This is a genomic window from Homoserinibacter sp. GY 40078, from assembly GCF_008017545.1.
Classification (GTDB): domain Bacteria; phylum Actinomycetota; class Actinomycetes; order Actinomycetales; family Microbacteriaceae; genus Homoserinibacter.
This window is the reverse complement of record NZ_VRTZ01000001.1, coordinates 891,412-1,326,275: the sequence shown is the minus strand read 5'-3', so window position 1 is coordinate 1,326,275 and position 434,864 is coordinate 891,412. Positions and strand designations below refer to the sequence as shown.

410 protein-coding genes, 4 tRNA genes, 1 pseudogene and 1 riboswitch (1 of these 416 running past the window's edge) are annotated in these 434,864 nt (G+C 69.2%); of the genes and pseudogenes, 135 read left to right on the top strand and 280 right to left on the bottom strand.

Annotated features, from left to right (window positions below; all coding sequences use genetic code 11):
• The 3 genes from FVQ89_RS06360 to FVQ89_RS06350 all read right to left on the bottom strand — a co-directional run.
• The coding region (locus FVQ89_RS06360) for a CPBP family intramembrane glutamic endopeptidase (RefSeq protein ID WP_147901010.1) at positions 1 to 500 on the bottom strand (500 nt) is incomplete at its 3' end.
• An 80-nt stretch (positions 501 to 580) separates the two neighbouring features.
• On the bottom strand, positions 581 to 1,168 hold the full coding sequence (locus FVQ89_RS06355) for a hypothetical protein (protein ID WP_147901009.1): 588 nt from the start codon (positions 1,166 to 1,168) through the stop codon (positions 581 to 583).
• Positions 1,169 to 1,243: 75 nt separating this feature from the next.
• Positions 1,244 to 3,010, bottom strand: a complete 1,767-nt coding sequence (locus tag FVQ89_RS06350; RefSeq protein WP_147901008.1) for a DUF4012 domain-containing protein — start codon at positions 3,008 to 3,010, stop codon at positions 1,244 to 1,246.
• 208 nt (positions 3,011 to 3,218) lie between these two features.
• On the opposite strand from FVQ89_RS06350, the gene FVQ89_RS06345 reads away from it, so the two are divergent.
• Genes FVQ89_RS06345 through FVQ89_RS06315 form a run of 8 tightly spaced genes read left to right on the top strand, consistent with a single transcriptional unit; the run spans position 3,219 to position 13,075 of the window.
• On the top strand, positions 3,219 to 4,709 hold the full coding sequence (locus tag FVQ89_RS06345; protein WP_147901007.1) for a sugar transferase: 1,491 nt from the start codon (positions 3,219 to 3,221) through the stop codon (positions 4,707 to 4,709).
• Between the two features lie 10 nt (positions 4,710 to 4,719).
• Positions 4,720 to 5,826: a glycosyltransferase gene (locus FVQ89_RS06340; RefSeq protein ID WP_222706045.1), complete on the top strand. Its 1,107-nt coding sequence runs from the start codon at positions 4,720 to 4,722 to the stop codon at positions 5,824 to 5,826.
• Entirely contained in the window at positions 5,819 to 7,021 is a 1,203-nt protein-coding gene (locus tag FVQ89_RS06335; RefSeq protein ID WP_147901006.1) for a glycosyltransferase, read from the top strand. Before FVQ89_RS06340 ends, FVQ89_RS06335 begins: the two co-directional genes overlap by 8 nt.
• Positions 7,018 to 8,481 carry a hypothetical protein gene (locus tag FVQ89_RS06330; RefSeq protein ID WP_147901005.1) on the top strand — a complete coding sequence of 488 codons (1,464 nt, stop codon included), beginning with the start codon at positions 7,018 to 7,020 and terminating at the stop codon, positions 8,479 to 8,481. The genes FVQ89_RS06335 and FVQ89_RS06330 overlap by 4 nt, the downstream gene beginning before the upstream one ends.
• Positions 8,478 to 9,635, top strand: coding sequence for a glycosyltransferase family 4 protein (locus tag FVQ89_RS06325; RefSeq protein WP_147901004.1), 1,158 nt, complete (start codon positions 8,478 to 8,480; stop codon positions 9,633 to 9,635). The genes FVQ89_RS06330 and FVQ89_RS06325 overlap by 4 nt, the downstream gene beginning before the upstream one ends.
• Entirely contained in the window at positions 9,632 to 10,756 is a 1,125-nt protein-coding gene (locus FVQ89_RS06320; RefSeq protein ID WP_147901003.1) for an acyltransferase, read from the top strand. Before FVQ89_RS06325 ends, FVQ89_RS06320 begins: the two co-directional genes overlap by 4 nt.
• 31 nt (positions 10,757 to 10,787) lie before the next feature.
• Positions 10,788 to 12,029: a hypothetical protein gene (locus tag FVQ89_RS14415; protein WP_187264933.1), complete on the top strand. Its 1,242-nt coding sequence runs from the start codon at positions 10,788 to 10,790 to the stop codon at positions 12,027 to 12,029.
• Complete coding sequence (locus FVQ89_RS06315) at positions 12,026 to 13,075, top strand: acyltransferase (protein ID WP_187264932.1); 1,050 nt, start codon at positions 12,026 to 12,028, stop codon at positions 13,073 to 13,075. Before FVQ89_RS14415 ends, FVQ89_RS06315 begins: the two co-directional genes overlap by 4 nt.
• 27 nt (positions 13,076 to 13,102) lie before the next feature.
• Here the strand turns inward: FVQ89_RS06315 and FVQ89_RS06310 are convergent, their stop codons facing one another.
• From FVQ89_RS06310 to FVQ89_RS06280, 7 genes are all read right to left on the bottom strand, one after another.
• Entirely contained in the window at positions 13,103 to 13,726 is a 624-nt protein-coding gene (locus tag FVQ89_RS06310) for a low molecular weight phosphatase family protein (RefSeq protein ID WP_187264931.1), read from the bottom strand.
• Between the two features lie 10 nt (positions 13,727 to 13,736).
• On the bottom strand, positions 13,737 to 15,134 hold the full coding sequence (locus FVQ89_RS06305; protein WP_147901000.1) for a polysaccharide biosynthesis tyrosine autokinase: 1,398 nt from the start codon (positions 15,132 to 15,134) through the stop codon (positions 13,737 to 13,739).
• Positions 15,135 to 15,259: 125 nt separating this feature from the next.
• Positions 15,260 to 15,694 carry a VanZ family protein gene (locus tag FVQ89_RS06300; protein WP_147900999.1) on the bottom strand — a complete coding sequence of 145 codons (435 nt, stop codon included), beginning with the start codon at positions 15,692 to 15,694 and terminating at the stop codon, positions 15,260 to 15,262.
• A 20-nt stretch (positions 15,695 to 15,714) separates the two neighbouring features.
• A complete protein-coding gene (locus FVQ89_RS06295; protein WP_147900998.1) occupies positions 15,715 to 16,515 on the bottom strand; it encodes an ABC transporter permease in 801 nt (266 codons plus the stop codon).
• Between the two features lie 8 nt (positions 16,516 to 16,523).
• On the bottom strand, positions 16,524 to 17,444 hold the full coding sequence (locus FVQ89_RS06290; RefSeq protein ID WP_222706044.1) for an ABC transporter permease: 921 nt from the start codon (positions 17,442 to 17,444) through the stop codon (positions 16,524 to 16,526).
• Between the two features lie 76 nt (positions 17,445 to 17,520).
• On the bottom strand, positions 17,521 to 18,702 hold the full coding sequence (locus FVQ89_RS06285; RefSeq protein ID WP_147900997.1) for an ABC transporter substrate-binding protein: 1,182 nt from the start codon (positions 18,700 to 18,702) through the stop codon (positions 17,521 to 17,523).
• 48 nt (positions 18,703 to 18,750) lie between these two features.
• The gene (locus tag FVQ89_RS06280; RefSeq protein ID WP_147900996.1) at positions 18,751 to 19,782 is read right to left on the bottom strand and encodes an ABC transporter ATP-binding protein; all 1,032 of its coding nucleotides are present in this window, start codon (positions 19,780 to 19,782) and stop codon (positions 18,751 to 18,753) included.
• A 123-nt stretch (positions 19,783 to 19,905) separates the two neighbouring features.
• Here FVQ89_RS06280 and FVQ89_RS06275 point away from each other — a divergent pair, with 123 nt between their 5' ends.
• On the top strand, positions 19,906 to 20,685 hold the full coding sequence (locus tag FVQ89_RS06275) for a FadR/GntR family transcriptional regulator (protein WP_147900995.1): 780 nt from the start codon (positions 19,906 to 19,908) through the stop codon (positions 20,683 to 20,685).
• On the top strand, positions 20,682 to 21,440 hold the full coding sequence (locus FVQ89_RS06270; protein ID WP_147900994.1) for a cache domain-containing protein: 759 nt from the start codon (positions 20,682 to 20,684) through the stop codon (positions 21,438 to 21,440). Before FVQ89_RS06275 ends, FVQ89_RS06270 begins: the two co-directional genes overlap by 4 nt.
• A gap of 77 nt (positions 21,441 to 21,517) precedes the next feature.
• Here the strand turns inward: FVQ89_RS06270 and FVQ89_RS06265 are convergent, their stop codons facing one another.
• Positions 21,518 to 23,941 carry a hypothetical protein gene (locus tag FVQ89_RS06265; protein WP_147900993.1) on the bottom strand — a complete coding sequence of 808 codons (2,424 nt, stop codon included), beginning with the start codon at positions 23,939 to 23,941 and terminating at the stop codon, positions 21,518 to 21,520.
• Between the two features lie 399 nt (positions 23,942 to 24,340).
• Here FVQ89_RS06265 and FVQ89_RS06260 point away from each other — a divergent pair, with 399 nt between their 5' ends.
• A complete protein-coding gene (locus tag FVQ89_RS06260) occupies positions 24,341 to 24,709 on the top strand; it encodes a YciI family protein (protein WP_147901528.1) in 369 nt (122 codons plus the stop codon).
• Positions 24,706 to 25,956 (top strand): RNA polymerase sigma factor, encoded by a 1,251-nt coding sequence (locus FVQ89_RS06255; RefSeq protein WP_147900992.1) that lies wholly within the window; start codon positions 24,706 to 24,708, stop codon positions 25,954 to 25,956. The genes FVQ89_RS06260 and FVQ89_RS06255 overlap by 4 nt, the downstream gene beginning before the upstream one ends.
• Before the next feature lie 4 nt (positions 25,957 to 25,960).
• Here the strand turns inward: FVQ89_RS06255 and FVQ89_RS06250 are convergent, their stop codons facing one another.
• The 17 genes from FVQ89_RS06250 to rsmI all read right to left on the bottom strand — a co-directional run bounded on the left by FVQ89_RS06250 (position 25,961) and on the right by rsmI (position 46,502).
• A complete protein-coding gene (locus tag FVQ89_RS06250) occupies positions 25,961 to 27,787 on the bottom strand; it encodes an ABC-F family ATP-binding cassette domain-containing protein (RefSeq protein WP_147900991.1) in 1,827 nt (608 codons plus the stop codon).
• A gap of 53 nt (positions 27,788 to 27,840) precedes the next feature.
• The gene (locus tag FVQ89_RS06245; protein ID WP_222706070.1) at positions 27,841 to 28,635 is read right to left on the bottom strand and encodes a phosphate ABC transporter ATP-binding protein; all 795 of its coding nucleotides are present in this window, start codon (positions 28,633 to 28,635) and stop codon (positions 27,841 to 27,843) included.
• 319 nt (positions 28,636 to 28,954) lie between these two features.
• Positions 28,955 to 29,968 carry a sortase gene (locus FVQ89_RS06240; RefSeq protein WP_147900990.1) on the bottom strand — a complete coding sequence of 338 codons (1,014 nt, stop codon included), beginning with the start codon at positions 29,966 to 29,968 and terminating at the stop codon, positions 28,955 to 28,957.
• Positions 29,965 to 30,708: a hypothetical protein gene (locus FVQ89_RS06235; protein WP_147900989.1), complete on the bottom strand. Its 744-nt coding sequence runs from the start codon at positions 30,706 to 30,708 to the stop codon at positions 29,965 to 29,967. The genes FVQ89_RS06240 and FVQ89_RS06235 overlap by 4 nt, the downstream gene beginning before the upstream one ends.
• Positions 30,705 to 31,802 (bottom strand): WxL protein peptidoglycan domain-containing protein, encoded by a 1,098-nt coding sequence (locus FVQ89_RS06230; protein ID WP_187264929.1) that lies wholly within the window; start codon positions 31,800 to 31,802, stop codon positions 30,705 to 30,707. The genes FVQ89_RS06235 and FVQ89_RS06230 overlap by 4 nt, the downstream gene beginning before the upstream one ends.
• Positions 31,803 to 31,928: 126 nt before the next feature.
• Positions 31,929 to 32,981: a hypothetical protein gene (locus FVQ89_RS06225; RefSeq protein ID WP_147900987.1), complete on the bottom strand. Its 1,053-nt coding sequence runs from the start codon at positions 32,979 to 32,981 to the stop codon at positions 31,929 to 31,931.
• A 26-nt stretch (positions 32,982 to 33,007) separates the two neighbouring features.
• Positions 33,008 to 34,093, bottom strand: coding sequence for a hypothetical protein (locus FVQ89_RS06220; RefSeq protein WP_147900986.1), 1,086 nt, complete (start codon positions 34,091 to 34,093; stop codon positions 33,008 to 33,010).
• A 70-nt stretch (positions 34,094 to 34,163) separates the two neighbouring features.
• Positions 34,164 to 36,671, bottom strand: coding sequence for a hypothetical protein (locus tag FVQ89_RS06215; RefSeq protein ID WP_147900985.1), 2,508 nt, complete (start codon positions 36,669 to 36,671; stop codon positions 34,164 to 34,166).
• A 113-nt stretch (positions 36,672 to 36,784) separates the two neighbouring features.
• On the bottom strand, positions 36,785 to 38,395 hold the full coding sequence (gene pstS / locus FVQ89_RS06210) for a phosphate ABC transporter substrate-binding protein PstS (RefSeq protein WP_222706043.1): 1,611 nt from the start codon (positions 38,393 to 38,395) through the stop codon (positions 36,785 to 36,787).
• Positions 38,392 to 39,615, bottom strand: a complete 1,224-nt coding sequence (pstA, locus tag FVQ89_RS06205) for a phosphate ABC transporter permease PstA (RefSeq protein ID WP_147900984.1) — start codon at positions 39,613 to 39,615, stop codon at positions 38,392 to 38,394. The genes pstS (FVQ89_RS06210) and pstA (FVQ89_RS06205) overlap by 4 nt, the downstream gene beginning before the upstream one ends.
• A 1-nt stretch (position 39,616) precedes the next feature.
• The gene (gene pstC, locus FVQ89_RS06200; RefSeq protein WP_255513455.1) at positions 39,617 to 40,648 is read right to left on the bottom strand and encodes a phosphate ABC transporter permease subunit PstC; all 1,032 of its coding nucleotides are present in this window, start codon (positions 40,646 to 40,648) and stop codon (positions 39,617 to 39,619) included.
• Positions 40,645 to 41,109 carry a hypothetical protein gene (locus FVQ89_RS06195; RefSeq protein ID WP_147900983.1) on the bottom strand — a complete coding sequence of 155 codons (465 nt, stop codon included), beginning with the start codon at positions 41,107 to 41,109 and terminating at the stop codon, positions 40,645 to 40,647. The genes pstC (FVQ89_RS06200) and FVQ89_RS06195 overlap by 4 nt, the downstream gene beginning before the upstream one ends.
• A gap of 164 nt (positions 41,110 to 41,273) precedes the next feature.
• A complete protein-coding gene (locus FVQ89_RS06190) occupies positions 41,274 to 42,200 on the bottom strand; it encodes a 4-(cytidine 5'-diphospho)-2-C-methyl-D-erythritol kinase (RefSeq protein WP_147900982.1) in 927 nt (308 codons plus the stop codon).
• 9 nt (positions 42,201 to 42,209) lie between these two features.
• Complete coding sequence (gene rsmA / locus FVQ89_RS06185) at positions 42,210 to 43,091, bottom strand: 16S rRNA (adenine(1518)-N(6)/adenine(1519)-N(6))-dimethyltransferase RsmA (RefSeq protein ID WP_147900981.1); 882 nt, start codon at positions 43,089 to 43,091, stop codon at positions 42,210 to 42,212.
• Complete coding sequence (locus tag FVQ89_RS06180) at positions 43,088 to 44,056, bottom strand: TatD family hydrolase (protein WP_147900980.1); 969 nt, start codon at positions 44,054 to 44,056, stop codon at positions 43,088 to 43,090. Before FVQ89_RS06180 ends, rsmA begins: the two co-directional genes overlap by 4 nt.
• A complete protein-coding gene (gene metG / locus FVQ89_RS06175) occupies positions 44,053 to 45,648 on the bottom strand; it encodes a methionine--tRNA ligase (protein ID WP_147900979.1) in 1,596 nt (531 codons plus the stop codon). The genes FVQ89_RS06180 and metG overlap by 4 nt, the downstream gene beginning before the upstream one ends.
• Positions 45,649 to 45,695: 47 nt before the next feature.
• The gene (gene rsmI / locus FVQ89_RS06170; protein WP_147900978.1) at positions 45,696 to 46,502 is read right to left on the bottom strand and encodes a 16S rRNA (cytidine(1402)-2'-O)-methyltransferase; all 807 of its coding nucleotides are present in this window, start codon (positions 46,500 to 46,502) and stop codon (positions 45,696 to 45,698) included.
• A gap of 414 nt (positions 46,503 to 46,916) precedes the next feature.
• Here rsmI and FVQ89_RS06165 point away from each other — a divergent pair, with 414 nt between their 5' ends.
• The 5 genes from FVQ89_RS06165 (at position 46,917) to FVQ89_RS06145 (ending at position 52,747) form a co-directional block, all read left to right on the top strand.
• Positions 46,917 to 48,578 (top strand): dolichyl-phosphate-mannose--protein mannosyltransferase, encoded by a 1,662-nt coding sequence (locus FVQ89_RS06165; protein WP_147900977.1) that lies wholly within the window; start codon positions 46,917 to 46,919, stop codon positions 48,576 to 48,578.
• Positions 48,579 to 48,668: 90 nt separating this feature from the next.
• Positions 48,669 to 49,766 (top strand): alanine racemase, encoded by a 1,098-nt coding sequence (gene alr, locus FVQ89_RS06160; protein WP_147900976.1) that lies wholly within the window; start codon positions 48,669 to 48,671, stop codon positions 49,764 to 49,766.
• Entirely contained in the window at positions 49,763 to 50,815 is a 1,053-nt protein-coding gene (locus tag FVQ89_RS06155; RefSeq protein WP_255513454.1) for a D-alanine--D-alanine ligase, read from the top strand. Before alr (FVQ89_RS06160) ends, FVQ89_RS06155 begins: the two co-directional genes overlap by 4 nt.
• 4 nt (positions 50,816 to 50,819) lie before the next feature.
• Entirely contained in the window at positions 50,820 to 52,157 is a 1,338-nt protein-coding gene (locus FVQ89_RS06150; protein ID WP_147900974.1) for an O-acetylhomoserine aminocarboxypropyltransferase/cysteine synthase family protein, read from the top strand.
• A gap of 5 nt (positions 52,158 to 52,162) precedes the next feature.
• Positions 52,163 to 52,747 carry a CoA-binding protein gene (locus FVQ89_RS06145; RefSeq protein WP_147900973.1) on the top strand — a complete coding sequence of 195 codons (585 nt, stop codon included), beginning with the start codon at positions 52,163 to 52,165 and terminating at the stop codon, positions 52,745 to 52,747.
• A 26-nt stretch (positions 52,748 to 52,773) separates the two neighbouring features.
• Here the strand turns inward: FVQ89_RS06145 and FVQ89_RS06140 are convergent, their stop codons facing one another.
• On the bottom strand, positions 52,774 to 52,989 hold the full coding sequence (locus FVQ89_RS06140; RefSeq protein WP_147900972.1) for a helix-turn-helix transcriptional regulator: 216 nt from the start codon (positions 52,987 to 52,989) through the stop codon (positions 52,774 to 52,776).
• Positions 52,982 to 53,455, bottom strand: coding sequence for a hypothetical protein (locus FVQ89_RS06135; protein ID WP_147900971.1), 474 nt, complete (start codon positions 53,453 to 53,455; stop codon positions 52,982 to 52,984). The genes FVQ89_RS06140 and FVQ89_RS06135 overlap by 8 nt, the downstream gene beginning before the upstream one ends.
• A 115-nt stretch (positions 53,456 to 53,570) precedes the next feature.
• Here FVQ89_RS06135 and FVQ89_RS06130 point away from each other — a divergent pair, with 115 nt between their 5' ends.
• Positions 53,571 to 54,284 (top strand): DUF4386 domain-containing protein, encoded by a 714-nt coding sequence (locus tag FVQ89_RS06130; protein ID WP_147900970.1) that lies wholly within the window; start codon positions 53,571 to 53,573, stop codon positions 54,282 to 54,284.
• Here FVQ89_RS06130 and FVQ89_RS06125 read toward each other — a convergent pair.
• Positions 54,263 to 56,113: a thioredoxin domain-containing protein gene (locus FVQ89_RS06125; protein ID WP_147900969.1), complete on the bottom strand. Its 1,851-nt coding sequence runs from the start codon at positions 56,111 to 56,113 to the stop codon at positions 54,263 to 54,265. The two genes, FVQ89_RS06130 and FVQ89_RS06125, sit on opposite strands and share 22 nt — an antisense overlap.
• A 48-nt stretch (positions 56,114 to 56,161) precedes the next feature.
• On the opposite strand from FVQ89_RS06125, the gene FVQ89_RS06120 reads away from it, so the two are divergent.
• Positions 56,162 to 56,917 carry an MBL fold metallo-hydrolase gene (locus FVQ89_RS06120; protein ID WP_147900968.1) on the top strand — a complete coding sequence of 252 codons (756 nt, stop codon included), beginning with the start codon at positions 56,162 to 56,164 and terminating at the stop codon, positions 56,915 to 56,917.
• 142 nt (positions 56,918 to 57,059) lie between these two features.
• On the opposite strand, the gene FVQ89_RS06115 is transcribed toward FVQ89_RS06120, so the two are convergent.
• Entirely contained in the window at positions 57,060 to 57,890 is an 831-nt protein-coding gene (locus FVQ89_RS06115; RefSeq protein WP_147900967.1) for an aldo/keto reductase, read from the bottom strand.
• A gap of 63 nt (positions 57,891 to 57,953) precedes the next feature.
• Here FVQ89_RS06115 and hrpA point away from each other — a divergent pair, with 63 nt between their 5' ends.
• A complete protein-coding gene (gene hrpA, locus FVQ89_RS06110; RefSeq protein ID WP_147900966.1) occupies positions 57,954 to 61,736 on the top strand; it encodes an ATP-dependent RNA helicase HrpA in 3,783 nt (1,260 codons plus the stop codon).
• A gap of 25 nt (positions 61,737 to 61,761) precedes the next feature.
• Here the strand turns inward: hrpA and FVQ89_RS06105 are convergent, their stop codons facing one another.
• Positions 61,762 to 63,459 (bottom strand): ABC transporter ATP-binding protein, encoded by a 1,698-nt coding sequence (locus FVQ89_RS06105; protein ID WP_147901524.1) that lies wholly within the window; start codon positions 63,457 to 63,459, stop codon positions 61,762 to 61,764.
• 94 nt (positions 63,460 to 63,553) lie between these two features.
• Positions 63,554 to 64,213 (bottom strand): pyridoxal 5'-phosphate synthase, encoded by a 660-nt coding sequence (locus tag FVQ89_RS06100; protein ID WP_187264928.1) that lies wholly within the window; start codon positions 64,211 to 64,213, stop codon positions 63,554 to 63,556.
• 84 nt (positions 64,214 to 64,297) lie between these two features.
• Between FVQ89_RS06100 and FVQ89_RS06095 the strand changes: the two genes are divergently transcribed.
• Positions 64,298 to 64,705 (top strand): pyridoxamine 5'-phosphate oxidase family protein, encoded by a 408-nt coding sequence (locus FVQ89_RS06095; RefSeq protein ID WP_147900965.1) that lies wholly within the window; start codon positions 64,298 to 64,300, stop codon positions 64,703 to 64,705.
• Positions 64,706 to 64,736: 31 nt separating this feature from the next.
• On the opposite strand, the gene FVQ89_RS06090 is transcribed toward FVQ89_RS06095, so the two are convergent.
• Positions 64,737 to 65,735: a ribonucleotide-diphosphate reductase subunit beta gene (locus FVQ89_RS06090; protein WP_147900964.1), complete on the bottom strand. Its 999-nt coding sequence runs from the start codon at positions 65,733 to 65,735 to the stop codon at positions 64,737 to 64,739.
• Positions 65,736 to 65,924: 189 nt separating this feature from the next.
• A complete protein-coding gene (locus FVQ89_RS06080) occupies positions 65,925 to 68,396 on the bottom strand; it encodes a ribonucleoside-diphosphate reductase subunit alpha (protein ID WP_187264927.1) in 2,472 nt (823 codons plus the stop codon).
• A gap of 288 nt (positions 68,397 to 68,684) precedes the next feature.
• Here FVQ89_RS06080 and FVQ89_RS06075 point away from each other — a divergent pair, with 288 nt between their 5' ends.
• Complete coding sequence (locus tag FVQ89_RS06075; protein WP_147900963.1) at positions 68,685 to 69,893, top strand: MFS transporter; 1,209 nt, start codon at positions 68,685 to 68,687, stop codon at positions 69,891 to 69,893.
• 9 nt (positions 69,894 to 69,902) lie between these two features.
• Here the strand turns inward: FVQ89_RS06075 and FVQ89_RS06070 are convergent, their stop codons facing one another.
• On the bottom strand, positions 69,903 to 70,982 hold the full coding sequence (locus tag FVQ89_RS06070; protein WP_147900962.1) for an ABC transporter permease: 1,080 nt from the start codon (positions 70,980 to 70,982) through the stop codon (positions 69,903 to 69,905).
• A gap of 64 nt (positions 70,983 to 71,046) precedes the next feature.
• Here FVQ89_RS06070 and FVQ89_RS06065 point away from each other — a divergent pair, with 64 nt between their 5' ends.
• On the top strand, positions 71,047 to 71,637 hold the full coding sequence (locus FVQ89_RS06065) for a TetR/AcrR family transcriptional regulator (RefSeq protein ID WP_147900961.1): 591 nt from the start codon (positions 71,047 to 71,049) through the stop codon (positions 71,635 to 71,637).
• Positions 71,638 to 71,665: 28 nt separating this feature from the next.
• Here FVQ89_RS06065 and FVQ89_RS06060 read toward each other — a convergent pair whose 3' ends face one another.
• From FVQ89_RS06060 to FVQ89_RS06045, 4 genes are all read right to left on the bottom strand, one after another.
• Positions 71,666 to 72,022, bottom strand: a complete 357-nt coding sequence (locus FVQ89_RS06060; RefSeq protein ID WP_147900960.1) for a group 1 truncated hemoglobin — start codon at positions 72,020 to 72,022, stop codon at positions 71,666 to 71,668.
• A 4-nt stretch (positions 72,023 to 72,026) separates the two neighbouring features.
• Positions 72,027 to 73,013, bottom strand: a complete 987-nt coding sequence (locus FVQ89_RS06055) for an aldo/keto reductase (protein ID WP_147900959.1) — start codon at positions 73,011 to 73,013, stop codon at positions 72,027 to 72,029.
• An 87-nt stretch (positions 73,014 to 73,100) separates the two neighbouring features.
• Positions 73,101 to 73,895 carry an alpha/beta fold hydrolase gene (locus FVQ89_RS06050; protein ID WP_222706042.1) on the bottom strand — a complete coding sequence of 265 codons (795 nt, stop codon included), beginning with the start codon at positions 73,893 to 73,895 and terminating at the stop codon, positions 73,101 to 73,103.
• Between the two features lie 43 nt (positions 73,896 to 73,938).
• On the bottom strand, positions 73,939 to 74,136 hold the full coding sequence (locus FVQ89_RS06045) for a hypothetical protein (RefSeq protein WP_147900957.1): 198 nt from the start codon (positions 74,134 to 74,136) through the stop codon (positions 73,939 to 73,941).
• Between the two features lie 228 nt (positions 74,137 to 74,364).
• Between FVQ89_RS06045 and FVQ89_RS06040 the strand changes: the two genes are divergently transcribed.
• On the top strand, positions 74,365 to 75,228 hold the full coding sequence (locus FVQ89_RS06040; RefSeq protein ID WP_147900956.1) for a DUF4349 domain-containing protein: 864 nt from the start codon (positions 74,365 to 74,367) through the stop codon (positions 75,226 to 75,228).
• An 11-nt stretch (positions 75,229 to 75,239) separates the two neighbouring features.
• Entirely contained in the window at positions 75,240 to 76,640 is a 1,401-nt protein-coding gene (locus tag FVQ89_RS06035) for an MFS transporter (RefSeq protein WP_304599184.1), read from the top strand.
• Positions 76,641 to 76,671: 31 nt separating this feature from the next.
• Here FVQ89_RS06035 and FVQ89_RS06030 read toward each other — a convergent pair whose 3' ends face one another.
• From FVQ89_RS06030 to FVQ89_RS05995, 8 genes are all read right to left on the bottom strand, one after another.
• Positions 76,672 to 77,091 carry a pilus assembly protein CpaE gene (locus FVQ89_RS06030; RefSeq protein ID WP_147900955.1) on the bottom strand — a complete coding sequence of 140 codons (420 nt, stop codon included), beginning with the start codon at positions 77,089 to 77,091 and terminating at the stop codon, positions 76,672 to 76,674.
• A gap of 54 nt (positions 77,092 to 77,145) precedes the next feature.
• Positions 77,146 to 78,693 (bottom strand): carbohydrate-binding domain-containing protein, encoded by a 1,548-nt coding sequence (locus FVQ89_RS06025; protein ID WP_187264926.1) that lies wholly within the window; start codon positions 78,691 to 78,693, stop codon positions 77,146 to 77,148.
• Positions 78,694 to 78,713: 20 nt separating this feature from the next.
• Positions 78,714 to 79,475 carry a polyphosphate polymerase domain-containing protein gene (locus tag FVQ89_RS06020; RefSeq protein WP_147900953.1) on the bottom strand — a complete coding sequence of 254 codons (762 nt, stop codon included), beginning with the start codon at positions 79,473 to 79,475 and terminating at the stop codon, positions 78,714 to 78,716.
• Complete coding sequence (locus FVQ89_RS06015; RefSeq protein ID WP_147900952.1) at positions 79,475 to 80,092, bottom strand: DUF4956 domain-containing protein; 618 nt, start codon at positions 80,090 to 80,092, stop codon at positions 79,475 to 79,477. Before FVQ89_RS06015 ends, FVQ89_RS06020 begins: the two co-directional genes overlap by 1 nt.
• Positions 80,093 to 80,230: 138 nt before the next feature.
• Positions 80,231 to 81,469 (bottom strand): alpha-hydroxy acid oxidase, encoded by a 1,239-nt coding sequence (locus FVQ89_RS06010; RefSeq protein ID WP_147900951.1) that lies wholly within the window; start codon positions 81,467 to 81,469, stop codon positions 80,231 to 80,233.
• Between the two features lie 5 nt (positions 81,470 to 81,474).
• Positions 81,475 to 82,134, bottom strand: a complete 660-nt coding sequence (locus FVQ89_RS06005) for a GntR family transcriptional regulator (RefSeq protein ID WP_147900950.1) — start codon at positions 82,132 to 82,134, stop codon at positions 81,475 to 81,477.
• Between the two features lie 139 nt (positions 82,135 to 82,273).
• On the bottom strand, positions 82,274 to 83,251 hold the full coding sequence (gene glpX, locus FVQ89_RS06000; RefSeq protein WP_147900949.1) for a class II fructose-bisphosphatase: 978 nt from the start codon (positions 83,249 to 83,251) through the stop codon (positions 82,274 to 82,276).
• Positions 83,248 to 85,131 (bottom strand): phosphoenolpyruvate carboxykinase (GTP), encoded by a 1,884-nt coding sequence (locus FVQ89_RS05995; RefSeq protein ID WP_147900948.1) that lies wholly within the window; start codon positions 85,129 to 85,131, stop codon positions 83,248 to 83,250. The genes glpX and FVQ89_RS05995 overlap by 4 nt, the downstream gene beginning before the upstream one ends.
• 107 nt (positions 85,132 to 85,238) lie before the next feature.
• On the opposite strand from FVQ89_RS05995, the gene FVQ89_RS05990 reads away from it, so the two are divergent.
• Positions 85,239 to 86,672, top strand: a complete 1,434-nt coding sequence (locus FVQ89_RS05990) for a helix-turn-helix transcriptional regulator (protein WP_147900947.1) — start codon at positions 85,239 to 85,241, stop codon at positions 86,670 to 86,672.
• Between the two features lie 73 nt (positions 86,673 to 86,745).
• On the opposite strand, the gene FVQ89_RS05985 is transcribed toward FVQ89_RS05990, so the two are convergent.
• Complete coding sequence (locus tag FVQ89_RS05985) at positions 86,746 to 87,756, bottom strand: LacI family DNA-binding transcriptional regulator (RefSeq protein WP_187264925.1); 1,011 nt, start codon at positions 87,754 to 87,756, stop codon at positions 86,746 to 86,748.
• 127 nt (positions 87,757 to 87,883) lie between these two features.
• Here FVQ89_RS05985 and rhaI point away from each other — a divergent pair, with 127 nt between their 5' ends.
• The 5 genes from rhaI to FVQ89_RS05960 all read left to right on the top strand — a co-directional run bounded on the left by rhaI (position 87,884) and on the right by FVQ89_RS05960 (position 94,370).
• Positions 87,884 to 89,050, top strand: a complete 1,167-nt coding sequence (gene rhaI, locus FVQ89_RS05980) for an L-rhamnose isomerase (RefSeq protein WP_147900946.1) — start codon at positions 87,884 to 87,886, stop codon at positions 89,048 to 89,050.
• A 16-nt stretch (positions 89,051 to 89,066) separates the two neighbouring features.
• Positions 89,067 to 89,399, top strand: coding sequence for an L-rhamnose mutarotase (locus FVQ89_RS05975; RefSeq protein ID WP_147900945.1), 333 nt, complete (start codon positions 89,067 to 89,069; stop codon positions 89,397 to 89,399).
• A 194-nt stretch (positions 89,400 to 89,593) separates the two neighbouring features.
• Positions 89,594 to 91,633 carry a bifunctional aldolase/short-chain dehydrogenase gene (locus FVQ89_RS05970; protein WP_147900944.1) on the top strand — a complete coding sequence of 680 codons (2,040 nt, stop codon included), beginning with the start codon at positions 89,594 to 89,596 and terminating at the stop codon, positions 91,631 to 91,633.
• A complete protein-coding gene (locus FVQ89_RS05965; RefSeq protein WP_147900943.1) occupies positions 91,630 to 93,051 on the top strand; it encodes a rhamnulokinase family protein in 1,422 nt (473 codons plus the stop codon). The genes FVQ89_RS05970 and FVQ89_RS05965 overlap by 4 nt, the downstream gene beginning before the upstream one ends.
• A 50-nt stretch (positions 93,052 to 93,101) precedes the next feature.
• The gene (locus FVQ89_RS05960; RefSeq protein WP_147900942.1) at positions 93,102 to 94,370 is read left to right on the top strand and encodes an amylo-alpha-1,6-glucosidase; all 1,269 of its coding nucleotides are present in this window, start codon (positions 93,102 to 93,104) and stop codon (positions 94,368 to 94,370) included.
• 12 nt (positions 94,371 to 94,382) lie between these two features.
• Here FVQ89_RS05960 and FVQ89_RS05955 read toward each other — a convergent pair whose 3' ends face one another.
• A complete protein-coding gene (locus FVQ89_RS05955; protein WP_222706041.1) occupies positions 94,383 to 95,402 on the bottom strand; it encodes a LacI family DNA-binding transcriptional regulator in 1,020 nt (339 codons plus the stop codon).
• 96 nt (positions 95,403 to 95,498) lie between these two features.
• On the opposite strand from FVQ89_RS05955, the gene FVQ89_RS05950 reads away from it, so the two are divergent.
• Complete coding sequence (locus FVQ89_RS05950; RefSeq protein WP_147900941.1) at positions 95,499 to 96,386, top strand: SMP-30/gluconolactonase/LRE family protein; 888 nt, start codon at positions 95,499 to 95,501, stop codon at positions 96,384 to 96,386.
• Positions 96,387 to 96,433: 47 nt separating this feature from the next.
• Here FVQ89_RS05950 and FVQ89_RS05945 read toward each other — a convergent pair whose 3' ends face one another.
• Positions 96,434 to 96,841, bottom strand: a complete 408-nt coding sequence (locus FVQ89_RS05945; RefSeq protein ID WP_147900940.1) for a carboxymuconolactone decarboxylase family protein — start codon at positions 96,839 to 96,841, stop codon at positions 96,434 to 96,436.
• Positions 96,842 to 96,852: 11 nt separating this feature from the next.
• Positions 96,853 to 97,620: an SDR family NAD(P)-dependent oxidoreductase gene (locus FVQ89_RS05940; protein ID WP_147900939.1), complete on the bottom strand. Its 768-nt coding sequence runs from the start codon at positions 97,618 to 97,620 to the stop codon at positions 96,853 to 96,855.
• A 335-nt stretch (positions 97,621 to 97,955) separates the two neighbouring features.
• On the opposite strand from FVQ89_RS05940, the gene FVQ89_RS05935 reads away from it, so the two are divergent.
• The 3 genes from FVQ89_RS05935 (at position 97,956) to FVQ89_RS05925 (ending at position 101,178) form a co-directional block, all read left to right on the top strand.
• Complete coding sequence (locus FVQ89_RS05935) at positions 97,956 to 99,281, top strand: ABC transporter substrate-binding protein (RefSeq protein WP_147900938.1); 1,326 nt, start codon at positions 97,956 to 97,958, stop codon at positions 99,279 to 99,281.
• A 90-nt stretch (positions 99,282 to 99,371) separates the two neighbouring features.
• The gene (locus FVQ89_RS05930) at positions 99,372 to 100,256 is read left to right on the top strand and encodes a carbohydrate ABC transporter permease (RefSeq protein WP_147900937.1); all 885 of its coding nucleotides are present in this window, start codon (positions 99,372 to 99,374) and stop codon (positions 100,254 to 100,256) included.
• A gap of 10 nt (positions 100,257 to 100,266) precedes the next feature.
• Complete coding sequence (locus tag FVQ89_RS05925) at positions 100,267 to 101,178, top strand: carbohydrate ABC transporter permease (protein ID WP_147900936.1); 912 nt, start codon at positions 100,267 to 100,269, stop codon at positions 101,176 to 101,178.
• A 58-nt stretch (positions 101,179 to 101,236) separates the two neighbouring features.
• Here the strand turns inward: FVQ89_RS05925 and FVQ89_RS05920 are convergent, their stop codons facing one another.
• From FVQ89_RS05920 to FVQ89_RS05900, 5 genes are read right to left on the bottom strand one after another with little or no spacing between them, the layout of a single operon-like run.
• Complete coding sequence (locus tag FVQ89_RS05920) at positions 101,237 to 102,769, bottom strand: DUF5060 domain-containing protein (protein ID WP_255513450.1); 1,533 nt, start codon at positions 102,767 to 102,769, stop codon at positions 101,237 to 101,239.
• The gene (locus tag FVQ89_RS05915) at positions 102,766 to 103,749 is read right to left on the bottom strand and encodes an aldo/keto reductase (protein ID WP_222706040.1); all 984 of its coding nucleotides are present in this window, start codon (positions 103,747 to 103,749) and stop codon (positions 102,766 to 102,768) included. Before FVQ89_RS05915 ends, FVQ89_RS05920 begins: the two co-directional genes overlap by 4 nt.
• Positions 103,746 to 104,624: an aldo/keto reductase gene (locus FVQ89_RS05910; RefSeq protein ID WP_147900934.1), complete on the bottom strand. Its 879-nt coding sequence runs from the start codon at positions 104,622 to 104,624 to the stop codon at positions 103,746 to 103,748. The genes FVQ89_RS05915 and FVQ89_RS05910 overlap by 4 nt, the downstream gene beginning before the upstream one ends.
• Positions 104,625 to 104,635: 11 nt before the next feature.
• Positions 104,636 to 105,490, bottom strand: a complete 855-nt coding sequence (locus FVQ89_RS05905; protein WP_147900933.1) for an NAD(P)-dependent oxidoreductase — start codon at positions 105,488 to 105,490, stop codon at positions 104,636 to 104,638.
• 5 nt (positions 105,491 to 105,495) lie between these two features.
• Positions 105,496 to 105,870: a cupin domain-containing protein gene (locus tag FVQ89_RS05900; protein ID WP_187264924.1), complete on the bottom strand. Its 375-nt coding sequence runs from the start codon at positions 105,868 to 105,870 to the stop codon at positions 105,496 to 105,498.
• Positions 105,871 to 106,002: 132 nt separating this feature from the next.
• Between FVQ89_RS05900 and FVQ89_RS05895 the strand changes: the two genes are divergently transcribed.
• Positions 106,003 to 108,576 (top strand): glycoside hydrolase family 78 protein, encoded by a 2,574-nt coding sequence (locus FVQ89_RS05895; RefSeq protein WP_147900931.1) that lies wholly within the window; start codon positions 106,003 to 106,005, stop codon positions 108,574 to 108,576.
• 90 nt (positions 108,577 to 108,666) lie between these two features.
• Here the strand turns inward: FVQ89_RS05895 and FVQ89_RS05890 are convergent, their stop codons facing one another.
• Genes FVQ89_RS05890 through FVQ89_RS05870 form a run of 5 tightly spaced genes read right to left on the bottom strand, consistent with a single transcriptional unit; the run spans position 108,667 to position 113,342 of the window.
• On the bottom strand, positions 108,667 to 109,536 hold the full coding sequence (locus tag FVQ89_RS05890) for a phosphogluconate dehydrogenase C-terminal domain-containing protein (protein WP_222706039.1): 870 nt from the start codon (positions 109,534 to 109,536) through the stop codon (positions 108,667 to 108,669).
• Between the two features lie 5 nt (positions 109,537 to 109,541).
• Positions 109,542 to 110,357 carry a sugar phosphate isomerase/epimerase gene (locus FVQ89_RS05885; RefSeq protein ID WP_255513449.1) on the bottom strand — a complete coding sequence of 272 codons (816 nt, stop codon included), beginning with the start codon at positions 110,355 to 110,357 and terminating at the stop codon, positions 109,542 to 109,544.
• Positions 110,354 to 111,127: a triose-phosphate isomerase family protein gene (locus FVQ89_RS05880; RefSeq protein ID WP_147900930.1), complete on the bottom strand. Its 774-nt coding sequence runs from the start codon at positions 111,125 to 111,127 to the stop codon at positions 110,354 to 110,356. Before FVQ89_RS05880 ends, FVQ89_RS05885 begins: the two co-directional genes overlap by 4 nt.
• Positions 111,127 to 111,606 (bottom strand): ribose-5-phosphate isomerase, encoded by a 480-nt coding sequence (locus FVQ89_RS05875; protein WP_147900929.1) that lies wholly within the window; start codon positions 111,604 to 111,606, stop codon positions 111,127 to 111,129. The genes FVQ89_RS05880 and FVQ89_RS05875 overlap by 1 nt, the downstream gene beginning before the upstream one ends.
• Entirely contained in the window at positions 111,603 to 113,342 is a 1,740-nt protein-coding gene (locus FVQ89_RS05870; protein ID WP_147900928.1) for a dihydroxyacetone kinase family protein, read from the bottom strand. The genes FVQ89_RS05875 and FVQ89_RS05870 overlap by 4 nt, the downstream gene beginning before the upstream one ends.
• A gap of 234 nt (positions 113,343 to 113,576) precedes the next feature.
• On the opposite strand from FVQ89_RS05870, the gene FVQ89_RS05865 reads away from it, so the two are divergent.
• Positions 113,577 to 114,314, top strand: a complete 738-nt coding sequence (locus tag FVQ89_RS05865; RefSeq protein ID WP_147900927.1) for a FadR/GntR family transcriptional regulator — start codon at positions 113,577 to 113,579, stop codon at positions 114,312 to 114,314.
• A 13-nt stretch (positions 114,315 to 114,327) separates the two neighbouring features.
• On the opposite strand, the gene mmsB is transcribed toward FVQ89_RS05865, so the two are convergent.
• The 5 genes from mmsB to FVQ89_RS05840 all read right to left on the bottom strand — a co-directional run bounded on the left by mmsB (position 114,328) and on the right by FVQ89_RS05840 (position 120,309).
• A complete protein-coding gene (mmsB, locus tag FVQ89_RS05860; protein WP_147900926.1) occupies positions 114,328 to 115,569 on the bottom strand; it encodes a multiple monosaccharide ABC transporter permease in 1,242 nt (413 codons plus the stop codon).
• Between the two features lie 26 nt (positions 115,570 to 115,595).
• On the bottom strand, positions 115,596 to 117,122 hold the full coding sequence (mmsA, locus tag FVQ89_RS05855; RefSeq protein WP_147900925.1) for a multiple monosaccharide ABC transporter ATP-binding protein: 1,527 nt from the start codon (positions 117,120 to 117,122) through the stop codon (positions 115,596 to 115,598).
• Positions 117,123 to 117,211: 89 nt separating this feature from the next.
• Positions 117,212 to 118,285 (bottom strand): multiple monosaccharide ABC transporter substrate-binding protein, encoded by a 1,074-nt coding sequence (gene chvE, locus FVQ89_RS05850; RefSeq protein ID WP_187264969.1) that lies wholly within the window; start codon positions 118,283 to 118,285, stop codon positions 117,212 to 117,214.
• Between the two features lie 56 nt (positions 118,286 to 118,341).
• Entirely contained in the window at positions 118,342 to 119,193 is an 852-nt protein-coding gene (locus tag FVQ89_RS05845) for a class II aldolase/adducin family protein (RefSeq protein WP_147900923.1), read from the bottom strand.
• 105 nt (positions 119,194 to 119,298) lie between these two features.
• Entirely contained in the window at positions 119,299 to 120,309 is a 1,011-nt protein-coding gene (locus FVQ89_RS05840) for a LacI family DNA-binding transcriptional regulator (protein WP_147900922.1), read from the bottom strand.
• A 118-nt stretch (positions 120,310 to 120,427) separates the two neighbouring features.
• On the opposite strand from FVQ89_RS05840, the gene FVQ89_RS05835 reads away from it, so the two are divergent.
• Both FVQ89_RS05835 and FVQ89_RS05830 read left to right on the top strand, forming a co-directional pair.
• Positions 120,428 to 120,928 carry a hypothetical protein gene (locus FVQ89_RS05835; protein WP_147900921.1) on the top strand — a complete coding sequence of 167 codons (501 nt, stop codon included), beginning with the start codon at positions 120,428 to 120,430 and terminating at the stop codon, positions 120,926 to 120,928.
• 142 nt (positions 120,929 to 121,070) lie between these two features.
• Positions 121,071 to 121,697, top strand: a complete 627-nt coding sequence (locus FVQ89_RS05830) for a hypothetical protein (protein ID WP_147900920.1) — start codon at positions 121,071 to 121,073, stop codon at positions 121,695 to 121,697.
• A gap of 35 nt (positions 121,698 to 121,732) precedes the next feature.
• Here FVQ89_RS05830 and FVQ89_RS05825 read toward each other — a convergent pair whose 3' ends face one another.
• A complete protein-coding gene (locus tag FVQ89_RS05825; RefSeq protein WP_147900919.1) occupies positions 121,733 to 122,698 on the bottom strand; it encodes a metal ABC transporter solute-binding protein, Zn/Mn family in 966 nt (321 codons plus the stop codon).
• Between the two features lie 106 nt (positions 122,699 to 122,804).
• On the opposite strand from FVQ89_RS05825, the gene FVQ89_RS05820 reads away from it, so the two are divergent.
• The 3 genes from FVQ89_RS05820 to FVQ89_RS05810 are packed head-to-tail and all read left to right on the top strand — an operon-like array spanning position 122,805 to position 125,974.
• Positions 122,805 to 123,812, top strand: a complete 1,008-nt coding sequence (locus FVQ89_RS05820; protein WP_255513448.1) for a permease — start codon at positions 122,805 to 122,807, stop codon at positions 123,810 to 123,812.
• A 25-nt stretch (positions 123,813 to 123,837) separates the two neighbouring features.
• Positions 123,838 to 124,563: a TIGR03943 family protein gene (locus FVQ89_RS05815; protein ID WP_255513447.1), complete on the top strand. Its 726-nt coding sequence runs from the start codon at positions 123,838 to 123,840 to the stop codon at positions 124,561 to 124,563.
• Positions 124,553 to 125,974 (top strand): hypothetical protein, encoded by a 1,422-nt coding sequence (locus tag FVQ89_RS05810; RefSeq protein ID WP_147900918.1) that lies wholly within the window; start codon positions 124,553 to 124,555, stop codon positions 125,972 to 125,974. The genes FVQ89_RS05815 and FVQ89_RS05810 overlap by 11 nt, the downstream gene beginning before the upstream one ends.
• Positions 125,975 to 125,984: 10 nt before the next feature.
• Here the strand turns inward: FVQ89_RS05810 and FVQ89_RS05805 are convergent, their stop codons facing one another.
• The 4 genes from FVQ89_RS05805 to FVQ89_RS05790 all read right to left on the bottom strand — a co-directional run bounded on the left by FVQ89_RS05805 (position 125,985) and on the right by FVQ89_RS05790 (position 127,684).
• A complete protein-coding gene (locus FVQ89_RS05805; protein ID WP_147900917.1) occupies positions 125,985 to 126,428 on the bottom strand; it encodes a MarR family winged helix-turn-helix transcriptional regulator in 444 nt (147 codons plus the stop codon).
• A gap of 213 nt (positions 126,429 to 126,641) precedes the next feature.
• A complete protein-coding gene (locus tag FVQ89_RS05800) occupies positions 126,642 to 126,881 on the bottom strand; it encodes a toxin (protein ID WP_147900916.1) in 240 nt (79 codons plus the stop codon).
• Positions 126,878 to 127,135, bottom strand: coding sequence for a CopG family transcriptional regulator (locus tag FVQ89_RS05795; protein WP_147900915.1), 258 nt, complete (start codon positions 127,133 to 127,135; stop codon positions 126,878 to 126,880). The genes FVQ89_RS05800 and FVQ89_RS05795 overlap by 4 nt, the downstream gene beginning before the upstream one ends.
• A gap of 261 nt (positions 127,136 to 127,396) precedes the next feature.
• Positions 127,397 to 127,684, bottom strand: coding sequence for a HigA family addiction module antitoxin (locus FVQ89_RS05790; protein ID WP_147900914.1), 288 nt, complete (start codon positions 127,682 to 127,684; stop codon positions 127,397 to 127,399).
• A gap of 401 nt (positions 127,685 to 128,085) precedes the next feature.
• On the opposite strand from FVQ89_RS05790, the gene FVQ89_RS05785 reads away from it, so the two are divergent.
• On the top strand, positions 128,086 to 128,361 hold the full coding sequence (locus FVQ89_RS05785) for a SinR family protein (RefSeq protein WP_147900913.1): 276 nt from the start codon (positions 128,086 to 128,088) through the stop codon (positions 128,359 to 128,361).
• An 88-nt stretch (positions 128,362 to 128,449) separates the two neighbouring features.
• Entirely contained in the window at positions 128,450 to 132,109 is a 3,660-nt protein-coding gene (locus FVQ89_RS05780) for a P-loop NTPase fold protein (protein WP_147900912.1), read from the top strand.
• A gap of 253 nt (positions 132,110 to 132,362) precedes the next feature.
• Here the strand turns inward: FVQ89_RS05780 and FVQ89_RS05775 are convergent.
• The 4 genes from FVQ89_RS05775 to galU form a co-directional block, all read right to left on the bottom strand.
• Positions 132,363 to 132,435, bottom strand: a tRNA-Ala gene (locus tag FVQ89_RS05775).
• 47 nt (positions 132,436 to 132,482) lie between these two features.
• On the bottom strand, positions 132,483 to 133,544 hold the full coding sequence (locus tag FVQ89_RS05770; RefSeq protein ID WP_147900911.1) for a hypothetical protein: 1,062 nt from the start codon (positions 133,542 to 133,544) through the stop codon (positions 132,483 to 132,485).
• Positions 133,545 to 133,617: 73 nt separating this feature from the next.
• Positions 133,618 to 134,262, bottom strand: coding sequence for a GNAT family N-acetyltransferase (locus tag FVQ89_RS05765; protein ID WP_147900910.1), 645 nt, complete (start codon positions 134,260 to 134,262; stop codon positions 133,618 to 133,620).
• 98 nt (positions 134,263 to 134,360) lie between these two features.
• Positions 134,361 to 135,293, bottom strand: coding sequence for a UTP--glucose-1-phosphate uridylyltransferase GalU (gene galU, locus FVQ89_RS05760; RefSeq protein ID WP_147900909.1), 933 nt, complete (start codon positions 135,291 to 135,293; stop codon positions 134,361 to 134,363).
• 60 nt (positions 135,294 to 135,353) lie between these two features.
• Between galU and FVQ89_RS05755 the strand changes: the two genes are divergently transcribed.
• Genes FVQ89_RS05755 through mscL form a run of 3 tightly spaced genes read left to right on the top strand, consistent with a single transcriptional unit; the run spans position 135,354 to position 136,696 of the window.
• The gene (locus FVQ89_RS05755; protein ID WP_147900908.1) at positions 135,354 to 135,941 is read left to right on the top strand and encodes a 5-formyltetrahydrofolate cyclo-ligase; all 588 of its coding nucleotides are present in this window, start codon (positions 135,354 to 135,356) and stop codon (positions 135,939 to 135,941) included.
• A gap of 39 nt (positions 135,942 to 135,980) precedes the next feature.
• The gene (locus FVQ89_RS05750) at positions 135,981 to 136,286 is read left to right on the top strand and encodes an FmdB family zinc ribbon protein (protein WP_147900907.1); all 306 of its coding nucleotides are present in this window, start codon (positions 135,981 to 135,983) and stop codon (positions 136,284 to 136,286) included.
• Between the two features lie 8 nt (positions 136,287 to 136,294).
• Positions 136,295 to 136,696 (top strand): large conductance mechanosensitive channel protein MscL, encoded by a 402-nt coding sequence (mscL, locus tag FVQ89_RS05745; protein WP_147900906.1) that lies wholly within the window; start codon positions 136,295 to 136,297, stop codon positions 136,694 to 136,696.
• Between the two features lie 79 nt (positions 136,697 to 136,775).
• Here the strand turns inward: mscL and FVQ89_RS05740 are convergent, their stop codons facing one another.
• From FVQ89_RS05740 to FVQ89_RS05730, 3 genes are all read right to left on the bottom strand, one after another.
• The gene (locus tag FVQ89_RS05740; RefSeq protein ID WP_147900905.1) at positions 136,776 to 136,973 is read right to left on the bottom strand and encodes a hypothetical protein; all 198 of its coding nucleotides are present in this window, start codon (positions 136,971 to 136,973) and stop codon (positions 136,776 to 136,778) included.
• Positions 136,954 to 140,790 carry an AAA family ATPase gene (locus tag FVQ89_RS05735; protein ID WP_255513445.1) on the bottom strand — a complete coding sequence of 1,279 codons (3,837 nt, stop codon included), beginning with the start codon at positions 140,788 to 140,790 and terminating at the stop codon, positions 136,954 to 136,956. Before FVQ89_RS05735 ends, FVQ89_RS05740 begins: the two co-directional genes overlap by 20 nt.
• A 197-nt stretch (positions 140,791 to 140,987) precedes the next feature.
• Positions 140,988 to 141,443, bottom strand: a complete 456-nt coding sequence (locus tag FVQ89_RS05730; RefSeq protein ID WP_147900903.1) for a GNAT family N-acetyltransferase — start codon at positions 141,441 to 141,443, stop codon at positions 140,988 to 140,990.
• A gap of 110 nt (positions 141,444 to 141,553) precedes the next feature.
• Here FVQ89_RS05730 and FVQ89_RS05725 point away from each other — a divergent pair, with 110 nt between their 5' ends.
• Positions 141,554 to 142,717: an SLC13 family permease gene (locus tag FVQ89_RS05725; protein WP_147900902.1), complete on the top strand. Its 1,164-nt coding sequence runs from the start codon at positions 141,554 to 141,556 to the stop codon at positions 142,715 to 142,717.
• Here FVQ89_RS05725 and FVQ89_RS05720 read toward each other — a convergent pair.
• Together FVQ89_RS05720 and FVQ89_RS05715 are read right to left on the bottom strand one after the other, a co-directional pair.
• Positions 142,714 to 143,076 (bottom strand): hypothetical protein, encoded by a 363-nt coding sequence (locus FVQ89_RS05720; protein WP_147900901.1) that lies wholly within the window; start codon positions 143,074 to 143,076, stop codon positions 142,714 to 142,716. The two genes, FVQ89_RS05725 and FVQ89_RS05720, sit on opposite strands and share 4 nt — an antisense overlap.
• A gap of 82 nt (positions 143,077 to 143,158) precedes the next feature.
• Complete coding sequence (locus tag FVQ89_RS05715; protein WP_147900900.1) at positions 143,159 to 143,785, bottom strand: TetR/AcrR family transcriptional regulator; 627 nt, start codon at positions 143,783 to 143,785, stop codon at positions 143,159 to 143,161.
• A gap of 125 nt (positions 143,786 to 143,910) precedes the next feature.
• Here FVQ89_RS05715 and FVQ89_RS05710 point away from each other — a divergent pair, with 125 nt between their 5' ends.
• The 6 genes from FVQ89_RS05710 to FVQ89_RS05685 all read left to right on the top strand — a co-directional run bounded on the left by FVQ89_RS05710 (position 143,911) and on the right by FVQ89_RS05685 (position 150,383).
• Positions 143,911 to 145,212 carry a sugar ABC transporter substrate-binding protein gene (locus tag FVQ89_RS05710; RefSeq protein WP_255513444.1) on the top strand — a complete coding sequence of 434 codons (1,302 nt, stop codon included), beginning with the start codon at positions 143,911 to 143,913 and terminating at the stop codon, positions 145,210 to 145,212.
• A 7-nt stretch (positions 145,213 to 145,219) separates the two neighbouring features.
• A complete protein-coding gene (locus FVQ89_RS05705; protein ID WP_147900899.1) occupies positions 145,220 to 146,140 on the top strand; it encodes a carbohydrate ABC transporter permease in 921 nt (306 codons plus the stop codon).
• Between the two features lie 59 nt (positions 146,141 to 146,199).
• Complete coding sequence (locus FVQ89_RS05700; protein WP_147901511.1) at positions 146,200 to 146,961, top strand: carbohydrate ABC transporter permease; 762 nt, start codon at positions 146,200 to 146,202, stop codon at positions 146,959 to 146,961.
• A 13-nt stretch (positions 146,962 to 146,974) separates the two neighbouring features.
• Entirely contained in the window at positions 146,975 to 148,150 is a 1,176-nt protein-coding gene (locus tag FVQ89_RS05695; RefSeq protein ID WP_147900898.1) for a glycoside hydrolase family 1 protein, read from the top strand.
• Between the two features lie 47 nt (positions 148,151 to 148,197).
• Positions 148,198 to 149,715, top strand: coding sequence for a glucoamylase family protein (locus FVQ89_RS05690; RefSeq protein ID WP_147901510.1), 1,518 nt, complete (start codon positions 148,198 to 148,200; stop codon positions 149,713 to 149,715).
• Positions 149,716 to 149,783: 68 nt separating this feature from the next.
• Positions 149,784 to 150,383, top strand: coding sequence for a dihydrofolate reductase family protein (locus tag FVQ89_RS05685; RefSeq protein WP_147900897.1), 600 nt, complete (start codon positions 149,784 to 149,786; stop codon positions 150,381 to 150,383).
• A gap of 20 nt (positions 150,384 to 150,403) precedes the next feature.
• On the opposite strand, the gene yicI is transcribed toward FVQ89_RS05685, so the two are convergent.
• The 7 genes from yicI to FVQ89_RS05650 all read right to left on the bottom strand — a co-directional run bounded on the left by yicI (position 150,404) and on the right by FVQ89_RS05650 (position 160,727).
• Entirely contained in the window at positions 150,404 to 152,662 is a 2,259-nt protein-coding gene (gene yicI, locus FVQ89_RS05680; RefSeq protein WP_147900896.1) for an alpha-xylosidase, read from the bottom strand.
• A gap of 10 nt (positions 152,663 to 152,672) precedes the next feature.
• Positions 152,673 to 154,712: a beta-galactosidase gene (locus tag FVQ89_RS05675; protein ID WP_147900895.1), complete on the bottom strand. Its 2,040-nt coding sequence runs from the start codon at positions 154,710 to 154,712 to the stop codon at positions 152,673 to 152,675.
• Between the two features lie 70 nt (positions 154,713 to 154,782).
• Positions 154,783 to 155,640, bottom strand: a complete 858-nt coding sequence (locus FVQ89_RS05670; RefSeq protein ID WP_147900894.1) for a carbohydrate ABC transporter permease — start codon at positions 155,638 to 155,640, stop codon at positions 154,783 to 154,785.
• Positions 155,637 to 156,491 (bottom strand): carbohydrate ABC transporter permease, encoded by an 855-nt coding sequence (locus FVQ89_RS05665; RefSeq protein ID WP_255513442.1) that lies wholly within the window; start codon positions 156,489 to 156,491, stop codon positions 155,637 to 155,639. Before FVQ89_RS05665 ends, FVQ89_RS05670 begins: the two co-directional genes overlap by 4 nt.
• A 139-nt stretch (positions 156,492 to 156,630) precedes the next feature.
• Positions 156,631 to 157,920: an ABC transporter substrate-binding protein gene (locus FVQ89_RS05660; RefSeq protein ID WP_147900893.1), complete on the bottom strand. Its 1,290-nt coding sequence runs from the start codon at positions 157,918 to 157,920 to the stop codon at positions 156,631 to 156,633.
• Positions 157,921 to 158,021: 101 nt separating this feature from the next.
• The gene (locus tag FVQ89_RS05655; protein WP_147900892.1) at positions 158,022 to 159,491 is read right to left on the bottom strand and encodes an alpha-L-fucosidase; all 1,470 of its coding nucleotides are present in this window, start codon (positions 159,489 to 159,491) and stop codon (positions 158,022 to 158,024) included.
• 93 nt (positions 159,492 to 159,584) lie between these two features.
• A complete protein-coding gene (locus tag FVQ89_RS05650) occupies positions 159,585 to 160,727 on the bottom strand; it encodes an ROK family transcriptional regulator (protein ID WP_147900891.1) in 1,143 nt (380 codons plus the stop codon).
• Between the two features lie 67 nt (positions 160,728 to 160,794).
• Here FVQ89_RS05650 and FVQ89_RS05645 point away from each other — a divergent pair, with 67 nt between their 5' ends.
• Positions 160,795 to 161,790 (top strand): Gfo/Idh/MocA family protein, encoded by a 996-nt coding sequence (locus tag FVQ89_RS05645; protein WP_147900890.1) that lies wholly within the window; start codon positions 160,795 to 160,797, stop codon positions 161,788 to 161,790.
• Here the strand turns inward: FVQ89_RS05645 and FVQ89_RS14410 are convergent.
• Genes FVQ89_RS14410 through FVQ89_RS05620 form a run of 5 tightly spaced genes read right to left on the bottom strand, consistent with a single transcriptional unit; the run spans position 161,774 to position 167,274 of the window.
• On the bottom strand, positions 161,774 to 162,835 hold the full coding sequence (locus FVQ89_RS14410; RefSeq protein WP_187264922.1) for a glycoside hydrolase family 5 protein: 1,062 nt from the start codon (positions 162,833 to 162,835) through the stop codon (positions 161,774 to 161,776). The two genes, FVQ89_RS05645 and FVQ89_RS14410, sit on opposite strands and share 17 nt — an antisense overlap.
• Positions 162,832 to 164,835 carry an alpha-L-fucosidase gene (locus tag FVQ89_RS05635; protein WP_147900889.1) on the bottom strand — a complete coding sequence of 668 codons (2,004 nt, stop codon included), beginning with the start codon at positions 164,833 to 164,835 and terminating at the stop codon, positions 162,832 to 162,834. The genes FVQ89_RS14410 and FVQ89_RS05635 overlap by 4 nt, the downstream gene beginning before the upstream one ends.
• Positions 164,836 to 164,844: 9 nt before the next feature.
• On the bottom strand, positions 164,845 to 165,252 hold the full coding sequence (locus tag FVQ89_RS05630) for an RbsD/FucU domain-containing protein (RefSeq protein ID WP_187264921.1): 408 nt from the start codon (positions 165,250 to 165,252) through the stop codon (positions 164,845 to 164,847).
• A gap of 10 nt (positions 165,253 to 165,262) precedes the next feature.
• Positions 165,263 to 166,258, bottom strand: coding sequence for a LacI family DNA-binding transcriptional regulator (locus FVQ89_RS05625; protein WP_147900887.1), 996 nt, complete (start codon positions 166,256 to 166,258; stop codon positions 165,263 to 165,265).
• 38 nt (positions 166,259 to 166,296) lie between these two features.
• Positions 166,297 to 167,274 (bottom strand): aldo/keto reductase, encoded by a 978-nt coding sequence (locus tag FVQ89_RS05620; protein ID WP_147900886.1) that lies wholly within the window; start codon positions 167,272 to 167,274, stop codon positions 166,297 to 166,299.
• Between the two features lie 191 nt (positions 167,275 to 167,465).
• Between FVQ89_RS05620 and FVQ89_RS05615 the strand changes: the two genes are divergently transcribed.
• The 3 genes from FVQ89_RS05615 to FVQ89_RS05605 all read left to right on the top strand — a co-directional run bounded on the left by FVQ89_RS05615 (position 167,466) and on the right by FVQ89_RS05605 (position 170,229).
• Complete coding sequence (locus tag FVQ89_RS05615) at positions 167,466 to 168,206, top strand: TetR/AcrR family transcriptional regulator C-terminal domain-containing protein (RefSeq protein WP_187264920.1); 741 nt, start codon at positions 167,466 to 167,468, stop codon at positions 168,204 to 168,206.
• Positions 168,203 to 168,988 (top strand): SDR family oxidoreductase, encoded by a 786-nt coding sequence (locus FVQ89_RS05610; RefSeq protein WP_147900884.1) that lies wholly within the window; start codon positions 168,203 to 168,205, stop codon positions 168,986 to 168,988. Before FVQ89_RS05615 ends, FVQ89_RS05610 begins: the two co-directional genes overlap by 4 nt.
• A gap of 200 nt (positions 168,989 to 169,188) precedes the next feature.
• The gene (locus FVQ89_RS05605) at positions 169,189 to 170,229 is read left to right on the top strand and encodes a LacI family DNA-binding transcriptional regulator (RefSeq protein ID WP_255513441.1); all 1,041 of its coding nucleotides are present in this window, start codon (positions 169,189 to 169,191) and stop codon (positions 170,227 to 170,229) included.
• On the opposite strand, the gene FVQ89_RS05600 is transcribed toward FVQ89_RS05605, so the two are convergent.
• From FVQ89_RS05600 to FVQ89_RS05570, 7 genes are all read right to left on the bottom strand, one after another.
• Positions 170,222 to 171,241 carry a substrate-binding domain-containing protein gene (locus tag FVQ89_RS05600; RefSeq protein ID WP_147900883.1) on the bottom strand — a complete coding sequence of 340 codons (1,020 nt, stop codon included), beginning with the start codon at positions 171,239 to 171,241 and terminating at the stop codon, positions 170,222 to 170,224. The two genes, FVQ89_RS05605 and FVQ89_RS05600, sit on opposite strands and share 8 nt — an antisense overlap.
• A 43-nt stretch (positions 171,242 to 171,284) precedes the next feature.
• Positions 171,285 to 172,127, bottom strand: a complete 843-nt coding sequence (locus FVQ89_RS05595; protein ID WP_147900882.1) for a carbohydrate ABC transporter permease — start codon at positions 172,125 to 172,127, stop codon at positions 171,285 to 171,287.
• 76 nt (positions 172,128 to 172,203) lie between these two features.
• Positions 172,204 to 173,049 carry a carbohydrate ABC transporter permease gene (locus FVQ89_RS05590; RefSeq protein ID WP_255513440.1) on the bottom strand — a complete coding sequence of 282 codons (846 nt, stop codon included), beginning with the start codon at positions 173,047 to 173,049 and terminating at the stop codon, positions 172,204 to 172,206.
• 61 nt (positions 173,050 to 173,110) lie between these two features.
• A complete protein-coding gene (locus FVQ89_RS05585; RefSeq protein ID WP_147900881.1) occupies positions 173,111 to 174,430 on the bottom strand; it encodes an ABC transporter substrate-binding protein in 1,320 nt (439 codons plus the stop codon).
• A gap of 54 nt (positions 174,431 to 174,484) precedes the next feature.
• A complete protein-coding gene (locus FVQ89_RS05580; RefSeq protein ID WP_255513439.1) occupies positions 174,485 to 176,602 on the bottom strand; it encodes a glycoside hydrolase family 36 protein in 2,118 nt (705 codons plus the stop codon).
• Between the two features lie 204 nt (positions 176,603 to 176,806).
• Positions 176,807 to 178,249 (bottom strand): MFS transporter, encoded by a 1,443-nt coding sequence (locus FVQ89_RS05575; RefSeq protein ID WP_147900879.1) that lies wholly within the window; start codon positions 178,247 to 178,249, stop codon positions 176,807 to 176,809.
• A gap of 92 nt (positions 178,250 to 178,341) precedes the next feature.
• On the bottom strand, positions 178,342 to 178,905 hold the full coding sequence (locus FVQ89_RS05570) for a TetR/AcrR family transcriptional regulator (protein ID WP_147900878.1): 564 nt from the start codon (positions 178,903 to 178,905) through the stop codon (positions 178,342 to 178,344).
• A 75-nt stretch (positions 178,906 to 178,980) separates the two neighbouring features.
• On the opposite strand from FVQ89_RS05570, the gene FVQ89_RS05565 reads away from it, so the two are divergent.
• Positions 178,981 to 179,187, top strand: coding sequence for a hypothetical protein (locus FVQ89_RS05565; protein WP_147900877.1), 207 nt, complete (start codon positions 178,981 to 178,983; stop codon positions 179,185 to 179,187).
• A 39-nt stretch (positions 179,188 to 179,226) separates the two neighbouring features.
• Here the strand turns inward: FVQ89_RS05565 and FVQ89_RS05560 are convergent.
• From FVQ89_RS05560 to FVQ89_RS05535, 6 genes are all read right to left on the bottom strand, one after another.
• Positions 179,227 to 179,298 (bottom strand) — tRNA-Arg (locus tag FVQ89_RS05560).
• A gap of 13 nt (positions 179,299 to 179,311) precedes the next feature.
• Positions 179,312 to 179,752: a hypothetical protein gene (locus FVQ89_RS05555; protein WP_147900876.1), complete on the bottom strand. Its 441-nt coding sequence runs from the start codon at positions 179,750 to 179,752 to the stop codon at positions 179,312 to 179,314.
• Positions 179,753 to 179,794: 42 nt separating this feature from the next.
• Entirely contained in the window at positions 179,795 to 180,877 is a 1,083-nt protein-coding gene (locus tag FVQ89_RS05550; protein WP_147900875.1) for a CHAP domain-containing protein, read from the bottom strand.
• A 150-nt stretch (positions 180,878 to 181,027) separates the two neighbouring features.
• Positions 181,028 to 181,528 carry an HNH endonuclease gene (locus FVQ89_RS05545; RefSeq protein ID WP_147900874.1) on the bottom strand — a complete coding sequence of 167 codons (501 nt, stop codon included), beginning with the start codon at positions 181,526 to 181,528 and terminating at the stop codon, positions 181,028 to 181,030.
• Positions 181,529 to 181,863: 335 nt separating this feature from the next.
• Positions 181,864 to 182,499 carry a C40 family peptidase gene (locus FVQ89_RS05540; protein ID WP_147900873.1) on the bottom strand — a complete coding sequence of 212 codons (636 nt, stop codon included), beginning with the start codon at positions 182,497 to 182,499 and terminating at the stop codon, positions 181,864 to 181,866.
• Between the two features lie 150 nt (positions 182,500 to 182,649).
• Positions 182,650 to 183,342, bottom strand: coding sequence for a metal-dependent transcriptional regulator (locus FVQ89_RS05535; RefSeq protein WP_147900872.1), 693 nt, complete (start codon positions 183,340 to 183,342; stop codon positions 182,650 to 182,652).
• A 124-nt stretch (positions 183,343 to 183,466) separates the two neighbouring features.
• Between FVQ89_RS05535 and serC the strand changes: the two genes are divergently transcribed.
• Positions 183,467 to 184,576, top strand: coding sequence for a phosphoserine transaminase (serC, locus tag FVQ89_RS05530; RefSeq protein WP_147900871.1), 1,110 nt, complete (start codon positions 183,467 to 183,469; stop codon positions 184,574 to 184,576).
• Positions 184,577 to 184,585: 9 nt separating this feature from the next.
• A pseudogene (locus FVQ89_RS14570) lies at positions 184,586 to 184,768 on the top strand (DUF2530 domain-containing protein); the annotation flags it as partial.
• Here FVQ89_RS14570 and FVQ89_RS05520 read toward each other — a convergent pair.
• Positions 184,700 to 185,356: a DUF3027 domain-containing protein gene (locus FVQ89_RS05520; RefSeq protein ID WP_222706036.1), complete on the bottom strand. Its 657-nt coding sequence runs from the start codon at positions 185,354 to 185,356 to the stop codon at positions 184,700 to 184,702. The pseudogene FVQ89_RS14570 and the gene FVQ89_RS05520 overlap by 69 nt on opposite strands.
• Entirely contained in the window at positions 185,349 to 185,729 is a 381-nt protein-coding gene (locus tag FVQ89_RS05515; RefSeq protein WP_147900869.1) for a cold-shock protein, read from the bottom strand. Before FVQ89_RS05515 ends, FVQ89_RS05520 begins: the two co-directional genes overlap by 8 nt.
• A 55-nt stretch (positions 185,730 to 185,784) precedes the next feature.
• On the opposite strand from FVQ89_RS05515, the gene FVQ89_RS05510 reads away from it, so the two are divergent.
• From FVQ89_RS05510 to FVQ89_RS05495, 4 genes are all read left to right on the top strand, one after another.
• Positions 185,785 to 186,048 (top strand): hypothetical protein, encoded by a 264-nt coding sequence (locus tag FVQ89_RS05510; protein ID WP_147900868.1) that lies wholly within the window; start codon positions 185,785 to 185,787, stop codon positions 186,046 to 186,048.
• Positions 186,038 to 187,918: a helicase-associated domain-containing protein gene (locus tag FVQ89_RS05505; protein ID WP_147900867.1), complete on the top strand. Its 1,881-nt coding sequence runs from the start codon at positions 186,038 to 186,040 to the stop codon at positions 187,916 to 187,918. The genes FVQ89_RS05510 and FVQ89_RS05505 overlap by 11 nt, the downstream gene beginning before the upstream one ends.
• A 106-nt stretch (positions 187,919 to 188,024) precedes the next feature.
• The gene (locus FVQ89_RS05500) at positions 188,025 to 189,662 is read left to right on the top strand and encodes a DNA repair helicase XPB (protein ID WP_147900866.1); all 1,638 of its coding nucleotides are present in this window, start codon (positions 188,025 to 188,027) and stop codon (positions 189,660 to 189,662) included.
• 37 nt (positions 189,663 to 189,699) lie between these two features.
• The gene (locus FVQ89_RS05495; protein WP_147900865.1) at positions 189,700 to 190,089 is read left to right on the top strand and encodes a hypothetical protein; all 390 of its coding nucleotides are present in this window, start codon (positions 189,700 to 189,702) and stop codon (positions 190,087 to 190,089) included.
• Here FVQ89_RS05495 and mtnN read toward each other — a convergent pair.
• From mtnN to FVQ89_RS05470, 5 genes are read right to left on the bottom strand one after another with little or no spacing between them, the layout of a single operon-like run.
• Positions 190,079 to 190,780, bottom strand: coding sequence for a 5'-methylthioadenosine/S-adenosylhomocysteine nucleosidase (gene mtnN / locus FVQ89_RS05490; RefSeq protein WP_255513438.1), 702 nt, complete (start codon positions 190,778 to 190,780; stop codon positions 190,079 to 190,081). The two genes, FVQ89_RS05495 and mtnN, sit on opposite strands and share 11 nt — an antisense overlap.
• Positions 190,777 to 191,247, bottom strand: coding sequence for an S-ribosylhomocysteine lyase (locus FVQ89_RS05485; RefSeq protein ID WP_147900864.1), 471 nt, complete (start codon positions 191,245 to 191,247; stop codon positions 190,777 to 190,779). Before FVQ89_RS05485 ends, mtnN begins: the two co-directional genes overlap by 4 nt.
• The gene (locus tag FVQ89_RS05480; protein ID WP_255513437.1) at positions 191,244 to 192,023 is read right to left on the bottom strand and encodes a pyrimidine reductase family protein; all 780 of its coding nucleotides are present in this window, start codon (positions 192,021 to 192,023) and stop codon (positions 191,244 to 191,246) included. Before FVQ89_RS05480 ends, FVQ89_RS05485 begins: the two co-directional genes overlap by 4 nt.
• Positions 192,002 to 192,874 carry a dihydropteroate synthase gene (gene folP / locus FVQ89_RS05475; RefSeq protein ID WP_370454449.1) on the bottom strand — a complete coding sequence of 291 codons (873 nt, stop codon included), beginning with the start codon at positions 192,872 to 192,874 and terminating at the stop codon, positions 192,002 to 192,004. The genes FVQ89_RS05480 and folP overlap by 22 nt, the downstream gene beginning before the upstream one ends.
• A 60-nt stretch (positions 192,875 to 192,934) precedes the next feature.
• The gene (locus tag FVQ89_RS05470; RefSeq protein ID WP_147900862.1) at positions 192,935 to 194,179 is read right to left on the bottom strand and encodes an NAD(P)/FAD-dependent oxidoreductase; all 1,245 of its coding nucleotides are present in this window, start codon (positions 194,177 to 194,179) and stop codon (positions 192,935 to 192,937) included.
• Between the two features lie 71 nt (positions 194,180 to 194,250).
• Here FVQ89_RS05470 and FVQ89_RS05465 point away from each other — a divergent pair, with 71 nt between their 5' ends.
• The 3 genes from FVQ89_RS05465 to FVQ89_RS05455 are packed head-to-tail and all read left to right on the top strand — an operon-like array spanning position 194,251 to position 196,929.
• A complete protein-coding gene (locus FVQ89_RS05465; protein WP_147900861.1) occupies positions 194,251 to 194,943 on the top strand; it encodes a response regulator transcription factor in 693 nt (230 codons plus the stop codon).
• Between the two features lie 14 nt (positions 194,944 to 194,957).
• Complete coding sequence (locus FVQ89_RS05460) at positions 194,958 to 196,628, top strand: cell wall metabolism sensor histidine kinase WalK (RefSeq protein WP_147900860.1); 1,671 nt, start codon at positions 194,958 to 194,960, stop codon at positions 196,626 to 196,628.
• A gap of 10 nt (positions 196,629 to 196,638) precedes the next feature.
• Complete coding sequence (locus tag FVQ89_RS05455; protein ID WP_147900859.1) at positions 196,639 to 196,929, top strand: WXG100 family type VII secretion target; 291 nt, start codon at positions 196,639 to 196,641, stop codon at positions 196,927 to 196,929.
• An 85-nt stretch (positions 196,930 to 197,014) separates the two neighbouring features.
• Here FVQ89_RS05455 and groL read toward each other — a convergent pair whose 3' ends face one another.
• The 5 genes from groL to FVQ89_RS05430 all read right to left on the bottom strand — a co-directional run bounded on the left by groL (position 197,015) and on the right by FVQ89_RS05430 (position 201,184).
• Entirely contained in the window at positions 197,015 to 198,634 is a 1,620-nt protein-coding gene (gene groL / locus FVQ89_RS05450) for a chaperonin GroEL (protein ID WP_147900858.1), read from the bottom strand.
• Positions 198,635 to 198,807: 173 nt separating this feature from the next.
• Positions 198,808 to 199,842, bottom strand: coding sequence for a DUF3048 domain-containing protein (locus FVQ89_RS05445; RefSeq protein ID WP_187264918.1), 1,035 nt, complete (start codon positions 199,840 to 199,842; stop codon positions 198,808 to 198,810).
• A gap of 66 nt (positions 199,843 to 199,908) precedes the next feature.
• On the bottom strand, positions 199,909 to 200,109 hold the full coding sequence (locus FVQ89_RS05440) for a cold-shock protein (RefSeq protein WP_147900856.1): 201 nt from the start codon (positions 200,107 to 200,109) through the stop codon (positions 199,909 to 199,911).
• A 181-nt stretch (positions 200,110 to 200,290) separates the two neighbouring features.
• Complete coding sequence (locus tag FVQ89_RS05435) at positions 200,291 to 200,866, bottom strand: LytR C-terminal domain-containing protein (RefSeq protein WP_147900855.1); 576 nt, start codon at positions 200,864 to 200,866, stop codon at positions 200,291 to 200,293.
• A complete protein-coding gene (locus tag FVQ89_RS05430) occupies positions 200,867 to 201,184 on the bottom strand; it encodes a DUF3263 domain-containing protein (protein WP_147900854.1) in 318 nt (105 codons plus the stop codon).
• Between the two features lie 171 nt (positions 201,185 to 201,355).
• Here FVQ89_RS05430 and msrB point away from each other — a divergent pair, with 171 nt between their 5' ends.
• Together msrB and FVQ89_RS05420 are read left to right on the top strand one after the other, a co-directional pair.
• On the top strand, positions 201,356 to 201,769 hold the full coding sequence (gene msrB / locus FVQ89_RS05425) for a peptide-methionine (R)-S-oxide reductase MsrB (protein ID WP_147900853.1): 414 nt from the start codon (positions 201,356 to 201,358) through the stop codon (positions 201,767 to 201,769).
• Positions 201,769 to 202,323: a nitroreductase family protein gene (locus FVQ89_RS05420; RefSeq protein ID WP_255513436.1), complete on the top strand. Its 555-nt coding sequence runs from the start codon at positions 201,769 to 201,771 to the stop codon at positions 202,321 to 202,323. The genes msrB and FVQ89_RS05420 overlap by 1 nt, the downstream gene beginning before the upstream one ends.
• On the opposite strand, the gene FVQ89_RS05415 is transcribed toward FVQ89_RS05420, so the two are convergent.
• The 3 genes from FVQ89_RS05415 to FVQ89_RS05405 form a co-directional block, all read right to left on the bottom strand.
• Positions 202,292 to 203,278, bottom strand: coding sequence for a DMT family transporter (locus FVQ89_RS05415; RefSeq protein WP_255513434.1), 987 nt, complete (start codon positions 203,276 to 203,278; stop codon positions 202,292 to 202,294). The two genes, FVQ89_RS05420 and FVQ89_RS05415, sit on opposite strands and share 32 nt — an antisense overlap.
• Positions 203,279 to 203,292: 14 nt before the next feature.
• Positions 203,293 to 203,369, bottom strand: a tRNA-Thr gene (locus tag FVQ89_RS05410).
• A gap of 50 nt (positions 203,370 to 203,419) precedes the next feature.
• Entirely contained in the window at positions 203,420 to 204,328 is a 909-nt protein-coding gene (locus tag FVQ89_RS05405; RefSeq protein WP_147900852.1) for a thioredoxin domain-containing protein, read from the bottom strand.
• A 242-nt stretch (positions 204,329 to 204,570) separates the two neighbouring features.
• On the opposite strand from FVQ89_RS05405, the gene FVQ89_RS05400 reads away from it, so the two are divergent.
• Together FVQ89_RS05400 and FVQ89_RS05395 are read left to right on the top strand one after the other, a co-directional pair.
• Positions 204,571 to 205,680, top strand: coding sequence for an ABC transporter ATP-binding protein (locus FVQ89_RS05400; RefSeq protein ID WP_147900851.1), 1,110 nt, complete (start codon positions 204,571 to 204,573; stop codon positions 205,678 to 205,680).
• Positions 205,681 to 205,752: 72 nt separating this feature from the next.
• Entirely contained in the window at positions 205,753 to 207,039 is a 1,287-nt protein-coding gene (locus tag FVQ89_RS05395) for a DUF4032 domain-containing protein (RefSeq protein WP_147900850.1), read from the top strand.
• Positions 207,040 to 207,052: 13 nt separating this feature from the next.
• On the opposite strand, the gene rlmB is transcribed toward FVQ89_RS05395, so the two are convergent.
• The gene (rlmB, locus tag FVQ89_RS05390; protein WP_147900849.1) at positions 207,053 to 208,030 is read right to left on the bottom strand and encodes a 23S rRNA (guanosine(2251)-2'-O)-methyltransferase RlmB; all 978 of its coding nucleotides are present in this window, start codon (positions 208,028 to 208,030) and stop codon (positions 207,053 to 207,055) included.
• Positions 208,031 to 208,046: 16 nt separating this feature from the next.
• Positions 208,047 to 209,459 (bottom strand): cysteine--tRNA ligase, encoded by a 1,413-nt coding sequence (gene cysS / locus FVQ89_RS05385; RefSeq protein ID WP_147900848.1) that lies wholly within the window; start codon positions 209,457 to 209,459, stop codon positions 208,047 to 208,049.
• A 157-nt stretch (positions 209,460 to 209,616) separates the two neighbouring features.
• On the opposite strand from cysS, the gene FVQ89_RS05380 reads away from it, so the two are divergent.
• The gene (locus FVQ89_RS05380; RefSeq protein ID WP_147900847.1) at positions 209,617 to 212,514 is read left to right on the top strand and encodes an HtaA domain-containing protein; all 2,898 of its coding nucleotides are present in this window, start codon (positions 209,617 to 209,619) and stop codon (positions 212,512 to 212,514) included.
• Between the two features lie 127 nt (positions 212,515 to 212,641).
• Here the strand turns inward: FVQ89_RS05380 and ispD are convergent, their stop codons facing one another.
• The gene (gene ispD / locus FVQ89_RS05375; RefSeq protein WP_255513433.1) at positions 212,642 to 213,808 is read right to left on the bottom strand and encodes a 2-C-methyl-D-erythritol 4-phosphate cytidylyltransferase; all 1,167 of its coding nucleotides are present in this window, start codon (positions 213,806 to 213,808) and stop codon (positions 212,642 to 212,644) included.
• A gap of 22 nt (positions 213,809 to 213,830) precedes the next feature.
• Positions 213,831 to 214,313 (bottom strand): CarD family transcriptional regulator, encoded by a 483-nt coding sequence (locus FVQ89_RS05370; RefSeq protein WP_147900846.1) that lies wholly within the window; start codon positions 214,311 to 214,313, stop codon positions 213,831 to 213,833.
• A gap of 126 nt (positions 214,314 to 214,439) precedes the next feature.
• On the opposite strand from FVQ89_RS05370, the gene FVQ89_RS05365 reads away from it, so the two are divergent.
• Positions 214,440 to 214,958: a hypothetical protein gene (locus FVQ89_RS05365; RefSeq protein WP_147900845.1), complete on the top strand. Its 519-nt coding sequence runs from the start codon at positions 214,440 to 214,442 to the stop codon at positions 214,956 to 214,958.
• A gap of 59 nt (positions 214,959 to 215,017) precedes the next feature.
• Here the strand turns inward: FVQ89_RS05365 and FVQ89_RS05360 are convergent, their stop codons facing one another.
• Together FVQ89_RS05360 and FVQ89_RS05355 are read right to left on the bottom strand one after the other, a co-directional pair.
• Entirely contained in the window at positions 215,018 to 215,701 is a 684-nt protein-coding gene (locus tag FVQ89_RS05360; protein ID WP_147900844.1) for a response regulator transcription factor, read from the bottom strand.
• Complete coding sequence (locus FVQ89_RS05355; protein ID WP_147900843.1) at positions 215,698 to 216,855, bottom strand: cell wall metabolism sensor histidine kinase WalK; 1,158 nt, start codon at positions 216,853 to 216,855, stop codon at positions 215,698 to 215,700. The genes FVQ89_RS05360 and FVQ89_RS05355 overlap by 4 nt, the downstream gene beginning before the upstream one ends.
• 199 nt (positions 216,856 to 217,054) lie before the next feature.
• Here FVQ89_RS05355 and phoU point away from each other — a divergent pair, with 199 nt between their 5' ends.
• Positions 217,055 to 217,708: a phosphate signaling complex protein PhoU gene (gene phoU, locus FVQ89_RS05350; RefSeq protein ID WP_147900842.1), complete on the top strand. Its 654-nt coding sequence runs from the start codon at positions 217,055 to 217,057 to the stop codon at positions 217,706 to 217,708.
• A 70-nt stretch (positions 217,709 to 217,778) separates the two neighbouring features.
• On the opposite strand, the gene FVQ89_RS05345 is transcribed toward phoU, so the two are convergent.
• The 3 genes from FVQ89_RS05345 to FVQ89_RS05335 all read right to left on the bottom strand — a co-directional run bounded on the left by FVQ89_RS05345 (position 217,779) and on the right by FVQ89_RS05335 (position 219,431).
• Positions 217,779 to 218,084, bottom strand: coding sequence for a thiamine-binding protein (locus FVQ89_RS05345; RefSeq protein WP_147900841.1), 306 nt, complete (start codon positions 218,082 to 218,084; stop codon positions 217,779 to 217,781).
• A gap of 25 nt (positions 218,085 to 218,109) precedes the next feature.
• Positions 218,110 to 218,568 carry a hypothetical protein gene (locus FVQ89_RS05340; protein ID WP_147900840.1) on the bottom strand — a complete coding sequence of 153 codons (459 nt, stop codon included), beginning with the start codon at positions 218,566 to 218,568 and terminating at the stop codon, positions 218,110 to 218,112.
• Between the two features lie 116 nt (positions 218,569 to 218,684).
• Positions 218,685 to 219,431 (bottom strand): phosphoglyceromutase, encoded by a 747-nt coding sequence (locus tag FVQ89_RS05335; protein WP_147900839.1) that lies wholly within the window; start codon positions 219,429 to 219,431, stop codon positions 218,685 to 218,687.
• A gap of 54 nt (positions 219,432 to 219,485) precedes the next feature.
• Between FVQ89_RS05335 and FVQ89_RS05330 the strand changes: the two genes are divergently transcribed.
• Complete coding sequence (locus tag FVQ89_RS05330) at positions 219,486 to 220,286, top strand: class I SAM-dependent methyltransferase (protein WP_147900838.1); 801 nt, start codon at positions 219,486 to 219,488, stop codon at positions 220,284 to 220,286.
• A 28-nt stretch (positions 220,287 to 220,314) separates the two neighbouring features.
• On the opposite strand, the gene FVQ89_RS05325 is transcribed toward FVQ89_RS05330, so the two are convergent.
• From FVQ89_RS05325 to FVQ89_RS05310, 4 genes are all read right to left on the bottom strand, one after another.
• Positions 220,315 to 221,439, bottom strand: a complete 1,125-nt coding sequence (locus tag FVQ89_RS05325) for an aromatic acid exporter family protein (RefSeq protein WP_255513432.1) — start codon at positions 221,437 to 221,439, stop codon at positions 220,315 to 220,317.
• A gap of 1 nt (position 221,440) precedes the next feature.
• A complete protein-coding gene (locus FVQ89_RS05320) occupies positions 221,441 to 222,523 on the bottom strand; it encodes a folate-binding protein YgfZ (RefSeq protein WP_147900837.1) in 1,083 nt (360 codons plus the stop codon).
• A complete protein-coding gene (locus FVQ89_RS05315; RefSeq protein ID WP_147900836.1) occupies positions 222,520 to 223,152 on the bottom strand; it encodes an FABP family protein in 633 nt (210 codons plus the stop codon). The genes FVQ89_RS05320 and FVQ89_RS05315 overlap by 4 nt, the downstream gene beginning before the upstream one ends.
• Positions 223,153 to 223,289: 137 nt before the next feature.
• Positions 223,290 to 223,568 (bottom strand): hypothetical protein, encoded by a 279-nt coding sequence (locus tag FVQ89_RS05310; RefSeq protein ID WP_147900835.1) that lies wholly within the window; start codon positions 223,566 to 223,568, stop codon positions 223,290 to 223,292.
• 69 nt (positions 223,569 to 223,637) lie between these two features.
• Between FVQ89_RS05310 and FVQ89_RS05305 the strand changes: the two genes are divergently transcribed.
• From FVQ89_RS05305 to pstB, 7 genes are all read left to right on the top strand, one after another.
• Positions 223,638 to 224,309 carry a response regulator transcription factor gene (locus FVQ89_RS05305; protein ID WP_187264916.1) on the top strand — a complete coding sequence of 224 codons (672 nt, stop codon included), beginning with the start codon at positions 223,638 to 223,640 and terminating at the stop codon, positions 224,307 to 224,309.
• Positions 224,310 to 224,353: 44 nt separating this feature from the next.
• Positions 224,354 to 226,525, top strand: coding sequence for an RNA degradosome polyphosphate kinase (locus tag FVQ89_RS05300; RefSeq protein ID WP_147900833.1), 2,172 nt, complete (start codon positions 224,354 to 224,356; stop codon positions 226,523 to 226,525).
• Positions 226,522 to 227,463, top strand: a complete 942-nt coding sequence (locus tag FVQ89_RS05295) for an NUDIX domain-containing protein (RefSeq protein WP_147900832.1) — start codon at positions 226,522 to 226,524, stop codon at positions 227,461 to 227,463. Before FVQ89_RS05300 ends, FVQ89_RS05295 begins: the two co-directional genes overlap by 4 nt.
• A 169-nt stretch (positions 227,464 to 227,632) precedes the next feature.
• Complete coding sequence (gene pstS, locus FVQ89_RS05290; protein ID WP_147900831.1) at positions 227,633 to 228,721, top strand: phosphate ABC transporter substrate-binding protein PstS; 1,089 nt, start codon at positions 227,633 to 227,635, stop codon at positions 228,719 to 228,721.
• Positions 228,722 to 228,812: 91 nt separating this feature from the next.
• The gene (gene pstC, locus FVQ89_RS05285) at positions 228,813 to 229,751 is read left to right on the top strand and encodes a phosphate ABC transporter permease subunit PstC (RefSeq protein ID WP_147900830.1); all 939 of its coding nucleotides are present in this window, start codon (positions 228,813 to 228,815) and stop codon (positions 229,749 to 229,751) included.
• A complete protein-coding gene (gene pstA, locus FVQ89_RS05280) occupies positions 229,751 to 230,836 on the top strand; it encodes a phosphate ABC transporter permease PstA (protein ID WP_147900829.1) in 1,086 nt (361 codons plus the stop codon). Before pstC (FVQ89_RS05285) ends, pstA (FVQ89_RS05280) begins: the two co-directional genes overlap by 1 nt.
• Before the next feature lie 21 nt (positions 230,837 to 230,857).
• The gene (gene pstB / locus FVQ89_RS05275) at positions 230,858 to 231,637 is read left to right on the top strand and encodes a phosphate ABC transporter ATP-binding protein PstB (protein WP_147900828.1); all 780 of its coding nucleotides are present in this window, start codon (positions 230,858 to 230,860) and stop codon (positions 231,635 to 231,637) included.
• 398 nt (positions 231,638 to 232,035) lie between these two features.
• On the opposite strand, the gene FVQ89_RS05270 is transcribed toward pstB, so the two are convergent.
• The gene (locus tag FVQ89_RS05270) at positions 232,036 to 232,665 is read right to left on the bottom strand and encodes a DNA-directed RNA polymerase subunit beta (RefSeq protein ID WP_147900827.1); all 630 of its coding nucleotides are present in this window, start codon (positions 232,663 to 232,665) and stop codon (positions 232,036 to 232,038) included.
• Positions 232,666 to 232,721: 56 nt separating this feature from the next.
• On the opposite strand from FVQ89_RS05270, the gene FVQ89_RS05265 reads away from it, so the two are divergent.
• Both FVQ89_RS05265 and FVQ89_RS05260 read left to right on the top strand, forming a co-directional pair.
• Positions 232,722 to 232,797 (top strand) — tRNA-Lys (locus FVQ89_RS05265).
• Between the two features lie 78 nt (positions 232,798 to 232,875).
• The gene (locus FVQ89_RS05260) at positions 232,876 to 233,997 is read left to right on the top strand and encodes a TIGR02391 family protein (protein ID WP_147900826.1); all 1,122 of its coding nucleotides are present in this window, start codon (positions 232,876 to 232,878) and stop codon (positions 233,995 to 233,997) included.
• A 411-nt stretch (positions 233,998 to 234,408) separates the two neighbouring features.
• Here the strand turns inward: FVQ89_RS05260 and FVQ89_RS05255 are convergent, their stop codons facing one another.
• From FVQ89_RS05255 to FVQ89_RS05245, 3 genes are all read right to left on the bottom strand, one after another.
• A complete protein-coding gene (locus FVQ89_RS05255; RefSeq protein ID WP_255513430.1) occupies positions 234,409 to 235,035 on the bottom strand; it encodes a uracil-DNA glycosylase in 627 nt (208 codons plus the stop codon).
• Between the two features lie 233 nt (positions 235,036 to 235,268).
• Positions 235,269 to 235,490, bottom strand: a complete 222-nt coding sequence (locus FVQ89_RS05250) for a hypothetical protein (RefSeq protein ID WP_147900825.1) — start codon at positions 235,488 to 235,490, stop codon at positions 235,269 to 235,271.
• Positions 235,491 to 235,784: 294 nt separating this feature from the next.
• A complete protein-coding gene (locus FVQ89_RS05245; protein WP_147900824.1) occupies positions 235,785 to 236,273 on the bottom strand; it encodes a hypothetical protein in 489 nt (162 codons plus the stop codon).
• A 132-nt stretch (positions 236,274 to 236,405) separates the two neighbouring features.
• On the opposite strand from FVQ89_RS05245, the gene FVQ89_RS05240 reads away from it, so the two are divergent.
• The 5 genes from FVQ89_RS05240 to FVQ89_RS05220 all read left to right on the top strand — a co-directional run bounded on the left by FVQ89_RS05240 (position 236,406) and on the right by FVQ89_RS05220 (position 240,314).
• Positions 236,406 to 237,203 (top strand): helix-turn-helix transcriptional regulator, encoded by a 798-nt coding sequence (locus FVQ89_RS05240; RefSeq protein ID WP_147900823.1) that lies wholly within the window; start codon positions 236,406 to 236,408, stop codon positions 237,201 to 237,203.
• Between the two features lie 81 nt (positions 237,204 to 237,284).
• Positions 237,285 to 237,794, top strand: a complete 510-nt coding sequence (locus FVQ89_RS05235) for a hypothetical protein (RefSeq protein WP_147900822.1) — start codon at positions 237,285 to 237,287, stop codon at positions 237,792 to 237,794.
• Entirely contained in the window at positions 237,782 to 238,639 is an 858-nt protein-coding gene (locus tag FVQ89_RS05230) for a helix-turn-helix transcriptional regulator (RefSeq protein ID WP_187264915.1), read from the top strand. Before FVQ89_RS05235 ends, FVQ89_RS05230 begins: the two co-directional genes overlap by 13 nt.
• A gap of 20 nt (positions 238,640 to 238,659) precedes the next feature.
• A complete protein-coding gene (locus FVQ89_RS05225) occupies positions 238,660 to 239,448 on the top strand; it encodes an SDR family NAD(P)-dependent oxidoreductase (protein ID WP_147900820.1) in 789 nt (262 codons plus the stop codon).
• 41 nt (positions 239,449 to 239,489) lie between these two features.
• Positions 239,490 to 240,314: an alpha/beta hydrolase gene (locus tag FVQ89_RS05220; RefSeq protein WP_147900819.1), complete on the top strand. Its 825-nt coding sequence runs from the start codon at positions 239,490 to 239,492 to the stop codon at positions 240,312 to 240,314.
• Positions 240,315 to 240,409: 95 nt separating this feature from the next.
• Here FVQ89_RS05220 and FVQ89_RS05215 read toward each other — a convergent pair whose 3' ends face one another.
• Positions 240,410 to 240,799 (bottom strand): hypothetical protein, encoded by a 390-nt coding sequence (locus tag FVQ89_RS05215; RefSeq protein ID WP_187264914.1) that lies wholly within the window; start codon positions 240,797 to 240,799, stop codon positions 240,410 to 240,412.
• A 361-nt stretch (positions 240,800 to 241,160) separates the two neighbouring features.
• Positions 241,161 to 242,282, bottom strand: a complete 1,122-nt coding sequence (locus tag FVQ89_RS05210) for an acyltransferase (protein ID WP_147900817.1) — start codon at positions 242,280 to 242,282, stop codon at positions 241,161 to 241,163.
• A 377-nt stretch (positions 242,283 to 242,659) separates the two neighbouring features.
• Here FVQ89_RS05210 and FVQ89_RS14405 point away from each other — a divergent pair, with 377 nt between their 5' ends.
• From FVQ89_RS14405 to FVQ89_RS05195, 4 genes are all read left to right on the top strand, one after another.
• The gene (locus FVQ89_RS14405; protein WP_187264913.1) at positions 242,660 to 242,836 is read left to right on the top strand and encodes a hypothetical protein; all 177 of its coding nucleotides are present in this window, start codon (positions 242,660 to 242,662) and stop codon (positions 242,834 to 242,836) included.
• Between the two features lie 262 nt (positions 242,837 to 243,098).
• Complete coding sequence (locus tag FVQ89_RS05205; RefSeq protein ID WP_147900816.1) at positions 243,099 to 244,136, top strand: hypothetical protein; 1,038 nt, start codon at positions 243,099 to 243,101, stop codon at positions 244,134 to 244,136.
• On the top strand, positions 244,103 to 244,906 hold the full coding sequence (locus FVQ89_RS05200) for an ATP-binding cassette domain-containing protein (RefSeq protein ID WP_147900815.1): 804 nt from the start codon (positions 244,103 to 244,105) through the stop codon (positions 244,904 to 244,906). The genes FVQ89_RS05205 and FVQ89_RS05200 overlap by 34 nt, the downstream gene beginning before the upstream one ends.
• 671 nt (positions 244,907 to 245,577) lie before the next feature.
• Entirely contained in the window at positions 245,578 to 246,756 is a 1,179-nt protein-coding gene (locus FVQ89_RS05195) for a hypothetical protein (RefSeq protein ID WP_147900814.1), read from the top strand.
• On the opposite strand, the gene FVQ89_RS05190 is transcribed toward FVQ89_RS05195, so the two are convergent.
• The 13 genes from FVQ89_RS05190 to FVQ89_RS05130 form a co-directional block, all read right to left on the bottom strand.
• The gene (locus FVQ89_RS05190) at positions 246,727 to 248,160 is read right to left on the bottom strand and encodes an MFS transporter (RefSeq protein WP_147900813.1); all 1,434 of its coding nucleotides are present in this window, start codon (positions 248,158 to 248,160) and stop codon (positions 246,727 to 246,729) included. The genes FVQ89_RS05195 and FVQ89_RS05190 overlap by 30 nt on opposite strands.
• Before the next feature lie 19 nt (positions 248,161 to 248,179).
• Entirely contained in the window at positions 248,180 to 249,748 is a 1,569-nt protein-coding gene (locus tag FVQ89_RS05185) for a carboxylesterase/lipase family protein (RefSeq protein WP_187264911.1), read from the bottom strand.
• An 11-nt stretch (positions 249,749 to 249,759) separates the two neighbouring features.
• Positions 249,760 to 250,563 carry an ABC transporter ATP-binding protein gene (locus FVQ89_RS05180; protein WP_147900811.1) on the bottom strand — a complete coding sequence of 268 codons (804 nt, stop codon included), beginning with the start codon at positions 250,561 to 250,563 and terminating at the stop codon, positions 249,760 to 249,762.
• Positions 250,560 to 252,521 carry a dipeptide/oligopeptide/nickel ABC transporter permease/ATP-binding protein gene (locus FVQ89_RS05175; protein ID WP_147900810.1) on the bottom strand — a complete coding sequence of 654 codons (1,962 nt, stop codon included), beginning with the start codon at positions 252,519 to 252,521 and terminating at the stop codon, positions 250,560 to 250,562. The genes FVQ89_RS05180 and FVQ89_RS05175 overlap by 4 nt, the downstream gene beginning before the upstream one ends.
• Entirely contained in the window at positions 252,518 to 253,459 is a 942-nt protein-coding gene (locus FVQ89_RS05170; RefSeq protein WP_147900809.1) for an ABC transporter permease, read from the bottom strand. Before FVQ89_RS05170 ends, FVQ89_RS05175 begins: the two co-directional genes overlap by 4 nt.
• Before the next feature lie 30 nt (positions 253,460 to 253,489).
• Positions 253,490 to 255,058: an ABC transporter substrate-binding protein gene (locus tag FVQ89_RS05165; RefSeq protein WP_147900808.1), complete on the bottom strand. Its 1,569-nt coding sequence runs from the start codon at positions 255,056 to 255,058 to the stop codon at positions 253,490 to 253,492.
• A 104-nt stretch (positions 255,059 to 255,162) separates the two neighbouring features.
• Positions 255,163 to 256,323, bottom strand: coding sequence for an ROK family transcriptional regulator (locus FVQ89_RS05160; RefSeq protein ID WP_147900807.1), 1,161 nt, complete (start codon positions 256,321 to 256,323; stop codon positions 255,163 to 255,165).
• A gap of 41 nt (positions 256,324 to 256,364) precedes the next feature.
• A complete protein-coding gene (locus FVQ89_RS05155) occupies positions 256,365 to 258,047 on the bottom strand; it encodes an amylo-alpha-1,6-glucosidase (RefSeq protein WP_147900806.1) in 1,683 nt (560 codons plus the stop codon).
• Positions 258,047 to 258,865 (bottom strand): carbohydrate ABC transporter permease, encoded by an 819-nt coding sequence (locus tag FVQ89_RS05150; protein WP_370454448.1) that lies wholly within the window; start codon positions 258,863 to 258,865, stop codon positions 258,047 to 258,049. The genes FVQ89_RS05155 and FVQ89_RS05150 overlap by 1 nt, the downstream gene beginning before the upstream one ends.
• Entirely contained in the window at positions 258,862 to 259,869 is a 1,008-nt protein-coding gene (locus tag FVQ89_RS05145) for a carbohydrate ABC transporter permease (RefSeq protein WP_255513429.1), read from the bottom strand. The genes FVQ89_RS05150 and FVQ89_RS05145 overlap by 4 nt, the downstream gene beginning before the upstream one ends.
• Before the next feature lie 40 nt (positions 259,870 to 259,909).
• On the bottom strand, positions 259,910 to 261,142 hold the full coding sequence (locus FVQ89_RS05140; protein WP_147900805.1) for an extracellular solute-binding protein: 1,233 nt from the start codon (positions 261,140 to 261,142) through the stop codon (positions 259,910 to 259,912).
• Positions 261,143 to 261,240: 98 nt separating this feature from the next.
• The gene (locus FVQ89_RS05135) at positions 261,241 to 262,251 is read right to left on the bottom strand and encodes a LacI family DNA-binding transcriptional regulator (protein WP_147900804.1); all 1,011 of its coding nucleotides are present in this window, start codon (positions 262,249 to 262,251) and stop codon (positions 261,241 to 261,243) included.
• A gap of 216 nt (positions 262,252 to 262,467) precedes the next feature.
• Positions 262,468 to 263,610 (bottom strand): pyridoxal phosphate-dependent aminotransferase, encoded by a 1,143-nt coding sequence (locus FVQ89_RS05130; protein WP_187264910.1) that lies wholly within the window; start codon positions 263,608 to 263,610, stop codon positions 262,468 to 262,470.
• Positions 263,611 to 263,826: 216 nt separating this feature from the next.
• Here FVQ89_RS05130 and FVQ89_RS05125 point away from each other — a divergent pair, with 216 nt between their 5' ends.
• The 10 genes from FVQ89_RS05125 (at position 263,827) to FVQ89_RS05080 (ending at position 274,797) form a co-directional block, all read left to right on the top strand.
• Complete coding sequence (locus tag FVQ89_RS05125) at positions 263,827 to 264,669, top strand: ABC transporter substrate-binding protein (protein WP_147900802.1); 843 nt, start codon at positions 263,827 to 263,829, stop codon at positions 264,667 to 264,669.
• Complete coding sequence (locus tag FVQ89_RS05120; protein WP_147900801.1) at positions 264,669 to 265,565, top strand: amino acid ABC transporter permease; 897 nt, start codon at positions 264,669 to 264,671, stop codon at positions 265,563 to 265,565. Before FVQ89_RS05125 ends, FVQ89_RS05120 begins: the two co-directional genes overlap by 1 nt.
• Positions 265,544 to 266,317 carry an amino acid ABC transporter ATP-binding protein gene (locus FVQ89_RS05115; RefSeq protein ID WP_147900800.1) on the top strand — a complete coding sequence of 258 codons (774 nt, stop codon included), beginning with the start codon at positions 265,544 to 265,546 and terminating at the stop codon, positions 266,315 to 266,317. Before FVQ89_RS05120 ends, FVQ89_RS05115 begins: the two co-directional genes overlap by 22 nt.
• A gap of 3 nt (positions 266,318 to 266,320) precedes the next feature.
• Complete coding sequence (locus FVQ89_RS05110) at positions 266,321 to 267,661, top strand: winged helix-turn-helix domain-containing protein (protein ID WP_147900799.1); 1,341 nt, start codon at positions 266,321 to 266,323, stop codon at positions 267,659 to 267,661.
• Complete coding sequence (locus FVQ89_RS05105) at positions 267,654 to 268,496, top strand: hypothetical protein (protein WP_147900798.1); 843 nt, start codon at positions 267,654 to 267,656, stop codon at positions 268,494 to 268,496. Before FVQ89_RS05110 ends, FVQ89_RS05105 begins: the two co-directional genes overlap by 8 nt.
• On the top strand, positions 268,493 to 269,530 hold the full coding sequence (locus tag FVQ89_RS05100) for an MFS transporter (protein ID WP_147900797.1): 1,038 nt from the start codon (positions 268,493 to 268,495) through the stop codon (positions 269,528 to 269,530). The genes FVQ89_RS05105 and FVQ89_RS05100 overlap by 4 nt, the downstream gene beginning before the upstream one ends.
• 105 nt (positions 269,531 to 269,635) lie before the next feature.
• Positions 269,636 to 271,693: a hydantoinase/oxoprolinase family protein gene (locus FVQ89_RS05095; protein WP_147900796.1), complete on the top strand. Its 2,058-nt coding sequence runs from the start codon at positions 269,636 to 269,638 to the stop codon at positions 271,691 to 271,693.
• Positions 271,690 to 272,589 carry a U32 family peptidase gene (locus FVQ89_RS05090; RefSeq protein ID WP_147900795.1) on the top strand — a complete coding sequence of 300 codons (900 nt, stop codon included), beginning with the start codon at positions 271,690 to 271,692 and terminating at the stop codon, positions 272,587 to 272,589. The genes FVQ89_RS05095 and FVQ89_RS05090 overlap by 4 nt, the downstream gene beginning before the upstream one ends.
• A gap of 10 nt (positions 272,590 to 272,599) precedes the next feature.
• The gene (locus FVQ89_RS05085) at positions 272,600 to 274,135 is read left to right on the top strand and encodes a hydantoinase B/oxoprolinase family protein (RefSeq protein ID WP_187264909.1); all 1,536 of its coding nucleotides are present in this window, start codon (positions 272,600 to 272,602) and stop codon (positions 274,133 to 274,135) included.
• Positions 274,136 to 274,170: 35 nt separating this feature from the next.
• Positions 274,171 to 274,797, top strand: coding sequence for an urea carboxylase-associated family protein (locus FVQ89_RS05080; protein ID WP_187264908.1), 627 nt, complete (start codon positions 274,171 to 274,173; stop codon positions 274,795 to 274,797).
• A 64-nt stretch (positions 274,798 to 274,861) separates the two neighbouring features.
• On the opposite strand, the gene FVQ89_RS05075 is transcribed toward FVQ89_RS05080, so the two are convergent.
• Positions 274,862 to 275,635 (bottom strand): CHAP domain-containing protein, encoded by a 774-nt coding sequence (locus tag FVQ89_RS05075; protein ID WP_147900792.1) that lies wholly within the window; start codon positions 275,633 to 275,635, stop codon positions 274,862 to 274,864.
• 118 nt (positions 275,636 to 275,753) lie between these two features.
• Between FVQ89_RS05075 and FVQ89_RS05070 the strand changes: the two genes are divergently transcribed.
• Positions 275,754 to 276,512: a putative protein N(5)-glutamine methyltransferase gene (locus FVQ89_RS05070; protein ID WP_147900791.1), complete on the top strand. Its 759-nt coding sequence runs from the start codon at positions 275,754 to 275,756 to the stop codon at positions 276,510 to 276,512.
• A 77-nt stretch (positions 276,513 to 276,589) separates the two neighbouring features.
• Here the strand turns inward: FVQ89_RS05070 and FVQ89_RS05065 are convergent, their stop codons facing one another.
• The 5 genes from FVQ89_RS05065 to FVQ89_RS05045 are packed head-to-tail and all read right to left on the bottom strand — an operon-like array spanning position 276,590 to position 280,131.
• Positions 276,590 to 276,991: a VOC family protein gene (locus FVQ89_RS05065; RefSeq protein ID WP_147900790.1), complete on the bottom strand. Its 402-nt coding sequence runs from the start codon at positions 276,989 to 276,991 to the stop codon at positions 276,590 to 276,592.
• Positions 276,992 to 277,001: 10 nt separating this feature from the next.
• A complete protein-coding gene (locus FVQ89_RS05060) occupies positions 277,002 to 277,388 on the bottom strand; it encodes a helix-turn-helix transcriptional regulator (protein ID WP_187264966.1) in 387 nt (128 codons plus the stop codon).
• Positions 277,389 to 277,447: 59 nt separating this feature from the next.
• A complete protein-coding gene (locus FVQ89_RS05055; RefSeq protein WP_147900788.1) occupies positions 277,448 to 278,365 on the bottom strand; it encodes an aldose 1-epimerase family protein in 918 nt (305 codons plus the stop codon).
• Positions 278,362 to 279,294 carry an aldose 1-epimerase family protein gene (locus FVQ89_RS05050; RefSeq protein ID WP_187264906.1) on the bottom strand — a complete coding sequence of 311 codons (933 nt, stop codon included), beginning with the start codon at positions 279,292 to 279,294 and terminating at the stop codon, positions 278,362 to 278,364. Before FVQ89_RS05050 ends, FVQ89_RS05055 begins: the two co-directional genes overlap by 4 nt.
• 24 nt (positions 279,295 to 279,318) lie before the next feature.
• On the bottom strand, positions 279,319 to 280,131 hold the full coding sequence (locus tag FVQ89_RS05045) for a DeoR/GlpR family DNA-binding transcription regulator (RefSeq protein WP_147900786.1): 813 nt from the start codon (positions 280,129 to 280,131) through the stop codon (positions 279,319 to 279,321).
• A 52-nt stretch (positions 280,132 to 280,183) separates the two neighbouring features.
• Between FVQ89_RS05045 and galT the strand changes: the two genes are divergently transcribed.
• The 3 genes from galT (at position 280,184) to FVQ89_RS05030 (ending at position 282,832) form a co-directional block, all read left to right on the top strand.
• Positions 280,184 to 281,269: a galactose-1-phosphate uridylyltransferase gene (gene galT / locus FVQ89_RS05040; protein ID WP_147900785.1), complete on the top strand. Its 1,086-nt coding sequence runs from the start codon at positions 280,184 to 280,186 to the stop codon at positions 281,267 to 281,269.
• Positions 281,266 to 282,432 (top strand): galactokinase, encoded by a 1,167-nt coding sequence (galK, locus tag FVQ89_RS05035; protein ID WP_147900784.1) that lies wholly within the window; start codon positions 281,266 to 281,268, stop codon positions 282,430 to 282,432. The genes galT and galK overlap by 4 nt, the downstream gene beginning before the upstream one ends.
• 124 nt (positions 282,433 to 282,556) lie before the next feature.
• Complete coding sequence (locus FVQ89_RS05030) at positions 282,557 to 282,832, top strand: Fe-S cluster assembly protein HesB (protein WP_147900783.1); 276 nt, start codon at positions 282,557 to 282,559, stop codon at positions 282,830 to 282,832.
• 191 nt (positions 282,833 to 283,023) lie between these two features.
• Here the strand turns inward: FVQ89_RS05030 and FVQ89_RS05025 are convergent, their stop codons facing one another.
• From FVQ89_RS05025 to FVQ89_RS05015, 3 genes are all read right to left on the bottom strand, one after another.
• Entirely contained in the window at positions 283,024 to 283,905 is an 882-nt protein-coding gene (locus FVQ89_RS05025; protein ID WP_147900782.1) for a bifunctional methylenetetrahydrofolate dehydrogenase/methenyltetrahydrofolate cyclohydrolase, read from the bottom strand.
• Positions 283,906 to 283,960: 55 nt separating this feature from the next.
• Complete coding sequence (glyA, locus tag FVQ89_RS05020) at positions 283,961 to 285,253, bottom strand: serine hydroxymethyltransferase (RefSeq protein WP_255513428.1); 1,293 nt, start codon at positions 285,251 to 285,253, stop codon at positions 283,961 to 283,963.
• Between the two features lie 27 nt (positions 285,254 to 285,280).
• Positions 285,281 to 285,364: riboswitch (ZMP/ZTP riboswitch) on the bottom strand.
• A 46-nt stretch (positions 285,365 to 285,410) separates the two neighbouring features.
• Positions 285,411 to 286,604, bottom strand: a complete 1,194-nt coding sequence (locus FVQ89_RS05015; protein WP_147900780.1) for an MFS transporter — start codon at positions 286,602 to 286,604, stop codon at positions 285,411 to 285,413.
• Positions 286,605 to 286,678: 74 nt separating this feature from the next.
• Here FVQ89_RS05015 and purU point away from each other — a divergent pair, with 74 nt between their 5' ends.
• Both purU and nagA read left to right on the top strand, forming a co-directional pair.
• The gene (gene purU, locus FVQ89_RS05010) at positions 286,679 to 287,530 is read left to right on the top strand and encodes a formyltetrahydrofolate deformylase (RefSeq protein WP_147900779.1); all 852 of its coding nucleotides are present in this window, start codon (positions 286,679 to 286,681) and stop codon (positions 287,528 to 287,530) included.
• 20 nt (positions 287,531 to 287,550) lie between these two features.
• Entirely contained in the window at positions 287,551 to 288,684 is a 1,134-nt protein-coding gene (nagA, locus tag FVQ89_RS05005; RefSeq protein WP_147900778.1) for an N-acetylglucosamine-6-phosphate deacetylase, read from the top strand.
• A 133-nt stretch (positions 288,685 to 288,817) separates the two neighbouring features.
• Here the strand turns inward: nagA and FVQ89_RS05000 are convergent, their stop codons facing one another.
• The 7 genes from FVQ89_RS05000 to FVQ89_RS04970 form a co-directional block, all read right to left on the bottom strand.
• On the bottom strand, positions 288,818 to 289,603 hold the full coding sequence (locus FVQ89_RS05000; RefSeq protein WP_147900777.1) for a glucosamine-6-phosphate deaminase: 786 nt from the start codon (positions 289,601 to 289,603) through the stop codon (positions 288,818 to 288,820).
• Complete coding sequence (locus FVQ89_RS04995) at positions 289,603 to 290,529, bottom strand: ROK family protein (protein WP_147900776.1); 927 nt, start codon at positions 290,527 to 290,529, stop codon at positions 289,603 to 289,605. Before FVQ89_RS04995 ends, FVQ89_RS05000 begins: the two co-directional genes overlap by 1 nt.
• Positions 290,526 to 291,932, bottom strand: a complete 1,407-nt coding sequence (gene nagZ / locus FVQ89_RS04990; protein WP_147900775.1) for a beta-N-acetylhexosaminidase — start codon at positions 291,930 to 291,932, stop codon at positions 290,526 to 290,528. The genes FVQ89_RS04995 and nagZ overlap by 4 nt, the downstream gene beginning before the upstream one ends.
• Complete coding sequence (locus FVQ89_RS04985; protein ID WP_147900774.1) at positions 291,929 to 292,768, bottom strand: carbohydrate ABC transporter permease; 840 nt, start codon at positions 292,766 to 292,768, stop codon at positions 291,929 to 291,931. The genes nagZ and FVQ89_RS04985 overlap by 4 nt, the downstream gene beginning before the upstream one ends.
• A complete protein-coding gene (locus FVQ89_RS04980) occupies positions 292,765 to 293,691 on the bottom strand; it encodes a carbohydrate ABC transporter permease (RefSeq protein WP_147900773.1) in 927 nt (308 codons plus the stop codon). The genes FVQ89_RS04985 and FVQ89_RS04980 overlap by 4 nt, the downstream gene beginning before the upstream one ends.
• A gap of 96 nt (positions 293,692 to 293,787) precedes the next feature.
• Positions 293,788 to 295,083, bottom strand: coding sequence for an extracellular solute-binding protein (locus FVQ89_RS04975; RefSeq protein WP_147900772.1), 1,296 nt, complete (start codon positions 295,081 to 295,083; stop codon positions 293,788 to 293,790).
• A gap of 67 nt (positions 295,084 to 295,150) precedes the next feature.
• Complete coding sequence (locus tag FVQ89_RS04970) at positions 295,151 to 296,302, bottom strand: ROK family transcriptional regulator (protein ID WP_147900771.1); 1,152 nt, start codon at positions 296,300 to 296,302, stop codon at positions 295,151 to 295,153.
• 138 nt (positions 296,303 to 296,440) lie between these two features.
• Here FVQ89_RS04970 and FVQ89_RS04965 point away from each other — a divergent pair, with 138 nt between their 5' ends.
• The 5 genes from FVQ89_RS04965 (at position 296,441) to FVQ89_RS04945 (ending at position 300,493) form a co-directional block, all read left to right on the top strand.
• A complete protein-coding gene (locus FVQ89_RS04965) occupies positions 296,441 to 296,929 on the top strand; it encodes a hypothetical protein (RefSeq protein ID WP_255513427.1) in 489 nt (162 codons plus the stop codon).
• Positions 296,926 to 297,786 (top strand): FAD:protein FMN transferase, encoded by an 861-nt coding sequence (locus tag FVQ89_RS04960; RefSeq protein ID WP_255513507.1) that lies wholly within the window; start codon positions 296,926 to 296,928, stop codon positions 297,784 to 297,786. The genes FVQ89_RS04965 and FVQ89_RS04960 overlap by 4 nt, the downstream gene beginning before the upstream one ends.
• Positions 297,783 to 299,288, top strand: a complete 1,506-nt coding sequence (locus tag FVQ89_RS04955; RefSeq protein WP_147900769.1) for an FAD-dependent oxidoreductase — start codon at positions 297,783 to 297,785, stop codon at positions 299,286 to 299,288. The genes FVQ89_RS04960 and FVQ89_RS04955 overlap by 4 nt, the downstream gene beginning before the upstream one ends.
• 132 nt (positions 299,289 to 299,420) lie before the next feature.
• Positions 299,421 to 299,858 (top strand): Hsp20/alpha crystallin family protein, encoded by a 438-nt coding sequence (locus tag FVQ89_RS04950; protein WP_147900768.1) that lies wholly within the window; start codon positions 299,421 to 299,423, stop codon positions 299,856 to 299,858.
• A 62-nt stretch (positions 299,859 to 299,920) separates the two neighbouring features.
• Positions 299,921 to 300,493: a YdeI family protein gene (locus tag FVQ89_RS04945; RefSeq protein WP_147900767.1), complete on the top strand. Its 573-nt coding sequence runs from the start codon at positions 299,921 to 299,923 to the stop codon at positions 300,491 to 300,493.
• Positions 300,494 to 300,498: 5 nt separating this feature from the next.
• Here the strand turns inward: FVQ89_RS04945 and FVQ89_RS04940 are convergent, their stop codons facing one another.
• Positions 300,499 to 301,479, bottom strand: a complete 981-nt coding sequence (locus tag FVQ89_RS04940; protein ID WP_147900766.1) for a malate dehydrogenase — start codon at positions 301,477 to 301,479, stop codon at positions 300,499 to 300,501.
• Between the two features lie 138 nt (positions 301,480 to 301,617).
• Positions 301,618 to 302,835 carry an NADP-dependent isocitrate dehydrogenase gene (locus FVQ89_RS04935; RefSeq protein WP_147900765.1) on the bottom strand — a complete coding sequence of 406 codons (1,218 nt, stop codon included), beginning with the start codon at positions 302,833 to 302,835 and terminating at the stop codon, positions 301,618 to 301,620.
• Positions 302,836 to 302,948: 113 nt separating this feature from the next.
• Here FVQ89_RS04935 and FVQ89_RS04930 point away from each other — a divergent pair, with 113 nt between their 5' ends.
• Together FVQ89_RS04930 and FVQ89_RS04925 are read left to right on the top strand one after the other, a co-directional pair.
• Entirely contained in the window at positions 302,949 to 303,401 is a 453-nt protein-coding gene (locus FVQ89_RS04930; protein ID WP_147900764.1) for a GNAT family N-acetyltransferase, read from the top strand.
• Positions 303,402 to 303,407: 6 nt separating this feature from the next.
• Positions 303,408 to 303,716, top strand: a complete 309-nt coding sequence (locus FVQ89_RS04925) for an MGMT family protein (RefSeq protein ID WP_147900763.1) — start codon at positions 303,408 to 303,410, stop codon at positions 303,714 to 303,716.
• Positions 303,717 to 303,731: 15 nt separating this feature from the next.
• Here FVQ89_RS04925 and FVQ89_RS04920 read toward each other — a convergent pair whose 3' ends face one another.
• The 13 genes from FVQ89_RS04920 to FVQ89_RS04860 all read right to left on the bottom strand — a co-directional run bounded on the left by FVQ89_RS04920 (position 303,732) and on the right by FVQ89_RS04860 (position 319,653).
• Positions 303,732 to 305,546 (bottom strand): ABC transporter ATP-binding protein, encoded by a 1,815-nt coding sequence (locus FVQ89_RS04920; protein WP_187264904.1) that lies wholly within the window; start codon positions 305,544 to 305,546, stop codon positions 303,732 to 303,734.
• A complete protein-coding gene (locus FVQ89_RS04915) occupies positions 305,543 to 307,363 on the bottom strand; it encodes an ABC transporter ATP-binding protein (protein WP_147900762.1) in 1,821 nt (606 codons plus the stop codon). Before FVQ89_RS04915 ends, FVQ89_RS04920 begins: the two co-directional genes overlap by 4 nt.
• Before the next feature lie 296 nt (positions 307,364 to 307,659).
• A complete protein-coding gene (purH, locus tag FVQ89_RS04910) occupies positions 307,660 to 309,246 on the bottom strand; it encodes a bifunctional phosphoribosylaminoimidazolecarboxamide formyltransferase/IMP cyclohydrolase (RefSeq protein WP_147900761.1) in 1,587 nt (528 codons plus the stop codon).
• Positions 309,243 to 309,833 (bottom strand): phosphoribosylglycinamide formyltransferase, encoded by a 591-nt coding sequence (gene purN, locus FVQ89_RS04905; RefSeq protein WP_147900760.1) that lies wholly within the window; start codon positions 309,831 to 309,833, stop codon positions 309,243 to 309,245. Before purN ends, purH begins: the two co-directional genes overlap by 4 nt.
• Before the next feature lie 71 nt (positions 309,834 to 309,904).
• A complete protein-coding gene (locus FVQ89_RS04900; protein WP_147900759.1) occupies positions 309,905 to 311,341 on the bottom strand; it encodes an NAD-dependent succinate-semialdehyde dehydrogenase in 1,437 nt (478 codons plus the stop codon).
• A 25-nt stretch (positions 311,342 to 311,366) separates the two neighbouring features.
• Complete coding sequence (locus tag FVQ89_RS04895; protein WP_147900758.1) at positions 311,367 to 312,131, bottom strand: SDR family NAD(P)-dependent oxidoreductase; 765 nt, start codon at positions 312,129 to 312,131, stop codon at positions 311,367 to 311,369.
• An 18-nt stretch (positions 312,132 to 312,149) separates the two neighbouring features.
• Entirely contained in the window at positions 312,150 to 312,908 is a 759-nt protein-coding gene (locus tag FVQ89_RS04890) for an aldo/keto reductase (protein ID WP_255513426.1), read from the bottom strand.
• Positions 312,909 to 313,009: 101 nt separating this feature from the next.
• On the bottom strand, positions 313,010 to 314,455 hold the full coding sequence (locus tag FVQ89_RS04885; RefSeq protein WP_147900756.1) for an FGGY-family carbohydrate kinase: 1,446 nt from the start codon (positions 314,453 to 314,455) through the stop codon (positions 313,010 to 313,012).
• Entirely contained in the window at positions 314,445 to 315,422 is a 978-nt protein-coding gene (locus FVQ89_RS04880; RefSeq protein WP_147900755.1) for an NAD(P)-dependent oxidoreductase, read from the bottom strand. Before FVQ89_RS04880 ends, FVQ89_RS04885 begins: the two co-directional genes overlap by 11 nt.
• A complete protein-coding gene (locus FVQ89_RS04875) occupies positions 315,419 to 316,105 on the bottom strand; it encodes a class II aldolase/adducin family protein (RefSeq protein ID WP_147900754.1) in 687 nt (228 codons plus the stop codon). Before FVQ89_RS04875 ends, FVQ89_RS04880 begins: the two co-directional genes overlap by 4 nt.
• Positions 316,102 to 317,091: an ABC transporter permease gene (locus FVQ89_RS04870; protein WP_147900753.1), complete on the bottom strand. Its 990-nt coding sequence runs from the start codon at positions 317,089 to 317,091 to the stop codon at positions 316,102 to 316,104. Before FVQ89_RS04870 ends, FVQ89_RS04875 begins: the two co-directional genes overlap by 4 nt.
• Positions 317,088 to 318,632 (bottom strand): sugar ABC transporter ATP-binding protein, encoded by a 1,545-nt coding sequence (locus tag FVQ89_RS04865; RefSeq protein ID WP_147900752.1) that lies wholly within the window; start codon positions 318,630 to 318,632, stop codon positions 317,088 to 317,090. Before FVQ89_RS04865 ends, FVQ89_RS04870 begins: the two co-directional genes overlap by 4 nt.
• Positions 318,633 to 318,690: 58 nt before the next feature.
• Positions 318,691 to 319,653, bottom strand: a complete 963-nt coding sequence (locus FVQ89_RS04860) for a sugar ABC transporter substrate-binding protein (protein WP_187264903.1) — start codon at positions 319,651 to 319,653, stop codon at positions 318,691 to 318,693.
• Between the two features lie 213 nt (positions 319,654 to 319,866).
• Here FVQ89_RS04860 and FVQ89_RS04855 point away from each other — a divergent pair, with 213 nt between their 5' ends.
• The 4 genes from FVQ89_RS04855 to FVQ89_RS04840 all read left to right on the top strand — a co-directional run bounded on the left by FVQ89_RS04855 (position 319,867) and on the right by FVQ89_RS04840 (position 324,206).
• Entirely contained in the window at positions 319,867 to 320,766 is a 900-nt protein-coding gene (locus FVQ89_RS04855; protein WP_187264902.1) for a sugar-binding transcriptional regulator, read from the top strand.
• A 98-nt stretch (positions 320,767 to 320,864) separates the two neighbouring features.
• Positions 320,865 to 321,839, top strand: coding sequence for a cyclase family protein (locus FVQ89_RS04850; protein ID WP_147900749.1), 975 nt, complete (start codon positions 320,865 to 320,867; stop codon positions 321,837 to 321,839).
• Positions 321,836 to 323,062, top strand: coding sequence for a CaiB/BaiF CoA-transferase family protein (locus FVQ89_RS04845; protein ID WP_255513425.1), 1,227 nt, complete (start codon positions 321,836 to 321,838; stop codon positions 323,060 to 323,062). Before FVQ89_RS04850 ends, FVQ89_RS04845 begins: the two co-directional genes overlap by 4 nt.
• The gene (locus tag FVQ89_RS04840) at positions 323,046 to 324,206 is read left to right on the top strand and encodes an acyl-CoA dehydrogenase family protein (protein ID WP_147900748.1); all 1,161 of its coding nucleotides are present in this window, start codon (positions 323,046 to 323,048) and stop codon (positions 324,204 to 324,206) included. Before FVQ89_RS04845 ends, FVQ89_RS04840 begins: the two co-directional genes overlap by 17 nt.
• A gap of 6 nt (positions 324,207 to 324,212) precedes the next feature.
• Here the strand turns inward: FVQ89_RS04840 and FVQ89_RS04835 are convergent, their stop codons facing one another.
• The 6 genes from FVQ89_RS04835 to FVQ89_RS04810 form a co-directional block, all read right to left on the bottom strand.
• The gene (locus tag FVQ89_RS04835; RefSeq protein WP_147900747.1) at positions 324,213 to 325,463 is read right to left on the bottom strand and encodes a DUF6350 family protein; all 1,251 of its coding nucleotides are present in this window, start codon (positions 325,461 to 325,463) and stop codon (positions 324,213 to 324,215) included.
• A 1-nt stretch (position 325,464) separates the two neighbouring features.
• Positions 325,465 to 327,027 (bottom strand): alpha/beta hydrolase, encoded by a 1,563-nt coding sequence (locus FVQ89_RS04830; protein ID WP_147900746.1) that lies wholly within the window; start codon positions 327,025 to 327,027, stop codon positions 325,465 to 325,467.
• A gap of 9 nt (positions 327,028 to 327,036) precedes the next feature.
• Positions 327,037 to 328,440 (bottom strand): hypothetical protein, encoded by a 1,404-nt coding sequence (locus tag FVQ89_RS04825; RefSeq protein ID WP_147900745.1) that lies wholly within the window; start codon positions 328,438 to 328,440, stop codon positions 327,037 to 327,039.
• A gap of 87 nt (positions 328,441 to 328,527) precedes the next feature.
• Positions 328,528 to 329,586, bottom strand: a complete 1,059-nt coding sequence (locus FVQ89_RS04820; protein WP_147900744.1) for a WxL protein peptidoglycan domain-containing protein — start codon at positions 329,584 to 329,586, stop codon at positions 328,528 to 328,530.
• Positions 329,587 to 329,675: 89 nt separating this feature from the next.
• Positions 329,676 to 331,655 (bottom strand): metallophosphoesterase family protein, encoded by a 1,980-nt coding sequence (locus FVQ89_RS04815; RefSeq protein WP_147900743.1) that lies wholly within the window; start codon positions 331,653 to 331,655, stop codon positions 329,676 to 329,678.
• Between the two features lie 128 nt (positions 331,656 to 331,783).
• Complete coding sequence (locus tag FVQ89_RS04810) at positions 331,784 to 333,010, bottom strand: HupE/UreJ family protein (protein ID WP_147900742.1); 1,227 nt, start codon at positions 333,008 to 333,010, stop codon at positions 331,784 to 331,786.
• Between the two features lie 145 nt (positions 333,011 to 333,155).
• Between FVQ89_RS04810 and FVQ89_RS04805 the strand changes: the two genes are divergently transcribed.
• Positions 333,156 to 333,827: a hypothetical protein gene (locus tag FVQ89_RS04805; protein ID WP_147900741.1), complete on the top strand. Its 672-nt coding sequence runs from the start codon at positions 333,156 to 333,158 to the stop codon at positions 333,825 to 333,827.
• Between the two features lie 34 nt (positions 333,828 to 333,861).
• On the opposite strand, the gene FVQ89_RS04800 is transcribed toward FVQ89_RS04805, so the two are convergent.
• Genes FVQ89_RS04800 through sucC form a run of 3 tightly spaced genes read right to left on the bottom strand, consistent with a single transcriptional unit; the run spans position 333,862 to position 337,401 of the window.
• The gene (locus tag FVQ89_RS04800) at positions 333,862 to 335,292 is read right to left on the bottom strand and encodes a serine hydrolase (RefSeq protein WP_147900740.1); all 1,431 of its coding nucleotides are present in this window, start codon (positions 335,290 to 335,292) and stop codon (positions 333,862 to 333,864) included.
• Positions 335,293 to 335,306: 14 nt separating this feature from the next.
• Positions 335,307 to 336,209: a succinate--CoA ligase subunit alpha gene (sucD, locus tag FVQ89_RS04795; RefSeq protein WP_147900739.1), complete on the bottom strand. Its 903-nt coding sequence runs from the start codon at positions 336,207 to 336,209 to the stop codon at positions 335,307 to 335,309.
• Positions 336,210 to 336,237: 28 nt separating this feature from the next.
• Complete coding sequence (sucC, locus tag FVQ89_RS04790) at positions 336,238 to 337,401, bottom strand: ADP-forming succinate--CoA ligase subunit beta (RefSeq protein WP_147900738.1); 1,164 nt, start codon at positions 337,399 to 337,401, stop codon at positions 336,238 to 336,240.
• 242 nt (positions 337,402 to 337,643) lie between these two features.
• Between sucC and FVQ89_RS04785 the strand changes: the two genes are divergently transcribed.
• On the top strand, positions 337,644 to 338,375 hold the full coding sequence (locus FVQ89_RS04785) for an oxygenase MpaB family protein (protein WP_187264901.1): 732 nt from the start codon (positions 337,644 to 337,646) through the stop codon (positions 338,373 to 338,375).
• A 70-nt stretch (positions 338,376 to 338,445) separates the two neighbouring features.
• Here FVQ89_RS04785 and FVQ89_RS04780 read toward each other — a convergent pair whose 3' ends face one another.
• From FVQ89_RS04780 to FVQ89_RS04760, 5 genes are all read right to left on the bottom strand, one after another.
• Entirely contained in the window at positions 338,446 to 339,813 is a 1,368-nt protein-coding gene (locus tag FVQ89_RS04780) for a GH1 family beta-glucosidase (RefSeq protein ID WP_147900736.1), read from the bottom strand.
• A gap of 20 nt (positions 339,814 to 339,833) precedes the next feature.
• Positions 339,834 to 341,030: an MFS transporter gene (locus FVQ89_RS04775; protein WP_147900735.1), complete on the bottom strand. Its 1,197-nt coding sequence runs from the start codon at positions 341,028 to 341,030 to the stop codon at positions 339,834 to 339,836.
• Positions 341,027 to 341,617 (bottom strand): TetR/AcrR family transcriptional regulator, encoded by a 591-nt coding sequence (locus FVQ89_RS04770; RefSeq protein ID WP_147900734.1) that lies wholly within the window; start codon positions 341,615 to 341,617, stop codon positions 341,027 to 341,029. Before FVQ89_RS04770 ends, FVQ89_RS04775 begins: the two co-directional genes overlap by 4 nt.
• 166 nt (positions 341,618 to 341,783) lie before the next feature.
• Entirely contained in the window at positions 341,784 to 344,165 is a 2,382-nt protein-coding gene (locus tag FVQ89_RS04765) for an ATP-dependent helicase (RefSeq protein ID WP_147900733.1), read from the bottom strand.
• A gap of 55 nt (positions 344,166 to 344,220) precedes the next feature.
• Positions 344,221 to 345,210 carry a glycerophosphodiester phosphodiesterase family protein gene (locus FVQ89_RS04760; RefSeq protein WP_147900732.1) on the bottom strand — a complete coding sequence of 330 codons (990 nt, stop codon included), beginning with the start codon at positions 345,208 to 345,210 and terminating at the stop codon, positions 344,221 to 344,223.
• Between the two features lie 66 nt (positions 345,211 to 345,276).
• Here FVQ89_RS04760 and FVQ89_RS04755 point away from each other — a divergent pair, with 66 nt between their 5' ends.
• A complete protein-coding gene (locus tag FVQ89_RS04755; RefSeq protein WP_147900731.1) occupies positions 345,277 to 345,798 on the top strand; it encodes a hypothetical protein in 522 nt (173 codons plus the stop codon).
• 5 nt (positions 345,799 to 345,803) lie between these two features.
• Here the strand turns inward: FVQ89_RS04755 and FVQ89_RS04750 are convergent, their stop codons facing one another.
• The 10 genes from FVQ89_RS04750 to guaB all read right to left on the bottom strand — a co-directional run bounded on the left by FVQ89_RS04750 (position 345,804) and on the right by guaB (position 356,967).
• Entirely contained in the window at positions 345,804 to 346,460 is a 657-nt protein-coding gene (locus FVQ89_RS04750; protein ID WP_147900730.1) for a hypothetical protein, read from the bottom strand.
• Positions 346,461 to 346,557: 97 nt separating this feature from the next.
• A complete protein-coding gene (gene guaA, locus FVQ89_RS04745) occupies positions 346,558 to 348,138 on the bottom strand; it encodes a glutamine-hydrolyzing GMP synthase (protein WP_147900729.1) in 1,581 nt (526 codons plus the stop codon).
• Positions 348,135 to 348,575: a DUF3817 domain-containing protein gene (locus FVQ89_RS04740; RefSeq protein ID WP_147900728.1), complete on the bottom strand. Its 441-nt coding sequence runs from the start codon at positions 348,573 to 348,575 to the stop codon at positions 348,135 to 348,137. Before FVQ89_RS04740 ends, guaA begins: the two co-directional genes overlap by 4 nt.
• A 9-nt stretch (positions 348,576 to 348,584) precedes the next feature.
• Positions 348,585 to 349,379 carry an SURF1 family protein gene (locus FVQ89_RS04735; RefSeq protein WP_147900727.1) on the bottom strand — a complete coding sequence of 265 codons (795 nt, stop codon included), beginning with the start codon at positions 349,377 to 349,379 and terminating at the stop codon, positions 348,585 to 348,587.
• Positions 349,379 to 350,812 carry a cation:proton antiporter gene (locus tag FVQ89_RS04730; protein ID WP_147900726.1) on the bottom strand — a complete coding sequence of 478 codons (1,434 nt, stop codon included), beginning with the start codon at positions 350,810 to 350,812 and terminating at the stop codon, positions 349,379 to 349,381. Before FVQ89_RS04730 ends, FVQ89_RS04735 begins: the two co-directional genes overlap by 1 nt.
• Before the next feature lie 3 nt (positions 350,813 to 350,815).
• Positions 350,816 to 351,340, bottom strand: a complete 525-nt coding sequence (locus tag FVQ89_RS04725) for a TrkA C-terminal domain-containing protein (RefSeq protein WP_147900725.1) — start codon at positions 351,338 to 351,340, stop codon at positions 350,816 to 350,818.
• Between the two features lie 92 nt (positions 351,341 to 351,432).
• The gene (locus tag FVQ89_RS04720) at positions 351,433 to 353,130 is read right to left on the bottom strand and encodes a glycerol-3-phosphate dehydrogenase/oxidase (RefSeq protein ID WP_147900724.1); all 1,698 of its coding nucleotides are present in this window, start codon (positions 353,128 to 353,130) and stop codon (positions 351,433 to 351,435) included.
• A gap of 30 nt (positions 353,131 to 353,160) precedes the next feature.
• Complete coding sequence (locus FVQ89_RS04715) at positions 353,161 to 354,282, bottom strand: GuaB3 family IMP dehydrogenase-related protein (protein WP_147900723.1); 1,122 nt, start codon at positions 354,280 to 354,282, stop codon at positions 353,161 to 353,163.
• Between the two features lie 43 nt (positions 354,283 to 354,325).
• Positions 354,326 to 355,300 (bottom strand): type IV toxin-antitoxin system AbiEi family antitoxin domain-containing protein, encoded by a 975-nt coding sequence (locus tag FVQ89_RS04710; RefSeq protein ID WP_147900722.1) that lies wholly within the window; start codon positions 355,298 to 355,300, stop codon positions 354,326 to 354,328.
• Between the two features lie 164 nt (positions 355,301 to 355,464).
• Positions 355,465 to 356,967, bottom strand: a complete 1,503-nt coding sequence (gene guaB / locus FVQ89_RS04705) for an IMP dehydrogenase (protein WP_147900721.1) — start codon at positions 356,965 to 356,967, stop codon at positions 355,465 to 355,467.
• A gap of 243 nt (positions 356,968 to 357,210) precedes the next feature.
• Between guaB and FVQ89_RS04700 the strand changes: the two genes are divergently transcribed.
• Genes FVQ89_RS04700 through FVQ89_RS04685 form a run of 4 tightly spaced genes read left to right on the top strand, consistent with a single transcriptional unit; the run spans position 357,211 to position 361,224 of the window.
• Positions 357,211 to 358,536 (top strand): branched-chain amino acid ABC transporter permease, encoded by a 1,326-nt coding sequence (locus tag FVQ89_RS04700; protein WP_255513422.1) that lies wholly within the window; start codon positions 357,211 to 357,213, stop codon positions 358,534 to 358,536.
• Between the two features lie 9 nt (positions 358,537 to 358,545).
• Positions 358,546 to 359,526, top strand: coding sequence for a branched-chain amino acid ABC transporter permease (locus tag FVQ89_RS04695; protein ID WP_147900720.1), 981 nt, complete (start codon positions 358,546 to 358,548; stop codon positions 359,524 to 359,526).
• A complete protein-coding gene (locus tag FVQ89_RS04690) occupies positions 359,516 to 360,490 on the top strand; it encodes an ABC transporter ATP-binding protein (protein ID WP_147900719.1) in 975 nt (324 codons plus the stop codon). Before FVQ89_RS04695 ends, FVQ89_RS04690 begins: the two co-directional genes overlap by 11 nt.
• Positions 360,487 to 361,224: an ABC transporter ATP-binding protein gene (locus tag FVQ89_RS04685; RefSeq protein ID WP_147900718.1), complete on the top strand. Its 738-nt coding sequence runs from the start codon at positions 360,487 to 360,489 to the stop codon at positions 361,222 to 361,224. Before FVQ89_RS04690 ends, FVQ89_RS04685 begins: the two co-directional genes overlap by 4 nt.
• A 448-nt stretch (positions 361,225 to 361,672) precedes the next feature.
• Here the strand turns inward: FVQ89_RS04685 and FVQ89_RS04680 are convergent, their stop codons facing one another.
• The 4 genes from FVQ89_RS04680 to groES form a co-directional block, all read right to left on the bottom strand.
• On the bottom strand, positions 361,673 to 362,956 hold the full coding sequence (locus FVQ89_RS04680) for an ABC transporter substrate-binding protein (protein WP_147900717.1): 1,284 nt from the start codon (positions 362,954 to 362,956) through the stop codon (positions 361,673 to 361,675).
• 130 nt (positions 362,957 to 363,086) lie between these two features.
• Positions 363,087 to 364,349 carry an ABC transporter substrate-binding protein gene (locus tag FVQ89_RS04675; RefSeq protein WP_147900716.1) on the bottom strand — a complete coding sequence of 421 codons (1,263 nt, stop codon included), beginning with the start codon at positions 364,347 to 364,349 and terminating at the stop codon, positions 363,087 to 363,089.
• 46 nt (positions 364,350 to 364,395) lie between these two features.
• Positions 364,396 to 365,337: an EamA family transporter RarD gene (gene rarD / locus FVQ89_RS04670; RefSeq protein ID WP_255513420.1), complete on the bottom strand. Its 942-nt coding sequence runs from the start codon at positions 365,335 to 365,337 to the stop codon at positions 364,396 to 364,398.
• 115 nt (positions 365,338 to 365,452) lie between these two features.
• Complete coding sequence (gene groES, locus FVQ89_RS04665; protein WP_097167691.1) at positions 365,453 to 365,749, bottom strand: co-chaperone GroES; 297 nt, start codon at positions 365,747 to 365,749, stop codon at positions 365,453 to 365,455.
• 124 nt (positions 365,750 to 365,873) lie between these two features.
• Here groES and FVQ89_RS04660 point away from each other — a divergent pair, with 124 nt between their 5' ends.
• Complete coding sequence (locus FVQ89_RS04660) at positions 365,874 to 367,052, top strand: class I SAM-dependent methyltransferase (RefSeq protein ID WP_147900715.1); 1,179 nt, start codon at positions 365,874 to 365,876, stop codon at positions 367,050 to 367,052.
• 49 nt (positions 367,053 to 367,101) lie between these two features.
• Here the strand turns inward: FVQ89_RS04660 and FVQ89_RS14400 are convergent, their stop codons facing one another.
• The 9 genes from FVQ89_RS14400 to glmS form a co-directional block, all read right to left on the bottom strand.
• Positions 367,102 to 367,566: a DUF4190 domain-containing protein gene (locus tag FVQ89_RS14400; protein ID WP_187264900.1), complete on the bottom strand. Its 465-nt coding sequence runs from the start codon at positions 367,564 to 367,566 to the stop codon at positions 367,102 to 367,104.
• Positions 367,567 to 367,654: 88 nt separating this feature from the next.
• Positions 367,655 to 368,107, bottom strand: coding sequence for a DUF4190 domain-containing protein (locus FVQ89_RS14565; RefSeq protein ID WP_147900714.1), 453 nt, complete (start codon positions 368,105 to 368,107; stop codon positions 367,655 to 367,657).
• 77 nt (positions 368,108 to 368,184) lie between these two features.
• Complete coding sequence (tsaD, locus tag FVQ89_RS04645) at positions 368,185 to 369,243, bottom strand: tRNA (adenosine(37)-N6)-threonylcarbamoyltransferase complex transferase subunit TsaD (protein WP_147900713.1); 1,059 nt, start codon at positions 369,241 to 369,243, stop codon at positions 368,185 to 368,187.
• Entirely contained in the window at positions 369,240 to 369,695 is a 456-nt protein-coding gene (gene rimI, locus FVQ89_RS04640; RefSeq protein ID WP_147900712.1) for a ribosomal protein S18-alanine N-acetyltransferase, read from the bottom strand. The genes tsaD and rimI overlap by 4 nt, the downstream gene beginning before the upstream one ends.
• Positions 369,692 to 370,300, bottom strand: coding sequence for a tRNA (adenosine(37)-N6)-threonylcarbamoyltransferase complex dimerization subunit type 1 TsaB (gene tsaB, locus FVQ89_RS04635; protein WP_147900711.1), 609 nt, complete (start codon positions 370,298 to 370,300; stop codon positions 369,692 to 369,694). Before tsaB ends, rimI begins: the two co-directional genes overlap by 4 nt.
• Positions 370,301 to 370,309: 9 nt before the next feature.
• On the bottom strand, positions 370,310 to 370,783 hold the full coding sequence (gene tsaE / locus FVQ89_RS04630) for a tRNA (adenosine(37)-N6)-threonylcarbamoyltransferase complex ATPase subunit type 1 TsaE (RefSeq protein WP_370454447.1): 474 nt from the start codon (positions 370,781 to 370,783) through the stop codon (positions 370,310 to 370,312).
• Positions 370,780 to 371,877, bottom strand: coding sequence for an alanine racemase (gene alr / locus FVQ89_RS04625; RefSeq protein ID WP_147900710.1), 1,098 nt, complete (start codon positions 371,875 to 371,877; stop codon positions 370,780 to 370,782). Before alr (FVQ89_RS04625) ends, tsaE begins: the two co-directional genes overlap by 4 nt.
• Positions 371,874 to 372,230, bottom strand: a complete 357-nt coding sequence (locus tag FVQ89_RS04620; protein WP_147900709.1) for a holo-ACP synthase — start codon at positions 372,228 to 372,230, stop codon at positions 371,874 to 371,876. The genes alr (FVQ89_RS04625) and FVQ89_RS04620 overlap by 4 nt, the downstream gene beginning before the upstream one ends.
• A 2-nt stretch (positions 372,231 to 372,232) precedes the next feature.
• Positions 372,233 to 374,083: a glutamine--fructose-6-phosphate transaminase (isomerizing) gene (glmS, locus tag FVQ89_RS04615; RefSeq protein ID WP_147900708.1), complete on the bottom strand. Its 1,851-nt coding sequence runs from the start codon at positions 374,081 to 374,083 to the stop codon at positions 372,233 to 372,235.
• A 70-nt stretch (positions 374,084 to 374,153) separates the two neighbouring features.
• Between glmS and coaA the strand changes: the two genes are divergently transcribed.
• On the top strand, positions 374,154 to 375,104 hold the full coding sequence (gene coaA, locus FVQ89_RS04610) for a type I pantothenate kinase (RefSeq protein WP_147900707.1): 951 nt from the start codon (positions 374,154 to 374,156) through the stop codon (positions 375,102 to 375,104).
• On the opposite strand, the gene FVQ89_RS04605 is transcribed toward coaA, so the two are convergent.
• The 5 genes from FVQ89_RS04605 to FVQ89_RS04585 all read right to left on the bottom strand — a co-directional run bounded on the left by FVQ89_RS04605 (position 375,101) and on the right by FVQ89_RS04585 (position 378,956).
• Positions 375,101 to 375,553 carry a nitroreductase family deazaflavin-dependent oxidoreductase gene (locus FVQ89_RS04605; RefSeq protein ID WP_147900706.1) on the bottom strand — a complete coding sequence of 151 codons (453 nt, stop codon included), beginning with the start codon at positions 375,551 to 375,553 and terminating at the stop codon, positions 375,101 to 375,103. The genes coaA and FVQ89_RS04605 overlap by 4 nt on opposite strands.
• Before the next feature lie 25 nt (positions 375,554 to 375,578).
• Entirely contained in the window at positions 375,579 to 376,946 is a 1,368-nt protein-coding gene (gene glmM / locus FVQ89_RS04600) for a phosphoglucosamine mutase (protein ID WP_147900705.1), read from the bottom strand.
• Positions 376,947 to 376,961: 15 nt separating this feature from the next.
• Positions 376,962 to 377,450 (bottom strand): 30S ribosomal protein S9, encoded by a 489-nt coding sequence (gene rpsI / locus FVQ89_RS04595; protein WP_147900704.1) that lies wholly within the window; start codon positions 377,448 to 377,450, stop codon positions 376,962 to 376,964.
• A gap of 29 nt (positions 377,451 to 377,479) precedes the next feature.
• Positions 377,480 to 377,926 (bottom strand): 50S ribosomal protein L13, encoded by a 447-nt coding sequence (gene rplM / locus FVQ89_RS04590; RefSeq protein ID WP_147900703.1) that lies wholly within the window; start codon positions 377,924 to 377,926, stop codon positions 377,480 to 377,482.
• A 130-nt stretch (positions 377,927 to 378,056) separates the two neighbouring features.
• Positions 378,057 to 378,956 carry a tRNA pseudouridine(38-40) synthase TruA gene (locus tag FVQ89_RS04585; RefSeq protein ID WP_255513419.1) on the bottom strand — a complete coding sequence of 300 codons (900 nt, stop codon included), beginning with the start codon at positions 378,954 to 378,956 and terminating at the stop codon, positions 378,057 to 378,059.
• Positions 378,957 to 378,989: 33 nt separating this feature from the next.
• On the opposite strand from FVQ89_RS04585, the gene FVQ89_RS04580 reads away from it, so the two are divergent.
• Positions 378,990 to 380,894: an acyltransferase family protein gene (locus FVQ89_RS04580; protein WP_147900702.1), complete on the top strand. Its 1,905-nt coding sequence runs from the start codon at positions 378,990 to 378,992 to the stop codon at positions 380,892 to 380,894.
• 133 nt (positions 380,895 to 381,027) lie between these two features.
• Here FVQ89_RS04580 and rplQ read toward each other — a convergent pair whose 3' ends face one another.
• The 11 genes from rplQ to FVQ89_RS14395 all read right to left on the bottom strand — a co-directional run bounded on the left by rplQ (position 381,028) and on the right by FVQ89_RS14395 (position 388,569).
• On the bottom strand, positions 381,028 to 381,576 hold the full coding sequence (rplQ, locus tag FVQ89_RS04575; RefSeq protein WP_147900701.1) for a 50S ribosomal protein L17: 549 nt from the start codon (positions 381,574 to 381,576) through the stop codon (positions 381,028 to 381,030).
• Between the two features lie 40 nt (positions 381,577 to 381,616).
• Positions 381,617 to 382,606, bottom strand: a complete 990-nt coding sequence (locus FVQ89_RS04570; RefSeq protein ID WP_147900700.1) for a DNA-directed RNA polymerase subunit alpha — start codon at positions 382,604 to 382,606, stop codon at positions 381,617 to 381,619.
• A 190-nt stretch (positions 382,607 to 382,796) separates the two neighbouring features.
• Positions 382,797 to 383,195 (bottom strand): 30S ribosomal protein S11, encoded by a 399-nt coding sequence (rpsK, locus tag FVQ89_RS04565; protein ID WP_147900699.1) that lies wholly within the window; start codon positions 383,193 to 383,195, stop codon positions 382,797 to 382,799.
• Positions 383,195 to 383,575: a 30S ribosomal protein S13 gene (rpsM, locus tag FVQ89_RS04560; RefSeq protein ID WP_120761886.1), complete on the bottom strand. Its 381-nt coding sequence runs from the start codon at positions 383,573 to 383,575 to the stop codon at positions 383,195 to 383,197. Before rpsM ends, rpsK begins: the two co-directional genes overlap by 1 nt.
• A 140-nt stretch (positions 383,576 to 383,715) precedes the next feature.
• The gene (gene rpmJ, locus FVQ89_RS04555; RefSeq protein WP_055821300.1) at positions 383,716 to 383,832 is read right to left on the bottom strand and encodes a 50S ribosomal protein L36; all 117 of its coding nucleotides are present in this window, start codon (positions 383,830 to 383,832) and stop codon (positions 383,716 to 383,718) included.
• Positions 383,833 to 383,890: 58 nt separating this feature from the next.
• Positions 383,891 to 384,112, bottom strand: a complete 222-nt coding sequence (infA, locus tag FVQ89_RS04550) for a translation initiation factor IF-1 (protein ID WP_100365313.1) — start codon at positions 384,110 to 384,112, stop codon at positions 383,891 to 383,893.
• A 164-nt stretch (positions 384,113 to 384,276) separates the two neighbouring features.
• Positions 384,277 to 384,717 carry a PTS sugar transporter subunit IIA gene (locus FVQ89_RS04545; protein ID WP_147900698.1) on the bottom strand — a complete coding sequence of 147 codons (441 nt, stop codon included), beginning with the start codon at positions 384,715 to 384,717 and terminating at the stop codon, positions 384,277 to 384,279.
• 38 nt (positions 384,718 to 384,755) lie between these two features.
• Positions 384,756 to 386,222: a PTS mannitol transporter subunit IICB gene (locus FVQ89_RS04540; RefSeq protein ID WP_255513418.1), complete on the bottom strand. Its 1,467-nt coding sequence runs from the start codon at positions 386,220 to 386,222 to the stop codon at positions 384,756 to 384,758.
• Positions 386,223 to 386,332: 110 nt separating this feature from the next.
• Positions 386,333 to 388,021: a phosphoenolpyruvate--protein phosphotransferase gene (gene ptsP / locus FVQ89_RS04535; RefSeq protein WP_147901490.1), complete on the bottom strand. Its 1,689-nt coding sequence runs from the start codon at positions 388,019 to 388,021 to the stop codon at positions 386,333 to 386,335.
• Positions 388,021 to 388,293, bottom strand: a complete 273-nt coding sequence (locus tag FVQ89_RS04530; protein ID WP_147900696.1) for an HPr family phosphocarrier protein — start codon at positions 388,291 to 388,293, stop codon at positions 388,021 to 388,023. Before FVQ89_RS04530 ends, ptsP begins: the two co-directional genes overlap by 1 nt.
• Entirely contained in the window at positions 388,294 to 388,569 is a 276-nt protein-coding gene (locus FVQ89_RS14395) for a hypothetical protein (RefSeq protein ID WP_370454446.1), read from the bottom strand.
• Positions 388,570 to 388,851: 282 nt separating this feature from the next.
• Between FVQ89_RS14395 and FVQ89_RS04520 the strand changes: the two genes are divergently transcribed.
• A complete protein-coding gene (locus FVQ89_RS04520) occupies positions 388,852 to 390,753 on the top strand; it encodes a transcription antiterminator (protein WP_147900695.1) in 1,902 nt (633 codons plus the stop codon).
• Positions 390,754 to 391,084: 331 nt separating this feature from the next.
• On the opposite strand, the gene FVQ89_RS04515 is transcribed toward FVQ89_RS04520, so the two are convergent.
• The 26 genes from FVQ89_RS04515 to FVQ89_RS04390 form a co-directional block, all read right to left on the bottom strand.
• On the bottom strand, positions 391,085 to 391,684 hold the full coding sequence (locus FVQ89_RS04515) for an adenylate kinase (protein ID WP_187264897.1): 600 nt from the start codon (positions 391,682 to 391,684) through the stop codon (positions 391,085 to 391,087).
• Entirely contained in the window at positions 391,681 to 393,009 is a 1,329-nt protein-coding gene (secY, locus tag FVQ89_RS04510; RefSeq protein WP_147900694.1) for a preprotein translocase subunit SecY, read from the bottom strand. Before secY ends, FVQ89_RS04515 begins: the two co-directional genes overlap by 4 nt.
• An 86-nt stretch (positions 393,010 to 393,095) precedes the next feature.
• Positions 393,096 to 393,908, bottom strand: a complete 813-nt coding sequence (gene rplO / locus FVQ89_RS14500; protein ID WP_147900693.1) for a 50S ribosomal protein L15 — start codon at positions 393,906 to 393,908, stop codon at positions 393,096 to 393,098.
• On the bottom strand, positions 393,908 to 394,093 hold the full coding sequence (gene rpmD, locus FVQ89_RS04500; RefSeq protein ID WP_147900692.1) for a 50S ribosomal protein L30: 186 nt from the start codon (positions 394,091 to 394,093) through the stop codon (positions 393,908 to 393,910). The genes rplO and rpmD overlap by 1 nt, the downstream gene beginning before the upstream one ends.
• Positions 394,093 to 394,797, bottom strand: a complete 705-nt coding sequence (gene rpsE / locus FVQ89_RS04495) for a 30S ribosomal protein S5 (protein WP_147901488.1) — start codon at positions 394,795 to 394,797, stop codon at positions 394,093 to 394,095. The genes rpmD and rpsE overlap by 1 nt, the downstream gene beginning before the upstream one ends.
• Positions 394,798 to 394,802: 5 nt before the next feature.
• Positions 394,803 to 395,162 carry a 50S ribosomal protein L18 gene (gene rplR, locus FVQ89_RS04490; RefSeq protein ID WP_147900691.1) on the bottom strand — a complete coding sequence of 120 codons (360 nt, stop codon included), beginning with the start codon at positions 395,160 to 395,162 and terminating at the stop codon, positions 394,803 to 394,805.
• A 2-nt stretch (positions 395,163 to 395,164) separates the two neighbouring features.
• A complete protein-coding gene (gene rplF / locus FVQ89_RS04485) occupies positions 395,165 to 395,701 on the bottom strand; it encodes a 50S ribosomal protein L6 (RefSeq protein ID WP_147900690.1) in 537 nt (178 codons plus the stop codon).
• Positions 395,702 to 395,707: 6 nt separating this feature from the next.
• Complete coding sequence (gene rpsH, locus FVQ89_RS04480) at positions 395,708 to 396,106, bottom strand: 30S ribosomal protein S8 (RefSeq protein WP_147900689.1); 399 nt, start codon at positions 396,104 to 396,106, stop codon at positions 395,708 to 395,710.
• A 95-nt stretch (positions 396,107 to 396,201) separates the two neighbouring features.
• Positions 396,202 to 396,774, bottom strand: coding sequence for a 50S ribosomal protein L5 (rplE, locus tag FVQ89_RS04475; protein ID WP_147900688.1), 573 nt, complete (start codon positions 396,772 to 396,774; stop codon positions 396,202 to 396,204).
• A complete protein-coding gene (rplX, locus tag FVQ89_RS04470; RefSeq protein ID WP_147900687.1) occupies positions 396,775 to 397,134 on the bottom strand; it encodes a 50S ribosomal protein L24 in 360 nt (119 codons plus the stop codon).
• Positions 397,135 to 397,136: 2 nt separating this feature from the next.
• Positions 397,137 to 397,505, bottom strand: a complete 369-nt coding sequence (rplN, locus tag FVQ89_RS04465) for a 50S ribosomal protein L14 (protein ID WP_147900686.1) — start codon at positions 397,503 to 397,505, stop codon at positions 397,137 to 397,139.
• A gap of 3 nt (positions 397,506 to 397,508) precedes the next feature.
• The gene (gene rpsQ / locus FVQ89_RS04460) at positions 397,509 to 397,838 is read right to left on the bottom strand and encodes a 30S ribosomal protein S17 (RefSeq protein WP_147900685.1); all 330 of its coding nucleotides are present in this window, start codon (positions 397,836 to 397,838) and stop codon (positions 397,509 to 397,511) included.
• The gene (gene rpmC / locus FVQ89_RS04455) at positions 397,838 to 398,164 is read right to left on the bottom strand and encodes a 50S ribosomal protein L29 (protein ID WP_147900684.1); all 327 of its coding nucleotides are present in this window, start codon (positions 398,162 to 398,164) and stop codon (positions 397,838 to 397,840) included. Before rpmC ends, rpsQ begins: the two co-directional genes overlap by 1 nt.
• Positions 398,164 to 398,583, bottom strand: coding sequence for a 50S ribosomal protein L16 (gene rplP, locus FVQ89_RS04450; protein WP_147900683.1), 420 nt, complete (start codon positions 398,581 to 398,583; stop codon positions 398,164 to 398,166). Before rplP ends, rpmC begins: the two co-directional genes overlap by 1 nt.
• Positions 398,584 to 398,585: 2 nt before the next feature.
• Positions 398,586 to 399,332 carry a 30S ribosomal protein S3 gene (rpsC, locus tag FVQ89_RS04445; protein ID WP_147900682.1) on the bottom strand — a complete coding sequence of 249 codons (747 nt, stop codon included), beginning with the start codon at positions 399,330 to 399,332 and terminating at the stop codon, positions 398,586 to 398,588.
• Positions 399,332 to 399,733 carry a 50S ribosomal protein L22 gene (gene rplV / locus FVQ89_RS04440; protein WP_147900681.1) on the bottom strand — a complete coding sequence of 134 codons (402 nt, stop codon included), beginning with the start codon at positions 399,731 to 399,733 and terminating at the stop codon, positions 399,332 to 399,334. The genes rpsC and rplV overlap by 1 nt, the downstream gene beginning before the upstream one ends.
• 25 nt (positions 399,734 to 399,758) lie before the next feature.
• On the bottom strand, positions 399,759 to 400,040 hold the full coding sequence (rpsS, locus tag FVQ89_RS04435; RefSeq protein WP_147900680.1) for a 30S ribosomal protein S19: 282 nt from the start codon (positions 400,038 to 400,040) through the stop codon (positions 399,759 to 399,761).
• 12 nt (positions 400,041 to 400,052) lie between these two features.
• The gene (rplB, locus tag FVQ89_RS04430; protein ID WP_147900679.1) at positions 400,053 to 400,892 is read right to left on the bottom strand and encodes a 50S ribosomal protein L2; all 840 of its coding nucleotides are present in this window, start codon (positions 400,890 to 400,892) and stop codon (positions 400,053 to 400,055) included.
• Positions 400,893 to 400,909: 17 nt separating this feature from the next.
• On the bottom strand, positions 400,910 to 401,209 hold the full coding sequence (gene rplW, locus FVQ89_RS04425) for a 50S ribosomal protein L23 (protein WP_147900678.1): 300 nt from the start codon (positions 401,207 to 401,209) through the stop codon (positions 400,910 to 400,912).
• Positions 401,206 to 401,856, bottom strand: coding sequence for a 50S ribosomal protein L4 (gene rplD / locus FVQ89_RS04420; protein WP_147900677.1), 651 nt, complete (start codon positions 401,854 to 401,856; stop codon positions 401,206 to 401,208). Before rplD ends, rplW begins: the two co-directional genes overlap by 4 nt.
• 2 nt (positions 401,857 to 401,858) lie before the next feature.
• Positions 401,859 to 402,509 carry a 50S ribosomal protein L3 gene (rplC, locus tag FVQ89_RS04415; RefSeq protein ID WP_147900676.1) on the bottom strand — a complete coding sequence of 217 codons (651 nt, stop codon included), beginning with the start codon at positions 402,507 to 402,509 and terminating at the stop codon, positions 401,859 to 401,861.
• Positions 402,510 to 402,541: 32 nt separating this feature from the next.
• Positions 402,542 to 402,850, bottom strand: a complete 309-nt coding sequence (gene rpsJ / locus FVQ89_RS04410; protein ID WP_120761912.1) for a 30S ribosomal protein S10 — start codon at positions 402,848 to 402,850, stop codon at positions 402,542 to 402,544.
• A 404-nt stretch (positions 402,851 to 403,254) separates the two neighbouring features.
• Complete coding sequence (locus tag FVQ89_RS04405) at positions 403,255 to 403,947, bottom strand: YoaK family protein (protein ID WP_147900675.1); 693 nt, start codon at positions 403,945 to 403,947, stop codon at positions 403,255 to 403,257.
• Positions 403,948 to 403,967: 20 nt separating this feature from the next.
• Positions 403,968 to 404,939, bottom strand: coding sequence for a DNA topoisomerase IB (locus tag FVQ89_RS04400; RefSeq protein ID WP_187264896.1), 972 nt, complete (start codon positions 404,937 to 404,939; stop codon positions 403,968 to 403,970).
• Between the two features lie 37 nt (positions 404,940 to 404,976).
• A complete protein-coding gene (locus FVQ89_RS04395; protein WP_187264895.1) occupies positions 404,977 to 405,573 on the bottom strand; it encodes a TetR/AcrR family transcriptional regulator in 597 nt (198 codons plus the stop codon).
• Positions 405,574 to 405,747: 174 nt separating this feature from the next.
• Complete coding sequence (locus FVQ89_RS04390; RefSeq protein WP_147900673.1) at positions 405,748 to 406,422, bottom strand: response regulator transcription factor; 675 nt, start codon at positions 406,420 to 406,422, stop codon at positions 405,748 to 405,750.
• Positions 406,423 to 406,825: 403 nt separating this feature from the next.
• Between FVQ89_RS04390 and FVQ89_RS04385 the strand changes: the two genes are divergently transcribed.
• Genes FVQ89_RS04385 through FVQ89_RS04375 form a run of 3 tightly spaced genes read left to right on the top strand, consistent with a single transcriptional unit; the run spans position 406,826 to position 412,875 of the window.
• Positions 406,826 to 410,299: a SpaA isopeptide-forming pilin-related protein gene (locus FVQ89_RS04385; RefSeq protein WP_147900672.1), complete on the top strand. Its 3,474-nt coding sequence runs from the start codon at positions 406,826 to 406,828 to the stop codon at positions 410,297 to 410,299.
• Positions 410,300 to 410,354: 55 nt separating this feature from the next.
• Complete coding sequence (locus FVQ89_RS04380; RefSeq protein ID WP_187264894.1) at positions 410,355 to 411,827, top strand: SpaH/EbpB family LPXTG-anchored major pilin; 1,473 nt, start codon at positions 410,355 to 410,357, stop codon at positions 411,825 to 411,827.
• Between the two features lie 7 nt (positions 411,828 to 411,834).
• Positions 411,835 to 412,875: a class C sortase gene (locus FVQ89_RS04375; RefSeq protein WP_147900670.1), complete on the top strand. Its 1,041-nt coding sequence runs from the start codon at positions 411,835 to 411,837 to the stop codon at positions 412,873 to 412,875.
• Here the strand turns inward: FVQ89_RS04375 and FVQ89_RS04370 are convergent.
• The 16 genes from FVQ89_RS04370 to FVQ89_RS04295 form a co-directional block, all read right to left on the bottom strand.
• Positions 412,811 to 418,897, bottom strand: a complete 6,087-nt coding sequence (locus FVQ89_RS04370; RefSeq protein ID WP_147900669.1) for a zinc-dependent metalloprotease family protein — start codon at positions 418,895 to 418,897, stop codon at positions 412,811 to 412,813. The two genes, FVQ89_RS04375 and FVQ89_RS04370, sit on opposite strands and share 65 nt — an antisense overlap.
• A gap of 145 nt (positions 418,898 to 419,042) precedes the next feature.
• Complete coding sequence (gene tuf, locus FVQ89_RS04365) at positions 419,043 to 420,236, bottom strand: elongation factor Tu (RefSeq protein ID WP_147900668.1); 1,194 nt, start codon at positions 420,234 to 420,236, stop codon at positions 419,043 to 419,045.
• A 127-nt stretch (positions 420,237 to 420,363) separates the two neighbouring features.
• A complete protein-coding gene (gene fusA, locus FVQ89_RS04360; protein ID WP_147900667.1) occupies positions 420,364 to 422,478 on the bottom strand; it encodes an elongation factor G in 2,115 nt (704 codons plus the stop codon).
• A gap of 84 nt (positions 422,479 to 422,562) precedes the next feature.
• Positions 422,563 to 423,033 carry a 30S ribosomal protein S7 gene (gene rpsG / locus FVQ89_RS04355; protein ID WP_147900666.1) on the bottom strand — a complete coding sequence of 157 codons (471 nt, stop codon included), beginning with the start codon at positions 423,031 to 423,033 and terminating at the stop codon, positions 422,563 to 422,565.
• Positions 423,034 to 423,038: 5 nt separating this feature from the next.
• Complete coding sequence (gene rpsL, locus FVQ89_RS04350; protein ID WP_147900665.1) at positions 423,039 to 423,407, bottom strand: 30S ribosomal protein S12; 369 nt, start codon at positions 423,405 to 423,407, stop codon at positions 423,039 to 423,041.
• 317 nt (positions 423,408 to 423,724) lie between these two features.
• Positions 423,725 to 424,405, bottom strand: coding sequence for a type 4a pilus biogenesis protein PilO (locus tag FVQ89_RS04345; protein WP_147900664.1), 681 nt, complete (start codon positions 424,403 to 424,405; stop codon positions 423,725 to 423,727).
• The gene (locus FVQ89_RS04340; RefSeq protein WP_147900663.1) at positions 424,405 to 425,106 is read right to left on the bottom strand and encodes a PilN domain-containing protein; all 702 of its coding nucleotides are present in this window, start codon (positions 425,104 to 425,106) and stop codon (positions 424,405 to 424,407) included. Before FVQ89_RS04340 ends, FVQ89_RS04345 begins: the two co-directional genes overlap by 1 nt.
• Positions 425,103 to 426,152 (bottom strand): type IV pilus assembly protein PilM, encoded by a 1,050-nt coding sequence (pilM, locus tag FVQ89_RS04335; RefSeq protein ID WP_147900662.1) that lies wholly within the window; start codon positions 426,150 to 426,152, stop codon positions 425,103 to 425,105. The genes FVQ89_RS04340 and pilM overlap by 4 nt, the downstream gene beginning before the upstream one ends.
• Before the next feature lie 30 nt (positions 426,153 to 426,182).
• A complete protein-coding gene (locus tag FVQ89_RS04330; protein WP_147900661.1) occupies positions 426,183 to 427,010 on the bottom strand; it encodes an A24 family peptidase in 828 nt (275 codons plus the stop codon).
• Positions 427,007 to 428,770, bottom strand: coding sequence for a hypothetical protein (locus tag FVQ89_RS04325; protein WP_222706035.1), 1,764 nt, complete (start codon positions 428,768 to 428,770; stop codon positions 427,007 to 427,009). The genes FVQ89_RS04330 and FVQ89_RS04325 overlap by 4 nt, the downstream gene beginning before the upstream one ends.
• Positions 428,771 to 428,823: 53 nt before the next feature.
• On the bottom strand, positions 428,824 to 429,516 hold the full coding sequence (locus FVQ89_RS14385) for a PilW family protein (protein ID WP_187264893.1): 693 nt from the start codon (positions 429,514 to 429,516) through the stop codon (positions 428,824 to 428,826).
• Positions 429,513 to 430,910 (bottom strand): carboxypeptidase-like regulatory domain-containing protein, encoded by a 1,398-nt coding sequence (locus FVQ89_RS14380; RefSeq protein WP_187264892.1) that lies wholly within the window; start codon positions 430,908 to 430,910, stop codon positions 429,513 to 429,515. Before FVQ89_RS14380 ends, FVQ89_RS14385 begins: the two co-directional genes overlap by 4 nt.
• Before the next feature lie 100 nt (positions 430,911 to 431,010).
• The gene (locus FVQ89_RS14670; protein WP_147900657.1) at positions 431,011 to 431,436 is read right to left on the bottom strand and encodes a type IV pilin protein; all 426 of its coding nucleotides are present in this window, start codon (positions 431,434 to 431,436) and stop codon (positions 431,011 to 431,013) included.
• A gap of 135 nt (positions 431,437 to 431,571) precedes the next feature.
• On the bottom strand, positions 431,572 to 432,828 hold the full coding sequence (locus FVQ89_RS04305) for a type II secretion system F family protein (RefSeq protein ID WP_187264891.1): 1,257 nt from the start codon (positions 432,826 to 432,828) through the stop codon (positions 431,572 to 431,574).
• Positions 432,828 to 434,378: a type IV pilus twitching motility protein PilT gene (locus FVQ89_RS04300; protein ID WP_255513417.1), complete on the bottom strand. Its 1,551-nt coding sequence runs from the start codon at positions 434,376 to 434,378 to the stop codon at positions 432,828 to 432,830. Before FVQ89_RS04300 ends, FVQ89_RS04305 begins: the two co-directional genes overlap by 1 nt.
• A 37-nt stretch (positions 434,379 to 434,415) precedes the next feature.
• On the bottom strand, positions 434,416 to 434,864 hold the 3' end of the coding sequence (locus tag FVQ89_RS04295) for a GspE/PulE family protein (protein WP_147900656.1). It continues 1,207 nt past the right edge of the window; only the last 449 of its 1,656 coding nucleotides appear in the window; the start codon falls outside the window, past its right edge; its stop codon occupies positions 434,416 to 434,418.

Here is a 434,864-nt window from a genome sequence, read left to right as displayed (position 1 = left end):
GACTGCGGAGCCGCCGCGAGGTGCAGGAGCACGAACAGCGCCGTCGACCAGATCACCCCGGAGAAGGCACCCCCGATCCGTCCGAGAGCCGTGCCGCCGATGAGATCGACGGTCGACCTCAGCAGCACCCCGCGGAAGAACGCCTCCTCCAGGAGAGGCGCGACGAGCACCGAGCCGACCGCCAGCACGACGAACGCCGGAACATCGCCGACGCCGCCCGACCCGTCGAGCGCCGCGCCGCCCGTCGTGGGAACGAACGCCTCCAGCACGAACCGCAGCACCACGCCGACGAGCAGCCCGAGCCCCAGGTCGATCACCCGGATGCGCAGCCCCGCGTCTCCGAGCCGCATCCCGCCCAGGCGTATCGCGACCGCGATCCCCGCGACGAGCGGCACCCACACGACGAGGAATACGAGAGCCTGCGCGATCGCCGGGGTGATCGGCAGAGCATCGATGGACGGGACGAGCGCGAACGCCAGGACCACACCGAGCGCTGCCACGGCCCCGGTCGCCGCGAACGCGGTCAGCGGATCCCGTCGGCGGCTCGAGGAACGCGCGGCGCGTGTGGGGCTGTCGGGCGTCAGCTCGCGTCCGTGTCGCGACGCGGGCCGACCGTGGCCTCCGCCATGGTCCGCCGACGGCGCACCACGAGAGGCGGAACGACCACCACGATCACGAGCGCTACGGCGACCCAGATGACCCAGCCGAGATCGGAGTCGGCGCCGTCACCGGGGGACGCGGTTCCGCCCCCGTCACCTGCGGTGCCTCCGTCGACGGCGATGACCGACTCGGCTTCGACGCCGCTCGTCTGGCCGGTGCCGTGGAGGGTGTACTCGCCGGAAGCGTCCTCGGGGAGGGTGACCTCGACCGCAACGGAACCGTCTTCGGCGGCTTCCTTCTGCACCGAGACCGAACCCACCACAGAACGCGCGCCGGCCGTCGCGAGGCTGCCGGGCCCAACTCCCTCGCCTGTCAGCGTGAAGACAACGGTTTCATTGGGCGAGAAGGAACCGAAGTTGAAGGTAGCCGAACCACCCGGGACGATCGTCGTCGGCCCGTCGATGGGTCCAACCGGCACGTAGGCGGGCGCCGCCATCGCGGATGCCGCGGGAGCGGCGACGAGCGCGACCGCGAGCGCGGCTGCAGCGATGAGCTTCTTCATGGCCATGGTCGGACCCCCGGATCAGTGGCGCGGAAGACGGCAGCCGGCGGCGCGCCGGGACCCCCTTGGTACGCGGGGAGACTAACAAGCACCGGGGAGCTGCCGGAGGGTCACGGGGCGAACTGTCGGTGGAAGGTTGACAGTGACCTGCTCGGGGGCGTCATCGACGATGAATTCCACGACGAGACGCTGCGTCTCGCCCGGCGAGAGCGTCATCCGCACCTGGAACACGGGGCGATCCCGATCCACAACGCTCGCCCCGGATGTCGCCACGTCGTCGAGGGTCGCCGCGAGCACTCGCGCGCCCACCGGCCCGTAGACCGCGACGAGCGTGGATGCATCCCCCGGCGCGACGCCGTACGCTCCCCCGCCTGTCACGTAGGCGGGCAGTGAGCGGGCCGCGTCCTCTGGGGCATCGTTCCCGATCTCGACCGCGATCTGCACGACGGCCGTGCCATCCGCCGCCCGGCAGACGGACGCTTCGACCTCGCCGGTCAGGTAGTAGTCCATCTTCGCGCCGGTCGCGTCGTTGAGCACGAGCAGCGCCGTCGGCCCGCCCGCCGCGTCGGAGGCGGGGATGCCGTCCAGACTCGTCTGCGCGAGGAGCGTCTGGTCTGCCTCGTGCGAGCTCCAGATGCGGATGCGCCCTTCGTCGCCTCCGCGCACGAGTGCCCGGACGATGCCATCCGCGGCAGACGCGTCAGCGTGCAGCAGCTGACCGAACACCGCCTGCGCGACGTCGGCGAAGAAGGCGTCCTGGTCAGTGGGGTCCGGGAATCGGGCGTAGCTGTCGCTCAGCAGCACCTCGACCGCGTTCGATGCGGTCAGCTCGACGCCCCGCACCTCGACGGGGCCGATCGCCTCGAGCAGGTAGGCCAGCAGGACGGGGTCGACGGCGACCACCTGGTCGACCCGACCCCCACGGCGCTGCTCCCACATCTCGGCCGCCAGCTGAGCGCTCGTGTCGAACCACGGGGTGAGGTTCACGTCGTGCACATACCGGCCCGTCACCTCCCCGTAGAGCGAGCGGGTCGCGACGTCGAGCGGGAGCACGCTGTGCGGGAAACGCGCGAGCTCGCCGCCCGAGGCCTGATCCGCGAGCTCGATCCGGCCGTCGTCGGCGCGAATCAGCACGAGCGCGCCGCTCACCCCGCCGGATGCGCGCAGCTCCGCGTTGTTCTGCACGAGCACGAGAGTCGTGCGTGCCCCGTCGCCGCCGAGGAGCGACGGGAGCAGCACGGAGGTGCGCTCGAGGGCGTCGGCGGTCTCGGTCAGCTCATCCAGCCGCGGCAACAGCTCGCCGAGCGCGCTCCGCAGGGGGCGTACCGTGCGGGCGACATCGATCCCCGTCGCCCGGTCGCGAGCATCCGCGAGAGCGTCGGCGACCTGCGCGAGCGCCTGCTGCGAGGCCACGATCCCCTCCAGATCGACCGCACCGTCGTGTACCCCGAACGAGGAGGGGTCGATGCGGCTCGCGGAGGCGACAAGCGGCGGCAGCGCGTCGTCGGCGAGAGCCGTCGCGACCCCCGCCGATCCGCGAACCGCAGCGAGGTTCGCACCGAGCCAAGGCAGCCCCTCCGAGAGGCGCCAGACGGGGTCGCCGGTGAGGTCCGACGCCTCGTGCGCGGCAACGCGGATGTCATCCGCGGCACGTTCTGCGGAGGCGAGATCCCCGGAGACAAGGGCCTCCTGGAGTTCGTCGGCGCGCCCGGGCAGGGCGGCGAGGCGCTCCGCGGCTCCCGCACCTCGGACACCGAGCCATGCCGTCCACGCAACGAGGAGGACGAGTCCCGCGACCACGATCCACTCGAGCGGGCCGAGGCGCCGACGACGATGCACGGCGGTCATTCAGTCCTCACGGTTCGGGCGATCGGAGCGCGCTTCAGGGTAGCCACAGGTGAACCCCGCTTCGTGCCATTTGCCCTCCTCAGGATGACATCGACCCCCGTCCCCCCAAATGGGGTTCACCCGAAGGGGCACGCCCCGACACCTTGTCCCCCCAGAGGCCATAGGGCGCCCATAGCGTCGTGGCGTCCACCGCGAATGGAGCCCGACCATGAGTACGCAGTTCGAGTCCCAGGTGCGCGCGCGCCCGACTCAGCGGGTGGCGTCCTGGGAATCCGCCTATTCCGCACGCATCGCCATCAGCGACACCGCGGTCATCATCGTGATGATCGCCGTCTCTCAGTTCATCTGGAGGGCGCTGGTTCTGCACGACCCGTCGCTCACCGTCTCGGTCGGTGGCATCGGCGTGAGCTACCCCGCGATCTCGATCATCATCGGGCTCGCCTGGGTGGGCGGGCTCGCCGCCTTCGGCACCCGCGACACCCGCGTGCTGGGCTCGGGAAGCGCCGAGTACAAGCGTGTGCTCGACGCCTCGGTGCTGCTGTTCAGCCTCGTCGCCATCATCGCCTTCCTCGCGCAGATCGATGTCGCACGGGGGTACATCCTCTTCACCTTCCCGCTCGGGACGGTCGCCCTGCTCGGAAGCCGCTGGATCTGGCGGCAGTGGCTGCGCGGACGCCGCCAGGCCGGCCAGCTCGCCTCGCGCGTCATCCTCTTCGGGTCACTCGAATCGGTGACGGTCACGGCACGCGAGCTCTCGCGCGCACCGGAGGCCGGTTACCGGGTGATCGCCGCGAGCGTCCCTCCGTCGTACGACTCCGTCCCCCGCCATCTGCTCGGCACCACGATCCCGATCGTCTCGGACGGCCGCGACATCATCGACGCGATGGGCGAGTTCGGCTGCGACACGGTCATCGTGACCGGAAGCGACGAGCTGCCGGCGCACCGCATCCGCGAGATCAGCTGGCGCCTCGAGCCCGGCCGTCAGCACCTCGTCATGGCTCCGAGCCTCACCGACGTCGGCGGCCCGCGCATCCACACGCGCCCCGTCGCCGGCCTGCCCCTGATCCACGTCGAGACCCCGCGTTACGAAGGCATCAAGGCCTTCGGCAAGCGCGCGTTCGACATCGTCGTCTCGGGCGTGCTGATCCTGATCGCCTCACCCGTGCTCATCGGTGTCGCGCTCGCCGTGAAGCTCACGAGCCCCGGCCCCGTGCTCTACCGCTCCGAGCGGATCGGATACCGCGGAGCGGCGTTCCCGATGCTGAAGTTCCGCTCGATGCGAGTCGGGGCCGACGCCGAACTCCAGCGCCTTCTCGAGGAGCAGGGCACGGCTCAGACGCCGCTGTTCAAGGTGCAGAACGACCCGCGCATCACCCCGCTCGGCCGCGTGCTGCGCAAGTACTCGCTCGACGAGCTGCCCCAGCTGTTCAACGTGTTCCTCGGCTCGATGAGCCTCGTGGGGCCGCGCCCGCAGATCGCCGCCGAGGTGGCCCTCTACGACGACGCGGCGACCCGGCGCCTGCTGCTGAAGCCCGGCGTCAGCGGCCTGTGGCAGGTGAGCGGACGCTCCGCCCTCACGTGGGAGGACGCGATCCGTCTCGACCTCTACTACGTGGAGAACTGGTCGATCATGGGCGACCTCGTGATCCTGTGGCGCACCTTCAAGGCGGTCGTCGACCCCGGACAGACAGCGCATTGACGGTCGCACGATGGTAGGGGCTCTCATCCACGAATGGGTCGAGCTCCGCGGGGGGTCCGAGCGCGTGCTCGAGGCGATCGCGGACGCGTACCCCGACGCCGACATCTACTGCCTCTGGAACGACGCCCCGGGCCGATTCCCCGGCAGGCGTGTGCACGAGAGCTGGCTGGCGCGCACGCCCCTCAGCCGCAGCAAGGTCGCGGCGCTCCCCTTCATGCCCATGACGTGGCGCCGCCTGCGACCCGCCGAGCAGCCGGACTGGATCCTCGCGAGCTCGCACCTCTTCGCCCACCACGCGCAGTTCGTGGGCGCCGACGTGCCGAAGCTCGCCTACGTGCACACCCCGGCCCGATACATCTGGACACCCGAACACGACCCGCGCGGGCGCAGCCCGCTCATGCGCGCCGCGAGCACCCTGCTCAAGCCGATCGACCGCTCGCGTGCCCAGGATGTGAACGCCTTCGCCGCGAACAGCGCGTTCGTGCGTGACCGCATCCGCACCTACTGGGATCGCGACGCGGACGTCATCCACCCCCCGATCGACGTCGAGCGGATCCGCGAGGTCGCCGCGCGCCGCGAACTGCTCTCGGACACCGACGCGGAGACCCTCGCGAGCCTGCCGGACGAGTTCGTGCTCGGCGCGTCGCGCTTCGTGCCGTACAAGGGTCTCGACACGGTGCTGCGCCTCGCGGCGAAGCTCGACCTGCCGGTCGTGCTCGCGGGCGGAGGCTCCGACGAGGCCCGGCTGCGCGCGATCGCCGCGGACCTGCGGATCGACGCCCGCTTCGTCCACGACCCCTCCGACGAGCTGCTCGTCGCGCTCTTCGGCGAGGCCACCGTTTACGTCTTCCCGCCGATCGAGGACTTCGGGATGATGCCGGTCGAGGCGCTCGCGGCCGGGGGCCGGGTGGTCGTGAACGCCGAGGGCGGTGCCCGGGAGGGCATTGCGAAGTCGGATGCGGCCTGCGCGATCCACTTCGGCGACCTCGACGCGGCAGCCGACCAGGTGCGCGCCCTCATCGAGCAGGGCGCGCGACCGCGCGAATCCGACGTCGACTGGCTCTCGCGCGAGCGATTCCAGGAGCGGATCCGGGACTGGGTGGGCGTCAATGTCTGAGGCGGCGGAGGGCGCGGGGCTCTCGATCCTCATCCTCGGGACGGCGGACTGGAATCAGCCAATCGCGACGAACCAGCACTACATGACCCGGGAGCTGGCGGCGCTCGACGACGCCCGGATCACCTTCGTCGAGTCGATGGCGCTGCGCAGCCCCGAACTCTCGCGTCGCGATCTTGCCCGCATCGCGCGCCGACTTGCCGCGGTGGTCAAGCCGGTCCGCGGCGAGGAGGTACGTCGCCCGGTACCCGCGGGCACCCGAATCGCGTCGCCGGTGGTCGCCCCCGCGGCCTGGACCGCGGTCGCCGCGATCAGCCGGGCGCAGTTGCGCCGCGCCGTCGCGGACTGGAGAGACGCGCCCGGCATCAAGGTGCTGTGGACCTACACGCCCGTGACCTATGGCCTCGAGGCGGAAGCGGACGTCATCGTGTACCACTGCGTCGACCTGCTCGGGGAGGTTCCGGGCATCTCCGCCGCTCTCATCGACGCCCACGAGCGGCGCCTCGCGGAAGCGGGGGCACGCGCGGCTGGCAGCAGCCCCGTCGTCGTCTCGCACCTCGAAGCCGCCGGATTCGGCGACGTGCAGTGGTGGCCGAATGTGGCCGACGTCAGCGTGTTCGAGGGCCCGGAGACGGATGCGACGACCCCCGTCGACACGGCGGACCGATCCGGCGCGGCCGTCTTCGCGGGAAACCTCACCACGACCAAGGTCGACTTCGACCTGCTCGCTGCGCTCGTCGATCACGGGATCGACCTGCACCTGGCCGGTCCCGTCTCAGAGGGCGGCGGGAACGCGCGACCCGAGATCGACGCCCTCGTCGCACGCGGCGCGACCTACCACGGCATGCTCGGCGCGGATGCTCTCGCCCGTCTCTATCGCTCCTGCGCCGTCGGCCTCATCCCCTACGTCCAGAACTCGTACACGCGCGGCGTCAGCCCGCTCAAGACCTTCGAGTACCTCGCCGCCGGACTCGCGGTCACCTCCACGCCCATCCCCGCGGTCGTGCCCTCGGAGCCCGATGTGGTCGTCGCGGAGACGGCGGAAGCTTTCGTGAGCTCGGTGCTCGACCAGGTGGGCTCGCCCTCGACGACCGACCTCGCCCGGCGTCGCGCTCTCGCGCGGGCGAACAGCTGGACGGCCCGCGGAGAGACGGCCCGCGAGTTCCTCACCTCGAAAGTCGGTGCGATCGTCCCGTGAAGGCGTACAACAGCCGACTGATCGCGCTGCTCGTCACCACCTGTGTCACGACGACGATGTGGGTGCTGTTCGTGCAGTTCTCGGGCGACGTCGCGCTGTGGCTGGCGCTGCTGAACTTCACGATCTGCGCGTGGCAGCTCGCCTCCAGCCCGCTCTCCCGGCATAGCGGCCCGGTGGCGCTGACGTTCTGGTCGTTCACGCTGGTCTGGTTGGGTTTCGCCCCGATCGTGCAGATCAGCACGGGAGTCCTCCCCTGGCTCGACGTGTACCAGTCCCGGACGTTCCTGATCTCGGAAGCGCTCTTCACGCTTTCGCTCGTCGCGTTCATCGCCGGCAGCTGGCTGGCCGGTAGGCGACGCGACGCGAGGCCCGTGGAGGATCTGCCTGCCCTCGCTACCGACCCTCGGATCGAGGAGGCGCCTCCCCGCGTCGCACCGCTGCTGCTCCTCGGCTTCGCGTTGCTACCGGTCGTGCTCGCCTCGACAGGCGGGCTGGCAGGCCGTTTCACCACCCGCGACGACGTCGCGCAGGCGTTCGCCGAGTCCGGCGCATCCGACGACACGGTCACGCTCTTCCTCCTCAACCGCTTGCCGTCCGCTATCGCTCTGGTAGGCGGCTACGCCACCGCCTACATGCTGCGCAACTACGGGCGCTACCTCCCCAAGCAGCAGCTGTTCATCCTCCCCGCATTCGGGGCCGCGATGATCCTCGTGCTGATGTTCGCGAACCCGTTCGCGATCTCGCGGTACATCGCGCTGTCGACGATCCTCGGTGTGGCGCTTGGCTTCGTCGATCTCCGCAGCACTCGCGTGAAGTCGGTCTTCGGTTGGGCGTCCGCGATCTCGGTCCTGACGCTCTACCCGCTCGCATCCTGGTTCAAGAAGGACTCTGTGCAGCAGCAGGCGGACGGTCTCTCGGTCGACGTGTATCAGGGAGTCGACTTCGACGGTTTCCAGATGATCGCGAATACGGTCGAGTACGTGCACTCCCACGGATACGCATTCGGGGTGCACATCCTCGCTGCGATCGGCTACTTCGTGCCGCGCTCGATCTGGGAGGCGAAGCCGACTCCCGCGAGCCTCGATGTCGCGGCGGATCGCGGGTACTCCTTCCAGAACCTGAGCCTGCCGATCTGGGGTGAGTTCTATCTGGATCTCTCGATCGTGGGAATGGTCGCCGGCATGCTGCTCTACGGCTACGTAACCCGCGTGCTCGATCATCGCTACAGCAGTGCGCCCGGGAGCCTCGCTGCCCACCTGGCAGTGGTGTTCGCTGTCGCTCAGTTCGGTCTCATCCGTGGGCCCCTCGGCGGCTCCGTGGTCTTCTTCGGGACGGTGCTGATCCTGGCGTTGGCCGTCTTCCTCACCCCCAGGAAGCGACCACGCTCACGCAGGCCTCTTCGCACCGGCACATCCAGCCGCATCCTGGATCCCGCACCGCAATTGGCGGTGCGAACGTGACGGTTCGACTGGTCGTCGTTGTGCGTCGGCTCTCGTTCGCCGATGGAATCGGCGGTCTCGAGCGCGCCGCCGGAGAGCACGCGCGATCGCTCGCGGAGCGCGGCGTACCGGTGACGATCGTGACCGACCGCCGGTCGATGCGCGGCGACCCGCCCGCCGGTATCGATGTTCTTGATGTCCCCTGGCCGCGTTTTGATCGCTACAAGGCGCTGTCGACCTTCGGACTGGCCTACCAGTTGTGGGTCACCCGAGTCGCCAAGGCGCTCGCCACCTCTGGCAACGGGCGAGGTGTGCTGCACCTTCACGGCGCGAGCGCGGGGGTCCTCCGGCACCGCGCGATTCAGGACGCGTTCCCGACGACGATCGTCAACCCCCACGGGATGGAGGAGTTCGGCCGCTTCTCCCTCTTGCGTGTGCCCAACCGTCTCTTCACCCGACACCTTGCGCGGGGCAGCGCCCATGCCCGTTGGGTGATCGCGACCGACGCGGGATTGCAAGATGCCGTCACACGGAACCTCCGGGTACCGCCGGAGCGAGTGGCCCTGATCCCCAACGCGGTCGACGTGGACGCGCTACGCGCGCTCGACGCGGGTGGAACCCGCCCAGCGGAGTTCACGATCGTGAGCGTCGGGCGGCTCGTACACAACAAGGGATTCGACCTGCTCGCCGATGCGCTCGCTCGGCCCGATGTACGAGAGGCACTGCCGGAGGGTTACCGCTGGAGGCACTACGGCTCGGGCCCGGATGCTGAGCGGATCGTCGCGAAGGCTCATGCGGCTCGCGTTCCGCTCGAGATCGCCTCGGGGCGGAGCGACGCGGAGGTGCAGACGGCGGTCGCGGGTGCCTCGCTCTTCGTGCAGCCCTCCCGATACGAAGGCAGCAGCCTCACGACCCTCGAGGCGATGGCGCACGGCCGACTTATCGTGGGTACGCCGGTCGGAGGCATCCCCGACAAGATCGAGGACGGCGTCACCGGGATCCTTGCGGAGGCAGCCACAGCCGATGCAATCGGCGACGCACTGCAGCGAGCCATGGGTTCCGATCCCGAGACGCTCGGCACGAATGCACGGGCGCTGGTCGACGGCCGATTCAGCCTCGCCGCAGCGGCAGACGCATACCTCGCGCTCTACGAACAAGACGGAGCGGTCGGATGATGACGACGCCGACACGACGCGCCGCCCCTCAGACGGCAGGCCCCGCGCTCAACTCCGCCAACCGTTTCGCACACATCGATGCGATGCGGGCGGTCGCGGTGATGCTCGTCGTCGTGATGCATGCGGGCATCCGTGTCTCCCCAGGCGACAGCGGTGTCACCATCTTCTTCACGATCAGCGGCTTCATCATCACCTTCCTCCTCATCTCGGAACGAGACCGCGCCGGAGCCTTCAACGTCCGGCGGTTCTACGCGCGACGGCTATGGAAGATCGCACCGCCCTTCGTGTTGATCATCGCTGTGCCGACCCTCGTCTACGCGCTGTTCGCGACGATCTCCTGGCCGGCGTTCCTTACGCAGATCTTCTTCAGCTACAACTGGGCCGAGATCTACCTTCCGGGGGCGTTCGACGGGGTGCTCCCAGGTTCGACCGTCGTCTGGAGCCTCGCAGTCGAGGAACAGTTCTACATCGTCTTCGCCCTGCTGTGGATCATGTTGGTCCGCAGCAGGCATTGGCGCATCGGACTCGTGTCCATCGCCCTCGTCGGCGTCGTGGGATCGCTCGCCGCCCGAGTCGCCCTCTCCTTCGATGCGGATTCGTTGCACGCGATGAGGGGAACGGACGCGCGGCTCGAGGCGATCGCATGGGGGGTGCTGTGCGCGGCCCTCCTCCATCGGCACGGTGAACATCCGAGCCGGGCTCTCGCCTGGGTGGGAAGCGCACCCGCGCTGATCATCGCCGCGACCCTCTACGGGGTGTCGTTCGCGATCCCCGGCGGTTGGGCCGAGACGGCGTTCCGCCCTACGTTGTGGGCAATCGCGGCAGCCATCGCCGTGCTCTGGGGAATGCTGCCGAGCGACGGACGCGCCAAGGAACTGATGCTGCGCGTCGCGGGATGGCGCGTCCTGCAGCTCATCGGGCTCGCCAGCTACAGCATCTACCTCGCCCACGACGTGATCATCCACCTGGTCCGCGCCCTGCTACCCGAGGTGCCCGGAGTCGCAATGCTGCTGGGAGGGCTCGGCGGAGTTGCGGTCGGGATCGCCGTCTACTTCGCGGTGGAGCGCCCAGTAGCACGCCTCAGCCGTCGCCGGCATCGCGTCAAGGAGACCCAGGCATGACATCGCCTGCAGTCGGCCGAGGGGCACTGCGATGTTGAACCGCGTGCTGCCTCTCGTGACCAGCACCCTCGTGGTCGCCGTCTCCTCGATTCTGCTCGTGCCCGCTCTCGTCACGGCGATCGGACCGCACGCATGGTCGTCGGTCGCCGTCGCTCAAGCAGTCGGAGGCCTCGGAGCCGCAGTACTACTCTTCGGATGGGGAGTCACCGGGCCGGCCCTTGTCGCACGAGCTGACACCGCTGCCAGACATCAACGCAATCTTGAATCCATTCGCGTCAGGAGCGCCTTGACGCCGCCGGTGGTCGTCGCCACCAGCCTCTGCTGCATCGCCCTGACGCCCGAACATATGGGGCTGGCGGTTCTTGGTTGCCTCACCACGTTGGTGACGGGCCTTAGCGCCGCGTGGTACTTCCTCGGAACTGGTCAGTCCTGGCTCGTTCTCCTCTTCGAGGGCCTCCCGCGCTCCGCTGGCAACCTGGCTGCCATCGGGCTGGCGCTCTCGACCAACGATGGCCAGCTCGCCCTCGGCGCGTCGGTCGCCGGCGCATTGCTCGGAGCGGTTGGCGGAACGCTGTACGTTCACACGTCTACGCGCCGCCACCGCGAGGTCCGTGCGCGTCGCTCGCTTGTCTCGCTTCTGCGAGAGGGTTTCAACGGCGTGTCCGCGAGCATCGTGAACTCCGTCTATGGGGCGGCGCCGCTGATGATCTACGCGGCGTTGCCGACATCGGGGCTGACGGTCTTCACTCTCGTCGACAAACTCGTCAAGCAGGCGCTCTCCGGATTCGGGCCGATTGCGAACGCTCTGCAGGGCTGGGTTCCCGCGGCTCAGGAGAGCGATCTGTGGCGCCGCATCCGAATCGCCGCGGCCGTCGGGGCAGCTGCGTTCATCGGTGCGACGGTGACGCTGGCATCAACCGGCACATGGGTGCTCGGCTGGTTGTCGGGTGGGACGATCACCGTGGACTGGACGGCGGGGGCCGCTGCTGGGTTGCTGATCGGCCTCTCATCGATGGAGCTCGTCCTCGCGCGGTCCTGCCTGATCGCTCTGGGGGCGACCAGAGCCATGTCCGTCGCGACGCTGTGGACGTCGATCGCAGGCTTGACGCTGATGGCTGGCGCCGCCGTCTCGATCGGCCCGGTCGCGGCAACCCTTGGCCTGGCAATCGGGGTTGCCGCACGGGTGCTCGTCTACGTCGTCGTCATCCTTCGGCATCGTCGTGCACCCGCGGCCGAGATCGCGATGAACCACATCTCAGGAGCATCGACATGACCGCGCGGAACCCCGGCCTCGACGCAATCCGTGGCCTGGCAGTGCTCCTGGTCCTATTGCGGCACGCATACCCCGAGGTTTTCGGCGGCGCTGGCCTCGTCGGCGTGGTCATCTTCTTCGCGTTGAGCGGATTCCTGATCACCCAATTGATCGTCCGAGACCTCGACAAGTTCGGGCGGCTGCGCTTTGGCCGCTTCTACTGGCACCGCTTCATCAGGCTCTACCCGGCACTCATGCTGATGATCCTCGTCTTCTCGACAGTCACGCTCATCGCAGACCCGCTTAATGATCGGGAGAGCCTTCCGGTCTCCGTCGCCGTGGCACTCGGTTATGTCGCAAATATCCCGGGGATCGAAAAGGGAAGCATCGCGCTGGCACATCTGTGGACGCTCGCGACTGAAGAGCAGTTCTACTTGATCTGGCCCCTGATCCTCATCTTCGCGGTTCGGCGTCGACGCGTCGGGCTGCTGTTGTCGGGGGCCGCGGTCGCCATCATCGCGTTCACAGTCGTCGGATTGGTGATTGCGTGGCCGGACGTGGACCGTGTCTACACCAGCGGAGTTCCGTGGGCGATGGCTATGGTCCTCGGATCCGCGAGCGCCCTGTTTCGCGCGCAGGTATTCACCAGGCTGACAAACATCCCCCGAATCGCGCGCCTGCTTCTCGCCATCCTGATCTTGACGTCGTTGAGTTTCACACCCGATCTCAAGAACCAGGTCTGGGTCTACTTCGCTGGGGCCGCGCTCGTCTGGGCGTGCACGATGCTGCTCATCTCCATCGCTCTTGAGTCGACGAGCGTCGCTGGCCCACGACTTCTTGCCCCGCTACAACGTCTCGGCCTGATCTCGTACGCGGCATATCTGTGGAACCTTCCCCTGGTCGAATGGATAGGGGCGACGGACCTGGGGGCGTGGGCACCACCCATCAGCTTCGTGCTGACGATCCTCGCCGCATACGCCAGCCAGCTGATCGTCGAGAGGCCAGCTTCACGCCTGCGCCAGTTCAGGATCCGTCCAACCGGGAACGAGGGTCCAGTAAGTCCCTAGAACGCCCTGAAGCGATCGGGGGCCCGCCTACGACGCTTCCGTCGGCTCCAGCAGGGTCACGAGCGCCGCGAGCAAGCGACTCGTCGCAGCGTGGACGGCGGTCGCCGACTTCGCGTAGACCGTGTCGTCGGCGCCGTACGGATCCCCGATCTCCTCGATGCCGATCTCGGACGGCGCGGTGAAGCCCCGCCGTGCGGCGATGCAGGGTAGGACCGCGCGCATCCGCCCGGCGATCGATGCGGGACGATCGCCTTCGATTTGAGCCCCCTCGACGGCGACCTCCTCCGCGAGGCGCGCGAACTCGGGAAGCGTGAAGACCTGGGCGCTCAGCCGTGGAGCCATCCGTACGACGTCGGCACGATGGGCAAGATCCATGGTGAGCACGAGGTCGACCTCGGCCAGCATCTCGGCGCCGAGTTGCCGGGCGACGTGCCCTTCGGGGTCGACGCCGCGGAGGGCGGCCTCACGCGCGGCTTGCGGGGTCATCGGCTCGCCGACGAGGGCTGCGAGCCCAGCGCTGCTCACCTCGATGTCCGCCCCCGCACCCATTGCCTCTGCTCCGGCACGCAGGAATCGCTCGGCCTGGGGTGACCGGCACACGTTGCCGGTGCAGACCACCAGAATGCGGAAGGGGCCGTCCGCGGCGTCCATCGTCCTCCTGTCACACCGCTCGCGGTGCATCCACCTTCGGCTGGTAGGTGTAGCCGTATCCGCCGGAGCCATATCCGCCGTAGCCGTATGCATCTGGGCCCTTCGTGGGCACCATCGTCATCACGATGCCGTGGATCGTGGCGCCCACGCCCTCAAGCGAGGCGAGCGCCGCCTCGAACTGCCCGCGGTGTGTACGGCCAGCTGCGACGAGAAGGATCGCACCTGAGGTCTGCTTGCTGAGGATCGCACCGTCGGTCACCGGCAGCAGCGGAGGAGCGTCGATCAGGACGATGTGGAACTCCGACTCGAGCTGGCGGAGCACACGCGACATGGCGGCCGAACCGAGCAGCTCGCTCGGGTTCGGCGGACGCTGACCGGCGGGGAGCACGAACATGTTGCCGCCTCCCCAGCGCTGCAGGGCGTCCTGCAGCGGCACGCGGCCGATGAGGACGTCGCTGAGACCCACAGCCCCTTCGAGACCCAGGTACTCGGCGAGCTTGGGCCGCCGAAGGTCGCCCTCGATAACGCACACCGACAGCCCCGAGTCCCGCAAGGCGATCGCGAGGTTTGCGGTGGTGGTGCTCTTGCCCTCGAGTTCGAGGGAGGAGGTCATCACGAAGGAGCGGTTGGTGCCGTCCATCCCCACGAACTGCAGGTTGGTACGGAGCGCGCGGAACGATTCCGAACGCGGGCTGAGCGGGTCGACCTGAACGATCAGGGGGCGCTCGCTCGCCTTGGGGTCGTACGCGATCGCGCCGAGGATCGGCCGGTCGGTGAGTTGCGCCACTTCGCGGGCGCCGCGGATGCGCTGATCCAGCACCGTATGCAGCACCGCGATCGCGAGGCCGAGGACGAGCCCGACGATCGCGCCGAGAATGATGTTGAGGCTCGTCTGAGGCGAGACCGGCTCGGTCGGCAACACAGCCCTCTGAGCGACCGTGATCCGCACGGGATCCGATCCGCCCGCGTTGGTGGGGGTCAGCTCGGGCGCCGCCTCGATCAGGCGCCGCGCGACGGCGTTCGCGATACGGGCGGCCTGCTCCGCGTCCGAGTCGGTCACGGAGATCTCGACGATCACCGTGTCGAGCTTGACGGATGCGGTGATCCTGGTGGCGAGCTCGGCGGGGGTCTCATCGAGGTCGAGATCGTCGATGACGGGCTCGAGCACGATCCCCGTGCGGACCACCTCCGCGTAGCTACGGACGATCTGCTGGGTGAAGCTGCTGCCTGCGTTGAGCTCGGTCACGCTGCTGGCGCCTGTCGCCGCGACGAAGACCTTCGTCCTCGCCTCGTACATCGGCGTCACGAGCACGGAGTAGGTCGCCGCGGCGCCCGCTCCGACCAGCACCATCACGAGGATGACTACCCAGTGCCGTCGCAAGATGCGCAGGTAGTCACGCAATTCCACAGTCGTCCTCCCCCTCGGGACGTGCGAATCGGTCCCAGGCGATCGTGACGCACCCCCGACTGACTGTCGGTCATCCGTTCACCCGAGGGTTGACCCCCGTTGGTGCCGGGTGTCCCCCACACCGTTCAGTGCGAGCGGCTCGCGCGCACCCTTCTCGCCAGGATCGCGAGAGCGAGAAGCACGCCGACCACGGCGCCCGCCGTGTTGGCGATCACATCCGTGACGCTTGCTGTGCGTTGCTCCAGGAAAGCGCCCTGCACGAGCTCGATGAGCGTCGAGAAGACAGCCGCGGCGGCGATGACGACGACTCGAGAGAGCGCGATAAGTACCCCGATCACGCCGAACGGCACGAAGAGCATCACGTTCGCGACGATCTCGATGCCGTCGTGCCGGATCGCCGGGGCGACCGCCGTCGTGCGCTGGATCGCCTCGTAGGCAACCCCGTCCACCGGGGTCGGCCAGAACGCGATCGCCGCGACCGCGACGAGGTAGAGCGCCCCTACGACGGCGAGGACGCGCCTCGCGCGGGGACTGATCGACTCCACCCGTCCCGCGCGCATCCGCCGATGCTACCGAAGGTTCAGCGCCGGGTCTGCTCCGATCCGGAGAGGCGCTGAGCGAGGTAGATCGGCACGATGGAGACGACCACGAGCACCACCGCGATGACGGCGACGATGGGCGCCTGGTTGGGGCGGAACATGTTGTTCAGGATGAAGATCGGCAGCGTCGTGACGCCTGAGCCGGCGGTGAAGGTGGTCACGATGATCTCGTCGAAGCTCAGCGCGAACGCGAGCAGGCCCCCGGCGAGGAGCGCCGAGCGCAGCTGCGGGAACGTCACGAGCCGGAAGGTGGTCCACACTCCCGCGCCGAGGTCGGCCGACGCCTCTTCGAGGTTGATGCCCATGCGGCGCAGGCGGGCGATCACGTTGTTGAAAACGGTCACGATGCAGAAGGTCGCATGGGCGATCACGACCGTCCAGATCGAGAGCGGCACCCCGAGGATCGTGCGGAAGAAGTTGTTGAGCGCGATGCCCGTGATGATGCCGGGCAGTGCGATCGGCAGGATCACGAGGAGCGAGACCGCATCCCGTCCGAAGAAGCTGAACCGCTGGAGCGCGAGTGAGATGAGCGTGCCGAGCACGAGCGCGACGGCCGTCGAGACGATCGCGACGACGACGCTCGTCGAGATCGCGTCGAGGGCGCCCTCGCTCTGGAATGCGCGCGCCCACCATTCGAGCGTGAAGCCGGGCGGCGGCCACGACAGCGAGGTCGAGGTGGAGAACGAGTTCGCCAGCACCACGAGCAGGGGGATGTAGACGATCGCGAGGATCACCGCGGTGACGGTGCCGAGCGCGATGCGCGTGGCGGTTCCGAGTCGCATCCGATCCCCTACAGGTTGTCGAGGGCACCCGTGCGTCGCACGAGCGCGAGGTAGCCGAAGATGATCGCGATCGGGATGAGCGCGATCGCCGCCGCGAGCGGCAGGTTGTTGGCGGCGCCCACGTTCGTGTACACGAGGTTGCCGAGCATCTGACTCGTTCCGCCGACGATGTTCACCGTGATGTAGTCGCCGAGCGAGAGCGAGAAGCTGAAGATCGTGCCCGCGACGATCGCGGGGAACGCGAGCGGAAGCACGACGCTGCGCATGGTGCGCCAGGTGCCGCCGCCGAGGTCGGCGGAGGCCTCGATGAGCGAGTCGGGCACGCGCTCGAGCCCCGCGTAGATCGGCAGGATCACGTAGGGCAGCCACAGGTACGAGAGCGTGATGATCGTCGCGGTGAGCCCGTAGCCGGGGGTGTGCAGCCCGATCGGCGAGAGCAGCCATTCCAGGATGCCGTCCTGCGACAGCACGGACCGCCACGCATACGCCTTCACGAGGTAGCTCGCCCACAGAGGCATGAGCACTGCGATCACGAGCGCGCGCTGCGCACGGGGGCCTGCGACCTTCGCCATGTAGAACGCGATCGGCAGGGCGAGGGCCACGTCGATCACCGTCACCGCCGCGGCGACCCCGACCGTGCGCAGGGTGACCGTCTGGTAGAGCGCGCCCGTGACGACGGTGACGATGTTGTCGAAGGTCCAGTCGATCCGGATCTCGCCCGTGAAGCTGTCGACGGTCCAGAACGCGGTCACGAGCAGGAGCAGCAACGCGACGATGTAGACGACCACGAGCCACAGCAGGGGCGCCGAGAGCAGCAGCGCGAGTCGTGCGCGCGGATGCGTCGTGAGGAACACCGATCCGCGGCGCGCGAACCCTCCCCGCCGCGGCGGTGGCGTGCGCTCGGCGCGCACGGGGTCTGCGGTGGTCACCGGGTGTGCTCCTCGGGTTCGATGCGGTGGGGCTGGTGCCGGGGCGGCGCGCGGTGCGCCGCCCCGGCGGGCGGTGTCAGCCCTTGATCTCGGACCAGGCGGCGGTCCACTCGGCGTAGTCGACGCACTCGACGTCCGTGCGGCCGTCGACGCAGTCGGCGATCGGGGTCGTCCAGTACCAGATCTTCGAGGCGTAGTCCGCGTCGCCTGCGTGGTACGCGTCGCAGTCGTCGCGGAAGTCGCACGCCTCCTGGCTCGACGGCGCCTCACCGAAGTAAGCCGTTGCCTGCGCGTTCACCTCGGGGCTCGCGATCCAGTCGAGCCACGCGTACGCGCAGTTCGGGCTCTTCGCCTCGGATGCAATCATCCAGGTGTCCGACCATCCGGTGGCGCCCTCGTCGGGCAGCACGACGGCGGTGTTCGACACCTCGCCGGCGAGGACGTTCTGGATGACCTGCCACGTGGTGCCGACGACCGAGTCGCCCGACTCGAACGCCTGGATCTCCTTCAGGTAGTCCGACCAGTACTCGCCCACGTGCTCGCGCTGCGCCTTCAGCAGGTCGACCGCTGCCGCGAACTGCGTCTCGTCGAGCGCGTACGGGTTGGTGATCCCGAGGTCGGGCTCGTGCGCCATCAGGTACACGGCCGCGTCGGCGATGTAGATGGGCGAGTCGTACGAAGTCACCTTGCCCGAGTACGCGGAGGCACCGTCGAAGACGACATCCCACGAGGTCGGGGCGGGGCTCACGACGTCCGTGTTGTAGAGCAGCAGGTTCGCGCCGTAGCCGTGGGGCACCCCGTACGACTGCCCGTCGACGGAGTTCCACTCCTTGTCTTTCAGGAAGTCGAACACCCCGGCGTAGCTCGGGATCAGGTCAGTGTTCACCGGCGCCACGTCACCCGCCGCGATGAGCCGCAGGGTCGCGTCGCCGGATGCCGCGATCACGTCGTAGTCGCCCGTCTTCATGAGGCTGACCGCCTCGTCGGAGGTGCCGTACGACTTCGAGGTGACCGTGCATCCGGTCTCCTCCTCGAATCCGCTCACCCAGTCGACGCTGGGGTCGTTGCTGCCGTCTTCGACGTATCCGGGCCAGGCGAGGATCGAGACGCTGCCCTCGAGCTCGCCGAGTTCGGTCTGCGCGGAGGTCCCCCCGGTGCCTCCGCCTCCGCTGGTGCCGCACGCGGCGAGCAGGACGATCGATGCGACCGCCGCTGTCGATGCGGTGGCTGTGCGCCAGCCGCGAGTCATGGTGCTCATGGTGGGTTCCTCTCGGTGGGTGGTTGGGACGGATCGGGACGCGGGAGTTCAGCCGCCGGGCGGCACGAGCGCGACGATGTCTTCGTCGTGCCAGCTCACGTGGACGCGGTCGCCGCGGAGGTCGTCTTCTTCGCGCGCGCGATCGTTGCGCTGGAGCACGCTGATGCGGGGGCCGTCGTCGAGGTCGATCACCCGCCGGATGGCGCTGCCGAGGTAGATCGTCTCGACGAGCGTTCCCGCGGCGCTGCGCACGCCGACCGCTGTCGGGGCGCTCGCGCTGAGGCTGAGCTTCTCGGGGCGAACCGAGAACTCGCCGTCGCGCCCGAGCACGGTCCGCGCGTGCTCGGCCCCGAACAGGTTCGTCGTGCCGACGAAGTCGGCCACGAACCGCGACGCCGGCCGCTCGTAGAGCTCTCGCGGCGTACCGAGCTGCTCGATCCGCCCGTCGTGGAACACGGCGATCCGATCGGAGAGCGTGAGCGCCTCCTCCTGGTCGTGCGTCACGAAGATGAACGTGATGCCGAGCTCGCGCTGCAGTTGCTTGAGCTCGACCTGCATCTGCTCCCGGAGCTTCAGGTCGAGGGCGCCGAGCGGCTCGTCGAGCAGCAGCACCTTCGGCTCGACGACCGTCGCTCGGGCGAGCGCCACGCGCTGCCGCTGACCGCCCGAAAGCTGGGCGGGCTTGCGCGAGGCGAACTGCTCGAGGCGCACGGCGGCGAGCGCCCGCATTGCGCGGTCGCGACGCTCGGCACGGCCGACGCCTCGCACCCGGAGGCCGTAGGCGACGTTGTCGATCACGCTCATGTGCGGGAACAGCGCGTAGTCCTGGAAGACCGTATTGACCTCGCGATCGAACGGGGCCGAGCGCGTGACGTCGGCGCCGAACAACTCGACGGTGCCGGAGGTGGGCTGTTCGAAGCCGGCGATGAGCCGCAGCACCGTCGTCTTGCCGGATCCCGAGGGGCCGAGCATCGAGAAGAACTCGCCCGCGGCGATCTCGAGGTCGATGTGGTCGACCGCGGTGAGAGCCCCGAACTCCTTCGTGAGCCCGGTCAATCTGATGGCCGCGTGGTCGGTCATCGTCCTCCTCATGACGTCGTTGTCATCAATTCATATAGAACCATATGTCTAGCGAGGGTCGGGCGTGTTACGGTCGTGTCACGACTCGGCCGCACAGCCGACCCCCGACAGGACGACGCAGCCATGCCCCGCTCCCCCGGACACCGGGATGCCACCCGCTCCGTCGTCTTCGCGCCGCTCGACGACGGCACCGCCCGGGCAGAGCTCGTGGCGCGACGCCTGAGCGATGCGATCGTGGGCGGCCTTCTGCGCGACGGCGAGCGCCTACCGAGCGAGGCAGAGCTCGCCCGCTCCCTCGGGGTGGCCCTCGTGACCGCCCGCGACGCGCTCGAGTCGCTCCGCGACAACGGCATGGTCCGCACGGTCCGCGGTCGCGACGGCGGAAGCTTCGTGACCTACGACCGCGAGGCCGCCGCCCGCACCCTCGACGCGCGCCTCCAGGGCCACTCCCGCATCGAGCTGCGCGACCTCTCGGTGCACCTTTCGGCGATCGCCGGCACCGCCGCCGAGCTGGCCGCGGAACGAGCAAGCGACGACGACCTCGAGAGCCTCGTCGGCATCCACGAGGAGGCGGACCTCACGACCGAGGGCGGAGCTAGGCGAGCCGTGCTGCGGTTCCAGCTGGAGGTCGCGGCGATCAGCCAGTCGCCCCGCCTCGTGCGCGAGGAAGTGCGCCTGCAGTCGGAGGCTGGGCCTCTGGTCTGGCTCTGCCTGCGCGAGGAGGAGTACCGTGAGCGCACCGCCGTCGCTCGCGCGAAGACGATCGCCGCCATCCGGGAGGTGTCCCCCACGGATGCGCGCGCGGCGATCCTCGACCTCATCGAGGATGCGACGGAGTGGCTCATCGACGAGAAGCTGCGTCTCGATGCGGGCGCAGCCCGACCCCCGGGAGGCCTGCGATGACGACGACAGTGCTCCACACCCCTGCCCGCGCCGCCGACGAGGTGGCGAGCATCATCGAGGGTCTGTACGCGACGGTCGACGTGTGGCGGGCGGAACTCGCCGGGCATCTCGCGGCGCCCGAGCAGCTGAGCGCGGCCCGGATCGACCCCCTCGTGGAGGCGTTCGCTGTTCCCGCCGTGACGGACGATCCGCTCATCACGGGTGCGGGGTTCGTCGCCGCGCCCGGTCTGCTCGAGGATGCCCACTGGCATCTCGCCTGGTGGCTCGGCTCGCCCGGCTCCGGCGTACGCCGGCTCGCGACCGTCGACGACGAGACGAGCGACCAGTTCCGCGACTACACGGCCCTCGAATGGTGGCGCGTCCCGTTCCGCACGGGTGCCCGTCACCTCACCGGCCCGTACGTCGATTACCTCTGCACCGACGACTACACGGTGACCCTGACGGTGCCGATCGTCGCGGACGGTGAGTTCCTGGGGGTCGTCGGATGCGACGCGCTCGTCGAGCGCATCGAGTCGCGCCTGCTCCCGGCGCTCAGCGCCCTCGACGCCCCGGCCGCGATCGTCAACGCCGCAGGCCGCATCGTGACGGCGACGGATGCCCGACGGGAGCCGGGCGCGATCCTGCGGCTCGCTGGGTTGACGGAGGCTCTCGCACCGCTGCGGGACGCGCATCCGATCTCGGTTGCGACGCAGTTGCCCGGCGGCGAGTCGGTGCGCTCGTGCGGGGCGAGCGGGCTCGCGCTCATCGTCGGCTGACTACGGGCGCAGCCCTAGCCGCTAGCAGGCAATAGCCGATCTACGACTAGTCACCTACGCAGCTGCCCAGCAAACCACTACTCCCCTGTACCACCAAGGACTTCGGCGCCCGCGTGTTCTACGCCGTCACGAGTAAGGGCGCTGCCGCGGGGCTTCCGCCGCGCCGGAATGCCAGCCCACATCCGCGTGTACTCGCTGTCCAGACGTCGCGCAAACCGAAGCACTTCGTTCGGCTCTGCAAACACCGCCGCCGATAGGACATATTGGGGCAAGTCTAGGTCGGGGAGTCCAAGCCAGTCGTAGCTTGAAGGACGCGCGATCACGTGTCTTGCGCCTCGGGGAGCTGAAAAATAGTGCTCACTTCGCCCCCATCGATCGTTCACCGCGTCCTCGACTCGGAACTGCACCAAGCCGAATCCCGCAACTTCGAGAGTCCGGGCACTCAACTCGATCTCACGCAGTGCTGATTCGATCTGCTCGACCCCTGAGGCAGTCTTTCGATAATGTTGGTGTTCGTTTCGAATCTCATTCACTTTGCCGCGCTGGAGCGACTGGGAGACTGAATGAAGTGCATTAGCGATTTTGCTTTGGCTGTGAGGCGTCAGATTGAGGAATGGGACCGTGGAACCGAACGGATACTTCTTGAGCTGACTGCCCCGCGAATATGCCGGCATCTGGTAATCGGGGCGGTGATCGGCACCGGGAGTCTTGCTTAAGCGCGCAAGGTGCTTCGATAGAAACCCAAAACCGCGGGTCAGCGTGTAGATGTCGAGCCGATCACTCAGGTAGTCAAAGGTCATCACTCGATCGGTAGACTCATCGGACGCTCGCTGGACGAACTCCATGCCGCGCGCGTGGTCGGCGTCCAGGCCGTATTCGAACGGATGCGCATCTTGCGGATGGTCGTGAAGCAGAGCCCACGCCGTGAACGCCAGGGACTCCGACAGGAATCGCTCTAGCTCTCGAAAAAACTTCCCGGCGACGCCCAGGAACTCCTCCGTCTCCCGCGAACCGGGAGTATGTGCCGACTTGGTAAGGCCCGTGAGGCGCTCGTGGAGTCGCCAAAACTCGCGGCGAGGATCCTCGTCACCATGAAGGGGATATCCAAGTTTCCACAGAATCCGCTCAATCACGTCCGCGTCGGTCGGCATCCGTTCAGTTGGGATGCGCAGACTCTTCGACACCCGCTCCACGTTCACTCGGCGGTGGAGAACTAGCCTCTCTACACATTCCGAGGGCTCGGTAACGCGAAAGAACGTGTCGAGCTTCTCTTCCAGGTTCTCGCCTTCGATCTCACGAAGTTGCCAATCAAGTTCTTCTCGCTCGGAGGTTTCATCGAGGTCGAATGCCATTGCTAGTTCATGCCTCAGCCGCAACGTCGCGAACCCCGGATCACGCGAAACGAATCTGACACCAAACTGACCCAGCTCGGGCGATAGACCGAATGCGCCGGACCGTCGCTCACGATTGACCACCGGGCGGCGCACCTCACCCAATGGAATCTCGATGCGTCGATTGGCAACGAGATCATCGAGTGCGGCATGAATCGACTTCTCCGAAGCAAGCAGGGCAACCTGCATCAACTCTGCACGCCCAAGAACCTCGACAAACTCTCGAGCCGACCGCACCTCGGCGATCTCAGCAACCCTCGCGCGGAGCTTCCCGGAGGTCTCATCGAGGAGAAAGGCCACGAGGTCGCGGAGTTCCTCTAGGGCGAGCGCATCGCCCAGAAGTGTAGCCACGACACCCACCGCTGCGTCCGCGAAGACAACCGCGTCGAGGTCGCGCACCTCGTCCGCGACACGGAACCAATCCGTGACAGGATCCGGCTCGGCGTCCAGCACTTCATTGAACTTGCTTCGATGCCGATTGATACCCGCCTGTGCACTTGTGGTCAAGTACGTGGTGTGAACCACGTCACACATTGGATCAGAGCAGTGAAATGCCTCCACTCGATGACCTGTAGATATTTGTCTCCGAGAAGCGGAACTCAACAACCCGTAGGGCCCAGTCACGAACTGGCCGTACTGGTGGACTCCTTGAGGCAACTGGTCCAGATACTCCTGAGTCTCTTCGTACGTCAGCTGCGGCTTGCTCTCGTCATACAAGCGCGCAAACGCGTCGTATGCGTCCCGCCCATAAGTCAGAGGAAAGCGGATTCTGCCGTCTCGAATCTGCCGAGATACCGATGCCGCGAGTGCATCAATATCAGTTTCCAGAAGGTCCACGAAGAGCTGATCACTTCCGATGGCAAGCGCGCACATCAACCTGGCTTCTTTCGGAGGCACGCGGTCCGACTTGGCCGTAGCGACCTTGTTCAGAACGGAATCGCCTGCCGACGTCAAATGAATGGCCTCATTCATGGAGTCTGGGATCGTGTAGTCGTTTGCGATTACGCAGTCCGCCAGTAGGCGCATCAGATCGACAAGTTGCCCGTACTTCTCGCGACTGCTCCTATCAGGAAGCACCGCAAGGACATGGGGATCCAGTTCTGGGGCCAAGGGAGCCTCCACATCTCGAGATCAATCGGGTCCAAACACTATCGGCAAGACGAGGATCCGCTACGTCCCAATTCTTTAAAACTCGACCGAAGGCATCGTGGGTGGAGGCCGGATTCAGCCTTCGAGGCGCTGGCCGAGCTCCAGCCAGCGCGGTTCGAGGGCGGACGCTTTGTCGTCGCGCGCCGTGATCTTCGCCATCTCACCCGAGCAGGTCGCACTGGCGGCGGGCGTCCTGGCGAACTACCTGCTCGACTCGCTCGCGGATCGGTCGGCATGGAGGGCCCGCGGGCAAGGAGCCGACCTCGATGCGGGGTCGAAAAATCCACGCTCCCGTTGTCGAAATCGGTCTTGCCCGTTCGCTGTACGGATGACACGGTTCCCATGACGAAAGGACGACCCGTGAAGTACGTCATCATGTTTACCTCCACCCCCTCGCTCGCCGAGGACGTCACCGCCACCACCCAGACCGACCTGTACGAGCGCATCTACCGCTGGTTCGGTGAGAACGCCGACTCGATCGCCGACAGCGGCGCCGAACTGCAGCCCGTCTCCACCGCCACCACCGTGCGCCACGGCGCCGACGGTCCGGTGGTCACCGACGGACCGTTCTCCGAGGCGAAGGAGATCATCGGCGGCTTCTCCGTGCTCGACGTGCCCGACCTGGATGCGGCGATCGCGATCGTGAAGACGTGGCCGTCGCTCGAACTGCCGGGCGTCGCCGTCGAGATCCGCCCGATGGTCACCAACTACGACCAGTTCGAGCAGTGACCCCCGAGGATGCCGCGGCGCCGGGCGACCAGAGCGCCCGGCCCGCGGTATCCGATCGCGAGCTCGCCCGGCTCGTGCGCGAGGAGACCGCGCGCATCGTCGGCACCTTGGCGGCATCGACGGGCAGCCTCGACGTCGCCGAGGAGGCCACCGCCGAGGCGATCGAGGAAGCTCTGCGGCAGTGGAGGCGGCAGGGCGTGCCGCCGCGCCCGGGCGGCTGGCTCATGCAGGCCGCGCGCCACAACGCGGTCGACCGGCTTCGGCGGGAGGCCCGCTATCGCGCCAAGCTGGCGCTGCTCGACTCGGAGACTGTCGACCCCTCCGACACCGCGGCCGACGCCGACGAACGGCTGCCGTTGCTGTTCGGATGCTGCCATCCGGCGATCGCCCCGGAGTCGCAGCTCGCTCTCACCCTGCGTGCCGTGCTGGGCGTGACGACCGCCCAGATCGCGCGCGCGACTCTGGAGCCCGAGGCGACCGTCGGGCAGCGCATCTCACGAGCGAAGCGGAAGATGGCCGACGCGGGGATCCCGCTGAGGATCCCCGAGCCCGACAAACGCGCGGAGCGGCTCGACATCGTGCTCGCGGTGATCTCGGTCATGTACGACTCCGCGCACCTCATGGCCGGTGCCGGGGCCGAGGCCGACCGTGACCTCGCCGACGACGCGATCTGGCTCGCGGGTGTCGTGGCGCGAGCGCTGCCCGGTGAGGCCGAGGCGGCGGGCCTGCAGGCTCTGCTGCTGTTCCACCGGGCGCGGGAAGGAGCACGGGCCGTCGACGGCGAGTTCGTGCTGCTCGCGGATCAGGACCGCGGCCGGTGGGATGTGTCTCTCATCACTCAGGCACGCGGCGAGCTCGACCGCGCCGCGCGGCTGCGAGCCCCGGGACGCTGGCAGCTGCACGCGGCGATCGCCGCCTGCCATGCCGATGCGTCGTCGCTCGCCGACACCGACTGGCTGCAAATGCTCGTGCTCTACGACATGCTCCTCGGCTACGACCCGTCGCCGATCGTTCGCCTCAACCGGGCGGTGGTGCTCGATCAGGTCGCGGGCCCCGTGCCCGCTCTCGCCGAAGTGGATGCGGTGCGCGGGCGCCTCGAGAACTACCGACTGTGGCACGCGGTGCGAGCCCGGCTGCTGCGCGAACTCGGCCGCGAGGATGAGGCGATGGCCGCCGACCTGCGAGCCCTCGAACTCACCGCCAACGATGCGGAGCGCCGCCTCATCGGGGCGCGCCTGGCCCGCTGATCGTTCAGCGCTCGAGCAGCTCGCCCACCTCGAGCCATCGTTCGTCGAGCTCGGCCGACTCGGCTTCGAGTGCCGCGAGCGCCGCCTGCAGGCGTTGCAGTTGGGCGTAGTCGCTCTGGTCGGCGGCCGCGAAAGCGGCGTGCTGCTCGGCGACTGCCTCGGCGAGTTTCGCCATCCGCCGTTCGATCGCCGCAAGCTCTTTCTCTGCGGCGCGCCTCTCGGCGCCGCCCAACGCCGGCGGCTGCGCCGTCCCCCCATCCGCTCGCTGAGGTGTCACTTTTGGTCGCTCCGGCACGGCCTGGAACGACAGAAACTGACTCCTCAGGGAGAGGTATTCGTCGACTCCGCCGGGGAGGTGACGAAAGTGGCCGCCGAGCACGGCGTACTGCTGATCCGTCACACGCTCGAGCAGGTAGCGATCATGCGACACCACGAGGAGCGTGCCCGGCCACGAATCGAGCAGGTCCTCCATGGCGGCGAGCATGTCGGTGTCGAGGTCGTTGGTCGGCTCGTCGAGGATCAGCACGTTCGGCTCGTCGAGCAGGATCAGCAGCAGCTGCAGACGCCGCTTCTGGCCGCCGGAGAGATCCTTCACGGAAGTGGAGAGCTGCGCGTTCGTGAAGCCGAGACGCTCGAGCAGTTGCCCCGGCGTCAGCTCCGCTCCCCCGCCCACGCGATAACTCGCCCGCTGCCGGGCCACGACATCCGCAACCCGATCGGATGCGATGTCGTCGAGCTCGGCGAGCCGTTGATCGAGCACCGCGATCCGCACCGTCTTGCCCGTTTTCACCCGGCCGCTGGTCGGCGCCACCGTGCCCGCGACGACGCCCAGCAGCGTCGACTTTCCGGCGCCGTTCACCCCGAGCACGCCCGTGCGCTCGCCCGGTGCGATGCGCCACGTCACGTCGCGCAGCACCTCGCGGGGCTCGCCCGAGGCATCGGGATAGGCCACGCTCACGCCCTCCAGGTCGACGACGTCTTTGCCGAGCCGCGAGGTCGCTAGCTGCTCCAGCGCCACCCGGTCGCGCACGGGGGGCACGTCGGCGATGAGCGCGTTCGCCGCGTCGATGCGGAACTTCGGCTTGCTCGTGCGGGCGGGTGCACCGCGGCGCAGCCAGGCGAGCTCCTTGCGCATGAGGTTCTGGCGCCTCGCCTCGGATGCCGCCGCCATCCGGTCGCGCTCCACCCGCTGCAGTACATACGCGGCGTAGCCGCCCTCGAATGGTTCAACGACGCCGTCGTGCACCTCCCACGTGGCCGTCGACACCTCGTCGAGGAACCATCGGTCGTGCGTGACGACCACGAGTCCGCCCTGTGTGCGCGGCCACCTCGACCGCAGGTGCTGGGCGAGCCACGCCACCCCCTCCACGTCGAGGTGGTTGGTCGGCTCGTCGAGGAAGACCACATCCCACTCGCGGCTGAGGAGCGCGGCGAGCGCCACTCGCCGCCGCTGGCCGCCCGAGAGGTCGCCGATCCGCGCATCCCACGGCAGGTCGCCGAGCAGGCCCCGCACGACGTCGCGCACCTTCGCGTCGCCCGCCCACTCGTGCTCCGCGCGGTCGCCGACGACCGCATGGTGGATCGTCTCGTCATCCGGCAGGCGGTCCGCCTGGTCGAGCATCCCGATCCGGGTGCCGCCACGGACCGTGACACGGCCCGAGTCGGGCTGCTGACGCCCCGCGAGGATGCGCAGGAGCGTCGACTTGCCATCGCCGTTGCGGCCGACCACGCCCACCCGGTCGCCCTCGTCGAGCCCGACGGTCACGTCGTCGAAGACGTCTTTCGTGGGGAACGCGAGCGAGATGCCTTCAGCCCCCAGAAGATGCGCCATCCGTCGAGCCTACGTGCCGCTCGGCGCCCGCTCGGACGTGGGGCCCGACGGGGTCAGCCGAAGCGTCCGGTGACGTAGTCGAAGGTGCGCGAGTCGATCGGATCCGAGAACATCGCGGCCGTGTCACCGTGCTCCACAATGGCGCCCGGCTGCCCCTGCGACGCGAGGAAGAACGCGCACTGGGTCGACACGCGCTGCGCCTGCTGCATGTTGTGGGTGACGATCACGATCGTGACGTCGTCGACGAGCTCGAGCATCGTCTCCTCGATCACGCGGGTGGAGGTCGGGTCGAGGGCGGAGCACGGCTCGTCCATGAGCAGCACGCGCGGCATCACCGCGAGCGAACGCGCAATGCAGAGCCGCTGCTGCTGCCCGCCGGAGAGCCCGCCGCCCGGAGCGCGGAGGCGGTCCTTCACCTCGTTCCAGAGGCCGGCACGGCGCAGCGAGGTCTCGACGAGCTCGTCCTTGCGGTCGCGGTCGGCCGGAACACCCGTGAGCCGGAGGCCCGCGATCACGTTGTCGTAGATCGACATCGCGGGGAACGGGTTCGGCTTCTGGAACACCATGCCGATGCTCTTGCGTGCGGCGGTCAGCGGGCGGTCAGCGCGGTAGATGTCGTCGCCGTCGAGCAGCACCTCGCCCGCGAGCGACGCCGAGGGCACGAGCTCGTGCATGCGGTTCAAGATGCGCAGGAACGTCGACTTGCCGCATCCGGACGGGCCGATGAGCGAGGTGATCACGCCCGCCGGCATCGTGAGCGACACCCGGTCGAGCACCTGGTGGTCGCCGAACCAGGCGGTGATGCCCCGCGCCTCGAGCGTCGCGAGGGTCGCGGGCGCATCGGCCACGGCAAGCTGCCGCGGGGCCGGATGCGGCAGGCGCTCGCGCAAGCCGCCGACGACCGCGAACGAGCGGGTCACCGCCTCTCGGGAGCGCTCGACGGCGGTCTTCCAGAACGGCGGCTCGGCATCCACGGCGGGCAGCACGTAGGTGTCGGATTCCGGAACGACCTCGGCGTCGGGCGCCTCGGGTTCCAGGGCGTCCACGTCCGGCGCCTCGGGGTCGGCCACCTCCGCGTCCTCGTCCGAGGCGTGCGGCTCGTCGATGTCCTCGGGCTCGGCGAGCTCGAGGTGCTCGGTAGGAGTGGTGTCGGTCATGTCGGTCCGTTCAGAGCAGGTTGGGGAGGAGAAGGACGAGCTGGGTGGAGACCCACAGCCCGCCGAGCAGGGCGAGAGGCGCGAAGACGATCCACGCCTTCCGCCCGCCGATGCGCGGGATCACCCAGACCGCCGCGGCTTCGACCAGCAGCAGGAACTGGAGGGCGAAGATGAGCGCCCACACCGTGGTCAGGTCGGTGGCGAGCGCCCGGTGGGAGGGCAGCAGCGAGGCGCCCGTGGTCTGTCGGGCACCTTGCGGCTTCGCGTCGCCGACGAGCTGTGCGTCGAGGTACGCGACGCCCGACGGCGCGAACGCGGGACCGCGGGCGGTGACGAGCACGAGGCGGCTCTCCCCCGCCTCCGGGTCGGGAGGCGCCGGGTCGCCCGCGTACCGCACCCCGATCACCTCGAACTCCATGAGCCCCTGCCCGGTCAGCACCGAGAAGGCGTCACCCGGCTGCAGCGACTCGATCCGGCCGAACGGCCCGCCGTAGGCGGCGGCGCGCCCGAACAGCACCGAGGTTCCCTCCTGCCCGGGGAGCACCGTGTCGCGACGGTGACCGGGGCCGGCCATGAGGTCGCCCGCGGAGGTGCCCTCGACGATGACCTCGTCCACGCCGATCGCGGGGATCCGGATGATGCCGACCGGCACGCCGTCGGCGAGCAGGTGGTCGTCGACGTCTCCCTCGCTCACCGGCGCCGTCCCCTCGGCGAGCTGCTCACGGTAGGTGTTGAGGAGCTGCTGCTGCGACGACGCGTGCTGCACGCCGCTCAGCAGCGCGATGTCGGCCACGAACCCGAGCACGAGGATCGCGACGAGCGCGAACGAGGATCGCGCGAAGACCTGCACCGGTGTGAGCGGCGCGTAGACGATCGCGGCGCTGGGCGGTCGCCGCGGCGGTTTGGGAGGCTTCGGGGGTCGCGGGCCACGCGGCGGGCGCGGCGCTTTCGGCGCTCCCTGGACGGGCGGCTGCTCCGTGACGACGGTCGCCGCCTCGACCTCCTTCTCGGGCGCGAGTGTCATGCGGGCGCCCCGGTGGGCTGAGCGCCGGGCATCCTGAGCCGCCGCGGACCGCGCACGATCCGCACGATCGCGAGGGAGGCGAGAGCGACGACCGCAAGCACGCCGCCCGCCCACGGCAGCACGAGAACCCAGGTCTCGCGCATGAGCGGCCCGGCATCGGCGGCGAGCGCCGCCGGTGGGGTGACGGTCGCCACGACGTGCAGGTACGTCCACTGCCCCGCGCCGTCGAGCCGCGCGCGAACGGTCCGCTGCTCACCGGGCCGGAGATCCCGGATCGCGATCTTCTCGGAGCTCGCGATGAGGCCGCCGAACGGGTTCTCGAGCCGGAACGACACGGAGGTGTCGAAGGTCTCGCTCGACGCGTTGCGCACCGAGATGTTCGCGACGAGCGCCTGGCCGACGGTCTGCCACGACCAGCTGGACGCGGTGCCGACACCGCTCACGTAGAGCACACCGGGGATGCCGGTCTCATCCGGCTCCGCGGGTTCGGGCGCGGGCTCTTCCACCGGGTCGGGCTCGTCGGAACCGGACCCGTAGCCTCCGCCGCCCGATCCATTCGGATCCGATGAGTCGCCGCTCGGCGAGGGGCTGGGCGACGGGCTCGGCGTGCCGCTCGAGAGCACCTCGACGCTGAGATCGAAGCCACCCGGATCGTCGGCTGCCACCGCGGCCGACGCGGACGCCGTGGCGAGAAGTGCGCCGAACAGGAGCGCGGCCAGCACGCGCCGGCGACGCATCATGGCGTCGGCTGCCCGGTGCCCGCGCCGACCGGAGCCGCCTCGGCGCCGTCGGCCGCGTCCGGAGACGCCTCGGCCTTCCGCTGCGCCTCGGCCTCGGTGTAGGCGACCCAGGCGGCGGCACGCTTCTCGTCGCTCCGGCGACGAAGCCGGATCACCGCGAACACGATGAGCGCCACCACGAGGATCGCGAGCAGCCACCACGGCCAGGCGATGACGACCGTGTCGCGCGAGACCTCGCGCAGCGGGCCGGGATCGAGCGCGCCGGGGTCGACCGTGGGGATCATCCGCACGTAGGCGTCGAGGTAGCCGAGCTGCGCGACCCCGGGAAGTGTCACCGTGAGGGTGCGCGATCCGCCGGGAAGCAGCTCGGGCAGCTCCTGCCGCACGATGTCGGTCGCGCCGATGCCGAACCAGGTGTTCACCCCGAACACCATGTTCGCGCCGAGTGCGACGTTGCCCGTGTTGGTGACGGTCGTCGTCACCTGCACGCTGCCGTCGAACGGGTTCACCACCTGCTGGTAGTCCGCCTGCAGCCCCGAGACGGAGAGCCCCGCCTGCAGGTCACCGGGGACCCGCAGGTAGATGCGGGTCGCCACGCGGCGGTCGACGGTGAGGCTGCCGTCCTGAGAGACGGCGGAGACGACCACGCCACCCGCGTGATCGCCGGGGGTCGCGTCGTCCGGCACGTGCACGGTGAAGAGCACGACCTTCTCCGCGCCGGGCTTCAGGTCGAGGACGACCCGCTCCTTGCCGCTGAAGGTGATCCAGGCGCCGACGTCGCTCGGCTGCTCGACGGTGTCGAGGAGGGCGAAGTCGCCGTCGTCGTTGCTGAAGGCATCCGTTCCGAAGACCGTGATCTTCTGACGGGTCGTGCCCGTATTCCGCACCAGGTATGCGTCGGTGAGGTCCTGGCCGGGAGAGGCCTGGTAGTCGAACCGGGTGCGGCCATCGCGGCTCGTGCCGTTCGACGGCGAGGCGGAGAGACCGTTCACGTCGTCGGCGTAGGCCGCGCTCGGAACGGTGGCGAGGCCCGCGGCGAGCGCGAGCGCGAAGAGCGCGGCCAGAACGCGGGATGGGGTTGCGGCAGAGGGCACGGTGCATTCATCCATGTCGAGTCGACCAGTGGGCGACGGCCGGGTGAACGCGCGCCCACATGCTGGTACCGGATGCACGAGGTGGGCGGAGCACCAAGAGTGCTCCGCCCACCCGTGTGGGGATTCCTACTTCGAGATGAGCGTGAGCGTCAGCGTCGAGGTGTAGGTGCCGGCGGGCTTGCCGACCGGGGCGACGAAGGTCAGGTCGCCGCCCAGGACGCTGTCGCCGACGGTCGCGCTGGCGTCCGCCTCCGCGTAGGTCGACGGGTAGACCGCCGACCCGGCGAGCTGCTCCGCGCCGGCCGCGACGCCGGACGGACCGGACGCCTTGGTCGGCTTGATGCCGAGCTGCGACTTGGCGATCGTGTCGGTCCCGTTGGTGAAGTCGGTCACCGTCGAGGTGAGCGTCCAGCCCGGGTGCGACACGATGCGCGCGTCGTGGATGGTGATCGCCGGGAGCGTGCCGGTCGACACCGAGATGCCGTCGACGAGCTCCGGGTCGCCGATCGTGGCGGCGTTCGCGGCGACGGCGAGCGTGAGCCCGGCGTCCTCTGCAGCGAGCGTCTCGGCCGAGAGCGCGATGTCCTCGGTCTGGCAGGACTCCGGGTCGGTGACGCAGGGGTCCTCCGGGTCGGTGCTCGTGGTCTGGTCGTCGAAGGTCCAGTTGCCCGCGCCGCCCGACTGCACCGAGATGTGCACGAACTTCACGCCGGCATCAGCGATCGTGACGCCGTTGTTCTTCGTGAACGCGAACCCGAGGCTGTAGTCGCCTCCGGCCTTCACTCCCGCGTAGTTGCCCACGAGGAAGCCGTCGAGCGTCAGGTTCGGCGCCACGATGTTGCCGTCGATGAGCGGCGTGCTGTAGGTGGTCACCCAGCCGGAGATGTTGTTCTCCTGGCCGCGGGTCGCCACGAACATGGTCGCTCCGGTCGCATCCGACGACCCGACGAACGGGGTCGGAAGGTCGTCGACCGACGGGCCGGGCGAGGCGACGACGTTCGTCGTCCACTGCATCACGGTGCCGTCGGCGAAGATGCTGCCGTCCGAGCCGTTGAGCAGGTAGAACTGCGGCGGGGTGTCCGCGGCCTGAGCCGCGGTGGCAGACAGGCCGGCGAACCCGGCGATGACTGCCACGCTGGCGGCGATCGCCGCCAGCCCGGTCTTACGTGTGATCTTCATGTCGATCTCCTGAAAGCGGTGGTGGGTCAGAGCGTGTTGAAGGCGCGCTGCGGGACCGTGGTCGACGGCGCGAGGAAGCCGTACTTCGACTTCACCGCGCCGGGCGTGGTGAAGAGCGAGCCGAAGTTGATGAGGCTGTTCCCCGAGGTGCTGACGAGAGCGGCGAGCTTCGCGTCGTACTTCGGGTCGGACGAGTTGATGCGTGCGTACTCGACCACCAGGTAGGTGTCGCGACCGAAGGTCGAGTTCGCGTAGTAGCCGCTGCTCGGGACGAGGCTCGAGCCGCTGCCGGTGTAGGGCACCTGACCCGAGACGGCGCTACCGAGGGCGACGCCGGAGGTCGTGGTGGTGTTCGACGGGGTGGCGCCGTTGGCCTGCGCGACCCAGCTGGCGACCGAGAACGGGATGATCTCGCCCGTGCCGAGCACGCTCGCGTCGTTCTCCGGGAGGGTCGACGCGGCCGCATTCGTGCACGAGCCCGGCGTGCTGACGCCGATCGCGCTCAGGAAGAACGAACGCGTTCCCGAACCGTTCTGCGGCAGACGCGGGGTCACCGCGACACCGTCGATGGTGGTGAGGGTGCACTCGTAGACCTGCTTGAGCGTCGCCGCGTCGAGCGTGGCCCACGCGCTCGTGCCGCCCTTGTACGCGAACGACACGGCGTCGCGAGCGTAGGGGATGTACGAGAGCAGACCGGTGGAGGAGGCGTTCGCGCCGGGACCGCTCGAGGAGCGGGCGATGTCGACCTGGCCAGTGATGGTCTTCGCCGGGGTGCCGTAGGAGGCGCCGGTGATCGATGCGCGAAGCGCCGTCACACCCGCACCGGATCCGGCGGGACGCTGGAAGTAGGGTCCACCGGTCTTGGTCTGGATGAGCGCGGAGCCGAACGCGTCGAACGAACCGAGCGTGGTGTTGGCCGAGGTGACGCGCACGGTGGTCCCCGTGATCGAGGTGCCGTTGATGAGCGCGTTGGTGGAGTCCTGCAGGGTGTCCGAGCCGACCAGCACGTAGCTGTTCGAGACGGGCTCTGCTGCAGCGGGGAAGGCGATCGCCGCACCGGAGATCGCAACACCGAGGGCCGCGCCGAGGGCGACGACCTTCTTGGTCTTCACGAGAGTGGTTTCCTTTCGATGGTGACTGCACGACGGAGCGCGATCGCGACCCGTTTCCTACGACCCGGGTTCACCGGGGGCTCCAGGGCAGGACGCGCCTGCGGCTGACGAGGGGCGTGGCGATCGCGGCCGCGACACCCGAGAGGAGGCTGAGGGGGACGGTCGCGGAGAGTCCGCCGACCTCGGGGTCATCGGGCGTCGGGTCGCCCGTCAACGCCCCAGCGGGCTCCCCCGACGCATCCGGGTTGTTGTCGACGGGCGGCTCCTCGACGGTGCTGCCGCCGGGCAGCGGATCGGTCGCGCCGTCGCCGTCGCCGCTGCTCGCGGGCGGCGGTGTGTCGTCCACCCCCGCCTCGATGACCGCCGCGCTGGCCGTGGCCTGGGCGCGCCAACTCTTCGGCAGCGGGGCGTATCCGGCGGGAAGCTGCCCGTCGCTCGTGCCCGGAGTCTGCCCGGATCCGGAGGCGAACCGGATGAACGCGGCGTAGTCGGCACGCAGCTCGTCGTCCTCGAGCGCGGGTCGCGCGGCCGCGTACACCGGCATCGTCAACGGGTACGCCGACGGCGCCTGACGCGCCTTCTCGGACGACGCGTCGTACCCCAGCACCTGGATCTGGTCCGGGTCGGCGGTCATCGCCGCCGCCGCCGCGAGCATCGAGGTCGTGTCGGGGCCGACGAACTCGCCTGCCGGGTTGCGCAGCTCGGCCGTGTACACCTGGTACCGGGCGGCGGATGCGGTGTCGGTGAGCCCGAGCACCCGCTGCAGTCCCGGCAACGAGCGCGCGGTCTTGCCGTACTTCGGAGGAACGCTGATCGGATCCCAGGCCCCGAGCAGCTGGCCGTCTCCACGCAGCGTCAGGTAGGCGCTCGAGTCGAAGTCGTTGACGTAGGGGCGCCAGGTGACGATGTTGATGGGCCCTGCCTGCGTCGTCTCGGCCTGCTCGGTCGGGTCGGCCTTGGGGAAGTCCTCCCGCGGGAGGGTGAGCTCCGCACCCGAGGGGTTGTCCTTCGCCGTGGTGGAGTAGTACGGGTTGACCCGCATCCCCCACGGATCCGGCGTCCCCGCGAGGAACGCCTTGGCGTCGCCGTCCGCGAGCAGGTAGCTCCACAGAGCCCACGCCGCATCCGATCGCCCCTGGGGCACGAGCAGGTCGGCGAGCGACGGCGCGACGAGCGCCTGGTACGCCCACTCCTCGTCGTTGATCTCGAGGAACTCCGGATCGTAGGTGAGGGTCCGCGGGTTGGAGACGGTGCCCCCGGCGCCGTCGGAGTGGGTGAGGTGCGACTTGTCGGCGTCGGTCGGGAGCGAGTCCGTGTAGGAGTTCGTGAGCAGCTTCGCGACGAGGCGCGGGGTCAGCTTGATGGAGGTCATCGGCAGGCGTGCGCGATCGCGGTACTCCTGCGGGGTCTCTCCGCCCGCCCGGGGTTCGCGGTCGATCGCGAACGAGATCGTCAGCCCGGTGAGGGCGATCGGCGCGTACTGGAGCTGGTCCTCCCCCTCGGTCTTCAGGGCACGCGAGGTGAGCGCGAGGGGTGCGGATTCCATCCCGTTCGCCGCGAGCAGGGCGTCCGACTCCGTCCCCGACAGGGCCGAGTAGACGGCACCGCCCTCGCTCATGCACAGCGACGGCTGCCACGACGAGATCGCCACCGAGACGAGCTCGCTGCCGGCGAGCTGCCGCTCCGCGGCCCCGACGGGGCACCGATCGCCGAGCGGCTTGAACTGCAGCTTCACACCGATCGCGTGCTGCCAGGAGTCCCAGAACAGGCCCGACTGGGTGATGCTCGGTGTGCCGTTGTCGCTCACGCCGCGGGGGATCACCACGAGCCAGCACGATCGTCCGGGCGCCGTGGGGTCGGAGCTCACGGGGGTGCCGCATCCGAGGCCGGGTGCCTGCATCGCGGTCTGCACCTCGAACGTGGTGGTACCGCTGCCGTCGTTGCCGGAGCCCGCCCACGCGACCTCGTTGGTGGTCAGCCGGGTGAAGAACTCGTTCGTGTTGACGTCGATCGCCACCTGCTTGTGGTCGACCACCGAGGCGACCGTCTCGCCGGTGACGGAGCGGAACGGGATCGAGGTGTAGGTGGGGTTCGCGAGACCGTCGCCGGGCGCCGTGTACTGCTCGTCCTCGGGGGCGACCCAGGAGTCCTCACGGAAGTTGTCGCGCGTCGTGCCGGCGGAGTTCGTTCCGCCGAACTGGCACGTGGTGCGGTCGGGGCGCGAGGGGTCGTCGGGGTCGTCGCCCCAGCACTGGGCGAACTGGAGGAAGTCCTCGCCACCGGTCTGCTGGCTCGGCACCGTCGACTTGCTGCCGCCGGTCCAGCTGATCCGGATGCCCTGTGCGACGAGATCCTGCGTCTGCGACACGGTGACCCGCAGGTCCGGGAAGGGCGCGGTATCGACGTTCGGGTCGAGATCGGCCGCGCTGATGGTCACCGCCGAACCGTCAGCCGCCGCCGCACCGGGCGCAGGCACCACGACGCCGACGAGCGTCAGGACGCCGAAGACGAGCGCCCCCACGGCGATGCCGGAAAGACCGGATCGGATCGTCGTCGATCGCCAGGCGGTGGTGGTCACGTGGGCTCCAGGAGGATTCGCGTCACTCGGGTGTGCGCGACGGTCGTCACGCTAAGGACGGCCGGTTGAGGGTGGATGAACGATGCGGGAACGCACGCTCCCGGCGGTGTGTCCTACCGCTCTCCGCTGCCGCGCGAGGCGCGGAGCCGCCGAGAGAGGAAGGGCGGGAGCACGATGAGCGCGACGAGCAGGACTCCGGCGGCGAGCATCATCCACTGCGCGGGACCCATCCCGGGATCCGGCAGCGAGTAGGTCTGGGAGACCGCGCCGCTCGCGACGACTCCCCCGCCGCCGTCGGTGCCCGAACCCGTGTCGGTTCCGCCGCCGTCACCCGAGCCGTCATCGCTCCCGGTGCCTGCGTCCGTCCCCCCGTCGCCTCCGGTCGAACCGCCCGAGGACCCTCCGGACGAACCACCGGACGAGCCGCCGGACGACCCTCCCGCACCGCCCGTGGCGGTGGTGCACTGTGTGGCGCCCTTCTTGTCGCACTCGGGTGGATACGGCGCGGATGCGGCCAGTTGGTTCTTCGAGGGCGAGTCGCCCGCCTTGAAGGTCGGGTTGTTGCACTTGGCGGTGTCGATGCCCGTACTGCCGGCACCCGGGATCCGCTTGATCTGGTCGGATCCGGCCATGACGAGGTTCATGGGCAGCGGCGAGTATCCGAGCACCGCCGCCTGCTGCTGCCCCTCGCACAGCATGTACCGCGTGAAGGCGCCGAGGGTGTTGCCCTTCTTCGTGGTGAAGATGCCCCCGACCTCCGTCGGCACGATCATGTACGAGTAGCTCGAGAGCGGGTAGGTGCGCTTGTCGGTGCTCGAGTACACCCCGTCGAGGATCTGCGTGAGGTAGTCGGCGGACCCCTCGTTGGTGTTGATGCGGGCCTTCATGAGTGCCACCGCGACCGCTTCGGCCGTCGGCTCGACGTAGTACCCCGAGGCGTTGAGCACCTTCGCGACCGGGAACCCGGACTTCAGCGCGTAGGAGTACTCGACGTAGGTGATCGCGCCCTCGCCGTAGTTCTGCGACACGTATCCCGCAACGCCGAGCGAGCCGTTCTGCGCCTTCGCACCGCTGAACACGGGGTACTGCGAGGTCAGCCCGCAGGGGGTCGATCTGCCGACCTTCGTGCAGAAGGCGTTCCAGATCGACGACTGCTGCTTCGACATCCACAGCGTGAACTGCGCGGTCGACCCGGAACCGTCGGAGCGCACGACGGGGGTGATCTTCTTGTCGGGAAGCGCCAGCAGGGGGTTGTCGACCTTGATGGCCGGGTCGTTCCACTTCGTGATCACGCCCGTGAAGATCTTTGCGATGACCGGCCCCGACAGGCGCAGGTTGGTGACTCGCTTGCCGCCGATCCGCAGGTTGTACATGAACGCGGTACCGCCCGCCACGATCGGCATGTACGCGTAGCCCGTCTTGGGCTTCTCGGGCGCGGAGCCGTCCTCCGGCTTCGACTGGAACGGGATCTCGCTCACGGCGAAGTCGACCGTGCCCGCGATGAAGTCGCGCCGCCCCGCGGACGAACCGACACCCGAGTAGTTGACCGTCATGCCGTAGTTGGACGCCACGTTCTTGCGCCACTGGTCGAGCGCGTTCTGCGACCAGGTGGAGCCCGTGCCGGTGATGGGCAAGTAGCTGGCGGCGGTCGCGGCCGACTCGGAGCCCGCGGTGGCGCAGACGATCAGCACCGCCACGAGGGCGGCGCGGAGGAGGCGGATCACGGGTTCTCCTTGGGGGCGGATGCGGGAGCGGGGGCGAGGGGCGCCTCGCGACGCGAGATGCGCATCGCGTCGCGCAGGGATGCGGCATGGCTGCGGCGCTGCTGCCCGGCCGAGAGCTGCCCGGGCGGGCGGCCTCCGATGACCCGCGCGAGCACGAACAGTGCGAGCACGAGGATCAGGAGCACCGCGGCCGTGCCGAACCCGCGGGCGATCATGGTCGGCTCGGGCGAGCGGACGAAGTCGAACACCTGCAGCGGCAGCGAGATCATCGGACCCTGGAACGGGTTGAAGGTAAGAACGGCGGTGACGCCCGAGGTGAGCAGCACGGGCGAGGTCTCGCCGATCCCGCGCGCGGTGCCGAGGATCACGGCCGTCACGAGACCCGAGCGCGCCGTCGGCAGCACCACCCCCCACACCGTGCGCCAGCGCCCCGCGCCGAGCGCGTAGGAGGCCTCGCGCAAGTTGCCGGGAACGAGGCGCAGCACGACATCGGACGCGCGCACGACGATCGGGAGCATCATGACCGTGATGGCGAGCGCGGCCGCGAATCCCGAGCGCTGGTGCGTGATCAGCTGGATGACGGCGGCGTAGACGAAGAGACCCGCGACGATCGACGGGAGCGCCGTCATCGCGTCGACGATCGTGCGGACGAAGCGGGCGAAGCGCCCCCCGACCTCGTTGAGGAACACCGCGGTGGCGATCCCGAGCGGGATCGTGATCGCGAGCGCGATCGAGATCTGGATGAGCGTGCCGACGATCGCGTGGATGATGCCGCCCTCGGTGAGCGGGTCGAGCGGGCCCGCGAACTCCATCGACTGCGTGAAGAAGTTGAGGTGCCAGAACGCCTCGCGCCCCCGCAGGAGTGCGAACAGCACCACGAAGACGAGGGCGCCGAAGAGCAGCGTGCCCGCCGAGACGAGCAGCACGGTCGCGACGCGGTCGGCGATCGCCTGCCGGTCGCCGAGGAACGAGGTCAGCAGCACGTAGAAGCCGATGAAAAGCAGGTACGACACCACGACCCACCCGACGACTCCGGTGAGCGGTGCGAGCCAGCCGAACAACAGCGACGAGGTGGCGAGTGCGGCGGCCGCCGCCCCCAGCAGGTCGAACCGTTCGGCGAACGTCGCCCGACGCAGGATGCGCCGCTCGCCGATCTCGCCCTCGGGCAGCGGCGTGCGGGTGCGGCCGCGCGAGGTGGTGTGCACGAGGGTCTCGGTCATGTCATCCCTCCGACTGGGCGCCAGAGCGCGACCGGGCGACGATCGACGACGCCGTGAAGTTGATGACGAGCGTCAGCAGGAACAGCACGAGCCCCGCCGCCATGAGCGCCGACAGCGCGAAGTCGCTCGCCTCGCCGTAGCGCAGGGCGATGAGCGCCGAGACCGAGTTGGAGCCCGACTTCAGCACCTCCCAGTTGATGCTGAACACGGGCGAGATGATCATGTAGACCGCGATCGTCTCGCCGAGCGCCCGGCCGAGGCCGAGCATCGTGCCGCCGATCGCGCCACCGCGTCCGAACGGCAGCACGACCGTGCGGATCATGCCCCAGCGGGTCGCGCCGAGCGCGAGCGCACCCTCCCGCTCCCCCACGGGCGCCTGCGAGAAGGCTTCGCGCATGACGGAGGTCATGGTCGGAACGATCATGAGTCCCACCACGATCCCCGCGATGAAGGCGGAGGACGTGAAGGCGGAGTCGTCGGTGAGCGTCGCCCCGCTGTCGTCCGAGACCCGGAAGATCGGGATCCAGTCGAAGTAGGTGGAGATCCACCGCGCCACGGGGATCACGTTGTCCTGCAGGAAGAACACGCCCCACAGGCCGAAGACGATCGAGGGCACCGCCGCCATGAGGTCGACGAGTGAGACGAGGATGCCGCGGAGGCGGCCGCGCACGACCTCCGACAGCAGCAGCGCGGTGCCGAGGGCCAACGGGAAGGCGGTCACGAGGGCGACGACGCCGATCGAGACGGTGCCGAAGAGCACGGCTCCCACCCCGAAGCGGCCGGTCTCGGGCGACCACTGCTGTTCGGTGAGGAATCCGGGGCCGGCGACACGGAGCGCATCGGCCGAGCGGAGTGCCAGGAACAGCCCGACGGCGAGCATGATCGCGACGGTGATGCCGCCCGCCGCGAACGCCGTGCGGCGGAACACCGCGTCGGCGAGCGACGCCCGCGGACGCAGGGTGCGCCGCTCGGGCACGCCGTCATCCTGCTGGGTGTCGGCGGGGCGCACGGTGCCCCGCACGTCGATCGTCACGCGCGCGCCCCGCCGTCGGCGACGAGCTCCTCGCCGCCCCGCGGGGCCGCCGCGAGCACGTCCAGCGCCTCGCGCGTCGAGCGCAGCGACTCCCGGCGATCGCGCTCCATCGTGTACCAGCGGGCGCTCGTCATCATCGCGCGCGATCCGTCGTACAGCACCCAGCCGTAGCCGCGGCTGGATTCGAGCCGCGCCATCCGCGCGACGAGCCGGTCACGGGCCTCGAGCGCGGCCTCGACGTCGGCCCAGCCCTCGTCGACCGTCGCGAACGCGGAGGCGCTCCGCGCGAGCACCCGGTGGTTGCCCGCGACCAGATGCCACAGGTGGACCGCATGGGTCGGTGTCGCGGCCGGGTCCGCGGGGATGCCCGTCAAGCGTGAGATGTGGTGGATCCAGGAGGACATCCGCACCGGATCCGACGGATCGATGCGCACGAACTGGAACCGGGCACCGGTCGACATCGGTTGGCTGCCTCGGAGTACTCGGGAAAAACTCCGCCACAGCGGCTGAGCGATGCGATTCAAGGACCGCCGTCTGAACCGCGCCCCCTCGCCGGATGCACGGCCACCCTCGTCCGGGTGAACAGCCGGTGCGCGCCTCCCGAGGAAGCGGTTGGCGAGAAGGGCTAGACGATCCGAGCGCCGTGAACCGGGCCGGTGGCCCGCACCACGTTCAGCCGCGCGGCCGAGAGCGCGACCTGCAGCTCGAGCGCCGAGTCGACATCCGCCGCGAGGAACGCGACGGTCGGCCCGGAGCCGGAGACGATGCCGGCGAGCGCGCCGCTCTGCTCGCCGAGCTCGAGCACATCCGAAAGTGAGGGCTCGAGGTGCAGCGCCGCCGCCTGCAGGTCGTTGTGCATGGCGTCGGCGAGCATGTGCGGATCGCCCGCGCGCAGCGCCTGCAGCACGTTCGCCTCGACGGTCGGACGCGGATCGGCGGGGAAGATGTCCTGCGCGTGACGCGCGCGGTGCTCGTCGAGCTCGGCATACACAGCAGGCGTCGAGAGGCCGAAGTCGGCGAGCGCGAGCACCCAGTGGAAGGTGCCCTGGGCGAGTGCGGGCGAGAGTTCATCTCCACGGCCCGTGCCGATCGCGGTGCCACCCGTGAAGGCGAAGGGCACGTCGGCGCCGAGCTCGCGCGCGAGCTCCAGGAGTTCCTCCCGCGGCAGGTCGGTGCTCCACAGCGCGTCGCACGCGAGAAGCGTGGCCGCGGCATCCGCGGATCCTCCGCCCATACCGCCCGTCACGGGCACGTGCTTCTCGATCTCGATGTGCGCGCCGCCCCGGTAGCCGGTGCGCGCCGCGAGCAGCCGCGCCGCGCGGATCGCGATGTTCGCGCCGTCGCGCGGCACCCGCGAGAGCTCGACCGAGCCGCTGACCTCCACCTGGAAGTCGGACGCCTCGCGCACGCGCACTTCTTCGTAGAGAGAGACCGCCTGATAGGCGATGGCGACATCGTGGTAGCCGGTGTCGTCGATGGCGCCCACCTTGAGGAAGACGTTGATCTTCCCGGGCGCCCGCACATGCACGGTGTCGGGCCCGGTGCTGGTCATTGCTCCACCCTAAGGGAGGTGGAACGCCTGGTCCGCCCCCTCCTCGGGACCCGCCGACGCGGCCTGCGCACGAGCGATCTTCAGAAAATCGCCGACGGTCAGCTGCTCGCCGCGGGCGGTCGGATCGACCCCCGCGCGCTCCACCAGCGCGCTCGCCGCGGCGGACGTTCCGAGCGCGTCCGAGAGCGCCTGACGGAGCATCTTGCGGCGCTGCCCGAAGGCCGCGTCGATGAGCGCGAACGTCGCTCGACGCTCATCCTCGTCACCGGGCAGCTCACCACGGCGGAACCCGACGAGCACCGAATCGACGTTCGGCACGGGCCAGAACACCTGACGGCTGATCGTGCCGGCCAGCGACCAGCTGCCGTACCAGGCCGCCTTCGCGCTCGGCGATCCGTAGACCCGGGATCCGGGCGCCGCCGCCAGCCGATGGCCGACCTCCGCCTGCACCATCACGAGCGCGCTCTCGAGCGAGGGAACGGTCTCGAGCAGGTGCAGCAGCACCGGCACCGACACGTTGTAGGGCAGGTTCGCCACGAGCGCGGTCGGCTCGCCCGGAACGGACTCCACCCGCAGCGCATCGGCCGGGATCACCTCGAGCGACGCCCCCGGCTGCATCGTCTCGACCGTGTGCGGAAGCTGCTCGGCGAGGCGGCGGTCGATCTCGATCGCCGTGACACGCGCGCCCGCCTCCAGAAGGCCGAGGGTGAGTGATCCGAGGCCCGGTCCCACCTCGAGCACGTGGTCGCCCGCCGCGACGCCCGAGGTCCGCACGATCTTGCGGACCGTGTTCCCGTCGACGACGAAGTTCTGGCCGAGCTTCTTGGTCGGCTGCAGGCCGAGAGCGTCGGCGAGATCGCGGATCTCCGCCGGGCCGAGCAATGCGCTCATCCGCGGTCTCGGTCGGCCTCGCCCTGCGCGGCGCGTTCCGCAGCCGCCGCCGGATCGAAGGGACCGCGGGGGGCGTCGACGGGCTCGTCGTCCCAGTGGCCGTACACCAGCTCGGTGTTCGACGAGATCTGCGCCGCGAGCATCGACACGTCGGTGCCGAGATGCGCCGCCATCGCACGCAGCGTGTGCGGGATGAGGTACGGGGCGTTGGGGCGCCCGCGGAACGGCGTAGGCGTGAGGTACGGGGCGTCGGTCTCGACGAGGATGCGCGAGCGCGGGATCACCTCGAGCGCGTCCCGCAGGTTCTGCGCATTGCGGAAGGTGACCGTCCCCGCGAACGAGAGGTACCAGCCCCGCTCGGCGACGAGCTGCGCGAACTCGGCGTCACCGGAGAAGCAGTGGAACACGACCCGCTCCGGCGCGCCGACCCGATCGAGGGTCTCCACGACCTCGCGGTGGGCATCGCGGTCATGGATCTGCAGCGCCAGGTCGTGGCGCCTCGCCATCTCGATGTGCGCCTCGAACGAGCGGAACTGCGCCTCACGCGCGGCGTCGCCCTCGGTGCGGAAGAAGTCGAGACCGGTCTCGCCGATCGCCCGCACCCGCGGACGCTGGGCGAGTTCGTCGATACCCGCGAGATGCTCGTCGAGCAGCCCCTTCTCGACCAGCTCAGGGGCGTCGTTCGGGTGGATCGCGACCGCCGCCAGCACGCGGGGTTCGTGAGCCGCGACCTCCGCACTCCAGCGGGAGGTGGCCAGGTCCGTGCCGACCTGCACGACCCCCCGCACCCCGACCGCAGACGCGCGATCCAGGTGCTCGCGGTAGTGGATCGGCTCGCCGCCGTCCTCCACCTCGAGGTGGGTGTGGTTGTCGTACACCGGGACGACCAGCGCCTCCGGCAGCGGCGGGTATTCCCGGGGCGGCCCCTGCGGGGCCTCCCGTGCGCGGAGGAACGAGTCGGTCACGCGGCTCCCGACTCCGCGGCCTCGTCGATCCGCGGGAACAGCGCATCGAGCGCGCCGAACTGCGACCCTGGCGGCAACTGCCCCCAGGTGCCCGCATCCCGGATGTCGTTACTCGGAAGCGCCCCGAGTCCGGCCTCTGCCCCGAGCGCCGTCCAGAGCTTCGCGGTCGCCTTCGGCATCACGGGGCTGAGCAGTACCGCGAGCGCGCGCAGGCCCTCGGATGCGGTGTAGAGCACGGTGCGCAGCCTCGGTCGCGTGGCGTCATCCTTCGCGAGGACCCACGGCTCCTGCTCGGTGATGTATCCGTTGAGCTCGTCGACGATCGTCCAGATCGCGGCGATCGCCTCGTGGATCGCGAGACGCTCGATCGCCGCATCCGCATCCGCCGCGGCCTTCGCCACGACCGCCTGGATCGCGAGATCGGCCTCGTCGGGGGCGCCCGGCTCGGGGAGCGTGCCGCCCTCGTAGCGGTTGACCATCGCCACGACGCGCGACGCGAGGTTGCCGAACCCGTTCGCGAGCTCCGCCTGGTAGCGCGCCGAGAGGTCCTCCCAGCTGAACGAGCCGTCCTGACCGAAGGTGATCGCCCGGAGGAAGTAGTAGCGGAACGCGTCCGAGCCGAAGGTGTCGGTGATCTGGTTCGGCGCGATGCCCGTGAGCTTCGACTTCGACATCTTCTCGCCGCCGACGAGCAGCCAGCCGTGACCGAACACGCGGTGCGGCACCGGCAGCCCCGCCGCCATGAGCATCGCCGGCCAGATCACCGCGTGGAAGCGGGCGATGTCCTTGCCGACCAGCTGCACCGCGGGCCAGCGGCGGGCGAACTGCTCATCGTCGACGCCGTATCCGATCGCGGTGATGTAGTTGAGCAGCGCCTCGAACCACACGTAGACGACGTGCGTCTCGTCCCACGGGATCTTGATGCCCCAGTCGAAGCTCGACCGCGAGATGGAGAGGTCGGAGAGACCCTGCCGCACGAACTGCACGATCTCGTTGCGCACGCTCTCGGGCTGCACGAAATCGGGGCGGGCGGCGTAGAGCTCGAGGAGCTGCTCCTCGAACTGGCTCATGCGGAAGAAGTAGTTCTTCTCCTTGAGGATCTCGACCGGGCGCGAGTGGATGCGGCACACGAGCTGACCCGCGTAGTCGCCCACCTCGGTGAGCTCCAGGTCGTCGAGCTGCTTGTACTCCTCGCAGCCGACGCAGTAGTACCCCTCGTACTCGCCGGAGTAGATGAAGCCGTCGTCGTAGAGCTTCTGCAGGAAGATCCGCACGGCCGACTCGTGGCGCTCGTCCGTCGTGCGGATGAAGTCGTCGTTGGCGATGTCGATCGTCTCGAGCAGCGGCTTCCACGCCGACTCGACGAGACGGTCGGCCCACTGCTTGGGCTCCACGCCGTTCGCGACAGCGGTGCGCAGGATCTTCTGACCGTGCTCGTCGGTGCCCGTGAGCAACCACGTGTCGTCGCCGCCCTGACGGTGCCAGCGAGCGAGGACATCCGCGGCGACCTCCGTGTAGGCGTGCCCGATGTGCGGCACGTCGTTGACGTAGAAGATCGGGGTCGCGATGAAGAAGCTCTCGCCGGATGGCATGAAGTCGAGTCTAGTTCGGACGCCTCGCGTGTGACGGCTCGTCCGGTTCAGCTCCGCAGCGCCGCCTCGTAGAGCTCGCGGCGAGAGAGCCCCGTGGCCTCGGCGACCTCGGCCGTCGCCTCCTTGAGGCGCATCCCTGATGCCGTGAGCGCTCGCACCTGACCGAGCGCGTCGTCGACGGATGCTGCCACGGGTTCCGCCCCCGCCACGACGATCACGATCTCGCCACGTGCTCCCTCCGCGAAGCGCTCGGCGAGCTCCGAGAGTGTGCCGCGGGCGACCTCCTCGTGGAGCTTCGTCAGCTCGCGACACACGGCTGCGCGACGATCGGGACCGAAGGCCTCGGCGAGGTCGGCGAGCGCCGCCCCGATGCGATGCGGTGACTCGAAGAACACGAGGGTGCGCGGCTCGGCGGCGAGCGGGCGCATCGCCTGCAGCCGCCCCTTGCGCGGTAGGAACCCCTCGAAGCAGAAGCGGTCGGTCGGCAGACCCGACACGGCGAGCGCGGTGAGCACCGCCGAGGGGCCGGGGATCGCGGTGACAGTGACGCCGGCCTCCGCCGCCGCCTGCACGAGCGGGAAGCCGGGGTCCGAGATCGTCGGCATGCCCGCATCCGAGAGCACGAGCACGTCCGCGTCGCGGGCGAGCTCGACGAGTTCGGCGACGCGCGCGACCTCGTTGTGCTCGTGCAGGGCGACGAGGCGCGGACGGTTGCCGATCGCGAGCGCCCGCAGGAGCTGGATGGTCGTGCGGGTGTCTTCGGCGGCGATCACCTCGGCGTTGCCGAGCGCCTCGACGAGCCGACGCGAGGCATCGCCCAGGTTGCCGATCGGCGTGGCCGCGAGGATGATCACCCCCTCATCCTCCCAGCCCCGGGCGCTCGCCACTCCGCCCGGCGCCGCCGCGGGGCCCGCCCGCCCCGCCACACGTCCATACCGGTCCCGAAATGCAGGAGATTCTTCCGATCCGCCCCGGGAACCATTGAGCCGGCGACGACGAGACGGAAGATCTCCTGCATTTCTGACCGAGACGGAGCCGGAAGCGATCAACGCGGAAGGTCGAGGCGGGCTGTCGTCGGGAGCTGTCGCGGTGGTTCAGAAATGCAGGAGATTCGTCGTCGGATCCCGGCGGTCTCCGCTACGTAGAGACGAACGGCGGCGACTCTCCTGCATTTCTGAATCAGGAACCGCCGTGGGGGCGCCTCGCGGCAGGCGGGAGGTCGGGGCGCCCGGATCGGGACGGCCAGGCGCCGCGGTTACGATGCGGGGATGGATGCGCGCGCCGAGGAGTTCGAGCGCGCTGTCCGCGGACCGGACGCCCCGCCGATCGATGAGGATGCCGCGATCGCCCACGCCGCCGAGCGCACCCCGACCCCGACCGGCTCGCGGCTCGACCGGTGGTGGACCCGCACCATGTCGGATCCCCGCGCCCGCCGCGCGTGGGAGTGGGGCGCACCGGCCGTGGTCATGGCAGTCGCGGCGGCGACCCGGCTGATCGCACTCGACCACCCGCACGAGATCGTCTTCGACGAGACGTACTACGTGAAGGACGCCTACACGCTGTGGCACCTGGGCTACGAGTCCCGCTGGCCCGACGGGGCGAACGACTCGTTCGCCGCCGGCGACCCCGATGTCTACCTCACCGACCCGTCGTTCGTCGTCCACCCGCCGCTCGGCAAGTGGATCATCGGCGCCGGGATGGCGATCTTCGGCACCGACAGCGCGTTCGGCTGGCGTATCGGGATCGCGGTGCTCGGCATCCTGCTCGTCGCCCTCACGATGCTCGTCGCAAAGCGCCTGTTCGGATCGACGACGCTCGCGGTGGTCGCAGGGGGCCTCATCGCGATCGACGGCAACGCGATCGTGCTGAGCCGGGTGTCGATCCTCGACACCGGCGTGGCCTTCTTCTCGCTCCTCGGCGCGTACTTCGTGCTGCTCGACCGCAGCTGGGCCAAGCGCCGACTCGCCCCGTGGCTCGAGAAGCGCACCGCCGCCGGCCGACCCACCGACTGGGGGCCCGTGCTCTGGTGGCGGCCGTGGCTGCTCGCCGCCGCCGTGGCCTTCGGATGCGCGATCTCGGTCAAGTGGTCGGGGCTCTACTTCCTCGCGATCTTCGGCATCTACACGGTCGTGTCGGATGCGTTCCTGCGTAAACGCGCGGGCATCGCGTTCTGGGGCACGGGCGCGGTGCTGCGGCAAGGGCCCGTGAGTGCGCTCCTGCTGGTCCCGCTCGCGCTCGCGGTGCACCTCACCACCTGGCTCGGCTGGTTCCTGAGCGACGGCGGCTACTACCGCCACTGGATCGAGCAGCAGGGCGGAACCCCCGCCACCGGCTGGCTCGCCTGGGTGCCGTACGACCTGCAGAACTGGTGGCACTACCAGCTCGCGATCAACGGCTATCACCTCGGCGAGCATTCGCCGCATCCGTATCAGGCGAATCCGCTGACCTGGCTGTTCCTCGTGCGGCCGACGAGCATGTACTACCGCGCCGACGACCAGGGCACCGTTCAGGCCATCCTCGACATCGCCAACCCGATCCTGTGGTGGGGCGCGACGGCGGCGGTCGTGTTCCTGCTGGTGCGCGTGATCCGAGGTCTCATCCGGGGGCGCGCCGTGTGGAGCGACGCGTTCATCCTGGCCGGAATGGCGGCCGGGTACCTGCCGTGGATGCTCTACCTCGGTCGCACGGTGTTCCAGTTCTACACGATCGCGTTCGAGCCCTTCATGGTGCTCGCTCTGACGGCGGCGATCGCCGCAGTCGCGGGCCGTGCGAGCGACCCGACGCCGCGGCGGGTGGCGGGGCTCGCGACGGCGGGCGCCTACCTCGGCCTCGTCGTGCTCGTGTCGGCGTACTTCCTGCCGATGTGGACGGGCATGCCCATCCCCCACTGGTTCGCGTACAGCCACTACTGGCTGCGCTCCTGGATCTAGCCAGGATCATCCGCGCGCCGCGGCGGATCATCCTGCGGGCGGACGAGCGGGCGCGGCGGCGCTCCCTACCGTGAGTTCGGGAGGACCGCCATGACACCACACGCGACCCTGCGGATCGAGAAGGCCGCGATCGAGGCGAACACCCGCACGCTCGTCGGATCGACGCAGGCGGAGGTGATGGCCGTCGTGAAAGCCGACGGATTCGGGCACGGCCTCGCGGCGCTGAGCGCCCTCGAGGCGGGCGCGACCCGGCTCGGTGTCACGAGCATCGAGGAGGCTCTCCCCTTGCGCTGGATGGGCGTCGAGGCACCGATCCTCAGTTGGCTGAACCCGCTCGACGCGGACGCGACGGCGGCGATCCGCAACCGCATCGAGCTCGCGGTGCCGAGCATCGGCCACCTCGGGCGCTACGCCGCCGCCGCGTCGCGGTGCGGCGGAGTCGCGCGGATCCACCTGCACGTCGACACGGGGATGGCCCGCGACGGCGCGGCGGCCGACGAGTGGCGTCCGCTGTGCGACCTCGCCCGCGAGTACGAGGCGCGCGGCCTCGTCGAGGTGGTCGGGATCATGAGTCACCTCGCGCGGGCCGACGAGCCCGGGCATCCGCTCACCGTGCGCCAGCGTCTGCTCTTCGACGCCGCCGTGCGCACCGCCGTCCGCCGGGGGCTGCGCCCGCGGGTGCGGCATCTCGCGGCGACCGCCGCGACGCTCACCGACGCCAGCACGCACTTCGACCTCGTGCGTGTCGGCGCGGGGCTCTACGGCATCGATCCGTCCGGCACCACCACGCTGCGCGGCGCGATGACCCTCTCGTCACGGGTGACGACGGTGCGCGAGGTGCGTGCCGCGACCCCGGTCGGGTACGGCTCCCGCTACCTCACCGACCGGCCCACGCGGCTGGCGCTCGTGCCGCTCGGCTACGCGGACGGCGTGCCGCGCGGGCTCTCGGACGGCGCCTCCGCGTGGGTCCGCGGCCGGCGTGTGCCGATCGCGGGCGCCGTGTCGATGGATCAGCTCGTGATCGACGTGGGCGAGCTGGGCGTCGAGGCGGGTGAGGAGGTCGTGCTGTTCGGGCCGGGCGATGACGGCGAGCCGACCCTGCACGAATGGGCCGGGTGGGCGGGAACGATCGAGCACGAGCTCGTGACCCGCATCGGCTCCCGCGTGCACGTGGAGGAGGCCGCGTGAGCACGGAACCGGGCGCCGTCATCCGGGTGGTCGTGATCGGCGGAGGCGCGTCCAGCGAGCACGAGGTGTCGCTCGCGTCGGCGGCGGCGATCGCGGCCGCCCTCGACCCGGCGCGCTTCGACGTGGTTTCGCTCACGATCCGTACAGACGGATCCTGGGCGGGTGCCGATGGCCGACCGCTTCCCGGCGACCTCGCGGGAGCCGTCGCGATCCTGGAACGCGCGGATGCGGCGATCCCCGCCCTGCACGGCCCGCGCGGCGAAGACGGCACGCTCGCGGCCCTTCTCGACCTCGTGGGCGTGCCCTACGTGGGGTCGGGGGTGGAGGCGGGAGCTGTGGCGATGAGCAAGAGCGTCACGAAGCTCATCGCCGCAGCCGCAGGCGTGGCGAGCACCCCCGGATTCGTCGTCGCCGATGCCTCTGCGCCGATACTCGCCGAGGCCGCACTGCCCGCGATCGTGAAGCCCGACCGCGCGGGCTCGAGCCACGGGGTCGCCGTGGCCCGCACGCGTGCCGAGCTCACCGAGGCGGTGCGTGCGGCGCTCGCACTCGACGAGCGTGTGCTCGTGGAGCGCTTCGTGCGGGGGCGCGAGATCGATGTGGCGGTGATCGAGCATCCGGACGGGCGTCTCGAGGCGCTCCCCCCGCTCGAGATCGTGGTGCCCGAGGGCGCGGTGTTCGACGCCGAATCCAAGTACGAGCGCGAGCCGGACTTCCGGGTGCCCGCCCCGGTCGACGACGCGCTCGGCGGCGCGTTGGAGGCTGCCGCGCTCGCGGTGTTCCGGGCCGTGGGCGCTCGCGGTCTCGCACGGGTCGACTTCTTCGCGACCGGCGATGGCCTGCTCCTCAATGAGATCAACACGTTCCCCGGGTTCACCCGACGCTCGCAGGTGCCCCGGATGGCGGCAGCCGCGGGAATCGACTACCCGACGCTCGTCGAACTGCTGCTCACCACCGCGCTCACCCGCGCCGAGCCGCACCGCGTGCGCCGACGGCTGGGCACGACGACGCAACACACCGCAACACGGGAGTCGGCGCCGGTAGCCTGATCGGATGTCTGAGAGCGACGGCGCGACCGCGCACGCATCCGATCACGCCTGGGGTTTCCGCACCCGCGCGATCCACGCCGGCAACATTCCCGACCCGGTCCACGGTGCCCGCGCACTGCCGATCTACCAGTCGAGCGCGTTCGTGTTCGACGACACCGCGGATGCCGCCGCCCGCTTCGCGCTGCAGAAGTACGGCAACATCTACTCGCGCGTCGCGAACCCGACGGTCGCCTCCTTCGAAGAGCGGGTCGCCTCGCTCGAGGGCGGCCTCGGCGCGGTCGCGACCGCCTCGGGCCTCGGCGCCGAGTTCATCACCTTCGCCTCGCTCGCGGGTGCCGGCGACCACATCGTCGCCGCGTCGAGCCTCTACGGCGGATCCGTCACGCAGCTCGACGTGACCCTGCGCCGCTTCGGCGTCGACACGACCTTCGTCACGGGTACCGACCCGGCGGACTACGCGGCGGCGATCACCGACAAGACGAAGCTGATCTTCGTCGAGTCGATCACGAACCCGTCGGGCGACATCGCCGATCTCGAGGGGCTCGCTGAGGTCGCCCACGCTCACGACATTCCGCTCATCGTCGACTCGACGGTTGCGACCCCGTACCTCAACCGCCCGATCGAGTGGGGCGCCGACGTCGTCATCCACTCGGCCACGAAGTTCCTCGGCGGGCACGGCACGACCCTCGGCGGTGTCGTCGTCGAGTCGGGCCGCTTCCCGTGGGCGAACGAACGCTTCCCGCTCTTCGACCAGGAGGTGCCCCACTACGGCGGCCTCAACTGGCACGGCAACTTCGGCGAGTACGCGTTCCTCACGCGTCTGCGCGCCGAGCAGCTGCGCGACATCGGACCTGTGCTGGCCCCGCACTCCGCGTTCCTGCTCGCCCAGGGCGTCGAGACCCTGCCCTTCCGGATGCAGGCGCACGTCGACGGCGCCCGCGCCGTGGCCGAGTTCCTCGCCGCGGACGACCGCATCGAGTTCGTGAACTGGGCGGGCCTGCCGACGCATCCGCACTACGAGCGCGCCCAGCGCTACTTCCCGAAGGGACCCGGATCGGTGTTCAGCTTCGGTGTGAAGGGTTCGGCGACGCGCGACTCCCGCGCCGTCGGGCAGCGCTTCATCGAGTCGGTGGAGCTCGCGAGCCACCTCGCGAACATCGGCGACGCGAAGACCCTCGTGATCCACCCCGCATCCACCACCCACGCCCAGCTCACCGAGCAGCAGCTGCTCGACGGGGGCGTGCTTCCCGGCCTCGTGCGCATCTCGGTCGGCATCGAGGATCCGGACGACATCCTGTACGACCTCGATCGAGCGCTGAGCATCGCGACAGGAGGAGAATGACCGCCATGTCCGCTGTCGCAGAAGCCCCTGAGCTCGAGACCGTCACGCTGCAGAACGGTCTCTCGTGCTCGATCCCGTCGAGTTCGCCGCTCGCGAAGCTGCTGCGCTCGAAGCGCACCTGGATCGGGCCGAGCGCGCAGGAGCGCCTCGGCATCCTGCGTCGGGCGAAGTCGGTCGCGATCGTGGGGGCGTCGCCGAATCCGGCGCGCTCGTCGTACTTCGTGGCGACCTACCTGCAGCAGTCGAGCGACTACGACCTCTACTTCGTGAACCCGAACGCGACCGAGATCCTCGGCCAGCCGGTCTACAAGTCGCTCGCCGACCTTCCGGTCGTGCCCGACATCGTCGACGTGTTCCGGCGGGCGTCCGACATCCCGCAGGTGATGGAGGATGCGCTCGCGATCGGCGCGAAGACGGTGTGGGTACAGCTCGGTATCTGGAATGAGGAGGCCGCCTACGAGGGCGAGGCGAAGGGCCTCACCGTCGTGATGGACCGCTGCATCAAGGTGGAGCACGCGCGCTTCCACGGCGGGCTGCACCTGATGGGGTTCGACACCGGGCAGATCACGAGCCGGCGCACGCTGCGCTGAGCCCCGGTGCTCCGTCGTTCGGACGCTCAGTCGTCCGGGTAGCGGAACACCTCGTCGAGGCGGGTGTCGAGCGCCCGCGCGATGAGGAACGCCATCTCGAGTGACGGCGAGTACCGCCCCTGCTCGATGGCGATGATCGTCTGCCGCGTCGCGCCCACGGTGCGTGCGAGATCGGCTTGCGTGATGCCGCGCTCGCTGCGGATCGCGCGGATGTCGTTCGTGACACGGGTGGCCTTAGCCACGGAGCACTCCGCGGTAGGCGCCCACCTGGGCGATCGCTCCCGCGGTGGCGCCGATCGCGCCGATGAGGAACGCGGCGTTGCCGATCCAGAACACGTCGACCTCGATCATGGCCAGCACGAGCACGGCCAGCAGGCCCGCCGCCGAGATGCCCAGGGCGACCCTGCCGCCCAGGCGGTCGATGCCGCGGTCGCGTTCGTCGGTACCCGTCTCGAGCTCTTGGTGCCGGAGCCCCGCGCCGATCCCGGCGACGATCGTCACGAGGATCGTCACCACGATGGTGCCGACGAAGTTGATGCCCATCGACCACAGCATCGGCACCTGCCAGCCGATCTCGCCGACCGCGGTGCCGGCCAGCTGCGGCACGACCACCACGAGGTATCCGGCCACGGTAACCGGGGTGAGGACCAGCGCGATCCATGCGGCTCGCTCGCTGGTGTTCATCGGGATGCGCTCGTCGATCTCCATGCGATGACGGTAGGGGCGACCGATGGGAATGTCAAGAATCTTTGACATTCTTGCGTCGCGCTCCTATCGTCTCGGTGTCAAGAAAGTTTTACACCGATTCGATAGGAGAACAACCATGTCCACACTGACCGTCGCCCGCTGGACGGGCGCCGCCTACCTCGGCCTCGCCGTCGCCGGTGGAGTGGGGCACCTCGGCCTCACGGGCAGCCTCGTCGTCGGAGGGGATCCGACTGCGACCCTTCAGAACCTCCACGACCACCCGCTTGTCGCCCAACTCGCCGTCATGGCCGAGTTGCTCGTCGTCATCACGCAGGCGCTTGCCGCCTGGGGGTTCTGGGCGCTGTTCCACCGCGATGCGCCCGCCGCGGCCTTCGGCACCGCATCCTTCGGGCTCGCCAACGCCGTGCTGATCCTCGGGAGCGCGGGGATGCTCCAGACGGCCGGCGTCGTGGCGTCGGACCCATCACTCGCCCCCGGCGGCGACGCCGCGGCAACCGTCGGCCTCCTCGCCGAGCTGAGCTCCGCCGCCTGGCAGACCGGCGCCGTGTTCTTCGGGCTCTGGCTCATCCCGATGGGTCTCTTCGCACTGACCACCGCCCGGATGCCGCGGGCCCTCGGATGGGCGCTCGTGATCGGCGGAGTCGCCTACGTCGTGAGCTCGGTGCTCCTGGCCTTCCCCGCTCTCACTGCGCTCGGCACGCCGCTCGCAATGGTCGCCACCGTCGGTGAGCTGTGGATGATCGGGTATCTGCTGAGCGTCGGCATCCGTGGCGGACGGGGCGAGCAGCCGGTTCGTGAGCCCCTGCGTCAGGGCGTGGCGGCGAGCTGAGCCGCGAGCACGGCCGGGTCGTCGGTGGGCAGCAGGCAGAGCGTGCCCTCGCACAGGTAGGCGGCGCTCGCGCCGTCGAGGGTCGAGCGCCCGTGGAAGAGCTCGAATCCGGCGTCGGCGAAGGCGCGCGCCTCGTCATCCGTGACGATGGCGAGCACCCGACCCGGCGTCGCCCACGCCCGCGCCTGAACGACCAGCTCACTCGCGGCGCCTTCGTCGGGCACCACGATCACGAGCTGCGACGGCGGCGAGACGAGGCGCGCGATCGTGGCGAGTGCCGCACCGAACGCGATCGGACGCGCGAGCGCCGGTTCGACGACGGGCGCGAGCGCGAGCTCCGCCGCACGGGCGAGCGCGGTGTCTCCGTCGAGACCCGAGAGGCGCAACGCGGCGTCGGCGAACAGCGCCGCCCCGGAGGGCACCGCCCCTTCGCTGAGGTCGGCCTCGACGGCGATCCCGCGGGCGGCGAGCACCGGATCCCCGCCGCCGGGCGGGCGCACCCGCTCGCCATCGATACAGGCCGCGACGAGGGCGCGGGCTCGGGCGGCGGGCGCGGGGTCGCCCGCGGCGAGCGCGAGCCGCACGAGGCCGCCCGCCAGCCCGCCGTAGTCCTCGAGTGTCGCCGCGGCATCCGACACCCGGCCGTCGCGCGCGGCGCGCGCGAGCCGCGGGCCGTCGGGCGTCTCGGTCACGAGCCTCGCCTCGACGGCATCGGCGGCGTGACGTGCGGCGTCGACCCATTCGGGGCGCGCGAACCGGACCCCGGCATCCGCGAGGGCACCGATCGCCAGGCCGTTCAGCCCCGCAAGCACCTTCTCGTCGATGGCGGGCACCTGCTGCCCGGCGCGCGAGGCGGCGTCGAGCGCGTAGTACCCGCCCTCGCTGCGCTCCCCGTCGATCAGGCTCTCTGAATCCTGCGCCGAGGCGAAGGCGCCGTCGGGCAGACGCAAGACGTTCAGCAGGAACCCGGCCAGCTGCTCGGCAGCGAGCGCATCGCCGAAGCCCGTCGCGAGGTCGAGCAGCAGGGCGTTGTCGGAGAGCATCCGCTCGTAGTGAGGCTCGGTCCAGTCCCGTTGCACGGCGTAGCGGAACGCACCCCCCTCGACCGGATCGCGGAGGGCGGCGGTGGCCTGGAACAGGCGACGCCCGAGAGCGTCGGCGTCCTCATCCCCCTGGCGCCCGAGCTCCGCGAGGAACGACACCGCCGGGGCATTGGGGAACTTCGCTTCGGATCCGAAGCCGCCGTACTGCGGGTCCTCGAAGGAGGCGAGCTCGATCGCGGCGTCACGCAGCGCTGCGGGCGTGGGCAGCCGCGCCTCGGCCGCATCCGGACGGGCGGCGAGCGCCTCCGCCACCGCGGCACCGGTCGCCTCGACCTCCGCTCGGCGCTCGGTCCATGCCTCCACGATCGCCTCCAGCACCTGCCGGAACGACGGAGCACCCCGCACCGGCTCGGGCGGGAAGTACGTGCCGGCGAAGAACACCCGACCTTCCGGGGTCGCGAACACCGTCAACGGCCAGCCGAGGTGCGGGGTGAACGCGCTCGCCGCGGCGATGAAGGCGGCATCCACCTCCGGATGCTCCTCGCGGTCGACCTTCACCGCGACGAGGTGCTCGTCGAGATAGGCGGCGACCTCGGGATCCGAGAACGACTCCCGGGCCATCACGTGGCACCAGTGGCAGGTCGCGTACCCGATCGAGACCATCACGGGGATGTCGCGGCGAGCGGCCTCGGCGAAGGCCCCCTCCCCCCACGGCCACCAGTCGACGGGATTGTCGGCGTGCGCCTGGAGGTAGGGGCTGATCGCGGATGCGAGTCGGGAGCCCACCCGTCCACCCTATGTCGCGTCCGCGTTGCGCTCCCCTAGGCTCGGCCTATGCCTGGACCGTTGGCGGTGACGTACATCGGAGGGCCGACGGCGCTCCTCGAGTACGCGGGGCTGCGGATCCTGCTCGACCCGACCTTCGACGAGCCGCGCCACTACGAGAAGGCGGGGCTCACCAAGACGGTCGGGCCGGGGCTGCCGGCATCCGCCATGGAGTCCCTCGACCTGGTGCTCCTCTCGCATCACGGCCACGCCGACAACCTCGACGACTCCGGCCGGGAGCTGACGATGAGCGCGCCGCTCGTGCTCTCGACCCCCGAGGCGGAAGCGGAGCTCGGCGCGCCCGTCGTGGGCATGACGCCGTGGCAGGAGCACGTCGTGGGCGAGGTGACGGTGACCGCGCTGCCGGGGCGGCACGGTCCGCGCATTCTGCGTCCCCTCGTGGGGCCCGTGACCGGATTCCGGCTCGCGGCGCCGGGCGAGCCGACCGTGCACGTGTCGGGTGACTCGTCGTCGCTCGGGCTGCTGCGCGAGAGCGTCGCCCGCCTCGGGACCGTGGACATCGCGGTCCTCTTCGCGGGAGCCGCACGCGTGATGCCTGCTCCCCTCGCCCTCACCCTCACCTCGGCGAAGGCGGCGCAGGCCGCGCAGCTGCTCGGCGCGCAGCGGGTGATCGGCCTCCACGTGGAGGACTGGGCGCACTTCTCGGAGAGCCGCGCCGACCTCGAGAAGGCCTTCGCCGACGCGGGCCTCGACGAGCTGCTCGTCGACACCCCGCGCGGAACCCGCGTCGCGGTCGAGCTCTAGCCGCGGCTCCTCCCTCGGGTCCTCCCTCGGCTCCGTGAGAGTACGCACTTCTGCGTACTCTCACGCGTGAAGGTACGCAGAAGTGCGTACTCTCACGGGATCGAGACGGGGGCGCCCGGAGACGCGCGGAGTCGGGTGAGGGCTAGAAGGTGGCGGTGTCGGGGTCGGCGCCGACGCGCATCCCGCGGTCGAGCGCGTCGATCGCGGCCATCTGCTCCGGCGTCAGCTCGAATCCGAACACATCGAAGTTGGCCGCCATCCGCGAGCGCGAGTTCGACTTCGGGAACACGATGATGCCCTGCTGCAGATGCCAGCGGATGACCACCTGCGCGGGGCTCACGCCGTGCGCGGCGGCCGCATCCTGCACGGCGGCCTCGCCGAAGAGGTCGTACTTGCCCTGACCGAGCGGACCCCACGCCTCGGTGCGGATGCCGAGCGGCTCGGAGAACGCGCGCAGCTCACGCTGGGCGAACGCGGGGTGCAGCTCGACCTGGTCGACGGCGGGCACGGTTCCCGACTCGGCGATCACGCGCTCGAGGTGCGGGCGGTGGAAGTTCGAGACCCCGATCGAGCGGGTCTTGCCGTCGGCGCGCAGCGACTCGAGCGCGTGCCACGACTCGACGTAGCGGTCGAGGTCCGGACGCGGCCAGTGGATGAGGTACAGGTCGACGTGGTCGAGGCCCAGCTTCTCGAGGCTGAGGTCCATGGCATCGAGCGCCGACTGCGTGCCCTGATCCGAGTTCCACAGCTTCGTCGTGATGAACAGCTCGTCGCGAGGGATGCCGGATGCCGCGATCGCGCGGCCGACACCCTGCTCGTTGCCGTACACGGCGGCCGTGTCGATGTGGCGGTAGCCGACCTCCAGGGCGTCGCTCACCACACGCTCGGTCTCGTCCGGGTCGACCTTGAACACCCCGAAACCGAGCTGCGGGATTGTGTGGCCGTCGTTGAGGGTGAGGGTGGGAACACGCATGCACCCATCCTTGCACCGGCGGCGCACCGGGCGTCGGGTCGGTCGCCGTACGATGGAGGGCTCATGTCCGAGGCAGCCCCCGCGTTCCGCATCGTCTACCCGCCCGAGCTGCCCGTCAGCCAGGCGCACGACGAGCTCGCGCGCGCCATCCGCGACCACCAGGTGGTCATCGTCGCCGGGTCGACCGGATCGGGCAAGACCACTCAGCTGCCGAAGATCTGCCTCGAGCTCGGTCGCGAGCGGATCGGGCACACCCAGCCCCGCCGCATCGCCGCACGCTCGGTCGCGGAGCGGATCGCCTCCGAGCTCGGCGTCGACCTCGGCGGTGTCGTCGGATACCAGGTGCGCTTCGACGACCGCACCCGCGTCGACACCCGCGTGAAGCTGATGACCGACGGCGTGCTGCTCGCCGAGCTCTCACGCGACCGCGAGCTGCGCGCCTACGACACGATCATCATCGACGAGGCGCACGAGCGCTCCCTCACGATCGACTTCCTGCTCGGCTACCTGAAGCAGCTGCTCCCCCGCCGCCCCGAACTCAAGGTGATCGTCACGAGCGCGACGATCGACCCCGAGAGCTTCGCGCGCCACTTCGCGGATGCGGCGGGTGAACCGGCGCCGATCATCGAGGTCTCGGGACGCACCTATCCGGTCGAGATCCGCTACCGGCCGCTCGTCGGCGGCAGCGGTGCCGGAGACGAGGACTCCGACGACGAGGGGGCGGCCGCATCCGACCGCGATGTGACCGAGGGGATCGTCGACGCGCTCGCCGAGCTCGACCGCGAGGAGCGCGGCGACGTGCTCGTGTTCCTCTCGGGCGAGTCCGAGATCCGCGACGCGACGGATGTGGTGCGCGGCCGCTTCGGCGACAGCACCGAGGTCGTGCCGCTCTACGGGCGACTCTCGGCCGCCGACCAGCACCGCGTGTTCGACACCCGCCGCACCCCCGGCATCCGCCGACGCATCGTGCTCGCCACCAACGTCGCCGAGACGAGCCTCACCGTGCCCGGCATCCGCTACGTCGTCGACGCGGGCACGGCGCGCATCAGCCGCTACTCGCCGCGCGCCAAGGTGCAGCGGCTGCCGATCGAGGCGATCAGCCAGGCGTCGGCCAACCAGCGCTCGGGGCGCGCGGGGCGCACGAGTCCCGGCATCGCGATCCGCCTCTACGCGGAAGAGGACTACGAGCGCCGCCCCGCGCACACCGACCCCGAGATCCTGCGCACGGGGCTCGCCGCCGTGATCCTGCAGATGCTCGAGCTGCGGCTCGGCGACATCCGCGCGTTCCCCTTCCTCACCCCGCCCGATTCCCGCGGCATCGCCGACGGCCTCGACCTGCTCACCGAGCTGGGTGCCGTCGATGCCGAGCAACGCATCACCCGCACCGGGCGCGACCTCGCCCGCCTTCCCGTCGACCCCCGATTCGGCCGGATGCTCGTGGAGGCGGGGCGCCGCGGTGTCGCGCGGGAGGTGGCGGCGATCGTCGCGGGGCTCTCGATCCAGGATCCGCGCGAGCGCCCGCTCGAGAAACGCCCCCAGGCGGATGCGGCGCACGCGCGGTTCCGCGACCCCGGCTCCGACTTCATCTCGCTGCTGAACCTCTGGAACCACCTCGAGCAGAAGCAGAAGGAGCTCTCGAGTAGCGCGTTCCGGCGTATGTGCAAAGCGGAATATCTCAACTACCTGCGGGTGCGCGAGTGGCAGGACCTGTATCGCCAGCTCACGCGCGCGGCAAAGGGTGCGCGGATCGAGTTCGGCGAACCGTCGACCGACGCGGACGGCATCCATCGATCCGTGCTCGCAGGTCTGCTCTCACGGATCGGGCTGCGCGACGCCGACAAGAAGGACTACCTCGGATCCCGCGGCCAGCGCTTCGTGATCTTCCCCGGGTCCGGCCTCGCGAAGAAGCAGCCCGCGGCGGTCATGGCGGCGGAGCTCGTGGAGACCTCGCGCCTGTTCGCCCGCACCGTCGCGGCGATCGACCCGGCGTGGGCGGAAGCGCTCGCGGGTGACCTCGCCAAGCGCAGCTATTCCGAACCGCACTGGTCGAGCAAGCAGGGCGCGGCGCTCGTGTGGGAGAAGGTGACGCTGTACGGCGTGCCGATCGTGGCGCGTCGACGCGCGCAGCTCGCCCGCATCGACCCGGTGCTCGCGCGCGAGCTGTTCATCCGGCATGCCCTCGTCGAAGGCGACTGGCCGCACGAGTTGCAGCGCTCGGCGCTCATCGGGTTCGACCGCGCCAACGAGGCGCTGCGGCGCGAGCTCGCCGAGGTGGAGGAGCGCACGCGCCGACGCGACATCCTCACCGGCGACGAGGCCGTGTTCGAGTTCTACGACCGGCGCATCCCCGACGACGTCACCGACTCCCGCCGCTTCGCGAGCTGGTGGAAGCGCACGAAGGCCGACGACCCCGAACTGCTCACGATGACCCGCGCCGACCTCCTCGACGAGGACGCCACGGGCGACGCGGGCGGATTCCCCGACGAGTGGGTGCAGGGCGAGCACGTGTTCCGGCTGCGCTACCGCTTCGAACCGGGAGCGGATGACGACGGCGTGACGGTGGTCGTGCCGGTGGCCGTGCTGCCGCGGGTGGCCGATCGCGGGTTCGACTGGCTCGTGCCGGGGTTGCGCGAAGACCTCGTGACCTCGCTCATCAAGGCGCTCCCGAAGTCGATCCGGCGGAACGTGGTACCCGCCGCCGACTGGGCGCGACGTCTGATCGGGGAGCTGCCGGTGCTCTCCGACGCACCCGTTGGCGAGGCGCTGGCCGAAGCGATCCGCGGCGCGGCGCACGTGCCGGTGTCGGCATCCGACATCGAGTGGGAGAGGGTCCCCGCGCACCTGCGGATGCGCTTCGAGGTGGTCGACCAGCGCGGCCGCACCCTCGCCGCGGGGCGCGAACTCGCGGCCCTGCAGTCGCGCCTCGCGGAGCGGGCCCGCACCGATGTCGCGGTCGCGACGGCAGCGGTGACCCCGGGGCGCGAACTCGAACGCAGCGAGGTGACCGCCTGGGATCTCGGCGAGCTGCCGGAGCGGGTGGAGGCGCGTCAGGGCGGCTCGACGGTCGTCGGGTACCCGGCGCTCGTCGACGAGGGCGGACGCGTGGCGCTGCGGGTGTTCGCCACTCGCGCCGACGCGGATGCCGCTCACCCGAGGGGCGTGCGCCGCCTGGTCGCGATCGGCCTGCCGAACCCGCTCGGCTACGTGCAGGAGCAGCTGACCGCACCCGAGAAGCTCGTGCTCGCCACCGCCCCCTACCCGTCGAGCAAGGCGCTTCTCGACGACGTGCTGCTCGCCGTGGTCGACGAGCTCGCGGGCGACGCGGCGCCACACGACCGGGCCGGATTCGAAGCCCTCCGCGATCGCGTCTCATCCGGTCTCATGGACGCGCTCTTCCGGGCGGCGGGGCTGACCGCGCGCGTGCTCACGGCTGCGAAGGAGGCTGACAAGGCCATCTCACGCGCCTCCAGCCTCGCGTTCATGGCTCCGCTCGCCGACGCGCGCGCGCAGCTCGACGCCCTCGTGCATCCGGGGTTCGTGCGGATCACGGGGCTCACCCGGCTCGCGCGCGTGCCCGTGTATGCGGCCGGCATCCGTCATCGGGCCGAACGCATCGCCGAGAACCCGGGCCGCGACCGCGCCTGGCAGACCCAGGTGGAGGAGGCGGTCGCGCTCTATCGCGCGGCGGGAGGCGAGCTGCCGCTCACGGCGACGACGCCCGAACGACTCGTGGCGGCGCGTTGGATGCTCGAAGAGCTGCGCCTCTCGCTCTTCGCACAGCACCTGGGGGCCGCGGGGCCGGTGTCGGTGCAGCGCATCCGTAAAGCGATCGACGGCGCCGGGTAGCCGTCGCCTCGACGGCCGCCGCGTCTCAGGCCGACTGCATGCGGTGCAGTTGCGCGTAGCGGCCCTCCGCTGCGAGCAGCGCGTCGTGGGAGCCGACCTCGACGATGCGACCGTGGTCGAGCACGACGATGCGATCCGCCTCCCGGATCGTCGAGAGCCGGTGCGCGACGACGAGCGTCGTGCGGCCGCGCATCAGGTTCTGCAGCGCCGTCTTCACCTTCAGCTCGCTTTCGGAGTCGAGGGCGCTCGTCGCCTCGTCGAGCAGCAGGATGCGGGGATCGCGCACGAGCGCTCGGGCGATCGCGATGCGCTGCCGCTGCCCGCCGGACAGGCGCGCACCCCGCTCCCCCACGATCGTGTCCCAGCCGTCGGGAAGGGCGTCGACGATCTCGAGCGCGTTCGCATCCCGGAGGGCGTCGTGCACGCGCTCGTCGGAGACGTCGTCGAGACCGTATCCGACGTTCTCGCGGATCGTGCCCTCGAACAGCACCGACTCCTGCGGAACCACCGAGACGAACTGGCGCACCGTGCGCAGGTCGAGCTGCTCCATGTCCTGCTCGTCGAGAAGCACGCGACCCGAGGTCGGTCGAAGGAACCCGAGAACCAGGTTGAGCATGGTCGACTTGCCGGACCCCGACGGCCCGACGAACGCGACCGTCTCACCCGCGCGGATGTCGAGATCGATGTGATCGAGCGCGACGCCGTCGCCGCTCGGATAGGCGAATCCGACGTCGTCGAGGCGGATGCGGCCCTCCACGCGGTCGACCGGCTGCTTGCCCTCGTTGAGCTCGACGTCGGGCTCCTGCATGACCTCGGCGATCGACTTCACCGACTCGAGACCCTTCGCGAGCAGAGGCATCATCGACACGAGCTGGGTGACCGACCCGGTCAGCACCGAGAAGTACGAACCGAGAAGCACGACCTCACCCGCCGTGATCGGCAGCCATCCGAAAATCGCCGCCGTGGCCGCGAGCAGGAGACACGCGATGCCGAGCAGCTGGAACGACACCCAGCTCGCCGCCCCGAACCGTCCGTTGAGTAGGTCGAGGAGGATGCCCGCGTCGCGCACGCCCTCTGCGCTGCGCGCGACGCGTTCGTGTGCAACGCGCTCGAGTCCGTGCGCGCGCGTGATGGGGATGAGGCTCGCCATCTCGCCGACCCGGCTGGAGAAGCGTTCGACCTCACGGCGGAAGTCCTCGTTTCGGCGGGCGGAGCGCCGCCGCATCGCGAGGGTGAGGGTTGCGGCGACGGGCACGGTGAGGGCGTACACGATGAGGAACTGCGGCACCGTGATCGCCGTCATCACGATGGCACCGGAGAGCGCGAACACCGCCGACAGCGCGGGCGGGCCCGCCTGCTGGAACATCAGCTCGACGTTCTCGACGTCGCGCACGACCTTCGACTGGATCACCGCCGAACTCGATCGCGAGTGGAAACCGATCGAGAGGCTCTGCAGCCGTGCAGCGAGCCCATTGCGCAGCCGCGCACCGAGCGCTCGGCTGGTCCCGAAGAACAAGCGGACGAACGTCACGTGCATGGGCAGGTTGAGCGCGATGAGCGCCACGGCACCTGCCGCGATCCAGACGAGGCGGATCGTGGGCTCCCCCGCCACGACGATGTCGATGACAGCCGCAGTGATCGCCGGGAGCAACCACAGCGGGCTGTCCTTCACCCCGAACGCCAGGAACGACAGCGCGAGGCGCCGCCGGTAGGGGCGCAGCATCGCGACGAGGCTGCGGACGGGGCGCCCGGCGTCGACGACGGAGATCGCGGAGGTGGGAGGATTCACCCCATCATTATCGAGGCGCGCGAGGGTTCTAGGGCCAGAGCCGCTCGCGCGCCCAGTCGCCGTCCGCGCGGCGGTACCGCAGACGGGTGTGGGCGCGGCCGTGTGAGGCCTGCCAGAACTCGACCGAGTCCGCGACGATGCGCCAGAGCGCCCACGACTCCGGCACGAGCGTCGGGTCGGCGATGACCCGCTGCGATGATGCGGCCAGAGCGCCCTCGTAGGCGGCGTCGTCGGTGAGCGTGGGTGTCGGCCGGCCGACGAGCGAGACCGCGCGAGCGGATGCCGGGCGGGCCAGGAAGTCGGCGGCCGACTCCTCCGTGGATGCGCGCACGACGCGCCCCTCGATCCGCACCTGGCGGCCGAGGGCCGGCCAGAAGAAGGTGAGCGCCGCGCGGGGCGTCGTGGTCATGGCGGAGCCGGGGCGGCTGTCGGCGGGGGTCGCGACCTCCCACGCGTCGGTCGCGATGTCGACGTCCTTCAGGGTGAGCACGCGTGCGCTCGGCCCGGTCTCATCGTTCGTGGCGAGCACGCCCGCCTGGGCTGCGAGGACCCCTGCGGACGCGGCCTGCTCGAACCAGTCGACGAACAGCACGCCCGGCGACTCGGGTGTGGCGCCCGGCTCGAAGCTGGGGAGCTCGGCGGGGAAGGGAGGAATGGCCCGCAACCGGGCCCGGAGGTCGTCACTCACGAGTCCGAGGCTAATCGCGTGGTCACGGGCGGCCCCGGGTCGGAGGTCCTGTCGCTTGCCACGATCCGGACGTAGGGTGCCGGTATGCAGCGCGGCGCCGAGATCCTGAACGAGGACGAGTGTTGGAATCTGCTCGCCGACGCCGAGGTGGGTCGTGTGGCGTTCGCGGAGGGCGACGACGTCGAGGTGTTCCCCGTGAACTTCGCCGTCGGCGGGCGCAGCGTCCTGTTCCGGAGCGCTCCCGGTGCGAAGCTCGCGCACGTCGCCGAGCATCCGCGGGTGACCTTCGAGGTGGATGCCCACACCGACGACGAGGCGTGGAGTGTGATCCTCTGGGGTGTCGCAGAGCGCCTCTCGCGCGACGACGAGATCGAGCACTCCGGGATCCTGGGGCTCGTGTCGTGGACGCCCGACGAGAAGTTCAACTACGTGCGGATCACGCCGGATCGGATGAGCGGCCGCCGGTTCCGCGTGCCCCCGCCGTCCAACTGAAGGACGACGGGGGCGGGCGTGTGGCTGTCCGCTACTCCTTGCGTGTGCCCGACGAGGCCGACGCGTTCGACTCGTAGGAGGTGTTCGTGGACTCGAAGAAGTTCACGAGCTGCAGGGTGTCGTTCGCGGTGGCCATCCACTTGGCGGGGTTGACCACGTTGTAGTGCGAGCCGAAGCCCAGCTCCTCGAGGCGACGGTCGGCGAGGTACTTCACGTACTGGTTGATGTAGCTCGCGTTGAGGCCCAGGATGCCGCCCGGCAGGAGGTCGTTGTTGTACTGCTCCTCCATCTCGACCGCGTCGAGGATCATCTGCTTGATCTCGGCGGCGAACTCCGGCGTCTGCAGCTCGGGGTTCTCGTCGAGCACGGTGAGGATCAGGTTGATGCCGAACTTGAGGTGGAGCGACTCGTCGCGCACGATCCAGTCGACGAGCGATCCGAAGTTGCGAAGCAGGTTCCGCTGGCGGAACGACAGCGCCACCATGAAGCCCGAGTAGAACCAGATGCCCTCGAGGATGATGTTGTAGGCGATGAGGTTGCGGATGAAGTCCTGCTTGCCCTCCACCGTGCGGATGTCGAGGGTCTCCTCGGTCATGCGCTTGATGAACTTGACCTCGAACTCCTCCTTGCGGGCCATCGACGGCACGTCGACGTGCGAGTTGTAGGCCTCGTTGCGGTCGATCGGGAACGTCTCGAGCACGTACTCGAACGACATGCAGTGGTTCGCCTCTTCCCACATCTGCTTCGCGAGGTAGAGGTGCGCCTCGGGAGCGTTGATGTAGGGGTAGACCCCGAACGCGAGCGCCTTGTTCACGAGCAGCTCGTTCGGGTTGAAGTAGGAGATGAGGAAGGTGACGGCGTGCCGCTCTTCGTCGGTCATCTTCTTGAAATCGGCGAGGTCTTCGCCGAGCTGAATCTCGTTGGGGAACCAGGTGTTCGCGACTGCCTGATCGTAGAGATCCATCGCCCACTGATAGGTGATGGGCTTGAGCAGCAGGCCCTCTTGAACGCCCGTGCCGAGGATGGCCATGGTGTGTATCCTTCCGATAACCACTGACGGCTGCCGGGCTCGGCAGCCGGGTTAGCGAGGCGGATGGGGGCCAGCCCATCCGCCTCGCACTTCTTTCACCGTACGTCGGCTACTGGCAGCTCTCGCACTGGAGTTCGTCCATCGGGTCGACGGGAACGTAGTACTCGTCGGTCGATGCGGTGTGCCCGTTCATGCCGTGAGCCCTCCGAATCCACGACGCGGGGAGCCGGACGACGCCTCGGCGGGCGCCTCCGCGGCAGGTGCCGGGCTCGCGGCCGCTGCGCCGAATCCGCGCTTGGCCCCCTGCCCGATCTCCTCGGTCTTGTTCACCTTGACCGTCGACTGCTCGGCCGTGTGGCGCGGCTTCATGTGCAGGTAGTAGGTCGTCTTGACGCCCTTCTCCCATGCCGCGTAGTAGATGTCCATCATGTCGCCGAGGTCGCGCGTCTCGAGGTACATGTTGCGGCTGATGGCCTGGTCGATCCACTTCTGCGCGCGGGCGGCGACCTCGATGAAGGAGTACGGCGAGAGCTGGAAGCTCGTCTTGTAGACCTTCTTGATGTCGTCCGGGATCGCGGCGATGTTCTGTACGTCGCCCTGGCTGCGCAGCACCTGTTCGCGCACCGAGTCCCAGATGCCGAGCTGCTGCAGGTCGTGCACGAGGTTGCGGTTCACCTCGAGGAACTTGCCGTTGCTCGTCGCGCGGCTGAAGATCTGCGCGAACTGGGGGTCGAGCCCGGGGGTCGTACCGGCGACGAGACCGATCGACGCGGTGGGCGCGATCGCCATGAGCGTCGCGTTGCGCATGCCGCCCTTGACCTTCTCGCGAAGGCGGTCCCAGTCGAGGCGCATAGTGCGGTCGACCGTGATCGCGATGCCGCGGTCCTTCTCGGTGAGTTCGATCGAGTCGAACGGCACGAGACCCTGCGACCAGCGGGACCCCGCGAAGTTGTCGTAGGAACCGCGCTCGCGGGCGAGGTCGGCCGACTCGTCGATCGCGGCGTACGAGACGTGCTCCATGATCTCGTCCATGAGCGCGTACGCCTCCTCCGACTCGTAGGAGAAGCCGAGGCGCTCCACGACATCGGTGAAGCCCATGACGCCCAGTCCGATCGCACGGTTGGTCTGGTTGGCGTGGTCGGCCTCCGCCACCGACGACTCGGTGATGTCGATGAGGTTGTCGAGCTGGCGCACGGCGCTGCGCGCGGAATCCTCGATGAGCGCCCAGTCGAAACCGAGCCCACCGTTCGAGTCCACCTTGAGGTGGGTCGAGAGGTTGATCGAGGCAAGATTGCACACCGAGATGTTTTCGAGGTCCTGCGGGAGGCAGATCTCGGTGCACAAGTTGGAGAGGTGGATCGTGCCCGTGTTGTTGTTGAGGGCGCGGTTGTTGATGGTGTCCTTCCAGGTGAGCCACGGGTGGCTCGTCGTCTGGAGCGACATCAGGATGTCCTTGAACTGGGCGCGCGCCGAGATCTTCTTGAACATCCGCAGCTCGCCGGCCTCGGCCTGCGCCACGTACTCGGCGTAGCGGTCCGAGAACTCCTGGCCGTACAGCTCGTTGAGGTCGGCAACCTCGAGCGGGTCGAAGAGGTACCAGTCGCCGTCGTTCTGCACGCGCTTCATGAACTCGTCAGAGATCCACACGGCCGTGTTGGCCGTGCGGGTGCGGCGGTACGGGTCGCCCGAGTTGTTGCGCAGCTCGAGGAACTCGGGGAAGTCGAGGTGCCAGTTCTCCATGTAGAAGCAGAGCGCACCGAACTTCTTGCCGCCGCGACTCACCGCGCGCAGCACCGAGTCGATCGTGTGCATGAACGGGATCGGGCCGGTGCTCGTGGTGTTGTTCGAGCGGATCGGCGAACCCTGCGCACGCAGCTTGGTGACCGAGAGGCCGATGCCGCCCGTGCCCTTCGTGAGCCACATGACGTCGCGCACCGACTTGGCGATGTGCTCGATGTCGTCGTGCATCTCCATGACGAAGCAGTTCGAGAGCTGCGGGAAGGCGGTGCCCGCGTTCACGAGGGTGGACCCCGCGGCGAGGTACTCGAGCTTCGACATCTTGTCGTAGAAGGCGATCGCGTGGCTCGTCGGGTCGGCCTCGTTGAGCGTGAGGCCCATCGCGATGCGCATCCAGAAGAACTGGGGCACCTCGAGCGGCTCGCCGTTGCGGGCCTTGATGCCGTAGCGGTTGTTGAGCGTGACGACGCCGATGTACTTGAGCAGCGAGTCGCGCGAAGGCTCGAGTGCCGCCGCGAGGCGGTCGAGGTCGAACAGCCCGGGGAAACGCGAGTCGAGCAGACCCTCCGAGACCCCGCGCTCGATGGCACTGCGGAAGTGGAGGCGGTGCTGCTCCTTGAGCTCGTCGTCGGTCTCGTAGTCGCCGAGCACGCGCTTGTAGATGGTCTTGAGGAGCAGACGCGCGGCGACGGTGTCGAACTGCGGGTCGTCCTTCACGTTCTGCAGGGCGACCTGGATGACCGCCTCGTCGAGCTGCTGGGTCGTGATGCCGTCGAAGAGGGTGAGCTCGAGCTCCGAGGCGATCTGGGTGACCCAGGTGATGCTCTCGTCGAGCCCGCGGCTCGCGTGCTCGATCGCCAGGTTGATCTTGTTGGCGTCGTACGGTTCGCGCTCCCCGTTGCGCTTCACGACGGTGATTGTCACGTGTTCCCTCTCCTCTCGCGCCGGATGGCGCGGTCCCCTTGCTTCCCAGTGATTCGGCCGCGTGAACAGGCCTGCGACCAGCCGTTTTCGTGCTCCGTTGCGCTTCCCCGGCCGGAAGGTCTCACCACTATATATCGGGCCACCGACGGCGAGCCAACACCAGATGTAGTGGGCGTGTCGTCCACAGATGTGTATAACTTCACCGTTGTTATCCCCACTTTCCACACCCTAGGTGCGGCCCCCGACAGACCGCCGCCGGGGCGGTCGCCGCACTAAACTGGGGGTCCTGTGAACGCCTACCTGAATCTTCTGCGCACCCGGGGCGTCGCCCGGATCATCACCGCGCAGCTGGTGGCGCGATTCCCGAGCGGAATGCTGTCGCTCGGGTTCCTCATCCATATCGAGCACATCTTCCACAGCTATGGCGCCGCGGGTCTCGTGCTCGCCGCGACCTCCGTCGGGCAGGCCATCGCCGGCCCCGTGACGAGCCGATGGATGGGCCGCTGGGGCATGCGCCCCGTGCTGATCCTCACGACAGCGGTGTGCGCCGTCGCCCTCTGCGTGATCGCGCTCGCCCCGATGCCACTGTGGGGCTTCATGGCAGCGGGCCTCGTCGCCGGCCTCAGCTATCCGCCGGTGCAGCCCGCGGTGCGCACGATCTACCCGAAGATGGTGAACTCGCGGCAGCTCACGCCCCTGTTCTCTCTCGACGCATCCGCGCAGGAGATCATCTGGATCGCGGGGCCCGTGGTCGTGACGTTCGTCGCGATCCAGGTCTCCACGGTCGCCGGGATCTTCCTCTCGGTTTTCTTCCTGGTCGCCGGTGGCGCGTGGTTCATCTCCTCCCCCGAGCTCGGGCGCGTGCGCATCCCGCGCAGCAAGCGCCGCTTCGGCGTGGTGCTGCGCCGTCCGCCCGTGCTGCTGGCCACCGTCACCGGATTCCTGCTGGTCGGGTCGTGTGCAGCGGTCGAGGCGGGGGTCGTCGCGACCTTCGGCGAGGGCGGGGCGGAGGCCGGTCTGGTCCTCGGGATCTGGGCCATCGCGTCGTTCACCGGCGGGCTCGCGTTCGGCAACGTGCCGATCGGCCCCTGGGCGCTCGCCCGGCGGATGCTCATCGTCTTCGTCGGCTCGACGCTCGCGGTGTTCGCGTTCGAGTTCTGGTCGATCTCGGCAACCCTCGTGATCGCCGGGCTCGGCATCGCGCCCGCTCTCGCCGTGATGTTCTCGATCGTGTCGGCGAGCGTGAAGTTCTCCGACACCGCCGAGGCCTACGGCTGGGTCGGCACCGGCCAGCTCATCGGTGCCGCGATCGGCTCGGCGGTCGCGGGCTTCCTCATCGACGACCACGGACCCGATGGCGGATTCGTCGCCGCGGCGGCTTTCGCGCTCATCGGATTCCTGGTTCCCGTGGTGTTCCGTCGCGCGCACCCCGATCTGCGCGGGCGCGACGCGAGCCCCATCCCCGACACCGAGCCGGTGCCGATCACCCCCAGCTGAGCGGCGGCGTCAGCGCGCGATGAACGCCGCCTCCGCGGGATCGATGCCCTCGGCCTCCTCGGCCTCCTCCACCGCCCGGCGCGACGCGCCGCCCGCCTGCCGGAAGCCACCGACCACCGCGAGCACCAGGCCGCCGAGCGCCCACGCCGCCAGCACGAGCCACGGGAAGGTCGCGTCCGCCGCGGGGAAGTAGGCAAGGTCGCGGACGAGGGTGGACGCCGCCCCCGGCGGGAACCACTGACCGATCGCGCCCCACGGCTCGAGGAGGAACTCCACGGGCTGCGTGGAGGCGGAGATGGGGTTCGCGAACAACATGAACAGCACGGGCCCGATCGCGAGACCCGGACGACCCACGAGCGAGGCGAGCCCGACGAGCGGGGCGCCGATCGCGGCGAAGGCAAGGCTGTAGGCGAGCGAGTTCACGAGGTAGTCGCCGGGCAGCACACCGAACCACAGCTGCAGCACGGCCGCCGCGACGAACCCTGCCGCGAGGGAGTACACGGCGAGCGCCACAACCCGACGCCAGACGCCGACGAGCGCGATGGTGAGAGCTATGCCGCCGAGCATGCCGCCGAGCACGAGCGGGAACGATGCCGCCGCGAGGCCCGCGCCGCGCGGGTCGGTGTCGACGAACGGCACGACATCCGTGACGGCGACGGTCACGGTCGGTGCGGGCGCGCCCGTGGCGGCGGCCTGCGCATCGACGGCCGCCTGGAGTTGCGCCTGCAGCGGGTCGGCGAGGCCGTCGAGAAGCTGGGCGGCAGCGGCACCCGCCGCGGATGCGGTCAGCACCTCGGGCTCGTCGCCGACCACGATCGCGCCGTACACCTCGCGGCTCTCGATGAGCCGGACGGCGTCGGCACGGTCGTCCGCAGCGACGAGGTCGAAGGCGCCCGGCGCCTTCTCGTCGAGGGCGGTCGCGAGCTGCTCGGACATCGCCTCAGGAGCCACGAGCGCGACGGGGAGGTTCTTCACCTCGGATGTCACGGCAGTCCACGAGAACGCGGCGACCACGACCCCGATGAGCACGGCGAGGGCGACCGAGACTCCGACGGCGCGAGGCCACGGGGTGTGCGGGACGGTGGACATGGGGCCTCCTGAGAAAGAAAAACGAACGCTCGTTCTTTTATAGCAGAACGACTAGAGTCGCACCATGCCCAAGGTGTCCGAAGCCCATCGAGAGTCGCGGCGGGCGCAGATCGTCGACGCCGCGCTCGACTGCTTCGCCGAGAAGGGCTTCCACCGCACCTCGATGGCCGACATCATCGAGCGCTCCGGGCTCTCGGCAGGGGCGATCTACCTCCAGTTCGATAGCAAACAGGACATCGTCGTCGCGGCAGCGCAGCAGATCATCGGCCACCGCGTCGCCGAGCTCCAGGTCCGACTCGCGCAGCCGCCGCTGCCGACTCCTGACGAGTTCATCGGCGTCGTCATGGACGGGCTCGCACTCGAGATCCGCGACTCGCGCCTGCTCGTGCAGCTGTGGTCGGAGTCGTTCTTCGAAGTCGACATGTCGCAGCTCGTCGACACCGTGCTCGTGCGGATGCTCGACACCGTCACGGAGTTCCTCGTCCGATGGGCGGCGGAGGTCCGCCACCTCGACGACGCGAGCGCCGCAGAGTGGGGCCATACGACCGCGCCGGCGATGCTCGGCCTGCTGCAGGGACACATCCTGCAGTCCGCGCTGCTGCCGGGGTTCGACCCCACCGGTTACCGCCGCGGCGTGCGCAACCTGTTCTCCTGAACCGCGCGGGCCGTGCCTCCGCCGCCGCTCACACGGAGGCGACCACCGCGACCCGTAGGCGAGAGACGCGGCCCAGCACGTCATCCGCGAGCGCCGGATCGATTCCCGCATCCGCGAGCACCTCGGCGAGCAGCTGGACCATCCGATCGAAGCGGGCGTCGTCGACGCGCAGGTGGGAGTGCGCCGCGCGCAGCCCCGCCCCCTCGTAGCGCTCCGGCCCGCCGATCGCCGCGATCAGGAAGTCCGTCTGATGCGCGCGCAACCGCGCCATGTCGACTCCGGCGAACAGCGGACCCACGAGCTCATCGGCGAGTGCCCGGTCGTAGAGCAGATCCACGACGCGAGCCACGGCATCCGCGCCGCCCAACCGACGGTAGAGGGTCATCGCGTCACCACCGCGGGTGCACGGCCGCCCGGAAACGACGGTCGTAGATGTCGCGGACCCCGTCGAGAAGGCTCTGCGGCAGCGGCGGCACCGATCCTGCGGCCGCGTTGCCTTCCGCCTGCGCCACATTGCGCGCACCCGGGATGACGGTCGAGACGCCCGGCAGCTGGGCAACCCAAGCAAGGGCCGCGGTGGCGGGCGCGAGCCCCGCATCGGCGGCGAGCGCCGAGAACTCGCGCGCCGCCTCGACACCCTCGTCGTAATCGACCCCCGAGAAGGTCTCACCCTGGTCGAAGGCCTCGCCGTGACGGTTGTAGCTGCGATGGTCGTCGGCCGAGAAGGCCGTGTCGTGCGTGTACCGGCCCGAGAGCAGCCCGCTCGCGAGAGGAACCCGCGCGATGATGCCGACGCCCGCATCCGACGCCGCGGGGAGCACCGCGTCGAGCGGCTTCAGTCGGAAGGCGTTGAGGATGATCTGCACGCTCGCCACTCGGGGCCGCGCGATCGCGGTGAGCGCCTGATCAACGGTCTCGACACTCACCCCGTAGTCGGCGATCGCGCCGTCGGCGACGAGGGTGTCGAGGGCGTCGTAGACCTCGTCGGAGGAGAACACGGCGGTCGGCGGGCAGTGCAGTTGCACGAGATCGAGCGTGTCGACGCCCAGGTTGCGGCGGCTGCGGTCGGTCCAGGCGCGGAAGTTCTCGAGCACGTAGTTCTCGGGGAGCTGCTCCATGCGGCGACCCATCTTGGTGGCCACCGTGACCTCGGCATCCGGACGGTCGCGGCGCCACGCGCCGATGAGGCTCTCGCTTCGGCCGTCGCCGTAGACGTCGGCGGTGTCGTAGAACGTCACCCCGGCGGCGAGGCTCGCGTCGAGCACGGCGCGCGCGTCACCCTCGCTCACCTCGCCCCAGTCGGCGCCGAGCTGCCAGGTGCCGAGACCGATGACGGACACGTCGCGGCCGGTGCGGCCGAGGATGCGATGCTGCATGCTGAGCAGCCTAGAGCGCACGGTTTCGACACGCCCAGCCCCCGCGAGCGGGCCGGCGAGCAGGCTGGCGAACGCTTAGCCGGGTCCCTAGTCCCGCCCGGATGGCCGGTCGACCGCCGCCGCGACAGCCCTCGCCAGTCGTTTACCGATGAGGTGATCGCTCGCCCGCACCCGCGTGACGGAGACCCCGCGAATCCGCTCCGCGATCCGGATGCCGCCCGGCGAGGCGAACTCATCGAGCGTGCCGTAGAGGATCTCCACGGGCACCCGCAGCGCCGCCAGATCGGAGATCGCGGTCTGCGATTCGATGGTGTGCTCGAGCGACTTCACGAACGGCACCCAGGTGCGTTCGTTGATATCCATGGCGCGCGGGATCGCGAGCAGGTCGCCCACGATGCCGCCGTTGCGGAGGGTGAACTCGCGGTTCTCGCGGATGTAGCGGTACGCGCGCAGGTAGAAGTCTTGGCGCATGCGGTCGCGGTCGTCCGAAAGCGCATCCGGCGCGAGGTAGATCGGCGGGCTGACGAGCACGAGCCGACTCACGCGCCCCCGGTGCCGCGCCGCGTAACGGGGCGCGATGAGGCCACCCATCGAGTGCCCCACGAGGATGAACGGCTCACGCAGTCGCAGGCTGCGGATCGTGCGGTCGAGGGCCGCGACGTGCTCCTTCAGGGTGAACTCGGCATCCGCGGGGATCGGCGAACCCCCGAAGCCCAGCAGATCGATGAGGATGCACCGGTGGCTGCCCTCGAGGAGCGGCACGACGTTCGTCCAGGTGATCGACGACGACGCGATGCCGTGAATGAACACGACCACCGGCCCCGAGCCGCGGTCGTCGGCAACGTGCAGAAGAGGAGCACGCCGGAACGGAGACCACCCCATGCCCCGAGGGTATCGGGGCATGGGGTGGTGGGCTGCCGCGGGATCAGTCCTCGCGCAGCTTCTCCTTGTAGTCGTTCTTCGCCTTGACGCTGTCGCGTTCGGCCTCGGCCTTCTTCACGTCAGCCTCGGCTCGGGCCTCGTCGGCCTTGTCGGAGATGCGCTCCTTGGTGTCGTCGACCCACTCGCCGACCTTCTCACCGGTGGCCTCGGCAGCGTCCTTCGCCTGGTCCAGGAATCCCATGTCGTCCTCCTCTGACTCTGAAAGGAATCGCACGACGGCCGATCCGCCGTACGTCCTCTTCATTGGATCGCGGCGAGACGGATGCCGACACGGGCTTGACACGACGCAACGGAGTGCCTACACGCGCATCCGGTCTCGGCGCCCGTGATCGGACCGTGATCGGAAGACGATCGAATCGTGATCGAGGTTGGGTGGTGGAACCCCCGAGCGCGGTCCTACCGTGACGACATGAGGCACATTCGACGTTCTTCCGCCCTCCTCGTGGCGGTCGTGGCATCCGCGATTCTGCTCTCCGGATGCAGCGCGCAGCAGTACGGCAGCGGTGGCGACATCGCGGTGGACTCGGCCGACGGCGAGGTCGTGAGCGGAGGCGACACGGGCGAGGCCGGCTCGGCCGAGGAGCCCGGCGAGGCTGATCGCGCGGTCGTGATCACCGGGAGCATCGTGATCACGGTCGATGACCCGATCGAGGCGGCGACCGACGCGACCGCGATCGTCACCGAGGCGGGCGGGCGGGTCGACGCCCGCAACGAGATCGCACCGCGCGACGATGAGGAGGCGAGCGCCACCCTCACCCTGCGCGTGCCGGCGGACTCCGTCGAGGAGGTGCGCGCGCAACTCGCCGAGCTCGGCGACGTCGATGAGACGCAGTTCGACGCGGTCGAGGTGGGCGCGACGCAGCGCGACCTCGAGGTGCGCATCCGGACCTTGCGAACCTCGATCGCGCGGTATACCGACTGGCTCTCCGACGCGACCGAGACGACCGATCTCATCAAGCTCGAGACCGCGATCGCGGATCGCCAGACCCAGCTGGAGACGCTCGAGGCCGAGCAGCGCGCGCTCGCCGATCAGATCGCGATGTCGACCATCACGCTGCACCTGCGCTCCGAGGGTCTCGCGCCGCCGCCCGAGGGTCCCTCCTCGTTCGTCGAAGGGGTCGCCGTGGGGTGGAACGCCTTCGTCGGGTTCTGGGCGGGAGTCGCGGTGGCGGCCGGGATCGGCCTGCCCTGGCTGCTGCTGCTCGGCGCCATTGCGGCGGCGATCGTCGTGGTCGTGCGACGGGCGAGCAAGGAGCGCCCCCAGGAGAAGTAGACACTGTTCACATGTCGGTGGGTACCGGCTACCCTGACCGGATGCGGACCTTCTTCCAGGTGCTCGTCAACACGGGTATCGCCAACGTGACCACGAGCTACCTCTGGTTCGCGCTGACCTTCTGGGTCTACCTCGAGACGAGGTCGGTGCTCGCCACCGGCATCATCGGCGGCGCGTACATGCTGCTCGTCGCGCTGTTCTCGATGGTGTTCGGCACGATCGTCGACCGGCATCGCAAGCATCGCGTCATGGTGTTCGCGGGCATCGTCACCCTCATCGCGTTCGGGCTCGCCGGGGGCCTCTACCTGCTGTACCCGGAGTCGCAGCTCGTCGACATCGGCGGGCCCGCGTTCTGGTTCTTCACCGTGATCATCCTGATCGGCGCGGTGGTCGAGAACATGCGCAACATCGCGCTCTCGACGACCGTGACGCTGCTCGTCCCGGAGGAGCGTCACGCCAACGCGAACGGCATGGTCGGCACGGTGCAGGGGCTCGCCTTCACGGTCACGAGCGTGTTCAGCGGGCTCTCGGTCGGCCTCCTCGGCATGGGGTGGACTCTCGTGATCGCTCTCGTGCTCACCGCCGCCGCCCTCGTGCACCTGCTGTTCCTGCGGGTCCCGGAAGACGAGCCCGTACGCGACCCCAACCGCACCGGGCTGCTCGACCTGCGCGGCAGCATCACCGCGGTCCGCGCGGCGACCGGGCTGTTCGCGCTCATCATCTTCTCGACGTTCAACAACTTCATCGGCGGCGTCTACATGGCCCTCATGGACCCGTACGGTCTCGAGCTCTTCCCCGTGGAGCTGTGGGGGGTCGTGCTCGGGGTGACCTCCACCGGCTTCATCATCGGCGGCCTCGTGATCGCGAAGTTCGGGCTCGGCCGCAACCCCATCCGCACCCTGCTGCTGCTCGTCATGGTGATGGGCCTCATCGGCGCGGTCTTCACGTTGCGCGAATGGTGGTGGCTCTACGCGGGCGGGATCTGGCTCTACATGGTGCTCGTGCCGGCCATCGAGGCGTCCGAGCAGACGATCATCCAGAAGGTCGTCCCGTTCGAGACGCAGGGCCGCGTGTTCGGCTTCGCGGCCGCGTTCGAGTCGGCGGCGGCGCCCATCACGGCGTTCCTCATCGCCCCGCTCGCCGAATTCGTGATCATCCCCTACGTCGAGTCGAGCGACGGCTCCGCGGCGCTCGGCTGGCTGCTGGGCGAAGGCGAGGCGCGCGGCATCGCGCTCGTGTTCCTCGTGGCGGGTCTCATCATGGTGCTCGCTGCGGCGGCCGCCTTCCTCACGAAGTCATACCGCACGATCTCGGCCCAGTACCTCGGCCAGTCGAAGTCGGTGCCGGTTGAGGATCTTGCGGTGCCGAGCACGAGCCGCGCGGCGGCCGGAGGCGACGGGGGCGTCGACTGACCCGTTTCACGGCCCGCGTCCGGGCGGCGGCTCAGGACGCCGCGCGGATGAGCGCGAGCAGCGCCTCGCCGTACGCCTCGGTCGCGTCGTCGGAATCGAACGCGCGGACCTCACCGCCCAGCTCGATCACCACCCGGTAGACGACACCGCCCTCGGGCAGCGCCTCGCGCTCGAGAAACCGGAACGAACCCCGCAGCAACTCGCGCAGCTGCTCCTCCCGGGGCAGCCAGAGCGCGTCGTCGAGGGCGACCGAGTCCAGCGCCCACTCGGTGGTGCCGTTGAAGCCGAGCACGGTGCCCGTCGGGTAGTGATGCGGCTCGATCGTCATGTCGCTGACGGTGAAGACATCGCCCTCGAACTCACCACCCGCGATCTGGAACGCATCGCCGGATGCGGGGGTCCAGACGAGTCCTGCGTCGCGCAGAGCGCGGGCGAGCGTCGTCGAGATCATCCACCCAGTGTGGGGCAGCGGACGCGCGGACGCCGGGCGCCCGCGCGTCCGAGGTCATCCGCGGGACGGTCCGCGGTCGTCGCCGTCCATGCCGCCACCGCCCATGCCACCGCCCATGTCGCCCGCGAGGGCCTCGCCCGAGGTTGCGGTACCGGCCTCCTGGCCGTCGACGAGCACGGTGTAGCTCGCGCCACCCACGACATCCGGAGTGCTCACCACGACGCTCGCGAACTGCTTCGTGGCGGTCACCTCGGCGATGACCTCGCCATCGGCATCCACCACCTGCACGAGCTGCCCCGCCGATCCGCTCGCGAGCGCCGCCACGAAGCTCTGCGCCGAATCCGTGTCGGGAGACTCGGCCATGCCGGAGCTGCCGATCGCGACGAGCGTCCCGCCCGAAACCGTGAGGCTGCCGTTCGTGTCGAGCGCGCCGTTGCCGTCACCCGTTGGGCCGTAGACGGTGACGGTTCCGCCGGACATCTCGAGCGATCCGTTCGAGTCGAGGCCGTCGCCTTGCGCGTCGATCACGACCTCGCCACCCGAGATCGAGATCAGCTGGCCGCCGTCGCCCATTCCGCCGCCCATGCCGCCACCGCCAGAGGAGTCGCCGCCTGAGGCGTTCACTCCGTCGTCGTTCGACGTGACATCGATCGTGCCGCCCGCGAGCGAGATCGTGAAGCTCTCGAGTCCCTCCTCGGAACCCGCCACCGTCACATCGCCACCCTCGATCACGAGGATCGTCTCGGAGTGCATGCCGTCGTCGGCGGCGGAGATGCTGATCTCGCCTCCCGTGACCACGATGTCGGTGGCCGCATCGAGCCCGTCGTCGCCGGTCGTGAGGTCGAGCGTCCCGCCCGCGATCTCGATCCAGCCCTTCGTCTCGTCGTCGTCCGTGTCGGACTTCAGGGCGTCGCCACCCGAGGCGTCGACGGTGATGTCGCCACCCTTGACGACCAGCGAGTCATGGCCGCGCAGGCCGTCGTCGCCGGAGGTGACATCGATCGCGCCGGAGAGGATCACGAGATCGTCGCTCGTCGAGATGCCGTCGTCGACCGCGGTGACCTCGAGCGACCCCGCGCCCGAGATCGTCAGGTCGGCGGCCGAGGCGATCGCGGCGTGGAAGTCCGCGTCGTCCGCATAGGAGGCGCCCGCATCGGTGACGGTGTTCGTGGTGCCGTCGGCGAGGTAGATGCCCACGTCGTCCGCCGAGGTCACCTGGATTCCGGGGCCACCGTCACCCGCGATGTCGGCGCCGTCGAGGATCAGCACGACCAGCGCATCCTCCCCCGCGTCGATCACCACGCCACCCGTGTACTCCCCCGAGAGGCGATACACACCGGCCTCCGAGATCGTCACGGTGTCGGAACTCGCCGCGATGTCCACCGCGTCGCTCGCGCTCCACTCGTCGTCGTTCACCGTGGTGGCGTCGGAGTTCGCTGCGAGCACGGCCTCCGCCGAAAGGTCGTCGGGGACCACCTGGGTCACCGTTGCCGTCGTCGAGTCGGATCCGGAGCTCGTCGCCGCGACGGCGCAGCCGGTGAGGCCGAGGGCCGCGGCAAGAGCCGCAGCCGAGAACAGGAGTGCGGGGCGTCGTGTGGTCATGGGGTTCTCCTTCCGGGAGATCAAGCGGCCGCTGCGAAGTGACGTCGCAGGACGCGGTTCCATTTGTGCGAAGGAAGGTCGGGCCGGAGGGCCGCGAGACCCGTGCCGAACTTCGACACCCGTACGGGCCGGTGGCCGCGTGACCACAGCAGCCGGTCGAGCTCGGATGCGGCGCCCGCCGACTTCGACTCGACGATCGCGAGGCCGGGCAGCTCGAGGTGGGCGCCGTCGGCGTCCTCCCATGCGAGGTCGGTGTCGACGGTGGCGCGGCTTCCCGTGCCCGGCAGATAGAGGGTCTCGCGGCGATAGCGGGTGACGAGCGTCGGCCGCAGCCGGTCGGGGTCCGGCACGCCGAGTTCCCCGAGCGGCGCCGCGGCATACGCCGCGCCTTCGGGCGTGAGCTCGTCCCGGTGCTCCAGCTCGTACTCGAGGCGCTCCTTCACGGTCGCGCTCCGGGCGCCTTTCGTCTTCAGCTCGAGGTACGCGGCGCCCGAGTCGAGATAGCTGCGGGTGCGCAGCTTGAAGCGACGCCGGCGACCGAGCGCCGCCATCCGGTAGCTCAGGAGGTCGTCGGTGTCGAAATACAGCGACTCGTACTGGGAGGCGCGGATGCCATCCACTTCGAGCGCCCGCGTCGAGCGGTCGAGGGACGCCAGCACACGCTCGGCGTCGGCACGCGGCAGCACGTACTTGCGGTCGATCCGGGTCTGCAGCGCGGCGAGCTCCAGCAGCTCCGCGAGCCCGATGCCCGGGAGGTCGGCGGGGACGAGGATTCCGGACATCAGCGCACCCCCACCTGCGACGCACGGGATTGGGCGGCGGCGACGGCATCCGCGATGCGATCCCCGCCCGGTTCGCGCGGCAGTTCGTAGCGGACCTCGACGACGGTCGAATCATCGATCAGGTCGAGTCGACGCACCGTCACCCGGTGCACCCGCGCCCCCAGCATCCGCTCCAGCTCGACGCGCAGGACGGCCTCGTCGGTGTAGGCGCGATCGAGTCGCACGACCTGCTGCCGATAGCGGCGGAGCAGGAGGCGGCTGTCGCCGAGTGCGAGCACCGCGACGATCAGCGCCATCAGCCCGAGCGACACGAGAGGCGCCGCGGACCCCAGACCCGCCACGAGCCCGAGCGCGAGCGAGGCGAAGTAGTACGCGACCTCGTGCTGCTCGATCTCGGAGGACCGCAATCGGATGATCGACAGCACGCCGAACAGTCCGAGCCCGATACCGAGCCCCGCCGCCGAGGATCCCAGCACGATCGAGACAGCGAGCACGCCGACGTTCACCGTGAGGAACGCGACGACGAGATCGCGACGACGGTGCCTCGGCACGTACAGGCCGAGCACGAGCGACGTGATCGCGACGAGGTCGGCGGCGATGAGCAGCAAGGCGTCCATGGATTCCTCCGGGTCGGGACGGGTGTGACGATCCCATCCCGCCACGGCGGGCTCATGAGAACCCTGGCGGTTCCTTGGTGGCTCCGGGGAATCCCTCGTTCGCCCGCTGGACGTGCGGTGCGGTGCAGTGCGTGCGGGTCAGCCTGCCGCGCGCGGCACGAGCCGCTGCAGCTGCGTCACGTGCGCCGGTTCCAGCTCGGCCAGCGACGACGCCCCGAGGAGCTTCATGGTGCGCACGAGCTCGCCCGTGAGGATCTCGATCGTGCGGTCGACGCCCGCTCGCCCACCCGCCATCAGGCCGTACAGGTAGGCCCGGCCGATCATCGTGAACTTCGCGCCGAGCGCGACCGAGGCAACGATATCGGCGCCGTTCATGATGCCGGTGTCGACACCGATCTCGACATCCGCGCCGACCTCGCGCACCACATCCGGCAGCAGGTGGAACGGGATGGGCGCGCGGTCGAGCTGACGGCCTCCGTGGTTGGAGAGGATGATGCCGTCGACGCCCGCCGCGGCGAGCGCCTTCGCATCGTCGACGTTCTGCACGCCCTTGATCACGATCTTGCCGGGCCACATGCCGCGGATGACGTCGAGGTCGTCGAACGAGATCGTCGGATCCATGGCCGCGTCGAGCAGCTCGCCCACCGTGCCGCCCGTGGACTGCAGCGAGGCGAACTCGAGCTTCGGGGTCGTGAGGAAGTCGAACCACCACCACGGACGCGGGATCGCATTGACGATCGTGCCGGCCGTGAGCTGGGGAGGAATCGAGAACCCGTTGCGCTTGTCGCGCAGGCGCGCACCCGCGACCGGGGTGTCGACGGTGAACTGGAGGGTGTCGAATCCCGCCGCCGCGGCGCGCTCGACGAGACCGTACGAGATCTCGCGCTGCCGCATGACGTAGAGCTGGAACCAGTTGCGGCCATCCGGGTTCGCCGCCTTCACCCCCTCGATCGAGGTCGTGCCGAGGGTCGACAGCGTGAACGGGATGCCGGCCGCACCCGCCGCGCCCGCGCCGGCGACCTCGCCCTCGGTCTGCATGAGGCGCGTGAATCCGGTGGGCGCGATCGCGAACGGGTACGCGCTCGGGCCGCCGAGGATCGTGGAGCTGGTGTCGACCTCGGCGGCGGGGCGCAGGATCCGGGGGCTGAATTCGACATCCTCGAACGCCTGGCGCGCACGGGCCAGCGAGAGCTCGCCCTCGGCCGCGCCATCCGTGTAGTCGAAGGCCGCCTTCGGGGTGCGGCGCTTGGCGATGTCGCGCAGGTCGGCGATCGTGAGGGCGCCCTGGAGGCGGCGCTTCTTCGCATCGAGTTCCGGCTTCTTGAACTTCATGAGCTCGAAGAGCTCGGCCGGGCGGGGGAACTGACGCTGGACCATGCGGGTCACCTTTCGTGGGCGGAGTCGATGTGCGCGAGCAGGCGGTCGCGCGAGGCGAGGACGTGGGTGCGGGCGAGCCGGGCCGCGTCGACCGCGTCGCCGGCCGCGATGGCGGCGAGGATGCGGCCGTGCTCGTCGGCGACCTCGGCGACCGAGCGCAGACGGTGCGCCTCGACCTGCGCGATGGCGAGCTCGATCTCACCCATGAGCAGACCGTGCAGGCGAGGCAGCCGGGTGGACGGAGCGCCTTCGACGAGCGCGCGGTGGAACGCGATGTCGGCGGGTGCGTAGGCGGCATCCGGCGCGAGGGCGGCGAGCGCGTCGTGGGCACGCTGGGCGTTCGGCGGGATGTTCGCCTCGGCGGCGAGCAGTTCGACGGCGGCGGCTTCGAGGGCGGCGCGCGCGGCGAAGAGGTCGGTGATGTCGGAGGCGCCGAGGCGCGGAACGCGGGCGGCGTGGTGGGGCTCGCGGGTGAGGAGCCCGGCGGCGACGAGACGGTCGATGCCGATGCGGGCCGTGGGACGCGCCATGTCGAACTCGCGCGAGACGAACGCCTCGGTCACGGGCGCGCCGGGGGCGATGCGGCCTCCCAGGATCGCGTCGCGCAGGGTCGCGACCACGGCATCCGGAAGGACGCCCGACGACCCTGTCTCCCCTGAGCTCACCCGCCGACCCTACCAGATTGTCTAACAATCCCCCTTTCCCCTTGAGGGGTCGCAAACTGCGCTCAACACGCCGTGTCTCGCGCAGTTTGCGACCCCTCAGGGGGAGGGGGGGAGGGAGGGAGGGAGGGGGACGCGGGGGCTACTCCCAGCGGTGGGCTCGGTAGTCGGCGGTGATGCGGCGCATGGTGCCGGAGGCGCCGCGCACCACGATCGACTCCGTACGGATCACCGGACCGAGCTTGCGCACGCCGTCGAGCAACGCCCCGTCGGTGATCCCGGTCGCGACGAAGAAGGTGTTGTCGCCCGCGACGAGGTCGTCGGCCTCGTACACGTGGTCGAACAGCAGACCGGCCGCGGCACCGCGCTCGCGCTCCGCGTCATCCTGCGGCATCAGCCGCCCCTGGATCAGCCCGCCGAGCGCCTTCACCGCGCACGCCGTCGCCACACCCTCCGGGCTGCCGCCTACGCCGACGCACATGTCGAGCCCGCCGTCCGCCGAGGCCGCCGCGATCCCACCCGCGACATCCCCGTCGAGCAGCAACCGCACTCCGGCACCCGCCGCGCGAATGTCGGCCACGAGCCCCTCGTGCCGCGGCCGGTCGAGCACGCCGACCGCGAGGTCGCCGACCCGCTTGCCCGACGCATCCGCGAGCGCGCGCAGGTTCTCAGCGACCGGGCGGCGGATATCGACCACGCCGATCCCCGCCGGTCCGGTCACGATCTTCTCCATGTAGAACACGCTCGACGCGTCGAGCATCGTGCCGCGATCCGACGCCGCGATCATCGAGATCGCGTTCGAGCGCCCCGCGGCGGTGAGCGATGTGCCGTCGATCGGATCGACTGCGATGTCGCACTCCGGCCCATCCCCCGTGCCCACGACCTCCCCGTTGAACAGCATCGGGGCGCGGTCTTTCTCGCCCTCGCCGATCACGACCGTGCCGCGGAACGCGACCGTGCCGAGGAACGCCCGCATGGCATCCACCGCGGCGCCGTCAGCGGCGATCTTGTCGCCGAGCCCCACGAACGCGGATGCGCGGATCGCCGCCGCCTCGGTCGCCCTCACCAACTCCAGCGCGAGGTTGCGGTCGGGTACGGCGGTTCCTTGCACGAAGCTCACGCGACGGCCTTTCTGTCGATCTGCTGCTCCAGCCGGGCGCGGAGTGCGTCCAACTGGCGGGTCATGGCGGCGGGGAGGCGATCACCGAAGCGCCCGAAGAACCGCTCGGTGTCGTCCGCCTCCGCGAGATGCGCGGCGGGGTCGATGCGGAAGAGCTCTGCCCATTCGGCGTCTGTCACCCCCGCGGCGCGGTGGTCGATCCCCGAGACCGACGGCACACGGCCGAGCGGGGTGTCGACGGCGGGTGCCTCCCCCGCGATCCGCTCGACGATCCAGGCGAGCACGCGGCCGTTCTCGCCGAATCCGGGCCAGAGGTACGAGCCGTCGGCGTCCTTGCGGAACCAGTTCACCTGGTAGACGGCCGGCACTCCCCCGGTGCGACGCAGCGCCGTTCCGATGTCGAGCCAGTGCGCGAAGTAGTCGCCCATGTTGTACCCGCAGAACGGGAGCATCGCGAAGGGATCACGGCGCAGCTCGCCGACCGCCCCCTCCGCCGCCGCCGTCCGCTCGGATGCGATCGTCGCCCCCAGGAACACGCCGTGCTCCCAGTCGCGCGCCTCCACGACGAGCGGGACGCCCGTCGCCCGGCGCCCTCCGAAGATGATCGCGTCGATCGGCACTCCCGCCGGGTCCTCCCAGTCGGCGGCGATCGAGGGACACTGCCCCGCGGCGACCGTGAACCGCGCGTTCGGGTGCGCGGCGGGCAGCCCGGAGTCCGGCGACCACGCCTCGCCCCGCCAATCGGTGAGGCCATCCGGCGGCGTCGCCGTCAGCCCCTCCCACCACACGTCCCCGTCCGGACGCAGCGCGACGTTCGTGAAGATGGTGTTGCCCCACAGCGTGTCGATCGCAGTGGGGTTGGTGTCGTAGCCGGTGCCCGGCGCCACGCCGAAGAATCCGGCCTCCGGGTTGATCGCGCGGAGGCGCCCATCCGGCCCGGGCGCGAGCCAGGCGATGTCGTCGCCGAGGGTCTCGACCGTCCAGCCCGGAAGCGTCGACCGCAGCATCGCGAAGTTCGTCTTGCCGCAGGCGGACGGGAAGGCGGCGGCGATGTGGAAGCGCCTGCCACGCGGGTCTGTCACCCGCAGCAGGAGCATGTGCTCGGCGAGCCACCCCTCGTCGCGAGCCATCGCCGACGCGATCCGGAGAGCGAACGACTTCTTCGCGAGGATGGCGTTGCCGCCGTAAGCCGACCCGAACGACGCGATCTCGCGCGTCTCGGGGAAGTGGCAGATGTACTTCACGGGGTTCGACGGCCATGCGACATCCGCGTCGCCCGGCTCGAGCGGCGCGCCGACGCTGTGCACGGCCCGCACCCACGGAGCGCCAGCGTCGATCAGCTGCCGAACGGCGTCGCCGACGCGCGTCATCACCGACATGCTCGCGACGACATACGCCGAGTCGGTGAGTTCGACGCCGAGTCGCGAGAGCGATCCGCCGACAGGCCCCATGGAGAACGGCACGACGTAGAGCGTGCGTCCACGCATCGCCCCGCGGAACAGATCGCGGAGCTCGGCGCGCATCGCGGTCGGCTCGCGCCAGTTGTTCGTGGGGCCGGCATCCGCCTCGTGCTCGGAGCAGACGAAGGTGCGCGACTCGACCCGGGCCACGTCGTCGAGGTCGCTGCGCGCGAGGAAGCTGTAGGGGCGGTGCTCCGCGTTGAGGCGGATGAGGCGCCCCTCGTCGACCATCCGCGTGAGGATCCCGTCGAGCTGAGCCCGCGATCCGTCGACCCACACGACTTCGTCGGGCTGGAGCAACTCGGCGTATTCGGCGACCCACTCGGCGAGCGCGGGTGCGGCGGGCGTTGCGGGCGCGGGCGCGGCGGGCGTCGCGGATGCGGATGCGGGGCGCGCCGATGGCGGGGCGGTGACAGTCATGGGAACCTCCGTGAAGATCAGTTCTGATTTCCACTCTGGCGCGCAGAAGAGGCACAGATTGGCGAACACCGCGGAAATTTCCGCTGATCTTGACGTAGCGTTGATTCATGGCCGATCTCGCGACGCTGGGGCAGCGCATCCGTCATTTCCGCACCGCCGCCGACCTCACCCTCGGCGAGCTGGGCGAGGCGATCGGGGTATCGACCAGCCAGCTGTCGCTGCTCGAGAACGGCCGGCGCGAGCCGCGCCTCTCACTGCTCACCCAGCTCGCCGAGCGCCTCGGCGTACCCCTCTCCGAATTGCTAGACGACGCCCCTCCCTCGCCGCGGGCCGCGCTCGAGATCGAGCTCGAACGGGCGCAGTCCGGCGCCCTCTACGCGGAGCTCGGCCTCCCCGTGCTGCGGCCCGGCCGCGGCATGCCCGACGAGGTGCTCACCGCGATCGTGGGGCTGCACCGCGAACTCGACCGCCGCTCGCGCGAGGCGATCGCGACTCCCGAGGAGGCGCGTCGAGCGAACACCGAGCTACGGGCCCGGATGCGCGAGCGTGACAACCACCTGCCCGAGATCGAGGAGCTCGCCGAGCGGGTGATGGCCGAGGTCGGATACGAGCGCGGGGCCGTGACGCACCGCATGGTCGCCGTCATGGCCCAACGGCTCGGATTCGAGCTCGTGCACGTGCACGATCTGCCGCACTCGGCACGCTCGGTCACCGATCTCGAGAACGGGCGGATCTATCTGCCGCCGGCGTCGATCCCGGGCGGGCACGGCCTCCGCTCGATGGCGCTGCAGGCGATCGCCCATCGCCTGCTCGGCCACCGGGCCCCGCGCGACTACGCGGAGTTCCTGCAGCAGCGGCTCGAGATCAACTACTTCGCGGCCGCGTGCCTCATGCCGCGGGCGCAGGCGGTGCGGCATCTCACGCAGGCGAAGGCCGACCACGACATCGCGATCGAGGATTTCCGCGACGCGTTCGGGGTGACCCACGAGGCGGCCGCTCTGCGTTTCACGAACCTCGCGACCGCGCACCTCGACATGCGGGTGCACTTCCTGCGGGTCGGCGGCGACGGCTCGGTCGCGAAGGCGTACGAGAACGACGGGCTGCGGCTGCCGACGGATGTGACCGGTGGCGTGGAGGGGCAGATCGTGTGCCGGTTCTGGGCGGCGCGCACGGCGTTCACGCGGATCAACCGGACGACCGAGTTCTACCAGTACACCGACACGCCCGAGGGCACGTTCTTCGAGTCGAGCCAGACCGGCACGGGCGCGAGCGACGAGTTCTCGATCACGGTAGGGGTGCCGTTCGCGGAGTCGAAGTGGTTCCGGGGGCGTGAGGAGACACGGCGAGAGCAGTCACGATGCCCGGATGCGAGCTGCTGCCGTCGTGCCCCGAGCGAGCTCGAGTCGCACTGGGCCGGCAAGGCTTGGACGAGCGCGAAGGTGCACGCGCACATCTTCAGCCCGCTGCCATCCGGCACCTACCCCGGGGTCGACGACCGAGAGGTCTACGAGTTCCTGGAAACCCACCGTGCGACGTCGTGACGTCGTCTGCCATAGACATGTCTAGAGCGCCTCGGACACCCGCGCGGCGGTGTCTCTCGCGCCGGAGACATGTCTAGCGCAGAGGACGAGAAGAGGCTCGGGTGATGAGCTCGGGCTGGAAGACCACCTGGCGCGGCGCGAGAGTCGGGTCGTCGGCCTCCTCGAGGAGGATGCGCAGCGCCGTCTGCCCGATGAGGCGACTCGGCTGACGCACGGAGCTGAGCGCCACGATCGTCGCCTCCGCGAAGTCGATGTCGTCGAAGCCGACGATCGCGATGTCGTCCGGCACTCGCAGCCCGCCCGCCATCACGAGCGCCTGCAGCAGCCCCACGGCGAGCAGGTCGTTCGCGGCGAACACCGCATCCGGGCGTTCGGCGGCATCGCGGGCCAGCAGCTGCTCGCCGATCCGGCGCCCCTCGAACACCGAGAGCGACGCACCTTCGAGCACCTCCAACCGCGCATCCGGCACGGCTCCCACGGCCTCACGCGCCCCCGCCAGTCGATCCCCGACCTGGCGGATGCCGAGCGGGCCCGCAACGAACGCCACCCGCCGGCGCCCGAGGTCGAGCAGGTGCTCGACGGCGATCCGGCCGCCGGCCACGTCATCCACCGAGACCGAGCTGAGCACCCCGCCGTCCGCTCGGCGGTCCACGAGCACGACCGGAGTGCCGTGCGCGCGCAGCCGCTCGAGCCGCTCGCCCTCGTCGCCGAGCGGCGACACCAGCACCCCGCGCACGCGCTGCTCCTCGAAGAGATCGAGGTAGGCGGCTTCGCGTTCGAGGTTCTGGTCGCTGTCTCCGAGGAGCACCGACACCCCGTGCGCGGATGCCTCGTCGCCGGCGCCCCGCGCGATGTCGGTGAAGAACGGGTTGCGGGCGTCGAGCACGACGAGTCCCACCGAGCTGGAGCGTCCCGCGCGCAGCTGGCGTGCGGCGTCGTTGCGCACGTAGCCGAGCTCGCGGATCGCGTCGTGTACGCGGGCAACCACGGCCTCCGAGACGCGCTCGGGTCGGTTGAGCACGTTCGAGACGGTGCCGACGGAGACGTCGGCGAGCTCGGCGACGTCGCGGATCGAGACGGCCATCGAGTTCCTTCCGATCCGTCGGGCGCGATCTGGCCAGGTTAGCCGAACGGACGACTTGACCTCCGTCGCGCCACGTCCTACTGTTGCCGATAGTGAATCGTTTCAACGACGAGACAAGCAGGGAAACATGACCGACCTCACCGCGATCGCGCCGCTCCTCGAGGAGCAGGCCATCGAACTCCCCTCCTGGGCCTTCGGCAACTCCGGAACCCGCTTCAAGGTGTTCGCCCAGCCCGGCGTGCCGCGTGACCCCTACGAGAAGATCGCGGATGCCGCCCAGGTGCATCGGCACACCGGCCTCGCGCCGACCGTCGCGCTGCACATCCCGTGGGACAAGGTCGACAGCTACGCCGACCTCCGCCGCCACGCCGACGAGCACGGGGTCGCGCTCGGCACGATCAACTCGAACACCTTCCAGGACGACGACTACAAGCTCGGCTCGGTCACGCACTCCGACGATCGCATCCGCCAGAAGGCGATCGACCACCACTACGAGTGCATCGACATCATGGGCGAGACCGGCAGCCGCGACCTCAAGATCTGGCTCGCCGACGGCACCAACTACCCCGGCCAGGACGACATGCGCGGACGACAGGACCGCCTCGCCGACTCGCTCCAGAAGATCTACGACCGGATCGGCCCCGACCAGCGTCTCGTGCTCGAGTACAAGTTCTTCGAGCCGTCGTTCTACCACACCGATGTTCCCGACTGGGGCACCTCGTACGCACAGGTCGCAGCCCTCGGCGACCGCGCCATGGTGTGCCTCGACACCGGCCACCACGCCCCCGGCACGAACATCGAGTTCATCGTCATGCAGCTGCTGCGCCTCGGGAAGCTCGGCTCGTTCGACTTCAACTCGCGCTTCTACGCCGACGACGACCTCATCGTGGGCGCCGCGGATCCGTTCCAGCTGTTCCGCATCCTCGTGGAGGTCGTGCGCGGAGGCGGCTACGGCACCGACTCGGATGTGGCGTTCATGCTCGACCAGTGCCACAACATCGAGGACAAGATCCCCGGGCAGATCCGCAGCGTGCTCAACGTGCAGGAGATGACCGCGCGCGCGCTGCTCATCGACCGCGACGCGCTCACCGCGGCGCAGCGTTCGGGCGACGTGCTCGCGGCGAACGAGATCCTCATGGACGCCTTCTACACCGACGTTCGCCCGGCCCTCGCGGCCTACCGCGAGGCGAAGGGCCTGCCGGCGGACCCGATGGCGGCGTATGCGGCATCCGGCTACGCGGCGAGCATCGTCGAGGGCCGCGTCGGCGGCGCGCAGGCCGGCTGGGGCGCCTGAGGCGCGGGCGCATCCGATGGAGCGCGTCTGCTTCCAGCTGCAGGTGAAGCCTGGGCGGATGGCGGAGTACGTCGAGCGGCACCGGGCCGTGTGGCCCGAGATGCTGCAGGCGATCGCGGATGCCGGGCGCCGCAACTACTCGCTCTTCCTCCGGGACGACGGGCTGCTCATCGGCTACTACGAGACCGACGACGACGCGGCGTCCGCGGCGGCCCTGGCAACCGATCCGCGAACCGCCGCGTGGGAGGCCGAGGCGGCGGACTTCTTCGTGGCGCTCCCCGGCGCGCGCCCCGACCAGGGCGCCCCGCGCCTCGCCGAGGTGTTCCACCTCGAGGACCAGCTCCCCTGAGCTCCCGCGCCCTCTCGGCTCCGTGAGAGTACGCACTTCTGCGGCCCGCGGCGCGTGAGAGTACGCAGAAGTGCGTACTCTCACGGGGCCGAGGGCTCGCCGTTGGGCGGTTGCGCGTCGAGGTGGGGGTCGGTAGGATTTGAAACGATTCACAGGACGCACCGCGCCCGCGACCCAGAGGACGAGAAACTCCCATGACGAAGAAGTCGCCCGCCGCCGAGCTCATCGAGCGCAGCAATCGGCTCGGCTCCGATCCGAAGATCACCAACTACGCGGGCGGCAACACCTCCGCGAAGGGCACGGCGATCGACCCGGTGACCGGAGACGACGTCGAGCTGCTGTGGGTGAAGGGCTCCGGAGGCGACCTCGGCACGCTCACCGAGGCGGGTCTCGCGGTGCTGCGACTCGACCGCCTCCGCGCGATGGTCGACGTCTACCCCGGCGTCGAGCGCGAGGACGAGATGGTCGCCGCCTTCGCCTACACGCTGCACGGGACCGGCGGCGCGGCACCCTCGATCGACACCGCGATGCACGGCCTCGTCGACGCCGCCCACGTGGACCACCTGCACCCGGATGCCGGCATCGCCTTCGCCACCGCGAAGGACGGCGAGAAGCTCACCAAGAAGGCCTTCGGCGACAAGGTCGTGTGGGTGCCGTGGCGCCGCCCCGGGTTCCAGCTCGGACTCGACATCGCCGAGATCAAGCGCGCCAACCCGAAGGCGATCGGATGCATCCTCGGCGGGCACGGCATCACGGCCTGGGGCGACACGAGCGCGGAGGCCGAGAAGAACAGCCGCTGGATCATCGACACCGCCCAGGACTACATCGACCGCAAGGGAAAGAAGACCCCGTTCGGCGCGACGGTGAAGAAGAACCAGGCACTGCCCGATGAGGAGCGCCGCGCGAAAGCCGCCGCCCTCGCCCCCACCATCCGCGGACTCGCCTCGCACGACAAGCCGATGGTCGGCCACTTCACCGACGACCCGCGCGTGCTCGAGTTCCTCGCCTCGAAGAAGGCCCCCGCGCTCGCGGCGCTCGGCACGAGCTGCCCCGACCACTTCCTGCGCACGAAGGTCAAGCCGCTGCTGCTCGACCTGCCCGCCAACGCATCCGTCGAGGAGTCGATCGCGCGCCTCGCCGAGCTGCACGAGGCCTACCGCGCCGACTACACCGCGTACTACGAGGCGCACGCCGACGCCGACTCCCCCGCCATGCGCGGCGCGGACCCCGCGATCGTCCTCGTCCCCGGGGTCGGGATGTTCAGCTTCGGCGCGAACAAGCAGACCGCGCGCGTCGCGGGCGAGTTCTACCTCAACGCGATCAACGTCATGCGCGGCGCAGAGGCGATCTCGAGCTACACGCCCATCTCGGATGCCGAGAAGTTCCGCATCGAGTACTGGGCACTCGAAGAGGCGAAGCTGCAGCGAATGCCGAAGCCGAAGTCGCACGCGACGCGCGTCGCCTTCGTGACGGGCGCCGCGTCCGGCATCGGGAAGGCCATCGCCACCCGCCTCGCCGCGGACGGCGCGTGCGTCGTGATCGCGGACCTCGACCTCGCGAAGGCCCAGGCGGCCGCCGCCGAGCTCGGCTCCACCGACGTCGCGATCGGCGTGCAGGTCGACGTCACCGATTCGGCACAGGTGGAGCGCGCGCTCGACGAGGCGATCCTCGCGTTCGGCGGGGTCGACCTCGTCGTGAACAACGCGGGCGTCTCGCTCTCGAAGCCGCTGCTCGAGACCACCGAGAAGGACTGGGACTTCCAGCACGACATCATGGCGAAGGGCTCGTTCCTCGTCGCGAAGGCGGCGGCGAAAGCGCTTATCGCGCAGGGCCTCGGCGGCGACATCGTCTACATCGCCTCCAAGAACTCGGTCTTCGCCGGCCCGAACAACATCGCCTACTCGGCGACGAAGGCCGACCAGGCGCACCAGGTGCGACTGCTCGCGGTCGAGCTCGGCGAGCACGGCGTGCGGGTGAACGGCATCAACCCGGACGGCGTGGTGCGCGGGTCCGGCATCTTCGCCTCCGGATGGGGCGCCAACCGCGCGAAGACCTACGGGATCGAGGAGGACGACCTCGGCAAGTTCTACGCGCAGCGCACGATCCTGAAGCGCGAGGTGCTGCCCGAGAACGTCGCCAACGCGGTCGCCGCGATCACCGGTCCCGACTTCTCCCACACGACGGGGCTGCACATCCCCGTCGACGCGGGCGTCGCCGCCGCGTTCCTGCGATGAGCCCCGCACGCGTCGGCACCGCCGCCGCGGTCGACCTGGGCGCGACGAGCGGCCGGGTGATGCTCGGACACCTAGGCTCCGACGGCCTCCGACTCGAGGAGGTCGCGCGCTTCCCGAACTCGCCGGTGCGCACGCCCGACGGCCTGCACTGGAGCGTCACCGAGCTCTACCGCAACGTCGTCGAGGGTCTCGCCGAGGCGGTGCGGCGCGCGCCCGAGCTGACCTCGATCGGCATCGACTCGTGGGCGGTCGACTACGCGCTGCTGCGTGACGGACGGATGCTGGGCGAGCCCTACTCCTACCGCGACGAGCGCAACCTCGCGGCGGTCGAGGTGGTGCACGCGCGCGTCTCCGCCGCCGAGCTCTACGCCCGCAACGGCCTGCAGCACCTCCCGTTCAACACCCTGTTCCAGCTCACCGCCGACCGCCTCGCCGGCACCCTCGACGACGCCGACTCGTTCCTGCTGCTGCCCGACCTGCTCGCATTCTGGCTCACCGGACGCAGCGTCGCGGAGCGCACGAACGCCTCCACCACCGGCCTCGTCGAGGTGTCGAGCGGCGAGTGGGATACCTCCCTCATGGAGCTCCTCGATCTGCCACCCGCTCTCGCTCGCGGGCTCGTGGACCCCGGCACCGTGCTCGGTCCGCTGCTCCCCACGGCCCGCCGCGGCACCGGCAGCTCGGATGCGCTCGTCACGACCGTCGGATCACACGACACGGCGAGCGCGGTCGTCGCGGTGCCGTCGACGGATCGCGACGTCGCCTACATCTCGAGCGGCACCTGGTCGCTCGTCGGCGTCGAGCTCGACCGCCCCGTGCTCGGAGAGGCGAGCCGTCTCGCCGGGTTCACGAACGAGGGCGGCGTGGACGGGCGGGTGCGGTACCTGCACAACGTGATGGGGCTGTGGCTGCTGTCCGAGTCGGTGCGCGACTGGGAGCGCTCGGGCGAGCGCGTGGATCTCGGCGAGCTCCTCGCCGCCGCCGAGCAGGTGGAGGGCGAGGTGCCCGTGTTCGACGCCGACGACCCCGTGTTCCTTGCTCCGGGTGGCATGCCGGATCGCATCGCCGCCTGGTTCGCGGAGCGCGGCATGCGTGCCCCCGCGTCCCGCGCGGAGCTCACGCGCTCCATCCTCGAGAGCCTCGCGGAGGCGTACGCGGCGACGCTGCGTCGCGCGTCCGAGCTCTCGGGGGTCGACATCCGCACCGTGCACCTCGTGGGCGGCGGATCGCAGAATGCGCTGTTGTGCCGGCTCACCGCGCGGGCGACGGGGCTACCCGTCGTCGCGGGCCCCGTGGAGGCGACCGCGATCGGCAACGTGCTCGTGCAGGCGCGCGCGCACGGGCTCGTGTCGGGCGATCTCGAGGCGCTGCGGGCGCTCGTGATCCGGGACTTCCCCGTCACGCGCTACCTCCCCTGATTGAAACGTGTCAAAATAGGTGCGGGCCCGGTGGCCCGGAACCTGGAGCGATGATGCTGGACCGCTGGACCCGACTGCTCGAGAGCCACATCCGCGAGAACGCCGTTCAGATGACGCGCGAACCCGCGGGGCAGCTCACCCATCCGTATACGGTGCCGAGCAGCCCGAACTCCCCCTACTACTCCGACGCCCTCTGGGACTGGGACTCCTGGTCGATCAGCATCGTGCTGGGGCAGGTGGAGGCCGACACCGACCAGCGGGGCCGGTTCTTCGACTACGAGGCGGGCTCGATCCGCAACTTCCTCGACCACACCGACGCCGACGGCGTCATGCCCGTGCAGATGCGCCCCGAGCGCACCCTCATCCACGGCGACGCGACCCGCGCGGGCGGGTTCGCCGAGAACATGCACAAGCCGGTGCTCGCCCAGCACGCCGCGCTCCTCACTCAGCGCAGCGGCGACGCGTCCTGGATCCGCGAGGGCATGCCCGCGATCGAGCGCTTCCTCGACCGCTACCTCGAGAGCCACGTGCACCCTGCGACGGGGCTCGCCTACTGGCAGACCGACTTCGCGATCGGCGTCGACAACGACCCGTCCGTCTACTTCCGTCCGCCGCGCAGCACCGCGGCCGTCTACCTCAACAGCCTGCTCTACCGCGAGCTGCTCGCCTACGGCTACCTGCTCGAAGAGCTCGACGACCTGCCCGCCGCGAACCGCTGGCGCGGGCGCGCGCGCGACCTCGCGGATGCCATGAACGCGCACCTCTGGGACGAGCGGGACGGCACCTTCTACAGCGCCGACATCGGCCTGCGCGATATCGACCCCGAGGACTGGCTGCACCGCGGGGCGCCCCGCCGGTGGTCGTCGCTCATCATGCGCATCGACAACTGGTCGAGCTTCCTGCCCATGTGGGCCGGTCTCGCCTCGGCCGAGCAGGCGGAGCGGATGGTGGAGCGCCTGCGCGATCCCCGCACCTTCGCGGCCCGCTACGGGATCCGCACCCTCTCCCGGCTCGAGAAGCAGTACGACCTGCGCGCCTCGAACAACCCGTCGAACTGGCTCGGGCCCATCTGGGGCATGTCGAACTACATGGTCTTCCGGGGTCTCGTGAAGTACGGATACGACGACGACGCGCGCCGCATCGCCGAGCAGACCATCGAGCTCTTCGGCCGCGACCTCGAGACTTCGGGATCGCTGCACGAGTACTACCACCCCGACAGCGGCGAACCGATCATGACGAAGGGTTTCCAGAACTGGAACTTCCTCGTGCTCAACATGATCGCGCACCTCGAGGGGCGCCCCATGTCGGCCGAGTTCTGATCCGCTCCGGGCTCAGCCGCGCGGCACGAACCCCTCGGAGCTGCGCCGGACGACGAGCGTCGGCTCGTACACGCGGTGCGGGTCCTCGACGACGCCGTTCTGGATCAGCTCCACGAGCAGATCGAGCGCGGCACTGCCGAAGTCGGCGTGGCGACCGCGTACCGAGCTGAGCGGGATCAGCGAGGCCTCGCCGAACTCGATGTCGTCGTAGCCCACCATCGCGAGCTCTTCGGGCACGCGCACGCCTGCGTCCACGAAGACCTGCAGCATGCCGAGAGCGAGCAGGTCGTTGGCGGCGAAGATGCCCTCGGGACGCAGCTCGGGCGGGCGCTCGAGCAGCGCCTGCGCGGCGGCGCGACCTCCGCGGAGGGTGCGGTCGGTGGCGTTCACCACCTCGAGGGTCGCGGTACCCGCCTCACGCACCGCGTCGCTCGCGCCGGTCAGGCGGTCGCCGATCTGCTTGATGCCGAGCGGGCCACCGACGAATGCGATCCGGCGGCATCCGATCGCGAGCAGGTGCGCTGCCGCCTGGTGGCCGCCGGACACGTCGTCGAGCGAGACCGAGGGCTGCTCCTCGGAGACTCCAGCCTGGCCGACGAGCACCGACGGGGTGCCGCGCTGCCGGCTGCGCGCCAGGCGGTCCTCGATGGGCTCGTGCGAGGCGACCAGCAGCCCTTGCACCTGATGCTGCTCGAACAGAGCCAGATAGGCGTCCTCCCGCTCGCGGCTGCGATGCGAGTTCGCGATGAAGACCGTGAGTCCCTGCTCCGAGGCGCGCCGCTCGACATCCTCGGCGATCTCGGCGAAGAACGGGTTCGACACGTCCGGCGCGATGTACGCCACCGCACGGCTCGTGCCGAGACGCAGCTGGCGCCCGGCGTTGTTGGGCACGAATCCGAGGGTCTCGATCGCGGCGCGGATGCGCTCCGCCTTCTCGGCCGAGACCTTGTCGGGGTGATTCAGGTAGTGCGAGACGGTGCCGACGGCGACGCCCGCCAGACCCGCGACCTCGCGAATACCGGCTCGTGCCATCGTGTCCTCCTCCGTCGAGCGACCCGGCACGACCATATCGGACACGCACGGATGGGCGACGTTCGATCGTAACGTTTCAAATGCCATGCTGGTGAGATGGCTTCGCTCATCGCCGACGACTCCCGCCTCCAGCTTCTGACCACCGGATACGAGTGGGTGGAGGGGCCCGCATGGATCGCCGCGACGGGGCGGCTGCGGTTCAGCAGCATCCCCGCATCCGAGGTGCTCGAGTACGACGCCGCGAGCGGTGAGGTGCACATGCACGACGCGGACGCCGAGTACGCGAACGGACGGACCGTCGACGCGGACGGGCGCGTCGTGCAGTGCTCGCACGGCCGCCGGCGCGTGGAGCGCGAGGAAGCGGATGGCCGCCTCGTGGGTCTCGCGGACCGCTGGGCGGGCGGGCGGTTCAACTCGCCGAACGACGTGGTCGTCGCATCCGACGGGGCGGTCTGGTTCACCGACCCGCCCTACGGCATCCACGAGAGCGGACGCGAGGGGCACCCGGGCGAGCAGGAGTACGGCGCGTGCTACGTGTTCCGGATCGACCCCGCGACGGGCGAGGCGGAGCCCGTGATCACCGACATGGTCCACCCGAACGGGCTCGCGTTCTCGCCCGACGAGAGCGTGCTGTACGTCGCCGACACCGGGTTCCTCTGGGCGGATGCGCCGCGCGAGATCCGCGCCTACGACGTGGACGGATGGGCGTGCACGGGAGGCAGGCGGTTCGCGGTCGTGCCGGTGGGGGCGTCCGACGGGTTCCGCGTCGACGAGGAGGGGCGCATCTGGACCTCCGCGGGCGACGGGGTCTACGTCTACTCCCCCGGCGGCGAGCTGCTCGAGCACGTGCCGGTGCCCGAGACCGTCTCGAACGTCGCATTCGGTGGCGAGGACGGCCGCGACCTCTACATCACGGCGACCACGAGCCTCTACCGGGTGCGCACGACGACCCGGCAGGCGCCTCGCCCCGCGTTCCGCGGCTGAGCCGCAGCCGGTCGCTCAGTCCCTCAGTCCCTCAGTCCCTCGGTCCCTCAGTCGCTCGGGCCGAGGGGCTCGGGCAGCTCGACGCCGAGCTCGACGAGCTGGTCGGTGACGACCTTGATCGCGTTGAGCGCCTTCGGGAAACCCGCATACTGCACAACGTGGATCACGGCCTCGAGGATCTCCTCGGCCGTGCATCCGGCGCGGATCGCGCCCTTCGTGTGACCGCGCAGCTGCGGCTCGAGCCCGCCGATGGTCACGAGCGAGGCGAGCGTCAACAGCTCGCGCTGGGCGATGGTGAGCCCGGGGCGCGAGTAGATGTCGCCGAAGTTGAACTCGATGCCGAGGCGCGCGAGATCCTGCGCACGCCCGCGCTGCATCGCGACGAGCCCCTCGGATGCCGACGGCCCGTAGACCTCGTCGAACCAGTGCTTGCCGTGGTCGAGACGTTCCGACATGGCAGCTCCTCTCAGATGGAATGGCCGCCGTCGAGCGGCAGGATGACGCCGGTCACGTTGCGCGCGGCCGGGGAGACGAGGAAGAGGATCGCGTCGGCGAGGTGCGCGGGGTCGCCGAGCAGCCGGGTCGGGATCTGGTCGAGGAGCGCGGCGCGCTGCTCGGGAGTGTCGCGGTCTCGACCGGGGGTCGCCTGCGCGCCGGGGGCGATCGCGTTGACCGTGACGCCGCGGTCGGCGACCTCGATCGCGAGCGACTTCGTGAGGCCCACGACGCCGGCCTTGGCGGTGGCGTAGGCGGTCGCGTTCCGCACGAGCCGTCCCCCCGAGATCGCCGCGATGGAGGCGATGTTGAGGATGCGACCGTGGCCGCGCTCCAGCATGCCCGGCAGCACCGCGCGGGTCACGTGGAAGACGGAGTCGAGGTTGCGCGCCATCTGGGTGCGCCAGGTCGCGGCATCCATCTCGGCGAACGGGGCGACCGCTCCACCGCCCGCGGCGTTCACGAGGATGTCGATGCCGCGCTCGGTCTGCACGGCGCCGAGCGCCTCCTGCACGGCGTCGAAGTCGGTGAGGTCGACCGCGACCGATTCGACCACGCGGCCCGAGTCGGCGAAGGATGCGGCGAGTGTCGCGGCGCGCTCGCCGTCGAGGTCGACCACGACGACGTCTGCACCGGCACCTACGAGTCGATCGACGATGACGCTGCCGAGGGCTCCCGCTCCTCCCGTCACAAGGGCCCGGCTGCCGAGCAGCGGGCGGTCAGAGGTCGGTCCGGTCATTCGTCTCTCCTTCGAGTGCGCAATCGAAACGTTTCAAAGTGTACCTCGCACATGGGCGAGCACACGCGGGCAGGGCGCGTGGATCTCCGCCGAGCCCGTGCGATCTCGCGTCAGTCGCCCCTCATGCGTCACGTTAGCCTGGAACACGGTGGATTCTCAGTCATCGTCGGCTTGTGACGTTTCAGTGCAGTCGGCGTCGACGCGCCGTCGCATCGGGGGTGACACCGCGTGACAACCGCTTTCTCGGGCCGCATGCGTCTTGACACCCCCGGGAAGCGAAGTTAGCATCCCCATTGAAACGTCTCAATTGGGGCGTCGCACTTCAAGGAGGAAATGTGACCACAGCACGTCAGCGACGCCTCGGGCGTCGCTCCCTCGCCCTCGCCGCGACCGCGACGTCGGCGCTGCTGCTCGCCGCGTGTGCGGCCGGCCCGACGGAGCCGCCCGCGGAGGGCACCGACCCGGAGAAGCTCGAATACCTCGTCAACGTCGAGAACGGCAACATCCCGCCCGTGCTCGAGGACATGTCGACCGGCGTCTGCTCGGCCGAGAACGAGGACCTCCCGCTCGAGATCAACTCGATCCCGCAGGCGGACCTCGACGGCCAGATCCAGCTGCTCGTCGGCCAGGACGCCCTGCCGGCCATGTTCGCCGCCGGTGGAACCCCCGCCGAGGGCGCGAAGCTCTGGAACGCCGGCAAGCTCGTCGACTTCGACGAGGCGCTCGACGAGCTCGGTGTGCTCGACCAGATCGAGCCGGCCGCGATCTCGACCATCAAGCAGCTCTACGGCGGCGCGTTCAGCTTCCTGCCGTTCCAGTACAACATCGAGGGCATCTTCTACAACAAGGCGCTCTTCGCGGAGTACGGCATCGAGGAGCCCCAGACCTGGGACGAGCTGCTCGCGGCGTCCGCCACGTTCAAGGAGAACGGCATCATCCCGCTGACCGCCTCCGGTGAGCAGGGCTGGCCGATCACGCGACTGCTCAGCGGATACATCTTCCGCTCGCTCGGACCGGACGCGCTGCAGAAGGTGGCCGACGGCGAGGCGAAGCTGACCGACGAGGGCTACGTCGAGGCCGCTCAGGCGATCGCCGACCTCGGCGCGTCGGGCTACCTCAACGACAACATCGCCTCGCTCGACTACGACGGCGCGCAGAACGAGTTCCTCAACGGCAACGCGGCCATGTTCTACATGGGCACGTGGGCGCTGACGGCCGTCAACAACCCGGAGGCGAACAAGATCGGCGTCGAGAACGTCGGCTTCATGCCGTTCCCGGGTGTCGAGGGCGGCGCGGGTGACATCTCGCAGTACCCCTCGAACGTCGGACTCCCGTCGACCTTCGGCTCGGCGACCTTCGGACCCAAGGTGCAGGCGTGGACCAAGTGCATCACCGAGAACTTCGGTGAGATGTCGCTCGTGGACCAGAACACCATCTCGGGCTTCAAGGTCTCGGACGAGGTCTGGGCCGAGCAGCCGCAGCTGACGCAGGACGTGCACGAGCGCATCGCATCGAGCACGCAGAGCGTCCTGTGGTTCGAGGCGCTGTTCAACGCCAAGGCCGGTCAGGACTCGTCGAAGAACGTTCCGCTGCTCGTCACCGGGCAGATGAGCCCCGAGGAGTTCATGCAGCTTCTGCAGACCGACCTCGACGCGGGCTGATCCCGTCCGCATAGATTCACGGGTGGCGGGGAGTCGCTTCGGCTCCCCGCCACCACCCGCCACCCGCCACCCCCGTCAGAAAGCCCGCTCATGAAGTCCGTCCTCGGAGACCGTCGCGCGATCGCGATCCTCCTCGGCCCGGCCCTCGCCGTGTACACGCTCGTGATGGTCGTGCCGGTGTTCTGGTCGTTCGGCTACACATTCGTCAAAGGCAACCCGCTCGAGGGGTTCCGATTCGCCGGGATCGACAACTTCGTCCGGCTCTTCTCGGACCCCGACATCGGCGCCGCCCTCGGCTTCACCATCAAGTACGCCCTCATCATGACGATCGGGCAGGTGGCCGTCGGCTACGCCCTGTCGCTCTTCTACATCTTCGTGCTGCGCCGCTTCACCTCGGCGCTCATCCGCACGCTCGTCTTCTTCCCCGTGGTCGTGCCGACCGTCGCGATCGCACTGCTCTACCAGAAGATCTTCCAGTCGGCCCCGCGCGACGGCATCGTCAACGAGTTGCTCGTGAACGTCGGGCTCGGAAGCGTCGACTGGCTCGGCCAGTCCGACACGGCGTTCATCGTGATCATCATCATGGACCTCTGGCGGTCCGTCGGCTTCTACGCCGTACTGCTGTTCGCCGGCCTGCTCGACATCCCCGACGACATCATCGAGTCGGCGCGCATCGACGGCGCACGGCACTGGTCGCTGTTCCGGCACATCATCCTGCCGCTCTCGCTGCCGATCCTTCTCGCGGCGACGATCTTCTCGATCAACGGCACGATCAAGGTGTTCGACTCGGTGCTCGCCCTCACCGGCGGCGGACCGGGCAACAGCACCACCCCGCTCACGATGTACATGTGGCGCACCGCGTTCGCCTTCAGCGACTACGGATACGGCTCGACGATCGCGCTGCTGCTCACGATCATGTGCTTCCTCGTGACCCTGTTCATCTTCCGCTCCGCGCGACGCGACAACACCGTCTGAGGTATCGACCATGACCGCGCTCATCGCAGAAAACGTCTCAACGCAGGCACCCGCCCCCGCCCCGCGTCCGCAGCTCCGCCGACGCCGGAGCACCCGCTACTACCTCGGCCGCATCCCCGTGGCTCTGGCGATCGTCGTCATCCTGGTCATCGAGATCTACCCGCTGTTCTGGATGTTCATGAACTCGCTGAAGTCGAGCCAGGAGTTCATCAGCGCCCCCTCGTGGTGGCTGCCGCAGGAGTGGAAGTGGGAGAACTACGCATCCGCGTGGGAGCAGGGCAACCTCGCGACCACCGTGCGCAACAGCCTCCTCGCCACGGTCCCGTCGCTCGCGCTCATCATCGTGCTCGGCGTCGCCGCCGGCTTCGCGCTCGAGATCATGGTCTGGAAGGGCCGCGGCACGGTGCTGCTCGCGATCCTCGCCGGCATCATGGTGCCGGGGCAGATGATCCTGCTGCCGCTCTTCACGATCTACTTCAACCTGCACCTCACGGGCACGCTCTGGCCGCTCATCATCACCTACGTCGGGCACGGATTGCCATTGACGATCTTCATGATGGCGACCTACTTCCGCGCCATCCCGCGCGAGATCTTCGAGGCGTCGACGATCGACGGAGCGTCGATCCTGCGCTCCTTCTTCTCGATCGGGTTCCCGATGGTGCGCAACGCCGTGTTCACGGTGGCGCTCGTGCAGTTCTTCCTCATCTGGAACGACCTGCTCTTCGCGATCACCTTCGCCAACCGCCGCGACCTCAACACGGTGCAGGCGGGTCTGCTCAACTTCAGCGGGGAGTACGGCCAGCTCGACTACGGTCCGCTGTTCGCGGCGATCTGCATCACGGTCGGCGGCATCCTCGCGCTCTACCTCTTCCTCAACCAGCGGATCATGCAAGGCCTCGCGGCGGGCGCGGTCAAGGGGTGATTCGCTGCCGGCGTGCCGGGCACCACTGAGCGGGCGCCCGGTACGCCGGATCTGCGTGTCAGCCGATGCGGCGGATGCGCAGGGCGATCGCCTCGCCCTCGGGCAGCGGCACCGTAACGGGAGCCGTCGCGAAGTTGCGGTGCACCTCGGCGAGCGCGAACTCGGCGACGTTCTCGGCGACCGTCATGTTCCAGGTGTCGATGACGTCGACCGCGAACCGGTCGCCCACCTCGAGGCGCTCCCCCACGACGCCCTGCGGCAGTTCCGCATCCCACGATGCGGGGGCCGAGGTGCCGAGGTAGCGCAGGTAGTGCCGCCGCGGGATGCCGACCGTCGAGGTCTCATCCCACCACTTGTCGATCGGGTCGAGACCCGCGCCGTCGACCTCGTCGAGGATGCGACGCAGGAACCCCAGCCGGCCGGGGCTCTCGCCGCGGAACGCGCCGCCGACCACGATGTGCAGCGATCCGTTCTCGTCGAGGAAGCTCTCGCCGTGCGAGGCGTACGTGCCGTCGCACGTGGCGAGCCAGAACCGATGCACGAGCTGACGAGCGGTGAGGTCACCCCAGCGCTCGGCGGTGTTGCCCTCGTACTGGATCTCGTCGAGCATGATCGGCTTGCGGTAGGCGTCGCGGTAGATGAGCGCGCGCCCCCGCTCCGCGACCGCCCATCCGTTCTGGATGGAGGCGTGGGTGACCCAGGGCTTGTTGTAGTCGTAGAGGCGGATCCAGTTGTGGATCGACCGCAGGCGTCCGTACGGGTCGATGCGCACAAGCTGCTGGAACACGCGATCCCAGCGTTCTTCGGGACGCTCGAGCTGGTCGTACTCGTTCGCGAGCGACCACCAGACGTTCCGGTAGGCGGCGAGGCGCGCGACCAGGTGGTCGAGGTAGACCGCGTCCTCGTCCTCACTCAACCGGTCGAGGCCGAACTGCCCGCCGTCGTAGGGGTGATACAGGATCACGTCGGCCTCGATGCCGCGTTCGAGAAGACCGCGCACGGCCGACTCTACGGCGCGGAAGAACTCCGGATCGGGGCGCTCGACATCCCAGCTGCCGTCATCGCGCCGGGCGAACGGGAAGCGTGGTGGCACGTATTCGACGTGCGCCCCGCCCTGCGGGAACACCAGGAAGCGGAGCTTGTCGAAGCCCGCGTCGGCTACCGCGTCGAGCGTCTGCGCCACGAGCGCGTCGGGCTGGTGGATCCAGTTGTAGACGGTGGCGCCGACCGGGCGATACGGGGTGCCGTCGGCGTGGGCGAAGTGGTACATCGCGGCCACCTGCACCGGGCCGTGATTGTCGGCCGAGGGCCCCACCGCGTCGAACACCCCCGCGATGCCGTCGAGTTCGGCCGCATCGCTCGCGGTGCGGTAGCTCCAGGTGCCCGCCTCGGGCGGTGAGAAGCGGACGGCATACCGGTTCGCGCCATCCCAGAACCCCGGGACCTCGATCCGGGTCGCACCGCTCTCGAACACGGCGCTGAGGTGCGCCCGCGTGGTCGGCTCGGTGCCGTCCGGGCCGTCGAGTTCGAGCTCGGCGACCCCCCAGCGCTCGATGGGTGCGTCGGGGTGGAGGTCGTTGCGCAGGGTCACTGGATTCCTTCGGGGATGATCCCGCCGATGAGGGCGTAGTCGGATCGGTCGAGCTCGAGAGTCGCGGCGTCGATCCAGCCGTCGATCTGCGCGGGGGTGCGGGCGCCGACGATCGCACCGGTGACGCCTCGGAATCCGAGGGTCCAGGCCACGGCGACAGCCGCCTGCGTCACTTCGTGCCGGTCGGCGACCTCCGCCATCGCGCGTCCGATCGCGAGATTCGCGTCGAGGCGCTCCGTGAAGTCGGGGCTTGCGCGGCGCCAGTCGTCGTCGGGCAGCGCCGCCACACGAGCGGCGTCGAACGCGCCCGTGAGCAGGCCCGAGCCCATCGGGCTGTAGACGATCACGCCGGTGTCGTGGGAGGCGCACCAGTCGAGCAGACCGTCGTCGGAGCTCGCGGGGCGGATGGCCGAGAACGGCGGCTGGAGGGTGTCGACGTGAGCGATCGCCTCGGCGGCATCGAGCGCGTCGATCCCGTGGTTCGAGAGCCCGATCGCGCGCACCTTGCCGGCATCGCGCAGTTCGGCGAACACCTGCCAGTACTCCTCGACGGGCGTGCCGTCCTCCGCGGGCCAGTGCATCTGGAACAGGTCGATGCGGTCCACGCCGAGCCGCCGGAGCGACGCCTCAACGCCCTCTCGCAGCGCTCGGGGGTCGCCACGACGAGCAGCCCGCTGCAGGGGGTGGGCGTCGTCCCAGACGAGCCCTCCCTTGGTGAACACGTGCGGGCGATCCCCCTCGGGGATGTCGCGCAGCGCGCGGCCGACGATCTCCTCCGAGTGGCCGAGCCCGTAGACGGCGGCCGTGTCGACCCAGTTGAGCCCTGCGTCGACGGCGGCGCGGATCGTGGCGACCGAGGCGTCGTCGTCCTGTGCTCCCCATCCGAAGCTCCAGCCGCCACCCCCGATCGCCCAGGCGCCGAGCCCGGTGCGGGTGATCTGCATGCCGGTCGTTCCGAGCGGCCTGGTGGGCAGGGTCATCGCTCCTCCTCCGGGACGGATGCCGAGAGCTCGGCGATCTCATCCGCGTCGAGGCGCAGCTCGAGCGCCGCGACCGATCGGGCGACGCTTTCGGGCCGTGACGCGCCGGGGATCGGGATCACGGCGTCCGAGAGCGAGAGCTCCCAGGCGAGCGCCACCTGCTGCGGGCTCGCGTCGTGCCGCTCTCCGATCCGCGCGAAGGCGGGCACGCGACCGCCGAGACCCGCGGTTCCGCGGATCCCGCCGAGAGGGCTCCACGCGAGGAAGGCGAGACCGAGCTCGGTGCAGAGCTCCAGCTCCGCGAGGCTCGTGCGAAACACCGGCGAGAACTGGTTCTGCACCGACACCAGGCCGTCGCCGACGATCTCGCGGGCGAGCCGGATCTGCTCGGGGTTCGCGTTCGAGATCCCGGCCATCTGGATGAGGCCCTCGTCGAGCAGGGTGCGCAACGCCCCGAGGGTGTCGGCGTAGGGCACTTTCGGGTCGGGCCGGTGGTGCTGGTACAGGCCGATCGAATCGACGCCGAGGCGTGTGAGCGAGGCACGAGCGGCGCTCGCGATGTAGGCGGGGTCGCCGTCATGGGTCCAGGTGCCATCGCCCGGGCGCTTGCTGCCGCCCTTGGTCGCGACGAGCACGTGGTCGGTCGATCCCCCGTAGCTCGCGAGGGCCTCGGCGATCAGCAGCTCGTTGTGCCCCACCTCTCCCGCGTCGCGGTGATAGGCGTCGGCCGTGTCGATGAGGGTCAGCCCGGCGTCGAGGGCGGCATGGATCGTGGCGATCGAGCGTTCGCGGTCCGGCCTCCCCTCGATCGACATCGGCATCCCGCCGAGTCCGATCGCGCTGACGTGTCGTTCTCCGATGCGCCGCTCGCGCATGATCCTCCTTCTCAGCCGCGCTCGGCGCGCAGCTCGGTCCTCCAGTCGTACGCGGCGCGGAAGCCGAGCACGTCGTGTGCCTTCGTGGTCGAGAGCAGCGAGTCCCGCGCGCCGAGGTCGCCGCGGATCTCGATCCCCGGGAACCAGCGCTCGGCGAGTTCGGGCGACGGGATATCCACGCCGCTGTCGGGTGCGGCCGCGACGTAGGTCTCGAACCCGGGACGAGCGTGTGCGAGTGCGAGGGCGACGAGCTGGGCGCCGTCGCGCGCGTCGATGTAGGAGCCGAGCAGGTCGCGGCGGTATGCGGGGTCGCTCGCGCGCTCGAAGGTTCCGTACTCGCCGACGCCGACGACATTCGTGAACCGCAGTGCCGTGAGCGAGAGCTCGGGATCCCACCGCACGAGCTCGGTCGCCATGGTCTCTTCGAGCACCTTGCCGAGGCCGTAGGTGTTGTACGAGGCCGTGTAGCCCTCGTCGACCGGCAGGTAGGGCGGGGCGTCGTCGAAGGGGAAGCCCATCGCGGTGATGCTCGAGGCCGTGACGATCGTGCGGATGCCGGCGCGCCGGGCCGCGAAGAGCACGTTGAACGTTGCGGTGAGGTTGTTGTGGAAGGTCGTGACGTCGGGAACGAGGCCGTTGACCGGGATCGCGGCGAGATGCACGAGAGCGTCGAGGCCGGTGTGGCGCGCGGTGACGCCGAGCAGAGCGTCGAGTGTCTGGCCGTAGTCCAGCAGGTCGACGCGGGTGAACCCGGGACCCGGGGTGCCCGTCAGATCGAATCCGAGCACCTCGTGCCCGTCTGCCACGAGACGGTCCACGGTGGCGCGTCCGAGCTTTCCGGAGCTTCCGGTGATGGCGATGCGCATGCGGATCAGTCTTCCAGCGGTGCGAGGGCCGCGACCGGGTGACCCTCGGCGTCGGCGGGGTCGGAGTGCTGGTGGCCGGTGGCTCCGCCCGGGGTCTGCAGCTCGGTGAAGAAGCCGACGAGCTCCTCGCTCACGGCGACGATGTCGTGCGGCACGCCCGCGGGGAACAGGACGATGTCGCCCGCGTTGACGCGGCAGCGCTCCCCCTCGATCTCGATGAGCGCAGCCCCGGCGGAGATGTGCCAGAGCTCTTCGCCGTCATGGTGGTGCCGGTCGAAGCGGTCGCCCGGGCGGATGCGGATGCGGCCGGCTCCCGCGACGGCGCTGCCGTCGGGTCGCGTGCCGGGGTTGACCCAGCTGCCTGTCGGGTAGATCGGCATGGCTCCTCCGTCGCCTCGTCGGGACCCGCCCATCATAGCCGGAATTGAAACGTGTCAAGTTCCGGTTCCCTTGTGTGTAAAGCGTGAGGTAGCATCCGTTTGAAACGTGTCAGCCCCAGAGACGAGGTACAGATGCCGGTCGAGCCGTCCGCTCCGACGATCGAGCACCATCGCGATCCGTTCGGCATCGGAGAGGCCGCACCCCGCATCTCCTGGAAGGTGACGGGCGACCCCGCCTGGCGCGCATCCGACTCCGAGATCCGCATCGTGCGTGACGAGGCGACATGCATCTACCGCACCGGATCCGCCGAGCAGCTGCTCATCCCCTGGCCCGACGCACCCCTCCGCTCCCGAGAGCGCGCCGAGGTGTCGGTGCGGGTGCGGGGGCAGGACGGCGCGTGGAGCGACTGGAGCGCCCCGACGCGCCTTGAGGCGGGCCTCCTCGATCCGGCCGACTGGGTCGCCGTACCCGTCGGCGGCAGCTGGAAAGAGACGCCCGACGCCGATGACCGGCGCCCCGCGCTCGTGCGGCGGGAGTTCGAGGTGGGCGAGGACCTCGTCGCCGCGCGCCTCTACGTGACCGCGCACGGACTCTACGAGGTCGAGCTCGACGGCGAGCGCGTCGGCGCCGAAGCCCTCGCCCCCGGGTGGACCGTCTACCCGCAGCGTCTCGTCTACACGACCTACGACGTCGGAGACCGCCTGCGTCCGGGTCGCCACGCGCTCGGAGCCTGGCTCGGGGACGGCTGGTACCGCGGACGCCTCGGATGGCGTGGCGGATTCCGCAACCTCTTCGGCTCGGACCAGTCGCTCATCGCCCAGCTCGAGCTGCGCTACGCCGACGGCCGCACCGAGACGGTCGCGACCGACGGCAACTGGAAGGCCAATACCGGCCCCATCATCGAGAGCGGGATCTACGACGGCGAGCACTACGACGCCCGACTCGAGCAGGCCGGATGGTCCGCCCCCGGATTCGACGACGCCGGGTGGACTCCCGTCGCGCGCCACAAGCGCGACACGGCGACCCTCGTCGCCCCCGTCGGCCCGCCGATCCGGTGCACCCAGGAGGTCACGCCCGTCGCGGTGATCCGCACCCCCTCGGGGCGCGCCGTGCTCGACCTCGGGCAGAACCTCGTGGGTCGCCTGCGCATCCGCGTGCAGGGTGCCGCGGGCACACGCGTCACCATCCGCACCGCCGAGGTGCTGCAAGAGGGCGAGATCTACACGCGCCCCCTGCGCGACGCGAAGTCCACCGACAGCTACACGCTCGCCGGACGCGACGAGCCCGAGGAGTGGGAGCCCCGCTTCACGTTCCACGGCTTCCGCTACGCCGAGATCGACGGCTGGCCCGGCGACCTCGAGCAGGCCGTCGCGGCAGGTGACGTGGTGGCCCGGGTGTACCACAGCGACTTCGAGCGCACGGGCTGGTTCGCGAGCTCCGACGCCGAGCTCGACCGCTTCCACGAGAACGTCGTGTGGGGAATGCGGGGCAACTTCGTGGGCGTTCCGACCGACTGCCCCCAGCGCGACGAGCGGATGGGGTGGACCGGCGACCTGCAGGTCTTCGCTCCCACCGCATCCTTCCTCTTCGACGTCTCGGGGATGCTCGACGGCTGGCTCGCCGACGTGATGGCCGAACAGCTGCCCGACGGCACGGTGCCCTGGTACGTGCCCGTGATCCCCGCACACCACATGTGGACCCCGATCCGCCCGGGCGCCGCGTGGGGCGACGTGATCGCCTTCACGCCCTGGACGCTCTTCGAGCGCTACGCGGACCGCGGGCTGCTTGAGCGCACGTTCGAGTCGGCCCGGCGCTGGGTCGACCTGCAGACGCGTCTCTCGGGACCCGACCGCCTGTGGGACGACGGCTTCCAGTTGGGCGACTGGCTCGACCCCGACGCGCCCCCGCAGGACCCGGCGGACGCCAAGACCGATCGCTACATCGTCGCGACGGCATACTTCGCCGCGTCGGCGCAGCGGGTCGCCTGGATCGCTGAGCAGATCGGACGCGACGAGGAGGCGGCGCACTACGCCGGCCTCGCCACCGAGGTGCGGGCCGCGTTCGTGAACGCCTACGTCGGCCACGACGGCCGCATGACGAGCGATGCCCAGACGGCGTACGCTCTCGCCCTCGACTTCGACCTGCTTCCCGAGGAGCTCCGCGCCCCGGCGGGCGAACGCCTCGCCGAGCTGGTCGCCGAGGCCGGCAACCGGATCTCAACCGGCTTCGTCGGCACCCCTCTCCTCACGGATGCGCTGACCGACACCGGTCACCTCGGCTCCGCCTACGACCTGCTGCTCGAACGCGGCTGCCCCTCGTGGCTGTACGCGGTCACGATGGGCGCGACGACCGTGTGGGAGCGCTGGGATGCGATGCTCCCCGACGGCACGGTGAACTCCGGCACGATGACCTCGTTCAACCACTACGCCCTCGGTGCGGTGGCCGACTGGATGCACCGCACGGTCGCCGGGATCGCGCCCGCCGAGCCGGGGTACCGCCGCATCCGCTTCGAGCCGCGTCCCGGTGGCGGTCTCACGCACGCGTCAGCGGCGCACGAAACCCCGTACGGGCGCGCGTCGATCGCCTGGCGCCTCGTGGACGGTGCGCTGGAGGTCGACGTCGAGGTGCCCCTCGGCACGACCGCCGAGCTCGTGCTCCCGGGATCCGCCCCGCAGCACCTCACCCCCGGCCGCCACAAGCTCTAGCCCCGCCCTCCCCTGAGGGGTCGCAAACTGCTCGAGACACGGCGTGTTTCGAGCAGTTTGCGACCCCTCAGGGAGAGGGAAGGGTGCGCGTCAGCGCTCGATGTGGTCGAGATGCAGCATGCGAGCGAGGTTGCGGTCGAGCTCCTCATCCTCGAAGACGCGCTTCCAGTCGGGCTTCACGATCATCTCGCGGCCGTAGTCCATCGCGATGAGGCACGCGTCGCTGAAGGGGTTGTCGCCCTTCAGGGTGTTCGCGAGCGCCACCTGGGTGTGGCCCAGCAGGATCGCGCGCGCGGCGGGCTCCGGGATCCCGATCTTCACGGCCTCGTCGAGCGACTCCTTGAGGAGCGCACCGACCATGCACGCGATCGTCTCGACGAGCGTCGGCTCGAGCTGCGCGAGCTGCTTCACGGTCACCCAGTGCACGTCGATCACGGGCGCGAAGATCGCGCGCACGACCGTCTCGACACGGGCCTGAACCGCCGGGTCATCCGACTCCACGGCCGCGATCGCATCCTGCTTCGCCGCGATGCCGCCGAAGGTGTCGGCGTACTCCTCGGGCGTGTGACGCTCGACGAACACCGACGGATGGCACGGGTGGGTGACCGCCTGCACGACGTCGTCGCTGCGGGTGAGGAGCCCGGCGTACGCGGCGGCCGGATCGAGGGTGAGCAGCACGGCGCCCCGCTTCATCTGCGGCACGACCTCCGCCGAGACCGCCTGCAGCGCGAGGTCGGGCACCGCGAGGATCACGACATCGGCACCCGCGACGGCATCCGGGGTGGAGGTCAGCTCGCGACCGGCGGCCGTGACGCGCTCCTGCCCGGCAGGTGAGTTCTCGGAGTAGCGGACGTCGTGCGCTGTCTTCACGAGGTTGTTGGACACGCGCATGCCCATCTTGCCCCCCGCGCCGATGACGGCGATGGCGATGGTGTCGGGGGTGGCCAGGGTGTCGGTCACGGTGATCAGTGCTCCTTCAGGTAGTCGATGTTGTGAGAGGTCCAGTCGCGTTCGAGCTCGACGGTCGCGGCGAGGTCGCCCTGCCACGGCAACCAGTGCTCGACGATCCGACTGAGTCCGCGGGCGTCCGCGTCGACCGTGTCGACGAGGTGCGGGTAGTCGAGAAGCCCCTCGCCCATGCGCGCGCCGGCGAGGGTGAAGCCCACCCATCCGTCGCGGCGCGAGAAGGCGAAGTCCTTCACGTGGATGCCGGTGACGTACGGCGCACAGCGCTCGACCACCTCGCGCGGGTTCTCGAGGCCGGCGACGGTGTTCGCCGGGTCGAGGCAGATGCCGAGGCTCGGCGATCCGATCCGCCGCACGAGGTCGACGAGCTCGGTCGACGACACCTGCTCGTACGTCTCGAGCCCGAGCTGCACGTCGGCCGCCTCGTACGCGGGCAGCGCCTCACGCAGCATCCGCTCGGCCTCCGGGATCGTCGGCCGCGAGTCGGGTGCGAAGAGCATGCTGCGCACGTAGCTCGCCCCGAGCACGGCGGCGAGCTCGAGATACGACGCGAGGTGCGCAGGCGCGACGCCCTTCGTCCCGAGCTCGAGCCGGACACCGAGACGGTCGGCTGTCTCGCGGACCTCCTGCAGCTCTGCAGCGGAGAACGTCGCGAGGGGCGCGTAGTCGCAGATCTGGAACAGCGCGAGCCCCGCCTCTGCGGTGCGCTCGATCATCCCGGTGAGCGGAAGCGGACGGGGGTTCGGGCCGGTGGGCAGCGTCGCCGCGCCCTCCCAGAAGAAGGCGTAGGTGCCGAGGCCGAGCGGACTGGTCACGCGACCGCCGCCCGTCGACGATCCGCGAGGGCGGTCGCCTCCGCGAGCACGGCTCGTAGTGCCTCGGGGTCGTGCGCGAAGCGACCGAGGAACAGCCCATCGACGTCGTCGCCCAGCTCGGCGAGAAGACCCGGGCCGGCGCTGCCCCCGTAGATGACCGAGCTGCCCGCCCGATCCGCGAACTCCGCGACCAGGTCGCGCAGTCCTGCGCACACCGCACGGATGTGTTCGACCGCAGCGGGCTCGGGCGCGCCGATCGCCCAGACAGGCTCGTAGGCCACGACGAGGCGACCGGCGGGCGCATCCGCGACCGCCTGCAGCACCTGCTCGCGGGCGAACGCGAGCGCGTCGAGCGGATCCACACGAACCGGCTCCCCGACGCACAGCACCGGCACGAGCCCATTGCGGATCGCGGCGGCCGTCTTGCGGGCGACGACGCCGTCGGTCTCGCCGTAGAGGCGCCGCCGCTCTGCGTGCCCGAGCTCGACCATGCCGACTCCGACCTCCGCGAGCTCGGCGGGGCTCACCTCACCGGTGTAGGGGCCGGCGTCGTGGTCGGTCGCATCCTGCGCCGCGATCACGGCGCGGGTGCCCGCGACTGCCTCGAGCGCCGGGATCAGTTGCAGGTAGCCGGGCGCGATGAAGAGCTCCACGCGCCCATCGGCGACGGCAGGGGTCGCCGCGGCGATGTCGGCGACCTCGGCCGCCCACTCGCGGCCTGCTCGATGCCCGAAGTACATCTTCAGGCTCACACCCACCGTCACCGGCATCAGCAGCTCCCGGTGGCCTCGTACTGACCGATGACGGCGACCTTGTCGGCGCTCGCGCTCGCACGGTCGAATCGGTAGGTCAGCCACTCCCGCGCGAGGCGGCGCGCGAGCTCGATACCGACCACGCGCTGGCCGAAGCAGAGCACGTGGGCGTCGTTGGAGAGGATCGCGCGCTCGACCGAGAAGGAGTCGTGCGCAGTGACCGCGCGGATTCCGGGCACCTTGTTCGCGGCGATCGCGACTCCGAGACCGGTGCCGCACACGAGGAGGGCCCGATCGGCGTCCCCGCGCGCGACGATCTCGGCGGCGGCGATCGCGATCCGCGGGTAGGCGGTGTGCCCGTCGGCATCGACTCCGACGTCGGCGACGGAGGCCACGAGCTCGCTCGCCTCGAAATCCTTCTTGATGATCTCCTTGTAGTCGAAGCCTGCGTCGTCGGATCCGACCACGAGACGCAGGGGCTGGAGTGTGGTGCTCATCGGTTGCTGTCCTTTCCGGAGATGACGGCGGCCACGGCGGTGACGACGAGGCCGAAGGAGTGGGCGCCCGCATCGGGCGTGCCGAGACTGCGCTCGGCGTGCGGACGGGCCCGACCCATCCGCGGGAGGAGGTCGGCGGTGGCGGCGGCCGCCTCGGTGGCGGCTCGGGCGGCGGTGTCCCAGGCGGCGGCGAGCGGGTCCCCGGCGGCGGCGCGCTCGGCGAGGACCTCGACGAAGGGCACGATGGCGTCGACCATCGTCTTGTCGCCCACCTCGGCCTTGCCGAAGGTGCGGATGCCGTCGAGCGCGGCGCGAACACCCTCCGCGATCGCGGTGACGTCGGGCGCGCCCTCGTCGCCGACACGGGTGCCGAGGGCGCGGAGTGCGACGCCCCACAACGCTCCGGAGGTGCCGCCCGCGCGGTCCGACCACGCGTCGGCGGCGCGCACGAGCACCGTGCCGGCGCCCGCTCCCGCGGCGAGGGTCTCTCGGGCGGCGACCGCCGCGGCGGTCGAGCCGCGCTGCATGCCGATCCCGTGGTCGCCGTCCCCCGCGACGGCGTCGATCCGGCCGAGCTCCTCGACGTTCTCGTCGATGACGGTGGCGATCGCCTCCACGGCGGCGACGACGCGCGCCGCGGACTCCCGGGACGCCTCGGAGGCCGGCGCCATCACGGCCTCCGAGGGTGCCTGGTAGCGCGCCTCGGTGTCATCGAGCTCGCGCGGGGCGACGGAGCCGGTGCGGTAGCCGGGGGTGTCGGCAGCAGCGCTCCAGAGCCCCTCGAGCTCCTCGTCCAGCCAGAGGAGGGTGAGCGAGGCGCCCGCCATGTCGAAGCTCGTGCAGAATTCGCCGACCTGGGGCGAGACCACCTCGAGGCCCGCTTCCTCGAGGCGCCGGGCGACGCCCCCGTAGACCACGTAGAGCTCTTCGTACTTGACCGATCCGAGTCCGTTGAGGATCGGTACGACACGCTGGCCGCGCGCCTCGTCGATGCCGTCGGGCAGCTCACCCAGCAGCGTCTCGACGAACAGTTCGGCCAGGCCATCGGCGGTGGGGATGTCGGTTTCGCCGATGCCCGGCTCGCCGTGGATGCCGAGGCCGACGGCCATCCGCCCCTCGGGGACGGTGAAGAGGGGTTCCTCGGCCCCGGGGAGGGTGCACCCGGTGAAGGCGACCCCGAAGCTGCGGGTGCGCTCGTTGGCGAGCTCCGCGACGCGCACCATCTCGTCGAGGTCGTATCCCGCCTCGGATGCGGCGCCCGCCACCTTGAAGACGGTGAGGTCGCCCGCGATGCCGCGGCGCTTGTGCTTCTCCTCGCGGGGGGCGCTGGAGATGTCGTCGGTGACCCGGACGGTCCGGGTGCGGATGCCGTCGGCGTTCAGCTGCGCCTCGGCGGCGTCGAAGTTCAGCACGTCGCCCGCGTAGTTGCCGTAGCTGAGCAGCACACCGCCCCCGTGCTCGGCGGCCCGGGCGACACTCAGCACCTGCTGCGTGGAGGGCGAGGCGAACAGATTGCCCATGGCCGCGCCGTGCGCGATGCCCGGTCCCACCAGGCCGCCGAAGGCCGGGTAGTGACCCGATCCACCCCCGATCACGAGGGCGACCGTGCCCGGCTCGCTGCGCGTCGCACGGACGACGCCTCCCGTCACGGGTCGGACGTGCCCACGGTTCGCGGCGACGAATCCGGCGATGAGCTCGTCGGCGAACGCCGTCGGATCGTTGAACAGGCGGGTCATGCTTCCTTCTTCTTCTGTCCACGGTGGGATCGTGAGCGGAACATCGGCACCCCGTGGGGGGTGCGTGTGATGTCTACGTCGACTCCTTGTGTCTGACGGCGCTGTCGACGCGCGGCGGGCGCGTACAGGCACTCAGTATTGGTCAACCGGTTTCAGTTGTCAACCGGTTGACCAATTGCGTGAGACGCCGCTCCCACCCCCTGCCGAGAGCTCGAACGTTGCTAGCGTTACCGCATGCCGGCGTATCCCCAGGACGAATCGATGGCCATCTCGGCCGCGCTCGACCGCCTGCCGTCCGGCTCCCCCGTGTCCGCCGTCGCCACGCGCCTGCTCGAACTGTTCACGAGCGGATCCATCGCCCCCGGCACCCGGCTGCCCCCCGAGCGGCAGCTCGCCGCGAGCCTCGACGTCGGCCGATCCGCCGTACGCGAGGCCCTCGCCGCGCTCGAGGTGCTCGGCGTCGTCGACGTGCGCCCCGGCTCAGGCACCTACCTGCGCTCATCGACCAGCGAACTGCTCCCCCAGAGTCTCAGCTGGGGCATCCTGATCGGGCAGCGGTCCACCACCGAGCTCATCGAGGTGCGCGGCGCGCTCGAGATCTACGCCGCACGGCTCGCCGCCGAGCGCATGGACGCCGACTCGGCTGCCGAGCTCGACACGCACCTCCAGCGGATGGCCGAGACCCTCGACGACCTGCCCGCCTTCGTCGAAGCCGACCTGCAGTTCCATCTTGTACTCGCGCGAGCCACCGGCAACAGCGTTCTGCTCGACCTGCTTCAGATCATCCGCTCGCTGCTGCGCGTGTGGGTCGACCGCGCCGTCGAGGATGTCGACCACGCGCGCGCCGCGCTCGCCGAGCACACCGCCGTACGCGACGCGATCGCCGCGGGAGACGGCGACGCCGCCGCCTCGGCCATGGCATCTCACATGCTCACGGCCGGGCGGCGGCTCGCCAACGTGCAGCAGGCCTAGCCCGCCGCGATGCTCAGCGCCCCGAGCGGCGCTTGTTGTAGACGTCGAAGGCGACCGCGAGCAGCAGCACGAGGCCCTTCACGGCCTGCTGCCACTCGATGCCGATGCCCATGATCGACATGCCGTTGTTGAGCACGCCGATGATGAGACCACCGATGATCGCGCCGCCGATCGTGCCGACGCCACCCTGCACCGCCGCGCCGCCGATGAACGCGGCCGAGATCGCCTCGAGCTCGAATCCGTCGCCCGCCTTCGGCCCCGCGAGGTTCAGGCGCGCGGTGAAGATGAGGCCCGCGAGCGCCGCGAGCAGCCCCATGTTCACGAACAGCAGGAAGTCCACGCGGCGGGTCTTGATGCCCGAGAGCTCAGCCGCGTGACGGTTACCGCCGATCGCGTAGATGTGGCGGCCGAACACCGAGCGGTTCATGACGATGCCGTAGATCAGCACGAGCGCGGCCAGCACGATGAGCGTCACCGGGATGCCCTTGTACGAGGCGAGGGCGTAGGCGAAGAACGAGATACCGGCGGCGATGAGCACGAGCTTCGCGATGAACCAGGCGAGCGGCTCGACCTCCTGGCCGTACTTGATGCGTCCGCGACGCGATCGCACCTGCTGCACGACGATCGCGAGGATCGCGAGCGCACCGACGCCGAGCGTCAGCGGGTCGAGCTCGAACTCACCGAACACGTCGGTGAGGAAGCCGTTACCGAGCGCACGGTATTCGGTCGGGAACGATCCGATGTTCTGGTTACCGAGCACCACGAGCGCGAGCCCGCGGAAGATGAGCATGCCGGCGAGCGTCACGATGAACGCTGGGATGCCGACGTACGCGATCCAGAACCCCTGCCAGATGCCGACGAGCGCGCCGATCGCGAGCGACAGGATGATCGACAGCCACCAGGGAAGCCCCCAGTGCACGGCGAAGACGCCCGAGCAGGCGCCGACGAACGCGGCGACCGATCCGACCGACAGGTCGATGTGGCCCGCGATGATGACCATCACCATGCCGATCGCGAGCACGAGGATGTACCCGTTCTGCACGATCAGGTTCGAGATGTTCTGCGGGCGCAGCAGGATGCCGTTCGTCAGGATCGAGAACAGCACGACCACCGCGACGAGCGCGATGAAGATGCCGTTCTTACCGAGGTCGGACAGCACGTGGGTCAGCCACGAGGTGAACTTGTTCTCGGGCGGGTTGATGCTCCCGCCGACCGCCTGCGACTCCGTCGGGGTCGGGGTAGTGGGGTTCGACATTGCGGTTCCTTCTCCTCTTCCGCGCGTCAGCGGGAACGTTCCATGGTCATGAGGGTCAGCACCGATTCCGGTGTGGCCTCCTCGATCGGCAACTCACCGGTGATGCGCCCCTCCGAGATCGCGTAGACGCGATCCGAGATGCCGAGCAGTTCGGGCAGCTCGGAGGAGATGACGATGACGCCCTTCCCCTCGGCGGCGAGCCGGTTGATGATCGTGTAGATCTCGTACTTGGCGCCCACGTCGATGCCGCGGGTGGGCTCATCGAGGATCAGCACGTCGGGGTCGGAGTAGATCCACTTCGACAGCACGACCTTCTGCTGGTTGCCGCCCGAGAGCTTGCCCGTCTTCACGAGCACGTTCGGCGCCTTGATGTTCATCGAGCGGCGGAAGCCCTCGGCGACCTTGTACTCCTCGTTGTCGTGCACGAGCCCGGCACGCTCGAGCTTCCCGAGGGAGGCCATCGAGATGTTCCGCTTGATGTCCTCGATGAGGTTCAGGCCGTAGGTCTTGCGATCCTCGGTCGCGTAGGCGATGCCGTTCTGGATCGCCTCCGCCACGGTGCGCGTCTTGATCTCCTTGCCGCGCAGGAACACCTTCCCCGAGATCCGCGATCCGTAGGAGTGCCCGAAGAGGCTCATCGCGAACTCCGTGCGGCCGGCACCCATAAGGCCCGCGATGCCCACGATCTCGCCCGCACGGACGGTGATCGACACGTCGTCCACGACGACGCGGCTCGTGTCCTGCGGGTGGTGGGCGGTCCAGTGCTCCACGCGCAGCAGCTCCTCGCCGATGTGCGGGGTGTGGTCGGGGTAGCGATGCTCGAGATCGCGGCCGACCATGTCCTTGATGATGCGCTCCTCGGTGACGGCCTGGCGCGGCATGGTCTCGATGGTCTGACCGTCGCGGATGACCGTCACCGAGTCGGCGATCTTCTTGATCTCGTTGAGCTTGTGGCTGATGATGATCGACGTGATCCCCTGCTCCTTCAGGTGCAGGATCAGGTTCAGCAGGTGGTCGGAATCCTCGTCGTTGAGCGCGGCCGTGGGCTCGTCGAGGATCAGCAGCTTCACGCGCTTCGAGAGCGCCTTCGCGATCTCGACGAGCTGCTGCTTGCCGACGCCGAGCTGACGGATCGGCGTCGTCGGGTTGTCGCGCAGACCGACCCGCGCGAGCAGCTTCTGCGCCTCGTGGTTGGTCTTGTTCCAGTCGATGAGACCGCGGCTGGTCTGCTCGTTGTTGAGGAAGATGTTCTCGGCGATCGAGAGGTAGGGGCTGAGCGCCAGCTCCTGGTGGATGATGACGATGCCCTTCTCCTCCGAGTCGGAGATGTCGCGGAACGCGACCGTCTCGTTCTCGAAGACGATGTCGCCGTCGTAGGTGCCGTGCGGGTACACACCCGACAGCACCTTCATGAGCGTCGATTTGCCGGCGCCGTTTTCGCCGCAGATGGCGTGGACCTCGCCGCGAGCCACCTCGATGGTCACGTCCGAGAGCGCCTTCACGCCCGGGAAGGTCTTGGTGATGCCGCGCATCTCCAGGATGTTGTTCGTCACGATCGCCGACTTCCTCATTGATTCCGGAGATGGTGGGGGAGGAATGCCATCCTCCCCCACCACCGTGGGTGTGTTGAATACCCCGCTGTTTAGAGGCCGAGCTCCTCGGCCGTCCAGTAGCCGGTGTCGACGAGCGCCGACTCCACGTTGTCCTTCACGACCGGCACCGGCGCGAGCAGGTACGAGGGCACGACCTTGACGTCGTTGTCGTACGTCTCAGTGTCGTTCACCTCCGGCTCCTCGCCGTTCAGGATCGCGACGGCCATACCGGCGGCCACCTTCGCGAGCTCACGCGTGTCCTTGAAGATCGTCGCGTACTGCTCGCCCGAGAGGATCGCCTTGACCGAGTCGACCTCGGCGTCCTGGCCGGAGATGATCGGCCACTCGTCGCCGACCGTGTAGCCGGCGTCGGTGAGAGCCGAGATGATGCCGCGCGAGATGCCGTCGTAGGGCGACAGCACCGCGTCGACCTTCGAGCCGTCCGAGTAGTTCGCGGTGAGGAGGTCCTCCATGCGGCTCTGGGCGGTCTCGCCGTCCCAGCGCAGCGTCGCGGCCTGCTCGATCTCGGTCTGACCCGACTTCACGACGAGCGTGCCGTCGTCGATGAGCGGCTGCAGGACGTCCATCGCGCCATCCCAGAAGAAGAAGGCGTTGTTGTCGTCGAGCGAGCCGGCGAACAGCTCGATGTTGAACGGACCCTCGGGCGCGCCGTCGAGAGCGTTGCCCTCGAGGTCGGTGAGGCCGAGGCCGTTGAGCACCGTCCACGCCTGCTGCTGGCCGACGAGGAAGTTGTCGAACGTGGCGTAGTAGTCCACGTTCTCGGAGCCCTTGATGAGGCGGTCGTAGGCGATCACCGGGATGTCGCTGTCGGCGGCCGTCTGGAGCACCTCGGAGAGGGTGGTGCCGTCAATCGAGGCGATGATGAGCGCCTCGGCGCCCTTCGTGATCATGTTCTCGATCTGCGAGACCTGGGTGGGGATGTCGTCCTCTGCGTACTGGAGGTCGACCGAGTAGCCCTGCTCTTCGAGCGCGGCCTTGACGGCGTTGCCGTCCTGGATCCAGCGCTCCGAGCTCTTCGTGGGCATGGCGACGCCGATGAGGCCGCCATCGCCTCCGCCTGAGCCGCTGTCGCTGCTCGGGGCGCAGGCGGCGAGCGCGAGCATCGAGCCCGCCGCGACCGTGGCGAGCACGAACTTCTTCGTCTTCACGGGGATTCCTTTCACTGTGTGGTGCGGACGTCGTTGTCGGGGACAGTGCTCGGGATCGGGGTCGTCCGTGACCCGGTCCCGCCGCTCGGCCGGGCGGCGCCCGGTCGGGAGGTCGGATAGGAGTCCGCCGCGGCGGACTCGGCGGCGCGCTCAGCATCAGCGCGCAGACGGCGCTCGCGGATCGCGTGGATCTCGTCGGGCTCGAGCGCCGTGAGCGCGGATCCCTCGGGAAGACCGGCGCGGGCGAGCTGCACGGCGCGGGCGGCTTCCTCGAGCAGGACCGCGGCGCGTACGGCCGAGCGCGCATCCGCTCCGACCGTGTACGGGCCGTGCCGTTCGACGAGCACGGCGGTCGCCTCGGATGCGGTCAGCGTGCGGGCGATCGCGTCGCCCACCCGGTCGTCCGGGCCGACGTATGCCACGACGGGCACATCTCCGCCGAACTCGTCGGCGACTCCCGTGGAGATGCACGGCACGGGCTCGCCGCGGAGCGCGAAGGCGGTCGCATACGGCGAGTGCGTGTGCACGACCGCGCCGATCCGATCGGACGAGCGGTAGAGGTGCGCGTGCACGGCAACCCCGCGCGACGGCGGCAGCTCGGATCCGGGGGTGCCTGTGACGACCCGGCCGTCGAGGTCGACGAGCACCATCTTCTCGGGGCTCAGCTCGTTGTGGTCGAGGCCGCCGGGCTTGATGACGAAGAGTTCGGAGTCGGGGACACGGGCCGAGAGCACGCCGCTCGTCCAGCTGACGAGCCCCCCGCGCACGAGCATCTTATGCAGTCGGGCGACCTCGGCGCGGGTGCGCGCCACGGCCACTTCGACGCGTGGCTCGAAGCGGTTCACCTGGCCTCCCGACCTCATCGTCCGAAATGTGACCGGTAAATGTGACCGGTAACATCGAGCACTCTAACCGCATGGCAGCGCACCGTGTCAAGTCGGTGAATGTCTCGGGACGGTAACGCCCGATCAGCGCTCGAGAACCGCCGTGGAGGAGCGGATCATCAGCTGCGGCGGGATCGTGTGCGAGTCCTGGGCATCGAACTCCCCCAGCAGGAAGGCCACCGCGCGTCGCCCGAGCTCCGGAAAATCCTGTCGGACGGTGGTGAGCGGCGGCCAGAAATGGGCAGCCTCGGGGATATCGTCGAAGCCGATCACGCTCACGTCTCGGGGCACATCCACTCCCCCGTCGCGGAACGCGTGCAGAAGCCCCAGCGCCATCTGGTCGTTCGACGCGAACACGGCCGTGAAGTCGCGCACCCGCAGCAGCTCGCGTCCGGCGAAGTAGCCGAAGTCGGCGCTCCAGTCGCCGAGGATCGGCGCCGTCGTGGGCGCATCCCACGCGTTCATCTCGTCGAGGAAGCCCTGCATGCGCGCATCCGCCTCGATCCAGTCCTGCGGGCCCGAGAGGTGATAGATGGCGCGGTGGCCGAGCTCGAGCAGATGCCGGGTGGCGAGCCGCGCGCCCGCGTACTGGTCGAAGAACATTGCGTGGCCGTCGTCGCTCGTCGACTGCAGAGTCACGTACGGGACATCGAGCGGCAGCTGGGCGAGCGCCTCGAAGACGCGTACCTGCGGAGCGATGACCACGATGCCTTCGACCGCCTGGGCGCGCAGTTGTGCGAGCGCGTCGACGATCGACCCCTCGACCCCCGGGTCGAGGTTGGCGATGCTCACCCAGTAGCCGTTCGCGCGGGCGGCCGACTCGACCGAGGTCATGATCGACGCCGGTCCGTAATCGGTGCTCATGGCCGAGAGGATGCCGATCGTGCGCGAGCGACTCGAGGCGAGGGCACGAGCCGCGCGGTTGGGCTCGTACTGCAACTCGGCCATCACATCGAGAACCCGCTGGCGGGTGGTGTCGCGGATCGACGGATGCTTGTTGAGTACGCGCGAGACCGTCTGGTGCGAGACGCCTGCCACGCGCGCGACGTCCCGGATGCTCGGCGGGCGACCGGATGCCGACGGATCGGGTGACACGTGAACCTCTCGGGCGATGAGGGCACTGGGCGGCGAGTGCCGTCCGGCCATGATGGCACAGCGCGCGGGAAATGTGACAGTCACATTCTGCCTGGCTCCGGTCTATGCTGGCCGCACCATGAGCGAGATGTGGCGCGATCTTCCGCTGTTCGGGCGGGAGCGCGCGGACGAGTCGGGCGTCGGTGGAGGTTGGGCCGACGACCTCGCCGCCGTGCGCGACGCGGCCGCCGCGGCGCTCGCCGTGCACCCGGATCCGGCTGCCGCGGATGCGTTCGACGCCGCACTGCGCCCGGCGCGTCCGACCCGATCCGGACGCCCACGCGCGGTGAAGCTGGCCGAGCTCGATCGCGCCGTCTACGCCTACCTCGAGCTCTGCCGTCGCATCGGTGTCGCACCTCGCCTTCCCGAGCGCGCGGCCGGTGCCGTCGCGCTCGGACGAGCCGCCCGCGCGACCGTCGAGATCCGCGCGGTCATCGGGGGGCACGCGCTGCGCGCGACCGACGCCGAGTGGAGCTTCGGGCGCGGCCCCATGCTCGAGGCGCCCGCCGCGGAGCTGCTGGAATTCCTCGCGGGAACAGGAGTCGCGCCCCGACCGGCCGCGGACGGCGGATCCGCCTGACTCCCAGGCGGATCACAGCCCGATTGGTACCCTGGGGACGCGGCACAGGCCGCCCCCGATGCCTATGTTCACGACCTCCCCGCTCTCCGATCGCGCGAGACAGAACGTCCCGCGCGGCGTTCGGCGAACCCCGGGAGCACTCGTGGCCGGTGCCCTCGTGGCCGCGTTCGGCATGACCGCCTCTCTGGCTCTCGCGCCGCCCGAGCGGCCGAGCCAGGCATCCGTCGTGCACGCCTACGCAGTCAGCCACGCGCAGGAAGTCGAGGTCGAGACCGACGAGGCGGCCGAGCATCTCGAAGAGACCGGGGCTGCCGTCCGTGACGAGTTCGACGCGACCACCGGCATCGAGACCCTCAAGGCCGGCGGCACGAACTACGACTGGGCGAAACTCGTGCTCCTCTTCGCCGGCTTCCCGCAGACCGATGACAGCGTGACGGTCATCACCCGCTGGATGCGCCAGGAGAACTACGAGGACTCGTGGTGGAACCGCAACAACCCGCTCAACAACGGGTGGGGCGCGAGCTACGGGCCGGGCGGAACGGGCAGCAACGTGAACCTCGTCGAGGCGGCGCGGAACGCGGCGGATGCGCTCACGAGCTTCAGTGGCTACTCCGGCATCCGCGCGGCCTTCGAAGCCGGGGCCGACTCCGCGACGATCGAGGCGGCCATCTGGGCGTCACCCTGGGCGTCGGGCCACTACGCCAACGGTTCGCACTGGCACTACACGCCGGTGACGGTGGTCACCGCGCCCGCGTCAGCCTGGGGCTGAGCCCAGGCCGCGCGGGCGCCGCGACCACCGCGTGATCAGGCGAGTGCGGACTCGATGGCGTCGAGGTTCGCACCCATCCAGCCGAGGTAGTCCTCCCCGTCGGGGAGCAGCTCGCTGAAGGAGACCACCGGCGTCCCGGCCGATTCTGCCGCCGCGAGCACCTCCTCGGTCTGCGGACCGACCGTCTGCTCGTTGTAGGCGAGGAACGCGATGGAGCCGTCGGAGACCAGATCGATGACCTCCTGGACGACGAGCACGGGAGCGTCGGTGCCTTCCTCGACCGCTTCGCTGAACTCCTCAGGCGTCTCGTTGACGAGACCCGCAGCCTCCAGCAGGTAGAGCGGGACGGGCTCCGTGATCGCGACCCCCGCTCCCGCGTGGGCGTCGGAGATGCTCGTGGCACGATCGGCGAGCGCCGAGAGTCCGTCGGCGAACGCGTCGGCGTTCGCGGTGAACTGTGCGGCCGACTCGGGAACGATCTCGCCGAGCTCGTTCGCGATCTCGTGCGCGACGGCGTCCATCGCATCGAAGTCGTACCAGACGTGCTCGTTGAACTCGCCGTGGTCGTGGCCGTCGTCGTCTGCGTGCTCGTCGCCGTCGTCGTCCGCGTCGCCCTCGTCCGCGTGCTCGTCGCCCTCGAGGCCCGACACGTCGACCGCGTCGATGACCACCTGGTCGGCCGTGTGCGCATCGAGCAACGTCGAGACGAACTCGTCGTAGCCGCCGCCGTTCATCACCACGATGTCGGCCTCGGAGATCGCGAGGGCGTCGCGGCTCGTCGCCTCGTATTCGTGGGGGTCCTGTGAGGCGTCGTGGATGATCGCGGTCACCTCGGCGGCGTCGCCCGCGACGGTCTGGGCGATGTCGGCGTAGACGTTCGTCGATGCGACGATCGACACGGCATCGTCAGAGGACTCGTCGCCGTCGGTCGCGCATCCGGCGAGGACGAGCGCGGTGACGGCGGTGGCGGAGAGCAGGAGGGCAGTGCGGGTGGAAGTCATGTCGACGACGCTAATCGCTAATGATAATGATTGTCAAAACGAACAGGGGATGCGACGCGCGCGCGAGATCTGCGAAGACTCAGGCCACGCCGCCTAGCCTGATTCGGTGCAGACGAAGCGCGCGGGCCTCCCCCTTGGCGTATGGGCCCTCGCTGCCGCCGCCCTCCTCGCCGCCATGCTCGCGATCCGCACCGCGAGCGCCGCTGCCGCACCGGCGGATGTGCTGCCGTCGGCCCTCCGCGATCTCGTGACGCTCTCGCTGTCGGTGTTCATCGAGTCGCTGCCGTTCGTGTTCCTCGGCGTGCTCATCTCGATCGTCGTCCAGGTCTGGGTGCCCGCCGCCGTCTTCGACCGGCTCATGCCGCGCCGCCCCGCCGCCCGGCGCGTGGCGATGTCGATGCTCGGCGTCCTGCTGCCGGTGTGCGAATGCGGCAACGTGCCGCTCTCGCGGGGGCTCATCATCCGCGGCTTCACCGTGTCGGAGTCGCTGACCTTCCTGCTCGCCGCGCCGATTCTCAACCCCGTGACCATCATCACCACCTACCAGGCGTTCGGCTTCGACCACGGCATCCTCGTCGCCCGGGTGGTGGGCGGATTCATGATCGCGAACCTCGTGGGCTGGCTGTTCAGCCGCCACCCGCGCCAGCACGAGCTGCTCACGCCGAAGTTCGAGGCGAGTTGCCGCGCTCACGGGGACACACCCGCGGCCGGATCGAGGATGCGCCGCAGCGCCGTCGGGTTCGCCGAGGAGACGAGCGCGATGCTGCCCGCACTCCTCATCGGCTGCTTCCTCGCCGGGGCGATCCAGGTCGGCGTGCCGCGCGACGTGCTCATCGCGCTCGGCGGCGACCCGATCTGGTCGGTGCTCGCGCTCATGGCGCTCGCGTTCGTTGTGGGGGTGTGCTCGAACGTCGACGCGTTCTTCATCCTGTCGTTCGGATCGACGTTCATGCCGGGCGCGATCGTGGCGTTCCTCACCTTCGGGGCGATGGTCGACGTGAAGATGCTCGCGCTGCTGCGCACCACCTTCACAACGGCCACGCTCGCCCGCGTGACGGCGGTCGTGGGGCTCTCTTCCCTCGTGATCGGATTCGGGGTGAATCTTCTTGCGTGAGCGTCTTCTCTCTCACTGGCGCGGGGTGATCCTGAGCCTCATCGGCGTCGCCGGAATCACCTGGCTGGCCGCCACCGGGCGCCTCGGGCTCTACATCCATCCGCGCTACTTCGTGTTCACGATCGTCATGGCGGTGATCGCGGGGGTCGTCGCGATCGTCGCGTTCGCCGTCCTGCCGAGCTCGCGCGAGGGCGCGCACGACGATCACGATCACGCCCCCCTCTCCCCCACCCGCCAGCGGTGGGCGACCGGCGGAACCCTCGCGCTCATCGCCGTGACCGCGGTCGTCGTGCTCGCCTTGCCGCCCGCGACCCTGACCTCGAACACGGCCGAGCAGCGCTCGGTGAACGCATCTGCCACGTCGGGGGACGCATCCCCCCAGCTCGCGGGCGCCGACACCTCCGCGTTCACCGTCAAGGATTGGGCGAACATGCTGCGGCAGGGGGCGGATGCGGCCTCGCTCGCGGGCGAGAGCCCGACGCTCGTCGGATTCGTGACGCCCGACCCCGACGACCCCGAGAACGTGTTCTTCGTGGCGCGGTTCGTGGTGACCTGCTGCGCCGTGGACGCGACGCCCGTGGGCGTGCCGGTCTACCTGCCCGGGTGGCAGGACGATCACCCGGTCGACGGGTGGGTCGAGGTGACCGGGCGGTTCATCGAGAATCCGTCTGCCACGAGCGCGGAGGTCGTCGTGGTGGATCCCGCATCCGTGGATGCGGTGGAGGAGCCGACGGATCCCTATGTCTACTGAGCACGAGAGCCCATCCGCGACGCGCGCTGCGTTCGTCGACGCGGCACGCATGCGGCGTTTCCGGCTCGGCTGGGTGACGACGGTCGTGGTGCTCGCGCTCGCTGCGACGGGGTTGGGCGCGGCGGGGGCCGCGCAGGGGCCGCGGCTCGCATCCGGCTCGGTCAACGCGGAGGCGGCGGTGAGCCGCCCTGCCGGGCGCATCGTGCTCGATGCGAACCAGCCGATCGACGACGTGGCGGCGAGCGATGTCACGATCACTCCGTCCGCCGGATTCGAGGTCACCCAGGACGGCGCCGCGGTGACCGTCCGCCTCACCGGGATGCTCGACTACGCGCAGGACTACACGGTGGAGGTGGCGGCCCGTTCGGCCTCGACCGGCGCCCCAGGCGTGCTGCGGTTCTCGTTCACCACACCGGGTGCGGATGTGCTCGCCCTGCAGCGCGGGGCGGGTGCCGACGGGGGCGACCGGGTCGTGCGGACCTCGCTCGCGGGGTCGGCGGAGGTCGAGACGGTCTTCGAGGCGCCGCGCATCCAGGAGTACGCACTGCTCGGGCGGGTACTCGTGGCGGTCGTGCTCGACGCCGACGACACCCCGAGTCTCGTGACGGTGGACACGACTAACGGCTTGGTCGGCGAGGTCGCGGTGGGCGAGGCGGACGGCATCCGCGAAGTCCACGCCTCGCCGAATGCGCTGCTCGTCGGCTTCCTCGTGGACCGGCAGACCGACGAGGGGCTCGTGAGCACCCTCGCCGTCTACGACCCGACGGACGGCTCGGGCGTGATCCGCGAGATCGCCGACGCCGACGGGGTGCCGCTGGCCGCCCGCGATTGGGCGTTCGTCCCCGGCACCGGATCGCTCGTCGTGCAGACGACCGATAGGCAGCTGTACCTCGTCGATGCGGTCGCGGGCACGGAGCCGTCGCCGCTCGGCTCCCATAGCGAGCTGCGCGGGTTCCTGCCCGGCACGACGACGCTCGTGGTCGCCGACCCCGACGGAGGCACGCTGCTCGATCTCGCGGCCGGCACATCGACCCCGCTCGAGCTGCCGACGGCCGAAGTCGACCCGCATCTGACCCTCGGCACGGTGCTGATGCTCGGCCCCGACAGCTACGTGCAACTGCTCACCGACCCATACGACTCGGGCGCGATCCCGGCGCTCTCGGCGCTCGTGCGGGTGGATGCGAAGGGCACTTCGCCGCTCTACGCCCCGGCGACCGCGACGAGCCGCATCGGCCGCGTCTGCCTCTCGCCGAACGCGCAATACCTGGCGGTGGAGGTGATCCCGGGCGGTAGCGGCTCGGACCTCTATCCGGCGGTGCCGGGCTACCCCGACACCACGATCTACTTCGTCGATGCCCGCGACGGGTCGACCTCGCGGGGCGTCGTGGGGATGCTGCCCGACTGGTGCTGAGGCGCGGGCGTCAGGCGCCCCCGGTGAACGGCTCCTCGTGCAGGCCCTCGAGCGCCGCGGTGAGGCGGGGTGCCCCTCCCCCGAATTCGGAGTCGAGGGCGGCGAGGTGGGCGTCGGCCCGGGCGAGCACCGCGTCGCCGGCGGGGGTCGCCCGCAGATCGGATGCGGCACCGGCCTGAGCGGTCGAGTCGGCCACGAGCCCCGCGTCGACGAGCGCCCGGACGGCGGTGTGCGCGGACTGCACGGTGATCTGCGATCGCCGCGCGAGCTCCGAGAACGAGATGCCGGGGGTCGCGCGGATGTGGGCGAGCAGCCCGTACTTGCGGGTGGTGAGCCCGTGGTCGCGCAGCGCCGCATCGAGCCGCGCCTCCCACACGGCCGACACCGTGAGCAGCGCGATCACCGGGCTGAACGGCGGTCTCGCCGCGCGCGCCTCCCCCTGTGCATCCGGCATCCGACGCTCCCCTCTCGCGCCCGCCAGCCTAATGCCGTGGGGCCGGACGGACTGCGCGGCTACGCCGACGCGAACTCCAGGGGATGCACCAGCCAGTTCTCCGCACTCCTCCCGAGCGCCTTCGAGCGTCATATCGATCGCGCGGAGTTTCGTAGTCAGCCGGATGACAGTGCCGCGAAGATGCCGACTGGTGACTCAGTATTCGGAAGCAGGCTACGGCAGGAGGTCGAGCATCTGCGGTCGGGCCTTCATGGCGTGGATCACGAGTTCGTTACCGCTGTCGAATACCAGCACGACCGTCTCCAGCAGCCGACCGCGGGTGTCGAACCCGAGACGAAGCTGCCGGGCCGGGCTGTCATCTTCGAGGTCTTCGATCCAGGTTGCCCACGTCGCAGCGTGAATTGCATCTTCGGCGGCGATCCCGTGTTTGAGTGCCGACGAATGGACTCTCACGCCGAGGCCAGCGCTTCGCGGATCACCTCGGAGCGGGACTTGCCCTCCCGCTCCGCGCGGGAATCAAGGGCGGCGATCTCGTCAGCTGTGAGGCGCAAGGCGATGACCTGCGACGGCTCGGCACCACGACCCGGCCGACCACGCCCTCGCTTCTTCAAAGCTGCCACGTCGTATCCAGCCTCAGCTTCGATTGCCCAGGCTGCGATCTGCTCCTCGGTAACGGGAGTGCCGTTGATCGTCTCGCGCTCACTCACATGATTAATGTTATACGAAAACATCGCGTGCGGCGAGGCTGCCGTCGCCCTCCGACAGGGGTCGCGAGCACCGCCAGAACGACGACGACCACGTCAGCCATTCCTGCTCTGCGCCGCAACCTTGAGTGTCGAGCCTGTGCGTGACTCGCCACGTGCACGGCCACCTCCGGACGCGGTGGCATCACCCTGGCAGTCGCGTCGCGCCCGGGGCAATCGACCCGAGCTGTTCGCCCGTTCGAGCGACGTGGTGCGCTGTGGCGCTCAGGCGGATGCGAGTTCCAGGGGATGCACGCGACCGAGGTCGAGGTGCTGCCGCGCCACCCACAGGTCGTGAGTGTCCTGCATCGCCAGCCAGCTCTCGGCACTCCTCCCGAGTGCCTTCGAGAGGCGCAGAGCCATCTCGGGCGTCACGCGGCTCGTGCCGCTGAGCACGCGACTCAGGGTGGATGCGGATACGTCGAGCTGATTCGCCAGCTCACGTCCACTCACGCCGAACGGCTGGAGATACACCTCGGAAATGAACTCGCCGGGGTGGGGAGGATTGTGCATCGAGATACCCGACTCATCGAACGGTGGAGGTTCTGGGACGCTATTCAAACCGCAAGGTCCCCGTGTTGATTGGGACGATACCCAGAGACGCGGGCCCCGAGGTGCCCCTACATCCCCCTCGGCGCGCGACACCTAACGGGATTCGAAACTCGAGAGCTAGGGCGCGTCAGTTGACCGAGGTCGAAATCGCTTCGATCTGCGCTGACTACGCCGCGGGGGCGATCGACGTACGCGCTCGCAACCGAGTGGTCAATCTGGCGGGGGACAGTCTCGAAGCTGCTGGTTCGGAATGGGATTTCGCGTCGCCGCCGCTAGATGAGTGAGCGCCGGATAGCGTCTTCATTCATAGGCCGGGCGGTTTCCGACGAGGTGCCCAGCACGATTGCTCACGGAGGGGATCCATGCGTGCAGTCCTAATCAGCTACGACCTCAACAACTCAGGCAAGGACTACACCGACGTTCACGAGTACATCAAGGGTGAAGGCACCTGGTGGCACCACCTCGAAAGCACGTGGATTTTGCGCACCGAGAAGCCGGTAAGGCAAATTCGAGATGAGATCAAAGCCGCCGGGCTCGATGGGGATGACGAACTCCTGGTCGTCGAGTTGAAGGGTGCGGCCGCCTGGACCGGATTCAGTTCTCGCGGGAGTGAGTGGCTCAAGAAGCATTTGTCGTAGCGTCATCGCGGGGCCCCTGATATCGGAGGCAACCAATAGGGTTGTGCGCGCTGCACAATCCGACCTGCAGCTACCGCAGAGGAGCGATATGCAGATGGCCAGCCAGCCGCTCACGTCAGCTGACCTGATTCCTGACGAAACGCTCGAGCGGATCGCCAACGGGAAGATCACTGAGAACGAGGACCTCCTCAACCATCGTGCCGTCGCGAGCCGTGTCGCCGAGCTCGCCGCCTCTCAAAGCGGTCGGCTCAACATTGCATTGTTCGGCCCGTGGGGCTCAGGGAAGAGCAGCTTCTTCGGGCTTCTGCGAGAAGAGCTCGAACGCGTAGACGATGGCGTCACGCCCGTAGTATTCGACGCCTGGCGCAATGCCGGCACCGCGTTCCACGCCAACTTTCTCAACGAGATCGCTCGACAAGTGTCGGGCGCCAACCAGGACGTCGCGAAGAAGCTCTTCCAAACCACTCGAAGCGTCAACCTCCCTTTCAAGCGATTCTTCGACGGCTGGTCGAAGCGCCGGACGGGCGTCACCGTCGCACTGGCGTTCCTCGCCGTCTTCGTGGTTCCGCCGGTGATCTTCTCGCTGTTCATGAATGCATCCGACCCGATGGTGTCGTTCTGGCCCACTCTCGCGATCAACCTCAAGGATTGGTCGGGGTTCGCCGTCGGCGGGACTCTTCTCGGGATCGGAGTTACGACTGTTCTCGAGCTGTCGAAAGTGACGGTCGAGGAATCAGCACCGAGTTACGTGACCCAGTTCGGTCGCCTCTTCGACGACGTAGTGAAGCCCGGCACACGATGCGTTGTCTTCATCGATGAGCTCGACCGGTGCAGCCCCGCGGACGTCATGACCACACTCGAGGGCTTGCGCACGTTTCTTGGCCACGACAGATGCATTTTCGTCGTGGCCTTCGACCGCGAGGCAGTTTCCGCAACGATCGCCGGGCACCTCAAGAACGTCGTTCCGCAACGAGATGACAGTCCGTACTACGAGACGAGCGGTGAATACCTCGACAAGATCTTCCAGTTCCAGATATCGCTCCCACCTCAGCGCGTCCACACCTTCCGCCGCTACGCGCTCTCTCTCGTTCAGGAACGGGATGGGCTTTGGGGCGAACTACGCGGACATTCGCCTCGGACCCTTGGCCGTGTCGTCTCGATCTTGTCGCCGATCCACATCACCAGTCCGCGCCGCACCAAGGTGCTGCTCAACGATTTCGCTGTCAATGTCCGCATCCTCGAACGGCTGGGGTTCGACTGGCTCGCCCGCGCTGAAGAGATCGCCGCGTTCACCACGATCCAGACCGAGTTCCCGCAACTGGCCGCCGACGCTGAGCGCCACCCCGCGCTTCTGCAAGCACTAGCGGACGGGACCCCACCGACGAGCCGATCGGCGCTCGAGGTCTACGAAGAGTACCGACCCTCGATCGTGGAATCTCCAGAGGTCGCGGACGACGAGCTCGACGATGACACCGAAGACGAGGCCACCCCCACTGGTAAGGACCTCGACCTCATCGTCCGCGATCGGCTTCACGGTGAAAGCCGACGCCGTGCCGTGTCCGCGCGTCTAGCCGCAAACCTCGACAAGTACCTCCGGAAGCTCGTGGAAATGCGTTGCGCGATCCCGAAGGCCGACCTTATGCTCATGCACTCCGGCGGGCTGGTCAGCTTCGACGACGCCGACGTGTACAACGCCCTCATCCTCGCGGGCGACGCTCCTCGCGCCGACACGATGGCGGTCCTGGACCTCGCTGGCGACGAAGATCGCCGCCGAGCCATCGTCTATCTCGCCGAAGAGCTCGAGGGCGAAGAAACCATCGACGTCGCTCAACTTTGGACCTCACTGGCCGGTGAGATCTCTCAAAAAATGGAGTTCGTGGATGCGGAGACGTCGGCCATTCTCCTAGGGCTCTGGGAACGATCGCTGGCCGAAGATGACGACATCGTTCCGAACATCTCTCCGCGCGGATACCAAGGGTATGCCCGAGCGATGGCAACCCTATTCGACACAGAAGTCGTACATCTGTTCTTGGACAACGTCGAGGACTACGCCGACGAAGCGTTCCCTCAAGTGGTCGAGGAGCTACTCAGATCAACAACTGACCAACAGTTCGCGGAGGCCGCAAGTACGTTGGCAGACCGCGTCGTGCGCGACATCCGCGCGGCGCCCGGAGGCTTGACGAGACTGATACATCGCGCCGATGAGCTTGAGGTCGATGTGCCCCCTGCCATCGCCGCGAAACTGCCTGGTCAACTGATACTGAAGGAGCCGGCGCGGGTCGCGCCCGAGGCTCAGACTGCAGCAGCAATCGCCGCAGCGGCGACCAAGAACACGGCCGCGCAAGCGAGCTACAACCAAGGAGTGACCGACCGTGAGACCGCCATGCGCGAGGTTGTCGCTGGCTGGGATGACCTCCGCCCAGAGAGCCCGTTCCGCATCGAAGTCCTCTCAGTACTCCGTCAAGTCGGCGAGACCAACCAGTGGGCACTCGATCTCCACGATGAATTGATCGATCGCGACAAGGAGGCGGGTCTGAATGAGCTACATAACAACGAGTTGCTGCAAGCCGTCGCTGCACTACCTCAGCACGCGGCCGCCCGGTGGCGCCATCGATTGACGTCCGGGCCCGCGGCACCAAAGCATGCTCGCGCCGCTTTCGTGGCGGTCGTCGAACGCGCACTCACGACCGGAGATACTCAAGCCAGGACCAATGCGATCGCGAACGCTGAAGCAATCGCGCCGCTCCTCGAAGAGGGCGAAGACCTGGACGAGCTCATCGAGCGGTACATCGAGAACTGCGACGAATGGGACGAGTTCGACTCAGATCGTCTCCATTCCCTGCTCGACCTGGGTGCAGTTCTCCAGTCGCTGAAGTCCAACGAAGACGAACTCGACCGAGCAGCAGTCAATGCCTACGTCGGGTGTCTCGAACACGCCGCCGATGCCGACGACGTGACGCGGATCGTCCGGCGGCTCCGTGACGAAAGCGAGCCACGACTCGCAGCCATCGCCGACTCCGATTTCGGCGTGGACCCGGCTGACCCTGCCGATGGCGACCTCCACCGCCTCACAGTGACTCTGGCCGCCCAGAGCGGCTCAGGGGGACGAGACTCCTCGCCGAGGATTCCATGGGCCACCTTGATCGCCTTGACCCCCACTCCGACCGCTGAACTCGTGGCAACATGGGTGCAGACTGGCCCGCCCGCCGACGAGCTCAGCAAGACGAGCCCTGCTTTCTCCCTGAGATCCGTGCCACGTGCTGCTTGGACCAGCTATTCGGCGGCCACAGATGCGGACATGCGATCTCGCGCATGGCGCGTGTCTCGTCGCGCGAACGTCGACCGCGATGTACTCAGTCGAATCGCATCTCGAGGTGTCACCGATGCTTTCTCGACCGAGCTTGCGAACGCGATCGGATCTGGCCCGACGATTGGCGCGCGCGCCGAGCTCGCACGCGACTTCCTTACGCTTCCGCGCTCAGCTGCATCGTTTGCACGACAAGCAGTCGACGCGGCCGAGAGCCTGGTCGCGGCCGGTCACGCTGGTGATGCGCCAACGGTGGCCGCACTCCTCGCCGCCGCAGCACCGCAGCTCACCCCGCGCCAAGTCGGCGGTCTCCGCAATCGACTCGAGAATTGGATCCGCGGAGCTAAAACGGTCAGCAGGACCGAGCTCCGGACCCTCGAAAGTCTCGGTCTCTTGAGACCGCAGAAGACCCTCGTACAGAGGATCTTCTCGGGCGACTAGCCAAAGGGCACGCCGTGACTAGTTGAGGTCCTGATCCTCCGATAAAGCCCTGACTGCGAGCCACTCGACGCCCTGATTGACGAAGAAGAACGACAATCAAGAGAAGGCCCCCTGGTCACAGGACCAGGGGCGTTCTCAACTCTTCTGCATGCGACAACGGCTTGAGTTCAAACCACGTTCCATGTACCGATGAGTCACGAGATAACACCCTGATCAGGGCATCCTCAACCTGTCTCATCGCCTGTCTCGTCGGTGGACCCAGGGGGATTCGAACCCCCGACCTTCTCATTGCGAACGAGACGCGCTACCAACTGCGCCATGGGCCCGGACTGCCTGAACACGATATCACCCTGCGGGCGGGGTGCTTGACCGGTCAGCCGAGGCGACGGCGGCGCAGCACCTCGTCGAGGTCGAGCTGCTGCTCGACATCCCCGACGACACCCATCTGCGCGAAACGGCTCTGAGCGGCGGGCGCAACCGGTGCCGCTGCCGGGGCAGGAGCAGCCGCGGGGCGCGCCGGGAAGCGCACGACCTCCGGCTCCGCGTGCGCCGCCGCAAGCGCGCGCTCCGCCTCCGCGGCGGCCGCAGCGAGAAGTTCCTCGGCGCTCACCGCGGGCGCCACCGGCACGCGCGGCGGATCGTTACGTTCGAGGTAGAGCGGCTTCGGGATCGGCACGGGAGTCCACTCGCGCTCGACCGGAGCGGGCAGCGGCTCCGCATCCAGCAGCGTCGAGCTTGTGCGTCGACGAACCGGCTGGGCGACCGCGAGCACACGCGCACGCGCACGAGCGATGATCGCCCGCTGGAGCGAGAGGGATGCCACACCCGCGGCGGCGCATCCGGCGAGCACCAGCCACGACCCAGCCACTGCGCCGGTCGTCGCGATGAGCCAGACCTGGACCACCGCCGTCACGAGGGCGGCAAGAAGGAGCAGCCCCGCGAGCCGGCGGGCGCGGTTGAGAGGAGCGCGCGACGCCACAGGGCGCAACGGCCCCACAACGGGAACGGCCGGTCGCGACACCTCGCGCCGCGGCTCGGCGATCGCACGAGCCTCCGCGGCACGCGCCTCGGCGGCGGCGACCCGGGCAGCATCCGCGCGGGCGGCAGCCTCCACCCGGGCAGCCTCGATCTCGGCCTCGCGCGCGCGGATCGTCGCGGCACGCAGCTCGGCCCGCTCCTCCGCGTCACGGCGACGGCGCTCGGCGCGCAGCAGCTTCTCGCGGCGCAGCGCTTCGCGAGCGCTCACCTCGACGCGCACCTCATCCGGCACCTCCGCCGCCTCCGCGAGCACCCGCATCGCGCGCTGCAGACGTGTGGCGTTGCGCTCGGTCGCGAGGTACTCACGGCGGCGAACCCAGCTCGGCAGCAGGTACAGGAACCACAGCACGGCGGCGAGAGCCACCATGATGCCGGTACCGGCGCCCGAGAGATCCATGCGAGCAGAGTACGAGCGGATCGCGCGTCGGCCGGTGAGGCGCGGCGAGCGCGCGCGAGACTCGGCGCGCTGCTCAGTACCGCAGCGGGCGGGTCGACGCCCGCAGGTCGTCCTCGGGGATCCGCGCCACCGACTCCGGCGCGCGGCCGTCCTTCCAGCGCCGCAGAACCCCCTGCGGCACCTCCTCCACCACGAGCCCGAAGCAGAAGTGGTCGCGCCAGTCGCCGTTGATGTGGATGTAGCGGCGGCGCAGCCCCTCGTAGCGGAAGCCGAGTTTCTCGACCACCCGCAGACTCGGCGCGTTCTCGGGGCGGATGCAGATCTCCATGCGGTGCAGGCCCAGCGTGAAGAAGCAGTGGTCGGTCGCGAGCGCCACCGCCGTCGGCGTCACGCCGCGCCCAGCGAACCGCTCCGCCACCCAGTACCCGATGGTGGCCGACGAGAGCGAGCCGTAGGCGATCGACGACACGTTCAGCTGCCCGGCGAACTCGCCGTCGAACTCGACCGCGAACGCCACCCCGGCGCCCGTGCGCGCGTGCGACTGCAGCGCCCGGATCGAGGCCTTCACATCGAACCCGGCCGGACCGTGCGGGTTCGTCGCCTCCCACTGCCGGAGCCACCCGCGGTTGCGCACCAGCTCATGCTCGAGCGCACGCGCGTCGCGGATGCGGATCGGCCGGATCGTGACCGGTCCATCGCTCAGGGTCGGAGTCGCCATATTGGGCGTCAGACTACTGGGATCGGGGCCGCATCAGGCGGCCACGCGGACATGCGGCGCGCCGGATGGACGCACCGGATACGCCGAACGGGCTCGGCTCAGCCGTCCTCGCCGTCCTGAGGCGCCTCAGCCGCACCCAGCTGCGCCGCGAACGACGTCAGCCACGGACGGAAGTCGACGCCGAGATCCTCGCGGTCGACCGCGAGCTGCACGATCGCCTTCAGGTAGTCGAGACGGTCGCCCGTGTCGTAGCGGCGACCGCGGAACACGACACCGTGCACGCCGCCGCTCCAGCTCGGGCCGCTCGCGAGCTCCTGCAGCGCATCCGTCAGCTGGATCTCGCCGCCCTTGCCCGGCTCCGTGCGCTCGAGCACGTCGAAGATCTCCGGACGAAGCACGTAGCGGCCGATGATGGCGAGGTTCGAGGGCGAGGTGCCGGGTGCCGGCTTCTCGACGAGTCCCGTGATGCGCACCACGTCCTCCTCGTCGGTGGGCTCGACGGTCGCGATGCCGTAGAGGTGGGTCTGCGAGGGGTCGACCTCGAGCAACGCGACGACGGTCGTGTTGAGTTCGCTCTGGACCTTGAGCATCCGCGGGAGCAGCGGGTCGCGCTCGTCGATGATGTCGTCACCGAGCAGCACCGCGAACGGCTCGTGCCCGACGTGCATCTTGGCGCGCAGCACCGCGTGCCCGAGACCCTTCGGGTCGCCCTGACGCACGTAGTGCACATCGGCGAGCCCGGTGGCGAAGTTCACCTTCTGCAGCTTCTCGTCGTCGCCCTTGCTCGAAAGCACGGCCTCCAGCTCGCCTGCTCGGTCGAAGTGATTCTCGAGCGCGTTCTTGTTACGGCCGGTGACCATGAGCACGTCGTGCAGACCGGCGGAGACCGCCTCCTCGACCACGTACTGGATGGCCGGCTTGTCGACGACGGGCAGCATCTCCTTCGGCATCGCCTTCGTGGCGGGGAGGAATCGCGTACCGAGTCCGGCGGCGGGGATGACAGCTTTGGAGACGGGCGCGGGAGTAGCCATGTCCCCAGGCTATCTGGCGCTACCGTGCCGACAGGTTACGCGCCTTTTACAATCATCCTTGTGACGGACGAACCCGGCAATCTGAAGCGCGCGCTCCGCGCCGAGCTGCGCGAGCGACGACGGATCCGTACGAGCACCGAGCGCGAGAGCGCCGCGTCGTCCCTCACCGAGCACCTCATGCAGCTCGCCACCGACCTCGACGTGCACTTCATGGCGGCGTACCTCTCGACCCCCGACGAGCCCAACACCCGCGATTTCCTGCGGTGGGCCGACGAGCGCGGCATCCGGATTCTGCTGCCCGTCTCGCGGGAGGACGGCCTGCTCGACTGGGCCCCCTACGACGGCGCCGACGAAGACCAGGACATCCTCGGGATGCCGACCCCCACGAGCGAGCTGCTCGGGCCGATCGCGATCAACGGGGTCGACCTGATCCTCGTGCCGGCCGCGTGCGTCGGCCGCGACGGCATGCGGATGGGGTGGGGCCGCGGATACTTCGACAAGACCCTCGGTTCGATGGAGGGCTGCCCGCCGGTCTACGCGGTCATCTACGACGACGAGCTCGTCGACGAGGTGCCCACCGAACGCCACGACATGCCCGTCGACGGGGCGGTGACCCCGGGCGGGATCACCGCCTTCGCGCACGACTGACCTCACGCCCTCCCGTCACCCCGACCTCCGAGAGAACCGATGCCCACCTACTCCTACCGCTGCACCGCGTGCGGCGACGCCTTCGACATCCAGCAGGCGTTCACCGACGACTCGCTCACCATCTGCCCCGCGTGCGGCGGCGCGCTCCGCAAGCTCTACGGATCCGTCGGGGTGACCTTCAACGGGTCCGGCTTCTACCGCACCGACTCGCGCGCGGCGGCGGGCTCGTCGTCGTCCGAGGGGTCCTCCTCCGGATCGGGCTCGGGGTCGTCCTCGGGTTCCGGCTCCGGATCGGGATCCAGCTCCCCGGCCCCCGCCGCGGCGAGCACCACCTCGACAGAATGAGAGCCACCATGAAGGGTTTCCGCGACTTCATCCTGCGCGGCAACGTGATCGACCTCGCGGTCGCGGTCGTCATCGGCGCCGCGTTCACCGCGATCGTGAACTCGATCGTGACCTCCGTCATCAACCCCGCGATCAGCGCCCTGTTCCAGGCGGATTCGCTCAACGAGGCGCTGCCCGTCTCCATCCCCACCACGAGCGGCGGGGAGTCGACCATGTACTTCGGTGCGGTCATCGGGGCGGCGATCAACTTCCTCATCGTCGCCGCGGTCGTTTACTTCGTGCTCGTGCTACCGGTGAACAAGCTGCGCGAACGCCAGGCGGCCCAGAAGGGCATCGCCGCGGAAGAGGCCGGCCCGACCGAGACGCAGCTGCTCGCCGAGATCCGCGACCTGCTCGCCGAGCAGAAGTAGGGTCCGCGGGCGCGGCTTCGGCGGCTACCGGGCTCCGCCGCGCCCGCCGCGCCCACCGCGCCCACCGCGCCCGTAGCGCTCAGTAGTGCGGCGGCTTGTCGCGGCGCATCCGCTCGTCGTTCTCCTGCGACCCGTGGCGGGTCGGCTCGGGATCCGGATGCGGATCGCTGCCGGGCGGCGGATCCGTCGTCACCCGGCGGCGAACTCGCCGCACTGAGCGCGGCGCGGCCTCCGCGTGATCGTCCTGCGTGCTGTCGTCAGACGGTGCGGGCGGCAACGACGGGGATCTCCTCGGTCATCGGGCCTCCGGCGAGGCCCACCGTGCGCGCGATGCGGTCGGCGACGCCGTCCGGATCGGCGAACAGCTCGAACGAGTGGACGCGCGCGTAGTGCCAGCCGAGGCGGCGCAGCACCTCGGGACGGAGGCGGAGCGCCTCGCGAAGGCTGCGTCCCGTGAGCACCGCATCCGTGTCGACGACCACGCACATGCCACCGTTCGCGGCGACGAGACCGAGCTTGCCGCGGTGCCCGAGGGCGACCCGCAGGCCACGTGCCTCGAGGCGACGTGAGAGATCGACGAGCATCGGGTCGGAGTCATCCGGCAGCGGCGGCTCCGCGCGACGCGAGACGATCTCACCCAGCAGCTGGGCGAGCGCGACGGCGCCATGCTTCATGCGGTCCTCGTCGAGGTCGCCGGGCTTCACGCACGTGACGATCACGAGCGAACGCCGGGCACGCGTCATGGCGACAGCGAGCAGGCGCTCGCCGCCGGGCTGCCCGAGGGGGCCGAAGTCCGAGAGCACACGGCCGTGCGGGGTGCGACCGTATCCGAGCGAGAACACGACGCGGTCGCGGCTGTGGGCCACGGCCCGCTCCACGGGGAGCACGGTGAACGGCTCCGCACTCTCGCCGAGCACGAACGCGTTGAGCTCGGCATGCGTCGCGGTGCGCGCGAGCACGGCGTTCATCACGCGGACGGCGTGCTTCTCGGACGCGGTGACGACCATGAGCGATTCCCGCGGGCGACTCGTGGCGTGTTGCACGACCAGCTCGACCACGCGCGAGACCTCGGCGTCGACGGATTCGATCGCGCCGGTGTCGGGGTCGGGCAGGCCGGTGCCGTTCTCGATGTAGTCGAGCGAGAGGCTGCCGTGACCGAGGAACGACCCCGCCCACGGGAGCGCGTCGATCCGTCCACCGTAGAAGCGTCGGTTGACGAGCTCGGCGAGGTCCTCGCCGCCCGCGCGGTAGCTGCGGGTGAGGGTCAGGGTCGGGAGCACGCCGGCGAGCTGCGCGAACGCCGACCGTCCGTGGAGGTCAACGGGGGCGGCCTCGGCGGGCTCCGTGACGGGTGCGGGGGGCTCGATGAGCGTCGGGCCGGTTGCGTCATCCGTCTGGGCGTCGTCGTCGGCCTCGAGCGCGTCGTCGGCATCCGCCTCGGTGCGCACCGGCATGGCGCGCGGCGACGGGTAGGCGACGGCTACGGGCGACGCCTCGCCAGCTTCCAGTCCGATCCGGAAGGTCGCGGGGGTCTGCGTGACGGGGTCGCCGAAGGCGATCACCTGCTTGGAGCGGCGGATCGCGCCGACGTTCTCGGCGACGGTCGTCGCACCCGCGTCGAGCAGGATCACGGTGTCGATCGTCATCGTGTCGGTGATCTGCGCCACCTCGTACGGCGAGGCCAGCCACACGGGGGCGACCGTGCGCGAGAGGTGCGGCGCGAGCCGCTGGAGCGACTCGGAGGTCAGCCGCGCGTCGATGATCAGCTGCTTGAGAGCCGCCGCCTCGTCGGGCCAGTCGACGATGCCGATGCGCCAGTTCTCGGCGAACTGCCACGCGAGAAGCGCCGCGCTGCCCTGCGAGTGCGCCTCGTCGACGAGACGGAAGTCGGCCTCGAGGCGCTGCAGAACATCCGTCTTCGCGCCGAGCAGGGCGCGGTCGGCGGCGAGCAGACCGTCGAGAGCCGAGCGCCACCAGGCCAGCTCGAGCTCGGCCTCCACACGGTCTTCCGGAACGTGCCGGGCCGAGAGGTCGGTGATGAGCTCGTCGAGGTCGAGGTCGCGCAGCTCCTGCATGAGGGTGCTGCGCTCCTGCAGGTTGTGCAGCGCGTCGGAGTCGGCCGCGAGCTCGGCGAGCAGCTCGGCCAGCTGGTGCAGCGGCAGCGTGGCGAGCTGCGTCTCGCGCGCCGTGCGCCCGAGGGGGCCGTCGAGCTCGGCGAGGTCGGCCGCCACCTGCTGCCAGGCGACCTGCACATCCGAGACGCCAGTCGGCACCTCGGGGGTGACGCCCGCCGTCACGTAGCGCTGCCAGAGGATGCGCTGCGACTGGATCGCGGTGAGCGCCTCGTGGAGGTCGCCGACGTGCATGCCGGGGCGCACGTACTCCTTGGCGAGCTTGCGGAGGCGGCGACGGTTGACGCCGCTCATCTCGGGGGCGTCGCGGCGAGGAGCGGTCGCGACGATCAGCTCCGACAGCGAGCGGTCGAACACGGCCGGCTCGAAGCGGTCGAGGGTGTCGCGCAGGTCGTGCAGCAGCCGCAGGTAGATGCCGAGCTCGGCGACCGAGGTGTAGGGCCGCATCCGGGTGGCACCGATGACCTCGTTCGCCCGCACGAGCAGGCGCGGCAGCGTCTCGGTGTGCAGGCGCTTCGCGATCGCGTGGGCGCGGAGGGCGTCCTCACCGGACGAGAACTGGGCGCCGTACCAGGGCGAGTCGCCCGGGCCGTAGCGGAACTCGCCGAGGCGGGCGGCCTCCACCATGACGTGCGCGGCACGGTTGCGGTTGCCCGAGAGCCGCTGCACCGCGGATGCGCTGAGACGCGCAGACGACGACGGCGGATGCGGCAGCAGCGCCAGTCGCGACAGCTCCGCCACGCAGTCGAACACCGACACCCCGAGGGTGTCGTCGGGTCGCGAGAGCGCTTCGCGGTAGTCGATGAGCACGCTACGAAGACGCACGAGCGCCTCGTCGACCTCGGTGAGCTGCGGCTGGGATGCCTTCTCGGCGCGCGCGATGCCGCGCACCACGTCTCGCCGCAGGGTCGAGGGGGTGACGGCGATGCCGGCGAGGCCGACATCCGCGAGCCGTTGCGAGATGCCGCGCAGGCTCGCCCGCCGCGGGCTCACGACGAGCACGCGCTTGTTCTGCCCGACGAGCGCGCCGAGCGCGTTCACGATGGTCTGCGTGGCACCGGTGCCGGGCATCGTGCGCACCGCGAGCGAGTTGCCCGCGGCGATCTGCGCGACGATGTGCTCCTGCTCGGAGTCGGCGTCGAGCACGAGCACGTCGGTCGAGGGGTCGCGGCGGTCGGGGTCCACCGGGTCGACCGGCTGGAACGCCTCCTCGAGGGCCCAGCGGGAGGTGGCATCGCCCGCGAGCGCGTCGAGCACCGGATGCGCGAGGTCGACGGCATCCGCGATCAGGTCGGGCGCGACCTCGGCGAAGCAGCTCACCACGAGACGCGGCTGCACGACGATCTCGCCGAGGTGGCCGGTGAGGCGGCGCAGCTGGTCGATGACGGCGTTCGGCTTGAAGGTGCCGTCCTCATCCGACAGCGCGACGAAGCTCTCGGCGTCGAGCGAGATGCCGTACTGCGCTTCGAGGGCTCGGGCGAGCGACGGATTCAGCTGGGCGGCACCGCGCAGCCGCAGCTCGAAGTCACGTCCGTGGCGGCGGATGGCGAGCGGACGCAGCAGCAGCGGGGCGCAGAACTCGACCCCGGCGTACACCCAGCGCACGACGCCGATGCCGAGGTGCACCGCGTCGATGCCGCGGGTGGTGGCGAGCTCGAGGCTGCGGGTGGTGATCCGCTCGGCGGCGATGCGTGCAGAGCGCAGGGCGAGGTCGTCGCGGATGAGCTGTGAGAGCAGGGTGCTCTTGCCGGTGATGAACCGCGCGAGCCCGCCCGGGTGGGTGGTGGAGAGCTCGATGCGCGTCGTCGGCGCGTCGATGAAATGGATCAGGGGCGACGGCCCGCCGAGTTCGGAGAGCTCCGCGCGCCAGGCGTCTCGCGCCGGTTCTGCAACATCACGGGCCGCGGGGGCGGCAGTCAGCAGCGGCGCGGTCGCCGGATGCGGGGTCGCGTCGATGCTCATCGGGTTCTCCTCTGAGTCGTCATCCCGTCGGTTGGCAGGCCACACATGGCCACGATAGGTGCGCTCCCCCCGCGACCCCGGCAACGAAACACGTTCCCCCGATCCCGCGAGATGTCCCTTTCGGGTCATCTCGTTGGTCAGAACCCGCACTTTTCGACATCTCGCGGGATCGGGGGTGGGGTGGGGTGCGGATGCGGTCAGAGGTCGAGGGTCATGAAGACGCTGTTCGGGTCGGGGGCGTAGTCGGCGAACGGGGCGGTCTCGCGGAAACCCGCCCGCGCGTAGAGGGTGCGCGCCGGGAGGAAGAACTCCTGTGAACCGGTCTCGAGGCTCAGGCGGGCGTAGCCCCGGCTGCCCGCCTCCGCAAGCACGTGGTCCAGCAGCATCCGGCCAAGGCCCCGCCCGCGCTCCGCGGCATCCGTGCGCATCGACTTGAGCTCGCCATGCGCGGGGTCGAGTTCCTTGAGCGCCACGCAGCCGAGCATCCGCTCGCCGTCCGCGAGCACCCAGAACGTGACCGACGGATGCTGCAGGCCGCTCACGTCGAGCGCGTGCACGCTCTCGGGCGGCGACGTGGCGAACATGTCCGCAAGGTGATCTTCGAGCAGCCGCCGCACCCGCGCATCCCCCAGGTCTCCCAACTCCACCCGCATCCCCCCATTCTCCCCGCCCCCGATCCCGCGAGATGTCTAAAAGTGCGGGTTTCAACGAACGAGATGACCCGAAAGGGACATCTCGCGGGATGGGGGCTTACGCTCGTGCGGTGCGGCTCGGGATCGTGGGGGGCGGGCTCCTGGTGCTCGGGGGCGTCGCCGTCGCGTCGGGGCTCCTGCCGCTCGACGAGGCGGCCGCGATCGGCGAGCGCGTCTGGCCGATCCTCCTCTTTGCCGTCGCGGTGACCGTCGTCGCGGAACTCGCCGACCACGCCGGGCTGTTCGCCGCCATCGCCGAGCGCCTCGCCCGCCTCGCGCGCGGCCGCGGATGGGCGCTCTGGGTGCTCGTCGTGCTGCTGGCCGTGGCCTGCACCGTCTTCCTCTCGCTCGACACCACCGCCGTGCTCCTCACGCCCGTCGTGGTGCTGCTCGCGCGCCACCACGGATACCCGCCTCTCCCGTTCGCCCTCACGACGGTGTGGCTGGCCAACACCGCCTCGCTCTTGCTGCCGGTCTCGAACCTCACCAACCTGCTCGCGGAGCACGCGCTCGGGTTCTCTGATCCGGGTCGCTTCGCGGCGCTCATGGTCGCGCCGGCGGTCGTCGCGATCGTCGTGCCGAGCGCGATCATCGCGGTCGTGTTCCGGCGGGAGATCGGAACTCGCTACACCCCGGCGGAATCCGAGCCACCCCGCGATCCGGTCACGTTCCGCGCCGCAGCCGTGGTGGTGGGCCTCCTGCTTCCGCTGCTCGTCAGCGGGATCCCGGTGTGGATCCCGGCGACCGGCGCGGCGGTCGTGCTGCTCGCCGTGTTCGCTGTGCGGCAGCGTGAATCCGTGCGCCTCGGCCTCGTGCCGTGGGGCCTCCTGGTGTTCGCGAGCGGACTGTTCCTGGTGGTCGGCGCCGGTCACGCGATCGGGCTGACGGATGCGGTCGCGGCGATCGCGGGCGGAGGGGACTCACCGGATGCGCTGCTGCGCCTCTCGGCATCCGGAGCTGCGGCCGCGAACGCGGTCAACAACCTCCCCGCCTACCTCGCGCTCGAGCCGATCGCCGACTCCCCCGCCCGGATCGCGGCGCTCCTCGTGGGCGTGAACGCGGGCGCGCTGATCACGCCGTGGGCGTCGCTCGCGGTGCTCCTGTGGCACCAGCGGCTGACGTCGCTCGGCGTGGAAATGCCCTGGCGGCGATACGTACTGCTCGGGCTCGTCGCCGCGCCCGTCACGGTGGTGCTGGCAACCCTGGCTGTGGCTGCGACGGCGTCCGCGAGCTAGACGCGGTCGATCAGCCCGGTGACCTTCGTCAGCCGCTCTTGCGGCACGGGCGACTCCGGGCCGCCTGCGACGACGGATGCGAGCACATCGCGGAACACTTGCATGGCCCACCGTGGGGCTTCCTCATCGTTTCCGGCACGCAGCTGGTGCTCGACGGTCGCCGTGGCCTGGCCGGTGGGCCCGAATTGGACGATCAGCGCGCGCCACTCCGACGCATGAGGGAACAGCACCACGCGGATGCCGGGAAGCACGTCGAATTCGGCCGACTCGACCAGCCCGTCCGGGTTCGGCGGCAGCACACCCGCCCGCGGTTGGAACTCGGGCACGTTCCACATGAGTGTCGCGACGAGGTCTCTCACTCGTCGTGTCTCGGCCCGTCCCACGCGAGAACGCTATCCGAGCGTGCACCCGCAGCGGCATCACCACGTCGGGGGGCACGGATCACGCTCGACTAACCCGTTGGTTCCCGCGCACCGGCCGCAGGTACCCCCGCAGGAAGTCCTCGAACGCCGCAGACATGTCTATGTCGCCGTCGAGCAGCCACTGCAGCTGGAGGCCGTCCATGACGGCCGCGATCAGACGCGCCGCGTGCGCCGGGTCGATGTCGTCGCGAATGAGGCCGTCTCGCTGCGCGTGCTCCAGCACCTCGGTGGTCGAGGTGGCGTTCTCGGCGTATCGCCGAGCGAAGTCCGCGTGCGCCGGATGCTCGGGCGCGGTCGCCTCGGCGGAGATCACCGTATAGAGAGAGGTGAGGCCGCGCGTCGTCTGGTTGTACGCGACGACGTTGCGCATCTGATCGATCAGGTGGAACTCCGTCACGTCTCCCGCAGCCGCCTGCACCTTCTGGTCGCGCTGCCGCAGCACCTCGGCGAACAGTTCCTCTTTCGACTTGAAGTGGTGAAGGAGGCCCGCCGGGGTGAGCCCCACGCGCTTCGCGATCTCGCGCATCGAGCCACTGTTCCACCCCATGCTGCCGAACACCCCGAGGGCGGCGTCGACGATTTCCTGCCGCTTGACCTGCCCTTTCGGGTAGCTGCCGCGGCGTCGGGAGGCATCCTCGGGAGTCATTCCACAGAATCTACTCGCACCCCTGGACAAAAACCACACATGTGTTAGGTTTTCGAAATACGCCCGCACCGAACGGCGGGCGAGCACTGAATCCGCACCCTCGCGGACGACCAATGGAGGCCGACATGAATCGATGGAGATCCGACCGGGGCACGCGGCAGCGCCGCATCCTCACCGCGGGGGCGCTGCTCACCGTGGGAACGCTCGCGCTGACCGGATGCGGCCGCGGAGACGGCAGCGACTCCGCACCCGAGAGCAAGGGTGCGATCGACGACTCCCCCGCCACCGGCACCGTCGAGATCTGGGCGATGGGCAACGAGGGCGAAGTGCTCGACCAGCTCGCCGCCGAGTTCGAGAAGGACAACCCGGATGCCGACATCCAGGTGACCGCCGTCCCGTGGGACAGCGCGCACGACCGGATCGCCACTGCCATCGCCGGCGGCTCGACGCCGGACATCACGATGCTCGGCACGACCTGGGTCGGCGAGTTCGGGGCGACGGGCGCCTTCGAGCCCACCCCCGACGGGCTCGTCGATGAGAGCACCTTCTTCCCCGGCTCGTGGGACACCACGGTCGTCGACGGCACCGCGTACGGGGTGCCGTGGTACGTCGACACCCGTGTGCTCTACTACCGCACCGACATGGCCAAGGCTGCGGGCGTCAACGCCCCCGAGACCTGGGACGAGTTCTCGGGCTTCGCCGCCGCGATGGTCGACCAGGGCGCCACCTCCGGCGTCTCCCTGCCTCCGGGTGGGTTCGACTCGTGGCAGTACATCACCCCGTTCGCCTGGCAGCAGGGCGGCGACATCCTCACCGACGACGGACAGTTCGCGTTCGACGACGCCGCGTGGACCGACGCCTTCGAGTTCTACGCATCCTTCTTCGACGACGGCCTCGCCGAGCCCGTGCGACTCGAGGGCGGCGAGATCGAGCAGAAGTTCATCGACGGAGAGGTGGGGTCCTTCTTCTCCGGTCCGTACCACGTGAGCCTCCTGCGCGAGCAGGGCGGCGAGGACTTCATGGACAAGTTCGCCGTCGCGATGGTCCCGGGCGCGACCAACCGCACGAGCTTCACCGGCGGCGGCAACCTCGCGGTCTTCGACGACGCCGCCAACCGCGACGCCGCCTGGAAGTTCGTCCGCTGGTTGAGCCAGCCCGAGACGCAGCTGGCCTGGTACGACATCTCCACCGACCTGCCCAGCGTGCAGTCGGCCTGGGACGACCCGGTATTCGCCGACGACCCCTACCTGAGCGTGTTCGGCGAGCAGCTGAGCGACTCGAAGGCGCCGCCCGCGATCCCGACCTGGGCGCAGGTCTCGGCGGTCATCGACCAGGAGCTCGAGAAGGTCGCGCGCGGCGAGACGGATGCGGCCACCGCCGTCGACACGATCCAGCAGAGCGCCACCTCGATCGGCACGGGCCAGTAGTCACGCCATGACCGCATCCGCTCCCTCCACCCCGGCGCGCCGCAACACGGCGCGCCGGGCGCGGAGGATGACCTGGATCGCGTGGGGCTTCGCCACGCCGTTCCTCGTGCTGTTCCTCGTGTTCATGGCGGGGCCGATCGTCGCGTCGTTCGCGATGAGCTTCACCGACCTCACGACACGAGACCTGGAGACGCCGTTCGCCGTCAACCTCATCGGGTTCGACAACTACGTGCGCCTCTTCGAGGACCCGCGGTTCGTCCGCTCGATCCTCAACACGCTCGCCTTCGTCGTGATCGGCGTTCCGCTCACGATGGGCGTCGCGCTCGCCGTGGCGATCGCGCTCAACACCGGCATCCAGCGCTTCCGCACCGTCTTCCGGGTGGGCTACTACGCGCCGGTCGTCACGAGCATCGTCGCGATCGCGATCGTGTGGCGGTTCATCCTGCAGCCCGACGGCCTGCTCAACGGAGCCCTCAGCCTCGTCGGCATCGAGGGACCCAACTGGCTGCAGTCGACCACCTGGGCGCTGCCCGCACTCATCCTCATGGCCGTCTGGCGCAACCTCGGAACGCTCATGGTGATCTTCCTCGCCGGGCTCCAGGGGGTTCCGCGCGAACATCACGAAGCGGCGATGGTCGACGGCGCGAACGCCTGGCAGCGGTTCGTCAACATCACACTGCCCGCGATGCGGCCCCCGATGCTCTTCGCCGCCGTGATCACCGGCATCGGTTACCTGCAGTTCTTCGAGGAGCCGTTCGTCATGACCCGCGGCGGCCCCCTCGACTCGACGCTGTCGACCGCGATGTACACGTACCAGCAGTTCGGATTCGGCAACTACTCGCTCGCCTCCGCCGCGAGCTACGTGCTCTTCCTCGGCATCGTCGTGCTGAGCCTCATCCAGTTCCGTGTGCTCGGAAAGAAGGACTGACCGTGACCCGCCGCAGAAGCTGGTGGCTCTACCTCGTGCTCACCGCCGGACTCATCGTGATGGTGATGCCGTTCGTGTGGATGTTCATCAGCGCGTTCAAGAGCACCCCCGAGATCCGACAGCATCCGACCTCGTTCTGGCCGATCGATCCGACGCTCGACAACTTCGCCGAGCTGTTCGGGCGCCTCGACTTCACGACCTTCTTCGCGAACAGCACGATCGTCGCGGTGTGCGTGACGCTCGGCAACATCGCGTTCTCGTCGATGGTCGGATACGCGCTCGCGAAGCTTCAGTTCCGCGGCAAGCGGCTGCTCTTCGGGATGGTGCTGACGACCCTCATGATCCCCGGCGTCGTGACCTTCGTGCCCCTGTTCGTGCTCACCGCGAACCTCGGCCTCGTGAACACCTACCCGGGGCTCATCCTGCCGTTCCTCATCACCCCAGTCGGGGTGTTCCTCATGCGGCAGTTCATGATCGGGCTGCCCGACGACATCATCGAGGCGGCGCGGATCGACGGCGCGAGCGAGTGGCGGATCTTCCTGCGGGTGATCCTGCCGCTGTGCGGTCCCGCGATCGCGACGCTCACGATCCTGACCTTCCTCGGCAGCTGGAACAACTTCCTCTGGCCGCTCGTCGTCGCCACGAGCGAGGAGATGTACACGCTGCCCGTCGCCCTCGCGCTCTATTCGATCAGCCAGAACGCGGCGCAGTACGGACTGATGCTGGCCGGTGCGGTCGTCGTCGTGGTCCCGGTGCTCGTCGTGTTCGTCCTGCTGCAGCGCTACTTCGTGCAGGGCATCGCCCTCACGGGAATCAAGTAAAAGGAGTCTCCCGATGACCACCGTCCCCGCCTTCCCCGCCGATTTCCTCTGGGGCGCCTCGACGGCAGCCCACCAGGTCGAGGGCAACAACGTGAACTCCGACTGGTGGCAGCGCGAGCACGGGCACCTCCCGGGTGCGCCGGTCGAGCAGCCGTCCGGCGACGCCGCCGACAGCTTCCACCGCTACCCGGAGGACATGCGCCTGCTCGCCGACGCCGGGCTCGGCGCCTATCGCTTCAGCGTGGAGTGGGCGCGGATCGAGCCCGAACGCGGATACGTGTCGCGCGCGATGATCGACCACTACCGCCGGATGGTCGCGACCGCTCGCGACGTCGGCCTCACTCCGATGGTGACGCTGCACCACTTCACCAACCCGGTGTGGGCGGCGCGGGCGGGCGGCTGGCACTCCGACGAGATGCCCGAGCTGTTCGCGCGCTACGTGGAGGCGGCGCTTCCCGTGCTCGACGAGGTCGAGCTCATATGCACCATCAACGAGCCGAACATGGTCTCGGTGCTCGCCGACCCTGAGGTGGGCTTCCCGGCCGCAGGGCTGCCGCCGGGGGTTCCTGCGGTGACCGAGCGCCTCATCCGCGCCCACCGGCTCGCCGTCGAGCGCGTCCGAAGCGCCGGGGCCCAGGCCGGATGGTCGGTCGCCACGCAGGCGTACCAGCCGCTCCCGGGGGCCGAGGCCGTCGCCGCCGAGTACGGCCGTTCGCGTGAGGACGTCTTCCTCGAGGCGGCGACGGGCGACGACTGGGTTGGAGTCCAGGCCTACACCCGCACCAAGATCGGAGCGGATGGCCCGCTCCCAGCGCCCGCGGACGCCGAGCGCACCCTCACCGGATGGGAGTACTACCCGCCCGCCATCGGCGACGGCATCCGCAACTCGTGGAAGCTCAACGGCACGCCCGTGTACGTGACCGAGAACGGCATCGCCACCGCAGACGACACTCGCCGCATCGACTACACCACCGGCGCCCTGAACGCGGTCGCCGACTGTATGTCCGAGGGCATCGACGTGCGCGGCTACCTGCACTGGAGCGCCCTCGACAACTACGAGTGGGGCAGCTACCGCCCCACCTTCGGGCTCATCGGATGGGATCCGGTGACCTTCGAACGGCATCCGAAGCCCTCGCTCGCGTGGCTGGGCTCGGTCGCCCAGCGTGCCCGGGCGGAGGTGCTGTCGTGATCCGCCGGAACGGACGCCGGGTGAGCGTCCTCGCCGCGAGCGCCGTCATGGCGGTCGCCGCCACCACCCTCGGATGCGCGACGCCGCCGTCCGCCGGTCACGACGAGCGGCGGACGCTGCTGCGCTACGCGAGCGACACCTGGGAATCGCTCACGGCGATGACGGACCCCGACACCGGGCTCCCCGCGGACAACATCGACGGTGACCTCGCCCACGGCAGCGCGAGCGCCTACACCTCGCCGACGAACATCGGCGGCTACCTGTGGTCGACCGTCGTCGCACGTGATCTCGGGATCATCAACCGTCACGAGGCGCGCGAGCGCATGACGACCACCCTGTCGACGCTCTCGACCCTCGAGCGCAATGAGGCGTCCGGGATGTACTTCAACTGGTACTCGCCGACCGACGGTCACCTGCTCACCGAGTGGCCCGACAGCGGCGACCCCGTGTTCCCGTTCCTCTCGAGCGTCGACAACGGCTGGCTCGCGGCAGGGCTGCGCGTGGTCGCGGAGGCGGAACCCGCACTCGAGGCCGAGGCGAACGAGCTCGTCGACTCGATGGACTTCGGCGCGTTCTTCGACCCGGAGCCGACGGGCTCGCTGCCCGCGGGCACGAACCGCGGCGGCTTCTGGGAGGAGCCGCCGGGCGAGACCTGCGCCGTGCAGGCACCGAACTACAACGGCACCGGGCCCGAGGTGTACTACACCTGCCACCACTACGACACGACCGTGAGCGAGAGCCGCATCGCGACCTACCTCGCCATCGGCGACGGACGCATTCCGGCGACGAGCCTCTACGGCACCTACCGCACGATGCCCGACGGATGCGACTGGTCGTGGCAGGAGCAGCGGCCGATCGGCGAGACGCGCGAATACTCCGGGCTCTCGGTCTTCGAGGGGGCCTACCAGTACGACGAGCTCGCGTTCGTCCCCGGCTGGGGCGGCAGCATGTTCGAGGCGCTCATGCCCGACCTCTTCGTGCCGGAGGCCGAGTGGGGCCCCGACTCGTGGGGTCTCAACCACCCGATCACCGTCGAGGTGCAGGAACGCCACGGCGACGACGCCGGATACGGCTACTGGGGCTTCTCCCCCGCCTCCAACCCGGAAGGCGGGTATCGGGAGTACGGGGTGGATCTCGCCGGCATCCGATCCGACGGCTATCTCTCCGACACCGAGAACACCGACGTCGACATCGACTACACGGGGTGCAAGGGCGCCGAGGGCACAAACCCGGATCCGGAGTTCGGCGACGGGGTCGTGACGCCGCACGCGTCGTTCCTCGCCCTCGAATACGACGCGGATGCCGTGCTCGAGAACCTCCGCGGGATCGAGAAGGATCTCGGCGCGTACGGGGCGGGCGGGTTCTACGACGCGGTCGCCGTGCACTCGGGCACAATCGCCGAACGCTACCTGAGCCTCGACCAGTCGATGATCATGGGGGCGATCGGCAACCACCTGCGCGACGGCATGCTCCGGACCTACTTCGTCGACGACGACCTCGAGGCGCGGCTGCGTCCGGTGATCGAGCAGCAGCGCTTCAGCGCGAGTTGGGACACGACCGACTGACTGATTCCCTCGCGCACGCCGACCCCGTACGGTGAGGGCACATCGCACACAGCCGAGACGGAGACACCATGGGTCGCTACCTCTACTGGATGAACGTCTCGCTCGACCTGCGCATCGATCATGTGCCCGGCGAGGGCGGCGGCGGCGACTGGATGCACATCACCGAGGAACTGCACAGCGAGTTCAATGCGCGGGCCCGCGCGCTTGCGCTCATGGTGCAGGGCCGGGTGATGCACGAACTCATGGAGGAGTACTGGCCGCACGCGCGCACCGACATGTCTCAGCCCGAGGTCATGCGGGAGTACGGCGAGATCTGGACGACGATGCCGAAGGTGCTCGTGTCGCACACGAGGACGAGCGCCGAGCACAACACCCGCATCATCGGAGGCGACGACGCGATCGAGCAGTTGGCGGCCCTCCGTGACGAGACCGAGGGCACGCTCGGCGTCGGAGGCGCGACGCTCGCCACCCAGCTGCTGCGGGCCGGGCTGCTCGACGAGCTGCTGCTGTTCACGCATCCGGCGTACCTCGGATCCGGCCGACCGCTCTTCGACGACTACGAGACGCCGCTCGACCTGGAGCTGATCGAGCAGCGCTCCTTCGCGGAGGGCGTCACGATGCACCACTACGCGATCGTGCGCAGCGACGACTCGCACGCCTCCGCGTGAGGATCCGCTGAGGCGCTCGGCTACGGCCGAACGCTCTGCCTCGTTCCGTCGCTCGTCACCGTGAAGCTCGTCCGACGCCAGTCAGGCGTCACGACCGTGACCGTGCGCTCGCCCGGCTCGCCGGGGAACATCTCGAGAGAGAGCCCCTCGAGATAGTCGTAATCGGGACGGTCGTCGACCGGACCGATCGGCATCACCGCGCCCTCGCGAACGAAGAGCGGCAGGGAGTCCACGGGATGCGTCTCGTGCATCCACCGACCACCCTCGACGACTTCGCCCGCGGCCGCGAGCGTCGGGTCGAGGCGCGTCCACCGACCGTGCGGGAGGTAGAAGTCCACCTCGCCATCCGCCGAGAACACCGGAGCGACGAGCAGCTCGCGACCGAGCATGTACTGCCGATCGAGGTAATGCACCGCCGGGTCCGAGGGGAACTCGAGCACCATGGGACGCATGAGCGGGATGCCGCGTTCGGTCGCCTCCGCCGCCGCAGTAAAGAGGTACGGCATGAGCCGGTTCTTCAGCTTCGCGAACTTGCGCGTGACCTGCACGGCCTCATCGTCGAACACCCACGGCACGCGGTACGACCCACTGCCGTGGAAGCGCGAGTGGCTCGAGAGCAGGCCGAACGCGGTCCAGCGCTTGTAGACATCCGGATCGGGGGTGCCCTCGAATCCGCCGATGTCGTGGCTCCAGAACCCGAAGCCGCTCATCGCGAGCGACAGGCCACCGCGGAGGGTCTCGGCCATCGACTCGAAGGTCGACGTGGAGTCGCCTCCCCAGTGCACCGGCATCCGCTGACCGCCGACGGTCGCGGAACGCGCGAACAGGACCGCCTCCGACGGGCCGCGCACCTCCTCGATCACCTCGAACACCGCCTGGTTGTACAGCTGGGTGTACCAGTTGTGCATGCGGTCGGGGTTCGACCCGTCGAACCACGACACCTCGAGCGGGATGCGCTCGCCGAAGTCCGTCTTGAATGCGTCGACACCCTGGTTGAGGAGGGCGCGTAGCTTGCTCTGGTACCAGCGGGTCGCCTCGGGGTTCGTGAAGTCGACGAGCGCCATGCCCGCCTGCCAGAGATCCCACTGCCAGACTCCCCCATCGGGTCGCCGCACGAGATACCCGGCCGCGGCGGCCTCGGGGAAGAGCGCCGAGCGCTGGCTGATGTAGGGGTTGATCCACACGCAGATGCGCAGACCCCGCTCCTTGAGCCGGGCGAGCATCCCCTCCGGATCGGGGAACACCCGCGGATCCCACTCGAAGTCGCACCAGTTGAACTCGCGCATCCAGAAGCAGTCGAAGTGGAACACGCTGAGCGGCAGCTCGTTCTCGGCCATCGCCTCGACGAACTGCGTGACCGTGGTCTCGTCGTAGTCGGTCGTGAAGCTCGTGGAGAGCCACAGACCGTAGGTCCATGCGGGGACCGAAGCGGGGCGACCCGTGAGGCGCGTGTACCGTTCCAGCACATCGGCGGGAGTCGGGCCGTCGAACACGAGGAACTCGATGCTCTCGCCGGGGACGCTCATCTGGACGCGCTCCACCGCCTCCGAACCGATCTCGTACGACACGTGCCCGGTGTCGTTGACGAGCACGCCATAACCCTTGCTCGACAGATAGAAGGGCACGTTCTTATAGGCCTGCTCGCTGGAGGTTCCGCCATCGGCGTTCCAGATCTCGACCGACTGCCCGTTCTTCACGAGCGGGCCGAAGCGCTCACCGAGACCGTAGATCGTCTCGCCGACACCCAGATCGAGCTGCGCGAGGGTGTAGCGGTCGGAGGTCGGGCGCTGCGTGCCTTCACGGTGGTTGCCGACGATGCCGACGTCCACCTGGGCGTCGTCCTCGAGCCGCGCGTGGGCGAGCGACTTGGCGCCGAGCCCGGTGAGGCGTCGGCCGCCCGAGAGGAACTCGAGCGACCACGGCGCACCGCGCTTGATCCGCGCGCTGAGACTCCCCGACGACAGCGATCCGCCGGTCTCGTCGATCATGACGACACCGTGGCCCGACTCCTCGCCCACGAGATCGAAGCCCGGGGGGCGGTATCCGCCGATGAAGTGCTCGACCCGCACCCGGATCACGCCGTCGAGCGGCGCACTGAGGGTGACCGTGAGCATCGGTCGATTGAGGGTGTCACCGCGGTGCAGGATGACAGCGGTGGGCGCCGAGACCACGATCTGCTCGCCCGACTCCGCCGAGGCGGCCTCCACGTCATACGCCTCGACCGCGTGGCCGAGGGTGACGCCCGGCCTCACCTGCCAGAAGCCGTCAGTGAATTTCACGATCCGCTCCTCAGCTGCGCTCGTCGAGGACGACGACGCGGCCGGCCGGGACCACGGCGGGCGCCTCGTGCTGCTCGCCGGTGATGAGGTCGACACCGGATGCGTCCACCGTCAGGTCCTGCTGCGTGTGGTTGATGAGGAAGAGGAACGAGCCGTTCTCGCCCACTCGACGCGTCACCGAGATCCCGCGGTCGACGGCGGCGACCGGGGTCACGCCTGCGAGCTCGACGAGCTCGTCGACGAGGGCCTCCAGGCCCGCACCATCCGGCTCATAAGAGAGGTAGGTGGCCGTTCCCGCGCCGCGGACGGATCGCGTGAGCGCAGGCTGACCCGCGAGGGCCCCCTCCGCGTACCGACGCAGCACATCTGCATCGCCCACCTCGACCAGCTCGGTCCAGATGGATGCGGCCGTGCCGTCGTCGAGCGCGACGGTCTCGCCCTCGAACAGCGGGCGGATCTCCTCCGCGCGCATGCCGAGCAGGTCGCGGAACGCGCCCGGATACCCGCCGCGGATGACGCGGTTGGTCTCGTCCACGATTCCGGAGGCGAAGGTCACGAGAACGTGTGCCCCGGCCTCGACCGCCTGCGCGAGCTGCTCGGCGACGCCGTCCTTCGCGAGGTAGAGCGTCGGCACGATGATCACGCGGTACGCGTCGAGGGGTGCTCCGGAGGGCACGACATCCACCGAGATACCGCGGTCGCCGAGCTCCTTGTGGATGCGGCGCCCCATCTCGAGCGGCTTCAGCAGACCCGTGGGAAGGCGCGAGGCCTTGATCGCCCACTGCGACATCTCGTCGACGAGCATGCCCACCTGCGCCTGCTCGACCACCGAGCCCTGCGCGGGCGCGAGCGCCTTGAGTGCGGCGCCGAGCGCTTCCACCTCGCGGAACTGGCGGGTCTCGCCGCCCGAGTGCGGGACCATGCCCGAGTGCCACTGCTCGATCCCCGCGGTCGATGCCCGCCACTGGAAGAACAGTGCGCCGTCGGCGCCGCGCGCGATGTGCGAGAGGCTGTCGCGGATCATCTCGCCGGGTTCCTTCGCCCGGTTCACCTGCTGCCAGTTCACGGCGTTGGCGGCGTGCTCCATGAGCAGCCACGGGCGGCCCTCGGCCATGCCGCGGGACCGGTCGGCGCTGAACTCCAGCTCGCGGTGGCGCAGCGGGTCGGTGCCGATCGTGTAGTGGTCGTTCGAGAGCACGTCGACCTCGTGCGCCCAGCCGCTGTACTCCTCCGAGCCGTCCTCGCTGAGGATCATGAAGTTCGTGGTGATGGGGGTGTCGGGAGTGACCTCGCGCAGCACCTCCCGCTCGGCGATGAAGTGCTCCAGCAGCGAGTCCGAGGTGAACCGCGCCCAGTCGAGAAGCAGGCCGGGGTTGTGCTTGGTGCGCGCGTGGTGCGGCGGCACGATCTCCGACAGATCGCCGTAGGTGTGACCCCAGAAGGCCGTGCCCCACGCCTGATTGACGCCCGCGACTCCGCCGTAGCGCTTCCCGAGCCATGCCTGCCAGGCGGCCTCGGCCTCCGGGCTGTAGTCGACGTTGTTCTCGTTGCCGATCTCGTTGCTCACATGCCAGAGGCGCAGCGCCGGGTGGTCACGGTAGCGAGTCGCGAGTTCCCGCACCATGCGCAGCGCATAGTGGCGGAAGGTGGCGGAGCTCGGCGACCAGCTGAGACGCCCGCCGGCCGCGGTGCGGTGTCCGAGCTCGTCGACGGTGGTGATCTCCGGATGGGCACGCATGAGCCACATGGGCGGCGCGGCCGTCGGGGTGGCGAGGTTCGCGCCGATCCCGTGCTCATGGAGCATGTCCATCATCCGGTCGAGCCAGCCCCACTCGAAGACACCGTCCGAGGGCTCGATGAGCACCCACGAGAAGATCGCGAGGCTCACGTTCGTGACGCCTGCGCGTCGCATGAGCTCCATGTCCTCCGCCCACACCGACTCCGGCCACTGCTCGGGGTTGTAGTCGGCGCCGAAGGCCATGCCGTCGGCGATCCAGCGGAAGCTCCGCGACCCGTCGAGGTCGACGGCGTGCGAGGTCAGGTCTGTCATTGTCTCTCCAGGTGAGGCCCGCCGAGGATGGCGGTCGGCACGATTGCGGTGGTCGGTGTACTGCTCGCGGCTATCCCTTGACCCCACCGGTGATGAGGTCGAGGCGCCAGAAGCGCTGAAGGGTGAGCACGAGAAGGATGAGCGGGATGATCGCGACCGCCGCTCCGATGATCGCGAGCGAGTACAGCGCGGGCGAACCCGAGCCGCGGCTGAGCAGCGAGTAGAGGCCCACCGTCAGGGGGAAGGTGTTGGTGTCGGACAGCATGATGTACGGCAGCAGGAAGTTGTTCCAGATGCCGACGAACTGCAGCAGGAACACCGTCGCCATCGCCGGGAGCATGAGCGGCAGAGCGATGCGGCTGAAGATCCGCCACTCGCCCGCGCCGTCGATGCGGGCGGATTCGAGCAGCTCCTCGGGAATCGCTCCGCGCGCGTAGATGTAGCAGAGGTAGATCCCGAACGGGTTCAGGATGCTCGGCAGCAGCACCGACAGCTGTGTGCCGGCAAGGCCCAGATCCGAGAGCAGCAGGTACTGGGGCACGGCGAGGGTGATCCCGGGGATCAGCAGCCCCGCGAGCAGCGCGATCAGGAAGATGCGACCGCCGAGGAAGGTGTAGCGCGCGAGCGCGTATCCGGCAGCTGCGGAGACGACGGTCGAGAGCAGCGCGCCCACGCCGGCGTACAGCAGCGAGTTCAGGGCCCACAGTCCGTAGGCCCCGCCCCGGTAGGAGAACAGCTCGCTGAGGTTCTCCAGGAGTCCCGTGCCGGGCTGGAGGGTGAACGAGTTGAACAGCTCGTTCGGCGCCTTCGTGGATGCGATGAAGACCCACGCGACCGGGATGAGGCAGTAGATGGCGCCGAGGATCAGGATGATCGTCGGGAGGTAGCGCGTGCGGCGATCCGCCAGCTCGCGGGTCGTCGCGCTCATCGTGCCGCCCTCGCGTTGATCCGGCGCACCACGAACAGAACGGTGAGCGAGAGCAGCACCGTGCCGATGGCGAGCACGTTGGACGCCGCAGCGGCCTCGGGCAGGTTGTCGAGCACGAAGGCGTCGCGGTAGATGCTCATGAGCGGTGCCCACGTTTCAGAGATGCTGTTGGTCATGGGCTTCAGGGTGAGCGGCTCGCCGTAGAGCTGGAGCGCGCCGATCAGACCGAAGATTCCGGTAAGGATGAGGGCGGGCAGCACGAGCGGCACCTTCACGCGCAACGCGATCTGCACCTCCGACGCGCCGTCGAGGCGAGCCGCCTCGAGCAGCTCTCCGGGGATGCTCCGCAATGAGGTGTAGATGACGAGCATGTTGAAGCCGACGCCCGCCCAGATCGAGATGTTGGCGAGTGCTCCGTAGAGCCCCTCCGGCTCCAGGAACGGAATCGATCCGAGGCCGATGGCGCGGGTGATGTACGAGAACGGGCTCGTCTCGGGCAGGTACATGAAGCCCCAGAGGAGCGCCGCGACCACGCCCGGCACCGCGTACGGCACGAAGATGGCGGTCCGGCCGAAGCGCTTGAGACGCACGCCGGGCGAGTCGAGGAGGAGCGCGAAGAGCAGGGCCAGGCCGATCGTGAGCGGCACCGCGATGATGCCGTAGATCGCGAGGCGGCCGAGGCCCGCCAGCATCTCCGAGTTCTGGAAGACGGCGATGTAGTTCTCCAGCCCGACGAAGACGCTGGTGCGGATGCCGCCCAGCACGCCCTCGCCGGTGAGTCGCATCGCGAAGAAGCTGGAGCCCAGGGTGTAGCCGACGGGGATGACCGTGAATGCGAGGAACAGGACCATCGCCGGCGCCGCCAGCAAGTACGGCGCGAGGCGTGGACGGCGAAGTCCTCGCCGTCGGGATGGCTGCGGTGTCTGTTCCTGCAGCCTCGTTGCAGTTTCGGTCGTCATCGTCATGCTCTCACCCTGGGCCCCGATGGGCTCAGCCCTCCCGGACCTCGAAGCCCTGCTTCTTCATGTCCTCATAGACCGCCTTCTGGGTGGCCGTGAGCACGTCGACCCAGGGGGTCCCATTCTGAACCGCGGCGTTCATCGCGTCCGTGAAGGCGCTCTGAGCGACGTCGGTGTTGGGGCCCCAGGTGACGGCGCGGGTGTTCTTCGAGATGTCCGCGACCACCTGGTAGTAGTCGGTCTGCTGCGGCATGAGCTTCGGCGGGTCCTGCGAGATGGCGCTCTCCTGGCCGCTGATCGCTGCCGGGTAGAGGTTCGACTCGTTAAGGAGCAGGTCGACGCCCTCGTCGCTGGCGTTCAGCCACTTGATGAACTCGGCCGTCTGCTCCGGGTGCTCGCTCCCGCTGATGAGCGAGACGCCCGATCCGCCCTGGTACGAGGTCTCGGTGTCGCCCTCGTCCCACACGGGGAACGGCGAGAGCTCCCAGTTGCCGGCGGTGTCGGGTGCGACTCCGTAGATCACGCCGGGCGCCCAGGCAGCCGACGGCCACGACAGCATCGTGCCGTCGTTGAGCTTGGAGTTGTAGCTCGGGTTGAGGATCGGGTCCGCGGCGATGAGGCCGTCGTTGTACATGTCGTTGAAGAAGCTCAGCACACGCTGCGAGCCCTCACCGTCGATGTTCACGGTCCACACGTTGTCCTCGACGCTCCACCAGTCCTCGCCGAGCGTCGCGGCGACCGCGGCGTACCAGCCCCAGGCGTCGGTGCTGAGCGACGCGATGGTCGCGTCGGGGTCCTCGACCTTGAGGGTCTCTGCCGCAGAGCGGAAGTCGTCCCACGTGGCGGGGGCGTCGAGGCCGTACTTCGAGAAGATGTCGTCGCGGTAGACGAACGCCATCGGGCCGACATCCTGCGGCACGCCGTAGACCTTGCCGTCGAAGGTGGTCTGCTGCCAGGTGCCCTCGGTGAAGGCGTCCTGGACGTCACCGACGTACTCGGTCATGTCCTCGGCCACGCCGGCGATGATCATGCGGGGCAGAGCGGTGTACTCGATGAGTGCTGCGTCGGGCGCGTTGCCGGCACGCACGGCGGTGATGAGCTTCGCCGACGAGTCGTTCCCGCCACCCGCGTCGGTGTACTCGACCTGGATGTCGGGGTGGGTCGAGTTGAACTGCTCGACAGCCACGTCCATGCCCGGAGCCCATGCCCAGAACTGGATGGTGACCGGCTCGCCGTCCGCGGTGTCGCCAGCCGAGCATCCGGCCAGGCTGACGCCGAGGGCCGCCACAATCGTTGCGGCTACGAGGCGATGTGTACGCATATGAGTCTCCTTCGACTCTCAGGGTGCAAATCGGAACCCGGTGAACCCGGGCTCACCCATGATTCACAGAGGATGAATTCTTTGTCAAGTGGTGTAACAAATTAGTTGTCGAACGCAGCGACGGCTCCCAGGGAGCGCAGCGCCACCGGCGCCCGGAAGCTCGGGAACTCGACCCGGACCCCCGAGAGAGTCTCGGCGGGGAACTCGATGATGCGCTGGTAACCCACGACTCCCGAGGTTGCGAGCTCGCGCTCGCCTGTCTCGCCGAGGCCCACGACACGCACCTTCTCGACCCGCTGGCCCTGCGAGATGTCCTCGCGCAGCACGAGCCCGCCGACTCGCGTCGGGTGCTCGAAGCGGAGCTCGATCCACGGGTCGGCGTCGTCCTCGCCCGGTTGCCACGCCGTCGCGAACGACGGATCGCCGAACGGGTCGACGAGCATCCGGGGGTCGGAGATCTCCCCCGACGACACGGTCGGCGTCGCCGCGAGCACGCCCGCGCGGAACGCCCGGATGCGGTCGCCGAAGGCCCGCAACGCCGCTTCGTCCGGGGCCGCCACGCGACCGGTCGCATCCGGCGGCACGTTGAGCAGCAGGGTGGCGTTGCCGCCGACCGCCGAGGTCCACAAGCCGAAGAGCTCGTCGGGCGAGCGCACGGCGTCGTCCTCTGTCGAGTGGTAGAACCATCCGGGCCGGATCGAGGTGTTCACCTCGGCCGGATACCAGACCGCCGTGTCGACATGCTCGGCCATCGCGAGACGGCTGCCGAGGTCTTGGTCGTCGCTGCGCACGAGACGCGAGAACTCGCCGTCGTCGACCTGCTGCGACTTGTCGGCGATCTGCTCGATGTCGCGCAGCTCACCCGCGACGACACTCCACTCGTCGGGCCTCGTGTGGCCCGCCTCGTTGCCGCACCATCGCACATCCGGCCCGCAGACCGAGATGGCCGCGCCTGGCTGCAGCCGCCGGATCACCTCGTAGTAGCGATCCCAGTCGTACTCCTGGGTCTTGCCGTTGGGGCCCTCTCCGTTCGCGCCGTCGAACCAGACGGAGAAGATGTCGCCGTACCCGGTCAGCAACTCCTCGAGCTGACCGACGAAGAAGTCGTCGTAGGCGGCACCCTGGCCATAGCTGGCCTCGGTGCGATCCCACGGCGAGAGGTAGATGCCCACCGCCAGTCCGTGGCGGCGTGCGGAGTCGGCGAACTCCCGCACGAGGTCGCCCGCGCCGTCTCGCCACGGCGAGCTCGCGACGGAGTGACTCGTGAGGGCGCTCGGCCACAGGCAGAAGCCGTCGTGATGCTTGGCGGTCAGGATGGCGCCGCGCATGCCCGCATCGACGAAGGTCTGCATCCACTGGTCGACGTCGAGGCCCGACGGATCGAAGAGCGAGGGGGACTCGTGCCCGACCCCCCACTCGACATCCGTCATCGTGTTCATGCCGAAGTGGACGAACGCGTAGTACTCCAGCGACTGCCAGGCCAACTGCCGGGGCGATGGACGCACCGACACCAGGCGGTCGAGTTGGGTGGGGGTAAGCACCGCGTCGGCGACGTCAGGGCTGTGCTCCATTGAACTGCTCCTCATCGATAGGCGAGCGAATTTATATCGCCGCTTTACAAATAGTAGCGGCAGGCCGACGAGGGTTCAGGGGTGACGGACGGATCAGGGAGCCGCGAGCAGCTGACGCAGAGCGGTGACCGCCGCGCCGCGCGCGTAGTCCTCGAATCGGAAGTCGGGGATCACGACCTGCGGCGGCTCCGACGTGGGATCGAGCCGTCGGGCGATGGACTGCGCGAGAAGCTCCTGGTCGTGACGGGCTACCACGATCCCCTCGCCCGCGATGACCACGAGCTCCGGATCGACGAGGTTCGTGATGTGCGCGACGGCGGCACCGAGGGCGTCGATCGCCTGATTGAGCGCCCCGACCGCGGTGACGTCGTCGCGCGCTGCGGCGTCGAGCACCTCGGTCATCGTCTCCATCCCGGTGGCCGCGAGGATCGCGGGGGTGGTCACGTACGCGGACACACAACCGACGTGGCCCATGTCGCACATGGGGCCGTCCGCCGAGACCATGAGGTGACCCACCTTTCCCGGGTGGCCGCGCGCACCCCGGATGAGCTCGCCGCCGACGATCATGCCCGCGCCGATGCCCTCACCCAGGCCGATGACCGCGAGCTCGTCGGTGCCCACACCGGCGCCGAACCAGTGGTGGCCGACGGTGAGCGCCTGCACGTCGTTCGACACCGCGACCGGCAGACCCACTGCGCGCGACACCAGCTCCTGCAGGGCCACCTCGTCCCAGCCGAGGAAGTGCGAGCCCACCACGACGGCGCTGCCATCCGGTCCGTGCAGAACATCACCCGCGAGGCATACACCCACGGCGGCGATGCGCGACTCGGTTCGCCGGAAACCGTCGACGACCTTCGCGATGAGATCGACCACCTGCAGCTCATCCACCGACCTCAGCACGACCTCGCGCTCAGCCCGCGGCTGCGCCCGTAGATCCGAGAGTTCGGCGTAGAGCATGTCGCCCGTGAGCTTGATGCCGACGAAGTATGCCGATGACGGCACGACTTCGAGCATCTCGGACGGACGACCGCGCCCCGCACGCTGGGCGATCTGCCCCTCGGTGATGAAGCCGAGCTCCATCAGGTCGCGGGTGAGGCGGGTGAGGCTCGCGCGCGTCAACCCGATGCGACGGGCGACATCCGCCCGTGACCGGGCGCCGTGCACGAGGATGTCCAGCAACGCGAGACGTTGCGCTTCGTGCAGGAGGGGCCAGCTCCACTCCTCCGTGTCGGTCACGCCGCGAGCCTAGCGCGGCGCGACGGAGGCGACACGGGCGGCGTTTCGGATTCGGTAGGTTGTGCGGATGACTCGTCGCGCGGGAATGATCGGAACCGGCTGGATGGGTGAGGCGATCGCCGCGGACTTCCGTCTGGCCGGGTGGGACCTCGTCGCCGTCGCCGGCCGCGACGCCGCTCGGACCGCGCACTTCGCATCCGAGCACGGCATCGCCCGCGCGGTGGGCGTCGACGAGCTGCTGCGGATGGACGACCTGGATCTCGTCTACATCGCCACGACGCACGATTCGCACCTGGCGCTCGCCAAGGCCGCTCTCGAGCACGGGCACGCCGTGCTCGTCGAGAAAGCGTTCACGGTCGACGCGGCCGAGGCGGAGGAGCTCGTGTCGCTCGCGCGCGAACGGGGCCTCTTCCTGATGGAGGCCATGTGGATGCGCTTCACGCCCGCGCTGCGAACCACGCAATCGCTCATCGCCGACGGCGCGATCGGCGACCCGCGCACGGTGCTGGCGAGCTTCGGCTTCGCCCTTCCGCCCGGCCCGCACCGCCTCCGCGACAAGGCACGTGGCGGGGGTTCGCTGCTCGATCAGGGCGTCTATCCGCTCGCGCTCGCCGACGTGGTGTTCGGCGAGCCGTCGACGGTGAACGCCACCGGCTCGCAGATCGACGCCGACGGCACGGACGTCGGCGTCGACACCGAACTGGGGATGCTGCTCGGCTACCCCGGAGGCCAGCAGGCCGTGCTCGCCACGTCGATCCGGGCAGACCTGCCGTTCGACGCCTCCATCGGCGGATACGGGGGCCGCATCGACCTCGAAGGCGCGTTCTGGGGGTCGGAGTCGATCCTCGTGCGGCGCGCAGGTGCCGAGCCCGAGCGCATCGAACTGCCCCACGAGGGGCGCGGGTACACGCCCATGCTCCGTGCGACCGCGGAGGCGCTCGAGGACGGCCTTACCGAGCATCCGCTCTGCGACCTCGCGGCGACCCTCCGGGTCATGCGCACCGCCGACCTGGTGCGCGCGGCGCTCCCTCGCACGGCTCCGATGGCTAGCTCGGGGGCGTGAGTCCCATCGCCGCGACGATCTCCGGATCCGCCACCCGCTTGCCGGGCAACCCCGGGGCCACGGCGAAATCACCCGCGTAGTCCCACACCGACCACCCGATGCCCGCGTCGCTCAAGGCGAGCGAGACATCCCCCAGCCAGGCGATGCGGGTGGCGCGCGGCGCCTCGCGGTAGATGCCGAATTCGTTGCAGGTCAGGGCGACCCCGCGGTCGTTCGCGAACGTCACGGCGTCTCGAATGTGCGCCCGGTAGCGGCCCAGCCCCCACGGCTCCTCGAGGTAGTCGATGAGTGCGCCGCGCGTACGCTCGGGAACGTCGGATGCGATGCGCGAGCGCACGTTCTCGGCATCGGTCGGGTAGATGAGGCCCGTCACGGCCCTGACCCAGTCCGCGGCGAAGTGGGCCGACTGGTGGCTGATGATCATCGGGTCGTACATGTGGAAGTTGTAGACGAGCCGCGGGTCGTCGAAGACGGGGAGGTCGAGCAGCTGCGGGAGCTCGCTGTAGCCGTCGCCCGAGACGATCACGAGATGGTCCGGGCAGTGCTCGCGCACGTTCGCGAGCGCCCCACGGGCGATCGCGTGCCAGGTCGCTGCGTCGCCTGTGCTCGGCTCGTTGAGGATCTCGATCGCGGTGCGATCGGTCGGCAGTTCGGCGAGCCGCGCCGCGAGCCTGCCCCATCCGGCGACGAATGCGGCCGCGGAGTCGGGATCGCGGAGGCTCGCCTTGAACTCCATCTCCGGGTGGGCGTCGACGATGACCGAGAGGCCGGCGTGCTGGAGCCGGATCGCGTTGTCGACGATCCGCTCGATCGCCGCATCCGTCGTCGCCGGGTCGCCGAACATCCACTCCCACGAGAAGGGGAAGCGCACGTGATCGAAGCCCGTGGCCGCGATGAGTCGGAAGTCGTCATCCGACAGGTATCGATCGAAGTGCTCGGTCGAGTAGCCGGCGGCGGTGTACACCTGCGAGTACCAGTGGCTGAGGTTGACGCCGCGGCGCAGGGCGCCGTCGATCTGCGGCGTCGCCGTCACGCGGAATGTCATCGGTCCTCCGATTCGTCGGTCTCCGGATCGTGGAGGACGAGCAGCGCGTGCCCGTCGAGGATCGTGCATCGCACCTGCACGTAGCCGTCTTCCACGGTGAAGGGCAGCTCCTCCCCCGCGGGCTCGAGGGTGACCCGGCTCGGAACGGAATCCGACCTCACGGCCACGGGAAGATCGACCACGGGGAACGGGTCCTCCACGAGGTCGAGCTGCTCGCCAACGCGCGTCGGGAGGAAGCTCAGCAGATGCACGATGGTGGAGTGCGGCGAGCGCATCAGCGTCGCCTCCACGGGTGTGGGGCCGTCGACCCGGACCGCGGGGCGCGGAAGGAGCTCGCCGATCGCGGTCGCGATGAGGTCCCGGTAGGCGGGCGCTCCGTGCTCGCCGAACGCCTCGAACAGCGGCACGGCAGCGAGCACCGCCGGACCCCGTCGCGTCATCGCGGCCCAGGGGCTGAGCCGTCCGCTGTTCGGCGTGTACTCGTGGCCGCTGAACCGATCCCAGCTGCGCGCGAAGTAGGGCTCCACCACGCCCGTCAGCACCACGGTGCCGTCGTCGGCGCGGATCCGCAGCGACCTCTCGTACATCACGTGGTCGAACCCGTTCACGCCGCCGACCTCCGGTCGCCGCAGGAATACCTCGGGGTAGGGCGAGTCGCCCGTCCATTCGACACCGAGGAACGGCAGGAGCTCCGCGCCATTGCTGCCCTGGGAGGCGCCGCGCACGACGAGCACCCGCCCGCCCGTGTCGACGTACTCGGCGAGCCGCCGCGCGAGCTCGCTGTCGATGGGCGTGGTCTCGAGCAGGATCACCAGCCCGTACTCGGCGAAGTCGGCCGGGTAGGCGAGGATGTCGAACTGCTGCCGCAGTTGCTGAAGCGCACGCACGGCCCCGATGCCCGCGGCGCCGGGATTGTCGCCGAGGTCGGCATCCACGAGAACCGCGATCTCCGACACGACGTGCGCGTCTTCGACGAGCGGCTCGCACCGCTCGATCCGCCCGTACACCGATCCGATCAGCTCGTAGGTGGACGGATCGAGAGCGCCCGAGGGAGCGAGCAGATCGCCGACGCCCGCCGTCATGCCCTGCGCGAGGATCCGGGTGCACTCGTAGGTGAGCGCGGCGTGCGGCTTGAGACCGCCGTTGTCGCCCCAGCCTTTGTAGAAGCGTCCCGTGTGACTCAGCGTCGAGCGGCCGACGGTACGTGCGAAGCGCGACACATACGGGAAGTTCGCGTAGCCCCATCCGCCCGACGGCAGCGACTCGATCTCGACGTGGCGGCTGAACTGCGACTCCTCGGCGAGCGCGGTCTTGGGGCGGCTGTTGAACCACACGCCCGAGGCGACATCGGCGGCGAGATGCGGCTCGATCAGGTCGCGGTAGCGCCCCATGTAGGCGTGCGCGACCTCGCGCGCGTATCGGTCGCGCTCGAGCGGGTCGGCGGGATCCACCCCGCGCTCCTGCATCGCACGGCGGGCCCACACGGATGAGCTCGGCTGGTCCCAGCACATGTCGAGGAAGACCCCGTCGAGGGGTGCGAACCGCTCCACGACCTCCTGGATCTGGTCGGCGAGGTAGTCCTGGTAGGGGCTCGACATGTCGAGGATCTGCCACCCCGCACGGTAGGCCGAGCCTCCCCACTTCACCTGGCGAAGATCCTCGTCGAGGGCGACCCACTCCGGATGCGCGTTCGCGGCGTACTCGTCGCACTGCACGCTGAGGTAGATCGGGGTCCGGATGCCGACCGCATGCAACGCCTGCACCTGGTCTTCCAGAAGGTGACGGTCGCGCGGGAGGCCGGGGTGACGCTCCGGCCGTTCGGTGTCGAAGTAGAGGAGCCCGTGGTGGCACTTCGCGAAGAGGGTGACGCTGTCGACGTGCGCGTCGACGAAGGTCTGCGCGAAGGCCTCCGGGTCGAAGGCCGACCCGACATCCGGGATATCGGGACCGGTGTGGAAGTCGAGGTGGACGGTGCGCTTGGGGAAGAACGATCCGGGCATGGTGGTCTCTCACGCCGTCGGCGTGACGCCCTTGCTGAGGATCACGTTCGCCCACGTCCGCGGTTCGAGCGTGCGCAGGACGACCTGGGCCCGCGCGGCAAGCTCGTAGAACTCGGCGCGCCCCACGAACGAGGCGTCCGCCTCGCTCAGAGCTCCCGCCTCGAGGATCTCGCGCTGCACGTCGAGCAGGGGTGCGCCGCTGTCCATCATCACCGCCGCGTCGACCGTGTCGAGGTCGATCACCGAGCACACGGCGCGGACCGCCCGAGGAACGTCGACGGCGAGCGTGATGACGTGGTCGACCAAGCGGTAGGCCGGGAAGTGCGCGTCCGCGACGATCAGGCGGTCCGAGTGCCCGAGCCGATCGAGCGCGCGCAGCACGTCTCCGTCGAGCACGGGGTCGATTCCTTTGAGCACGGGGCTCCTCTCAGTCGGTGACAGTGTCGGTGACGCGGGCGACCGAGGCGCCCGCGTTGAGTCGCGGCGCGAGCAGCCGCTCGCGTGCGGGGGCGCGCTCCCCCTGGAGGAGGTCCAGGACGGTGCGTGCGGCCTCCTCGGCGATCTCGCGCATGGGCTGCTCGATGATCGTGAGCCGCGGCCTGCTGGCGCGTGCGAGATCGGTGCCGTCGAATCCGATCAGCGAGACGTCGCGCCCGAGGATCCGCCCGGACTCGTTGATGGCGATGAGCGCCCCGAGCGTCAGCTCGTAGTTCGGCGCGAAGAAGGCGGTCGGCGCGTCCGTCGGCCCGAGCACCGACGCGAGCACCGACGCGACCGCATCCCGCGCCCCGTCGACCGAGAGCGGCGCGGCGAGCGATACCCCACCGGGTCCGAGCTCGGCGAGGAACCCGTCGACGCGCGCGGCGACCGAGGAGAGCGGCGGTTCGGGCGACAGCACGAGGGCCGCCGTATGCCCGTGGCTCCGCAGATGGCGGGCGGCCAGCTGACCCGCGGCGCGGTTGTCGAGGAACACCCCGTCGACGTCCAGCCCAGGCGCCCTCCAGTCCAGGGCGACGACGGGGATCTCCCCCGCGGCGCGCGAGAGCGCGTCGACATCGTGGGGAGACGGGACGGCGACGATGCCGTCCACTCGGCGCCCGAGGAGCAGGTCGACGGTCGCCGCATCCGCCGAGGGGCTCGTCGCGACGACGACCCCGATGTTCACCTCCCGCAGCCGCTGTTCGACGCTCGCGATGATCGTCAGGTGGAAGTCGTTGTCGAGGGCGGGCAGCAGCACACCGACGGTGCGCGACTTTCCCGAGCGCAGCCCGCGCGCGATCGCGTTGGGGCGATATCCGTGGATCGCGACCGCCGCGTCGATCGCCTCGCGATTCGCGGGGCGAACGTTGCCACCATTGAAGTACTTCGAGATCGTCGCCAGCGACAGTCCGGTCGTGAGCTGGATGTCCTTGTAGCTGACCATGCGCGAACCCTCTCGGCCCGGGGACGGTGACGGCGCGCTCAGAGCGCCGGCGAGCCGTACCCCTGCCACCCGGGAATCGTGCCGTCGACGTCCCACAGGTCGAGGTACGACCCCGCCCCCGGCCAGAGGAAGACCTGCCCCTTGATCAGGCGGTTGTTGCGGTCCACGCCGCGCAGCGCCTCGATCTCCTCCGGGGTGAGCGGCGGCGCTGTCGCGGCGTCGAGATTCGAGCGGATCTGGTCGGGCTTCACCGCGAACGGAATGGGGATCTGCCCCCGACTGATCGCCCACTGCAGACACACGCTCACCGGATGCACGCCGCGGGCTTCGGCGATCGATCGGATCACGGGGTCGTCGATGTCGGAGATATCCGCCTCGGTGCGATCGCGGGCGGGACGCGACGGCGAACCGAGCGGCGAGTAGCCTACCGGCTGGATGTCGTGGTCGAGGCAGAAGCGGAAGAGCTCGGGCTGCTGGAACGTGGGGTGTAGTTCCATCTCGTTGAGGCTCGGGGCGATCCGCGCGTCGCGCAGCACGAGCCGCAACTTCGGGATCGTCATGTTCGAGGTGCCCAGGTGCCGGACGACGCCCTCGTCGACGAGCGACTCGAGGGCGCGCCAGACCGCCATGAACGCGGCGTGTGCGTACGGCCGGGCATGGGGGTCGCGATCCTCCGTCGAGGCGAAGGGCGCGTGGTGGTTGGGGAAGGGCCAGTGGATGAACACGGCGTCGAGGTAGTCGAGCCGCAGGTCGCGAAGGGAGGCACGAACGGATTCGATCGCGGCCTCGGGGCTGTGGGCGTCGTTCCACACCTTGCTCATCACGAAGAGCTCGCCCCTCGGCACACCGCCCGCGATGGCCTCGCTCAGCACCTCGCCGATCTCGGGCTCGTTGCCGTAGACGGAGGCGCAGTCGATGAGCCGGTAACCCCGGTCGATCGCCGCAGCGACGGCGCGGGAGACCTCGGCGGGGCCGTATCGGTCGGAACCGAAGGTGCCCGTGCCGATGACGGGCATGGGGGTGCCGTCTCGAAGAGGGCGTGTCGGGAGAGTGCTCATGGTGGGTCCGCCGAAAAGCGTAACGTTTCGCTTTCCGGGAGTGCAACGGCGAGCAGGATAGGCCCACGTGCGCGAAAATCCCTCGGCGGGACCTATTCCCATCGCGGGAAATGGGGGCGAGAATGGGTACCGGACGAAGGGACCATGACATGAGCGACGTGACGATACGACGCGGTCGCGGAATCCAGGTGGGACTGAACGTCGAGCGGATCATCACTGCAGCCCGGTTGCTGGATCCCCCCAGTCTCACCATCACGGCCGTGGCGGAGCAGCTCGGAGTGGACCGCAAGGCGATCAACCACCACGTGACCGACCGAGAGACACTCCTGGCCCTGGTTGCTCGTGATGCGTTCTCGACCGCGTTCTCCGGAGCGGGTGTCGCCTCGCACGCGGCCTGGCAAGACGCGTGTCGCGCGTACGCCGAGATGTTCACCGAGAGCGTCATGGCTGCGGGTGCGTTCGCAGGCCATCTCGAGTTCGACGATCTGCCCTACATGACGGTTTTTCTGGACTGCCTGGAAGTGCTTCTGTCGCGACTGCGCAATGCCGGATTCCCCGACGAGCAGGCGCTCGGGCTGCTCGCACTGCTGAGCAACATGTGCCTCGCATACGCCGCCGACATGGTCCAGAACCAACGAGAAGGTCAGCGACCTCGAGCCGTTCGGCTGAGGGACGCCCTGGCTCGCCGCGCGGCGAGCGCCTACCCGGAGCTCGCCCGCGCCTCGGCTCTCGACATCGACACCTACGGGCCGGCGCAGCTCGAGCTCACGATCGACGTCTTTCTGGCCGGAGCTGAAGCCCTCCTGACCCGCACGAATGACTCCGGTGCGACACCTCGCGCCGGCTCACCGGTCACTGACCGGTGGAATCACACAGAGGAAGAAAAATGAGAACTCACGTCGTCACAGGAGCCGCGTCGGGAATCGGCAAGGCAACGGCCGAACTCCTCCGGTCTCAGGGCCACAAAGTCATCGGCGTCGACCTTCGAGGGTCGGACATTGACGTCGACCTCGCCACGGTCGAAGGCCGGAACTCCCTCGCGGAGAAGGTCGCCGACGCATCCGGAGGGGTCATCGACTCCATCATCGCCGTCGCCGGGGTGGCGCTGCCGTCATCGACGACGGTCAAGGTGAACTACTTCGGCGCCGTCGCCACGCTCGAGAACCTGCGCCCGCTGCTCGCCAAGTCATCCGCGCCGCGTGCGGCGGTCGTCGCCTCGTTCGCGGCGCTTCAGGCGAACGACGCCGATCTGGTGAGCCATCTTCTCGCCGGCGACGAGGAGGCTGCCGTCGCCCGTGCGGACGAGTTGGTGAAACCCGAGCAGGCCGGGCTCATCTATGCATCGAGCAAGCGCGCGATCGCGGAGTGGGTGCGTACCACCGCGATCACCGACGAGTGGGCCGCCGCCGGCATCCCTCTGAACGGCGTCGGGCCAGGCGTGATCCTGACTCCGATGACGGCTCCGATGATGGAGACCGAGGAAGGTCGCGCGGCACTTCTGCAGGTCGTCCCGATGCCGCTGAACGGTCCGGCGCAGCCCGAGAAGGTCGCGGAAGTGCTGGCCTTCCTCACCGACGAAGCCAACACGCACATCACCGCTCAGATCATCTTCATCGACGGCGGAGCGGACGGGATCCTCCGCGGACCCCACATCTTCGACCCCGCCTGGTGAGAACGGGGGCGCGAACCCTCCCCTGGATCAGCACGGCACACGACCTGCTCATGCGGAGGTTGCGCACGGCCCGTTGACGGGCGGAGCCCCCGTCGTCAATGCGCGCTGCACAAGCCGGACCGCGGCGAGGCCCGCGGGCATGCCGTGGCGCTTGGCCCTAATGTCGTACCAGCGATGGACGAGTTCGATGAAGATCGGTGGTGGGCGAGGTGACGGTCGGACCGACTCGCGGGCCGACGATGGCCGACGTCGCGCGCCTGGCGGGGGTTTCCGTGCCCACGGTCTCACGCGTGATCAACGACGCCGACCACGTCACTCCCGAGAAGCGTGCGCGAGTACGTGAGGCGATCGAGCGCCTCCGCTACCGGCCGAGCGCCGCGGCCCGCACCCTGGCATCCCGCCAGTCCCGCACGATTGCCGTCGTCGCGGGCGACACGATGCAGTACGGCTACGCCGCCACCATCAGAGGCATCGAAGAAGCCGCCCGAGCCGATGGCTTCGCCGTGACGATCACGGTCATCGACAGCGCGGACGCCAGCGATGTCAGCCGAACAGCGGCCGCGGTTCAAGGTCAGGCGCCGGCCGGCATCGTGGTGCTGAAGTTCGATCCCCCGGGTGTCGCGGCCCTGGCCGAACTCCGCGATTCGGCGCCGATCGTCGCCGTGTCCGGTGTTCGCGGGCGGGACGTGCCTCAGGCGGTGCTCGACGAACTGCACGCAGCACAGGCGCTGACAGCTCATCTACTCGAGCTCGGTCACGCGACCGTGCACCACGTTCGTGTTCCTCCGTCGCGTAAAGAGGACGGGCGCACAACCGGATGGCGAGCGGCGCTTCGGGCCGCCGGCGCCGAGATCCCCGCTACCTACGATGCCAGCTGGGATCCGGAGTCCGGTCGGGAGATCGGGCACCGCATCGCGGAGGATGCGCACGTCACCGCTGTGTTCTGCGGCAACGACGAGATCGCGATGGGGGTCATCAAGGGCCTCACCGAACGAGGGCTCACGGTACCCGACGACGTGAGCGTCGCGGGCTTCGACGACCACCCGCTTGCGGCGGTCTGGAACCCCGCCCTCACCACCGCCCGACAGGATTTCGTGGCGCTCGGTCGTCGGGCGTACGGGCTGCTTCGCTCGGCGATCAGCGGCGACGAATCGGCACGGTGGTCAAGCGAACGCCCTCCCGTGATCGTTCGTGAGAGCACCGGACCAGCTCCCGGCAAGCGACGGACGCCCCTCAGCTGAGGGCGGTAACCGCGTTCCTCGTCGGGCTGGTCCCCGCTGGAGCGGGTGGCCCGGCACTTTCTCGCACGACGAGCGCCGGGCGCTGAGACGAGAGTCGAGCCGGGCCCCCCTCGATCCTCTCGACCAGCAGGTCGAAGCCGCGACCTCCCAAGTCGAAGAAGTCCTGCCGAACCGTGGTGAGAGCGGGGGTCCACAACCGCGCCAAGGGATGGTCGTCGAACCCGACGACACTCACATCCTCCGGAACGCGAAGCTCGCGGTCCTGAAGTCCACGGATCACCCCCATCGCGATCTCGTCGTTGCCGCAGAACACGGCCGTGATCTCGGGATCCGTTGCCAACTGATGGCCGATACGGCGGCCCGTGTCGGGGTTCCAATCCGCGTCCCACAGCCGGGGAACCTCCACCCCCGCCGAGCGAAGCGCACGCCGCCAGCCCGTGGTGCGCCCATCTTCGCGCCGCGACGGAGGGATCCGCACGTGATGCACCGTGCGATGGCCGAGTTGCAGCAGGTGGGTGACCAGCTCATGAGCCGCGCGGGTCTCATCGATCATCGCCTGCGCCCGACCGGGCTCTCGAAGTCCCGACAGCGCCACCGCCCGGATGTCGCCCGGAATCCGGTGGAGCGCGGCGACTCCCTGCGGGTCGAACGCCAAGACGACGACCCCTGCGATCGGCTGAGACAGGGTGGCTTCGAGAGCCGCGTCGACATCCGCGGGGTCGGCCGACTCGACGACCGTGATCATCACCGTGTATCCGGCCGATCGCGCGGCGACCTCGACGCCCCGGATGGTGTGCGCGTAGCCGTAACGCGAGGTGTCTCCCGTGATGATCGCGACGACTTCCGGGCGCCGCGACGCCAGCACGCGGGCGGCGGCGCTCGGCCGAAAGCTCAGAGCCTCGACCGCGGTCTCCACCCTGCGACGTTTCTCGTCGCTCACCGGCACCGAACCCGACAGCACCCTCGACACCGTCGGCACGGAGACGCCGGCGAGGTTCGCCACGTCGGCCATCGTGGGTGCTGTCCGGTGCGTGCCGGTTCGACCTTCCGCGCTCCTACTTGACGGCGCCACTGGTGATGCCGGAGATGATCCACCGCTGGGCGATCACGAAGGTGATGAGCAGCGGCAGGCTCATGAGGATGATGTAGGCGAAGATCAGGTGCCAGTTCTGGAGGTAGAGTCCGGCGCTCGCCACCTGGAAGAGGTTCAGCGGAAGCGTGTCGATTCGCCCACCGATGACGAACAGCGCATAGAAGACGTCATTCCAGATGTAGAGGCAGATCAGGATCGTCGCGGTCGCGAGCACAGGCACCAGCAGGGGCAGGATGACCTTGCGGAACACCTTGGCGGGCGAAGCGCCGTCCATGCGCGCCGCCTCTTCGAGCTCGATCGGGATGGTGCGCACGAATCCTGTGACGAAGAAGATCACGGTCGAGAGGTACATGCCCATGTACACCGCGATCATGCCGATCGCCGTGCCGGCCAGCCCGAGCTGGCGAAGGAGGAGCACGATCGTGACCACCGCAGGCGGCAGCACGATGCCGCTGATTGCGAGCGCATAGACGAACGCCATCAGGCGGGTGGCCCGACGGGCGAGCACCCACGACGCCATCGAACCGAGGATCAGCACGCCGGCGACCGACGGCACCATCACGAGCAGGCTGCCGAAGAACGCAGACACCATCCGCCCATCGGTGAAGACGGTGACGAGGTTGTCGGTCAGCTGCCAGTGTTCGGGCAACTGCAGGTTGGGAGTGAACGCCTCCGCTTGGTTCTTCGAGGCCGTGATGAGGACGAGCCAGAACGGGATACCGAGCAACAGCAGCGCGACGACGATGGCCGCGACGGGCTGAGCGAGACGACCCACGCTCCCCCGAGCGGAACGAATGGTGCTCATAGGACGTTCTCCCGTCGGCGCAGGAACCTGATGAGCGGGAACGCGAGGATCGCCACCATCAGGAAGAGGATCAGGCTCATGGTGTCGCTTGGGCGAACAGACCCTGGCCGAAGGTGCGGAAGATGAAGATGTTCAACAGCTCGGTGGTGCCGCCGGGGCCGCCTTCGGTCGTCGCCTGAACGATGTCGAATCCGTTCATCGAACCGAGCAACGCTGTCGCCACGTTGAAGGTCACCGCGGGGGCGAGCAGGGGGAACCGGATGCGTGCGAACGTCTCCCAGTAGCCGGCACCGTCGATCTTGGCCGCCTCTGTCACCTCAGCGCTGATGGTCTTGAGCCCCGCGAGATAGATGAGCATCGAAAGTCCCATCCATTTCCAGGCGTGGATGAGGGCGACGATCACGATCGTCCAGGTCGTGTCGCCGAGCCATGCGATCGAGACCTGGCTGCCGGTGACCGTCGACAGGATGCCGTTGAGTGCGCCCTCGGGCTTGAGCAGCGCCTGGAAGATGTAGCCCACCGCGAGCGCCGACATGATCACCGGGACGAAGAAGGCGGTGCGGACCGCGCGGTTGATGCGGGTGTCGCGCTCGAGCAGCAGCGCCAGAGCCAAGCCGAATGTGTTCTGGAAGATGGCGACCAGGATCGCGTAGATCAGGGTCACGCGAATCGCGTTCTGAAGGCTCCCGTTCGTGGCGAGTGAGACGAAGTTGTCGAATCCGACGAAACCGATCTCCGACTTGAAGCTCGACCAGTTGGTGAACGCGTAGATGAAGTTGTAGAGCGTCGGGATGACGAAGAAGACGACCAGAACGGCGAGTGCCGGAATGAGGAACCAGAGAGGGTGGTCGCGATGTGCGCCTCTCGCCTGCTGAGCGAAGAGCCGTCCCGACCTCGGCAAGCTGCGGGTGTATGCGGTCACGTGGCAAATCCTTCTCGGGGTGCGGTGGGGGCGCCGCGCGGCGACGCCCCCACCGGGTGAATCAGAAGCCCGCGGCTCCCTGTGCCTTGGCGAGCTCGGCGAACTGCGACTGTGTCGCCTCAGCGACCTCGACCGGCGTCTTCGTTCCCTGGATCATGTCAGCGAGGAAGATGTACAGGTCGGGGTTCGCGATCGCGAGCGCCTGCATGGATCCGACGGAACTTCCGAGCGAGTCGCTCACCGAGAGCAGCGCCTGGGGAACGCCGGCCGGCGTGTCCACGCCCGAAATCAGCGACACGGTGGACTGCGCCGTGACGAAGTCCGCGTATCCGTCGCCGAGCCAGTAGGAGAGCAGCTGCCGTGAAGCAGCCTCGCGCTTCGCGTCACCCGTCTTGAACGCAACGAGCGCGTTCGACTGGTCGGGGATGAAGGTGCCGACGTTGCCCGACGGGGAGATCGGGAAGAAGCCGATCGTGTCGTCGAGGGTGGCGGTGTCGGCCTTCGCCTGCAGCTGGCTGAAGAAGGAGTTCACCTGCACCACGAAGCCTGCCTTGCCTGCCAGGAGCGCGTCGCCCTGGTCTTCGAAGGTGGCCGTCTTGATGTCGTCGTTGAAAAGTCCTTCGTCGATGAGCGACTTGTACTCATCGATCGCTCCCTGAATCGTCGGGTCGGTGAACTTCTCCTTGTTCTCGTTCACGCGGTCCCAGAGACCCTCGACGGCCGCGTCGGCGAGCTGGACCTGCACCCACCACTGCGTCGCCCAGCGGTCGGCACCCATCTCGTAGAAGGGGGTGACGCCGGACTTCTTCAACGTGCGTCCGGCCGCGATGAACGAGTCCCAGTTGGTGATCGACGCCGGATCGATCCCGGCGTCGGCGAGCACCTTCTTGTTGTAGTAGACGCCTTCCACCGCGGGCGTGCTGATGAGGGTCGCGTAGCGCGTGCCGTTCAGCAGCCCGGTGATGTCGCGCAGGGCCGGCTGGTAGGAGTCGAGCCACGGAGCGCCATCGAGCGACTGCAGGTTGGTGGTGGCGTTGAGCGCCGTCAGCTGCGACGCGGTCGGCTGCCAGAACGCCAGATCCGGCTTGTCGCCGGTGGCGACCTTGGTTTGCACGCTCTGCTCGTACGGGTCGGGAATCGTGACGACGTCCACCTTCGCACCGGTCAGCTTCTCGAATCCGGATACGACGCTGTCGGGAACCGTGTTCGAGTTCTGAGCGGCCCAGATGGTGAGCGTGGTGCCGGTGAGATCCGTGTCCTGCGCCGGCCAATCGGCGGGCTGGCCTCCCCCTCCACCGTTGCCGGGGTCGCTGCACGCGGCAAGCGTGAGCGCGAGCACCGCAGCCGTGACGACGGCTGCACCGCGGAGTGCCTTCTTCATTGAAATCTCCTTCATTTACATTGTGGGTGCGACGGATCGCTGTTGGTGCGTACCTCAGACCCCAGGCGCGGGTTCGAGGCGGAACGTACGTGCCGAGACAGGTGCACTCGCGGCTCGCACAGTGAGAACCCCGGCGTTCTGGTCCCAGGTGATATCCCAGGGAGCCAACGCGGAGGGGTAGACGGTGGAAACCCTGAGGTCGCGTCCGCGGAATTGCGGAAGCGAGATCCGGGTCTCGGGTTCGGAGGCGTCGCGGTTCCAGAGCGATACGTACTCGACCTCGCCGGTTCCGCGCAGAGCCAGCGCGATCCATGCGGCATCCCACTGCGGAAGGCCGAGCGGCCACGACGGAACCGAACTGCGGACGACTTCGCGAAGCTCTGTCGCGTAGACGGCGACGGCCTCTTCGACCAGCGCACGTGAGGTGCTGCGCATGTTGTTGAGGTAACCCGAGAGGTAGAGACGACCGAGGAGTCCGGTCACCATGCAGAAAGCCACTTCCTCGTCGGTCATCTCCGGCTGCGGATACGCCCAGTTGGCTGCCTGTTCGGGAAGCATCCCGAACGGGGCCGACGCCGCGATCGGCGGAAAGAGCCGGTAGTCCTGCTGGTCGGAGGTGGACTGCATCGCGAGTCGCGAGAGCATCGCGAAGTCGCTGCGCATCGCGCCCGACGAGCAGTTCTCGATGACGAGGTCGGGGTGACGCTCGAGCAACCGGTCGAGCCACGCCAGATGTGCACGGTTGTGCTGCAGCAGGCCATCGCCGACGCTGTCGGCGTCGAGATCGGTGCCGGGCCCCGGATCGACGTTGTAGTCGAACTTGAAGAAGCCGATTCCGAACTCGTCGACGAGCCGGTCGACCACTCCGTCGAGATGCGCGATCGCCGCGGGGTGCCGCAGGTCGAGGTGATATCGGGCGTGTTCGACGAGCCGCACACCGCGCCGCTGCAGGAACGCGTCGTTGGGCAGGATGTCGGCCATCGGGCTGCGCACGCCGACGACTTCCGGCTCCAGCCACAGGCCGGGGACCATCCCCGCGTCGCGAATCGCGGTGATGACCTCGCCCAGCCCCCGGGGGAAGCGGGTCGTGGAGGGCAACCATGCTCCGACCGAGTCCCACCAGTAGCCCGAGTCGTCGTACCAGCCCGCATCGATGCAGAAGATCTCAGCGCCGACCTCGGCAGCCGCGGCGATCAACGGCAGAAGTCGATCAGTGGTGGGGTCGCCGTTCAGCGTGTTCATGTAGTCGTTGAAGACGACGGGAAGTGCGATGTTGTCGGCGCTCTGACGGCGCGCGATCCGTCGGTACCGGGTGAGATTGGCCACGACATCGTCAAGACCGGTGCCGGCGCTGACTGCGACCGGCACCGTCTCGAAGTCGTCGCCCGGCGCGAGCTCGACGAACCAGGAGCTGTCGTCATCGGTGGGGCCGGACAGCGCCAGGTAGCCGCCTCGGGTGTCCTCCCCCACCTCGGATCGCCACGCGCCGTTGTGTTCAACCTGCCAACCCCAGGCGAGGTCGTCGGACTCGAGGAATCCCTGTGGGCTCACCCGACCCGTCGACCACGTGCCGGTGGAGGTGCGAATCAGAGCGCCTCGGGGATTGTGCCCGGTGAGCTCCTCGCGCAGACGCGGGAGGGCGGATCGGAGCTCTATCCGATTCCACCGAGATTCACCGAGCCAGTCGCTCGCGCCGTCGACCAGGTCCCATCCCGCGAGGGCGCCGCCGCCGACGCCCTCGCGGGTGAACCCGGCAACCCAGCTGGCGACCGAGCGAAGACCGATCGGCGTGGAGCCGGCGTTGTGCACGCTCACCCACGATCGGAAAGCAGGTGCACCGCCGACTTGCTCAAGATGCCACGTCGCCTCGAGGTCCGACGACGCGACGTGGACGGAGAGGCGGTGGGTGCCCTCGTTCTCAAGAAGATCGTGCGCGACGTAGCGAAGGTTGGCCCCGACCTCGGTGTGGTTGAGCCGTGCGGATGCGGGAGTGTGCCCGCCGTCGACCGTCAGGATCTCCACCGCCGGCGTCGCATAGAGGTGGTGCTCAATGCCGCCGGCACGAACGGCCGACACAGCGGGCGGAAGGTCGCCTCCGAGTCGAATGACGAGTTGGACCGGCCCGACGCCCCACACGAGCTCATCGACCTGCGGCCCTACGTGGAGACTCACGTCACTCCTCATCGTCGAAGATCTTGGCGCGATCGCCGCGCAACACTTCGATTATGATAGCGCTATCAACGATTTGCGCAAGAGTGCGCCTTGTTCCCTTTCATTTACTGCTCGATAGCGTTATCAGTTCTTGCCTGACTGCGCTATCACAGCTGAAGGTGGGAACCTCGCGACGACATGACAGGTGGGCCTCGCGGGGCAGCCTCACCGGGCCCTCCGGGCACGGAGTGCGGCGATCGCACCCAGCACCGCGAAGCCGGCGGATCCGAGGAACAGCCAAGAGAAACCGGCAGTCAACGCGTCGGCCGATGCCATGCCGACCGCTTCGAGTGCCGCGGTGCGTGCCGTGGCGACGGAGGCGAGGATGGCGAGGCCGAGCGCGCCCCCGATCTGCTGGCTGGTGTTGATGAGTCCGCCGGCGAGGCCGGCTTCGGCGTCGTCGACCCCGTCGACTGCGAGTTGCGTGGCCGTGACGAATGCCGCGCCCAGGCCGACACCGATCAGCACGCTCGGGCCGAGGATGCTCCGCACGAAGTCGGCGTCGCTGGGTGATGCCGCGAGCCAGACCAGGCCGCCGGCGAGCACGACGAGGGAACCCATCAGGGTGCCCTTCACCCCGAACCTGCCGACGATCCCCGGGGTGACGCCCGCGACGATCACGAGCGCGCCCGCGAGAGGGAGCTGGGTGAGGCCCGTCGTGAGAGCGTCGTAGCGGAGCACAGCCTGCATGTACACGGAGAGGGCGAAGAACAGCGCGACCATCGCTGCACCGATGAAGAGCATGGCGAGATTGCCGGCGGCCAGGTTCCGCGTGCGAAAGACCGACAGCGGAACCAGAGGGTTGGGACTGCGGCGTTCGATGAGCACGAATGCGATGGCGAGAATGATCGCCGTGGCGCCGAGTCCGATCGTGATCGGGTGGATGAAGCCGACCTGCTCGACGGCGCTGAGCGCTCCGACCATCGCGACCAGGGCACCTGTGACCGCGGCGGCTCCGGGGTAGTCGAGTCGGGACGGAGTTCCGATCTGGTCTCGGGTGATGAGCATCGGGATCAGCACGAGCACCAATGCGCCCACCGGGACGTTGACGAAGAACACGGCCTGCCAGCCGATCGCCGCCGTCAAGACACCCCCGAGCAGGACCCCGGCCGCCGACCCGATGCCCGCGACACCGGCCCAGATGGAGAGAGCCTTGGTGCGATCGGCGGCCACAGGAAACAGCTGAGTCACGAGTGCGAGCGCCGCCGGCGCAAGCAGGGCCGCTGATGCTCCCTGCGCAGCCCTGGCGCCAAGCAGCATGCCACTGCTGACAGAGAGACCGGCGAGCAGCGAGGCTCCCGAGAAGCCGAACACGCCGATGAGAAAGAGCCTGCGGTGCCCGTAGCGGTCGGCCAGCCTGCCCCCCAGGAGCAGGAGCCCCCCGAACGGCAGGACGTAGGCGGTGATCACCCACGCGAGCGCCACGGTGTCCATTCCCAACTGGGCCCCGACCTCCGGCAACGCGATGTTGACGATCGAGGCGTCAAGCACGACCAGGAACTGGGCGAGGGCCAGGACCGACAGCGCAATCCAGCGGTGGCGACTTCTCTCGGCCTGGTCCCCTTTGCGGGCCGCGGAACCATCCGCTGCGGTGGCTTTCACATTCATGACACTTCTCCTTCAGGCGGGTATTGAGAGAGTGACTGACCACTCACTCTTTGCGGCACAGGAATTGGCGCCGCGATGGATCGGGCATGGGGCTAGTCGGGATGGCGGATGCCGTGGGAGAGAATCGCCGCCCACGACTCCGGGACCTCATCGATGTGTGCCGTCACGATCAAGTGGCACAGCTGGCCGTAGGCGATGAATCGCTGCACGGCGTCGTCGCTGCCACCTGAGCGACTCTGGGCGAACCCGGTCACCTTCGCGAGGCCGGCGCGAAGCGCCTCCCCGATCTCAGGAATCTCGGCGACGGATTGCGCATGCACCTGGAGCAGCAGCAAGGTGCGGTCCGCGATCAGCTCGGCATACGCCGCTCCCATCTCGAACAGGATGGAGTCGGCATTCTGCTCGGGCGCTCGGTCGGCGCCCTCCTCGAGTGCCGCCAGCACCTGCTCGAAGCAACTCTCGAGAGCCGCCACGAAGAGCCGCTCCTTGCTCGGAAACAGCTTGAAGACGTATGCCGGCGAGATCTTCGCCTCACGACCCACGTCGGCGATCGTCGTCCCGTGGAACCCCCCGCGAGCGAATTCGCGCACCGCAGCAGCGGCGACAAGTGGCCTCCGCGCATCCGCGGTCGAGAGGACCGAACTCCGATTCGACATGAGAGTGACTGTACACTCACTCTTCCGTGGGCGCAATCTGCTCGGAGTCGCCTCGGGCCCTTCGACGCCGTGATCATGCTGCTCTTCACGACGGGCACCTTTACTAGTGGCGCTGATCAATTGCTTGAGAAACCTGGGCTAGTTTCGATGAACGGCGAGCAGCTGGCCGCCTTCCTCGCGGATGCCGGCGTTGGCATTGATGCGAATACCGTCGAGTTCGACGCGGCGCAATTCAAGGTTGAACTCGATGTCAACGCGCCCAATCCGCGGGCCGCGGAGTGAAGGCGGCACCCACGGTAGTGGGATAAGTATGCGCCCCTGTGCCCCTGGAGGGACTCGAACCCCCAACCCTTTCCTTAGGACGGAACTGCTCTTCCATTGAGCTACAGAGGCTGACCGCTCGAGTCTATCGAGCCGTCGCTACGGCCTCGGTGCGTCGGAGCAGGAGCGCGCGAAGAGCGAGCACATACGCCACCGTGGAGGCGGCGGAGATCCCAGCCGCCCACCCGCTGCCCGCAGGCGTCACGAACAGCAGCGCCGACCCCGCCGCAAGAGGAACCGCAGAACCCCCAGCGAACAGGTTCACGCATCCGCGATGCCCACCGATCCACCGCGCTCCCACGAAGACGCAGACTGTGCCCGAGACCCACGCGGCCAGGATCGACCCGAGCGACAACATGATCCAACGTCCGGCGAACTCAGCGATCGCAACGACATCCGACAGCTGCATACCCACCCCGATGAGCGCAGACGAGACGAACCCCACAAAGCCCAGCGTCAGCAGCAGCGCCGCCGACCACGAGAAGCCTCGGATGACAACCGACGGGAATACTCGGGGGTTGACCATATGGCTAGATTACCCAGCCAGTGGAACCCTCTGAGCGCCGAACTACGCGGGCGGGGGCGAGAGGTAGATCGCGTCGCTCGGCTGGATGATGCGCTGGCCGTAGATGTTGGGGCCCCAGTTGTACTCCTCGACCACGACGGAGCCGTCGTCGAGAACACCGGACACGTACGCGACGTGGTTCTGGCCGGGGAACCAAGCGACCCATCCGGGGCTCGGCTCGTTGCTGATCGGCCAGCCGTGCTTCTCCCACTGGCGCTTCCAGGAGTACGCGCTGCCGGAGCCCGGCGTGAGCGTCGACCAGGTCCACTTGAACGGCGCACTCGTGGATCCTGCGTCGCGGTTCAGGCGCCAGGCCACGAAGTCGACGCACTCGCGGTAGAAGTAGTTGAGGGGCGAAAGGCCGCCGCCCTGACCGCGCGTGAGCTCAGCCGCCCACGGGTAGTCGTCGCCCATCTCCTTCGCGCCCGACGCGACATACGCCTCGAGGTTCTGCTGACGAACCGCATCTTGATACAGACGCCGAAGGTCGGTGGCGCTCGTCGCGCTGTAGTCGTCGCGCTCGTCGCCGGCGACCGACTTCGCGTCGACCTCGGATTCGTCGAGGGCGAGCACCTGAGCCGACACGGGCGCCGCGTCGTCGAGGGTGCCCGCGTAATCGTTCGACGCGTAGGCGGGAAGAGTCAAGGAGGCGAACAGTCCGCCCACGAGCACCATCGTTCCGGCCGCGGTGAGCCGCTGACGCACGGGACGCTTCGAGCTGCCGCTCGCAACCGCAGCCGAACGCGGAGCCCGCGGAGAGGATGCGGACCTCCGAGCAGCGGCGGGAGGCGGCGTCGGCTGCTGGAACGTCGAGAACGGAGCCGCGACGGTCGGCAGAGGCGCAGGCGGCGCGACGACGGGAACGGCGGATACCGGAGAAACCTGCACTGCGGGTGCCGGAACCGCGGGGGCGATCGGGACGGCGGATGCGGGAGACACCTGCACCGCGGCGACCTGACCGGCCCCGCCCAACTGCGCCTCACGCTCGGCCGCCTCACGCGCGATCCGCAACGACCGACGCGAGGGGTACTCGACATTCGTCGGAGCGCCCTCAACTGACGCAGCGAGGGTCTCGTTGTCAGTCACGTGGTTCGGTTCTCCGGGTTGCAAAGGACCCAGTCGACGTTACGCGAGATCACCGCGAATGTCACGTCTTGGTAACGCCCGAGTTGACAGGCGACAGACGCCGACGCTCAGCGTCCTCCCAGACGCGCGCCGGGCAGCCGCGCCCGCCACTCACGCCGCAGGGGCGAGGAATTCCTGCCACTCCGGCTGCGCGCGCTCGGCGCCGCGCACGAGCCACGCGGTACCGTGCGGCGGACGCGGCGAGAAGCGCAACGACCACCCCATCTCCTGCGGCGTGCGGTCGCCCTTCACGTTGTTGCAGCGCAGGCAACAGGCCACCAGGTTCTCCCAGCTGTCCGCTCCACCCCGCGACCGCGGCACCACGTGATCGATCGTCGACGCGTTCACCCCGCAATAGGCGCACCGGTGATCGTCGCGTCGCAGAACCCCGCGACGCGACACCGGCACGGCCCGCCCGCTCGGCACCCGCACGTAGCGGCTGAGCAGGATCACGGAGGGTCGATCCCAGGCGCCCGTCGTGCTGCGCACCGGGTGATCGTCGTCGCGAGCGATCACGACGGCTTTACCCGACAGCACGAGCACGAGGGCTCGCTTGAACGACACGATCGCCAGAGGCTCATATCCGGCGTTGAGAACGAGGGTGGTGCGCAACGGGTCTCCTCTCGAGGAGCCTGCACGGCTTGCAGGCTGTCGAACCTCCCGAAGAGCCGCGGATGTGGGTCCGAGAACAGAAAAAGGCGCCGTCGCGAACGACAGCGCCTCACACGACCAGGTCGCGACAGTGCACGACCGGCCGGCTGCTCAGCTGTATGCGGAACCACGCGCGCGCATCCATGGTGCGGATGCTACGTGCGGTACGCATACGGCCCTCCCCAATCCGAAGATCTCCGAGGAACCCAGGGTAACCCCGCCAGGTGAACATTCCGGCAACGACACAAGACGCGCGATTGCGGCGAACGCGTCACCCGACGCGCATGCCCCCGGCGTCAGATGCCGTAGCGGACGAACCAGGCGTTCGAGTCCCAGATGTTGTGCACCTCGACGAACCTGCCCGGACGGGGCGAGTGCACCATCGTGTTGCCGCCCATGTAGATGCCCGAGTGCCCGCCGCCATCCATCACGACGATGTCGCCGGGGCGCGCATCGGCGCGCGAGATGATGTGCCCCCCGCCGGAGCCTGCACCTTGTGCGCTCGACGAGTGCGGAAGCGAGACGCCGAACTGGGCGTACACGAACATCACGAAGCCCGAGCAGTCGAAGCCGGCCGGAGTCGCACCGCCGTAGCGGTAGGGAACGCCCTGATACTGAAGCGCGACGTCGACGACCTTCGAGAGATCGAAGTTCGGGTACGGCGGGTTCGCGAGGTAGTCCCGCACCGTCGGACCCGAATACGCGGCGAAGGCTGCGCGCTGCGCCGCACGCTGACGAGTAGCGGCCGACACCGTCTCGTAGCTGTCGCGCTTGGCGGCGGCGACCTCGACGTCCTCGACCTCGATCGACTGCGCGTTGTCGGCAGCCAGCTGCGCGCGTGCCTCGAGTGCGGTCGTGGGCGCCGCATCCGGGTTGTAGGCGTATGCCGGCAGAGCCACGGTCGCGAACAGCCCCGGCACCACCACGGCCATGATCGCGATCGATCGGATCGGGTGGCGCTTCCCGCCCGCCGCGGGGCGGTGAGCAGAGTGTCGGGGAGTACGGGTACCGGAAGTCAAGAAGTTGCCTTTCGTGCCCCCGCCTGTCTCGGGCTGCGGTGCGGGGAACCCCGAGAGTCTACCTCAGGCCTCTACGTAGACGTGAGAGGCGACCTCGCTCGGAAGCTCCAGCCCGTCGCCGAAACCGTCGACCGTCACGATCACGTAGGTACCGGCGGCCGAGACCGTCGCGGTCGCTCCGGGCATCACTCCCGCTTCGCGCAGCTGCTCCAAGAGCTCCGGCTCGAACTGCACGGGCTCCCCCAGGCGCCGGATGACGGCGGTCGATTCGCCAGGCGTCGACGCGACGTGGTTCACGAGGCTCACGACACCGTCGAGAAACCGACCCGCCGGCGCGTCACCCAGCTCGTCGAGGCCCGGGATGGGGTTGCCGTAGGGCGACTCGGTCGGATGGTCGAGCAGCTGCAGCAGACGCCGCTCCACCTGCTCGCTCATCACGTGCTCCCAGCGGCACGCCTCGTCGTGCACGTACGCCCAGTCCAGGCCGATCACGTCCGCCAACAGGCGCTCCGCAAGACGGTGCTTGCGCATGACGTGCATCGCCCGCGTGCGGCCATCGGTCGTGAGGGCCAGATGGCGGTCACCCTCGACCACCACGAGACCGTCGCGCTCCATACGGCCGATCGTCTGCGAGACGGTGGGACCCGAGTGCCCGAGGCGCTCCGAGATGCGTGCGCGCAGCGGCACGATCCCCTCCTCCTCGAGGTCGAGGATGGTCCGAAGGTACATCTCCGTCGTGTCGACGAGATCGGTCATCGTGGCCTCCCAGCAGCTCGGCATAAACACTACCTGGGCACGGGCCTCCGGACAGGGCGCCTCCGACGGTCACGCACCGTTTCACGCGGCGAGCGCGGTCGGGCGAGCGGCCTAGAATCGTCAGGTGGCTGACCTGGTGATCCCCCGCGACCTCCTTCCCGCCGATGGACGCTTCGGATGCGGCCCCTCCAAGGTCCGCCCGGAGCAGATCGCGCACCTCCAGGCACACCAGGAGCTCCTCGGCACCTCTCACCGGCAGAAGCCCGTGAAGTCGCTCGTCGGCCGGGTCCGCGCGGGACTCTCCGAGCTGTTCCGCCTGCCCGAGGGCTACGAGGTCGTCGTCGGCAACGGCGGGTCGACCGCCTTCTGGGACGCCGCCGCGTTCTCCCTCATCGAGCGCCGCGCCGAGAACCTGTCGTTCGGCGAATTCGGCGCGAAGTTCGCGCAGGCCGCGGGCGCCCCCTTCCTCGAGGCACCCCACGTGGTCACGGCACCGGCCGGATCGCGCGCCGAGATCGAGGTGCTCGACGGCATCGACGTATACGCCTACCCGCATAACGAGACCTCGACGGGCGTGATGGCATCCGTCGCGCGGGTGCAGGGCGACGCGGGCGCGCTGACCGTCGTCGATGCGACAAGCGCCGCGGGCGGCGTGGACGTCGACATCGCCGAGACGGACGTCTACTACTTCGCCCCGCAGAAGAACTTCGCAAGCGACGGCGGGCTCTGGTTCGCTCTCATGAGCCCCGCGGCCATCGAGCGGATCGAGCGGATCGCGGCGAGCGGTCGCTGGATCCCCGAGTTCCTGTCGCTCAAGAACGCGGTCGACAACTCCCGGCTCGACCAGACGCTCAACACCCCGGCGATCACGACGCTGCTGCTCATGGAGGCGCAGCTCGACTGGATGAACGCCGGAGGCGGTCTCGGCTTCGCGGATGCGCGTACGCGCGAGTCGTCCGACCACCTCTACGACTGGGCGGAGCGCACCGCCGTGACGACTCCGTTCGTGGCCGACCCCGCACACCGCTCGCAGGTGGTCGTGACGATCGACTTCGACGACACCGTCGATGCGGCGCACGTCGCGTCGACTCTCCGCGCCAACGGGATCGTCGACACCGAGCCCTACCGCAAGCTCGGGCGCAACCAGCTCCGCGTGGCGACATTCGCCGCGATCGACCCCAACGACGTGCGGGCGCTCACCGCCTGCATCGACCACGTCATCGGCGCCCTCTAGGCTGACCGCATGCGGTTCTGGCTGAGGGACGACGAGCGCCGCCCCGATCCGGAACCGGTGCCCACCGACGACCGCACCGCGATCCTCGTGGGGCTCGCGCTCTGGGTCGTCGGGTTCGCGGTGCTACTCGCCTTCGCGGGGACCCTCGTCGAATCCGGACGCGTCTCGTGGCTGTGGACCTGCCTCGTCGGCATCGGACTCGGGCTCGTCGTCCTCGTCTACACCCACCGCGTCCGTCGTCGTCGCCGCGGGCGCTGACAGCTCGTCCGACTCGAAGTCGATCCCGTCGTCCGGGTCGTCGCCGAAGTCGTCGTCGACGTCCGCGTCGTCGAGCTCATCCAGCACGTCGAGCTCATCCAGCACGTCGAGCTCGTCTTCGTCGTCGATGTCGTCCGACTCGTCGTCTTCCGCGTCGCCCTCGGCGTCGGCATCGGCATCCGCGTTCTCCGCAGCGGCGGCAGCCTCGGCGGCCTGAGCGGCCCGGTACTCCTCCAGCCGGTCGGCCCACGGCACCCAGTCGGGCGCGAGGAGCGCGCCATCACCGGGCAGCAGCTCGGCCTCGAGCACAGACGGCTGCTCGTCAGGCAGCTGCACGATGCTCACCGCCCAGAACCACCCGGGGTACCCCGGCATGGTCGCAGCGAACGCCGCGGTCGCGACGCCGTCCTCCGACTCGGTGATCCGCAGCAGCTCGCCGACCGTCGCATCCGGGGTGATCTCGCTCAGCGCCTGGCGCGCGATGTGCTGCCGTGGGTCGTCGGTCACGATGAGGTCAGGCATCCAGATCGTCGGCAACCTTGCGCAGCACCGCAGCGATCTTCGCGCCGTGCGCGCGGTCGGGGTAGCGTCCGCGACGCAGACCCGCACCGATGCCGTCCAGCAGCTTCACGAGGTCCTCGACCACGACCGCCATGTCGTCGGCGGAGCGACGGTTGATCTTGCTGAGGCTCACGGGCTGGTCGAGCACGCGGACCGAGAGCGCCTGAGCGCCCTTACGGCCGTCCGCGATGCCGAACTCGATGCGCGTGCCGGCGCGGACGACAGCGCCTGCGGGCAGTGCCGAGGCGTGCAGGAAGACCTCCTGGCCGTCATCGGACGTGACGAACCCGAAGCCCTTCTCGTCGTCGTAGAACTTCACCTTGCCGGTAGGCATGCCGGGGCCTCTCTCGCTGAACGGACACGCGGGACGCGGGGCATATTGTTGTCTCGTGCCCGAGAACGCCCCCGTGCCCCTCAATCGTACCGAACGCGTGCTCGCCGTCATGATCGCGACCATCGTCGGATTCTCCATCGTGGCGATCGTGATCGTCATGATCGCGAGCGGCGCCGGAGCCGAGATGTCGGGCGGCATCTGGCCGACCCTGGTGCTGGTCGGGTTCATCGGATTGCCGATCGCCTTCCTGCTCGTCGTCGCCTTCATCGTCGTGAGCGTCGTGCGGCGTCGGCGGATCGCACAGGACGGTGGGCGGTAGCAGTTCGGCTCTGGCGCTCGCGGCGTGGCTGCGTGCGCTCGACGACGGCGCCCTGACGTCCCTTCTGCGGGAACGCTCCGTGCGGGCAGCGGGCATTCGCGACAGCTTCGACCTCGCGGAAGCGCTGCTCGACCCGGCGGGCGTGCAGGCCGCGCTCGCGCACCTGGATCGGGTGGCTCTGGGCGTGCTGGCGGCATCCGGCGCCCTCGCGGAGCGCGGTGACGCGCCCGGCCTCGCGGCCGTTGCGGAGCGGATGCGGCTCGAACCGCAGCAGCTCCAGGAGCCGCTTGAGACCCTTCGGCGGCGGGCGCTGCTCGACGAGACCGGCGACGGCATCGTGCCCTGGGGGCCGGTCACCGACGCCCTCCTCGGCTGGCCCGCGCAGGGGCTCCCGTCGCGCGACGCGCTCATCGACGAACCGCCGCCGCCCACACTCGAGACCGTCACCGACGACGACCGCGCCACGATCGACCGCACCGCCGCCGACCGAGCCTTCGCCGCCGTCGTTGCGATCGGTGAGCTCATCGCGGCACTCGGGGTCGACCCCGCACGGATCCTCCAGCGAGGAGGCGTGGCGCTCCCCGACTGGCGGCGGCTTCTCACCGCGACCGCGGCATCCGACGATGCCGAGCTGCACACGATGCTCGCCGTCGCTGAAGGGGCGGGGCTTGTCGCGCCCGAGGCCGGCGCCTGGCACGCGACCCCCTCAGGCAGGACGTGGCGCGAGCTGCCCCGCGTCGACCGGTGGACGGCGCTCGCCGAGAGCTGGCTTGCTCGGGTACCGGGGGAGCTGCGTGAGCACATCCGGCTTCGCGCCCACAGCCGCTGGGGCGAGGGGCTGCTCGACTACCTGCGGTGGCTGTTCCCCGCGGGTGGCGACTGGCTGACCGAACGAGCCCAGGCGGCTGTGCGGTCGGCCGAGCTGCTCGGGATCGTGGGCGGCGGTGCGCCGTCGAGCCCCGGATCGGCTCTGCTCGCCGACGGGGTGGATGCGGCCGCGCACGCGGTGGGCGAGCTGTTCCCCGCGGACGTGCGCCAGGTCTACGTGCAGCACGACCTCTCGGTGATCGCGCCAGGCCCGCTCGCAGCCGACATCGACGCCCGGCTGCGCGAGCTCGCCGAGGTCGAAGCCGTCGGCGTGGCGACGAGCTACCGGATCACGAACCCCTCCCTCACCCGCGCGCTGACCGCCGGGCGCAGCGCCGCCGAACTGCGCGACTTCCTGGCGGAGATCTCGCTCACCGGCATCCCGCAGCCGCTCGACTACCTGATCTCCGAGACCGCGGGGCGTTTCGGCAGCCTCCGGGTGGGTCCGCTGTCCGATGCCTTGGGGACGCCCGAGGCGGGCTCGCGTGCCTATGTTCAGGGCGACGACCCGGAGCTCGTGGGGCAGCTCGTGATCGACCAGTCGCTCGTCTCGCTCGGGTTGCGCCGCGCGGGCGAGCATCGTGCGGTGAGCCGCTTCGACGCCGAGACCGTCTACTGGGCGCTCGTCGATGCGCGCTATCCGGCCGTCTACGAGGATGCCGACGGCAGGATCCGCGCCGTGGAGCGGACCGTCACGCGAGCGGCGGCGGCCGTGGCTGGGCCGGATACGGCGGAGCTGCTCGTGGCCCGACTGCGCGAGGCCGACTCGGACCGACCGGAGGAGGGCGGTGCGGCCTGGAACGCCCGGCAGCTGGAGCTCGCGATCAAGCAGCGGCTCGAGGTCACGGTGACCGTGCGGATGCCGGACGGCCGCGAGGTCCCATATCTGCTCGAGCCCGCGGCGCTCGCGGGCGGCCGGCTCCGCGCCCGAGACCGCCGCGCGGACATCGAGCGCACCCTCCCGCTCTCCCACATCGTCGACGTCACCCCCTCCTCCCCCTGAGGGGTCGCAAAGTGCTGGAGACACGGCGCGTCTCGCGCACTTTGCGACCCCTCAGGGGCGGGCGGGGCGGCACGGAAGTGGGGTGCGCGGGTAGGCTTGTGCGGTTATGAACGGACCTCTGATCGTGCAGAGCGACCGCACCGTGCTGCTCGAGGTCGCGCACCCGGATGCCGACGACGCGCGCCACGAACTCGCGGTCTTCGCCGAACTGGAGCGCGCGCCCGAGCACGTGCACACCTACCGCATCACGCGCCTCGGCCTCTGGAACGCCCGCGCCGCCGGCCACACCGCCGAGCAGATGCTCGACACCCTCGACCGCTACGCGAAGTTCCCCGTGCCGCAGACCGTGCGCATCGACGTCGAGGAGACGGTCGGACGCTACGGGCGCCTCATCATCGCGCGCGACGACGCGGGCGAACTCGTGATCCGCGGCACCGACCCCGCCGTGCTCGCGGAGATCACCCGCAACAGCAAGGTCGCGCCGTTCCTCGGCATCCGCCGCTCCACCACCGAGTGGACCCTGCAGCCCTGGGCGCGCGGTCAGGTCAAGCAGGAGCTGCTGAAGATCGGCTGGCCCGCGGAGGACAACGCCGGTTACACCCCCGGCACCCCGCACGACATCGAGCTCGTCGAGAGCGGATGGCACCTGCGCCCCTACCAGCAGCAGGCGGTCGACAACTTCTTCGCCGGCGGCTCCGGCGTCGTCGTGCTCCCCTGCGGCGCCGGCAAGACCCTCGTCGGCGCGGGCGCGATGGCCGCCGCCGACACGACCACGCTCATCCTCGTCACGAACACCGTCTCGGCGCGTCAGTGGCGGGCCGAGCTGTTGAAGCGCACGACGCTCAGCGAGGACGACATCGGCGAGTACTCCGGCTCGGTGAAGGAGATCAAGCCGGTCACGATCGCCACCTACCAGATCCTCACCGCCAAGCGGAAGGGCGAGTACGCGCACCTCGCGCTGCTCGACGCGCTCGACTGGGGGCTCATCGTCTACGACGAGGTGCACCTGCTGCCGGCGCCCGTGTTCAAGCTCACCGCCGAGCTGCAGGCTCGCCGCCGCCTGGGCCTCACCGCCACTCTCGTGCGCGAGGACGGCCGCGAGTCCGACGTGTTCAGCCTCATCGGCCCGAAGCGCTTCGACGCGCCGTGGAAGGAGATCGAGGCCCAGGGCTTCATCTCGCCCGCGTCGTGCTTCGAGGTGCGGATCGACCTGCCGCAGTCCGAGCGCCTGGAGTACGCCGCGAGCGCCGACGACGAGCGCTACCGCCTCGCGGCAACCGCACCCGCGAAGCTGCAGGTCGTGAAGGATCTGGTGGCGCGGCACGAGGGCGAGCGCATCCTCGTGATCGGCCAGTACCTCGACCAGATCGAGGAGCTCTCGGAGGCGCTCGGCGCACCGCAGCTCACCGGGTCGACGCCCGTACCGGAGCGCGAGCGGCTCTACCAGGAGTTCCGCGACGGCACGACGAAGGTACTCGTGGTGTCGAAGGTCGCGAACTTCTCGGTCGATCTGCCGGAGGCGACCGTCGCGATCCAGGTGTCGGGGTCGTTCGGATCCCGCCAGGAGGAGGCGCAGCGCCTCGGCCGTCTGCTGCGGCCGAAGGAGTCGGGCCTGCCCGCGAACTTCTACACCCTCGTCGCCCGCGACACGGTTGACCAGGACTTCGCCCAGAACCGCCAGCGCTTCCTCGCCGAGCAGGGCTACAGCTACACGATCCTCGACGCACACACCCTCGCCGCCTGACCGCCGCGAGCGCTATGGTGTGCGCGAGGAGGGCCTGATGACCACTATCGAACCCGCCGGTCAGGGTGCGGTCGACCAGTGGCTCGTGCAGATCGGCGACGTGAGCGTGAGCCGCCACTGGGTGGGCACGCCCGCCGGCACGGTCCCCCTCCGAGGCTCCGCGTTCGCCGTCACGGACCTCACCCGCACTGAGACCCGCACGCCGACCTGGGCGATCGTGCTCGCGGTCATCGGGGCGCTGTTCTTCCTGCTGGGGCTGCTGTTCCTGCTCGTACGCGAGAGCTATGTGAGCGGCCAGCTCAACGTGAGCGTGCAGAACGGATCGCTGTTCCACGTGACCCAGATCCCGGTGACCTCGCAGACCCAGATCGCCGACATCCACGCGCGGGTGAACTACGCGCGGCAGCTCGCGGCGCTCAGCGCGTGACGAGTGCCGCCACGACGGCGGCCGACCGCTCGGATGCCTCTTCGGCGCCCAGCCGGAACTGCTCGTGGTTCGCGTCGCCGTCCACGAGGTCCGACACCGCGCGGACCCCGACGAAGGGGATCTCGTGGCGGTGGGCGACCTGCGCGATCGCCGCCGACTCCATGTCGACGAGCACGGTGTCCGGGAAGTCGAGCTCGAGCCGAGCGGCCCGCTCCCGCATGACGAACGCGTCGCTCGAGACGACCGATCCGACTCGCACCGGAAGTCCGCACGCGAGCTCCAGCTCACTCGCCCGCGCGATCGCGCCGGGGTCGGCGCGGTAGTGCTCGGGCATGCCCGGCACCTGGCCGAGCGCGTAACCGAACGCGCGCGCGTCCGCGTCGCCGAGCACACACTCCTCGGCGAGCACGACGTCGCCGACGGCGACCCGCGAGCCGATTCCGCCGGCGGTCCCCGCGCTCACGACGAGCTCCGGCGTGCGCCACGCCTCGATCCGCGCGAGCACGGCGGTCGTCGCGAGCGCCGCGTTGACGAGCCCCACACCGCCGCGCACCACCACGACGTCGCGTTCGCCGATGGTGCCGCGCCACCAGTGAACTCCGGCGACTTCGGGCTGCAGTTCGGCCGCAACGACACGCGCGAGCAGCGCTTCCGCCTCGACGGGCATCGCCGCCACGAGGACGACGGTCACGCCATCACACTTCCCCACGCCTCACGGGCGGCGAGGAACGGACGGACGGCGGCCTTCGCGCCCTCGAGATCGTGGTGCGCGGCCCAGCCGCACTGCACCTCGTTGGCGGCCGGGACCGCGTCGGCCTCGAGCAGTTCGGTGAGCGTCGCCTCGATGAGCGCGAACACCTCGTCATCGCTCGGCTCGCCGTCGAGGGCGAGGTAGAACCCGGTGCGGCATCCCATGGGCGAGAAGTCGATCACGCGGTCCGAGTGGCCGCGCGAGAGCTCGGCGAAGAGATGCTCGACGGAGTGCACGGCGGCGGAGTCGAGGTGCGCGATGTTCGGCTGGGTGAAGCGCACGTCGTACTTCGACACGACGCCTCCGCTCGCGAGGTGTTTGCGGTCCGCGAGCCGGACGTAGGGCGCGGCGACGGCGCGGTGGTCGAGGTTGAAGGACTCCACGCGGTGGCGTGCGGGTTCGGTCATGGCTGCTGCTCCTCAGGATGGTGACCGTCCATTCTCTCGCGTGCGTACCTGAGCAGCAGCGTGGAGCCGGATCGGAGCACGTGTGCGAGCGAGAGCCCGCGGGGATCGGGCAGTTCCCCAGCGGTGATCCGAGGCGCGTCGCCCGCTTCGAGCGATGGTGCGAGCGTCAGGCAGAGCTCGTCCACGACGTCCGCGGCGAGCAGCGCGCCGAAGAGGTGCGGCCCGCCTTCGTTGAGGATGCGCCCGAGTCCGCGTGCACGGAGTCCCGCAACGGCGGCAGCCGCGTCGATGTGCTGGCCCTCCCCCGCCTCGATCACGTCGGCGACCTCCGCGAAGCCGCTCGTGTCGTGCCCGGCCGCCGTGATCACCACGGGTCGGATGGGGGCCTCGGTGAAGATCGGCGAGCTCGGATCCAGGTCGAGCGAGCCCGAGACGATTGCGAAGACCGGATGCGGGGTCAGCCCATGCGCGACCCGCCAGCGCACCGACTCCTCGCCGACGCGCAGCGCTCCGTACCCTTCGGCCCGCACCGTGCCGGCTCCGACCAGCACCGCGTCGGCCGCGCGGCGCAGCAGTTCGAAGTACCGCTTGTCGGCCGCATCGCCGAGGCCGCCGGAGAGGCCGCCTCGGGTCGCTGCGCCGTCGGCGGACGATACGAAGTTCACCCGCAGCATGCGATCCGCGACGAGAAGTTCGGATGCGAGTGCGTCGTCGTCGAGGTCGACGGCCGGGTCGGGCCAGATCCGGTCGATCGTCACATGTTGTGCTTCAGCCACGCGGGCTCCCTCCATCCGAGGATCGCCTCCGTCATCCGCACGGCGGCGACGGTCGCCCGCACGTCGTGCACGCGCACGATCCGCGCTCCGTTCATGATCGAGACGACCGCGGCCGCGAGGGAGCCCTCGAGCCGTTCGTACTGGGGTCGGTCGAGGGTCTCGCCGATGAAGTCCTTGTTCGAGAGGGCGACGAGCACGGGCGGCCCGAGCTCGGCGACCTCCCCGAGCCGACGTGTGATCTCGAGCGAGTGGAGCGTGTTCTTGTTGAGATCGTGACCCGGGTCGACGATGAGTCGCTCGAACGGCACCCCCGCCTCGAGCGCCATATCGATCCGTACGCGCAAGTGGTCGACGACCGCGCGCACGACATCGTCGTACTGCGGCGAGGGGTGCGGGGTTCGCGGCGGGGTGAGCGAGTGGGTCAGCACGATGTGGCCCGCGGATGCGGCGACCACCCCCGCCATGTCGGGATCCCAGAGTCCCGAGGTGTCGTTCACGACGTCGGCACCGGCCGCGAGCGCTGCCTCGGCGACGCGGGCGCTGAACGTGTCGACCGAGATGACGACGTCGCTCGACCGGCGGATCGCCTCGACGACCGGCACGATGCGGTCGATCTCGTCATCGAGCGCGACGACGGGGCCTCGACCGAACGGCACCCCGCCGACATCGACCCAGTCGGCCCCGTCCGCCACGGCGGCGAGCGAGGCCTCGACGGCACGATCGAGCGCGTACGTCGCGCCCCGGTCGTGGAAGGAGTCGGGCGTGCGGTTCACGATCGCCATCACCGCGACTCGTCGCGAGAAGTCGAACTCGCGGGCGCCGATGCGGCGGACGGATGGGGGCGAAGTCACGGCTCGATGCTATGCCGGGGCGACGCGGATGCGCGGGGCCGTATGCCGTGCATACGCCGTCTATCCGAGCGGCGAATCGGGGTCGGCCAGCCGGGCGAGATCGGCCGTGTCGCCGCCGATGCCGGCCCGCACGAGCGCGGCGATCTGATCGGCGACGTCCCACACGTTGATGTTCATGCCGGCGACGACATGTCCCTGGCGCACCCAGAACGCGATGAACTCGCGTGCGGCCCGGTCGCCGCGGATCACCACCTCGGCGTCGGCGGCGAGGTGCGCGAAGCCCGTGTACTCCATGCCGAGATCGAACTGGTCGGTGTAGAAGTACGGGATCTCGTCGTAGGGCGTCTCGTCGCCCAGCATCGAGCGGGCTGCGGCGGGCCCCGTCTTCTCGGCGTTCGCCCAGTGCTCGCTCCGGATGCGCGACGGCAGCCCGGCTGCGGCGAGGAGCGGATGCGTGGCGGCGGCGATGTCGCCTGCGGCCCAGATGCGCTCGTCGCTCGTGCGCAGCCGCTCGTCGATGAGCACGCCGTCGTCGGTCGCGAGTCCTGCGGATGCGGCGAGCCCCACGGCGGGCTCGGCACCCACCGCTGCGATCACGACCTCCGCGGGCAGGACTTCGCCGCCATCCAGCTCGACGCCGCTCACCCGTCCCGCGCCCCCGAGTACCTCGCGCACGGCCGCGCCGGGCCGCAGCACGACCCCGTTCTCCTCGTGCAGCCGGGCGAAGTCGGCGCCGAGCTGCGCTCCCAGCTGGGATGCGAGGGGGACGCCGCCTCGCATCAGCACCGTCACCTCGTTGCCGAGGGTGCGGGCGGCGGATGCGGCCTCCATGCCGATCCACCCGGATCCGATCACCACGACACGACGTCCGCCCTCGTCGAGGGTGGCACGCAGGGCATCCGACTGCTCGACGGTGCGCAGCAACTGCACGCCGGCGAGGTCTCCCCCCGGCACGGGGAGGGGCCGCGGCGACGCCCCCGTCGCGAGCAGCAGACGGTCGTATCCGGCCGCGTCGCCCCCGGCGAGCTGCACGAGACGCGCCTCGCGGTCGATCCCCGTCGCTGCGACACCGGGCACGAAGTGGATGCCGTGTTCCGCGTACCAGCCGAGCGGATGCACGTCGAACGAGGCGCGCTCCTCCTCGCCGAGCAGGTACCCCTTCGACAGGGGCGGGCGGATGTACGGGGCGTGCGGCTCGGCTCCGATGAGTCGGATCTCGCCCTCGAATCCGCGGTTCCGTAGCTCTTCGGCGGCCCCCGCTCCTGCGAGCCCTGCCCCGACGATGACGATGCGCTCCTCAGCCATCGATCCAGGCTAAGCGCGACTCCACGTATCTTCCAGACCACATTCAGCGAACATGCAGGATAATGGCGGACATGAGCGACGGACCCAAGATCCTGATCGTCGACGACGAGCCCAACATCCGCGACCTGCTGACCACCAGCCTCCGCTTCGCCGGCTTCGCCGTGCGCGCGGTCGGCAACGGTGCCCAGGCGATCTCCGCGGTCCTCGATGAGGAGCCCGACCTGATCATCCTCGACGTCATGCTCCCCGACATGAACGGCTTCGGCGTCACCAAGCGGCTCCGCGCCTCCGGGTACACGGCGCCCATCCTGTTCCTCACCGCGAAAGACGACACCGAAGACAAGATCACGGGCCTCACGGTCGGCGGCGACGACTACGTGACGAAGCCGTTCTCGCTCGATGAGATCGTGGCCCGCATCAAGGCGATCCTGCGCCGCACGATGCAGGACGAGGAAGACGCCATCATCCGCGCCGGCGAGCTCACGATGGACCAGGACACCCACGAAGTCACCGTCGGCGACGTGTCGGTCGAGCTCTCGCCCACCGAGTTCAAGCTGCTGCGCTACCTCATGCTCAACCCCAACCGGGTGCTGTCGAAGGCGCAGATCCTCGACCATGTCTGGGAGTACGACTTCAACGGCGACGCGGGCATCGTCGAGAGCTACATCTCCTACCTGCGCCGCAAGATCGACCAGCACTCGGCTGAGCCGATGATCCAGACCAAGCGCGGGTTCGGCTACATGCTCAAGACGCAGAAGGCGTGACAGCGGGTCCCCCGATGTCGAAGCTCCACACCTCGTTCGACCGGATGTGGAACGGCATCTCGCTCCGCACCAAGATCACGGGTGTGACGGTGCTTCTGCTGACCTTCGGCCTCGCTGTTGCCGGAATGGGCACGATGACCGTGCTCAGCACCTACCTCTTCGAGAAGGCGAACGAGAACGTCACCGCGGGATTCCAGGAGGCCCAGCGCAATCTTGACCCCGTGCTGACGTGCTCCGTCCAGTACGACCCCGGCTACCTCGTGGCCATCCTGAGCCCCGGAGGTCGCACCTACTGCGACAACGTTCCGGATTCCGCACTGCAGCCGGACTTCTCCGGCATGACGCTCCCCTGGAGCGCCGTGCACGACGGCCAGTTCACAACGCTCACCGACGCCTCCGGCCTCGGGCAGTGGCGGGTGAAGACCACGGTGCTCACGGTCGACAGCGGCGAGTTCGTGACCCTCGTCGTCGGCGTCGACCTCACCGACGTCAACAGCACCATCACCCGCTACGCGCTGATCTTCTTCCTGTTCGCGGTCGCGGTCGTGCTGCTCGGTGCCGCCGTCACCCAGTTGCTCGTCAACAGCACCTTCGGGCCCCTGCGCGACGTGGAACGCACCGCCGCGCGATTCGCCGCCGGCGACTACTCGCAACGACTCGGCGGGGCGACCCCGAACACCGAGGTGGGTCGCCTGAACCGATCTCTCAACACGATGCTCGCGCGCATCGACCGGGCGTTCGCCGACCGCCAGCACGCGGTGGAGCAGATGCGCCGGTTCGTCGGCGACGCGAGCCACGAGCTGCGCACCCCGCTCGTGTCGTTGCGCGGCTACGCGGAGCTCTACCGGATGGGCGCGCTGCAGAAGCCGGAGGACGTCGCTCAGGCGATGGACCGCATCGAGCGCGAGGCGATCCGGATGGGCGGCCTCGTGGAGGACCTGCTCGAGCTCGCACGCCTCGACGAGACGCGTCCCCTCGTGCCCGCACCCGTCGACCTGCTGCCGATCGCCCAGGATGCCGCGCTCGACGCGTCGGCTTCGGCACCGCAACGCCGGATCACCGTCGAGGTCGCCGAGCCGAACCCCGTGCCGTCCTCCGACGACGAGACCGACGCCGCGCCGCCCACCGATGCCGGCGCGATGGCGGCGACCGGACCGATCGCGTTCGCCGGATCCGCGCTCGCACGCCTGCGTCGGCGCCGCCCGAGCGACACGATCCCGACGGTGACGACCCCCGCGCAGCCCCTGCCGGAGGTCGGCCCGGTGGTGCGCGGCGAAGAGGACAAGATTCGTCAGGTCGTCACGAACCTCGTGGGCAATGCGATGCGCTTCACCCCCGACGACAGTCCGATCGAGCTCGTGGTGGGCGTCGACCGCGTCGGCGGATACGGCAGCATCTCGATCGTCGATCACGGCGAGGGGATCCCGCCTCAGCTGCGCGAGAAGATCTTCCAGCGGTTCTGGCGCGCCGACACCTCGCGCACGCGCGAGACCGGTGGGTCGGGGCTCGGTCTCGCGATCGTGCAGGGCATCGTCGCGAAGCACGAGGGTCTCGTCGAGGTCGTCGAGACGCCCGGCGGCGGGGCGACCTTCCGCGTCAGCATCCCGCTCCTCCCCCGCACCGATGAGTCCGCGTCCTCCCCCGATCCGGAGTCCGCGGGCGAGAAGGCGGATGCCGGCGCCTAGCGTGGCGCCCATGACCAGTTATCACGTCGACAGCGACGCCGTCCTCGCCCATGCGACGGCCGCCCGCACAACGGTGGGGCGCATCCAGTCCGAGACCTCCTCTTTGCACGCCCAGCTCGAGCAGTTGCAGGGATCGTGGTCGGGTTCGGCGGCCACCGCCTTCCGCGGTGTGGTGTCCGAGTGGCGAGCCGCGCAGCAGCGGGTGGACGACGCGCTCACCGCGCTCGGCGGTGCGCTCGCCCAGGCCGGCCGCCAATACGCGGAGATCGAGCAGCACAACACGCGCCTCTTCGCGAGCTGAGCGCGCGCAGCCGGATCACTCCTCCCGGATACGACGAGGCGGGCGGCCCCTTGTGGGAGCCGCCCGCCTGTGGTGTGGCTGGTGCTTAGAAGTCCATGCCGCCCGTCGGGTCTGCCGCCGGCGCCGGGTTCTTCTCCGGCTTGTCGGCGACGACCGCCTCGGTGGTGAGGAACAGACCCGCGATCGAGGCTGCGTTGAGCAGCGCCGAACGGGTGACCTTCACCGGGTCGTTGATGCCCGCGGCGAGCATGTCCACGTACTCGCCGGTAGCAGCGTTGAGGCCCTGGCCCACCGGCAGGTTGCGCACCTTGTCGACCACGACGCCCGGCTCGAGACCGGCGTTGAGGGCGATCTGCTTGAGCGGCGCGTCGATGGCGACCTTGACGATGTTGCCACCGGTCGCCTCGTCACCCGAGAGCTCGAGCTTCTCGAACGCGGTCTTGCCCGCCTGGATGAGGGCGACGCCACCACCGGCGACGATGCCCTCCTCGACGGCGGCCTTCGCGTTGCGGACGGCGTCCTCGATGCGGTGCTTGCGCTCCTTCAGCTCGACCTCGGTGGCCGCGCCCGCCTTGATGACGGCGACGCCGCCGGCGAGCTTCGCGAGGCGCTCCTGGAGCTTCTCGCGGTCGTAGTCGGAGTCGGTGTTCTCGATCTCCTGGCGGATCTGCTTGACGCGCCCGGCGATCTGGTCGGCCGAACCGGCACCCTCGACGATCGTGGTCTCGTCCTTGGTGACGATGACCTTGCGCGCCTGGCCGAGCTGGTCGAGCGTGGCGTTCTCGAGCTTGAGGCCGAGCTCCTCGCTGATGACCTCGCCACCGGTGAGGATGGCGATGTCGGCGAGCTGCGCCTTGCGGCGGTCGCCGAAGCCGGGGGCCTTCACGGCCACCGACTTGAAGATGCCGCGGATCTTGTTCACGACGAGAGTCGCGAGCGCCTCGCCGTCGACGTCCTCGGCGATGATCAGCAGCTGCTTGCCCGCCTGGATGACCTTGTCGACGATCGGCAGCAGGTCCTTGATGTTCGAGATCTTGCCGTTGACGATCAGGATGTACGGGTCTTCGAAGACCGCCTCCTGGCGCTCCGGGTCGGTCACGAAGTACGCCGACAGGTAGCCCTTGTCGAAGCGCATGCCCTCGGTGAGCTCGAGCGTCGTGCCGAAGGTGTTCGACTCCTCGACGGTGACGACGCCCTCCTTGCCGACCTTGTCGATCGCCTCGGCGATGAGCTCGCCGATCTCGGGGTCGGCGGCGGAGATGGACGCGGTGGCGGCGATCTCCGCCTTGGTCTCGACCTCCTTGGCGTTGGTGCGCAGCTCGGCCTCGACAGCCTTGACGGCCTTCTCGATGCCGCGCTTCAGGCTGATGGGGTCGGCGCCGGCCGCGACGTTGCGCAGGCCCTCGCGGACGAGCGCCTGGGCGAGGACGACCGAGGTGGTCGTGCCGTCACCGGCGACGTCGTCGGTCTTCTTCGCGACCTCCTTGACGAGCTCCGCGCCGATCTTCTCGTACGGGTCGTCGAGCTCGATCTCCTTGGCGATGGACACACCGTCGTTCGTGATCGTGGGGGCGCCCCACTTCTTCTCGAGCACGACGTTGCGACCACGGGGGCCGAGCGTGACCTTGACGGCGTCGGCCAGGGTGTTGAGGCCGCGCTCGAGGCCGCGCCGGGCGTCCTCGTCAAATGCGATGATCTTAGCCATGGGTTAGTGTCGTCCCTCCCGGACGTGATCCACAGTGATTTGGCACTCACAGATCACGAGTGCCAGGGACCAGTTTGGCACTCGCGGGTGGGGAGTGCAAGCCGACGACAGACGGCTGCACGACACCCTCGGCGGCACGAACGCGTGCCGCATCCGGCGCCCGATCGAGCCTGCTACTTGGCTGCGATCGCGGAAACCGAGCCGGAGGTCGGCACGAGCTCGATCCAGCTGTTGCCGGGAGCCAAACGGATCACCGCACCCGTGCTGTCGACCAAGCGGATCGGCGCCGTCCGGCTCGCCTTCGACCACGTTGCGCTCACGATCCGGCCCCCCGAGAGCACCTTCGCCTCGCCGCTGCCGATGAGCTCGGTCTTGGGCACGCCGAGGCCGTACGAGACGGGCACGCGGATGACCACCACGTTCACCGCGCTCAGGCGATTCCCCGCGGAGTCGAGGTCCGGTTCGCCGTCCTGGCTGCGCAGCCAGACCCCCTGCTTCCAGCGCCAGGACGGTTGCGACGACGATCCGAAGACGAGGTCGACGCCCGAGATCGCCTTGCCCTCCCGTGCAGCGGTCGACGCGTCGGCCGAATCGGCGAACGCGAACAGCTGCGGGGGCGCGGCCAGATCGGAGTGCGCGGCGACGAGTTCACGCGCCTTCACGATCACGTTGTGCGGTGCCGCCTTCGACGAGGTCCGATACATGACGTCGGCTGTGTCGGGCTGCCCGTGGATCGCGTTGTAGACATCCGTCTGCTGCATGAGCGCCACGAAGCGCAACTGGCCGCCCGAGTAGGCGATGATGCCGCCGAGCGGGGAGGCGATGTCCGGATCCATCGGTCGGATCGAGCGGATCGGCCCGATCTCCTTCGGAAGATGCGAGTGCCACACCGCCATGTAGCGGGTGAGGCCTCCCTCGACCAGCTCCTCGAACACGAGATCGGTGCTCTCGAGACCGACCTGCGGGCGGGCATCCCAGTGGTTGTCGATCTTCGCCGCGAGCGAGGGACGTTCGATCGATGCGGGGTCGTCCACCGGCATCCCGGTGAGCGGGGCGTAGACGACCGGTTCGGGCGTGACGTAGTCGGAGGTGTACGTCGGTGTCGGAGTCGGCACGGGCATGACCTCCGGCGAGGTGCACCCCGCGGCACCGATCGCGATCACCACCGCCAGGCCGGTCACGATCGCCCGGCGGCCCCTCGACTGCATGCGGGCCATGCTAGGGCGCCCACTCCGACGTTCCGCGGCGACCCGCGGAACAGGGGGCGAGCACGCTCAGACCGGGCGAACCGACTCCGCCTGCGGGCCCTTGGCTCCGGTTCCGACCTCGAAGGTCACCGCCTGGCCCTCCTCGAGGACCTTGTAGCCGGGCATGTCGATGGCCGAGTAGTGGACGAAGACGTCCTGTCCTCCGTCGACGGTGATGAAACCGAAGCCCTTCTCCGCGTTGAACCACTTGACGGTTCCGTTGGCCATGGTCGTGCTCCCTGCTGTGCATCCGTGCAACCGCTTCTCGGGCCGCACACCCGCGATGGTAGCCATCCCGGGCCGCCGCAGATCGCCCGGAAGCCCCGAAAAAGGCAGGCATGACGAAGAATCAACGCAGATTAAACATCGGCGTAACACGGGACGCCCCGACGGGCGTTCAGAGGGGTGCTCAGCCCCCGGCGGGAGGCTCGTAATCGGACCCGAGGACGACCGTGACGACCGTCGCGGGGAAGGCGTCTGAGAGGCTCACGTCGGCCGCTCCGATGAGCTCCATGATCCCGCGCGCGACGCCCTCGTACTCTTCGGACGAGTAGTAGACGATCGTCTCCGTGTCGTCGGTGACGTCGGCCGCAGCGCGGCTCGGGTTGGGCCACCCCGCGTCCGCGATCTGGTCGCCGGCCACATTCGACAGGCCCTCGGTTCCCGTCGCGTTCAGCACCGCGATCGTGAGGCCGTCGCGCAGCGCGTCGTCGAGCGTGGAGGGGTCGGTCACCGGGTCGGCGGTCTCCACGATGGTCTCGCTCGGGGTCGCACTCGGGGTCTCCGGGGCGAACACGGGCAGTTCGAAGCGGGAGTCGAGCGCCGCGAGCGCGAAGAGACCGACCACGACGAGAACGCCGGTCGCGAGAGCGGCCCACGCGAACGCGACCCACCCTCGACCCGGCTTGCCGGGGGCGCGGTGCGCGCCGACACGGTCGATATCGCGGGGGATCTCGTCGAACTGATCGCGGGGAAAGGCTGCCATCTACGGAGTCGGGTCCTGGGGATCGATGCGGAAGGTCCGCGAGGCTCGTGCTGCGGCCCGTGCATCTTGGACGCGCTGCAGGCGACGCACCAGGAGCGGATCGTGACGCAGCGCCGCCGGCGAGTCCAGCACCGCCGACAACATCTGATAGTAGCGGGCGGGGGTCACCCCGAACTCCACGCGGATCGCGCTCGCCTTGGCGCCGTCGCGGCCCGTCCATGAGAGCTCGAACTCGAGCACCCGACGCGAGAGCTCGTCGAGCCCGGCGGGGAGCGGCGGATCGTCGGGGAGGCGCGCGGCGCCGGCTGTACCGACCATGTGCACCTCCCGATCGCGTCCCCGGATTCGGGACGCCGTCATCCTAGGCGCGACCTGCTATGAATCCGGTGAGCCCCGCGGCGGAGCCCCGGGAACGCCCGGCGGTCACGTGACGTTGCATTCAGCGGGAGCCCGATCCGGGCCCCTACGATGTGCGAGGAGAGGAGCCCGATGAGCTACAAGGTCAGCAAGACGGACGAGCAGTGGCGAGAGGAGCTCGGCGACGACCGCTACAAGGTGCTGCGCGAGGCGGGCACGGAGCGCGCGTGGACGGGCGAGCTGCTCGACGAGCACCGGGCGGGTCTCTACACCTGTGCGGCGTGCGGCGCTGAGCTGTTCAAGAGCGGAACGAAGTTCGACTCCGGCTGCGGGTGGCCGAGCTTCTACGACTCCGTGAACCCGGATGCGGTGGAGCTCATCGAGGACCGCTCGCTCGGCATGGTGCGCACCGAGGTGCGCTGCGCGAACTGCGGCGGCCACCTGGGTCACGTCTTCGACGACGGCTTCGGCACGCCCACGGGGCTGCGCTACTGCATGAACTCGCTGTCCCTCGGCTTCGCGCCCGAGGCCGAGCCCGAGAGCTGATGCCGACGCGCGGGCCGGCCGCCGAGGCGATGCTCCGGCGCCGGTCGCGGTCGAGCGTCGGCGACGCGGCCCCGACCGACAAGCGGCTGCGCAAGATCCTCGAGGTCGCCGGCACGGTCGCCGACCATGCGGCGCTTCACCCGTGGCGGGTCATCGCGATCCGCGGCGAGGCCCGCGAGAAGGTGGGCCGCGCGATCGCGGAGGCCTCCGGCGCGACCGGATCGGATGCGGACAAGCTGGCGCGCAAGCCGCTGCGAGCGCCCCTGCTGCTCGCCATCGTGGTGTCGCCGGTCCGGAGCGAGAAGGTGGCGGACTGGGAGCAGGAGGCTGTCGCATCCGGCGTCGCGCACTCGCTCAGCCTGTTGCTCGACGAAGACGGGTGGGGTGTGATGTGGCGCACCGGTTGGTACACCCGAGCCGAGGCCCTGCACCGCGCCCACGACCTCGCACCCGGCGAGCGCCTACTCGGCTGGCTCTACGTAGGGTCGAAGGAGACGCGCTCGAGCAAGCCGCGCACCACCGTCAACGCGAAGAAGCACCTGTCGCGTCTGTGACATCCTGGCGCGGAGGCCGCCGGATCGCCGCGACCGCGACTGCGACGATGGCGAGCACCGCACCCCCGACCGTTGCCGTGTCGAGGGTCGCGACCCCCACGGGCGCGATGAGGTCGAGGAGCACAGCGATGCTCAGCTGACCGGCGATCGTCGCGAGACCGAACATGAGCACGCCGATGAGGGGGACGAGCGCGGCCGCCGCCGCCACGAAGACGATCCCGAGCAGGCCGCCCGTGTAGAGCCAGGCCTCACCGGGCAGCGGGTCCGGCGGACCCGCGACGGCGACCTCGACGCCCGCGGCCACGATGAGCGCCGCGGTGCCAGCGACGAAGCTCACGAACGTCGCGCTCAGCACCGATCCCGCGCGCTCGCGCAGCTGCCCGTTCACCGCCTGCTGCCAGGCGGCACCGGCGCCCGCGAGCAACGGCAGCACGAGCATCCACCACGCAACCTCGGTCGCGATGCGATCCGAGACGGCCCACCCGACCGCGACCACGGCGAGCGCGGCCCCCAGCAGTCGCTGCACCGTGAACGGCTTCGGGCCCATGGTGCCGACGCCGCGACGATCGACGACGAGAGACCCGATCGTCTGCCCGCCGACGAGCGCGACCGTGAAGAGCGCGACCCCGAGCACGGCCGCCGTGAGCCCCTGGGCGGTGACGAGCACGGCACCCGCGACCCCGCCGAACAGGTAGGGCACGGGCAGCGTGCGCAGGGCGAGCGCCTCGCGGATGCGTCCGAGACCGCGGCGCCCCGGCGCCCAGACCACGAGCGCCAACCCGCACGCGATGGTCCCGACGGCGAACGAGATGAATGCCGCGACGATGCCGTCGTCGAGGTGCACGGCGAGCTCGCCGTTGACCCGCGGCTGAAGCGCCATGACACCGCCGACGCCTATCGACGCGATGAGCGCCGCCGCAGTCAGAACGGGGCGGACCGCATGCTCGGTGCTCACGATCCTCCGTCCGGTGGAGCCCCCTGTCGGATTCGAACCGACGACCCTCGCTTTACAAGAGCGATGCTCTGGCCGACTGAGCTAAGGAGGCGGAACGTCGCGGCCCGGTGGTCGGCCGCACGCATCCGACAGCCTACGCCGCTACGGGGTGGGCGTCGGAGACGGGGTCGGAGTGCCTGTGTACTGGTCGCCGGCGGCGTCGGTCACGGCGAGCGCGAGCTCCTGCGGGTCGAAGTCCTTCGTGTAGGCGAGCTGCTTGCCGTCCACGAGGATCGTCGGCGCCGTCGTGATCGCGGGGATGTCGGCCCCCGGGATCGGCCCGTTGAGGGCGCGGACCGTGGCGGCCTGCACCCAGGGCACGAAGCGCTTGGAGGTCACGCACGCGTCGATCCGGGCGATGCTCGTCGCGCCGGCGAGCTCAGCGCGGTCGACGAGCTCCTCATCGCTCAGCCCCTCCGTGCCCTCCTCCGGCTGGGCCACGAAGAGCGACTCGTGGAATGCGAGGAAGGCGTCGGGCGAGTACTCGGCCACACAGGCGGCCGCGTTCGCGGCGCGGAGCGAGTACTGGGTGCCGTTGGACTTGGTGGTGAGCAGCGCGATCGGATGGATCTCGAGCGTGGCAGCACCGTCCTCCACCCACTTACGCAGCTGCTCGGAGTTGTTCTGCTCGAACGTGCCGCAGTTGGCGCAGAGGTAGTCGACGTAGAGCTGGATGTCGATCACGCCGTCCGGGTTCGCCTCCGACGGCGCCGGGGTCTCGCCCGACTTGATCGCGACCGTCCGCACGGCCTTCAGATCCTGGCCGATCTTGATGCCGTCGCTGGCCATGTTGAGCGGCCCGCGCGTCGGCGACTGGTTCATGGTGACGAGGGTGACGACGACGACACCGAGCACGACGAGCGAGACCCCGACGACGCTCAACTGCAGCACGAGGCGGCGCCGACGCTCCTGCTTCTTGTGCTGCGTACGCAGTTCGCGGGCGCGCTCCTTCGCGGCCTCCCGGGCATCGTTGGCTCCGGGCTCCGGGCGATCGGACTCGCCGTACGTCATCGATCCTCAGTTCTCGGGTATGGGGAACGCGCTCCGCAGAATACGTCGCGCCGGGGTCGCACGCCAAACGCGCAATCCCTCCGATGCTAGGAATCCTGTCTGGGAAGCGCCCGGAAGACCGCTGGGACGGTGGCCCATCGGATGCCGTGACATAATGGGCGGGTTCGTCGGCGATGACGCCGGCGGCTTTCCATTCACTACGGATCGTCCGGCACGTACCTGCCGGTGAAGGAGAAGTACCGATGGCAACCGTCACGTTCGACAAGGCCACCCGCATCTATCCCGGATCGACTCGCCCCGCGGTCGACCAGATCGACCTCGAGGTCGCCGACGGCGAGTTCCTCGTCCTCGTCGGTCCCTCCGGCTGCGGAAAGTCCACGACCCTCCGCATGCTCGCGGGCCTCGAAGAGGTCAACGACGGCCGCATCCTTATCGGCGACCGCGACGTCACCGACGTCCCGCCGAAGGACCGCGACATCGCCATGGTCTTCCAGAACTACGCGCTCTACCCGCACATGACCGTCGCCGAGAACATGGGCTTCGCCCTGAAGATCGCGGGCGTCGGTAAGGAGGAGCGGGCCTCTCGTGTTCTCGAGGCTGCGAAGCTTCTCGACCTCGAGCCCTACCTCGGCCGCAAGCCGAAGGCGCTCTCCGGTGGTCAGCGTCAGCGCGTCGCCATGGGCCGCGCGATCGTCCGTCAGCCCCAGGTCTTCCTCATGGACGAGCCGCTCTCGAACCTCGACGCGAAGCTGCGCGTTCAGACTCGTACCCAGATCGCGTCGCTGCAGCGCCGCCTCGGCGTCACCACGGTCTACGTCACCCACGACCAGACCGAGGCGCTCACGATGGGCGACCGCATCGCGGTCCTGAAGGACGGCGTGCTCCAGCAGGTCGGCACCCCGCGCGACCTCTACGAGACCCCGAACAACGTGTTCGTCGCCGGCTTCATCGGCAGCCCCGCCATGAACCTGTTCCCGACCGAGATCGTCGACGGCGGTGTGAAGTTCGGCACCTCCACGGCGGCGATCGAGCGCGACGTGCTGGCATCCGCCACGGGCAGCAAGGCGATCGTCGGCATCCGCCCCGAGGACGTGCAGATCGCGACCTCGGGTGAGGGCCTGTCGGTCGAGGTCGACGTCGTCGAGGAGCTCGGCGCCGACGGCTACCTCTACGGCCACGCGGACATCGAGGGCGAGCGCGTCGACATCATCGCGCGCGTCGACGGCCGCAGCCACCCGGAGGCGGGCGACAAGGTCGTGGTGACCCCCGTTCCGCAGCACGTGCACGTGTTCGACGTCGAGTCGGGCGAGCGCCTCAACGCCGCCCCGATCGCGTCGAAGGCGACCGCGTAACGCGCCAGTTGATCTCAGGAGGCCGCATCCCGTGAGGGGTGCGGCCTCCGTCGTTCCGAATAGGGTCGTCGTGTGAGCTCCTCCCTCTCCATCACGTCCGCGATGCCGGACCCCGCCCTGCTCGACCTCCCGTGGGAGCTTCCGCTCGAGCTGTGGCCCGACGAGACGATCGCCGCGCTCCCGAAGGGGATCTCGCGCCACCTCGTGCGCTTCGTGCATCTCGAGGGCTTCGTCGTGGCGATCAAGGAGACCTCCGCCGAGCTCGCCCGACGCGAGTACGAGATCCTGCGGACCCTGCAGCGCCTCGACGTGCCGTCCGTGGAGCCGGTCGCGGTGATCACGGGTCGCGTCTCACCGGACGGCGAGGAGCTCTCGCCCGCACTGGTGACCCGGCACCTGCGGTTCTCGCTCCCCTATCGCGCCCTCTACTCGCAGGCTCTGCGCCCCGACACCGCGACGCGCCTCGTGGACGCGCTCGCCGTGCTGCTCGCCCGGCTCCACATCATTGGCTTCTTCTGGGGCGACGTCTCGCTCTCGAACACTCTCTTCCGCCGCGACGCGGGGGCCTTCGCGGCGTACCTCGTCGACGCCGAGACCGGCAAGCTCTACGAGGGTGGTCTCTCGAACGGTCAGCGCGAGAACGACCTCGAGATCGGCCGGGTGAACATCGCGGGCGAGCTGCTCGACCTGCAGTCGGGCGGGCGACTCGACGAGGGCATCGACCCGGTGGAGATCGCGGATGGCATCGTCGCGGCGTACCGCTCGCTCTGGCAGGAGCTGACCGCATCCGAGACCTTCCCCGAGTCGGAGCGCTGGCGCATTCGTGAGCGGGTGGAGCGGCTCAACGAGCTGGGCTTCGACATCGAGGAGCTCTCGATCCGCAAGGACGGCGACGGCACCCGGGTGCGCATCCAGCCGAAGGTGGTCGACGCCGGACATCATTCGCGGCGGTTGCTGCGCCTCACGGGCCTCGACGCCGGAGAGAACCAGGCGCGCCGGCTGCTCAACGACCTCGACTCGTTCCGCGCGATCCGCGGCAAGGCCGACGAGGACGAGGAGGTCGTCGCGCACCAGTGGCTCGTGTCGGTCTTCGAGCCCGTCGTCCGCGCCATCCCGCGGGACCTGCGCGGCAAGCTCGAACCCGCCGAAGTGTTCCACCAGCTGCTCGACCACCGCTGGTACCTCTCGCAGAACGAGGGACGCAACGTCCCCCTCGCCGAAGCGCTCACGTCCTACGTCGACACGATCCTGCGGCACCGCCGCGACGAGGTGACGGTGGTCGGCCCGATGACCGCGGCCATCACGCTGCCGGTCGCGGTGGCGGACGACGGCGAAGAGGACTGGCGCGCGAAGGTCTGAGCGGGCCCGGCGGCTATTCCGCGCGGAGCTTCGCGACCTCGTAGAGGGCGACCGAGACCGCGATGCCTGCGTTGAGCGACTCGGTGTCGGCCGAGATCGGGATCGACACCACGGCATCGCAGGTCTCGGTGACGAGACGCGAGAGCCCCTTGCCTTCGGAGCCCACGACGATGACGATCGGGCGGTCGGCGAACGAGATGCCGGGCAGCGGCACGTCACCTCCGCCGTCGAGCCCGAGCACGAACACCCCTGCCTTCTTGAGCGCCTCGAGCGACTGGGTGAGGTTCGCGGCCATCGCGACCGGCACGCGCACCGCAGCACCCGCCGACGTCTTCCACGCAGCAGCGGTCATGCCGACCGACCGCCGCTGCGGCACGATCACGCCGTGGGCGCCGAACGCGCCCGCCGACCGGATGATCGCCCCGAGGTTGCGCGGATCGGTGACCCCGTCGAGCGCGACGAGGAGCGGAGGGCGACCCGTGCGATCCGCGCGGTCGAGGAGGTCGAGCGGATGCGCGTACTCGTACGGCGGCACCTTGAGCGCCACGCCCTGGTGCACGCCGTCGGGTCCGCTCATGCGGTCGAGCTCGGCACGCATCACCTCGAGCACGGGGATGTCGCGCTTCGTCGCAATCGACAGCGCCTCCTTCACCCGGTCGTCCATCTCGACGCGCGCGGCGATGTAGAGAGCCGTCGCGGGGATGCGGGCCCGGAGCGCCTCGACCACGGAGTTGCGCCCCGTGACGAGCTCGTCCTCGGACCGCTTCGCCCGTTGCGGGCGCTTCGCGGGCGCGTCGCCCTTGCCGTGGCGCGCCCGTGCGGCGTCGAGCCGATCCTGGGCGGCCTTCCTCTTGCCGGCGACGTGCCAGCTGCGGTCCTCCGCCTTGGGCGTCGGCCCCTTGCCCTCGAGCGCCTTGCGGCCGTGGCCGCCGGTTCCGACGCTCGCGCCCTTCTTGCCCTTGCGTGCGCCCGGACGTCCCGGCTTGGTCATCGAATGCTCCCCTGTCTCACGCGAGGCTCCAGCGAGCGCCCGCGGGTGTGTCGTCGATCGAGATGCCGGCTGCCGTCAACTCGTCGCGGATGCGATCGGCCGCCGCGAAGTCCTTCGCCGCGCGCGCGGCCGTCCGGTCGGCGAGCAGACGCTCGACGAGGCTCGCGAGGGCGAACTCCACATCCGAGACGCCTCCCCCGCTCCACTCCGGCGCGGTCGGGTCGACGCCGAGCACGCGCGTCATCGCGTGGACCTGTTCACGCAGCACCGCCACGGTCTCGAGGTCGCCCGAGTCGAGGGCGCTGTTACCCGCCCGCACCGTCTCGTGCAGCACGCCGAGCGCCTGCGGCACTCCGAGGTCGTCGTCGAGGGCGGCACCGAACGCATCCGGGACGCGCCCGTCTCCGGGGCCCGCGACGTGCGCGTGTTCGAGCGCGGACTCCGCGCGGCGCAGGAAGCCGGCGATGCGGTCGAGCGCGGCCTCCGCTTCCTCGAGCGCCCCGGGGTGGTAGTCGATCGCGGAGCGGTAGTGCGCGCTCGCGAGGTAGTAGCGGACGACCACGGGCGGAGCGAGCGCGAGGAACTCGGAGGCGAAGATCGAGTTGCCGAGCGACTTCGACATCTTCTGGCCCTCGACCATGACGATGCCGTTGTGCACCCAGTAGCGGGCGAAACCGTCGCCCGCTGCCGTCGACTGGGCGAGCTCGTTCTCGTGGTGGGGGAATCGCAGGTCGAGCCCGCCGCCGTGGATGTCGAACTCGGATCCCAGATAGCGCTTCGACATCGCCGAGCACTCGATGTGCCATCCGGGTCGGCCCGCGCCCCAGGGCGACGCCCAGGATGCCGACTCGGGCTCGCCGTCTTTCGCGCCCTTCCAGAGGGCGAAGTCGCGGGGGTCGCGCTTGCCGCGGGTGGCCGCGTCCGGCGAGTCGCTCATGTCGTCGAGCCTCTGCCGGGTGAGCGCGCCGTAGTCGGGCCACGTACGGACATCGAAGTAGACGTCGCCCGAAGCGTCGTCGGCGACGTAGGCGTGGCCGCGCTCGATGAGCGTGCGGATGATCTCCTGCATCTGCGGGATGCTCGCGGTCGCCCGAGGCTCGTAGGTCGGCGGCAGGATGCCGATCGCGCGGTAGCCCGCGGTGAATTCCAGCTCGACGCGATAGGCGACCGCCCACCATGCCTCGTGCTCGGAGGCGTTCGCGAGCACCTTGTCGTCGATGTCGGTCACGTTGCGCACGAAGGTGACGTCGTATCCGCGGTACGACAGCCACCGCCGCCAGAGGTCGTAGGCGAGCGCCGAACGCAGGTGCCCCACGTGCGGGGAGGACTGCACGGTCGGCCCGCAGACGTACATGCCGACCTTGCCGGGCACGAGCGGCTCGAAGTCGCGGAGTGCCTGGGATCGGCTGTCGTAGAGGCGGACGGTCACCTGGGGAGTTTACCGGCGGGGGCCGCGTGGGACGGCGGGGAGCCGAGAGGGATTCGACACAAGACGCTCCAGTTAGATAAGGTAAGCCTTACCTGAGTCACTCGCGATGGTGCGCGTCGCGTGACGAGAGAGCCCCTGAAACCCCTTCGGAGAACTGTTGTCTTACGCGCCAGACCGCGTGCGCCCTCGTGCGCCGTGGATCGCCTTCCTGCTCATCCCCCTGCTCGCGCTCGCGGCCGTCGTCGCGCCCGCGGGTGTCGCCACCGCGGTGTCCGGTCCGTCGATCGAGGCGACCGTGACCGACGCGTCCGAGACCACCGGCCTCACCGTCCGCGTCACCGGAACCAACTTCGGCGACATCACCGGCGCCTACGCCGCCCTCATCATCGAAGGCACCGAAGCAGCAGTCACCGCAACCGAGGGATACGCCGCCTTCGGCTACTGGATGACCCCCGGCGCCATCACCGGCGGCACCTTCGACAAAACCCTCACCGCCACCCCCGACACACTCGACCCCACCCAGAACTACGAAGTCATCGTCTGGCAAGGCCACACCACCCCCACCACCGACACCATCTACGCCCGAACCCCCGTCACCATCACCACCGACACCTGGAACACCATCTACCCGCCGGCGCTCCCGGACTTCGGCATCGCGGTCGACGACAGCGGGCTCGCCGACGGCAGCGTCGAGGTGACCGGTGTGTTCCCCACCACCTACAGCGCGACGAGCGGATCGACCCTCACCACGGGCCTGTATCTCATGTACTGCGTCGCTCCGGCTGGGGAGCCCGGATCCGGTGCGAGCGGACGAGCCGGGGGCACCGGCAACTGCGAGAGCACCGCACAGAAGTGGGTGGTGCAGCCCGGCATCGCAGCGACCCCGGGAACCACGCAGATCGGCACCATCGAGGACGGCATCTGGACGTTCACGACGACCGTCGCGGTCACCTCCGCGTTCGGCACCAAGACCTGCCTCGACGCGGTCACCACCGATGACGGCGCCGAGCAGTGCGGCATCGCCGTGCGCCTCGACCACAACTCGGGCAGCGGCGCGAACGCCACCTACACCTTCGACCAGTTCGTTCCCGTGAGCTTCCCCGAACCGGCTCCCGGTCCGTCGATCGAGGCGACCGTCTCCGACGCATCCGAGACCACCGGCCTCACCGTCCGCGTCACCGGAACCAACTTCGGCGACATCACCGGCGCCTACGCCGCCCTCATCATCGAAGGCACCGAAGCAGCAGTCACCGCAACCGACGGATACGCCGCCTTCGGCTACTGGATGACCCCCGGCGCCATCACCGGCGGCACCTTCGACAAAACCCTCACCGCCACCCCCGACACACTCGACCCCACCCAGAACTACGAAGTCATCGTCTGGCAAGGCCACACCACCCCCACCACCGACACCATCTACGCCCGAACCCCCGTCACCATCACCACCGACACCTGGAACACCATCTACCCGGGCGAAGACCCGGGCACCGAGGAGCCCGGCACCGAGGAGCCCGGCACGGACGAGCCCGGCACGCCGTCGACGCCCACGCCGGCCGCCGGCCGCCTGACCTGGGGCGTGAAGGCGAGCTTCCGCTCCTACGTCACCGGACCCATCGCGCAGGGCACCATCACCACGAGCGGCGTCTCGAACTCGAGCAGCGGATACGTCTTCCCCCAGGCGGGCGACGCGACTCTCGCGAACGGAACGGGAACGGTCTCCTACGCCGGCTCCGTTCGGTTCACGGGTCACGGCGGCCAGCTCGACCTGCGGCTGTCGGACCCGCAGGTTCGGATCGACTCGTCCAGCCGCGGCACCCTCCTCGTGCGGGTGGACGGTGGATCACGGATCGCGTTCGCGACGCTCGCACTCTCGTCCGGAGCGCGCACCACCGGGGCGGATGGTTCGCTGCGGTACTCGGGCGTACCCGCGACGCTCACGAGCACCGGCGCCGACGCTTTCTCGTCGTTCTACTCCGCGGGCACGGCGCTCGACCCGGTGTCGTTCGTCGCGGGGTCCGCCGGCAGCTCGCTGGGCGGCGTCGTGATCACCGCAGCGAGCTCGGTGTCGACGACGCGAACGCCGGCGACCACTCCCCCGGCCACCAGCGGCATCACCCTCACGGGCTCACCCGTACCCGGAGGCACGGTGGTGATCGAGGCCGGCGGCTTCGAGCCGAACGAGACCGGCATCCTCGTGGTCGCCTACTCGACCCCGACCGTGCTCGACGAGAACGCGACCGCGGACTCCGAGGGTCGTGTGCGCTGGGAGGGCGTCCTCCCCGCGGGCCTCACGGGCCGCCACACCCTCACCCTGCAGGGTTCGGTGAACCGCGGCGTCGTGATCGAGATCGCGGAGGCCACGGCACTCCCCTGCACCGTCTCGGATGCCGAGATCGTCTGGGGCTTCAAGGAGAGCTTCCGCGCGTATATCGACGGAGCCATCGCGAACGGCGAGTGGACGACCGACGGCGGCGCGAGCTACGACACCCCCGTGTTCACCTGGAGCGGCGGCACGGGTGGCATCGACGCGGACGAGTTGCTGCTGGACGTGAGTTTCACCGGGTCGGTGCGGTTCACGGGCCACGACGGCGCGCTCGACACCACGGTCGCCAACCCGCGCATCGTCGCCGACGGCGAGCGCACCGTGCTCCTGCTCGACGTCTTCGGCACCACGCAGGACGGCGCCGAGGTAGCGCAGACCGGCGTCGAGTTCGCGGAACTCGGCCTCTCGGATGTGGAGCCGGCCCGTGACGGCGACACCCTCACGTGGACGGACGTCGCCGCGACGCTCACCGCATCCGGCTCGGCCGCATTCGGCACCTACCCCGAGGGCGAGGCACTCGATCCGGTGACGATCGTCGCACCGGTCGAGGCCGGCTGCGCCACGACCGCCGAGCCGACCCCGGACGTCGAGGCGATCGACGGCGAGGAGACGGACGTCGAGCCGACCGCGACCGCATGGCCGGTGTGGGCGACCGTGGTCGCCGTGCTGATCGGGCTGCTGATCATCGCCGCGATCGTGTTCCTCGTGCTGCGCCGCCGCCGCGCCGCCTGACCCGGATCGGCGATCGGCCGCGGGCTTCGCCCGCTCGCGGCACCCGACCCCGCCCGCCCGTCTCCGGCGCACCTGGAGCGGGCGGGCGGCCTTCGTATGAATTGGCTCTCGCCGAGCGGGATGCGCCTCAGTCGGCGAGCAGGGCGGTCGCGATCGCCACGAGCCCCTCGCCGCGGCCCGAGAACCCGAGTCCGTCGGCGGTCGTCGCGGCGACGCTCACGGGAGCCTGGACCAGCTCGCCGAGGTGGGTCTCGATCTCGCTGCGACGGGTCGACAGGCGCGGGCGGTTGGCCACGACCTGCACGGCGATGTTCATGACGCGAAGGCCCGCGCCGTCCACGAGTCGGAGCGTCTCTCGGAGGAACACCGAGCTCGCGGCGCCCGCGTATCGCGGATCGGCGGATCCGAAGCGTCCGCCGATGTCGCCGAGTCCGGCAGCCGAGAGGAGAGCGTCGCAGATCGCGTGGATCACCGCGTCGCCGTCGCTGTGCCCCGCGAGACCCGGCTCATCCGGGAAGAACACGCCGCCGAGCCACAGCGGAACCGCGTCGTCGTAGCGGTGCGCGTCGATGCCGATCCCGGTGCGCGCCTGCGCTCCCCGATCGAGCAGCTGCTGCGCCCGGCGCAGATCCCACGGAGTGGTGATCTTGAACGCTTGAGGCTCACCGGGGACGACGGAGACGGCGAAGCCCGCAGCCTGCACGAGTGCGGCGTCGTCGGTGTGGTCGTCGGCCGCTGACGCGTAGGACGTCACCAGATCGGCGCGCGGGAAGCCCTGTGGGGTCTGCACCTGCACCAGTTCGCTGCGGTCGACGGTCTCGACCACGCGATCCACCTCGACCCGCTTCACGGTGTCGCTCACGGGCATCGCGGGAATCACCCCCGCGCCGCTCGCGTCGACCGCAGCCACCACCCGATCGATGAGGGCGCTCGGGGTGAGGGCGCGTGCCGCGTCGTGGACCAGCACGACCTCGACACCATCCGCGAGCACCGCGAGCCCGCGCGACACCGACTCCTGCCGGGTCTCTCCCCCGGCGACGACATCGACATAGCCGGACGCGGCCCCTGCGGCGTGTTCCGCGATCGCGCGCGCCTGCCCCAGGTGCGATGCCGGTGCGACGACGACCACCTGCGCGGGTGTCGCGGAGGCGAACACTCCCCGCAGGGCATGCTCGAGGATCGTCGCCCCGTTCAGTTCGACGAACGCCTTCGGCTCGTCACGAGCCAGACGAGTGCCGCTGCCCGCAGCGACGACGACGATCCCGACGCGCACGGCGTCCGTGAGGGAGCTCACGCGTGCCTCGCGCCGACCGGGATCAGGAGGCGAGGACCTCGTCGAGGACGGTCGAGGCCTTCTCCTCGTCGGTCTTCTCGGCGAGCGCCAACTCGGAGATCAGGATCTGACGCGCCTTCGCGAGCATGCGCTTCTCGCCCGCCGAAAGGCCGCGGTCCTGGTCGCGACGCCACAGGTCGCGGACAACCTCGGAGACCTTGATGACATCGCCCGAGGCGAGCTTCTCGAGGTTGGCCTTGTAGCGGCGGCTCCAGTTCGTGGGCTCCTCCGTGAAGGGGGCGCGCAGCACCTCGAAGACCTTGTCGAGGCCTTCCTTGCCGATCACATCACGGACGCCGACGAGGTCGACGTTCTCTGCCGGGACCTCGATGATGAGATCACCCTGGGTGACGTTGAGCTTCAGGTACTTCTTGGCCTCGCCCTTGATGACCCTTTCCTTCACCTCGATGATCGTGGCAGCACCGTGATGGGGGTAAACGACAGTCTCGCCGACCTCGAAGAGCATGGAGTTGTTCCTTCCGCAGACCTCTAATTTTATCACAGCGAGGTCTCGTCGGACCGGCCGGGCATCGGCCCGCTCCGGTGCCCGCTAGGCTAAGCACGGCTCGTTGTCATCTGCCCTGGAGGATCCGTGAGAGCACGTTTCGTGGCCGCCATCGCCCTGAGCGGAGCGCTTGCCCTCGGGCTGTCGGGGTGCAACTTCATCACCTACGCGGCGACCACCAAGGAGTACGACCCGAGCGACGGCGTCAACTTCACCGTCGGCGACCTCGAACTGCGCAGCATGCTCGTCATCACCGACGACGGCGAGACCGGCAGCCTCGTGGGTGTCGCCGTCAACGACACCGGATCCGCGATCCCGTTCACGCTCGAGTGGGAGACCGCGAGCGGCTGGACGGGCGTCGACCTCAGCGCCGCAGCCGACGGCTCGACCTCATTCGGGTTCGGCGACGGTCAGCGCGTCAACCTCGACGACATCGGTACCGAGCCGGGCGAACTGCTCGAGGTCGTCGTTCACATCGACGGCGACCAGAAGGGCGCGAAGCTGCCCGTGCTCGACACGACCTTCTCGGAGTACGAGGACTCGCTGCCGACGCCCACGCCGACGCCCGTGATCACTCCTAACCCGACGGAGACCCCGGCTTCGTAGCCTGGTCGACGTAGTCGTTGGTCGACCCCGGCATCCGGGGAGCGACGCGGGCGACCGCGTCAGTTCTCGAAGCGGTAGCCGAGTCCGCGGACCGTCACGAGCAGCTGCGGCTGCGACGGGTCGGGCTCGATCTTCGCCCGGATGCGCTTGATGTGAACGTCGAGCGTCTTGGTGTCGCCGAAGTAGTCGGAGCCCCAGATCCGGTCGATGAGCTGACCGCGGGTGAGCACGCGGCCCGCGTTGCGCAGCAGGAACTCGAGCAGCTCGAACTCCTTGAGCGGCATGGAGACCTCCGAGCCGCCGACCGTCACCGCGTGACGCTCCACGTCCATCCGCACCGAGCCGGCCTCGAGCACCGACTCGAACGGCTCGTCCGACGCCTCGACGTGGCGGCGCAGCACCGCGCGGATGCGGGCGAGGAGCTCACGGCTCGAGTAGGGCTTCGTGACGTAGTCGTCGGCGCCGAGCTCGAGGCCCACGACGATGTCCACCTCGCTGTCCTTCGCGGTGAGCATGATGATCGGCACCGACGAGCGAGCCCGTAGGTCGCGGCACACCTCGGTACCCGGCAACCCCGGCAGCATGAGGTCGAGGAGCACCAGGTCGGCGCCGTTGCGGTCGAACTCCGCGAGCGCGGCGCGCCCGTCGCCGGCGGTCGCCGTCTCGTAGCCCTCGCGCCCCAGCAGGAACGCGAGAGGTTCGGCGAGCGAGGGCTCGTCTTCGACGATGAGGATGCGTGTCACGTACGTGCTCCACGGGTCGGTGCCGCCGCGGCCGCTTCGGCCTCCGGCAATCGGATGGTGAATGTCGAACCGCGGCCCTGCTGAGACCATACGCGCACATCCCCGCCGTGGTTCTGCACGACGTGCTTCACGATGGAGAGGCCGAGACCGGTGCCCCCGGTCTGCCGACTGCGCGCCGAGTCGACGCGGAAGAAGCGCTCGAAGACGCGATCGCGCTCGGATTCGGGGATGCCGACCCCTTGATCCGTCACGGCGATCTCGATCGCGCCGTCGCGGTGCATGACGCCGACCCCGACGCGGGTGCCGTCGGGCGAGTACTGGATCGCGTTCGCGATGAGGTTGTGCACGGCGGTCACGAGCATCGACTCGTCGCCCCACACGACGGCGGTCGAATCCGCTTGGGCGACGATCGTGATGCGGTGCGACTCGGCCGAGACGCGGTTCGCGTCGACCGCCTGAGCGACGATCGAGTCGACCTTGACGCGCTCGGCGTGCTCCAGGGCGTCTGCGGCCTGCAGACGGCTGAGCTCGATGATCTCGTGGGTGAGGCTGCGCAGGCGCTCCGCCTCGACCGTGAGGCGCCGCGCGAAACGCTGCACCTCATCCGGCTCGTCCGCCGCCGATTCGAGCGCCTCGGCGAGAAGGCCGATCGCCCCGATGGGCGTCTTCAGCTCGTGCGAGATGTTCGCGACGAAGTCGCGGCGCACATCCTCGAGGCGATAGGCCTCGGTGCGGTCGTCGGCGAGTAGCAGCACGTAGCGGCTGCCGAGAGGCGCGGCGCGGACCAGGAGATGCACCTGCGCGTCGCCGAACGGGCCGCGGGGCAACTGCATCTCCTCGTTGGAGGCGAGACCCTCCCGGCGCACCCGGTCGACGAGGTCGACGAGCTCCTGATGCACGAGCACGTGGTTCCACACGAGACCGAGCGAGACCGCGGCAGTCGAGCAGGTGACGACGTTGTTGGAGGAGTCGAGCACGACGCCCGCGGACTCGAGCGCGTCGACGACCTCCTCGACCCCGTCGGGCACAGCGGGACTCACCACAGCCGCCGCGCGCTGCCCCCGGGCGTGCGCGGCGACGACGGCAGCGGATGCGCCGACGCCCACCGCGAGGCCGAAGCCGAGTGCGGCGGGCACAAGCCATGCCGCGTCCATGCGACTAGATTAGGGCGAGCCGGAACTGCGGGCCCGACCGGGCGAGTACGTCTCGTCGGAGCTTCCCGCGACGTTCACGACCGAGTCACCGCTCGTTAACCTTCCCGCGGGACGGTTGCATTCGCGGTGCGGAACGCATCCGGAGGCGTGCGCGCCCCACCAGGCGACCGCCTCCCGGCGACGAAAGGACGAACACAGCATGCGCGAGGTCTTCCAGCAGGAGCTCCGCGAGGTGCAGGAGCGGCTCGTGGAGATCTCCACGCTCGTCGCCGACTCGATCGAGAAGGCCACGCACGCCTTCAACGAGTCGGATGTCTCCCTCGCCGAGACGGTCATCGAAGACGACGACCGCATCGACGCGCTCGCCGCCGAGCTCGACGAGCTGGCGATCACGATCCTCGCCCGCCAGCAGCCGGTCGCCCGCGATCTGCGGATCGTCGTGAGCGCGCTGCGGATCAGCGCCTCCCTCGAGCGGATGGGCGACATGGCCGAGCACATCGCGCAGCTGGCCCGCTACCGCTTCCCCGAGAAGGTCGTGCCGAAGGGACTCCGTTCGACCTTCCGCGAGATGGGCGCGCTCGATGTCGAGATCGCGCGCAAGCTCACCGAGCTGCTTGCGACGCAGGAGCCCGACGTCGCGGAGCACATCCGCAACGAGGACGACAAGGTCGACGCGCTGCACCTCGCGGTGTTCGACAAGGTGCTCGGCGAGACCTGGAAGGGCGAGACGGTCGACACGGTCGACGCGACGCTCGCCTCGCGCTACCACGAGCGCTTCGCCGACCACGCCGTGTCGATCTCGAAGAAGGTGCTCTACCTGCAGACCGGCGACTGGGTGCCCGCCGAGTCCTGAGCGATCGCGCTCCGCGTCTGCCCCTGCTTCCGACCCCGCCCGCGAGGCAGGTCCGGCGAGCCCGTCAGGATCAGAGTTCGTCGATCGCGCGCTCGAGGCGCTCGATCTTGCCGTCCAGCTCACCCGTGTGCCCGGGTCGGATGTCGGCCTTCAGCACGAGCGACACTCGCGACCCGTAGGCGCCCACCGCCTCCGTCGCACGCTTGACGACATCCATCACCTCGTCCCACTCCCCCTCGATCTCGGTGAACATCGAGCTGGTGCGGTTGGGCAGCCCGGACTCGCGCACGATCTTCACGGCCGCAGCGACCGCATCGTGCACCGAGCCGTCGGTGTTGCCGGTGCCGCCCGGGGCGACAGAAAATGCGACGATCACAGCAAGTTCCTCCTGATTTCGGTCGTCACCACGAGAGATGGCTCGGGCGCGCGCCGCCCGCCCATTCCACCGATCCGTCGGTCGCGTCGACCTCGAACGATTCGAACATCTCGGACCCCCGACACTCGAGGCGTGTTCCGACGACCCGAACGACCCGAAGGTCGTCGGTCGCGACACGGTCGGTCGTCCACACCTGATCCAACACGCCGTCGCCAGCTCGACGTGCGATACCCACGAGCGTGTCCGGGCTCGCGAACACGAGGGCCCCGGCATCCGGAACCTCGACGACCTGAGACGCAGGAAAGACGTCCAGACGCCGCCAGCTCCGATCGACGACATCCACCAGGTAGGCGCTCCCGCCTGCCACGACGACGGCAACCCGCGGGTCCGGCGTGGGTCGAACGGCGAAGGGCACGAGGCCCATGTGCTCCTCAGCCCGAATCCGCGCGACCCAGGGTTCGGCGTCCCGGGGGATGAATCGCACGTCGTGCTCGACCGTGTGGGCCGATCCGATCTCGAGCGCCTGCCACGCCGAGCCGTCTCCCGGCAGCTCGGGGTCGAGCTCCCAGGAGTAGTCGGCCGCGAACCCGGGCGTGATCGCTACTTCTTGCCCTGGGCCGCGACCGCGGCGGCACCGGCGGCGGCGGCCTCCGGGTCGAGGTAGCGGCCGGGCGCCGTCGGGCGGAAGTCGTCGTCCAGTTCGTAGACGAGCGGGATGCCGGTGGGGATGTTGAGCTCGGCGATCTCGTCGTCCGAGACGCCGTCAAGGTGCTTCACGAGCGCGCGCAGCGAGTTGCCGTGGGCGGTGACGAGCACCGTCTTGCCCGCCGCGAGATCCACCGTGATGTCGGATTCCCAGTACGGCAGCATCCGGTCGATCACGAGCTTCAGGCTCTCGGTGCGGGGAAGGTCGGCGTCGGGGACGTCGGCGTAGCGCTCGTCGCCCACCTGGCTCCACTCGGCGTCGTCGGCAAGCGGCGGGGGCGGGGTGTCGAAGCTGCGGCGCCAGATCTGGAACTGCTCCGGGCCGTACTTCTCGAGCGTCTCGGCCTTGTCGAGGCCCTGCAGCGCGCCGTAGTGGCGCTCGTTGAGGCGCCAGCTGCGCTTGACCGGAATCCACAGGCGATCGGCCTGCTCGAGCGCGAGGTTCGCGGTCTGGATCGCGCGGGTCAGCACGCTCGTGTAGAGGATCTCGGGCGCGAGACCGGACTCGGCGAGCAGCTCGCCGGCGCGCTTCGCCTCGGCGACACCCTGCTCCGAGAGGCGGACGTCGACCCACCCCGTGAAGAGGTTCTTCTGGTTCCATTCGGAGTTGCCGTGACGCAGCAGGATGAGCGTGGAGGTCATGCGTCCACCCTACCGAGGGCACCGGCCGACGATCGCGCCGGTAGCGTGAGGCCGGTGGGGAGGACGCCGAGACCCGAGGGGCGCATCACGCGCGGCACCACGGGCGTCAACCGGTTGCGGCGCGTGGACCGCTGGATCGCGGCGCTGCCCGCTCTGCGCGAGGCCGCCGATCCGCTCGTCGTCGACCTCGGATACGGTGCCTCGGCCACGACGAGCCTCGAGCTGCACGCCCGGCTCGCCGCGGTGCGTGCCGACGTAGAGGTGATCGGGATCGAGATCGACCCGGAGCGGGTGCGGCTCGCCTCGCTCGCCGCGCGCCCCGGCGTGAGCTTCCGGGTCGGCGGGTTCGAGGTGCCGACCGGCGAGCGGCGGCCCGCCGTGATCCGGGCCCTCAACGTGCTGCGGCAGTACGACGAGAGCGAGGTAGCGGACGCGTGGGCACGGATGACAGCCCGCCTCGCCCCCGGCGGGGCCCTCATCGAGGGCACCTGCGACGAGCTCGGGCGGATCGCGAGCTGGGTCACGCTCGACGCATCCGGCCCGCGCACTTTCACGATCTCGCTGCGGCTCGCCGAGCTCGATGCGCCCTCGATCGTGGCGGAGCGACTTCCGAAGGCGCTCATCCACCGGAACGTGCCCGGCGAGCGGATCCACGCACTGCTGGCCGACCTCGACCGCGCGTGGGCGACGCACGCGCCGCTCGCCGTCTACGGACCTGTTCAGCGCTGGCAGGCGAGCGTGGCCACCCTGCGCGACGCCGGGAATCCGGTGCTCGACACTCCCCCGCTCGGCGGGCGCGGCCGGTGGCGCCTCGGCGAGGTGACCGTGCCCTGGAGTGCGGTCGCCCCCGCCTGACCCGCACCGCCGCGTTCCCTGCGGCGGATCAGGTGACCGGGGGCAGCAGGGCCCGTGCGTCCTCCGCCTCGAGACCGGTCGCGACGAGCAGATCGACCACGAGGGGGCGCACGAGCAGCAGCACGGCCGCATCCGTGACGGGCGCACCCGGCATGAGGGTTCCCGGATCGAGTCGCTCGGCGAGGTGCGACAGCTCCGCCCGGGCGGCGCCGGCGAGCTCCGGGTCGTCCAGCTCGCGACGCAGGAGCCCGAGCGAGGTCGCGAGCTGCGACAGCGCCCCCGCGAGCTCGGGGCGGTGCGCCCCGTCGCGCACGAGGAACTCGACGCGCCGGGCGATGGTGCGCAGGTGCCGCGTCGCGAGGTCTGCGTTGCGGAGCACGCGCGACGACCGCCTCAGCTCCGCCAGGTGCCGGTGCACCCAGGGCGAGATCCGCGCGACCGAGATGGCGCTGTCGAGGCTCGCCGCCCACGCGTCGACGAGCGGCTGGGTGCGGCGCAGGCGCGCGAGGGCGAGCTCGGCCGCCGCCGGCTGCGCATCGGTGAGTGCGTCGACCATCGACGCGACGGACTCCTCGAGCACCGAGAACAAGGTCCGGGCGTCACGGGCGGCGGCACGCCGCGGGTCCCGCGGAACGAGCGCGGTCGCGAGCAGCGCGATCACCCCGCCAACCAACCCATCGAGGGAGCGCGTGAACGGCCCGCCGTCCGGGTCGGGGAGCATCACGACGAGAGCGGATGGCACAGCCGCTGCAAGCGCGAAGCCGGGGCTCGCCGACACGGCACGACCCACCACGAACACGGTCGTGAGCACGATCAGCAGCTGCCACAGCCCTCGACCCACGAGCAGGGCGAACGCGTCACCGAGCGCGATCCCGAGAAGAATGCCGAGCACCGTCTCCGCCACACGAATCGGCCGTGCGTCACGGGTGAACCCGAGCGAGTTGATCGTGACGGTCACCGCGAGCAGCGGCGTCGCATGGCCGAACCCCCAGTGCGCGATCGCATAGGCCGCCGCGACCGCCGACACGATCTGCAGGATCGCCGGCAGCGACTCCCAGACGCGCCGTCCGGCGAGACGCAGATCGACCTGCCGGCGCACGCGTCGTTCAAGGCGCCGCAGCTCGGCGCTCATCGACTCGGTGCGCGACGACACGTCAGCGGCGGACCGAACCGAGACGCGGGATGCGCGGCACCTCTGCCACCGATCCCGCCCCCGGGGGCACGACAACCTGCTGCGCGGCGGGCACGAGGACCCCGTCGGCGTCGACGGTGAGCTCGGATGCCGGATCCGCCGACCGCTTCACCACCGCGAGCGCGATCGGCCCCAGCTCGTGGTGCCGCGCGGATGCCGTGACACGCCCGACCACCGCACCCCCGTCGTCCGGCCGCCCGAGTCGCACCTCGGCGCCCGGCTCCGGCAGCACGCCATCGCTGCCGTCGAGGTGCAGCATCACGAGACGACGCGGCGGATGCCCGAGGTTGTGAACCTTGGCGACCGTCTCCTGTCCGCGGTAGCAGCCCTTCGCCAGGTGCACCGCGGAGCGCAGCCAGTCGAGCTCGTGCGGGATGGTCGTGGAATCGAGTTCGGTCGCGGCGCGCGGACGCCAGGCGGCGATCCGGAGAGCCTCGAGCGCAAGCGATCCGGCAGCGGGAAGCTCGGCGAGCTCACCCAGGCGCGCCCGATCCACAAGAACCTCGCGGTAGCTCCACCCGTCGGCCGGGTGGGCGCCCACGGCGTACTGGAATCCGCCCGGCTGCACGGCGCCCCACGGATCGCTCCACACGAGCGGCACACCCGCGGGCGCTGCGGTGGCGGCAGGAGCGTCACCGAAGGTGCCGACGGTCGCGAACTCGTCCGAGCGATCGGCGACCTCGACGCGCAGCATGAAGCGCATCCGGGTGAGGAAGGCGGCGAAACCGGCACCCGTGCCCGCGTCCATGAGCAGCCACGTCGTCTCGCCGTCGTCGATCACCCGGGCCACGTATTCGATGCGGCCGCTCGGGTCGAGCAGCAGGGTCTCGGCGGAGTCGCCCGGCCCGAGCCCCGTGAGCGTCTGCGATGTGAGGGAGTCGAGCCAGGAGAGACGATCGGGGCCCGTGATCGTCACGACGTCGCGGTCGGAGAGGTCGACGAGCGCCTCCCCCGCCTCCAGCGCGCGCTGCTCGCGGACGGGGTCGCCGTAGTGCTCCGGCGGATCGCCGACCGCACCCGGTCGCGCAGAGAAGGGCGAGCTCATTCGAGCCTCGCGAGCCGGCCGGATGCGTGGGTGCGCAGATCCTGCCCGAGGGCTGCGATGTCCCACGCCCACAGCAGGTGCTCGTCGACGAGCCCGTACAGACGCGTCGCGGCGGCGTACTCCTTGGCCGTGCCGGACCGCAGCACGGCATCGGTCGCGAGGTCGATGCGCGGCCCCTGGATCTGGCCCAGGTAGAGCTCGCTCACCCCGCCCGGCTGCACGAGGGCGACCTCGAGGTCGAACCCTCCCCGCGCGTTGCGGAGCGTCTCGACCGACTCGGCCGTCTGGAAGACGGGCGGCTCCGTCGCGGGCAGCATCGCGGGCCCGTCGTCGCCGTCGCCGAGCGGACGGGAGAGCCGCCAGAAGCCGATCTCGGAGAACAGCGGACGCGGATGCGGCACGAGCGCGTCGTCGTCCTCTTCCGCCGGGGCGTCCGGCAGCAGCCACGCGGTGGCGCTGTACTGCAGATGAGGGGTGCCGTCGTGGCTGAAGGCGATGCGCTGTCCGAACTCGTGCTCGCGCACGTTCTCGCCGACGCGGTACGAGATCACGCCACTGCCCTCCCAGACTCCGATGAGCCAGGAGAGCGGAACGAGTTCCGCGGGAAGGTCGAGGTCGAGCTCGAACACGGAATCAGCGCTGGCCGCGGAAGAGGTTGTAGAGCACCACGACGGAGACGGCGCCGATGGAAAGCGTCGCAAGGCCGAGAAGACCGACGAAGAAGAGCTCGAGCGCCAGCATCATGACGCCCAGTCTAGACCCCGGCTCAGACCGACGCCGGGATGCCCGTGCCCGCCCAGACGACGAGCACGAGAGTCGCCGCGGCGAGGATCAGGAAGGCACCCGCGAGGCTCGCCACGATCCGCGAGACGAGGCCCTCCTTGCGGCTCACCCCGAGCTGGATCACGAAGGTCAGCAGCACGGCACCCGCCATCACCACCGGAAGCCACACGATCGCTGCGGATGCGGAGAAGACCGCGACGAGCACGGCGCCGACGAACGCCGCAACCCACACGGGGATAACACTGGGGGACGAGGCCGGCACGCGACCATGGTACGGCTGCGTAGACTGACGCGGAGGGAATCGGCCCGATCACGCCCGGAAAGGACTCGAGTGGCGCAGCTCCTGATCCTGACCTCTGCCGCAGACGCTGACGTCCTGCCGGCCTTGGGGCTGCTCAGTCACCGCATCCGCGCGATCCCCGCGGAGCCGTCGTCACTCGTGAACGCCCCCACCGCCGACCTCGTCTTCGTGGATGCGCGCCAAGATCTCGCGAGCGCCAAGTCGCTCTGCAAGATCCTCCGCACCACCGGCCTCGCTGTCCCCCTCGTGCTCGTGCTCACCGAGGGCGGGCTCACCGCCGTCTCGGCCGACTGGGGCGTGGACGAGGTGATCCTCGCGACCGCGGGGCCCGCCGAAGTGGATGCGCGCATCCGGCTCGTGATCGATCGTCTCTCGAAAGAGAACTCGGTCTCGAAGATTCAGGCATCCGGTGTCGTCATCGACGAGGCGAGCTACTCGGCGAAGGTTCACGGGCGACCGCTCGACCTCACCTTCAAGGAGTTCGAGCTGCTGCGGTTCCTCGCCACGCACCCCAGCCGCGTGTTCACCCGCGAGCAGCTCCTGAGCGAGGTGTGGGGGTACGACTACTTCGGCGGCACCCGCACGGTCGACGTGCACGTGCGGCGCCTCCGTGCGAAGCTCGGCGACCTCGAATCCCTCATCGGGACGGTCCGCAACGTCGGATACCGCTTCAACGTCTACGACGACGAGCCCGGGGTCTAGACCCGTTCATCGCCCGTTCACGCCGGTGCTGGCAGGATAGGGCGATGGAGACCAACAGCCCGCTCGGCGACGCGACTCTCGCGGCCGATCTGCTCGACGACTACGAGGCCGATCCGGCACCTGTCGACGACGGCACGTTGCCTCCCGACCGCTTCCTCGACCGCGAGATCAGCTGGCTCGCGTTCAACCAGCGCGTGCTCGAGCTCGCCGAGGACGACTCCCTCCCGCTCCTGGAGCGCGCCAACTTCCTCGCGATCTTCGCGTCGAACCTCGACGAGTTCTTCATGGTGCGCGTCGCGGGCCTCAAGCGCCGCATCGACACCGGGCTGGCCGTGCCGACCAACGTCGGGCGGGCGCCGGTCGACGTGCTGAACGACATCTCGGATCGGGCGCACGAGCTGCAGGAGCGGCACGCGCGCGCATTCCGCGACCTCGTGAAGCCCGCCCTCGACGAGGCCGGTATCCACGTCGAGGGGTGGAGCGACCTCGACGAGGCCGACCGAGCCTCGTTGAACGAGATCTTCCTCACCCAGATCTTCCCCGTGCTCATGCCGCTCGCGGTCGACCCCGCGCACCCCTTCCCGTACATCTCGGGGCTCTCGCTCAACCTCTCGATCCGGGTGCGCAACCCCAAGACCGGCAAGGTGGAGTTCGCGCGCCTCAAGATGCCGCAGAACCTGCCGCGCTTCGTGCAGTTGCCGAACGCCGACTCCGGCGTGCTGCGCTACATCCCCCTGGAAGACCTCATCGCGAACCACCTCGGTGAGCTGTTCCCCGGCATGGAGGTGCTCGAGCACCACGAGTTCCGGGTGACCCGCAACGAGGACGTCGTGGTCGAGGAGGACGAGACCGAGAACCTGCTGCAGGCGCTCGAGAAGGAGCTGCTGCGCCGCCGCTTCGGCTCGCCCATCCGCCTCGAGATCTCCGACGACATGGACGAGCTGACGCTCGGGCTGCTCATGCAGGAGCTGCGGATCACCGACCGCGAGGTGTACCGCCTGCCTGCGCCGCTCGACCTCGGCGGGCTCTTCGAGATCACAGGGCTCGACCGACCGGACCTGCGCTACCCGCGACAGGTGCCCACCACCGCGGTCGCCCTGCAGCCGAGCGAGCCGACCGAGAAGGCCGACATCTTCGCCTCCATCAGCCGCGGCGACATCCTGCTGCACCACCCGTACGAGTCGTTTGCGACGAGCGTGCAGTCCTTCCTCGAGCAGGCCGCCGCCGACCCGAACGTGCTCGCCATCAAGCAGACCCTGTACCGCACGAGCGGTGACAGCCCGATCGTCGAGGCCCTCATCGACGCCGCCGAGGCGGGCAAGGCCGTGCTGGCGCTCGTCGAGATCAAGGCGCGCTTCGACGAGCAGGCGAACATCTCGTGGGCGCGCAAGCTCGAGAAGGCCGGCGTGCACGTCGTGTACGGGCTCGTGGGGCTCAAGACCCACTGCAAGCTCGCGCTCGTGGTGCGGCAGGAGGGCGGCACCCTCAAGCACTACAGCCACATCGGCACCGGCAACTACAACCCCAAGACGAGCCGCATCTACGAAGACCTCGGGCTGCTCACCGCCGACGACACCGTCGGCAAGGATCTCACGCGCCTCTTCAACGAGCTATCGGGATACGCGATCGAGAAGAAGTTCAAGCGGCTGCTGGTCGCCCCGCTGCATCTGCGCGCGGGTCTCCTCAAGCGGATCGACGCGGAGGCCGAGGCGGCGCGCGCCGGCAAGCCCGCCCGCATCCGGATCAAGGTCAACTCGATGGTCGACGAGGCCATCATCGACGCGCTGTACCGGGCGAGCCAGGCGGGAGTGCCCGTGGAGGTGTGGGTGCGCGGCATCTGCTCGCTGCGCCCCGGGGTTCCCGGCCTCAGCGAGAACATCCGCGTGCGCAGCATCCTGGGCCGCTACCTCGAGCACTCGCGCATCTTCGCGTTCTGGAACGGCGGCGAGCCGCAGGTGTTCATCGGCAGCGCCGACATGATGCACCGCAACCTCGACAGGCGAGTCGAGGCGCTCGTGCGCCTTGCCCGACCCGAGCACGTCGAAGAGGCGGACGAGCTGTTCGACCTCGCGATGGATCCGGGCACGGCGTCCTGGCACCTCGAGGACGACGGCACCTGGACCCGCCACGACCGCGACGCGGATGGCGAGCCGCTGCGCGATCTGCAGGGCGAACGGTGGCGGCAGGTCACGAGCCGTCGGCGGGGCGGCCGATGAGCCCGGCCCCGCAGCTCGCCGCGGGCGCCGTGTGCTGGCGCGTGTCGAAGAAGGGCAAGCCCAAGGTGCTGCTCGTGCACCGCACCCAGCACAAGGACATCTCGCTCCCGAAGGGCAAGCTCGACCCGGGCGAGACGCTTCCCGAGACGGCCGTCCGCGAGATCGCGGAAGAGACGGGCCTCATCATCGCGCTCGGCGCGCCGCTCGGTGTGGTCGAGTACCAGCTGCCGAGCGGGCGCGACAAGCAGGTGTACTACTGGGCGGGCGAGGTGAGCGCCGACGCGATCGCGAACTCGACCTTCGCCTCGAACGACGAGATCGAGGAACTGCACTGGGTGGGTCTGAAGAAGGCCCGCAAGGTGCTGAGCTACCCGCACGACCTCGACATCGTCGAGCGGTTCCGTGAGCTCTTCGAAAAGGGCCGCGCCCGCACCTTCGCGATCATCGCGTTGCGGCACGGCAAAGCGGTTCCGGCGGAGGACTGGGACGGACCGGATGCGACCCGCCCCCTCATGCAGCGGGGCATCGACCAGGCGATGAGCGTCTCCCACGGCGTCGCAGCGTTCCGCCCGCGCACGCTGATCAGCTCCACGGCCGAGCGCTGCATCCGCACCATCGCGCCGACCGCGCGCCTCACTGGAGTCGACGTCGATGACGAGCACGTCATCAGCCAGGACGCCTACCGTTCGGGCGGCAAGGCCGTGCGCGAGTTCGTGGCCGAGCGGATCGCCGCGCGCGAGACCGCGGTGCTGTGCAGCCACGGACCCGTGTTGCCGCAGATCATCTCCGCCGTCGCCGAGCTGACCGGCACCGAGGGCAGCTCGAAGCTGCAACGCGCCGCGGCGCTCGCGACCTCCGAGTACGCCGTGCTGCACGTGCCGGTGGACGATCCCGAATCCGGGATCGTCGCGGTCGAGGTCCACGGGCCCACCGCCTGAGCGGCGCGCGTTTCGCGCGATCCGCACCCCCGGCGACGGTCCGCTTTGTTGACCGCTCGTTCACCTCCCGTTCACCATTCCCGTCGAACCTGGTCACCGTCGATTCGTAGCGTCGCCCCCGAGGCCACCAAGAGCCTCGAACCTGACCGACATTCCCGAAGGGAACACAGTGAAGATCACGCGTATCGGCGGCATCGCCGCCCTCGCGCTTGCGGGCGCCCTCGCCCTCTCGTCCTGCGCAGCGAACGAGACGCCGTCCGGTGACGGCGAGACCACCAGCGACCTCTCCGGCACCTTCAACGGTGCCGGCGCCTCGTCCCAGGGCTCCGCACAGGAGGCCTGGATCGCCGCCTTCCAGACGGCCAACCCGGACGTCACCATCAACTACGAGCCGAGCGGTTCGGGTGCCGGCCGCGACACCTTCATCGCCGGCGGCTCCGACTGGGCCGGTTCCGACTCCGCGCTCTCGGACGACGAGCTCGCCGGGGACTTCGCGACCTGCGCCGCCGACACCAAGGCGCTCGACATCCCCACCTACATCTCGCCCATCGCGGTGATCTTCAACATCGAGGGGGTCGACGAGCTCAACCTCGACGCCGCCACCCTCGCGAAGATCTTCAAGGGCGACATCACCAACTGGAACGACCCGGCGATCGCGGCGCTCAACGAGGGCACCACGTTCCCCGACCTGGCAATCACCGCCGTGCACCGTTCGGACGACTCCGGCACCACCAAGAACTTCGCGGACTACCTGAACAAGGTCGCCCCCGAGGTCTGGGACGCCGACCCGGCCGACACCTTCCCGTACCAGTCCGGTGAGGGTGCGCAGAGCACCTCCGGTGTGGTCGACGCCGTGACCAACGGCACCGGCACCATCGGCTACGCGGACGCGTCGAAGGCCGGCTCGCTCGGCACCGCCGCCATCAAGGTCGGCGACGAGTTCGTGAACTACACGCCGGAGGCCGCTGCCGCCGTCGTCGCTGACTCGCCGCTCATCGAGGGCCGCGACGCGAACGACCTCGCGTTCCAGCTCAACCGCACCACGACCGACCCGAGCCACTACCCGCTCGTGCTCGTCTCCTACAGCATCGTCTGCCAGGAGTACGCCGACGCGGCGAAGGCGGAGTTCGTGAAGGCCTACATCGGCTACATCACGAGCGCCGAGGGCCAGCAGGTCGCCGCCGAGTCGGCCGGTGCTGCGCCGCTCTCGGACGACCTCTCCGCGAAGGTCGCCGACGCGATCGCGTCGATCAAGTAAGCACCACGTCGGGCTGCGGCTTCCGGGCATTGCACCGGGAGCCGCAGCCCGACACACTGAATCCGACACCGACCTAGACGACGAGGAACGCATGACCGCCGCCCCGGCCCGGATCACCGCCAAGAGGCGGCTCGGCGACACCCTGTTCTCCGGCGCAGCGCTCGCCGCCGGCGGGTTCATCCTCCTCGTCCTCGCGGGCGTCGCGATCTTCCTCATCGCGCAGTCCATCCCCGCATTCCTGATCGACCCTGCTGAGATCAAGGGGCAGCCGGACAGCTTCTGGCAGTACGTCGGGCCCCTCGTCTTCGGAACCGTGTGGGCAGCCGCCCTGGCGCTCCTCATCGCCGTCCCGATCGCTCTCGGAATCGCGCTCTTCATTTCGCACTACGCCCCCCGCCGACTCGCGCAGGGGCTCGGCTACACGATCGACCTCCTGGCCGCCGTGCCATCCGTCGTCTACGGCCTCTGGGGCGCCGGGGTTCTCGCCCCGTCGATCCAGCCGGCATACGTGTGGCTCGTCGACAACCTCGGCTGGATCCCGCTGTTCGCACCGCCCGTCTCCGGCACGGGCCGCACGATCCTCACCGTGGCAATCGTGCTCGCCGTCATGATCCTGCCGATCATCACCGCGCTTTCCCGCGAGGTATTCCTGCAGACGCCGAAGCTGCACGAAGAGGCCGCGCTCGCCCTCGGAGCCACCCGGTGGGAGATGATCCGAATGGCGGTGCTGCCGTTCGGCCGCCCCGGTGTCATCTCGGCGATCATGCTCGGCCTCGGGCGGGCGCTGGGCGAGACGATGGCGGTAGCGATGGTGCTCTCGCCCGCGGCGGTGATCAGCATCGTGTTGACCGGGCCGCAGAACCCCACGACCATCCCCGCGAACATCGCCCTGAACTACCCCGAAGCGCACGGCAGCTACGTCAACGTGCTGATCGCGACGGGCCTCATCCTCTTCGTCATCACCTTCGCCGTGAACTCGGCGGCGCGGTGGGCGATCGCCCGCCGCAAGGACTTCTCGGGAGCCAACTGATGACCGCAGTCGACAACTCCCCCCGTACCGTCGTGAACTCCTACACCGCAGGCAAGCTGCCCCGGTGGATGCCGGGCGTGACCCTCGCGATCGCCCTCCTCGTCTCGCTCGGCGCCTTCTGGCTGATGTCGATGGCCGACGGCGGTGAGTTCAACTGGATCCTCGCCACGATCGTCGGCGCCGTGCTGTTCGTCGCAGCGAACTGGTTCATCGCCCGCCTCGTCGAAGGCGGGCGCCAGGCGGTCAACCGTCTTGTCACGTCGCTGGTGATCGCCGCGTTCGTGCTCGCACTCATCCCACTCGTGTGGCTCACACTCACCGTCGTGGTGAACGGCACCCCGACCCTGATGAACGGCACCTTCCTGACCAGCTCGATGCGCAACGTGGTCGGCGCGGGCGGCGGTGCGCTCCACGCGATCGTCGGAACGCTGCTCATCACGGGGCTCGCCGCGGTGATCTCGATCCCCGTCGGCCTCATGACCGCCGTGTACCTTGTCGAGTACGGCACCGGGAAGATGGCCCGGGCGATCACGTTCCTCGTGGATGTGATGACGGGCATCCCGTCGATCGTCGCCGGCCTCGCGACCTACGCGCTCTTCGCCCTCTTCTTCGGCGAAGGAGTGCGGATGGGCTTCGCCGGATCCGTCGCTCTCTCGATCCTGATGATCCCTGTGGTCGTGCGTTCGAGCGAGGAGATCATGCGGCTCGTGCCGAACGAGCTGCGCGAGGCCTCGTATGCTCTCGGGGTGCCGAAGTGGCGCACCATCACGAAGGTCGTACTGCCGACCTCCGTCGCGGGCATCACGACGGGCGTCATGCTCTCCATCGCACGCGTGATCGGCGAGACCGCGCCGCTTCTCATCGTCGCCGGGTTCACCGCCTCGATGAACTACAACCCGTTCTCGGAGCGGATGATGTCGCTCCCCGTTTTCGTCTACACCCAGTACGTCAGTCCGGGCACTGACGCCCAGGCGTACTTCGACCGCGCGTGGGCCGGTGCGCTCACCCTCATCCTCATCGTCGCGCTGCTGAACGCCATCGCGCGCATCGTCTCCCACTACTTCTCGCCCAAGCTCGGGCGCTGACCCGCAACCGAAGGAACCCACGTGTCCAAGCGCATCGAAGTCCGCGACCTCGACGTCTACTACGGAAACTTCCGAGCAGTCGAAGGTGTGAGCCTGACGATCGAACCCCGCACCGTAACGGCCTTCATCGGCCCGTCGGGCTGCGGCAAGTCGACCTTCATCCGCACCCTCAACCGCATGCACGAGGTGATCCCGGGTGCGCGGGTCGACGGCGAGGTGCTCATCGACGGCAACAACCTCTACGGACCCGGCGTCGACCCGGTGCTTGTGCGGCGACAGGTGGGCATGGTGTTCCAGCGGCCGAACCCGTTCCCGACGATGTCGATCCGCGAGAACGTGCTCGCCGGTGTGCGGCTCAACAACAAGAAGATCTCGAAGCCCGAGGCCGATGAACTCGTCGAGAAGTCGCTCGTGGGTGCGAACCTCTGGAACGAGGTGAAGGACCGCCTCGACAAGCCGGGCTCGGGCCTCTCCGGTGGCCAGCAGCAGCGTCTGTGCATCGCGCGCACCATCGCCGTGTCGCCCGAGGTCATCCTGATGGACGAGCCGTGCTCGGCCCTCGACCCGATTTCGACCCTCGCCATCGAGGACCTCATCGAGGACCTCAAGACCGAGTACACCATCGTGATCGTCACCCACAACATGCAGCAGGCGTCGCGGGTGTCGGACAAGACCGCGTTCTTCAACATCGAGGGCACCGGCAAGCCGGGCAAGCTCATCGAATACGACGACACCACGACGATCTTCTCGAACCCGTCGGTCGAGGCCACCGAGGACTACGTCTCCGGCAAGTTCGGGTGAGCGGGGCGGGCGCTGTGCGCCCTGGCTCCGTGCTGTGATGCCCCTGGATATGAGGGTGCCGGACCGCAGAACGCCTCTCGGCGGAAGGCCGCTCGAAGCGGCTGAAGTTGGAGCCCGGGGTTACTGCGGCCCGGCTGTTCCAGTTTAACCACGGCCGCGGTGGGCTCGCAGATCGGGGAGACTGTTCCCCTCCCCCGCCCTCCTGGGCCATCCTCTGCCCCCTGAGCCCCGACCTCCTGTTCCGACCCGATCTCTCCGTCAGAAATGCAGGAGATTCGGGCCGGAACCCGAGCAGATCGCGGACACAACGGATGTCACTCGGCAGATCTCCTGCATTTCTGACGGAGAGATCGGGTAGCGACGGAGCCCGAAAGGGCTCAAGGTCAGATCCGAGGGGATCAGTCGAGGGCGCCGTCGCGGGCGAGGCCCGCGCAGGCGGAGAGTTCTTCCGCGGTGGATGCCAGACGGGATGCCTGCGTGGTGAGACGCTTCGAGCGCTCGGGGGCGGCCGCGTCCTGATCGTCGGCGACGCTCAGGGCTCCCGCGGCCTCCACGCGGCAGAACGCCGCGGCACGCTCGAGCGCGTAGGCGAGCTCGCCGTCGAAAGCTCCGCGAAGGATGCGGTCGGCGAGCTCCAGCACCTCCTGCGGCCCGGCGGGCGCGGGCGCGCCTGCCACCACCGGGTCGATCGTGGGGAGCACCTCGGTGCCGCGCTGGAACAGCTGGGCGGTGCCCTCCGGATCCTGCCGGATCATCGCGTGCAGTAGGTAGATGCGCCACATCGCCCCGGGGAGGGTGTGCGGGCCCGCAACGGCCCACAGCTCGGCGAGCGCGTCGATGCCGTTCTCGTCGACGAATCGGACGGCGCGATCGAGCACGCTCGGGTCGTCGCTGTCGCGAACCCGCGTGAGCAGAGCGCGCGCCGTGTCATGTGCGATCCGCAGAGTGGCCGCGGGGTCGCGGGAGCCTGCGAACGCCTCGAACTCGCGCCCACCGAAGAGCACGGGCTTGCGGAAGTCGTCGGCCATCCGACCATTGTCGCCGACGAGTGCGACAGCCCGCTGGCGCACTACCCTGGAAGGACGGGCCTGTAGCTCAGTCGGTAGAGCATCGGACTTTTAATCCGCGGGTCGTGGGTTCGAGCCCCACCGGGCCCACCACAATTCGTTGGCATCTCGCCTGGTTCTCGGATAACTTCAGAGGCCGCAACCCCTCCGAACCCTCTCCGCGAGCTCGCTATGTCCACTCCGTTCGATCCCGACGCCACGCTGCCGGACGCCCACATGGACCTGCTTGCACAGATCGTGCATCCGTTCAGCGCGCGGCTTCGCCAGGCAGATTGGCCTGTTTGGGGTTGGGTGCAGCGGGAGTTCGAGAAGGCACACCCTGACAAGTCCGCGGCCGCGATTCTCGAGACGCTGCCCACAGCCGGACCGACCTATCCGGGTTCGAAACCGTATGGCCTGGTTTGGCGCAGCGACTGGAACACAACCGAGCCGAGCCAGAACGAAGCGGTCGGTCTGACTATCGTCGGGCTCGCGTATCTGGGCGCGCGCAATCCCGCGTACAGGCAGACAGCCGACGAGCTTGTCGGAGTCCTTCGCGCTCTCGCGATTGCCGAGGGGCAAGTGACTGTCACCCCGTCTCGCGTCGAGGACGTGGAAGTTCCGCTCGGCCAGTTCACGCGAGACCTCGACAGCTTGTCTCGCAACCGACCGTTCGCGCTGGCCCATCGGGCAGTGGGGCGTATCCTCCAGCGCGAGTACGACACTCCACTGGCGCTGTTTGACACCGCGGAAGGGTGGACAGTACGCCTACGGAGCAACGGTCTACGTCGCTACCTCCAGATGAATACCGCGTACGACTACGCCGACTACATCAATCAAGCTGACTTGGAGGCGCGCTTCACGCCGGAGCCGGACCGGTATGTAGATGCGCCCTCGACGCCTCCCGACGCGGACGTATCGAACGTGAGACCGGCTGATCACGACGCTGCGCTTTGGGAATACGTCCGACGTTCGATAGAGAGCGAGGACTGGGACAAGGTTGCGGCCCAGGTCGCCATCTTCGTGGAAGACAAGGTACGCCGCTGGTCTGGAGTTGACCGCAAGATCGTGGGGCACGGACTCTACGCGAAGGCACTGAACGAAGGTGGGCCGCTGGCTCTCGGCGCACAGCCAAGCGAGACCCAAGGCTGGCTCCACTTAGGCATGGGTCTTGCCCAGGCAGTGGGGAATGTCGATCGCCACCACGTCAACGACCGGGACGACGCGCGACAGTACGCCCTGGGAGTGCTGGGTCTGGGCAGTCTGCTCTTGACGCAAATCCGATACGAGCATCCGGATCGAGTTTCGACGTAGCGCATCCGTATCCTTGTCCATCCCTCACCACATCAGCCTCGACAACATTCACCGACTCGCGTCGGCGCTGAGAGTGAGCGTTAGGGAGCTCTTCTAGGTCCTGCTCGACTAGTGGGTTCGAACCAGACCGCACTCGTTAAAGGCCCATGTGTCGACGCGGCTCTCGCCCAATACGAGCGGCGTCAGGCGCCCCGGACAGTTCGGCGTCCCAGATAGATCGTCAAGAGCGCGTCGAGCGTCGAAGAACCGCCGGGACTCGTCTTGCAGCGCAGCATCGACCTCAGCTGGCCAGTCGTAGGCGACCTCCAGATCGACCCAATGCCGAGCCGCAAAGTCACTCAGGAACCGGTCGTAGGCGCGTTGCTCAGCGAATCGCCTGTCCGCAGCGTCGTCCGTCATAGCCGAGCTACCTTACGGGTCAATACGACGTTTGGCCTTCTGGAGTGCGGCAGCGAATCGGTCCCTCGCGCCTGACCTGTTCAGCGATTGCGCGCTCGGATGGGGTAAACCGATCGGGAACGGATCGTTGTCGAGGTTTGGAGCGACGTAGTCGCGCCAGCCACGCTGGGCGTACTCGCCGGCCAGCAACACGACGGTCACGTTGGGCAGAAGCTTCAGGAGGCTCATTGCCTCTGCACCGCCCTGCTCAAGTTCGCGGTCCGTCGGCTTCAGGCTGGCAACGCCGAGGTACCAGGGAACGATGTTCCAGTGGAGCATCCCGTGGTGCAGACCGACGGCGTTGCGACCCTTCCAAACGTTTCCAGCGGTCTGATCGTCGTTGTCGACCGAGATGAAGCCAGAACCAGGCAGACCAGTATTGGCGTTGGTCATAGGCCCTGGCGCCTCCATGACCAGCAGAACGCGCGCTTCGGCTCCTGCGTCCGCCGGATCGAAGTGCGGAATGTAGACGCCACGACGCGCCGCCACTTCCTCGCGCCATGCCTCGAGAGCCTGCACCGATTCCTCCGAGGCGAGCATCGCCTTGCGCTCCTGCACGCGAGCGGGATCGCCGAAGCCTCGAGCGTGCGGCAAGAACATTGCGGAATGCTATCGACCCCTCGACAACCCCTCCAACCCTGCCCCACCGACACGCACCGAAGCCCGCCGCCGAACACCCCCGCCCCCCGCCACGTTGCCCGGTATCCAGTGGTGTAGTGGCGGCTCGCGGTGGACGGGCGTGCCAAGGTGTAGCTTGGCGCGACACAAACCACGGCCTTTTAATCCGCGGGTCGTGGGTTCGAGCCCCACCGGACCCACCACGCTATTGGGTGTTATTCCTCTTGCTGCCCTTCGCGCGGTCGCACCCACGCCCGCACGATGCGAATGATGAACACTACGCCGAAAAGTGCGCTGCCGATGAGCCAGAAGGCAGGGGCCTCACCGCCATTCGAAGCGAGCCCCAGAGCTACGACGATGATGAGCATGACGAGAGGTATGAACGAGCTGAAGCGCCCCTCCATGCGAATCCGTTTCGCCACCTTGCGCGCGTCCACGACATACCTCCACGATCGGTGGCCGCCTCCTACTGCGGAGAAACGGACCAGGTTCCGAACAAGTCTCCCGATGCAACGATCGACGTGATCGCCAGAGCGGCGATCCCCAAGGCGCCGATGGCGCAGATGATGTCAGCGAACCTCATCAGCCCATCCGGCGGCCGCCTCCCCCAAGGGCTCGTGAACAGTTCTCGCTGTACGTCCATCCCTGGTCCAGCAGCCAGCACACACACAACAGCCATTGCGAGTGCCACCACGCCCACGATGATCACAAGAAACACCACCCGATGCTGATCATTGCAGTCGCCCGTACCGTCCTGCATTCGTGCGAACCCAATCCGCGAGTTCCTGCCGGATCGTGGCCGCGTCGTTCTTCAACTTCGAATTCCGTGCGTAGAAGACCAAGTAGTGAAGTTCATCGACCCAGTTGAGGGTCTCGACGACCTCGCCGACCCCCTCTCGAAGATCGTCCTCGGCACCCCACCGGTCTGCGATGCTCGCCAGCAGCAGGAAAGCCCACACCTGCAGATGTCCGTCCAGACTCGGATCCCACAGATCGGCGTCGTACGGCCACTTCGAAATCGCGGCACTCTCAAGTAGTTCGAATCGCTGGGGCGGCGTTTGAAGCGTCCGCCCGCCGTCATGCCCCGAATAGGCCGTGAAAATATCGGCCCCGAAATGCGCCTCGATCACGGCCAAATCTTCGACATCGAACAGCGACCGTCGTACTCCGCAGAGAATCGTGGTGAACGGCAACGACTCCGGCGTCATGACCTCGATCACACGCTTCGTTAGCACGGGACATCACCCCCACTTTCTGAAGCCAGCGTGCCAGAACTTGTAACGGGTGATGGCGCTGCTGTGGCAAGAGTGGCCCCTACCGCCGACGGCCGCGACCTCCTACCCTCTTGAGTCGTGGCCATCAATGAGCTGGGCAACTACCTGCGGGCGCGCCGGCAGACCGTCCGGCCAAGCGACGTCGGCTTGCCGATTGAGACCGGTCGTCGCGTCGACGGTCTGCGCCGAGAAGAGGTTGCACGGCTCGCCGGGATCAGCCCGGAGTACTACCTGCGGCTCGAACAGGGTCGCGACACTCACCCCTCGGATCAGGTGCTGCGGTCTCTCGCGAGAGCCCTCAATCTCGACGAGGTGGCAACCGCATACCTGCACCGCATCGCTGACCCGCCGCCGCTTCCGTCGTTCGCCCCGCTCCCCGGCTCGCTCGACGACGAGGTCTTCGTCTTCCTCGACGGCTTCGAGGAGACCGCCGCCTACGTGATCAGCTCCTGCCACGACGTGCTTGCCGTGAACGACCGCGCCAGCCGGATCTTCGCCTTCGGTACCGTCGGATGGAACCTGTTCGACGCGCTGTTCACCGACGAGGCCCGCGCCAACCTCCCGAGGTGGGAGGAGCACGTCGCACTCGGCATCTCCGCTCTGCGCGAGCGCTGCGACCCGAACGACCCGCGCCTGCACGAACTGGTTGGACGCCTTCTCGTCAGGGAGCCGGATTTCGCACGACTCTGGGAACGCCACGACGTCTCCATGCAGTCCAGCGGCGTCAACGCGACGTACGTGCCCTCGCTCGGTCGGATGCTCACTCTCAAGTGGCAGAGCCTCGCCGTACCGGGAAACGAGCGTCTGACACTCGTCGCGCACTACGCCGACCCGGGCACGCCCGAGGCCGAGGTGCTGCGCTCGCTCGGCGAGTAGCCCACATGACTGGGTGCGACAGGGCCCTCTTCGGAACTCCACCCGAAGATTAGGCTCGCCGCCATGGACCGGGTCAATCCATTGCTCGCCGAGCTCGTGGAGTCGCTGACCACCACGCCGGCGGTCGTCGTGAACGGCAGCTGGGACGTGATCGCCTCCAATGTGCTCGCCCGCGCGATCTCCCCCAGTTTCACGGTCGGCACCAACCTCGCTTCCGCGCTCTTCGACAACGAGCGAGCGCGCCGCACCCTGCCCCGCTGGGGCGAGGTGTCGGCACGCATGGTGAGCCTGTTGAAAGAGGCGCACCACGATTCCTCGCCCGACGACACCCGCATCGATCGGTTGCGCACGGAGCTCGAACGGCGCAGCGAGGAATTCCGGCGCGCGTGGAGCGAAGGTGTTCTCCCCGACGACTACGCGCTGCACGTGCCGATGGATCATCCCGAGGTCGGCCGCCTGACCATCACCTACGAGGTGATGCGCGTACCGGACAGCGATAGCTCCCTCGTGATCGGGCACGCCGAACCAGGCAGTACGTCTGAGAAGCGCCTGTTCGAGTTGGTATCGAAAGGCGAACCGTGGATCACGTGAATCCGCTGGCGCAATTCCTGCGCGCCCGCCGGGCACTCGTCGAGCCCGAGCAGATAGGCCTTCCACGCGGCTCCTCACCTCGCCGTGTGGCGGGCCTTCGCCGCGAAGAGGTCGCACTCGTCGCCGGGATCAGCAGCGACTACTACCTCAAGCTCGAGCAGGGCCGCGAGCTGCATCCGTCGGCCGCCGTCCTCGACGGGGTGGCTCGCGCTCTCGCGCTCGACGCTGACGGGGTCGCGCATCTCCACCGGCTCGCCCGCCCACCGATCGTCCCGATCGCCGCGGCCGATGAGGTCGTCAGTCCGAGTCTGATCGGATTGCTCACCTCACTCCCCTCGGTTCCGGCGCACATCACGACGCGCTACCTCGACATCCTCTACGTCAACCGGCTCGCCGAGGTGCTCACCCCGGGGTTCCGCGTGGGCAACAACCTGGTGAAGCTCATGTTCAATCCGCAGGTGCCCCGAGACGCGTACTGGTGGGTCACCGCACGCCGTGCCGTGGCGTTCCTGCGCGCCACCGTCGATCCGTACGACGACGGCCCGAGGATGACCGCGCTGCTCGCCGATCTGCACGAGATGGCGCCCGAGTTCGACGAGCTGTGGGAGCGCCACGAGAGCCGGATGCCCGGCGGGCACCCGTCGACGTTCAGTCACGCCGAGGTGGGACTCATCGAGCTACGACACCAGACGTTCCAATTGCCCGGCACCGGCGGGCAGGTGCTCGGGATGTACATCCCCGCCCCCGGTGGGCCGTCAGCCGAGAAGCTGCAGATGCTCTCGGTCATCGCCGCCGAGGCTGACCGTGTCACACCCAGGAAGAGCAGGGACACGACCACCCTCTGAGGCCTCCGTAGCCTCGCCGCATGGACCTCGAACTCGACGGCAAGAATGCGATCGTCACCGGCGCCGGACGGGGCATCGGCCTCGCGGTGACGACGGCGCTCGTCGCGGAGGGCGTGCACGTGATCGCCGGATCACGATCGACGACGCCCGCCCTCGCAGCGCTAGGTGACGCCGTGACGTTCGTGTCGGTCGACCTCACCGACCCGGAGGCGCCCGAACAGCTCGTATCGGCCGCCCGTGCGCAGGGTGGCCTCGACATCCTCGTGAACAACGTCGGCGCCGTCACCCTGCGCGACGAGGGATTCCTCGCGATCGACGACGGCGCGTGGCGACGCACGTTCGAGGTCTGCTTCTTCTCCATGCTGCGGATGTCGCGCGCCGCGATCCCCGAGCTGGTCGCCCGGGGCGGGGGCAGCGTGGTGACGATCAGCTCGGTGAATGCCTTCCTCCCCGACCCCGGGGTGATCGACTATTCCGCCGCCAAGGCATCCGTCTGGAACCTCTCCAAAGCGCTCTCGAAGGAGTTCGGCCCCCGCAACATCCGGTTCAACAGCATCAGCCCGGGGCCGGTCGCAACCGATCTGTGGTTGGGCGAACACGGCGTCGCCGCGACGGCGGCCGCGCAGCTCGGCGTCGACTTCGCGAGCGCACGCGACACGGTCATCGCAGCCCAGGGCGGGTTCTCCACAGGGCGGTTCACCGAGCCCGCGGAGGTCGCCGACCTCGCGCTCGTGCTCGCGAGCGGCCGGGCCGGCAACGTGACCGGCTCCGACTTCCTGATCGACGGCGGCCTCATCAAAACGCTCTGACCTGTAATCCCTCCCATCGCACAACTCACAAGGAGAACACCATGTCGAACACCTCACCGGATGTCGTCTTCATCCACGGCCTATGGGTTCACGCCTCGTCGTGGCAGCCCTGGCAGGATCTCTTCGCCACGAAGGGCTACACCTCGATCGCCCCCGGCTGGCCGGGCGACAAGGACACGGTCGCCGCCACGCGGGAGGAGCCGAGCGGCATGGACGGCGTGGGGATCGCCCAGATCTTCGACCACTACGCCGACATCATCCGCGGACTCGACACCAAGCCGATCGCCATTGGGCACTCCTTCGGTGGGCTCATCGCCCAGGAGCTGCTCGCACACGACCTCGTGCGCGGCGCGGCCGCGATCGACCCGGCTCCGATCAAGGGTGTGACGGCGCTCCCGTTCTCGCAGCTCAAGTCCGGACTCCCGGTGCTGAAGAACCCGGCGAACAAGAAGCGCACGGTGGCGCTCACCGCGAAGGAGTTCCACTACAGCTTCGGCAACAAGATCGACGAAGCGGAGTGCAACGCCATCTTCGAGTCCGTCATGATCCCCGGGCCCGGTCGACCGCTCTTCGAGGATGCGACGGCGGCGTTCACCAGGAACTCGCCCGCTGCGGTGGACACCCACCACGCGGTGCGCGGCCCACTGCTCCTCGGCGCGGGGACGGAGGATCACGTCGTGCCGCTCGTCGTCACCAAGCAGGTTGCGAAGCTCTACGCCGACAACCCCTCATCGGTCACCGACCTGCACGAGTACCCGGGCAAGGGACACTCCCTCACTCTCGACAGTGGCTGGCGCGACGTCGCCGATGACGTTCTCGCGTGGCTGGAGGAGAAGGCGCTGACGCCGACCCCCGCCACTGCGTAAGAGAGCCCCGGCCGACTCACCGCGACCCCGCGAATCCACTCCATCGCGGGGTCGCGGCGCGGGCCAGCACCGTCCCCGGGTCGCGTAGACAGCATCTAGCCGCGCAACGTCGCGAGCGTGACGTGGGTATCGGTGGCGATGCTCCCGCGGAGTTGGTTGATGCAATCGGCATCGGCGTATTCCGGCGCGGAGCCACCCACGAGATCAAAAGTCACGGTGAGGCATGAATAGACCTCAGCCGACCGTGAGCCCCACCCAGCCGGAGACGAGTACCCCATGACGATGAGCCCCAGCACTCCTTCCCCGCCGGCCTCCTCGGCGGCATATATGAGAGTCGACGTGCGCCCACCGATGCCGACATCGGTCGCTCTCGTCTGTCCGCTCTCGTCGATTCCCAGCTCGCCCCAATCCAGTTGATAGGTGTAGACGTAGTCGACGAAGTCGGTCCCCGCAGGCGGAGCTTTCAGTTCGAATTGCTCCTCCATGGCGCGGAACTCCTCGCGCGCATGATGCGTCGCTTCGGGAGTCCCGCTCAGCCCGCAGCCCGCCAGGCCGGTTGCGAGCAGGATGATTGCTGCCGCGACCCAGCACCCACGGATGCGCATCGCACCTCGGCTTGTGAATCCGATGGACGCCTCAACCTGCACGAGACACAATCTGAGGCACAGTCCGAGCAATTGTCAATCACTCACCGGGGTCGAGCCGCACGGTGCGATCGACAGCCCCGTTCGGAGACACTGCCCGCCCCCTACGGATCCCTGACGTTCAGCGCGGTCACGCCATAGCAAAGAGGTGTACACGAACGCCGAGTCCATGCGAACTGCCCAACTCCGTTCCGGAGTCGAACTAGGCGTATCCCCCGCGTCGGGCATTGGCACTTCGGTCGGCTCTGCCTCCGCGGGCCCACTCAAGGGCAGGTCGCTCGACCAATCGCCAGGAAAGCAACGCAACCACACCCGTCGTGGCCACCGTGAGAGCAATTTGTGCAACAAGAGGGGCAGAGGGAAACAACGAATAGTAAACCTGCTGTGTTGGGAAGCCCCAAAGGTAGATCCCGTAGGAGAAATCTCCGTACCTTCCCGCCCGGCGGACTAGAGGCGTGTTGCATTCCCCGAGCGCAACCACCACGTAGGGCAACACGAGCCAGGCCAGCGGCAACAGCAACTCGGGTGCAAGCGACACGCAAACAGCTGCAAGAGGGATCGCGGTCAGCGCCGGCCAGATCGGCGGAGTGCGGAGAACCGACCATGCCGCTCCCGCCGCGAAGAACGTCATGGCCGTCACAATTGGGCGAACCGGGTCCAGCAGGGCTGACGGCGTGAGCGCGACAACCCCCAGGGCCACCGCAAACCCAATAGGAATGATCATTCGTACGGCCATGGGATGCCGCCAAAGGAAGCGGGAACCCAGCACACCGCATACGAGTACGCCCAGGTAGCAGACGAACTCTGGACCAAGTGACCAAAAGACGCCGTTGACTACGGGCCTCGGATTCGTTTCGAACACACCAGGAAGTTTGTACGTTGAAATTAGGGAGACATTGGTCAAATAGAGCCATGTCTCCGAGGAAGAAAAGTACTGCGGGATAGGCACGGTTGTCACCGCAGGCCCCAAGACAAATGTCGTCAGGACGACGACTGCCGTCAATCCGGGAAAGATGCGGCCAGCACGGCGGCGAACGAACCCGAGGACGCTTGGCGAACGAACCCAGCTTTGGGTGATCAGCGACCCGCTCACGGCGAAGAATACCCAGACTGCAATCGTAAAGACAGGGACTCCGGCTATCGATGGCGGATCTGGCACGCCCGTCAACGGCCATGCGTGGCCGACTACCACCGTCAGCGCGGCGAAGAGTCGGATGGCGTCGAAGTTGTTGCCATGTCCCCCCCGGGCCACCATCGAACCCGTGACCCCGGTCGAGGTATTTGAACCCGTCCGCTCGCTGATCTCCGCTCCCCCTCGCGCCATGTGTGCCGCCCCTGCAACTTTGCCACTTGACTTTAGCTCACCCTCGCGGCCAATGTTGAGCCATGCGCAACTCCGCGCGGAACAAGCATATTGAGTGGAGCGTCATGACTAGCAAACTGCTCAAGGCCAGCGTCGCAATTGCCGCATCTGTCGCCCTCACCCTCGGCAGTGTCTCGGCTGCGACCGCAGAAGGGCAGAGACTCAGCTATATGGTCGGTTGGTCGGTTGGGGCGCGTTCGAACAGCTGGGCGGATAGTGACGGGGACGCCGCAAAGACTCGCGTCCGCCTTACCGGCGTCGAGATCTACTTTGTTGGAACGGGGTTGACGAAGAGTGTCAGTTCCGTGCAACTTCAGCTGCTTAAGGACACATGGGGGGTGGGCTACGTGTCCCAGGGGAACAAGACCGCTGCGCCGGGCAGCTACCAGGACTGGGGTCGGGTCAGTGCGGGGACGTACAAGTACCAGTACAACGGGTCAACCTCGGGCGGGGTGTTCTACGGCGCGAACGGTGGATGGAACATCAACGCCGATAACGCCAACATCTACTGGTGATCACCAGGTGGGGCGCATCGCTGGGTGGGGAGGGCGTCCCCTCCTGACGAATCCGGCGCTGTGGGCAGGAGTGTCGGTATCCGCGATCATGCTCGTCTCTTTGACGAACAACTATCCCGGCTACCGCGCTCCCGCCACCTGGGAAGCGGTGTTGGCAATCGCAGGGGTAGGACTCCAACTTGGGATGCCACTCGTGGCGGCGGGTGCGGCGTGGGCGACTGGCCCAATCGAGCGATGGGGGCGAGCAAATTCGATTGCCCCGGTGAGGCCGCTCATTTCTCGAATCATTCGAATAAATGCGCCGATCATTGTCTTCGCGGTGTTCGGCTACAGCACCTCGCTCATACTTGTCGCGGAGGCTACCCGCCCGGTTTGGGTCGGCCCCGCGTCCGCTACGGTGGTCGTCGCGTATGGGGCGATGCTCCTCATCTTCATATTGATCGGGGGATTCCTCGGGCTGATCTTGCCAACAGCTCTGGCAGTCCCGACCGCGCTTTTGGGGTCCTACCTCATAGTCGCCCTCCCACTGGTAAACGACGATCTGCCAGTCATCCGAGCGTCCTTCGGCTTCGGCCTGCCTATCGCATTGATGTCCATGGACCAGCAGATTCAAGTAGCAGCGATCATCGGGCCGCTGGTCGTCCTGGTGATCTGTCTCGCGCTCTTCATTCTCGCCGAGGTTCGGAGAACATTGATCCGAATCGCGGGCCAGCTTGGCGCGATCGCGGCCGGAGTACTGGTGCTGACAACGCTCGCCGGGGCCATCGATGTCCCACCGACCGAGCCCCGTGCTGGCGCAGAAGCGGCGTGTGAGGGGGCACACCCTCGAGTCTGCCTTTGGCCCGAGTTCGCGCCGCTCCGCGATCAGCTCGTTCAGGAAACGCAGCTATTGTCGACTCGACTCGCCGCGCATGACCTCGACGTTCCGACCCTCGTCACCACCAGCACGATGCTAGCCAAGGAGGATGGCGCCGTACTCTGGGACATCCTTCCCGACGATGACCAGAACACTCGGACGCTCTTCTTCGCTTTCGGTTACCAGCTACGCGAATCGTGCATCGATACACCTAAGACACTTGAGCAGGCCGAAAGCGGTGAGCGTGCCGCTTTCGGTTTGGCAATCGCTCTCGGCGCCAACCCACAGGCCATCGCCACACCGGGCAGTTCACCCCTCTTCGACACAATTTCCATCCCCGCCAAAAGCGACGAGGTTCTCGCAGCGATAGGCATCAGTAGCGCGGAGGACGGTTTCAGCGTCTACAAACGATGGCGAGAAGACAATGCGAGCATATGCATATGAGACAAATGGCAAGCCTCTCTTTCAGCAACGTTACGGTTCGCCGCGGAGCCACGCGTCGCCCCGTGCTCAGCAATTTCTCGTGGAGCTTCGACCATTTTCCCTTAGCACTGCTAGGTCCAAACGGGGCCGGGAAGTCGACAATTCTCCATACCGCAGCGGGTGCCTTGAGACCGTCTCGAGGCCTAGTCGCAACAATTGACCCAGACGGCAAGATGATCGAATCTAGTCGAGGCCGCCGCCGTGTTGTGGGTCTAGTTCCCCAGGACGCCCGGGGTTTTTCCGGATTGAACGTTCGGGAAGCAGTCGCATACGCCGGATGGCTCAAAGGATTGAGTCGCAGCCACGCCTGGGATCGGAGCGAGTGGTGTCTCGAACGCCTCAACCTGATGAAGCAAGCGCGAGCTCGCTCAACACAACTCTCAGGAGGGGAACAGCGGCGTCTCTCGATCGCACAAGGCTTAGTAGCTGATCCCGCTGTCCTCCTGCTGGACGAAGTCACAACGGGGCTCGACCCCGCAGAGCGCGAGAATCTGATCGCTATCGTCGCAGAGTTGTCGGCATCCAAACCCGTTCTCGCCACAACGCACGAGGTGGACGACCTCGACGAGGTGTTTCACTACGTGGCAGTGCTGTCGGAGGGGTCTGTCGTCTACGAAAACACAACGAGCGACTTCTTTCGTCTCGGCTCGGCCGGCAGAAGTTCCAGAGATCAAGCTGCAACCGCCTACCGTGTGGCTCTGGAGCGGCCTAACCCGAACTCGCCGACGTGACTTGGTGGTTCCGGGCGTCGTGGTCGTGGTGGGCGGTGGCGGGCTGGTTGCTCTTGGTCATCGCAATCGACCTCACTCACGGATTGCGGTTCCCGTATCCCACATTGCGCGGCGGCGCCTTCGTTTCGACCGCCGTGCCGGTCTTCCTGTCCATCGGACCGCCACTGTTCTGGCTCAGCGTCCGAAAGCGGTCAATAGCGGAGCGGGCGCTAGGCTCCGTACGCCAACAACCGCGCTGGTTGGATGTCGTCGCTGCGCTGTTGTTTCCCGCAGTGACTTGGATGGGGTTGCTGGTGGGGCTCGCGGGCTTCCGTGCGGCCTTAGTTCCCGGCTTGTTCAATACCGCACTTGTCTTAGTCGCCGCCATCCCCGAGCTTTCCAAGGAGTTACGAGTACTTCCGGCAGCTTGCCTCGCGGCCTGCATGCTCCTCGGCACGACCCCCAACGGGCCAGCCGGATGGGCGTTGTCGACGTTTGAATCGACAGATCTCTTCTCACCGACTCTCGGCATTGCCCTCGCGTTGTTATCGATCGCAGCAATCGCATTCGTACTATCGCCGAGCAGAAGATAAAAGTGGTCCTCAGAGATAGGGTCCCTCGGGTGCGGCATTGCAGGATTCGAGACTGCCCCGAACCTGGTCGCCCTCTAAGAGAGGCTGAGCGCACCTGACATGAGCGACCAGCCCAAGAGACCATCCCAGCCGCCGATCTTCTGGATCACCATCGTCGGCGGCGCGATCGGCCTCAGCCTCGGCCTGATCCGGTTCGGCGACCGGCTCGACATCCTCGTCCCGGTGATCGGGATCACCCTCGCGGTCGTCCTCCTCATCATCGGAGGCTTCGCCCTCAGCATCCGCGGGCGCGAGAAGAGGCTCGCCGCGGCCTTCCCGGACGCGATACACGTCCCCATCGTCGTCGGATACGAGCTCGCATCGGCCAGTCAGCAGGTGGCGAAGATCCTCGGCGATCAGCGAATTGCCTTGCGACCGTCGACCTATGCCGCGCTCGCGTTCGACTCGGAGGGGGTGCATGTCGCATCCGGCGGTTCTGACGCGTTCGGGCTCATCCCCTCAAACCTCGTGGAAATCAAGGGAATCGGTCGCTCACTGCTGGGCGTGCGCGAGACAATCAGCCTGACGTTGCTCGTGGCCACCGAGTCGGGCGATGTGGAATTCGAGTTCGTACCAACGCGGATGATCGGTGTGATTCCGCGGGCGCTGTCGAGGGCCGACTTCGTCTCTCTCTTCGAGAAGCTGCTTCCGGTGATTCCGGGGAAGGAAGTCAAGGAACGCCGAGAAGCGGCGCGGCCCAAAGCCCCCGCCCTCACCCCGGACCTCGCCGCACAGCTCGCGCGCGTGGCTCCGAGTCACGACGGCACCCTGCAGTACTTCCCGTGCCAGGTGACGCTGCGATCTGGTGAGGTCCTCCCCCGGGTGTGCTTCGCGGAACAGTCCCGACTCCGCGCTCACTGGGGCGACGATCCCCGCGGCAACACCGTCGACCCGCGCGAGGTGGTCGCCATCGAGGAGAGCCCGTACCGGATGCCGCAGCGATTCGCCGACGAGCTCTACGAGGTGGGCGAATCCGGAATGGGCTACCTCATCTTCACGATGCGGCTGCGAGATGGCCGCGCACTGCCGTACATGACCGGCAACGCGCTGGACTTTCCCGAGTGGCCCGACGGCGTGACGCCGGAGGACGTCGTGGCCGTGGAACCACACGTCGGCCGCGAGCACTTCGTGGAGCGCAACAGCACGACCGGGCACGGTGTTGCGCACCACATGTGGTGCCTGTACAGCAACACCGAGGAGCCGACGCCGTCAGCCGAGTTGCCGGCGCCCGGCAGCTAGATGTGCGGGAACGAGCGAGGCGAGCAGCAGACTCAGGCAGGCGACGGCCGCCCCCAGCGCGAAGATCGTCTCGAAGGCCCACCGCTGCAACCCACCGTCCGACAGCGACGCCGCGATGATCGCACCGACCACCGTCGCCGACAACGTCGAACCGAAAGTGCGCATCAGCGAGTTCAACCCGTTGGCCGCAGCGGTCTCCGACGACGGCACCGCCGCCATGATGAGGGTCGGCATGGCGCCGTAGGCGAAACCCACCCCGATGCCCGTGAAGGTGGAGACCGCGATCACGTGCCAGACCTCGTCGAGAAACAGGGCCCCGAACGCGAACCCGGCCACGATCACCGCGATGCCGAGCAGGAAGCTGAATCGTGCCCCCCTCGCCCGGGAGAGGCGCCCGGCGAGCGGCGACACCAGGAACATGACGACACCGAGCGGCATGAGACACAAGCTCGCGGTGAACAGGTCGAGGCCGAATCCGACGCCCTCCACCGGCTCCGCCTCCAGGATGACCGGCAACGACCCCGTGACCACGAAGAACGAGAAGCCGACCCCGACCGACGCGAGGTTCGTCAGCAGCACCGGGCGGCGAGCCGCCACCCGTAGATCGACGAACGGATCCGCCACCCGCAGCTCCCGGCGCGCCCACCACGCGAAAACGGGTGCCGCGGCGAGCGCGAGCAGGAGAGCCCACCAACCCCACGCCTGGGCTTTCGAGATCGCGAGAGTCACCGACGTCAGTCCGACGCCCGCGCCGATGGCGCCGACCAGATCGAAGCGCCCGCCGGCTCGCAACGTGCTCGGAGGCACGACGGCGAGCACAGCGATGCCTGCGGCCGTCGAGAGCATCGCCCCCAACCAGAAGAGGGCGTGCCAGTCGAAGTGCTCGGCGATGAGGGCCGCGACGGGCAACCCGATCGCCCCTCCGATACCCAAGGTCGCGCTCACAAGAGCGACCGCGCCACTGAGCGAACGCGGATGAAGGATGTCGCGGAGGATGCTGATGCCGAGCGCGATCGCGCCGAGTCCGGTTCCCTGGAGAACCCTCGCGACGATCATGGTGGTGAGCTCGTTCGAGAAGCCCGCGAGCACGTTCCCCGCCACGACGATCCCGAGGAGCACGAGAAGCACGCGTCGCTTGCCGTACATGTCGCCCAGGCGGGTGCTGATCGGCGTCGACACGACCGCCGCGAGCAGGGTCGCGCTGAGAACCCACGTGATGTCAGCTGGCGCCGCGTCGAGATACTCGGGCAACTGCGGGTAGATGGGGGTCACCACCGTCTGCATGACGGCGACCACCATCCCCGTGCCGGCAAGCGCGGCAACCCGGGCACGATCACTCGAGATGCGCGTGAGCCGGCGACGGGCGTCCGGATCCTCTGGGTCGCTCGCCTGACCGTCGGTCATGCGAAGCGCAGTCGGGAGGTCATTCCCGCGCGAAGATGCTGCCCGGCTGCAGCTCCGGGATCTCGTGTGTGGAGTACTCCCGCCAGACCGTGTCGATGAGCATCGTGGAACGGGCGACGCCGAACGGTCGCCACTCCGGGATGCCGGGGTGGTTCGGGTCCCCCGACCTCGCGAAGGAGGTCCACGCGAGGGCCATGTCCGTCGAGACCTGATGGCGGTCGGCGTTGTCTCCGGCGAACGGCGAGCGCCCCACCGTCCGGAACACGAACGGCAGGTCGAGGCTGTGCGGGCTGCCGAGCAGGTTGTCGAAGATCGGCGTCTGGTAGCCGAACTCGTACGACCAGACGGGTGCCGACTGCTGCGACTTCACTTCCGCCAACCGCAACACCGCGGGACGGAACGACTCGTCGGTGACGATCCGTGCGAGCAGCAGGCGAGGTGGCTCGTCCGGGTAGGCGGCCTCCCACTTCGCCAGCTCCGCCTCGGGGTCGTCGTTGCTGAGCGCGAGGCGCGCCAGGAGCCGCTCACGCGTGTAGTCCCGATAGTCGGGATCGTTGCAGAGCAGGAGCGACGCGTCATGGGACGTGTACCCGACGAGCATGGGGATGGCATCCGTGCCGTCCTGCAGCGGATGGAAGGGGGCATCCGGCAGATGCGCCTCGTCCTCCGTCGGCGCGAACATCAGACTCGGCTCGCCGTGTTCCGCCTCGCCATCCAACGAGAACGCCGCGCCGAGGTTGGTGAGCTGCTCCTGGATCTCGAGGAGACGCTCGAGCGGCACGTCCGCCAGCCGGTGCGCCTCATCCGGCGCGATCCCCGCCTCCGCGAGCACGGCGTCGATGAGCCGTCGAGACTGCTCTGCCGGCGGGCGGCGCAGCATCGCACCACTCTGGACGATTGCCTTGTGGAACAGGCCACGGGCCGCGGGCATCGCGTGCAGCACGCTGACCTTCGCCCCGCCGCCCGACTGCCCGAACACCGTCACGTTGTCGGGATCGCCACCGAACGCGGAGATGTTGTCACGCACCCACTCGAGCGCCTGCACGATGTCGAGCATGCCGGCGACTCCCGAGTGGGCGAATTCCGGATCCGCGAGGTCGAGGGGGAGGTACCCCAGGATGCCGAGCCGGTGGTTGAGGGTGACGACCACCACATCGCCCAGGGGGGCCAGCTCGTCTCCGTTGAAGAGCATCTCGCTCCCCGTGCCGTGAGCGAATCCGCCTCCGTGCAACCAGACCATGACCGGGCGCTTCTCGGTGTCGACGGCCGGCGTCCACACGTTCAGCACGAGGCAGTCCTCGGACATCGCACCGCCCTCGGTCGGCGAACCCGTCCGCGGGTACATCATCGTGATGACATCGATCCAGGTGCCATCGGCGGTGAGGCGCGTGTCGTTCTGCGGCGCCGCGGGGCCGAACACCGTGGCATCGCGCACCCCCTCCCACGGCTCCACCGGCTGCGGAGGACGGAAGCGGTTCGCACCTCCCGTGGAAGCGCCGTACGGGACACCGAGGAACGACACCGCTCCCCGATGCTCAACACCGCGCAGGCGCCCGTGACGTGTGGTGACTTCGACATTGCGTTGCATGGCAGTTCTTCTCATCTTGATTCGAAGGGGACGTGGGTGACGGGCGCGGGGGCGGCCGCGAGGAGCCGCTGGGTGTACTCGGCCTGCGGGTTGTCGTAGACCTGGGCGGCCGGACCTCGCTCGACGATCTCGCCGTGCTTGAGCACGACGATCGAGTCGGCGATGTAGCGGACGACGGCCAGATCGTGCGAGATGAACAGCAGGCTCACGCCGAGCTCGCGCTTCAGATCGCCCAGCAGATTGAGCACCTGCGCCTGGATCGAAAGATCGAGGGCGCTCACGGGCTCGTCGCAGATGATGAGTCTGGGCGACAGCACCAGTGCACGGGCGATGGCGATGCGCTGCCGCTGACCCCCCGAGAACTCGCTGGGGTATCGCTGTGCCGAGTCGGCCGGCATTCCGACCTGGTCGAGCACCTCGCGGATCCGACGCTGGATCTCGGCGCGACCGAACCGGCCCTGCTCGTGCATCGGCTCCGCCAGAGTGGAGCCGATGGTCCGGGTCGGATTCAGCGACCCGTACGGGTTCTGGAACACCGCCTGGAGGTCGCGACTCAGCCGACGTCGCTGACGGTTGCGGGCGTGGGAGATGTCCTCACCCGCGAACGTGATCGTTCCCGACGCGACGGGCGCGAGGCCGAGCACCGCATTGCCGAGGGTCGACTTGCCCGACCCCGACTCTCCGACCAGCCCGACTGTTTCGCCCTCGCGGATGGTGAGGTCCACACCAGAGAGAGCGGTGACCTGCTTTCCGCGCCGTCCACGGAACCGGACGACGAGGTCCGCGACATCCAGCAGAAGACCAGTCTCGGTCATCGTGCCACCCCCTCGGTCTGAAGAGCGTCGACGCGCACGCACCGGGACGCGCGACCGGGCGCCACCGCCACGAGCGGGATCGGGCCCACGCGGCACGCCTCGGTGGCGAGCGCACACCGGTCCGCGAAGTGACAGGAGACCGGCCACTTATCGGGAGGCGGCACACTGCCGGGAATGGTCTGCAGGCGTGAACCCGGCGTCGCGAAGTGCGGGTTGGCAGAGAGCAGGCCCGCGCTGTACGGGTGAAGCGGCGTCGACATCAATTCGCCGACGGGCGCCCGCTCGACCGCCTGCCCCGCGTACATGACCACGGCACGCTCGCACAACGCGGAGACCACGCCGAGGTCGTGACTGATGAGCATCACCGCGAGGCCCGTCTCCTCCTGAAGGGTGCGCAGGAGCGCGACGATCTCTGCCTGCACGGTCACGTCGAGCGCCGTCGTGGGCTCGTCGGCGATGAGCAGGCGCGGAGCGCCGGCGAGCGCGATCGCGATCGAGACGCGCTGCGCCATGCCACCGGAGATCTCGTGCGGGTAGCTGCGGGCGACACGCTTCGGGTCGACGATCCGCACCTGTTCGAGCAGTTCCAGGGTGCGGGCGGCGGCACGCTTGCGGCTCGCCCCCGTGTGAACCCGAACGGCCTGCGAGATCTGGTAGCCCACGGTGAACAGCGGGTCGAGCGCGGTCATCGGCTCCTGCGAGACGAACGCGATCGTCTTCCCGCGAACGGCTGCGCGCTCGCGCGGGCTCAGCTCGAGCAGCTCGACCCCATCCAGCTGGATGCTGCCCGACACGACGCGCGCACCGCCCGGCAGCATCCCGAGCACACCGAGACCGGTGATCGTCTTGCCGCATCCGGACTCGCCCACGATGCCGACGGCTTCACCCGCGCCGATATCGAACGAGACCGACTGCACCACGGATCGGGCGGAGCCGTCGGCATCAGGGAACGCGATGCTGAGGTCTCGCACGCGCAGCAGCGCATCCGCCGACTCGATCACGGCGTCGTCCGACGAGGTGGCAGGAACGGTGGTCGCCCGAGTGATCGACGCCCCCTTGCTGCGGCCCGCCGTCCAGCCTTCCGCCGTCACGTCGCGGATGGCGTCGCCCAGGAGCACGAAGGCGATGACCGTGATGGCGATCACGCCGCCGCTCGGCACCAGCGTCCACGGTTGCTGATTCATCACGGCCGCACCGTCGGCGACCAGTCCGCCCCAACTCGGAGTCGGAGGGGTGAGGCCGAGGCCCAGGAAGTTCAGACCGGCCGCGGTGACGAGGGCGTTGGCGGCGATGAGCGAGACATTGACGAGGATGGGGCCCGCGATGCGGGGCAGCACGTGGCGGAACGCGATCTTCCACTTGCCGACTCCGAAGACCCGCGCGGCGGCGATGTAGGGCTCCTCGGTCACGGTGGCCGCGGAACTGCGGACCACACGGACCAGGCCGGGGGCCGTGAGCAAGCCGACCGCGACCATCGCCCAGTTCATCGAACCCGACAGCGCGAGCACCATGAGCAGCACGATGATCCCGGGGATCGACATGACGAGGTCGTTCAGGCGGGTCACGACCGCATCCACCGGCCGGAACATCGCCGCGGCGAGCCCTGCGGGAATGGCGACCAACGCGGCGACGCCGACGGCGATGAGCACGCCGAGCAGGGCGGGGCCGGTGCCGTAGATGATGCGTGACAGGATGTCGCGCCCGAGCGAGTCGGTGCCGAGCCAATGGGCGGCGGTCGGTCCGCTGAGCACGTTGGCGAAGTCCGCCGCCTGCGGGTCGATGGAGGTCAGCAGCGACGGCGCGAATGATGCGACGACACCCAGCAGCAGGAGGACCGCTGCGGCGACTCCCAGCGGCTTGCGGATGAACCTGGCGAGCGGGCCGCGGCGTCGACGGTTGCGCGGCTGTGTCGCGATCCACGTGGTCGAGTCGGGCGCCGGTGTGGGCGAAGAGGTCATGAGGTACGCACCTTCGGGTTGATCCAGCCGTATGCGATGTCGGTGGCGAGGTTGACGACGATCACGATGAGCGTGAAGTAGACCGCGATCCCCTGGATCATCGGGAGATCCTTCGAGGTCGTGGCGCTGACGGCGAGCGTGCCGAGCCCGGGCAGACCGAACACCTGCTCGATCACGACCGAGCCGCCCAGCGCACCGATGAAGAGCAGTCCCGAGATCGTCACGATCCGCACCGCGGAACTGCGCAGCGCGTGCCGGAACACGATGGCGCTCTCGGGGATCCCGTTCGCCCGCAGGTTGCGGATGAAGTCGCTCGCCTGAACGTCGAGCATCGCCTCGCGGGTCTGCTTCGCGATCGCGGTCACCCCGGTGAGCGAGAGGGCTGCAACGGGAAGCGCAAGTGAACGCAGCCACTCGGAGGGCGAGTCCGCGAATGCGACGTATCCGGTCGCCGGGAAGATGCCGAGCTGGACGCTGAACACCGTGATCAGCAGGAGCGCGAGCCAGAATCCGGGGACGGCAAGGCCCGCGATCGACAACACGTCGATGAATCGTGCGGCCGCGCCCTTGCCCCGGCTGCTGATGACACCGAGGACGACGCCGACGATCGTCGCGATCACGGTCGAACCGATCACGAGCGACAGTGTCGTCGGAAGCCGCTGGTTGAGGGCATCGATCACCGGCTGACCGTTGAGCAGGGACGTCCCGAGTGATCCGTGCAGGACCTCACCGAGCCATCTGGCGTACTGCTCCCAGACGGGGAGGTTGAGACCGAGCGCTTCGCGCAGCTTCTCGACCATTTCCGGTGAGGCCTGCGGCCCCGCGATCTGCTGTGCTGCGTCGCCCGGGATGAACGACTGGAGCACGAAGACGAGAACCGAGACCACGAACAGCAGCGGTATGGAGATGAGCACCCGTTTGAGGATGAGGATGAGCATGACGTATCGCTGCCGTTCGTGGTCGTCGGGTCAGTTACCGGCCGAGAAGAAGACCGGGTTCGGGTTGAGCGAATCCGGAGTCATCTGGATTCCCTCGAGCCCGGGGCGGCTGATCACCACCTTGTCGATCGAGGCGAAGGGGGCGAACCATGCCTCCTTCTGCACCTCCGCCTGGAGCTCCTTGTAGATCGCCGGAGCGTCGTCGGAGTTCGCGGCAGCGCCCTCCGCGATCAGCGCGCTGATCTCCGGATCGGTCGAGTTGAACGGGTTGAAGAACCCGGGCGCCAACAGCTGGGTCGCCACGAGGTAGAACGGCTGCCCGCCGTACTCGAAGACCGTCGAGACCGCTTCCTTGTTGAGGATCATCTGCGCGTAGTCGTTGATCGTCTGCGCGACGGTCACCTCCGTGGTCACGCCGATGGCGTCCCAGTAGCTCGCGATCGCCTGGGCCACATCCGTCTCGCCGGGCTGAAGGTTGTAGGCGGCCATCGGAATGGTGAATCCGTCGGCGTAGCCGGCCTCAGCCAGCAGTGCACGTGCCTTGTCGGGGTCGTACGTGTAGGCGCTTTCCAGCGACTCGTCGTACCCATCGGCGCCGGGGAGCAGCAACTGCTGGCTCGGGCTGGCGTAGTCGCCGAAGAGGCCGCTCACAAGCGAGTCCCGATCGATCGCGTAGTTCAGGGCCTGACGCACGCGCAGGTCACCGAGCGCGGGCACGACCTCGCCACCGCGATCCAGCAGGGAGACGAATCCGAAGAGGTACGGCTCGGTGGTGACGTTGAAGCCCGCCTCCTCGGCGGCCTCAGCCTCCTTGGCGCTTCCGAACATGTAGTCGATCTGGTTGGTTCGCATCGCGGACAGGGCGGCAGCCGTGTTCGCCAGCACCTTCACCTCGATGGTCTCCCAGTTGATGGCGTCAGGGTTCCAGTAGTCGGGGTTCGCCGTGAACACGTAGGTCTGGTTGGCCACCGTCTTCGTCTCATCGAGCACGTACTGGCCGGCACCGGCGGTGGAGGTTCCGAGCGTCTCGACGTTCTCGAGCGCGACCGGGCTGATCACGTTGCCCGTTCCCAGGTCCTGCGTCAGCATGTAGGCCAGCTGCGGGTTCGGCTCCTTCAGCGTGATCCGCAGACTCAGGGGTCCCGTCACGTCGATGGACTCGAAGTTCTGAACCCGCGAGCCGAAGCCGCTGACCGAGCCGTAGTACTCGAAGTACGCCTTGACACCTTCTGCGGTGAGCTCACCGCCGTCGGTGAAGGTGACTCCTTCGCGGAGCGTGAGGTCGAAGACCTTGTTCCCCTCACCGACGAAGCCCCACTCGGTGGCCAGCCCCGGTGCGAACGAGCCGTCGGGCAGCTGATAGATGAGCGGATCGTAGGCGAGTTCGTAGAGGATCTGGAGCGGGTCACCGTTTCCCGCGAGCGCCGGGTCCAGGCTCGCCGGCGGACTGCTGATGGCGATGCGGAGCGTGTCGGGCGACTGTTCGGCCAGCCCTCCGCCACTGCTCCCGCTTGAGCAGCCCGTGAGCGCGGCAGCCGCGGCGACGGCGGCCGTGATGGCGATCAACCGGAGTGAACGACCGCGAGACAGATGGAACATGAATGCCTCCTCCTTGAAGCACTGGGGGTCGACCAACGCTGGTCGATTCGCCCTCTTGGTTTAGCAACTAAACCATAGCGACCGTTCTGGGTCAATAAATTAAGTCAATCGCGCATCGCGGCGTCTGCTGCCGCATACGCGGCCCCGATGCAGACGGAGTCCTGGCCGAGCTCGGCGAGCACGATCTCCCCGCGCCACGCCCACCCGAACGCGTGCGAGGCCTCGATGACCGGCGCCAGCATCGCCTCGCCTGCGATCGACAGGTCGCCTCCGACGACCACGCGCTCCGGCGCCAGCAATGCCACCGGGTTCGCCAGGCTTCGCGAGAGCGGGCTGGCGAGCTCGCGCAACGCCTTCGAACACGCCGGATCACCGGCCCCCGCCAGACGCGCGAACTCGCGAATGCTCATCCGACCGTGCACACCCTCGACCTTCGCCAAGAGCGCCTCGCCGAACAACGGCTCCAGGCATCCTCGGTTGCCGCAGATGCACAGGGGGCCTTCGGAGTCGAACGAGAGGTGCCCGATCTCGCCCGAGAATCCACCGCGACCTCCGCGATACAGCCGGCCGCCGAACACGAGCCCGCCGCCCACTCCGTCTCCGAGCTGAATGTAGAGCACGTCCTGGGAGCCCACAGCCGCGCCCGCGCGCAACTCGCCCAGCACGCCGGCATCGGCGTCATTGAGCACGGTCGTCGGCACACCGAACCGCTCTGCGAGATCCGACCTGAGGTCGGCGGGTTGCCACGACGACGAGAACCCGGGCACGACCTCCGGCCCCGAGCTGACGACGCTCCCCACACGCTCACTGACCGGATCGACCGTCAAGCCGAGCCCCACCCCGATGCTGCTGACGGGAACCTCGAGCGAGAGCTCTTCCACGGCGTCGACGATGCGCCGCAGATCGTCCGCGTACTCGAACGGCGCGACGCGCTCGATGGTCGGAGTCCGGACGACCTCGCCATCGGGCATGATCCCGAGCACCTCGATCCGGTGCCGCGAGATACTCGCTCCGATCATCACGCCCCGACTGGGCGCGGCGCGGCTGAGCAGATTCGCGCGCCTGCCGTTCCGCCGCCCCGCGGTGACCTCGATGCGCCCCTGCTCCACGAGCACGGCTGTGAGATTCGAGACGGTCGCCTCCGAGAACCCGGTCGCTTCAGCGATCTCCTTCTGCGACAGCTCCAGTCCCGTCGGAAGGTGGGAGAGGACCAGGTCGAGGTTGCGCTGACGAACGCTCGTGGATCCGCGACGGCGTTGGTTCATTTGCTAAAGATACTCGACCTCGCCCTCCTCAGCAGGTGTGATCAGTAACGGCGAGCCACCCGCTCTGCGAACAGCAGATACACGGCCGCCGTCCAGGTGTAGGCGCGATCGCGCAGGCCCGCGCCCGTGAGCGCGTCGAAGTTCTCGGCGAAGCCGGAGCGCTCGCAGAGGCGGCGGAACCGCGCGCTCACCTCATCCGCGAGCTCCAGGCGACCCGCTGCGCGCAACCCCTGCTCGATGAGGTAGGTTGACGGCGCCCAGATCGGTCCGCGCCAGTACCCGTCGGACTCGTACTCCGAAGAGTCGACGAGCTCGGTCGCCGGGCCGAACTCGGTCAAGTGGGCATCGATGTCGGCCACGAGGGCTTCGACGACCTCGGTCGGAAGCCGGTCCGCCGCGAGGATCGGCAGGCAGGTGAGCAGGCTCGTCACGGACGCGACCCCACCTCCCGCGACCGCCCGCGCGACGAGGCGGTCGCCGTCGCGGAGCTCCTCGAGCATCGCCGCGAGCACCCGTGCGCTCTCCGCACGCCAGCCCGGCTCCTCATCCGGAGCCACGGATGCCGCGAGGCGCGCGAGCTCGTCGAGCTGCAGCACCAGGAACGCTGCCAGGTCGGGCGACTCGACGACGCGCGCGACGTCGAACACCGTCGCGTTGTCCCAGCCCGAGTCGTTGCCGTGCTCGTAGAACGGAAGCGCCGACCCGGGCGCGCGCCGCCGGTCGAGCCAGAAGCGCGTCCACGCGGCGACCCGGGCGTACACCTCGCCGGTCACCTCCGCGACGAGCTCCGCGGGAAGTCGTTGCCGAAGCTCGGACCACACCCACCCGTGAATCGGCGGCTTCACGAAGTTGTAGAGCACCTCTGAGTGCGTGACCGAGTCGGGAAGGGCGCCATCCGCGGCCTGATGATCGAAGGGAAGGAGGAACTGGTCGATCGCTGCGCGCGGGTCCGCCCGGGCAAGGGCGAGGGCGTTGAAGCAGTGATCCCAGCTCCACACCTTGTCCATCCAGTGCTTCGACATCAACACGGCCTCGCGGCCGACGAAGCCCACGGGAGCGACGGTCGCGCTCCACAGCACGTAGGCGGCGAGCTCCGCCGCCGGAGGCGCGTGCTCGTCGTGCACGACCCGCCCCGCATACGCAGAGAACTCGGCGGCTCGCGCCGCCACGACCTCGTCGAAGGTACGCGACGAGGAATACGACTCCCCCACCGACTCGAGTTCCTCGATCGCGAGCTCCCAGTCCGGTCCGTCCGTCTGAGCGAACCGCGGCGACTTGCCGAGCGCCTCCGCTCCCGTCACCGCCAGCGTCCCCTCGATCGGGGTGATCCGGTAGCGGCGTCCGCTCTCGTATGACGTCAGCACCACCGACCCGTCGAGCGGCGTGACGTAGAGGTAGTGCCCGGTGAACGGGGTCAGCCCGGGCGCAGCCGCGTCGAAGCGCATCCGCATGCCCCGACCCCGCACCCGCACGGCATCCGCACGGTCGAACGCCGCCTCGACGACGCCGGCCGACGATCGCCACCGGAGCGCGGCGGGCGTCGCCTCGATCTCCACTGCTGCACCATCCGCGAGAGGCGAAAACGCGAGCGCCGGATGCATCCCCGTCGTGTGCGACACCAGGTGAACCAGTTCGGCCCGTTGATGCAGCCCCACCACACGGGAGAGCGAGAGCCACGAACCCCGTGCGCTGAAGGGGATCTGGTCGAGGTCGAATGCCGTCATCACTTCACCGCCCCCGCCGTCACGCCCGCAGCGACGTAACGCTGCGCGACGACGAGGAGCACCGCCGCCGGCACCGAGGCGACGACCGCCGTCGCCATGATCGCGTTCCAGTCCTGGGTGTTGTTGCCGATGTAGCGGTAGATGCCGATCGTGATCGGCTGCAGCTGGCCGCCCCGGTTGACGGTCGACGCGAAGATGAAGTCCGACCACGACCAGAGGAACGCGAAGAGCGAGACGGTCACCACCGAGTTGCGACTGATGGGCAGCACGACGGAGCGGAAGGTGCGCCAGGCACCCGCCCCGTCGATCTTTGCTGCCGAGATGAGCTCGTCGGGGATGCCCGTCATGAACGCCGTGAAGATGAGCACCCCGAACGGCACCGCGAGGGTCGAATCGGCGAGGATCAGCCCCGGGATCGAGTCGAGCAGGCCCCAGCTGTAGAAGATCAGGTAGAACCCCATCGCCATGATGATCCCGGGGATCATCTGTGCGATGAGCATCACGAAGTCGAGCACGCGGCCACCGCGCGGACGCAGCTTCGCGAGAGCGAACGCCGCCGGGGCTGCGAGCGCCAGGGTGATGACGACCGTGCCGAGGCCGACCACGAAGCTCGTGAAGAGGTACGGCAGCTGGTCCTGGACCACCCGCGTGTACCCCTCGAAGGTCGGGTTCACCGGGAAGAGATCGGGCGGATCCTTGCGCAGCCGATCCGGCTGAGTGAGCGAGACGTTGATCATCCAGTAGAGCGGGAACAGCATGATCGCGGTGAGGATCACACCCACCACGCTCGTCAGGATGCGCTTGGCGCGGGCGGTCACAGTTCGTCTCCCGTTCGACGCTGCGTGCGGATGTAGATGATCCCGAAGACGAAGGCGATGAGGATCAACAGGTTGCCGACCGCGGCGGCCGGGCTGAGGTCCGGCGAGCCGCCACCGAATCCGAGCCGGTACGACCAGATCGCGAAGGTCGTCGACGAGTCGCCCGGGCCGCCCCGGGTCATGATCCAGATGATGTCGAAGACTTTGAGCGTGTAGATGAGCCCGAGCAGCAGCGTGATCGCCGACACCGGGCGGAGCATCGGGAAGGTGATGCGCCAGAAGGTCTGCCATCCGTTCGCGCCGTCGAGCGCGGATGCCTCGTATACCTCCGAGGGGATGTTCTGGAGGCCGCTGTAGAGGATCACGAGGTTGAACGGGATGCCGATCCAGATGTTCGCGATCAGCACGCCGACCATCGACCACTGCGGGGAGGTGAGCCAGTTGACCTGGGGAATGCCGAACACGGCGAGCGCCGCGTTGACGACACCCGAATCCGAGTTGAGCATCCACGCCCAGATCGACGCCGAGACGAGCAGCGGCAGCAGCCACGGCACGAGGAAGAGCGCGCGCAGCGTCGTGCTGAGCGGGAAGCGCCGATAGAAGAAGACGGCGAGAGCGAGGCCGAGGGCGAACTGCACGATGATCGACCCGAAGGTGAACACGGCCGTGTTCCAGAGCGCCGGCCAGAAGGTCGGGCTGCGGAAGACCTCGATGTAGTTGTCGAATCCGGCGAACGGCGCCTCGCCGGTAATGAACGAGGCGAGCGAGTAGTCGCGGAAGCTGAGGTCGAGATTGCGGATGAGCGGCCACGCGTAGAACAGCACCATGTAGATCGCGACCGGGGCAATGAACGCCCACGCGATGAGCTGTTGGCGGATGCGCTGGCGGCGGCGCCCGCCGTCGCGCTCCGACGGGAGGGCGGCACCGGCTGCCGGCACCGCCCCTCCGTGTGCGGTCGTGTTCCCGCCCGCGCCCGTCCTCGGTGCGGTGTGCATCGCGGTCATCGGGGTGTCCTCCTCGGTGTGGGGCGCGGGCGGGATGCGATCAGCCGAGCTTCGCGTCGACGGCCTGCTGCGCCGCAGCGAGAGCGTCAGCCGGGCTCGACCCTCCGGAGAGGGCGTTCTGCACCGCGGTGTAGAGCTGCTCGGAGATGGTGCCGTACTTGATGCCGAGGTTGTCGGCAGTGCGCGGCTTCGCGTCGCCGACGGCGGTCACCCATCCCTGCAGGCTCGGGTCGGCGGCCAACTGCGCCTCCTGGCCCGCGGCCGTGGGCGCGACGTAGCCGAGCGCGTCGGCGCCGGTGTTGCCCTCGGTCAGGCACTTCACGATCTTGACGGAGGTCGCGTAGCGCGAGGTGTCCTTCTGGATCGGGATGGTGATGAACTCGCCACCGGTCGGAGCGGGAGCGGGCTGGCCGTTCTCACCCGGGATCTGGATCGACATGTAGCCGGCCGCGTCGGCGTCGGCCTTGAACCACGAGCCGTTCTCCGCGAAGGCGAACTCGCCGGTCTTGAACTCGTCCCAGCTGGTGCCCTGCGTGTTCTGCAGCACCGACTGCGGCGCGAGGCCGTTCTTCACCCAGTCGGTCCAGAGCGTCAGCGCAGAGGTCGCCTCCGTCGAGTCGAGAGCCGTCAAGTCGGCCCCCGCTCCCCAGAACCAGGGAAGGAACTGGAAGGTGCCCTCCTCGGTGCCGACGGCAGAGAAGGTGATGCCCTTCTTGCCTGCCGCCACGACCTTCTCGAGCGCCGCGGTGAGCGAGGCGCCGTCGGTGACGGAGGCGATGTCCACCCCGGCGGCGTCGAGCACCTCCGGGTTGTAGTAGAGGCCCAGCGTGTTGGCGCCCACGGGAACACCGTAGGTCTTCCCGTCGATCTGACCGGCGGTCAGGATGTTCTCCTGGATGTCGGAGACATCGAGACCGTTGTCGTCGGTGGTGGTCAGGAGCCCGGCGTCGGCGAGCGTCGAGACCTTCGGGTTGTCGACCATCGCGATGTCGGGCAGCTTGCCGGCCGCGGCGGTCGTGAGGTCCTTCACAGTGTCGCCGGTGTTGCCGGCGTTGCGCTCGATCGTGATGCCGATGTCGGCGGCGCAGGCGTCGATCGCCTTGGCCCAGTCCGACGACGCGTCGCGGTCGGGATACGGATCCCACAGGGTGTACTCCGTCGATCCCGACGACGTCTCGCTCTGTGTGGTCGAGCAGCCCGTGAGTGCGGCGACGACGAACGCGCCGCTCAGCACGGTGGCACCGATCACTCGGGCCTTCCGATTCTTGTCCACGGTATTCCTCTCTGAATGTGCGGTGGGTTGGGGTGTTGTCTTGCTGTCGAACCGGTTCGACACTGGCGCGGACGGAACTCTCGCCGCCGCCAGCACGGTCAGCGGGTGCTGGTACTGCCTCGATCCGTCAGCTCGGGTGCGATGAACCGGACGACGGGGGCACCAGCGCCCTCCCCGTCCCGCATTCGATGCACGAGCGCCTGGACCGCGGCGCGGCCCAGCTTGTCCGGAGACGTCTCGATCGCCGTGTACGGCAACGAGAACAGTCGTCCGAAGTCTTCGGAGAAGATGCCGACCACCGAGAGGTCGCGCGGCACCTCCACTCCTCGGGCGTTGAGGACGGGCGGCAGGCCCGCGATCATCGCGTCGTTGTGCACGATGACGGCGGTCGCGGTGGGCCGCGCGTCGAGCACCTGGTTCCACTGCTCGGCGACATCCGGCTGCTGGGTCTCGCCGTAGTAGGGGTAGATCCGGAGGCCGTAGCGCGCCGCACGCTCGAGCGCCGCATCCCGGAAGCGCCAGACGTATGCGCCACCGCGGGTGATGACGTGCTCGTTCGGCGAGACCAGGATGATCTCGCGATGCCCGAGCCCCTGCAGGTGGTCGACCAGCATCCGCGCGGCCTCGCCGAAGTCGAGGTCGAACACGTCGAGCCCGTCGGTGTCGCGCGGAAGACCCACGAGGGCTCCCGGCTGACGCGCCGATCGCAGCGGGCCGACGCGCGGATCGTCGTGGGCGACGTTCAACAGCACGAGGCCGTCGACCATGTCGGAGTCGGTGATGCGCTTGAGCGCGTGGGGTCCGTCATCCTCGGTGACCATGAGGATGTCGTAGCCGGCCTCGCGGGCTGCATCCGAGATCGGCAAGACGTACTGCATCATGGCCGGCGAGAACTCGTCGCGGAAGAACTGGACGAGCAACCCGATGACGCGGGTCTGGCTCGTGGCGAGCGCGCGGGCACCCGCGTTCGGAGTGAAGCCGAGCTCGCGGATGGCGCTCTCGATGCGCTCGCGCGTCTCGTCGGAGATCGTGCGCTTGCCGGAGAGCGCATACGACACGGTGCTGCGGGACACGCCCGCCGCCTTGGCCACGTCGCCGATGGTCGCCACTCGCCGTTCTCCTTCGAACTGCTTCGATGATCCGTTCGGATCCGTAGGACGCGTTCCGCACGATCCCGTGGTCGAACGCGGGTTCGCGAATCGAACGTGTCGTGCGGACGAGGCCCAGGACCCCGAAGGTGGTGCCCACGGTAATCGAACCGGTTCGACATTGCAAGAGGCGGCGACCGAATCAAGCGGAGCACGTCGCCGTCGAGCGAGTGGTGACTACCGGGATCCGTCGAGCTCGGTCGCGATCGTCGCGAGCGCCAGGTCGAGCGCCGCATCCTCGGCGGTGAGCGAGGCGCGGATGAAGCCCTCCGACGCGCTGTAGACCGTCCCGGCACTCACACCGATGCCGCGAGCGGCGAGCGCCGCCGCGATCTCGGTGCCCGTGCGGCCGGTGTCGCGCGCGTCGATCCAGAGATAGAAACCGCCGAGCGCACCGGATCCGAGCGCCGGGAGTCGAGGTCCGAGGAGGGCTGCGGCTCGCGTATAGCGATCTCGATAGATGCGCGCCAGCTCGTCGCCGCGATCCGGCATCTCGGTGAGCGCCGCGATCCCGACCTCCTGGGCGGTGATCGGCGCACAGCCCGCGGTCGTCCCGTGGATCGCCGCGACCTCACGTCGATAGCCGGGAGGCGAGACGAGCGAGCCGAGACGGAGTCCCGTCATCGAGAACCGCTTCGAGAACGTGCGGGCCGCGAAGGTCACATCCGCCCCGCCGACCTCGAGTGGGGACGGCGCGCGGCCACCGGCGAACACGATCGACTCGTACGCCTCGTCCGAGAGGATCCGAGCGTCGTAGCGACGCACCAGGTCGACGAGCGCGGCGAGCGCGCGGCGCGAAGCGACCGCACCGGTGGGGTTGGAGGGCGAGTTGACGGCCACGAGACGGAAGCCGTCGCGCAGGCCCGCCTCGATCTCATCGAGGTCGAAGAAGTCGTCTCCCGACGAACCCTGCGTGTACGAGCGGGTGCGGAAGCCCATGCTCGTCGCCAGCACCACGTAGTTCGGCCACGCGGGATCCGGGACGAGCACTCCCTCGCCGCCGGCCGCCAGCAACGCGATCGCCACCGCACCGGTCCCGCCGATGGTGACGATCACATCCTCGACCGCGATCGACGGACCCTGGTCGGTCGCGGTGTCCTCGGCGATCAGTCGGCGAAGCTCCGGCAGCCCGAGCTTCGGGGTGTAGCCGGTGTGCCCGGCACGGATCCCCGCGACCGCGGCCTCCGCGAGCGGGAGCGGCAGCGGCTGATCGGGTTCGCCGATCCCGAGATCGATGAAGCCCTCCCCCGCGGGCCCCGCCATCAGCCTGTCGACGGCGTCGCCCGTCGAGCGCGAGGGGGCGGGGGTGTCGCTGGTCATGCTGGATCTCCCGGGGGCTCGGCGGGTCGGACATCGCCATCGTAGGAAACCCTTCATGTCCGTTTCGTGTCGAAATCGATGCGCGAAACGCAAATACGCACATTGTTGACACATCTACGAAACATTCCGGGGTTCTCCTGGTGATGCGCCGCCGGATCACCGGCACGGCGACCTGCACTTCACCTTTCATCCGTTCTCCCGATTCGAGGAGCCCCCATGAACACAATCCGTCGCGGCTACCGTGCCGCGGTCATCACCGCCGTCTCGGCGATCGCCCTCACCGCCTGTGCGACCGCCGACGACACCACGTCGGATTCCGCGTCCGACTCGGGCGACGTCATCGTCGCCGCGGCCGACCCGTCGCTGCTGCCCTACAACTTCATCGGAGACGACGGCAGCACCTGGGAAGGTCTGAACGTCGACCTCGCCGCCGCGCTCTCCGAGGAGCTCGGCCAGACGATCGAGTTCGAGAGCGCCAGCTTCGACACGATCATCCCCGGCCTCGCCTCGGGTCGCTACGACATCGCCCTCACCGGCATGTTCGACACCAAGGAGCGCCAGGAGACGGTCGACTTCGTCGACTACCTCCGCGCCGACAACAACTTCCTCACCCGCGAGGGCTACCGCGAGATCGCCGACCTCACGGACCTCTGCGGCGAGAAGGTCGGCATTCCGGGCGGAGCGCTCGAGGGTCAGTGGCTGGCCTCCGAGTCCGACACTTGCGTGGCCGACGGCAACGAGCCGATCGATGTCTCGGAGTTCGCCGACCTCGACGCGGTCGTGCTGGCCCTCACCTCGGGCCGCATCGATGTCGCGCCGAACGACTCGGCAGCCAACGCCTACATCGCCAAGGGCACGGACGGACTCGTCGTCTCCGGCTCCTACGAGAACGAGGGCTACTTCGCCGTCGGCTTCCCGAAGGACAGCGACCTGACCGAGAAGTTCGAGGCCGCCTTCACCGCGCTCATCGAGGATGGCACCTACGCCGAGATCCTCGAGACCTGGGGCATCCCCGGCCGCGCCCTCGACGCTCCGATCATCAACGGTTCGCCCTTCTGATGACCTCACCGCGTCAAACGGTTGATGCCGACACCATCGTCCGCCGCCCCCGGCGGTGGCGATGGGTCGGCATCGCCGCCGTGGTGATCGCGGCTGTCTCGGTCGCCACGAACTTCATCACCAACCCGAACTACAAGTGGGATGTCGTCGGGCGATACCTCTTCGACCCGCGCATCCTGAACGGCCTCGGCACCACCCTCCTGCTCACACTCGTCGGCATGGTCATCGCTCTCGCGGTCGGCCTCGGCCTCGCGGTCATGCGGATGTCGAAGAGCGGCCTGCTCAGTGCGAGCGCCGGCGCGTACATCTGGTTCTTCCGCGGCACCCCCGTACTGGTTCAGCTGATCCTCTGGTACAACCTCGCGATCGTGATCCCCGAGTTCTCCATCGGGATCCCCTTCGGTCCGACTCTGTGGTCCGCCGACACCAACTCGCTCATCACGCCGTGGACCGCCGCGGTCCTCGGGCTCTCGCTCAACGAGGCCGCCTACCTCGCCGAGATCATCCGATCGGGAATCGTCTCGGTCGATCGCGGGCAGACGGAGGCCGCCGACGCCCTCGCGATCGGACGCGCCACCTCGTTCCGCCGCATCATCCTTCCGCAGGCGTTGCGCGTGATCGTCCCGCCCGCCGCGAATGAGGCGATCGGACTGCTGAAGTACTCCTCGGTGGTCAGCGTCATCGCGCTCCCCGAGCTGCTCTACTCGGGCCAGCTCATCTACTCGCGCACCTACGAGACGATTCCGGTGCTCATCGTCGTCTGCATCTGGTACCTCGTCGTCGTCACCGTCCTCACCGGTCTCGAGCATCTGCTCGAGCGCCGACTCGGGGTCGGGTTCACGACCGGCGGCACGACATCGAGGAGGTGGTCGCGATGGCTGATCGCGAAGCGCTGATCCGTCTGCGGAACATCCGCAAATCCTTCGGCGAGAACACCGTCCTGCACGGGATCGACCTCGACGTGCACGCGGGCGAGGTGCTGTGCCTCATCGGCGCCTCCGGTTCCGGCAAGTCGACTCTGCTGCGCTGCATCAACCACCTCGAGGTGCCCGACAGTGGCCGCATCTACGTGGGCGACCACCTGATGGGATACGAGGAGCGCACCCCGGGGCGCCTGCACGAGCTGTCGCGCCGCAAGGTCGCCGCCCAGCGCACCGAGGTAGGGATGGTCTTCCAGCATTTCAACCTGTTCCCGCACCTGACCGTGCTCGAGAACATCGTCGAGGCGCCGCTGCGCGTGCGAAAGCTCGACAAGTCGACCGCGATCGCGACGGCCCGCGATCTGCTGCAGCGGGTGGGGATGTCGCACAAGGAGAACGCCTACCCGCGCCAGCTCTCGGGGGGCCAGCAGCAGCGCGTCGCGATCGCCCGCGGCCTCGCCATGCGCCCCAAGGTGATGCTGTTCGACGAGCCGACCTCCGCTCTCGACCCCGAGCTGGTCGGTGAAGTGCTCGACGTGATGACCGGCCTCGCCCGCGACGGGATGACGATGATCGTCGTCACGCACGAGATGGGGTTCGCCCGCGAGGCCGGCGACCGTGTCGCCTTCATGTCGGACGGCATGATCCTCGAGATGGGCACCCCGACCCAGGTGCTCTCGAACCCTGTCCACGAGCGCACGCGCGCCTTCCTCTCGAAGGTGCTCTAGCCCGTGTCCCGCCTCACCTCTCTCTCGTCGCTCGTCGCGCAGGGCCTGACCGGGCGCGACGCCGCGGTCGTCGGTCCGGCCGTGATGTGCGCCGAGCCGGGAAGCGCTGCGGCGGGCCTGAAGGTGCGGATCGGACGGGGCGCGTGGCCGAGCGTGGTGGTCACCTCCCCCGCGGAGGCCGCCCACGCCGCGGCAGAACGCGACGCGCGGCTCATCCTCGTCGGCGGTGACAGCGTCGACTGGATGGTGCAGACGCTGCGGATGCTGCGCGCCACAGGAGAGACTCCGATCGCCGTCCTCGACGCCGACGTGCGCGACGGTGCCGAGCTCGCCCTGCTCGACGCGGGCGCGAACCTCGTGATCGACCGCACCGTCTCGCCCCGCGAGCTGAGCGCCCGACTGGTGGGCCTCGTCCGGGCGCGCAGCGGCGAGGAGCGCCTCCGCGTCCGCTGGCTGCAGGCCGAGGGGCTGTCGGTCGATGTCGCCACGCGAAGCTGCACCCTCGACGACGAGCATCTGGCGCTCAGCCGTCACGACTTCGAGCTGCTGTTCCTCCTCATGTCGAACGCGGGTCGGGTGGTCAGCCACCAGCAGCTCGCGCAGCAGCTGTGGGACGACTCCGACGAGGACGCCCAGAACGCGCTGCGCCTCGCGGTCACCCGCCTGCGTCGGCGGCTCGGCGACAGCTCCGATCGCCCCCGATGGATCGCCTCGGTGCGGGGTGTCGGATACCGCTTCCTCCCCCGCGTGGCCGAGATCGGCGACAACCGTAACGACGACCGGATGCGCTCGTCGCTGGCACGACTGACGGCCCAGGCAGACGCGCTCGCCGCACTCACGGACGCGCTCGCCGCCACGCGCGACGTGCAGGCGGTCGCCGAGACTGTCGTGACCTGGGCGGTGGCGCGCGGCCTCGCCGACGCCTCGACCGTCTTCCGCCTCGACCGCGCCGCGGAAGACGGCGCCCGCGCGGTGCTCGTCGCAAGCTCCGGGATGTCATCGCGGTGGCGCCAGACGATCGCGAGCGGCCACCCCATGAGCGGCGCCTTCATCGGATCCCGCATCTACGGGAGCGGCGAGACGGTGCAGCTGAGCGACATCTCGAACCTGGCCGGACGTTTCCCCGTGACCGCACGGATGTCGACCGCCGAGGATCTGCACGCCTGCGTGCTGTTCCCGCTCCACGTCGGCGACGCCATCTGGGGCGACCTCGCGTTCCTCAGCCGATCGACGAACTCGTTCAGCCCCGCGGTCGCCGCCTTCTTCCGCACGATCTCCACGATCGTCTCGATCGCCATCTCGGCCGTCGACGGCGAGACGCGAGCGGAGGGCCTCCATGCGTGAGCTCTCGGATCGCGAGGTCGCCGCGATCGACACCCGCGCGCTCATCGACGCCTGCGCCGGCGCCCTCGCCGCCCTCGGCCGAGGCGACGCGATCCAGGCCGAGAAGCAACTGCTTCCCACACCCGACGGCGGCTTCTTCCTCTCGATCTCGGCGGTCGTCCCCGAACTCGGCTGGGCGATCACGAAGTGGGGTTCCTACGTGCCCGCGGCCGACGGATCGGGGCGCTCGAGTTCGACGATCCTCGCCAGTCCCGCGACCGGCGGCGCCCCGACCGCGATGCTGCGTGGGATGCTGCCCACCCGGCTGCGCACCGCCGCCTCGGCACTCGCCCTCCTCGAGGCACTCGGGCGCATCGACCGTGGGGCGACCGTGGGCCTCGCCGGGTTCGGACCCACGAACGCGCACATCGCCGAGATGCTCGCGAGCACCCATCGGGTGCGGAGCTGGCGGGTGCTCGCCCGCGCCACCGCCACGCTGGACCGCGCATCCGAGGCCCTCTCCGGCCAGCTGACGACCGGCACCGACGCCGCCGTTCTCGCCGACGCCGATGTCGTAATCAGCGCCACCGGCGCGACCGCCCCGATCCTGTCGACCGCGCTCCTCCGTGACGACGCCACCGTGCTGTGCCTCGAGGGGCGCGCTGCGTGGGACGTTCGCGACGCGGTCGACCTCGATGACCACTCCGTGCCGGGCGACCCCGGCGGCATCGCACGCCTGATGGCCGGGCTCGGCACGGTGCCCACCGGCCGCGTCTTCCTCGACCAGGCCGGATCGGCCGTCACCGATGTCGCACTCGTGAGCGCCCTCCTCGGCGCGCCGGGAGCCGCGCGATGAGCGGCAGGACCTGGATGCTGGTGACCCTCGCCGCGGTGAGCGCGTTCTCCGCGATGCCGAGCGCGTTCTACGGCGACATCGCGACCGCGACCGGGACGACGTGGAGCACCGCCCTGCTCTTCAGCGGGCACGGGCTCGCCGCGGTGATCGGCATGAGCGTCGCCGCCCGGCTCGCATCCCGGCTCGACGGACGAGTCCCGACCGTCCCCGTGCTCGTCGCCGTGGTGCTCGATGTCGCGGGAGGCGTCGTGCTCGCGCTGAACGCACCGCAGAACCTGTGGATCCTGCTCGTCGCCCGGTTGATCTGCGGGTTCGCGCTCGGGATCGTCACCCCGCTCGCCTCGTCGGTGATCGTTCACGGGCGGCGCGGCAGCGCGCGCGTGACGGCCGCGATCTTCGGCGGAGTCGGCGTCGGATCGCTCGCATCCGGCGCCCTCATCGCCTCCGGCGCGAGCATCTCCCTCACGGTGTTGCTCGGCCTCGTGCCGCTCCTCGCGATGGCGGCGAGCGCCGCGTTCGTCAGGCAGGCGCCGCCCTCCGTCGCGACCGGCGCTCTCGTCGACACCGAACGCGCCGCTGGACTCCTGATCGTGGTCGCCGCGGTGGTCGGGGCGTTCCTGGCCAACGGCGTACTCGCCCTCTTCACCTCGCTGCTTCCCGCTGCGATCGCCGACCTCGCGGGCGGAGCGAGTCTCTACGCGGGCCTCGTCGGCGGATCCGTGATGATCGCCGCCGGAACCGCACGGCTCGCATTCCGCACGACGCCCGGCGCCGGAACGACCACTCTGGCGCTCGTCGTCATCCCGACGCTGGCGGGAACGGCCCTGCTGACGGCCGGACTGCTCGTGCGAGACGGGATCGGCGTCGGACTCGCTGTGCTGGGCGGGGTCGGCTTCGGACTCGCCGCCGGCGTGCTCTACGACGCCTCGCTCCGCGCCGTCGGGCGGTCGACACGGCTGCTCGCGACCGTGCAGCGCGGCGGCCAGGCCGGGCTCGTCATCCCCCCACTCGTCGCCACGGCGGTGACCGCATGACACACCAAGGAGACCGGATCTCACAGGTGCTGATCCCGCCGCGACCGCCGACGCATCCGGCCGACCTCTGACCACACATCCGCACCATCCCAAAGGACTTCCCACATGAGAGTGAGCTTCGACATCGGTGGCACCTTCACCGACATCGTCCTTCTCGACGAGAACACCGGCCGCACCTGGCTCGGCAAGGCACTGACCACCTACAACGACTTCAGCCAGGCGATCGCGACCGGCATCTCGCAGGTTCTCGGCGACGCCGACCGCGACACCGACGCCATCGATTCGGCGGTGGTCGGCGCGACCACCCTCGTCACCAATGCGCTCATCGAGCGCCGCGGCGCCACCACGGCACTCGTCACGACCGAAGGCTTCGGTGACGTGCTCGAGATCGGCCGCGAATGGCGCTACGACCTCTACGACCCGCGCCTGCAGCTGCCCGACCCGCTCGTCGACCCCGAGGCGCGGTACGAGGCGACCGAGCGCCTCGACGCGACAGGCGCCGTCGTCACTCCGCTGGATCGCGCGGGGGTGGAGCGCATCGCCGACCAGCTCGCGGCGGCGGGAGTCGAATCCGTCGCGGTCTGCCTGCTGCACTCGTACGTGTCGGCGGCGCACGAGGAGGAGATCGCCGAGATCCTCCAGGCGCGCCTGCCGGAGGTGCCGGTGACGCTCTCCGGCCACCTCGTGCCGGTGATCCGCGAGTACGAGCGGACGGTGACGACGCTCGCCAACGCCTACGTGCGACCCGTCGCCGGGGAGCACTTCGAAGACATCGAGCGGGCCCTCGTGCAGCTCGGCATCGACCAGCAGCTCATGCTCATGCAGTCCAACGGCGGCGTCGTCTCGACCGCGACCGCACGTGCGTACCCGATCCGCCTGCTCGAGTCGGGGCCGGCCGCCGGTGCGATCGGGGCCGCCTACGTGGGGCGTCAGCTCGACATCGAGAACCTCATCGCCTTCGACATGGGCGGCACCACGGCCAAGGTGTGCATCGTCGAAGGCGGTGCGCCCACCGTCCGCAACGGATTCGAGGTGGGTCGGGTTCACCGGCTGAAGTCGGGGTCGGGCCTGCCGGTCTCGATGCCTGTCGTCGACATGATCGAGATCGGAGCGGGCGGCGGATCGATCGCCCACCTCGACGGTCTCGGCCTGCTCAAAGTGGGCCCGAAGTCCGCCGGATCCCGCCCCGGCCCCGCCGGGTACGGGCTCGGCGGCACCGAACCCACCGTCACCGACGCCGACATCGTGCTCGGCTACCTCGACCCCGCCTACTTCCTCGGGGGGCGCATGTCGCTCGACGTCGAGGCGTCGCGCCGCGCCATGGTCGACAGCCTCGGCACCGCGTTCGGCGACGACCCGGTGGCGGCCGCCGCCGGCATCGCCCGAGTCGTCGACGAGCACATGGCCCTCGCGGTGCAGGTGCATCTCACCGAACACGGTCACGACCCGCGCACCTTCCCGATGGTCGCGTTCGGCGGCGCGGCACCCGTGCACGCGGCCCGGATCGCCCGCATCCTCGGCGTCGGCCGCCTCATCATCCCGGCCGCAGCCGGTGTGCTCTCGGCGACCGGCCTGCTCGTCGCCGCCCCGATGGTCGAGGAGTCGCGCACCCGCCTGCGCGAGCTGCGCGACTGGGACTCGGACGACATCGAGGCGATCTTCGCCGACCTCGTCGCCCAGGCCCGGCACGAGCTCGGAACCGACATCGACCGGGTCGACCGCTTCGTCGAGATGCGCTTCCTCGGGCAAGGCTTCGAGATCGAGGTCCCCGTTGCCGCCGGAGACGGACCCGACGAGTACCGGGCGAAGTTCGTCGCCGAGTACGAGCACATCTACGGCACCACGCCCGACTACGAGCGCATCGAGATCGTGACCTGGCGGGTCCGCGTCTACGGGCCGTTCGAAGCCCCGGACCTGACCCGCACCGTGAGCCGCGACGCGGCGGAGGACACCACCCGCACCCGCGCGGCATGGTGGCCCGAGACCGGCCTCGTCGAGGCTCCGGTGCGGCGGATGCTGGCCCTCCCGGTCGGCGAGCGCGTGGTCGGTCCGGCGATCCTCCAGCTTCCGGAATCGACCGCCGTCGTCGGGCCTCTCGACGAGGCCTGGCTCGACGAGTTCGGGAACCTGCACGTCGACATCGCGACAGGGAGCGCATCATGACCATCGACACCGCACGCGAACACCTCGCATCCCTGGGCTACGCGCCGGGCGACATCGCCGACGCACCCACCAGCACCCTGCGCTTCGCCGACGGCGGATGGTTCAAGTGGGAGGTCGCGGGGGCGCTCGACGCACCCTCGCTCGCCACGCTCCACGCGACCCTCGCCGCCGAGGGGGTTCGGCTGCACCAGGCGACCAACACGGTCGGCACGATGCGCTACCTCGACGCGGAGATCACCGACCTGGTGCAGACCGCCCGCGATCTGGGCGTGCAGCTGCGCATGGCGTCCGGTCCGCGCGGAACCTACGACATCGGGGGCCAGAAGCTGGCCTCCGGCAACGTCGCCGCGGCGAGCGCCTACCGGCTGCGCGGGGGTGACCATCTCGCTCAGGGTCTCGACGACGTGCTGCACGCGATCGAGCTCGGCGTGCGCGGTTTCCTCGTGTTCGACGAGGGTCTGCTGCACGTGCTGCACCAGCTGCGCACCCGCGGGGCGATCCCCGACATCCGGGTGAAGGCGTCGTCCAACATGGGTGCGGCCAACCCGGCGCACACCGCCCTGCTCGCCGCGACCGGTGCCGACTCGGTCAACCTGCAACGCGACCTCGACGTGTCGATGATCGCCGCGATCCGCGCTTCGACCCCCGTGCCGCTCGACCTGCACACCGACAACCCGCGCGCCACCGGCGGATTCGTCCGCGGATACGACGTGCCGGAGTTCGTGCGCGTCGGCGCTCCCGTCTACCTGAAGGCCGGGAACGCCGCCCAGGACTTCTCCGACGATGCGCCCACCCCGCGGGTCATCGACGGGATCGTCCGTCAGATCCTGCTCGATCGCCAGCAGATCGACCGCCACCTTCCCGAGGCCGTGGCCTCGGACAATCCCGAGTTCTAGGAGTAACACCATGACCCAGTGGGATGCCGCGACGCTGCAGATCGTCTGGCAGCGCCTCATCTCCGTGGCCGACGAGATGGCCGCCGTGCTGCTGCGCACTGCGTTCAGCTCCGTCGTCCGCGAATCGAACGACCTCGCCTGCGCGGTGCTCACGCCGCGCGGGGATCTGCTGGTCGAGTACGGCCGATCGGTGCCCGTGTTCACGGGAACCGTCGCCGGCACGGTGCGCGCGATGGTCGCCGAGCTCGGGGAGGAGACCCTCCGCCCCGGCGACGTGATCGCCACCAACTCGCCGCGGTACGGCAACACGCACCTGCCCGACCTCACGGCGGCGACGCCCGTGTTCCGCGACGGCCGGATCGTCGCCTACGTCGCGTCCATCTGCCACCTCTCCGACATCGGCGGCGCTTCCGAAGGCGCCTTCGCCCAAGACGTCTTCGAAGAGGGGTTCTGCCTGCCCCCGGTGAAGCTCGTCGACGCCGGATCCCCCAACGAGCTGGTGCGCTACATCCTCGCGAACAACGTGCGCGTGCCCGCGCAGGTGCTCGGCGATGTGGATGCGCTCATCGCCGCGAACGCCCTCGGCGCACGTCGCATCACGGCGCTGCTCGACTCGGATCCGACCCTCGACCTCGAGGAGGCGGCGGCCGAGATCTGCGGAGCCACCGAACGCGCCGTGCGCGCCGCGATCTCCGAGATCCCGGACGGCGACTACCCGGCCTCGATCGATCTCGACGGCTTCGAGGAGCCGAAGACGATCGTGGTGAACGTCAGCGTTCACGGTGACTCGATGACCGTCGACTACACCGGCACCTCGCGGCAGTCGACCTACGGCATCAACTCCGCATCGCCCACCTTCGGCTACACCCGGTACGGCATGGCCTGCCTTCTCGCACCGGAGCTGCCGAACAACGAGGGCGCGCTGCGCGCGATCGACATCGTCGTGCCGAAGGGCTCGCTGCTCAACCCCCGCACCAACGCGGCCGTGAGCGCGAACTTCCCCGCGCACGCGATCCCCTCGGTGCTCTCGCGGGCCCTCGTGGATGCGCTGCCGGACCGCGCATCCGCCGCGGCGGGCACCCCGTTCTGGGTCGTCGGCATCCGCGGCGAGAAGGAGACCGGACCCTTCGCCTCGCTGCTGTGCTTCAACGGCGGTCAGGGCGCGTCGCGCGGTCAGCGCGGCTACGCGACCCTCTCGACACCCTCGAACGTGTCGAACACTCCCGTCGAGATCGTCGAAAGCCAGGCTCCCGTGCTGATCGAGTCGAAGACGATCGTGCGCGACTCCGGCGGAACCGGCGCGTGGCGCGGAGGCGAGGGCCAGGAGGTGGTCCTCGTCTCGCGCCACGACGCACCGCTGGACGTGATCTTCCTCACCGAGCGCATCGAGCACCCCGCACCCGGGCTCGCCGGTGGCGGAGCCGGGGCACCCGGAATGCTGCTGGTCGACGACGTGAAGGTGGCCGAGCCGAAGGGGCGCATCAGTTGGCAGCCCGGCTCGCGCATCCTCATGCGGACCCCCGGCGGCGGCGGCTACGGGGCATGAACGACCACCAGATGACACCGAACAGAGAGCACGACATGACAGACACAGCCACGACCACCCCCTTCACCGAGCCGGGCACGTGGGTGCTGGAGCCGAAGGGCCGCAAGGCGATCGTGCTGCGCAAGGGCCAGACAATGACCATCACCGACCTCGAAGGGCAGCAGGTGATGGACTTCATCGCCTCGATGGTCGACGATCCGGTGGAGCGGCTCTCGGCGATGTTCACACGGGTGAGCAACGGGATGTGGGACCTCAAGGAGGGCTACACCATCTACTCCGACAAGTGCCGCCCCATGTTCAAGGTCGTCGCGGACGACAACGGCATCCACAACATGACCGGCGGCTACTGCTCGAAGTACTCCAACTCGATCCGGTACGGGGTGGAGGAGACCTGGGGCTGCCTCGACAACCTCGTCGGCGACTGGCAGGAGCTCGGACTCGACGAGACCGCGATCAACCCCGACCAGTGCATCTCGCTGTTCATGAACATCCACCACCACGCCGATGGACGCATGGAGATCGTGGAGCCGACCACGAAGCCGGGCGACAAGATCGTGCTCGAGGCGCTCGACGACGTCTACGTGGGCTTGTCGAACTGCCCCGAAGAGCACAACCCGTGCAACGCGTTCCACGTGACCCCGATGGAGGTCACGGTCGCCTGAGCGGGGCGGGTTCGCGCGCGGGCGAGGCGTCGTAGGTCACGGCGACTCGCCTCGCGTGCGGAGGCTAGGCGTTGTTGATCGCTGCGACGATCTCGGCGACCAGCACCGAGCGATTGTCGGCCGCGTGCGCCTGCATCGCCTGGATCGTGCCCGAACCCACCTCGGTCGACGTTCCATAGACCTTGGAGTACGGAATCGCCTCTGCCTGGTTCGCGAGTTGGGTCACGCGGAACTCCTCCACAAAGTAGTAGGTCCCCGATGTCTCGCTCTTCACCAATACGCCCACGGGTGGGGCCTCCATTTCTTCGACACTTTGGTACGGCGGACGCCGGTACTCCTTGGCCACGTGCTCGATGAACGTGTCCTCTTTCACGATGTTGCTGCGGTTGCCGTCGATCGATCGCAATCCACCGCTCGTCTGGGTCACGATCGCGACGTGATGGTTACCGTCGGCACGGGTGAAGATGACGAGATCGCCGACGGCTGGAGTGGACGCCAACGGGAGATCTTCAAAGTTGGTGGCCAAGGTCCGCTTCCCTAGGCCGAGACCTCTCAAGCACCACGTGGCAAACCACGCGCACCAGTCGCCGTTGTACCCGGCCCACGCGCCATCCGGGGGATCCTCCGAGGCCTTGACGCCATCCAAGTCCAGCCCCAGGTACTTGCGCGCGTACGCGATGACGCCCTCGGGCGTGACGGGTGCCGCTACAGCGAACGCAGGGCCGGGAGACGCGAGGTCGATTCCGAGAGAAGCGAGCGTCGCGATGGCCGCCGCACCACCGAGCAACGTTCGGCGCGAAAGCCGAGGATCGATGGTCTCACCATGTTCGTCGTCCACAGCGCCAGAGTCTCAGCGCTGAGACTTGCTCGACAGCCCCCGTAAAGGGACTAGCCATGCGCCCCATAGCTGAGATATTATCGCGACCTTGCACCCGCGGCGCCGCTACAGTTCCCAAGTGACTCCCGACCCGCTCGTCGCGCGACTGCGCGCCGCCGGGTGCGTGTTCGCGGAGGCTGAGGCGCGGCTGCTGCGCGAGGCGGCAACCGGCGCGGAGTTGGAGGCGCTCGTCCGCCGCCGCGTCGACGGTGAGCCGCTCGAGACGATCCTCGGGTGGGCGGAGTTCGCGGGCCTGCGGGTCGCCGTCGCGCCCGGAGTGTTCGTACCGCGCGTGCGATCCGAGCTTCTCGTCGACCTCGCGAGCGATGGACTCGCGCCTGGCGATATCGTCGTGGAGCTGTGCTGCGGCGTGGGGGCAATCGCGGCGGCCCTCGCGCACCGTGTGCCGGGAATCGAGCTGTGGGCATCCGACATCGACCTGGACGCCGTCGCCGTCGCCCGGCGCAACCTGCCGCCCGAGCGAGTGCTCGAGGGCGATCTCTTCGACGCACTGCCGCCCGAACTCCGCGGTCGGATCGACGTGCTCGTCGCGAACGCGCCCTACGTGCCCACCGACGAGATCGCGTATATGCCGTCGGAGGCACGTGACTACGAACACCTCGTGGCGCTCGACGGCGGACCCGACGGTCACGCCATCCAGGCCCGCATCGCCGTCGAGTGCAGCGAGTGGCTGGCACCGAGCGCTCGCGTGATCATCGAGACGAGCCGCCGCCAGGCCGGCCGCACCGCGTCACTGCTGAGCGACCAGGGCCTCCGCACACGCATCCACCGCGACGACGAGCGCGACGGCACCGCCGTCGTCGGGCGCGCCACCTAGCGACAGTCGCGCCACCAGCTCGGCCGCCGCGCGCGGCGCGGGTGTCCAGCGACCATCACCCGTGACGACCCCGCACATCAGCTCTGAGCGAGCCGGATCTGATTGCCGGCGGGGTCGCGGAACGCCGCGTCACGAGCACCCCACGGCTGGTCCATCGGCTCCTGCACGATGTCGGCACCCGACGCCTCGATCTTCGCGAAGTCGCCGTCGAGATCATCGGTGGCGAGCACGAGCCCGCCGAGCACACCCTTCGCGAGCAGGTCGGCGAGCGTCTCGCGGTCGGCATCCGACTCTCCCGCACCGACCGGCGTGAGAACGACCGCGACATCGGAGCCGGCGGGCGCGACCGTGATCCAGCGCATCCCGCCGCCCATGTCGACGTCGTTGCGCACCTCGAACCCGAGAACGTCCCGGTAGAAGACGAGCGCGGCCTCCGCGTCGTCGAAGGCGATGTAGCTGTGCTGCAGTGAGATCGTCATGCGGCTCACGCTACGACCGCGACGCCTCCGCCGCTTCTCGAATCCTGACCGGTCGGGTGATCGCCTTCGCGACGCACGGGATGCCGTCGAGCGCGGCGTCCGGCGCATCCTGGTCCGCCGCGCGGCGATACGCGCTCGGCGACATGCCCACGAGCCGCGTGAAGCTCGTGCTGAACGACCCGAGCGAGGTGCAGCCCACCTCGACGCACACCTCGGTCACCGACAGGTCGCCGCGCCGCAGCAACGCCTTCGCCCGCTCGATGCGCCGAGTCAGGAGGTACCCGTAGGGGGTCTCGCCGTACGCCGCACGGAAGCTGCGCGCGAAGTGACCGGCCGACATGAGCGCGGTGCGCGCGAGCGCCTCCACATCGAGCGGCTGGGCGTACTCGCGGTCCATGCGGTCGCGCGCCTTGCGCAGCAGCACGAGATCCGAGCGGTCCACCCGACCAGTGTGCGCTACACGCCGAGGTAGCGCAGCCCCCAGCTGCCTTCGTAGCTCTCGCCGGGTTCCAGCCACACCAGGTCGTCGCCCGAGTTCAGGGCGTCCGGCGGGGCGGTCATCGGCTCGATCGCGACAGCCGTTCCCGGGCCCGCCGGGCGCGGGAAGATCGGCGTCGTGAACACCTGCAGGTAGCGCCAGTCGTCGTCCTGGAAGATCTCGAGGCGGCGGCCGTCGGGGGCGGCGAGCGTCGCGGTCACACCGTCGGCCGGTCGCAGCCCGCGGAACGCGGTGTCGAGCGCGAGCGCGCCCACCGGCACTCCGCCGCGCAGGTCGGTGCCGCCCTCCACCGGATGCCAGGCGATCGGGTCGAGCCGCTCATCCACTTCGAGGTATTCGTCGGCGTGGGCGGTGAGCACGAGTTCGGCCACGTCGACCTCGCCGATCCGCGGATACGGATGCGTCCCCGCCGCGAACGGCGCCCGGCGGTCCGAGAGGTTGCGTGCGCCGTGTGTCATCCGCAGTCCGTCCGCGAGCGCCTCGATGCGCACCCACGTGTCGACGAGGAACGGCCAGCCGTGCTGCGGGTGGATCGTCGCGCCGAGCAGGATCTGCGACTCGGTGAGCTCGCGCACCTCGTACTCGGCGAACTCGAGGAGCCCGTGCAGCGCACCGCCGCGCGCCGGCTCTGTGATGTCGAGCTGCTGCACCGCGCCGTCGTATGTCCACTGCCCAGCACGCACGCGGTTCGGCCAGGGGGCGAGCGCGATGCCCGAGCAGAACGGCGGGGGCGCGACGCCGTCGGCGAGAGGCTCGACGATGTCGACTCCCCCGACCCGCGCCGAGCACAGCACGGCCGCGACGGTTCCGACCTCGACCTCCGTGTCGCCCGCGCGAAGCGTGAAACGCTCGCCGACTCCCGTGACGGTGCTCATCGTGCCTCCTCGTAGCGGATGCCCCACGACGCCTCCCACTGCTCCCCGGGTTCCAGCCAGGCGAGCCCCTCGCCCGAGTTGAGCGCATCGGGCGCCGCCGACATGGGCTCGAGCGCCACGGCCAGCGTCGGGGCCTCGGACCCGTCTGCGGCGACGTGCGGGAAGTCGCGGGGCGTGAACGCCTGCAGCCAACGGAACGCCGGATCCTGCCAGACCACGACGCGCGATCCGTCCGGCGCGATGAGCGACGCGGCGCCCTCCGGCCCCGTGCGCACGCCCTCGTAGGCGACGTTCAGGTCGAGCTCGCTGAGGGGACGCGGCGAGCGCACGTCCAGCTCCGGGGCATCCGCGAGCTCATGCACGGCCACCGGGACGAGGCGGTCGTCGAGCTCGAGGTAGTGGTCGGCGTGCACCTCGAGACGCACCTCGTCGAGGGCTACCTCGCCCACCCGCAGGTACGGGTGCGCACCGACGGCCCACGGGGCGCGAACGCTGCCGATGTTGAACGCGGCGTGGGTGACGGTGAGCCCGTCGTCGGTGAGCTCGTAGCGCACCGACGTGTCGAGAAGGAACGGCCAGCCGTGCTGCGGGTGGATGCGGGCTTCGAGCTCCACGAACGCCTCGCCGCGCTCGCGGATGCGGTACGCCGTGTTGCGCAGCAGCCCGTGGATCGCGTTGCCGCGGCTCGGGTCGCTGAGGTCGAGCTGCTGGACCTCGCCCTCGTGCGTCCAGCGCCCGTCGCGTACCCTGTTCGGCCACGGCGCGAGCACGATGCCGTGACCGTGGGCGGGCAGCCGCGTCGGCGGGGTGGTCTCGGCGAGGCGATGCCCGTCGACGGAGAGATCGAGAAGAGCGGCTGCGAGCGGCGCGATCCGCGCTGAGGAGCGGGCGGTGCGCAGCTCGATGAGTTCGCCGAGCGGAGATGTCACGGTGAACACCCTAGGCGCATCGGCTCACGCGTCCGCCCGCAGCACTCGCGCACCGGCGGCGGCGAGGGCCGCGGATGTCACCGCGGCCGCCGCCGTCCACGTACCCGCCGTGACGATCGTCGTGCCCGGCCCCGCGCTGCCGATCGCGCCGAGGTGGCGTTCGCCGAGCTTGCTCGTGTCGGCCACGACCACGCGCGCGGCGGATGCGGCGATCATCGCGCGCTTCACCTCCGCCTCGGCGAGGTTGAGGTTCGAGATGCGCCCATCGTCGGCGATGCCGTTGCACCCGAGGATCGCGAGATCCACATGGAGACCCGCGAGCGACTCGGATGCGCCCGGGTCGACGAGCGAGTGCTGCAGCGGCCGGAGGGTGCCGCCCGTGAGCACGACCGTGATCCGGGGAACCGCCTCCTCCAGCTCGAGCGCGATCGTGAGTCCGTTCGTGACGACCACGAGCTCGTCGAGATCGCTGCGCTGGGCGCGCTCGACGAGCGCACGTGCCACCGCGAGCGTCGTGGAGCCGACGTCGAGCAGGATGCTCGCCCCGTTCGGCACGAGCGCCGCGGCACGTCTGCCGATCGCCCGCTTGACGGCGGCATCGCGCGCCGACACGCGCTCGACGGGCTCCTCCCGGGGCACACCGAGTGCCGGGAGCGCGGATCCGTGCACGCGTCGCACGAGGCCCGCGGCTTCCAGCTGGGTGAGGTCGGTGCGGATCGTGACCTCGCTCACGCCGAACTCGGCGGCAGCCTCTGCGACGCGCAGAATGCCGTCATCGCGGACCCGCTCGACGATCCGCTCTCGCCTCAGTTCGGCGGGCTGCGCGAGGTCCGGCATGACTTTCGAGTCCTTTCGATTCGGCAAGATCGGCTTACGGTACCGTAAGTGCATGACCGGTGTCACCCGCCGCGCCGCCCGGATGGCCGACGGCCGCGAACTCATCTACTTCGACGACGCCGACACGACCCTCCCCCCGGAGCGACGCGTCGACGAGCGCGCCCTGGACCCGCGCCCAGCCACGGCCACCATGCGCCAGGACGTCCTCACGGGCGACTGGATCTCGGTCGCATCCGGACGCAACAACCGCGTCTTCCTGCCGCCCGCGCACCTCGATCCGCTCGCCCCGCAGACGCCCGAGAACCCGTCCGAGATCCCCGACCTCTACGACGTCGTCGTCTTCGAGAACCGGTCGCCCTCGTTCGGGCCCGAAAGCGACGGCCCGCTCGCGCCGGCCGGACGGGACTTCGACCGCACCTCGCCCTCCGTCGGTCGCTGCGAGGTCGTGTGCTTCAGCCCCGCCAGCGAAGGCTCGCTCGGCACGCAGAGCGTCAGCCGCATCCGCACCGTCATCGAGGCGTGGGCCGACCGCACCCGCGAGCTCTCGGCACTGCCGGGCGTCGCGCAGGTGTTCCCCTTCGAGAACCGAGGCGAAGCGATCGGGGTGACCCTCGGGCATCCGCACGGCCAGATCTACGCCTACCCGTACGTCACCCCCCGCACCCGGTCGACCCTGCAGGCGATCGCCGAACTCGGCCCAGACCTCTTCGCCCGCATCCTCGAGCGCGAGCAGGCGGGCCCCCGGGTCGTCCTCCGCGGCGAACACTGGACGGCGTTCGTGCCCTTCGCCGCCCGCTGGCCAATCGAGCTGCACCTCCTGCCGCACCGGCACGTGCCCGACATCGACGCGCTCGATGAGGCCGAATGCGCCGAACTCGCCGACGTCTTCAAGCGCCTCCTGCTCGGCATCGACGCGCTCTACGACACCCCCACGCCCTACATCGCGGCGTGGCATCAGGCTCCTGTGCGTGAAGGGCGCGACGACGTGCGCCTCATGCTGCAGATCACCTCGCCGCGGCGCGCGGCCGAGCGCCTCAAGTTCCTCGCGGGCTCGGAGGCGGCGATGGGCGCGTGGGTTGCGGATATCGTTCCGGAGGATGCGGCCGCACGGCTGCGGGAGGCGGTGGCGTCGGTATGACCCAGGATCTGCGCGAGCTCGTGCGCGCCGAGTTCATCGAGGTGTTCGGCACGACGCCCGTCGGCGTCTGGTCGGCACCCGGCCGGGTCAACCTCATCGGCGAGCACACCGACTACAACGAAGGCTTCGTGCTGCCGTTCGCGATCGACCGGCGCACCTTCGCCGCGGTCGGCGTGCGCGACGACTCCCGGATCCGCGTCGCCTCGACGTTCTCGGACGAAGTCGCCGAGATCTCGATCACCGAGCTGTCGGCCGACGCCGTGTCCGGCTGGGCCGCCTACCCGCTCGGGGTCGCGTGGGCGCTCGGCGAGCTCGGATTCGCGGACCTCGGCGCGGTCCCCGGCGTCGACATCATGATCGAGTCGGATGTGCCGGTCGGCGCAGGGTTGTCGTCGTCGGCGGCGATCGAGAGCGCCGTCGCCGTGGCGCTCGCCGAACTGTGGCAACTCGACATCGACCGCCCCGCCCTCGCCCGCGTCGGACGCCTCGCCGAGAACGAAGCCGTCGGCGCGCCGACCGGGATCATGGACCAGATGGCGTCGCTGCTCGGACGCGACGACGCCGCCGTGTTCATCGACTGCCGCTCGCAGGAGGCCGACGCGGTCGACCTGGGCCTCGCGGGCGCAGGGCTCGCGATCCTCGTCATCGACACCCAGGTCGAGCACGCCCACGCCACCGGGGGCTACCGCGACCGGCGCGCCTCGTGCGAAGCGGGCGCCGCGGCGCTCGGCGTCGCCTCGCTGCGCGACGTGGAGGTCGCCGACCTGGTGCGCGCGAAGGAGCTGCTCGACGACGTGACGTTCCGCCGGGTGCGCCACGTTGTCACCGAGAACCAGCGCGTGCTCGACACGGTCGCGACCCTCACGGCAGCGGGCCCGCTCGAGATCGGCGAACTGCTCGACGCGTCGCACCGATCCATGCGCGACGACTTCGAGATCTCGGTTCCCGAGCTCGACCTCGCCGTCGAGACGGCGCAGGCGAACGGCGCGCTCGGTGCGCGGATGACAGGCGGCGGCTTCGGCGGATCCGCGATCGCGCTCGTGCCGCAGGGCCTCGTCTCGCAGGTGCAGGTCGCCGTCGACGGCGCGTTCGCGGAGCACGGATTCGGGCAGCCGGTGACGTTCACCGTCACGCCGTCCGCCGGTGCGCGCCGCGAGGTCTGAGCGACCTCACCGAAAAGCTCCGAGTCCCCTCCGCATCCGGCGACCCGCCGCATCCGGGGTTGCGGTTCCGCCGCATTCTCGGAATCGTGGCCGGTTCCGATACCCAAGGGAAAGGGGAACCGCAATGCTCACCCTCACCGAGAACGCCGGAACCGTCGTCTCCGACCTCGTGTCGCGGGCAACGGATGTCGACACGGCGGGCCTGCGCATCCAGCAGGGCGAGAACCGATTCGACGTCGCGATCGCCACTGCGCCCACCGCAGAGGACGTCGTGATCGAGCAGTCGGGCGCTCGCGTCTTCATGGACGGGCAGGTCGCCCAGGTGCTCGACGAGATGACGCTCGACGCTCAGGTCGACCCGGAGGGCAGCATCCGCTTCGCCCTCGCGCCGCAGGCCTAGCCCGCAGCACGTCTCAGCGGCCGTCCCTTCGGGGGCGGCCGCTTCGTGTTGCCGGGCGCGGGTGTGCCGCCGCGCCCCGAGGTCGGTCATGACCCGAGTCGCAGTCCCCCGCGCGCCACAGCGCGCTCCCGCCAAGCCCGATGCCAGCGACTCGGGTCATGACCGACCTCGGACCGCGGCTACAGAGCAGCTCAGCCGGCCCGGCGCTCGGCCGCGTCGACGACGTTCGCGATGAGCATCGCGCGGGTCATGGGACCTACGCCGCCCGGGTTCGGGGAGAGCCAGCCGGCGACCTCGGCGACATCCGGGTGCACGTCGCCGGCGAGCTTGGCGCGTCCGGATTCGGTGGTGCCGACGCGGGTGACGCCCACGTCGAGCACGGCGGCGCCCGGCTTCACCCACTCGGGCTGCACGAAGTGCGGCACGCCGATCGCGGCGACCACGATGTCCGCGCGGCGCACTTCGGCGGCGAGGTCGACGGTGCGGGAGTGGGTGAGGGTCACGGTCGCGTCGATGCCCTTGCGGGTGAGGAGCAGTCCGAGGGGGCGGCCGACGGTGATGCCGCGGCCGATCACGGTGACGTGCTTGCCGGCGATCTCGACGTCGTGGCGGCGGAGCAGCTCGACGATGCCTGCGGGGGTGCAGGGCAGGGGCGAGGTGAGGTCGCCGCTGACGCCGAGCACGAGGCGGCCGAGGTTGGTGGGGTGGAGGCCGTCGGCGTCCTTGTCGGGGTCGATCAGCTCGAGCATGGCGTTCTCGTCGATGCCCGCGGGGAGCGGCAGTTGGACGATGTAGCCGGTGACCTCCGGGTCGTCGTTGAGGCGGTCGATCGCGGCGCGGATGTCGGCTTCGCTGGCGTCGGCGGGCAGCTCTTCGCGGATGGAGCGGATGCCGACCTCGGCGGAGTCGCGGTGCTTGCCGCCGACGTAGCTGACGGATCCGGGGTCGGCGCCGACGAGCAGCGTGCCGAGCCCCGGCACGACGCCGCGCGCGGCGAGCGCCGCGACCCGCTCCGTGAGCTCACTCTTGATCGCCGCCGCTGTGGCGACGCCGTCCAACTTCCTCGCGCTCACGAGAGGGGTCGCAAACTGCGCGAGACACGGCGTGTTGAGAGCACTTTGCGTCCCCTCAGTTCCAGGAGGCGGGGGACGTCAGTCCCTCGTAGAGGGGGAAGGCGTCGGCGAGAGTGGCGACGCGCGCACGGAGGGCCGGGATGTCGGCGCCCGGCTGCAGTGCGAGCGCGATGATGTCGGCCACCTCGCGGAACTCCTCATCGCCGAATCCGCGGGTCGCGAGCGCCGGGGTGCCGATACGCACACCGGAGGTGACCATCGGCGGGCGCGGATCGTTCGGCACCGAGTTCTTGTTCACGGTGATCCCGACCTCGTGCAGGCGGTCCTCCGCGTCCTTGCCGGTGAACTCCGACGCCCGCAGGTCGACGAGCACGAGGTGCACGTCGGTACCGCCGGTCAGCACGTCGACACCCGCGGCCTTCGCGTCATCCGCCACGAGACGCTCGGCGAGGATCGCGGCACCGCGCACCGTGCGCTCCTGCCGGTCGCGGAACTCGTCCGTGCCGGCGAGCTTGAATGCGGTCGCCTTCGCGGCGATGACGTGCATGAGCGGGCCGCCCTGCTGCCCCGGGAACACGTTCGAGTTGATCTTCTTCGCGATCTCCGGGTCGTTGGTGAGGATGAACCCCGACCGCGGACCGCCGATCGTCTTGTGCACCGTCGAGCTCACGACGTGCGCGTGCGGCATCGGCGAGGGGTGCAGACCCGCCGCCACGAGCCCGGCGAAGTGGGCCATGTCGACCCACAGCTTCGCGCCGACCTCGTCGGCGATCGAACGGAACGCGGCGAAGTCGAGCTGACGCGGATACGCCGACCATCCGGCGATGATCACCTGCGGCTGCACCTCGAGCGCCGCGCGGCGCACCTCATCCATGTCGACACGGAACGTCTCCGAGTCGACCTTGTAGGAGTGCGCCTCGTAGAGCTTGCCCGAGAAGTTGAGCTTCATGCCGTGGGTGAGGTGCCCACCGTGGGCGAGCTCGAGGCCCAGGATGCGGTCACCGGGCGACGCGATCGCGGCGAGCACCGCGGCGTTCGCCGAGGCCCCCGAGTGCGGCTGCACATTCGCGAACTCGGCGCCGAAGAGCTCCTTTGCGCGCTCGATCGCGAGCGTCTCGACGACGTCGACGAACTCGCATCCGCCGTAGTAGCGACGGCCCGGGTAGCCCTCGGCGTACTTGTTGGTGAGCACGGACCCCTGCGCCTCGAGCACGGCGCGCGGCACGAAGTTCTCGCTCGCGATCATCTCGAGGGTGGACCGCTGACGCCCGAGCTCCTGGGCGAGTGCCGCGGCGACCTCGGGGTCGACCTCGGCGAGCGGGGCGAGGAAGGTGGATTCTGCGGACACGTGCGCTCCTTGGGGACAGGCGGTCATCGTCGCGGCCCAGGCGTACGGCCGCTTCTCCGTCTCGTCGCTCCCCGATGGTGACCCATCCGAACGCCAGTCACGACGCGCTCAGTCTACGGGATGCCGGGTGCCGCGCCAGAGGCTGAGGCGGTCGCGCTCAGCTCGGGTGCGCGGCGATCCGTGCGCGGTCCGTCGCGAGCACGAAGACGAGGCCCACCAGGATCACGGCGGAGGCGATCCACGGCAGGATCTGGATGCCGTAGGCGTCCAGCAGGCCCCCGCCGATGAGCGCGCCGCCGCCGATCGCCAGGTTGAACGCGGTGGTGAGCCATGCCGCGGCGAGGTCGCGGATCCGATCGGATGCCGAGTGCAGCACGCGCGAGTGCATGAGCGCCGGCACCCCGCCGAAGCTCGCGCTCCACACCGCCATGCCGATCACCACAGGGAGGACCTCGGTGCCGAACGCGGCGAGGAAGAGCACGCTCGCCGTCAGCCCGGCGAGCGCCACGTTGACGGCGCCGCGCGGGTAGCGGTCGCCGAACGCACCGCCGAGGGCGAGGCCGATCGCACCCGCCGCGCCGTAGGCGAACAGGAGTCCCGAGACCCAGTCCGGCTCAACCCCGCCCACCTGGATCGCCCACGGAGCGATGTAGGTGTAGAAGAGGTTGTGCCCCGTGGCGACGAGCGTCACCGACACGCACACGATGATCACGGCGGGCAGGGAGCGGTCTTTCCGGGTGGGCAACGGGATCTCGCCCGTCGCGAGCGGCACGAGGTGCGACACCGGGGGCAGATAGAGCACGACGAGCACCATGAAGACGAGAACGGTCGCCGCCATCGCCGCGAACGCGAAGCGCCACCCGAGCGCGTGCCCGAGGAAGGTGCCGAGCGGCACGCCGAAGATGAAGGCGAGGGTGCCGCCCGCATTGGTGAGGGAGATCGCGCGCGCCAGCTGGTGCCGCGGGACGAGGAGCGCCGCGTAGGGTCCCGTCACGGCCCAGAACAGTCCGTGGGCGAGACCCCCGAGCACACGCGCCCCGAGCAGGAACTCGTAGCTCGGCGCGATCGCACACAGCACGTTCGTGAGCGCGAAGATCCCGAGCAGCAGCACCATGAGCCACTTGCGCGAGTAGCGGCGCGTGAGGATCGTCAACGGCGCGGTCGAGAGCACGACCGTGCCGGCGAACACCGTGACGAGCAACCCGATCCGCGATTCGGAGACGCCGAGTTCCGCCGACATCTCGGGCAGCAGACCGGTGGGCAGGAACTCACTGGACACCGACGCGAAGATCGCCCCCGTGAGCACGAGCAGCCGCAGGGTGGGGAAGCCTCCGTCGAGCGTTCGTGTCACTCGGCGAGCCTAGCCGCCACGGATGCGGCCCCGCCGCGTCGTCCACACCCCCGGGCGCCCTACGCTGGGTGACTGTGACACCGACCCACTGGATCCTCACCCTCGTCTGCGAGGACAGGCCCGGGATCGTGCACGCGATCTCCGGGGCGATCGTCGAGGCGGCCGGCAACATCACCGAGTCGCAGCAGTTCTCGAGCGACGACACGGGCACCTTCTTCATGCGCCTGCAGGTGGAGTCGCTCGCCTCCCGCGAGGAGTTCGAGGCGGCACTCGCGCCCGTGACCGAGAGATACGGGATGACCTGGCAGCTCGATGTCGTCGGACGTCCCCTGCGCACGCTCGTGCTCGTCTCGACCGCCGCGCACTGCCTCAACGACCTCCTCTTCCGTCAGCGCGCTGGACACCTCGCCGTCGACATCCCGCTCGTGCTGTCGAACCATCCGGATCTCGGCGAGCTCGCCGCCTTCTACGACGTCCCCTTCGAGGCGCACCCCGTGACCTCGCCCGGGCAGAAGCTCGCCTTCGAGCAGCGCGTGCTCGAGGTCGTGGAGGAGCACGACATCGAACTCGTCGTGCTCGCCCGCTACATGCAGATCCTCTCCCCCGAGCTCTGCGAGACGCTCGCCGGACGCGTGATCAACATCCACCACTCGTTCCTACCGGGCTTCAAGGGCGCGAACCCCTACAAGCAGGCGCACGCGCGCGGGGTGAAGATCATCGGAGCGACGGCGCACTTCGTGACGAGCGATCTCGACGAGGGCCCGATCATCGAGCAGAACATCGTGCGCGTCGATCACACCCGCTCGTGGGAGCAGCTGCGGGCCATCGGCCAGGACGAGGAGAGCCGCACGCTCACCCAGGCGGTGCAGTGGTTCTCGGAGGACCGGGTTCTGCTCGACGGCGCGCGCACGATCATCTTCCGCTGACCCGCCGGTACCCTCAAGGCGTGACCCGGCTCCTTCATTCCGCTCTGCTCACGGACGAGCGGGGCGAGACCCCCGACGGATGGGTGCTGTTCGACGGCGATGTCATCGCGGCCGTCGGCTCGGGTGCCCACCCGGATGCCGACGAAATCGTCGACCTCGGCGGGGCGCGGCTGACCCCCGGATTCATCGACATCCACGGACACGGCGGCGGAGGGCACTCCTACGACGACGGGGGCGAGGAGCTCGCCGCGGCGCTTGCGACGCACCGCGCGAACGGGACGACCCGAGCGGTCATCTCGCTCGTGGCCAACCCGCTCGCGGCTCTGCGGTCAGCGCTCGCGGAGATCGCCGAACTCACGGAGACCGACCCCCTCGTGCTCGGCACGCATCTCGAGGGACCGTTCCTCGCTCCCGCCCGACGGGGCGCACATCATCCCGACCATCTGCGCGAACCGGACCCGATCGCGGTCGACGAGCTCATCGAGGCCGCTCACGGCACCTTGCGGCAGGTGACGATCGCCCCCGAGCTCCCGGGTGCGGACGACGCGATGGATGCGTTCCTGCGTGCCGGGGTGCGCGTCGCGATCGGCCACACCGAGGCCGACTTCGCCTGCGCATCCGCGGCGTTCGACCGCGGCGCGACGATCCTGACGCATGCCTTCAACGCCATGAACGGCATCCACCACCGCGAGCCGGGCCCGGTGGTCGCGGCGCTCGAGGATCCGGATGTGACGCTCGAGCTGGTGCTCGACGGTCACCACGTGGACGAGCGAGTGGCGGCGCTGCTGCTCGACGAGGCACCGGGGCGTGTCGCGTTCGTGACGGATGCGATGGCCGCCGCAGGCAGCGCGGACGGCCACTACCGACTCGGCGCGCTCAACGTCTCGGTGCAGGACGGGCTGGCGGTGCTGTCGGGCACGTCGACGATCGCGGGCTCCACGCTCACTCTGGATTCGGCGGTGCGACGCGCGGTCGACGTCGTCGGTCTGTCGTGGCCGGATGCCGTGGGGGCGGTGACCGCCGTCCCGGCTCGCGCCCTGGGCTTGGGCGACCGGTTCGGCCTGCTGGAACCCGGTTACGCGGCGGATGCGGTCGCACTCGACGACGACGGATGCGTCACCGCAGTGTGGGCCGCCGGCTCCCGCATCCGCTGAGCTTCGAGCTCCCGCCCCCGAGCTCTCGCCTCCGTGAGAGTACGCACTTCTGCGTGCTCTCGGCCGTGAGAGCACGCAGAAGTGCGTACTCTCACGGGAACGAGAGGGCGGCCCGCGCCAGCGGGGCCTCGGGTCAGCGGGCCCAGTCGGGGCGGTTGTCCCAGGCGTCGCGATAGTAGTCGGCGAAGCGGAGCTTCGATGCCGCCGCCTCATCGAGCAGCACCGTGACCTCCGGATGCAGCTGGATCGCCGAGCCCGGCACCGAGGCCGACACGGGCCCCTCGACCGCGCCGGCCACCGCATCCGCCTTGGCCTCGCCGAAGGCAAGCAGCACGAGCGCCCGCGCCTCGAGGATCGTGCCCAGCCCCTGCGTGAGGCAGTGCCTCGGCACCTCGTCGGGCGACGAGAAGAACCGCGCGTTGTCGGCTCGCGTCGCCGCGGTCAGCGTCTTCACCCGGGTGCGGGAGGCGAACGACGAGCCCGGCTCGTTGAAGCCGATGTGGCCCGTGCGCCCGATCCCGAGCACCTGAACATCGACACCCCCGGCCGCGGCGATCGCCGCCTCGTACCGCTCCCCCGCGGTCTCGATCGGCCCGCCGTCATCCCCAGGCACGTGGACGAGCGCCGGATCGAGGCCGAGGGTGTCGACGACTTCGCGCGTGATGACCGCGCGGTAGCTCTCGGGATGCCCCGAGGGCAGCCCGATGTACTCGTCGAGCGCGAATCCGCGCACCCGAGACAGATCGAGCGGACGCGACGCGAGCGCGCTCCAGACCGGCAACGGCGTCGAGCCGGTTGCGAGCCCGAGCACGGCGTCGGGACGGGCCCGCACGACACGCTCGATCGCATCCGCCGCCAGCTCACCCGCGGCCGCCTTCGCCTCGTCGGGCGTCCCGGGCAGGATCACCACCTCGGCCATCAGTCCACCTCCAGTGCACGCTGATCCGGATCGCCGACGAACGCGGCACCGACGGCCGCCGCCGGGAAGTCGATGGGCAGGAGTCGCAACCGGTCGCCGAGGGCGAGTGATGCGATGAACGGCGACGCCGCCTCCCACCGGGTGATCACCGATCGGACGCCGTCGAGCAGCGGGGCGCCGATCCGGCTGATGCCGCCGCCGATCACGACGTCGTCGACATCGACCGTGAGCACGAGTAGCCGCGCAGCCTCGGCGGTCGCCTCGAGCAGGCGATCGCGGACCCCGGCCGCATCGGCATCGCCGGATGCGGCGGCGGCGAACAACGCCCGCACCGGCAGCGGGTCGCTGCTCGGCCACTGCCGCGCCACCCCCGACCCGGAGGCGTACAGCTCGAGGCATCCGCGCTGCCCGCACGGGCACACGGGTCCGGCCGGGTCGACGGGGATGTGCCCGATCTCGCCGGCGACACCTCGCAGGCCGCGCCAGAGGCGTCCGGCGAGCACGAGCCCCGCGGCGAGCCCCGTGCCGAGGTTGAGGTAGGCCATCGACTGGGCGGGGCCGAGCCCTCGGAGGTGGAATGCGCCGAGGGCGGCCGCATTCACGTCGTTCTCGACGCGCACCGCGCGCCCGAGGCGCGATTCGAGCTCCGCCCCGAGTTCGAGATCGGCGAGACCGAGGTTCACGGCATGCGACACGCGTCCCGTCGCGGCCGAGACCGCCCCGGGGATGCCGACGCCGATCGAGGTGAAGTCCGCCACCCCGATACCGGAGCGCGCCGACAGCTCGGCGACCGCGCTCACCGCCGTGGCGAGCACCTCGTCCGCACCGAAGCCGGTGGGCAGACGGAGGGTGTGGGCGACGGCACCGTCGTCGCCGATGGCGACGGCGTCCGTCTTGGTACCTCCGATGTCGATCCCGACCCTCACTGCGCCTGTCCTTCCCGCATCCCGTTCAGAGCCTCCGCCACGACGCGCGACGCCCCGAAGGTGGCGATGTCGGCATAGTGGCGGTCGGGTCCGGGCCAGCCCATGTCGACGATGAGCACTCCGGGGCGTTCGATCCGCGCCCGGTCGACGTAGGCGCGCGTCCATGCGTGCCGGTGGATGTCTTTGCCGACGATGACGAGAGGGCGGCCGTCGTCGACGGGCAGCGCGTCCCCGTCGCGCACTTCGACGACCGCGACGCCCGCCGCGGCGAGGCCCCACGGCACCACGCCGACGGCGATGTTGGCCGACGTCTCGAGTGTGAGTATCCGCGCGTCGGCAGGGATCGGCGGGATGCCCTCACGGATGTCGAAGGCGGATCGGATGCGCGCCGCATCCCCCACCCACTCCGCGGGCGCCGGTCCGACCTGGCGCGACGCCGCGAGCTCCTCCGCGAGCGCACGCACCCGCGCGGTCGCATCGGCGAGCCGCGACTCCTGGAGCTCTCCCGAACGCACCGCCGCACGCACGACGTCCTCGATCTCCTGCAGTTGCGCATCGGTGTTGCGGGTTCCGATGCAGAGCAGGTCGCATCCGCCGCCGATCGCACGCACCGCGGCGGCGGGGATACCGATCGTGCCCGACGCCCCGACCATGTCGAGCGCGTCGGAGACGATGACCCCGTCGAATCCGAGCTCACCGCGCAGCAGCCCCTGCAGGATCCGAGCCGAGAAGGTCGCCGGCGCCATCGGATCCAGCTGCGGCAGCAGGATGTGGCTCGACATGATCGTGCGCGTGCCAGCCGCGATCGCCGCCTGGAAGGGCACGAGTTCGCGGTCTCGGAGCGCCGGGAGCGGGAGGTCGACGACCGGCAGGGCGCGATGCGAGTCGGCAGCGGTGTCGCCGTGCCCCGGGAAGTGCTTCGCGCTCGCGGCCACGCCCCCCGCCTGCAGCGCCGCGACCCATGCGGCGGTGTGCCGGGCGACGAGCTGCGGATCGGTGCCGAAGCTGCGCACCCCGATCACGGGGTTGTCGGGGTCGGAGTTGATGTCGGCGTCCGGGGCGAAGTCGAGGTCGACGCCTGCCGCACGGAGCTCCGCAGCGACCGCGGATGCGACGGATCCGGTGAGCGCGAGGTCGTCGATCCGCCCGAGCACCGCGTTGCCCGGATACGGTGATCCGGTGGCCGCGTGCAGCCGGGAGACGTCGCCGCCCTCCTCGTCGATCGCGATGATCGCGAGCGGATTGGCGGCGTGGATCGCCGCGGTGAGCTCGCGCAACTGCTCGGGCGAGGCGATGTTCTCGGCGAAGAGGCAGACCGCGCCGAGGCCCGCGCGAAGGCGCGCCTCGAGCCACTCCGGAAGCTCGGTGCCCGCGAACCCGGGCATGAGCAGCGACGCGATCATCCCTTGACCGCTCCTCCGACGAGGCCGCTCGTCATCCGGCCCTGAACGATCAGGAAGAAGATGATGACCGGCACGGCCACGATCGTGGACGCCGCCATCACGGCACCCCAGTCGGTCTCGCGCGTCGCGGAGGCCTGCACGAAGCCGCGCAACCAGAGGGGCAGCGTCTGCGCCGACTCGGCCGGCAGCAGTACGACCGCGACCGTGAACTCGTTCCACGCCTGCAGGAACGCGTACACCCCGGATGCCACGAGCCCGGGAGCGAGCAGCGGGAACGTGATGCGCATGAACGCCTGGAAGCGGCTGAGCCCGTCGACCATGGCGGCCTCCTCGAGCTCCGCGGGGACACCCGCGACGAAGCCGCGCAGCATCCAGACGGTGAACGGGATCACCGCCGCGACGTAGATGATGCTGACGCCGAGGATCGAGTTCAGCAGCCCGACCGACGACATCATCTTGTACTGGGCGATGAAGAGCCCCTCGGCGGGCAGCATCTGGATGAGCAGGAGCGCGAGCACGAAGCTCGTGCGCCCGCGGAACCGGAACCGGCTGATCGCGACGGCGCCGAGGAACGCGAAGCCGAGGCACACGGCCACGACGATGAGCGTGATCGAGACGCTCATCCCGAGCGCCCCGAAGAAGGAGCCGTCGGCGATGGCGCTCTGGAAGTTCGCGAAGGTGAAGTACTCGCCCGGGAAGAACCGCGGCGTGAACTGCTGGAGCACGGCGTTCGAGACGAACGACGAGTTCACCATCCAGTACACGGGGAACACCCACACGAGGGCGACGACGACGGCGAGGAGGGACAGCAGGGTGCGTCCGGTGCGGCGGCTCATCGCGTCTCCTTGTCCTGGGCGAGGAGGTCGCGCACGTACACCCAGCTGATCGCGAGGGTGATGATCAGCACGACGATCGACACGGCGCTCGCCATCCCGAAGTCGTTGGCGCTCGCCCCGAGCTTGTAGATGTAGGTGCCGAGCAGGTCGAAGTCGCCGGACTTGGATCCCGCGTCCTTCAGCAGCGTGATCTGCGCGAACACGCGCAGGTCCCAGATGAGCTGCAGCAGCAGCACGATCGACAGCACCGGTCGGATCATGGGGCCGATGATGAGGCGGTACCGCTGCCAGCCCCCGGCACCGTCGAGCTGCGCGGCCTCGAGCACCTCCTCGGAGACCTGCGTGAGTCCCGCGTAGACGGCGAAGGCCACGAACGGCACCGACATCCACACGATGAGGATGCTCGCCACAAAGAAGAAGGTGAGCGGATGCCCGAGCCAGTCGTAGCGGTTCATGTCGACGCCCGGGAGCAGGTCGAGCAGGTAGTTGACGACGCCGCGTCGGCGGTCGAAGAGCCAGATGAAGATCGTGGTCGCCGCGGCAACCGGGGTCGCCCACGCGAGAAGCAGCGAGATCTGGAGGGTCAGGCGGGCGGCACGCCCGATCGCGTTCATGAGGAGGGCGAGGAGGACCCCCACGAGCACTGTCGCGAATGCGGTGACGACGCAGAACAGCAGCGAGCGGACGAGCACCGCCCAGAACTCGCCGTCGGAGACGAGCGCTCCGAAGTTGGCGAAGCCGACCCAGTCGGGAGCCTTGCCGAACTGCTGGGCGAGGCCGTACTCCTGGAAGGCGGTGATGAACTGCCAGACGAGCGGGTATCCGAGCCCGAGGAGGAGCGCGAGGATCGCGGGGACGATCAGCAGGTAGGGGACGCCGGTGCGGCGAGGCGCGATCCGTGCGCCGTTGCTGGTCGCGGACATGCGGGATCCTCCTTTCGACAAGGCTGACAGGTGGGATGGGGAAAGGTCGGAGCCGGGCGGACGGCAGCAGCGCGCGCCGCCCGCCCGGGATCCGGACTAGCCGTTGATCAGTGCGTCGATCTTCTCGTCGTACTCGGCCGCGAGGGCGGTGATGTCGCCGCCGCCGTTGACCTTGCCGAAGAACTCCTCGAGCAGGCCCGAGCCCTCGACCGCGGCCCAGCCCGGCGCCGCCGGGGTGAGCTTGGAGCTGAGAGCGGATTCGATGAGGGCGTTCGCGAACTGGTCGTCGCCGAGCGAGGAGACGTAGTCCTCGTTCGCCGGGCCGAGTCCGTTCTCGCCGAGCATCTGCTGGTACTCGGGGCTGAAGATGATCGTCATCAGCTCGCGGGCACCGGCCTGGTTCTTCGACGCCGCCGAGATCGCGATGTTCGATCCACCCGCGAACACGGGGGCGACTCCGCCGTCGACGCCGGGCAGCACGTAGGTGCCGAACACGTCGTCGTTCCAGGTGGGGATCGTCTTCGTGTCATCCTCGGGGTCCGGCGCCAGGTCGCCGATCGACCAGTGCGCCCATCCGGGGGCGATGATCGTCGCGGCCTCGGGGGCGTCGGCGTCGGGCTGCGTGTTGATGTTGACCCAGGGGGTGCTGTCGGACTCGGTCACCGGGGCGTTCGACGCCTCGGTGTAGAGCTCCTGCAGAGCCGTCAGACCCTCGATGCTCTTCGGGTCGGAGAGGGTCGACGACCAGGTGTCGCCGTCCTTCGTCGCGAGGTCGCCGCCGTAGGCGAAGATCCACGAGATGCCGTTGCGCCAGTCCTCGCCGCCGAGGTAGAAGCCGGAGAGCGCGCTGTCGTGGAGCTTCGAGGCGACCTCGGTCAGCTGCGGGAGGGTCGTCGGGACGTCGACGCCCGCCGCCGCATAGAGGTCCTTGCGGTAGAACACGTAGCGCGAGCCGAAGTAGTACGGCAACGCGTAGTTCGCGCCATCCACCTCGCCCACCTCGACGAACGAGGGCAGCAGCTTGTCGCCGCCGAGGTCCTCGTACATGTCGGAGATGTCGCTGAAGGCGCCCACGTTCGTGAACGTCGGCGACCAGGTGTTCCCGATCTCCGTGACGTCGGGGGTATTGTCGGCGTCAGGCAGTGCGGTGGTGAGCTTCGCGAGAGCATCGCCCCAGTCCTGCTCCTCGATAGTGAGGGTGCCCCCGGTCGCGTCGGCGTACTCGGTCTTCAGGTAGTCGCGCAGCGCGTCCGGGGTGTCACCTCCCATGAGCCAGAGAGTGATGTCCTGGCCCTGTGCGTCGTCGGCAGGTGCCTCCGGGGTGGTGGAGCAGCCGGCGAGGACGACGAGCGCAGCTGTCGCCGCGGCGACCGCTCCGATCTTTCGCTTCATACGTGCTTTCCTTCTTCTTCGGATTGCGGAGACGCCGGGTGGCGGCACCGCTGGTGCAGGGTTGGCGTCAGGAGACGCCGAGTCTCCCGGCCAGCACCATGGCGGCCGCGCCGCGCATGACGATGTCCTGGCCGAGAGCCGACATCCGCACCGCGAGCGCCCCATGGAACTCGGGCATCGTGCGGGTGCGGAAGGTCTCGATGGCCGCCCCGAGAAGCGGGCCGTCGAGGAGTTCGACGGGGCCGCTGATCACGACCTCGTCGAGGTTGAGGGCGCCCACCACGGGGGCGAGGGCGATGCCGAGGCGTTCCCCGGCGCGGTGCAGCACGGCATCCCGCTCGGATGCGGATGCGGCCTGGGCGAGTCCGTCGCGCAGGTGCGGCACGGCGAGCCAGGTCTCGAGGCATCCGTGCTTGCCGCACGCGCACAGCGCGCCGCCGTCGGTGCCGACCACGACGTGGCCGATCTCGCCCGCGGCGAAGCGGCTGCCGTGCAGCAGCGTTCCGCCCACGATGAGGCCCGCACCGACACCGCGGCCGACCCGGATGAGCATGAGGTCGCCCTGCGCGTCGCCGAAGCTGCGCTCGGCGAGGGCGGCGGCGTTCGCGTCGTTGGCGACGACGACACCGAGCCCCGTCGCCTGGGCGATGGTCGCCTGGAGCGGCTCCCCCTCCCACCCGAGGTTGGGTGCCGAGAGCACGGTGCCGTCGATGCCGACGACACCGGGAGAACCGATGCCGACACCGAGGAGCGGTCGGTCGGCGGCGGCGACGAGCTCGAGGGTGAGGCGCGTGGCGATCCGGGTGACTTCGGCGCCGGACGCACCCCCGGTCTCCACCTCGAGGCGGGTCACGACAGTACCGTCGAGGTCGAGCACGGCGCCGCGGAAGACGCCGGTCTCGGAGAGGTCGACGCCGACGATCTGGAATCCGGTGCGGTTGATGTCGAGCAGGATCGCCGGCTTGCCCGGCCGGGATTCCCCACGCTGGCCCGTCTCGATGACGAGGTCGTCGTTCATGAGTTCGGCGACGAGGTCGGAGATGGTCACGCGCGTGAGGCCCGTCTCTCGCGCGAGGTCGGCGCGGCTCGCGAGCCCGCCGCGATAGAGGGTCTGCAAGACGAGCGAGCGGTTGTGGCCGCGCGCGTGCTCGGGGAGGACCTTGCCGCTCGGCCGGAAGGCACGAGGAGGTGCGCTGCGTTGCGCGTCGGGGGCGACCATGTTTGTTAGTAAAGCGTACGAACTAACGGCAGACAAGGTTTGAACGGACGGTTTACAAACCCGTAACCAATGGCCCGCAGTGCCGGCCCCCGGCGAACTGTCAGCACCGGCCAAGGATCCGCTGCGATCCTGAGCGACATGACGCTTCAGACGCCCCGCACTCGGACCCACGCTCTCGCCCGGTTCGGCGCCCTCGGCGCCACCGGCCTCGGGATCCTCGCCCTGGCCGGCTGCGCCGCTACGGCGACGACCTCCGACGACACCTCGAGCACCTCGAGCGGATCGAGCAGCTCCGGTAGCTCCAGCAGCTCCAGCGACACGAGCGCCTCGTACACCGACGGCACCTACTCGGCGAGCGGAAGCTACACCGCGCCGAGTGGCCAGGAGGAGATCGACGTCGAGCTGACGCTCGTCGACGATGTGGTCACCGAGGTCACCGTGACCCCCACCGCGACCGACCAGCAGGCCGCCGGATTCCAGGAGCAGTTCGCCTCCGGCATCGCGGCGGAGGTCGTCGGACAGGACATCGACTCCCTCAACGTCACGCGCGTCGCCGGATCCTCGCTCACGAGCACCGGGTTCATGGCTGCGGTGGACGCCATCAAGGCCGAGGCGCTCGAGTCCTGATCACCGACCCGCTCCCCGCCGCGTGGCGGTTCGACGCGCTCGGGACGCCCTGGCGCATCGACACCCCCGAGCCGCTCTCGCCCGAGCTGCGTGAGCGGATCGCCACCCGCATCGCCCGGTTCGACGCCGACTGGTCCCGCTTCCGCGAGGACTCGCTCGTGGCGCGGATCGCCCGGACCCCCGGACACCATCGGCTGCCGGACGAGGCGGGCGAGCTGCTCGACCTGTACGGCGAGCTGTACGCGGCGACCGCTGGGCGGGTCTCACCCCTCGTCGGCTCCGCACTCGCGGGTCTCGGATACGGTCCGCGGCTCGCGGGGGCGGTGACCGCGGTCCCGCGATGGGAAGACGCCCTCGCCTGGGACGGCGAGCATCTCGACACCGTCGCCCCTCTCCTGCTCGATGTCGGCGGGGCCGGCAAGGGCCTCCTCGTCGATCTGGTGAGCGGGCTGCTCGACGAGGAGGGCGTCGACCGGCACGTCGTCGACGGATCCGGCGACCTGCGCATCCGCGACGTCCCGATGCGGATCGCCCTGGAGCATCCGGCAGACGCGGCGAAGGCCGTGGGGATCGCCGAGCTCACCGACGGGGCGCTCTCGGCGAGCGCGAGCAACCGCCGCGCGTGGGGCGATGGACTGCACCACGTGCTCGACGCCCTGACCGGACTTCCGACGAGGCGGATCCGCGCCACCTGGGCGATCGCCGACACCGACCTCGTCGCCGATGGCGCGGCGACAGCACTGTTCTTCGACGTCGACCCCGCCTGGCTCTCGCGCCGCGGTGTGCGGTGGGCGAGGATGCTCGACAACGGCCGGATCGAGCGTTCGGCCGACTTCCCGGGAGAGGTTTTCGCATGATCGCACGGTTGGATCGGATGCTCGGGCGCCTGACGATGTACCTCACGGTGATCGTGTGTCTCGGGGTGATCGGCTTCGTGGCGCTCGGGATGTCGATCGCGGGATTGCTCGCGGTGGACCCTCTCGCCCTTCTCGCGAGCGCCGCGGTGCTGCTCGTGACGAGTTGGATCGCGGGCGAGGTGCTCGCGCGGATCTTCCGCAGCCGAGCTCACACCTCGTCGAGCGTCATCACCGCGCTGCTGCTGGCGTTCGTGTTGCAGCCGACGCTCACGCTGGACGGGCTTCTCGGGCTCGCCGCCGCTGCGGCAGCCGCCGCGGCCTCGAAGTACCTCATCGCCTGGCGGGGACGGCACGTCGCCAACCCCGCGGCCATCGGAGCCCTCGTGGTGGGCACGACCGGGCTCGCCTTCCCGTCCTGGTGGGTCGGCACCGGCCCCCTCCTCCCGGTCGTCGCGATCGCGGCGGCGCTCGTGCTCTGGCGCACCCGTCGACTCGAGATGGGCCTCACATTCATCGTGCTCGCCGCGGCGATCACGATCGGACGGCTGGTCGTCGGCGGCGCGCCTGCCGACACCGCGGTCTCCATCGCGTTCGCGTCGAGCCCCTACGTCTTCGCGGCGGGCTTCATGCTGAGCGAGCCCCTCACCCTCCCCCCGCGGCGATGGCAGCGGATCGTCGTCGCCGTGGTGGCCGCGCTCGTGATGACCGTGCCGTTCGTGCTCGGCCCGATCTCGAACTCCCCCGAGCTCGGGCTCGTCGTGGCCGGCGTCGTCGCCTTCGCGTTCGGCCAGCGCCGCGGGATGCCCCTCGAACTCGTGGCGCGGCGCTCACTCACCCCGACGGCGTGGGAGTTCCGATTCCGCACGTCCTCCACGGCGCGCTTCGCACCCGGGCAGTACCTCGAGCTCACCGTGCCGCACCGTCGCCCGGATGCGGGCGGCATCCGGCGCGTGTTCTCGATCACCTCCACACCGGGTTCCGACGAACTCACGATCGGCGTGCGGATCCGCAACGAGCCGTCGAGCTTCAAACGGGCCCTGCTCGAACTGCCGATCGGCGCCCGCATCCGCGCGACCGGTGTGTGGGGCGACTTCCTGCTGCCCCGCGACCCGCGGGAGAAGCTCGGATTCGTCGCCGCAGGCATCGGCGTGACGCCCTTCGTGGCGCAACTCACCGCGCTCGCCGAAGCCGGACGCGCAGGGAATGCCGAACTGCTTTACTCCGTGCGCAGCGGCTCCGACCTCGCGTACCGCGAGGAGCTCGCCGCGACCGGAGTGCGGGTCGTGGTGCTCGCGCCGGATGACCCGGGCGAGCTTCCCGCGAACTGGAGCTGGGCGGGCCCCGCGCCCCTCGACGCCGAGACGGTGCTGCACGCCATGCCCGACGCCGCCGAGCGCACCGTGCTGATCTCGGGGGCTCCGACCGACGTCTCCCGCCTGCGTCGTTCGCTGCGGCGGGCGGGTGCGCGACGGATCCGCACCGACGTGTTCCTCGGGTACTGATCGGCCTTCTCGGCGCCCGGATGTCGCGTCGTTCGCCCTTGGCGAGCGGGCTGGCACTCGCATATACAGAGTGCTAAAACTGATCTCAGGAAAGTTGAGTCGTCAAGACTCATATCTTGAGGAGGAACCCACATGACCATGTTCTTCGATCCGTTCCGCGAGCTCGACCGCGTGGCCGGCCAGCTCCTCGACAGCCGCCAGGGCCCCCGGCTGATGCCGATGGACCTCTACCGCGACGGCGACCACTACGTGCTGAACGCCGACCTACCCGGCATCGACCCCGGCAGCGTCGACATCGACGTGGACGGCCAGCTGCTCACGATCCGCGCCGAGCGCACCCCGCGCGGCGTGGAGGGCGTGAAGTGGATCGCGCGCGAGCGCTCCGGCGGTTCGTTCCTGCGCCAGCTCAACCTCGGCCAGGGCATCGACACTGCCGGCATCTCGGCGAGCTACGAGAACGGCGTGCTGAGCGTCGTGATCCCGGTGAGCGAGAAGGCCAAGCCGCGCAAGATCGAGGTGCAGACCTCCGACGCTGCGCGCGAGGTCGAGGCGAACGCCGACGCGGTGTAGTCGCTCGCGTCGCTGAGACGGGCCCCGGACGGATGTCGTCCGGGGCCCGTATCGTATGCGGCATGTCGTCGTTCGCCGAGAAGCCGATCCTGCACTTCACCTCGGTCGAGCAGTGGGAGCAGTTCCTCGAGAACGACCCGCCCCACGACGGCGTACGACTGAAGATCCTCAAGAAGGGCGCCCAGACGCCCGGTCTCACGCGGCAGGAGGCGCTCGACGTGGCGCTGTGCTTCGGGTGGATCGACGGACAGGCCGGCGGATTCGACGACGAGTTCACCCTGCAGGCGTACACCCCGCGCCGGTCGCGGAGCCCGTGGTCGCAGATCAACCGCGATCACGTCGCTCGCCTCATCGACGAGGGCCGGATGCGACCCGGCGGCCACGCCGAGATCGAGCGCGCGAAAGCCGACGGTCGGTGGGATGCCGCCTACCGGCAGAAGGGCGCCCCCGTTCCGCCCGAGCTACAGGCGGAGCTCGACGCGAGTCCCGCGGCGGCGGAGGCGTTCGCCGCGCTCAACGCCCAGAACCGCTGGGCCTTCATCTTCCGCATCCAGCAGGCGGTGCGCCCCGAGACCCGCGTGCGTCGATCCGCGGAATTCGCCCGGATGCTGGAACGCGGCGAGAAGTTCCACTGACCTGGCTAGATCGAGATGCCAAGAGCGCGCACCGCGTCACGCTCGGCGGTGAGCTCCGCCACTGAAGCGTCGAGGGCGCGGCGCACCCCGTCGGACAGCTCCAGGCCCTCGACCACCTGCCACTCGCCATCGACGGAGACCGCCGGGAACGAGCTCACGAGGCCGTCCGGCACGCCGTACTGACCCGCGCTCGGCAGCGCCACCGACACCCAGTCGCCGTCGCGTGTGCCCTGCACCCAGTCGCGCACGTGATCGATCGCCGAGGAGGCGGCGCTCGCCGCCGACGACGCACCGCGCGCCTGGATGATCGCAGCCCCGCGGTTCGCCACCGTCGGCACGAAGTGGTCGGACACCCACGCCGGGTCGAAACCGACCGGTTCGCCATCGAGCAGCACCCGGGAGGGATCCGGCACCTGCGTCGAGGAGTGATTGCCCCAGATGCTCATGCGCGCGAGGCGGCCGGTGCCGACCTCGAGCTTCGCGGCGAGCTGTGCGAGCGCGCGGTTGTGGTCGAGGCGCGTCATCGCGGTGAACCGCTCGCGCGGCACGTCGGGAGCGTGCGCCGCGGCGATCGCGGCGTTGGTGTTGGCGGGGTTGCCGACCACGAGCACGCGGATGTCGTCGGCCGCATGCTCGCCGATCGCGCGCCCCTGGGGCCCGAAGATGCCCGCGTTCGCGGCGAGTAGATCGGCCCGCTCCATCCCGGACGTGCGGGGACGCGCCCCGACGAGCAGCGCGACCTGCGCGCCGGCGAACGCCGCATCCGGGGTGTCGAAGACATCGACTCCCGCCAGCAGCGGGAAGGCCGAATCCGCCAGTTCCATGGCCGTTCCCTCGGCCGCGGCGACCGCCTGGGGCACTTCGAGGAGCCGCAGGCGGACGGGCACGTCGCCCAACATCGCACCGGATGCGATGCGGAAGAGGAGCGCGTAGCCGATCTGGCCGGCGGCACCCGTGACCGTGACGTTGACGGGAGACGGAGTCATGCCACCCACGCTACGCTTCCGGGCGCGCGCCGCCCCGGGCCCAAGGGCCCTCGCACCCCGTGAGAGTACGCACTTCTGCGTGCCCTCGTCCGTGAGAGTACGAGAAGTGCGTACTCTCACGGAACCGAGAGGGCTGGGTCAGGCGAGGCGCGCCTGGAGGTTCTCGTCGAGCGTCGCGAGGAAGTCCTCGGTGGTCTGCCACTCCTGCTCGGGGCCGACGAGCAGCGCGAGGTCCTTCGTCATCTTGCCCGACTCGACCGTCTTCACCACGACGTCCTCGAGGGTCTCGGCGAAGTCGATGAGCGCCTGGTTGTCGTCGAGCTTGCCGCGGTGCATGAGGCCCCGCGTCCACGCGTAGATCGAGGCGATCGGATTGGTCGAGGTGGGCTTGCCCGCCTGGTGCTGGCGGTAGTGGCGCGTGACGGTGCCGTGCGCCGCCTCCGCCTCGACGATCTTGCCGTCGGGCGTCGTGAGCACGGAGGTCATGAGGCCGAGCGAGCCAAAGCCCTGCGCGACCGTGTCGGACTGCACGTCACCGTCGTAGTTCTTGCACGCCCAGACGTAGCCGCCCTCCCACTTGAGCGCGGAGGCGACCATGTCGTCGATCAGCCGGTGCTCGTAGGTGATGCCCGCGGCCGCGAACTTCTCGGCGTACTCGGCGTCGAAGACCTCCTGGAAGAGGTCCTTGAAGCGGCCGTCGTACGCCTTCAGGATGGTGTTCTTGGTGGAGAGGTACACCGGGAACCCGCGGCTCAGGCCGTAGTTGAAGCTCGCGCGCGCGAAGTCGCGGATCGAGGCGTCCTGGTTGTACATCGCCATCGCGACGCCGCCATCCGGAGCCTGGTAGACCTCGAAGCTCTGCGCCTCCGAGCCGTCCTCGGGCTGGAACGAGAGCGTGAGGGTGCCCGCACCCTCGAACACGAAGTCGGTCGCGCGGTACTGGTCACCGAACGCGTGGCGCCCGATGATGATCGGCTTGTTCCAGCCGGGCACGAGGCGCGGGATGTTGGAGATGACGATCGGCTCGCGGAAGATGACGCCGCCGAGGATGTTGCGGATCGTGCCGTTCGGGCTCTTCCACATCTTCTTCAGGCCGAACTCCTCCACACGCGCCTCGTCGGGCGTGATGGTGGCGCACTTGACGCCCACACCGTGCTTCTGGATCGCGTGCGCCGCGTCGATCGTGACCTGGTCGTCGGTCGCATCGCGGTGCTCGATGCCCAGGTCGTAGTACTCGAGGGTGATGTCGAGATACGGGTGGATGAGGCGGTCCTTGATGAACTGCCAGATGATGCGGGTCATCTCGTCGCCGTCGAGCTCGACGACCGTTCCCTCGACCTTGATCTTGTCGACCACGTGTTGTCCTTTCGCGTCGTACGCCGCGGAACAGCCTAGCGTCCTCCTCAGTTATCTTGATATCGAGATAACTGGCTATGCACCGCACAGGCGGGCGGGTTAGCCTGTCCCGTATGGCCGAGCTGAGACTCCAGGAGCTGACCGCGCAGACGATCGTGGCGGCACGCAACCTCGCTCTGAAGCCCGGCCAGGCCGACTTCCTCCAGCCTGAGACGTACGTGCACTCCGAGCAGGACCTCGACCCGGCGGGTTCGTGGCCGCGGGTCGTGCTCGATGGCGACCACGTCGTCGGCTACGTGATGGGCACCTTCGACCCCGACGCGACCGAGGAGTTCCTCAAGGCCGCGCTCTGGCGCGTGCACGTCGAGGCGGATGCGCAGGGTGCCGGCGTCGGACGCTTCGCCGTCAAGGCCCTCGCCGAGGAGGCCCGCCGACGCGGCTTCCAGCGCCTCACCGTCGTGTGGGCGCCGGGCGAAGCGGGCCCCGAGGCGTTCTTCCAGGCGGTCGGCTTCGAGGTCGTGGGCGAGACGCCGTACGGCGAGAAGCTCGGCGCACTCAGCATCTGAGGCCACGTGCCGCCCTCGGACGACTTCACGAGCGCGGTGCTCGAGGTCGTCGCCTCGATCCCCGAGGGTCACGCGATGAGCTACGGGGATGTGGCCGCCACCCTCGGGTCACGCGCGGCGCGCGGCGTCGGGCAGGTGATGGCCTATGCCGGAGGCGACGTGCCCTGGTGGCGGGTCGTCCGCGCATCCGGCCACCCCGCTCCCGGCCACGAGCAACGCGCCCTCGAGCATTACGAGGCTGAGGGCACGCCGCTCATCTGGTCGCGTGACGGTTCGAGCTTTCGTGTGGACCTGCGCGCCGCCCGCTGGATGTGAGCGGACGGCGCGCACTCACACGAGCGAGTCGCGCCAGGCCTTGTGCAGCGCGGCGAATCGACCTGTGCCGCCGATGAGCTCGGTCGGCGTGCCGTCTTCGACGATGCGGCCGTCCTCCATCACGAGCACGCGGTCGGCGATCGCGACCGTCGAGAGCCGGTGCGCGATGACGATCGCCGTGCGGTCGGCGAGGAGGGTCGTGAGGCCCTCCTGCACGAGCCGCTCGCTCGGGATGTCGAGCGACGCCGTCGCCTCGTCGAGGATCAGCACCGCGGGGTCGGCGAGGAACGCGCGCGCGAAGGAGAGCAGCTGGCGCTGCCCCGCCGAGACGCGCCCGCCGCGCTTGTTCACATCCGTGTCGTAACCGTCCGGCAGCGCGAGGATGAACTCGTGCGCACCGACCGCCCGAGCGGCCGCCTCGATCTCGTCGCGTGCCGCACCGGGCTTGCCGAGCGCGATGTTGTCGGCGACCGACCCACTGAAGAGGTACGCCTCCTGCGTGACCATCACGATCGCGCGGCGGAGGTCCTTCGGGTGCATCGCGCGCAGGTCGACCCCGTCGAGCGAGACGCTGCCCTCGGTCGGGTCGTAGAAGCGCGCGACGAGCTTCGCGAGCGTCGACTTGCCCGCCCCCGTCGACCCGACGAGCGCGATGGTCTGCCCCGCCGGGATGTCGAGGTCGAAGTCCGGCAGCACGACGAAGTCGTCGCGGTAGGCGAACCGCACGCCATCGAACCGGATCGCGCCGCGCGCCTTCCACAGGTCGATCGGGCGCGTGGGGTCGGGCACGCTGGGGTTCTCGTCGAGCACGCCCGAGATCTTCTCGAGAGCGGCGGCGGCCGACTGGTACGAGTTGTAGAACTGCGCCATCTCCTCCATGGGGTCGAAGAAGCGCCGCGTGTACATGAGCGCCGCGAGCAGCACGCCCACGGCGAGGGTGCCGTCCGCGACCCGGAGCCCACCGACGAGCAGCACAGCCGCGACCACCACGTTGCCGATCACGACGAGGCTCGGGTCGAACACCCCGAACACACCGATCGCCTTCGCGTTGGCCGCGCGGTAGTCCTCCACGTGCTGTCCGAACTCGCGCGCGTTGCGCTCCTCGGCCCGGAACGCCTTCACCGCGCGGATGCCCGTCATCGTCTCGACGAACTTGACGATCAGGCGCGCCGAGTAGATGCGCGTGGCGCGGAACGCGCGCTGCGAGGTCACCTGGAACCACCGCGTCAGCAGCGCGAGGATCGGAAGCGACGCCGCGATCACGAGCGCCGACATCGGGTCGAGGAACAGCAGCGCGATCCCGATGAATGCCATGTACAGCACACCGCGGATGAGCCCCTGGATACCCGAGTCGAGCAGCTCGCGGATCGAGTCGAGGTCGTTCGTCTGCCGCGCGATGATGCGCCCCGAGGTGTAGCTCTCGTGGAACTCGAGGCTCAGCAGTTGCGCGTGGCGGTAGATGCGGCCGCGCAGGTCGAAGAGGAAGGCCTGGCTGATGCGCGCGGAGAGCATCGTGTACTGCCACATGAGCACGGCGCCTGCGATCGCGGCCGCAAGGTAGAGCAGCACGATGAGTGCGAGCGGCATCGCATCCTGCTGCTCGATGATGGCGGGCAGGCCCGTGTCGATGCCGTACGCGATCAGCGCGGGACCCGCGGTCTGCAGCCCCGTGCTCACGGCGACGATCAGCATCGCGATGATGACCCGACCGCGCAGCGGGCGCAGCAGCGATCCGAGCAGGCGCAGCGAGCGCTGGCGCATCGCGCGGCTCTCGTCGCGCGTGAAGTCCTGGCGGTCTTCGCCCTCGACCCCTTCGAGCGTGATGGTCATGCGGGCACCTCCCCCGTGATCGGTTGCCCGTCCTTCTCCTCCAGAGACGAGATGACGTGGCGGTAGTGGGCGTTGCGGTCGAGCAGCTCCGAGTGCCGGCCGACGTCGGTGACGCGCCCGTTCTCGAGGAGCGCCACCCGGTCGGCGAGCATGACCGTCGACGGGCGGTGCGCCACGACGAGCGCCGTCGTGTCGGCGAGCACGCGCCGGAGTCCCGCTTCGACGCGCGCCTCGGTGTCGACGTCGAGCGCGGAGAGGGGGTCGTCGAGCACGAGCACCGAGGGCCGCGCCGCGACCGCGCGGGCGAGCGCGATGCGCTGACGCTGACCGCCGGAGAGGCTCAGACCTTCCTCGCCGATCGTGGTGTCGGCGCCGAACGGCAGGCGGTCCACGAAGTCGGCCTGCGCGATCTCGAGCGCCTCGCGCATCACGGCCTCCGCCTCCGGCGAGTCGGCCTCGAGCTCAGGGCGACCGAGCAGCACGTTCTCGCGTACCGACGCCGAGAACAGCGTGGCCTCCTCGAACGCCATCGCGATCCGTGCGCGCAGCTCGGCACGAGTGAGGTCGCGCACGTCGACACCGTCGAGCACGACCGCGCCTCCGGTCACGTCGTAGAGGCGGGTGGTGAGGGCGGTGAGGGTCGTCTTGCCGGATCCGGTGAGGCCGACGAGCGCCATCGTCTCCCCCGGCTCGACCTCGAGCACGATGTCGTCGAGCAGGTCGGGCACCGCCGCGGGCGAATCCTGATAGCGGAAGTGCACGTGCTCGAAGACGAGACGCCCGCGCGGCTCGGTGACCGTCCGGGGCTCCTCGGGGTCGCGGATCGTCGTGGGCTCGTCGAGCACCTCGAAGATGCGCTCGACGGCGGTGCGGGTCTCGTAGGTCATCGAGAGCAGCCAGCCGATCGACTCGATCGGCCAGCGCAACACGGCCGCCGCCGCGAAGAACGCGACGAGGCCTCCGACGGTCAGCTGCCCGCCCGCGGCGAGCACCACGCCGCCGAGCAGCGACAGGGCGAACGCGACATCCGGGATCAGCAGCAGCCAGAGCCACAGTCCCGCGATCGACCGAGCCTTCTCGAGCTCTGTGCCCCGCAGCTCCTCGGCCTGCTGCAGGAACCGCTCGAGGCTGTGACTGCCGCGCCCGAACGCCTTCAGCACGCGGATGCCGTGCACCGACTCCTCGACCGTCGTCGCCAGGTCGCCCTGCTGGTCCTGGGCACGTCGCGACACCACCGAGTACCGGCGCTCGAAGCGGAACCCGACGATCCACATGGGCAGCGAGCTCAACAGGAACACGAGCGCGAGCTGCCACGACCAGGTGAACAGGATGCCGAAGCCGACGAGGATCACCACGACGTTGCCGACGAGCAGGATCACACCGAACGCGAGCCAACGGCGGATGAGGCCGAGGTCGCCCATCGACCGCGACAGCAGCTGGCCGCTCTGCCACCGGTCGTGGAAGGCCACCGGAAGGTCCTGCAGCTTCGCGTAGAGCGTGTCGCGCATGTCGGCCTCGATGTAGGTCGAGGGCGTGAGCACGAGCCAGCGGCGGAGCATGATGAGCAGCCCCTCGGCGAGACCGAGCGCGAGAACGATGCCCGCGGCCGGCCACACCTCGGCGGCATCGCCCGACGCGAGCGGACCGTCGATGATCCACTGCAGCACGACGGGCACCGCGAGGGCGACGAGCACCAGCGCGACGTAGACGAAGAGACTGACGATCGTGCGGCCGAGGAACGGGCGCACGAAGGGCAGGATGCGAGCGAGCGTGCGGACGGTTCCGCGCGCGGGGACGTCAGGCGTCAGTTGAGACATGGGTCATCCGGATGAGCGTGCGCAATGCGCACAGAGTGGTGGGAAGGGGTGCGGAGGGAGGCGGACCCGGGAGGTCCGTCGCGGTGGGCGGTGCGGGCGAGCGGTGCTGCCTCTAACGGCGTCGCGCCGGGAGGAAGACAGCCGGATACGCCGCGACAAGACGCGAGATGCCGGTGTTCGTCATGATTCCTCCTCGGGAGCGAGCTGACCGCCCGGCGGATGACCGGACAGCCTTACAGACTATGCCCGCCGCATCCGACATCGCAACACGGATCGGCGTTGCCGGGTGGAGGCGCTCAGTGGAAGAAGTGCCGCTCGCCCGTGAGGTAGAGGGTCACGCCGAACTCCGCGCACGCCGCGATGACATCCTCGTCGCGGATCGAGCCGCCCGGCTGGACGATCGCCTTCACGCCCGCCTCGAGCAGGATCCGGGGGCCGTCGTCGAACGGGAAGAACGCATCGGATGCGGCGACGGAACCCGCCGCGCGCTCCCCGGCCCGCTCGACGGCGAGCTTGCACGAGTCGACCCGGTTCACCTGCCCCATGCCGACGCCGACCGAGGCGCCGCCCGAGGCGAGCAGGATGGCGTTCGACTTCACTGCGCGCACGGCACGCCACGCGAACTCGAGGTCGGCGAGGGTCGCCTCATCGGCCGGCTCGCCCGACGCGAGCGTCCACTGCAGCGCGGGAGCGAAGTGGGTGTCGGCCTGCTGCAGCAGCAGCCCGCCCGAGATCTGCCGCAGCTCGGTCTCGGTGCGACCGTAGCCGTCGGGCAGGCGAAGCAGGCGCAGGTTCTTCTTCGCGGCGAGCACCTCGAGAGCGCCCGGTTCGAACTCGGGGGCGACCACGACCTCCGTGAAGATCGGCGAGATCGACTCCGCCGCCTCGCGGGTGAGCGGGCGATTCGCGGCGATCACGCCGCCGTAGGCCGACACCGGATCGCACGCGTGGGCGAGCGCATGGGCTGCGGCGATCGTGTCGGCGGTGGCGATGCCGCACGGGTTCGCGTGCTTGATGATGGCGACCGCGGGGGTCTCGTGGTCGTAGGCGGCGCGGAGCGCGGCATCCGCGTCGACGTAGTTGTTGTAGGACATCTCTTTGCCCTGCAGCTGCGTCGCCTGCGCGATCCCGAGCCCGTGCGGGCTGCGGTAAAGAGCGGCGCGCTGGTGCGAGTTCTCGCCGTAGCGCAGCACCTCGGCGCGCGTCCAGCTGGCACCCGCCCAGCCGGGGAAGCCCGAGCCCTCGTCGTCAGGGGCGACGACCGAGCCGATCCAGCTCGCCACGCCGATGTCGTAGCTGGCCGTGTGGCGGAACGCCTCCACCGCGAGCGCGCGTCGCTGCGCGAGCGTCGTGCCGCCCTCGGCGATCGCGTCGACGATGTCGCCGTAGCGCTCGGGCGAGACGACGACCGCGACGTTCGCGTGGTTCTTCGCCGACGCGCGCACCATGGCCGGTCCGCCGATGTCGATCTGCTCCACCACGGCATCCGGCTCTGCGCCCTGCGCGACCGTCTCGGCGAAGGGGTAGAGGTTCACCACGACGAGCTCGAACGGCTCGATCTCGAAGCGCTCGAGCTCGGCCTCGTGGCTCTCGAGCCGCAGGTCGGCCAGCAGCCCCGAGTGCACCTTCGGGTGCAGGGTCCGCACGCGTCCGTCGAGGTGCTCGGGGAATCCCGTCAGGTCGGCGATCTGCGTGACCGGGAGGCCCGCATCCGCGATGGCCTTCGACGTTCCGCCCGTCGACACGATCTCGATCCCGGCCGCCGCGAGCGCCGACGCGAGCTCGACGAGGCCGGTCTTGTCGGAGACCGCGACGAGGGCCCGGCGGATCTGCACGCGGTCGCGCTCGCGGTAGAGGGACGGGTCGATGCGCGCAGTGCTCACGCGGAATACTCCTCGAGATCGATGGTGCCGTCCGCGATGTCGAGGACGGTCTGGATGAGCAGCGCCCGCTCCACGGGCTTGATGCGTTCGTGGAGCGTCGCCTCGGTGTCGTCCGGCAGGACGGGCACCCGGCGCTGGTGCAGGATCGGGCCCGTGTCGACGCCGTCGTCGACGACGATGACGCTCGCGCCCGTCTCGGAGGCGCCCGCCGCGATCGCGTCGCGGACGGCATGGGCTCCGGGGAACTCCGGCAGGTAGGCCGGATGCGTGTTGACGATCGCGGGGCTGTACGCCTCGACCACCTGATGCGGCAGCAGCCGCATGAGGCCCGAGAGGATCACGACGTCGGGCTGCCACTCGCGCAGCTGGGCGAGGAGCTCGTCGCCCCACTCTTCGCGCGACGGGTACGAGGTGAACGGCACGACGAACGAGGAGATGCCGAACTCCTCGGCGTGACCGAGGCCATCGGCCTGCCGATCAGCACCGACAGCGACGACGCGCGCCGGGAATTCAGGGCTCTGCGCGGCCTCGAGCAGGGCACGGAGGTTGGACCCGCCCCCCGAGATGAGGACGACGAGGCGCAGCACCCACCCAGCCTACCGGCCCCGTCCGCGCACCAGCGCGGGCAAGGAGACCGGTGCGGCGCCGGAGCGGAGGATCATGGCTCCCCGACAGACGTGACGATCGACTTGGTCACCAGGTAACCCTCGATCGCCTCCGCGCCGTTCTCGGCGCCGATGCCCGAGAGTTTGACCCCGGAGAACGGAACGGGCGTCGCGCTGACGGCGAAGGTGTTGATGCCGACAAGCCCGGCCTCGATCTGCTCGGCCGCCCGAGTCGCGAGGCCCAGGTCGCGCGTGAAGACGTACGCCGCGAGACCGTATCGCGTCGAGTTCGCCTTGGCGATGACGTCGTCGAAGGTGGAGAAGCTCGCGATCGGCACGACCGGTCCGAACGGCTCCTCCTGCATGAGAGCAGCGTCGTCGGCGAGCCCCGTGAGGACGGTCGGCTCGTAGTAGAACCCCGGTCCGTCAATGGGGCGCCCGCCCAGCACGAGCGAGGCTCCCGCTCGGGCCGCCTGTTCGACGACCGAGTGGACGGCGTCGCGCCGACGACCGCTCGCGAGCGGGCCGACATGTGTCGACTCGTCCATTCCATCTCCGACGCGAAGCGCAGCGGTCGCCTCGACGAACGCCGCGCTGAACTCCGCCGCGATCTCATCCTGAACGTAGAAGCGGGTGGGGGAGATGCACACCTGTCCGGCATTGCGGAACTTGCCGGTGACGCAGGCGCGGGCCACTTCGACGGGATCCACGTCGCCGAAGACGACGACCGGTGCGTGGCCTCCCAGTTCCATCGAAACCGCGGAGATGTTGCGGGCGGCCAGTTCCATCACGCGCCGCCCCACCGGCACGGATCCGGTGAGACTCACTTTGCGGATGATCGGAGACGAGACGAGGTGGTCGCTGATCTGCACGGGATCCCCGGTCACGATCACCAGCGCGCCTTCGTCGACGCCGGCCTCCACGAGGCACTCGGCCAGGGCGATCGCGGCACCGGGGGCCTCTTCGGCGGGCTTCACGATGATCGAGCAACCTGCCGCCAGAGCCGGGCCTATCTTGCGCGCGGCGAGCGAAATGGGGAAGTTCCACGGCGTGAATGCCGCCACCGGTCCGACCGGAGCACGCTCCACCCGGTATCGGATGCTCGGCGACGGCGCCTCCATGGTGCGCCCGTAGATGCGGCGCGCTTCGTCGGCGCACCAGTCGAGCTGCTCGATGGCGAGGGCGACCTCGAGGCGCGCCTCGCGCAGCGGCTTGCCCTGCTCCCTCGTGATCGTCTCGGCGACGGCGTCCGCTCGCGCCGCAAGAAGTGATGCCGCAGCTCGAAGCACCGACGATCGCTCCCACCCCGATCTGCTCCGCCAGCGCTCCCATCCACCGGCGGCCGAGTCAAGCGCGCGATCCAGATCGTCCGCAGTCGCCCGCGCCGTTCGCGCGCAGACCTCGCCGGTCGAAGGGTTCACGACCTCGATGAACTCACCGTCTGATGGGGCCGACCACCGCCCGTCGATGAGCAGGTCATAGGTTCTCATCTGCTATCCCTTCCCCTGTGCCGATTCACGCGGCTGTATATCCGCCGTCGACGAGCAGGTCGTGTCCGGTCACGAACGAAGCCGCATCGCTCGCGAGGAACTCGACACAGGATGCGATCTCCTCCGGCTGAGCGATTCGACCCATGGGCGTCCGGTGCAGCCACTCGGAGAGGCGCTCCGGGTTCGCACGGCTCTGGGCGGTCAGCGCGGTTTCGACGTAGCCCGGTGACACGCTGTTCACGCGGACACCGAAGGGAGCCCATTCGACGGCGAGCGACTTGGTGAGCAGGATGACGGCGGCCTTCGAGGCGTTGTAGACCGCCTGCGCCTGCGGCACGTTGACGATGCTTCCCGACATCGATGCGATGTTCACGATCGAGCCCCCGCCCTGCTGGAGCATGACGCGCCCCTCGGCACGACATGCGCGAAGCACGCCGTGCGCGTTGACGTCGAGAACATGCGCCCAGTCGTCGTCGGTAATCGAGATGCCCGGGGAGGAGTGCCGGATGCCAGCGCAATTGACCGCGATGTCGAGCGAACCGTACTCCGACAAGACGGCGTCGACGGCGTCGTCGACGGCCGATGTGTCGGTCACGTCCGCGGCGATAAAGCCCGCGCCGATGCCGGCGGCGCTCGCCGCTCCGCTGGAATGCTGCGTATCGACGATCACCACCCTCGCCCCGTTCTGCGAGAGGAGGGTCGCGGTCGCGAGACCGATCCCCTGGGCGCCGCCGGTGACCAGGGCGATCTGCCCGACGACCGAATTTCTCGTCCTCTGCTCAATCGTCATGGGTTCCTCTCCATGTCGTCATAGGAAACGCAGCAACGCCACGTCGGTCAGCTCGCCCGTCTCGGCCGAGTCGATGCGATCCATCTGCTCCTGGGTGAGCGCGAAGTCGAACACCGCCATGTTCTCGGCGAGCCGTCCCGGATCGGACGACTTGGGGATCACGGAGAACCCTGACTGCAGGTGCCATCGGAGCACCACCTGAGCCGGCGTCCGTCCTGTCTCGAGGGAGACCGCCTCGACCACAGGAGATGCGAGCGCCTTTCCGCGCGCGAGCGGCGCCCAAGCCTGGGTCACGATCCCTCGCGCGAGGTGCATGGTGCGCAACGCGCGCTGCTGGTGGAGAGGATGCAGTTCGACCTGATTGAGTTCCGGTGCCTCGAGTTCGGCCGAGTCGATCTCGGCGAGGTGCTCGGCCGCGAAGTTGCACACGCCGACGCTCCTGACGAGCCCGTCGCGACGAGCCCCGAGGAGCTCCTCCCATGCCTCCAGGTAGAGTCGGGAACCGCCCTGGGCGGCTGGCCAGTGGATCAGGAAGAGGTCGAGGTAGTCGAGACCGAGACGATCCAAGCTGGCCTCCAGGGCCGGGCGAACACGATCCCGCGGATGATCGTCGTTCCACAGCTTCGTGGCAACGAATACATCATCCCGAGGAAGGCCGCTGCCAGCGAGGCCCCTGCCCACGCCGGCCTCGTTGCGATAGATCGACGCGGTGTCGAACGCGCGGTACCCGAGCTCCGTCGCACGCTCGATCGTCCGCGTCGCCTCGTCGTCGGTCATCGCATAGAGCCCAAGCCCTAGCTGCGGCATCTCGGAGCCTGACGCGAGACGGATCCTCGGCACCTCGTCGGCCGCCGCTCGCCCGGGTTGTGGTCGCGCGCTCACCGACCCACCCCGTGCGGTTCCCGCTCTTGCAGCAGCTTCGTCAGCCAACCGTCGCGAGCGTTCGCGAGATCATCGGAGCGCGGATAGGGCTCGACGCCGCGGAGCGGCGTGTCGACCGCACCGGCACTCGAGCCGGCACCGCTCGCGATCCGCGCGCATCCGAGGATGCTCGCGTCCGGTTCGCCCGCGAACAGGGGCGCATCGACGGCGAACGCAAGGCTGCGCAGGAACACGTCGGAGTGCACTTGGCCGCCGCAGACCAGAACACGCTGGTCGGCAGCCACCTGGAGCGCGAGCAGGCTGTTCGCGTGATGCCCAGCGGCCCAGGCGTTTGCCTCGAGACACGCCCGCAGCAACGCGGCCCGGTCAGCCTGGGCGATCTCGCGGCCAGGAAGCGAGACGACGTGGGGGCCGCTCGAGTTGCCGAAGTCGGTGGGTGCAGCGACGGACTGCCCCAAATAGACCGCCACACCTCCCGCACCGGGGTGCGCCGACGAGGCCACCGCATCGATGTCCGCAGCGTCAGTTCGGGTGAGATGGCGAGCCCACTCGATGCCCTGACCGGTTCGGCCGGCGTTCCGCTCACCGAGCCACCGCCGTCGCCCGCCGATCGCGATGCTGCTCCAGATGGCTGCAGCCGGTTCGGGCTCCGGGATCGCGTCTGTGATCACGACGACGGGGGTCGTCGTTCCGGCGACGACCACCACGTCCCCCTCACGCAGATCCGGGAATGCGAAGACCGCCGCGTAGGTGTCGCCTGGAGCCGCCGCCAGGGGAACCCCCTGCCACGGCCACTCGCTTCCCATCGAGCCCACCACATCGCCGGGAGCGACCAATGGCGCCCCGACACCGGCCAGTGGCTCGCGCCACGTTGCGTCGGCGAGGTCGAGGGATCGGGTGTCGGCGGCGCTCAGGATGTCGAAGTGGGCGATGGCACCCAGCTGCATGAGCACCCAGGAATGCAGCGTCACGATCGTCCAGCCATGCGGGACGTGCCCTCGCGATGTCAGGGAGGACAGGCGCGAGACGAGGCTGAGAGCGGTGGGCCTCCCCCCGAGCACGAGCGCGGTCTGCGCATCCGTCGCGCGTGCGAGCTCCTTGGCGATCTCGTGTGCGGAGCGATCTGAGTTCGTCCAGGACAGCACCGGCGAGCCGTCCGACTCGAGCGCGACGAAGGCGTAGCGGATGCCCGTGCAGGTGACCATCGTGGGAGTGACACCTGTCTCGGCGCAGAATCGCGCGCACTCGTCGAGCAGATCACGCACCCGATCTCGGACCTCCTCGAGACCGATCTCGTCGTGGCCGAGGGCGCTCGGCCGCACCGGCAGCGGCACGCGCAATCGCCATACGTTGAGGAGGGTTCCCGAACCATCCACCAGTCCGACTCGAGTGGAGCCGGAGCCGACGTCGATGACGACGGTCGCGCTCGTCTCACTCGACACGCGCACCTGCCGGGAGCGGCTCGTCTCGGATGGCCGCGATCAGAGCGTCCGCCATCAGCCGGGAGTGGTGCTGCTCGACCTGATGGCTCGCGCCGGCGATGTGCGGTGTCACCACGACGTTGGGGAGTGATACGAGCGCGCGATCACGCTCTCCGAGCGGTTCGTCCCGCAGGACGTCGAGGGCCGCACCCGCGATTCTTCCCGTCGAGAGGGCGTCGGCCAGGGCGTCGTAGTCCATGACCGCCGCCCGCGCACTGTTGATCACCCGCGCCGATGTCGGCAGGAGCGACAACAGGCGGGCATCGATGAGGCGCTCGGTCGCCCTCGCCACGGGCAGGTGCACGGACAGGACGTCCGCGATGGGGTACGCCTCCTCGGCCGTCATCGCTTCCACTCCGGCCGGCAGCGAACTCGGATCGACGAACGGGTCGACGGCGATCAGCCGGCACCGGTAAGGACGCAGCAGCTCGGTGACCACGCGCGGGACCGCCCCATAGCCGTGGAACACGACCGTACGGCCGCCGAGCTCGTCGCCCCGGAAGCGCAGATACGGTCGATCGCCTTGCTGCCAGGCGTCCCCGAGCACGAAGTCGGTCGATGGAACGATGTTGCGCATCAGGACGACCATCATCGCCACCACATACTCGGCGACCGCATGAGCGTTCCGTCCCGGAGTGTGGAGCACCACGATGCCCGCCGCCTGCGCTGCCTCGACGTCGATGTTGACGAGCCGCGCGCGGCATCCGCCGATGATCTCCAGACTCGCGTTCGCGATCGTGTGCGCGCCGACGGGATCGAGCTCCACCACGAGCACATTCGCCCCGGTCTCGGCGAGCATCGCCCCGAGCTCTTCCTCGGAGTGCGGACGACCGAGTGGGGTCCACGGACGGTATACGACGGTCGCGATCTCGCGCAGTCGGTCGAGCTGGGCGCCATCGAACGGCGCCGTGATCAGGATGGTCGTCACCGGGCTTCCCCCTCTCCGATCGGTTCTACCGAGCCCAGGTAGCCGCGCGTCCTCATGCGCTCGGCGACCATCCCGATCTCGGCGTCTCCGAGCAGCCGGGGGGCGCCGATCGACATCGAGTTCACGAAGACCTCACACATCCACTCCAGGTTCTGTGCCCGGTTGTAGGCCTGGAGCAGGCTCGCTCCATGGGCGACGGCCCCGTGGTTGCCCATGAGGACGGCCGAGCGATCTGCCAGCGCCTCCCCGACCGAGCGAGCGAGCTCCTCGGAGCCGTAGCGGGAGTACGGCACGACGGGCACGGCGCCCGGCCCCATCGACGCGGTCATGTAATGCACGCTCGGCAGTTCCTCGGCGACCACCCCGACGACGGTCGCGAAGGTCGAGTGGGTGTGGACCACGGCCGATGCGGGCGTCCGGCGATAGATTCCCAGATGCAGAGGCGTCTCCGATGAGGGGTTTCGTCGACCCGCGACCCGATCGCCGCCGACGGTCATGACGACGACGTCCTCGTCGGTCAGCACGTCGTACTCGACGGCACCGGGAGTGATGGCCACAAACTGACCGACCCGTCGGGAGATGTTGCCCGAGGTTCCTCGGACCAGCCGATCCGTCACCATACGGCGAGCGAAGTGGACGACCTCGGCACGCGCCTCGTCCACCTCCGCCGGCAGCCCGCTCATCGCTTGACCGCGTATCGCCGGGCGACCGTGCTGAGCGCGACGGCCATGATGAGCAGACCCCCCGAGAAGAGGAACTGGACGAAGGTCGGCGCACCGAGGATCGCGAGACCGTTGAAGCCGACGCCGACCGTGAGGACACCGATGAAGGTTCCGAGGATGTGGAACTCGCCGTCGCGAAGCGCGGCGGATCCGAGGAATACCGCAGCGAAGGAGTTCAGAAGATAGCCGTCACCCGCGGTGATCTGACCGCTGCCGACGCGCGACGCGAGAAGGAGTCCGGCGATCACAGCGCAGACACCCGCGATGGCGAACGCGGCGATGCGCACCCGATCGACGCGAACCCCCGCGAGGCGGGCGGCATGGCGGTTGCCGCCCACCGCCTGGATGTGCTGCCCGAGCACGGTCCGGTTCAGGACGATCCAGAGAATCGCGAGGACCCCCGCCATGATGAGGACCGTGTTGGAGAGCCCCCCGATCTTCCCCTGCGCGATCGCTGTGAACTCGGGGAACGCATCGAGGCCGGCCACTGGGATCCCGCCCGAGTACGCGTAGTTGAGTCCGACGACGATCGTTCCCGTGCCGAGTGTCGCCACGAGTGCGTTCACTCCGAGCTTGGTGACGACGAGACCGTTGACGACGCCGATCAGTGCACCCACGAGCACGACCACGCCGATGGCGACGGGGATCGGGAGTCCTTGCCGCGTGATCAGTCCCACGACGAGCACTCCACCGAGGCTCGCCTGATATCCGACGCTCAGGTCGAACTCACCGACGGCGAGCGGCAAGGTGAGACCCGCGGCGATGATCGCGGTCAGCGAGATCTGGCTCAGGATGTTCAGGAAGTTGTCCGGAGTCGCGAACGATCTCGGCGCCGCGATCGACAGCCCGATGATCATCGAGACGAGCACGACCAAGGTGCCGTACTTCGCGACGAACGGCAGCAGCCGGGAACCGGGGCTGCGGCGCTGTGTGTCTGTGAGGGTCATTTGTCCTGCACGCCTTTCGCATAGCACATCTCGAGGAGGTACTCCTCGCTGATCTGATCGCCGGCGACATCGCCGACATCGTGTCCTTCGACCATCACGACCACGCGATCGCAGATGGTCAATTCATCGAATTCGGAGGAGATGACGAGCACCGCCATCCCCTCGCTCGCGAACTGTCTGATCGCTCGGTAGATCTCCGCACGAGCCCCGACATCGACGCCCTTGGTGGGCTCGTCGAGGATGAGCAGATCGACGCGACCGGCAGTGAACCACTTGCCCATCACGACCTTCTGCTGGTTGCCGCCGCTCAGTGTGTCGACACGGTCGGCGACCGAGTTCAGCTTCACCGTGAACTGTCGTGCCACCTCGCGAGCCCGCTCCTGAACGGCGCCCATCCGAAGCAGCGGGAACCAGGGAGAGATCTGGAATCGCCGTAGAGCCGGGAGCGTGAGGTTGAAGGCGATGCTCTTCTCAAGGAGCACACCCTCGGCTCGGCGCTCCTCCGGCACCAGCGCGATCCCTCGCGCGATGCTTTCCGCGCACGAGCGCGGCTGGTGGGGCGCCCCGCGGTATTCCATGGTTCCCGAGTCCGGGCGGGTCTCCCCGAAGATGAGCTTCGCGAGTTCGGTCCTCCCGGACCCGACGAGGCCCGCGATCCCGACCACTTCGCCGCGTCGCACGGTGAGCGACATGCCCCGCACCGAAGGCAGCTGCACCAGGTCCTGGATCGCCAGCACGACCTCGCCCGCATCAGATCCCCCTGCGGACACCGCGGAGGTGCCCTCGAGCGAGCGGCCGACGATGTGGCGCACGAGTTCGTCTTTCGTCAACGTCTCTCCCGCCAGTTCGGCGACGACGGAACCGTCCTTGAAGACGGTGACGGTGTCGCACAGGCGCACCACCTCGTCGAGTCGGTGAGACACGTAGAGGATGGCGACACCGGCGGCACTGAGCTGCTCGATGATCGCGTAGAGACGAGAGGTCTCCTCCGCCGACAGCGACGCCGTCGGCTCGTCCATCACGATCAGCCGCGCATCGTTGACGAGAGCACGCCCGATCGAGACGAGCCACTGGTCCGGAACGCTGAGATCTCGTGTCTTCACGTCGAGCGAGAAGCCGAACGAGAGCTCCTCTGACACTCGCTGAGCCTTGCGTCGCATCGCGTTCCGCCTGAGGAAGCCACCGACGTTCTGCTCGCGACCGAGGACGAGGTTCTGGAGCACGGTGAAGTCGGGGATGAGGTTCAGCTCCTGGTGGATGAAGCTGAAGCCGTGATCGGTGGCGTCGTCGGTGGTGCGGATTCGAACAATCTCGCCGCGCACCTGGATCGTTCCCGCGTCGGGGCGCTCCAGCCCGGCGAGGATCCTGATCAGCGTCGACTTCCCGGCGCCGTTGGCACCCACGAGGCCGTGAACCTCTCCGGGGCGGACCGCGAGATCGACACCGCGGAGCGCGTGGACGGCACCGTACTGCTTGTGGAGCCCCCTCACGCGGATCAGCTCTTCCGAACCCGCGGAACCCGGGGCGTCATCAATGGTCATGATGCTCTCCTGCACTGGGCCGGCCCCCGTTCCGAGAGGCCGGCCCCAGCGTTCGGTGTCAGCCCGTGATCTCGGGGTGATCGGCGATGAACTGGTCGACGTTCGAGGCATCGACGATCTCGTAGTTCGCCTCGATCTCCTTGTCCTCCCAGCCGTCGCCAGCCGCGAGGATCTCCTGAATGCCGTCGACGAGCTGCTTGCCCGCCCCGTAGTGATCGATCCAGAGCGTGACCGTGAGCCACCCCTCCTGGATCGCGGTGAGCGCCTCCTTCGTGCCGTTCGTACCGGTCACCAAGACGTCTCCGGGCTCGAGTCCCTGCTGCTTGAGGCCGGCGATCGCGCCGAGGGCCGAGTCGTCCCAGCATGTCCAGATGGCACTGGTCCCGGGGGCCACCTGATTCGCGGCCAGCCAGGCGACTGTCGCGGCCTGCGAGGACTCGACCTGGCCGGGGATCGTGACCTCCTGCTGCGTCACCGTGTAATTCTGGTCAGCGACGGCGGCATCGAAAGCGTCCTCGCGAAGCTGGCACGGGCGTCCGGAGCGGTATGTCAGCTTCAGCACGTCGGCTCCGGGCTGGATCTTCCCCATGACGTATTCGGCGACCGGCTCGTTGAGGGAGTCGTCGACCGAGAGCTTCACCCCGTCGGCAAGGCCTCCGCCGAGGGTGACCACCGGGATGCCCGCGGCGCTGGCGCTCGCGAGACCGGAGGCGAGGGCCGACGACGGCCACACCGTCACGAGGATCGCGTCGACGCCCTTCTGCGCGAGGTTCTGCATCGCGGTGTTGGCCTGGTCGACGCTGCCGTTCGAGTCCACGACTGAGGTCGTGTACCCGAGCGCCTCCGCCTGCTCCTCGGCGCCACGCACCAGATTGTTGACGGCTACGTCTGTCGCCGAGAAGGTGATGATCCCGACCTCGACCGTGTCATCACCGCCGTTCGGGTCATCGCCGGACGAGCATCCCGCGAGAGCCAGGGCCGCCACGGCCAATGATGCCGCTGCTGTCATCCACTTCTTCACCATTTCCTCCTTGAAATGCGTTCTGTCAGTTCACTCTCGAACGTCGTGCGATGTCGAATGAGCGTCACCGCATCCTGAGCATACGCTCATATGGGTAGATGCTCGCAAGTGCGCGATGGCGCGTATGAGCAGGCCTCCGCGGCTAGGATTCGACGTGCACACCAGGAACGGAGACCGATGGCCGACGTAGAGCTTCTCGTTCGAATCGCTCGCATGTACTACATCGACCAGCTGAACCAGGATGCGATCGCTCGGCGCGTCGGCATGTCACGCCAGAGCGTCTCGCGATTGCTGGGGCAGGCAATGACGGAGGGGATCGTGCACATCGAGGTGCGCCCTCCCGCTCAGAGCGTCGTCTGGCTCGAGGACGAGCTCTCGCGCCGCTATCGCATCCCCGAGGTACGAGTCGTCGAGACCGACGAGGAGTCGAGCCTCGCAGAGCGCACCCGGCTGGCCGCCCGGGCGGCCGCCCGAATGATCGCCGGTCGGCTGGACGGGTCGGAGCGAGTCGCCGTCGCGTGGGGACGCACCATCCTGGAGTTCGCCTACGGGCTCCCCCGTACAGCGCACAACCAGATGCTCGTCGTTCAGATGAACGGAAGCGCTTTGGGCGCATCCGGTTCGGGCAGGCCGGAATCCGTGGCCACCGTGATGGCGGAGGCGTGGTCGTGCGATCAGCTCACCCTCTCAGCACCCCTCTATGTGGACACACCGGAGATCAGGGAGATCCTGGCCGGAGACACCGGGATGAGGCGAGTGCTCGACGCCGCCCGCCGCGCCGACGTCGCCGTCTTCAGCCTCGACACGCCGTCGATCGACTCCGGACTGTACAAGGCCGGACTCATCGTCGATCGCGATCTCGATGCGGGACGACGAGACGGGGCGGTGGGCGAGATCTGCGGGCAGTTCTACGATGCCGACGGTCGACCGTGCACGCTCGAGCTGTCCGCTCGATGCATCTCGATCACGCTCGACGAGCTGGCGCGAATCCCGACGAGGGTGTGCGTCGCGGTAGGTGAGAAGAAGATCGGCGCGATCCAGGGGGCCCTCTCCGGTGGATATGCGACCTTCTTCGCCACGGATGCTGCGACTGCAGAGCTCTTGTTGCGCTGAACGTCGTCGACGCTTCGTGCACTTTGCGGAGCGAACCGTCATGTGACAAAATCCCGCATGAGCATTCGCTCAACTGTCGATGACGCCAGGAGGTACCCATGACGCGACGCATCCCGAGATTCGGGGAACTTCGCTTCCATCCCGGGAGCGAAGAACGCAGCGCGTGGGGCGTGTTCGGGGACGATGACGAACTCGGTACGCTCAATCTGCTCAGCCCGGCCGCACGCAGGCGGGGCCTGGACGCGGTGGTCGACGGCACGACCTACTCACTCAATTGGGACATGACCCTTCCCGATCCGACGTTCTTCGAGCGGAAGCCGCTGAAGCACGTGGTGATCGACCTCGGCGACGTGCACGCCGGCACGGATGACCGCTACGAGAGCTACTACAGCCAGTCGTCCACGCAGTGGGACGCCCTGTCGCACGTCGGCACGCCCGACGGAGAGTTCTACAACGGGCGCACCGAACGAGACGTGCACGACCCGGCCCGGCTGATGCTCAGCATCGCCAATGCGGCTGCATCCGGGATCGCGGGGCGCTACGTGCTCCTCGACATCGGTCGGTACCGCGAGAGCATCGGCCGCCGTGTCGACAATGCGGCACGAGACATCATCACGCCCGCCGAGCTGGACGCCGCGCTCGCGTGGCAGGGCTCGAAGCTGGAAGAGGGCGACATCCTGCTGCTGCGCACCGGGTGGATCGAATGGTACGAGGGCCTCGACTCGGCGGCGCGGACATCCTTGGCGGCCGACTCGCGGGCCATGCGGATGCGAACTCCTGGCCTCGAGTCGAGTCGCGACAGCGCGGAATGGATTTGGGATCACGGGCTCGCCGCCGTCGCATCGGACACGCCCGCCCTCGAGGCCTCCCCGTTCACCTTCGACGACTGGGACGGCTTCCTTCACTACCGCCTTATCCCGCTCCTCGGCCTCACGATCGGCGAGTTCTTCGTGCTGGGACCGCTCGCCGAAGCCTGCGCCGTCGACCGTAGGTACGACGGGCTGCTGACCGCAGCCCCCCTCACGATGCGCGGAGGCTCGGGATCCCCCGGCAACGCGCTCGCGCTCAGGTGACGGCTCCGGAGGCTGCCCCTGCCGGGGCGCCCCCGCTGCAGGGGGTGCTGGTCGCAGACTTCTCGCGCGTACTCGCCGGACCGCTCTGCACGATGATGCTCGCCGACCTCGGTGCCGAGGTGATCAAGGTCGAGCACCCCACCCGCGGAGACGACACGCGCAGCTGGGGCCCGCCGTTCACGCCGAGGGGATCGAGCTACTTCGACAGCGTCAATCGGGGAAAGCGGTCCGTTCGACTCGACCTGAACTCGCCGGCCGACCGCGACCGCGCGCTGGCCCTCGCGCTTCGTGCGGACGTGGTCGTCGAGAACTTCCGCAGCGGAACGATGGAGCGGTTCGGGCTCGGATTCGAGCAGCTGCGCAGCCACAAGCGGGGTGTGATCTACGTCTCGATCTCCGGATTCGGATCCGCGCCAGCTGGTCGACTGCGCCCGGGATACGACTTGCTGGCACAGGCCGTCGGCGGCCTGATGAGCATCACAGGTCCGCCGGGCGAACCCACGAAGTCAGGCGTCGCGGTGGTCGACGTGCTCACAGGAAAGGATGCGGCAATCGGCGTGCTCGCCGCGCTGCACGCACGCACGCGCACTGGTGAAGGTGCACACATCGAAGTCAACCTCCTCTCGAGTGTCCAGTCGGCCCTCGTCAATCAGGTGCAGGGCTTCCTGAGCGCCGGCACAGAACCTCGTGCCCTCGGAAACACCCACCCGTCCATCAGCCCGTACGAGCTGCTGCATTGCGCCGACGGCGAGATCGTCGTCGCCTGCGGCACCGACGCTCAGTTCGCGAGATTGTGCGGCTCGCTGGGTGCGCCCGAGCTCGCCGGCGACCCACGCTATGTCGGCAACGAGAACCGGGTAGCGCACCGGGAGGACCTCCGACGCGAGCTCGAGCGGTTGCTCGCCTCGGCGGGCGCGGACGAGTGGGAGCAGATCATCGCAGACGCGGGGGTTCCCGTCGGGCGTGTAGGGACCGTCTCGAGTGGGCTCGCTCTCGCCGACGAACTGGGCCTCGAACCCCTCATCGAGGTCGTCGATGATGAGGGCGCCACGACGCGGCAAGTGCGTTCTCCGATCACGTGGAAGCCTGCTTTTCCACCTCAACGGCACGCACCGCCGACCCTCGGACAGCACGACGACGAGCTGCGCGAGTGGCTCGCCGACGCTGGCGACCCCCGTCCCTCTCCCCCGACGACATGGAGTGCTGATGCAAGATCCTCTTGACCTTCTCGACCTCGACGCGGACCTGACGGCGAACGAACGCTCGCTGCGGAGCGATGTCCGTGCCCTCGTCGACGAGCATGTGCGACCGAACATCGCCGAGTGGTACGAGTCGGCGCACTTCCCGCGTGAGCTCGTTCCGGAGCTCGCCCGACTCGGATTGCTCGGGATGCACCTCGACGGCTACGGATGCGCCGGAAGGGGCGCGGTCGAGTACGGCCTCGCCGCGCTCGAGCTGGAAGCGGGCGACTCAGGGCTCCGCACGTTCCTCAGCGTCCAGGGCTCGCTCGCGATGGGAGCGATCCGCATGTTCGGCAGCGAGGATCAACGGAACAGGTGGCTCCCCGAGATGGCGCGCGGAGAGGTCATCGGCTGCTTCGGACTCACCGAACCGGATGCGGGATCCGATCCGTCCGGGATGTCCACCTACGCGCGACGCGACGGCGGCGACTGGGTGATCTCCGGACGCAAACGCTGGATCGGCCTCGCGTCCATCGCGGACGTCGCGGTCATCTGGGCCAAGACCGACGACGGGATCCGGGGCTTCATCGTGCCCACAACGGCGCCTGGGTTCGCGGCGACGCCGATCGCCGGGAAGCTGTCGATGCGCGCGTCGGTGCAATGCGACATCGCACTCGACGATGTGCGCGTCCCCGGAGATTCGATACTGCCGGAAGCCCGCGGCCTGGGAGCCCCGTTCCGCTGCCTCAACGAGGCGCGATACGGCATCGCGTGGGGTGTCATGGGTGCTGCCCGCGACAGCTTGACGACGGCACTCAGGTACTCCTCTGACCGTCGCCAATTCGGGCGCGCGATCGCCGGCTTCCAGCTCACGCAGGCCAAGCTCGTCGACATGTCGCTCGAGCTGGAGAAGGGCACGATGCTCGCCCTCAGGCTGGGGCGCCTCAAGGAGTCGGGTCGCCTCACCCCCGAGCAGATCTCGATCGGCAAGCTCAACAACACCCGCGAAGCGATCAGGATCTGCCGGACCGCCCGGACGATCCTCGGCGGCAACGGCATCTCGTCGGAGTACTCACCCCTGCGACACGCGAGCAATCTCGAGAGCGTGAGGACGTACGAGGGCACCGACGAGGTGCACACCCTCATCATCGGGAGGCGCCTGACGGGGATCGACGCGTTCCGCTAACGCGGTTCAAGAACCTCGACGAGGATCTGGCCGTGCACCGTGCCGTCTGCTCGGGTCGAAGACGCTCGCGGCAGCGAAACCGAGCGCGAGCCCGATCGCGAACTCGAGCGCGAACGCCAGTCCGACGGCAAGCGGGTCGGGACCGATACGGCTGAAGCGTCCCGGCCCGAGGCCCCCCGCGGATGCCGCCGCCAACAGAGCGAAGAGAAGGCCACCGGCCGCACCACCCAGAAGCGCGGTGAACGCCATCCAGCCGAGGCGGGATCCGTCTCCGACCGCGCGTAGGAGCGCCGGGCGTACCGCGGTCGCCGCGAGGAAGGCCGCCACGACGGGAACGATGAGCCCTGCGAACCCGAAGGAGAGATCTCCCGCGGGCACGGCGCCGAGCAGCGGGATCGTGGGGAGGGGACCGACGGCGGTGCCGAGCGGCGAGACCTGCGAGCCCACGCCGAGAGCGAATCCGGGGCCGGCGAACCACGAGGCCGCCCAGATCACGACGTTCGGTACGAACGCGAGCTGACCGGCCGTCAGCACGACGCCCCCCAGCACCTCGGTGTGCAGTGTCTCGTACAACCGGATGGCCTGCGCGTAGTTGATGACGACGAGCACGGTCACCGCGAGCGCCGCGACGAGGAGCGTGACCGCCACGGATGCCGCCCCGGCACGCACCCCCGCGCCGACCGCGCCGCGCACCCGCGGATCCCAGTCGGCGATCCAGTCGCGCAGCGAGCTGCCGTTGGCGCCCGGGCCGCGCTCCGCTCCCGCGCGCAGCACCCCGAGCAGCAGGCCGACACCGAAGACGAGGGTCGGCAGCAGGGTGCCCTGCCAGAGCGACGGGCGTGCGGCGCTGTCGAGCGCCGAGAAGGTCAGCCCGAAGGAGGCGAGGGCGAAGACGACGAGACAGGTGAACTCGCCGAGTGCGCGGTGCCCGGTCTCGGCGACCCGACCTCCGGCGCGCACGCCGAGCGCGAGCGTGAGCAGGGCGAAGCCGAGCGCGGCGATCGTGACGACGACGATCGTCCCCGCGGGCGCGCCGATGGAGGAGGCGGTCGCCGCATCGAGCACGAAGGTCACGTCCACGCCGTGCCCGATGAGCCAGACGTCCACCGCGGCTCGCCAGAATCCTGCCCAGTCCGGACCGAATCCGAACTGCGCCGCCCACATCACCGTCGCCACGACGAGCGGGATGGCGACGCCCACGGCAGCGACGAGGAGGGCCTCGAACGCCGAGAAGAGCAGAGTGAGGCGGCGCGTCACGTCAGCAGTTGGGGTCTGATCCGGGCACGGTGCCGTCGAGCAGGTAGGCGTCGACGGTGTCATCGACGCACGCCACGCCCTGCGCGTAGATCGTGTGCCCCTCCCCCTCGTAGGTCACGAGGAACCCGCTCGAGAGTTGCTCCGACAGCGCGACGGCGTTCGCGTAGGGGGTCGCCGGGTCGTTCGTCGTGCCGATGACCATGATCGGCGCGGCCCCGTCCGCCGTGAAGGTCGTGGGCAGGTCGGCCGTCGGATACGGCCAGTTCGAGCAGGCGACGTCGAGCATCGCGTAGTCGTCGTATGCGCCGTAGCGGCCGAGGATCGGGGCGGCCTCGTCGATCATCGCGATGCCATCGAGGGTTCCTACGCCATCGCTCGCGAGGTCGCCCTCGTCGCAGATCACGGAGGTATAGATCTCCGAGCTGTTGTCGGAGTAGCCGCCGTCATAGTCGCGGCCGTTGTAGGCGTCCGCATAGGCGAAGACCGTGTCGGCATCCCCCCGGCGCAGCTGCGTGAACAGGTTCGTCAGCTCCGGCCAGTAGCTCTCGGAGTAGAGGGTGAAGATGATGCCCGTCGCGACGGTCGCCGAGTCCAGCACGCGCCCGTCGCTCGCCGTGAAGCCGCGCGCGTCGACGGTGTCGAGCATCTGCCGCACGCTCGCGAGCGAGGCGTCGACGCCCCCCGAGAAGGGGCAGTCGCCCTGGGTGAGACACCACTGCATGTACGCGCGCAGCGCCGAGTCGAAGCCCGCCATCTGCATCACGAGCGAGTCGAGGTCTCCGACCGCGGGGTCCACGGCGCCGTCGAGCACCATCCGCCCCACCTTGTCGGGGAACAGCTCGGCGTACACCGTCCCGAGGTAGGTGCCGTAGGAGTAGCCGAGGTAGTGCATCTGCGTGTCGCCGAGCACGGCGCGGATGACGTCCATGTCGCGCGCGACGGAGCCCGCGTCGAGGTGCCCGAGCAGCTCGCCGGTGTTCTCCTCGCACGCGTCGACCCACCGCAGCTGGCGCTCGGTCAGCTCCGCGAGCCACGCGTCCGTGCCGTAGGCCGCGTCGAAGGTGCCGTAGAGGTGCTCGTCTTGATCGGCGGCGTCGGTGTAACAGACCACGGGCGACGAGTGGTTCACTCCCCGCGGGTCGAAGCCGATCACGTCGTAGGCGGCGAGAACGTCGGGGGTGACCACGTACTCCGCGGAATCCAAGACGAAGTCGTACCCGGACCCGCCCGGTCCGCCCGGGTTCATGAGCAGAGAGCCGAGGGCCGTGCCCTGCGCGCGGTGGCGCGCCACTGCGATCTCGATGGTGTCGCCCTCGGGCTCGCTCCAGTCGAGCGGCACGGTCACGTTCGTGCAATCGACGCGGTCACCGCAGGACGTCCAGTCGAGCTCCTGCTCGTAGAACACCTTCAGCTCCTCGGCGACCTCTTCGCCGGTCGGCCCGGGACGGTCTCCCCCGGCCTCATTGCCTCCGAGGAACGGCAGGATCGTGCACCCCGAGAGGAGCAGTGCGGATGCGGCGAGGGCGGCGACCGAGGCACGGAGTCGGCGAGCGCGGGACGACATGCCGTCAGCCTACGTGGTGACTTCGGCCGGATCGGGCTCCTCCGCGGCGTCCGACACGACGACCGGTGGGCGCTCGAGGATCCGCGCCACCGCCACGACGAGAAGCGCGAGCACGAGAGTCCACACGACGATCGCGGGGCTCAGCGGGCGCACGAACATCAAGATCACAGCCGCGATGAGGCCGACCGCCACCCGGATGCCGAGTCGCGCGCGGAAGACGAGCTCGCCGAAGCGCCCGGTCGTGACCCCCCGGTGCTCGCCCGCCTCGCGGAGGGAATCGGCGCCCGCATCGGCGAGCGTCCGGACGGCACGCCCTCCGCGCGTCGGTCCGCCGAGGTAGGCCACGAGGGCGACCCCGAGCCCGATGAGCACCCCCACGACAGCGGCCGTGGCGAGGGAGACGACCGCGGTGTCGTAGATCACACCCACCGCGCTGCCGATCGGACGGCCCGACGTGGCCGTGAGCGAGAATGCGCGACCCACCGCGAGGGCCGCGCCCAGCACGCCGGATGCCGCCGCGAAGGCGAGTCCGGCGCCGATGAGGGCCCGAGATCGGCGCCGCGCGGCGATCACGCCCCCGGCGAAGAGCGCGAGCACCACCCACTGCAGCCACGGCCCTACCCCGACCGCGAGCTGGTACATCCACACCAGCTGGGCGAGCTGAGACGACTCCGCGACGACGATGACGCGATCCGTGTCGGGGATCGCCTGCGCGAACGGAAGACCCGCATCCGTCAACGCGGTGCGGACGCGGTCGAGGATGGGCGAGAGCGCGATGCCGACCTCGCCCGACGGTCCGATGACGAGCACCTCACCCTGCCCCGAGAGAGCGGCGATCGCCTGCGCGTGGCTGATGCGGAGCGATTCCGAGATGACGTCGACGAACGCGTCCGAGGTCACGACGCTCGTCACGACCCGCTCGATGAGCGCGTCCACCCCCTGCACCGCGGGCCCCTCGAGCAGCCGCAGCGCATCGACCGCGCGCGGCGGGAGGTCCAGCCGGTCGAGGCCGTCGAAGAGGTCGGAGACGATCCGATCGACATCCGACTGGGTCCGGATCACGTCGCTGACTTCGGAGATGATGAGCTGCTGCACGGCGTCGTCCTCGACGATGGGCTGCAGCGTCTGCACGAAGAAGTCGGTGTCGGTCAGCAGGCGGTCGGCGGTGTTGGCGACGAGGGCGACCGGGGCGAGGATCGCCCCGGTCGCGATGAGCGCGACCGAGGCGATGGCCCGCCCGGGTCTCCGGCGGCGGTCGACCCCGACGGGCTCGATCGGCGGCTCGGCGGCTCTGGCCTCGAGCTGCTCCTGAGCAGCCCCGAGCTCCTCCCGGGCCACGGCCAGCTCGTCCTGCAGCCGAGCGTTCTCCTCCTGGATGCGCGCGATCCGTTGCGCTTGCGTCTCTCGGGGCATGGCGTCTCCCTCTTCCGCTGGAAGACATCATCCCGCGCCGGGGCGTCCCGCGCCTCCCCCAGATCCATGGAGGAGGCGCGGGACGGATCACCCCTCCGTGGAGGAGCGCTCGGCGAGCGCGAGTTCGACGGCCTCCTGCACGCGGGCGTCCTCGCGCTGCTGTGCGAGGATCCGGCGCCGCGAGCGGAACCAGAGCCCCGCGACGACGAGCGCGGCGAGCAGCAGGATGACGACGATGAGCGTCCACGGCACGGCAGCTCCGGTGGCACTCGCCTCGACCGGATCGAGCGGCGTGGTGGAGCCGGACGCATCGACCACGACCGGCACGACCGACACGGAGGCGGCGAGCAGCAGCACCGCGGGAACGTCATGCACCGTCGTGGTCACCAACCATTCCTCGCCGGGCAGCAGGGTGGGCGGGTCATCGAGTGCCCCGACCTCCTGCGGGAACCAGCCGAACGGTCCCGTGAGGGTCGCCGCCTGACGGGCCGTGAGGATCGCGTTGCCGGTGTTGCGCAGGGTGTAGCCGATGGTCGCGTCGCCGCCTGCGAAGGGGTCGAAGCTTCCGTTCCAGTCGATGTGGAATCCCTCCACCGCGAGCGACGGGGCGAGGTCGCCGCCGACGCGCAGCCCGATCCGGATGCCGAGCCGGCGATCCACCTCGATCTGCTCGCCCTCGTCCGGGCGCACGAGCGAGGTGACGATGCCGCCCGCGTAGTCTCCCGGCGTCGCGTCGTCGGGAACTTCGACCGTGAACGGTACCTCGACGGTCTCACCGGCGGGCACGACGACCTGGTCGTCCGTGGTGGTCACCCAGACTCCGATGTTCCGAGACTCCTCGCCCGCCACCAGGAGATCGAAGAGGCCGCTCTCGGTCGTGTAGCCGTCGGCGGCATACACCCCGAGAGAGAGGTCGGTGTCGCTCTTGTTGGCGACGATCATGGCGTCATGGACGCGGGATCCCGGGTCGAGGGTGTAGCTGAAGCTCGCCCGGTCGTCGCCGAAACGGTTCTCTGCAGTGCGGACGGTCCAGGTGACGTCGCCGTCGTCGGCCGATGCCGACGCGACGGGAACCAGCACGAGCCCCGCGACCGCAGCGGTCAGGAGCAGGGCGGTCGTGCGGCGCCGGGCGGGGAGTGCGTGCATGGTGATCCTTGCGTGGGGGACTGTCGTCGGGAACGCCCGATGGGACGGGCGCCCGAGAGCGCCCGCCCCACCGGTCGGTGTGCGGATGGTCAGCCGACCAGAGCCGTGATGGTGAGGGTGCTGCGGTACGTGCCCTTCGCGGCGCTGCCCGGGATCTTCAGATCCAGGTCGGCGCCGAGCTTGGCGGTTCCGCGGTCGTGGCCCTGCGCGCCCTCGCCGAGGGTGCGGGAGACCGAGAGGCCGTCACCCGAGACGAAACCGGACGCGATCGCGCCGCCGGCGACCGCCCCGATGCCCTCCTCGAGCACCTTCGGCGTCCAGCCGAGGTACTTGCCCGAGAACGACTTGTCGCCGTCGCGGAAGTCGCTCACCGAGGCCGAGATCGACCACGGCGCCTGCGTGCGGCGGGTGTCGGTCACGAGGATCGGGTTGAGCTCACCGGTGGCCTCGAAGTACTCGCCCTGGTGGTCCACCGCGGTGCCGAGGTCGACCAGGCCGTTGTACCCGTCGATCGTCCAGCCGAACTCGCCCGGAGCCGGGTTCGGGACGTCCACCTGGATGTCCTGGTCGTCACCGTGGTTCTGGTAGATCGCGACCTCGTCGGTCACCGAGCCGACCGCACCTGCGGCGCTGGCTCCGTTGTTCGGGCCACACCACGAGACGCGAGCAAGCTCCACCGCGGCGTTCGGCGCGGCGCAGGTGCCGGCACGCACGTTCGAGACGACGAGCTTGTCGGACTCGACCGCGACCTTCACGTAGGTGCGCACGTGCTCCTGGTTCTGCGAGGAGTTGTACCAGTAGCTCGACGGGTTCAGCGGGTCGGCACCGTTTCCGGCTCCGCTCGTGCCGCTCGAGTCGGGCGCGGTGATGTCGTAGTACTTCGAACCGGAGGCCGAGTTCGCCGTCACGTAGATGACGCCGCCGGGGCCGGGGAAGATCTCGTTCTCACCGGGCTGCTCGTCGGGGTTGGCCTTCTCGCCGTTCTTGATCTCGTAGCTGCGGGTGTAGACGTGGTCGTGACCCTGGAGAACGAGGTCGACGCCCAGCTCCGAGAACGTGGTCGGGAAGTCCACACGACGGACCTTGTTGTCGCTGTCCTTCGCGTGGCTCGCCGCCGAGTAGATCGCGTGGTGGTACACGAGGACCGTGTACTTCGCGTCGGCGCCGTGCTGGTTGACGACATCCGTCACGTACGCGACGTGCGCGTCGTCGCCGCCACCGCCCGTCGAGGTCTTGTAGCTGTTGCTGTTGAGGTCGATGAACAGCACATCCTTGTAGATGAACCAGTAGTCGCCACCCGAGGTGTTCGACGACGGGGTGCCGTTCGCGTAGTAGGCCGCGCTGCGGTCGGTGTTCGGCGTGAACAGGTGCTGCTCGTACGCCTTGCCGCCGACGTCGTGGTTACCGATCGTGGCCACCCACGGCACCTCGCGCAGACGGTCGGAGCCGAGGAAGGCGTCCCACTGCGACTCGGTGTTGGCCGTCTCGACCTGGTCGCCGCCGGAGACCAGGAGCTCCGCGTTCGGCGTCGCCGCGAGCGACACGTCGAGCGTGTCGGCCCAGCCCGCGCCGTCCTTGGCGACGTCACCCGACGCGCCGATCTGCGGGTCGCCGTAGAAGAGGAAGTCGAAGTCACCCTCGAACGACTTCGTGCTGAAGCTGTAGGTCGCGGACCAGTTGCCGTCGAATCCCACGCGGTAGGAGTACTGGGTGTCCTCCTCGAGACCCGAGAGGGTCGCGTGGCGGTTGTAGCCGCCGCTCGTGGAGATGTTCGCGCCGCCGAGCGCCGAGAAGGTCGCCGCGTCCGCGGGGAACTCGCCGCCGGTGAGCGCCGCGGTCGGGGCGAGCTGCACCGACTCGGCCACGTCGTCCGACGTGTACCAGGTGACGATGCGCTGCGACTCGTCGGCACCGACACCGAGGATGATCCCGGTGAGGGAGACCGGGTCGGCGGCCATTGCCGGGGTGGCGGCCAGTCCGACGAAGGCGCCGCAGCTGAGTGCGACGGCCGTGAGCGTCGCCACCGCGCGGTGGCGGTGACGGTGCCGGATTTCGCTGGGGGAAGACATGTGTCGTCCGTTTCTCTGAGCTCCTGATGGGGAGCGTGGGTGGTTGGCGATTGCCAAGCTCCGCTCGCGCGGTGAACGGTGCTTGAACGGCGGGCAGTGACCCGTGCTCGGTGGGAAGAACTCTGGATTCACGCTCCGAGGAGACGCTCGACGAACCAGACGAGACCTACGAGGGCGACGCCGCCCGCGAGCAGGCCGGTGGCCCAGAGCCCCACGACCGGCCACCGGCGGCGCAGCAGCACGATGAGCGGGAACACGACGGCGATGAGCGCGAGCTGGACCGCCTCGATGCCGAGGTTGAAGACGAGGAGCGACCACAGGAGGGTCCACGACCACGGCTCGTCGATACCGAGGGCGCCCGCGAAGCCGACACCATGGACGAGCCCGAACAGGAACACGACGCCGAGCCGGAGCCATCCGGCGCGGTCGAGCCCCAGAGGGCCGCTTCGGGCGTCGAGATCTTCAGCTGCTTTGCCCTTGCGCCACAGCTGCCAGAGGTGCCACGCGGCGACCACCGCGATCGAGAGCGCGATGATCGGTTCCACGATCGCCGCCGGTGCGGAGACGACTCCCGTCGCGGCGAGGATGAACGTGACCGAGTGGGCGAGCGTGAACGCCGTAGCCGCGAGCACGACCTCCCGCAGGCGCCGGGATCCTGCGATCAGGGCGAGCAGGAACAGGATGTGATCGATCCCCGTGAGCAGGTGCTCCGCGCCCAGCAGGAAGAACTCCCCGAACCGCTCGGCGATGCTCTGCCCGCTCGAGAACGACGACTGGTCGGGACCGAGCGCGGCGCTCCCCGAGGTGCCGTCGAGCTCGTAGGTGACGATTGTCGCGGTGCCCGTCACGTATCCCTCGGCATCGGGAAAGAGCTTGCTCGTGAACTCGTGCGTGGACGCCTCTCCGCAGTCGTGATCCAGGGTGAGAACCGCGTAGGGCACGCTCTCCCGCTCGCCGAGAGCCGCATCGCCCACGAGGTCGGTGGTGCAGGGACGACCGTCGGCGGTGACCGTGAACCGGTCGTCGAGATACGCGAGCACGGAGTCCGCATGGTCGGCGAGCGCCATGAGCATCGCGTCGTCGTCGCGGTCCTCCCACGCGGGGGTCGCCTCGCGGAAGAAGGGGTCGTCGTCCTCGTAGTCGGCGACCGACACCACGAGGAGGTCGTACTCGAGCTCGAGTTGGGTGCGCACGTGGCCCGGTTCGCCCTCGGTGACGTCCGCATAGACCACAGAGCTGAAGCCATGTGCGGATGCGGGGGCGGCGAACGAGGCGAGGAGCGCGGCGGCGAGGGCCGCGAGCGCCAGGGCCCACGGCAGACGACGAACGCGCGACGACGGCGCGGAGAAGGTCATGATCGGCACGGTCGTCACCGCAGGTGAACGGCGGGGGCACGGTCTCGGAACGGAACACGAACCCTCGCCCAGGTCGATGGCGCGGACGCCCCGCGTGCCGCAGAGTCGGAAGGCACTCACCCTCGCTCCCACCCGGAGGACGTTCTTGCCTCACCGTCCGCGGTCCGCCGCGCTCGTCACCGCCGCGGCCACCGCCGTCGCCGCCGCCATCGTTCTGACCGCCTGCACCGGCGACCCCTGGGAGTCGCCGCACGACCCGCCCGCCGCCATCGGCGAGCTCGGGGCCGGATTCGAGCCGTCGGATCCCCCGTCGCCCGAGGCGACGATCGAGCCGGCCGCCGGGTCGTGGGACGACGTCCGCCCGTCACCGGGCTATCGCGTGGTGCTCCTCACCTCGGGCGACGATGCCACCACCCGCACACTCGCGGACTCCGTACGCGACTGGGCGGAGGATGCGCACGTCGATCTGCGGGAGGTGCAGGCCGACACCGACCACATCGACGGGATCGTCGAGGCGATGGACCTCGGCCCCGACCTCATCGTCAGCGTCGGCGACCAGCTCATCGACCCGCTCGCCCTCGTGACCGCCAGCCACCTCGACCAGCAGTTCCTCATCGTCGGCGCGGAGATCGCCGAGCCGACCGAGAACGTCACCGCGGTCGACTGGACCGGCGCGTCGTTCCGGGGCGAGGGGCTCGGGACCGCATCGGACTACGACGCGGCGACCTTCACCCCCGAGCGTGGCGGGCGAGCGATCCGTGCCGGCGTCGCCGCGGTACTGCATGATCTCACGGGGATCGTCGTCTGGATCGACTGAGGTCGAGCGCTGCCCCGGTCGCCGTCCTGTGCCGTCAGGGGTGGTGCTGCGCGTGAACGTCGGTGCTGTGCAACGGCACCGTGTTCCAGCGCACCGAGGCCGTCCCGGAATCCGAGCAGACGACGCGCATCGAGTGGGGCGTGTCCAGGAACAGGATCTCGGCCTCGAGCCCGCCGTCGGACATCCAGCCAGCCGACGCGGCGACCGGGACGGGAGCCTCTCGGTCCGCGACCCAGTCGCCGAATCCGATCGGAGTCTCGATCGTGCCGTGCTCGTCGGTGACCGCGAGCCGCCACCCATCCGCCTCACGACTCACCCGCACCTGGGAGGGCGCGCGGTCTGCAGAGCCCGAGACGAATGGCGCGACGTCCTCGACGGGGTCGACCGCGAAGACCGCGCCATCCCACCGGTCGGCGTCCTCGGGCGCCGGTGCGCCCGCCACCACCGGAAGCGCGAGCGAGGACAGGCGCCCCGCGAGCTCGGCGTCGGCTGACGGATCCGACGAACCCGCCTCGATCGCGGGCAGGATGTGACGCCAGACGAGGTCGAGCACGCGCTGCATCTGGACGGTCTCGGAGGTCAGCGCGATGACGGCATCGTGCTCCGGCAGCACCAGACAGAACTGCCCGTACGCGCCATCGCCGCGGTAGCCGTGGCGCGACATCCAGAACTGCAGGCCGTAGCCCTGCCGCCAGTCGGGGCCCTCTTCCGCGTTCGGCACCTGCACGCGGGACGCCTCGGCCACCCAGTCCGCGTCGAGCAGCTGCTGCTCGCCCCAGCGACCGCCCTGCAGATAGAGCTGACCGAGCCGTGCGACGGCATCCGTCGTCGCGTGCAGCCCGCTGAAGCCGAGGTTCCGGCCCGCAGGCTCCTCCATCCAGAACGCCTCGCCGATGCCGAGAGGCTCGAACAGCCGCGGACGCAGGTAGTCGACGAGCGACTGCCCGGTCTGGCGCTGCACGATCGCGGCGAGCGTGTACGTACAGGGCTGGTTGTAGGCGAAGAGAGTGCCCGGTTCGGCGTCCGGCGGGATCATCAGGAAGCCCCGCACCAGGTTCGTCGGGTCGTTCGCGGCGGCACGGTCAACCGTCTCGGCGGCATGCCCGCTCGCCATCGACGCGATGTTGCGCACCGTCATCCGCCGCGTCCGGGGGTCGGTGATCTCGGCCTCGAGCTCGGGGAAGTACGAGAGGACGGTCGCATCGAGGTCGAGGAGCCCCTCGGCGCGGGCGAGGCCCGCGGCCGTCGCGGTGAAGCTCTTGCTCAGGGAGTAGAGCAGCTGCACGCCGTCCGGGTCGTAGGGGCTCCACCACCCCTCCGCAATGACCGCGCCCCCGCGCAGCACGATGAGACCGTGCGGACGGATGTCGGGATCGGCGTCGAGGGCGTCGAGGAACGCCGAGATCCCGCGGGCGTCGACGCCCGCGTCGTGCGGGGTGCTGTGCCGGAGGTCGTCTGTCGTCATGTGGTTGCTCGACCTCACGCGGAGGCGAGCACCTCGCGCAGCAGCGCCGCGGTCTCGGACGGCGTCTTGCCGACCTTCACACCCGCCGCCTCGAGGGCCTCCTTCTTCGCCTGGGCAGTGCCCGCCGAGCCGGAGACGATCGCGCCCGCGTGGCCCATCGTCTTCCCCTCGGGGGCGGTGAAGCCCGCGACGTAGCCGACGACCGGCTTCGTGACGTTCGCCTTGATGAAGTCGGCCGCGCGCTCCTCGGCGTCTCCGCCGATCTCGCCGATCATGACGATCGCCTTCGTCTCGGGGTCGTCCTGGAATGCGGCCAGCGCGTCGATGTGCGTCGTTCCGATGACCGGGTCTCCCCCGATGCCGATCGCGGTCGAGAAGCCGAGATCGCGCAGCTCGTACATCATCTGGTACGTCAGCGTGCCCGACTTCGACACGAGGCCCACGGGACCCTTGCCGGTGATCGTGGCGGGGGTGATGCCCACGAGCGACTCGCCGGGGGTGATGATTCCCGGGCAGTTCGGGCCGATGATGCGGGTCGCGTTGCCCTTCGACTGCGCGTAGGCCCACGCCTCCGCCGTGTCCTGGACGGGGACGCCCTCGGTGATGACGACGAGCAGCGGGATGCCCGCGTCGATCGCCTCGATCATGGCGTCCTTCGTGAAGGCCGGGGGCACGAACGCGATCGACACATCGGCGCCCGTCTTCTCCATCGCCTCGGCGACGGATGCGAAGACCGGCAGCTCGACAGCGGCGCCGTCCTTGTCGGTGTGCGCGACGGTCGTACCCGCCTTGCGGGCGTTCACTCCGCCGACGACCTGCGTGCCCGCCTTCAGCATCAACGCGGTGTGCTTGGTGCCCTCGCCGCCGGTGATGCCCTGGACGATGACCTTGGAGTCCTTGGTGAGGAAGATCGACATTTTCTCTTCAGTCCTTCGTGCGTGCGGGTCAGGCGTTCGCGAGCTCGGCGGCCTTGTCGGCGCCCTCGTCCATGCCCGTCGCGATCGTGACGAGCGGGTGTGCGGCCGCGGCGAGGATCGCGCGGCCCTCCTCGACCTGGTTGCCGTCGAGGCGGACGACGAGGGGCTTGGTCGCGGCGTCGCCGAGGATCTCGAGCGCCTTCACGATGCCGTTGGCGACCGCGACACATGAGGTGATGCCGCCGAAGACGTTCACGAACACCGACTTCACCTGCGGGTCGCCGAGGATCACGTCGAGGCCGGCGGCCATGACCTCCGCGGAGGCGCCGCCGCCGATGTCGAGGAAGTTCGCGGGCTTGACCCCGCCGTGACCCTCGCCCGCGTAGGCGACCACGTCGAGCGTCGACATAACGAGCCCGGCGCCGTTGCCGATGATGCCGACCTCGCCGTCGAGCTTCACGTAGTTGAGGTCGTGGGCCTTCGCCTTCGCCTCGAGCGGGTCGGCGGCGTCCTTGTCCTCGAGTCCCTCGTGCTCGGGGTGGCGGAAGCCCGCGTTCTCGTCGAGCGAGACCTTGCCGTCGAGGGCGACGATGTCGCCGGCGCCGGTGAGTACGAGCGGGTTCACCTCGACGAGCGTGGCGTCCTCGCCCGCGTAGACCTCGTAGAGCTTCACGAGCACCGGGGCGACCTTGTCGACCAGCTCGGCCGGGAACTTCGCGGCGATGGCGATCTCGGTGGCCTTCGCGAGGTCGATGCCGCCGAGCGGGTCGACCTCGACGCGTGCGAGCGCCTCGGGGCGCTCCTCTGCCAGCTGCTCGATCTCCATGCCGCCCTCGTAGCTGGCGAGGCTCAGGTACGAGCGGTTCGCGCGGTCGAGCAGCACGGAGAAGTAGAACTCCTGCGCGATGTCCGCGCCCGCGGCGATCATGAGGCGCTTGACGACGTGGCCCTTGATGTCGAGCCCGAGGATCGCCTCGGCGGCGGCCTCCGCGTCATCCGGGGTCTTCGCGACCTTCACACCGCCGGCCTTGCCGCGCCCGCCTGTCTTCACCTGGGCCTTGACGACGGTGACTCCGCCGAGCTTCTCGGCCGCGGCGCGCGCCTCGGCGGGGGTGTCTGCGACGATGCCGGGCAGCACGGGCACCCCGTACTTCTCGAACACGTCGCGGGCCTGGTACTCGTAGAGATCCACGCTGTCGCTTCTTCCATGCGTCGGAATCGGATGTGGCGGCGAACTTTCTCGACGCCGAGATAGTTCGATGTCGAGATATGCGGCCTGTGCCACTCTACCCGCTCCCCCGGGGGCGTTGACACGCCCGCCGCCCCCTCCCCCATCCCGCGAGATGTCCATATCTGCACATCTCGTGGGTCGGAACGTGCACTTTTCGACATCTCGCGGGATGGGGGCGGGAGGGGGTGGCGGAGGATGGGGGCGTGGAGACGGCGGACGACTACCTCGCTGAGGGGGCGCTCGTGCTCGGAGGCGGAGCGGCGCTGCTGCTGCAGCTCGCGCATCCGGCGATCGGGTCGGCGGTCGCCCGCCACTCGCGCTTTCCGCGCGACCCGATGCGTCGGCTCCGGCACACGCTCGGGTACGTCTACGCGATCGGACTCGGCACTCCCGAAGCGGCGGCAGGCGCCGCGCGTGCGGTCGACCGGATGCACGACGGGATCCCCGGCGCACGCGACGCGGAGCTGCAGCTCTGGGTCGCGGCGACGCTGCACGGCGTCGGGATGCAAGTACACGACCTGCTCTTCGCGCCCCTGCCCGATGCGGTGGCCGACGAGGTCTACGCCGTCTCCGGTCGCTTCGGTACGAGCCTGCAGGTGCCGCCCGAGCTGTGGCCCGCGACCCGGGCCGACTTCGACGCCTATTGGGAGCGGATGCTGCCGACGCTCGACGTTCGCGACGACGCGCGCGCGGTCGCTGCGGCGATCCTGCATCCGGTGCGCGGCACCGCGCCGTGGTGGGTTCGGGCCGCGCTGCCGCTCGGCCGGCTGGTGACCGCTGGGCTGTTGCCGTCCGTGATCCGGGACGCCTACGGCCTGCCCCGACGGCCCCGCCGTGAGCGCGCCGCGAGCACCCTCATCCGGATCCTCGCCCGACTCACGCCGCGCCGCATCCGCCGTCTCCCCTCCCGTCTGCTACTCCCCGCACTCCGCTAACCCATCCCGCGAGATGTCGAAAAGTGCACGTTTCGGACCACGAGATGTGCAGATATGGACATCTCGCGGGTCAGGGGCGGATGAGGGATTGGTACCAGAACCAGGAGTCCTTGCGGGTGCGGGTCTGGGTGGCGTAGTCGACATGCACGAGGCCGAAGCGCTCCGCGTAGCCCGCCGCCCACTCGAAGTTGTCGAACGCGCTCCACACATAGAAGCCGCGGATGTCGACACCCGCCTCCATCGCGTTCGCGACCGCGCGTACATGCGCGTCGAGGAATGCGATCCGCCGCGTGTCGTGCACACCGCCATCCGCGTCGACCGTGTCGTGGAATGAGGCGCCGTTCTCGGTGACGACGATCGGCGGCATGTCGGGATAGCGCTCGCGCAGCCCCACGAGCACCGCGGTCAGCCCCTCCGGCACGATCGCCCAGCCGAAGTCGGTGCGCTCCTCCGACGGGTACACGGCGGGCGCGAACGGCATCCCCTCCGGGATGTCGACCTCGAGGGTCCCCTGGTAGTCGACCCCCTCCTTCGGCGCCTCGATGAGGATCGGCTCGTAGTAGTTGACCCCGTAGAAATCCAGCGGCGTCGAGATGATCTCGAGGTCGGCGGCGAGCTGCTCGTCGTCCACCGGCATGCCCTGCCGCAGCTCCTCGTTCGGGTACCGCCCCGCGAGGATCGGATCCGAGAAGAGCAGATTCGTGAGCGCGTGGAAGGTACCCGCCGCCACGAGGTCGGCCTCGTCCTCCGACGCCGGCTCCACGGGGAACGACTGCGCCGCGATCCCCACGCGCTCGGCGCCCGCCGCGCGCAGCGCCCGCACGGCGAGCCCGTGCGCGAGGAGCTGGTGGTGCGCCGCGGGGAGTGCGCCGAAGCCGAGCCCCCGCCCGGGAGCGTGCTCGGTGAGGCCGTAGCCGTAGAGCACCTGCACGCTCATCTCGTTGATCGTGATCCAGTCGCGCACGCGGTCGCCGAGTCGCTCACCGAGGATCGCCGCGTAGTCGGCGAAGGCGTACGCCGTGTCGCGCGACATCCAGCCGCCGCGATCCTCGAGCGCCTGCGGAAGATCCCAGTGGTAGAGCGTCGGCACCGGGCGGATGCCGCGCTCGAGCAGCCCGTCGACCAGCCGGTCGTAGAAGGCGACCCCGCGCTCCTCGACCGCTCCGGTGCCGAGCGGCAGGATGCGCGGCCACGAGATCGAGAAGCGGTAGTCGTGGATGCCGGCGTCGGCGAGATGGGCGAGGTCGGATTCCCACAGGTGGTAATGGTCGATCGCGACATCCGCCGTCTCGCCCCCGATCACGCGGCCCGGTTGTGCCACGAAGGTGTCCCAGATCGAGACCCCGCGACCGTCTTCGGCCACCGCCCCCTCGATCTGGTAGGCGGAGGTGGACATGCCGAAGCGGAACCCAGGAGGGAACACGGGCAGGTCGGTCATGGGGATTCCTTTCAGAAGGTTCACGCAACCGACCGCAGGCGCGGCAGGCAGACGAGCGCGAGGAGGGAGATGACGGCGGTCGCGAGGTACAGGGCCGGGTAACCGCCGAGGGAGGTGACAATGGGCGCCGCGATGACCGGCGCGAGCGCCTGCGGCAGCGAGGTTGCGATGTTGGCGATGCCGAGCATGCTGCCGGTCGAGCGGTCGCTCGGCAGCACCTGCGTGATGATCGCCACGTCGACGCTCATGTAGAGCCCCCAGCCCACACCGACGAGCACCGTCGCCACGATCACGACGGGCAGCACCGGCAGCACCGCGAGCAGCACCGCGGCGGCGGCCAGGACGAGCGTCGTCCACACGACGAACACCTTCCGCCGCGCGATCCTGTCGGACCAGGCGCCCCCGATGCCTGCGCCGACCGCGGTGACGACGACGTTCAGCAGGGTGAGCACGAGCACCCACCTACCCGGATCATCGAGCCCCACTCCGTCGGCCAGGTAGTAGTAGAGGTACAGGAGCATGAGCGCGTTCACGAGGTTCAGCAGCAGGCGGATCGTCCACGCCCACACGAACGCCGAGGTCAGGCGCCACGACCGGACGACCTCGCCCACTCCGCGGCGGCCGATCGTCGGCAGCGTCGACTCTGCGATCCGCTCCTCCGGGAGCACGACGATGGCGATGCTGAGGAGCGGAATCGCGGCGGCGATCGCGACGTATCCGATCGGGCTCTCGTCGAGGGCCTCCGCCACTGCCGTGCCGAGCACGATGCCCGCGATCTGGGCGATGCCGAACAGCGAGCCGACGAGACCCCGGCGCTCGGGCGGGACGCGATCGGCGATCATCGCGATCAGTGCCGCAAAAGGTCCGTTGAGGCCCAACTGCACGAGCGCCCAGCCCACGATCATCCAGGTGGCATCGGATGCCGACCACAGCACCACGAGGCCGACGATCCCGATGAGAGCGCCCGCGACGATGACCGGGCGCCGACGCGGACGCTCGAGCGACATCCGGTCGGAGATGAGCCCCCAGACCGGATTCGCGACGAGCGAGACGACCGCGCCGATCCCGGTCACGAGGGCGAGCAGGCTCTCTTTGCCCGCCTCGCCCCCGAGGGCCGCCGCCTGCGCCGGCAGAAGGATCTGGATCGGCCCGAACCAGCCCACGAACACGCCACCGGTCGCGAGCAGCAGCGCGACCAGCCAGCTGCGGCGGATCATGCGGTCACCGGAACCGCGGATGCGGCGATCCAGGGGGCGACGCTCCGCACGAACTCCCGCGCCGCGGGGGTGTCGCGGTCGGCGAGCCACGTGGTCGTCACGCCGTCGATGACGACCACCAGCCGACGCGCCATCACGGGCATCGGCTCACGCCACGTCAGTCCGCACATCGTCGCGAGCTGGGTGAGGATCGCCTCCCCCTCGCGGTAGTACACGCCGTATTGCCGGCCCACGAGGTCGGGCTCGGAGCGCATGCCGTAGAAGGCGAGCTCGAAGAGCGCCAGCTCACGTTCCGGATCCGCGATGAGCAGGTCGAGGTAGGCGTCGAGCGCCGCGACGACGACCTGCTCGAACGTCGCCCCCTCCCCCGGGAGCGCGAGCTCGACGGCCATCCGCTCGTCGTCGGTGACGGTGCGGATCACCTGCGAGAGCAGTTCGTCGCGCGAGGTGAACACGTAGTGGAAAGCGCCGAGGGGCATCTTGGCCTCGGACACGATCGCACGCGTCGTCGCCGCCGACACCCCGCCTCGGGCGATCACCCGGATCGCGGCCCGCACCAGCGCGGCTCGGCGATCGTCGGGACTCATTCGTTGTGACACATCTCACCTCTGTCAGTCGGTGGAGCGCTTTTTGGACGATCGTCCAAGATTGGAGCTATCGTGGCGGACCGCGGGGGCGCGCGCAAGAGTTGCGGCGTATCTGCCGCCGCGATTCACCCCGAGGACCACAGCTCGAGGGGCGAGAACTCCGGGGCTACAGCTTCTCGATCGGAGCGATCTTGATGAGGAGGCGCTTGCGGCCCGCGGTGTCGAACTGCACCTCGGCGACCGACTTCGGACCCTGCCCGGTGACATCCGTGACCCGACCTTCGCCGAAGTCCGTGTGCCGGATGCGATCGCCGGGGGCGAGCGTCAGGTCGCCGTTGTCGCGCACGGCGCCGGTGACCGCGCTCGTCCACTCGCGCTTCTGGCGGTTCGGCGCGGGGGGCAGCGAGTCGCTGTAGCTGAATCGCTGCCGCGACGCGCCACCCGCATTGAGCGCGCGCGACCGCGTGCCACCGCGGGAGTTCGCCATGCCGGGCGACTGTCGCCAGTCGATGAGCTCCCCCGGCACCTCCTGGAGGAACCGGCTCGGCAGCGCGACGGAGGTGTCGCCGAACTGGGCGCGGGTCATCGCGAGACTCAGGTAGAGGCGCTTGCGGGCGCGCGTGATGCCGACATAGAACAGCCGCCGCTCCTCCTGCACACCTCCCGGCTCGCCCGCCGAGATCCGGTGCGGCAGAAGGTCCTCCTCGATCCCGGTGAGGAAGACGGTGTCGTATTCGAGGCCCTTCGCCGTGTGCAGCGTCATGAGGGTGACGGTGCCCGACTCGTCGTCGATCTCGTCGGCGGCCGCCACGAGAGCCACTTCGGTGAGGAAGTCGATGAGGCGACCTTCGGGGTTGCGCTTCGCGAACTCCTTCGTGAACGAGAGCAGCTCCTCGACGTTCTCAGCCCGCACCTCGTCCTGCGGATCGCGGGTCGCCCGCAGCGCGTCGACGTAGCCCGTGCGCGTCAGCAGCTCGGTGAGCACATCGGCGGGAGGGGAGGTGGCGACCATCGCCTCCACCTCGTCGAGGATCGCGCCGAGGTCGACGATGGCCTTCGTGACCTTCGGACCCAGCCCGATCTCGCCCGCATCCCGGAGGGACTCGCGCAGCGGCACACCGACCCGATCGGCGTAGGCCTGCAGTGCCGCCTCGGTCGCGGGGCCGATGCCGCGCTTCGGCACGTTCATGATGCGCCGGAGGGCCAGATCGTCCGCGGGGTTCGCGACCTGGATGAGGTACGCCATCGCGTCCTTGATCTCGGCGCGCTCGTAGAACTTCGTGCCGCCCGCGATCCGGTACGGGATCGCCGAACGGATCAGGATGTCCTCCATCGCGCGGGTCTGCGAATTGACCCGGAAGAACACCGCGATGTCTTTGTAGGCGGCGCCGGCCTCATGCAGCGCCTGGATCTCGTCGGCCACGAACTGCGCCTCGTCGTAGGCGGAATAGCCCGTGTAGCCGACGATCCGCTCCCCCGCGCCGACCGTCGTGAAGAGGTTCTTGGCCTGCCGGTCGAAGTTGTTCGCGATCACGGCATTCGCCGCATCGAGGATGTTCTGCGTCGAGCGGTAGTTCTGCTCCAGGAGCACGACGCGCGCGTCGGGGAAGTCGCGCTCGAACTCGACGATGTTGCGGATGTCGGCCCCGCGGAATGCGTAGATCGACTGGTCGGAGTCGCCGACGACGGTGAGCGACGCGGCCGGGATGCCGCCGGAGGCGTCCACGCGCATCCGCGTGTCGGCAGGCACGTGCTCAGGGAGGATCGGGCGCGTCAGCTCGCGGATAAGGGCGTACTGGGCATGGTTCGTGTCCTGGTACTCGTCGACGAGCACGTGCCGGAAGCGCCGCTGATAGAGCGCGGCGACCTCCGGGAAGGCCCGGAACAGGTGCACCGTCTCGGAGATGAGGTCGTCGAAGTCGAGCGCGTTCGCGCGCCGCAGCCCCTCGCTGTAGCGGCGGAAGACCTCGAGGAAGGCGACATCGGCCGGGTCGTCGGCGTTCACCTGCCGGGCGTAGGAGTCGACGTCGGCCAGCTCGTTCTTGAGCTTCGAGATCTTGCCGCCGACGCTCGAGACGGTGAGGCCCAGGGTGTCGACCTCGAGCTCCTTGATGATGCGCTTGAGGAGCGCCCGCGAGTCGGCCGAGTCGTAGATCGTGAACGCCTGCTTGAGACCCATCGCCTCCGCCTGGCGCCGCAGGATGCGGACGCACGCCGAGTGGAACGTCGAGATCCACATGCCGCTCGCGCCGCCGCCCACCAGCTGCTCGACACGCTCGCGCATCTCGTTCGCGGCCTTGTTGGTGAAGGTGATCGCGAGGATCTGGCTCGGCCACGCCTCGCGGGAATGGATGAGGCTCGCGATGCGCCGGGTGAGCACGCTCGTCTTGCCGGATCCTGCCCCGGCGACGATCAGGAGCGCGGGACCCCGGTAGAGCACCGCCTCGCGCTGCTGCGGGTTGAGCCCGTCGAGCAGGGCGTCGTCGACGGCGGGCGCGGACGCGCTCGGATCACCCGGATCCGTGAACCCGTCGAGAAGGAACGTCATGGCGGCCCCAGTCTAGGTCGCGCCCCCGACCCCTGCGGGCGGGTGCGCACATCCGTCAGTCTCCGTCGCGGGCGGCGAGGGCGAGGTCAGGGTGATCGGCGAAGACGCCGTCGACGCCCGTCGCGAGGACCTCGGTGAACTCGCCTCTCCAGTCGCCCCACTCTCGAGGGCCCGCTCCCACGCGGAACGGCTTCGTGAGAAATCGGTTCTCGGGCCGGAGCGTCCACGTGAACACCTCGAGACCCGCTCGATGCGCACGGTCCACGAGCACGGCACCCGCGCGCACATCCGGACGCAGCAGCCGCCGCTTGTCGACGCTGATGCCGTCGACCCGCGACGCGAGATCCGCGAGGCCGTCGTCGGTGAGCTGCGCGTCGTAGTCGGGGGCGGATGCGCCGAGGCGCGCCACGAGGTCGGCCGCCACGCCCTCTGCCTCCAGCAGGTACACGTAGCGGGCGTCGAGGCCGCGCTGCCGCAGCAGGCCGAGCACGGTCTCCTCGAAGCTCTCGACCACGAGGGGCCCGCCGAAGCCCGCCAGCACCGGCGCGGCGAGCTCGTCGAGCGGCAGCCCGACGGACTCGAAGTGCGTCGCGTGCTTGATCTCGGCGACAAGCCCGATCGGGCGCCCGTGCCGCACAGACGCCTCCTCGACCATCCGCACGAGTTCGGCGAGTCGCAGGATCGGGAAGCGTCCGTCGAACGTCGCGGATGCGGGCCGCACCTCCGGTAGACGCTCGCGGGCGCGAAGCGTGGCGAGCTCGTCCCACGTGAAGTCCTCGGTGAACCACCCGGTGAGTGTCTGCCCGTCGATCCGCTTCGTCGCGCGGCGATCCGCGAACTCCGGATGCGCGGCGACGTCGGTCGTGCCCGAGATCTCGTTCTCGTGGCGCACCACGAGCACCCCGTCACGCGTCGCGACGATGTCGGGCTCGACCGCATCGGCCCCGAGTGCGAAGGCCAACTCGTACGCGCCACGCGTGTGCTCGGGCCGGTAACCACTCGCCCCGCGGTGCCCGATCACCCACGGGCGCCGCTGCTCGCTCACCGGGCCACGATAGCCGCCACACCTTGCGCTGGCCTGGGCGAGCGCGCGGGTTACGCTGATCGGACCATGAGCGCACCCGAGCCGGGTACACCCCCGGCGCTCCCGCGGATCCCCCTGTCGTCACTCCCCCTGCGCTGGGGCGACGCCCCCACCCGCTGGTGGGCGGGGATCTGGCTCATCATCGGGGGTGGCCTCGCGATCGCCGGCGCGAACACCTTCGCCCTGTGGATCCTGCCGATGGGCAGCGCCGCCCACGTGGCCGGATGGTGCATCCTCCCGTGCGCCGGATGGCGCCGCACGCTCGCGGTCGCGCCATCGCTGCTCACCATGTGGCTGCTGCTGACCGGCCCGCGTTTTCTGATCGTGCTCGTCGTGCCGTATCTGTGCTGGCTGCTCGTGCGGCACCGGCCGGCCGTGACCGCCCTGACGGGCATCATCGTCGCCGTCGTCGCATGGGTGGTCGGCGACCTCCTGGGCGACGACTATTCGCGGATGCTGCCCGCGCTCGCGATCGTGCTGGCGACCATGACGGCGGCGAGCATCCTCGCGCGACTGATCGAGCAGGCCATCCGCCGAACGCCGGCGTGAGCTGATCAGACGCGCATCGCGGCGACCCGGCGAGCCTCGAGACCCCCGGCGAGACGCTCCAGCGCAGCGGGGGTGAGCGACGACAGCCCCCCGAGGCCGGTCCCCACGACGGCGACCGGAAGCTCCACGCCTCCGTCGGCGGCGATGCCCACCGTGAAGAGCAGCCCGTCGGATGCGCGGCCGGCACGATTCACTCGGCCCACGCGGATCGCCTGAACGGACTGCCAGGGAGCGCGCGCGATGCGCACCGGCTCCTCGGCGGGCCCGCCCCATACCTCGATGCCGCCGTCGTCGGCGACGAGGGTGATGCCGATCGGGAGCACACGACGCCCCGAGGCCATGCCCGCCGCGGCGGATGCGAGCCCGCGCGAGCGCATCGCCCGGATCACGACCGCGCCCGGACGGGACGCCGAGAGCACCGCCGCCCGGTGGCCGGCGCGCGTCGCCCACACCATGATCCCGACGAAGGCGAGGAGCACGCAGCCCGAGACGATCGAGGCGAGAAGCAGGAAATCGCGCACGGTCGAGGCGTCGAAGCCGGTGCGGAACGCGAATGCGGCGGCGAGCACGAGAGCCCCGAGGAAGGCCAGGAAGAGCGGCGTGGGTGCAGCGTGGCCGCGGTCATCCGTCCGCAGAGCGCGCAGGAGGAGCACGGTCGACATGCGCCGAGCGTACGCACCCGCGGTCAGCGCGCGGGAGTCCCCTGAACGGGTCGCCCCCGCGCCGGGGGACACCCGTCGTGGTGGCGGGCGGGGCCCGTCACTCCCACTCGATGGTGCCCGGGGGCTTCGAGGTCACGTCGAGCACGACGCGGTTGACGTCGGCGACCTCGTTCGTGATCCGGTTCGAGATGCGCGCCAGCAGGTCGTACGGCAGGCGGGTCCAGTCGGCCGTCATCGCGTCCTCGGACGACACGGGACGCAGCACGATCGGATGGCCGTAGGTGCGTCCGTCGCCCTGCACGCCGACCGAGCGCACATCGGCCAGCAGCACGACGGGGCACTGCCAGATGTCGGCGTCGAGGCCCGCCGCCGTGATCTCGGCGCGGACGATGAGGTCGGCCGCGCGGAGCGTCGCAAGACGCTCCTCGGTGACCTCTCCGACGATCCGGATGCCGAGGCCCGGCCCGGGGAACGGGTGCCGCGAGACGATCGCCTCCGGCAGCCCCAACTCGCGACCGATGGCGCGCACCTCGTCCTTGAAGAGGGTGCGCAGCGGCTCAACGAGCTCGAACTGGAGATCTTCGGGGAGTCCACCCACGTTGTGATGCGACTTGATGTTCGCCGTGCCGGTGCCGCCGCCCGACTCCACGACATCCGGGTAGAGCGTGCCCTGCACGAGGAAGCGGATCGGGTCGCCCTCGGCCGCGAACTCGGCCACGAGCTCCGCCTGCGCCTGCTCGAAGGTGCGGATGAATTCGCGCCCGATGATCTTGCGCTTCTGCTCCGGATCGGAGACGCCGGCGAGCGCGGTCAGGAAGCGTTCGCGCGCGTCGACGGTGACGAGCCGCACCCCGGTGGAGGCGACGTAGTCGGTCTCGACTTGCTCCCGCTCCCCCGCGCGCAGCAGGCCGTGGTCGACGAAGACGCACACGAGCTGGTCGCCGACCGCCTCGTGCACGAGCGCGGCGGCGACGGCCGAATCGACGCCTCCGGAGAGCGCGCACAGCACGCGTCCGCCGCCGACCTGGGCACGGATGCGCTCGACCTGCTCCGCGATCACGTTGCCCGCGTTCCAGTCGGCGGGGATGCCCGCCGCCCGGTGCAGGAAGTTCTCGATGACGCGCTGGCCGTAGGCGGAGTGCTTCACCTCGGGGTGCCACTGCACGCCGTACAGCTTGCGGTCGTCGTTCGCGAAGGCCGCGACCGGGGTGGATCCGCTCGCGGCGAGCACCTCGAACCCCTCGGGCGCCTTGACGACCGAGTCGCCGTGGCTCATCCACGCGGTCTGCTCGATCGGCTGCTCGGCGAGGAGGGTGCCGCCGTCCGTGCCGCCCACGAGCCGCACCTCGGTCGAGCCGTACTCGCGGGCGCCGGTCTTGGCGACCTCGCCGCCGAGCTGCTGCGCCATCACCTGGAATCCGTAGCAGATGCCGAGGGTTGGCACGCCCAGCTCGAGGATGCCGGGGTCGAGGCTGGGCGAGCCCGGCTCGTAGACGCTCGACGGGCCGCCGGAGAGCACGATGCCGACGGGGTTCATGGACGCAAGGTCGGCGGCAGCGATCGTGTGAGGCACGATCTCGCTGTAGACGCCCGCCTCACGGACGCGACGCGCGATCAGCTGCGCGTATTGGGCGCCGAAGTCGACGACGAGCACGGGGCGCTGAGCGGTTTCGCTCACGCGCTCACCTCCTCCGCGGCGGGCGCCGCATCCGTGGTCTGGGCGATGCGGCGCTCGATGTACGGCGGCACCTGGAACTCGAAGAAGTACGACAGGAACGGCACGACTCCGCCGAGCGCGATGAAGAGGAAGCGGCCGAACGAGTACCGCGCCAGCCGCCACATCACGAAGTCGCAGCCGAGGTACAGCACGTACAGCCAGCCGTGGACGGTCAGGATCACCGTCGACAGGTTGATGGCGGTGAGCTGGTCCTTCGGCGTCAGCGCCAGGAACCCGAACGGACCACCGAACTCGATGTCGACACCGAAGCCGTATCGAAGGACCATCATCACCACGAGCAGCAGGAGGAACGTTCCCGTGATCGCGGCCGAGACGCGGTAGACCTTCAGGGCCGTCCGGAGGCGAGGGATGTCGGCTGCGCGGGGGCCTTGAGGCATGCGTCCAGTCTACGGACCCGCGGGAGCGTCGGCCGCCCGACGCTCCTCCTCCTCGCGCTCCCACACGTCGCGCACCACGCGGTACCAGAGGTACACGGCGAAGCCGGCGAAGATCACCCACTCGATCGCGTAGAAGAGGTTCAGCCAATTGAGGCTCGTGTCGCGGAGCGGCGGCGGCTGGTGGATCGCGTCGAGGCCCGGTGTCGGCTCCTCGAGCACCAAGTAACCGGCGTAGGTGGGGCCCGGATCCGTCCAGAGGTTCACGAGGGCGCCGATCGAGAGCGCTCGCTGCTCTCCCGCCTCGACGTCATCGACCTCCGGAGACTCCGAGGGCAGGTACCGCCCGGCGATGTCGATGGTCTGGTCGGTCGGCACCGCGGACTCCGCCGCCGCGGCCGCCGCCGCATCCGGCGCCCAACCGATCCCCACGGCGAGCGACGCGCCATCGTCGGTCACGAGATGCCCGACCAGCCACGCCCCCTCGGTGCCGTCGTTGTCGCGTCCGGTGAGCACGAGGAACTCGTCGGTGAAGCGGCCAGCGAGCGTCACGCGCTGCCCGATCGACGCATCCGTCATCGGCGCCTGAGGCGTGGCGACCTGCGCGAGCGGCACCGGAGTCTCGGTCTCGGGCTCCTCGACCGTGACGTTCTCGACACTGCGCTCCAGCTGCCACTGCCCCAGGGCCGAGAACGCCGCCGCGATCGCCAGCGCGAGCACGAGCGCGCCGATCCAGCGAGGGCGGCGCGCCACCTGGGCGAACTGGCGGAGGGTCGGCCGCGGGGGCCGTACGGATGTGTCGGGCACTAGTACTCCGGATCGATCTCACGCTCGCGCGGATGCTCGGCGTCCGGGGCGCCATCTGACTGCAGCCGCGCCTGCTCGGCGCGCCGGGTCTCCTCACGCTCAAGGGCGGATGCGACGTCGGGCACGGTCTCCTCGATCACCGGCACGGGCGCGGTGCTCGGATGCTCCCCCGCGGCGACCTCCTGCGCCTCCGGTTCGCCCGACATGGCCGCCTCGGCGAGGGCGATCGCGCGATCGCGCTCGGCGTCGGGTGCGGGCACGCTCCGCGCCTTCCGCCCGAAGATCCACGCCCCCGCGCGCTCGGAGTTGACGGCGAGCACCGGGCCGATGACGGCCATGCTCAACACGTAGAGGCCGGCGAACGGAACGAGCCTCGGATCCAGTCCCGCCGCGGTCGACAACGTCGCGAGGATCAGCGCGAACTCGCCGCGGTTCTGCAGCATCGCGCTGACGTTCAGCCCCTCCGCCGGGGTGAGGCGGCTGATCCACGCGATCAGCTGGCCACCCGCCGTGTTCAGCACGAGGGTCAGCCCGACCGCGGCTGCGACGGGCGCGACGACCGCGCCGAAGTCGGCCGGATCGAGCGAGAGCCCGAAGCTCAGGAAGAAGAAGGCACCGAAGACGTCGCGCAGGGGCAGGGTGAACTGCTCGATGCGCGCACGGAAGCGCGTCGCCCCGAGCACGAGCCCGATCAGGAACGCGCCGATCGCGTCCGAGACGCCCAAGAGCTCGCCGATACCGCCGAACGCGACCGCCAGCCCGAAGAAGAGGATCGTGAAGAGCTCGTCGTCGCGCGTCTGGATGAGCCGCGACACGAGCGAACCGCCCCAGCGGGCGAGCACGAACATCGCGATCAGGAACGAGAACGAGATCACGAGCTCGACGACGATCGCCCCGACATCCGTCTCACCGCCGATCACGACGGAGACGATCGCGAGGTAGATCGCGATGAAGACGTCCTCCACCACGGCGATCCCGAGGATCACCGGGGTCTCGCGGTTGGCGAGGCGCCGCAGCTCGATGAGCAGCTTCGTGACGATCGCGCTCGACGAGGTCGCCGTCATGCCCGCGATGATGAGCGCCTCACGACCACCCCAGCCGACCATCATCCCGAAGGCGAAGCCGACGCCGAAGTTGATCGCGATGCGGGTGCCGCCCGAAAGCAGCAGGGCGCGGGCGTTGCCGAAGAATTCGTCCTGATCGAACTCGAGTCCGAGCGTGAACAGCAGGAAGATCAGCCCGAAGATGGCGATCAGCTCGACGTCGAGGGAGTCGAAGGCGAGGGGGAAGAAGCTCACGTGCGGGCTCGCGAGCAGGCCCACGATCATGTAGATCGGGATGGACGGAAGGCCGATCAGCTTGCCGAGGCGGCCGAGTACGTACGCGATGACGAACAGGACGCCCAGAACGAGCAGATCTCCGCCGTGCTCCATGACTCAGCCCCCGGGTGGAGCTTCGGCCGAGCGAGGCTTGAAGTCGCCCGTGCGATAGAACTGGAACGCCTTCGCGACCTTCTCGGGCGCGCCCGCGACGACGAGCGTGTCGCCGGGGAAGACCTTGAAGTCGGAGTCTGGGCCCGGGTTCGCGGCGTCGCCCCGCACCACGGCCACGACCGTGATGCCGGGAAGCCCGCGGTCGGTCATCGAGCCGAGCGGCTGGCCGGCGATGTGGTGGTCGTAGTCGACGTGGAACCAGTCGATCGAGAGGCCGGGGATCTGGTCGAGGCCGCTGAGGGACTCGGTGATCCGGGTGCCACCGAGCAGCTCGGCGAGCGTGTGGGCCTCATCCTCGTCGAGACGGAGCGAGACCTTGCGGCCGTCGCCGTCTTCCGCATCCGCGAACGAGATGAGGTCGGATGCTCCCGAGCGGTGAGTGATGACGCCCACCTTCCCGCCGTCGGCGGTGACGAAGGTGTGCAGCACCCCCACCCCGGGGAGTTTGACCCGTCGCACGTCGACCATGCCCGCTCCTCACTCGCGCTGCCCTCAACCCTATCGGGGGCGCGAGGGCGCGGCCTGAGCGCGGGGGCGCGGGTGTGCGGTGCGGACCGGCCTCAGACCTCGCGCGCCGCGAGCCGGACCCGATCCGCGGAGGCGTCGTCCGGTTCGAGCTGGCTCGCGCGCTCGGCCGCCACCCGCTCGAGATACAGCTCGGTCTCGCGCGCCGTGCGCTCCGCATCCCACCCGAGCACGTCGGCCATCAACTGCGCGGCGACCGGCGCCGCCGAGACGCCGCGATCCCATGCCTCGATCGACATACGCGTTCGCCGCGAGAGCACGTCGTCGAGGTGGAGCGCACCCTCGTGCCCTGCCGCGTACACGACCTCTGCGGCGAGGTAGTCCTCGGACCCGGGCAGAAGCTCGCCGAGCTCCGGACGCTCGTCGATCAGCGCGAGCACCTCGCGCGCGTGCGTCCCGTAGCGGTTGAGCAGATGCGCGACGGCGCCCGGGCTCAGGCGGTGGCGGCGCGCGATCCGTCCGCGGCGATTCCACGCGGCCGGGTACCCCTCGGCCCCCGTCAGGCCGATCTTCTCCGTGACGGACGCGGGGGTCGGCCGGTCGAGGCCGCGGGCCGCCTGATCTACGGCGTCGCGCGCCATGATCCGGTAGGTGGTGAGCTTGCCGCCTGCCACGACCGTGAGCCCCGGGACCGGGGATGCGACGATGTGCTCCCGGCTGAGCTTGCTGGTCTCGTCGCTCTCGCCCGCGAGCAGCGGACGGAGCCCGGCGTAGACGCCCTCGACGTCGTCGCGGGTGAGCGGTGTCGCGAGCACCCGGTTGATGTGGCCGAGGATGTAGTCGATGTCGGCCGCGGTCGCTGCGGGGTGCGCGAGATCGAGGTGCCAGTCGGTGTCGGTCGTGCCGATCAGCCAGTGCCTGCCCCACGGGATGAGGAACAGCACGCTCTTCTCGGTGCGCAGCAGGAGGCCGAGGGTCCCCCGGATGCGATCGCGCGGCACCACGAGGTGCACGCCCTTCGACGCGCGCACCCGGAACGGGCGGACGTTCGCGAGACCCTGCACATCGTCCGTCCAGACCCCGGTCGCCGAGATCACCTGGCGGGCGCGAATCTCGAACGTCTCGCCGGTCTCGCGGTCGAGCGCGGTGACGCCGACGACTCGCGCGCCTTCACGGAGAAGGCCCTCGACGCGCACCCGGCTCGCCGCGTGGGCACCGTACTCTGCGGCGGTGCGGGCGAGCGAGACCACGAGGCGCGCGTCATCCACCTGCGCGTCGTAGTAGACGAGTCCGCCGCGGAACGCATCCGGGGCGAGGTCGGGTGCCGCCTTGGCGAGCTGCCGCTTCGAGAGGTGCCGGTGGTGCGGCACTCCCGGCGCGCTGCCCCCGGTCCACGAGAACAGGTCGTAGAGCGCCATGCCCGCCCCGATGTACGCGCGCTCGGCGACCGGGACGGTGACCGGGTAGAGGAACTTGACCGGCTTCACGAGGTGCGGCGCGATCCTCTGCAGGAGCAGCCCGCGCTCGATGAGGGCCTCGCGGACGAGGCCGAAGTCGAGCTGCTCGAGGTAGCGGATGCCGCCGTGCACGAGCTTCGACGAGCGGCTACTCGTGCCGGAGGCCCAGTCGCGGGCCTCGACGATCCCGGTCGACAGCCCGCGGGTGACCGCGTCAAGCGCGGCGCCCGTGCCGACGACGCCGCCGCCGATCACGAGCACATCGAGCGTGTGCGTGCGCAGCGCCTCGAGGGCGCGAGTACGTCCGTCCGGTCCGAGTGCTCCCACGGATGCCAGCGTACGCGCGACGCCTGACGAGGGCCTGGGTCAGCTCTGCTGGTACGGCGCGACGACGACCTCGACGCGCTGGAACTCCTTGAGGTCGGAGTAGCCGGTCGTGGCCATCGAGCGTCGCAGGGCTCCCATGAGGTTCACCTGGCCGTCCGGATGCGACGACGGGCCGAAGAGCACCTGCTCGAGCGGCGCGATCGTGCCGACCTGCACGCGGTTGCCGCGCGGCAGCTCCGAGTGGTGCGCCTCCGTGCCCCAATGCCATCCGCCGCCGGGGGCCTCCTCCGCGCGCGCGAGGGCGGATCCGAGCATCACGGCGTCGGCGCCGACCGAGATCGCCTTCACGATGTCGCCGCTCGTACCGAGGCCGCCGTCCGCGATCACGTGCACGTAGCGTCCGCCGGACTCGTCGAGGTAGTCGCGACGCGCGCCCGCGACATCCGCGACCGCTGTTGCCATCGGCGCGTGGATGCCGAGGCTCGTACGGGTGGTCGAGGCGGCGCCTCCGCCGAATCCGACCAGCACGCCGGCCGCTCCGGTGCGCATGAGGTGCAGCGCCGCGGTGTAGGTGGCAGCCCCGCCGACGATGACGGGCACGTCGAGCTCGTAGATGAACTTCTTGAGGTTGAGCGGCTCGACGGTCTTGCTGACGTGCTCGGCGCTCACGGTCGTGCCGCGGATGACGAACAGGTCGACGCCCGCATCGACGACCGTCTTGTAGTGCTCCTGGGTGCGCTGCGGGCTGAGGGCGCCCGCCACCGGCACTCCCGCGGCACGGATCTCGGCGAGGCGTGCCTTCACGAGCTCGGGCTGGATGGGCGCCGCGTAGAGCTGCTGCATGCGGGCGGTCGCCTTCTCGGCGGGCAGCGCCCGGATCTCGGCGAGCACGGACTCGGGATCCTCGTAGCGCGTCCACACGCCTTCGAGGTCGAGCACGCCGAGTCCGCCGAGTCGGCCGATCTCGATCGCGGTCGCGGGGCTCACGACGGAGTCCATGGGTGCGGCGAGCACGGGGATGTCGAAGGTGAACGCGTCGATCGTCCAGCTGACGCTGACGTCCTGCGGGTCGCGCGTGCGACGGCTCGGCACGATCGCGATGTCGTCGAATGCGTACGCGCGGCGGGCTCTCTTGGCGCGGCCGATCTCGATGTCGCTCACGCCCCCACCCTACCTGCGGGTCTGGTGGGCGCCGTAGACATGGCTATGCCCCGAAAGACACCCGCGGGGCGGTGTCTACCCGGCCAGAGACATGTCTATGGCGGGGCAGACCCGCGGATTCGAGGAGGGCCGCGAGCGCTCGGGGGTCACGGACGTCATCCCACGTGAACCGCACCACCGTGCGGACCTTGCGACGCAGGCGGTCTTCGCGCAGCTTCTCGCGCCACACCACCTCCGACGGATCGCCGCGGGTGAACTCCTCCCGCGTGTACTTGATCTTCCCGTCGAACTCGCCCGCGATCCGGTACTCGGGCCAGAAGAAGTCCGCGTACATCCGCCCGGCGGCGTCGACGAACTCCGCTTGGAGCGCGGGCTCCGGGAACCCGAGCGTGACGATCGTCGCGCGGCACGCGGACTCCCCGAAGGATCCCGACGCAGGTCGGGCGTGAGCCAGAGCCACCACGCACCGCGTCATCCCCGTCGCAGGCCGCCACCGCTCCAGGAACTCGGCCAGCTCCGCCGAGTCCGTCGTCCCCCGGCGGAGAGCCGAATCGAGACTCGCGACTCCTCCGACGAACCCATCTCGCAGCACGATGTCGAAGAGTGTTCGGGGCTCCGATGTGACCGGCAGATCTTCGACGGTCGCGCCGTGGTCGTCGCGCCAGCGAGCGGAGGTCCGGATGACGCCAGGCTCCGCGGTCCCGCCCCCGCGGAACGGGGTGAGCAGCGTGACGTCGTCGGGGAAGCGCCGTAGGACTTCGAACCCGTGAATGGCCGCCGCGGAGTAGCCCGCGACCAGTGCCCGCGAGTCGGGGCGCAGCTGTGAGACGACCGCTCGCACACGTGCGATGTGACGTCCGCGTCCGTCGGCGAGGTCCCAGTCCGGTCGGGCGCAGTAGACCCCGCGACGAAGACGGAGGTAGTGACCCGCCCGCGCGGCACGGCGGAACGCCCGCGCATCCTCACCCGCCGCGACGATATCGGAGGTGAAGATGAGCGGCGGGATGTAGGTGTCCATCCCGGGAGGCTGCCGCGTGCGGGCGCCACGCGTGGCTCCAACCACTCGTCCTGGGAGCCGATCGGCCCGCTGGTACCCCGGGGAGGACGGGCTTAGTGCGCGATAGACACCCGCGCGGCGGTGTCTATCGCGCCATAGACATGTCTATGGCAGCAACCAGAGGGTTAGCGGGTGTAGTTGGGGGCCTCCACGACCATCTGGATGTCGTGGGGGTGGGACTCCTTCAGCCCGGCGGGGGTGATCCGCACGAACTTGCCACGCATCTTCAGGTCGTCGATGCTGCGAGCGCCGACGTAGAACATCGACTGCCGCAGCCCGCCCACGAGCTGGTAGACGACCGCCGAGAGCGATCCGCGGTACGCGACGCGCCCCTCGATGCCCTCCGGGATCAGCTGCGCATCCGACGGCACATCCGCCTGGAAGTACCGGTCGCGCGAGTAGGACGTCTTCTTGCCGCGGTCTGACATCGCACCGAGCGACCCCATGCCCCGGTAGTTCTTGAACTGCTTGCCGCCCACGTACACGAGATCGCCGGGCGACTCGTCCGTACCGGCCAGCAGCGAGCCGAGCATCACCGTGTCGGCACCCGCGACGAGCGCCTTCGCGATGTCACCGGAGTACTGCAGACCGCCGTCGGCGATCACCGGGATGCCGCGCTCGCGCGCCGCGAGCGACGCCTCATACACCGCCGTCACCTGGGGCACGCCGACGCCCGCCACCACGCGCGTGGTGCAGATCGAGCCCGGGCCCACACCCACCTTGATCGCATCCGCACCCGCGTCGATCAGCGCCTGTGCGCCCGAGCGGGTCGCGACGTTGCCGCCGATCACGTCGACCCCGGCGAATGCCGGATCCGCCTTCAACCGGCGGATGATGTCGAGCACGCCGGCCGAGTCGCCGTTCGCCGTGTCGACCACGATCACGTCGACGCCTGCATCCAGCAGCGCGCCCGCACGATCCCACGCGTCGCCGAAGAAACCGATCGCGGCGCCCACGCGGAGGCGGCCCTCCTCGTCCTTCGTGGCGTAGGGGTACTTCTCCGTCTTCTCGAAGTCCTTCACCGTGATGAGGCCGCGCAGGCGACCCGCCTCATCCACGAGCGGCAGCTTCTCGATCTTGTGCTGCGCGAAGATGGCGACCGCGTCATCCGGATCGATGCCCTCGCGCGCGGTGATCAACGGCGCCTTCGTCATCACGTCGCGGACGAGCGTCGTGCCCGCCTCGAACGGCGAGACGAACCGCATGTCGCGATTCGTGATGATGCCGACGAGCGTGCCGTCGCCCTCGACGACCGGAAGCCCCGACACCCGGAACTGCCCGCACAGCGCGTCGACCTCGGCGACGGTCGCATCGGGAGTCGTCGTCACGGGGTTCGTGATCATGCCCGACTCGGAGCGCTTCACCTTGTCGACATGCGTGGCCTGATCCTCGATCGACAGGTTGCGGTGCAGCACCCCGATGCCGCCCTGGCGGGCCATCGCGATCGCCATCCGCGACTCCGTCACCGTGTCCATCGCGCTCGACACGAGCGGCGCGTTCACACGGATTCGGCGAGTGAGGCGCGACGACGTATCGGCCTCGCTCGGGATGACGTCGGTGTGTGCCGGCAGCAGCATGACGTCGTCGTAGGTGAGTCCGACGAAGCCGAACGGATCGGGCTGGTCCATTGTGTCCCCTGATGTCGCGTGAGATCTGGCCCGGCTGCGCCGTCGAAGACCGGTAGTACATGTTAACGGTTCGGACGCGAGCACATTCCGAACTCATCCGACAGCTAGACGAACGCGAGTCGCGTGAACATACTGTTCGAACGCCTTGTTGAGTTCGAAACACGAAGGCAACAATGCGGAAGTAACGTCACAGGCGACGAAGCGCCCCGAGCATCGTCGTGCACCCGAGATCTTGGAGGTCCCGTGGCCCACGCTGGAGCAGCGCCCGCCCGTCGGCTGCGGCGAACACTCGGCGTCGCCCTGCTGATCGGGGCGGCTGCCGTCGCTCTCTTCCAGTTGAGCGCCGGCGCCGCGTACGCCGACGACGTCGACACCGACACGTACCCGTACCGGGTGAGCGGCAACGTCCAACTCGACGGCGAACCGCTCGAAGGCGTCGAACTGAATGTCTCGGGCAACGGCATCGACACGGATGTCGCCACCGACGCCGACGGCAAGTGGGCGGTCGGAGTCCCCGAGCGCAACGCCGACTACACCGTGACCCTCAACGAAGACACCCTCCCGGAGGGCATCGCCGTCGTCGAAGAGGGCAACGACTCCCCCAACGTCAAGGAAGTCACCGTCGGCCCCGGAGGTCGCGTCTCCACGAACTTCTTCATCGGCGAAGGCGAGCGCAACACCACCAGCTTCTTCGACCAGCTCGTGCAGCGACTGATCGGCGGCATCAACTTCGGCCTCATGCTGGCCCTCGCCGCGATCGGCCTCTCACTCGTCTACGGCACGACCGGCATCTCCAACTTCGCCCACGCGGAGATGGTGACCTTCGGCCCCGTCATCGCCCTCTTCCTCGGCTCACTGGGCGTGCCGCTCTGGGGGGCACTCCCGCTGGCCGTGCTCGCCGGAGCCGCATTCGGACTCGCGATGGATGCCGCGCTCTGGCGCCCCCTGCGCCGCCGACGCGTCGGCATCGTGCAGCTCATGATCGTGAGCATCGGCCTCTCGCTCGCCCTGCGCTACCTCTTCCAGTACTTCATCGGCGGAGGAACCCTCCAGCTCCCCGGCGCGAACGCCCCCAAGCTGCCGATCTTCGGCGCCGTGACCCTCAGCGTGATCGACATGATCTCGATGGGCATCAGCATCGTGATCATCATCGCCTTCGCGCTGTGGCTCATGTACTCACGCATCGGAAAAGCCACCCGCGCGATCTCCGACAACAGCCCGCTCGCCGCGGCATCCGGAATCGACGTCGACTCGGTCGTGCGGGTCGTGTGGATCGTCGCGGGCGGCATGGCGGCGCTCTCCGGAATCCTCTGGGCGTACTTCCGCCCCGGGATCAAGTGGGACATGGGCGCCCAGATCCTGCTGCTCATGTTCGCCGCCGTCACCCTCGGTGGCCTCGGCACCGCGTTCGGCGCCCTCATCGGCTCGATCATCGTCGGCGTGCTGGTCGAGGTCTCGAGCCTCTGGATCCCGGCAGACCTCAAATACGTCGGAGCACTCGTCGTGCTCATCGTCATCCTGCTGTTCCGACCGCAGGGCATCCTCGGTCGACGCGAGAGAATAGGTTAGGCACCCCCGATGGACTGGCTGCAGATCCTCTCCAACACCGCATCGTCGATCCTCGCGCCGACGACGATGGCGTACGCCCTCGCCGCGATCGGCCTGTCCGTTCACTTCGGATACGCCGGGCTGCTCAACATGGGTGTCGCCGGCTTCATGGCCATGGGCGCCTACGGGTACGCGATCTCGATCCTCACGTTCGGGCTGCCCTGGTGGGCCGGCGTGCTCATCGGACTCGGAGCTGCCGCGATCTTCGCGCTCATCCTCGGCATCCCGACGCTGCGGCTGCGGGGCGACTATCTCGCGATCGTCACGATCGCCGCCGCCGAAGTGGCCCGACTGCTCTTCCTCACCACCGCGTTCGACGACGTGACCGGATCGGCGGACGGCCTCAACGGCTACCACGCGAGCTTCCGCGACTCCAACCCCATCCCGCCCGGCACCTACGGCTTCGGACCCTGGGTCTACAACGAGAACCAGTGGTGGGTTCGCATCGTGGGACTCATCACGATCGCGTTCGCCGTGCTGCTCGTCTGGCGCCTCATGTCGAGCCCCTGGGGCCGGGTCATCAAGGGCATCCGCGAAGACGAGGATGCGGTGCGCTCGCTTGGCAAGAACGTCTTCTCCTACAAGATGCAGGCCCTCGTGCTCGGCGGCGTGATCGCGGCCGCCGGCGGCATCGTCTACGCCCTCCCCTCCGCGGTGAGCCCCGGCGACTACGTGACCTCCCTCACCTTCTTCGTCTGGACGGGGTTGCTGCTCGGCGGTGCGGCGACGATCTTCGGCCCGGTGCTCGGCGCAGTCCTGTACTGGGTCGTCTTCACCTTCCTCGGCAACCTGCTGCCCGCACTCGTGCGGGCCGACATCCTGCCGTTCATGACGGCCATCCAGGCGGCGACCCTGCGCTACATCCTCGTCGGCGTGGCACTGATGCTGCTCGTGATCTTCCGCCCCCAGGGCATCCTCGGCAACAAGAAGGAGCTGACCTTTGTCAAGTGAGACTCCATCCGCCCCGGCACCCCGCCCCAAGTCAACGGGACTGCACACCGGCGAGATCCGCCCCGGCGTCGCGAAAGTCGACCCGATCATCGTCGTCGACGGCGTGCGCCGCACCTTCGGCGGTCTGACCGCCGTCGACGTCGAACACCTCGAAATCCCCCGCGGCGCCATCACCGCCCTCATCGGCCCCAACGGCGCCGGCAAGACCACCCTCTTCAACCTGCTCACCGGCTTCGACAAGCCCGACGCCGGCAGCTGGGACTTCGACGGCACCTCGCTCTCCGGAGTCCCCGCGTTCAAGGTGTCGCGGATGGGGCAGGTGCGCACCTTCCAGCTCACCAAGGCACTCGGACTGCTCACCGTGCTCGACAACATGAAGCTCGGAGCCAAGAAGCAGACCGGCGAACACTTCTGGTCGAGCCTCATCCCCGCCCTCTGGCGCGGCCAGGAGGACGCCGCCGAGAAGCGCGCCCTCGAACTGCTCCAGAAGTTCAAGCTCGACACCAAGAAAGACGACTTCGCGGCATCCCTCTCCGGCGGACAGCGCAAGCTCCTCGAGATGGCGCGCGCCCTCATGAGCGACCCGCAGCTCGTCATGCTCGACGAGCCCATGGCAGGCGTCAACCCCGCGCTCACCCAGTCGCTGCTCGACCACATCCTCGACCTCAAGGAACAGGGCATGACCGTGCTCTTCGTCGAGCACGACATGCACATGGTGCGCCACATCGCCGACTGGGTCATCGTCATGGCCGAAGGCCGCGTCGTCGCCGAAGGCGACCCCCACGGAGTCATGAAGAACCCCGCCGTCATCGACGCCTACCTCGGCGCCCACCAGGAGCTCGACCTCGGGGTCGTCACCGGCCGCTACACGGACGGCACCGCCGGTACGGCGACCGCACCGGGCGACATCGAGAGCATGGACCGCATCATCGAAGCGGACGCCCCCGAAGGGAACGAGAAGTGACCGTCACCACGACCGGCACCCCCGTCGTCCTCGTCGACGACGTCACCGCCGGATACCTTCCCGGAGTCAACATCCTCAACGGGTGCACGCTCACCGCCCACCAAGGCGAACTGATCGGCATCATCGGCCCCAACGGCGCCGGCAAGTCGACCCTCCTGAAAGCCATCTTCGGCATGGTGAACATCCGCAGCGGAACCGTCACGCTCGAGGGTCAGGACATCACCAACCTCAAAGCCAACAAGCTCGTCGAACGCGGCGTCGGCTTCGTACCCCAGACGAACAACGTGTTCCCCAGCCTCACCATCGAAGAGAACCTGCAGATGGGGCTGTACCAGAACCCCAAGTCGTACTCGGAGCGACTCGAGTTCGTGACCGGCATCTTCGCTGAGCTCGGCAAGCGCCTGAAGCAGCGCGCCGGATCGCTCTCCGGCGGCGAACGGCAGATGGTCGCCATGTCCCGCGCCCTCATGATGAACCCCAAGGTGCTGCTGCTCGACGAACCATCCGCGGGGCTCTCCCCCGTGCGACAGGATGAAGCCTTCATCCGCGTCTCCGAAATCAACAAGGCCGGCGTGACGACCATCATGGTCGAGCAGAACGCCCGCCGATGCCTGCAGATCTGCGACCGCGGGTACGTGCTCGACCAGGGCCGCGACGCCTACGAAGGCACGGGGCGCGAGCTGTTGGCGGATCCGAAGGTGACGGAGCTGTACCTGGGGACGCTCGGGCAGTAGTCCGCTGCCGCGGGGGGCGTGTGGGTGCGGGGGTGCTTCCCTCGCGTGCGGCGGAGCCGCGCGCTCACGCCAGACCCGACCACGCACCCCCGCACCCACACGCCCCCCGCTCGACCCAGTACCGAACCTCCCCAGGTACTTGGAGAAGGCAGCGGCGCTTCCCTCGCGTGCGGCGTAGCCGCGCGCTCACGCCACCCGACCAGAAAGCCCTGCAATGCGGCGAAGCCGCGAGCAGGGCCCCTGCCTCGAGCGACGGGTGGTCGGTGGGGGCGCAGGGTGCGCGCCGCTGGCCGGGCCTGGCGTGAGCGCGTCGCGCAGCGACCCGCGAGGGATGCGGCGCGCACCCTGCGCCCCCACCGACCGCCCCCACAGCGCCCCCACCAAGCACCAGCCGGGAACGCCGAAGGCCCCGGCCGCCGAAGCGACCGGGGCCCTCGAGCCGGATGGATCAGCCGTTGTAGGCGGTGTAGTTGTTGTCGTCGCCGTACTGGTAGATCCCGATCGACGCCTCGGTCGGGTCGCCCACCTCGTCGAAGGTGATCGGGCCCGAGATGCCGTCGTAGTCCGCGACGCCACCCGAGAGGATGATGTCGGCGCAGTCGGCGTAGCTGGTGCACTTCTCGCCGTCGCCCGAACCGCCGGAGACCTCGACGAGCTTCGCCGCGATGTCCGTTCCTTCGGTCGACTGGGCCGCGAGCGATGCGAGCGCGATGAGGATCACCGCGTCGTACGACTCGGCCGCGTAGCTGTAGTCCTCCAGCGGCTCGTCGCCTTCGCTCTCGAGGAACGCGTCGAGCTCACCGGTGAAGTCGGAGATCGAGTCCACCGAGAGGCCCGGCAGCGTGCCCTTGGCGCCCGCGAGGGTGCCCTCGGGGAACGCGTCGCCGAAGTTCTTCAGGTTGCCGTCGACGAAGTACAGCTTGTCGGCGGGGAACTGGCTGACGAGGTTCGGGAGGATCGTGGAGACCTCGTCGAACGTGATCAGTGCGATCGCGTCGGGCTTCGCCGCGAGGACCTCGCTGATCTGTGCCGAGAAGTTGGTGTCGCCCGTGTTGTAGGTGGGCTCCGCCACGACCGTGCCGCCGGCGGCCGTGAAGGCCTCGGAGACGTACTTCGCGAGTCCGGTTCCGTACGAGTCGTTCAGCACGATCATGCCGAGCGTCTGGTTGCCGTCTTCGGCGATCAGGTTGCCGAGCACCTCGCCCTGCAGGACGTCGGACGGCGCGGTACGGAAGTACAGGCCGTTGTCGTCGTAGGTGGTGAAGGCGTCCGAGGTGTTGGCGGGCGAGAACTGGATGACGCCCGCACCGACGACCTGGTCGATGAACTTGAGCGACGTGCCCGAGGACGCGGCGCCGATGATGGCGGAGACGTCTTCGCCGAGCAGACGCGGGATCTCGGTCTCGTAGGCCTTGTTGTCGGTGTCGCCGGAGTCGCCGTAGACGACGTCCAGGTCGAGTCCGGTGGTCTCTGCGTAGTCGTTGACCTGCGACGCGGCGTACGCGACACCTGCCTCCTCGGGCGGGCCGAGGAAGGCGAGGTTACCGGTCTGAGGAAGGGCGGTGCCGATCTTCAGAGCGAGTTCCTCGCCGGGGGTCGGGGTCTCGGCCTCGGGAGAGGACGCGCAGCCACTCAGTGCGATCGCGGCCGCGCTGATGAGCGCGACGCCACTGACGACGACCTTCGTCTTCCGAGAGCTCGGGGCCTGAGCGGCCCGGGAAAATGCACCCATGATGCTCCTTGTGTGAACAGGTCGCACACGTCTGGCACGCGTGCGTGGATGCCACGGTACGGGCCACCCGATGCGTTCACAATACGAAGGTGTTACGGGGGTGTAACGCGACTAAATCGTTACCAACCGCTCATCCGCTGACGGATTTCGCGCGTGCATAGCGGTTCTTGCTGCTGTATTCGTACACTCCGTAAACCGCGACGGTGGGGTCGCCGGCGTCGTCGAGACGCAGCGGGCCGGTGATCCCTTCGTAGGCGATGTCGGGCTCGGTAGTGAGCACGTCGAGGCATTCTCCGAAGCTCGAGCAGCGGATGCCTTCGCGCGTGACGTCGAGGATTCGCGACCGGATGGAGGGGCCTCCGTCGTCGTCCGCCATCGTCGCTGCGAGGGCCGCGATGATGACGGCGTCGTACGCCTCGGGCGCATACCGCGTCGAGGAGAGGCCCGGGTCCTCCTTTTCGAGACGGGCGCGGAACGCGTCGTCGGCGCGAACACCCTCGAGCACGCCGTGGGCGCCGGTGAGCGTCCCCGCCGGGAGTGCCTGGGAGTAGTCGGCGAGGTTCTGACTCGTGAGCCAGAGCTTGTCTTTGCCGAGGCCTGCCGCGGTGAGCTTCGTGATGAGCGACTGGGTGGTGTCGCCGTTGTCGATCGTCGCCAGCACGACGACATCCGGGTCGGCGGCTTTCACGGCCGAGACAGCGGATGCGACGGAGGACGATGATCCGGCTTCGGCGGTGACGACGAGTTCGCCGCCCGCCTCCTCGAGGGATGCCGCGAGTGTGCTCTCGATCGTCGAGGTGACCGCGTCGCCGCCGGTGATCAGTGCCACGGAAGCGTCGCCGAGCAGTGGACCGAGGACGGTTCCCTGGTGCGGGTAGCTCGGGATCGTGCGGAACAGCATCCCGTCCGCGTCGACGGAGGTCAGCTGGGGGTAGGTCGCGGCGGGCGAGATGAGCGGGATGCCCGCCTCGGCGGCGAGAGGCAGCAGCTCTTCGGCGATCGCGGAGGACGACGGCCCGATGATCACGTCGACGCCCTTCTCCACGAGGGCCGCGAACGACTTCTTGGCCGTGTCGCTGCCCGCGGATCCGGAGTTGCGGTTCACGATTTCGATGCGCTCGCCGAGCACCCCGCCTGCCGCGTTGATCTCGCGTGCGGCGGCGTTCACGCCGGCCACTTGAGCGGCACCGAGGAACGAGGTTGCGCCGGTCGTGGGGAAGAGCGTGCCGATCCGCAGCACGCCGTCGCCGCTCGGCGCGACCGTCTCGGTCGGCGTCGGCGTGGGCGTCGGCATGGGCGCCACGGCGGTGCAGGCGGTGAGAGCTGCGAGCGCGCCGCCGACGAGGGCGGCGGCCGACGCGCGACGGATGCGGGCGGGGAGCGCACGCGTCATGCGGCATCCTTCCTCGTCGGGTGTTCGCGGTGACCCTATCGCGCGGTCAGACGCTCGCCGCGAAGGCGCGACGACGGGGACGCGAGGCGCGGATCATGTCGGCGGTGAGCACGACGAGTGCGAGCCAGACGAGTGCGAATCCGATCCACCTCCCGGTGGGCATCGGCTCGTGGAGGATCAGCACCCCCATCAGGAACTGCAGCACGGGAGCGAGATATTGGGTGAGCCCGAGAGCGACGAGCGAGATGCGGCGGGCGGCGGAGGCGAACAGCAGGAGCGGGGTCGCGGTCACGATCCCCGCGAGCGCGATGAGCACCGCGTGCGCCGGGCCGGCGTTGCCGAACGCGATGCCGACGGTCGAGCCGACCACCACCAACTGCACGACGGCGACGGGAGTGAGCCAGGCGGTTTCGAGTGCGAGGCCGCTCAGGGCGTCGACCCGGGGGCCGACACGCTTCTTGATGAATCCGTAGAACCCGAACGAGAGCGCGAGCGCCACCGCGATCCAGGGGAATGCGCCGTAGCCGACGGCGATGACGATGATCGCGACCGCCGAGATGCCGACGGCGAGCCACTGCAGAGGGCGCAGCCTCTCCCGGAGCACGACGACCCCGAGAGCGACGGTGACGAGGGGGTTGATGAAGTAGCCGAGCGACGCCTCGACGACGTGCCCGCCGAGTGTCGCGAGCACGAAGACCTGCCAGTTGACGTAGATCAGCACGCCCGCGATCGCCATGGAGAAGAGGACCCGAGGCTGTCGGACGAGCGAGACGAGACGGCCCCAGCCGCGGGTCGCGGTGATGAGGACCACGCAGAAGGCCAGCCCGAAGAGGATGCGGAAGGCGACGACCTCCCACGGGCTCGACGGCGTGAGGAGAAGGAAGTACGCGGGCAGGAAACCCCAGAGGCCGTAGGCAGAGATCGCGTACGCGAGGCCTGCGCCCGTTCCGCCGATCCCCGACGGCGTTGCGGGTGCTGGAGTCGTCACCTCATGAGGTTAGTGGTGGAGCCGGGCGCGCCGCCGACGCCCGACGCCCGACATGCGGAAGGCCCCCGCGCGAGCGCGCAGGGGCCTTCCGGGTGGACGCACAGGCGTCCGGATGTCAGCGGACGACGACCGCCAGCACGTCGCGCGCGGAGAGGACCAGAAGGTCCTCGCCGCCGAACTTCACCTCGGTGCCGCCGTACTTGGAGTAGATGACCTTGTCGCCGACGGCCACGTCGAGCGGCACGCGGTTGCCGTTGTCGTCGATGCGGCCGGGGCCCACGGCGACGACCTCGCCCTCCTGCGGCTTCTCCTTGGCGGTGTCCGGGATGACCAGACCCGACGCGGTGACCTGCTCGGCTTCGACCTGCTTGATGACGATGCGATCCTCGAGCGGCTTGATGGAGACCGACACGTGTGACCTCTTTCTGAAGACTCAGGGTTTGGCACACTCCCTTCGAGAGTGCCAGGACAACTATAGGCCTTGGGTTAGCACTCATTCAATCCGACTGCCAACCGCATCGGGATACGGTGTCGGAGTGGATCCCGAGGAGCTGCGCGCCCTGCTCTCGACCGACGGGCTGCGCCTGCTCGACGAGGTGGGAGCCCTCGGAGCGGAGGCGGATGTCGTCCGCACCGTCTCGCGGCTGCGGGCGGCGGGTCATCCTCCCGCGCTTGTCGCAGCGGTGCTCACCCAGGCCCGACTGCGTACCCGCGCGCGTGCCCGATTCGGTGACTTCGCCGACCGGATGCTCTTCACCCCCGACGGTCTCGAGCAGGCCACACGACTGCCGGTCGCGGCTCATCACGCGGGCAGGTTCGCCCGCGCGGGGCTCACCTCGGTCGCCGACCTCGGGTGCGGGATCGGCGCGGATGCGATGGCGTTCGCGGGCCTCGGACTGCGGGTCGTGGCCGTGGAGCGCGACGAGGTGACGGCCGCCTTGGCCGCCTACAACCTCGCGCCGTTCCCGGATGCCCGGGTGGTACACGGCGACGCGCTCGATGAGGAGCCGGATGACGTCGACGGCCTGTGGTTCGATCCCGCGCGACGCAGCGGCGGACGCCGCACGATGGATCCGGCCGACTGGTCGCCGCCCCTCGACGCGGTGTTCGCGCGCGCAGCGCAGAGACCCACCGGCGTGAAGCTCGGCCCGGCAATCGATCATGCGCTCATCCCGGACGGCGTCGAGGCTCAGTGGGTGTCGGCTGATCGCGACGTCGTCGAACTCGTGGTGTGGTCGGGCCGGCTTGCGCGTGACCAGGTGGGGCGAAGCGCTCTCGTGATCGGCGCGGGCGGCACACACGAGATCACGGCTCCCGAACCGAGCCCCGACGCCGAGACCGGAGCGCTGGGGGATTATCTGCTCGAACCCGACGGCGCCGTGATCCGTGCGCGTCTCATCGGCGAGGTCGCCCGCCGGGTCAACGGCCGGATGATCGACCCGTCGATCGCCTGGATCACGGGCGACATTGAACCGCAGACACCATTCGGGCAGTCGTTCCGGGTGCGCGAGACCCTCCCGTTCGACGAACGGAAGCTGAAGGCGGCGCTGCGTGAGCGGCGCATCGGGACGCTCGAGATCAAGAAGCGCGGAGTCGACGTCGATCCGGCCGCCCTCCGCACCCGCCTCGCGCCGAGGGGCGACGAGACTGCGACCCTCGTACTGACACGGGTCGGTGGGGTCCGCACGGCGGTCCTCGCCGACCGCATCCCCTGAGACGCGAGAGGGCGGGGCGCCACGCGCCCCGCCCTCTCGGTGCCTGGTATCAGCCGACGTACCCGTACGAGCCGAGCACGGCGAAGTAGGCCACCAGCGCGACGACCGCGATGAGACCGAAGATGACGCTGAAGCCGATCGCGACGAATCCGGTGATGATGCCGGTCAGCCACATCCACTTCGGCGCACCCGGCTCCTTCTTCTTGCCCTGGAATCCGAGCACCACGGCGACGATCGCCGGGATGAGGCCGAAGCCGTACACGAACGACAGCAGCACCGAGATGATGCCGAGGATGAACGAGACGAGGCTCAGGGTCTGCTTGACCGGAGCCGGCGGCACGTACCCCGGTGCGGCCGCGGGGGCGGCATAGGGGTTGGCAGCCTCGGGAGCCGCGGGCGGAGCCGGCGGGGGCGGGGGCGTGGACGGGGCCGCCGGTGCCGCGGCAGGCTCGGCGGGCACCGAGGCCGGTGTCGGCTCCTCGGGCGTCGAGGGGGTGGCAGTGGGGTCGCTCATGTCCGTGCTCCTTCGTGGGTGGTGGACGGCCCCATGCTTCCAGCGGGCCCGTCGGGTGTCAACGCGGGTCCGACCTCAGTACTCCGAACTAGCTGAAGGAGGTCGAGCCCTCAACGGTGGCGAAGAGCAGCCCGAACATCGCGAAGAAGAACACGAGAGAGAGCGCGAGCACGGCGATCATGGCGTACCCCACGATCACTCCCGCGATAGCGAGGCCCCGGCCATCGTCGCCCGTCCGCTTGATCTGCGCGAGCGCGATGTGTCCGGTGATGACCCCGCCGATCGCCGTGATGGAGAACAGCAAAGAGCTGAGCGAGAGAACCAACGAGACGATCGCGAGGGGGTTCGTGCGACGCGCCGTGACATACGCCACGCCTCCCGCGACGTAGGGCGGGGGCGCTGCCGGCCCCGGGACCGTCGGCACCGGCTGATAGGCGGGAGCGACGTACGGGTTCGGCTGCGCCGCGTACGGGTTCGCGGGCGCGACCTGCGGGTTCTCGTCGGGTGCAGCATCGGGTGCGGATGCGGTGGGGTCGGACAACGTGACTCTCTCTCGTCGGTCGTGCCATCGTGGCAGCCCGCACGGAGCAGTGGCAAGCCGACGAGCGGCCGTGCGACTCAGGCCTGGATGGTGGTGACCGGAAGCGTCGAGTCGGCACCGAATCCGAGACCGGAGGGGGCGTGGCCCGCCTCGATGAGCTGGGCGGCGAGCGCGGCGATCATCGCCCCGTTGTCGGTGCAGAGCTCGAGCGGCGGGATGCGCAGCGCGATCCCGGCGTCGGCGCACCGCTCCACGGCGGCTTCCCGCAGGCGGCGGTTGGCGACGACTCCGCCTCCGAGCAGCAGGCGCGGGATGCCGAGGTCGCGGCATGCGGCGAGGGCCTTGGTGAGCAGCACGTCGACGACCGCTTCGCGAAAACCAGCCGCCACATCCGCGGTCGGCGGCTCCTCCCCCGACTCGCGCGCCGTCTCGACGTATCGTGCGACAGCGGTCTTGAGGCCCGAGAACGAGAAGTCGTAGCGGTGCCGCTCGAGGTCCTTCGGGGCTGTGAGGCCTCGGGGGAAGCGGATCGCCGCGGGGTCGCCCCCGACGGCCGCACGGTCGATCTCCGGCCCACCGGGGTACGGCAGTCCGAGGAGGCGCGCGACCTTGTCGAAGGCCTCCCCTGCGGCGTCGTCGATGGTCTCGCCCAGCAGCTCGACATCCGACACGAGATCCCGCACGAGCAGCAGCGAGGTGTGCCCGCCCGAGACGAGGAGCGCGATCGTCGGGAGTTCGAGCTGCCCGTCGCCGACGAGCGGGGTGTGGTTCAGCACGTCGGCTCCCACATGGCCCACGAGGTGGTTGACCGCGTAGAGCGGACGGTCGAGCGCGAGGGCGAGCGCCTTCGCCGCGCCGACCCCCACCATGAGCGCCCCGGCGAGCCCCGGCCCGCTCGTGACGGCGACCGCGTCGATGTCGGCGAGCTCGACGCCTGCTCGGCGCAGTGCCTCGTGGATCGTCGGTGTGAGCGCTTCGAGGTGCGCACGCGCGGCGATCTCGGGCACGACGCCGCCGTAGCGGGCGTGCTCGTCCATCGACGACGCAATCACGTTGGCGAGCAACTCGGTGCCGCGGACGATGCCGATGCCGGTCTCGTCGCAGCTGGTCTCGATACCCAGCACGATCGCGGTCATGAGAGCACCGCCGTCATGATCACCGCGTCGACGTCGTCGGGCTGGTAGTAGCGCGGACGGATGCCGATCCGCTCGAATCCGCGGCTCGCGTAGAGCGACTCGGCGCCCGGGTTGTCGGCACGCACCTCGAGGAACACGTCGCGCACCCCGCGCGTGCGCGCTTCGGTGAGGAGAGCGTCGAGCAACGCCGCGCCGATCCCCTGCCGACGTCGCTCGGCGGACACGGCGATCGTCTGCACGTCGGCATCGGTCGCGCCGTGCGGCGCACGCAGCCCGGCGTAACCGATCACGGCGTCCCCGTCGTCGAGGGCGACGAGGTAGTAGCCGTGCGGGCTCGCGAGCTCTTCGGCGAGCATCTGACGCGACCACGCGTCGGTCGGAAACGTCACCTGCTCGAGGGTGTCGATCGCGTCGAGGTCGGTGGCCGTCGCACGACGCAGCCGCGCGGTCATCCGAGCACCCGCTTGGGCGCGGAGAGGGTGACGTCGGGGGCGCGGAGGTAGATGGCGTCGTCCGGCGGGAGCGGCGCCCCGGCATCGAGGAGTGCGAGCGCCAGCATTCCGAGCGAGCCGGCGTCGATCGTCGCCGCGTCGATGCGGCGTTCGGATCCGTGGACGATGGCGTCGGATTCGGCCACGGGCACGAGCTCCGGCCCGCCCGTTCGCACCGGGAGGCCGTCGGGGGCGGGTGTCCCGTAGCGCGACACGGCGAGCTCGCGGCGCCGCGCATCCGTCACGACCACGAGCGGCTCGGATGCGCCGAACGCCACGGCGTCGTGCGACACCACCGGCACGACGCGCACCGCTCGTCCGAGGGCGAAGGCGCGCGCGGCCGCGATGCCCACCCGGAGGCCCGTGAACGGACCCGGGCCCATCCCCACAGCGACCAGGTCGATGTCGGCGGCGACGATGCCGGCCTCGGCGAGCACCGCCTCGATCGCGGTGCCGATGGCCTCCGCGTGGCCGCGCGTATCGGCGCTCGTGCGCGTGGCGCGCACCCCGTCGCGATCGACGACGGCGACGCTCGTCCCCGTCGAGGTGTCGATCGCCAGCAGCACCGCACCAGCCTACGTCCGCAGGGCCGCGCCCTCCCATCGGGCGCCGTGCCCCGCGATGCGCACGTTCCGCGGCGCGTCGTCCGCCGCGGGGTCGCCGCCCGTCGGGCGCTCGATGTCGACCTCGAGCCACGAGTCGACGGCGCCGTCGAGCTTGCCCGCACCCCACTCGACGACGGTGATCGCTCCGGCGAGATCGAGGTCGAGGTCGTCCACCTCGGCGGCGGTGGCGAGCCGATAGGCGTCGACATGCACGAGCGGCACCCCGGAGACGGTCGGATGTGTGCGGGCGAGCACGAAGGTCGGGCTCGTGACCGAGCCGCGCGCGCCGAGTGCGACCCCGATGCCGCGCGTGAGGGTGGTCTTGCCGGCGCCGAGCTCGCCGTTCAGCAGCACGAGGTCGCCCGCGCGCAGCTGCCCCGCGATCCGCGCGCCGAGCTGCTCCATCGCGTCGGAGTCATGCACCACGAGGCGGACCTCCGTCACGGCCGCGCCGTCCGAACGACCCGCGGGCCAACGCGCGTCACGATCTCGTAGCCGATCGTGCCGGATGCGCGCGCCCAGTCGCTCGCGCTCGGCACGCCATCCGCCGGGTCGCCCCACAGCACCACCTCGTCGCCGACCGACACGGGATGGTCGCCCACGTCGACCACGAACTGGTCCATCGCGATCCGCCCCACCTGCGGATGCCGGACGCCGCCGATCGCGACCTCCGCGCGCCCCGAGGCGTGCCGCGGCACCCCATCGGCGTAGCCGAGCGGCACGAGGGCGAGCGTGGTGGGGCGGTCGGTGCGATGGACGAAGCCGTATGAGACCCCGGTTCCCGCAGGCACCCGTCGCACCGCGGCGACCCGCGTGACGAGCTCCATGACGGGGCGGACTCGGAGCACGGCGAGGTCGAGTTCGTCATCCGGCGCGACGCCGTAGAGGGCGATGCCGAAGCGCACGAGATCGAGACGCGTGTCGGGCGCGGTGAGCGCTGCGAGGCTCGCGGCGAGGTGCCGCAGTTCGGGGGTGAGTCCCGCCGCGGTGGCCGTATCGACGAGCGCCGCGAAGCGGGCGCGCTGCAGCTCGTCCTCCTGCGGCGAGGCGCCCGAGAGGTGGCTCATGAGTCCGCGCACGCGGGTGCGTCCCGCGCGCTCGAGCTCGACGGCCCGGGCGAACACGCGCTCGGCGTCATCCGGCGCGATGCCGTTGCGGCTGAGGCCGGTGTCGAGCTTCAGGTGTACAACCGCTCCGGCATCGGCCGCGGCATCGAGCTGCTCCGGCGAGCTCACCGCCACATCGATGTCGCGTCGGGCCGCTTCGCGGAAGTCCGCGGGGGTCGCGTGCAGCCAGGCGAGGAGCGGCGTGCGGATGCCGGCCTCCCGGATCGCGACCGCCTCCGCGAGGTCGGCGACACCCAGCCAGTCGGCTCCCGCATCCGCGAGCGCGCCCGCCACGGGAAGCACACCGTGTCCGTAGGCGTCCGCCTTGACCACGGCGAGCACGCGCGCGGGAGCCACCGCCCGGCGGAGCGCCGTGAGGTTCTCGGCGAGCACGTCGAGGCGGATGCGCGCCTCCCGCTCCGGCACGCTCACGCGTCGGACTCCGCGACGACCGTCGCCACCGCCACACCGGCGTCGTGGCTCATCGAGACGTGCAACCGCGCGATGCCGCGGCGTGCGAGGAGCGCGGCGAGCGGGCCTTCTTCGACGAACGAGGGATTTCCGGTGGCATCGCTCGCGATCGCCATCTGGTTCCAGGAGACGTCTTCCGCGTCGCCCAGCGCCTTCACGAGGGCCTCTTTCGCCGCGAAGCGGGCGGCCAGGGATCGCAGCGGGAGGCCGCGTTCGCTCTCGGCGAACAGGCGCTCGCGCAACCGCGGCGTCCGCGAAACGGCGCGCTCGAACCGGGCCTGATCGACCACGTCGACGCCCAATCCGACGATCACCGTCACTCCACCGTGACCGACTTCGCGAGGTTGCGCGGCTGGTCGACGTCCAACCCCTTCGCCGTCGCGAGCTCCATGCCGAAGATGTGCAGCGGCACCACCGTGAGGAGCGGCTCGAAGAAGGGTGCCGCGAGCGGAATACGAATGACTTCGTCGGCGAACGGCACGACCGCGACATCCCCGAGCTCGGCGATCGCGATCACCCGTGCCCCGCGGGCGCGGATCTCCTGGATGTTCGAGACCACCTTCTTGTGCAGCGACGACGGATCGCGCGGGCTCGGCACCACAACGAACACGATCTGCCCCGGCTCGATGAGCGCGATCGGGCCGTGCTTCAGCTCGCCCGCCGCGAAGCCCTCCGCATGGATGTACGCGAGCTCCTTGAGCTTCAGCGCACCCTCGAGCGCGACGGGGAATCCGACGTGGCGACCGAGGAAGAGCACCGACTGCGTGTCGCTCATCCAGTGCGCGAGCTCGGCGATGCGCGCGGAGGCGGACTCGACCACCGTGCTGAGCTTCGCCGGCACCGACTCGAGCTCCGCGATCACGCCCGCGACATCCGGGGCGGCGAGGGTTCCGCGCAGCGTCGCCAGGTGGAGCCCCAGCAGGTAGAGCGCGGTGACCTGCGCGACGAACGCCTTCGTCGAGGCGACCGCGACCTCGGGGCCCGCATGCGTGTAGAGCACGGCATCCGACTCGCGCGGGATCGTCGCGCCCTGCGTGTTGCAGATCGACAGCGTGCGCGCACCCCGGTCGCGGGCGTACCGCACCGCCATCAGGGTGTCCATCGTCTCGCCCGACTGACTCACCGACACCACGAGGGTGCGCTCGTCGAGCACGGGATCGCGATACCGGAACTCGTGCGACAGCTCCACGTCGACCGGTATGCGCGCCCACGCCTCGATCGCGTATTTGCCGAGCATCCCCGCGTAGGCGGCGGTGCCGCACGCCAGGATCAGCACACGGTTGACGTCGCCCAGCATCCCCGCGACCTCGTCGAGCTCGGGAAGCGTCACGGCGCCGTCGTGCACGCGGCCGCGGAGGGTGTTCGCCACCGCCTCGGGCTCCTCCGAGATCTCCTTCTTCATGAAGCTCGGCCAGCCACCCTTCTCGGCAGCGGAGGCGTCCCAGGCGATCTCGAACTCCTTCGCCTGCGCGGGGGCGCCGGAGAAATCGGTCACGTCGACACGGTCGGGGCGGATGGTGACGATCTGGTCCTCGCCGATCTCCATCGCGCGGCGGGTGTGCTCGACGAACGCCGCCACATCCGATCCGAGGAAGTTCTCGCCCTCGCCGAGCCCGATCACGAGGGGGGAGCTGCGGCGGGCGCCGACCACGACGCCCGGCGCGTCCGCGTGGAGCGCGAGGAGCGTGAAGGCTCCCTCGAGGCGCGCCACGGCCTGCTGCATCGCCGCGGTCACGTCTCCGGTCTCGCGGAAGGCACGCCCGATGAGCAGGGCGGCGACCTCGGTGTCGGTCTCGGATTCGAACACCTCGCCGTCGGCGATGAGTTCCGCCTTCAACTCGGCGAAGTTCTCGATGATGCCGTTGTGGATGACGGCCAGACGCCCGCCATCGCCGAAGTGCGGATGCGCGTTGACGTCGGTGGGGCCGCCGTGCGTCGCCCACCGCGTGTGGCCGATGCCGGTGCGCCCGTCGGTGATCGGGGCGGCGTCGAGCTCGTCCACCAGAACACCGAGCTTGCCCGCGCGCTTACGGGACCCGATCGTGCCGTCATCGGCCAGAACCGCCACACCGGCGGAGTCGTAGCCTCGGTACTCCAGGCGCTTGAGGCCCCCGAGAAGGACGTCGAGGCTGCTGCCCGGACCCACGTATCCGACGATCCCGCACATGGTGTCGATCCTAGGCGACGGGCTCGGGAGCGAGCCGTGCGGCGGCCCGCACAGGACTACGCTCGGAGGGATGTCTGAGCCCGCAGACCGCGAAGCGCCCGCGACCCCGTTCCTCGAGCTCGACCGCGCGGAGTGGGCGGCCCTCGCTCCGGCGGCGGCGAACCCGCTCACCGAGGAGGAGCTCGTACGGTTGCGCGGTCTCGGCGACGCGCTCGACCTGCGCGAGGTGGCCGAGGTGTACGTGCCGCTCAGCCGGCTCCTGAACCTGTACGCGGTGGGGGCGCGCAGCCTGCACCGTTCGACGCGGCAGTTCCTCGGCCACGAGGATGACGCCCCGACGCCTTTCGTGATCGGCATCGCCGGGTCGGTGGCCGTCGGCAAGTCGACCATCGCGCGCCTGCTGCGCGAGCTGCTGGCCCGGTGGGACGACACACCCCGGGTCGAGCTGGTCACGACCGACGGCTTCCTCCTGCCGAACGCCGAGCTCGGGCGCCGCGGGCTCATGACCCGCAAGGGCTTCCCGGAGAGCTACGACCGCCGGGCGCTGCTGCGGTTCGTGAGTCGGGTGAAGAGCGGCGTCGAGGAGGTGCGCGCACCCGTGTACTCGCACCTCGTCTACGACATCGTCCCGGATGCCGAGATCGTGGTGCGCCAGCCCGACATCCTCATCGTCGAGGGGCTCAACGTGCTGCAGCCCCCCGGCTCGGATGCGCAGCTCGCCGTCAGCGACCTCTTCGACTTCACCGTGTACGTCGACGCGCGCACCTCCGACATCGAGCGCTGGTACGTGGATCGCTTCCTCCGCCTGCAGCGCGGCGCGTTCTCGGACCCGCGCTCGTACTTCCACCGCTATGCGGCCCTCACCGAAGAGGACGCCACGGCCCGGGCGCGGTCGATCTGGGACGAGATCAACGGCCCGAACCTCGAGCAGAACATCGCACCGACGCGTGCACGCGCCTCGCTCGTGCTGCGCAAGGCGCCGGATCACACGGTGTCGAGTGTGCTCATCCGCAAGATCTAGCGCGTCGCCAACTCCGCGATCGGCTCCAGAACGAACACCGGGATGGGGCGCTCGGTCTTCTTCTGGTACGCGTCGTAGTCGGGCCAGACTGCCGTCGCGCGCGCCCACCACGTCGCCTTCTCATCCCCGGTGACCTCGCGGGCGAGGTAGTCACCCTTGCCGCCACGGTCGTGCAGCTCGACATGGGGATTCGCGACGAGGTTGTGGTACCAGGCCGGATGCGTCGGGGCACCTCCGCGCGACGCGACCACCGCGTACACGCCGTCGTGCTCCACGCGCATGAGCGCGTTCTTGCGAAGCTTCCCGGACTGCGCACCCACCGAGGTGAGCACGATGATCGGCTTGCCGCGCAGCTCGTTCGCCTCGGCTCCGTTGGTCGCCTCGAACGTTTCCGCCTGCGTGCGTGCCCACTCGGATGTGCTGGGCTCGTACTCGCCGGTCAGCGGCATGTGGTCCTCCTCGTTGTCGTCTGGTCTACGACAACGCGAGACGTTCGCGGACGATTCCCGCGAGCTCGTCGGCGATGCTCTGCGCGCGCTCCGCGTCGCGCGCCTCGACCATCACGCGGACGAGCGGCTCGGTTCCGGACGGGCGCAGCAGCACCCGCCCCTCCCCGCCGAGCGCCGCCGTGTGGGCGCGGACGGCATCCGCGATGACCTCGTCGCCGGCGAGCGCGTGATGATCGACGCCTCGCACATTCACGAGCACCTGAGGAAGGACGGTCATCACCGCAGCGAGCTCGGCGAGGCTCTTGCCCGTTCGCACCATCTCCGCGGCCAGCTGGAGGCCGGTGAGGATGCCATCGCCCGTCGTGGCGTGCTCGCGGAAGATGATGTGCCCCGACTGCTCGCCGCCCAGGGTCAGCCCACCCTCGTTCATCGCTTCGAGCACGTAGCGGTCGCCCACGGCGGTCTCGACGAGGTGCACCTCGTGCTGCTCCATCGCGATCCGCAGTCCGAGGTTGCTCATCGTCGTGACCGCGAGGGTGTCGTGCGCGAGGAGACCCCGGCGCTTGAGCGAGAGCGCGAGGATCGCCATGATCTGGTCGCCGTCGATCACGGCGCCCGTGGCGTCCACCGCGAGGCAGCGGTCGGCGTCGCCGTCGTGGGCGATGCCGAGGTCGGCGCCCGTGAGGCGCACCGCCTCCTGCAGGGTCTCCAGGTGGGTCGAGCCGACACCGTCGTTGATGTTGAGGCCGTCGGGGTCGGCACCGATCACGGTGACCGTCGCGCCCGCATCCGCGAACACCTGCGGCGAGACACCCGCGGCCGCGCCGTGCGCCGCATCTATCACGACCGAGATGCCGTCGAGCCGCACGTCGAGGGTGCCGAGCAGGTGGAGCAGGTAGCGATCCTCGGCGTCCGAGAAACGACGGATGCGTCCGACACCGGCTCCGGTCGGCGCCAGCTTCGGCTGAGCGAGGGCCGCCTCGATGCGGTCCTCGACCTCGTCGGGCAGCTTGACCCCGCCGATCGCGAAGAACTTGATGCCGTTGTCGGGCGCCGGGTTGTGCGACGCCGACACCATGACGCCGAAGTCGGCGCCGATGTCGCCCACGAGGAACGCGGCCGCCGGCGTCGGGATCACGCCCGCGTCGAGCACGTCGATGCCAGAACTGGCGAGCCCTGCGGCGACCGCGGCCGAGATGAACTCACCGGAGACGCGCGGATCGCGAGCGATCACGGCACGCGAACGCCGGCCCTCCCCGCGGACATGATCCGCGTGGCGGCCCTGCGTGAGCACGCGGGCAGCAGCCTGCGCGAGGCCGAGGGCCAGGTCGGCGGTGATGACCTCACCGTTCGCCAGCCCCCGGACCCCGTCAGTGCCGAAGAGACGCGGCATGCGCCAGGACTCGGATCAGCGCTTCGAGAACTGCGAGGCCTTGCGGGCCTTCTTGAGACCGGCCTTCTTGCGCTCGATGACGCGAGCGTCGCGCGAGAGGAAGCCCGCCTTCTTGAGCGCCGGGCGGTTGTTCTCGCGGTCGATCTCGTTGAGCGCACGCGCGATCGCGAGGCGCAGCGCACCGGCCTGGCCGGAGGGGCCACCGCCGGTGATCTTCGCCTTCACGTCGTAGGCGCCGAGCAGGTCGAGCACCTTGAACGGGTCGTTGATCAGCTGCTGGTGCAGCTTGTTCGGGAAGTAGTCCTCAAGCGTGCGGCCGTTCACGGTGAACTCGCCCGCGCCGGGGGCGATGCGCACGCGCGCGATGGCCTCCTTGCGGCGGCCGACGGCCGCACCGGGAACGCTGAGAATGGCGCGGGGGGCGCGGGGCGCCTCGTCGGCCGGGGTCTCGGTCGAGAAGCTGGAGAGCGCCTCGCCGGACAGGGTGTCTTCGATCTTCGCCATCAGTGATGTCCTTGAAAGTCTCTCGGCGCTTACTGCGCGACCTGGGTGAGGGTGTAGGGCTTGGGCTGCTGCGCGGCGTGCGGGTGCTCGCCGCCTGCGTACACCTTCAGCTTCTTGATCTGGGCGCGACCCAGCGAGTTCTTCGGCAGCATGCCGCGGATGGCCTTCTCGACCGCGCGGGTGGGGTGCTTCTCGAGGAGCTCCGAGTAGGAGGTCGCCGAGAGGCCGCCCGGGTAGCCGGAGTGGCGGTAGGCCTTCTTCTGCTCGAGCTTCGCACCGGTGAGCGCGACCTTGTCGGCGTTCACGATGATGACGAAGTCGCCCATGTCCATGTGGGGAGCGAAGGTGGGCTTGTGCTTGCCACGGAGGATCGCGGCGGCGTGGCTCGCGAGACGACCGAGCACGATGTCGGTGGCGTCGATGACGATCCACTCGCGCTTGATGTCCGACGGCCGCGGGCTGAACGTACGCGTCACGGATTGACTGCTTTCTTGTCGGTGATGTTCGTGAATCCCGCTCCGGTGCGCGTTCCTCGCGCGAAGCGCGGGAACCCGGCGGTGGAGGGCCCAACTGGTCGCCGCACGGCGCGCGGACAACCTGAACAGATTAGTCGATCGGGCCCTCGTCCGGCAAGCCGGGCGTGTCGCGGCGGGCCCGGGTGCGCTCCGCGCGGGCCGCGAGCTCGGCATCCGGCGGGTATCCGACCTCCATGAGCGTGAGCCCGCGCGACGGCACGACGATGAACTCGCTCGTCCGAACCGCCTCATCGCGGATGCCGGCGGCACGCGATGGATCGAAACGCCCCTCGCCTGCGGCGACGCACGCGCCGACCAGGGCGCGCACCATGCTGTGGCAGAACGCGTCTGCGCGCACCTCGGCGATCAGCACGCCGTCGGCGTCGCGGCTCCACGAAAACGCCTGCAGGGTGCGGATGGTGGTCGCGCCCTCACGGGGACGGCAGTAGGCGGCGAAGTCGTGCAACCCGAGCAGGCTGCGTGCGGCGGCATCCATCGCGTCCAGATCCAGCTCCGACGGATGCCATAAGGTGAACGCTCGCGAACGGGGATCGCGCAGCGCAGCGGCGTCGGCGATCCGATAGGAGTAGCGGCGCCATTCGGCCGAGAAGCGGGCATCGAATCCGGCCGAGGCCACCGAGGCGCGATGCACCTGCACGTCGGCCGCCTGGCCCACCACTCCGTTCAGACGCCGCGCGAGCGACTCCACTCCCGCCGCTCCCGCTCCACGGCCCCGAGGACGCCGATCGAGGCGCGCGAGCTGGGCGGGCTCGAGGTCGACGTGGGCGACCTGACCGATCGCGTGCACCCCGACATCCGTGCGGCCGGCGACCGTGAGCCGACACGGCTCGCCCCCGAGGATCGTCCCGAGGGCATCCTCGAGGACGCCCTGCACCGTGCGCAGGCCGGGTTGACGCGCCCAACCCGTGAAGTCGGACCCGTCGTAGGCGAGATCCAACCGCACACGCACAGGTGCTTCCGGGTTGTTCACGAAGCGAGCTTAGGCTGTTCTGGAACTCCGACCATGACCTCCCCGAGCAACTCCTCCGGTGCCGCGACCGCGCCCCAGACGGCCCCGACGACGCCCCGCGTCGCCGGGCTCGACGGCCTGCGCGCATTCGCCGTCGCTGTCGTGGTCGCGTTCCACCTGACGCCGGGGGCGCTCGTCGGCGGGTATCTCGGGGTCGACGTGTTCTTCGTCGTCAGCGGGTTCATCATCACGCGCCTCCTGCTCGCAGAGCGCACCCGCACCGGACGCATCCGGCTCGGTGCGTTCTGGAAGCGGCGGGCTCGGCGGCTGCTGCCCGCACTCGTGGTGCTGCTGCTGGCATGCAGCACGCTGGCGGTCGTGGTCGGCGGGGACGTGCTCGTGGGCCTCGGCGCGCAGCTGCTCACGGCGCTCACGTTCTCGAGCAACTGGTATTTCATCGCAACCGGGTCGGAGTACTTCACCGAGTCGACGCCGGAGCTGTTCCGAAACCTGTGGTCGCTCGCCGTTGAGGAGCAGTTCTACCTGCTCTGGCCCCTCGTGCTGCTGATCGTGCTCGTGCGACTCGGGCGGCCCGCGCGCATCGTCGTGCTCGCGGTGGCGACCGCCGCATCCGCACTGGCGATGGCGCTGCTGCTCGATCCGGGATCGCCCACGTCGGTCTACTACGGCACCGGCACGCATGCGTTCGGGCTGACGCTCGGCGCCCTCGTCGCGGTCGTGACGCAGTGGTGGTCGCCTCGCGTGCTCGAGTGGTCGCGGTGGAGCCGCGCGCTGCTCGGGACGCTCGGCGTCGCTGCTCTCGCCGGCCTCGCGGTGCTCTCGGCGGTGATGCCGGGCACAGCCGACTGGGCGTACCGCGGAGGGCTACTCGGCGTGGCGGTGCTCACCGCCGTCGTGATCGTCGCGTGCCTCGTCCCCGGATCGCCTCTCGCCCGAGCGCTCGACGTCAGGCCGCTGAGGTGGGTCGGGGTACGCAGCTACGGAATCTACCTGTGGCACTGGCCCGTGTTCGTGCTGCTCGCGGCGGCGCTGCCGACCTGGACCTCCGATACCGGCCTCGCCTGGGCGCTCGGCGGTGTCGCGCTCGGGATCACGTTGATCGCCGCGGCGCTCAGCTTCCGCTTCGTCGAGCAGCCCATCCGCCGGCACGGATTCCGGAGCGCGTGGCGGTCATGGGCGGCCGGGTGGCGTCGTTCGCGCGCGGCGGCCGTGGCGAGCACAGCCGGTCTCGTGCTCGTGCTGGGCGGCGCGACCGGCACCGCCGTCGCGCTCGTGATCCAACCCGCCACCTCGGAGGTCGAGAGTCGCATCGAGGCGGGGGAACGGGCCGCCCAGAGCCCCTCGCCCACCCCGCCGCCGACCGCGGATCCGAGCGCACCGCCTCGCCCCTCCGGCCCGCCCATGCAGTTGCAGGGCGATTCGATCACGGCGATCGGCGACTCGGTGATGCTGGCCGCGGTCCCTGAACTGCAGGAGGCGTTCCCCGGCATCGGGATCGACGCGGTCGTGTCGCGCCAGATGTGGACGGCACCCGACATCCTGAAGAAGCTGCGCGAGTCGGGGCGGCTCCGCACGGTCGTGGTGCTGGCGCTCGGCACGAACGGATCGGTGAGCACCGACACCCTTGAAAAGGTGCGCGCGGTGATCGGACCCGAGAGGGAGCTCGTGGTGGTGACAGCGCAAGCACCGCGGGACTGGATCCCGACGGTCAACGAGCGTCTCGCGGCGTTTGCGTGGCAGCACCGCAATGTCGAGCTGGCCGACTGGCACGCCGCCATCCAGCCGCATCTCGACGAGCTCGCGCGCGATCAGGTGCACTTCGGTCACGCGGGGGCGCGGATCTTTACCGCCTCGATCAAGGAGGCGCTGCAGCGTCTGGCGGCGCTGCCTCCGCTGCGCGACGAGCTAGCCGACGAGTCGCTCCCCCGTCCCGTCTAGGCGCCATAGACATGTCTCTGACGCGCCGGACACCCGCGCGGCGGTGTCTATCTGTCCGTAGACATGTCTATGGGCGGAACGAGAAAGACCCCGCCCGGGTGGGGGCGGGGTCTCTCGGCGTACGAGCGAGGAGTTACTTCTCCTCGGACTCCTCGGCAGGCGCCTCGGCGTCGGCGGGAGCTTCCTCAGCGGGAGCCTCGGTCTCTTCGACCGGAGCCTCCTCAGCGGGGGTCTCCTCGACCGGGGTCTCCTCGGCGACCGGCTCGGCCTTCGGGGCCTCGGTGCGCGCGGCGGACTTCTTCGAGGACGCCGGCTTCTTCACGACCGGCTCGAGCACGAGCTCGATGACGGCCATGGGCGCGTTGTCGCCCTTGCGGTTGCCGATCTTCGTGATGCGGGTGTAGCCACCCTCACGCTCGGCGACGAGCGGCGCGATCTCGGTGAAGAGAACGTGCACGACGGTCTTGTCGCCGATGACCGACAGCACGCGACGGCGCGAGTGAAGGTCGCCGCGCTTCGCGAACGTGATGAGACGCTCGGCGAGCGGACGCAGGCGCTTGGCCTTCGTCTCGGTGGTCGTGATGCTCTTGTGGGTGAAGAGGGCCGCGGCGAGGTTCGCGAGCAGCAGGCGCTCGTGCGCCGGACCGCCGCCGAGACGGGGACCCTTGGTGGGCTGGGGCATGATCAGTCGTTCTCCAGAATGTGTGTCAGGTCAGACGGACTCAGACGGTCTCGTCGTCGTATCCGCCGTAGAAGTGGGCGCCGTCGAATCCGGGCACGCTGTCCTTCAGCGACAGACCGAGCTCGACGAGCTTGTCCTTCACCTCATCCACGGACTTCTGACCGAAGTTGCGGATGTTCATGAGCTGCGTCTCCGAAAGGGCGACGAGCTCGCTGACGGTGTTGATGCCCTCGCGCTTGAGGCAGTTGTAGCTGCGCACCGAGAGGTCGAGGTCCTCGATGGGCATCGACAGCTCGTTCGACAGCACCGCGTCCACCGGCGCGGGGCCGATCTCGATGCCCTCGGCCGCGGTGTTCAGCTCGCGGGCGAGACCGAACAGCTCGACGAGCGTGCGACCGGCGGAGGCGATCGCGTCGCGCGGCGAGATCGCCGGCTTCGTCTCGACGTCGACGACGAGGCGGTCGAAGTCGGTGCGCTCACCGGCACGAGTGGCCTCGACGCGGTAGGTGACCTTCAGCACGGGCGAGTAGATCGAGTCGACCGGGATCTGGCCGGCCTCGCTGAACTCGCTGCGGTTCTGCGTGGCCGAGACGTATCCGCGGCCGCGCTCGATGGTGAGCTCGAGGTCGAACTTCGCCTTCTCGTTGAGGGTCGCGATCACGAGCTCGGGGTTGTGGATCTCGACGCCCGCGGGAGCCGAGATGTCGGCCGCGGTGACCTGACCGGCACCCTGCTTGCGCAGGTAGGCCGTGATCGGCTCGTCGTGCTCGCTGGAGACGACCAGGTTCTTGATGTTGAGGACGATCTCGACGACGTCCTCACGGACACCGGGGATGGTGTCGAACTCGTGCTGGATGCCGTCGAGGCGGATGCTCGTGACGGCCGCGCCGGGAATCGACGAGAGAAGGGTGCGACGCAGCGAGTTGCCGAGCGTGTAGCCGAAGCCGGGCTCGAGGGGCTCGATGACGAACGCGGAGCGGAACTCCGAGATGCTCTCCTCCGAGAGCGTGGGACGCTGTGCGATGAGCACGTGGTTTCCTTTCGGCGAGGGCGTCCGCCATATGACGCCCACGACAGTTGCGGCGGGTGGCTGGGCCGCCGTGATGTTGAGTTATGGAGTACCGGTCGATCGAGCAGCGGATTCGGGATGCGCGTCGGGACCACCACCGTGCGATGGTCCCGTGAGCCTCACGACGCGCGCCGCTCGACCGACGAAAGAGTTAGACGCGACGACGCTTCGGCGGGCGGCATCCGTTGTGCGCCTGCGGCGTCACGTCGTTGATGCTGCCGACCTCGAGGCCCGCGGCCTGAAGCGAGCGGATCGCCGTCTCGCGCCCGGAGCCCGGGCCCTTGACGAAGACGTCCACCTTCTTCATGCCGTGCTCCTGCGCCTGGCGCGCGGCCGACTCGGCGGCGAGCTGCGCGGCGTAGGGGGTCGACTTGCGCGAGCCCTTGAAGCCCACCCCACCCGAGGACGCCCAGCTGATGACGGCGCCCGAGGGGTCGGTGATCGAGACGATGGTGTTGTTGAAGGTCGACTTGATGTGAGCCTGGCCCACGGCGACGTTCTTCTTCTCCTTGCGGCGCGGCTTGCGCGCGGCGGCCTTCGGAGCAGCCATTACTTCTTACCTGCCTTCTTCTTGCCGGCCACGGTGCGCTTCGGGCCCTTGCGAGTGCGTGCGTTGGTCTTGGTGCGCTGACCGCGAACGGGCAGGCCGCGGCGGTGGCGGAGGCCCTCGTAGGAGCCGATCTCGACCTTGCGGCGGATGTCGGCCTGCACCTCGCGGCGCAGGTCTCCCTCGACCTTGAAGTTGCCTTCGATGTAGTCGCGAAGGGCGACGAGCTGGTCGTCGGTCAGATCCTTCACGCGGATGTCACCGGAGATCCCGGTCTCCTTGAGCGTCGCGAGCGCACGAGTGCGGCCCACGCCGTAGATGTACGTCAGAGCGACTTCCACGCGCTTATCGCGCGGGATGTCGACGCCGGCGAGACGTGCCATGTCGGCTTCTCCTTATGGAGTCGTTCGGAGGTGTGGAGCGCCGCCGGTGCCCGGGCCTCCGACCCGAGGTGTCCCCTCTCGCGAGGTTCTGGCGGCGCTTGGTGTGTATTGAGTTGTGAGTCCGCGGAAGCGGCGGGCGATCAGCCCTGACGCTGCTTGTGACGCGGGTTGCTCTTGCAGATGACCATCACGCGGCCGTTGCGACGGATGACCTTGCAGTGGTCGCAGATGGGCTTGACGCTCGGGTTGACCTTCATGTTTCCTTCTCGCTGTCCTCGTACTCGCGCCGCAGCGCGAGCCGTTACTTTCCGACCGTTACTTGTAGCGGTAGACGATGCGGCCGCGGGTCAGGTCGTAGGGGCTCAGCTCCACGATCACGCGGTCCTCAGGGAGGATGCGGATGTAGTGCTGACGCATCTTGCCCGAAATGTGGGCGAGAACCTTGTGCCCGTTGCTCAGCTCGACGCGGAACATCGCGTTCGGCAGAGCCTCGAGGACAGATCCCTCGATCTCGATGACGCCGTCTTTCTTGGCCATACCCTCTAAATCGCTATCGGTGACGCTCGGTCATGCGGGTGATTGATTCGGTGCGGACGACCCAAAGGGCACAAGGCACCAAAGATCGATCCTAGCTGATTAAACGCGAGGACGCCACGCGATGTTCCCGTGGCGTCCTCGCGGCAGGGATGGAGCGGCCGAGGTCAGTCCTCGTTGACCGCCGAGATGAGCGCGAACAGCTCCTCGGCGGTCGAAGCCGCGAGCAGCGCCTGCACGTCGTCGTCCTCCGAGAAGAGCACCGCGATGCGCCCGAGGATCTCGAGGTGCTCGTTCTCGCGCCCCGCGATGCCGACGACGAAGCGCACGTCGTCGCCGTCCCACGAGATGGCCTCCGGGTAGCGGATCACGGCGAGCGCCGTGCGGTCGATGAACTCCCGGCCCTCGTTGGTCCCGTGCGGGATCGCGAGGAAATTGCCCATCGAGGTCGAGACGGTCTCCTCCCGGGCGAGCATCGAGTCGACGTACCCGGGACGCACGGCCCCGGCGTCGACAAGGAGGCGACCCACGTCGCGGATCGCCTCCTCACGAGACGGGGTCCGGTCGGCGAGCACCACGCGCTCCGGAGTCAGGATGTCGTCGCTCATGGTGTGATTCTCCTCTCTCGCCGCCGGACCCACTGGGCCTACTGCGCGGCCCCTTCCTTCTGCTCCTTGACCAGCTGCACGACCTCGTCGTACTTCGGGCTGTTCATGAAGTTGTCCACCGAGACGTGAACCGCGTTGGGTGCCTTCTGGCGCGCACGCTCGGTGAGCTCGTTCTGGGTGATGACGAGATCCTCATCACCCGTCAGGTTCGCGATCGCCGCGTTCGACACATCCGCCTCAACGCCGGCCTTCTTGAACTTGTTCCGCAGCACGGATGCGCCCATCGCGCTCGAGCCCATGCCCGCGTCGCAGGCGAAGACCACCTTGTTGATGACCTTCGTCTCGGTCGCGCCGGAGCCCATCGTGGCTGCCATGCCCGACAGCACCGAGCTCTCCTTGCCCTTGTTCTTCTCGGTCTGTGCAATCGACGCGGCGAGGCGCGCATCTGCATCCGCCTCGGACGCCAGATCGCGCTTGCGGGAGGCCCGCAAGATGATCGAGGCGATCACGAAGGTCACGGTAGCCGACAGCAGCACCGAGAGGATCACGCCCACATAGCTGTCTTGAGCAGTCTGTGCGAGCACCGCGAAGATACTTCCTGGCGCAGCAGGAGCTCGCAGACCCGAGTCGAACAGCATGTTCGTCGTGACTCCTGTCATGCCACCCGCGATGAGAGCGAGAATCAGCACCGGCTTCATGAGCGCGAACGGGAAGTACACCTCGTGGATACCGCCGAGGAACTGGATGACTGCCGCACCCGGAGCGGATGCACGCGCGGCGCCGATCCCGAAGATCGTGAACGCCAGGAGCAGCCCCACTCCGGGGCCAGGGTTTGCCTCGAGCAGGAAAAGGATGCTCTTTGGCGCTTCGCCTGCCGCGATTTGGGCATCCACCTGCGACGTCCCGAGCGGAGTCAGTACGCCGTGGTTGATCGCGTTGTTCAGGAAGAACACCTTCGCCGGCTCGATGATGATGCTCGTCAACGGCAGCAGGCCGGTGTCGATGAGCCAGTTCACCGCACCCCCGAGTACATTCATCAGCCCGTTCACGAGCCACGCGACCGGGTAGAACCCGACCACGGCCATCACGAAGCCCCAGATGCCGGCCGAGAACATGTTGACGAGCATCTCGAAGCCCGCCTTCACCTTCCCGGTCCAGATCCGGTCGAGCTGCTTCATCGTCCACGCGCCCAGAGGGCCCAGGATCATCGCACCGATGAACATGTGCACCTGGCCGAGCTGCGCCTCGCCTTCCGGCAGGGTCGCGTTGAAGTTGGCGACCAGCAGGTCAGACCCCGCGATCGCACCGAACGTCGCGATGGCCCCGACCACGGCACCTCGCACGCCATAGACCATGTTGCCGCCGGTGTAGGCGATCAGAGTCGGAAGCAAGTAGTGAATTACCGGACCGACCATGGTCGCCAGGTCTGCGTTGGGCGTCCATCCCACCGGGATGAAGAACGCGGTCACGATGCCCCACGCGATCAGGGCGGGGATGTTGGGCATGATCATGCCCGAGAGGAATGTTCCGAATCTCTGGACTGCGACGCGGGCCCCTCCGCCCCGCGGTGCCGCCGTCGTTGACGTCGTCGTCATGGTGGTTTGCCTCCTGGCTCCTACGCGGGGATCTTCCCTGCGGTCGTGGTGTCGGCGGCCGCGCGGGCCGCCTCTCGGGCATCGGCGGCCTCGGAGGCCGCCAGGGCTGCATGGGCGATCGCGCGAGCGTCGTCCATGCTGTACCGCGCGAGGGATACGCGGACATCTGAGAGAGCCGTCGGCGACATCGACAGGCTCGTGACACCGAGACCTGCGAGCACGACGGCGAGAAGAGGATCGGCGGCGGCCTCGCCGCACACGCCGACCGGCTTGCCCGAGGCTGCGCCCGCTGCGCCCACCTCGGAGACGAGTCGCAGCACCGCCGGGTGCCACGGGTCCTGCAGGGCCGCGACCGAGCCGAGCTGGCGGTCCGCGGCCATCGTGTACTGCGTGAGGTCGTTCGTGCCGATCGAGGCGAAATCGGTCTGGGCGAGCACCCGATCCGCGATGAGCGCCACCGACGGGATCTCGACCATGACACCGGCCACGGGGATACCCGCTTCGTGGATCGCGCGCGTCACGAAGCGCGTCTCCTCCACAGTCGCGACCATGGGGGCCATCACCCACAGTTCGGCGTCGGTCGCGGCATCCGCTGCGGCGAGTGCGGTGAGCTGGTCCTGGAGCACCTGCTCCGAGGCGCGCAGGGCGCGAAGCCCGCGCTTGCCGAGGGCGGGGTTCTCCTCTTCGCCGGGCGACAGGAACGCGAGCGGCTTGTCGGCTCCCGCATCGAGCAGCCGCACCACGACCCGCTTGCCGGGGAAGGCCTCCAACACCTCGCGGTAGCTCTCGGTCTGCTCCTCGACGGTCGGGGCATCGGCGGAATCGAGGAAGAGGAACTCCGTGCGGAACAGGCCCACGCCCTCCGCGCCCATCTCGACCGCCCCCTTCGCCTCGCCGGGCTTCCCGAGGTTCGCGAGCAGCTTCACGGGCGTTCCGTCGGCGAGAGCACCCGGTCCTGCGGGTGCCGATGCCTCCGCCTCGCGCGCCGCGATCCGCGCCTCGGCGTCGGCGAGCTCGGCCGCATCCGGGTCGACGAAGACCCGCCCGCGCTCGGCGTCGACGATCACCTGCGTGCCGTCGGGAAGCGACTCCACACCGCCGGCTCCCACGAGGGCCACGATGCCGCGCTGGCGCGCGAGGATCGCGGTGTGCGAGGTCGGTCCACCTTCGCTCGTCACGAACGCGAGCACCCTGTCCAGGTCGAGCACGGCCGTGTCGGCCGGCGCCAGGTCGCGCGCGACGAGCACATACGGATGCCCCGGGTCGACCACCAGGTCGGTGGAGCGGCCCTGCAGCACCGCGACCGCGCGATCCGAGAGATCGTGCAGGTCGGCGGCCCGCTCGGCGAAGTACTCCCCCGCGTCGGCGAGGAGCGCCGCGAATTCGGCGAACGCGTCGGCGACGGCCTTCTCCGCGGTCACCCCCGACGCGAGACCCGCCTCGACGCCGTCGAGCAGCGCCGGGTCCTCGGTCATCAGAGCCTGGGCCTCGAGCACGTCGCGCGTCGCCTCATCCGCGGCCTCCGCCCGCTCCCGAAGCTGCTGCGACACCGCCGCGAGCGCGGTGCGCGCGCGGTCGAGCTCGGCCTCCGCGCCGATCGTGCTCGCCGCATCCGTCGGTGCCGCCGCAGCCTGCCGGCTCGCGTGCAGCACCGGACCCACGACGATGCCGGTGCCGATTCCGACACCGACGAGCTCCTGGACCTCGATCACTCAGCGGCCTCGTCGTGATCCGTCGTGAGGAAGTCGGTCAGATCGTCGAGGACCTTCTCCGAGTCGTCGCCCTCGACCGTGAGCACGACCTCGTCGCCGTTCTCGAAGCCCGCCGCGATGATCGACAGGATGCTCGCGGCGTTGACCGCCTTCCCATCGGGACGACCGATCGTGACACGATGACCGGACGCCGTCACCGCCTGGGTGAACATCTTCGCGGGACGAGCGTGCAGCCCGTGGCCGGATGCGATCTTCAGCGTGCGTTCCATTCAGGAAATCCTCTCCGGGTGGCCGGCTGCGACAGCCGCCAGCATGGTCTCCAGCAGTCCCTCGCCATCCTGCCGTGCCACGTCGTCGATCACGGCGAAAGGCACGGATGATGCCGTCGCGAGCCCCGACAGGCTCACCGCGGCTTCGCCCAGATGCGCGCCGATGAGCAGAGCATCGGCGGACGGGACAAGGTCCGGGGCGGCGGACGCTGACGAGGCGATCGGTGTGAGGTCGAGACCGCGAGCTGCCGCCGCCAAGCGCAGTCGCTGTGCCACGAAAGTACTGGAGACTCCAGCCCCGCACACGATGAGCACCCGCACGGTGCCACCTCCGCGTCTCTTCGCCCCCGCGCGAAACGCGTCGGCGGCGATGCCGTCCCCGGACCAAGTTCGGGGCCCGCCGGTTCCCTCACCCGGCGGGCATCCACAGTGTGCGTCGCACGGTGCGGCCGCCGCCAGCCCAGCCGCTTCCGCTCCCCCGGAAAAACCTGCCGAATCCCGCTCTCTGCCGCGCTGCGGGTGCTTGACTGGGGGCGTTCCTAGGTGGTGGCGGAGCGGATGGTCGATCGACACGAGCAACTCGTCGACGTGCTCGCACAGCACGACGGCTGGCTGACGGCAGCCGACCTCGGCGCGCGACTGGGCGTCACCGACCGCAGCATCCGGGGCTACGTCGCCGCGCTCAACAGCGGATCGGACGCGCCCGTGATCGAATCCGGCCCGTCCGGGTATCGGCTCGACCGTGGCGAATGGGCGAGGCGCCTGCGCGACGACCGCGGCGCACGCGCCGAGACCCCCACCGAACGCGCCACCGCCGTGCTGCGGGCACTGCTCGACGCTCCCCCGGAGTCGGAAGGCGTCGACCTCTACGAGCTCGCCGAACGACTGCACGTGAGCGACTCCACCCTCGAGACCGACCTCGCCCGCGCCCGATCGCGGGCCGGAGCCGCGGGACTCACGATCGTACGGACGCGCGAACGCGTACAGCTCGAGGGTCCCGAAACCGCCCGGCGACGCCTCATCGGGGCGCTCTTCCGCGACGAGGCGACCCGCGGCATGCGCGAAGTCGACCGGATCGAGAGCTGGTTCGCCGCCGGAGACCTGACCGCCTTCAAGACCGCCCTCATCGCGCGACTCGTCGCCGACGGCTACGAGATCAACGACTACGGGCTGAGCACCGTGCTGCTGCACCTCGCCATCGCCGTCGACCGCTCCCAGACGCAGAGCGCGCTCCCCGCACGCGGAGGCGAGACCGAGGAAGGCGTGTTCGCCGCGATCATCGACGAACTCGTCGCCGACCACTTCGACGTGAAACTTCCGCCAGGCGACCTCGACTACCTCGGATTCCTGCTCGGGACCCGCGTCGCGGTCGCCCCCCTCGACGCCGGCCCGCCCCCCATCGACGACGAACAGCTCGCCGAAGTGCGGGCGATCGTCGAGAAGGCGGCACGCGAATACCTCATCGACCTCGACGGCGACGGCGACTTCCTGCTGCGGCTCGCGATGCACATCCGGCAGCTCGTGCGGCGCGCGCAGGAAGGATCCTTCTCGCGCAATCCGCTCACGCGCTCCATCAAATCCGGCTACCCGATGATCTACGAGCTCGCCGTGTATATCGCCCGCGAGCTGCAGATCAGCACCGGCATCGACGTGCCGGAGGACGAGATCGCTTTCCTCGCGATGCACCTCGGCGCGCGTCTCGAGGAACGCCGCCAGACCGAGCAGGCCGTCACCGCGACCATCGTCGCTCCCGCCTACCACCGGCTCCACCTCGAGCTGCTGCACCGCGTCGAATCCGCCGTCGGCCACGACCTCAGGATCGAGCAGCTCGACACGCGCTCCGACGTCGACTGGGACGCCCTCCCCGGCGACCTCATCATCTCGGTCATCGACCCGCCCACCCCGAGCGACCGCATCATCGTCGTGCACCCGTTCCTCGGCGAGGCGGATGTGAAGGTCATCCAGGCCGCCATCTCGCGCACACGCCGCGGCCGCCGCCGCGCGCGCCTCGCGGAACGCCTCGGCGGCTACTTCGACGAGCGCCTCTTCTTCCGCGAGCTCTACGCCCCCGATGCGGAGGCCATGATCCGCATACTCGGCGAGAAGATGATCGAAGCGGGGATCGTCGACGACACCTACGTCACGGGAGCGATCGAACGGGAGCGGCTGTCGTCCACCGCCTTCACCGACGGGCTCGCGATGCCGCACGCGATGGCGATGACCGCCGAACGCACCGCCATCGCACTCGTGCTCAACACGACGTCGATGCAGTGGGGCGGCTCGCGCGTCGAGGTGGTCGCGTTCATCGCGTTCAGCGAATCCGGTCGCGCCAGCTTCCAGGAGGTGTTCGACCAGCTCGTCGAGGTGTTCTCCGACCGCGAGAACGTCCGCACCCTCGTCGCCCGGGCCACCGACGTGCCGACGCTCGTCGCCGAGCTCACCCGCCTGATCGACACGTGAGCCCCGCTTCGCAGGGGTGACGGGATTTCTCCGCGACGCCTACCCCCGCAGGCCTCCGGCCTGCTCCCGCCAGGCCCGATGCCAGCGTCCCGGAGAAATCCCGTCACCCCTGCTACGCACCCAGCACCAGCAGCTTGCATTCACCGCCCGGGCCCGCCCGCCCGCAGTGGCGTCGGCCGCTGCAGCTGCCGCAGGACGGAGAGCGGCGCGGGCGGGGTGCGTATGCGGTAGCGGTGTCGCTGGCATCGGGCCTGGCGGGAGCGCGCGAAGCGCGCGGGGGAAGCGACGCGGCTACCGCATGCGCATCCCGGCCGCGGGGAAGGCTAGAGGTCTACGCCGACGCCTCGACGGCACCGATGCCGGCGTCAGCGAAGGCGGCCCAGATGCGGCCCGTCACCTCGTCGACCGACCCGAGCCCGTCGACCTCGATGAGGAGACCCTGCTCGCGGAACATCTCGAGGACGGGCGCGGTCTCGCGCTGGTAGACCTCTTGGCGGTGCCGGATGGCCTCTTCGGAGTCGTCGGCGCGGCCCTGCTCGACGGCGCGCTTGCGCAGACGTCGCACGATTTCGTCTTGGTCGGCCACGAGACGCAGCACGGCATCGAGCTTGTGCCCGTGGGAGCTGAGGAGTGCGTCGAGGAAACGCACCTGGTCGGGGGTGCGCGGGTAGCCGTCGAGGAGGAAGCCGGTGGTGGCGTCCGCTTCGGAGAGCCGGTCGGAGACGAGTTCGTTGGTGAGCGAGTCGGGAACGTAGTCTCCGGCGTCGACGATCGCCTTCACCCGCTTGCCGAGTTCGGTCTCTCCCGCGATGTTCGCGCGGAAGATGTCGCCGGTGGAGATGGTCGGGATGCCGAAGCGGGCGGCGATGCGTTCCGCCTGCGTCCCCTTGCCGGCGCCGGGGGGGCCGACGATGAGCAGGCGGACCGTCATCGCAGGAGCCCCTCGTAGTGGCGCTGCTGGAGCTGCGAGTCGATCTGCTTCACCGTCTCGAGCCCCACGCCGACCATGATGAGGATCGACGTGCCACCGAACGGGAAGTTCTGGTTCGCGTCGACCATCGCGAGGGCGATGAGCGGGATGAGCGCGATGAGACCGAGGTAGATCGATCCGGGCAGGGTGACGCGGGTGAGGACGTAGTCGAGGTACTCGGCGGTCGGTCGGCCCGCGCGGATGCCGGGGATGAATCCGCCGTACTTCTTCATGTTGTCGGCGACCTCGTCCGGGTTGAACGTGATGGCGACGTAGAAGTAGGTGAACCCGACGATGAGGAGGAAGTACACCAGCATGTAGAGCGGGTGGTCGCCGCGCGTGAGGTAGGTGGAGATCCACTGGACCCACGGCTGGGCGGTTTCGCCCGCGGCGGGCTGGTTGAACTGGGCGACGAGCGCCGGAAGGTAGAGCAGCGACGAGGCGAAGATGACGGGCACCACGCCGGCCATGTTGACCTTGATCGGGATGTAGGTGTTGTTGCCGCCGTAGGTACGGCGTCCGACCATGCGCTTGGCGTACTGGACGGGGATTCTGCGTTGCGACTGCTCGACGAAGATGACGGCGAACATGATGAGCACGCCGATGCCGATGACGAGAAGCAGCGTCTCGACGTTGCGCTGCTGGGCGATCGAGATGAGCGAGTTGGGGAACGTCGCGACGATCGAAGTGAAGATCAGCAGCGACATGCCGTTGCCGATGCCGCGCTCGGTGATGAGCTCACCCATCCACATGATGACGCCGGTTCCGGCGGTCATGGTGATGACCATGAGCAGGATGCCGTACCAGGTGTCGCCTGCGGGGACGATGAGCTGTGCGCACTCGGCGGTGCTCGTGGTGCCGAAGAGCGCACCGGAGCGGGCGACGGTGATGAGCGTCGTGGACTGCAGCACACCGAGCGCGATCGTGAGGTAGCGCGTGTACTGCGTCAGCTTCGCCTGGCCCGACTGGCCCTCCTTGTAGAGGGTGTCGAAGTGCGGGATGACGACGCGCAGCAGCTGCACGATGATCGACGCGGTGATGTACGGCATGATGCCGAGCGCGAAGATCGACAGCTGCAGGAGCGCCCCACCTGAGAAGAGGTTGACCAGGTCGTAGAGACCCGAGGCGCCTGCGTTGCCCGCGAGGCAGAGCTGGACGTTGCCGAAGTCGACGAACGGTGCGGGTACGAAGGACCCGAGCCGGAACAGGGCGATGATGCCCAGCGTGAACGCGATCTTGCGGCGGAGGTCCGGCGTGCGGAAGATCCGCGCGACGGCACTGAACACGACGCCTCCCGGTGAGATTTCGAAGCGTGCCGCACACGTTCGGTGCGGCGAGGAGGTGGCCCCGGGTGGGGCCACCTTCCCGATGGCTACTTGACGGAGCCGCCGGCGGCGACGATCTTCTGCTCCGCAGAGCTCGAGACCTTGTCGACCGCAACGTTCAGCTTAACCGCAATCTCGCCCGTGCCGAGAACCTTGACCTTCTCGTTCTTGCGCACGGCACCCTTGGCGACGAGGTCGCTGATGGTGACGTCGCCGCCCGAGGGGTAGAGCTCGGCGAGACGGTCCAGGTTCACGACCTGGTACTCGACCCGGAACGGGTTCTTGAACCCGCGCAGCTTCGGCGCACGCATGACCTGGTTCAGGTTGCCGCCCTCGAGGCCGACGCGCACCTGGTAGCGGGCCTTGGTGCCCTTGGTGCCGCGACCGGCGGTCTTGCCCTTCGAGCCTTCACCGCGTCCGACGCGCGTCTTGGCCTTCTTCGACCCCTCGGCGGGGCGGAGGTGGTGAGCCTTGAGCACCTGCGGGCGCGCGACGTCGGCCGACTTCTTGGCCGCGGGCTTCGCCGGAGCCTTCTTCTCGGCGACGGTGTCGTCCGCCTTCGCGGACGCCGCGGACTTCGAGGTGGCGGCCTTGGCCGGCGCCTTCTTCTCCGCGGCAGGCTTCTCAGCAGCGGGCTTCTCGGCAGCAGCCTTCGACGTGGCCGACTTCGCGGCGGTCGTCTTGGCAGTCGCCGGAGCCTTGGCTGCGGTCTCCTTGGCGGGGGCCTTGTCCGCAGCCTTGGGGGCGGCGGCCTTCTTCTCGGCGGCGGGCTTCGCAGCAGCCTTGGCGGGAGCCTTCTTCTCCGCGGCCGGCTTGTCGGCGGCAGCCTTGGCGGCCGTCGGCTTCTTCTCGTCAGCCATTAGTCAATCTCCTCGACCTTCACGAGGTGCGAGACCGTGCGAACGTAGCCGCGGTTGGCCGGGGTGTCCTCGCGCACGACGACGTCGCCGATGCGCTTGAGGCCGAGGCTCCGCAGCGTGTCACGCTGGTTCTGCTTCTCGCTGATAACGGACTTGATCTGGGTCACCTTGAGACGCGCGGCCATCAGGCACCAACCTTTGCAGTAGCGGCCTGCCGGGCCTCCTCCTCGGCGCGGATGAGGCGCTCCGGGGCGACGTCCTCGAACTCGAGGCCGCGGCGGGCGGCGACGGCGCGGGGCTCTTCGAGCTGCTTGAGCGCCTCGACCGTCGCGTGGACGATGTTGATCGTGTTGGAGGAGCCGAGCGACTTCGACAGCACGTCGTGGATACCGGCGCACTCGAGCACCGCGCGCACCGGACCACCGGCGATAACACCGGTACCGGCGGCGGCGGGACGAAGCAGCACCACACCAGCGGCGGCCTCACCCTGCACGGGGTGCGGGATGGTCGCTCCGGAACGCGGGACGCGGAAGAAGTTCTTCTTCGCCTCCTCGACGCCCTTCGAGATCGCGAGCGGAACCTCGCGGGCCTTGCCGTATCCGACGCCCACGAGGCCGTTGCCGTCGCCGACGACGACGAGCGCCGTGAAGCTGAAGCGGCGACCGCCCTTGACGACCTTCGACACACGGTTGATGGTCACGACGCGCTCGAGGAACTGGCTGTCCTCACGGCCGCCGCGAGCACCGCGGTCGTTGCGCGCACCGCGATCGCGGCTGCCACGACGGGCCTCACGAGGCTCCTGAGCCTGCTGGGTGCCGGCGGCGGTCTCCACGACCTTGCCCTCGGCGATGTCCTCGGACTGCACGTCCTGCTCCTTGTTCTCGGTCACGTCGCTCACAGCTCGAGCCCTCCCTCACGGGCGCCCTCGGCGATCGCCGCGACGCGTCCGGCGTACTTGTTGCCGCCGCGGTCGAACACGACCGTCGCGACACCGGCCTTCTTGGCACGCTCGGCGACGAGCTCGCCGACCTTGCGGGCCTTCGCGGTCTTGTCGCCGTCGAAGGTCCGCAGGTCCGCCTCGAGCGTCGACGCGGAGGCCACGGTGTGACCCTTCGAGTCGTCGACGACCTGCACGAAGACGTGACGGGCCGAGCGGGTGACGACGAGACGCGGACGCGCCTCGGTTCCGACGATGCGCTTGCGCAGTCGCGTGTGGCGACGGTTGCGCTGCGCCGACTTGCTGATGCCAGCCATGATCACTTACCAGCCTTTCCGGCCTTGCGGCGGACGACCTCGCCCGAGTAACGCACACCCTTGCCCTTGTAGGGCTCGGGCTTGCGCAGCTTGCGGATGTTGGCGGCCACCTCGCCCACGGCCTGCTTGTCGATGCCGCGGACGTGAAGCTTGTTGTTGCCCTCGACCTCGAACGTGATGCCTGCGGGCGGGTCGACGGTGATGGAGTGCGAGTAGCCGAGCGCGAACTCGACCGAGCTGCCCTTGGCCTGCACGCGGTAACCGGTGCCGACGACCTCGAGGCTCTTGGAGTAGCCCTCGGTGACGCCGATGATCTGGTTCGCGATGAGCGTGCGGGTGAGGCCGTGGAGCGACCGCGACTCGCGCTCGTCGTCCGGACGGGTGACGAGCACCTGTCCGTCCTCGAGTGCGACTGCGATGGGGCTCTTCACGGTGAGGGCGAGTTCGCCCTTGGGTCCCTTGACGCTGACGTCCTGGCCCTCGATCGTCACGGTGACGCCGGAGGGAACGGTGATGGGGAGTCTTCCGATACGCGACATCTCAACTCACCACACGTAGGCGAGGACTTCCCCGCCGACGCCCTTCTTGCTCGCCTCGCGGTCCGTCAGGAGCCCGGAGGAGGTGGACAGGATCGCCACACCGAGGCCGCCCAGCACGTGGGGGATCTCGGTCGACTTCGCGTAGACGCGCAGACCCGGCTTCGAAACGCGCTTGATGCCGGCGATGGAGCGCTCGCGGTTCGGACCGTACTTGAGGTCGATCGTGAGCGTCTTGCCGACGCGGGCGTCCTCGACCTTCCAGCTCGAGATGTAGCCCTCGCGCTGGAGGATCTCGGCGATGTGGGTCTTGAGCTTGCTGCTCGGGAGCGAGACCGTGTCGTGGTAGGCGCGGTTCGCGTTGCGCAGTCTGGTCAGCATGTCTGCGACCGGATCTGTCATCGTCATTTCGTTGGTTTCCTATTCTCAATCGGTTTCGACATCCGCTAGCTCCTCAAGAGCACGGACCGGATGCCGACCTGGTTGATGTCCCTGATGCGGGCTTATTCGGCCTTGAACGGGAACCCGAGCGCGCGCAGCAGGGCGCGACCCTCATCGTCCGTCTTGGCGGTGGTCACGACCGTGATGTCGAATCCGCGAACGCGGTCGATCTGGTCCTGGTCGATCTCGTGGAAGATCGACTGCTCGGTCACACCGAACGTGTAGTTGCCGTTGCCGTCGAACTGCTTCGACGACAGGCCGCGGAAGTCGCGGATGCGCGGCAGCGCGAGCGACAGCAGGCGGTCGAGGAACTCCCACGCACGGTCGCCGCGAAGGGTCACGTGGGCACCGATCGGCATGCCCTCACGCAGCTTGAACTGTGCGATGGACTTGCGGGCCTTGGTGACCTGCGGCTTCTGGCCGGTGATGAGGGTGAGGTCCTTGATCGCACCGTCGATCACCTTGGAGTCGCGGGCGGCCTCGCCGACACCGGTGTTCACGACGATCTTCACGAGACCCGGCACCTGCATGGGGTTCGAGTAGCCGAACTCCGAGGTCAGGGTCTTCACGATCTCGTCGCGGTACTTCGACTTCAGTCGGGGCTGGATTTTGCCAGCCACAGCAGTCGTAGCCATTTAGATCTTCTCTCCGGACTTCTTCGCGTAGCGCACGCGAACGGTCTTCTTCACGCCGTCCTTGTCGACGGTCTCCTCGCGGAAACCGACACGCGTCGGCTGCTTGGTCTTCGGGTCGACGAGGGCCACGTTCGAGATGTGGATGGGTGCCTCGTGCGTCTCGATGCCACCGGTCTTCGTGCCGCGCTGGGTCTGGCCCACGCGCACGTGCTTGGTGACGAAGTTGACGCCCTCGACGATCACCCGGTCCTTCTCGACCAGGACCTCGATGACGCGACCCTGCTTGCCCCGGTCACCGCCGCGATCCTGCGAGGGACCGCTGATGACCTGGACGAGGTCGCCCTTCTTGATCTTTGCCATGACTAAATGACCTCCGGGGCCAGCGAGATGATCTTCATGAACTTCTTGTCGCGAAGCTCACGGCCGACGGGCCCGAAGATGCGGGTCCCGCGGGGGTCCCCGTCGTTCTTCAGGATCACGGCGGCGTTCTCGTCGAACTTGATGTACGAGCCGTCGGGGCGGCGGGTCTGCTTCTTGGTGCGGACCACGACAGCCTTGACGACGTCGCCCTTCTTCACGTTGCCGCCGGGGATCGCGTCCTTGACCGTGGCGACGATGATGTCACCGAGGCCCGCGTAGCGACGGCCGGAGCCGCCGAGCACGCGAATCGTGAGCAGCTCCTTGGCGCCGGTGTTGTCGGCGACCTTGAGGCGGGATTCCTGCTGAATCATGGGTTACTTCGCCTTCTCCACGATCTCGACGAGACGCCAGCGCTTCGTGGACGAAAGCGGACGGGTCTCCGAGATGACGACGAGGTCGCCGATGCCGGCCGTGTTCTGCTCGTCGTGGGCCTTGATCTTCGAGCTGCGGCGGATGACCTTGCCGTACAGCGGGTGCTTCACGCGGTCCTCGACCTCGACGACGATGGTCTTGTCCATCTTGTCGCTCGTGACGTAGCCGCGACGCACCTTGCGGTACCCGCGGGCGTCCGCGTCCTTGACGTCGTGGGCGGCGGACTCGTGGCCCGGCGCCGCCTTCGTGGCGGCCTTCTTGGTATCGGCCATTACTTGCTCGCCTCCTCGGCGGTCTCATCGGCGGGGGCCTCGGCGGCCTCCGACTTCTTGGTGGACTTCTTCGCCGCCTTCGCGGGCACCTCGGCGGGGGCCGGGGTGGCCCGGATGCCGAGCTCGCGCTCGCGGATGACGGTGTAGATGCGCGCGATGTCGCGCTTCACGGCACGCAGGCGGCCGTGGCTTTCGAGCTGTCCGGTCGCCGACTGGAAGCGGAGGTTGAACAGCTCTTCCTTCGCCTTCTTCAGCTCGTCGACGAGACGCTCGTCTTCAAAGGTGTCGAGCTCGACGGTGGCGAGCTCCTTGGATCCGACGGCCATTACGCGTCGCCCTCCTCGCGCTTGATGATGCGTGCCTTGAGCGGCAGCTTGTGAATGGCCCGGGTGAGCGCGCCACGGGCGAGCTCCTCGCTGACGCCGGCGACCTCGAAGAGGACGCGGCCGGGCTTGACGTTGGCGACCCACCACTCGGGGCTTCCCTTACCGGAACCCATGCGGGTTTCGGCGGGCTTCTTCGTGAGCGGACGGTCGGGGTAGATGTTGATCCACACCTTGCCGCCACGCTTGATGTGGCGGGTCATCGCGATACGAGCGGACTCGATCTGGCGGTTGGTCACGTAGGCCGAGGTGAGGGCCTGGATGCCATACTCGCCGAAGCTGACCTTGGTGCCACCGGTCGCCTGACCATCCCGCTTGGGGTGGTGCTGCTTGCGGTGCTTGACCTTACGGGGAATGAGCATGATTACGCCTCGACTCCTGCGGCGGCCTCGGCACGGGGGCCACGGCGCGCGCCGTCACGACGCTCGGGGCGGGACGACTTCTGGGCCGCCTGCTCGCGAGCTAGTTCCTTGTTGGTGATGTCGCCCTTGTAGATCCAGACCTTCACGCCGATGCGGCCGAAGGTGGTCTTCGCCTCGTAGAAGCCGTAGTCGATGTTCGCGCGAAGGGTGTGCAGCGGCACCCGACCCTCGCGGTAGAACTCCGACCGGCTCATCTCGGCGCCGCCGAGGCGGCCGGAGACCTGGATCCGCACGCCCTTGGCGCCGGCGCGCTGAGCACCCTGGAGGCCCTTGCGCATGGCGCGACGGAACGCGACACGGGCGCTGAGCTGCTCCGCGATACCCTGGGCGACGAGCTGAGCCTCGGCCTCGGGGTTCTTCACCTCGAGGATGTTCAGCTGGATCTGCTTGCCGGTGAGCTTCTCGAGGTCGGCGCGGATGCGCTCGGCCTCGGCGCCGCGGCGGCCGATGACGATGCCGGGACGCGCCGTGTGGATGTCCACGCGGACGCGGTCACGGGTGCGCTCGATCTCGATCTTGGCGACACCGGCGCGGTCGAGGTTCGTCTTCAGCAGGTTGCGGATCTTGACGTCCTCGGCCACGTAGTCGGCGTAGCGCTGACCGGGCTTCGTCGAGTCGGAGAACCAGCGCGACGTGTGGTCGGTGGTGATCCCGAGACGGAAGCCGTACGGATTGACCTTCTGGCCCATTACTTACCTGCCTTCTTCGCCGCAGCGTTGCCGGCTGCAGCCGTGAGCTCGTCCGGCGTCGCGAGCACCACGGTGATGTGACTCGTGCGCTTGTTGATGCGGAACGCGCGACCCTGGGCACGCGGCTGGAAGCGCTTCAGCGTGGTCCCCTCGTCGACGAAGGCACGCGCGACCACGAGGTCGGCCTCGTCGAGGAAGCTGTTGGTCGCATCCGCCTTCACGCGGGCGTTCGCGATCGCGGATGCCACGAGCTTGTAGACGGGCTCGCTGGCGCCCTGCGGGGCGAACTTCAGGATCGCGAGGGCCTCCTGGGCCTGCTTTCCGCGGATCAGGTCGACGACGCGACGGGCCTTCTGAGGCGTCACGCGGATGTGTCGCACGCGGGCGATCGACTCCACCATCTCTATTCCTCCTCGCATCGCCGCGTCAGCGGCGACGACCCTTCCTGTCGTCCTTCTCGTGTCCACGGAAGGTGCGGGTGGGCGCGAACTCGCCGAGCTTGTGACCCACCATGGTCTCCGTCACGAAGACGGGGATGTGCTTGCGGCCGTCGTGGACCGCGATCGTGTGACCCAGCATCGCCGGGACGATCATCGACCGACGCGACCAGGTCTTGATGACGTTCTTCGAACCCGCCTCGTTCTGAGCCTGCACCTTGCGGAACAGGTGCTCGTCGACGAAGGGTCCCTTCTTGAGACTGCGCGGCATCTTCTACTACCTCTACTTGCGCTTCTTGCCGACGGTCCGGCGGCGGACGATGAGCTTGTCGCTCTCCTTGTTGGGGCGACGGGTGCGGCCCTCGGGCTGACCCCAGGGGCTGACCGGGTGGCGTCCACCGGAGGTCTTGCCCTCACCACCACCGTGGGGGTGGTCGATCGGGTTCATCGCGACACCACGCACCGTCGGGCGGACGCCCTTCCAGCGCTTGCGGCCGGCCTTGCCCCAGTTGATGTTCGACTGCTCGGCGTTGCCGACCTCGCCGATCGTGGCGCGGCAGCGCACGTCGACGTTGCGGATCTCACCCGAGGGCAGACGCAGCTGCGCGTACGGGCCGTCCTTCGCGACGAGACGCACCGAGGCACCCGCCGAACGCGCCATCTTCGCGCCGCCACCGGGCTTCAGCTCGATGGCGTGGATGACGGTACCCACGGGGATGTTCTTGAGCGGCAGGTTGTTGCCGGGCTTGATGTCGGCCGAGGGACCCGACTCGACGATGTCGCCCTGGCTGAGCTTGTTCGGCGCGAGGATGTAACGCTTCGTGCCGTCCACGAAGTGCAGCAGCGCGATGCGCGCGGTGCGGTTCGGGTCGTACTCGATGTGCGCGACCTTGGCGTTGACGCCGTCCTTGTCGTTGCGCTTGAAGTCGATGACGCGGTACTGGCGCTTGTGGCCGCCACCGATGTGGCGGGTCGTGATGCGTCCGGTGTTGTTGCGCCCACCGGTCTTCGGCAGGGGCTTCAGCAGCGACTTCTCGGGCGTCGAGCGCGTGATCTCCGCGAAGTCGGCGACCGACGAGCCACGACGACCGGGGGTCGTCGGCTTGTACTTGCGAATGGCCATGATTCTCTTCCTGGTCCTTAGCCGACAGCCGTGAAGATGTCGATCGAGCCGGACTTGAGCGTGACGATGGCGCGCTTGGTGTCCTTGCGCTTGCCCATCCCGAACCGGGTGCGGCGAGTCTTGCCGACGCGGTTGATGGTGTTCACCGAGGCGACCTTGACGCCGAAGATCTTTTCGATCGCCAGCTTGATCTCGGTCTTGTTCGAGCGGGGGTCGACGATGAAGGTGTACTTGCCCTCGTCGATGAGCCCGTAGCTCTTCTCGCTCACGACCGGCGCGATGATGATGTCGCGCGGGTCCTTGTTGTAGCCGCTCACTGGGCAGCCTCCTCGGTCTTGGTCTTGCTCGACACGAACGCGTCGAAGGCAGCGCGCGTGAAGACGATGTCGTCGGAGACGACCACGTCGTAGGCGTTCAGCTGGTCTGCGTACAGGACGTGCACGTTGCGGAGGTTGCGGACGCTCAGAGCACCCACCTCGTCGGCACGGTCGAGGACGACGAGCACGTTCTTGCTCGTGGCGACCTGGGCGAGCAGCGCGACGGCCGTCTTGGTCGACGGGGCGTCGGTGCCGAAGGACTCCACGACGTGGAGACGCTCACCGCGGGCGCGGTCCGAGAGGACGCCGAGCAGAGCCGCGGCGATCATCTTCTTCGGGGTGCGCTGCGAGTAGTCGCGCGGCACCGGTCCGTGGACGATGCCACCGCCGGTGTGCTCGGGGGCGCGGATCGAGCCCTGACGGCTGCGGCCGGTGCCCTTCTGCTTGAACGGCTTGCGCCCGGCACCGGAGACCTCACCACGACCCTTGGTCTTGTGGGTGCCCTGGCGCGCGGCGGCGAGCTGGGCGGTCACGACCTGGTGGATGAGCGGGACATTGGTCTGCACATCGAAGATCGCACCGGGGAGCTCGACCGAACCGGCCTTCTTCCCCTTCGCGTCGACGACGTCGAGAGTGGTCGCAGCCATGGCTACGCTCCCTTCACAGCGTTGCGGACGAAGACGATGCGGCCGCGGGCGCCGGGAACGGCACCCTTGACCAGCAGGAGGCCCTTCTCGAGGTCGACCGAGTGGACCTTGAGGCCCTGCACGGTGACGCGCTCGCCACCCATACGGCCCGCCATGCGCATGCCCTTGAACACGCGGCTGGGGGTCGAGGAGGCGCCGATCGAGCCGGGCTTGCGGTGGTTGCGGTGCGCACCGTGCGATGCGGAGACGCCCTGGAAGTTGTGGCGCTTCATGACACCGGCGAAGCCCTTGCCCTTGCTCGTGCCGACGACGTCGACGAGCTGACCGGCTTCGAAGATGTCGACCGCAAGCTCCTGGCCGAGCGTGTACTCGGCGGCGTCGGCGGTGCGGACCTCGGTGAGGTGACGGCGCGGCGTGACGCCCGCCTTCTCGAAGTGGCCGGCGGCGGGCTTGTTGACCTTGCGCGGGTCGATGGCGCCGTAGGCGATCTGGACGGCGGCGTAGCCGTCCTTCTCCTCGGAGCGGACCTGCGTCACGACGTTGGGGGTGATCTGGACCACGGTCACCGGGACGAGCTTGTTGTTCTCATCCCAGACCTGGGTCATGCCGAGCTTGGTGCCCAGCAGACCCTTGGTCGTCTTCACTGCAGACATGGGTTTCCTTCTGGCTTCCGATTCAGCTCGGGCTAGAGCTTGATCTCGATGTTGACGTCGGCGGGCAGGTCGAGGCGCATCAGCGAGTCGACCGCCTTCGGCGTCGGGTCGATGATGTCGATGAGGCGCTTGTGGGTGCGCTTCTCGAAGTGCTCGCGGCTGTCCTTGTACTTGTGCGGGGAACGGATCACGACGACCACGTTCTTCTCCGTCGGGAGGGGCACCGGACCGACGACGGTCGCACCCGCACGGGTCACGGTGTCGACGATCTTTCGCGCCGATGCGTCGAGGCCGGCGTGGTCATACGACTTCAGCCGGATGCGGATCTTCTGTCCCGCCATGGTCAGCTCTCTTCCTTGTTCCCGTGCGCGACCGCAACCGGCCCGCACATCCGCGCGCCCTTCGACGCGCACCGCTGTTCTTCTGTCAATCACCGCTTCCCCGAGACGCGCCGTGCGCCGTGGCGCACACGTCTCCCCGGAGGAATCGGGATTCGATTGAAGCTGTGTTCTTCTGCCTGCGGCCCAGCCGCTTCCGACCGTGAGCCGGGGGCTGTGCACTGCCAAGGCAGTGAGCCACGCGCAAGGCGCGGCGTGTTGAACCATGAAAGTCTGCCACACGCCCGCATTTGCTGCAACCCGGGCGTGTCGCGCCCCGCGGGTCGGCTCAGGTCACCCCGCGGCCCCCGTGAGAGTACGCACTTTTGCGTGCTCTCGGGGGTGAGAGCACGCAAAAGTGCGTACTCTCACGGGGTTGAGGGGGGCTGGCGGCGGGTTGCCACGATCATGAGGGTGCACGCGGCCGCGTAGAGGACGCAGGCGACCGAGAGGGCGACGACGGTCGACGCCGAGAGGATCGCGTACGCGCCGAGCGCAGCCCCCGCACCCATCGCCACGACGGCGAGCAACCGTTGCATCCACTGCTGACCGTGCCCGCCGCCGAGGCGGGAGTCGCGGGCGAGGTTGGCGATCGTGTTCGTCACGACGATCGTCGTGATGTCGCTGTTGCCGACGGGCTTCACCGCCGTCACCTGACCGCCCATCGCGAACGCAAGGCCCGCGGTGACCGCCAGCAGCGCCGGATCCGGAAGAGACGGCGACAACAACGACACGAGCACGACCGCGGCGATGATCACCGCGCCGATGACCAGCACGACGATGCTTCCCGTCGGCAGGCTCCCGGGGCGATGACCGCGACCCACGATGCGCCCGCTGACGATCGAGCCCGCGACGAACCCGAGCAGCGCGACCGCATTGTTGAGGAACGGAATCCCCGGCACCCCCACGAGCGCGAACCCGAGGAAGAGCACGTTGCCGGTCATGTTGCCCGTGAACACGCGGTCGAGCCCGAGATAGCTGACCGCGTCGATCGCGCCGGTCGAGGCGGTGAAGAGCAGCAGCGCCGTGACCGACAGACGAGGGCGCAGCGTGTGATCCATGACGACAGGAGATTAGCGGCTCAGGTGAACAGCAGGGAGCGCAGCTCGGACTCGACCGACGCCACACGGTTCGGATCGATGGTCACACCATCGCGGTAGAGGTCGAACAGACGCGGGTCGATGTAGCTCGAGCGGGCCACCGCCGGGGTGTTGCCGAGCACCTGCGAGGTCGCGCGTACCGCCGCCGCGACCGCGCGGTCCTGGGCCGAAGCGGAGCGCTTGGGGCCGGTGCGAGCCAGCACGACGGCCGCGGCGGCCGTGCCGTGGAGCGTGCGGAAGTCCTTGGCGGTGAAGTCGCCACCGGTGCGTGCGCGGATGTCGGCATTGATCTCCTGCGGAGTCACCGGATGCGCCCCGGCGTCGTCGTGCCAGGCGAGGAGGCGCGCACGGGGGCCGCGGCGCTTCAGCGCCCTCACGACTGCGGCGAGGTCCGGGTCGCGCACCTCGGACTCCCAGTCCTGGCCGCTCTTGCCGGGGAACGAGAGGTGCACGATCTCCCCCGCCTCGACGCGCGCATGCGACCCGAGCAGCGTCGAGAGACCGACGCTTCCGTGTTCGAGGGCGTAGCGCTCCGAGCCGACCCGCAGGTGGCCGGTGTCGAGCATCCGGAACGCTGCCGCGAGCACGCGCTCGCGTTCGAGGCCCTCGCGGCGGAGGTCGACGGTCACGCCCCGGCGCGCGACGGGAAGCGACTCTGCGAGCGCGAGCGCTCGGTCGTACTTCATCCGATCGCGCTGCTCGCGCCACGTCGGGTGATAGAGGTATTGGGTGCGACCGGCGGCGTCGACACCGGTCGCCTGGATGTGACCGTTGGCGAAGGTGCAGATCCACACCTCCGTCCAGGCCGGGGGGATCGCGAGGGCGTCGATCCGCTGCCGGAGTTCGGGGTCGTCGATGGCACGCCCCTCGCCGTCGACGTAGCGGAAGCCGCGTCCGGATCGCATCCGCCGGATTCCCGGATCGCTCGGTCGCGCCCGCCGCAGTCGCACCATGCGATCAGTATCTGCGAACGAAACTCGGAGCGCGGGATCAGGCGCCCGACGCGTCCTCGAGTCTCTCGCGACGTGCGAGCTCCTCAGCGTCCGGAATGCGCACGTCGAGCCAGCGCAGCATCTTGTCGACCGCTTCGGCCGGGGTGCCGATCTCGTCGACCGACCATTCCATCAAGGCCGCGAAGACTGCCGAGTCATAGGCCGCCGCAAGCGCACGGCATATCGCCGGCGGAAGATCGGGGCGGCTGTCGGCGATCTTCTGCGCGACGGCGCGCACCCACGGTGCCGACGTGGACTGGATCTCCGACATGAGGCGAGCGTCGCGAGCAACGAGGCGTACCCAATTGATCCCGACGTCGGGATCGCGATACGCGGCCTCCAGCCCCTCGGCCACGGCGCGACGTAGAGCTGCCATGAGGTTGTCGTCGTCCATCTCGGCCAGCTTGTGCGCGAACAGCTGCCACGCGGGTTCGATGCCGATGCGCACCAGGTCGGTTTTGGACGAGAAGTGCCTCATGAGCGAGCGCGTGCTGACACCGGATGCCTCCGCGAGGTCTTTCCAGGTGGTCGCCTCGAACCCCTTCTCGAGGAACACCTGCAGAGCATGCCAGGCGAGGGTGGGGGGATCGATCACGGTCGGTCTGCCTCGAGGGCGGGCCGACGCGCTGGTGGGGGGAGCTTCGGGCGCCATGCCGACAGCATGGCATGGCACGCAGGTCCGGTCAGGTGTCGACACATGATTATGTCTACATCCGCCATTAATCGGTGCGGACCGCCGAACGCGGTTGTCCGCATCCCACCACTCCGTTCAGCTCGCCACCGAATCCGCGATGCCGCCCGACACCTGCGGGGAACGCGCATCGCGCGGCACGATGCCGTCTTCCACCGCGAGCAGATAGAGGTCCGTCTTGTAACGGGCGCCGCGATCCAGAGCCGCGTACTTGGCGCGGATGTTGCGAATGTGATCGACCACTGTGTGCCGTGAGATGAAGAGCTTCGATGCGACGGCGCTCGCCGTGTGCCCCGACACATAGAGGGCGAGAATCTCTGCCTCGCGGTCGGTCAGATCGGCGTGCCGAACAGGCTGTCGCATCGACACCGGGTCCGAGGGCCGTCCCGCCGCGATCTCACGGATGGCTCTGACGATCGCGTCGAGAGCGTCGGCCTTGGAGACGACACCGACCACTCCCTTGGAGTCGGATGATCCACGCGAGTCGACAACCGCCGGCGAATACGCCAACACCGCGACGCCGCGCACTCCGAACGCGTGGAGCTGCCGTGCGGCGCGCGCGCTATCGCCGCTCGATCCCCACACGACGACGTCGAGGTCGACCTCCTGCGCCAGCAACTCGTCGGCCGAGGCCGCAGAAGCCGCGACCTGCATGTCGGGTTCCAGGTTCACCACCACGGAGAGTCCGACGACGACGGCGGGGTGCGCGTCGACGATTCCGATACGAACGGGCGATGACGGGCGGGTCTGCACTGGAGTTCCCTGACCACGTCTCTGTGTCGCCTGATCGATGAAGCGCCGTGCCGAACACATCTCGACGCACCTCCATCGGTCTCATCCGGGATGCCGTTAATTTGGCACCCGCTGCCATATCTCATTTGGCAGCATATCGCCAAATATACGGTGCTGTGCAACCCTCACATCTGGGGGTCTCTTCGCGCGCAGAACCCACCGCCCTCGGGATACCGCGCCGACGCCTCACATCCGAGGGTGGTGAACGGGGGACGGCGGTCTCGAGCCGCCGCACCACACCCGGCGGGCGTGCACCCCCGCGCGCCCGCCGGGAGCTCCGAAATCGGGGCGGAGGCCAGAGCGGAGCACGGCCGTATTCGGGCGCGCCGTGCTCCGCGACGGCCCTGCACGAGAGGCGACATCTATGACGAACTCCGGGCGACGGCAGAACCCACCGCACCCCCGGCACCGCTCACGACACCGGTTCACCCGCAAGGACATACCGCTCGGGCTCGGCCTCGCCGCCCTCGTCGTGATCACCGGCGCGCTTACCCAGCTGCCCCAGGCGGCCGACGCGGCATCACCCACCGCATTCGACCCGTCGACCCCACGGGTCTTCGTCGCTCAGGACACCCCGACCAGGCTCTACTCCGCCGTCCAGGGTGCCGGAACCGTCACCTTCGTCCCGTCGGGGGGCAGCACCGCCGGAGTCAGCTACAACGCGATCGCCTACCACCAGTCGGACAACTACATCTATGCCATCCGGCGCGACAAGGACCACCGGCGCGAAGTCCTGAAGATCGGCCTCGACAACACGACCCAGAATCTGGGCGCGGCCGCCGGGCTCGCCGCCCCCGGCCCCAACGCGGGAGCCATTTACAACCAGGGCGCGTTCGGTGAAGGCGAGTTCTCGGACACCCTCTTCATCCGCAGCTCGTATGCGGACTACCTCACCGAGATGTACGCCATCGACATCACCCAGACGCCACCGGTCGCGACCAAGATCACCCTCCGGTCCGAGGTGCCCAATGTCTCCGACATCGTCTTCCGCGACGGATACCTCTGGGGCTTCGAGACGGGGAGCACGATCTGGCGCATCGACCCGACCCCCACGATCGATCCCGACGATCCGACCGCCGCCCCGACCGCCGCCATCGCGTCGTTCGAAACCGGTCTTGGCCCCCGCGCCGGTGCCCCAGCCGGAACCTTCATCGCCGAGAGCACCTTCGGCGCGCAGTGGGTCTACGGCAACGGGAACCTCGGCATCTCCGCGAACACCACGGGCAAGGTGTACCAGATCGCGATCAGCGACGCCTCGTCGGGGACCCCGACGTTCCGGCTCGTCTCCATCTCCAACGGGCCGGCCTCCGACAACAACGACGGGACCGCCATCATCGGCGACCCGCTCGACCTCGCCATCGTCAAGACAGGCCCCGCGACCTACACGCCGGGTGATCAGATCACCTACACCCTCACGATCACCAACAACGGACCCTCCGGCTCGTCCGGCTCGGTCGTGACCGACGACATCCCCGACGCGATCCTCTCCCCGTCGATCCCCTCCGGAACGGATGCTCCCCCGGCAAACGCCGGCTGCGAGATTCTCGACGTCGACGGCGGAGGACATCAGCTGCGCTGCGTGGTCGGAGAGCTGGCCTCCGCGCCCGCTGCGAACTCCTCGACCACCATCACCTTCACCGGCACGGTGGCGGCAGGCACCACCGGGATCCTCACCAACGCCGCAACGGTGACGGGGTTCGAGGTCGACACCGATCCGACCAACAACACCGACGAGTGGAGCTCGACGCCGCCGGGTGCGCTCCGCTGCGACGTCGTTCATGGCATCACCGCCGCGGGCGCGCTGCACGCCATCGACCCCGCGACCGGCAGCACGATCACGTCGGGCTCCATCGCCGCGTCCGGCCTCGACGGGCTGGGGATCAGCAGCGACGGCACCACCGCCTACGCGGTGAGCTCGACAGCGGGAACACACCACGTGTACCGCTACGACGTCCTCACGGCCACCACCACGGATTCGGGTCCCCTCGACGGGGCGGAGTCTCTGGAACTCGTCGCGGGTGCGGTGAACCCCGCGGACGGCGCGTACTACGTCGCGGGATTCACCGACGAGACCCTCGTCGTCTTCGAGTTCGATCCGACCGCCGGCGCGCTCGTTCCCCGATTCGCGGTCGACAACCCCGTGTCCACTCCCCCGATCGGAGTCCTCGGGCCGCAGGCCGACCTCGCGTTCGACACCACCGGGCGCGCGTACCTTCTGATCTCCTCCGGCACCGAGCGGGTCTCCGACGGCAGCGGAAACCAGATCGTGGCGGTCGACGCCCCGCCGACCGACGGGAGCATCGCCCCCTACCGGGTGCTGATCTTCCCCGAACCCGCGGCGGAGGTCTTCGCCGGGGTCGCCTTCGGAACCGAGAGCACCCTGTACGGCAGCGGCAGCACGTCGACGCCGGAACTGACCCAGATCGACCCCAACAGCGGGTCTGCGCTCGACGCGCACGAGATCCGCGACTCGTCGGGAGCCGCCGTCGCGATCGACGACCTCGCATCGTGCGCGTACCCGAGCACGATCACGCTTCAGAAAGACGTGGTCTCCCGCTTCCGCGAGGCCGATCAGTTCGTCCTGAAGATCACCGGCAACGGGCTGCTGGGCGGAAACATGGGCGCGACCGCCGGGGCCGGGCTCGGGCTGCAGACCTCCACCGCCGCGACCGCGGGCGCCGTCATCGCCGTCCCGGGTCGCAGCTACACGATCACGGAGACGGAGCAGGACGGCACCGACTTCACCTACTACGACAGCAGCTGGGAGTGCGGCGAGCCCTCGGGGGGCACCGCACTCGCAGACGGTGCGGGAACGACAGGGGCGATCTCGCTCGCCAGCGCGCCCGTCGCCGGGCGACACGTCCGTTGCGTGTTCGCGAACGTGGCCAGTGCCGACTGGCATCTTTCGAAGCGGGCGCTGCTCGACGGCACGACGACCCCGCTCGAGCGCGGCGCGACGGTGCACCCGGGCGACACCCTCCGCTACGAGGTGACGATCGAGAACTCGACATCGCCGGATGTGGAGGACGTCACGATCGAGGACGACCTGGGTGACGTGCTCGACGACGCGACATTCGTCACCGGGTCGGCGCAGCTCGAGATCGACGGGTCGACGACGGCTGTCTCGGACCCGGTCGGCGGCATGCTCACGACCGAGCCGTTCACTCTGCCTGCCGGTGCGACCGCAACGCTCAGCTACCTCGTCAGAGTCGACGACGACGCGTTCGCGGCGACCCTTCGCAACGTCGTGACCGGCAACTCGCCTCAGGTGCCTCCTGCGCCGTGCAGCGATGAGTGCGAAACGCTCCAGGTGACTCCGGACTCGGTGCCGCTGCAGGTACTCAAGGTCGGCGAGGACACCACGGCGCAGGTGGTCCCGATGGCCGGCTCCGAGTGGGCGGTATACGACGCCGCGGTCGGAGGAACGGCGCTGCTCGACCCCCTTCCTGCAGCGGAGGACTCGGACGGACCGATCACGGGACTCTTCGCCAGCATGGCGCTCCCGCCCGGAACCTACTGGCTCGAGGAGACGCACGCGCTGCCCGGCTTCCAGCTCCTGGCCGAGCGGGTCCCGTTCACCCTCGACGCCGGGGGAACGCACCTCGCCGACGACGCGCCCGCGAACATCTCCGTCATTGACGTCGACGGCACACCGACGATCCGCGTCGAAGACGTGCCGGTCTACGACATCCCCGATGCGGGAGGACCCGGGACCGCGCCGTTCCTGCTCGCGGGGGGAGCGCTCCTGGTGGTCGGCGCAATCGGCGCGGCCGTCATCGCCCTGCGCCGCACCTCCCCGACTGGACGGAGGGTCGCACGAACCTCACGCCTCCGTTGACCGCACCACGACCCGCACCACGACCCGCGCAACACCTGAGACAAGGGACCACATCATGACCACCCACCCCTCCCGGCGCACCTCACGCGCCCTGCTGATGGCGGCCGCACTGGCCGTCGCGACCTTCGCAGGCGTTGCGTCGCCCGCGGCCGCCGATCCTCTCATCGACCCCACTCAGACAGGCACGATCTCGGTGCACAAGTTCGAAGCACCGGAGGAGCCGACCGGGCTTCCCCACAATGGCCTCCCCGTCGACACGACCGGTCTCGTCCCCGTAGAGGGCGTCAGCTTCCGCGTGCGGCAGGTGCTCGGGATCGACCTCACAACGAACGCCGGCTGGCTCGCGGCGCAGGATCTCTCCGACAACTTCCCGCCCGGCTCCGAGGAATCAGTGATCACGGGCGCCGGCTACAGCTTCGGAACAGCCGAGGTCAAGGTCACGAACGTCGCGGGCGACGCCATCTTCTCGGGACTCTCCCTCGGCTTGTACTACATCGACGAGACGGACTACCCGACGGGCGTGACGCCGGCGTCCCCGTTCCTCCTCACCGTGCCCTTCACCGACCCGGTGGCACTCGACGACTGGCTCTACAACATCCACGTCTACCCCAAGAACGCGCTCAGCGGCGCGGACAAGACCGTCGCCGATGCCAACGCAGTGGCCCTCGGCGATGCGGTGACGTGGACGGTCACGGCGGATGTGCCGAACGTCGAGACGATCGACGGTCTGCGAATCGTCGACGAACTCGACGCGCGGCTCGACTACGTCTCCACCGATGTCAGCCTCGCGAACGGGGCCACCATCGTGCGCGACACGGACTACACCGTGGTGCACGACCCGAGCACCCGCACGCTCACGGTCGACTTCACGGCCAGCGGGCGCGCCATCCTCTCCGCGAATATCGCCACCAGCATCGTCGTGGAGATCGGCACGACCGCGAACGCGATCGGACACATCCCGAACGTCGCGCTGTTCTATCCGAACGCTGCGAGCATCGCCGACGACGACCCCGCCACGACTGCGGCCGTCGAGACGCGGTGGGGCGAGCTCACCCTGCAGAAGGTCGACCACACGACCGGCGAAGCGCTCACCGGGGCGCAGTTCCAGGTGTTCACCTCGCTTGCTGACGCCCGGTCCTCGACCGACCCTGTCGTCCTCGACGGCGAAGACACCTTCGAAGTGGTCAACTCCGACGGCACCCTCACCATCAGCGGTCTGCGATACAGCGACTTCGCCGATGGAGAGACCGTGTCGGATACCGACCCCGGCTACAACACCTACTACCTGGTCGAAACGGTCGCCCCCGCTGGCCATGAGCTGCTGACGAGTCCGATCGCCTTCATCGTGGACGACGACACGACGGCGGTAGGAGTCGACCTGGTCGTGCGGAACGCCCTCACCGTCGTCGACTTCCCGCTGCCGATCACCGGCGGCACGGGCACGATGCTCCTCTACGGTCTCGGCATCGCCTTCGTCGCCGGGGGCATCGCCGCCCAGGTGGTGCGCTACCGCAAGCAGCGGAGCTGACCTCCCCATGACCGCCGCTCCGGTGCTCGCGCCCTTTCCCCGGCGCGAGCGCCGGAGCGCCGTTCGCCCACGCTCCACCCCCGCGAGTCTTGTCGCCGCGTTGGTCCTGCTCACCGGATCTGCGCTGCTGCTCTACCCCACCGTCGCGGCGTGGATCTCGGACCGCATCCACGCCTCGGTCATCTCCGGATACGTCGATGACATCTCCGGGAGCGCACCCTCCCGGCTGACCGAGCAGCTCGACTCTGCCCGGGAGTACAACAGCACGCTCCCTGACGGGCCACTTCGCGACCCCTACCTGCTGAACGCGGATGGGACGGCGGGCGAGAGCGGTGCGCAGTGGAACCAGTATCTGCGCGAGCTCGACCTCGACCCGAACGGGCCGATGGCTCGGATCCGCATCCCCTCGATCGACGTCGATCTGCCGATTTATCACGGAACCGACTCGGACACTCTCGAGCAGGGAGTGGGGCACCTCTACGGCTCATCGTTGCCGGTCGGCGGAATCGACACGAACAGCGTTCTCGCCGGGCACTCCGGTCTTCCGAGCGCACCCCTGTTCACCGGGCTCCACGACATCGCCGAAGGCGCGATCGTGGAGATCGACGTCATGGGCGACACGCTGACCTACCTCGTCACATCGATCAGCGTCGTCGAGCCGAACGACGGCAGCTCTTTGCGGCGGGTCATGGGGAAAGACGTTCTGACTCTCGTGACCTGCACACCGATCGGCGTGAACTCGCACCGGATCATCGTGCGGGCCGAGCGCGCCGGTGGCGGCGAGGACCTTCCCACGAGCGCGGAGGTGGAACTCGGCACGGATCCCGGAGTGCCATGGTGGATCGTGCCCCTCCTCGCAGCCGTAGGAGCCGCCCTGTGGGTGGCGTGGCCACGCACCAGGGCGAGCCTCCGGGCAGCGCGGCACCGGGCGCGAACCGTCAGCGCGCGAGGCGCCGGGACGCGCGCAGTGGCGGCTCGGCGCGTCAGGGGGCGACGAGCTCCTCGCTGTCCAGGACCACGGGCGTGTATCCACGCTTCGTCACCGTGACGCGCACGCGGAAGCTCGCCCCACTGTCCGCGGAGGTGGGGGTGTACGTGTCGAACACCGCGCCCGCGACGACCACGCCGTCACGGAACCACATCCACCCGTACGCGACACCCGACTCGGTGATGCTTCCGAACGGAAGCGCAGCCACCCAGCTGCCGTCGTCGGCTTCGAGCACGGGCACGTCGTACGAGCCCGCGATCGTGCCGAGCGCTGCGGGCTCGGCCGCCTTCCAGGTCTGGTCGAGTGTGCGGTATCCGAGGAACTGGATGCGCTCGCGCACCGAGATGATCGTGCCGAAGTCGGCCGCCACCAACGTGTAGCTGTCGGCGGTCGCCCCGGTGATCGCGACCCCGTTCCGATACCACTGCCACGACAGGTCGGGGTCGATGGTCGAGCCGGTCTTCGAGGTGTAGGTCCGCTCGACCACCGTGAGGGTTCCCCCGACCGCGAGCTCGCCTTCAGCGGTCAGCGAGCCGACCGGCACCGTGACGTTGTAGCGCGAGGCGGAGGTCAGGCTGACCGACGAGTATCCGGACTTCGAGACGGTCACCCGAACCTTGATGGTCGTCGACGCATCCGACGAGGTGAGCGTGTAGCTGCGGCTGGTGGCACCGGTGATGGCCTTCGAGCCGCGATACCACTGGTACTTCTGGGTGGCACTCGGCTCGAGGATGCTGCCCGCGGTGAGCTCCGCGGTCACCTTGCCGTAGCCACTGGGAACGATCTGCGGGCCCGCGAGCGTGCCGGTGAAGGTGCCCTTGACGACCGTCGCGGTCTTCGCCGACGTCTTGGCGTACGAGAGTGCGCCCGCCTCCTTCGCGGTCACCTTCACGGTGATCGTTGCGGAGAGGTCGGATGCGGTGAGCGTGTAGGAGAAGGCAGTCGCACCCGAGATCGCCGTGCCCGAGCGATACCAGCGGTAGCTCACCGAGTCGGGCGTGAGGGGCGATGCCTGCAGCGTGAACCCTCCGACGACGGATGCCGTGAGGGTCTGGCCGACCGCGGCCGTGCCCGACAGGGTCGGGGTCGCGCCCGAGACGGTGTAGTTCTCGGCAGCCGTGACGATCACGAGGGTCGTGTAGCCGGACTTGCTGATCGTGACGCGCACCTTGATGGTCTTCGCGACGTCCGAGCTCGTGAGGGTGTACGACGACTTCGTGGCTCCGGTGATCGCCGACGAGCCGCGGTACCACTGGTACGCGACCTTGCCGCCATCCGTCGTGCCGCCGACGACCGCCTGCAACACGAGGGCCGACTTCGTGACGGTGACGCCTTCGACGCCCGTGAACGCCGAGCCGCCGATGGCGCTCGTGGACGCACTCGTGGAAGCGAGAGCAAGCGCGTCGGGGTAGGTCGCCGTGACCTTCACCTTGAGGGTCTTGCCGAGGTCGGCGCTCACGAAGTCGTAGTCGGCCCCGGTGGCGCCCGAGATCGCGACGCCTGAGCGGTACCACTGGTAGGCCAGCGTCAGCTCGGGGTCGTCGCCGATGTCGACGCCGTTGAGGGAGTAGCCCCGATCACCGACCGAAACGGTGTTCCCCACCGCAACGACGCCCTCGATCAGCGGCGTCGAGGGGGTGGCCCGGATGCCGTATCCGACGGGCGTGGACGAGAGCGTGACGGTCGAGTAGCCGGACTTCTTCACGGTCGCCCTCACCCACACGGTCGAGGCCGCATCGGATGAGGTGAGCTTGTAGCTCGAGGTCGTCGCCTTCGAGATCGCTGTGGACCCCCGGTACCACTGCCAGGTAGTCGAGACGGTGTCCGTGATCGATCCGGCCGGGAGCGCCGCCGCGAGGACGAGCCCCGTCTGCGTGACCTCGGGCACGTCACGCGTGCCGCCGATGACCCCCGACTGGATGGTCGTGCTCGTCGTGCTCGTGGTGCGCGACAGGTACCCGGATGACTTCTCGGTGACGCGGAGCGTGATCGTCTTCGTACGGTCGGCCGAGGTGAGCGTGTAGGTGGTGCCCGTTCCCACGACCGTGCCGGAGCGCAACCACTGGTAGGTCACGGTGTTGGGCGTGCCGTTCGTCTCCCCCGGCGTGAATCCTGCTGTCAGGGTGTGACCCACCCGCAGCGTGCCGCCGTCACTGCCGGAGATCGTGAGGTCCGAGCCGCGCGTCACCCCGTAGGCGGTCGCCTCCGAGTACCGCACTGACGTGAGGTAGTCGGTGCGCTTCACCGTCACCCGCACCCGTACCGTCGAGGCGGCGTCGGAGGACGTCAGGGTGTAGGTCTTCCCGGTCGCCTTCGAGATCGCCGTGCTTCCGCGGTACCACTGGTACGTGATCGTCGAGCCCGAGGTGGGGCTGATGTTGAGGGCCGAGACGGTGAGCTTGGTCCCCGACTGCGTGACGATCGGGTCACCCGTGACCGTGAACGCGTGTCCGACGACCGTCCCGGTCGCGGAGCTCGTCGCCGTGGTGGGAACGCCGCCGACGCTCGCCGCGTAGGCGGTGGTGGGCGTGACCTTCACGGTGATCTTCTGCCCGCGGTCCGCGGAGGTCAGGGTGTAGCTGTACCCGGTGGCACCCGAGATGGCCGTGCTGCCGCGGTACCAGCGCGCCGTCAGGTCCGTGTCGGGATCCGGGCTCACCGGCTCGCCGAGATGCGTGAACGCCGGCGGGGTAGCCGTGAGCGTCGTGCCGACCACCGGTGTGCCCGAGATCGTCGGCTTGCCGGACGCGCGGAGCGAGTAGTCGACCGCGGCGCTCGACAGCGTGCGGCTCGTGTATCCCGACTTCGAGACGGTCACGCGCACCTGGACGGTCTTCGCCGCGTCGGATGCCGACAGCACATAGCTCGCCGCCGTGGCACCCGTGATGGCGGTGCCGGAACGGTACCACTGGTACTTCGTGGTCGTTCCGGATTCGGTGATGGATCCCGCGGCGAGCGCGGCCGTCAATGTCGTGCCCGACTGGGTGACCGTCGGGGCGGCACCACTGCCCGCAATCGTGCCGTAGCCGATCGCCGTGGTCGCAGCGGACGTGTGCACACGCGACTGATATCCGGAGACCGCCGCCGTGACGCGCGCGGTGATCGTCTTGCCCCGGTCGGACGACACGAGCGTGTAGCTCGCGCCGGTCGCACCGGAGATGGCCGCGCCCGATCGGTACCACTGGTAGCTGAGCGTGGGGCTCACCGGGTCGCCGTCGATGGAGTACGACGGATGCGCGACCTCGAGGGTGCGCCCGACCTTGAGGACTCCACCGATGACCGCCGACCCGGAGGCGGAGATCGTGTACGTGCGTGCCGCTGATGTGCGAACGACGGTGTCGTATCCCGTCTTCTTCACCGTCACGCGGACCGACATCGCCTTGCCCGCGTCGGAGGAGGTGAGCTTGTAGGTCGATGCGGTGGCGCCGGAGATCGCGGTGCCCGCCCGGTACCACTGGTAGGTCTTCGAGACGCTCGGCTCGGTGATCGCCCCGTCGGGGAAGCCTGCCGTGAGGGTGAAGGTCGTCGTGCCGGAGGTCGTGATGACCGGGTCGGCAAGGGTGCCCTGGATGGTGCCCTTCGCGACCGTTCCGGCGGCCTCCGTGGAGATCACGTGGCGCATGAGGCCCGGTGCGGCGGCGGTCGCCGTGACCGACACCGTCGCCCCGGCGTCTGCGCCGACAAGAGTGTAGGTCGACGCGGTCGCGCCGCTGATCGCCGTGCCGGATCGGTACCACTGGTAGCTCACCGTCGGCGTGACCGGCTGATCGTCGGGACCCGTGTAGCTGAGACCGCTGACGCTCAGCGTGTTGCCCGCCTTGAGGGTGCCGCTCACGGAGAACGTCCCGTCGGCGTTCATCGTGTAATCGGCGGCGTCCGAGGTCGCGGTGGCTTTCAGGTATCCGCTCTTGGTCCCGGTGACGCGGACCGAGAGGAGCTTGCCCCGGTCGGCGCTCGTCGGGGTGTAGCTCGACTTCGTCGCGCCCGAGATGCTCGCCCCGTTGCGGAGCCACTGGTACGCAAAGGTCGTTCCCGAGGTCCATCCCGACGTGACCGCGCGGAATGGATAGGTGGATGCGTCTATCGTCACCGGCCCAGCCGCTACCTGTCCGTACCCGATCGGACCGTAGATGCCATCAACAGCGGTGCCCGAGCTCCCGTCCCATCCGGTCACCTCGACGGAGATGTACTTGCCGCGATCGGCCGAGGTGAGGGCATAGGTGGACCCGGTGGCACCGGAGATGATGGACGAGGAGCCGTCACCCGACCAACGCGTCCACTCGAAGGTGTACGAGGATGCCCGCCAGTCAGCCTTCAGGAATGCCGTCAACCGCTGACCGACTCGCCATTCGTCGTCGACCTGGTCGACGTTGACGATGGTCACGGAGCTGGTCTTCACTGTGGTCGACGGCTTCGTCACCGAGATCGTCGCCGTGCTCGCTCCGATCGACGTAACGGTCATCGAAATCGATCCGAGCGCGAACGTCTCGCCCTGGCGGTAGCCGATCCGATCGGCTCCACCAACGGTTCGTCCGATGAGGTACGCGTCGTCTCCGGGAAAACCCTTGAAGACGTAGTCGCCGAACACCTGCTGCTGCAGGCGCAGCACTCGAACCTCCGGCTGCGACGAGACGCAGTAGTCGGTTGCGCAGCCGAGGGCTGCTCGCGCCGAGTCTTCGCCCGCGAAGTTGCGGAACTCGACGAAGTAGTTGACGCCGTTCGTGTCCTCGATGATGACAGCGCGCAGTCCGCTGTGCGAGTCGACCGGTTTCAGCGTGTATGTCCATGTGCCGGATGAGGCCGCCTCGTAAGCCGACTCCGGCCAGATGCCCGAGCGGATGGCGCTCGGGCTCGAGAGGGCACCGCCTTCGATGCCGGTGAACCCGTAGCCCATGGTGTCGACGGCGTCGCCGTAGGGCTTCACGGTGCAGCCGGTCGTGCCGTAGAAGCCGGGGTTCGGGGTGGGGCTCGAGCAGTCGAGCCAGGTGGCGTGGCCGAGGCTCAGGTTGTGTCCGAGCTCGTGCTGGAGCGTCGCACGCTCGAGCGGAGCGTCGGTCCCGATGACCCAGACCGCTCCGCCCTCGTTGACGGTGTAGCCGACGGTGCCGAGCCCGATCGCGCCGTCGCACGACGAGTTCGAGGGGAAGAACAGCGCGAGGTGCGTGTTCTTGTCGGCCTGGTAGCCGAGCTGGGTCGCCGCGACCTGCGCGGCCTGCGTCCAGAGTGAGGTCGAGCCGGAGTCGGTGGCGCAGCTGTAGCTGCCCTTGTACCAGGCGGTCGTGCCGGCGAGCTCGAAGCGCACCGAACCCTCCGACTGATCGTCCCAGTAGGCGTCGGCGGCGGTGACCGCGGTCTGCACCTTCGCGGCCGTCTGGTTGGAGGCTGCCGAGCTTCCCGAGACGTTGCTCGGGGTCACGAGCACGGCGAAGATCTTGTGCGTCGCGGCGGTCGCGGGCGTCTGGTTGACGAGAGAGCTCGTCGAGCGGCGGGTCGCCAGCGCGACCCGTTCGAGCGCGACGACGGGCTTCGCAAGCGAGGCCTCGGCGATGTCCGCGAACACGGCGTCCGAGTCCTGGTCGAGGTCGACGCCGGCGGGAACCCGGAACGAGAGGGTGAGGCTCGAGAACAGGTCGCGTCCCAGATCGACGCGCGACAGGTCGACGCGAAGCTGACCGAGTCCCGTGACCGTGAAGAGCTTCGCCGTCTGATCCTCGACCTCGTCGAGGCTGTCGTCGGCGATCCGCTGCACCCGCCCGGTGTAGACGATCGTCTCGGATTCCGTGGATTCCGTGGACTCCGGCTCGGGCGACGGCTCCGCGGTGTCGGAGGGTGCTGGCTCGGCCGTCGGGGCCTCAGTGGCTTCGAAGGTGGGCTCGGCTGTCGGCTCCGCTGTCGGCTCGGCGGTCGGCTCGGAGCTTGGGTCAGCCGTCGGCTCGGCGCCCGGATCGCTCGTCGCTTCAGAGGTGGGCTCCGTCGTCGGCGAATCAGCCGCGTAGGCAGGGGCGGATGTGAAGACGCCACCCACCGCCACCGCGAATGCGATGAGGGCAGCGGCGACCTGGGTGCGAAGCGATGCGGGCACAGAGGTTCCTTGGGAAGCAGCGATGTGGTGGTGGGCTGACACTACATTGCGAGCCGCCCTCACACCTATACCCCCTTCCAGGGGTTCCCGGCATGCGAAAGGGGCCGGATCCTCTCGGATCCGGCCCCTCGCGATCAGCAGGTGATTACTTGATGATCTTGGTCACCTTGCCGGCGCCCACGGTGCGGCCACCCTCACGGATGGCGAAGCCGAGGCCCTCCTCCATGGCGATGGGCTGAATCAGCTCGACCGTCATGTCGGTGGTGTCGCCGGGCATGACCATCTCGGTGCCCTCGGGCAGCGAGATGACGCCGGTGACGTCGGTGGTGCGGAAGTAGAACTGCGGACGGTAGTTCGCGTAGAACGGGTTGTGACGCCCACCCTCGTCCTTGGAGAGGATGTACGCGGTGCCCTCGAAGTTGGTGTGAGGGGTGACCGAACCCGGCTTCACGACGACCTGGCCGCGCTCGACGTCCTCGCGCTTGGTGCCGCGGAGGAGCAGACCACAGTTCTCGCCGGCCCAGGCCTCGTCGAGCTGCTTGTGGAACATCTCGATACCCGTGACGGTGGTCTTCTGCGTCGGGCGGATGCCGACGATCTCGACCTCGGAGTTGATGGCGAGGGTGCCGCGCTCCGCACGGCCCGTGACGACGGTTCCACGACCGGTGATCGTGAAAACGTCCTCGATGGGCATGAGGAACGGCTTGTCCTTGTCGCGCACCGGGTCGGGGATGTTCTCGTCGACGGCCTCCATGAGGTCGAGGACCGACTGGACCCACTTCTCGTCGCCCTCGAGAGCCTTGAGGCCCGAGACGCGGACGACCGGCGCGTTGTCGCCGTCGAAGTCCTGCGAGGAGAGAAGCTCGCGCACCTCGAGCTCGACGAGCTCCAGGATCTCCTCGTCGTCGACCATGTCCGACTTGTTGAGGGCCACGAGCAGGTAGGGCACACCGACCTGCTTCGCGAGCAGCACGTGCTCACGGGTCTGGGCCATCGGGCCGTCGGTCGCCGCGACCACGAGGATCGCGCCGTCCATCTGGGCCGCACCGGTGATCATGTTCTTGATGTAGTCGGCGTGACCGGGGGCGTCGACGTGCGCGTAGTGGCGCTTCGGGGTCTCGTACTCGACGTGCGAGATGTTGATCGTGATGCCGCGCTGGCGCTCCTCCGGAGCCGAGTCGATCGAGGCGAAGTCACGCATGACGTTGACCGACGACGGGTACTTGTCGGCGAGCACCTTCGAGATCGCCGCGGTGAGCGTGGTCTTGCCGTGGTCGACGTGACCGATCGTTCCGATGTTGACGTGCGGCTTGGTCCGCTCGAACTTGGCCTTAGCCACTTGGTGTCCTCCTCAGGACTCGGTTGCAAGCGTCCGGATGGCGTTCCGGACGCGGATGCGGGGTTTCGATTTACTTTAGTGGTTGGTCTCGAATCGCGCCTTCGGCGCTGCGAGCCCGGTGGACGAGCTAGTCGCCCTTGCTCTTCTGGACGATCTCCTCGGCAACTGCCTTCGGGACCTCCGCGTAGCTGTCGAACGACATCGAGTAGACCGCACGACCCGAGGTCTTCGAGCGGAGGTCTCCGACGTAGCCGAACATCTCGGACAGCGGCACGAGGGCACGAACGACCTTGACGCCGGTCGCATCCTCCATCGCCTGGATCTGACCGCGCCGCGAGTTGAGGTCGCCGATGACGTCGCCCATGTACTCCTCGGGCGTACGCACCTCGACCGCCATGAGCGGCTCGAGCAGAACAGGGCTCGCCTTGCGCGCGGCCTCCTTATAGGCCATCGACCCGGCGATCTTGAACGCCATCTCCGAGGAGTCGACGTCGTGCGAGGCACCGTCGACGAGCGTCGCCTTGACGCCCACCGTCGGGAAGCCGGCGAGCACGCCGACCTGCATCGCGTCCTGGATGCCGTGGTCCACCGAGGGGATGTACTCGCGCGGCACGCGACCACCGGTGACGGCGTTCACGAACTCGTACGAGACCTCGGGGGTCACTTCCAGGGGCTCGAGGGTGATCTGGACCTTCGCGAACTGGCCAGAGCCACCGGTCTGCTTCTTGTGGGTGTAGTCGTACTTCTCGACCGTCTTGCGGATGGTCTCGCGGTACGCCACCTGCGGCTTGCCGACGTTGGCCTCGACGTTGAACTCGCGCTTCATGCGGTCCACGAGGATGTCGAGGTGCAGCTCGCCCATGCCCTTGATGACCGTCTGGCCGGTCTCGACGTTCTGCTCGGTGCGGAACGTCGGATCCTCTTCGGCGAGCTTCTGGATCGCGGTGCCCAGCTTCTCCTGGTCGGCCTTGGTCTTGGGCTCGATCGCCACCTCGATGACCGGCTCGGGGAAGGTCATCGACTCGAGGATGATCTGGTTGCCCGGGTCGCTCAGGGTGTCACCGGTGGTGGTGTCCTTGAGGCCGATGACCGCGTAGATGTGGCCCGCGGTCACCGAGGGGACGGGGATCTCCTTGTTGGCGTGCATCTGGAAGATCTTCCCGATGCGCTCCTTCTTGCCCTTGGTGGAGTTGATCACCTGGGCGCCCGACTCGAGCGCACCCGAGTAGACGCGGATGTAGGTGAGACGACCGAAGAAGGGGTGCACGGCGATCTTCGACACGAGCGCCGAGAACGGCTCCGTCGCATCGGCGTGACGCTCCAGCACGACCTCGGCGTCCTTGACGTCGTGACCCTGCACCGGCGGCACGTCGAGCGGGCTCGGGAGGAAGTCGATGACCGCGTCGAGCATCGGCTGCACGCCGCGGTTCTTGAAGGCCGAGCCGCAGAGGACCGGGTAGAGCTCGCCGGCGATGGTCAGCTGACGGATCGCCGCCTTGATCTCGGCGACCGTCAGCTCCTCGCCGCCGAGGTACTTCTCGAGCAGCTCCTCGGAGGTCTCGGCGACGGTCTCGAGCAGGACGGCGCGGTACTCCTCGGCCTTCGCCTGGAGGTCGGCCGGGATCTCCTGGATCTCGTACTTGGCGCCCATGGTCACGTCGCCCTTGGCGTCGCCCGGCCACACCAGCGCCCGCATCTCGAGCAGGTCGACGACGCCGACGAACTCGGACTCGGACCCGATCGGGAGCTGCAGCACGAGGGGCTTGGCACCGAGGCGGTTGATGATCGTGTCGACCGTGAAGTAGAAGTCGGCGCCCAGCTTGTCCATCTTGTTGACGAAGCAGATGCGGGGCACGTTGTACTTGTCGGCCTGACGCCACACGGTCTCGGACTGGGGCTCGACGCCCTCCTTGCCGTCGAACACGGCGACCGCGCCGTCGAGGATGCGCAGCGAGCGCTCGACCTCGACGGTGAAGTCCACGTGACCGGGGGTGTCGATGATGTTGATCTGGTTCTTGTTCCAGAAGCAGGTCACCGCGGCGGAGGTGATGGTGATGCCGCGCTCCTTCTCCTGCTCCATCCAGTCGGTCGTCGAGGCGCCGTCGTGCGTCTCGCCGATCTTGTGGTTCACGCCCGTGTAGAAGAGGATGCGCTCGGTCGTCGTCGTCTTGCCGGCATCGATGTGCGCCATGATGCCGATGTTGCGGACCTTGGTGAGGTCGGTGAGCACGTCTTGTGCCACGGGGTCTTCCTTACTTTCGGAAATGTGATTCGGGGCGGCCCGGATGCCGCGGCGTAGGCTACGGCATCCGGGTGACCCGGAGGTTTACCAGCGGTAGTGGGCGAAGGCGCGGTTCGACTCGGCCATCTTGTGGGTATCCTCGCGGCGCTTGACCGCGGCACCCAGACCGTTCGAGGCGTCGAGGATCTCGTTCTGCAGCCGCTCGGTCATCGTCTTCTCGCGACGCGACTTCGAGTAGCTGACGAGCCAGCGCAGCGCGAGGGTGTTCGCGCGGTGCGGCTTGACCTCGACCGGCACCTGGTAGGTGGAGCCACCGACGCGGCGGCTCTTCACCTCGAGGGTCGGGCGCACGTTGTCGAGGGCCTTCTTGAGCACGACCACGGCATCCTGCCCGGACTTCTGGGCGACGCCATCGAGCGCGCCGTAGACGATGCGCTGGGCGAGGTCCTTCTTGCCGTCGAGGAGGATCTTGTTGACGAGCTGGCTGACGACGGGCGAGCTGTAGACCGGGTCGGCGACGACCGGGCGCTTGGCTGCGGGTCCCTTACGAGGCATCTGACTCAGCCCTTCTTCGCGCCGTAGCGACTACGGGCCTGCTTGCGGTTCTTGACGGCCTGGGTGTCCAGGGCGCCGCGGACGATCTTGTAGCGCACGCCGGGGAGGTCCTTCACACGGCCACCGCGGACGAGCACCATCGAGTGCTCCTGCAGGTTGTGGCCCTCGCCGGGGATGTAGGCGGTGACCTCGGTGCCGTTGGAGAGCTTCACACGGGCGACCTTGCGCAGAGCCGAGTTCGGCTTCTTCGGGGTCGTGGTGTACACACGGGTGCACACTCCGCGCTGCTGCGGGTTCGCCTTGAGGGCGGGCGCCTTGGTCTTCGTGACCTTCGGCGTGCGGCCCTTGCGGACCAGCTGCTGAATGGTGGGCAAAATTGCTCCTTGATCATGCTGCACGGTGACAGCTGATGGTGGATCCATCGGGATCCGTCACCCGCCGAGGAAGCTCGTCGGGGAATCAGACGGACATGCCGTGGGGGTCAGCTCCGGCGGGCGCCGGGGCCTGGCCCTGTGTCGCATCCGCTCGCCCTCCACGCCGCGACGGCCTCCGGAGGAGGTGTCGGATGGCAGGGAGAAGGCGTGCGAAATGCACACACGCGGTCAATCATACGCTCGCGCGTAATCTCCCGCAATGTTGGCGCAGAAGAGCCGGCGACCGCGACGGGAGGGACGCGGCCGCCGGCAGTCTGTCACCCCGCGGATGCGGGGGCGGTGGTCGACGCCTCGGCGCCGTCGGCGTCGCCGCCGTCGGCATCCGGCTGCGTCGCACCCGGGCGCAGGAGCACATACATCGCGCCGGAGAGCGTTGCCGAGTAGGCGGTGTCCGTTACCGACGTCGTGATCTTCGTCACGAGCACGAGGCGGTCCGTCGACTGCACGCCGTGGATGAACGACAGCACCTCGTTCCACCCGCCCTCCACCGAGATCGTCACCGGCACGAGGATGAAGTTGTCCGGAGAGATGCGGGCGTCGGTCGCGGGCGTCGGCGCGAGATCCGGATCGGCGGCCTCCCCCGCGGGCGGTGCATAGGGCGTCAGCTCGCCGAGCGTGAACTCGGCGACGGTGACGTCGGCCTTCGTCGCGAGGCTGTTGACCTGCTCCAGGAACTCCGCGCTCTCGACGTCCTGCGGGATCGCGCGCTCGAGCTCGGCCGCGCGCTTCTCATAGGAAGGGAGGTTCTCCTCTTCCTTGGCGAGCGTCATGATCGCCATCTGCAGCGTCTGGTTCTGGCTGGCCGCCGCGATGCGCTGCTGCTCCGCGTCGTTCTGGGCGTCCAGCAGGGGCGACACCCCGAGGAACCAGCCGCCCGCGAGGAGGCCGATGATGACGACGCCCGAGATGAGCGCCCACACGTTCGTCCCGATCTTCATCACTCCGCCTCCTCGGTCTCGGCCGTCAGCCGGTTCGAATACGCCTGAGCATCGATGTGCATCGTGACGCTCGCGCTGTAGGAGCCGTCTTCCAGGAGCACGATGCTCCCCGGCTTCGCGTCCACGAATCCGGGCAGCTCGCGGAGACGATCGAGCCAGGCAGGAATGTCCGGGAGGTCCTTGCTCAACGCCGTGAACTGCAGCGTCGCGATGCGCGCACCCTCGAGGGGCACCGTCGACTGCGGGTACTGCTCGGTGATCGTCGCCGCCTCGACCGAGAACGTGTCGAGCGAGACGCCGTCCGGCAGAGATCCCTGCACCTGCGTCAGATAGTCCTGCCAGTCGATCTCGGTCGATCCGCCGACCACGAGCGCCGCTTCACCCAGCCGCACCGCGTTGATCGCGCTCTGGACCTCGGAGTACTGCAGCTGCTGCTGCGCCAGATCCTGCGTCTTCAGCTGCTCGGCGGCCAAACCGGCCTGCGCCGTGAACGAGTAGTACCAGGCGGCACCGATCGCCGCGACGACGAGGATGAACACGCCGAACATCGCCAGTCGCAGGAGGCGCTGGACACCCAGCTGCCGGTTGCGGTCGCCGATCTCGGGCGGCAGCAGCGAGACGCGCGGCGACGTCCCCACGGGGACGCTCTTGCGCCCTGCCTCGCGCTTGGACGGCGCGGGGGGCGCGACGGTGGCGGTCATGCCTTGCTCCCGAGTGTGAGTCCTGCGGCGACGGTGACCCCGGCGACGCCGGCGGCCATCTGGTTCGGATCGACGGTTCGGGCGACCGACAGCCGCTCGAGCGGCCCGGGGGCCCGCACCGGGATGCGGGTCGCGTCCGCGAGGGCGGTCGGGAATCCGTTGAGCTCGGCTCCCCCGCCCGAGAGCAGGATGCGCTCGATGACCGCCCCGGGTCGGTTGGAGACGTAGAAGCTCAGCGTGTTGCGGATCGCCACGACCAGGTCGCCGGTCGACTCGTAGATCACCTCGAACGCCGGACGCAGCTCGGGGCCGGCGCCTTGGGTCGCGAGGCCGAACCGGCGCTTCACCTGCTCGGCCTGGTATTCGTCCATGCCGAGGCGTTCGACGAGCGCGCGGTTGATGTCGTCGCTGCCGTTCTGGATGATCCGCACGAACTGCGGGATGCCGTCGACCGCGATCGTGACCATGGTCGTCGCCGCCCCGATGTGCACGAGGGCGACCGAGCCCTGGGCGGCGGGTCCGACGAGGAGTGCACGGCTCAGCGCGAACGGGATGAGGTCCACGTCGACGGGCACGAGCTTCGCGGCCTCGACCGCCTCGACGGCCGCGAGGACGCTGTCCTTGATGGCGGCGACGAGGAGGCCCTGGATGACGGGGCGGCCCTCCTCGTCCGCTTCCGCGATCGGATAGAAGTCGAGCAGCGCCTCGTTCACCGGAACGGGCAGGATGTCCTGCACCTGGAACGGGAGCGATTCCCGGATCCGGTCGAGCGGCGCACGCGGCACTGACAGCTCGCGCACGAGCACGCGGGCATTGCCGACGCCGACGATCACCTTGCGGGTCTTGAATCCTGCTTGCGACCAGAGCTGCTTGAGCGCGGCCACGACGACCTCGCGTTCGAGCACCTCTCCGCGGTCGATGGCCGAGGTCGGGACGGCGATCTGGTGATAGCGCACGAGCGTCGGCTTGTTGCCGCCGGAGCCGAGTACCTCGGCCGCGCGGATCACCCCCCGCCCGAAGTCGAGCCCCACGATGGTGGATGCCATGTTTCCCCCTTGTTCTCCCGTATCCCCGTGTCAGCCCAGGCCGACCAACGCGAGGTAGCCGGCGGCGATCTGCTCGCCTCCGACGACTCCCACCCAGGCCCCGGCGATCATCCAGGGTCCGAACGGGATGCGGCGGTCCTTGACGGACCGCCTGATGATCAGCACGATCGCCCCCGCGATCGCGCCGAGTGCGAAAGCCACGATGACTCCCACCGCGAGTTGCGCCCATCCGAGCGCACCGAGGTAGAGCCCGAGGACTCCCGCAAGCTTGACGTCGCCCATCCCCATCCCTCGCGGGCTCACGAGCGCGAGCGCGAGGTAGAAGGCGAACGATGCGGCCGCGCCGATACCGGCGGAGACCAGCAGCTCGGGCCGCCCGAGGAGCAACAGCGCCGGCACGAGCAGCACGACGCCGCTCACCAAAGCGAAGAGCACGATCGGGTTCGGCAGCCGGTGCACGTCGAGGTCGATCGACGCGAGCGCGATGCTCACCCCCGCGAGCACGAGGAACGCGAGCAGCTGCAGCACGGCGCCCGTCGCCTCCGCCGCGGAGCCCGACTGCCCGATCTGCGGGGCGAAGAACAGCGCGACGAGCACGAACACGACGCCCGTCAGAGCCTCGACTGCCGGATACCGGGCCGAGATCGGCATCCGGCAGTCGCGGCAGCGCCGCCCGAGCAGCAGCCAGGACAGCACTGGCACGTTGTCGCGCGCGCGGATCTCGGATCCGCAGCCCGGGCACGCCGAGGCGGGGGCGACGACCGACATCCCCGCAGGCACCCGATAGACGACGACGTTGAGGAACGAGCCGATCGCAAGACCCGAGATGGCCGCGAGCGCGGCGAGCAGCGGCGTCATCGGGGCGCTCCGTCTGCGTCGAACGCGGAGGGCACACCGGCGATCTGCGTGGTGCCGTAGGTGGTCGACGTGGGAGTCAAATACTTCGGCGGCGCGGAGTAGGTGAGCCGCTCGTCGTAGTTGTAGTCCTTGGCATATCCGGTGGCGACGCCGTATGCGCTTCCGGTTCCGACAGGGCCGCGGAACTTCTGCGCCATGCTGCCGACGATCTTGAGGGTGCCGCGAGGGGACCCGCTGCGGTAGTTCTGCACCTGGATGGTATGCGCCACCGACAGCAGCGAAGCGTAGATGGTGCGGTTGGTGCCGAGCAGAGCGTTGTCGCTCGAGTTCATCGGATTCCAGACCCAGATCGCGTTGTTGCCGACCACGCCGAGCATGTCCTCCTGCGTGTCCGCATACGAGAGGTCGCCGGTGAGATAGACGAAGTTCTCAGCGGCGGTGGTCATGCGCCCGTGCAGCGTGCCACTGATGTAGAGGTCGCCGTTGCGACATCCGTAGGCGGGCGTCGACGAGGTCGAGCTCGAGGGCATCACCTCGTTCGCCATCGGGAAGCGCTGCGTGGCCGAGCTCGAACTGTTGGTGCTGCCGATGTACCAGGCCTGGTCGCTGCCGGTCCCGGTGCAGTGGAACTTGTTGTACGTGAACGTGCCCGTGCCGAGGCTCGAGGTCGGATAGTTCGGGTCGCTCGTCGAGCTCGGGATGTTCTGCACGTAGAGCAGGTTGAGGTTGAGCACAGGGATCGTGGCGCCACCGGTGCTGCCGAGCTGCCCGGTCGAGGTGCCCGGGGTGCCGCACTTCGCGGGGGTCGTCGCGCCACTCGAACTCGCCGCCACCTGCGTCTTGCGGGTGAAGGGCGACCAGACGGTCATCGTTCCGTTGCTGTTGAGCTGGATCACGGTCGGGCCGGTGTACAGGCAGCCCGGATCCGGCACCTCGCTCGGCAGGTCGTTGCGCGTCTCCTTCTTCATCTGCGCATTGGTCGCAGGCATCGTGATCGCGCCGACGCGCTGAGGTACGCCCGCCTGGAAGTTGGGGGACGAGCATCCGCTCGCTGTGCCGTAGAGCGGGTTTGTGGTGCTCGCCGTCGTGACCGCACCCTTGAACGTCGCCGAGCAGAGAAGGAGACGGTCGTTGGTGTGCACCTTGCCCTTGATGACGTCGCTCCCGGCGAACTGGATGTCGCCGCAGGTGGGCGAGCCTCCGCTGTAGCCCGGCACGCCGGAGGTCTTCTGCGGCGGGCGGTTCCACCAGTAGTTCTCGCAGTACGGGTCGTTGCCCGAGGTGACCAGCGGATCCTGCGTCTCGTAGTCGGTGAAGTAGACGAAGTCGCTGAAGCCGTCCTGCCGCAGGTCGGCGATGACCGATCGCGTCTGGCTTCCCACGAGGCCCGTCGACCGGATGCGGATGACTCCTGTTGCCGGGTACATCGACGTGTCGATCTCGTAGCGGAACTTCGCCTTTCCATCGGACCCCGGCACCGTCGCCCACGGCGCCGAGGCCGTCACGTTGAACGCGGCATTCGCGTTGGAGCCGGTGGGCATCGTGAGCGTCGGGCTCTCGGAGCTGAACTCGGAGGCGGTGTTCCCGTAGCGCACATAGCTCGGGTCGTTCTCGACACGGCTCGAGTAGTCTTCGATGCCCGCATACGCCGCTGCGAGCGCCCCGTTCCAGTCGGTCTCGGTGTCGGCCTTCTGAGTGCCGCCGACGGTGGAGCTCAGGGCTGTTGCCACGACCAGCACGAGTACCAGGCCGAGGCCCATGACTAGAGGAAGGACGTAGCCATCCTCGCGACGCAGAAATCGACGCATGGTCCTTACTCCCCTCCTGTGAGACCGAGGTTCATGTTGGGCATCCCAATGGTGTTGTCGAGCACCACTACCTCATGTGAATTCGAGGCGCGTACGCGCACGTTGAATCGCACCGTGGTGACCGCAGCGCGCTCGGAACTGGATAGCGTGCCGCCAGTTCCGAGCTGGGAACCGGTGACGGAGTAGTACCGAAAGAGGGGCTCCCCGGAGGTATTCACGACGACGTTCCCAAGCACGCGCGTTGAGTTCGGCGCGGTCGTCATCGAGGGGAACACCGCGTAACCGTTGACCACGGAGGCCTGCCACTGATCTTCGATCATCCGACCTTCGCCGTCGACGCGGTAGCGCAACCGCAACGGGGTCTCGAAACTGGGGCCGGCGTCTGTATAGGTGATCACTGTTACGGAAGTGGTGCTCCCCGCAACGATTGCCGGGTCGGGGTTCGGTGACGTCGCCACCGCATTGCGAACCGCGGCGCGAATCGAGGTGGACACAACGTTCATGATGTTGCTCGCGTCCGCCGTGGAGCGCCGCAATCCCTCAGCGCGGATGGTGTGCTGTGACACATTCACGAAGAAGGTGACTGTGATCGACATCAGCAACGTGCTGAGCACCATCACCACAAGCGCTTCGACCAACGTGATGCCAGCGTCATCGCGCATCCTGCCGTTCCGGAGAACGCGAACAAGCTCGCTCACGGGGCACCCCTGGGGTCGAGGGTGACGGTGTTGCCGCTCACCATTCCGCTTGTGACCACGTTGGTACGCGGATCGATGTTGGAGGCAGAGAACGAGTTCGAGGTCGATCCGGACGATCCTCCGTAGTAGAGGCGCCAGCTGCCGTACGGGAGCGCCAGATCGCGACTCGAGGTCGAGGTGCTCGAGGACTCGCGGCCGAAGCGGTACGTCATGCCGACCTCGCAGGTCGGCTGACCGGCGACTGTTGCGGTCGCGACGCTCACGGCGGTCACGTACTGATTGCGAGCGAGGTTGTTGACGCGCACGATGCCCATGGCGACGGATGTCGAGGCGGTGCCGCCCGGGGTCGTCGCAACGGGTGCCGGCAACTCGCCCGCCGCGAGGGCGGTCGTTCCCACCGTGGCGGCGTCCCACTCCGAGGGATCCACCGCGCGGCAGCCACCCGTGCCGTCCGCGTCGGGCGCGACGTAGTGTCCGGCGATGATCGTGTACCCCGAGCTCCATGGGAAGAATGTGGCACTCGACGGTGTCCCGGAGACGTAGTAGGTGCCGTAGGTGTTGATAAGGCTGGTTTCGTTGTTGGTGGCGAACCAGTTGCTTCCGGAGCCGTCGGCGAAGCTGAGGCCGAAGGTCGATGCGGCGTCGAAGCCAAAAGAGACGTTGACGGTGGATCCCGCCGTCACCGTCACCTCCTTCGACGGAGATGTGTTCTGGTCGACATCGATGTACCCCGACTTCGACAGGGACACGGCGTACGTTCCGGGCTTAACCTGCATCGCATACGTGCAGCCCTCGCCGTTGGTCGCGTCCGGCTGGGAGTCCAGCGCAGCAGCACCCCCGCTCGAAGGAGAAACTGCGACGGAGACGCCAGCGGCACCCGTGCCATCGGCGCGGGTGACCGCAATCATCACCGTGCCGCGAGCCGGGTCATTGATTCGGCCCGCCGGCGCAAGCACGGTGTCCGAGGAGACCGGGGTGGTCGGCGTCATCTGACCGGTCCAGTTGACGCGAACATTCACTCGCTTCAACTGCAAGTTCCCCGTGCCGCCGGACCCGCACGGGATGTCGAGACCGCTGCCCGAAACCCATGAGGTGTCGCGGGTGATCGTGTAGGTCGTGCCGTCAACAGTCTCAGACGTCGTGGCGTCGATAACCGAGAACGGATCGACGACGGCGCGGACTCGATCGATCTCGCTCGCGGCGAGGCTGAGCGCTGTGACTCGGTGCTGCTGGTCTCCGGCCAGTCGAATCGACACCAATGTGGCCTGTGCGACCGCGACGGAGAGCACGAGGAACACCATCGTGGCAACGATGACCTCGACGATGGATACGCCGGCCTCGTCGCGACGGGCGCGGCGAATCAGCCCCTCGCGCGGCGCGTCAGTGTTCCTCATCTCACCGCCCCCCCTGCGGAATATCGAATGTGGAACCGGCGGGGCACCTCGGGGTGCCCCGCCGGTCAAGGGCCGACGAACTAACTCGTCGGCATCGAACTCAGGAGCAGGCGCCCTCGACGACTCCGGCGGAGTCGCTGACGCTCAGGACCTTCGTCGTCGGGCTGGTCGCCTGGATGCAGAAGTCCTGCGCGGTGGAGCCCTCGGCGAGAGCCGGAGCCGACCCACCCGTGTAGTCGATGCTGCCACCGGGCGGGAACCCGTCGGCCTCGAGGCCGGTCAGGTCGGCCGGGAACTCGCCCGTGCGGGTGTAGCTGGCCACCACCGCAGCCTTGGCGTTGGTGAGGTCGGACTGTACGGCCGAGTCCTTGGCCGAGTTCTGAACCCCGATGTAGACCGGGATCGCGATGGCGGCGAGGATGCCGATGATGATGACGACGACGAGGAGCTCGATGAGGGTGAAGCCCTCGTCCTTCTTGGCGAGCTTCTCGCGCTGAGCCGCAAGTGCGGCGGTGATGCGAGTCATGTGCTTTTCCATTCCACTTTGTTTGTTTGATGGGTCGCGAGCCGTCCCCCCTACGGTTGTGACTCGACGCTTGTATGGTTTCGTGTCGTATTCCGCCAGCGGTATCCCACGATGAGGTGGCACCCGTGCGGGGGGTCACCCCCCAACGACCCCGATCATGCTGAAGATCGGCATGTAGAGGGCGACGACCATGCCGCCGACGACCACGCCGAGGAAGGCGATGAGCAGCGGCTCGATGATCGAGGTGAGGCCCTCGGTCGTGGCCTGCACCTCGTCGTCGTAGAAGTCGGCGACCTTCGAGAGCATGGTGTCGAGCGCCCCCGCGTCCTCACCGACCGCGATCATCTGCACTGCCATCGACGGGAACACCTTCTCCTCGGAGAGAGGGCCCGAGAGCGACTTGCCGACCCGCACCGAGTTCGCGATGTTCTGAGCCGCTCGCTCGATGACCCAGTTGCCCGATGCCTCACCCACGATTGCAAGCGCTTGCAGAATCGGGACACCGGCGGTGACCATGTCGGCCAGGTTGCGGCAGAAGCGCGTGATGGCGATCTTCGCGATGAGCTTGCCGAAGATCGGGATCTTGAGCTTCGCTGGATCGACAACGCTCCTCACGCGCTCGGTGTGCTTGTTCGCGTTCCACCAGATCGTGAAGGCGATTCCCCCGACGACACCCACCGGCACGACGAAGACCATCGCCTGACTCAGCCAGACGAGGAACATCGTCGGCAGCGGAAGGTCGGCGCCGAAGTCCGCGAACATGTCCTTGAAGATCGGCACGATGAACAGAAGCATGATCACAACCGCGACGATCGACATGATGAACACCATCACGGGATACGTCATCGCCGACTTGATCTGCTGCCGGAGCTTCGCTTCCTTCTCGTAGTTCGTCGCGATCGTGTCGAGCGCGCCGTCGAGGAAGCCGCCCGTCTCACCAGCGCGCACCATGTTGATCATGAGCGGTGGGAAGACCTTCGGGTGCTTGCCGAGGGCGTCCGAGAACGCCCAACCGACCTCCACCTCGCGAGCGACCGCACCGAGTGTCTCCTTGAGCTTCTTGTTCTCGGTCTGGTCGGCGAGGATGCTCAGGGTCTTGAGCAGCGAGAGGCCAGCGTTGACCATGGTCGCCGCCTGGCGGCTCAGCACGGCGAGATCCTTGAGGCCGACCTTGCCGCCGAAGCCCAGTTCGATCTCGCGGTTGAGACCGGTGCCCGCGGCCGCCTCCTGGATCTTGACGGGACTCAGCCCCATGGATCGCATCCGGTCGATGGCGGCGGACTCGGTGGGCGCCTCGAGGCGCCCCTTGACGACCTTGCCTCCTGCGTCGCGTCCGCGGAAGCTCCAGTTGCGTGCTCCGGTCGCTGGGGCCGGCGCTGTCGCGGTCACCATCAGATGGCCCTCGCATTCTGGTTGTTGAGGTCACGACGGGTGACCAGCCGGTTGAACGTCTCGGGGTCGTGCACCTTCTCGATGGCCGCCTCGTAGCCCACCTCTCCGGAGTTCACGAGCTCGCCCAGGTGCTGATCCATCGTGTGCATGCCGAGTGCGGAACCCGCCTGCAGGGCGGACGTCACCTGATAGGTCTTGCCCTCGCGGATGAGGTTCGCGAGCGCCGGGGTGATCACCATGACCTCGGTGGCCACCGCGCGACCGCGGCCGTTCGCGCGCTTCACGAGCGTCTGACACACCACGCCCTGCAGAGTCGCCGCGAGTTGCACTCGGATCTGGTCCTGCTGGTGAGGCGGGAACACGTCGATGACGCGGTCGATCGTCTGACCGGCGTCCTGTGTATGCAGCGTCGCGAATACGAGGTGTCCGGTCTCGGCCGCCGTGAGAGCCACCGAGATCGTCTCGAGGTCGCGGAGCTCGCCGATGAGGATCACATCCGGGTCCTGCCGCAGCACGTGCTTGAGCGCGTTCGCGAAGCTGTGGGTGTCGGCCCCCACCTCGCGCTGGTTGACGAGCGCCTTCTTGTTGGTGTGCAGGAACTCGATCGGATCCTCGACCGTGACGATGTGGTCGCGGCGCGTGGAGTTCACGAGGTCGATGAGCGCCGCGAGAGTCGTCGACTTGCCCGAACCGGTCGGACCCGTGACGAGCACGAGCCCACGCGGCAGCTTCGCGAAGTTGCCGACCTGATCCGGCACACCCAGCTGCCCGAGCTGCTTGATCTCGGTGGGGATGATGCGGAACGCACCGCCGATCGCGCCGCGCTGCTGGTAGAAGTTCACGCGGAAGCGCGCGTTCGCCGAGAGGGTGAACGCGAAGTCGAGCTCGAGCTTCTCGTCGAAGGTGGCGCGCTGGCTCGGCGAGAGGATGCTGTAGAGCGCGGTCGCCGTGCGTTCGCGGTTCCACACGGGCATCTCGTGCACCGGGGTGAGGGTGCCGTCGATGCGGAGCAGCGGAACCGCACCCGCGGAGATGTGGAGGTCAGACGCTCCCGCAAGGAGCACCTCCTGCAGGCAGTGGAGGAGCTCGGCGTCCGCGTTGGCACGGGCCGCGCGGGCGTAGTCGTCGTCAAGCGAGTCCGTCTCGCCCAGCTGCGGGGGCGCTGCGGCGGCAGGCATCGCCCCACCCGGCGTCGGCATCGTGGGCATGCTCGGCGGAGCACTCGGCGCGGGCACCGCGGCGGACGGCACCGAGAGCGGGCTCGGGAGGGGATCCGGCATGGGCGCCGGCGCGGCGGCGGGCATGCCCGGCACGGGGCCGGGTGCGGGCATCTGCACCGGTGCGGGCATCTGGGCCGGCATCGGCGCGGGGGCCGCGTCGACGTGCGCGCCCGCGACGGGCGGCGGCAGGTGCGAGAAGTCGGGCGCAGCCGCCGCCTCCGGGGGCAGCTCGCTCCGCGGAGGCGGCAACGTGCCGGCCGCTCCCGGCACCCCGAAAGGTGGTGCCGCCGGATCCGTCAATGGGATCTCGTAGATGTTGTTGTCGTTCATGCGCTGGTTTCCCCTTCCCCGCGCCCCGCGGCCGCCCTCAGGCGACGACGCGGAGGATCTCCTCGACGCTGGTCATCCCGAGCAGTGCCTTCGCCCACCCGTCCTGCCGCAGCGTGTGCATCCCCTGCTGCACCGCGACACGGCCGATCTCTGCGCTCGACGCACGGGACACCGCGAGGCGCTCGATGTCCTCGGACACCGACATCACCTCGTGCAGAGCCATGCGGCCCCGGTACCCGGTGTTCGAGCAGTGCTGGCAGCCGACCGGGCGGAACAGGGTCGGCACCCCCATCCGCGGATCGGATGCGAAGCCCATCGCGGCGAGCTCGTCAGGCGACTGGTGGTACGGCTGCTTGCACTTGTCGCACAGCCGCCGAGCGAGACGCTGGGCGACCACGCAGTCGAGCGCCGATCCGACGAGGAACGGCTCGATGTCCATCTCGATGAGACGCGTCACCGCGCTCGGCGCGTCGTTCGTGTGCAGTG

What these genes read in the sequence shown, in the direction of transcription:
- FVQ89_RS06355 (WP_147901009.1), bottom strand. Translation starts at nt 1,168, where the DNA reads ATGGCCATGAAGAAGCTCATCGCTGCAGCCGCGCTCGCGGTCGCGCTC.
- FVQ89_RS06350 (WP_147901008.1), bottom strand. Translation starts at nt 3,010, where the DNA reads ATGACCGCCGTGCATCGTCGTCGGCGCCTCGGCCCGCTCGAGTGGATC.
- FVQ89_RS06345 (WP_147901007.1), top strand. Translation starts at nt 3,219, where the DNA reads ATGAGTACGCAGTTCGAGTCCCAGGTGCGCGCGCGCCCGACTCAGCGG.
- FVQ89_RS06340 (WP_222706045.1), top strand. Translation starts at nt 4,720, where the DNA reads ATGGTAGGGGCTCTCATCCACGAATGGGTCGAGCTCCGCGGGGGGTCC.
- FVQ89_RS06335 (WP_147901006.1), top strand. Translation starts at nt 5,819, where the DNA reads ATGTCTGAGGCGGCGGAGGGCGCGGGGCTCTCGATCCTCATCCTCGGG.
- FVQ89_RS06320 (WP_147901003.1), top strand. Translation starts at nt 9,632, where the DNA reads ATGATGACGACGCCGACACGACGCGCCGCCCCTCAGACGGCAGGCCCC.
- FVQ89_RS14415 (WP_187264933.1), top strand. Translation starts at nt 10,788, where the DNA reads ATGTTGAACCGCGTGCTGCCTCTCGTGACCAGCACCCTCGTGGTCGCC.
- FVQ89_RS06315 (WP_187264932.1), top strand. Translation starts at nt 12,026, where the DNA reads ATGACCGCGCGGAACCCCGGCCTCGACGCAATCCGTGGCCTGGCAGTG.
- FVQ89_RS06310 (WP_187264931.1), bottom strand. Translation starts at nt 13,726, where the DNA reads ATGGACGCCGCGGACGGCCCCTTCCGCATTCTGGTGGTCTGCACCGGC.
- FVQ89_RS06300 (WP_147900999.1), bottom strand. Translation starts at nt 15,694, where the DNA reads ATGCGCGCGGGACGGGTGGAGTCGATCAGTCCCCGCGCGAGGCGCGTC.
- FVQ89_RS06295 (WP_147900998.1), bottom strand. Translation starts at nt 16,515, where the DNA reads ATGCGACTCGGAACCGCCACGCGCATCGCGCTCGGCACCGTCACCGCG.
- FVQ89_RS06285 (WP_147900997.1), bottom strand. Translation starts at nt 18,702, where the DNA reads ATGAGCACCATGACTCGCGGCTGGCGCACAGCCACCGCATCGACAGCG.
- FVQ89_RS06280 (WP_147900996.1), bottom strand. Translation starts at nt 19,782, where the DNA reads ATGACCGACCACGCGGCCATCAGATTGACCGGGCTCACGAAGGAGTTC.
- FVQ89_RS06275 (WP_147900995.1), top strand. Translation starts at nt 19,906, where the DNA reads ATGCCCCGCTCCCCCGGACACCGGGATGCCACCCGCTCCGTCGTCTTC.
- FVQ89_RS06270 (WP_147900994.1), top strand. Translation starts at nt 20,682, where the DNA reads ATGACGACGACAGTGCTCCACACCCCTGCCCGCGCCGCCGACGAGGTG.
- FVQ89_RS06250 (WP_147900991.1), bottom strand. Translation starts at nt 27,787, where the DNA reads ATGGCGCATCTTCTGGGGGCTGAAGGCATCTCGCTCGCGTTCCCCACG.
- FVQ89_RS06240 (WP_147900990.1), bottom strand. Translation starts at nt 29,968, where the DNA reads ATGACACTCGCGCCCGAGAAGGAGGTCGAGGCGGCGACCGTCGTCACG.
- FVQ89_RS06235 (WP_147900989.1), bottom strand. Translation starts at nt 30,708, where the DNA reads ATGATGCGTCGCCGGCGCGTGCTGGCCGCGCTCCTGTTCGGCGCACTT.
- FVQ89_RS06225 (WP_147900987.1), bottom strand. Translation starts at nt 32,981, where the DNA reads ATGAAGATCACACGTAAGACCGGGCTGGCGGCGATCGCCGCCAGCGTG.
- pstA (WP_147900984.1), bottom strand. Translation starts at nt 39,615, where the DNA reads ATGACCGAGACCCTCGTGCACACCACCTCGCGCGGCCGCACCCGCACG.
- FVQ89_RS06195 (WP_147900983.1), bottom strand. Translation starts at nt 41,109, where the DNA reads ATGTCGACCGGTGCCCGGTTCCAGTTCGTGCGCATCGATCCGTCGGAT.
- FVQ89_RS06190 (WP_147900982.1), bottom strand. Translation starts at nt 42,200, where the DNA reads ATGACCAGCACCGGGCCCGACACCGTGCATGTGCGGGCGCCCGGGAAG.
- rsmA (WP_147900981.1), bottom strand. Translation starts at nt 43,091, where the DNA reads ATGAGCGCATTGCTCGGCCCGGCGGAGATCCGCGATCTCGCCGACGCT.
- metG (WP_147900979.1), bottom strand. Translation starts at nt 45,648, where the DNA reads ATGCCATCCGGCGAGAGCTTCTTCATCGCGACCCCGATCTTCTACGTC.
- FVQ89_RS06165 (WP_147900977.1), top strand. Translation starts at nt 46,917, where the DNA reads ATGGATGCGCGCGCCGAGGAGTTCGAGCGCGCTGTCCGCGGACCGGAC.
- alr (WP_147900976.1), top strand. Translation starts at nt 48,669, where the DNA reads ATGACACCACACGCGACCCTGCGGATCGAGAAGGCCGCGATCGAGGCG.
- FVQ89_RS06150 (WP_147900974.1), top strand. Translation starts at nt 50,820, where the DNA reads ATGTCTGAGAGCGACGGCGCGACCGCGCACGCATCCGATCACGCCTGG.
- FVQ89_RS06145 (WP_147900973.1), top strand. Translation starts at nt 52,163, where the DNA reads ATGTCCGCTGTCGCAGAAGCCCCTGAGCTCGAGACCGTCACGCTGCAG.
- FVQ89_RS06135 (WP_147900971.1), bottom strand. Translation starts at nt 53,455, where the DNA reads ATGGAGATCGACGAGCGCATCCCGATGAACACCAGCGAGCGAGCCGCA.
- FVQ89_RS06130 (WP_147900970.1), top strand. Translation starts at nt 53,571, where the DNA reads ATGTCCACACTGACCGTCGCCCGCTGGACGGGCGCCGCCTACCTCGGC.
- FVQ89_RS06120 (WP_147900968.1), top strand. Translation starts at nt 56,162, where the DNA reads ATGCCTGGACCGTTGGCGGTGACGTACATCGGAGGGCCGACGGCGCTC.
- FVQ89_RS06115 (WP_147900967.1), bottom strand. Translation starts at nt 57,890, where the DNA reads ATGCGTGTTCCCACCCTCACCCTCAACGACGGCCACACAATCCCGCAG.
- hrpA (WP_147900966.1), top strand. Translation starts at nt 57,954, where the DNA reads ATGTCCGAGGCAGCCCCCGCGTTCCGCATCGTCTACCCGCCCGAGCTG.
- FVQ89_RS06105 (WP_147901524.1), bottom strand. Translation starts at nt 63,459, where the DNA reads ATGCTGCGCCCCTACCGGCGGCGCCTCGCGCTGTCGTTCCTGGCGTTC.
- FVQ89_RS06095 (WP_147900965.1), top strand. Translation starts at nt 64,298, where the DNA reads ATGCAGCGCGGCGCCGAGATCCTGAACGAGGACGAGTGTTGGAATCTG.
- FVQ89_RS06090 (WP_147900964.1), bottom strand. Translation starts at nt 65,735, where the DNA reads ATGGCCATCCTCGGCACGGGCGTTCAAGAGGGCCTGCTGCTCAAGCCC.
- FVQ89_RS06070 (WP_147900962.1), bottom strand. Translation starts at nt 70,982, where the DNA reads ATGTCCACCGTCCCGCACACCCCGTGGCCTCGCGCCGTCGGAGTCTCG.
- FVQ89_RS06065 (WP_147900961.1), top strand. Translation starts at nt 71,047, where the DNA reads ATGCCCAAGGTGTCCGAAGCCCATCGAGAGTCGCGGCGGGCGCAGATC.
- FVQ89_RS06060 (WP_147900960.1), bottom strand. Translation starts at nt 72,022, where the DNA reads ATGACCCTCTACCGTCGGTTGGGCGGCGCGGATGCCGTGGCTCGCGTC.
- FVQ89_RS06055 (WP_147900959.1), bottom strand. Translation starts at nt 73,013, where the DNA reads ATGCAGCATCGCATCCTCGGCCGCACCGGCCGCGACGTGTCCGTCATC.
- FVQ89_RS06050 (WP_222706042.1), bottom strand. Translation starts at nt 73,895, where the DNA reads ATGGGGTGGTCTCCGTTCCGGCGTGCTCCTCTTCTGCACGTTGCCGAC.
- FVQ89_RS06045 (WP_147900957.1), bottom strand. Translation starts at nt 74,136, where the DNA reads ATGGGATTCCTGGACCAGGCGAAGGACGCTGCCGAGGCCACCGGTGAG.
- FVQ89_RS06040 (WP_147900956.1), top strand. Translation starts at nt 74,365, where the DNA reads ATGAGGCACATTCGACGTTCTTCCGCCCTCCTCGTGGCGGTCGTGGCA.
- FVQ89_RS06035 (WP_304599184.1), top strand. Translation starts at nt 75,240, where the DNA reads ATGTCGGTGGGTACCGGCTACCCTGACCGGATGCGGACCTTCTTCCAG.
- FVQ89_RS06030 (WP_147900955.1), bottom strand. Translation starts at nt 77,091, where the DNA reads ATGATCTCGACGACGCTCGCCCGCGCTCTGCGCGACGCAGGACTCGTC.
- FVQ89_RS06025 (WP_187264926.1), bottom strand. Translation starts at nt 78,693, where the DNA reads ATGACCACACGACGCCCCGCACTCCTGTTCTCGGCTGCGGCTCTTGCC.
- FVQ89_RS06020 (WP_147900953.1), bottom strand. Translation starts at nt 79,475, where the DNA reads ATGTCCGGAATCCTCGTCCCCGCCGACCTCCCGGGCATCGGGCTCGCG.
- FVQ89_RS06015 (WP_147900952.1), bottom strand. Translation starts at nt 80,092, where the DNA reads ATGGACGCCTTGCTGCTCATCGCCGCCGACCTCGTCGCGATCACGTCG.
- FVQ89_RS06010 (WP_147900951.1), bottom strand. Translation starts at nt 81,469, where the DNA reads ATGGTCCAGCGTCAGTTCCCCCGCCCGGCCGAGCTCTTCGAGCTCATG.
- FVQ89_RS05995 (WP_147900948.1), bottom strand. Translation starts at nt 85,131, where the DNA reads ATGACTGTCACCGCCCCGCCATCGGCGCGCCCCGCATCCGCATCCGCG.
- FVQ89_RS05990 (WP_147900947.1), top strand. Translation starts at nt 85,239, where the DNA reads ATGGCCGATCTCGCGACGCTGGGGCAGCGCATCCGTCATTTCCGCACC.
- FVQ89_RS05985 (WP_187264925.1), bottom strand. Translation starts at nt 87,756, where the DNA reads ATGGCCGTCTCGATCCGCGACGTCGCCGAGCTCGCCGACGTCTCCGTC.
- rhaI (WP_147900946.1), top strand. Translation starts at nt 87,884, where the DNA reads ATGACCGACCTCACCGCGATCGCGCCGCTCCTCGAGGAGCAGGCCATC.
- FVQ89_RS05975 (WP_147900945.1), top strand. Translation starts at nt 89,067, where the DNA reads ATGGAGCGCGTCTGCTTCCAGCTGCAGGTGAAGCCTGGGCGGATGGCG.
- FVQ89_RS05970 (WP_147900944.1), top strand. Translation starts at nt 89,594, where the DNA reads ATGACGAAGAAGTCGCCCGCCGCCGAGCTCATCGAGCGCAGCAATCGG.
- FVQ89_RS05965 (WP_147900943.1), top strand. Translation starts at nt 91,630, where the DNA reads ATGAGCCCCGCACGCGTCGGCACCGCCGCCGCGGTCGACCTGGGCGCG.
- FVQ89_RS05960 (WP_147900942.1), top strand. Translation starts at nt 93,102, where the DNA reads ATGATGCTGGACCGCTGGACCCGACTGCTCGAGAGCCACATCCGCGAG.
- FVQ89_RS05955 (WP_222706041.1), bottom strand. Translation starts at nt 95,402, where the DNA reads ATGGCACGAGCCGGTATTCGCGAGGTCGCGGGTCTGGCGGGCGTCGCC.
- FVQ89_RS05950 (WP_147900941.1), top strand. Translation starts at nt 95,499, where the DNA reads ATGGCTTCGCTCATCGCCGACGACTCCCGCCTCCAGCTTCTGACCACC.
- FVQ89_RS05945 (WP_147900940.1), bottom strand. Translation starts at nt 96,841, where the DNA reads ATGTCGGAACGTCTCGACCACGGCAAGCACTGGTTCGACGAGGTCTAC.
- FVQ89_RS05940 (WP_147900939.1), bottom strand. Translation starts at nt 97,620, where the DNA reads ATGACCGGACCGACCTCTGACCGCCCGCTGCTCGGCAGCCGGGCCCTT.
- FVQ89_RS05930 (WP_147900937.1), top strand. Translation starts at nt 99,372, where the DNA reads ATGAAGTCCGTCCTCGGAGACCGTCGCGCGATCGCGATCCTCCTCGGC.
- FVQ89_RS05925 (WP_147900936.1), top strand. Translation starts at nt 100,267, where the DNA reads ATGACCGCGCTCATCGCAGAAAACGTCTCAACGCAGGCACCCGCCCCC.
- FVQ89_RS05915 (WP_222706040.1), bottom strand. Translation starts at nt 103,749, where the DNA reads ATGACCCTGCCCACCAGGCCGCTCGGAACGACCGGCATGCAGATCACC.
- FVQ89_RS05910 (WP_147900934.1), bottom strand. Translation starts at nt 104,624, where the DNA reads ATGCGCGAGCGGCGCATCGGAGAACGACACGTCAGCGCGATCGGACTC.
- FVQ89_RS05905 (WP_147900933.1), bottom strand. Translation starts at nt 105,490, where the DNA reads ATGCGCATCGCCATCACCGGAAGCTCCGGAAAGCTCGGACGCGCCACC.
- FVQ89_RS05900 (WP_187264924.1), bottom strand. Translation starts at nt 105,870, where the DNA reads ATGCCGATCTACCCGACAGGCAGCTGGGTCAACCCCGGCACGCGACCC.
- FVQ89_RS05895 (WP_147900931.1), top strand. Translation starts at nt 106,003, where the DNA reads ATGCCGGTCGAGCCGTCCGCTCCGACGATCGAGCACCATCGCGATCCG.
- FVQ89_RS05880 (WP_147900930.1), bottom strand. Translation starts at nt 111,127, where the DNA reads ATGCCGGTGACGGTGGGTGTGAGCCTGAAGATGTACTTCGGGCATCGA.
- FVQ89_RS05875 (WP_147900929.1), bottom strand. Translation starts at nt 111,606, where the DNA reads ATGAGCACCACACTCCAGCCCCTGCGTCTCGTGGTCGGATCCGACGAC.
- FVQ89_RS05870 (WP_147900928.1), bottom strand. Translation starts at nt 113,342, where the DNA reads ATGACCCGCCTGTTCAACGATCCGACGGCGTTCGCCGACGAGCTCATC.
- FVQ89_RS05865 (WP_147900927.1), top strand. Translation starts at nt 113,577, where the DNA reads ATGCCGGCGTATCCCCAGGACGAATCGATGGCCATCTCGGCCGCGCTC.
- mmsB (WP_147900926.1), bottom strand. Translation starts at nt 115,569, where the DNA reads ATGTCGAACCCCACTACCCCGACCCCGACGGAGTCGCAGGCGGTCGGC.
- chvE (WP_187264969.1), bottom strand. Translation starts at nt 118,285, where the DNA reads ATGCTCGCGCTCGCCGCCTGCGCCCCGAGCAGCGACAGCGGCTCAGGC.
- FVQ89_RS05845 (WP_147900923.1), bottom strand. Translation starts at nt 119,193, where the DNA reads ATGAGGTCGGGAGGCCAGGTGAACCGCTTCGAGCCACGCGTCGAAGTG.
- FVQ89_RS05835 (WP_147900921.1), top strand. Translation starts at nt 120,428, where the DNA reads ATGAGCGAGATGTGGCGCGATCTTCCGCTGTTCGGGCGGGAGCGCGCG.
- FVQ89_RS05825 (WP_147900919.1), bottom strand. Translation starts at nt 122,698, where the DNA reads ATGACTTCCACCCGCACTGCCCTCCTGCTCTCCGCCACCGCCGTCACC.
- FVQ89_RS05810 (WP_147900918.1), top strand. Translation starts at nt 124,553, where the DNA reads ATGTCTACTGAGCACGAGAGCCCATCCGCGACGCGCGCTGCGTTCGTC.
- FVQ89_RS05805 (WP_147900917.1), bottom strand. Translation starts at nt 126,428, where the DNA reads ATGCCGGATGCACAGGGGGAGGCGCGCGCGGCGAGACCGCCGTTCAGC.
- FVQ89_RS05790 (WP_147900914.1), bottom strand. Translation starts at nt 127,684, where the DNA reads ATGCACAATCCTCCCCACCCCGGCGAGTTCATTTCCGAGGTGTATCTC.
- FVQ89_RS05785 (WP_147900913.1), top strand. Translation starts at nt 128,086, where the DNA reads ATGCGTGCAGTCCTAATCAGCTACGACCTCAACAACTCAGGCAAGGAC.
- FVQ89_RS05780 (WP_147900912.1), top strand. Translation starts at nt 128,450, where the DNA reads ATGCAGATGGCCAGCCAGCCGCTCACGTCAGCTGACCTGATTCCTGAC.
- FVQ89_RS05770 (WP_147900911.1), bottom strand. Translation starts at nt 133,544, where the DNA reads ATGGATCTCTCGGGCGCCGGTACCGGCATCATGGTGGCTCTCGCCGCC.
- FVQ89_RS05765 (WP_147900910.1), bottom strand. Translation starts at nt 134,262, where the DNA reads ATGGCGACTCCGACCCTGAGCGATGGACCGGTCACGATCCGGCCGATC.
- galU (WP_147900909.1), bottom strand. Translation starts at nt 135,293, where the DNA reads ATGGCTACTCCCGCGCCCGTCTCCAAAGCTGTCATCCCCGCCGCCGGA.
- FVQ89_RS05750 (WP_147900907.1), top strand. Translation starts at nt 135,981, where the DNA reads ATGCCCACCTACTCCTACCGCTGCACCGCGTGCGGCGACGCCTTCGAC.
- mscL (WP_147900906.1), top strand. Translation starts at nt 136,295, where the DNA reads ATGAAGGGTTTCCGCGACTTCATCCTGCGCGGCAACGTGATCGACCTC.
- FVQ89_RS05735 (WP_255513445.1), bottom strand. Translation starts at nt 140,790, where the DNA reads ATGAGCATCGACGCGACCCCGCATCCGGCGACCGCGCCGCTGCTGACT.
- FVQ89_RS05730 (WP_147900903.1), bottom strand. Translation starts at nt 141,443, where the DNA reads ATGCGGGTGGAGTTGGGAGACCTGGGGGATGCGCGGGTGCGGCGGCTG.
- FVQ89_RS05715 (WP_147900900.1), bottom strand. Translation starts at nt 143,785, where the DNA reads ATGACTCCCGAGGATGCCTCCCGACGCCGCGGCAGCTACCCGAAAGGG.
- FVQ89_RS05710 (WP_255513444.1), top strand. Translation starts at nt 143,911, where the DNA reads ATGAATCGATGGAGATCCGACCGGGGCACGCGGCAGCGCCGCATCCTC.
- FVQ89_RS05705 (WP_147900899.1), top strand. Translation starts at nt 145,220, where the DNA reads ATGACCGCATCCGCTCCCTCCACCCCGGCGCGCCGCAACACGGCGCGC.
- FVQ89_RS05700 (WP_147901511.1), top strand. Translation starts at nt 146,200, where the DNA reads ATGGTGATGCCGTTCGTGTGGATGTTCATCAGCGCGTTCAAGAGCACC.
- FVQ89_RS05695 (WP_147900898.1), top strand. Translation starts at nt 146,975, where the DNA reads ATGACCACCGTCCCCGCCTTCCCCGCCGATTTCCTCTGGGGCGCCTCG.
- FVQ89_RS05690 (WP_147901510.1), top strand. Translation starts at nt 148,198, where the DNA reads ATGGCGGTCGCCGCCACCACCCTCGGATGCGCGACGCCGCCGTCCGCC.
- FVQ89_RS05685 (WP_147900897.1), top strand. Translation starts at nt 149,784, where the DNA reads ATGGGTCGCTACCTCTACTGGATGAACGTCTCGCTCGACCTGCGCATC.
- FVQ89_RS05675 (WP_147900895.1), bottom strand. Translation starts at nt 154,712, where the DNA reads ATGACAGACCTGACCTCGCACGCCGTCGACCTCGACGGGTCGCGGAGC.
- FVQ89_RS05670 (WP_147900894.1), bottom strand. Translation starts at nt 155,640, where the DNA reads ATGAGCGCGACGACCCGCGAGCTGGCGGATCGCCGCACGCGCTACCTC.
- FVQ89_RS05665 (WP_255513442.1), bottom strand. Translation starts at nt 156,491, where the DNA reads ATGGTCCTGTTCCTCGCATTCACGGTCATCCCCGTCGGCTACACCCTG.
- FVQ89_RS05660 (WP_147900893.1), bottom strand. Translation starts at nt 157,920, where the DNA reads ATGCGTACACATCGCCTCGTAGCCGCAACGATTGTGGCGGCCCTCGGC.
- FVQ89_RS05655 (WP_147900892.1), bottom strand. Translation starts at nt 159,491, where the DNA reads ATGGAGCACAGCCCTGACGTCGCCGACGCGGTGCTTACCCCCACCCAA.
- FVQ89_RS05645 (WP_147900890.1), top strand. Translation starts at nt 160,795, where the DNA reads ATGACTCGTCGCGCGGGAATGATCGGAACCGGCTGGATGGGTGAGGCG.
- FVQ89_RS14410 (WP_187264922.1), bottom strand. Translation starts at nt 162,835, where the DNA reads ATGACATTCCGCGTGACGGCGACGCCGCAGATCGACGGCGCCCTGCGC.
- FVQ89_RS05635 (WP_147900889.1), bottom strand. Translation starts at nt 164,835, where the DNA reads ATGCCCGGATCGTTCTTCCCCAAGCGCACCGTCCACCTCGACTTCCAC.
- FVQ89_RS05625 (WP_147900887.1), bottom strand. Translation starts at nt 166,258, where the DNA reads ATGGTCAGCTACAAGGACATCCAGCTCACGACCGGACTGTCGCTGGCG.
- FVQ89_RS05620 (WP_147900886.1), bottom strand. Translation starts at nt 167,274, where the DNA reads ATGCCCGTCATCGGCACGGGCACCTTCGGTTCCGACCGATACGGCCCC.
- FVQ89_RS05615 (WP_187264920.1), top strand. Translation starts at nt 167,466, where the DNA reads ATGAGCGACGTGACGATACGACGCGGTCGCGGAATCCAGGTGGGACTG.
- FVQ89_RS05610 (WP_147900884.1), top strand. Translation starts at nt 168,203, where the DNA reads ATGAGAACTCACGTCGTCACAGGAGCCGCGTCGGGAATCGGCAAGGCA.
- FVQ89_RS05600 (WP_147900883.1), bottom strand. Translation starts at nt 171,241, where the DNA reads ATGGCCGACGTGGCGAACCTCGCCGGCGTCTCCGTGCCGACGGTGTCG.
- FVQ89_RS05595 (WP_147900882.1), bottom strand. Translation starts at nt 172,127, where the DNA reads ATGAGCACCATTCGTTCCGCTCGGGGGAGCGTGGGTCGTCTCGCTCAG.
- FVQ89_RS05585 (WP_147900881.1), bottom strand. Translation starts at nt 174,430, where the DNA reads ATGAAGAAGGCACTCCGCGGTGCAGCCGTCGTCACGGCTGCGGTGCTC.
- FVQ89_RS05575 (WP_147900879.1), bottom strand. Translation starts at nt 178,249, where the DNA reads ATGAATGTGAAAGCCACCGCAGCGGATGGTTCCGCGGCCCGCAAAGGG.
- FVQ89_RS05570 (WP_147900878.1), bottom strand. Translation starts at nt 178,905, where the DNA reads ATGTCGAATCGGAGTTCGGTCCTCTCGACCGCGGATGCGCGGAGGCCA.
- FVQ89_RS05565 (WP_147900877.1), top strand. Translation starts at nt 178,981, where the DNA reads ATGCTGCTCTTCACGACGGGCACCTTTACTAGTGGCGCTGATCAATTG.
- FVQ89_RS05555 (WP_147900876.1), bottom strand. Translation starts at nt 179,752, where the DNA reads ATGGTCAACCCCCGAGTATTCCCGTCGGTTGTCATCCGAGGCTTCTCG.
- FVQ89_RS05540 (WP_147900873.1), bottom strand. Translation starts at nt 182,499, where the DNA reads ATGGCCGTGGTGGTGCCGGGGCTGTTCGCGACCGTGGCTCTGCCGGCA.
- FVQ89_RS05535 (WP_147900872.1), bottom strand. Translation starts at nt 183,342, where the DNA reads ATGACCGATCTCGTCGACACGACGGAGATGTACCTTCGGACCATCCTC.
- FVQ89_RS05520 (WP_222706036.1), bottom strand. Translation starts at nt 185,356, where the DNA reads ATGCCTGACCTCATCGTGACCGACGACCCACGGCAGCACATCGCGCGC.
- FVQ89_RS05515 (WP_147900869.1), bottom strand. Translation starts at nt 185,729, where the DNA reads ATGCCTACCGGCAAGGTGAAGTTCTACGACGACGAGAAGGGCTTCGGG.
- FVQ89_RS05500 (WP_147900866.1), top strand. Translation starts at nt 188,025, where the DNA reads ATGAACGGACCTCTGATCGTGCAGAGCGACCGCACCGTGCTGCTCGAG.
- FVQ89_RS05495 (WP_147900865.1), top strand. Translation starts at nt 189,700, where the DNA reads ATGACCACTATCGAACCCGCCGGTCAGGGTGCGGTCGACCAGTGGCTC.
- FVQ89_RS05485 (WP_147900864.1), bottom strand. Translation starts at nt 191,247, where the DNA reads ATGACCGAACCCGCACGCCACCGCGTGGAGTCCTTCAACCTCGACCAC.
- FVQ89_RS05470 (WP_147900862.1), bottom strand. Translation starts at nt 194,179, where the DNA reads ATGGCTGAGGAGCGCATCGTCATCGTCGGGGCAGGGCTCGCAGGAGCG.
- FVQ89_RS05465 (WP_147900861.1), top strand. Translation starts at nt 194,251, where the DNA reads ATGAGCGACGGACCCAAGATCCTGATCGTCGACGACGAGCCCAACATC.
- FVQ89_RS05460 (WP_147900860.1), top strand. Translation starts at nt 194,958, where the DNA reads ATGTCGAAGCTCCACACCTCGTTCGACCGGATGTGGAACGGCATCTCG.
- FVQ89_RS05455 (WP_147900859.1), top strand. Translation starts at nt 196,639, where the DNA reads ATGACCAGTTATCACGTCGACAGCGACGCCGTCCTCGCCCATGCGACG.
- groL (WP_147900858.1), bottom strand. Translation starts at nt 198,634, where the DNA reads ATGGCTAAGATCATCGCATTTGACGAGGACGCCCGGCGCGGCCTCGAG.
- FVQ89_RS05445 (WP_187264918.1), bottom strand. Translation starts at nt 199,842, where the DNA reads ATGCAGTCGAGGGGCCGCCGGGCGATCGTGACCGGCCTGGCGGTGGTG.
- FVQ89_RS05440 (WP_147900856.1), bottom strand. Translation starts at nt 200,109, where the DNA reads ATGGCCAACGGAACCGTCAAGTGGTTCAACGCGGAGAAGGGCTTCGGT.
- FVQ89_RS05435 (WP_147900855.1), bottom strand. Translation starts at nt 200,866, where the DNA reads ATGGCAGCCTTTCCCCGCGATCAGTTCGACGAGATCCCCCGCGATATC.
- FVQ89_RS05430 (WP_147900854.1), bottom strand. Translation starts at nt 201,184, where the DNA reads ATGGTCGGTACAGCCGGCGCCGCGCGCCTCCCCGACGATCCGCCGCTC.
- msrB (WP_147900853.1), top strand. Translation starts at nt 201,356, where the DNA reads ATGAGCTACAAGGTCAGCAAGACGGACGAGCAGTGGCGAGAGGAGCTC.
- FVQ89_RS05420 (WP_255513436.1), top strand. Translation starts at nt 201,769, where the DNA reads ATGCCGACGCGCGGGCCGGCCGCCGAGGCGATGCTCCGGCGCCGGTCG.
- FVQ89_RS05405 (WP_147900852.1), bottom strand. Translation starts at nt 204,328, where the DNA reads ATGACGTACGGCGAGTCCGATCGCCCGGAGCCCGGAGCCAACGATGCC.
- FVQ89_RS05400 (WP_147900851.1), top strand. Translation starts at nt 204,571, where the DNA reads ATGGCAACCGTCACGTTCGACAAGGCCACCCGCATCTATCCCGGATCG.
- rlmB (WP_147900849.1), bottom strand. Translation starts at nt 208,030, where the DNA reads ATGACCAAGCCGGGACGTCCGGGCGCACGCAAGGGCAAGAAGGGCGCG.
- FVQ89_RS05370 (WP_147900846.1), bottom strand. Translation starts at nt 214,313, where the DNA reads ATGCTCTTCGAGGTCGGCGAGACTGTCGTTTACCCCCATCACGGTGCT.
- FVQ89_RS05355 (WP_147900843.1), bottom strand. Translation starts at nt 216,855, where the DNA reads ATGGACGCGGCATGGCTTGTGCCCGCCGCACTCGGCTTCGGCCTCGCG.
- phoU (WP_147900842.1), top strand. Translation starts at nt 217,055, where the DNA reads ATGCGCGAGGTCTTCCAGCAGGAGCTCCGCGAGGTGCAGGAGCGGCTC.
- FVQ89_RS05335 (WP_147900839.1), bottom strand. Translation starts at nt 219,431, where the DNA reads ATGACCTCCACGCTCATCCTGCTGCGTCACGGCAACTCCGAATGGAAC.
- FVQ89_RS05320 (WP_147900837.1), bottom strand. Translation starts at nt 222,523, where the DNA reads ATGAGCTCGCCCTTCTCTGCGCGACCGGGTGCGGTCGGCGATCCGCCG.
- FVQ89_RS05300 (WP_147900833.1), top strand. Translation starts at nt 224,354, where the DNA reads ATGGAGACCAACAGCCCGCTCGGCGACGCGACTCTCGCGGCCGATCTG.
- FVQ89_RS05295 (WP_147900832.1), top strand. Translation starts at nt 226,522, where the DNA reads ATGAGCCCGGCCCCGCAGCTCGCCGCGGGCGCCGTGTGCTGGCGCGTG.
- pstC (WP_147900830.1), top strand. Translation starts at nt 228,813, where the DNA reads ATGACCGCCGCCCCGGCCCGGATCACCGCCAAGAGGCGGCTCGGCGAC.
- pstA (WP_147900829.1), top strand. Translation starts at nt 229,751, where the DNA reads ATGACCGCAGTCGACAACTCCCCCCGTACCGTCGTGAACTCCTACACC.
- FVQ89_RS05270 (WP_147900827.1), bottom strand. Translation starts at nt 232,665, where the DNA reads ATGGCCGACGACTTCCGCAAGCCCGTGCTCTTCGGTGGGCGCGAGTTC.
- FVQ89_RS05260 (WP_147900826.1), top strand. Translation starts at nt 232,876, where the DNA reads ATGTCCACTCCGTTCGATCCCGACGCCACGCTGCCGGACGCCCACATG.
- FVQ89_RS05255 (WP_255513430.1), bottom strand. Translation starts at nt 235,035, where the DNA reads ATGTTCTTGCCGCACGCTCGAGGCTTCGGCGATCCCGCTCGCGTGCAG.
- FVQ89_RS05225 (WP_147900820.1), top strand. Translation starts at nt 238,660, where the DNA reads ATGGACCTCGAACTCGACGGCAAGAATGCGATCGTCACCGGCGCCGGA.
- FVQ89_RS05220 (WP_147900819.1), top strand. Translation starts at nt 239,490, where the DNA reads ATGTCGAACACCTCACCGGATGTCGTCTTCATCCACGGCCTATGGGTT.
- FVQ89_RS05215 (WP_187264914.1), bottom strand. Translation starts at nt 240,799, where the DNA reads ATGGAGGAGCAATTCGAACTGAAAGCTCCGCCTGCGGGGACCGACTTC.
- FVQ89_RS05210 (WP_147900817.1), bottom strand. Translation starts at nt 242,282, where the DNA reads ATGGCGCGAGGGGGAGCGGAGATCAGCGAGCGGACGGGTTCAAATACC.
- FVQ89_RS05200 (WP_147900815.1), top strand. Translation starts at nt 244,103, where the DNA reads ATGGCGAGAAGACAATGCGAGCATATGCATATGAGACAAATGGCAAGC.
- FVQ89_RS05195 (WP_147900814.1), top strand. Translation starts at nt 245,578, where the DNA reads ATGAGCGACCAGCCCAAGAGACCATCCCAGCCGCCGATCTTCTGGATC.
- FVQ89_RS05190 (WP_147900813.1), bottom strand. Translation starts at nt 248,160, where the DNA reads ATGACCGACGGTCAGGCGAGCGACCCAGAGGATCCGGACGCCCGTCGC.
- FVQ89_RS05185 (WP_187264911.1), bottom strand. Translation starts at nt 249,748, where the DNA reads ATGCAACGCAATGTCGAAGTCACCACACGTCACGGGCGCCTGCGCGGT.
- FVQ89_RS05180 (WP_147900811.1), bottom strand. Translation starts at nt 250,563, where the DNA reads ATGACCGAGACTGGTCTTCTGCTGGATGTCGCGGACCTCGTCGTCCGG.
- FVQ89_RS05175 (WP_147900810.1), bottom strand. Translation starts at nt 252,521, where the DNA reads ATGACCTCTTCGCCCACACCGGCGCCCGACTCGACCACGTGGATCGCG.
- FVQ89_RS05170 (WP_147900809.1), bottom strand. Translation starts at nt 253,459, where the DNA reads ATGCTCATCCTCATCCTCAAACGGGTGCTCATCTCCATACCGCTGCTG.
- FVQ89_RS05165 (WP_147900808.1), bottom strand. Translation starts at nt 255,058, where the DNA reads ATGTTCCATCTGTCTCGCGGTCGTTCACTCCGGTTGATCGCCATCACG.
- FVQ89_RS05160 (WP_147900807.1), bottom strand. Translation starts at nt 256,323, where the DNA reads ATGAACCAACGCCGTCGCGGATCCACGAGCGTTCGTCAGCGCAACCTC.
- FVQ89_RS05155 (WP_147900806.1), bottom strand. Translation starts at nt 258,047, where the DNA reads ATGACGGCATTCGACCTCGACCAGATCCCCTTCAGCGCACGGGGTTCG.
- FVQ89_RS05145 (WP_255513429.1), bottom strand. Translation starts at nt 259,869, where the DNA reads ATGACCGCGATGCACACCGCACCGAGGACGGGCGCGGGCGGGAACACG.
- FVQ89_RS05130 (WP_187264910.1), bottom strand. Translation starts at nt 263,610, where the DNA reads ATGACCAGCGACACCCCCGCCCCCTCGCGCTCGACGGGCGACGCCGTC.
- FVQ89_RS05125 (WP_147900802.1), top strand. Translation starts at nt 263,827, where the DNA reads ATGAACACAATCCGTCGCGGCTACCGTGCCGCGGTCATCACCGCCGTC.
- FVQ89_RS05120 (WP_147900801.1), top strand. Translation starts at nt 264,669, where the DNA reads ATGACCTCACCGCGTCAAACGGTTGATGCCGACACCATCGTCCGCCGC.
- FVQ89_RS05115 (WP_147900800.1), top strand. Translation starts at nt 265,544, where the DNA reads ATGGCTGATCGCGAAGCGCTGATCCGTCTGCGGAACATCCGCAAATCC.
- FVQ89_RS05105 (WP_147900798.1), top strand. Translation starts at nt 267,654, where the DNA reads ATGCGTGAGCTCTCGGATCGCGAGGTCGCCGCGATCGACACCCGCGCG.
- FVQ89_RS05100 (WP_147900797.1), top strand. Translation starts at nt 268,493, where the DNA reads ATGAGCGGCAGGACCTGGATGCTGGTGACCCTCGCCGCGGTGAGCGCG.
- FVQ89_RS05095 (WP_147900796.1), top strand. Translation starts at nt 269,636, where the DNA reads ATGAGAGTGAGCTTCGACATCGGTGGCACCTTCACCGACATCGTCCTT.
- FVQ89_RS05090 (WP_147900795.1), top strand. Translation starts at nt 271,690, where the DNA reads ATGACCATCGACACCGCACGCGAACACCTCGCATCCCTGGGCTACGCG.
- FVQ89_RS05085 (WP_187264909.1), top strand. Translation starts at nt 272,600, where the DNA reads ATGACCCAGTGGGATGCCGCGACGCTGCAGATCGTCTGGCAGCGCCTC.
- FVQ89_RS05080 (WP_187264908.1), top strand. Translation starts at nt 274,171, where the DNA reads ATGACAGACACAGCCACGACCACCCCCTTCACCGAGCCGGGCACGTGG.
- FVQ89_RS05065 (WP_147900790.1), bottom strand. Translation starts at nt 276,991, where the DNA reads ATGACGATCTCACTGCAGCACAGCTACATCGCCTTCGACGACGCGGAG.
- FVQ89_RS05060 (WP_187264966.1), bottom strand. Translation starts at nt 277,388, where the DNA reads ATGGACCGCGAGTACGCCCAGCCGCTCGATGTGGAGGCGCTCGCGCGC.
- FVQ89_RS05055 (WP_147900788.1), bottom strand. Translation starts at nt 278,365, where the DNA reads ATGAGCACCGTCACGGGAGTCGGCGAGCGTTTCACGCTTCGCGCGGGC.
- FVQ89_RS05045 (WP_147900786.1), bottom strand. Translation starts at nt 280,131, where the DNA reads ATGCCGGACCTCGCGCAGCCCGCCGAACTGAGGCGAGAGCGGATCGTC.
- galT (WP_147900785.1), top strand. Translation starts at nt 280,184, where the DNA reads ATGACCGGTGTCACCCGCCGCGCCGCCCGGATGGCCGACGGCCGCGAA.
- galK (WP_147900784.1), top strand. Translation starts at nt 281,266, where the DNA reads ATGACCCAGGATCTGCGCGAGCTCGTGCGCGCCGAGTTCATCGAGGTG.
- FVQ89_RS05030 (WP_147900783.1), top strand. Translation starts at nt 282,557, where the DNA reads ATGCTCACCCTCACCGAGAACGCCGGAACCGTCGTCTCCGACCTCGTG.
- FVQ89_RS05000 (WP_147900777.1), bottom strand. Translation starts at nt 289,603, where the DNA reads ATGGCCGAGGTGGTGATCCTGCCCGGGACGCCCGACGAGGCGAAGGCG.
- nagZ (WP_147900775.1), bottom strand. Translation starts at nt 291,932, where the DNA reads ATGATCGCGTCGCTGCTCATGCCCGGGTTCGCGGGCACCGAGCTTCCG.
- FVQ89_RS04985 (WP_147900774.1), bottom strand. Translation starts at nt 292,768, where the DNA reads ATGAGCCGCCGCACCGGACGCACCCTGCTGTCCCTCCTCGCCGTCGTC.
- FVQ89_RS04980 (WP_147900773.1), bottom strand. Translation starts at nt 293,691, where the DNA reads ATGTCCGCGACCAGCAACGGCGCACGGATCGCGCCTCGCCGCACCGGC.
- FVQ89_RS04975 (WP_147900772.1), bottom strand. Translation starts at nt 295,083, where the DNA reads ATGAAGCGAAAGATCGGAGCGGTCGCCGCGGCGACAGCTGCGCTCGTC.
- FVQ89_RS04970 (WP_147900771.1), bottom strand. Translation starts at nt 296,302, where the DNA reads ATGGTCGCCCCCGACGCGCAACGCAGCGCACCTCCTCGTGCCTTCCGG.
- FVQ89_RS04965 (WP_255513427.1), top strand. Translation starts at nt 296,441, where the DNA reads ATGACGCTTCAGACGCCCCGCACTCGGACCCACGCTCTCGCCCGGTTC.
- FVQ89_RS04955 (WP_147900769.1), top strand. Translation starts at nt 297,783, where the DNA reads ATGATCGCACGGTTGGATCGGATGCTCGGGCGCCTGACGATGTACCTC.
- FVQ89_RS04950 (WP_147900768.1), top strand. Translation starts at nt 299,421, where the DNA reads ATGACCATGTTCTTCGATCCGTTCCGCGAGCTCGACCGCGTGGCCGGC.
- FVQ89_RS04945 (WP_147900767.1), top strand. Translation starts at nt 299,921, where the DNA reads ATGTCGTCGTTCGCCGAGAAGCCGATCCTGCACTTCACCTCGGTCGAG.
- FVQ89_RS04940 (WP_147900766.1), bottom strand. Translation starts at nt 301,479, where the DNA reads ATGACTCCGTCTCCCGTCAACGTCACGGTCACGGGTGCCGCCGGCCAG.
- FVQ89_RS04930 (WP_147900764.1), top strand. Translation starts at nt 302,949, where the DNA reads ATGGCCGAGCTGAGACTCCAGGAGCTGACCGCGCAGACGATCGTGGCG.
- FVQ89_RS04920 (WP_187264904.1), bottom strand. Translation starts at nt 305,546, where the DNA reads ATGACCATCACGCTCGAAGGGGTCGAGGGCGAAGACCGCCAGGACTTC.
- FVQ89_RS04915 (WP_147900762.1), bottom strand. Translation starts at nt 307,363, where the DNA reads ATGTCTCAACTGACGCCTGACGTCCCCGCGCGCGGAACCGTCCGCACG.
- FVQ89_RS04900 (WP_147900759.1), bottom strand. Translation starts at nt 311,341, where the DNA reads ATGAGAACCTATGACCTGCTCATCGACGGGCGGTGGTCGGCCCCATCA.
- FVQ89_RS04895 (WP_147900758.1), bottom strand. Translation starts at nt 312,131, where the DNA reads ATGACGATTGAGCAGAGGACGAGAAATTCGGTCGTCGGGCAGATCGCC.
- FVQ89_RS04890 (WP_255513426.1), bottom strand. Translation starts at nt 312,908, where the DNA reads ATGACCGACGACGAGGCGACGCGGACGATCGAGCGTGCGACGGAGCTC.
- FVQ89_RS04875 (WP_147900754.1), bottom strand. Translation starts at nt 316,105, where the DNA reads ATGAGCGGGCTGCCGGCGGAGGTGGACGAGGCGCGTGCCGAGGTCGTC.
- FVQ89_RS04870 (WP_147900753.1), bottom strand. Translation starts at nt 317,091, where the DNA reads ATGACCCTCACAGACACACAGCGCCGCAGCCCCGGTTCCCGGCTGCTG.
- FVQ89_RS04865 (WP_147900752.1), bottom strand. Translation starts at nt 318,632, where the DNA reads ATGACCATTGATGACGCCCCGGGTTCCGCGGGTTCGGAAGAGCTGATC.
- FVQ89_RS04855 (WP_187264902.1), top strand. Translation starts at nt 319,867, where the DNA reads ATGTACTACATCGACCAGCTGAACCAGGATGCGATCGCTCGGCGCGTC.
- FVQ89_RS04850 (WP_147900749.1), top strand. Translation starts at nt 320,865, where the DNA reads ATGACGCGACGCATCCCGAGATTCGGGGAACTTCGCTTCCATCCCGGG.
- FVQ89_RS04840 (WP_147900748.1), top strand. Translation starts at nt 323,046, where the DNA reads ATGCAAGATCCTCTTGACCTTCTCGACCTCGACGCGGACCTGACGGCG.
- FVQ89_RS04830 (WP_147900746.1), bottom strand. Translation starts at nt 327,027, where the DNA reads ATGTCGTCCCGCGCTCGCCGACTCCGTGCCTCGGTCGCCGCCCTCGCC.
- FVQ89_RS04825 (WP_147900745.1), bottom strand. Translation starts at nt 328,440, where the DNA reads ATGCCCCGAGAGACGCAAGCGCAACGGATCGCGCGCATCCAGGAGGAG.
- FVQ89_RS04820 (WP_147900744.1), bottom strand. Translation starts at nt 329,586, where the DNA reads ATGCACGCACTCCCCGCCCGGCGCCGCACGACCGCCCTGCTCCTGACC.
- FVQ89_RS04815 (WP_147900743.1), bottom strand. Translation starts at nt 331,655, where the DNA reads ATGTCTTCCCCCAGCGAAATCCGGCACCGTCACCGCCACCGCGCGGTG.
- FVQ89_RS04810 (WP_147900742.1), bottom strand. Translation starts at nt 333,010, where the DNA reads ATGACCTTCTCCGCGCCGTCGTCGCGCGTTCGTCGTCTGCCGTGGGCC.
- FVQ89_RS04800 (WP_147900740.1), bottom strand. Translation starts at nt 335,292, where the DNA reads ATGACGACAGACGACCTCCGGCACAGCACCCCGCACGACGCGGGCGTC.
- sucD (WP_147900739.1), bottom strand. Translation starts at nt 336,209, where the DNA reads ATGTCGATCTTCCTCACCAAGGACTCCAAGGTCATCGTCCAGGGCATC.
- FVQ89_RS04780 (WP_147900736.1), bottom strand. Translation starts at nt 339,813, where the DNA reads ATGACCGACCTGCCCGTGTTCCCTCCTGGGTTCCGCTTCGGCATGTCC.
- FVQ89_RS04775 (WP_147900735.1), bottom strand. Translation starts at nt 341,030, where the DNA reads ATGATCCGCCGCAGCTGGCTGGTCGCGCTGCTGCTCGCGACCGGTGGC.
- FVQ89_RS04770 (WP_147900734.1), bottom strand. Translation starts at nt 341,617, where the DNA reads ATGAGTCCCGACGATCGCCGAGCCGCGCTGGTGCGGGCCGCGATCCGG.
- FVQ89_RS04765 (WP_147900733.1), bottom strand. Translation starts at nt 344,165, where the DNA reads ATGACGTTCCTTCTCGACGGGTTCACGGATCCGGGTGATCCGAGCGCG.
- FVQ89_RS04755 (WP_147900731.1), top strand. Translation starts at nt 345,277, where the DNA reads ATGAGCGCACCCGAGCCGGGTACACCCCCGGCGCTCCCGCGGATCCCC.
- FVQ89_RS04750 (WP_147900730.1), bottom strand. Translation starts at nt 346,460, where the DNA reads ATGTCGACCGTGCTCCTCCTGCGCGCTCTGCGGACGGATGACCGCGGC.
- FVQ89_RS04740 (WP_147900728.1), bottom strand. Translation starts at nt 348,575, where the DNA reads ATGCCTCAAGGCCCCCGCGCAGCCGACATCCCTCGCCTCCGGACGGCC.
- FVQ89_RS04730 (WP_147900726.1), bottom strand. Translation starts at nt 350,812, where the DNA reads ATGGAGCACGGCGGAGATCTGCTCGTTCTGGGCGTCCTGTTCGTCATC.
- FVQ89_RS04725 (WP_147900725.1), bottom strand. Translation starts at nt 351,340, where the DNA reads ATGGTCGACGTGCGACGGGTCAAACTCCCCGGGGTGGGGGTGCTGCAC.
- FVQ89_RS04710 (WP_147900722.1), bottom strand. Translation starts at nt 355,300, where the DNA reads ATGGACACCTACATCCCGCCGCTCATCTTCACCTCCGATATCGTCGCG.
- guaB (WP_147900721.1), bottom strand. Translation starts at nt 356,967, where the DNA reads ATGGACCAGCCCGATCCGTTCGGCTTCGTCGGACTCACCTACGACGAC.
- FVQ89_RS04695 (WP_147900720.1), top strand. Translation starts at nt 358,546, where the DNA reads ATGGACTGGCTGCAGATCCTCTCCAACACCGCATCGTCGATCCTCGCG.
- FVQ89_RS04680 (WP_147900717.1), bottom strand. Translation starts at nt 362,956, where the DNA reads ATGGGTGCATTTTCCCGGGCCGCTCAGGCCCCGAGCTCTCGGAAGACG.
- FVQ89_RS04675 (WP_147900716.1), bottom strand. Translation starts at nt 364,349, where the DNA reads ATGACGCGTGCGCTCCCCGCCCGCATCCGTCGCGCGTCGGCCGCCGCC.
- FVQ89_RS14400 (WP_187264900.1), bottom strand. Translation starts at nt 367,566, where the DNA reads ATGAGCGACCCCACTGCCACCCCCTCGACGCCCGAGGAGCCGACACCG.
- tsaD (WP_147900713.1), bottom strand. Translation starts at nt 369,243, where the DNA reads ATGACCGCGATCGTGCTGGGTATCGAGACCAGCTGCGACGAGACCGGC.
- rimI (WP_147900712.1), bottom strand. Translation starts at nt 369,695, where the DNA reads ATGACCGCGCGGCTGCGTCGTGCGACGGCCACCGACCTCGACGCGATC.
- glmS (WP_147900708.1), bottom strand. Translation starts at nt 374,083, where the DNA reads ATGTGCGGGATCGTCGGATACGTGGGTCCGGGCAGCAGCCTCGACGTC.
- coaA (WP_147900707.1), top strand. Translation starts at nt 374,154, where the DNA reads ATGTCTGAGCCCGCAGACCGCGAAGCGCCCGCGACCCCGTTCCTCGAG.
- FVQ89_RS04605 (WP_147900706.1), bottom strand. Translation starts at nt 375,553, where the DNA reads ATGCCGCTGACCGGCGAGTACGAGCCCAGCACATCCGAGTGGGCACGC.
- glmM (WP_147900705.1), bottom strand. Translation starts at nt 376,946, where the DNA reads ATGCCGCGTCTCTTCGGCACTGACGGGGTCCGGGGGCTGGCGAACGGT.
- rpsI (WP_147900704.1), bottom strand. Translation starts at nt 377,450, where the DNA reads ATGGCGAAGATCGAAGACACCCTGTCCGGCGAGGCGCTCTCCAGCTTC.
- FVQ89_RS04580 (WP_147900702.1), top strand. Translation starts at nt 378,990, where the DNA reads ATGACCTCCCCGAGCAACTCCTCCGGTGCCGCGACCGCGCCCCAGACG.
- rplQ (WP_147900701.1), bottom strand. Translation starts at nt 381,576, where the DNA reads ATGCCCCAGCCCACCAAGGGTCCCCGTCTCGGCGGCGGTCCGGCGCAC.
- rpsK (WP_147900699.1), bottom strand. Translation starts at nt 383,195, where the DNA reads ATGGCTGCTCCGAAGGCCGCCGCGCGCAAGCCGCGCCGCAAGGAGAAG.
- rpsM (WP_120761886.1), bottom strand. Translation starts at nt 383,575, where the DNA reads ATGGCACGTCTCGCCGGCGTCGACATCCCGCGCGATAAGCGCGTGGAA.
- rpmJ (WP_055821300.1), bottom strand. Translation starts at nt 383,832, where the DNA reads ATGAAGGTCAACCCGAGCGTCAAGCCCATCTGCGACCACTGCAAGGTC.
- infA (WP_100365313.1), bottom strand. Translation starts at nt 384,112, where the DNA reads ATGGCCAAGAAAGACGGCGTCATCGAGATCGAGGGATCTGTCCTCGAG.
- FVQ89_RS04545 (WP_147900698.1), bottom strand. Translation starts at nt 384,717, where the DNA reads ATGAGCGACGACATCCTGACTCCGGAGCGCGTGGTGCTCGCCGACCGG.
- FVQ89_RS04540 (WP_255513418.1), bottom strand. Translation starts at nt 386,222, where the DNA reads ATGCCCAACATCCCCGCCCTGATCGCGTGGGGCATCGTGACCGCGTTC.
- FVQ89_RS04530 (WP_147900696.1), bottom strand. Translation starts at nt 388,293, where the DNA reads ATGGAACGCACGCTGAAGATCGCATCCGGCCACGGGCTGCACGCTCGT.
- FVQ89_RS04520 (WP_147900695.1), top strand. Translation starts at nt 388,852, where the DNA reads ATGGTCGATCGACACGAGCAACTCGTCGACGTGCTCGCACAGCACGAC.
- FVQ89_RS04515 (WP_187264897.1), bottom strand. Translation starts at nt 391,684, where the DNA reads ATGACGGTCCGCCTGCTCATCGTCGGCCCCCCCGGCGCCGGCAAGGGG.
- rplO (WP_147900693.1), bottom strand. Translation starts at nt 393,908, where the DNA reads ATGGCTGACGAGAAGAAGCCGACGGCCGCCAAGGCTGCCGCCGACAAG.
- rpmD (WP_147900692.1), bottom strand. Translation starts at nt 394,093, where the DNA reads ATGGCCGCGCGTCTCAAGGTGACCCAGATCAAGTCCGTTATCAGCGAG.
- rplR (WP_147900691.1), bottom strand. Translation starts at nt 395,162, where the DNA reads ATGGCTGGCATCAGCAAGTCGGCGCAGCGCAACCGTCGCCACACGCGA.
- rplF (WP_147900690.1), bottom strand. Translation starts at nt 395,701, where the DNA reads ATGTCGCGTATCGGAAGACTCCCCATCACCGTTCCCTCCGGCGTCACC.
- rpsH (WP_147900689.1), bottom strand. Translation starts at nt 396,106, where the DNA reads ATGACGATGACAGATCCGGTCGCAGACATGCTGACCAGACTGCGCAAC.
- rplE (WP_147900688.1), bottom strand. Translation starts at nt 396,774, where the DNA reads ATGGCTACGACTGCTGTGGCTGGCAAAATCCAGCCCCGACTGAAGTCG.
- rplX (WP_147900687.1), bottom strand. Translation starts at nt 397,134, where the DNA reads ATGGCAAAGATCAAGAAGGGCGACCTCGTCCAGGTCATCAGCGGTCCC.
- rplN (WP_147900686.1), bottom strand. Translation starts at nt 397,505, where the DNA reads ATGATTCAGCAGGAATCCCGCCTCAAGGTCGCCGACAACACCGGCGCC.
- rpsQ (WP_147900685.1), bottom strand. Translation starts at nt 397,838, where the DNA reads ATGGCCGATACCAAGAAGGCCGCCACGAAGGCGGCGCCGGGCCACGAG.
- rpmC (WP_147900684.1), bottom strand. Translation starts at nt 398,164, where the DNA reads ATGGCCGTCGGATCCAAGGAGCTCGCCACCGTCGAGCTCGACACCTTT.
- rplP (WP_147900683.1), bottom strand. Translation starts at nt 398,583, where the DNA reads ATGCTCATTCCCCGTAAGGTCAAGCACCGCAAGCAGCACCACCCCAAG.
- rpsC (WP_147900682.1), bottom strand. Translation starts at nt 399,332, where the DNA reads ATGGGCCAGAAGGTCAATCCGTACGGCTTCCGTCTCGGGATCACCACC.
- rplV (WP_147900681.1), bottom strand. Translation starts at nt 399,733, where the DNA reads ATGGTGGAGTCGATCGCCCGCGTGCGACACATCCGCGTGACGCCTCAG.
- rpsS (WP_147900680.1), bottom strand. Translation starts at nt 400,040, where the DNA reads ATGCCGCGCAGTCTCAAGAAGGGACCCTTCGTCGACGAGCACCTGTTC.
- rplB (WP_147900679.1), bottom strand. Translation starts at nt 400,892, where the DNA reads ATGGCCATTCGCAAGTACAAGCCGACGACCCCCGGTCGTCGTGGCTCG.
- rplD (WP_147900677.1), bottom strand. Translation starts at nt 401,856, where the DNA reads ATGGCTGCGACCACTCTCGACGTCGTCGACGCGAAGGGGAAGAAGGCC.
- rplC (WP_147900676.1), bottom strand. Translation starts at nt 402,509, where the DNA reads ATGTCTGCAGTGAAGACGACCAAGGGTCTGCTGGGCACCAAGCTCGGC.
- rpsJ (WP_120761912.1), bottom strand. Translation starts at nt 402,850, where the DNA reads ATGGCGGGACAGAAGATCCGCATCCGGCTGAAGTCGTATGACCACGCC.
- FVQ89_RS04405 (WP_147900675.1), bottom strand. Translation starts at nt 403,947, where the DNA reads ATGGATCACACGCTGCGCCCTCGTCTGTCGGTCACGGCGCTGCTGCTC.
- FVQ89_RS04400 (WP_187264896.1), bottom strand. Translation starts at nt 404,939, where the DNA reads ATGGTGCGACTGCGGCGGGCGCGACCGAGCGATCCGGGAATCCGGCGG.
- FVQ89_RS04385 (WP_147900672.1), top strand. Translation starts at nt 406,826, where the DNA reads ATGACGAACTCCGGGCGACGGCAGAACCCACCGCACCCCCGGCACCGC.
- FVQ89_RS04380 (WP_187264894.1), top strand. Translation starts at nt 410,355, where the DNA reads ATGACCACCCACCCCTCCCGGCGCACCTCACGCGCCCTGCTGATGGCG.
- FVQ89_RS04375 (WP_147900670.1), top strand. Translation starts at nt 411,835, where the DNA reads ATGACCGCCGCTCCGGTGCTCGCGCCCTTTCCCCGGCGCGAGCGCCGG.
- rpsG (WP_147900666.1), bottom strand. Translation starts at nt 423,033, where the DNA reads ATGCCTCGTAAGGGACCCGCAGCCAAGCGCCCGGTCGTCGCCGACCCG.
- FVQ89_RS04345 (WP_147900664.1), bottom strand. Translation starts at nt 424,405, where the DNA reads ATGAAGATCGGGACGAACGTGTGGGCGCTCATCTCGGGCGTCGTCATC.
- FVQ89_RS04340 (WP_147900663.1), bottom strand. Translation starts at nt 425,106, where the DNA reads ATGACCGCCACCGTCGCGCCCCCCGCGCCGTCCAAGCGCGAGGCAGGG.
- pilM (WP_147900662.1), bottom strand. Translation starts at nt 426,152, where the DNA reads ATGGCATCCACCATCGTGGGGCTCGACTTCGGGCGGGGGGTGATCCGC.
- FVQ89_RS04330 (WP_147900661.1), bottom strand. Translation starts at nt 427,010, where the DNA reads ATGACGCCGCTGCTCGCCGCGCTCGCGGCCATCTCGGGTCTTGCGATC.
- FVQ89_RS04325 (WP_222706035.1), bottom strand. Translation starts at nt 428,770, where the DNA reads ATGGGCCTCGGCCTGGTACTCGTGCTGGTCGTGGCAACAGCCCTGAGC.
- FVQ89_RS14380 (WP_187264892.1), bottom strand. Translation starts at nt 430,910, where the DNA reads ATGAGGAACACTGACGCGCCGCGCGAGGGGCTGATTCGCCGCGCCCGT.
- FVQ89_RS14670 (WP_147900657.1), bottom strand. Translation starts at nt 431,436, where the DNA reads ATGACTCGCATCACCGCCGCACTTGCGGCTCAGCGCGAGAAGCTCGCC.
- FVQ89_RS04305 (WP_187264891.1), bottom strand. Translation starts at nt 432,828, where the DNA reads ATGGTGACCGCGACAGCGCCGGCCCCAGCGACCGGAGCACGCAACTGG.
- FVQ89_RS04300 (WP_255513417.1), bottom strand. Translation starts at nt 434,378, where the DNA reads ATGAACGACAACAACATCTACGAGATCCCATTGACGGATCCGGCGGCA.